At 35.8% G+C, this 461,373-nt stretch carries 362 protein-coding genes, 15 tRNA genes, 2 other RNA genes and 1 pseudogene (2 of these 380 running past the window's edge); 151 read left to right on the top strand and 229 right to left on the bottom strand.

Annotated features, from left to right (window positions below; genetic code table 11):
• The 5 genes from ALGA_RS14165 to ALGA_RS14145 form a co-directional block, all read right to left on the bottom strand.
• Positions 1–105, bottom strand: partial view of an apiosidase-like domain-containing protein gene (locus ALGA_RS14165; protein ID WP_096430082.1) — the 5' portion only. 1,548 nt of this gene lie to the left of the window's left edge; the window shows 105 of its 1,653 coding nt (coding positions 1–105); the start codon lies at positions 103–105; its stop codon lies beyond the left edge, outside the window.
• Between the two features lie 269 nt (positions 106–374).
• Positions 375–1,763: a family 43 glycosylhydrolase gene (locus ALGA_RS14160; protein ID WP_096430080.1), complete on the bottom strand. Its 1,389-nt coding sequence runs from the start codon at positions 1,761–1,763 to the stop codon at positions 375–377.
• A 16-nt stretch (positions 1,764–1,779) separates the two neighbouring features.
• On the bottom strand, positions 1,780–2,817 hold the full coding sequence (locus ALGA_RS14155; protein ID WP_197705566.1) for a glycoside hydrolase family protein: 1,038 nt from the start codon (positions 2,815–2,817) through the stop codon (positions 1,780–1,782).
• A gap of 48 nt (positions 2,818–2,865) precedes the next feature.
• Complete coding sequence (locus ALGA_RS14150; protein WP_096430078.1) at positions 2,866–5,385, bottom strand: glycoside hydrolase family 2 TIM barrel-domain containing protein; 2,520 nt, start codon at positions 5,383–5,385, stop codon at positions 2,866–2,868.
• A 55-nt stretch (positions 5,386–5,440) separates the two neighbouring features.
• A complete protein-coding gene (locus ALGA_RS14145) occupies positions 5,441–7,267 on the bottom strand; it encodes a sulfatase-like hydrolase/transferase (protein ID WP_096430076.1) in 1,827 nt (608 codons plus the stop codon).
• A 686-nt stretch (positions 7,268–7,953) separates the two neighbouring features.
• Here ALGA_RS14145 and ALGA_RS14140 point away from each other — a divergent pair.
• The gene (locus ALGA_RS14140; protein ID WP_096430074.1) at positions 7,954–10,347 is read left to right on the top strand and encodes a hybrid sensor histidine kinase/response regulator; all 2,394 of its coding nucleotides are present in this window, start codon (positions 7,954–7,956) and stop codon (positions 10,345–10,347) included.
• 109 nt (positions 10,348–10,456) lie between these two features.
• Positions 10,457–10,606 (top strand): hypothetical protein, encoded by a 150-nt coding sequence (locus ALGA_RS23000; protein ID WP_153244855.1) that lies wholly within the window; start codon positions 10,457–10,459, stop codon positions 10,604–10,606.
• Positions 10,607–11,261: 655 nt separating this feature from the next.
• Here the strand turns inward: ALGA_RS23000 and glpC are convergent.
• The 6 genes from glpC to ALGA_RS14110 all read right to left on the bottom strand — a co-directional run bounded on the left by glpC (position 11,262) and on the right by ALGA_RS14110 (position 21,350).
• Positions 11,262–12,521, bottom strand: coding sequence for an anaerobic glycerol-3-phosphate dehydrogenase subunit GlpC (gene glpC, locus ALGA_RS14135; protein WP_096430072.1), 1,260 nt, complete (start codon positions 12,519–12,521; stop codon positions 11,262–11,264).
• A gap of 7 nt (positions 12,522–12,528) precedes the next feature.
• Complete coding sequence (gene glpB, locus ALGA_RS14130) at positions 12,529–13,773, bottom strand: glycerol-3-phosphate dehydrogenase subunit GlpB (RefSeq protein ID WP_096430070.1); 1,245 nt, start codon at positions 13,771–13,773, stop codon at positions 12,529–12,531.
• A gap of 12 nt (positions 13,774–13,785) precedes the next feature.
• A complete protein-coding gene (glpA, locus tag ALGA_RS14125; protein ID WP_096430068.1) occupies positions 13,786–15,411 on the bottom strand; it encodes an anaerobic glycerol-3-phosphate dehydrogenase subunit A in 1,626 nt (541 codons plus the stop codon).
• 504 nt (positions 15,412–15,915) lie between these two features.
• Entirely contained in the window at positions 15,916–16,737 is an 822-nt protein-coding gene (locus tag ALGA_RS14120) for a family 16 glycosylhydrolase (RefSeq protein ID WP_096430066.1), read from the bottom strand.
• Positions 16,738–16,882: 145 nt separating this feature from the next.
• A complete protein-coding gene (locus ALGA_RS14115) occupies positions 16,883–18,667 on the bottom strand; it encodes an arylsulfatase (protein WP_096430064.1) in 1,785 nt (594 codons plus the stop codon).
• A gap of 46 nt (positions 18,668–18,713) precedes the next feature.
• Positions 18,714–21,350, bottom strand: a complete 2,637-nt coding sequence (locus ALGA_RS14110) for a WD40/YVTN/BNR-like repeat-containing protein (protein WP_197705565.1) — start codon at positions 21,348–21,350, stop codon at positions 18,714–18,716.
• A 565-nt stretch (positions 21,351–21,915) separates the two neighbouring features.
• Between ALGA_RS14110 and ALGA_RS14105 the strand changes: the two genes are divergently transcribed.
• The 4 genes from ALGA_RS14105 (at position 21,916) to ALGA_RS23200 (ending at position 23,977) form a co-directional block, all read left to right on the top strand.
• Positions 21,916–22,392, top strand: coding sequence for a hypothetical protein (locus ALGA_RS14105; RefSeq protein WP_096430062.1), 477 nt, complete (start codon positions 21,916–21,918; stop codon positions 22,390–22,392).
• 579 nt (positions 22,393–22,971) lie between these two features.
• A complete protein-coding gene (locus ALGA_RS14100; RefSeq protein ID WP_096430060.1) occupies positions 22,972–23,238 on the top strand; it encodes a hypothetical protein in 267 nt (88 codons plus the stop codon).
• Positions 23,239–23,431: 193 nt separating this feature from the next.
• Positions 23,432–23,734 (top strand): transposase, encoded by a 303-nt coding sequence (locus ALGA_RS23205; RefSeq protein ID WP_197705564.1) that lies wholly within the window; start codon positions 23,432–23,434, stop codon positions 23,732–23,734.
• Positions 23,735–23,746: 12 nt separating this feature from the next.
• The gene (locus ALGA_RS23200) at positions 23,747–23,977 is read left to right on the top strand and encodes a hypothetical protein (RefSeq protein WP_197705563.1); all 231 of its coding nucleotides are present in this window, start codon (positions 23,747–23,749) and stop codon (positions 23,975–23,977) included.
• 120 nt (positions 23,978–24,097) lie between these two features.
• On the opposite strand, the gene ALGA_RS23195 is transcribed toward ALGA_RS23200, so the two are convergent.
• The 3 genes from ALGA_RS23195 to ALGA_RS14080 form a co-directional block, all read right to left on the bottom strand.
• A complete protein-coding gene (locus ALGA_RS23195; RefSeq protein WP_197705562.1) occupies positions 24,098–25,375 on the bottom strand; it encodes a flavin reductase in 1,278 nt (425 codons plus the stop codon).
• A gap of 12 nt (positions 25,376–25,387) precedes the next feature.
• A complete protein-coding gene (locus ALGA_RS14085) occupies positions 25,388–26,542 on the bottom strand; it encodes an FMN-binding protein (protein ID WP_096430058.1) in 1,155 nt (384 codons plus the stop codon).
• An 869-nt stretch (positions 26,543–27,411) separates the two neighbouring features.
• Complete coding sequence (locus ALGA_RS14080) at positions 27,412–28,524, bottom strand: NADH:flavin oxidoreductase (RefSeq protein ID WP_096430056.1); 1,113 nt, start codon at positions 28,522–28,524, stop codon at positions 27,412–27,414.
• Between the two features lie 96 nt (positions 28,525–28,620).
• Between ALGA_RS14080 and ALGA_RS14075 the strand changes: the two genes are divergently transcribed.
• Both ALGA_RS14075 and ALGA_RS23615 read left to right on the top strand, forming a co-directional pair.
• Positions 28,621–29,529, top strand: a complete 909-nt coding sequence (locus ALGA_RS14075) for a LysR family transcriptional regulator (RefSeq protein ID WP_096430054.1) — start codon at positions 28,621–28,623, stop codon at positions 29,527–29,529.
• Positions 29,530–29,756: 227 nt separating this feature from the next.
• Positions 29,757–30,025, top strand: a pseudogene (locus ALGA_RS23615) (winged helix-turn-helix transcriptional regulator).
• A 464-nt stretch (positions 30,026–30,489) separates the two neighbouring features.
• Here the strand turns inward: ALGA_RS23615 and ALGA_RS14060 are convergent.
• The 5 genes from ALGA_RS14060 to ALGA_RS14040 form a co-directional block, all read right to left on the bottom strand.
• Positions 30,490–31,344: a type 1 glutamine amidotransferase domain-containing protein gene (locus ALGA_RS14060; protein WP_162845447.1), complete on the bottom strand. Its 855-nt coding sequence runs from the start codon at positions 31,342–31,344 to the stop codon at positions 30,490–30,492.
• Between the two features lie 70 nt (positions 31,345–31,414).
• Positions 31,415–32,359 carry an aldo/keto reductase gene (locus ALGA_RS14055; RefSeq protein WP_096430050.1) on the bottom strand — a complete coding sequence of 315 codons (945 nt, stop codon included), beginning with the start codon at positions 32,357–32,359 and terminating at the stop codon, positions 31,415–31,417.
• Between the two features lie 311 nt (positions 32,360–32,670).
• Positions 32,671–33,717 (bottom strand): L-dopachrome tautomerase-related protein, encoded by a 1,047-nt coding sequence (locus tag ALGA_RS14050; RefSeq protein WP_096430048.1) that lies wholly within the window; start codon positions 33,715–33,717, stop codon positions 32,671–32,673.
• 117 nt (positions 33,718–33,834) lie between these two features.
• Positions 33,835–34,779 carry an aldo/keto reductase gene (locus ALGA_RS14045; protein ID WP_096430046.1) on the bottom strand — a complete coding sequence of 315 codons (945 nt, stop codon included), beginning with the start codon at positions 34,777–34,779 and terminating at the stop codon, positions 33,835–33,837.
• 304 nt (positions 34,780–35,083) lie between these two features.
• The gene (locus tag ALGA_RS14040) at positions 35,084–35,410 is read right to left on the bottom strand and encodes a putative quinol monooxygenase (RefSeq protein WP_096430044.1); all 327 of its coding nucleotides are present in this window, start codon (positions 35,408–35,410) and stop codon (positions 35,084–35,086) included.
• 203 nt (positions 35,411–35,613) lie between these two features.
• On the opposite strand from ALGA_RS14040, the gene ALGA_RS14035 reads away from it, so the two are divergent.
• The 4 genes from ALGA_RS14035 (at position 35,614) to ALGA_RS14020 (ending at position 40,632) form a co-directional block, all read left to right on the top strand.
• Entirely contained in the window at positions 35,614–36,123 is a 510-nt protein-coding gene (locus ALGA_RS14035; RefSeq protein WP_096430041.1) for a LysR family transcriptional regulator, read from the top strand.
• A 178-nt stretch (positions 36,124–36,301) separates the two neighbouring features.
• Positions 36,302–36,439, top strand: coding sequence for a hypothetical protein (locus tag ALGA_RS22995; protein WP_153244854.1), 138 nt, complete (start codon positions 36,302–36,304; stop codon positions 36,437–36,439).
• A complete protein-coding gene (locus tag ALGA_RS14030) occupies positions 36,423–37,112 on the top strand; it encodes a hypothetical protein (protein WP_096430039.1) in 690 nt (229 codons plus the stop codon). Before ALGA_RS22995 ends, ALGA_RS14030 begins: the two co-directional genes overlap by 17 nt.
• Positions 37,113–37,797: 685 nt before the next feature.
• Positions 37,798–40,632, top strand: coding sequence for a PAS domain S-box protein (locus ALGA_RS14020; RefSeq protein ID WP_162845446.1), 2,835 nt, complete (start codon positions 37,798–37,800; stop codon positions 40,630–40,632).
• Between the two features lie 191 nt (positions 40,633–40,823).
• On the opposite strand, the gene ALGA_RS14015 is transcribed toward ALGA_RS14020, so the two are convergent.
• A complete protein-coding gene (locus tag ALGA_RS14015) occupies positions 40,824–41,753 on the bottom strand; it encodes a hypothetical protein (RefSeq protein ID WP_096430033.1) in 930 nt (309 codons plus the stop codon).
• A 391-nt stretch (positions 41,754–42,144) separates the two neighbouring features.
• On the opposite strand from ALGA_RS14015, the gene ALGA_RS14010 reads away from it, so the two are divergent.
• On the top strand, positions 42,145–42,573 hold the full coding sequence (locus ALGA_RS14010; RefSeq protein ID WP_096430031.1) for a VOC family protein: 429 nt from the start codon (positions 42,145–42,147) through the stop codon (positions 42,571–42,573).
• Between the two features lie 567 nt (positions 42,574–43,140).
• Here ALGA_RS14010 and ALGA_RS14005 read toward each other — a convergent pair.
• A complete protein-coding gene (locus tag ALGA_RS14005) occupies positions 43,141–44,604 on the bottom strand; it encodes a hypothetical protein (RefSeq protein ID WP_096430029.1) in 1,464 nt (487 codons plus the stop codon).
• Positions 44,605–45,073: 469 nt separating this feature from the next.
• Between ALGA_RS14005 and ALGA_RS14000 the strand changes: the two genes are divergently transcribed.
• The 4 genes from ALGA_RS14000 to ALGA_RS13985 are packed head-to-tail and all read left to right on the top strand — an operon-like array spanning position 45,074 to position 52,320.
• Positions 45,074–45,928 carry a CheR family methyltransferase gene (locus ALGA_RS14000; RefSeq protein ID WP_096430027.1) on the top strand — a complete coding sequence of 285 codons (855 nt, stop codon included), beginning with the start codon at positions 45,074–45,076 and terminating at the stop codon, positions 45,926–45,928.
• 44 nt (positions 45,929–45,972) lie between these two features.
• Complete coding sequence (locus tag ALGA_RS13995) at positions 45,973–49,044, top strand: response regulator (RefSeq protein ID WP_096430025.1); 3,072 nt, start codon at positions 45,973–45,975, stop codon at positions 49,042–49,044.
• A 4-nt stretch (positions 49,045–49,048) separates the two neighbouring features.
• Positions 49,049–51,442, top strand: coding sequence for a response regulator (locus tag ALGA_RS13990; RefSeq protein WP_145957636.1), 2,394 nt, complete (start codon positions 49,049–49,051; stop codon positions 51,440–51,442).
• Positions 51,442–52,320, top strand: coding sequence for an alpha/beta hydrolase (locus ALGA_RS13985; RefSeq protein ID WP_096430021.1), 879 nt, complete (start codon positions 51,442–51,444; stop codon positions 52,318–52,320). The genes ALGA_RS13990 and ALGA_RS13985 overlap by 1 nt, the downstream gene beginning before the upstream one ends.
• 364 nt (positions 52,321–52,684) lie before the next feature.
• Here the strand turns inward: ALGA_RS13985 and ALGA_RS13975 are convergent, their stop codons facing one another.
• Positions 52,685–54,196, bottom strand: a complete 1,512-nt coding sequence (locus ALGA_RS13975) for a sulfatase family protein (protein ID WP_197705561.1) — start codon at positions 54,194–54,196, stop codon at positions 52,685–52,687.
• A 31-nt stretch (positions 54,197–54,227) separates the two neighbouring features.
• Positions 54,228–56,600 (bottom strand): glycoside hydrolase family 3 N-terminal domain-containing protein, encoded by a 2,373-nt coding sequence (locus ALGA_RS13970; protein ID WP_096430017.1) that lies wholly within the window; start codon positions 56,598–56,600, stop codon positions 54,228–54,230.
• A 177-nt stretch (positions 56,601–56,777) separates the two neighbouring features.
• On the opposite strand from ALGA_RS13970, the gene ALGA_RS13965 reads away from it, so the two are divergent.
• The 15 genes from ALGA_RS13965 to ALGA_RS13895 all read left to right on the top strand — a co-directional run bounded on the left by ALGA_RS13965 (position 56,778) and on the right by ALGA_RS13895 (position 82,565).
• Entirely contained in the window at positions 56,778–58,409 is a 1,632-nt protein-coding gene (locus tag ALGA_RS13965; protein WP_145957635.1) for a hypothetical protein, read from the top strand.
• A gap of 610 nt (positions 58,410–59,019) precedes the next feature.
• Positions 59,020–59,760, top strand: coding sequence for an NUDIX hydrolase (locus ALGA_RS13960; RefSeq protein WP_096430013.1), 741 nt, complete (start codon positions 59,020–59,022; stop codon positions 59,758–59,760).
• 9 nt (positions 59,761–59,769) lie between these two features.
• Positions 59,770–61,374: an MFS transporter gene (locus tag ALGA_RS13955; RefSeq protein ID WP_096430011.1), complete on the top strand. Its 1,605-nt coding sequence runs from the start codon at positions 59,770–59,772 to the stop codon at positions 61,372–61,374.
• Between the two features lie 62 nt (positions 61,375–61,436).
• Positions 61,437–63,869 (top strand): GH36-type glycosyl hydrolase domain-containing protein, encoded by a 2,433-nt coding sequence (locus tag ALGA_RS13950; protein ID WP_096430009.1) that lies wholly within the window; start codon positions 61,437–61,439, stop codon positions 63,867–63,869.
• A 12-nt stretch (positions 63,870–63,881) separates the two neighbouring features.
• The gene (locus ALGA_RS13945) at positions 63,882–65,615 is read left to right on the top strand and encodes a glycoside hydrolase family 9 protein (RefSeq protein ID WP_096430007.1); all 1,734 of its coding nucleotides are present in this window, start codon (positions 63,882–63,884) and stop codon (positions 65,613–65,615) included.
• Positions 65,616–65,976: 361 nt separating this feature from the next.
• On the top strand, positions 65,977–69,042 hold the full coding sequence (locus ALGA_RS13940) for a SusC/RagA family TonB-linked outer membrane protein (protein WP_162845445.1): 3,066 nt from the start codon (positions 65,977–65,979) through the stop codon (positions 69,040–69,042).
• A 17-nt stretch (positions 69,043–69,059) separates the two neighbouring features.
• On the top strand, positions 69,060–70,592 hold the full coding sequence (locus ALGA_RS13935) for a RagB/SusD family nutrient uptake outer membrane protein (protein WP_096430003.1): 1,533 nt from the start codon (positions 69,060–69,062) through the stop codon (positions 70,590–70,592).
• Between the two features lie 91 nt (positions 70,593–70,683).
• Positions 70,684–72,144: a glycoside hydrolase family 30 protein gene (locus tag ALGA_RS13930; protein WP_096430001.1), complete on the top strand. Its 1,461-nt coding sequence runs from the start codon at positions 70,684–70,686 to the stop codon at positions 72,142–72,144.
• Between the two features lie 45 nt (positions 72,145–72,189).
• Complete coding sequence (locus ALGA_RS13925) at positions 72,190–74,367, top strand: beta-glucosidase (protein ID WP_096429999.1); 2,178 nt, start codon at positions 72,190–72,192, stop codon at positions 74,365–74,367.
• A 30-nt stretch (positions 74,368–74,397) separates the two neighbouring features.
• Positions 74,398–76,671 carry a beta-glucosidase BglX gene (gene bglX, locus ALGA_RS13920; protein ID WP_197705560.1) on the top strand — a complete coding sequence of 758 codons (2,274 nt, stop codon included), beginning with the start codon at positions 74,398–74,400 and terminating at the stop codon, positions 76,669–76,671.
• Positions 76,672–77,017: 346 nt separating this feature from the next.
• A complete protein-coding gene (hpf, locus tag ALGA_RS13915) occupies positions 77,018–77,317 on the top strand; it encodes a ribosome hibernation-promoting factor, HPF/YfiA family (RefSeq protein ID WP_096429997.1) in 300 nt (99 codons plus the stop codon).
• A 142-nt stretch (positions 77,318–77,459) separates the two neighbouring features.
• Positions 77,460–78,008, top strand: a complete 549-nt coding sequence (locus ALGA_RS13910) for an RNA polymerase sigma-70 factor (protein WP_096429995.1) — start codon at positions 77,460–77,462, stop codon at positions 78,006–78,008.
• A gap of 143 nt (positions 78,009–78,151) precedes the next feature.
• On the top strand, positions 78,152–79,102 hold the full coding sequence (locus ALGA_RS13905; RefSeq protein ID WP_096429993.1) for a FecR family protein: 951 nt from the start codon (positions 78,152–78,154) through the stop codon (positions 79,100–79,102).
• A gap of 8 nt (positions 79,103–79,110) precedes the next feature.
• Positions 79,111–81,693: a TonB-dependent receptor gene (locus tag ALGA_RS13900; RefSeq protein WP_096429991.1), complete on the top strand. Its 2,583-nt coding sequence runs from the start codon at positions 79,111–79,113 to the stop codon at positions 81,691–81,693.
• 11 nt (positions 81,694–81,704) lie between these two features.
• Positions 81,705–82,565 (top strand): DUF4249 domain-containing protein, encoded by an 861-nt coding sequence (locus ALGA_RS13895; RefSeq protein ID WP_096429989.1) that lies wholly within the window; start codon positions 81,705–81,707, stop codon positions 82,563–82,565.
• Between the two features lie 33 nt (positions 82,566–82,598).
• Here ALGA_RS13895 and ALGA_RS13890 read toward each other — a convergent pair whose 3' ends face one another.
• The gene (locus ALGA_RS13890; RefSeq protein WP_096429987.1) at positions 82,599–83,039 is read right to left on the bottom strand and encodes a (4Fe-4S)-binding protein; all 441 of its coding nucleotides are present in this window, start codon (positions 83,037–83,039) and stop codon (positions 82,599–82,601) included.
• A 255-nt stretch (positions 83,040–83,294) separates the two neighbouring features.
• Between ALGA_RS13890 and ALGA_RS13885 the strand changes: the two genes are divergently transcribed.
• Positions 83,295–83,367: transfer RNA gene (locus tag ALGA_RS13885), tRNA-Trp, on the top strand.
• A gap of 78 nt (positions 83,368–83,445) precedes the next feature.
• Here ALGA_RS13885 and ALGA_RS22990 read toward each other — a convergent pair.
• From ALGA_RS22990 to purB, 3 genes are all read right to left on the bottom strand, one after another.
• The gene (locus tag ALGA_RS22990; protein ID WP_153244853.1) at positions 83,446–83,601 is read right to left on the bottom strand and encodes a hypothetical protein; all 156 of its coding nucleotides are present in this window, start codon (positions 83,599–83,601) and stop codon (positions 83,446–83,448) included.
• 131 nt (positions 83,602–83,732) lie between these two features.
• Positions 83,733–85,556, bottom strand: coding sequence for an ABC transporter ATP-binding protein (locus tag ALGA_RS13880; protein ID WP_096429985.1), 1,824 nt, complete (start codon positions 85,554–85,556; stop codon positions 83,733–83,735).
• A gap of 118 nt (positions 85,557–85,674) precedes the next feature.
• A complete protein-coding gene (gene purB, locus ALGA_RS13875) occupies positions 85,675–87,012 on the bottom strand; it encodes an adenylosuccinate lyase (RefSeq protein ID WP_096429983.1) in 1,338 nt (445 codons plus the stop codon).
• Between the two features lie 181 nt (positions 87,013–87,193).
• On the opposite strand from purB, the gene ALGA_RS13870 reads away from it, so the two are divergent.
• Positions 87,194–87,973 carry an EI24 domain-containing protein gene (locus ALGA_RS13870; protein ID WP_096429981.1) on the top strand — a complete coding sequence of 260 codons (780 nt, stop codon included), beginning with the start codon at positions 87,194–87,196 and terminating at the stop codon, positions 87,971–87,973.
• A gap of 253 nt (positions 87,974–88,226) precedes the next feature.
• Positions 88,227–89,096 (top strand): class I SAM-dependent methyltransferase, encoded by an 870-nt coding sequence (locus ALGA_RS13865; RefSeq protein ID WP_096429979.1) that lies wholly within the window; start codon positions 88,227–88,229, stop codon positions 89,094–89,096.
• 67 nt (positions 89,097–89,163) lie between these two features.
• Here the strand turns inward: ALGA_RS13865 and ALGA_RS13860 are convergent, their stop codons facing one another.
• From ALGA_RS13860 to gldF, 6 genes are all read right to left on the bottom strand, one after another.
• Positions 89,164–90,960: an AMP-dependent synthetase/ligase gene (locus ALGA_RS13860; protein WP_096429977.1), complete on the bottom strand. Its 1,797-nt coding sequence runs from the start codon at positions 90,958–90,960 to the stop codon at positions 89,164–89,166.
• 234 nt (positions 90,961–91,194) lie between these two features.
• On the bottom strand, positions 91,195–91,806 hold the full coding sequence (locus ALGA_RS13855; RefSeq protein ID WP_096429975.1) for a fumarylacetoacetate hydrolase family protein: 612 nt from the start codon (positions 91,804–91,806) through the stop codon (positions 91,195–91,197).
• Positions 91,807–91,817: 11 nt separating this feature from the next.
• The gene (locus tag ALGA_RS13850; RefSeq protein ID WP_096429973.1) at positions 91,818–92,585 is read right to left on the bottom strand and encodes a 3'-5' exonuclease; all 768 of its coding nucleotides are present in this window, start codon (positions 92,583–92,585) and stop codon (positions 91,818–91,820) included.
• Positions 92,586–92,692: 107 nt separating this feature from the next.
• Entirely contained in the window at positions 92,693–93,823 is a 1,131-nt protein-coding gene (dnaN, locus tag ALGA_RS13845; protein WP_096429971.1) for a DNA polymerase III subunit beta, read from the bottom strand.
• Positions 93,824–94,135: 312 nt separating this feature from the next.
• Positions 94,136–95,836 (bottom strand): gliding motility-associated ABC transporter substrate-binding protein GldG, encoded by a 1,701-nt coding sequence (gldG, locus tag ALGA_RS13840; protein WP_096429969.1) that lies wholly within the window; start codon positions 95,834–95,836, stop codon positions 94,136–94,138.
• A 12-nt stretch (positions 95,837–95,848) separates the two neighbouring features.
• A complete protein-coding gene (gldF, locus tag ALGA_RS13835) occupies positions 95,849–96,580 on the bottom strand; it encodes a gliding motility-associated ABC transporter permease subunit GldF (protein WP_096429967.1) in 732 nt (243 codons plus the stop codon).
• 196 nt (positions 96,581–96,776) lie between these two features.
• Between gldF and ALGA_RS13830 the strand changes: the two genes are divergently transcribed.
• Both ALGA_RS13830 and ALGA_RS13825 read left to right on the top strand, forming a co-directional pair.
• On the top strand, positions 96,777–97,886 hold the full coding sequence (locus ALGA_RS13830; RefSeq protein ID WP_096429965.1) for an acyloxyacyl hydrolase: 1,110 nt from the start codon (positions 96,777–96,779) through the stop codon (positions 97,884–97,886).
• Positions 97,876–98,619, top strand: a complete 744-nt coding sequence (locus ALGA_RS13825; protein ID WP_096429963.1) for a GIN domain-containing protein — start codon at positions 97,876–97,878, stop codon at positions 98,617–98,619. The genes ALGA_RS13830 and ALGA_RS13825 overlap by 11 nt, the downstream gene beginning before the upstream one ends.
• Before the next feature lie 7 nt (positions 98,620–98,626).
• On the opposite strand, the gene lpxB is transcribed toward ALGA_RS13825, so the two are convergent.
• From lpxB to surE, 3 genes are all read right to left on the bottom strand, one after another.
• Positions 98,627–99,754, bottom strand: a complete 1,128-nt coding sequence (gene lpxB, locus ALGA_RS13820; RefSeq protein ID WP_096429961.1) for a lipid-A-disaccharide synthase — start codon at positions 99,752–99,754, stop codon at positions 98,627–98,629.
• Positions 99,755–99,840: 86 nt separating this feature from the next.
• Positions 99,841–100,140: a hypothetical protein gene (locus tag ALGA_RS13815; protein ID WP_096429959.1), complete on the bottom strand. Its 300-nt coding sequence runs from the start codon at positions 100,138–100,140 to the stop codon at positions 99,841–99,843.
• Positions 100,124–100,906 carry a 5'/3'-nucleotidase SurE gene (gene surE, locus ALGA_RS13810; RefSeq protein WP_096429957.1) on the bottom strand — a complete coding sequence of 261 codons (783 nt, stop codon included), beginning with the start codon at positions 100,904–100,906 and terminating at the stop codon, positions 100,124–100,126. The genes ALGA_RS13815 and surE overlap by 17 nt, the downstream gene beginning before the upstream one ends.
• A 346-nt stretch (positions 100,907–101,252) precedes the next feature.
• Here surE and pheT point away from each other — a divergent pair, with 346 nt between their 5' ends.
• Positions 101,253–103,703 carry a phenylalanine--tRNA ligase subunit beta gene (gene pheT, locus ALGA_RS13805; protein WP_096429955.1) on the top strand — a complete coding sequence of 817 codons (2,451 nt, stop codon included), beginning with the start codon at positions 101,253–101,255 and terminating at the stop codon, positions 103,701–103,703.
• Between the two features lie 211 nt (positions 103,704–103,914).
• On the top strand, positions 103,915–104,460 hold the full coding sequence (locus ALGA_RS13800; RefSeq protein ID WP_096429952.1) for a DUF4395 domain-containing protein: 546 nt from the start codon (positions 103,915–103,917) through the stop codon (positions 104,458–104,460).
• Positions 104,461–104,544: 84 nt separating this feature from the next.
• On the opposite strand, the gene ALGA_RS13795 is transcribed toward ALGA_RS13800, so the two are convergent.
• Entirely contained in the window at positions 104,545–105,204 is a 660-nt protein-coding gene (locus ALGA_RS13795; protein ID WP_096429950.1) for a hypothetical protein, read from the bottom strand.
• Between the two features lie 787 nt (positions 105,205–105,991).
• Between ALGA_RS13795 and ALGA_RS13790 the strand changes: the two genes are divergently transcribed.
• The 7 genes from ALGA_RS13790 (at position 105,992) to ALGA_RS13760 (ending at position 110,186) form a co-directional block, all read left to right on the top strand.
• Positions 105,992–106,711: a hypothetical protein gene (locus ALGA_RS13790; RefSeq protein WP_096429948.1), complete on the top strand. Its 720-nt coding sequence runs from the start codon at positions 105,992–105,994 to the stop codon at positions 106,709–106,711.
• 119 nt (positions 106,712–106,830) lie between these two features.
• Entirely contained in the window at positions 106,831–107,127 is a 297-nt protein-coding gene (locus ALGA_RS13785) for an ArsR/SmtB family transcription factor (protein WP_096429946.1), read from the top strand.
• Positions 107,128–107,143: 16 nt separating this feature from the next.
• Positions 107,144–107,380, top strand: coding sequence for a thioredoxin family protein (locus tag ALGA_RS13780; protein ID WP_096429944.1), 237 nt, complete (start codon positions 107,144–107,146; stop codon positions 107,378–107,380).
• A gap of 11 nt (positions 107,381–107,391) precedes the next feature.
• The gene (locus ALGA_RS13775; protein WP_096429942.1) at positions 107,392–107,859 is read left to right on the top strand and encodes a nitrophenyl compound nitroreductase subunit ArsF family protein; all 468 of its coding nucleotides are present in this window, start codon (positions 107,392–107,394) and stop codon (positions 107,857–107,859) included.
• A 99-nt stretch (positions 107,860–107,958) separates the two neighbouring features.
• Complete coding sequence (locus ALGA_RS13770) at positions 107,959–108,663, top strand: aromatic aminobenezylarsenical efflux permease ArsG family transporter (protein WP_096429940.1); 705 nt, start codon at positions 107,959–107,961, stop codon at positions 108,661–108,663.
• A 12-nt stretch (positions 108,664–108,675) separates the two neighbouring features.
• Positions 108,676–109,716: a permease gene (locus tag ALGA_RS13765; RefSeq protein ID WP_096429938.1), complete on the top strand. Its 1,041-nt coding sequence runs from the start codon at positions 108,676–108,678 to the stop codon at positions 109,714–109,716.
• A 44-nt stretch (positions 109,717–109,760) separates the two neighbouring features.
• Complete coding sequence (locus tag ALGA_RS13760) at positions 109,761–110,186, top strand: thiol-disulfide oxidoreductase DCC family protein (RefSeq protein ID WP_096429936.1); 426 nt, start codon at positions 109,761–109,763, stop codon at positions 110,184–110,186.
• Positions 110,187–110,255: 69 nt separating this feature from the next.
• On the opposite strand, the gene ALGA_RS13755 is transcribed toward ALGA_RS13760, so the two are convergent.
• Complete coding sequence (locus ALGA_RS13755; protein ID WP_096429934.1) at positions 110,256–111,350, bottom strand: 6-phosphofructokinase; 1,095 nt, start codon at positions 111,348–111,350, stop codon at positions 110,256–110,258.
• Between the two features lie 232 nt (positions 111,351–111,582).
• On the opposite strand from ALGA_RS13755, the gene ALGA_RS13750 reads away from it, so the two are divergent.
• Positions 111,583–112,080, top strand: a complete 498-nt coding sequence (locus tag ALGA_RS13750) for an O-acetyl-ADP-ribose deacetylase (protein ID WP_096429932.1) — start codon at positions 111,583–111,585, stop codon at positions 112,078–112,080.
• Here ALGA_RS13750 and ALGA_RS13745 read toward each other — a convergent pair.
• The 3 genes from ALGA_RS13745 to ALGA_RS13735 form a co-directional block, all read right to left on the bottom strand.
• Positions 112,077–112,505 (bottom strand): rhodanese-like domain-containing protein, encoded by a 429-nt coding sequence (locus ALGA_RS13745; RefSeq protein ID WP_096429930.1) that lies wholly within the window; start codon positions 112,503–112,505, stop codon positions 112,077–112,079. The genes ALGA_RS13750 and ALGA_RS13745 overlap by 4 nt on opposite strands.
• A 98-nt stretch (positions 112,506–112,603) precedes the next feature.
• Positions 112,604–113,071, bottom strand: a complete 468-nt coding sequence (locus ALGA_RS13740; RefSeq protein WP_096429928.1) for an HAD family hydrolase — start codon at positions 113,069–113,071, stop codon at positions 112,604–112,606.
• A 112-nt stretch (positions 113,072–113,183) separates the two neighbouring features.
• Positions 113,184–114,815 (bottom strand): DUF3078 domain-containing protein, encoded by a 1,632-nt coding sequence (locus tag ALGA_RS13735; RefSeq protein WP_096429926.1) that lies wholly within the window; start codon positions 114,813–114,815, stop codon positions 113,184–113,186.
• A 487-nt stretch (positions 114,816–115,302) separates the two neighbouring features.
• Between ALGA_RS13735 and ALGA_RS13725 the strand changes: the two genes are divergently transcribed.
• Together ALGA_RS13725 and ALGA_RS13720 are read left to right on the top strand one after the other, a co-directional pair.
• Positions 115,303–116,682, top strand: a complete 1,380-nt coding sequence (locus ALGA_RS13725) for a tryptophanase (protein WP_096429922.1) — start codon at positions 115,303–115,305, stop codon at positions 116,680–116,682.
• Between the two features lie 223 nt (positions 116,683–116,905).
• Positions 116,906–117,232 (top strand): hypothetical protein, encoded by a 327-nt coding sequence (locus tag ALGA_RS13720; protein ID WP_096429920.1) that lies wholly within the window; start codon positions 116,906–116,908, stop codon positions 117,230–117,232.
• A 117-nt stretch (positions 117,233–117,349) separates the two neighbouring features.
• Here the strand turns inward: ALGA_RS13720 and trhA are convergent, their stop codons facing one another.
• Positions 117,350–118,033: a PAQR family membrane homeostasis protein TrhA gene (trhA, locus tag ALGA_RS13715; RefSeq protein ID WP_162845444.1), complete on the bottom strand. Its 684-nt coding sequence runs from the start codon at positions 118,031–118,033 to the stop codon at positions 117,350–117,352.
• A 269-nt stretch (positions 118,034–118,302) separates the two neighbouring features.
• On the opposite strand from trhA, the gene ALGA_RS13710 reads away from it, so the two are divergent.
• From ALGA_RS13710 to ALGA_RS13695, 4 genes are all read left to right on the top strand, one after another.
• On the top strand, positions 118,303–119,190 hold the full coding sequence (locus ALGA_RS13710; protein WP_096429916.1) for a hypothetical protein: 888 nt from the start codon (positions 118,303–118,305) through the stop codon (positions 119,188–119,190).
• Positions 119,191–119,324: 134 nt separating this feature from the next.
• The gene (locus ALGA_RS13705; RefSeq protein WP_096429914.1) at positions 119,325–120,080 is read left to right on the top strand and encodes a DUF4197 domain-containing protein; all 756 of its coding nucleotides are present in this window, start codon (positions 119,325–119,327) and stop codon (positions 120,078–120,080) included.
• A gap of 354 nt (positions 120,081–120,434) precedes the next feature.
• Positions 120,435–120,626, top strand: a complete 192-nt coding sequence (locus tag ALGA_RS13700) for a cold-shock protein (protein WP_096429912.1) — start codon at positions 120,435–120,437, stop codon at positions 120,624–120,626.
• Between the two features lie 445 nt (positions 120,627–121,071).
• The gene (locus ALGA_RS13695; RefSeq protein WP_096429910.1) at positions 121,072–121,263 is read left to right on the top strand and encodes a cold-shock protein; all 192 of its coding nucleotides are present in this window, start codon (positions 121,072–121,074) and stop codon (positions 121,261–121,263) included.
• A gap of 89 nt (positions 121,264–121,352) precedes the next feature.
• Here the strand turns inward: ALGA_RS13695 and ALGA_RS23385 are convergent, their stop codons facing one another.
• The 4 genes from ALGA_RS23385 to ALGA_RS13680 all read right to left on the bottom strand — a co-directional run bounded on the left by ALGA_RS23385 (position 121,353) and on the right by ALGA_RS13680 (position 124,370).
• Entirely contained in the window at positions 121,353–121,808 is a 456-nt protein-coding gene (locus ALGA_RS23385) for a cold-shock protein (RefSeq protein ID WP_096429908.1), read from the bottom strand.
• 904 nt (positions 121,809–122,712) lie between these two features.
• Complete coding sequence (locus ALGA_RS13685) at positions 122,713–123,018, bottom strand: hypothetical protein (protein ID WP_262496501.1); 306 nt, start codon at positions 123,016–123,018, stop codon at positions 122,713–122,715.
• Between the two features lie 15 nt (positions 123,019–123,033).
• Positions 123,034–123,183, bottom strand: a complete 150-nt coding sequence (locus ALGA_RS22985) for a hypothetical protein (RefSeq protein WP_153244852.1) — start codon at positions 123,181–123,183, stop codon at positions 123,034–123,036.
• Positions 123,184–123,200: 17 nt separating this feature from the next.
• Positions 123,201–124,370 (bottom strand): ATP-grasp domain-containing protein, encoded by a 1,170-nt coding sequence (locus ALGA_RS13680; protein WP_096429904.1) that lies wholly within the window; start codon positions 124,368–124,370, stop codon positions 123,201–123,203.
• A gap of 219 nt (positions 124,371–124,589) precedes the next feature.
• Between ALGA_RS13680 and ALGA_RS13675 the strand changes: the two genes are divergently transcribed.
• From ALGA_RS13675 to ALGA_RS13665, 3 genes are all read left to right on the top strand, one after another.
• The gene (locus ALGA_RS13675; protein WP_096429902.1) at positions 124,590–125,540 is read left to right on the top strand and encodes an NAD(P)-dependent oxidoreductase; all 951 of its coding nucleotides are present in this window, start codon (positions 124,590–124,592) and stop codon (positions 125,538–125,540) included.
• A gap of 62 nt (positions 125,541–125,602) precedes the next feature.
• Positions 125,603–126,370, top strand: a complete 768-nt coding sequence (locus ALGA_RS13670; RefSeq protein ID WP_096429900.1) for a type III pantothenate kinase — start codon at positions 125,603–125,605, stop codon at positions 126,368–126,370.
• A gap of 18 nt (positions 126,371–126,388) precedes the next feature.
• A complete protein-coding gene (locus ALGA_RS13665) occupies positions 126,389–126,847 on the top strand; it encodes a CYTH domain-containing protein (RefSeq protein ID WP_096429898.1) in 459 nt (152 codons plus the stop codon).
• Here the strand turns inward: ALGA_RS13665 and ALGA_RS13660 are convergent.
• Positions 126,818–129,928 (bottom strand): glycoside hydrolase family 3 N-terminal domain-containing protein, encoded by a 3,111-nt coding sequence (locus ALGA_RS13660; protein WP_096429896.1) that lies wholly within the window; start codon positions 129,926–129,928, stop codon positions 126,818–126,820. The two genes, ALGA_RS13665 and ALGA_RS13660, sit on opposite strands and share 30 nt — an antisense overlap.
• A gap of 462 nt (positions 129,929–130,390) precedes the next feature.
• Between ALGA_RS13660 and ALGA_RS13655 the strand changes: the two genes are divergently transcribed.
• Positions 130,391–130,675: a hypothetical protein gene (locus ALGA_RS13655; protein WP_096429894.1), complete on the top strand. Its 285-nt coding sequence runs from the start codon at positions 130,391–130,393 to the stop codon at positions 130,673–130,675.
• A gap of 281 nt (positions 130,676–130,956) precedes the next feature.
• Here the strand turns inward: ALGA_RS13655 and ALGA_RS13650 are convergent, their stop codons facing one another.
• Genes ALGA_RS13650 through ALGA_RS13635 form a run of 4 tightly spaced genes read right to left on the bottom strand, consistent with a single transcriptional unit; the run spans position 130,957 to position 137,666 of the window.
• A complete protein-coding gene (locus ALGA_RS13650; protein ID WP_096429892.1) occupies positions 130,957–132,096 on the bottom strand; it encodes a cysteine desulfurase family protein in 1,140 nt (379 codons plus the stop codon).
• A gap of 15 nt (positions 132,097–132,111) precedes the next feature.
• Entirely contained in the window at positions 132,112–134,058 is a 1,947-nt protein-coding gene (locus ALGA_RS13645; RefSeq protein WP_162845443.1) for an OmpA family protein, read from the bottom strand.
• A 44-nt stretch (positions 134,059–134,102) separates the two neighbouring features.
• Positions 134,103–136,973 carry a PD-(D/E)XK nuclease family protein gene (locus tag ALGA_RS13640; protein ID WP_096429888.1) on the bottom strand — a complete coding sequence of 957 codons (2,871 nt, stop codon included), beginning with the start codon at positions 136,971–136,973 and terminating at the stop codon, positions 134,103–134,105.
• 15 nt (positions 136,974–136,988) lie between these two features.
• Positions 136,989–137,666, bottom strand: a complete 678-nt coding sequence (locus ALGA_RS13635; RefSeq protein WP_096429886.1) for a YiiX/YebB-like N1pC/P60 family cysteine hydrolase — start codon at positions 137,664–137,666, stop codon at positions 136,989–136,991.
• Positions 137,667–137,912: 246 nt separating this feature from the next.
• Between ALGA_RS13635 and ALGA_RS13630 the strand changes: the two genes are divergently transcribed.
• From ALGA_RS13630 to ALGA_RS13620, 3 genes are all read left to right on the top strand, one after another.
• Positions 137,913–140,768: a 2-oxoglutarate dehydrogenase E1 component gene (locus tag ALGA_RS13630; protein WP_096429884.1), complete on the top strand. Its 2,856-nt coding sequence runs from the start codon at positions 137,913–137,915 to the stop codon at positions 140,766–140,768.
• A gap of 84 nt (positions 140,769–140,852) precedes the next feature.
• Entirely contained in the window at positions 140,853–142,097 is a 1,245-nt protein-coding gene (gene odhB, locus ALGA_RS13625) for a 2-oxoglutarate dehydrogenase complex dihydrolipoyllysine-residue succinyltransferase (RefSeq protein WP_173804016.1), read from the top strand.
• Positions 142,098–142,282: 185 nt separating this feature from the next.
• Entirely contained in the window at positions 142,283–143,542 is a 1,260-nt protein-coding gene (locus ALGA_RS13620) for an Nramp family divalent metal transporter (protein ID WP_096429880.1), read from the top strand.
• A gap of 97 nt (positions 143,543–143,639) precedes the next feature.
• Here ALGA_RS13620 and ALGA_RS13615 read toward each other — a convergent pair whose 3' ends face one another.
• From ALGA_RS13615 to hutI, 7 genes are all read right to left on the bottom strand, one after another.
• Positions 143,640–144,584 carry a DUF2971 domain-containing protein gene (locus ALGA_RS13615; RefSeq protein WP_096429878.1) on the bottom strand — a complete coding sequence of 315 codons (945 nt, stop codon included), beginning with the start codon at positions 144,582–144,584 and terminating at the stop codon, positions 143,640–143,642.
• A 4-nt stretch (positions 144,585–144,588) separates the two neighbouring features.
• Positions 144,589–145,605, bottom strand: a complete 1,017-nt coding sequence (locus ALGA_RS13610) for a hypothetical protein (RefSeq protein ID WP_096429876.1) — start codon at positions 145,603–145,605, stop codon at positions 144,589–144,591.
• A gap of 380 nt (positions 145,606–145,985) precedes the next feature.
• Positions 145,986–146,720, bottom strand: coding sequence for a DUF6261 family protein (locus ALGA_RS13605; protein WP_096429874.1), 735 nt, complete (start codon positions 146,718–146,720; stop codon positions 145,986–145,988).
• Between the two features lie 707 nt (positions 146,721–147,427).
• A complete protein-coding gene (locus tag ALGA_RS13595; protein WP_096429870.1) occupies positions 147,428–148,603 on the bottom strand; it encodes a DUF2971 domain-containing protein in 1,176 nt (391 codons plus the stop codon).
• Positions 148,604–148,634: 31 nt separating this feature from the next.
• Complete coding sequence (locus ALGA_RS13590; protein ID WP_096429868.1) at positions 148,635–149,150, bottom strand: hypothetical protein; 516 nt, start codon at positions 149,148–149,150, stop codon at positions 148,635–148,637.
• Positions 149,151–150,144: 994 nt separating this feature from the next.
• Positions 150,145–151,836: a glutamate formimidoyltransferase gene (gene ftcD, locus ALGA_RS13585; protein ID WP_096429866.1), complete on the bottom strand. Its 1,692-nt coding sequence runs from the start codon at positions 151,834–151,836 to the stop codon at positions 150,145–150,147.
• A 500-nt stretch (positions 151,837–152,336) separates the two neighbouring features.
• Positions 152,337–153,590: an imidazolonepropionase gene (gene hutI, locus ALGA_RS13580; RefSeq protein ID WP_096429864.1), complete on the bottom strand. Its 1,254-nt coding sequence runs from the start codon at positions 153,588–153,590 to the stop codon at positions 152,337–152,339.
• 392 nt (positions 153,591–153,982) lie between these two features.
• Between hutI and ALGA_RS13575 the strand changes: the two genes are divergently transcribed.
• Entirely contained in the window at positions 153,983–155,578 is a 1,596-nt protein-coding gene (locus ALGA_RS13575) for a YfcC family protein (protein ID WP_096429862.1), read from the top strand.
• A gap of 71 nt (positions 155,579–155,649) precedes the next feature.
• Here ALGA_RS13575 and ALGA_RS13570 read toward each other — a convergent pair whose 3' ends face one another.
• Complete coding sequence (locus ALGA_RS13570) at positions 155,650–157,050, bottom strand: RagB/SusD family nutrient uptake outer membrane protein (protein WP_096429860.1); 1,401 nt, start codon at positions 157,048–157,050, stop codon at positions 155,650–155,652.
• 19 nt (positions 157,051–157,069) lie between these two features.
• The gene (locus tag ALGA_RS13565) at positions 157,070–160,072 is read right to left on the bottom strand and encodes a SusC/RagA family TonB-linked outer membrane protein (protein WP_096429858.1); all 3,003 of its coding nucleotides are present in this window, start codon (positions 160,070–160,072) and stop codon (positions 157,070–157,072) included.
• A 361-nt stretch (positions 160,073–160,433) separates the two neighbouring features.
• Here ALGA_RS13565 and ALGA_RS23735 point away from each other — a divergent pair, with 361 nt between their 5' ends.
• Positions 160,434–160,886 carry an AbgT family transporter gene (locus ALGA_RS23735; RefSeq protein WP_231705969.1) on the top strand — a complete coding sequence of 151 codons (453 nt, stop codon included), beginning with the start codon at positions 160,434–160,436 and terminating at the stop codon, positions 160,884–160,886.
• A 157-nt stretch (positions 160,887–161,043) separates the two neighbouring features.
• Here the strand turns inward: ALGA_RS23735 and ALGA_RS13555 are convergent, their stop codons facing one another.
• Positions 161,044–161,214, bottom strand: a complete 171-nt coding sequence (locus ALGA_RS13555) for a DUF362 domain-containing protein (protein WP_096429856.1) — start codon at positions 161,212–161,214, stop codon at positions 161,044–161,046.
• Between the two features lie 168 nt (positions 161,215–161,382).
• Between ALGA_RS13555 and zupT the strand changes: the two genes are divergently transcribed.
• On the top strand, positions 161,383–162,201 hold the full coding sequence (gene zupT, locus ALGA_RS13550) for a zinc transporter ZupT (protein WP_096429854.1): 819 nt from the start codon (positions 161,383–161,385) through the stop codon (positions 162,199–162,201).
• Positions 162,202–162,217: 16 nt separating this feature from the next.
• Here zupT and nth read toward each other — a convergent pair whose 3' ends face one another.
• On the bottom strand, positions 162,218–162,880 hold the full coding sequence (gene nth, locus ALGA_RS13545) for an endonuclease III (RefSeq protein ID WP_096429852.1): 663 nt from the start codon (positions 162,878–162,880) through the stop codon (positions 162,218–162,220).
• Between the two features lie 483 nt (positions 162,881–163,363).
• Between nth and ALGA_RS13540 the strand changes: the two genes are divergently transcribed.
• The 8 genes from ALGA_RS13540 to nadD all read left to right on the top strand — a co-directional run bounded on the left by ALGA_RS13540 (position 163,364) and on the right by nadD (position 171,211).
• Positions 163,364–164,221, top strand: a complete 858-nt coding sequence (locus ALGA_RS13540; protein ID WP_096429850.1) for a C1 family peptidase — start codon at positions 163,364–163,366, stop codon at positions 164,219–164,221.
• A 437-nt stretch (positions 164,222–164,658) separates the two neighbouring features.
• Positions 164,659–165,120, top strand: a complete 462-nt coding sequence (locus tag ALGA_RS13535; RefSeq protein ID WP_096429848.1) for a hypothetical protein — start codon at positions 164,659–164,661, stop codon at positions 165,118–165,120.
• Between the two features lie 123 nt (positions 165,121–165,243).
• Entirely contained in the window at positions 165,244–165,414 is a 171-nt protein-coding gene (locus ALGA_RS22980; protein ID WP_153244851.1) for a hypothetical protein, read from the top strand.
• A 288-nt stretch (positions 165,415–165,702) separates the two neighbouring features.
• Positions 165,703–167,565 carry an ABC-F family ATP-binding cassette domain-containing protein gene (locus ALGA_RS13530; protein WP_096433633.1) on the top strand — a complete coding sequence of 621 codons (1,863 nt, stop codon included), beginning with the start codon at positions 165,703–165,705 and terminating at the stop codon, positions 167,563–167,565.
• A gap of 52 nt (positions 167,566–167,617) precedes the next feature.
• Entirely contained in the window at positions 167,618–168,976 is a 1,359-nt protein-coding gene (locus ALGA_RS13525; RefSeq protein ID WP_096429846.1) for an MATE family efflux transporter, read from the top strand.
• A 112-nt stretch (positions 168,977–169,088) separates the two neighbouring features.
• Complete coding sequence (locus tag ALGA_RS13520) at positions 169,089–169,967, top strand: YicC/YloC family endoribonuclease (protein WP_096429844.1); 879 nt, start codon at positions 169,089–169,091, stop codon at positions 169,965–169,967.
• Between the two features lie 82 nt (positions 169,968–170,049).
• Positions 170,050–170,616 carry a guanylate kinase gene (gmk, locus tag ALGA_RS13515; RefSeq protein WP_096429842.1) on the top strand — a complete coding sequence of 189 codons (567 nt, stop codon included), beginning with the start codon at positions 170,050–170,052 and terminating at the stop codon, positions 170,614–170,616.
• 16 nt (positions 170,617–170,632) lie between these two features.
• Complete coding sequence (gene nadD, locus ALGA_RS13510) at positions 170,633–171,211, top strand: nicotinate (nicotinamide) nucleotide adenylyltransferase (protein ID WP_096429840.1); 579 nt, start codon at positions 170,633–170,635, stop codon at positions 171,209–171,211.
• A gap of 285 nt (positions 171,212–171,496) precedes the next feature.
• On the opposite strand, the gene ALGA_RS13505 is transcribed toward nadD, so the two are convergent.
• The 11 genes from ALGA_RS13505 to ALGA_RS13460 form a co-directional block, all read right to left on the bottom strand.
• Positions 171,497–173,560: a M16 family metallopeptidase gene (locus ALGA_RS13505; protein WP_096429838.1), complete on the bottom strand. Its 2,064-nt coding sequence runs from the start codon at positions 173,558–173,560 to the stop codon at positions 171,497–171,499.
• A 66-nt stretch (positions 173,561–173,626) separates the two neighbouring features.
• A complete protein-coding gene (locus ALGA_RS13500; RefSeq protein ID WP_231705967.1) occupies positions 173,627–174,952 on the bottom strand; it encodes a M16 family metallopeptidase in 1,326 nt (441 codons plus the stop codon).
• 328 nt (positions 174,953–175,280) lie between these two features.
• Positions 175,281–175,832 (bottom strand): 2-oxoacid:acceptor oxidoreductase family protein, encoded by a 552-nt coding sequence (locus ALGA_RS13495; protein ID WP_096429834.1) that lies wholly within the window; start codon positions 175,830–175,832, stop codon positions 175,281–175,283.
• 32 nt (positions 175,833–175,864) lie between these two features.
• On the bottom strand, positions 175,865–176,638 hold the full coding sequence (locus ALGA_RS13490) for a thiamine pyrophosphate-dependent enzyme (protein WP_096429832.1): 774 nt from the start codon (positions 176,636–176,638) through the stop codon (positions 175,865–175,867).
• Between the two features lie 3 nt (positions 176,639–176,641).
• Positions 176,642–177,727: a 3-methyl-2-oxobutanoate dehydrogenase subunit VorB gene (locus tag ALGA_RS13485; protein WP_096429830.1), complete on the bottom strand. Its 1,086-nt coding sequence runs from the start codon at positions 177,725–177,727 to the stop codon at positions 176,642–176,644.
• Between the two features lie 48 nt (positions 177,728–177,775).
• Positions 177,776–178,003 carry a 4Fe-4S dicluster domain-containing protein gene (locus tag ALGA_RS13480; protein WP_096433631.1) on the bottom strand — a complete coding sequence of 76 codons (228 nt, stop codon included), beginning with the start codon at positions 178,001–178,003 and terminating at the stop codon, positions 177,776–177,778.
• 378 nt (positions 178,004–178,381) lie between these two features.
• Complete coding sequence (locus ALGA_RS13475; RefSeq protein WP_197705559.1) at positions 178,382–179,698, bottom strand: aminotransferase class I/II-fold pyridoxal phosphate-dependent enzyme; 1,317 nt, start codon at positions 179,696–179,698, stop codon at positions 178,382–178,384.
• 209 nt (positions 179,699–179,907) lie between these two features.
• A complete protein-coding gene (locus ALGA_RS13470; RefSeq protein ID WP_096429826.1) occupies positions 179,908–180,429 on the bottom strand; it encodes a flavodoxin in 522 nt (173 codons plus the stop codon).
• Between the two features lie 62 nt (positions 180,430–180,491).
• Positions 180,492–181,184 carry a hypothetical protein gene (locus tag ALGA_RS13465; RefSeq protein WP_096429824.1) on the bottom strand — a complete coding sequence of 231 codons (693 nt, stop codon included), beginning with the start codon at positions 181,182–181,184 and terminating at the stop codon, positions 180,492–180,494.
• A 54-nt stretch (positions 181,185–181,238) separates the two neighbouring features.
• Complete coding sequence (locus ALGA_RS22975) at positions 181,239–181,388, bottom strand: hypothetical protein (RefSeq protein ID WP_153244850.1); 150 nt, start codon at positions 181,386–181,388, stop codon at positions 181,239–181,241.
• 37 nt (positions 181,389–181,425) lie between these two features.
• Entirely contained in the window at positions 181,426–183,483 is a 2,058-nt protein-coding gene (locus ALGA_RS13460; protein WP_096429822.1) for an acetate--CoA ligase family protein, read from the bottom strand.
• 272 nt (positions 183,484–183,755) lie between these two features.
• Here ALGA_RS13460 and hydE point away from each other — a divergent pair, with 272 nt between their 5' ends.
• Positions 183,756–184,856, top strand: a complete 1,101-nt coding sequence (gene hydE / locus ALGA_RS13455; protein ID WP_096429820.1) for a [FeFe] hydrogenase H-cluster radical SAM maturase HydE — start codon at positions 183,756–183,758, stop codon at positions 184,854–184,856.
• Between the two features lie 211 nt (positions 184,857–185,067).
• On the opposite strand, the gene ALGA_RS13450 is transcribed toward hydE, so the two are convergent.
• The 4 genes from ALGA_RS13450 to ALGA_RS13435 all read right to left on the bottom strand — a co-directional run bounded on the left by ALGA_RS13450 (position 185,068) and on the right by ALGA_RS13435 (position 189,688).
• Positions 185,068–185,331, bottom strand: coding sequence for a hypothetical protein (locus ALGA_RS13450; RefSeq protein WP_096429818.1), 264 nt, complete (start codon positions 185,329–185,331; stop codon positions 185,068–185,070).
• An 86-nt stretch (positions 185,332–185,417) separates the two neighbouring features.
• Complete coding sequence (gene hydG / locus ALGA_RS13445) at positions 185,418–186,851, bottom strand: [FeFe] hydrogenase H-cluster radical SAM maturase HydG (protein ID WP_096429816.1); 1,434 nt, start codon at positions 186,849–186,851, stop codon at positions 185,418–185,420.
• 208 nt (positions 186,852–187,059) lie between these two features.
• The gene (locus ALGA_RS13440; protein WP_145957632.1) at positions 187,060–188,301 is read right to left on the bottom strand and encodes a hypothetical protein; all 1,242 of its coding nucleotides are present in this window, start codon (positions 188,299–188,301) and stop codon (positions 187,060–187,062) included.
• A gap of 19 nt (positions 188,302–188,320) precedes the next feature.
• Positions 188,321–189,688, bottom strand: coding sequence for a DUF4270 family protein (locus ALGA_RS13435; protein WP_096429812.1), 1,368 nt, complete (start codon positions 189,686–189,688; stop codon positions 188,321–188,323).
• Positions 189,689–190,020: 332 nt separating this feature from the next.
• On the opposite strand from ALGA_RS13435, the gene ALGA_RS13430 reads away from it, so the two are divergent.
• The 3 genes from ALGA_RS13430 (at position 190,021) to ALGA_RS13420 (ending at position 192,280) form a co-directional block, all read left to right on the top strand.
• Positions 190,021–191,055, top strand: coding sequence for a Kelch repeat-containing protein (locus tag ALGA_RS13430; RefSeq protein WP_096429810.1), 1,035 nt, complete (start codon positions 190,021–190,023; stop codon positions 191,053–191,055).
• Positions 191,056–191,119: 64 nt separating this feature from the next.
• Entirely contained in the window at positions 191,120–191,470 is a 351-nt protein-coding gene (locus ALGA_RS13425; RefSeq protein ID WP_096429808.1) for a DUF4907 domain-containing protein, read from the top strand.
• A gap of 90 nt (positions 191,471–191,560) precedes the next feature.
• Positions 191,561–192,280: a LytR/AlgR family response regulator transcription factor gene (locus ALGA_RS13420; RefSeq protein ID WP_096429806.1), complete on the top strand. Its 720-nt coding sequence runs from the start codon at positions 191,561–191,563 to the stop codon at positions 192,278–192,280.
• 50 nt (positions 192,281–192,330) lie between these two features.
• Here the strand turns inward: ALGA_RS13420 and ALGA_RS13415 are convergent, their stop codons facing one another.
• The 10 genes from ALGA_RS13415 to ALGA_RS13370 form a co-directional block, all read right to left on the bottom strand.
• Complete coding sequence (locus ALGA_RS13415) at positions 192,331–192,810, bottom strand: NADH-quinone oxidoreductase subunit NuoE family protein (RefSeq protein WP_096429804.1); 480 nt, start codon at positions 192,808–192,810, stop codon at positions 192,331–192,333.
• A gap of 55 nt (positions 192,811–192,865) precedes the next feature.
• Positions 192,866–194,629, bottom strand: coding sequence for an NADH-dependent [FeFe] hydrogenase, group A6 (locus ALGA_RS13410; protein WP_317044224.1), 1,764 nt, complete (start codon positions 194,627–194,629; stop codon positions 192,866–192,868).
• A 22-nt stretch (positions 194,630–194,651) separates the two neighbouring features.
• Positions 194,652–196,445 (bottom strand): NADH-quinone oxidoreductase subunit NuoF, encoded by a 1,794-nt coding sequence (locus ALGA_RS13405; RefSeq protein WP_096429800.1) that lies wholly within the window; start codon positions 196,443–196,445, stop codon positions 194,652–194,654.
• Between the two features lie 19 nt (positions 196,446–196,464).
• Entirely contained in the window at positions 196,465–196,857 is a 393-nt protein-coding gene (locus tag ALGA_RS13400) for a (2Fe-2S) ferredoxin domain-containing protein (protein ID WP_096429798.1), read from the bottom strand.
• 27 nt (positions 196,858–196,884) lie between these two features.
• Positions 196,885–197,424, bottom strand: a complete 540-nt coding sequence (locus ALGA_RS13395; RefSeq protein ID WP_096429796.1) for an ATP-binding protein — start codon at positions 197,422–197,424, stop codon at positions 196,885–196,887.
• Positions 197,421–198,167, bottom strand: coding sequence for a PHP domain-containing protein (locus ALGA_RS13390; RefSeq protein ID WP_096429794.1), 747 nt, complete (start codon positions 198,165–198,167; stop codon positions 197,421–197,423). Before ALGA_RS13390 ends, ALGA_RS13395 begins: the two co-directional genes overlap by 4 nt.
• A gap of 10 nt (positions 198,168–198,177) precedes the next feature.
• Positions 198,178–198,513, bottom strand: a complete 336-nt coding sequence (locus ALGA_RS13385; RefSeq protein WP_096433629.1) for a serine kinase — start codon at positions 198,511–198,513, stop codon at positions 198,178–198,180.
• Between the two features lie 120 nt (positions 198,514–198,633).
• On the bottom strand, positions 198,634–200,001 hold the full coding sequence (locus ALGA_RS13380) for a [Fe-Fe] hydrogenase large subunit C-terminal domain-containing protein (protein WP_096429792.1): 1,368 nt from the start codon (positions 199,999–200,001) through the stop codon (positions 198,634–198,636).
• A gap of 7 nt (positions 200,002–200,008) precedes the next feature.
• The gene (locus ALGA_RS13375) at positions 200,009–200,422 is read right to left on the bottom strand and encodes an ATP-binding protein (protein ID WP_096429790.1); all 414 of its coding nucleotides are present in this window, start codon (positions 200,420–200,422) and stop codon (positions 200,009–200,011) included.
• Positions 200,423–200,427: 5 nt separating this feature from the next.
• On the bottom strand, positions 200,428–200,775 hold the full coding sequence (locus ALGA_RS13370; RefSeq protein ID WP_231705965.1) for a DRTGG domain-containing protein: 348 nt from the start codon (positions 200,773–200,775) through the stop codon (positions 200,428–200,430).
• A 329-nt stretch (positions 200,776–201,104) separates the two neighbouring features.
• Between ALGA_RS13370 and ALGA_RS13365 the strand changes: the two genes are divergently transcribed.
• Positions 201,105–201,920 (top strand): adenine nucleotide alpha hydrolase family protein, encoded by an 816-nt coding sequence (locus ALGA_RS13365; RefSeq protein WP_096429788.1) that lies wholly within the window; start codon positions 201,105–201,107, stop codon positions 201,918–201,920.
• 114 nt (positions 201,921–202,034) lie between these two features.
• Here the strand turns inward: ALGA_RS13365 and ALGA_RS13360 are convergent, their stop codons facing one another.
• The 11 genes from ALGA_RS13360 to ALGA_RS13310 form a co-directional block, all read right to left on the bottom strand.
• On the bottom strand, positions 202,035–204,218 hold the full coding sequence (locus ALGA_RS13360) for a S46 family peptidase (RefSeq protein WP_231705963.1): 2,184 nt from the start codon (positions 204,216–204,218) through the stop codon (positions 202,035–202,037).
• A 30-nt stretch (positions 204,219–204,248) separates the two neighbouring features.
• Positions 204,249–204,827, bottom strand: a complete 579-nt coding sequence (locus tag ALGA_RS13355; protein WP_096429786.1) for a Maf-like protein — start codon at positions 204,825–204,827, stop codon at positions 204,249–204,251.
• 2 nt (positions 204,828–204,829) lie between these two features.
• Entirely contained in the window at positions 204,830–205,789 is a 960-nt protein-coding gene (locus tag ALGA_RS13350) for a UbiA family prenyltransferase (RefSeq protein ID WP_096429784.1), read from the bottom strand.
• Positions 205,790–205,813: 24 nt separating this feature from the next.
• Entirely contained in the window at positions 205,814–206,341 is a 528-nt protein-coding gene (locus ALGA_RS13345; protein WP_096429782.1) for a KdsC family phosphatase, read from the bottom strand.
• A gap of 89 nt (positions 206,342–206,430) precedes the next feature.
• Positions 206,431–207,207, bottom strand: a complete 777-nt coding sequence (locus tag ALGA_RS13340) for a Rossmann-like and DUF2520 domain-containing protein (protein ID WP_173804014.1) — start codon at positions 207,205–207,207, stop codon at positions 206,431–206,433.
• Between the two features lie 10 nt (positions 207,208–207,217).
• Positions 207,218–207,718 carry a hypothetical protein gene (locus ALGA_RS13335; RefSeq protein ID WP_096429778.1) on the bottom strand — a complete coding sequence of 167 codons (501 nt, stop codon included), beginning with the start codon at positions 207,716–207,718 and terminating at the stop codon, positions 207,218–207,220.
• Between the two features lie 408 nt (positions 207,719–208,126).
• Positions 208,127–209,341: an OprO/OprP family phosphate-selective porin gene (locus ALGA_RS13330; RefSeq protein WP_096429776.1), complete on the bottom strand. Its 1,215-nt coding sequence runs from the start codon at positions 209,339–209,341 to the stop codon at positions 208,127–208,129.
• Between the two features lie 152 nt (positions 209,342–209,493).
• Positions 209,494–210,528: a hypothetical protein gene (locus ALGA_RS13325; RefSeq protein ID WP_096429774.1), complete on the bottom strand. Its 1,035-nt coding sequence runs from the start codon at positions 210,526–210,528 to the stop codon at positions 209,494–209,496.
• Between the two features lie 259 nt (positions 210,529–210,787).
• Positions 210,788–212,503 carry an acyl-CoA dehydrogenase family protein gene (locus tag ALGA_RS13320; protein ID WP_096429772.1) on the bottom strand — a complete coding sequence of 572 codons (1,716 nt, stop codon included), beginning with the start codon at positions 212,501–212,503 and terminating at the stop codon, positions 210,788–210,790.
• 65 nt (positions 212,504–212,568) lie between these two features.
• A complete protein-coding gene (locus ALGA_RS13315; protein ID WP_096429770.1) occupies positions 212,569–213,588 on the bottom strand; it encodes an electron transfer flavoprotein subunit alpha/FixB family protein in 1,020 nt (339 codons plus the stop codon).
• A 51-nt stretch (positions 213,589–213,639) separates the two neighbouring features.
• Positions 213,640–214,515 carry an electron transfer flavoprotein subunit beta/FixA family protein gene (locus ALGA_RS13310; protein WP_096429768.1) on the bottom strand — a complete coding sequence of 292 codons (876 nt, stop codon included), beginning with the start codon at positions 214,513–214,515 and terminating at the stop codon, positions 213,640–213,642.
• A gap of 527 nt (positions 214,516–215,042) precedes the next feature.
• On the opposite strand from ALGA_RS13310, the gene ALGA_RS13305 reads away from it, so the two are divergent.
• Complete coding sequence (locus ALGA_RS13305; RefSeq protein WP_096429766.1) at positions 215,043–216,515, top strand: carbon starvation CstA family protein; 1,473 nt, start codon at positions 215,043–215,045, stop codon at positions 216,513–216,515.
• 54 nt (positions 216,516–216,569) lie between these two features.
• Here the strand turns inward: ALGA_RS13305 and ALGA_RS13300 are convergent, their stop codons facing one another.
• From ALGA_RS13300 to tamL, 22 genes are all read right to left on the bottom strand, one after another.
• Positions 216,570–216,893 carry a DUF3467 domain-containing protein gene (locus ALGA_RS13300; protein ID WP_096429764.1) on the bottom strand — a complete coding sequence of 108 codons (324 nt, stop codon included), beginning with the start codon at positions 216,891–216,893 and terminating at the stop codon, positions 216,570–216,572.
• 131 nt (positions 216,894–217,024) lie between these two features.
• Positions 217,025–221,290, bottom strand: coding sequence for a DNA-directed RNA polymerase subunit beta' (rpoC, locus tag ALGA_RS13295; RefSeq protein WP_096429762.1), 4,266 nt, complete (start codon positions 221,288–221,290; stop codon positions 217,025–217,027).
• 83 nt (positions 221,291–221,373) lie between these two features.
• A complete protein-coding gene (gene rpoB, locus ALGA_RS13290) occupies positions 221,374–225,186 on the bottom strand; it encodes a DNA-directed RNA polymerase subunit beta (RefSeq protein WP_096429760.1) in 3,813 nt (1,270 codons plus the stop codon).
• Between the two features lie 106 nt (positions 225,187–225,292).
• Positions 225,293–225,664 (bottom strand): 50S ribosomal protein L7/L12, encoded by a 372-nt coding sequence (gene rplL / locus ALGA_RS13285; RefSeq protein WP_096429754.1) that lies wholly within the window; start codon positions 225,662–225,664, stop codon positions 225,293–225,295.
• A gap of 37 nt (positions 225,665–225,701) precedes the next feature.
• Entirely contained in the window at positions 225,702–226,220 is a 519-nt protein-coding gene (gene rplJ, locus ALGA_RS13280; protein ID WP_096429752.1) for a 50S ribosomal protein L10, read from the bottom strand.
• Between the two features lie 30 nt (positions 226,221–226,250).
• Positions 226,251–226,946 carry a 50S ribosomal protein L1 gene (gene rplA, locus ALGA_RS13275; protein WP_096429751.1) on the bottom strand — a complete coding sequence of 232 codons (696 nt, stop codon included), beginning with the start codon at positions 226,944–226,946 and terminating at the stop codon, positions 226,251–226,253.
• A 20-nt stretch (positions 226,947–226,966) separates the two neighbouring features.
• The gene (rplK, locus tag ALGA_RS13270; protein ID WP_096429750.1) at positions 226,967–227,410 is read right to left on the bottom strand and encodes a 50S ribosomal protein L11; all 444 of its coding nucleotides are present in this window, start codon (positions 227,408–227,410) and stop codon (positions 226,967–226,969) included.
• A gap of 23 nt (positions 227,411–227,433) precedes the next feature.
• Complete coding sequence (gene nusG / locus ALGA_RS13265; protein ID WP_096429749.1) at positions 227,434–227,982, bottom strand: transcription termination/antitermination protein NusG; 549 nt, start codon at positions 227,980–227,982, stop codon at positions 227,434–227,436.
• Positions 227,983–227,996: 14 nt separating this feature from the next.
• On the bottom strand, positions 227,997–228,188 hold the full coding sequence (gene secE / locus ALGA_RS13260) for a preprotein translocase subunit SecE (protein WP_096429748.1): 192 nt from the start codon (positions 228,186–228,188) through the stop codon (positions 227,997–227,999).
• 18 nt (positions 228,189–228,206) lie between these two features.
• Positions 228,207–228,279 (bottom strand) — tRNA-Trp (locus ALGA_RS13255).
• A gap of 51 nt (positions 228,280–228,330) precedes the next feature.
• Entirely contained in the window at positions 228,331–229,518 is a 1,188-nt protein-coding gene (tuf, locus tag ALGA_RS13250; protein ID WP_096429747.1) for an elongation factor Tu, read from the bottom strand.
• A 58-nt stretch (positions 229,519–229,576) separates the two neighbouring features.
• Positions 229,577–229,648 (bottom strand) — tRNA-Thr (locus tag ALGA_RS13245).
• A 15-nt stretch (positions 229,649–229,663) separates the two neighbouring features.
• Positions 229,664–229,736 (bottom strand) — tRNA-Gly (locus tag ALGA_RS13240).
• A 40-nt stretch (positions 229,737–229,776) separates the two neighbouring features.
• Positions 229,777–229,858, bottom strand: a tRNA-Tyr gene (locus ALGA_RS13235).
• Positions 229,859–229,877: 19 nt separating this feature from the next.
• Positions 229,878–229,951, bottom strand: a tRNA-Thr gene (locus tag ALGA_RS13230).
• 105 nt (positions 229,952–230,056) lie between these two features.
• Positions 230,057–230,353 carry a ribosome hibernation-promoting factor, HPF/YfiA family gene (hpf, locus tag ALGA_RS13225; protein ID WP_096429746.1) on the bottom strand — a complete coding sequence of 99 codons (297 nt, stop codon included), beginning with the start codon at positions 230,351–230,353 and terminating at the stop codon, positions 230,057–230,059.
• Positions 230,354–230,371: 18 nt separating this feature from the next.
• A complete protein-coding gene (locus ALGA_RS13220; RefSeq protein ID WP_096429745.1) occupies positions 230,372–231,250 on the bottom strand; it encodes a tyrosine-type recombinase/integrase in 879 nt (292 codons plus the stop codon).
• Positions 231,251–231,320: 70 nt separating this feature from the next.
• Positions 231,321–231,512: a 30S ribosomal protein S21 gene (gene rpsU, locus ALGA_RS13215; RefSeq protein ID WP_096429744.1), complete on the bottom strand. Its 192-nt coding sequence runs from the start codon at positions 231,510–231,512 to the stop codon at positions 231,321–231,323.
• A gap of 182 nt (positions 231,513–231,694) precedes the next feature.
• The gene (locus tag ALGA_RS13210) at positions 231,695–232,798 is read right to left on the bottom strand and encodes a helix-hairpin-helix domain-containing protein (protein ID WP_096429743.1); all 1,104 of its coding nucleotides are present in this window, start codon (positions 232,796–232,798) and stop codon (positions 231,695–231,697) included.
• Between the two features lie 63 nt (positions 232,799–232,861).
• A complete protein-coding gene (locus ALGA_RS13205; RefSeq protein ID WP_096429742.1) occupies positions 232,862–234,229 on the bottom strand; it encodes a sodium-dependent transporter in 1,368 nt (455 codons plus the stop codon).
• 164 nt (positions 234,230–234,393) lie between these two features.
• Positions 234,394–235,470, bottom strand: coding sequence for a class II fructose-bisphosphate aldolase (gene fbaA / locus ALGA_RS13200; RefSeq protein ID WP_096429741.1), 1,077 nt, complete (start codon positions 235,468–235,470; stop codon positions 234,394–234,396).
• 129 nt (positions 235,471–235,599) lie between these two features.
• Positions 235,600–237,993: a translocation and assembly module lipoprotein TamL gene (tamL, locus tag ALGA_RS13195; protein WP_096429740.1), complete on the bottom strand. Its 2,394-nt coding sequence runs from the start codon at positions 237,991–237,993 to the stop codon at positions 235,600–235,602.
• A gap of 109 nt (positions 237,994–238,102) precedes the next feature.
• Here tamL and ALGA_RS13190 point away from each other — a divergent pair, with 109 nt between their 5' ends.
• Positions 238,103–238,873, top strand: coding sequence for a TrmH family RNA methyltransferase (locus ALGA_RS13190; RefSeq protein ID WP_096429739.1), 771 nt, complete (start codon positions 238,103–238,105; stop codon positions 238,871–238,873).
• Here ALGA_RS13190 and ALGA_RS13185 read toward each other — a convergent pair whose 3' ends face one another.
• The 4 genes from ALGA_RS13185 to purL all read right to left on the bottom strand — a co-directional run bounded on the left by ALGA_RS13185 (position 238,874) and on the right by purL (position 244,241).
• Complete coding sequence (locus ALGA_RS13185; protein WP_096429738.1) at positions 238,874–240,442, bottom strand: NAD(P)/FAD-dependent oxidoreductase; 1,569 nt, start codon at positions 240,440–240,442, stop codon at positions 238,874–238,876.
• A 29-nt stretch (positions 240,443–240,471) separates the two neighbouring features.
• Positions 240,472–241,176, bottom strand: coding sequence for a type IX secretion/gliding motility protein PorT/SprT (gene porT, locus ALGA_RS13180; RefSeq protein WP_096429737.1), 705 nt, complete (start codon positions 241,174–241,176; stop codon positions 240,472–240,474).
• Positions 241,177–241,217: 41 nt separating this feature from the next.
• Positions 241,218–241,946 carry a bifunctional demethylmenaquinone methyltransferase/2-methoxy-6-polyprenyl-1,4-benzoquinol methylase UbiE gene (ubiE, locus tag ALGA_RS13175; protein WP_197705558.1) on the bottom strand — a complete coding sequence of 243 codons (729 nt, stop codon included), beginning with the start codon at positions 241,944–241,946 and terminating at the stop codon, positions 241,218–241,220.
• A 153-nt stretch (positions 241,947–242,099) separates the two neighbouring features.
• On the bottom strand, positions 242,100–244,241 hold the full coding sequence (gene purL / locus ALGA_RS13170; RefSeq protein ID WP_162845441.1) for a phosphoribosylformylglycinamidine synthase subunit PurL: 2,142 nt from the start codon (positions 244,239–244,241) through the stop codon (positions 242,100–242,102).
• 143 nt (positions 244,242–244,384) lie between these two features.
• On the opposite strand from purL, the gene ALGA_RS13165 reads away from it, so the two are divergent.
• Positions 244,385–245,143 (top strand): SDR family NAD(P)-dependent oxidoreductase, encoded by a 759-nt coding sequence (locus ALGA_RS13165; protein WP_096429735.1) that lies wholly within the window; start codon positions 244,385–244,387, stop codon positions 245,141–245,143.
• A 14-nt stretch (positions 245,144–245,157) separates the two neighbouring features.
• Here ALGA_RS13165 and ALGA_RS13160 read toward each other — a convergent pair whose 3' ends face one another.
• The 3 genes from ALGA_RS13160 to ALGA_RS13150 all read right to left on the bottom strand — a co-directional run bounded on the left by ALGA_RS13160 (position 245,158) and on the right by ALGA_RS13150 (position 249,619).
• Positions 245,158–245,805, bottom strand: coding sequence for an NAD(P)H-binding protein (locus tag ALGA_RS13160; RefSeq protein WP_096429734.1), 648 nt, complete (start codon positions 245,803–245,805; stop codon positions 245,158–245,160).
• Positions 245,806–245,824: 19 nt separating this feature from the next.
• The gene (locus tag ALGA_RS13155; RefSeq protein WP_145957631.1) at positions 245,825–246,523 is read right to left on the bottom strand and encodes a polysaccharide deacetylase family protein; all 699 of its coding nucleotides are present in this window, start codon (positions 246,521–246,523) and stop codon (positions 245,825–245,827) included.
• Positions 246,524–246,676: 153 nt separating this feature from the next.
• A complete protein-coding gene (locus ALGA_RS13150; protein ID WP_096429732.1) occupies positions 246,677–249,619 on the bottom strand; it encodes a PAS domain S-box protein in 2,943 nt (980 codons plus the stop codon).
• Between the two features lie 304 nt (positions 249,620–249,923).
• Here ALGA_RS13150 and ALGA_RS13145 point away from each other — a divergent pair, with 304 nt between their 5' ends.
• Complete coding sequence (locus tag ALGA_RS13145) at positions 249,924–250,484, top strand: hypothetical protein (RefSeq protein WP_096429731.1); 561 nt, start codon at positions 249,924–249,926, stop codon at positions 250,482–250,484.
• Positions 250,485–250,494: 10 nt separating this feature from the next.
• On the opposite strand, the gene ALGA_RS13140 is transcribed toward ALGA_RS13145, so the two are convergent.
• On the bottom strand, positions 250,495–252,234 hold the full coding sequence (locus ALGA_RS13140) for a BamA/TamA family outer membrane protein (RefSeq protein WP_145957630.1): 1,740 nt from the start codon (positions 252,232–252,234) through the stop codon (positions 250,495–250,497).
• A 517-nt stretch (positions 252,235–252,751) separates the two neighbouring features.
• Between ALGA_RS13140 and gap the strand changes: the two genes are divergently transcribed.
• The 7 genes from gap (at position 252,752) to miaA (ending at position 260,061) form a co-directional block, all read left to right on the top strand.
• Complete coding sequence (gene gap / locus ALGA_RS13135; protein WP_096429729.1) at positions 252,752–253,759, top strand: type I glyceraldehyde-3-phosphate dehydrogenase; 1,008 nt, start codon at positions 252,752–252,754, stop codon at positions 253,757–253,759.
• 190 nt (positions 253,760–253,949) lie between these two features.
• Positions 253,950–256,502, top strand: a complete 2,553-nt coding sequence (locus ALGA_RS13130; RefSeq protein ID WP_096429728.1) for a bifunctional aconitate hydratase 2/2-methylisocitrate dehydratase — start codon at positions 253,950–253,952, stop codon at positions 256,500–256,502.
• A 92-nt stretch (positions 256,503–256,594) separates the two neighbouring features.
• Entirely contained in the window at positions 256,595–256,900 is a 306-nt protein-coding gene (locus ALGA_RS23600; protein ID WP_096429727.1) for a DUF2752 domain-containing protein, read from the top strand.
• Between the two features lie 7 nt (positions 256,901–256,907).
• Positions 256,908–257,246 (top strand): CCC motif membrane protein, encoded by a 339-nt coding sequence (locus ALGA_RS23595; RefSeq protein ID WP_394339896.1) that lies wholly within the window; start codon positions 256,908–256,910, stop codon positions 257,244–257,246.
• A gap of 95 nt (positions 257,247–257,341) precedes the next feature.
• The gene (locus ALGA_RS13115) at positions 257,342–258,439 is read left to right on the top strand and encodes an acyl-CoA reductase (protein ID WP_197705557.1); all 1,098 of its coding nucleotides are present in this window, start codon (positions 257,342–257,344) and stop codon (positions 258,437–258,439) included.
• A gap of 4 nt (positions 258,440–258,443) precedes the next feature.
• Positions 258,444–259,013 carry an IS1096 element passenger TnpR family protein gene (locus tag ALGA_RS13110; RefSeq protein WP_096429725.1) on the top strand — a complete coding sequence of 190 codons (570 nt, stop codon included), beginning with the start codon at positions 258,444–258,446 and terminating at the stop codon, positions 259,011–259,013.
• A gap of 136 nt (positions 259,014–259,149) precedes the next feature.
• A complete protein-coding gene (gene miaA, locus ALGA_RS13105; RefSeq protein ID WP_096429724.1) occupies positions 259,150–260,061 on the top strand; it encodes a tRNA (adenosine(37)-N6)-dimethylallyltransferase MiaA in 912 nt (303 codons plus the stop codon).
• 32 nt (positions 260,062–260,093) lie between these two features.
• On the opposite strand, the gene ALGA_RS13100 is transcribed toward miaA, so the two are convergent.
• From ALGA_RS13100 to ALGA_RS13085, 4 genes are all read right to left on the bottom strand, one after another.
• Positions 260,094–261,104 (bottom strand): glycosyltransferase, encoded by a 1,011-nt coding sequence (locus tag ALGA_RS13100; RefSeq protein WP_096429723.1) that lies wholly within the window; start codon positions 261,102–261,104, stop codon positions 260,094–260,096.
• 2 nt (positions 261,105–261,106) lie between these two features.
• Entirely contained in the window at positions 261,107–261,883 is a 777-nt protein-coding gene (locus tag ALGA_RS13095) for a class I SAM-dependent methyltransferase (protein ID WP_231705961.1), read from the bottom strand.
• Between the two features lie 89 nt (positions 261,884–261,972).
• Entirely contained in the window at positions 261,973–262,920 is a 948-nt protein-coding gene (locus tag ALGA_RS13090; RefSeq protein WP_096429722.1) for a glycosyltransferase family 2 protein, read from the bottom strand.
• Positions 262,921–262,929: 9 nt separating this feature from the next.
• Positions 262,930–263,493 carry a DUF4199 domain-containing protein gene (locus tag ALGA_RS13085; protein ID WP_096429721.1) on the bottom strand — a complete coding sequence of 188 codons (564 nt, stop codon included), beginning with the start codon at positions 263,491–263,493 and terminating at the stop codon, positions 262,930–262,932.
• 251 nt (positions 263,494–263,744) lie between these two features.
• Between ALGA_RS13085 and ffs the strand changes: the two genes are divergently transcribed.
• The 7 genes from ffs (at position 263,745) to ALGA_RS13050 (ending at position 265,928) form a co-directional block, all read left to right on the top strand.
• Positions 263,745–263,841, top strand: an RNA gene (gene ffs, locus ALGA_RS13080) — signal recognition particle sRNA small type.
• A gap of 28 nt (positions 263,842–263,869) precedes the next feature.
• Positions 263,870–263,943: transfer RNA gene (locus tag ALGA_RS13075), tRNA-Thr, on the top strand.
• Between the two features lie 93 nt (positions 263,944–264,036).
• Positions 264,037–264,110 (top strand) — tRNA-Thr (locus tag ALGA_RS13070).
• Positions 264,111–264,150: 40 nt separating this feature from the next.
• Positions 264,151–264,222, top strand: a tRNA-Thr gene (locus tag ALGA_RS13065).
• A 12-nt stretch (positions 264,223–264,234) separates the two neighbouring features.
• Positions 264,235–264,308: transfer RNA gene (locus ALGA_RS13060), tRNA-Thr, on the top strand.
• A 168-nt stretch (positions 264,309–264,476) separates the two neighbouring features.
• On the top strand, positions 264,477–265,133 hold the full coding sequence (gene fsa / locus ALGA_RS13055; RefSeq protein ID WP_096429720.1) for a fructose-6-phosphate aldolase: 657 nt from the start codon (positions 264,477–264,479) through the stop codon (positions 265,131–265,133).
• Positions 265,134–265,316: 183 nt separating this feature from the next.
• Entirely contained in the window at positions 265,317–265,928 is a 612-nt protein-coding gene (locus ALGA_RS13050; protein ID WP_096429719.1) for an L-threonylcarbamoyladenylate synthase, read from the top strand.
• Positions 265,929–266,090: 162 nt separating this feature from the next.
• Here the strand turns inward: ALGA_RS13050 and ALGA_RS22970 are convergent, their stop codons facing one another.
• Positions 266,091–266,252: a hypothetical protein gene (locus ALGA_RS22970; RefSeq protein ID WP_153244849.1), complete on the bottom strand. Its 162-nt coding sequence runs from the start codon at positions 266,250–266,252 to the stop codon at positions 266,091–266,093.
• Positions 266,253–266,403: 151 nt separating this feature from the next.
• Here ALGA_RS22970 and ALGA_RS13045 point away from each other — a divergent pair, with 151 nt between their 5' ends.
• The 7 genes from ALGA_RS13045 (at position 266,404) to ALGA_RS22795 (ending at position 272,651) form a co-directional block, all read left to right on the top strand.
• On the top strand, positions 266,404–267,144 hold the full coding sequence (locus tag ALGA_RS13045) for an acyl-CoA desaturase (RefSeq protein ID WP_096429718.1): 741 nt from the start codon (positions 266,404–266,406) through the stop codon (positions 267,142–267,144).
• A 12-nt stretch (positions 267,145–267,156) separates the two neighbouring features.
• Positions 267,157–268,176, top strand: a complete 1,020-nt coding sequence (locus ALGA_RS13040) for an SAM-dependent methyltransferase (RefSeq protein ID WP_096429717.1) — start codon at positions 267,157–267,159, stop codon at positions 268,174–268,176.
• Positions 268,177–268,201: 25 nt separating this feature from the next.
• A complete protein-coding gene (locus ALGA_RS13035; RefSeq protein ID WP_096429716.1) occupies positions 268,202–268,915 on the top strand; it encodes a hypothetical protein in 714 nt (237 codons plus the stop codon).
• 19 nt (positions 268,916–268,934) lie between these two features.
• Positions 268,935–270,227 (top strand): NAD(P)/FAD-dependent oxidoreductase, encoded by a 1,293-nt coding sequence (locus tag ALGA_RS13030; RefSeq protein WP_096429715.1) that lies wholly within the window; start codon positions 268,935–268,937, stop codon positions 270,225–270,227.
• Positions 270,224–271,081: a DUF1365 domain-containing protein gene (locus ALGA_RS13025; protein ID WP_096429714.1), complete on the top strand. Its 858-nt coding sequence runs from the start codon at positions 270,224–270,226 to the stop codon at positions 271,079–271,081. Before ALGA_RS13030 ends, ALGA_RS13025 begins: the two co-directional genes overlap by 4 nt.
• Entirely contained in the window at positions 271,066–272,304 is a 1,239-nt protein-coding gene (locus ALGA_RS13020; protein WP_096429713.1) for an SAM-dependent methyltransferase, read from the top strand. Before ALGA_RS13025 ends, ALGA_RS13020 begins: the two co-directional genes overlap by 16 nt.
• 176 nt (positions 272,305–272,480) lie before the next feature.
• Entirely contained in the window at positions 272,481–272,651 is a 171-nt protein-coding gene (locus ALGA_RS22795) for a Lacal_2735 family protein (protein WP_145957629.1), read from the top strand.
• Between the two features lie 210 nt (positions 272,652–272,861).
• On the opposite strand, the gene ALGA_RS13015 is transcribed toward ALGA_RS22795, so the two are convergent.
• From ALGA_RS13015 to ALGA_RS12975, 9 genes are all read right to left on the bottom strand, one after another.
• Positions 272,862–273,122, bottom strand: coding sequence for a hypothetical protein (locus tag ALGA_RS13015; RefSeq protein WP_096429712.1), 261 nt, complete (start codon positions 273,120–273,122; stop codon positions 272,862–272,864).
• Positions 273,123–273,348: 226 nt separating this feature from the next.
• The gene (locus ALGA_RS13010; RefSeq protein WP_096429711.1) at positions 273,349–274,797 is read right to left on the bottom strand and encodes a TrkH family potassium uptake protein; all 1,449 of its coding nucleotides are present in this window, start codon (positions 274,795–274,797) and stop codon (positions 273,349–273,351) included.
• A 60-nt stretch (positions 274,798–274,857) separates the two neighbouring features.
• Positions 274,858–276,306, bottom strand: a complete 1,449-nt coding sequence (locus tag ALGA_RS13005) for a TrkH family potassium uptake protein (protein WP_096429710.1) — start codon at positions 276,304–276,306, stop codon at positions 274,858–274,860.
• Between the two features lie 112 nt (positions 276,307–276,418).
• The gene (gene trkA / locus ALGA_RS13000; protein WP_096429709.1) at positions 276,419–277,759 is read right to left on the bottom strand and encodes a Trk system potassium transporter TrkA; all 1,341 of its coding nucleotides are present in this window, start codon (positions 277,757–277,759) and stop codon (positions 276,419–276,421) included.
• Positions 277,760–277,928: 169 nt separating this feature from the next.
• Positions 277,929–280,004 (bottom strand): ComEC/Rec2 family competence protein, encoded by a 2,076-nt coding sequence (locus tag ALGA_RS12995; protein ID WP_096429708.1) that lies wholly within the window; start codon positions 280,002–280,004, stop codon positions 277,929–277,931.
• A 121-nt stretch (positions 280,005–280,125) separates the two neighbouring features.
• Positions 280,126–281,151 carry a DUF6588 family protein gene (locus ALGA_RS12990; RefSeq protein ID WP_145957628.1) on the bottom strand — a complete coding sequence of 342 codons (1,026 nt, stop codon included), beginning with the start codon at positions 281,149–281,151 and terminating at the stop codon, positions 280,126–280,128.
• Positions 281,152–281,324: 173 nt separating this feature from the next.
• Positions 281,325–281,879 carry a peptide deformylase gene (def, locus tag ALGA_RS12985; protein WP_096429706.1) on the bottom strand — a complete coding sequence of 185 codons (555 nt, stop codon included), beginning with the start codon at positions 281,877–281,879 and terminating at the stop codon, positions 281,325–281,327.
• Between the two features lie 36 nt (positions 281,880–281,915).
• Entirely contained in the window at positions 281,916–282,338 is a 423-nt protein-coding gene (gene ruvX / locus ALGA_RS12980; protein WP_096429705.1) for a Holliday junction resolvase RuvX, read from the bottom strand.
• Positions 282,339–282,544: 206 nt separating this feature from the next.
• A complete protein-coding gene (locus ALGA_RS12975; protein ID WP_096429704.1) occupies positions 282,545–283,318 on the bottom strand; it encodes a hypothetical protein in 774 nt (257 codons plus the stop codon).
• Positions 283,319–283,465: 147 nt separating this feature from the next.
• On the opposite strand from ALGA_RS12975, the gene ALGA_RS12970 reads away from it, so the two are divergent.
• On the top strand, positions 283,466–284,746 hold the full coding sequence (locus ALGA_RS12970) for an LVIVD repeat-containing protein (RefSeq protein WP_096429703.1): 1,281 nt from the start codon (positions 283,466–283,468) through the stop codon (positions 284,744–284,746).
• Positions 284,747–284,976: 230 nt separating this feature from the next.
• Here the strand turns inward: ALGA_RS12970 and ALGA_RS12965 are convergent, their stop codons facing one another.
• The 6 genes from ALGA_RS12965 to rho all read right to left on the bottom strand — a co-directional run bounded on the left by ALGA_RS12965 (position 284,977) and on the right by rho (position 297,531).
• A complete protein-coding gene (locus tag ALGA_RS12965) occupies positions 284,977–285,285 on the bottom strand; it encodes a hypothetical protein (protein WP_145957627.1) in 309 nt (102 codons plus the stop codon).
• Positions 285,286–286,186: 901 nt separating this feature from the next.
• A complete protein-coding gene (gene ppdK / locus ALGA_RS12960) occupies positions 286,187–288,907 on the bottom strand; it encodes a pyruvate, phosphate dikinase (RefSeq protein WP_096429701.1) in 2,721 nt (906 codons plus the stop codon).
• Between the two features lie 320 nt (positions 288,908–289,227).
• On the bottom strand, positions 289,228–290,241 hold the full coding sequence (locus ALGA_RS12955; protein WP_096429700.1) for a dihydroorotate dehydrogenase-like protein: 1,014 nt from the start codon (positions 290,239–290,241) through the stop codon (positions 289,228–289,230).
• Between the two features lie 379 nt (positions 290,242–290,620).
• Positions 290,621–294,157: a pyruvate:ferredoxin (flavodoxin) oxidoreductase gene (gene nifJ, locus ALGA_RS12950; protein ID WP_096429699.1), complete on the bottom strand. Its 3,537-nt coding sequence runs from the start codon at positions 294,155–294,157 to the stop codon at positions 290,621–290,623.
• Between the two features lie 56 nt (positions 294,158–294,213).
• Positions 294,214–295,401, bottom strand: a complete 1,188-nt coding sequence (locus ALGA_RS12945) for an ATP-binding protein (RefSeq protein WP_096429698.1) — start codon at positions 295,399–295,401, stop codon at positions 294,214–294,216.
• A 282-nt stretch (positions 295,402–295,683) separates the two neighbouring features.
• A complete protein-coding gene (gene rho, locus ALGA_RS12940; protein WP_096429697.1) occupies positions 295,684–297,531 on the bottom strand; it encodes a transcription termination factor Rho in 1,848 nt (615 codons plus the stop codon).
• Between the two features lie 323 nt (positions 297,532–297,854).
• Between rho and ALGA_RS12935 the strand changes: the two genes are divergently transcribed.
• Together ALGA_RS12935 and rpe are read left to right on the top strand one after the other, a co-directional pair.
• Positions 297,855–298,721 (top strand): sigma-70 family RNA polymerase sigma factor, encoded by an 867-nt coding sequence (locus ALGA_RS12935; RefSeq protein ID WP_096429696.1) that lies wholly within the window; start codon positions 297,855–297,857, stop codon positions 298,719–298,721.
• A gap of 111 nt (positions 298,722–298,832) precedes the next feature.
• A complete protein-coding gene (gene rpe, locus ALGA_RS12930; RefSeq protein ID WP_096429695.1) occupies positions 298,833–299,483 on the top strand; it encodes a ribulose-phosphate 3-epimerase in 651 nt (216 codons plus the stop codon).
• A gap of 40 nt (positions 299,484–299,523) precedes the next feature.
• On the opposite strand, the gene ALGA_RS12925 is transcribed toward rpe, so the two are convergent.
• A complete protein-coding gene (locus ALGA_RS12925; RefSeq protein WP_096429694.1) occupies positions 299,524–300,756 on the bottom strand; it encodes an NAD(P)-dependent oxidoreductase in 1,233 nt (410 codons plus the stop codon).
• A 312-nt stretch (positions 300,757–301,068) separates the two neighbouring features.
• Between ALGA_RS12925 and ssrA the strand changes: the two genes are divergently transcribed.
• Positions 301,069–301,471: a transfer-messenger RNA gene (gene ssrA, locus ALGA_RS12920) on the top strand.
• 305 nt (positions 301,472–301,776) lie between these two features.
• Complete coding sequence (locus ALGA_RS12915) at positions 301,777–302,994, top strand: site-specific integrase (protein WP_096429693.1); 1,218 nt, start codon at positions 301,777–301,779, stop codon at positions 302,992–302,994.
• A 140-nt stretch (positions 302,995–303,134) separates the two neighbouring features.
• On the opposite strand, the gene ALGA_RS12910 is transcribed toward ALGA_RS12915, so the two are convergent.
• The 9 genes from ALGA_RS12910 to ALGA_RS12870 all read right to left on the bottom strand — a co-directional run bounded on the left by ALGA_RS12910 (position 303,135) and on the right by ALGA_RS12870 (position 311,553).
• Entirely contained in the window at positions 303,135–304,091 is a 957-nt protein-coding gene (locus ALGA_RS12910) for a HipA domain-containing protein (RefSeq protein ID WP_197705556.1), read from the bottom strand.
• Between the two features lie 32 nt (positions 304,092–304,123).
• Positions 304,124–304,441 (bottom strand): HipA N-terminal domain-containing protein, encoded by a 318-nt coding sequence (locus tag ALGA_RS12905; RefSeq protein ID WP_096429692.1) that lies wholly within the window; start codon positions 304,439–304,441, stop codon positions 304,124–304,126.
• Between the two features lie 3 nt (positions 304,442–304,444).
• Positions 304,445–304,648 (bottom strand): helix-turn-helix transcriptional regulator, encoded by a 204-nt coding sequence (locus ALGA_RS12900; RefSeq protein ID WP_096429691.1) that lies wholly within the window; start codon positions 304,646–304,648, stop codon positions 304,445–304,447.
• Positions 304,649–305,061: 413 nt separating this feature from the next.
• Complete coding sequence (locus ALGA_RS12895) at positions 305,062–306,414, bottom strand: RNA-binding domain-containing protein (protein WP_096429690.1); 1,353 nt, start codon at positions 306,412–306,414, stop codon at positions 305,062–305,064.
• 166 nt (positions 306,415–306,580) lie between these two features.
• Positions 306,581–306,931 carry a hypothetical protein gene (locus ALGA_RS12890; protein WP_096429689.1) on the bottom strand — a complete coding sequence of 117 codons (351 nt, stop codon included), beginning with the start codon at positions 306,929–306,931 and terminating at the stop codon, positions 306,581–306,583.
• 489 nt (positions 306,932–307,420) lie between these two features.
• The gene (locus tag ALGA_RS12885; RefSeq protein ID WP_096429688.1) at positions 307,421–308,653 is read right to left on the bottom strand and encodes a type II toxin-antitoxin system HipA family toxin; all 1,233 of its coding nucleotides are present in this window, start codon (positions 308,651–308,653) and stop codon (positions 307,421–307,423) included.
• A gap of 3 nt (positions 308,654–308,656) precedes the next feature.
• Complete coding sequence (locus tag ALGA_RS12880; protein ID WP_096429687.1) at positions 308,657–308,935, bottom strand: helix-turn-helix domain-containing protein; 279 nt, start codon at positions 308,933–308,935, stop codon at positions 308,657–308,659.
• A gap of 461 nt (positions 308,936–309,396) precedes the next feature.
• Entirely contained in the window at positions 309,397–310,254 is an 858-nt protein-coding gene (locus tag ALGA_RS12875; RefSeq protein WP_096429686.1) for a PGN_0703 family putative restriction endonuclease, read from the bottom strand.
• A 513-nt stretch (positions 310,255–310,767) separates the two neighbouring features.
• Complete coding sequence (locus ALGA_RS12870) at positions 310,768–311,553, bottom strand: hypothetical protein (RefSeq protein ID WP_096429685.1); 786 nt, start codon at positions 311,551–311,553, stop codon at positions 310,768–310,770.
• Positions 311,554–312,168: 615 nt separating this feature from the next.
• Here ALGA_RS12870 and ALGA_RS12865 point away from each other — a divergent pair.
• A complete protein-coding gene (locus ALGA_RS12865) occupies positions 312,169–313,638 on the top strand; it encodes a GxxExxY protein (RefSeq protein WP_096429684.1) in 1,470 nt (489 codons plus the stop codon).
• A 233-nt stretch (positions 313,639–313,871) separates the two neighbouring features.
• On the opposite strand, the gene ALGA_RS12860 is transcribed toward ALGA_RS12865, so the two are convergent.
• The 3 genes from ALGA_RS12860 to ALGA_RS12850 all read right to left on the bottom strand — a co-directional run bounded on the left by ALGA_RS12860 (position 313,872) and on the right by ALGA_RS12850 (position 315,834).
• On the bottom strand, positions 313,872–314,279 hold the full coding sequence (locus tag ALGA_RS12860; protein ID WP_145957626.1) for a hypothetical protein: 408 nt from the start codon (positions 314,277–314,279) through the stop codon (positions 313,872–313,874).
• A 113-nt stretch (positions 314,280–314,392) separates the two neighbouring features.
• On the bottom strand, positions 314,393–314,905 hold the full coding sequence (locus tag ALGA_RS12855) for a hypothetical protein (RefSeq protein WP_096429682.1): 513 nt from the start codon (positions 314,903–314,905) through the stop codon (positions 314,393–314,395).
• Positions 314,906–314,916: 11 nt separating this feature from the next.
• Complete coding sequence (locus ALGA_RS12850) at positions 314,917–315,834, bottom strand: DUF5655 domain-containing protein (protein ID WP_096429681.1); 918 nt, start codon at positions 315,832–315,834, stop codon at positions 314,917–314,919.
• Between the two features lie 95 nt (positions 315,835–315,929).
• Here ALGA_RS12850 and ALGA_RS12845 point away from each other — a divergent pair, with 95 nt between their 5' ends.
• Complete coding sequence (locus ALGA_RS12845; protein ID WP_096429680.1) at positions 315,930–316,121, top strand: hypothetical protein; 192 nt, start codon at positions 315,930–315,932, stop codon at positions 316,119–316,121.
• Between the two features lie 147 nt (positions 316,122–316,268).
• Here the strand turns inward: ALGA_RS12845 and ALGA_RS12840 are convergent, their stop codons facing one another.
• The 22 genes from ALGA_RS12840 to ALGA_RS23060 form a co-directional block, all read right to left on the bottom strand.
• A complete protein-coding gene (locus tag ALGA_RS12840; RefSeq protein WP_096429679.1) occupies positions 316,269–317,966 on the bottom strand; it encodes an HNH endonuclease in 1,698 nt (565 codons plus the stop codon).
• Entirely contained in the window at positions 317,963–319,159 is a 1,197-nt protein-coding gene (locus ALGA_RS12835) for a hypothetical protein (RefSeq protein ID WP_096429678.1), read from the bottom strand. Before ALGA_RS12835 ends, ALGA_RS12840 begins: the two co-directional genes overlap by 4 nt.
• Positions 319,160–319,171: 12 nt before the next feature.
• Positions 319,172–319,591: a hypothetical protein gene (locus tag ALGA_RS12830; RefSeq protein WP_096429677.1), complete on the bottom strand. Its 420-nt coding sequence runs from the start codon at positions 319,589–319,591 to the stop codon at positions 319,172–319,174.
• Between the two features lie 48 nt (positions 319,592–319,639).
• On the bottom strand, positions 319,640–322,660 hold the full coding sequence (locus tag ALGA_RS12825) for a type I restriction endonuclease subunit R (protein WP_096429676.1): 3,021 nt from the start codon (positions 322,658–322,660) through the stop codon (positions 319,640–319,642).
• A 5-nt stretch (positions 322,661–322,665) separates the two neighbouring features.
• A complete protein-coding gene (locus ALGA_RS12820) occupies positions 322,666–324,699 on the bottom strand; it encodes a DUF262 domain-containing protein (RefSeq protein WP_096429675.1) in 2,034 nt (677 codons plus the stop codon).
• Positions 324,674–326,137: a DUF262 domain-containing protein gene (locus tag ALGA_RS12815; protein WP_096429674.1), complete on the bottom strand. Its 1,464-nt coding sequence runs from the start codon at positions 326,135–326,137 to the stop codon at positions 324,674–324,676. Before ALGA_RS12815 ends, ALGA_RS12820 begins: the two co-directional genes overlap by 26 nt.
• A 27-nt stretch (positions 326,138–326,164) precedes the next feature.
• Complete coding sequence (locus ALGA_RS12810; RefSeq protein WP_096429673.1) at positions 326,165–326,761, bottom strand: hypothetical protein; 597 nt, start codon at positions 326,759–326,761, stop codon at positions 326,165–326,167.
• A gap of 55 nt (positions 326,762–326,816) precedes the next feature.
• Entirely contained in the window at positions 326,817–327,452 is a 636-nt protein-coding gene (locus ALGA_RS12805; RefSeq protein WP_096429672.1) for a hypothetical protein, read from the bottom strand.
• Positions 327,453–327,454: 2 nt separating this feature from the next.
• Positions 327,455–328,741: a restriction endonuclease subunit S gene (locus ALGA_RS12800; RefSeq protein ID WP_096429671.1), complete on the bottom strand. Its 1,287-nt coding sequence runs from the start codon at positions 328,739–328,741 to the stop codon at positions 327,455–327,457.
• Positions 328,741–329,127 (bottom strand): hypothetical protein, encoded by a 387-nt coding sequence (locus ALGA_RS12795; protein ID WP_145957625.1) that lies wholly within the window; start codon positions 329,125–329,127, stop codon positions 328,741–328,743. The genes ALGA_RS12800 and ALGA_RS12795 overlap by 1 nt, the downstream gene beginning before the upstream one ends.
• Positions 329,128–329,159: 32 nt before the next feature.
• Complete coding sequence (locus tag ALGA_RS12790) at positions 329,160–330,893, bottom strand: type I restriction-modification system subunit M (protein ID WP_096429669.1); 1,734 nt, start codon at positions 330,891–330,893, stop codon at positions 329,160–329,162.
• 121 nt (positions 330,894–331,014) lie between these two features.
• Positions 331,015–332,559, bottom strand: coding sequence for an ADP-ribosylglycohydrolase family protein (locus ALGA_RS12785; RefSeq protein ID WP_096429668.1), 1,545 nt, complete (start codon positions 332,557–332,559; stop codon positions 331,015–331,017).
• A 1-nt stretch (position 332,560) separates the two neighbouring features.
• Positions 332,561–333,217 (bottom strand): hypothetical protein, encoded by a 657-nt coding sequence (locus tag ALGA_RS12780; RefSeq protein ID WP_096429667.1) that lies wholly within the window; start codon positions 333,215–333,217, stop codon positions 332,561–332,563.
• Positions 333,218–333,230: 13 nt separating this feature from the next.
• On the bottom strand, positions 333,231–334,829 hold the full coding sequence (locus tag ALGA_RS12775; protein ID WP_096429666.1) for a hypothetical protein: 1,599 nt from the start codon (positions 334,827–334,829) through the stop codon (positions 333,231–333,233).
• An 11-nt stretch (positions 334,830–334,840) separates the two neighbouring features.
• Positions 334,841–336,484: a DarT ssDNA thymidine ADP-ribosyltransferase family protein gene (locus ALGA_RS12770; RefSeq protein WP_096429665.1), complete on the bottom strand. Its 1,644-nt coding sequence runs from the start codon at positions 336,482–336,484 to the stop codon at positions 334,841–334,843.
• 31 nt (positions 336,485–336,515) lie between these two features.
• Positions 336,516–341,693, bottom strand: a complete 5,178-nt coding sequence (locus ALGA_RS12765) for an AAA domain-containing protein (protein ID WP_096429664.1) — start codon at positions 341,691–341,693, stop codon at positions 336,516–336,518.
• Between the two features lie 431 nt (positions 341,694–342,124).
• Positions 342,125–342,247: a hypothetical protein gene (locus ALGA_RS23470; protein ID WP_262496381.1), complete on the bottom strand. Its 123-nt coding sequence runs from the start codon at positions 342,245–342,247 to the stop codon at positions 342,125–342,127.
• A gap of 336 nt (positions 342,248–342,583) precedes the next feature.
• Positions 342,584–343,141 carry a hypothetical protein gene (locus ALGA_RS12760; protein WP_096429663.1) on the bottom strand — a complete coding sequence of 186 codons (558 nt, stop codon included), beginning with the start codon at positions 343,139–343,141 and terminating at the stop codon, positions 342,584–342,586.
• Positions 343,138–344,031 (bottom strand): relaxase/mobilization nuclease domain-containing protein, encoded by an 894-nt coding sequence (locus tag ALGA_RS12755; RefSeq protein ID WP_096429662.1) that lies wholly within the window; start codon positions 344,029–344,031, stop codon positions 343,138–343,140. The genes ALGA_RS12760 and ALGA_RS12755 overlap by 4 nt, the downstream gene beginning before the upstream one ends.
• Before the next feature lies 1 nt (position 344,032).
• Entirely contained in the window at positions 344,033–344,374 is a 342-nt protein-coding gene (locus ALGA_RS12750) for a MobC family plasmid mobilization relaxosome protein (protein WP_173804012.1), read from the bottom strand.
• A gap of 1,930 nt (positions 344,375–346,304) precedes the next feature.
• On the bottom strand, positions 346,305–348,887 hold the full coding sequence (locus ALGA_RS12745) for a glycoside hydrolase family 3 C-terminal domain-containing protein (RefSeq protein WP_096429661.1): 2,583 nt from the start codon (positions 348,885–348,887) through the stop codon (positions 346,305–346,307).
• A 139-nt stretch (positions 348,888–349,026) separates the two neighbouring features.
• Complete coding sequence (locus ALGA_RS23060) at positions 349,027–351,255, bottom strand: glycoside hydrolase family 30 protein (RefSeq protein WP_162845440.1); 2,229 nt, start codon at positions 351,253–351,255, stop codon at positions 349,027–349,029.
• Between the two features lie 308 nt (positions 351,256–351,563).
• Between ALGA_RS23060 and ALGA_RS12735 the strand changes: the two genes are divergently transcribed.
• Positions 351,564–353,168, top strand: coding sequence for a tetratricopeptide repeat protein (locus tag ALGA_RS12735; RefSeq protein WP_096429660.1), 1,605 nt, complete (start codon positions 351,564–351,566; stop codon positions 353,166–353,168).
• Between the two features lie 100 nt (positions 353,169–353,268).
• Here ALGA_RS12735 and ALGA_RS12730 read toward each other — a convergent pair whose 3' ends face one another.
• Together ALGA_RS12730 and ALGA_RS12725 are read right to left on the bottom strand one after the other, a co-directional pair.
• Entirely contained in the window at positions 353,269–354,552 is a 1,284-nt protein-coding gene (locus ALGA_RS12730) for an amidohydrolase (RefSeq protein ID WP_096429659.1), read from the bottom strand.
• A gap of 328 nt (positions 354,553–354,880) precedes the next feature.
• Positions 354,881–355,402: a HipA domain-containing protein gene (locus tag ALGA_RS12725; RefSeq protein WP_096429658.1), complete on the bottom strand. Its 522-nt coding sequence runs from the start codon at positions 355,400–355,402 to the stop codon at positions 354,881–354,883.
• Positions 355,403–355,896: 494 nt separating this feature from the next.
• On the opposite strand from ALGA_RS12725, the gene uxaC reads away from it, so the two are divergent.
• From uxaC to ALGA_RS12675, 10 genes are all read left to right on the top strand, one after another.
• Entirely contained in the window at positions 355,897–357,297 is a 1,401-nt protein-coding gene (gene uxaC / locus ALGA_RS12720) for a glucuronate isomerase (protein ID WP_096433613.1), read from the top strand.
• 23 nt (positions 357,298–357,320) lie between these two features.
• The gene (locus ALGA_RS12715; RefSeq protein WP_096429657.1) at positions 357,321–358,358 is read left to right on the top strand and encodes a sugar kinase; all 1,038 of its coding nucleotides are present in this window, start codon (positions 357,321–357,323) and stop codon (positions 358,356–358,358) included.
• Positions 358,359–358,471: 113 nt separating this feature from the next.
• The gene (locus tag ALGA_RS12710; protein WP_096429656.1) at positions 358,472–359,143 is read left to right on the top strand and encodes a bifunctional 4-hydroxy-2-oxoglutarate aldolase/2-dehydro-3-deoxy-phosphogluconate aldolase; all 672 of its coding nucleotides are present in this window, start codon (positions 358,472–358,474) and stop codon (positions 359,141–359,143) included.
• 6 nt (positions 359,144–359,149) lie between these two features.
• A complete protein-coding gene (locus tag ALGA_RS12705) occupies positions 359,150–359,989 on the top strand; it encodes an SDR family oxidoreductase (protein ID WP_096429655.1) in 840 nt (279 codons plus the stop codon).
• A 128-nt stretch (positions 359,990–360,117) separates the two neighbouring features.
• Complete coding sequence (uxuA, locus tag ALGA_RS12700; protein WP_096429654.1) at positions 360,118–361,302, top strand: mannonate dehydratase; 1,185 nt, start codon at positions 360,118–360,120, stop codon at positions 361,300–361,302.
• Between the two features lie 60 nt (positions 361,303–361,362).
• Positions 361,363–362,358, top strand: a complete 996-nt coding sequence (locus tag ALGA_RS12695) for a TRAP transporter substrate-binding protein (RefSeq protein WP_096429653.1) — start codon at positions 361,363–361,365, stop codon at positions 362,356–362,358.
• A 3-nt stretch (positions 362,359–362,361) separates the two neighbouring features.
• Positions 362,362–362,835, top strand: a complete 474-nt coding sequence (locus ALGA_RS12690) for a TRAP transporter small permease (RefSeq protein WP_096429652.1) — start codon at positions 362,362–362,364, stop codon at positions 362,833–362,835.
• Positions 362,835–364,295, top strand: coding sequence for a TRAP transporter large permease (locus ALGA_RS12685; RefSeq protein WP_096429651.1), 1,461 nt, complete (start codon positions 362,835–362,837; stop codon positions 364,293–364,295). Before ALGA_RS12690 ends, ALGA_RS12685 begins: the two co-directional genes overlap by 1 nt.
• A gap of 133 nt (positions 364,296–364,428) precedes the next feature.
• Positions 364,429–365,481 carry a LacI family DNA-binding transcriptional regulator gene (locus tag ALGA_RS12680; protein WP_096429650.1) on the top strand — a complete coding sequence of 351 codons (1,053 nt, stop codon included), beginning with the start codon at positions 364,429–364,431 and terminating at the stop codon, positions 365,479–365,481.
• Positions 365,482–365,638: 157 nt separating this feature from the next.
• The gene (locus ALGA_RS12675) at positions 365,639–367,099 is read left to right on the top strand and encodes an aminoacyl-histidine dipeptidase (RefSeq protein WP_096429649.1); all 1,461 of its coding nucleotides are present in this window, start codon (positions 365,639–365,641) and stop codon (positions 367,097–367,099) included.
• Positions 367,100–367,254: 155 nt separating this feature from the next.
• On the opposite strand, the gene ALGA_RS12670 is transcribed toward ALGA_RS12675, so the two are convergent.
• The 3 genes from ALGA_RS12670 to ALGA_RS12660 form a co-directional block, all read right to left on the bottom strand.
• Positions 367,255–367,710 carry a DUF2062 domain-containing protein gene (locus ALGA_RS12670; RefSeq protein ID WP_162845439.1) on the bottom strand — a complete coding sequence of 152 codons (456 nt, stop codon included), beginning with the start codon at positions 367,708–367,710 and terminating at the stop codon, positions 367,255–367,257.
• Between the two features lie 285 nt (positions 367,711–367,995).
• The gene (locus ALGA_RS12665) at positions 367,996–369,114 is read right to left on the bottom strand and encodes an alanine racemase (RefSeq protein WP_096429647.1); all 1,119 of its coding nucleotides are present in this window, start codon (positions 369,112–369,114) and stop codon (positions 367,996–367,998) included.
• 152 nt (positions 369,115–369,266) lie between these two features.
• Positions 369,267–370,688 carry a nicotinate phosphoribosyltransferase gene (locus tag ALGA_RS12660; protein ID WP_096429646.1) on the bottom strand — a complete coding sequence of 474 codons (1,422 nt, stop codon included), beginning with the start codon at positions 370,686–370,688 and terminating at the stop codon, positions 369,267–369,269.
• Between the two features lie 175 nt (positions 370,689–370,863).
• On the opposite strand from ALGA_RS12660, the gene ALGA_RS12655 reads away from it, so the two are divergent.
• The 3 genes from ALGA_RS12655 to ALGA_RS12645 all read left to right on the top strand — a co-directional run bounded on the left by ALGA_RS12655 (position 370,864) and on the right by ALGA_RS12645 (position 375,484).
• Positions 370,864–372,312, top strand: a complete 1,449-nt coding sequence (locus ALGA_RS12655) for an MFS transporter (protein ID WP_096429645.1) — start codon at positions 370,864–370,866, stop codon at positions 372,310–372,312.
• A 144-nt stretch (positions 372,313–372,456) separates the two neighbouring features.
• Positions 372,457–374,010, top strand: coding sequence for an MFS transporter (locus ALGA_RS12650; RefSeq protein ID WP_096429644.1), 1,554 nt, complete (start codon positions 372,457–372,459; stop codon positions 374,008–374,010).
• A 109-nt stretch (positions 374,011–374,119) separates the two neighbouring features.
• Positions 374,120–375,484 (top strand): MFS transporter, encoded by a 1,365-nt coding sequence (locus ALGA_RS12645; RefSeq protein WP_096429643.1) that lies wholly within the window; start codon positions 374,120–374,122, stop codon positions 375,482–375,484.
• 368 nt (positions 375,485–375,852) lie between these two features.
• Here the strand turns inward: ALGA_RS12645 and ALGA_RS12640 are convergent, their stop codons facing one another.
• A complete protein-coding gene (locus ALGA_RS12640) occupies positions 375,853–376,833 on the bottom strand; it encodes a DUF4097 family beta strand repeat-containing protein (RefSeq protein ID WP_096429642.1) in 981 nt (326 codons plus the stop codon).
• A 292-nt stretch (positions 376,834–377,125) separates the two neighbouring features.
• Between ALGA_RS12640 and ALGA_RS12635 the strand changes: the two genes are divergently transcribed.
• Positions 377,126–377,797 carry a ferredoxin reductase domain-containing protein gene (locus ALGA_RS12635; protein ID WP_096429641.1) on the top strand — a complete coding sequence of 224 codons (672 nt, stop codon included), beginning with the start codon at positions 377,126–377,128 and terminating at the stop codon, positions 377,795–377,797.
• Positions 377,798–377,857: 60 nt separating this feature from the next.
• Positions 377,858–378,910, top strand: coding sequence for a 23S rRNA (adenine(2503)-C(2))-methyltransferase RlmN (rlmN, locus tag ALGA_RS12630; RefSeq protein ID WP_231705957.1), 1,053 nt, complete (start codon positions 377,858–377,860; stop codon positions 378,908–378,910).
• Positions 378,911–378,957: 47 nt separating this feature from the next.
• Here rlmN and ALGA_RS12625 read toward each other — a convergent pair whose 3' ends face one another.
• The 4 genes from ALGA_RS12625 to ALGA_RS12610 form a co-directional block, all read right to left on the bottom strand.
• Positions 378,958–379,977, bottom strand: a complete 1,020-nt coding sequence (locus tag ALGA_RS12625) for a LacI family DNA-binding transcriptional regulator (RefSeq protein ID WP_096429639.1) — start codon at positions 379,975–379,977, stop codon at positions 378,958–378,960.
• Positions 379,978–380,169: 192 nt separating this feature from the next.
• Positions 380,170–380,883: a pirin family protein gene (locus ALGA_RS12620; RefSeq protein ID WP_096429638.1), complete on the bottom strand. Its 714-nt coding sequence runs from the start codon at positions 380,881–380,883 to the stop codon at positions 380,170–380,172.
• A gap of 553 nt (positions 380,884–381,436) precedes the next feature.
• On the bottom strand, positions 381,437–382,828 hold the full coding sequence (locus ALGA_RS12615) for an aldehyde dehydrogenase family protein (RefSeq protein ID WP_096429637.1): 1,392 nt from the start codon (positions 382,826–382,828) through the stop codon (positions 381,437–381,439).
• 24 nt (positions 382,829–382,852) lie between these two features.
• Positions 382,853–384,493: an acetolactate synthase large subunit gene (locus ALGA_RS12610; RefSeq protein WP_096429636.1), complete on the bottom strand. Its 1,641-nt coding sequence runs from the start codon at positions 384,491–384,493 to the stop codon at positions 382,853–382,855.
• Between the two features lie 286 nt (positions 384,494–384,779).
• Between ALGA_RS12610 and ALGA_RS12605 the strand changes: the two genes are divergently transcribed.
• Both ALGA_RS12605 and ALGA_RS12600 read left to right on the top strand, forming a co-directional pair.
• On the top strand, positions 384,780–385,499 hold the full coding sequence (locus ALGA_RS12605) for an XRE family transcriptional regulator (protein WP_096429635.1): 720 nt from the start codon (positions 384,780–384,782) through the stop codon (positions 385,497–385,499).
• 115 nt (positions 385,500–385,614) lie between these two features.
• Positions 385,615–386,571 (top strand): DMT family transporter, encoded by a 957-nt coding sequence (locus tag ALGA_RS12600; RefSeq protein ID WP_096429634.1) that lies wholly within the window; start codon positions 385,615–385,617, stop codon positions 386,569–386,571.
• A 39-nt stretch (positions 386,572–386,610) separates the two neighbouring features.
• On the opposite strand, the gene ALGA_RS12595 is transcribed toward ALGA_RS12600, so the two are convergent.
• From ALGA_RS12595 to dinB, 4 genes are all read right to left on the bottom strand, one after another.
• A complete protein-coding gene (locus ALGA_RS12595; protein WP_096429633.1) occupies positions 386,611–387,492 on the bottom strand; it encodes a cation diffusion facilitator family transporter in 882 nt (293 codons plus the stop codon).
• A gap of 60 nt (positions 387,493–387,552) precedes the next feature.
• The gene (locus ALGA_RS12590) at positions 387,553–388,494 is read right to left on the bottom strand and encodes a bifunctional metallophosphatase/5'-nucleotidase (protein WP_096429632.1); all 942 of its coding nucleotides are present in this window, start codon (positions 388,492–388,494) and stop codon (positions 387,553–387,555) included.
• Positions 388,484–389,266 (bottom strand): 5'-nucleotidase C-terminal domain-containing protein, encoded by a 783-nt coding sequence (locus tag ALGA_RS12585; RefSeq protein ID WP_096429631.1) that lies wholly within the window; start codon positions 389,264–389,266, stop codon positions 388,484–388,486. The genes ALGA_RS12590 and ALGA_RS12585 overlap by 11 nt, the downstream gene beginning before the upstream one ends.
• A gap of 103 nt (positions 389,267–389,369) precedes the next feature.
• Complete coding sequence (gene dinB / locus ALGA_RS12580) at positions 389,370–390,437, bottom strand: DNA polymerase IV (RefSeq protein ID WP_096429630.1); 1,068 nt, start codon at positions 390,435–390,437, stop codon at positions 389,370–389,372.
• A gap of 167 nt (positions 390,438–390,604) precedes the next feature.
• Between dinB and ALGA_RS12575 the strand changes: the two genes are divergently transcribed.
• From ALGA_RS12575 to ALGA_RS12550, 6 genes are all read left to right on the top strand, one after another.
• The gene (locus tag ALGA_RS12575) at positions 390,605–392,122 is read left to right on the top strand and encodes an MATE family efflux transporter (RefSeq protein ID WP_096429629.1); all 1,518 of its coding nucleotides are present in this window, start codon (positions 390,605–390,607) and stop codon (positions 392,120–392,122) included.
• Entirely contained in the window at positions 392,097–392,768 is a 672-nt protein-coding gene (gene mnmD / locus ALGA_RS12570; RefSeq protein ID WP_096429628.1) for a tRNA (5-methylaminomethyl-2-thiouridine)(34)-methyltransferase MnmD, read from the top strand. The genes ALGA_RS12575 and mnmD overlap by 26 nt, the downstream gene beginning before the upstream one ends.
• A 179-nt stretch (positions 392,769–392,947) precedes the next feature.
• Positions 392,948–393,550 (top strand): FKBP-type peptidyl-prolyl cis-trans isomerase, encoded by a 603-nt coding sequence (locus ALGA_RS12565; RefSeq protein WP_096429627.1) that lies wholly within the window; start codon positions 392,948–392,950, stop codon positions 393,548–393,550.
• A 29-nt stretch (positions 393,551–393,579) separates the two neighbouring features.
• On the top strand, positions 393,580–394,281 hold the full coding sequence (locus tag ALGA_RS12560; protein WP_096429626.1) for an FKBP-type peptidyl-prolyl cis-trans isomerase: 702 nt from the start codon (positions 393,580–393,582) through the stop codon (positions 394,279–394,281).
• A gap of 353 nt (positions 394,282–394,634) precedes the next feature.
• Positions 394,635–395,072, top strand: coding sequence for a peptidylprolyl isomerase (locus ALGA_RS12555; protein WP_096429625.1), 438 nt, complete (start codon positions 394,635–394,637; stop codon positions 395,070–395,072).
• 20 nt (positions 395,073–395,092) lie between these two features.
• Positions 395,093–395,467, top strand: a complete 375-nt coding sequence (locus ALGA_RS12550; protein WP_096429624.1) for a DUF3127 domain-containing protein — start codon at positions 395,093–395,095, stop codon at positions 395,465–395,467.
• 99 nt (positions 395,468–395,566) lie between these two features.
• On the opposite strand, the gene ALGA_RS12545 is transcribed toward ALGA_RS12550, so the two are convergent.
• Positions 395,567–395,989, bottom strand: coding sequence for a hypothetical protein (locus tag ALGA_RS12545; RefSeq protein ID WP_096429623.1), 423 nt, complete (start codon positions 395,987–395,989; stop codon positions 395,567–395,569).
• A 28-nt stretch (positions 395,990–396,017) separates the two neighbouring features.
• Complete coding sequence (locus ALGA_RS12540; RefSeq protein ID WP_096429622.1) at positions 396,018–396,593, bottom strand: RNA polymerase sigma factor; 576 nt, start codon at positions 396,591–396,593, stop codon at positions 396,018–396,020.
• Positions 396,594–396,957: 364 nt separating this feature from the next.
• On the opposite strand from ALGA_RS12540, the gene ALGA_RS12535 reads away from it, so the two are divergent.
• Entirely contained in the window at positions 396,958–397,296 is a 339-nt protein-coding gene (locus ALGA_RS12535) for a DUF6249 domain-containing protein (RefSeq protein ID WP_096429621.1), read from the top strand.
• A gap of 75 nt (positions 397,297–397,371) precedes the next feature.
• On the opposite strand, the gene ALGA_RS12530 is transcribed toward ALGA_RS12535, so the two are convergent.
• Positions 397,372–398,655, bottom strand: a complete 1,284-nt coding sequence (locus ALGA_RS12530; protein WP_096429620.1) for a M64 family metallopeptidase — start codon at positions 398,653–398,655, stop codon at positions 397,372–397,374.
• 114 nt (positions 398,656–398,769) lie between these two features.
• Here ALGA_RS12530 and ALGA_RS12525 point away from each other — a divergent pair, with 114 nt between their 5' ends.
• The 5 genes from ALGA_RS12525 (at position 398,770) to ALGA_RS12505 (ending at position 403,992) form a co-directional block, all read left to right on the top strand.
• Positions 398,770–400,014: a mechanosensitive ion channel family protein gene (locus ALGA_RS12525; RefSeq protein WP_096429619.1), complete on the top strand. Its 1,245-nt coding sequence runs from the start codon at positions 398,770–398,772 to the stop codon at positions 400,012–400,014.
• The gene (locus ALGA_RS23590; RefSeq protein WP_096429618.1) at positions 400,011–400,304 is read left to right on the top strand and encodes a PQ-loop repeat-containing protein; all 294 of its coding nucleotides are present in this window, start codon (positions 400,011–400,013) and stop codon (positions 400,302–400,304) included. The genes ALGA_RS12525 and ALGA_RS23590 overlap by 4 nt, the downstream gene beginning before the upstream one ends.
• Positions 400,305–400,344: 40 nt before the next feature.
• Complete coding sequence (locus tag ALGA_RS12515; protein WP_096429617.1) at positions 400,345–400,899, top strand: chalcone isomerase family protein; 555 nt, start codon at positions 400,345–400,347, stop codon at positions 400,897–400,899.
• Between the two features lie 275 nt (positions 400,900–401,174).
• Positions 401,175–402,260 (top strand): 3-oxoacyl-ACP synthase III family protein, encoded by a 1,086-nt coding sequence (locus ALGA_RS12510; protein WP_096429616.1) that lies wholly within the window; start codon positions 401,175–401,177, stop codon positions 402,258–402,260.
• Between the two features lie 352 nt (positions 402,261–402,612).
• On the top strand, positions 402,613–403,992 hold the full coding sequence (locus tag ALGA_RS12505) for a 4Fe-4S dicluster domain-containing protein (protein ID WP_096429615.1): 1,380 nt from the start codon (positions 402,613–402,615) through the stop codon (positions 403,990–403,992).
• Positions 403,993–404,048: 56 nt separating this feature from the next.
• Here the strand turns inward: ALGA_RS12505 and rlmB are convergent, their stop codons facing one another.
• From rlmB to ALGA_RS12485, 4 genes are all read right to left on the bottom strand, one after another.
• On the bottom strand, positions 404,049–404,789 hold the full coding sequence (rlmB, locus tag ALGA_RS12500; protein WP_096429614.1) for a 23S rRNA (guanosine(2251)-2'-O)-methyltransferase RlmB: 741 nt from the start codon (positions 404,787–404,789) through the stop codon (positions 404,049–404,051).
• A 12-nt stretch (positions 404,790–404,801) separates the two neighbouring features.
• Entirely contained in the window at positions 404,802–406,043 is a 1,242-nt protein-coding gene (locus ALGA_RS12495) for a DUF418 domain-containing protein (protein WP_096429613.1), read from the bottom strand.
• A 57-nt stretch (positions 406,044–406,100) separates the two neighbouring features.
• The gene (locus ALGA_RS12490) at positions 406,101–408,041 is read right to left on the bottom strand and encodes an ABC-F family ATP-binding cassette domain-containing protein (RefSeq protein WP_096429612.1); all 1,941 of its coding nucleotides are present in this window, start codon (positions 408,039–408,041) and stop codon (positions 406,101–406,103) included.
• 85 nt (positions 408,042–408,126) lie between these two features.
• Complete coding sequence (locus ALGA_RS12485) at positions 408,127–408,873, bottom strand: AAA family ATPase (RefSeq protein ID WP_096429611.1); 747 nt, start codon at positions 408,871–408,873, stop codon at positions 408,127–408,129.
• 80 nt (positions 408,874–408,953) lie between these two features.
• Here ALGA_RS12485 and ALGA_RS12480 point away from each other — a divergent pair, with 80 nt between their 5' ends.
• On the top strand, positions 408,954–409,478 hold the full coding sequence (locus tag ALGA_RS12480) for a SpoIIAA family protein (protein ID WP_096429610.1): 525 nt from the start codon (positions 408,954–408,956) through the stop codon (positions 409,476–409,478).
• A 58-nt stretch (positions 409,479–409,536) separates the two neighbouring features.
• Here the strand turns inward: ALGA_RS12480 and ALGA_RS12475 are convergent, their stop codons facing one another.
• Positions 409,537–410,652, bottom strand: a complete 1,116-nt coding sequence (locus tag ALGA_RS12475; protein WP_096429609.1) for a hypothetical protein — start codon at positions 410,650–410,652, stop codon at positions 409,537–409,539.
• A gap of 209 nt (positions 410,653–410,861) precedes the next feature.
• Between ALGA_RS12475 and rlmD the strand changes: the two genes are divergently transcribed.
• Both rlmD and ALGA_RS12465 read left to right on the top strand, forming a co-directional pair.
• Positions 410,862–412,271: a 23S rRNA (uracil(1939)-C(5))-methyltransferase RlmD gene (rlmD, locus tag ALGA_RS12470; protein WP_096429608.1), complete on the top strand. Its 1,410-nt coding sequence runs from the start codon at positions 410,862–410,864 to the stop codon at positions 412,269–412,271.
• Between the two features lie 230 nt (positions 412,272–412,501).
• Entirely contained in the window at positions 412,502–412,906 is a 405-nt protein-coding gene (locus ALGA_RS12465; protein ID WP_096429607.1) for a pyridoxamine 5'-phosphate oxidase family protein, read from the top strand.
• Positions 412,907–413,003: 97 nt separating this feature from the next.
• Here ALGA_RS12465 and ALGA_RS12460 read toward each other — a convergent pair whose 3' ends face one another.
• Positions 413,004–414,440 carry an MATE family efflux transporter gene (locus ALGA_RS12460; protein WP_096429606.1) on the bottom strand — a complete coding sequence of 479 codons (1,437 nt, stop codon included), beginning with the start codon at positions 414,438–414,440 and terminating at the stop codon, positions 413,004–413,006.
• A 513-nt stretch (positions 414,441–414,953) separates the two neighbouring features.
• On the opposite strand from ALGA_RS12460, the gene ALGA_RS12455 reads away from it, so the two are divergent.
• The 3 genes from ALGA_RS12455 to ALGA_RS12445 all read left to right on the top strand — a co-directional run bounded on the left by ALGA_RS12455 (position 414,954) and on the right by ALGA_RS12445 (position 419,292).
• Complete coding sequence (locus tag ALGA_RS12455) at positions 414,954–417,539, top strand: S9 family peptidase (protein ID WP_096429605.1); 2,586 nt, start codon at positions 414,954–414,956, stop codon at positions 417,537–417,539.
• 163 nt (positions 417,540–417,702) lie between these two features.
• On the top strand, positions 417,703–418,473 hold the full coding sequence (yaaA, locus tag ALGA_RS12450; protein ID WP_096429604.1) for a peroxide stress protein YaaA: 771 nt from the start codon (positions 417,703–417,705) through the stop codon (positions 418,471–418,473).
• A 105-nt stretch (positions 418,474–418,578) separates the two neighbouring features.
• Positions 418,579–419,292: a hypothetical protein gene (locus tag ALGA_RS12445; protein ID WP_096429603.1), complete on the top strand. Its 714-nt coding sequence runs from the start codon at positions 418,579–418,581 to the stop codon at positions 419,290–419,292.
• Positions 419,293–419,360: 68 nt separating this feature from the next.
• Here the strand turns inward: ALGA_RS12445 and ALGA_RS12440 are convergent, their stop codons facing one another.
• The 4 genes from ALGA_RS12440 to ALGA_RS12425 all read right to left on the bottom strand — a co-directional run bounded on the left by ALGA_RS12440 (position 419,361) and on the right by ALGA_RS12425 (position 435,283).
• A complete protein-coding gene (locus ALGA_RS12440) occupies positions 419,361–420,356 on the bottom strand; it encodes a PorP/SprF family type IX secretion system membrane protein (RefSeq protein ID WP_096429602.1) in 996 nt (331 codons plus the stop codon).
• A gap of 258 nt (positions 420,357–420,614) precedes the next feature.
• Positions 420,615–432,965 carry a T9SS type B sorting domain-containing protein gene (locus ALGA_RS12435; RefSeq protein WP_096429601.1) on the bottom strand — a complete coding sequence of 4,117 codons (12,351 nt, stop codon included), beginning with the start codon at positions 432,963–432,965 and terminating at the stop codon, positions 420,615–420,617.
• A gap of 337 nt (positions 432,966–433,302) precedes the next feature.
• Positions 433,303–434,688 (bottom strand): aminopeptidase P family protein, encoded by a 1,386-nt coding sequence (locus ALGA_RS12430; protein WP_096429600.1) that lies wholly within the window; start codon positions 434,686–434,688, stop codon positions 433,303–433,305.
• Between the two features lie 142 nt (positions 434,689–434,830).
• Positions 434,831–435,283, bottom strand: coding sequence for an Lrp/AsnC ligand binding domain-containing protein (locus ALGA_RS12425; RefSeq protein ID WP_173804010.1), 453 nt, complete (start codon positions 435,281–435,283; stop codon positions 434,831–434,833).
• Positions 435,284–435,673: 390 nt separating this feature from the next.
• Here ALGA_RS12425 and ALGA_RS12420 point away from each other — a divergent pair, with 390 nt between their 5' ends.
• Both ALGA_RS12420 and ALGA_RS12415 read left to right on the top strand, forming a co-directional pair.
• Positions 435,674–437,146 (top strand): cobyric acid synthase, encoded by a 1,473-nt coding sequence (locus ALGA_RS12420; protein WP_096429598.1) that lies wholly within the window; start codon positions 435,674–435,676, stop codon positions 437,144–437,146.
• Between the two features lie 6 nt (positions 437,147–437,152).
• On the top strand, positions 437,153–437,701 hold the full coding sequence (locus ALGA_RS12415; RefSeq protein WP_096429597.1) for an AAA family ATPase: 549 nt from the start codon (positions 437,153–437,155) through the stop codon (positions 437,699–437,701).
• Here ALGA_RS12415 and ALGA_RS12410 read toward each other — a convergent pair.
• The 9 genes from ALGA_RS12410 to ALGA_RS12370 form a co-directional block, all read right to left on the bottom strand.
• Entirely contained in the window at positions 437,674–438,342 is a 669-nt protein-coding gene (locus ALGA_RS12410) for an adenosylcobinamide amidohydrolase (RefSeq protein WP_096429596.1), read from the bottom strand. The two genes, ALGA_RS12415 and ALGA_RS12410, sit on opposite strands and share 28 nt — an antisense overlap.
• Positions 438,343–438,346: 4 nt before the next feature.
• On the bottom strand, positions 438,347–439,291 hold the full coding sequence (locus tag ALGA_RS12405) for a tRNA dihydrouridine synthase (RefSeq protein WP_096429595.1): 945 nt from the start codon (positions 439,289–439,291) through the stop codon (positions 438,347–438,349).
• Position 439,292: 1 nt separating this feature from the next.
• A complete protein-coding gene (locus ALGA_RS12400; RefSeq protein WP_096429594.1) occupies positions 439,293–439,919 on the bottom strand; it encodes a hypothetical protein in 627 nt (208 codons plus the stop codon).
• An 858-nt stretch (positions 439,920–440,777) separates the two neighbouring features.
• The gene (locus ALGA_RS12395) at positions 440,778–441,302 is read right to left on the bottom strand and encodes a TlpA family protein disulfide reductase (protein ID WP_096429593.1); all 525 of its coding nucleotides are present in this window, start codon (positions 441,300–441,302) and stop codon (positions 440,778–440,780) included.
• A 109-nt stretch (positions 441,303–441,411) separates the two neighbouring features.
• Positions 441,412–444,336 (bottom strand): glycoside hydrolase family 2 protein, encoded by a 2,925-nt coding sequence (locus ALGA_RS12390; RefSeq protein ID WP_096429592.1) that lies wholly within the window; start codon positions 444,334–444,336, stop codon positions 441,412–441,414.
• Positions 444,337–444,536: 200 nt separating this feature from the next.
• On the bottom strand, positions 444,537–445,853 hold the full coding sequence (locus ALGA_RS12385) for a sigma-54-dependent transcriptional regulator (protein WP_096429591.1): 1,317 nt from the start codon (positions 445,851–445,853) through the stop codon (positions 444,537–444,539).
• A 128-nt stretch (positions 445,854–445,981) separates the two neighbouring features.
• A complete protein-coding gene (locus tag ALGA_RS12380) occupies positions 445,982–446,299 on the bottom strand; it encodes a hypothetical protein (protein WP_096429590.1) in 318 nt (105 codons plus the stop codon).
• Positions 446,300–446,644: 345 nt separating this feature from the next.
• Positions 446,645–447,157 carry a hypothetical protein gene (locus ALGA_RS12375; RefSeq protein WP_096429589.1) on the bottom strand — a complete coding sequence of 171 codons (513 nt, stop codon included), beginning with the start codon at positions 447,155–447,157 and terminating at the stop codon, positions 446,645–446,647.
• On the bottom strand, positions 447,150–447,578 hold the full coding sequence (locus ALGA_RS12370; RefSeq protein ID WP_096429588.1) for a DoxX family protein: 429 nt from the start codon (positions 447,576–447,578) through the stop codon (positions 447,150–447,152). The genes ALGA_RS12375 and ALGA_RS12370 overlap by 8 nt, the downstream gene beginning before the upstream one ends.
• Before the next feature lie 197 nt (positions 447,579–447,775).
• Between ALGA_RS12370 and ALGA_RS12365 the strand changes: the two genes are divergently transcribed.
• The gene (locus ALGA_RS12365) at positions 447,776–449,422 is read left to right on the top strand and encodes a M28 family metallopeptidase (protein WP_096429587.1); all 1,647 of its coding nucleotides are present in this window, start codon (positions 447,776–447,778) and stop codon (positions 449,420–449,422) included.
• A gap of 88 nt (positions 449,423–449,510) precedes the next feature.
• Here the strand turns inward: ALGA_RS12365 and ALGA_RS12360 are convergent, their stop codons facing one another.
• The 8 genes from ALGA_RS12360 to ALGA_RS12325 all read right to left on the bottom strand — a co-directional run bounded on the left by ALGA_RS12360 (position 449,511) and on the right by ALGA_RS12325 (position 454,439).
• Entirely contained in the window at positions 449,511–450,716 is a 1,206-nt protein-coding gene (locus ALGA_RS12360) for an L-serine ammonia-lyase (protein ID WP_096429586.1), read from the bottom strand.
• A gap of 118 nt (positions 450,717–450,834) precedes the next feature.
• Positions 450,835–450,909: transfer RNA gene (locus ALGA_RS12355), tRNA-Pro, on the bottom strand.
• 66 nt (positions 450,910–450,975) lie between these two features.
• Positions 450,976–451,050: transfer RNA gene (locus ALGA_RS12350), tRNA-Pro, on the bottom strand.
• Positions 451,051–451,110: 60 nt separating this feature from the next.
• Positions 451,111–451,185 (bottom strand) — tRNA-Pro (locus tag ALGA_RS12345).
• A 67-nt stretch (positions 451,186–451,252) separates the two neighbouring features.
• Positions 451,253–451,327, bottom strand: a tRNA-Pro gene (locus tag ALGA_RS12340).
• Between the two features lie 61 nt (positions 451,328–451,388).
• Positions 451,389–451,475 (bottom strand) — tRNA-Ser (locus ALGA_RS12335).
• Positions 451,476–451,940: 465 nt separating this feature from the next.
• Positions 451,941–452,216 carry an ATP-dependent Clp protease adaptor ClpS gene (locus ALGA_RS12330; RefSeq protein ID WP_197705555.1) on the bottom strand — a complete coding sequence of 92 codons (276 nt, stop codon included), beginning with the start codon at positions 452,214–452,216 and terminating at the stop codon, positions 451,941–451,943.
• Between the two features lie 24 nt (positions 452,217–452,240).
• Positions 452,241–454,439, bottom strand: coding sequence for a PD40 domain-containing protein (locus ALGA_RS12325; protein WP_145957624.1), 2,199 nt, complete (start codon positions 454,437–454,439; stop codon positions 452,241–452,243).
• 357 nt (positions 454,440–454,796) lie between these two features.
• On the opposite strand from ALGA_RS12325, the gene bcp reads away from it, so the two are divergent.
• The 3 genes from bcp (at position 454,797) to ALGA_RS12310 (ending at position 458,588) form a co-directional block, all read left to right on the top strand.
• A complete protein-coding gene (bcp, locus tag ALGA_RS12320; RefSeq protein ID WP_096429583.1) occupies positions 454,797–455,264 on the top strand; it encodes a thioredoxin-dependent thiol peroxidase in 468 nt (155 codons plus the stop codon).
• 23 nt (positions 455,265–455,287) lie between these two features.
• Positions 455,288–456,307 carry a recombinase RecA gene (gene recA / locus ALGA_RS12315; RefSeq protein WP_096429582.1) on the top strand — a complete coding sequence of 340 codons (1,020 nt, stop codon included), beginning with the start codon at positions 455,288–455,290 and terminating at the stop codon, positions 456,305–456,307.
• 184 nt (positions 456,308–456,491) lie between these two features.
• Complete coding sequence (locus ALGA_RS12310; protein ID WP_096429581.1) at positions 456,492–458,588, top strand: S9 family peptidase; 2,097 nt, start codon at positions 456,492–456,494, stop codon at positions 458,586–458,588.
• Positions 458,589–458,659: 71 nt separating this feature from the next.
• Here ALGA_RS12310 and ALGA_RS12305 read toward each other — a convergent pair whose 3' ends face one another.
• A complete protein-coding gene (locus tag ALGA_RS12305; RefSeq protein WP_096429580.1) occupies positions 458,660–459,406 on the bottom strand; it encodes a DUF6261 family protein in 747 nt (248 codons plus the stop codon).
• A gap of 430 nt (positions 459,407–459,836) precedes the next feature.
• Between ALGA_RS12305 and ALGA_RS12300 the strand changes: the two genes are divergently transcribed.
• Entirely contained in the window at positions 459,837–460,760 is a 924-nt protein-coding gene (locus tag ALGA_RS12300) for a DMT family transporter (protein ID WP_096429579.1), read from the top strand.
• A gap of 49 nt (positions 460,761–460,809) precedes the next feature.
• Here the strand turns inward: ALGA_RS12300 and ALGA_RS12295 are convergent, their stop codons facing one another.
• Positions 460,810–461,373 carry the 3' end of an ATP-binding cassette domain-containing protein gene (locus ALGA_RS12295; RefSeq protein WP_096429578.1) on the bottom strand. It continues 2,556 nt past the right edge of the window, so only the last 564 of its 3,120 coding nucleotides appear in the window; its start codon lies off the right edge, out of view; its stop codon occupies positions 460,810–460,812.

Raw genomic sequence — 461,373 nt, 5'->3', positions numbered from 1 at the left:
TTGAATTGTTTTGTTTTCTTTAGGCGATTGCCATGTTTTAATTTGAGCAATACTAATTTGAGCAAACAAACAGAGCAAAATGAAAACACTTAATAGCTTTTTCATGAATATGTAGTTCTAATTTTCAATTATATCATTCTCCCATTCAACTTATGTAGCAATAAGAATCAGTTAAAGTTAAGTTTAATGATCTTGAAATATCTCCATTAATACTATTCAAAAACTGAACAAAACCTCAACACGACTATACATTTTACCTGAAATAAAGACTTTCGGTATAAATGAATTGCTTAAAGGGGGGTATTCTATAACTTAACAAATAAGTCTGCTTTTTCATTCATGAAAAGTTAAGAAAGGCCAACAGTTTTTGAATTCTATTTTATCATGATTTCATCAATTTCCCAAGAGCCTGAATTTGTATCGGCTGCTGGTTGCAAAGCAATTTGCATCAATCGTTCATTTACTTCTTTAAATTGAGACAAATCGATTGAGTAAGTGACAAAATCCGAATCGTTAGAACTAATTGGAATTGTAAGCCATTGCTGCTTATTCCAGCCAATTGGTTCGGTGCCTTTAGTCCAAAATTCATGACCTTGGTTTCGAGTATAAATAGCAAACTTTAATTCCTTCGCATCACTATTGTTCTTTATCTTAAAACTTACTTTAGAACAGATTCGAGTGTCGGTATATAACCAAGGTGCACTTTGAATTACCGCATTCTTTTGCTTGATATTTCCGCTAAGAATACCTTCTTTAAAGACTAGATTTGTGCCATTCACAGCTTTCCATCCCATGGTGCTATTCTTAAATTCAAATGGCCTTCCTGGTGCAGGATACATCCTATCATACTTAGGAATGTAAATGCTTTCGTCTTGATTAAAGAATACTGGTTTTAAACTTGCCCCACGGTAGAATGCACTAATGTCATGATTTTCCTGAAGTACATATTTTTGCCCGTGCCAATCGAAAAAGCTGGTATGTCCACCAGATAAAAAAGCACCTTTAAAATCGTATGGTCCATATAAATTCTTCGACATTGCATAACGACTGCCAAATACCAAATAATACCAATCATTGCGCTTGAACAAAGTTGGTTTATCGTCTGTGCTTACCTCTTCGCCATTCTCATCTTTAACTAAAATTGCTTTAGGCTCTGTCACTAAGGATTTCATATCTTCAGCCAAAGTAGCCATGTAATAAGTATTCACTCCAAAGCAAATCGTATATTCTCCATTTTCAATATAAATCTCAGGATCGTAAGGATGTACTGGAACAATCCCTTTTGGCAACAAAGGCTTTCCGAGTAAATCTTTGTATTCTCCTGTAATTTTATCAGCTACGACAACACCTGTATTGATATTTCGGTTTGAAAAGAACCAATAATACTTCCCATTTCTTTCGCAGATATCACCAGCCCAACAATTGGGATGATCGCCAATATAGGTTTGAGATGGAAGAATATCTCTGTGGTGCTCCCAATTCTTTAAATCGGTAGAGGACCAAACTTCCCAACGATCCATACGAAAAGAACCTTTTCCTTCCCAAGACTCGTCATGACCACAAATAACGAAAACCGTATCGTTTTGAACCCAAGCATGTGGATCGGCCATTCCATGTTCTGGAACGATGACATCTACACTTATTGCATCGGGATTAATAATAGGTGCATTCGTTTCTCCCTTTCTCTTTGTTGAGGTACAACTGCTGATTATCAGCATTAAAAAAGCTGCAAGTATTCTTATATTTTTAATGTGTATGTTCATATAGAGTTTGATTAGCCTATTCTTTTAATTTTGATTGATCGATTTGAAGCACCGCTCCTGAATGACATCCATCTTCTCTAAAAATTGCATTGAATAAATATTCTGGCTGTCCATCCTTCCAAAGAACTTGTACCCTTTCGTACCTGGCTTTTTCTGAAACTGGAAAATAATGTGAACCTTTATGATGACTACGCTGATATTCGCCCCAATGCAAACCATCTTCCGATTCCAGATACAATCCGCTGTACCAATCGAAATGGCCCATATCTCTAATCAGACAATGAAACTTATTTTTGTAGTGAAAAAAGTATGGATCTTCGGTCTGTCCGCCGCGTTCTGGAAAGTCTATTATTGGATTCCCCTCATATTTCACATAAGGTCCTTCTAGTTTTTTTGCCATAGCGACACCCGTTTTTCGTCTATCGTCATTGCGTCTATCCCAAGAACGATAATAAATCCAATATTCTCCATTAGGATGTTTCATAAAAGATGGATTTACGGTACAATATCCATCCCAAGCCATGCTGTCTTTTGAAACTTCAATAATCGGTTTGTCAAATCGTTTCCAAGGACCATTTGGAGAATCGGCTATGGCCATTCCTACCCGTTGCGTATTTGCTGATTTTGCCCTCGTTCTCCAGTCATCTTGCTTTAGCGTATCATTTCCAATGTAAAGCATTACATATTTCCCATCAACTCTCTGGATATTTGGATTATGAATGGTATTTGCATCCCAGTATCCTTTGCGACCTTCTAAAATTATGCCTAGTTTTTTATATGGCCCTTCAGGATGATCAGCAACAGCATGTGCTATTTTACTGTTTGTAAGCCAATGACCACTTTTCGCCCAAGTTGAATAGTAAACATGAACTTTTCCCTTCTCATCATAAATTGGAGCACATCCCCAAACAACGCTATCTTTAGTTTGCAAGATAAATTTGCCTTTATCTGCAAGACTTTTGGTAATCCAGGAATCTTTCGGTTCTTCAACTCTCTGGGCTACACAATAATTGTAAGTCAAGAATATCAAACATATCGTTATTAAATTTTTCATGATAGCTATAAAAATTAATGTTTGTAATTTACATTTCTGAGTTCCAAATTATTTTATTTCAATCTGTATTCGATTGCTTTTTAAACCATCTGCGGAAGCATTAATAACAATACTACCTTTTTGTTTTAATGATTGTATTAAAAGCATACCACGTCCTTGAGATGTAAGCAATTCATTAGACTGATAATCCTGAATACTTTTGTTTGATCCATTGTCTACACCTAGAATTGTGGCATCTCCATCCAAGCTAAAAGTCAACTTCTCATTAGATATCTTCACTTCATTTCCATCTTTATCAACTAGCTGAGCAATTACATGAGCAACATCATAGCCATCTGCCGAAAGTGTTGTTTTATCCGTTGTTAAACGAATACCAACAGGAGCTGAAGCTGATTTTAATTCTGCCTTGATTCTTGCGCCATCAAATCCTGCCTTTGCAGTAAGTGTTCCTGCTTGATAGGGAACAGCCCAACGAAGAATACGATCGGGGCATTCGGACAAGCTTCTGCAACCCAAAGACACTCCATTTAAGAAAAGTTCAACAACAGGAAGATTTGAACAAACTTCCACCAAAACCATTTCACCATCGGAATAGTTCCAATGCATATTCGATTCGCTGTTGCGCCATTGCAGTGATTTATTAGATTTCGGAACTGGTTTTCCACTCAATTCGTCAACTGTGAATTCCGAATCGACTACAGGTAATGTTCCCAATGAGATCTGAGGTTTATTCACCCAAATACTCTTAAAGTAATTCCATCCCTGCTTTTCAAAGCCAGCAAAGTCGAGCATGTCGCCATCCCAACCTTTCTGCGGCCATTTATCTTGTGATTCACCCAAATAGTCGATACCGGTCCACATATACATGCTAAACACCATAGGATTCTCGATAATAGAAAGCCACTCGCTTAACAAACCAGAATTCTCGTTCCCTGTAAACATCATATCCGGGTAGTTCTTCTTGCACCAATCGTACTGAGCAATCTGATAACTAAAACCAACTACATCTAAAGCACCCGCATAACCTGAAGCACAACTGGCCACCGGAATAATCAGATTTGCTGTAACGGCACGAGTTGTATCTACTTCTTTTACCCATTTAGCCAATCGTTGAGCTGTTTCGGCCAATTTATATTTTCGATCTGGCAATGCATTATAACGAGCCTTCATTTCGTCGGCTGTTAAATCTGGTATTTTATTCCAATATCCACCTTTCACTTCTGGATCCCACAAACCACTCACGTGCTTGTATCCTGGGTATGTCCATTCGATTTCATTTCCAATACTCCACTGAAAAACTGAAGGGTGATTTCGATCTCGTAAAATGGTTCTTTTCAAATCACTTTCTCCCCATTTCTGAAAATGTTCGGTATAACCCCGTGTGATGTATTGCACACTTTGTTCATTCAGATTGTGCTGCTTATCCTTAGGATTATCCATCTCGTCGAAGATTTCGTTCTGAACTAAAAATCCCAATTCATCGCATATATCAAGAAATTCCTCAGAGAACGGATTGTGCGAGGTACGGATGGCATTACAACCTGCTTCTTTCAACTTTTCAAGACGACGTTTCCAAACACCCTTTGGTACAGCTGCTCCTACTAAACCACCATCGTGGTGTAGGCAAACCCCTTTCACATAAGTTGATTTTCCATTTAAAAAGAATCCCTGATCCTTATCAAATCGCAGACTACGAATCCCGAATGGTGTGGTGTATTTATCAACTACTTTGTTGTTCACCATTAGCTTTGACACAGCTTTGTACATATTTGGTGTCTCTGTATCCCATAAATTTGGCTGAATTACAGAAATCGCCTGTGAAATTTTGGTTTCTTTACCAGCCGACAACTTCAATTCCTTTATATCAGAAGCGACAACTTTTCCTTCTGCATCGAAAATGTCAGTTGAAAGAGTGAATTTACTATTTCCTTTTCGAGAGTTTACCACTTTGGTTTCCACTTGTACTGTCGCCTCATCCGCAGTAACCTGTGGTGTTGTAACAAAAGTTCCCCATATAGGAATATGCAATTTATCTACAGTTATCAACTTCACATTTCGATAGATACCACTTCCTGTGTACCAACGGCTATCCGCATAACGAGAATGATCCACATGAACAGTTAGAACATTCTCTTCTCCATTTTCTTTTAAAAATGATGTCAAATCAAAGTAAACAGGAGAATAACCGTAAGGATTCTCTCCCAAACGTTCTCCATTTAACCAGAAAGTTGCATTATTATAAACTCCATCGAATAAAATGAAAGTACTTTTCTGATTTTTATCAGAAGGCGTTTTAAAATGCTTTTGATAAACACCAACTCCACCGGCTAAATAACCAGTACAACCTTCCATTTTTTCATCAAATGAAAATTCTACACTCCAGTCGTGTGGTAATCTAACATCACGCCAAGTGTTATCTGTCATTGGAATTTGCTCAGGTATTTTTGTATCCTCAAGCAAAGTAAATTTCCAGTCGAAATTGAAATCGGTTTCTCGTTCTTGCGCTCTCAAATTTTGAGAAGCAAAAAGCAGCAACAAAATGCTTGTTAAAAAAAATGTACTCTTCATTATTTTATTTCTATATATTTTGATTTCCACACCAATCTCGATGAAGTCAGGCTAATTATTTTAAATCTAACTTATGATCGTTTGAGCCCGGTGCAAAATTACTGCGATACACTTCAGTACCATCGGCCTTTTTGCCCCATTTTACTTCTACACGGTTATCGCCAAGTACAATACCTATAAGCTTCTTCTTCATAGCCTTAGCGATTTTTTCGTATTTTTTATCAAAAGCAAGATTGTTCACCTCATGAGGATCCGAAGGCATGTAATACAATGCCGGATCTAAATCCTCATAACTGGCATTGCAAGCCCAATCCATATCCTTACCTCGAACTTTATTTGGACGTGTCTGCATTGAAAACACATACTCTTTGGTGCGAATAAATGCACGAGGCCCTGTTACCGCATGGCTTTCGCCAACCACATAGTCTCTTTTAGTCGCTTTTCCTGAAGCAATCTTTGCCATATCGAAACCATCTAAATAGTTGAACTCTTTATTGGTAAGCTTGGCTCCTCCTGCTGCAAGAATGGTTGGGGCAATATCAACGAATTCAGTGTAATCTCTAACTACTTTTCCTGCTGGGTATGATTTTTTATCAGAAGAAACCACAACAATAGGATTGTGAGCATCTATATCCCAAGGTGTAAATTTGGATACTGAACCGTGATCATTCAACTTCCAACCATGATCTCCATTCACATAGACAATCATCCATTTTTTATTATTTTTTTCGCTGTATTCAATAAAAGCATCAGCAGATTGACCAATTAAATTATCTCCATAAGCACAAAAAGCATAATAATCCTGAATCATTTTTTGTTTTTCCTCATCGGTAAAATGATCAGAATACCCATGCGATACTTGCTTTCTTAGTTGAGCTGGCATTGTTTTCAGTTCTTTTTCATCGAACGCCGGAACTTTGTATTTGTGTTTTTGGAAACGTGCCCGATAATCTGCAGGAGGCAATACTGGTGTGTGTGGAAAATCATAACCGATATAAAAGAATTGCGGTTTTGAAGGATCAATTCCATGTATTTTTTGAGAGCCAACTGTAAACTCTTGCTTTTCATTATTCAAATAATCAATAAAAATTGACGAATAATAACCATCTCTTGTTTTTCCTGCAGGTTGCGAGCTTACTCCTGAAAGAATCATTCCATTATCGATCTGTTTCCCTTTTTTCTTATTGTAATGGCGAAGCATGTCGTATTTTTTCATTATTTTTTCAGTCATGCCTGCATATTCTGGTCTTTGCCTTTCTAACTCTAAGGAGGTGTACTTGAACTCACCTTCAGGAGTCACAAAGAATTCTAAACCTTTAATCGGTTTCTCTAATTTTTTCCCATCGAATTCGCTGAAATTATCTTTTCCCCAACCTGTAAAACCTTCTTTTCTTAAAGTCTTAAAATCAATATTATTTTGGTAAATATCTATAGGTTTAACTTTCCCATTCTCAATGGTCTTAATCCGTACGCCCAACTTACCAATACGCAATGTTTGATATCCCAAACCGGCCATCTGTTCTGGTAATGTTGGTTTACAATGCTCTGCTTTATTATTATAATATTCAAACTCATATACGCCGGAACGAAATGGATATCTTCCCATATGCATTGATGTACGGGAAGGTGCACATCCCTGAGCCTGACAATACGTGTTGATGAATGTGGTTCCCATCTTGGTTAAACGATCTACATTAGGAGATTCCACATAACCGAGCTCACTCATTTCATTTCCCGTAAGCATTTTGTTAAAGGATCTTATCGCATCGTAGCGATGATCATCAGTTAAAATCCAAAGAACGTTTGGTTGCTGAGCAGAAACCACTTTACCTATCATTAGCAAAACAAAAAATGCTAGAATAACTTGCCTATTTATTCTCATTATCGGTCAAAATTTAGTGTCAAGACTTCTCTCTTTTATGAATACTTGTAATTTTAACCAATTTTATTCGTTTCGTAATGTTGAAAATACTCCTGATAAGGGGTGTATATGACACCTCTCTTCTGAACACACCCATTTACTGCATGTACAACACAGAAACAATTCTGATTGTCTAGTTTTTGTATATGTTTTTAGCTTGCTTAAAAAGGGGTAAATATGGAAGACGATATAGAAAACATCACCACAACTTTATTTTAACTTGCCTCTATTCCTTATATTATGTAAGACTTTTATTCCATAAGAATGAGGAGTATTATATATGGCACTGGACTTGAAGAAATAGGCCGGTCTAGCTTTTAGACATGATCTAATTTACGATAAACGATGCGTGTTTTAGAACTGTACTATAAAATAAACAGGCTAAAAATTAAATAATTCACAGGATAATTACAACAGGGTATTTAGTAAGATTAACATCTATTTCGACAATGCCTAATGAACAAAACGTTCCCAATTATCTGCAGCCGAACAACCACATACTAAGTCACAAAAAAAATTGGCCAATTAAAATCAGAAACTACGACTAACTCCTGTTGAACAAGCTTTTTGACAATTATTGTCATTTCTCAATTTTAAATGAATATCTTACAGTATACAAACTCCTTTCTTAACAAGAAACAGATAGTATGGACGATTTTTTCAAATTAATTACACCAGTTACCTATTGGATTTTAATACTAATATGGTCTTACATCCTTTTTTTTTACATTAGGAAAACAAAAACGATCGATCAATCGGATAAATTATTGAAATTACTTCTTATTGTTTTGTCCATAGATGCTTTCCGAACACTTTTTGAAAGCGTTTACTTTGGCGCCTGGTTTACATCCCTTTCCAAACTACTTCCTATTGAGATTTTTAATTATTTATCACAAGCTCACATTGTGTTTATTCCAAAAATATTGAATCTCATAACGGCTATTATTATTTTCACCCTTCTAATTAGAAAATGGTTCACTGCAGAAATAAGTACAAAGCAAAAAAAAGAAGAGTTAATAGCAGAACAATCGAAAGAATTAACTGAAAAGTACAACGAACTGCTTCTTGCAAATGAAAATGCAATACAAAATGACAATTACACCCAAATGCTTTTTAATGAATCTCCTATTGGTTTAGCTCTGACTAAACTTACAGGAGAACTCGTTGTTGTTAATCAAGCTTATGCAAATATCATAGGTTACACTATCGAAGAAACTTTGAAATTAAGCTATTGGGATATTACTCCGAAAAAATATGCAAAACAAGAAGAACTTCAATTGGATTCGCTAAATAAGATTGGAACTTATGGACCCTACGAAAAAGAATACATTCACAAATCAGGAAAATTAATTCCTATTCGATTACAGGGGAAACTAATCAAAAAAGACAATCAGGATTTTATCTGGTCGAGCGTGGAAGATATTACCGATAAGAAAGACGCTGAGATTCTTCTTCAGGAACAAAATGAAGAATACCTGGTTCTGAATGAAGAATATCAATCTCAAAATGAAGAACTACGAGATGTAATAGAAAAAATAGAGAAAAGCGAATCAAGATTTAAAGCTCTTCATGATGCTTCCTTTGGAGGAATTGCCATACACGACAAAGGAATAATTTTAGATTGCAATCAAGGTCTTGCAAAAATATCGGGATATTCTACCGAAGAACTCATTGGAATGAACGGGCTGTTGCTAATCGCAGAGCATCAGCGTGATCTTGTTCTCCAAAAAATCTTAAACGAATACGAAAAGCCATATCAAAGTATTGGAATACGTAAAAATGGTGAAGAATATCCCATTCGATTGGAAGCCCGCCAAATCCCCTATCAAGGAAGAAATGTTCGGGTAGTAGAATTCCGCGACATTACAGATCAAATAAAAAATGAAATAGAACTTAAAAAGGCAAAAGAAAAAGCAGAAGAAAGTGACCAACTAAAAACTGAATTCATTAATAATATGTCACATGAAATTCGAACACCAATGAATGGAATTCTCGGATTTTCAGATTTATTAAATGAGCCAAATATTACAGATTCAAAACGACAATATTACAACGAGATAATTCAGAACAGTGGCAATCAACTGCTTAGAATCATCGATGACATTCTTGAAATTTCAGAACTAGGAACAAAACAGGCTCGGGCTCAAATAGAGGAATTGTGTTTAAATAATTTCTTATCGGAATTATTTACAATATTCGAGACGAAGGCAAAAATGAATAAGACGCCATTATATTTAAAAAATGATCTTTCGGATATTGAAATTACTCTACTCACAGATCCCTATAAATTGAACAGAATTGTTAGTAATATACTGGAAAATGCGTTGAAATTTACAGATAATGGATCTATCGAATTGGGCTGTAAGTTACAAAACAACAATCTACTAATCTATGTAAAAGACACTGGCATTGGAGTACATCCCGAAAAGCAAAAACTTATTTTTGAACGATTTTCGCAAGAAGATAAAGAAATGTCTCAAATTGTTGGAGGCTTAGGATTAGGCTTATCTATCGCCAACGAAAATGCGAAACTTCTTGGTGGCAATATTACTTTAGAATCCGAAAAAGGAAAAGGGGCAACATTTTATTTAAGTATTCCATACCAACCTGTAAAACCCAAAAATGATAAAAATAGGAATACGAATAATCAAAGTTTAAATTTAAATGAAGAAAGGCACCACACCATTTTAGTGGCTGAAGACGAAGAAGTTAACTTTATGTATCTGGAAATTATCCTTTCTGAATTTGACGATAACTTAACAATCATTCACGCAAAAAATGGAGAAGAAGCAATAGATATCTGCAAAATAAATGACCATATTGATTTAATTCTAATGGATATAAAAATGCCTGGAATAAACGGTATCGATGCGACTAAAGAAATTAGACAGTTTCGCCAACACGTACCCATTATTGCACAAACGGCTTACACAGCCATACAAGAGCGCGATGAAGCCACGCATGCAGGTTGCAACGATTTTATTTCAAAACCAATAAAAAAAGAAAAATTACTTGCAATTACGAATCATTATTTAAAGTAATAATATACACTCAAAAAGGGAAATATTTTACATTCGTCCCTTTGTTATCATTTTTTTCTCGAGCCTGAAGGGCTCAAAGATAATAGCCCGGGGTAAATGAGCACAGCGAATGCCACCCTGGGATATTAATGTGGCAGTAAGTACCGGCGCAGGTAAAGAAAACATTTGGAAAGCAATTCGCGTTTGCGTCGGAATAGCAAAAGATGGATCGTCGAAGCTTGATTTTAGGATGGTTTCGAATGTTACCAATTTTCAATAAAAGGAGTGAACCTGATTATTTTTTGCTTGTCCTTTAGCCAGACGGGCTTTTAATTTTTGATTCATTCATAATTTTAACGGGTATTCATGATCTCACTTCGTTCGGTACTAGGATAAAAAGCGAAACAAAAAATCATTGACAACGTCCTCAATCACCCGTTACTAGTTCGATTGCTAAACTACCGAACTTGTGAGATCATGAACTCCTATTTATGAAATTTAAATGTGAATAAAAAGAACTCGCTACGCTTAAACAGCTTTTTGTTCTTAACGCTCTCTTCACTATACGGGTCCCGATCTCCGGACTCAATGTCAAATCTACATCCTCGAAAGATTGCGATTTCACATATTCATGAACTTAAAATTGCAGCTAAAAAACAGCTAAATAAAATCTCAGGCCCAACTTTTACCGGTTATCCAGAATATTGAGAACTCTCCTTTACTTGACAAAAAATAAAAATGCCACAATCAAAGGATTTTAGACATCCAATAATTGTGACATACCACCCTAAAATTTAAAACTTCCACTTATACTTTACTCCCTGTACAATCAAATCTTGTACCCACACAACTATGTAAGTGTGCTATTGATGGGTTGCATATCAGTATGGATGCTGGCTTTATATATCGCAACCTGCTTAATATGAGTAAGCAATTTACTCTTGCCATAGTTTCATTGTAGCTTCTACATCCAATGCCTCGGCAAGGATAGAAATTGGATGTTGAACCTTTTTAGTGGTTGACATCTCAATTTGCCACTTACAGGTTTCACAATCAGTCGCTACAAAATCGACATTTGAGCCATCTATCTGATCGAAAAGTGGTTTCCCAACTCCCTGTGAAGTTTCGTAATTTTCTTTCTTAAATCCGTAAGTTCCCGCAATACCACAGCATCTTGATTCAAGAGACATAAAATCGATTCCCGGTATCATTTTAAGCAATGTGGTTGAATAAATAGACCAACCCAACTTTTCCATGTGGCATGGTGTATGATAAGCAATGCGTTTCTTGTAATTCTCTTTGAAAACCAATTTTAACTTTCCTGAATCGATTAAACGAAACAGGAATCTTGTAGCCAATTCACTTTCATCACGTATTTCCTCATTCTTCACCCCCAACAAATGCGGATACTCATCACGAATGGTGAAGATACATGTTGAAGAGGTCGATATTACCGGCATGTTTTTGTCAACGATAGATTTTTTAAAGGCTTCAACATTGTGTTTTGCCTGTTTCGTAGCCTGTTTAATCAAACCATTAGAAATTAAAGCGACACCACAACACTTTTCCTTTTCCAAAAGATGAACACCATAACCGGCAGCATTCATAATTTTAATCAGGTCTTTACCCAATTGAGGAAAATTATAATTCACATAACACCCATGAAAGTAGCTTACATGTTTCTTGAAATCAGTTTGTTTCTTTTCAGCATATTTGCGGTACCATGTTTCAAATCTCATCCCTGTATATTCCGGAAACATACGGTGATGATCTATTTTCAGCACTGTATCCATTATCCGCCGGACAGGCTTTAAGGCTACAATTGGATTAACAATGGGTGCAAAAGTGCTCGCCATGGTTCCTACAATATCAGTATTGGCCAAAATCATATCTCTGATTTTTGGCTTTTTCTTGCTGTATTTGATACGTGCCAGCTGAATGATATCTCCAATTTTCACTCCGTGCGGACAAGCAATTTCGCAACGTTTACAGTTGAGGCATAATTTCAATGACTCATCGTAAAAATTTTCATCCTTCAATCGTAATCGTTCTCCATCCGGACCTGACTGCTTAGGTCCCGGATAATCTGGATTTACCTCCAGAACAGGACAATAAACAGTACAAATCGTACATTTCACACACTGTTCAAAATTATTCTCGCTTATATTGATTGGTTCAATTTTTTCCTTTTTCATCGTCCCCTTATTTTAAAATTTGCTCAGCTACATGAAGCGAAGTAAGTACACTGATTCCGGCTCCACTTCCTTCCTTAAGGGCATTTGCCCCTCCAAGTACCGAACCTGCTACATATAAATTTTCTATTGGCTGACCGTTTATTAATGCACGGAAATGGCTGTCGGTTTTAACCCCATAATGCATATATGGCTGATCGTTAAAGAATTTCTCATCCAGCCATTTTTCATTATCTGTATCACCATCAATATCCAGCCCCAAAATAGGTTCGTATAACTTCTCGCGAGTTGCAACAATCCCCTTGCTATAAAAGCTTCCACTTGCCAAAACAAAGTGGTCGGCCTCAAGCTTGATATCGCCATGGTTCTTAGTATGAATAGCAACTAGTCTATTATTCTCGAGAGTACCTTCTTCTACATTATCGCCCAGAAAGTAGGTGCCACCCAACTCTTCAAATCTTTTTCGCAAAAATATCTGACTTCGTATACCTGGAACTGATGGAGGTATGGCCGGAAGCAATACCAGAGGTTTATTTATCTTGGATTTTAGATTTGCGACAACGTTTTTATTGAACAAACCAAATACTGCCGGCAGAATTACAACTTCAAACCCCTCACTTAATAAATTTACCTTTTCAGCAAATTCGTTAAGAGCATCTTCTCCCTGATCGAATACCTTCGCAATGTTAGTAGAACGCATTTCACTCGGATTGCGGCGAATTGCTTCAAACTCCTTCATCGCAAAGTTTTTAACTTGCGAATCCACGTCAAATTTCTTAAGTCCATCCTGAACAAACAAGGTGTGAAAATCAAGAAATCCACTAAAATTTAGGATGACTGCTTTCTTCCAAGGAAAGGTGTTTTTTTGTTCAAAACGCGTAAAATCATCTAATGTTAACCATGTTGGTTTCATAATCCCCATTGGGGTTAACACAAAATGATTTTGGTCTGCCTTACCCAAAAACGATAAGCCGGCACGATTTAAAAGCAAAGGTGCTTCAACGGCCAAACGTGCAATATTCTCAACTCCAACACGCTGATATGGATGTGAATCCGGCAATGTTTTGATCGCTTCCAACGGATTTTTCACTTCTTGTCCATTTAGCTTTCCAAGAAAGTCGAACGAACCAGAAAAAAAATGAATTGCACTCTGTCCCGATGAAACTATTGCACATTTTTTCCCTTGCTCCGCCAGTTTAATTCCGCATGTGAGTCCACTCAACCCACCTCCTATAATAATGTTATCGAATTTCATAGTAATCCTCGCTTAATTGTTATCTGGTTCCAAACCATATATGCCTTCGTAAATCCAAGAAGTAAACTGAATCTCATTAATTCCTTCCCCCCAAGTAATTGGCAACATTCCCTTCCATCGTTCCTGAAGAAATCTAGCCAAATCATCTTTTGCCTTACCTGGTTTTTCCGAAGCTTCGCAAAGGAGTCCGGCCGCACGGCAAGCACATAATTCTCCCTGACATGTTCCCATACCAACACGGGTACGGCGTCGCAGGTCCTTCAGATTTTTTACGTGCAATTCATTAATAGCATATTTTACCTCGGCTACTGATACCCCTTCACACTCACAAACCAATGAATCTTCGTAGTCGTCACCAGTGGAAATATTCTTTGCAAGAGTTCCATGACGATCTTTCGCCGATTTTTGTGAGATGTTAGCCCCTGTATATACTTTTTCCGTAGCAATACTTAGCGGATTTTCACTCTTTTCGGCTCCTGGCAAAACCTTATCTGCTGTTTCGCATTGCTTATCAACCGCCAGTTTTTTGCAGATTAAATCAGTAGCTTCTTCAGCCATCAAACGATATGTCATCAGCTTGCCACCCGTAATGGTGATAAAGCCAGAAAGTCCATCACGCTTCTGATGATCCAGAAGTACAATTCCACGGCTAATGTTTCGTCCGGTTGGATCATCGTCTGCAGCAACCAAGGGACGTACACCTGCATAAGCACGCAAAATACGAGTAGTGGCCAATGCCGGAGAAAGCTTTACTCCCTCACGAATAAGCACATCCACATCCTGCCTGGATACAAACATATTATCAATTTGGTCGTACGGAATACGTTCCGATGTGGTTCCAATCAGACAAATTGTATCTCCCGGTACCAGAATATCAGCATTAGCAGGCTTTCGACATCTGTTCAATACCATTTTATTCACACGGTGACCAAAAATAAGCAAAGAACCTTTCGCTGGAAACATATTGATATTGACACCAGCAAGCTTCGCAATGTGGTGGCCCCAAATACCTCCGGCATTCACAATTATTTTGCCGTAATAGTTAACGTTTTGTTTTGTTTCATGATTGAACAACTCCACACCAATAGCCCGGTCCTGCTCTTTCACAATACCTTTTACCTCATGACGTGTTAAGAGAACAGCTCCATGAATTTTGGCGTCCAGGGCATTCGACATCGTAAGGCGAAAAGGATCCACAGATCCATCTGGTACCTTCACAGCACCAATTAAATTTGGATTAACCGAAGGTTCAATATGACGAGCATAAGCAGGATCAATAATTTCATTTTCAATTCCGGCACTGCTACATGCATCTACAAATTGAGATTGAAAAGCGATGTCATCCTCCGGAAGAGTGATGAATAATCCATCATTTTCTTCCACACAATGGTTTGCAATACGTCGCAAAATCCTATTCTCTTTGATACACTCCGATGCAGACTCAGGGTCAGTCACAGCATATCGAGAACCACTATGTAACAAACCATGATTTCGTCCTGTAGCCCCAACGGCAAAATCATGACGCTCTACAAGTAAAACACTTAGTCCCCGCATCGCACAATCTCTAGCGGTACCCGTTCCGGTGATCCCACCTCCGATGATTATCACATCGTACTCATTGGATATATTCTTGTTCATGATAAATTAAATTTTATCGATATCTTTTTATAATCAGCTTACTAGTCCTTTCCATAGAAAGGGTTAAATCACATTCTCCCATCAGAGCTTTTTTTTATTTGAAGTTTCAATACTTCACAGCCCCTCTTCTTTTCTATATTCTTGCTTTGATTTTAGGACAATTATGATTCTGTAACAGCAAATATAAACAAACTACCTAGCAATGCAAAGTACATACCTTTTAAATGTATTTTGTATTGCACGAAAACTACTCTGGGTTTCACAAAGGAGATGACTTAAGCATCAGTAAAAACGCACTACTAGTCAGTTATTAATAATGAAACTAAATAGCAACACTGCTTTGAGTCAGATCAATTTACTTAGGAGTAAACAGAATAACAATTCAAATTCCGGGGGTATTGTACGCGAAAAGACTAAACGATAACCACATGATAATTGTTTAAATTACCTTTAGATAAGGTTTAAAAATAGCCTTTATAACAAGTGGTTGTTTCCTCTTTTGAGTTACTTAATTTGAACAAGCTTGTAAGTATGTATCCAATCAACATACATTGTATTTCTCGAATCGTCATCTAAACTTTCCTTTGTCGGGAATCCATCCCAAGAGTTCGACCACAAATCAAAAATGATATTCAGCTCACGAGTAAATTTTCGTTTGGCTGAAGAAAAACCAACATATTCTCCATCTAAAAACCAATGACAATTGCGGTCATTCTCCCAGTAAAGGCCAAGAGTATGGTATGTTTCGTTAAAATCCTTTCCTCTATTTTTATTTCTTTTCGAAAGTAGTTTCGTGGAGGCATTACTTGGACTACGTAAATTTTCCCCATCGACCGCATGATGTATATTCGATTGCATTACGTAAGGGAAATCAGCAATTCCATGTTTCGTTTTCGGATTTGTTGGATTCGCATTGTTCTCGCAAATATCAATTTCATTTCTGTTCTCAGAATTTCCATTGTTCAGCCAATAGGTATTGTAAGCCGAGATATCAGCAGCTTTCATGCGGCATTCGGTATACATTGGATAGCCAATCTGTACTTTTGACATGATTCGACAAGTTTTCATCCACCTAAGGGAATCAGTATGCTTTTCAGCTCTAATACAAAGCTTTCCATCATCAACAAAAGCTTGACTTTCCATCATGATATTAGGAGGTGGGTAATTCCACAACGAATAGGTCCATTTCGAATCATCAAACTCTTTAAATTCATCGCTTAAGGCATCAACTGCCTCCCATTTATATCCTTTTAAAGCACTTGGTTGGGCAAATACACTAATTGCAATGCCCAAAAGTAGTACAGATAGACAAAATTTCAATTTCATATGATTATAATTTTATTTTTTTTCCATATGGTCCCGAAAGCTTTCGGGATTACCATGCCGGAATAATCATCCCACTGTGTGTCAAAATATCCTTGTCATGTACGTTTCATAGCACAAGATTAATATTGCATTTATTACTTATCACTTAATCGACCCTCTTGATATAGGTATAGTAAACCCCATACTTTTCACCACCTTCAATAAAATCATTCACAAGTAGTGTTTTTCCTTTTTCAAGCCTTACCTTAAATATCACGGCCTCTTCCTTAGCTTCAATTTCTTTTTCAAGCATTTGATTGGCAATACTAATTCTAACTTTTTCGGGTTTAATAACGGTATAATTGTAAAGATTTTTAGGATTTTCCTCTGGTACTCCCCAAATCGGGCCAGGACATTCTTTAGGCCATCTGCAACAAGAAATTTCGTATGTACCCGTACGATCAACTCTCAAGGCATGAGTGTTATTGGTATTCCTCATTCCTTCAGCCACTTGTTCACACTTCCAAATACCTCCATCTTCTCCAATAGCATGTTGAATGGTTAGCGTAATTTCATCCTGCTCATCATTTCCAATAACATTGACTGGTAGTTCTTGATATCCTATTCTTGTCTTCGCTATTTTCACAAAGCGAGCATTATCATTTAGTAAGGTTTTAACAAGTTCTGGATGTTGATGAGCTATATTATTGCTCTGGTATTGATCTTTGTCAATATTGTACAGTTCATTCCCATTTACCAATCTCCATTTGTCATTCATCAGGCAGGTTTGTTTTTCATCCATCGGTGGTCGCCAGTCCTGACGGTTATGCACAAACATTGTTCTCTCTTCCAATTTGTTTTTCTTCTTTAAAAGCAGTGAAGAAAAGTCTACCCCGTCAAGATTCATATCTTCATCCAGATTAAGTTGACACAAACCTGCCAATGTTGGAAGTAAGTCGATGTGCCCGGTAAGATCGTTGATATCCTTTCCTCCTTCAATTTTACCATCAGGCCAACGAATAAAAAATGGCACACGATGTCCACCTTCTGTTTTCGCCCCTTTCATTCCCCGATAACCTTTATTGTATCCTATTTTACCATCACGGCTAATTCCTCCGCTGGAACCATTGTCGGTCATAAAAATCAAAATCGTATTATCCAATAGCCCTTTCTTCTTGAGGTATTTATCCAATTTTCCGATATTTTCATCAATATTCGTGATCATCCCGTAGAAGTTGGCACTAACAATTTCCTCTCCTTCTAAATCTCTATACTGATCGGAGTATTTATCATCAACAAACCACGGACTGTGAGGTGCGTTAGTTGGCAAATAGACAAAAAATGGACTCTCTTTATTGCTCTCAATAAATTTAATGGCTTCCTTAAACCAAACATCAGTACAGTAACCTTCAAATTGTTTCGGCTCATTATTCACATAGTACACATCATCAAAATAGCTGTTGCCCCAATAATCAGATAATTCACCAACACCGCCTGCTTTGTGGTGAATGGCGACATAAAAACCGCAATCGGTAGGCCGAACCGGGTAATTATCACCCAAATGCCATTTACCAAAAATACCCGTTGTATAACCATTTTGTTTAAAAACATCGGCCATTGTTGATGTGTTTTCGGGAAGAGCATCCCGCCCCTTAAATGTTGCCCATGCTCCATTGTTTATCGGATATTTCCCAGTCATTATTGCCCCTCTAGTTGGTGCACAATAGGGACTTACATGAAAATCTGTTAATCGAACCGATTCCTTATAAAATGCATCCAGATTAGGTGTTTTTATCCATGGATTACCATGACATGCCAAATCCCCAATTCCTTGATCATCCGTAAGGATTAAAATCACATTAGGAGTTCTTTGAGCATTTACTTCCGAAAGTAAATTAGCCACCAATAAAATCAGTAGAACAACACGAAACAAGCTTGTTTTCTCAATCATGACATTTCGAATTAAACAATTACTAGCTTGAGCTTTACGAACGCCCCTATTCTTTTATGATCGCTTTAAACCAACCGCTTCCCCAGCCGGCACTCCAAATAATATTCTCATGATATGGATCAGGCTTTGCATCCACCATTTTGTCTGGTTGACCTATGCCTTTGTTGATTTTAGTCCAGCTTTTCCCTGCATCTTTGGATAAATACAAACCTGGATTTTTAAAATCTTTGAATTTTGTGCTCACCTGAGCCGGCACATTCACCAAAATAATATCAGAATTAACCGGAGAAATTTCTGTTTGCCATACGTAAGGCGCTTTGAATATTTTCTCCCATTTTTTGCCATTGTCTTTACTTAGCCAAACACCACCTGAAATGTACTCTCCCGAACGGGTACCACATGAAATATACATGTAGTTGGTATTGCGATCGATGAAAAGATTATTTACTGATTTAACAACTGCAGGCACCTTAACTTTGCTCCAAGTCATTGCTTTATCAGTTGATTTATAAAGACCACCCGGATCATTATCACTCTTTTGATTTACCGAAGCATAAATAATTTCCGGATTTTGAGGATCCATAGTTAATCTGCGAACACTGCATTTGGCAGGAAGTCCTTCGTTACTCAAAGTCCAGGTATATCCTGCATCTGTAGATCGGTAAACACCATAACCACCTTTTGTCAGAATGTTTTCCTTAACGGAACTGCCCACTTCAGATATTGGTTTCCGAATAGAACAGAAATACATATTATCTGGCTTGTTAGGGTCAATTTGTAAAGAATAAGTCATAGCCAAGCCTTCCCAGCTGTTGTTATTACCATCGAAAATGGTAGAGATATTTTCCCAGGTTTTGCCTCCATCCTGAGTTCTGCGCAGTTTCCCTCTGTGCTCCTGACGCCAGCTTAGAATGTAAATGGTGTTCGTATCATTAGGATGCACTGCAACTGTAGAAGTAGAATGAGATGCATGATTTCCACTGTGATCGTGAACTTGACCTTCTATTTGCTTCACTGCCACAGCATCTTTATCAGGATAAGTACCCAAATCGGTGGTTTCCCACAAGCCATGTTCTCCAGAGCATAAAAGATATCGGTCTTCAATACCCGTTTCAAGCAACATAAATCTTCCAGGAAGATCACTGCCTCCTCGTCCTACCCAAGCATTAGATCCCGGAGCCGTTTCATAATCATCAACTTGTTGCCAACTAGCACCCTTATTGTTACTACGCACTGTTTGCTGAGCAATTCCAAGAAACACATCGCCTTTGGCATTAATTGCCATCATGCGATTTCCAGCTGTTTCCGATCCCTCATCCATTTCTCCTTGTATGTGGGCAAATTCAATATTTGCACCAGTAGGATTATTCTTTTCTTGCCAGTACGCTTTATCTTTTTCTGCTATCCAATATTTGCCATCACGGACACAGGCAAACCAGGTTTTTCCGCCATTTTCAGTTTTCCACACCTCACCAGGTCCAAAACCGCGATCGTGTTTCTTATTGTGCGAAAGATAGATTTCATTTTTATCCAAAGGATTCACCACAATTCGATTGTACACCGAAAGGGTTTTGTCGGGATAAGTTGTGTAGGTTTTTTTTGAAACGTTTTTATCTATTCCGAACCAATGAGAAATCGTTCTGTGATAACGATCACGCACCCCTGAATCCGCAATTACCGACAAGTTTATTCCCAAATTGCCTGTTATATTTATCCAGCTTGCACCTCCATCAACACTTTTATAAACACCACCTGTGGCTTCTGTTGTTTTCCCTTTAGCGGTGTAAACCGTTTGCTCTACCAAATAAAGTACAAACTCTTTGGTTTTAGGATTGTAGTAAGAGCATAAATCGCGTGGCAGATTATTAGGCAGGCCTTTACTGCTAGCTTTCCAACTATCACCACCATCACTACTTGTATATACACCATGACTAGTGGCAATGATCATATGATCTGCATTAGCAGGATTAATAATGATTCTTGCTACATCCAATTCGTCGGAAATATGATTGGCAATTTTAGTCCACGATTTTCCTTTATCTGTTGTCTTTAAAATATAGCCATAACTTGCCCTTGAATGAATCAATCCATTCGGATTTTTCTGTGTTTTATGGTTGGCTTTTACATCCCAAAAGTTACCCACACCTATAAACCAAATATTGTCGTTGGTAGGATGAATGGCGATTTTAGTAAATGCATTATAGCTCGAATTCTTTTTAAAAACCGGATTGTTCTTTTCAGTAATTGTGTACACCAACTTCCAGGTTCGACCGCGGTCTTTAGTTTCAAAAATATTCCCATAACGTTCCAAAGCCACCCCGTAATCCGGATTCTGCAAGGAAAACACAATATCAAGAGTGCGTTCCAAATCCTTACCGTCACCATCGCTGTCTTTAATGGTATGCCACGATTTCCCATTATCCCAAGTACCATAAGTAACATGCATATCGGGCCCCATAAACATCACATTCGTATCTGTGGGGTGACACCAAAATTCCTCACAATAGCCCGACATTCCCGGGCCAAAATTTTTCCATTCAACAGACTGATCAGATTGTACTTTTTCGGTTTTTATTCGATTGAAAAAGTTTTTATCCATCTTCTGAGCAAGGCTCTGGCCAGACATACTCAAGCCCAACAGAACGTATATTGCAAACAATCCTATATTTTTCAATTTAAGCATATTACAGTTTTGTGTTTGTATCCTATTTTCATTTCCAGATTAATATCGTTCTAATTTAATTTTCTAAAACAAGACAAGACAGCTTTGCACCTATACAAAAACTAGACAAACAAACACTTCACAAATACCCCCTGAGATTGCAGGCAATATGTACTCATAAGGATTATTCATGGCCAGACACTTCTTATTTATTGATTTTTAATCAGAATCGTTGTGTACGCATATTACAAATTCAACAAACCGCTGTCAGGGCACAAAACCTCTGACAGGGTATACTCATAAAACAAGCTTACCAAAGCAATTCTTATTAATTATAATATTTCCCCATTGCATTTATTACGATCTCTGCAAAAAAAGAATACCTTAGTTGGGTTTTATATAAGAGCTGTACATATTAGTATTTATACAGAGTTTATCTCTTGCAAAAACGAAAGTCTCTTAAAGCATAATTTAAGAGACTAATAAAAACAAAAACAGCCACTTACGGGAAGTCACAGATAAGTGATGTGAGTCGCATAGCGTCTTAGCCACTTGTTCTCATTAATTATTAATAAATATTTAAAAAATGTCAAAAAATAAAACCACAATTGAAGAAGGAATTATTAATACGACCTCCTTTAAAAGGAAATTATGGAATTTGAGGTTTAGATTTATTTTACCCTCAATTATTTTTACAATAATCTATTTGCTATTGATGGGTATGAATGTTTTAGATTGGGAATACGAATGGGTATTATTCTTGATAACACTCATAGTACCGATACTTGGAAATATTATTAGTGATTATAGACCTGATTGCATCTATAAATTTAACATGGAAGATAGGAATGTAAATCTATTCTTGATGAATATCTTTGGTATGAAGAAGAGTATATCAATTTCTCAGGATGAAGTATGTACTGTAGAATACAGTAATAAAGGACTTTGGAGAAAAAATGGTAAAATTTGGATTCATTTTGAAAAACGTGTAGAAGAATATAGCTTAATTGATGATAGACTGGGAAAAGAGCTTAAGGACAAATTAGACTTAGGGAAGAATTAAACTAATGAGAACATTTTGTATAAGTAATGTCAGGGAAAGGGTACGGTCAAGGCACATAGTTGACACTTTTTAGGATTAGATTGATTAGAATAGTTTTTTACAACAACATATTTACTCCTTTATGAATTAAAGTTTATCAAAAAATGAAGAATCTAACACAAATATTTCACATCATAAGTTAGTTGCAATATCCTTTAATTCTAGCGGCCGTGTGGTTCTATATTCCATTTATAGTATCCCTTTCAAATGGAAATGCAGATTGGACTAAACTAAACTATTCTTTAATATTTTTAGGGATAACTGTTAGTTTCGCAACGCTTTAGGATACAAAAAAAACTTCACTTAAGTTCGAAAAACAAATATGGCGAAATCCTACAAAAGGGAAGATAGCCATAATTGTTATTGCGTTCTTAGTTTTTTCATTATTGACATTTGGGATTTTCGGATACTTTCTTGCTTCCAATAAAATTTTTCAGGAAGTCTCTTTTGGAATTATTGTATTGGGAATTGGGTTTATTGGATTCCTAAAGTCTGCCATTGAAGTTTTTGAAAACCATAGAGAAATTAAAAATACGAATAATGGAAAAAAAGAATCTATCTGAGTTGACTAACGAAGAGTTAAAAATTGAAAAAAAGGAATTGAAAAGAAGGAAAATATTGAATGCTACATTAATTGGATTTCTAGCAGGAATCTTTTTTATTGGAATTGTAGCTTCTATTTATAAAAAAAATGCTTTGGGAATAGTTCCAATGCTAATTCCACTTTTTTTAATTTATAGATTGGTGAATAATTCCAAAAAAGAAAAAGAGTTAGAAAAACTTTTGAAAGAACGGAATTTGAATTGAAAAATTGAACAGAAAGTACTACTGCCAATCGAGTAGGCTGCCGCTAGGTTATTAGCCTAGCGGAAAACCTCTCACACCACCGTACGCACCCCTGCTAGCGCGAGCTTGTAGCTCGTGTTCTGCGTAAGCAGTAAAAACAAGCTTCTAATCTGTATTTTTTCGTAAGAATTAGGTATACAAGAAATAATAAGTTTTGAGTCGTAAATATAAATTTCACAACAAAGAAGGATTATACTTTGTAAGCTTTGCCACTGTTTACTGGCTTGATGTTTTTGTGCGCGAACAGTATTTTGCTGCCATTATCAAGAGTTTAGAATATTGTTGTACTCATAAAGGCATGGTAATATATGCTTACTGTATATTACCAAGTCATATTCATTTGATATTTAACGATCAAAACTCTAACCCAGGTAAAATTTTGAAAGAGTTTAAAACTTACTCATCAAAACATATCCAACAATTGATCGAAGAAAACCCACAGGAAAGTAGAAAATAATGGTTGCTTTGGATGATGCAACGTGCAGGCCAAATGAATAGTAATGTAAAACAACGTCAATTGTGGCAGCAAAATAACCAGCCAGTTGAATTGTGGAGCAATAAAGTGATATCAGAAAAACTAAACTATATCCATAATAACCCAGTGGAAGCAGGATTTGCAGAGGAAACTCATCACTGGAAATATAGTAGTGCTAAAAATTATGCTGGAGAGTTGGGGCAGCTACCCGTCGAACTTTTATAAATGCACAAGTAGTAGCTTTGTTCTGTTTTAACAGAGCACGAGCTACAAGCTCGCGCTAGCAGGGGTTGATTCGTGGGAGACTGCTAATGTACTGACATCTGCCAGGTAGAATAAAATCCTCTATTGCCAAATAACATTCTCTGCTTTCCACTTATCTTTCGGCACGTCTTCACCTGTAGGATAGCCTATCGGAATAACGTTTAAGGGGATATACTTCTCTGGCAGGTTGAGCGCCTTTATAACCGCTTTTGTTCGGTCATCGTATGGGTACGAAGCAGTCCATACTGCTCCTAACCCAATACTCTCAGCGGCAAGGAGTATATTCTCTGTGGCTGCTGCACAGTCTTGCACCCAATAGCCTTCATCTTTTAAATTACCAGCCTTCTCCATATCGCCACACACCACAATAGCAGCTTGCACCTGAGACAACATTTTAGCATAAGGTAATTGTTGGCTTAGTGTATCTAGAGTCTCACGCTCGGTAACAACATAAAAAGCCCAAGGCTGCCTATTAACTGCTGTTGGGGCGGCCATACCTGCCCTTAGCAAGGTCTCTATCTGCTCTTTTGAAACCGGCTGGTCGGTAAAGTGGCGCACACTCTTTCGGTTGTGTATCACCTCCAATGTTTCATTCTCATATCTCTGACTATAATTAGGAACAAATGGTTGACCATCTATATCTTTCAAAGCCTCACCGACCTTGGCTATCAAGCGTCCTGTTTCATAATAATTCCCCCCGGCATATATAAGAGGATTCAACAAATTAACATCTACATTACCTTTAGAATCTAAGATTGCCTCATCAGCTTTTACATCTATAACTTTTCCGATAAACTGTCTGTGCGAACCGAGGTCATGAAACTCTGTAAGCTCACACTCTATAACAATAGGAAACTCTTTGATATAAGGAGCGTTTACAAACTCTCCTCTAACAGGCGTGAGCCCAGTCTCCTTAAACTTATCTACATCTTTTCCCGAAAATCGGCCTACGTAATCAACATACTTAGCCAATTCGGATGAAGGAATATTGACGGTAAAAGATTTTGTCTCTGTCACATTGCCATGAGAATAGGTAGCGGGGCGCATAGAGACCGCGATACTCAGCGGGTTAGAGTTGGCTATGCTTACCCATGCAGCCGTCATCATATTCGGCTTACCCTCTTTATCATAGGAGCCTATCACCAAAGCAGGTTTTGGATACAACTCTGTTCTAATCCCCAACGATTTCTTCTTAAATGGAATTGTTGCAGCATGTGATGCTGCTGGAAGAGAATCTGCAAATGGAACTATTGGGCTTGTTGTGGGCTTGTTGGACCCGTCATTTTTGTTGGTCAAAAGAATGGTCAATACCAATACGGCAGAGGCAAGAATAATATTTAAAAATTTACTTTTTTGCATGATTTTATAGTTTTACGAATCAATATTTTTAACTTTTTCATAGGATATAGTATCCAATATACATCCTGTAGGACATACCGAACACCAGGGTTTGGTGAAAAATAGCGACAACGCAACAACTATTAAACCGAAGATAATAAGTCCGATGCCTACTATGCGAAAGGAGAAGAACATGAAAGGTTCTAAATAGGATAATTCGGGAGTAAAACCTAATAACAAAGCGCCCGCAATAAGTGTCAGATATATCTCCTTGGCAGTTATACCCTTAAATCGTGTTGGTAGCTTTCTTTTTTTGAAAGGCGTAAAATGGTTCGTTAGTTCTTGCAATGCTCCCATTGGACAGAGATAGTTACAGTAAAATTTACGCTTACCGAAAAAAGAGAGGGTCAATGCTAAAATAAAGACCACGCTACTTTGCCAATTGGCCCGCCATACAAAGCCATGCTGTAGCCATCCGTGTAGTAACCGAACAGAGAGTGCATTATTGAGGATTAAGCCCATTATAGCCAACACCAATAACAAATAAAGACTGCGGTACTTCGCCGTTCCTTTTTTGTAAGCCATCGCTAGCGATAGCAACATTAGACTCAAAAATAGAACATCCTTAATCGTTGTCCAAAGGTTCGATTCTGTGATAAGAGATGCATCAGACTCCATAACTGAAGAGGCTGTATGCCTAATGCCTGCAATCACAGCCTTGCTCGTAAGGGTAGCTCCAGAGACAATATCAACATGGAGCTGCATAGCATCTTCTAAGTTGACGCCTTGCCACTTGCCTATAAACTTATTGCCATATATGGCTTCTATGTAGTCACCAGTCTCATGGTTCGGCAATAAAATAACTTTGGTAATAGTCAAATTATCATCAACACCTATCAATAAAGGAACGCTACCACCGTAACCAAATTGTTGGGAGTAATCGGATGAGAGTAGTGCTGACCCTATTTTATCGATACTATTGCCATAAACATCAAATGCACCCTGTCTATTTTTAGTATAATACTCTGCCGTGGGGTAAATCTCCTGTATATCGTCTAACACCACAGTGACTTCGGCCTCGTTATTGTGAAATAAAAAATCCCTGCCCCCACTGTAAGCTATGGCTACCAAAATAATTAGTATTAAAGAGTATTGGTATACCGTCGCCCCTATTTGCTGTTTTCCCATTAATGTTATCGTATTTAAGATATATTGCAATAACCGATAAGTGACTCTTATTCATGTGTTCTATTTTTCACCAGTCTTAGACACAAACATATCGTAAGCCCAAAGAGTCCCATTTTGTAAGCAAATAAGGACAAGCAAGATCACAATCATGACCACAGTGTAAGATTTTGACAACACGGATGCAGATAAAATATTTTTTGAGAGACACAGTTCACTCATAATGCCAATACTAATATAATTACCCCTGTAGCCAATCTTAAATTAAGAACATACTAAGACTTAACTTCTTGTTCTCTTTCATCCCTGTATCCTTATTTTTTAATTTTGAATCTAATTCACTCTACTTTATATGTTGAATTCATCAAGCTCGTTTTATGAGTTTCTTTTTGAATTTGATGTAAATTAACGCAAAATATTCTCCCTTCTAAGAGTGAGATTCGATCTTAACAAACCAATAACATTCTCTGTGTTTTTTTAAATTGATATGCTCTAAGAAGACATGAAGTTACTCTGCATTTAGCTTGAAGAATGACCACTCTGATCACTATTCATCCCATCTACATCAATAATATTAGATGATATCTGGATTTTTCCGCTTAATATAGAACGCCATTTCGAAGATAATGGGACATACCAACACCCGAATGACAGAAAACTATGCCAGAGCCAGCTAGAAGCTCATCTCAAACGAGATGAGTACAATTCAAGGAATGTATCAAATGGCATAACCACCATCAACGTTCAAGCAACACACCACTATGGCACCATCAACTTTTCAAGCAACATTTCATTGTATTGAGGCGTTGATGGCTCCCCTCTACTTCACAAACGAAGATTATAAATCAAAATAACGAGAGGTCTCTGGCGGTTTACACTTTAGTTATACTTCTTTTTTCTTTAACGCTGCAACCAACTTCTCCTTCGCGATAACAAGCATTGCACGAAATGCAAAGTGGCTTATAATCAGGATTATCTTTCCACTTATTCACCAAATCAGGTTCGTAAAGCAGTGGTCGCGCAATGGAAAAGTACGCAATACTGGTGTCATTAAGAATACCTTGCATCCTTTTAAAATCGCGATTTCCCCCCATTAATAGTACAGGAATAGTTACAGCTTCGGCAATTTGTTTGGTTGGCTCCAAGAAATAAGATTGTAACTCAGGCTTGTTTATTTTAGTTCGTGCCGGTCCTACACCTTTTCCCGAAGTTTCATTTACTCCACTAATCTCTAACAGGTCTGCTCCTGCTTTTTCAAGTATTTTGGCAACTTCAACAGCATCTGCAAGGGTTAAGCCTTCGCCTTCGTCCATATAATCATCGTGGTTCATTTTTACCATAATGGTAAAATTATCTCCTGCTGCCTTACGAATACTTTGAATGACATCGACAATAATCCGAGACCTATTTTCAATTGTTCCTCCATATTCGTCGGTGCGCCGGTTACAAAATGGAGTTAAGAACTGGCTTAATAAATAGCCATGTGCACCGTGTATCTCAACGGCGTCGTAACCCGATTTCTGCGCTCTTATTGCAGCACTGGTAAACATTTTTGTTAGATGTTGAATGTCTTCTTTGGACATCTCTTTGGGCGTAATTCCCGTTAAACGGTTTTTCACGGCTGAAGGACCAAATAATGTTGCATCCTGAAAGTCCGGATGATAGTTTTGCGAACCTCCATAAGCCAATTGGATAGCAATTGGAGTTCCATTAGAATGGACAGTATCTACTAATTTTCTGTGCTCTTCAATAAAAGAATCGTTGTATATACCCATCATTCCAGGGTTTGGTCTATCGTTTGGATCAACCATTGAATAACCTGTAATAATCATTCCAACACCACCTTTCGAAAGTTCCTCGTAAACCTTGTACAGCTGTGGTGTGATATGCCCGTCTTTGTCAGCCATCTTCATCCACAAAGCCGCACGAATAATTCGATTATTCAATTCTAAATTCCTGATTTTTGTTTTCTCCATTACTAACATATGCACCTTTCTTTAGTATTCGATGCAAAAATACTATAGATAGTTCTATAATAAAAATAAGTTAATTCATACCTTTGCATTATAATTATAATAGATATGGTGAATTTAGAATGGTATCGCACCTTTAAAGCGATTTACGAAAAAGGAACATTAACAGCAGCTGCCCAAGTTTTATTTATTTCTCAGCCTGGTGTAAGCTTGCATTTAAGTTCGTTGGAAAGTTATACAGGAGCAAAGCTTTTCGATAGAGTTTCAAAAAAAATGATTCCTACCGAACGTGGAAAAGTATTGTATAATGGGCTTATTGAACCATTGTTAAAGTTAGAGGAGATAGAGAGGCACTTTCATAAAAGTACTGAGAATGATATTCCTACTATAAGTATTGGAATGTGCTTTGAAACGTTTCAGCACATTCTAGAAAGGCATCTTCATACACTGAATTTTAATGTGATAAGCAGTTTTTCTGATTATCAGAGTTCACTAATGAAGTTAGAGAAAGGAATTGTTGATGTTGTAATTACATCTCAAAAAACGGAAATTAAAGGGATTCAGTATATACCCGTTGGCAAAGAGGCTATTGTTTTAATTGGCAGTAATGATATTGATAAAGATGCCTTTAATAAGACGATTAAAACAAAAAGTAAATCCGACATACTCACATTCATCAAAGAAAAAAAATGGTATGGTGCGTCAAGTGACAATGTGCATTTAAAGCGATTCTGGCAAGCTAATTTTAATTCGTCACCTGATTTTAGAGCCAATTACATTGTCCCCAATTTTAAATCGATAATAAACAGTCTTTGTATTGGAAGCGGATTAGCCATTGTTCCTGATTTTCTTTGCAAAAGGGAATTTGAAGATGGAAAATTGCAATTACTATGGCGTGGGAACTCTCCAATTACTAATCAACTCTATTTTGCTTGCCGGAAGAATTCTATATATGAAAATCAATTGAATGAAATTTTGAAGATATTTAAAAAAGAAATGGACTTAGACCCAAAATAAAGGATATAAACACCAGCACACACATTTTGTATAAGTAATGGCAGGGACAGTGCTAAATTTCAAGTTTTGCAACCCGCTTAAACTTCATCTCAGTTTTACATGTAAGTACCACGCAATCTACAACTATCATACAATTTAACGTTATCCCTCATTAAAAAAAGATAACTCTGAATAATGACACAAATAAGGAAATTATCAAATATTACGAAAAGGAATTTAATTATTCTTTGGCGTTTACGCTGCATTTGATAGGTGATAAGCATAAAAGTCTTATTTTGTTTCACCTTAAAGATGGTGCTCAAAGGTCAGGAGAATTTCAAAAAAGTATTTCGGATATTTCAAAAAGGATGTTTACTTATTCTATCCGAGCACTGGAAAAGATAAGCTTGTTAAGCGAAAAATATATCCAGTGACTCCACCTAAAGTGAGATACGAATTATCAGAAGAAGGCAAATCACTTATCCCCATCATCCTTAAATTAGATGAATGGGAATAGGATTTTGCAAATAACAATCATTTATATGCTCCGCCTGAATTGTAGTTCTCTGTGATGATATGTCCAAAAATCAGCATTAATACTGATGGAAAAACAACTTAAAAAAACTTGTTTACTAATCTCTAATTTTTATTTTATTGATGGAGAATATTAAATCAAAAACGCCATTTTTTTGTTTCGTTTATCCTTGAGTTTGTATAGAATAAATAGCCATCGTAAATACTAAAGGTATCTGCCCACTTAATTTTTTCACCCTCGCAAAGTGTATTGATTTTGCCATTAAGTGTCAGGTATTGAATTTTGTTATTTTCTAAATCTCCAAAATATAAGTTGCCTTTATCATCAAAAATCATCCCATCAGGAGCAGCGGTCTTGGCCACTAACTTTACGTTCGCCTCGATCTGTTCTTTATCCCCATTATTTAATAGATCTGCTGAAACAGATGAACTTCAAGAATATAACCATTATTTTAACTGACGCAAAAATTCAGTCAGAAGATCAGGCAAGTCTGTAGGGTAACGACTGGTGATAAGATTACCATCCACTACCATCGGCTTATCCTCCACAATAGCCCCTGCATTTTTCAAATCAATATGAATACTCCAAGCAGCTGTCAGTTTACGGCCTTCAACAATTTCGGCGTTTATAAGAACCCACGGTCCGTGACAGATTGAGGCAATCGGTTTTTTTGCTTTGTCCATTTCTCTAACAAAAGCTAGGACATTTTTGTCAATACGTAAAGCATCAGGATTCCATGCACCACCTGGAATGACAACCGCATCATAATCGACAGCTTTGACTTCATCTATAAAACGGTCAATTTTTACTTTTCCGGCGTTTTCCATAAATCGCACAGTCTGTATATATTCTGTTCTACTAACAGGGTATTGTATTGCATATTTTTCAGCCCAGGGAGAATACTTTGGAGAAACAATATCCACAATAGCCCCTCTTGCCTTCAAATATTTTAAGAAACCAGTCAGCTCAATTTCTTCCACTCCATCAGTTGTAATAATTGCAATATGCTTCCCCGTTATCTTTTCCTCCTCTTTTATCGGAGCCATAAAAAAAGCCTTCAAAGCAGGGTTTTTATCCAAAAGACGGGCGGTATTGATAGTAGGTGATAAAGGTGTTGTTTTCAAACCATCGGCGACTCCCAATTCAGAAGCAACTGAGGCCGAAGCCAAAGCAGATTCCCCAGTTACTTGTTGCCCCTTAAATTGTTCAACTTCAATAATATCATTCTTATTCGATAGTGACTTTTGAGTTACACATGACTGCAATAAGATAGCAATCAGTAATATAATTTGTACTCTCATAATATTTTTTTTGTTAATGTTATTTATAGTTAATAGGATACTCCCCATTTAAGCTTAATGTAGTCATAGGTCACTCATCCCATAAATTGCTATAGGTGACAGGTCCCTTATTTATATACCAAATCCTTCCATCAATATATCTACGGCCTTTATTTATAGTTTTGATTTTATCCATATCCACATCGGATAAAACAAGTTCTACTGCTGCTAAATTTTGCTTTAACCTTGCCGGATTTACAGATTTAGGAATAGCCGAGATTCCTCTTTTAAGTATCCATGCTAACAATACTTGTGCTGTAGAAACCCCTTTTTCTATCGCGATGGCATTAATTTGTTCATCGTTCAATAGTACAGGTTCATCTTTTGACTTTAAATGTTCTGGTCGATCCGATGAGCCTAAAGGTGCATAGGCTGTTAATAATATGCCATTTGCCTTGCAGAAATCCACCAATGCCAATTGCTGCATATAAGCGTGAATTTCTACTTGATTCATTTCCGGTTTAATTTGTGCAGTTTGCATTAGCTTTTTCAACTTGCCAATACTAAAATTACAGACTCCAATATGTTGAGCTAATCCTTCATCAAAAGCCGCCTCCATACCTTTCCATGTATCATCAATTGGGTATTCTGCAAAATCATCAGTTTTTTCAGGTAAAACTACGTTTGATTTTATGGCTATAGGAAAATGAATTAGGTATAGATCCAAATAATCTAAATGAAGGTCAGACAAACTTCGTTTTAATGCAGGAATTACATTTTCACGTCCATGTGCATTACTCCATAGTTTTGAGGTAATCCATAACTCCTCTCGGATAACAATATTTTCAGCAATAGCTTCCCTTATTGCTTCTCCTACTTCTTTCTCATTTCCGTAAATAGCTGCACAATCAATATGGCGATATCCCAATTCAATAGCCCTTTTCACTGCTCGAAATACATCTCCAGCTTGTGATCTCCAGGTGCCTAAACCGAGAATAGGCATTTGATCTCCGTTGCTATATTTTAAAAATTCCATGCTATAACTTGATTTCCATTATGATACTTTTAATATTCGATATTCTAAATTGCTTAAAAGAAGCCTATCTTTTTCTATAATAAAAAGTTTTTCTTCAGGACGTTTAAAATTTTCCGTATTATAAATCTAATTAGTCATTTATACGCCTCAAAGACTTCTTAATTTAAAACAGCTCATGAAATACAGATAAATTTAAGTGTTAATCCCATCTGTTTGAACGAATCGGATTTAAGTTAAAAATTTAGTTAGGGGCTCCATCAGGATGGTGAGGTTCGTATTATTGGGAAAACAAGCACTAAATTTATATCCCTCTATTCCTCTATTTTTATTTTATTGATGGAGAAAGTTAAATCAGAAACACCATTTTGTGTTTCGTTTATCCTCGAGTTTGTATAGAATAAATAACCTTTGAAAATACTGAAGGTATCTGCCCACTTTATTTTTCCACCCTCGCAAAGTGTATTTATTTTACCATCAGGTGTGAGGTATTGAATTTTGTTATTTTCTAAATCAGCAAAATATAAGTTGCCTTTATCATCAAAAATCATCCCATCAGGCGCAGCGGTCTTAGCCACTAACTTTACGTCCGCTTCGATCTGCTCTTTATCGCCATTGTTTAATAGATCTGCCGAAACAGAATACAGATTATATCCGGTTAAGCTGTGATAATATAAGCGATTCGTTTTGCTATTAAAGGCAATACCATCTGAATGAACGGTATTGTTCCACTTAACACTATTAATCGTTAAATGATCTGTTTCTGCTCGTGTTGAGTAATGGTTATCTAAAACACGCTTGCTTTCCTTTGTTGATAAGTTCAATATCACTAAACCAGGCTCTCCTGAATCAGTCATATAAATACAATTTTTTTTCTCATCTATACGTAAATCATTAATATATGATGTAGGCTTATAGCTTTTAGGAGATAAAACAAGTATATCTTTTAAACGATTGGTGTTTAAATCAAACACAAACAGGCGGGGAGCATCTGTCACCCCTTTAAATAATGGGTTTCGGGTATCTAAAACATATAAGTCATCATTGTGCACGACCACCGATTGAACAGCTACAAAAACAGAATCCGAAATAGATTTTCCAATAGCCCAGTTGTTCCATCTTTCACTTGGATAAGAGCGGGTTGTTCCATCAGCAGCAACTTCTACAACAGAATTTTCTACGTCTTCTCTCCATCTTGGGAAATTTGCAAAAACCCGACCTGTATGGCTTACCGAAACCCCTGTGACCTGTTGGCCTTTATATTGAGCGACCTCAATTACTTCGTTTTTATTAGACGAAGACTTTTGATTTACACAAGATTGCAATAAGATAGCTGCTAATAATATAATTTGTATCCTCATAATAATATCTTTTAAGATTTGGTTCCTTTAGTATAAAGTAAATGAATACCCATAAGGCAAACCTCCACGAATTCTATTGATTTAAGTTGCACAATAGCTTTTAAAATCATTTGACGATTACCATAGATTTGATTTGTTTATGGGGCCATTCTCGACTATCAAAAATGAACCGTCAACATATCTTCTGTCTTTATTTAATCCTTTTATTTCTCCCATTTCATCGTGAGATAGAACAATCTCTACCGATTCATAATTTTGTTTTAAGCGAACGGGATTAACGGATTTTGGGATAGCCACTATTCCTCTGTGGGTTAACCATCCAAGCAATATCTGAGCAGGAGAGATCCCTTTTCTTTGGGCCAGGGAGTTAATCAATTCATCTTGCAAAAGCACTGGTTCGTCTTTCGCTTTCATGCCTGCCGGACGGTCAGATGATCCAAGAGGTGCATAGGCTGTTACCAGGATTCCATTTTTTTCACAAAAATCAACCAGTTCATTTTGTTGCAAATAGGGATGTATCTCTACCTGCATCATCTCAGGTTTGATGCTTGATGACAGCAGTAGTTCTTCCAGTTTGGCCACTTTAAAATTACATCCACCAATATGACGAGTCAATCCCTGATTAACAGCATCCTCCATTCCTTTCCATGTATCGGGGATGGGATATTCATTGATGGCAAAATCTTCTGGTTTCTCTGGTGCAAGGACGGTGGTTTTGAAAGCTACGGGCCAATGTATTTCATACAGGTCCACATAATCCAACTGAAGATCAGCTAATGTTTGCTTTAAAGCAGGGATCACATTATTTCTACCATGCGCATTACTCCATAACTTTGAAGTAATCCATAACTCCTCCCGGACAACAATATTCTCAGCAATAGATTCGCTTATTGCTTTTCCTACTTCTTTCTCATTGCCATAAATAGCAGCACAGTCGATGTGCCTGTACCCAATTTTAATGGCTTCCTTAACTGCAGCGTACACATCTCCAGGTGCTGATTTCCAGGTTCCCAAACCTAAAATTGGCATTTTGTCTCCATTCTTGTATTCTAAATATTTCATATGATTATAATTTGTTTTTTTAGTTGCCATATGGAACTTACCATGCTATGATAATCATCTCCCTGTGTGTAGAAAGCTTTATATATGAACGTTTCATATGATTATAATTTGTTTTTGATTTGCCATATGGAACTTACCATGCTGGAATAATCATCTTCCTGTGGGTAAAAACTTTTACATGTTCGTTTCATATACTCTAATTTGTCTTTTATTTTTTCATCTGTTCCTTCCGATGAATTTAAACATGATTTTATGTGAAACTAAACCCGTTTAAATTCATGTTCGGTTCATAGGGCTGTGTCAATTAAAAAAGCTTATCGTTTTCAATAACAAATATATTCCCGCCAGGCTGGCACATCCCTTCTGTTTCTATGCCCCATTGCTTAAAGTGAGCTGTCTCTTTATGAGTTTCAAATGCCTGTGAATTTTCAAATACCTCATGAAATACGATACAGTCAGGTTCATTCACCGACCATGATGCCTCATAAATCAAATTCCCTTTTTCTGTTTTTTTAACCTTCTCCACTAAAATTTTTGTGATTCTTTCCACATCCTTCTTATATACTGAGACAGCCTTAAAATAGGCCATAACAGTTAAACTTCCCTTTGGGTAATCTTGTAGGTCTTTCATTATTATAATTTTATTTTATACAATTCAAATATTATTTACTAAGCCGCGCATATAATGCGATTGTTCAATTCTAAATTCCTAACTTTTGTTTTCTCCATTACTAACAGATGCACCTTTCTTTAGTATTCGGTACAAAAATACACTGGATGTTTCTATTATAAAAATAAGTTAATTCATGCATTTCCATCACAATTATAATAGATGTGGTAAATTTAGAATGGTATCGCACCTTTAAAGCGATTTACGAAAAAGGAACATTAACTGCAGCGGCCGAAGCTTTATTTATCTCACAACCTAGAGTAAGCCTGCATTTAGGTTCGCTGGAAAGTTATACAGGAGAAAAACTTTTCTATAGAATATCAAAAAAAATGCTTCCTACCGAACGAGGGAAAAGTTTATACAATGCACTTATTGAGCCTTTACTAAAATTAGAAGAGATAGAAAGGTACTTTCAGAAAAGCACTGAGAATGATATTCCTACCATAAGTATAGGCATATGCTTTGAAACGTTTCAGCACATTCTAGAAAGGCATCTTCATACTCTGAACTTTAATGTGATCACTAGTTTTTCTGATTATCAGGATTTGTTAAAGAAATTAGAAAAAGGAATTGTTGATGTTGTGATAACGCCTCATAAAACGGAAATTAAAGGGATTCAGTATGTACCGGTCGTTTCCGCAAGCTTTCAAGAGCAATGGCAGTTACCAAATTAAGACAGTGAGCAATACTAAATAAATGCCCCAGCACCTCCTTCTCTCTCCCCACACCTTATTATCAGAATATTGCAAAAAGTGTTAACTATTTCACATTCGTGAAATTGGCCCTTTTAACAGGTTAAAATCTGACTTATTTTACTTAATTTCAGTTCGTTTTTCGATTGAAATGACTAAAATGGTGATTACAATGGAAGAAAATGGTAACCCATCAGCTGGTCATCAACCGAGCTACTTTGCGGGAAGATTGGAAGAGGAGGCTGATGGGTCCATTAATATTGAAACAAAAATAGTAAATAATGGATTACCAAAGTGATTTTAAGAAGTGGAAAAAACCAACCAATGCACTTTCTTTGGAGGAAGTGAAACTGCCAACCGAACCTGTTGATGAGTTTGCTGCCAAAGCAGAAACATTGGCTGTTGAGGCTACAAAAGACAAGGAAGAGCTTGTGGAATCGGGTTTAGATTACACATTGGTTGAAGATCTGCCCAGTTTGGCTGGGAACTTGCGTTATTACGAGGCTCAATGGATGAGCGAGTATCGTGCCCGACAAGAGGCTCAAAAAGAATGGCTGGAACAATCGCCCGAAGCTTATGACTTACGCGATGAAATGCTGCATCACTTCACTTATGCTTATCGCAAGCATTCTGATATCATCAAAAAAGTAAGACGTATCCGCGAAGGCGGTAGTCATGCCGATATGATTCAGGATTTATTGGAATTAAGTGTATTAGCCGTAAAATATCCACAGCCACTTGTTAAAATAAATTACGATGTGAATCTGAACAGTAAATCCAAAACAAAATCGCACGCAATGGCTGATTTATTGGCTGAAGCAAATGGTTCTACTTCAGAAAGCAGCGAAAGCAAACTTCTTCGTGACAAGGCATTTACTCTTTTATACGACCGAATGCTGGAAATTCGTGAATGCGGACGGTATGTATTCTGGAAAAACGAAGACCGCAAGAAATGCTATTTGTCAAATTAGGCAAGACACCCAATTTTACTAGTCCCCCGCTAACAATTACCCTCCAGCGGGGGTTACTACCCCACAAATGGTAATTTGAGCATCACAAATGCCAACTTGTACCCAAAAAAGAGTAATCTGAAGTGAAAAAATGGCAGTTTGGGGTCGAAAAACAGCAATTTGATGCTCACAAATAGTAACCTGAGGCTGAAAAATGGCAATCTGAAGCAGACAAATGACTATTTGCAACCAAAAAATGATGATTTAAGATAGTATCTCCATTTTTGTGTAAGCGCAATTATTTAATTCAAATGTGTTCAAATCTCTCAGGGAATGCCATATTAAAATCAGTAAGAATAACTCCCCATGCATTGATCAAATCCTAAACACAGAATACAATTTCCATTCACTTTTAAACCCAAACTCCCATCAGCTTGAATGCACTGATGGGGAGTTAAATTATTACTGAATTGCGAGAAGTGAAGCTTGTATCTTGCGTTCACTTTACAAAATATAATTAATAGGTCCGTTATTCAGAATTACTCTAAACACAGCCATACTACCTAGTAATAAGAAGTTTTAGAAACAGACTTGTGCATTCGCATAGTTTATTATGAAAGTGAGAGAATAATTTCGAAACAAATAGGTTATTTTTGAGTAAAAGATATCCTTGTTCTCTCACATACAATGTATGACCAATCCCTTTATGAACCAATCGATAGAAATCCCAAATACCATACTTGCCAAATGGCAAAAATTAATTGATTTACTTAGCACTACATTTAACCTCCCCGCCACACTCATTATGAAATTAGATGGCGAAAGCATAGAGGTATTTGCCAAAAGCGAGATGTCCGAAAATCCATACAAAGTAGGCGATCGTGAAAAATTATACGGGCTTTATTGCAACACAGTAATCGAAACTCACAATAAACTTCTGGTACCTAATGCACTAAAAGACATCAACTGGATGAATAATCCAGATGTAAAACTTGGTATGATTGCCTATTTGGGCTTCCCAATCTATTTACCCAACAACAGTATTTTTGGGACAATTTGTGTTTTGGACAATAATGAGAATTGCTTTCCGAAAGAGATAGAACAGCTTCTTGAACAAATTAAAGAAATTATTGAATTGGACATAGAAGGTTATCTGGCCTTTGAAAGTAAAAGCATAAAACTAGAGACTAAAGTCCTGGAACAAATTCAAATAATAGACCAAGCAAAAACACCTCGCCAAAAACTTAGTAACAAAGTTAAAAAAGAGCACAAAATTCAGGAAAGCATCACTAACAACAATCAACAATTAATTGATAAGCTTGTAGAAGGTGAGAGTAAAGACGCCGATCTTTTTAACAAACTGAATTCAGCAATTGTTATGTTCTCTCCCGTTTTCGGATCCGAGGGAGAATTAATTGATGCCACTTATCTGGATATGAACCCTATGAATGAACAGTTAATAGGGTATAAAAAAGAAGAAGTTATAGGTAAAAGTATTCTGGAGATTTTTCCGGAAACAAGCCCCAAATGGTTTAGAACTTTCGGCCCAATTTTCAAAGGAAAGTCGAATGTGAATTTTGAGATGTTTCATAAGCCCTTAGGGAAACACTTTTCTGTTAATGCATTTCCAATTGACGATGGTTCATTTTGCGTCAACTATTTTGACATATCGAAGCAAGTTATCTTAAAAGAAAATAGCAAAGAGAACCAATTGCTATTGAGTTCAATTTTTAATCGCATCAATGTTGCCATTGTTTTGTTTAAACCCATTTTTAATCAGATCCATGATCTTATTGATCTTGAATATATAGACATGAATCCATTGAATGAACAAATTATGGATTTTAAGCTGGCTGATGTCAAGGGAAAAACAGTGCTGGAGCTTTTCCCCAACACAAACAAAGAATTTTTCGGATATTTTAATACATCAATTCAGCAAAAAAGGATAGTTCCTTTTAATTTTAAGATCGATAGTTCAAAAAAGTTTTATCATTCGAACGCCTTCATGCTTGACGATAACAGGATGGTTTACACTTGCTACGACATCACGGAACAAATTCTCGCAACAAAAAAAATGGAGGAACGCGAAAAGAGACACAAGGCCATTTTTAACAACAGCAGTTCTTCCATCGTTTTAATTGATTCTGATAGCGGAGCAATTTTGGATGGTAATGATGCCCTTGTTCGCTATACCGGATATTCAAAAAAAACGCTTTTGAAAATGAATCTTAAACAGATCAGCACATCCAGCGAGGAAGAAATACAGAAACAGCTTTATTTGGCTAAACAAAATAAAAAACATTTCGATTTTAAACATACACTTGCCTCAGGAGAGATTAGAAATATTGAAGCTTATGTAGGGCAAATTGAAATGAATGGAAAAATGATTTTGCATTGTACGGTGCATGATATTACCGACAAAAAAAATGCACTTCAAGATGTTCTAAAACTTTCAAATGCTGTAGAGCAAAGTCCGGCATCTATTATTATTACCGATACCCATGGAAATATTGAATATACAAACCCCAAAAATTGTGAAATTACGGGCTATTCTGCTGAAAACCTGAAAGGAAAAAACCCAAGAATATTAAAATCAGGAAAACTAGCCGAACACACTTATAAAGATTTATGGAATACCATATTAGCAGGTGGAAAATGGGAAGGTGAATTCTATAATCGCAAAAAAAATGGCAATTATTATTGGGAACATGCAAGTATTTCACCCATTAAAAATGAAGAAGGCACGACTATTAACTTCATGAAAATTGGAAAGGATATCTCCGAACAAAAAAAGATCCAATCGGAACTCAGGAAAGCTAAATTTAGAGCAGAAGAAAACGACCGGTTAAAAACGGCATTTTTAGCTAATTTAAGTCACGAAATTAGAACTCCCCTAAATGGAATCATGGGATTTACCGATTTAATTTTGCATGAAGAAACTCCTGATGATGCTAAAAAGGACTACCAGAATATTGTAAAAGAATCAGGTGAGCAACTGTTGATGATTATAAATGATCTTGTGAATATCTCGCAAATTGAAGCAGGCGAATTAAATATTAAACTAAGCCATTTTTCGGCAACAGATTTACTTGATGAAATACTTCTATTCTATAAACCGGAGGTCTCAAAAAAAGGCTTGGAAATTCAGATTGTAAAAATAAACTGCCAAGTAATAAAATCAGGCATCAATTGCATGTTGTTCAGTGATCGGAAAAGGCTTCGACAAGTTTTTGACAACCTGATTAAAAATGCCATTAAATTTACCCAAAAAGGAACAATAACATTAGGTATAGAATGCAGAGACTATACTGTATTATTTACTATTCAGGATACTGGTATTGGAATCTCTAAGGAAAATCAAAAGCTTATTTTTGATCGTTTTAGACAAGTAGAAGAACACTTCACGAGACATTACGGAGGAAATGGCCTGGGCTTATCCATTTCAAAAGAAATTACAGAATTATTAGGTGGCGAACTTTGGGTAGAATCCGACTTAGGAAAAGGATCTAAATTTAGTTTTACCGTAGCAAACAACTCCTAATTTACGATCACCACATATCCTTTCGGTACTATTATCTTATTCTGCTTTGAAAATACACCAGAAAATACAATTCGAAATCACTTGCATGTAAAACTCCCCAATCAGATTGAATGCACTGACAGGGAGTTTTATCACTGTTTAGTCTTAATCATTATTTTTTTTGCCTCATTTAGACTAAAACCGGTATTCTCTTACTCTTCATCCATTCCCTGCATCATTTCCTGCATTTGTTTCATCATCTCTTTAAACGAACTTCTCTCGAAGCCGACAGCCTCGGCAGGTAAAATAAATTTTTCGGCAGGTGGTGTGGTTTTACTGATTCGGGTAATTGCCTGTATCTCCATGTTAGCTCCGGCCATAACATCGAGTCGAAAGGTGCGCACTTCAATAGGTATTTTCCCAGAAACGAATTCCCATTCATCCTGCTCCTCCTCATCCATCGAAGGAAAAATTTCAGCTAATTTATCGGACATACTTTTTGCTTTTAGGGCCAAACCCATACTATCATCCGAGGCCCAGATTACCATTATCTCCTGCTCGTCTTCAAGCAGATATTCGGTGCATTTTTGCCCGTATTTAACCATTTTCCTGCCAGTTTCTGTAATTTGCTTAGCAGACTGCTGATTTCCCTTTTCAGTTTTCATCGCCATTCTTGCCTGTTCCTGCATTTCAGGCGAAAGCTGAGCCATCATTTTTTGCATTGCTGCTTCAGCATCTTTCTGAATGTCTGTCATGTCGGCTTCTAAAACCACAAATATCTTCTCCTGCGACCATAGAACATAGTACATCAGGCCTTTGTTGTGGTTAAAGATCACAGTAGTTTTCCCTTCCTCCGGTGAGGTACTTTCCACGGTAAAGTTATCGCCGTCGATATAAATTGTTGATGCAATCATCTCAATTTCTCCATATTCTCTCTGAGCAGCATCTTTCAATTTACTTTCAGAAAGCTGAAGAAAAAACCGGGCCTCATCAGCAGCATCTTCAAAGTCCATATCCTCCGAAACTAATTCGTAGTTAATGGGAATTTGATACTCTAGCTGTTCGATAATGTACTGCGCCTGCAAAGAGCTAGAAAGCACAAATACAAAACCCGTCAGCAAAATCATTTTAATCTTGTTCATACAAACCTCCTCTTTTTTAAATTTCACAATTCTTTTCTTAACGGATAATTGAAAAAATTAATTCCTCTGTCATTATCAGTAATCTGGTAAAATTAAATCTTATTAACTGGTAAAACAAAAAAAACAAATCGATCAATCATCTGATTAATAATAGCTAAACACAAAAATGAGATATGGGTTTTATTTGACAACAAGTCTACAATAATTTCAATTCAATATTTTAAATAAACACATCGAAATTCTCTTTCTCTCAGAAAATAGATTGACTCGATATTAACGAGATTCAGAAAAGGACTTGAATGTCTTAAATTAAAGATGTAATTTAAATTAATTATTCGCGGGTCTATTTTCTGCTCAACAAAATAAATTTGAAACACACAAAACAACAATTATGGCTATATCGAACCAAGAGGAAAGTCAGAATAAACCAGTAACATCGGGTGCTCATCACATTGGATTTACTGTATCTAAATTGGTAGAAAGCGCCAAATTTTTCACCCATATATTGGGATGGACAGAAGTAGGTCGAAAGCCCGAATATCCAGCAATATTTGTGAGTGATGGAAAAATAATGATTACCCTTTGGGCAAGTATCGAGGAGCCTACTGCAGCATTCAATAGAAAAAAGAATGTTGGTTTGCACCATTTTGCCTTGCAGGTTGAATCGGAAGAATCTCTGCTTCAGCTTCACAAAAAACTCGAAACAAACGGAATCAAAATTGAATTTGCACCTGAATTACTCAATAACGGCTCTGCAAAACACATGATGTGTTACGAACCAAGTGGCATTCGGATCGAATTTATTTGGTTGGGAAACTAAGTTCTAAAATGGTTTAGTTATCCTGTTTTATACTCCTTAAAGTATACGACTTTGCTAATTTCGAAAAATATCAAGAAATACAAATAAAAAAAACTCCTGACCTGCCAATAAAATTGTGCTCCAACCATCTGCTTTCTCACCCTTACAAAACAGCTACAATCCTCTCCCTATCTATTTTGGTTTCTATTTTTATCGAAATAGAATGAATCGCGATTCGAATACTTTTACAAGTATGTATTTATTGATTTTATGAATTCGTAACTGTAAAATTAGGAAGATTTATCATGACACTCGCAGAAAGAAATTCAGATCAAGAACATTTATTTCGCAAAGAACTACTGAAATCAATTGAATGGTTAAGCCAAGAAGAACTATATGAGTTTTTAACTGATTAAAAAGCAATTCTTATTTTTCTCACAAAGATTGTGTTAAGCAGGTTTTCAGTCATTTATTGATTAAAGAAGGAGCTTAACTTAAGAATTCATATTTTTAATCTGCTTAATATCAAAGGAAAAGAGACTGTTTCAAATTGATACAGTCTCTTTTTGTAGGTTTACAAGTGTTGTTTTACACTTTCTCCACCTTCTTAATTCCTTTTCGGTTAAAAATAATCCGGTACCGACGATAACTGGTTTCATCATCCAATTTAAAGCGAAAAACCATATTTACGAAATACACCTTTTCTCCTAAGATCTTCTCGAATTCATCATCTTTTAAATAGTAAAGAGGAATTTCAGGATCATCCATTTTCTGGATCAGGCGAGACACGTTAAATCGAGTGATATCGACCACGCCAGTAATGTTGTAATCTCCATAAGAATTATTCAGGGCTTTTTTATCGAGCCTAAGCAACTTGCGGTAAAAAATAATTTTCTCTCCCACTCCCCGACTTTCGACATCAACTATTCGAGAGCGATTTCGGTGTTTCATTACACGCAAAGGGACAGTATCCTCTGCAACAAAATCGAAACCCTCCTTGCACCAACCAATTTCCTCATCTCCTTTTACCCGAATAATAGTTTTATGATCGAAGAAGCGCTTGTTGATTTTTCCCACCAAATAAAGTCGGCTAAGATCCTTAATTCGATCTTTAAGCATGTATATAATTACCAAAGCCACAAATAAAGGCATGGTTAAGGTTCCTAGGCTTTTCTGAAAAATAAAGGTCAGCGACGCTCCAAAAATCATTGCCAAACCAGCAGCCATACTGTATAATATCTGCATGGCCAAAACGCCCTCTTTTTTCTTACGAGAGTTTAGTAATAACTGACCTTCAAAATATTTCTTAAATGCACCCTGACGATGCACAAACCAGCGATTTTTATCATGAGGCTTCTCTTCAATCACCAGATAACCTTTGCCTTTTTTGTAAGCAATCTCATCTCTAATTAAATTCAGAATATCGTCTTTACTTTTCTCGAATTCGGAATGATGAATTTTTTGCAATCCCCGATGCAAATAATAAGAATGTTGCTCAAATTGACTACTCATAAACTCGTCGCCAAACAAGTAGTAATCAAACATTTCCTTTCGTATGGTAGAAACATTCACAATTCGGCGCAAATCGCGATAGTGTAATCCAATTTTCCTTACATTTAAAAGGTACTCATTAATAAGATACTGACGATCATCAGCAAACTCGTTTCGTAGAATGTGTTGTATTTCCCTTTGCATCGACGACCGAAGAATGATATGAAACATTCGAATGTGATACTCATAGTTGGCTTCGTTTTTAGGGTTGGGATGATTGGCCACTTTATGAAAAGCTTCCTCTAAATAATGAAATACAGAATGATCACCTAAAGCAATATCCCTCAACAAATAAGGCGGTGTAATTAGACGAATGTTTGAATTAAAATCGTTGTAAAAGTCCTCTTTTGTATAGGTAGAAGAATTAATATCCAAACCACTGGGAATAAAAAGCCAGGTTTTAATGGAAAAATCACTCACCTTTCGATCTTTACGGGGTTCATACCCCAATTTAATCTCAACTGAAAATTTGTCATGAACTTTTACAATTTCATTTATCATACGCGCTTAAATTTTGGTTTTTATGCTTAGGAGTATTATTAATCACAAAGATACTTATTTCCTACTTATCTTTCTTACGATAAAGTCCCAATTTTAAAGGTACAACAATGAAATCGTTTGCAACTAATCCAACTCATTTCACTTTTGTAGTAAGCTCCATAAATCAACCTGCCCTGTTTGCCATAAAAAATAGCCTTCATTTTCAACTGGAAAATAGTAGCGTTTTGGCTCCTAAAATTAAATCCTATTTATATTGCTTATTTACTTAGAAATAACGATTTTTAGTGATGTTTGTGGAGTTTCTACTTTTATATATTACTCCTAAAATAGGAGTGATGATAAAGCTGAGTCAAAACTTTCTGTTCTATTTTACTGCATTTCTGTTATCATTCGAAAAAGGTGATTTATTTTGACATCATCGGGTTAGACTTTTTTGTAGATGTTGAATGTGAATGAAAATTAACCTACGATGCCAAATAATCTCCAAGAGGAAATAGTAAGCAAAGAACTTCATGAAATATTGAGTCTTCTTTTCCTTTCAACGAAGGTTGACCTATGTGGAAGCAAACCTGGTTTCTTGCATCGTAGAATTACAAGAAGAATGTTAGCGACAAATACTAACAACTACTCGGAATATCTGGAATACTTGAAAAAAAATACGAATGAAATTGAAGCTCTGCAAGATATTCTAACAATTAATGTAAGTCACTTTTTCAGAAATTCATTCACCTTTGAGTATCTGTCCAAAATCATTATTCCTAAAATTATCAACAACAAAATAAAGGCAAATAATCCGACACTCCGAATTTGGTCTGCAGGATGCTCTACAGGTGAAGAAGCTTATTCTATTAGCATTCTTATTGATAATTATTTACAGAAAAATAATTTACATATCAACCTAAGTATTTTTGCTACAGATATCCATCAAAAATCATTGGATTTTGCTAAAAAAGGGGAATACCCAGCAGAGTCGTTGAAAGAAACAAAACTTGAAATTATCACTAATTATTTCTCGCAACTTGATGGAAAATATACAATTCTGCCAAAAATTAAGGAGATGGTTCATTTTTCAGCCTTCAACCTTTTAAACAACCAGCAGTATGCTCCGGAGGAAAGTATTTACGGCGATTTCGATTTGATTTTATGCCGAAATGTTTTGATTTATTTCAATAAGGGATATCAGGAAATCATATTTAACAAATTGTATAAATCAATGAATTCGTCAAGCTTTTTAATACTCGGTGAAGCTGAAGAACCAACAGGAATCTATGAAAAAAGATTCCATAAAGAATCAATCTATTTCAAAATATACAACAAATTATAAGCAGCCTCAATATCCAATTTCAACATCGGTAAACAATTTATTTTATGCTAAAACTAAGAAATTTATCCATCGGGCTTCGTCTTTTTTTAGGCTTTCTTTTCCTAACCTTATTCACTGTTAGTATTGGACTAATTGCTCTTTGGAATTCGAATCAACACATAACTACTATTGACGATATTTTTGATCATCCGTACACTGTGAGTAATTCTGTACAGGAAATTGAAACCAATATCATTTCTATTCATCGATCGATGAAAGACATTGTTCTTGCTAAAGATGAAAACGAAATTAATTCCGAAATAAAATCTGTAAATGCACATCAAGAAGAGATAAACAGGCTTTTTACAATAGTTACCAATGAATTTCTTGGCGATTTAAATGATGTAACGGCAGCATGGAATTCATTTAAGGCATGGAAACCTATCCGTGCTGAAGTTATCGCACTGGCAAAAATCGGAGAAAAAGATCAGGCTGCACAAATCACCAAAGGGAAAGGAGCTTTGCACATTCGGGAACTGAACCAGAAAATTAAGAAGATGAAAGACTTTGCAAATCAGAAAGCAGACTCTTTTCGAAACGCAACAGTAGCAAGAGGTCAATTACTATTTCGCATCATCCTATTAATATTGATTGTCAGCACCTTTTTAAGCATTTATATTTCATTCAAAATAACCCAAAGTATAAGGCGCCCTATCAAAAAAATGAATAAGGTTTCGGAAGCCATTCAGCAAGGAAATTTAAACATCCGAAATGAAATTACCGCCAATGATGAACTGAATTCTTTGGCCGAAGGAATTAACAACATGACCGATGCACTTCGTACCCGAGTGAATGTTCAAAATGGTGTTTCGTCTATTAGTAAATCGATAATTGCGTCAATTAAACTTAGAGATTTTGCGGCTAAACTTATCGAATGCATGATGGAGGTAACAAAATCGAATAGTGCTAATTTTTACATTCTTAACGAAGATGAAAAGCGCTATAAAAGTATTGCATCAATAGGAGCAAATAAAAATGCATTACAAGAATTTCCAATGACTAATCCTCCTGGTGAATTTGCTTGGTCAATTCACAAGAAAAAAATGCAAATAATAGATGGGTTGCAAAATCATCCTGGTTTTGAGTTTAGCACCAGTATTGGAGAATACGCCCCTATGGAGATTATTAGCTTCCCCATTATTGAAGCAAACAAAGTATCAGCAATTATTTCCCTTAGTAATCTAGATAAATTCACACCGGAAAGCAGAGATATCCTTGCCTTGTCGAGTCTTAGTATAAACACAGCTTTTGAGAATTTAATTTCGGCCAGAAAAACCAAGACCTTAGCTGATCGTTTAGTCATTATCAATCAAACCCTAGAGGCGCAATCAGAAGAATTAAAAGAGCAGACCAACGAATTACAGGAACAATCACTTGAACTTCAAAATCAGGCAACGGAACTAAATGTGCAAAACTCAAATTTGGAATCAAAATCACTGGAAGTTAAGGAAGCTAATCGTTTGAAAAGCGAATTTCTTTCAAACATGAGTCATGAATTAAGAACTCCTTTGAACTCCATTATGGCGCTTTCCCGAACCTTAATTATGCAAGCAAAAGATAAGCTAAATGAAGAGGAAAATTCATACTTGGAAATTGTAGAAAGAAATGGAAAGAATCTTTTGCAATTAATAAATGACATTTTAGATTTATCGAAAATAGAAGCTGGGAAAATGGATGTATATCCCCTTCAAATTCAACTTAATCCAATTCTGAAACTTCTGAAGGAAAACATCCAGCCTCTTGCTATTCAAAAGGGAATAATACTGGATTTTAATTACTCCGATAATCTACCCTATTTCGACTCTGATGAAGTTCGATTAAGCCAGATACTAACCAATTTAGTAAGCAATGCAATAAAATTCACAGAAAAAGGAAAAGTTGTTATTTCAGCCTTTCATGATAAAGACCAAATCAAAATTGAAGTAAAGGATACCGGCATTGGAATATCAAATAAAAATCTGGAAAGTATTTTTGATGAGTTTAGGCAAATAGATGGCAGTTCTTCGCGCCAATATGAAGGTACTGGTCTTGGATTGGCCATTGTAAGGGAATTAGTGAGAATGCTTGGAGGTGAAATAACGGTTAGAAGTGAAGTTGATAAAGGCTCTTGTTTTACACTCACACTACCTCTTGTTTGGCATTTAGAAAAAGAGGCTTCTCCATTTATTCTCTATTCTGTTCCTGATACAAAAAACAAACTAAATCAGTTAGAAGAAAATTTACAGCTTTCTTCAGACGCTCAAAACTATAATACAAGCACACTAAATAAATCTCGTGAAAACACACGAATATTAATGATTGAAGATAACGATACAGCCATAATTCAAATGAAGCAGGTTCTCAAACAAGAGGGGTATCAGGTAGATGTTGCCAAAGGAGGCCGAGAAGCACTGGAATACATAAAACACACCATTCCCGATGGCATAATTCTTGATTTAATGATGCCTGATGTTGATGGATTTGAAGTATTGGAACAAATTCGAAATAAGGAACATACGGTAAATATCCCAGTTGTTATCTTAACTGCTAAAGATCTCACAAGAGAAGACCTAAATAGACTAAGTGCCAATAATGTACAACAACTAATACAAAAGGGAGACGTTAATATTAGAGCCTTACTTGAGAAAATTAATAAAATGTTTGCTCAAACAGAAGAGAGAATACCTTTCGAACATAGAAACCATACTTGTTCAAAAATAAAACTAGAGAAGGATCGGAAGGCTAAGGTGCTTATCATTGAAGACAATCCGGATAATATGGTTACAATTAAAGCAATATTGGGTGACAAATACGAAATTCATGAAGCAATTGATGGTGAACAGGGACTGGAAATGATTAAATCAGAATGTCCACACTTAATTCTCTTAGACATGGCCTTACCAAAAATAGAAGGACTGGAAGTAGTCCGGAGAATTAAGTCCGATACAAAAACACAACACATTCCTGTTATTGCGTTAACTGCAATGGCAATGATTGAAGACAAAGAAGCAATCCTAAAAGCTGGTTGCGACGAATATGTAACCAAACCTGTTGGGCATTTGGAAATTCTATCTAAAATTGAAAACTTCTTTATTTAAATCTATGAGAAAGATTCTAGCTATTGACGACAATTTCGATAATTTAATAGTTTATCGTGCCATACTTAAAAGATACTACCCCACTTGCACAATTATTACCTGTCAGTCGGGTTCTGAAGGAATCGAAACGGCAATACAAGAACAGCCTGACACTATTCTTTTAGACATTATTATGCCTGGAATGGATGGTTTTGAGATTTGTGCAAAATTAAAAGAGGAAGCAAAAACAAAGCACATTCCTATTATTTTAATTACCGCCATGCGTGGTGATAAAAAGAGCAGGATTAAAGGATTGGAAATAGGAGCCGATGCATTTCTTTCAAAACCAATTGAGGAAGAAGAATTAATTGCTCAATTGAATGTTATGCTTCGTATTAAAGATGCGGAGGATAAATTAAGAGAGGAAAACAAGGAGCTTAGCGCGGACATTAAAAATAAAATGACCGAATTGGAAGAAAGCAAACGTAAAATGGAAACTTTACTCGATAACCTTCCTGGCTTTGTGTATAGTTGTGCCAACGACCGAGATTGGCAAATGAAGTACATAAGTGAAGGTTGCAAAGAAATTACCGGCTATACTTCTCTTGAATTTACCGAGCAAAAGAAAATTAATTTCAATCAAATTATTCTTCCTGAATATCGTGACTTGTTGTGGGACAAATGGCAGGAAACACTGGGCAGAAAAGGTGTACTTGAAGAAGAATACCCAATTCGAAATAAGGATGGTGAAATACATTGGGTTTGGGAGAGTGGCCGTGGTGTATTTGATGGAGATCAGCTGATCTCATTAGAAGGTTTCATAACTGATATTACCAAACAAAAAAACGCCGAAAATTCACGAAAAACAAGTGAAGCGAAATTTAAAAAGATCTTTGAAGAAGCTCCTTTAGGAATTGCTCTGGTAAACTCTTTGGATGGCAAATTCCTTCAGATAAATTCCAAATATTGTAAAATTGCAGGATACCCAAAAGAGCAATTATCCCATTCCGATTGGCAGTCGCTAACACATCCTGATGACATACAGAAACAATTGGATAACATGGCAATGCTTAACTCTGGCGAAATTTCAGATTTCACGGTAGAAAAAAGATTGTTGCAATCCGACGGATCCCATGTATGGATCACTTTAACCGTTGCGAAAGTAGATGTCCAGGCTGAAGGGAAACCATGTCATTTGGCCATGATAGAAGACATTACCCAAAGAAAAAAACTTACAGGAGAATTGATTATAGCCAAGGAGGAGGCTGAAAAAAGTGATCGGATAAAATCGGCTTTTTTAGCAAGTATGTCTCATGAATTGAGAACGCCACTAAATGCGGTAATCGGATTTTCAGAACTCATTAATAAAGATTCAAAAATAGAAAACATTCTCAATTTTACTACAATAATAAACAAGAGTGGTAATAATTTACTAGCTCTTATCGAAGATCTTTTTGATATATCGCTTATAGAAACGGGAGATGTAAGAATTGAAAATGGACCTTTCCTAATTCAGACTATGCTGGATGAAGTGCAATTCATAATTAAGAGTGAACAAGCTATTCTTAAAAAAGAAGAGATCACGGTCAATATAAATACTGATCTTGGTGACATTAATTCCATCTTAATTTCAGATCAAAATCGGATCAAACAAGTTCTACTCAACCTCTTGAAAAATGCATTGAAATTTACACATTCGGGAACAGTTGAATTCGGCTGTAGTGAATTTATTCAGGATCAAATTCCAATGCTAAAATTTCATGTTACCGATTCAGGAATTGGTATTCCTTTGGATAAACAAGAATTAATTTTCGAAGTATTCAGGCAAGTAGATGAATCGCAAACACGAATATATGGAGGAACCGGTTTAGGATTAACAATCTGTAAGCGTTTAATTAATTTATTGGGAGGGGAAATCTGGGTTGAATCGGAAGAAGAAAAAGGTGCTTCCTTTTATTTCACAATTCCGTTAAATAAGGAAGAAGTAATACCGAACCACACTACAGTACTTCAACAAGAACTCGGTTTAAAGGGAAAAACCATATTAATTGCAGAAGATGATGCAACAAGTTATTGGTATTTAGTAGAAATACTCGAAAAAGAAGGTGTTACTTGCATTCAGGCTAAAAATGGTAAGGAGGCTGTAAATTATTGCAAAACTAATAAAGATATCGATCTACTTTTAATGGACATAAACATGCCTGTAATGAATGGATACGAAGCCACAAAACAAATAAAAAACATGACACCAAACCTTCCGATAATTGCACAAACCGCATATGCTATGTCTGGAGACCGGGAAAAAATACTATTAACAGGTTGCGACTTATATCTTTCAAAACCAATTGGGAAACAACAATTATTAGAAGCAATAATTATGTGTCTTGACGAAAAAAACAAATTAACAGCTATTCAATAATGAAAAAACAAATTTTAGTAATTCTATTCATCTCTTTCTCTCTGTTCACTTACGCGCAAGATACGATCAGCCTTCCTTACGAAAACCCAAGCGATGTAAATTGGGTAGGTGGTGAGAAAGACTATTACTCTGAAATATGGACAACACAAGTGGTTACGAATGTTTCCATTCCGACTATGCTAGTTTATAAGCCTTCGGCAGAAAACAATTGTGGTGCTGCGGTGATTATTGCTCCCGGTGGTGCGCTTTATGCTCACAGCATTAATAGCGAAGGAAAAGATGTTGCAAAATGGCTTGCAAAAAAAGGAATTACCGCTTTTGTATTAAAATATCGTTTGGTACCAACAGGAGAAGATGCTGTTGCTGAAATTAGCGAATTATCTAAAACCAATCCTGCAAAAATAAGCGAGGAAGTAGCAAGGGTGATTCCACTTTCTATTACTGATGGATTAACAGCAATATCCTACGTAAGAAATCACGCCAAGGAATTTGATATCAAGCCAGATAAAATTGGTTTTATGGGCTTTTCGGCAGGCGGTGCCGTAACTATGGGAGTCGCTTATAATTATTCAGAGGAAAACAGACCTGATTTTTTAGTCCCAGTTTATCCGTGGACAACAGAAATGCCTGTTCAAACTCCTCAAAAAAATTCACCACCCATGTTTATTGTTTGCGCCTCTGATGATCCTCTGGGTTTAGCTCCTGGTTCTATTGAATTATACAACTCGTATCACAAAATGGGTTTAAACGTTGCATTACACATGTACTCAAAAGGTGGTCATGGTTTTGGAATGCGTAAAAAAGGATTGGCAACTGATAGTTGGATTGAACGTTTTTACGATTGGTCGGTTGTGGAAGGTATAGCTAAAAAAAAATAACTTACATTGAAATTCTGAAAAAGAAAATAAAATTTTAAATCCAAATAATGCATCCATACCATAACACAATTAAACAACGGATTAGCAACAGTGAATTTGTAGGTTATGAATACGTAGAGAAATATAAAAACATTTCACCTTGTTTATTGCTTCATTTCTCAACAGAACCGAAAATCAGACCCATTCGTAAACATAAATTCAAAGAATACGAAAAGATTTTAAAAGAAATTCCTAAAGGAAGATAAGACCAAAAAAGCAAAGGCCGCCCAAATGGGTAGCCTTTGTTGTTTTTTTGTAATTTTAGTTATTAATCGATTGAACCTAAAGGTCTGTTATACTGCTAGGTTATCAAATCACTTAACACCTAGTCTTGATCTATCATCACCTGATTTAAATATTCCTCTATATTTTTTGCGACTTCTGGATTTGCACGGATTACATTACTAGCTTCCTGCGGATCATTTTCCATATCATACAGCATGTAAGGCTTTCCAAAAGGTTTTCCTGAAGGTTTTTCCCTTCCTCCCGAGCCATTGGAGAAAATCATTTTCCATTTCCCTTGTCTCACAGCAAACACACCATTTACAGAGTGATGCACAATAGAAGGCCGTTTAATGTCTTCCTTACCAGATAATACTTTTGCAAAACTATAACTATCCGGCCCCATTTCTGATGAGACATTCGCATTCGTAATTTCGGCAATAGAAGCAAATATATCTGTTAAACAAATCGTTTTGTCTGATGTATTTCCATCCTTAACCACTTCTGGCCACTTTACAACAAAGGGAACCCGATGTCCGCCTTCGTAGATATCCGTTTTCGTTCCCCTCCAAATATAATTTGCTCTATGATTTGATGCATGATACCCCTCAACCATCTGGTCAACAAAACAGTCAGGTTGATCTTCGCCTATTTTATACATATAGGAGCCATTATCGCTGGTGAAAATCACTAGCGTATTCTCCTCAATACCATTCTTTTTTAGCGCCTGGTTTATTTCACCTACTGTCCAATCTACCTGTACCACCATATCGCCATATGCTTCAAGTCCTGATTTTCCAATAAAACGTTTAGCAGGCAAGGCGGGTTTATGCGGACCAGTCAATGCAAAATAAAGCAAAAAAGGTTTTTTAGTTTTTGCCTGTTCATCAATATAGCTTACTGCTTTTTGAGTGAATTCATCCAATACTTCGCGATGCTTAAAATCAGATGCTATTTCACCTTTCCTTAGGTAAGCCGGGAAATTGGATGCCGGGAACATATGATCAGGAATGGCTGTAGCCAAACCATTTTCCAAATAAACATACGGCCCCATATCCAATGATCCGGAAATAATAAATGAATAATCAAAACCCAATTGATTTGGACCGTTCTTTACCGGCAAACTATAATCAACTTCATTGTTTTCCGCCACATAAAGCAATCCATCTGCTTCTTTAGGACAAGACCCGTTCTTCCAGGCAAAATCAGCACCTAAATGCCATTTCCCAATAACTGCAGTATTGTAATCTTTACGTTTAACAACTGAAGCAATGGTAGCTCTCGAAGTATCGATAAGATGATTTGAATACCCCGACAAAACGCCTCTTTTAAGCCTTGTTCGCCAAGCATATCTTCCAGTTAATACTCCATACCTGGTTGGTGTGCAAACTGACGAATTTGTATGGGCATCAGTAAATACCAACCCTTCCTCACACAAAGTGTTTAAGTTGGGAGTTGGTATATTTGATTCTTGATTATAAGCTTGAATATCTCCATAGCCCATATCGTCTGCGAGAATAACAATGATATTCGGATTTTGAGCTTGTATTGTTTGTACTATAAATCCAACCAATACGAAAACACTTGCGATAAAGACTCTTACTATTTTTTTCATTGTAATTATATTACTGTCAAGATAAATATTCTTACTCATTAATTGAGAAAAACACGTTTCGTCCATTTTCCAGAATGCGATTACTTCCTTTTATTTCAATCTCCTTTGATAGCTGTATATCGGTACAAGAACTACCAATTTTGAATTCATATTTACCACCCTCAACAATCCATTGGCTATTTTTGTATTGAGCCAATTGTTCCGGAGAAAACTTAAATGTGATTTGTTTTTCTTCACCTACTTTTAGCTCCACTCGCTGAAATCCTTTTAGTTGAATTGGTTTCATGGTAGAAGTAGCATCTTTTGGAGACACATACAACTGAACGATTTCTGTTCCGTCCATTCCACCTGTATTTTTCACCTTGCAGGAAATATTTATTCTATCATCGGTAATATCAGCATTAGCTTGTGAAACGATATCGCTATACTCATACGTGGTGTACGACAAACCATAACCAAATGGATATTGAGGTAAGTTATTTGCATCGTAAGCATTTTTGTAATTGATCTCTTGTTTCTCACCTGATTTAGGGTAAGTAACACACAGTTTTGCTGATGGATTTACATTACCAACGATGATATCTGCAATAGCGTTACCACCTTCTTCACCGGGAAACCAAGCTTGCAAAATAGCAGCACATTTCCCCTCAAATTTATTTACAAGTTGCTGTCTTCCTCCAAACATCACCAAAATAACAGGCTTTCCTGTAGCAATTAGCTGTTCAACAAATGCTTCCTGCTCTCCTGGTAATCTTATGCCTTTTCGCTCACGACCTTCTCCGCATAAATACAGGTTTTCACCAACAGCAGCAATAATCACATCGCTTTCCGCTGAAATTTTCAGAGCATTTTGTAAATCAGGCTGAGGCAAGCCCTTAATAGCAAGCATTTTTATCTTACCTAATCGGTCATCGCCCAAACCATCTGTTTTTACAACAGCTTCCAAAGGCGTGCTCCAATCACATCCACGCTCATGCTGAATAGTAGCCTTATCACCAATTCTATTCTCCAATCCCGCTTTAAGGCTTATTAATTTAGGATCGTTCGGATCGAAAGGAGTACTCCACCAAAACGAGATCATAGATTGATAAGTATAGTCACCTAATAAATTTTGCACTGTTGCCGCATTAGGGCCTACCAATGCAATTTTCTTCACATTACTTTTCAATGGCAATACTCCATTGTTCTTTAAAAGTACAATTGACTGACAAGCAGATTCATAAGCCATTTTACGGTTTGCCGGAGGATCAAAATCCAACTCCCCATCCTTGCCTATTTCAGGTTTTTCATCCAACAACCCAAGTTTAGCTTTCATGATTAGAGATCGCTTCACAGCAGCATCAATTACATCCATAGAAATCAAACCTTCTTCAATTGCTTCTGGTAAAAAAGGAAAAGCAATTGGTTTGGCCAATTCAATATCCATACCTGCTTTTAATGCTTTCACCGCAGCTTCTTTAGATGATTCTGCTTGCTTGTGACCTTTGTAAACTAAATTAATTGCGCCATAATCGCTAACCACCAAACCATCGAATTTTAGCTGATTTCTAAGTATATCGGTAAGCATTTCTTGACTGATGGCAACCGCAGTGCCTTTGTATTTTCCGTATGAAGGCATAACACTTTTAACTCCACCTACTTTATATAGTGCTTCGTGAGGCATGATGTATTCTTCATACAACTCTTTTGGATTATCGTTTTGCGTTCCGTAACCAGCAAAATGCTTGGTGGTTGCAGCAACTCCAGTTCTAAAGTCATCACCTTGCAAACCTTTTACAAAAGCAAGACCCAAACGGGAAGTGAGGTAAGCATCTTCTCCATAACTTTCTTCAATACGTTCCCAGTGCGCTGTTCGACTCAAATCTAACATTGGTGAAAGAGCGAAAGTAGCACCTGCTGCCCGCATATTGTTTCTTGTGGTAATCGAGTTTTTCTCTATTTGTTCCGGATTCCAGGAACATCCCATTCCGATTTGTTGCGGAAAGGTAGTTGCTCCTTGTGTTGCAAATCCAGTAATGGCTTCTTCATGAAATATAGCAGGAATACCTGTTCTGGTTTCCGTTAGTAAATAATTCTGAACCGAGCGAACAAAATCCCGTAGTTCATTTGAGCTCATGGTTAAGGATGACGAAAACTGACAGAAATGTCCGATCCCATCAGGAATTACTTGTCGGCACTTCTCCAAAGAAATCTTCCCATCTTCCATAATTTCCATTGGCCGGATTCCTTCAATCTGAACTAACTTCTCCGCTAAAGTCATGTTTGACATGACTTTTTCAACTTTGGCATCAAGATCGGGAGTAGAAAAAGGAACTGTCTTGTTTACTTCTTTTTTAGGTCCACAACTTGATAGCAGAAAAGAGAAGATTAAAACTGCCAGATTGAGTTTGTTATTGATTCGCATATTTCTAAATATTCTTTTGAGATTTTAAATTCCTTTAAAGGTCGAACTCTTACCACACAACTCAAAACAATGCCTATTAGCTTAAGCATAGCAAGATTAAATAAATGAAGAAAAACATATAAGCAACTAACAACATTGTGTATATTTAGCCACTCATTGATAACCATTTACCATTTTATGCATATTACACACACACAAAATAAGCACACGCTACTATTGATTGTACTGAGTTTGTTTTGTTTATCAACATTCGCTCAGAAAAGTCAATCTTCCGAAGCTGAAAATTTATTAAATCAGGCCAAGGATTCAAGATATTTGCATCCTAAAAAAGCTTTATCTTATTATGGCAAAAGCCTTGATTTATTCATGAAAGTAAATGATACTGCAAAAATAATTGAGATAAAGCATGAACAACTTAGTATTACTTCGGGATTAGCCAAGTACCAACAAGCCTATGACATTTCCTGGTCCTTACTCCCATTTGTTCAATCTCCAAAGTATGCAAAGCAACATGTGGAATTACTACAAAAAATGATTACGCTTTATATGATTTATGAGCAGTATGATAAGGCAAAAAGCACTCGTAAAAAAGCGTTCACAATTGTAAATGAACAGATTCATGATGAAATACTTAAAACCGATCTGAAAGCAAAGCTTTATTCGTTGGATGCATGGATTCAAACAGAAACGTCAAAAGATTATTTGAAAGCGGAAGAATTGGTTTTAAAGAGTCTTGATCTTTATAAAACAGAAGGAATTGAACGGCATAAGGTTGACTATACAAAATTACAATTGGCCCAGTTGTATATTATCATGTATCGATTCGATGAAGCTTTTTCACTTCTTCAGGAAGTAGATCAGAAATACAAAGACCAAGAAGAAGGTATTCATTGCATTTTATATGAATATTACGGACGATATTATCAAAAAACCAAAAAACCGGATTCTGCTATTTACTATTTTAAAAAGGCTGTATATGCAATAAACAATTTCAGTGCACACATATCGAACCAAGTTGATATTTTGGAGAATATTTCAGACTTGTATGCACTAAAAGGAGACACAAAAAAGGCCTATCAATATATTTTAGAGACAAAGGCTATAAGTGATAATGTATTTAGCAGTATTAGCGCTCAGAACAAAAAACTTTTTGAAATTAAGGATGAATACGAAGCACAATTAAGGCAGAGCCGAGAGGAAATCAAAACCCAAAAACTGGCAATACTGGAACATGAAAAACAATTTTGGCTATTTAAATTAATAGGCGCAATTGTTCTTCTAATTTTATCAGCAAGTGGAATTTGGTATTACTATAGAAGAAGGGCACACCAGTTCCAAATGAAACAGAAATTCTTAAAACAAAAGCAAGCTGAGGTATTGGAAATCAAAAACAAGGAACTTCTCTCATCTGCCCTTCAATTGATTGAAAGAGATACTCAACAGGAGGAAATTAAAAAGAAGCTCGAAAATTTAGATGTGAAAAAAGAAAACATTGTAATTATTAAGCAAATTATAAAATCGTTAAACTCTGACAAGTCCAAAAAGTGGAAAGAATTTGAAACACACTTCACAGCGGTAAATAATGAGTTCTTCTCTACCCTTCTCGGGAAATATCCGAAGTTGACCTCAACCGATTTAAAGATATGTGCATTTATTAAATTGGGATTTTCGAGTAAGGATATGGCACAGATTATGGGTATTGGTGTTGAAGGTATCAATACTACCCGCAGTCGCTTACGCAAGAAGATGACTTTAGAAAGAGATGTTGTATTGGTCGACTTTTTGCAAGGTATTGGGATGCATGAATAGGTAAATTCGTATTAAAACAACAAAGACTACCCATAGGTAGCCTTTTATATTTTAATCACGATACGATTAATAAGTCGAATCGAATAAACAGAACTATTTAACCGAAAAACAGAACACTTCCCCTTCACCTATTTCTATTTTTCCAAGTAGCTTTTCTTTTATTCAGCAATCAAGTTGCAGTATTTCTTAATAATTGCCTTAGTACTTTTCTATATAAACAAACACTAAATTCTAAACCACATTATAATGAAATTGAAAATTTCCAACCGGATTTTCCATTTTTTTTTGCCCATCTACTCTCTCTCAATAACACACCCAACTAAGCATTTGATAAACTTCGCTGTTAACACTAAAAACATCAAATCACCAATATTCATTATTTAAATCAACTCTAAATAAGCCTCTTCCTAAAATTTGCATTTTCATCCTAAAAGGCAGGTAAATCAAGCACCCTTAGTGTACTTTATACAACCTGTACCGCACACGTTTTCGATAAAGGCACAAATCATTTTTTGATTTTTCTAAAAAAGAGTTTACATTAGCGCCATGCTTAGTTAGTGTCGTTTTCACACTACGGCTATAAAATACGATCTCAACCTCATTGAATAAAATGACAAACAGCCCCATTAACAATTACATATCTGTCGATTGCGTGATATTTGGATACAATGGACAAGAACTCCAAGTCCTACTTGTAGATAGAACACTTACTAGTGATATTACTGGAGATTCAGAAATCACAGATATGACCTTAACTGGGAATCACATCTACGAAGATGAAACAATTGAAGAAGCGGCCTATCGTGTTTTATTCGACCTCACAGGATTAAAAAATGTATTTCTAGATCAATTCAAAACATTTGCTCACCCCGATCGATTAAAAAAAGAGAACGACAGAAAATGGCTACTTCATGATGGCAGAGATCCCGACAAAAGAATCGTGTCAATCGGCTATTTTTCACTTATCGCTACTCAAAGTATCACTCTGGAGTGGAAAGGTCGAAATGTAAAATGGGTTCCTGTATCCGAAGTTGGAGAATTGGCCTTCGATCACAATCAGATTCTTAACGAAGCTTTAATCGCCTTGCGAAATAAAATAAAACACGAACCAATTGGTTTCGAATTACTTCCAGAAAGATTTAGCTTGACTCAGATGCAGAACATTTACGAAGTTATAATGGGTACAGAATTGGACAAAAGAAATTTCAGAAAAAAAATTGCTCGCATGAAATACCTAATTCCTACGGATGAAAAACAAACAGGAGTTGCTCACAAACCAGCACGCCTTTATGTATTCAGCAGAGAAGTTTATGAGAAAACAAAAAAGGAATTATTTGATTTTACCGTCTAAAAAATAAAAATGTCAAATTCAACTAAAATATCTCTTAAAGAAAAACTAGGTTACGCTCTTGGTGATGGCGCGGCGAATATAGCATGGAGAGGTGTTGCTACTTTTTTATTCATATTCTACACTGATGTTTTTGGTATAAATCCTGCTGCGGTTGGTTTACTAATGTTAGTTGCACGTTTTTCGGATGGAATTAGTGATGTATTAATGGGAGTTGCCGGAGATAGAACAAATACCAAGTATGGCAAATTTCGACCTTGGATATTATTTACCGCCATTCCTCTTGGTGTAATTCTATCCTTACTTTTCACAGCTCCAAATCTAGGTCCTACGGGCAAAATCATATATGCCTACACCACTTATATCCTATTCACATTAATTTATACGGCCAACAATATTCCTTACGGAGCACTAATGGCTGTTATGACTGGTGATGATAAAGAAAGAACAAGTATCGGATCGTACAGAATGGTAGGTGCTTTTGCAGGTGGAATGCTTGTGCAAGGAGCCTTGCTGTTTTTAGTTGCACATTTCGGAAATATCAATCCAACAATCAGCGTAAACGAGTTATCTACGGATAAATTTCAAGTGACTGTCTCCGCTCCTTCCGATGTGGAAAATGTAAATATTAAAACAAAAGATGGCATTGCGAACTTTATTTGGGAAGATAACCACACAGATTCAGATACTCCTACAACAGGAAAGAGTTTCTCTATGGAAGCCAACAAAACGTATTCATTTATTGTTTCAGGAGAAGAAAATCTAAACAAAGATAAAATTGTTATTATCGATCAGAAAAGCGGTTATAGTTATTCCATTTATGTGATGTCGGCCTTTTTAGTCCTTTTCATGTTTATCACTTTCTGGACTACGAAAGAAAGAGTGCAACCACCCAAAGAACAGGAAAGCGATCTTCGGAGAGATTTAAAAGATTTAATCCGCAACAAACCTTGGGTAGTCCTATTAACAATCGGATTGTTATTCAGCATCTACAATTCAATTAAACAAGGAATCGTTGTAATTTACTTTACTCATTATTTACACAATCAGATTTTGGCTGCTTCTTTTATGGTAGCACTCATGTTTGCTTCTATTGCCGGCGCAATGATTACTGCTCCACTGAGTAAAAAACTAGGAAAAAAGAAATTATTCATCTATGCACTACTATTTTCAGGTGTAGTGAATGCATCCATTATATTTTGTGGTCCAAACGATATCAGTGCAATCTTTATTTTGGGTATAGTCTCCGAATTTGCCGCTGCGATATTCCCAACCTTATTCTTTGCCATGCTTGGAGATGCTGCAGATTATTCTGAATTCAAAAATGGCAGAAGAGCTACAGGGCTAATCTATTCGGCAGGTTCATTTGCCACCAAATTCGGTGGTGGTGTTGCTGGCGCAATAATTGGTTTTGTTTTAGCTGCTTTTCACTACAACGGACAAGATTATTCAGCCATTCAGGGAGCAATTCCAGGTATAACAATGTTGATGAGCTGGGTGCCGGCAATCATTGCCATTTTAGGTGCAATTTTCATGACAATATATCCTTTGAATCAAACTAAGATGAACGAAATAACTCTGGAACTAGCAAACAGAAGAATAAAAGAGAAAAATTAGAACAGATAATTATAACAGGTACTAACAACACCTAAGAGAATAAATAATTTAATATCAGTATTATGAAGTACGGTTTCTTTGATGATGCCAACAAGGAGTATGTTATTACCTCACCAAAAACTCCATTTCCATGGATTAATTACCTTGGGAATAAAGATTTTTTTGGGTTAATATCAAACACAGCGGGAGGATATACTTTTTATAAAGACGCGAAATTTCGAAGATTAACGAGATATCGTTACAATAACGTTCCTGTAGACATGGGCGGACGTTATTACTATATAAAAGACGAGGAGTGCACATGGAACCCAGGCTTTAAGCCAACACAAACAGAACTAGATCAATATGAGTGCCGTCATGGCCTTAGCTATACTCGTTTTTTAAGTAAAAAAAATGGACTTTCTTCAAATTTACTGTGCTTCATCCCACTTGACTACATGGGAGAAGTGCACCTTTTGAAACTTAAAAACGAAACAGATAAAGTGAAAAAAGTAAAACTATTCTCATTTGCAGAATGGTGTTTATGGAATGCTGAAGATGACATGACCAACTTTCAACGCAACCTATCAACAGGCGAAGTTGAAGTAGAAGGATCTGCTCTCTATCACAAAACAGAATACAAGGAACGTAGAAATCATTACGCATTCTTTTCCGTAAATTCTGATATCGATGGTTTTGATACCGATCGCGAGAGCTTTATTGGTATGCACAATGGCTTCGACAAACCTCAGGCAATCGAAAATGGCAAAGCCAGCAACAGCATTGCTCACGGATGGTCACCAGTTGCATCGCATTACATAGAAGTAGAATTGCAGCCAGGCGAAGAGAAAGAATTTGTTTTCATTTTAGGATATGTAGAGAACAAAGACGAAGATAAATGGGAATCTAAAGGAGTCATCAATAAGACGAAAGCCAAAGCCATGATGGCTCAGTTTGATACTACTGAGAAAGTAAATTCTGCTTTCGCAGATTTAGAAACATACTGGTCGAAACTTCTTGACAAATTCAATTTAAAAAGTGAAGAAACCGAGCTAAACAGAATGGTTAGCATCTGGAATCAATACCAATGCATGGTTACCTTTAACATGTCGAGAAGCGCAAGTTTCTTCGAAAGTGGAATTGGTCGAGGCATGGGATTCCGTGATTCAAATCAGGATATTATTGGTTTCGTTCATCAGATACCAGCCGAAGCACGACAACGAATTTTAGATATTGCAGCCACTCAATTCGAAGATGGCGGATGTTATCACCAATACCAACCATTAACAAAAATGGGGAATCATGCCTTAGGTGGTGATTTTAATGATGATCCACTTTGGTTGATCTTATCGGTAACCTGTTACATCAAAGAAACAGGTGATTTCAGTATTCTGGATGAAATGGTTCCTTTCGATAATGATGAGTCGAAGGCACAATCCTTATTCCATCACTTAAAAGTATCGTTCAATCACGTTGTTAACAATTTAGGGCCGCATCAATTGCCTTTAATCGGTCGTGCCGATTGGAATGATTGTTTGAACTTGAACTGCTTCTCAACAAATCCAAACGAATCGTTCCAAACAACAGGGAATAAAAAAGGAAGAACTGCCGAATCGGTGATGATTGCAGGATTATTCGTAGTGTATGGAAAAGAATTCATAAAACTTTGCGATCGAATTGGGAACATCGAAGAAGCTAACAAAGCCACGAAGCACGTTGAGGCAATGACTCAAACAATTAAGGATCATGCCTGGGATGGTGAATGGTTTCTTAGAGCATATGATTACTACGGTAAAAAAGTTGGTTCGGAAGAAAACGAAGAAGCTAAAATTTTCATTGAATCGCAAGGCTGGTGCACCATGGCCGAAATTGGCCGGGAAGAAGGTTTAATGGAAAAGGCTCTTGATAGCGTTAAGGAACGTTTGGATACGTCTTATGGAATTGTCTTAAACGATCCGGCCTTCACCGAATATAAAATTGAATATGGTGAAATCTCCACCTATCCTGCCGGATATAAAGAAAATGGAGGTGTTTTCTGCCACAACAATCCTTGGATAATCATTGGAGAAGCACTTTTAGGTCGAGGTGATCAGGCTTGGGAATATTTCCGTAAAATCTGTCCTGCATATCTCGAAGAAATCAGTGAATTACACAAAGTAGAACCCTACGTATACTGCCAAATGGTAGCCGGAAAAGATGCATTTAAACCAGGCGAAGGAAAAAACAGCTGGCTGACTGGAACTGCATCGTGGAACTTCTACGCCATCTCTCAATACATTTTAGGTATTCAACCAGATTACGATGGCTTACGAATTGATCCTTGTATTCCTAAGGAATGGAAAGAATATACCGTAACCCGTGAATTTAGAAATGCCACTTATGAAATCAATATCCTAAATCCAATGGGTAAAAACAAAGGTGTAAAATCTATGGTGATTGATGGCAAACCAATTGAAGGGAATATTATCCCACTTATCAAATCAGGAACTCAAAAAGTAACAGTTATAATCGGATAACAATACATAGAGATGAAGATCAAGAACTATAAAATTTACGCATACCTGCTTTCTGCTTTGTTTATGGCATTCGCTTGTACCCAAAAATTGGATGAGCCTGTTCCTGCTAACGAACAGCTTATACTTACCAATCAAGTTGGATATGAAAACAGTGCTCCTAAAAAAGCAATGATCCGAACAAGTGCCAATCTGTTTCAAATTAAAAACAGCAAAGGTAAAACCATACTTGAAAAGGCTACTGGTTCGAAACAATATTGTTCAATGTCAGGTGATACGGTTCAAACTATTGACTTTTCAGACTTAACAGATAAGGGCGAATATTATATTGTAGTTAATGACAGCATCATCTCTCATAAAATTATTATAACAGAAAGACCATATAACGAGCTTGCTAAAAGTTCATTGAAGTCTTTCTATCTGAATCGCTCAGGAATGAAAATTGACACTTTGTTTGGAGGAATTTGGGCTCGCCCAGAAGGTCATCCTGATACAATTGTTTATTTTCACTCTTCAGCGGCTGATAAAAATCATCCTGAAAATAGCATTGCATCATCACCAAAAGGTTGGTATGATGCTGGAGATTACAACAAATACATCGTTAACAGTAGTATCTCGACCTACACCTTACTATTTGCTTATAATTCCTTTGCAGATTATTTCAAGGAAGTAAACTTGAACATCCCGGAATCAAATAATGCAATTCCAGATATTCTAGATGAAGCCTTGTATAATTTAAGATGGATGATGACCATGCAGGATTCTTTTGATGGTGGTGTTTACCACAAACTAACCACTAAAAACTTCGAAGGTTTTGTGATGCCACACGAGGCAACAAACAAAAGATATTTGGTGCAAAAGAGCACAGCCGCAACATTAGATTTTGCAGCAACAATGGCTTATGCTTCTCGTCTTTTCAGTGATTTTAATTCAAGCTTACCAGGTTTAGCTGATTCTTGCTTAATTCAATCGGAAAAAGCATGGAAATGGGCTATTAAAAATCCAAACATCTTATACGAACAAGCATCCGATATAAATACAGGAGCTTATGGAGATTCAGACCTTAGCGACGAATGGGATTGGGCATCTGCTGAATTATATCTAACGACTACAAACAAAAAATATCAAAAACGAAGTGACTATGCACACATTACGATAACAACACCAGGCTGGCAAACGGTAAACACTTTAGGTGCAATGTCACTACTAACATCTAATAAAAAAGACGAATACATCGCATTACAAGAACATTTCCTAAGTTATATTGATGACCTAATTTCCGTTGAAAATAATTATCCTTATCGAATTGCCATCAACAAATATGAATGGGGAAGCAACTCTGAATTTGCGAATCAAGGAATGTTGAAATTACTTGCATACAAAATCACGAAGAACTCCAAATACCTGAACTCAGCAAGAGAAAGTTTAGATTATTTGCTTGGCCGAAATGCAACTGCTTATTGCTTTGTGACAGGTTTTGGTTCTTTGAGTCCAATGAATATTCACCATCGACCTTCAGCTGCCGATTCTATTCAAGAACCTGTGCCTGGCTTTTTAGTTGGAGGTCCCAATTTAATTGTCCCTAACGATTGTGGTTCTGATATTATTAGATCCTCATACCCTGCTAAATCCTATGCTGATGAGCAATGTAGTTATTCAACCAATGAAATTGCCATTAACTGGAATGCCCCATTTGTTTATTTAACCTCAGGAATCGACGCTTATGGAAAAAGTACTAAAGAAGAATAAAAAATGTCGGAAAGATTAGTTGGTCCTCTCCTTCCGACAAAAAATTCATTTTACTAATACGCTAATGAATCGGCGCAAATTTATGAAAAAAAAACGGGAATTATTAGAACTCTAATTCACTGATAAACAATAACAAAATAACTATTCACAAAAGACGATACTCTTATTTTCTCTTTGTGAATATCGAAAACGATGTAAATCTGTTTTTCAATAACTACACATAAATTTAAAGTCTAAAAAGCACATATGAAAAAAAACAAAGATTAAAAAAGTTTATACCAAAACCCATTAGGATGTGTTGGTCCTCTCCTTTTGGAAAATAAATTGTAACCATAATACGCTAATGAATCAATTTAATTTTATGAAAAAATCTGAAAATTTTAATGCTCCCACACATAGCCTAAAAACAGGGAAGCAAAACAGCAGTAGATGGCTTTTGAAGTCATCCATGTTACTACTGATGGTATTTTGCAATGTAGCCATCATATTTGGTCAAAATCCAAATGCGGAAATCACAGGTAAAATAACCGATCCCACAGGATTTGGAATACCTGGTGTAAATATCTCTTTAAAAGGAACAACTGTTGGAACAGTTTCCGATATCGATGGAAATTATTCGATTCTTGCCAGTTCCGAAAACGTTATCGTTTATAGTTTTATCGGATACACAACTCAAGAAATTCTAGTTGCTGATCAAACAACAATTAATATTGTTATGCTTGAAGATGCAATAGGCATGGATGAAGTTGTGGTTGTTGGATATGGTGTACAGAAGAAAAGTCTGGTAACAGGTTCTATCTCAAGTATAAAATCTGAAGACATCCAAAATGTTCCTGTATCAAGAGCTGATCAGGCAATTCAAGGAAAAACAGCCGGAGTATCTGTATTGTCTACTTCCGGTTCTCCAGGTGCAGGAACAAAAATTAGAATTCGTGGTGTCAACTCAAATGGTAATTCGAATCCATTGTTTATTGTTGATGGAATGAAAACTGGTGATATTAACAATATCGATCCAGGTGATATTCAATCAATGGAAGTCCTTAAAGATGCTGCTTCTGCCGCTATTTATGGTACTGAAGGTGCTAATGGTGTTATCTTAATCACAACTAAAGGTGGAAAAGCCGGGGAATCAAAAATCTCTTATGATTTTCAATACGGATTCCAATCATCACGAAGCGATCTGGAAGTAATGAACGCTAGCGAATATCAGCAGTGGATGCAAGAATCTGGTGCGGGAACCGTTACTCAAAATGGTACTGATACCGATTGGTTAGATGAAATATTTGAAGTTGCTCCAATGCAAAAACATCATATAAGTTTTTCTGGAGGAAGTGATAAAACAACTTATTCAATCTCTGGATCCTACTATGGTCAAGATGGTATTGTTGGCGGAGACAAAGCAAAATACGAACGTTTTACGGCTCGTGCTAATGTTAAGAGTCAACTTAACGATTGGTTAGAGGTTGGTGATAATTTAAGTTTTTCTCACTCTAAGCAAAAATATATTGGCGAAGATGATGTATATCGTGGTGCTGTTAACTCTGCTCTACTTATGGATCCTTTAACCCCAACCACATATGATGGAACTCCATCAAATGTTCAAAGTTTATTAGATGAAGGACGTACAATCCTTCAAAACGAAGATGGTAAATATTACGGTCTTCCTGAGTATATTACAGGCGAAACAGCTAATCCGTTAGCATTACTTGACACATACAATAATGATATTGTACAGGATAAAATCCTTGGAAATGTTTACGCTACAATTAAACCTATTAAAGGATTAACTTTTACATCTAGAGTTGGTATTGATTTAACTTATCAGATCGATCACTCTTGGGCTCCTACATACTATTTTTCTGCTGAAAGTCAAAATTCTCAAACTTACGTAGATGATAACATCAACAAATGGTACACTTGGTTGTGGGAGAATTTTGCTTCTTACAATACTAAATTTGGAGATCATGACCTTACCCTTTTAGCTGGTTATTCTGCAGAAGAGTATCAAGCTCCTGATTACTCAATGCATTCAGCTCCGCTCATTAAAGAAGGTGACCAATATGCATATCAAGGGTACACTACAAGTGACGAATTTGACAAAACTGGTGGTGGTTATGTAAATCATACAATGACATCTTTCTTTGGTCGATTATCTTACAATTACCTAAACAGATACATGCTGGAAGTTTCACTTAGACGTGATGCAACTGACGTATTTCCTGTAGACAATCAAGCCGCTGTCTTCTCTGCCGTTTCTGCAGGTTGGACTATTTCTGAAGAAGATTTTTTCGATTTTAAAGGTATTGATTATTTGAAACTAAGAGGTAGTTGGGGAGAAAATGGAAGTCGTTCTAACATCCCGGGTAACGAAGGTACAGAATTTTATGTATTTGGACTTCAGTACCCAGGTGCTGATGATGTTTATCAAGCAGGTGCAGAAATTGACAAATTAGTTAATCCTGATCTAAAATGGGAAACAACAGAACAATTAGACCTTGGTTTTGATCTGAGAGCTTTAAATGGAAAAATTTCTTTCTCAATGGATTATTACAACAAAAAGACTAAAGATCTATTGACAACAGGTTCTGGTCCTTTATCAGCAGGAAATGATTTTCCAATACAGAATGTTGGAGATGTAACAAACAAAGGTTTTGACTTTGAATTGGGTTATAACAATAGAGACAACAAATTTAAATACAGTGTTAATTTAAATTTATCAACTCTTGATAATGAAGTAACAAGGCTTGATGTAGATTCTCCAGTAAAAGGTGATAACTTACGTGGATATGATTTAACATGGTTTGAAGAAGGTCTTCCGATTTGGTATTTCAAAGGTTATAAAACAGCTGGTATCGATGATACTACCGGTGAGGTTAATGTTGTTGATGTAAATGAAGATGGCGAAATTACCGATGCTGATCAAACCTATATAGGAGATCCTCATGCAGACTTCTTATACGGTGCAACTTTTAATGCTCAATACAAAGGTTTTGATTTTAACTTGTTCGTGCAAGGTTCTGAAGGAAATGATGTATTTATGGGTTGGTTCCGTTCCGATAGACAATTCTCAAACAAACCGAAATTTATGTTTGAAGATCGTTGGACTCCTACCAACACAAGTGCTAGTCGTCCTGCAGCAAATAATTCAAGCGACTATGTTTACCGTAGCGATTTAATGGTTTCAGATGGTTCATACATAAGAATTAAGCAAATTCAGTTGGGGTATACCTTACCAAAAACATTGGTTCAAAAAGCAGGTATCGATCGCGCTAGAGTATTTGTTTCTTTGGATGACTTTTTCACTTTTACGGATTACGAAGGCTTAGATCCAGAAGCGGGTAGTACTAATAATACGAGACAAGGTGTTGATCGTGGAGTTTATCCAATTGCTGGCAAAGTAATTTTTGGTGTATCTGTTAATTTTTAATTCTAAAATTGTAACAAATGAAATATTCAAAATATTATAAATTCATATTGGGGATAGCAGTGGCTTTTTCTAGTGCTTCGTGTAACGAAGATAGCTTTCTTGATGTTGAACCTAAGGGTAAATTATCAAGTGATACCTATTTAACAACTGAAGCTGAAGTAAAAACTGTTGTTGTAGGAGTCTACAATAACATGCAAGAAAATTATTCAAGTGGTAAATGGGCAAGTGTCTATTTTATCAAAAACCTACCAGCTGATGATTGCTTAGCTGGCTCTACTGAAGGTGATCAGGCTGACTATCAGTACATAGATGACTTTGAGATTCAAACAACTAATGCAAAATTGGAAGGCATCTGGACTAACTTTTACAAAGCAATTAGTTCTGCTAATACAGTTATTAATTTGGTAGAACCAAGTACTGATGGTTATAAGGCGTTAATTGCTGAGGCAAAAGCTTTAAGAGCTTATAATTATCTTGAATTGGTTACCCTTTTTGGAGGAGTTCCATTAATGACTACTAATCCAGCAGATCCTTCAGAATACCATCTTCCAAGATCTGAGGCAGCCGAAGTTTATGCTCAAATAGAGAAAGACTTCTCTGAAGCAATTGTTGATCTTCCATTAAAAAGTGAGTATAGTATTGCTGATAAATATCGTTTTTCAAAAGGAACAGCTCAAGCTTACTATGGAAAAGCTCTTCTTTACCAGAAAAAATATGGGGAAGCAGCAATTCAACTTGCTGCAGTAATTAGCAGTTCTGAGTATGATTTAGAACCAAATTTTGCAGATGTGTGGACACAAGGGACTGAATTTGGGCAAGAGTCCCTTTTCGAAATGTCTTATACTTCACAAGAGTTATACGATTGGGGTAATTTCCCTTGGAGCGGTGGTAATGAAAATAATATCGAAGCTCAGCTTCAAGGTCCTAGAAGTGACATCTTTAACGTTTCAGGTTCTTCTCTAAATATTGTAAACGGATGGGGTTTCAACGCTCCATCAGCTAAAATTGGTCAAGCTTTTATAGATGCCGGAGATACAGAACGTGGTAATGCAACGCTTATGTCAGCTGCTGATTTCATTGCAACTGGCGGTATTATTAATGTAGAAGAAGCTCATGATTACGAAGGATTCTTGCGATTAAAATATGCAACAAAAGCAGTTGAAACTGCTGGTAGTGTTCCTGAATTGAACTACACAATCAACTGGCGTTTAATGCGCTATGCTGATGTATTATTAATGGCAGCTGAAGCTTACCATTTTTCAACCCAAGATGGACTAGCATTAATCGAATTAAATAAAGTTCGAGATCGAGCTAATTTAGCTGACATTCAAGCTTCTGATGATATCTTTCAGGCAATTGTAACTGAAAGACAATTGGAATTGGCATTTGAAGGAAGCAGATATTGGGATTTAGTTCGTTGGAATCTTGCAGTACAAGAATTGGGTAGTTTAGGATACTCAGCAAACAAACATGAGTTGTTTCCTATTCCACAAAATGAGATTATCGCAAATACTACAATTGAGCAAACAGATCAAAACCCTGGATATTAATATAATATTATATCAAATTTGAATCATAAAAAAGGCTACCCTAACTAGGGTAGTCTTTTCGAGATTCATTAATATTTAGAAAAATAAGACTATGAAAAGATTTATCCCACTTATAGCAATTGCCTTTATTGCATGCTCGCAACCAAATAAGAACAAGACAACAAACTCTACTAAAGAGTTTATTGCTGAAGGAAAAACCGCAACTGTAATTACCACGGCCAAGGATACAGATCTTAGATTAAGCCAAACAAATCAAGTTGAGTTTATTAAAACCAAACAAGCTTTGGAAACAGAAAACTCAATTTTTGTAAACCCAAACAACACATTTCAAACACTTATCGGAATAGGTGGGGCTATTACCGATGCATCCGCAAAAGTATTTGCAAAACTTACCAAAGAAAAACAAGAAGAATTCATTACAGCCTATTATGGCAAAGAAGGTATTAACTATACCTTAATCCGCACGTCTATTCACAGCTGTGACTTTAGTAGTGGCAGCTTCACATATATCAAAGAAGGAGATAAAGAATTAAAAACCTTCTCAATTGATCATGACAGACAATACCGCTTACCAATGATAAAGCGGGCAATTAAAAAAGCCGGAGGATCCATGCTGTTTTATGCCAGTCCTTGGAGCCCACCAGCATTCATGAAAGACAATAAAAACATGCTTCAAGGTGGTAAATTGCTTCCTGAATATTACGATGCATGGGCCAGATACTACGCTAAATTCATAAAAGCATACGAGAAGGAAGGCATTCCGGTATGGGGAGTAACAATCCAGAATGAACCCATGGCAATTCAACGCTGGGAATCTTGCATTTACACTGCTGAGGAAGAAAGAGATTTCCTAAAAAACCACTTAGGCCCAATATTAAAACAGGAAGGACTTGGAGATAAAAATATTGTAGTTTGGGATCACAACAGAGACTTAATTACCCATAGAGCCAACACCATTTTTGATGATCCTGATGCTGCTAAATATGCGTGGGGAACTGGTTTTCATTGGTATGAAACCTGGAGAGGTGGCGAGCCAATGTTCGACAACTTACAAAAAATACAAGAGGCCTATCCCGATAAAAAATTACTCTTTACTGAAGGCTGTAATGAAGCTTTTGATCCTGCAAAGTATCAATACTGGCCAAATGCTGAGAGATATGGTCACTCCATGATTAATGATTTTAACAGAGGAACCGTTGGCTGGACAGATTGGAACATCCTTTTGGATGAAACCGGAGGTCCCAACCACGTAGGTAACTTATGCTTCTCTCCCATTCATGCCGATACAAGAACAGACAGTTTAATCTATACTCCATCGTATTACTATCTGGGACATTTCTCAAAATACATTCGCCCGGGAGCTAAACGAGTAAGTACAGTTTCAAGCGTTAGCTTTTTAGAAAGTACATCCTTTATAAATGAAGATGGGAAAATTGCTACTGTCGTTATGAATAGATCTGAACAATCAATAAATTACCAACTTTATGTTGGAGCTAATCAAGCTGTCAGTATTAATATTCCAGCAAGAGCCATTCAAACAATTATTTATTAATCAGCTCAGACAACCATAAAAACTCAAAACCATAACTCTCATTACATGAAGAAATTATTATTTGTGATATTTCTGTTGACACTGGTAAGTACCAATCAACTTTTAGCCCAAAACAATTCGATGGATAATAAAATTGAAGAAATTATAAAGCAGTTAACTCTAAAAGAAAAACTTGATATGTGTCACGCACAATCAAAGTTTAGTTCAAAAGGCGTTGCTCGTTTGGGCATTCCTGAAATTTGGATGTCGGATGGCCCACATGGTGTGCGTGCAGAAATTGCTTGGGATAATTGGGAACATGCCGGTTGGACTAATGATTCTTGTACAGCCTTTCCTGCATTAACCTGTTTGGCGGCAACTTTTAACCCAAAATTGTCCTACAAATACGGCAAAGCAATTGGAGAAGAAGCCCGATATCGCAAGAAAGATATTTTGTTAGGGCCTGGAGTTAACATTTATAGAACTCCCCTTAACGGAAGAAATTTTGAATACATGGGAGAAGATCCTTACTTGGCATCAAAAATGGTTGTTCCGTACATCCATGGAGTGCAAGAAAATGGAGTTGCTGCTTGTGTGAAACATTACGTGCTTAACAATCAGGAACACTGGCGTGATCACATCAATGTTGAATTGAGTGATAGAGCTTTACACGAAATTTACCTACCTGCATTTAAGGCTGCAGTTCAGGAAGGAAAAGTATGGTCAATTATGGGTGCCTACAATCAGGTAAGAGGTCAATATTGCTGTCATAACGATTTCTTGGTGAATAAAATCCTAAAAGGAGATTGGAAATTTGATGGTGTTCTGGTTACCGATTGGGGAGCAACTCACGATACAAAAGAAGCTGCTTTAAATGGATTGGATATCGAAATGGGAACAGGAACTGATGGATTGACCAGCTCATTAAAAAATGCCTACGACAACTATTTTATGGCGAATCCATTGCTTAAAATGATTCAATCGGGCGAAATTGAGGAATCTGTTATTGATGAGAAAGTAGAGCGAATTCTACGTCTGATGTTCAGAACAAATATGGACACTTCCCGTCCTTTAGGAAGCATGAATAGTCAGGAACATTTCGATGTGGCTCGTAAAATCGCGCAGGAAGGTATCGTTTTGCTTAAAAATAAAAATAAATTCTTCCCGATTGATCCTGAAAAAGTACAAACCATAGCAGTAATTGGAGAAAATGCTACTAAAATGATGACTAAAGGTGGCGGATCTTCTGAATTAAAAACTATTCATGAAATTTCTCCATTAGAAGGGATTCAGAAACGATTCAAAAATGCGAAAATTATTCACGCAATGGGATATTCTTCAGGGCCATCAGCCTATGGTAGAGTTATCGATTCAAAATTGAATGCTGATTCTTTAAAAAACGCAGCACTGGAAATAGCCTCAAAAGCAGATATCGTTCTTTTTCTAGGTGGCTTGAATAAAAACCATCACCAAGATTGCGAGGGAGATGACCGTAAACATTTTTCATTGCCATTTGGTCAGGATGATTTGATATCCGAAATAGTGAAAATCAACAAAAATACGGCAGTGATACTGGTAAGCGGAAATGCTGTTGAAATACCATGGGTGGATCAAGTTAAAGGAATTGTGCAAACCTGGTATTTAGGTAGTGAAGCCGGACGTGCCATAGCGGATATTCTTTCGGGAGATGTAAATCCTTCGGGGAAATTACCATTTTCATTTCCTGTGAAATTAGAGGACAATGCGGCTCATTCTTTCGATGAACTCTCCTACCCTGGCGATGGTACCAATCAAGAATATAAAGAAGATATATTAGTGGGTTACCGCTGGCACGATACAAAAAACATCAAGCCATTGTATGCCTTTGGATATGGTTTATCCTATACATCTTTCATGATTTCAAAAGCAGAATCAGATAAAACTTCCTATAAAAAAGATGACATCATAACAGTCTCTTGTGAAATAGAAAACACCGGAAAAGAAAAAGGGGCTGAAGTAATACAAATATATGTAAACGATGTTCAATCATCTGTTTTAAGACCTTTTAAAGAACTAAAAGCATTCAAAAAGGTACTCTTGAATGCTGGTGAAGAAACAACAGTCAGCCTGCAAATACCAGCAAAAGATCTCGCTTTTTTTGATGATTCAATTATGGATTGGAAACTTGAAGAAGGACAATTTAAACTACTGATAGGTGTATCCTCAAAAGAAATAAAAGAAACACTCTTAATTGAAGTGAAATAGATAAAACACAACACATAAATTGATGTAAGAATGATAACAAAAATGAACCTCATAATACTCTCTCTACTCCTGCTTTCGTCATGTAATCAAAAAGAAAATACGACTTCGAAAGAAGATGTCTTTGTTGAAGATCTCCTCTCGAAAATGACTTTGGAGGAAAAAATCGGTCAATTAAATCAGCGTACAAGCAGATGGGAAATGACTGGTCCTGCTCCTAAAAATAATGATTCACAAGACCAGTTGGAGGAAATTAAACAAGGAAAAGTTGGCTCTATGCTAAATGTAACAGGTGCAGATGCAACTCGTGAGGCTCAAAAACTAGCGGTTGAGAACAGCCGTTTAGGCATACCAATGATTTTTGGCTACGATGTTATTCACGGATACAAAACCATGTTCCCAATTCCATTGGGTGATGCCTCATCCTGGGATCCAGAGATCGTGAAATTATCGGCACAAGTAGCCGCCAAAGAAGCTTCGGCTGCCGGATTACAATGGACATTTGCGCCAATGATGGATGTGGGTAGAGATGCCCGATGGGGAAGAGTAATGGAAGGCTGTGGCGAAGATCCTTATTTGGCAAGTGTTTTATCTGTAGCTCGAGTAAAAGGATTCCAAGGTGAAAATTTATCTGAAAACAACACCATTGCCGCTTGTGCCAAACACTTTGCCGGCTATGCTTTTTCAGAATCTGGAAGAGACTATAATACAGTTGACATTGGAACATACACACTACACAATATCGTTTTGCCACCTTTTAAAGCAGTTGCAGAAGCAGGCGTTAGTACATTTATGAACTCATTTAATATCATCAATGGAACTCCCTCTACTGCAAATCCGTATTTACAACGTGAACTATTAAAAGGACAATGGAACTTTGAAGGATTTGTTGTTTCCGACTGGGCTAGTATTGTTGAAATATCCACTCATGGTGCAGCTGAGGATCTAAAAGAAGCAGCTCTACTTGCAATTAAAGCTGGCTCGGATATGGATATGGAATCCAATGCTTATATCAACCATTTAGCTGAACTGGCAGAAGAAGGGAACGTTGATGAGAAATTGATTGATGATGCTGTTCTCCGAATTCTAAAAATCAAATACAAGCTTGGTCTTTTTGAAGATCCTTATAAATATTCAAATAAGGAACGTGAGAAAGAACTGATATATAGTAAGGAAAACAGAGATGCATCCAGAACAGTCGCCAAACGATCAATGGTACTTTTAAAAAATGAGAAGCAATTACTTCCTCTGTCCAAACAAATCAAGTCAATTGCAGTAATTGGACCTTTGGCTGCCGATAAAGATATTCCTTTGGGAAGTTGGAGAGCCAAAGCTGTAAAAAACTCAGCAGTTTCTTTACTGGAAGGTATTCAAGCAACGGTATCTCCAAAAACAATTATTAATTACAGCAAAGGTTGCAACTTAACGCTTGGAGATCGTGGTTTTAGAACGAAACTCAGCTACGAAGAAAATGACAAGTCAGGGTTTTCTGATGCAATAAAAGCTGCGCAGAAATCAGAAGTAGTAATTATGGCAATTGGAGAAGACTGCTGGCAATCTGGCGAGGCAAGAAGTCAAACTGACATTCGCCTTAAAGGTCTACAGTTGGACCTGTTCAATGCAATCAAAAAAGTAAATAAGAACATTATTGTTGTGTTGATGAATGGCAGACCATTAGCAATTCCTGAATTGGCAAAAGATGCTGATGCCATTTTGGAAACCTGGTTTGCAGGATCAGAGGCAGGTAATGCAATAGCCGATGTTCTTTTCGGAGATTACAATCCATCTGGTAAATTAACCATATCGTTCCCACGAAATGTGGGTCAGTGTCCTATATATTACAATCACATGAACACTGGAAGACCTAGTGCCGGAGGTAATGTGTTTTGGTCTCACTATACGGATTCTCCAAACACACCTTTATATCCTTTCGGTTATGGTTTAAGCTACACTGACTTTGAATATGGGGAACTTACATGCAGCAAAACAACTATCACCAAAAATGAATCAATAGAAGTAAATCTTTCTCTCACAAATTCGGGAAAGTACGAAGGAGAAGAAATTATTCAGCTATACATTCAAGATCCGAAAGCCAAATATGCCCGTCCGGTAAAAGAACTAAAACGATTCAAAAAAGTCAATTTACAATCAGGTGAAAGCAAAAATATTTCATTCACATTAAAAGCTAAAGATTTTGGATACTACTCTCCGGAAGGAGAATTCTTAATAGAATCAGGAGAATATTACATTTATGTTGGAGGGAATTCACAGGAAGTCCAACAAATTAGTTTTTCTATTATAGGTTAGTTAGATTAGTTAATTTCAAAAGGCGGAAAACAAAACTGTTTTTCGCCTTTTTTATTAAAAGTTTAACTACACGAGATAAACTAAAACAATAGATTTCTAAAAGTTCAATTTTCAATAAAAATTATACGTCTTATCCTTAAGCCATTGGAAAATAAAAACTGTTAAAGACATTTAAATTCAACCTTCCCATTTCTTTTCCTTAGATTTTTTGCGTATTTTCAATCTAGAAAGATTAATCATTTATGGCTTTGCAAGTCAATAACGCGCGAATAAGAATAACCGGTTTTTATTTATCAGAATATTAACTTATGCAGTAATTTGCATACAAAATATAGGAGGAATTGTGATGAACATGAAGATGCAATCCATAGGGTTTAAGGCAGACAGTAAATTAGAAGCTTTTATTAACCAAAAATTTAAAAAACTGGAAAAACTGGAGAGTACAATTACTGGTTACGATGTAATATTAAATTTAGACAAATCAAGTACAAAAGATAATAAAGTTGTTGAAGTAAAAATTAAAGTTCCTGGAAGTGAGCTTTTTGCAAAAAAGAAAAGTACTTCGTTTGAAGAAGCTGCCGACTTGGTTTCTGAAGCATTGCGAACTCAAATATTAAAATACAAAGAAGTTAAAGCCAACAAATAAAAACAACAACCCTCTGCTAATGCAGAGGGTTTTCTTTTTTCCCTTCCCTAGTCATTCCATCCTTGGATATGCATTAACTAAACAACATTAATCTTTAATTCAAGATTATTTTTCTATTTTTGATTTATAAATCGGAGATATCATGCTTGTACTTTCTAAAACCAAAACGAATATTGATTTTGAAATAACATTCAAAGAGTTTTATTCTCCCCTGTGTAATTTTGCATACTCCTTTATACCTGACCAAGATTTATGTCAAGATCTCGTACAAGATATTTTTCTGAAAATTTGGGACAAATCACCTGATATTACCACTTCCATATCGTCTTATTTATATAGAGCCGTTAAGAACTCCTGCTTAGACCAGATGAAAAAAAGTTACAAACAGTCTATTATTCCAATTGAAGAAATTGAAGATCCCATTGACTCCCCTTACGAATTAAATCGGGAAAAAAATCTGGAGGCACTGAACCAAAAGATTGGAAGAGCAGTTAATTCTCTTCCTCCTAAATGCAAAGAGGTTTTCTTACTTCGTAGAGATTTTCAATTATCATATGATGAAATATCAGATGAATTGGATATTTCGAAAAAGACTATTGAAAGTCACATGAATTCAGCGATTAAGAAATTAAGAACTCAATTAAGTAAATCTGATTTACTGATCTGTTTTTTCTTTCTCGAAAAAAAATAAAAAAAAACCACTTTCCAACTAGGGGTAAAATAATAATCCTCGTCTTACCTGTAGAGTCCAAACAAAACGTTTTATATTTTGTGATAACTCCAAGAACTAAAAATTGCATTTTTTTGTTTCGAACACCAATAATATTATGCACAATGAAGGTAAACACCGAAGTATTAACCGACTATTTAAATGGAAAATGTGACGAAGAAACAAAACAAAAGCTGGAACAATGGCTAAAAAATGAGCCTAATAATCGAAAGTATCTGAACGAACTAAAGGTTTATTGGGAAGCGAAAGAACTCAAGCCTGCGAAAATCAATTTCGATTCGACAGAAGGATTTCAAAGTCTATTGGCGAAAAAATCTAACAAAAAATCACAATACATAAGAAAAACCCTTCGATATGCAGCTTTTATAGCAGCTCTCGTAACAACAAGTTTATTCGGGTATTTTTTTATTACTCCTGGAAATTCAAACAGAATTGTTCTGAATACAGAGCAAACAGAGAAAACCATGATACTTCCCGATGGAACATCCATTCTTCTTGCAATAGGTTCTTCGATTGAATATCCTAATGAATTTGCGGATAATGAAAGACTAGTAAAACTAAAGGGAGAGGCTTTTTTTAATGTGACTAAAAACGAGGAAAAACCTTTTGTTATTTTATCCGGACAAACCCAAACCAAAGTTGTTGGCACCTCTTTCCGAATAATAGAAGAAGCCGACAGAACGATGATAAAGGTTCGAACCGGAATTGTAGAATTTATGCAACTAGGAAATCCAAAGAATAAAATTAGATTACAAAAAGGCGATTTGGCGCTATTTGTAAACAATCAAAAAGCAGTTCTAAAAGGAGATACGGAGTCTGAAAAAATTGATTTTTCGGTAAAACTATTAGAATATCAAAATGAGAAATTAGAAATTATTTGTAAAGATTTAAGTGAGCTTTTCAATACTCCAATTCAGATTCAAAGTGAAAACAAATCTCAACTTTCGCTTACAGCTGTATTTGAGAATCAGAATATCAAAAGCATAATCGAATCTATTTGCTTCACGCTTAATCTCGAGTTTGAACAAAAAGGAAACATCATTCTACTAAAGTAAATTATCAAATGAAGCACATCATTCTTACCCTTAGTTGCATGTTTATGCTGCTTGGGAATACAACTCTATTGTCGCAAAATAGAATAAGCAGCATTATAAAAACAGAAAATAGCTCCTACACGTTTAATGAATTAATGAATCTGATTAAGTCACAATCCGGATACAATTACACGTACCCAACAGATAGTGAATTAAGTCAAAAATTGATTCATCTTGGTAAAAAAGAATATGCACTGGATCTGCTGTTAGACAAAATTTCTCTTCAGTTACAAGTAAAATACAGGATAATTGGAAAACAGATCTCTTTTAAGCTTATTCCAAAAAAAACAGTCACCATAAGTGGATATATTCGTGATAAAAAAACAGGAGAAGACTTAATTGGTGCCTCTTGCTATATTACTGAATTGAAACAAGGCACCGTTGCTAATTCATATGGGTTTTACTCTTTAAGCATTCCATCGGGTTATTATACCGTGAGTTATTCATTTATGGGAACAAAAACCCAAACTAAAGTCGCTGAAATAACTGAAGATCAAAATACAAACATTGAATTAGGACCAGATAACTTACAAATAAAAGAAGTAATTGTAAGAGCCGATGGAGGAAGCCAAAATGTAGAGCGAGCTGAGATGAGTGTAATAAAGCTACCCATTTCTACCATAAAAAGACTTCCTGCCTTAATGGGAGAAATCGATTTAATTAAAACCGTTCAAATGCTACCAGGAGTTAAACCTGCCTCTGAAGGTTCAACAGGTTTTAGCGTGCGTGGTGGAAACCCAGACCAGAATTTATTGCTGTTAGATGAAGCCCCTGTATATAATGCGGCTCACCTTTTAGGTTTCTTTTCAATTTTTAATGGAGATGCTTTGAGCGATCTAAAACTCTATAAAGGTGACATTCCTGCTAGTGTTGGGGGAAGGTTGTCTTCTTTGTTAGATATCCGCATGAAAAATGGAAATACTAAGAAGTTCTCTGGGAATGGTGGTATTGGTACCGTTTCGTCTCGCTTAACGCTAGAAGGTCCTATTGGAAAAAATGAGAAAACCTCCTTTCTTTTATCAGGAAGAAGAAGCTATGCAGACCTGTTCTTAAAACTTTCATCAAATGAAGATGTTAATGACAATACGGTTTATTTCTATGATGTAAATGCAAAAATCAATCACCGCTTTAATGACAAAAACAGACTTTTTATATCAAGCTATACGGGAAAGGATAAGTTTGAAAGCAAGGACAATGGACTGAATTTTGGTAACCAGACAGCAACCATACGATGGAATCACTTATTTTCAAATAAGCTGTTCTTAAATACCACACTACTGTATAGTAAGTACTATTATGAACTCTCAAACAAATTGGGTACAGATGCTTTTAAATGGGAATCGAACCTAGAAGATTATTCAACCAAACTAGATTTCAATTACTTTTTAAATTTGAACAATACGATAAAATTTGGGGGAATCGTAACCTACCATCAATTTGAACCAGGACATGCGTATGGATTGGGAGAGCAATCTCTTTTTACTGATTATAAAGTTAACGAATCTAATGCTTTAGAATCTGGACTATACGCTTCTAACGAGCAAAAGATTGGTGATCGTTTAACGCTTAAATACGGCCTGCGTTTTTCAATGTTCAATAATGTTGGTGAAGGAACCGTATATAATATCGATGATAATTATAATATTGATGGTTCAACAACTTATAAAAAAGGGGATGTTTTTAATACCTATACAAATTTTGAACCTCGACTTGGCTTAAAATATACGCTGAGTCCGGTTTCATCTGTGAAAGCTAGTTATACAAGAACAGCTCAATACATGCAACTCACACAAAATTCAACAGGAGGTATGCCTTTGGATGTTTGGTTTCCATCCTCTCCTAATGTGAAACCACAAAAATCAGATCAGTTTGCTCTAGGCTATTTCCGGAACTTTAGCGATAATATCATTGAAATGTCTTTGGAAGGCTATTATAAAAAATTGCAAAACACTATCGATTTTAAGGATTTTGCTGATTTATTGCTAAATAAGGAGCTGGAAGCTGAATTGAGATTTGGATCTGCTAAAGCTTATGGGTTTGAATTCATGACAAACTTGAATTTTAACCGCCTACAAGGATGGTTTGGTTATACCTGGTCTCGAACAAAAAGAACAATAAAAGGAATCAACAATGGAAACTCGTATCGTTCTCCTTACGATGTTCCTCACGACTTTAAAGCTATCTTAAGCTATCAATTAACGAAACGAACAACCATTTCAGCTAACTTTAAATACTCAACAGGGGCACCAGTAACTTATCCTGTGGGAAGAACGGAATATCAAGGAGCATTTATTAAAGTCTATTCAGAAAGAAACTCTTATAGATTGCCAGATAACCATCGTTTGGATTTAGCTTTAACCGTAAAAGGGAAAAAGAAACCCAATCAAAAATGGGAAGGTGAATGGAATTTTTCTTTATACAATGCTTACGGACGAAAAAATCCATGGTATATAAGTTTTGTACAAGATGAAGATAATCCTAATGTAATGAAAGCCGAGAAAACCTATCTGTTTACCTTTGTTCCTTCAGTAACCTATAACTTTAAATTCTAATTATTAATACAATGAAATACATATTATATATAAGCATTTTAATATCTGTAGCAGCCTGTACTGAAGAAATAGATGTGAAGTTAGATGATGGAGAAACACGCTTGTCTGTTGAAGCGAAAGTTACGTCAGATTTAAAGAAACACTTTGTAAAATTGAAAGAATCGAGCGATGTGTTTTATTCCGAAGAAGCTATTGCAGTCAGCAATGCGACCATAACCGTAAATGATGGCAGCAACATTTATGAATATACCGAAAGGGAACCAGGTTATTACGAAAGTAATGTTGAGTTTGCTGGGCAAGAGGGGAAAACTTATTCCTTGTCGATTGGTAATGTTGATATCGATAAAGATGGGACCATTGAAGACTATTTAGCGAGTTCTACAATGAAGCCGCCTTATGCTGTTGATTCGGTAAAGCTACATTTCGATCCAGATCATGAAACACGTGGTGACGAGGAGGATAAAGGTGAATTTTGGTTGCTATCTCTTTACATGAAAGACAATATTGAGACTGAGGATTATTACGGATTTGCAAGTCAGATTAATGATGTATTGGTTCATGATACGATCACTGAACTCTTGGTTCAAAAAGATACCTATTTTAATGGAGTACTAACCAAAGGAGTAGATGTAGGAGAGTTTAATCAATCGAAACCTGATGAAAGACTTAACAATCTCGATAAAATAACTTTAGAAACCTACGCGATAACAAAGGATTATTATGATTTTGTAAGCCAGTTACAGGAAATGGATGAAGGTCAATCCATGTTTTCAGGCACTCCAGGGAATATCATAACAAATATTTCGAATAACGCAGTTGGCTTTTTCGCAGTATACTCCATAAGCAGAACTACAACTACCGTTAATTTTTAATAACACTTAAAGAGCACCAATGGTGCTCTTTTTTTATTCTTTAAATCCAATGTCTTTGTGGGAACCATCGCAAAATGGTTTGTTTTTAGAGGCACCACACCGACAAAAATAACATGAATTTTCAACAACTTCCCTGCGACCATCAGAACCGATAAGAGTTATTGGGCCTTCCATCATAATGGGACCATCTTTAAAAACTTCTACTTTATGTCCAGTCTCGATCGCTTTTGCTGGGCCCTTCTCACTATCATCTACAGGACCATTCATATAAAAAGACAATGCTCTTGATGGGCATTTTTGCACTTGTCTAATGATCTCTTCAGTGGTAGCTCCTTCCGCTTTAACCCAAGGTTGTGTTCCAGGCTGAAACACATCAGGTAAGCCTTTAAAGCAAACTTCAGAGTGAATACATAAATCTGGTTCGTACACTACTGTAACAACTCCATTTGAGTATTCTTTTTTTATGTTCTTCATAATAGCTAAATTTTCGTATGATAACTTCAACTATTAATGTACCACATTTTAATGAATATTATAAAATAATTTTCACTCAATAAAAAACTCCGACACAACAGCAATCCGCTCATTCTGAAACCCCTGCAAAATCTGACGAAAATTAAATTTCATGAAATAAAATCAAGACAAAAAAAAGGACTTGCACATCAAAAAAAAAATTCTACTTTTGTCGCAGGCTTTTCGGCGGAACAAGTTTGAAAAGACTAATTACAGACGGGTGTAGCTCAGTTGGCAGAGCACTGGTCTCCAAAACCAGGTGTCGGGAGTTCGAGTCTCTCCACCCGTGCAAAAACCTTCCTAAATAAACAGGAAGGTTTTTTTATATAAAAAAAAGCGACCATTTATGATCGCTTTTTTCTTGTTTTTATAAACTATCCTTTAAATAATACTTTTCATTTGCATCCATCTCCACAATTCCATCTCTCAATTTATAATTTGGAATTTCATTTTTAGATTTTTCCGGATGAAATCTTTTCTTCTTTTCTTTCTGTGGATGAATTGATCTAATAGTTTTCGACATGACTTTTAAATTTAAAAAAACTTAGTGTACACTATCATCTATTTACTACGTAATTAATAAAAAAAAAGTGACAAAAAAAAGATAAACCAATTAATTGATTCATCTTTCTTACTATATCATCTAAAAAACACCTACAGTAGCTGCATGTCATACAATTTTTTATAAGCGCCACCTTTTTGAATCAACTCATCGTGCTGTCCTCTTTCAACAATTTCACCTTCGTGGAAAACACAAATTAAATCGGCATTTTTAACTGTAGATAAGCGGTGAGCAATAACAACCGAAGTACGGTTCTGCATCAGCTTATCCAAAGCATCCTGCACCAAACGCTCCGATTCAGTATCCAAAGCCGAAGTTGCTTCATCCAAAATCATAATTGGAGGGTTTTTAAGAACCGCTCTTGCAATACTCAACCTCTGACGCTGACCACCGGAAAGCTTGCCTCCACGGTCTCCAATATTGGTATAATACCCATCTTCTGTTGCGGTAATAAAATCATGAGCATTAGCAATTTTAGCTGCTGCTTCAACATCTTCCAAGCTGGCATTTTCTACACCAAAAGCAATATTGTTGAAAATAGTATCATTAAACAGAATGGACTCCTGATTTACATTACCCATCAAGTTTCTCAAATCAGCCATTTTATAATCTCTAATATCCTCGCCATCAACAAATATTCCACCTTCTTTCACATCATAGAATCTAGGTAATAAATCTACGAAAGTGGTTTTACCTGAACCCGATTGGCCAACCAAGGCAACAGTTTTTCCCTTTGGAATCTCAAGATTTATATTTTTCAGAATTTTTTTCTCTCCATTGTACGAGAAACTTACATTTCTATATTCAATCGCATTTTCAAAACGATTTACTTGTTTTGCATTTGGTTTATCAACGATTGTAGACTCAGCCCCTAAAATCTGATCGATACGCTCCATAGCAGCCAAACCCTTTTGAATACTAAAGAAAGCTTTCGAAAATGCTTTTGCTGGATTTATTATCGAGTAAAATAACACCAAGTAAACCATGAAACTGGCTCCATTAAGATTTCCTTCTCCATTTAAGATTAAACGCCCACCATACCATAATACAATAACAATAACGATGGTTCCTAGCAATTCACTAACAGGATGAGCTAAAACCCTTCTCCGCATCAAACTGTTCATAATACGTCGGTAATCGTTATTTTCTGCGGAAAATTTTTCTGTTACTTTATCCTCAGCCGTAAAGGCTTTTATGATACGAAGCCCAGAAAGGGTTTCTTCAATGGTAGATAAAAGATCGCCCATTTTGTTTTGTCCCAAACGAGATGTTTTTTTCAGACTTTTCCCTATTTGTCCAATGATAAAGCCTGCAATAGGCAAAAGAATAAAACTAAAAAGCGTCAATTGAGGACTCATGATAATCATTGCCGCCAAGGATACAATAATTATAATCGGGTTCTTGATGAACATATCCAATGAATTCATCACCGAGTTCTCAACCTCCTGAACATCACCCGTAGAACGTGCAATAATATCACCTTTCTTTTCTTCTGTAAAAAAAGGAATAGGCAAACTCACGATCTTATCGTAGATCATATTTCGCATATCACGAACTACACCATTTCTTAAACCTACAGTATGATATGATCCAAGATATGTAAACCCTACTTTTAGAAATACGGCAATCACTAGAAAAACACCAACAAATATAAGAGCTGAATCTTCGCCATAATCTAACTTTACTTGAGATGTATAATAGTAAAAATTGCTCTTAATTGAATCTAGTGTAAATTCCCATGGCACAAGTTCTGCTACTGGCTTTGCGATACTAAACAGGATTTCTAAAACCGGTTGCATCATCGCAAAAGAGAATACTCCGAAGATTGCTGCTAACAGGTTATAAACGAAACTCATTATTAAATCTCCTTTATAAGGAGGCAAGAATCGTTTCAAAATCTTAATAAAATCTTTCATCAAGTAATTAATGTGTGATATAAACGCTTACCGATTATCAATAAGCGGTCAAAAAAATTAGGCTGTAAAAGTACAACTCTTACAGCCTATTTACAAAGTATTAACAAGATTTAATATTTTAGATTCCGGTATAATTCAAAGGAGTAATCGCCTTTAATTCAGCCTTTAAACTATCACTTATCTCAAGTGTATCAATAAACTCAGCAATGCTGCTTTTAGTTACTGAAGTGTTTGTACGGGTTAAAGCTTTCAATGCCTCGTATGGGTTTGGATAAGCTTCTCTACGTAAAATTGTCTGAATTGCTTCCGCAACCACAGCCCAGTTAGCTTCTAAATCTGCTTTAAAAGCATCAGGAGAAAGAATCAACTTATCTAAACCTTTTAATACAGATTTAAATGCAATAATTGAGTGAGCAAAAGGAACACCTATATTTCTCAATACAGTTGAATCGGTAAGATCGCGTTGTAAACGAGAGATAGGTAATTTTGCTGATAAGTGCTCAAAAGTTGCGTTTGCTAATCCTAAGTTACCTTCTGAATTTTCGAAATCGATAGGGTTCACCTTATGTGGCATAGCCGACGAACCAACTTCTCCTTCTTTAATTCTTTGCTTGAAGTAATTCATGGAAATATAAGTCCAAAAATCACGGTTCATATCAATTAAGATAGTATTGATGCGTTTGAAATTATCAAAGATCGCAGCCATATTATCGTAGTTTGAAATTTGAGTTGTGTATTCTTCACGCTCCAATTTCAGATACTCATTCACAAATTTGTTTCCGAAAGCTTTCCAATCAATTTTTGGATAAGCTACGTGGTGTGCATTAAAGTTACCAGTAGCGCCTCCAAACTTCGCAGAGCAGGGAACCGATTTCAAAAGATCCAACTGTGTCTTCAAACGATACACATAAACCATTACTTCTTTACCCAAACGAGTAGGTGAAGCTGGTTGTCCGTGAGTACGGGCAAGCAAAGAAATATCTTTCCAGTCGTTTGCTAAGCTTTCAAGTTTATCGATTAATTCGTCTAAAAGCGGATAGTAAACATCATGTACCGCATCTCTTAAAGAGTACGGAGTTGCTGTATTATTGATATCCTGAGAAGTCAATCCAAAATGGATGAATTCTTTATATTTCTGAAGATTTAAAGTATCAAATTTTTCCTTAAGAAAGTACTCAACTGCCTTAACATCGTGATTTGTTACGCTTTCAATTTCTTTAACCTTTTGCGCATCTTCAATTGAGAAATCGATGTACAAACTGCGTAAATCATCAAATAGATTTTTATCGAAATCTTTTAATTGAGGAAGAGGAATTTCGCATAAAGCGATAAAATATTCAACTTCTACTAAAACTCTGTATCGCACCAAAGCATATTCCGAAAAATACTCTCCCAGAACGTCTACCTTATCACGGTAACGTCCATCAATCGGCGAAATTGCTGTCAAACTCTGCATTTCAAAAAAAATTAAATGTAATAATGGTTATTTAGAAACCCAAAGGTAATTAAAAGCGATGAGTCCCGAAAGCTTTCCTAGCATGTATCTAAGCACACAATTAAACATTTACACTTATCCTTCTCATTTTATCTATAAATGTTATTTTTGTTAACCCGCACGTTAACTTAAAACGATATCAATGAAATTCTTTAAAGATTTTAGCTTCGGATTGCGAGTTTATACCGAAGCCATTCAATATATATTTAGAAAACGATTGGCTTGGTTTTTCTTATTCCCAATTCTTCTCAACGTTATTTTATTTTGGGTTGGGTGGGATTATATTGGCGATTTGGCTCAACAATCGCAAACTTACCTGGAAGGATGGTTAGATTTAAAAAATGCTGACTTCTGGGGTTCTGGTTTCTTAAAAGCTACAATTGGCGGATTTATTTGGGTGGTGTTTAAGATCCTGTTTTTCCTTATATTCGCTTACACTGGAGGTTATATCATCATCATTCTTATGTCGCCTGTATTCTCCTATTTATCGGAACGAACTGAAAAAATAAAAACAGGAAATGACTATCCGTTTGAAGTAAAACAGTTTCTAAAAGATATTATGCGTGGCGTTTTTATAGCAGTTCGAAATTTAATTATCGAACTCGTATTAACTGTGCTCATGTTTATTCTAAGCTTTATTCCAATTATTGGTTGGGCTGCAGCATTATTTTTATTTTTCATTTCGGCATATTTCTACGGATTTTCTTTTCTCGATTATGCAATTGAACGAAAGAAAATGAGCATTAAACAAAGTATTCTGTTTATGAGAGAAAACAAAGGAATTGTCATTGCCAATGGTTTTATTTTTTCTCTTTGCCTTATTGTTCCCTTTTGTGGTGTGTCTATTTCCAGTTTCGCAGCCATAATTTCTGTTGTTGCAGGAACTTTAGCGGTAAATGAAATTTGGGATGAAAATAAATAACCACAAAAAAAACCAAGCAATACTTAAACTTAATTACTATCTTTCATATAAGTTCAAATCCTCTAATAGACTATTGGAATAAAAATATTAAAAAAAAGATCCGATTTGAGTTTTATCAGTTTTATTAGGTGTAATGATGATGATAAACTCATTGAAGATTAAATTAGCTTATTTGTCTTTTAATTAAAATAGTATTTAAGGAATTAAAAGACTAAAATTGCAACAAATTCAGTAATATACTATTAACACCACTATGACTATAATTTCTTCACAGGGATTGCTTGATTTATCCCTTCTTGAAAACATTACCAAGAAACCGGAGTTATTTGCTAAAGATGATGGAAATTTCTGGCAAGATCCATACATTTCAGAGCATTTATTAAATGCTCATCTTGATGATGACTCAGACCAAGGGTCTCGAAAATACCAGGACATAATTCAATCCGTCCTTTGGTTATCGGAATACCTAAAACTCCCGGAAGACAGTAAATTACTGGATTTAGGTTGTGGACCTGGTTTATATTGTGAAAATTTCTACGGACAAGGATATGCCGTAACAGGAATTGATTTCTCGCAAAGTTCTATTGATTATGCCAAAGAACAATCTGAAGAATTTAAATATCGTATTAAATACGTCTGCCAAGACTATATGGAAATGGATTACAAAGAGGAATTCGATGTAATTACCCTTATTTATGGCGATTTATGCGTGTTATCTCATGCCGACAGAACTTTACTTCTGCAAAAAGTAAAGAAAGCATTAAAGCCCAGAGGTTATTTAATTTTCGATGTATTTACAAAGCATTATTTCGAAAATGAAGAACCAGAGCAATCGTGGTACATTAGCGAAGAAGATGGATTCTGGAGTGAAGAAGAACACTTGTTGTTGCAATCTCATTTTAAATACAAAAAAGATAAGGTTCGACTGGATAAATACACCCTGATTTTAAAAAATGGGGAAGTTAAAACCCATAACCTTTGGAAACACTATTTTTCATTAGAGCGCACCATTTCTATGATGAAGGAAAGTGGATTTAATGTGAAGGAGTATTGGTCAGATCTGCAAGGAAAACCATTCGAGGAAAACAGTCCTTGGATTGGAATGGTAGCACAAAAAACGTAATAAAATAAAAAAAACTCCGACAGAAAATTAATTCTATCGGAGTTTTCTAAATAAACTGGTGGGTTTATTATTCTTTATACATCTTATCAATAAGGTGTTTGTATTTTTCCTGAATTACTTTTCGTTTTAATTTCAAAGTTGAAGTTATTTCTCCCGCCTCAATCGAAAATTCTTTCGGTAAAAGGGTGAATTTTTTAATCTGCTCGAAACGAGAAAATTCTTTCTGCATTTCCTCAAAACGCTTTTCAAAAAACTCAATAATTTGAGAATTGCCAAGTAACTCTTCAATTGTATCAAATCCAATATTATTCTGCAATGCATATTTTTGCAGAGGCTCCATTGCGGGCACTGCCAAAGCAGTTACGTATTTTCGGCAATCCCCAATCACAGCTATCTGCTCAATAAACTGATCGTTAACCAAGGTTTTTTCCAACTTTTGCGGAGCAATGTATTTCCCCCCCGAAGTTTTCATCAAATCTTTAATCCGATCTGTTATAGTCACGGTACCATTCTCATCAATTTGACCTGCATCACCAGTGCAAAACCAACCATCCTTCATCACCTCGGCAGTCGCTTCAGGCTTCTTGTAATATCCCCGCATAACACCTGGGCCTTTTACTAAAATTTCATCGTTATCACCAACCTTAATGTCAGTTCCAACAATTATACGACCAGTTGTGTTAAAATCAATATACTTATCACCATACAAACAAACTGTTGCCATGGTTTCTGTTAAGCCATACCCCATTTTCACATTTAAACCTGTGGCGTGAAAATATTCAATAATAGTAGAGTCCAAGGGTGCTCCACCACATGGCATAAATTTAATTCTTCCACCAAATATGTCACGAAGTTTGCTCAGAACTAATTTATCGGCAATCTTATACTTTAGTGCTAATACAGAAGGAACCTTCTTCTCAAACCGGAGGTATTCATTATTGTGTTTCTTTCCAATTTTAATCGCCCAATTCATCAAAGATCTCTTCACAGATGAAGCATCTTTACTTTTCGACTGAATGGCCGCATAAATCTTCTCGTAAATTCGAGGAACCGTGCACATTAGAGTCGGTTTTACCTCTTTCATTGCATCCCCAATTTTTTTAGGATCAAGATTGAAATAAATCTCTATTCCGCGGTGAAAACAGTAGAAACACCAAATTCGTTCATAAACATGGCTTAAAGGCAAGAAACTAAGAGAAATATCTTTATCAGATACATTTAACTCCGCATCATGTGAAACCAATACACTTGAAATGTTATTGTGATCAATCATCACTCCTTTTGGCTCACCTGTAGTACCTGAAGTATAAATTAGAGTTGCAAGATCATCTAATTCAGCTCTTGCAAATCGATCTTCGAACTGATGTCCCATCAAAGAATTCTTTCCGTAAATCAAGAATTCATCCCAATGCATAGACCTTTCTAAATCGGATAAAACTATATTTTTATCGAAAGCAACTACCATTTTTACGTGCGGAACCGTCTTAATTAAATCCATTGCACGATTGTACTGCTCTTGTTCTCCAACAAAAACAACTTGTGCTTCAGAATCTTCAATTATATATTTTGCTTCGGTTGTAGAATTAGTAGGATAAATCGGAACGGTTACTCCGCGAATACTCATGATCGCCAAATCGGCCGTAATCCATTCTGGCATATTTTGTGAAAAGATAGCAACCATTTGCTTTTCTTCAACACCCATTTTAATAAGAGCTTTTGATATTTGTCGAATTTCCAAACCAAATTCAGTCCAAGTTACACCAACCCATTCGCCACTTTTGCCATCCTTATAGTGCATCGCAATTCGATCTGAATATTTTTCAATCCGATCTCGAATTAATTTGCCCCAATGTTGATATTCCATAAAAGTTTTTTAGTTGTAGTATTATTGCAAAGATAGTGATGTTTCCCAACTTTTAAAAGGTTTTCGATTTGGAAGTCAATAAGCTAAAGTGTTAATTATCATTAAAATAGGACATTTAGATCAATCAGGCACGAACTAAAGTAGTTACCTCTCAATAGATTATAAAAAATGACCGTAAACATAAGCGTTTCGGTCATTTCATTTATTAAATACAGAAATAGTACAGTATTTACCCTAACGAACGTAAAAATCCATCATTTTTTGCCCTTCCAGCTCCGCAACCAGATGATCACCGATTTTAACTGGTCCTACACCTTCCGGTGTTCCTGTATAAATCAGGTCTCCAATTTTTAGCGTGAAAAATTGTGACAAATAAGAAATTAAATAATCAATTGAAAAAATCATATTAGAGGTATTACCTGTCTGCACTCTACTCCCATTTATATCCAAAAGGAAATTTAAATTACCAACATCTTCAAATTTATCTTTAGAAACAAATTTGCTGATTGGAGCAGCACCATCAAAAGCCTTGGCTTTTTCCCATGGTAAACCTTTCTTTTTACATTCTGCTTGTATATCACGAGCAGTAAAATCAATTCCTAAGCCAATCTCATCATAGTAACGATGAGCAAATTCCACTGGTATATTTTTACCTACTCTGCAAATTTTCACGACCACTTCCACCTCATGGTGTATGTCTTTTGAAAAATCAGGAAAGTAAAAATCATTATTACTTTTTAAAAGTGCCGAATCGGGCATAGAAAATACCACCGGCTCTTCAGGAACCGGATTATTGAGTTCCTTTGCGTGATTCACGTAATTCCTTCCTATTGCTAAAATTTTCATCGAATAATCGTTTACTTATTAAACCCTCTCAACTTAATCTCTGTAAGTACCTTTTTGGTATACAAAGGAAAATCGCTATTCATCACCCATCCATAATAACCGGGTTGATCAGCCAATACTTTTTCTACAGACACACCTTTATTTTTCCCAAAATTAAAAGTTTCAACTCCATTTTCATCCAAAATAATAAAACCTGCAAAATCAACATTATGATTCTGAGTTGAGTATTTCGCCAGATAATCAATATCATTTTCCAAAATATCGTATTTATCCAGCTGTGATTTTAACACTTCATAAGTTGCTTTCGTATCGGCCTCAGCACCATGTGCTCCTTCCAATTCCTTATTGCAATAAAACTTGTAAGCAGCAACCAAGGTGCGTTGTTCCATTTTGTGAAAAATAGTCTGTACATCAACAAACTTCCTTTTTTTCATGTCAAAATCGATATCTGCACGCAAGAATTCCTCGGCCAACAAGGGAAAATCGAATCGGTTAGAATTGTAACCTGCCAAATCACACCCTTCCAGATATTTTGCAATAGTCTTGCCTATTTCCTTAAATGTTGGCTCATCTTTCACGTCCTCGTCTATAATACCATGAATAGCACTCGACTTAGCAGGAATTGGCATTTCAGGATTTACTCGGTAAGTTTTCACCTCCTCATCACCATTCGGATTTACTTTAACAATACAGATTTCTACGATACGATCTTTTGCAACATTAATTCCTGTTGTTTCAAGATCAATAAAGGCGATTGGATTCTTTAAATTCAGATTCATGGTGTTCTTATGAAATGTTAACTTATACTATTGAAATACAAAACCCAACAGGACTATTCGTTCTGTTGGGTTTGTTTTTATTTTTTAATCATGTTTTTATTCTTGGCTTATGCATTAATCATCATTGGCATTAACAACATCAATACATCCTCGTCAGCATTATCATTGTCATAGGGTAAGAAGATACCAGCCCTCGTTGGATCTGATAATTCAATCATAACATTCGAGGAAGAAATATTAGCTAAAATCTCTAAAAGGAAAACCGATTTAAAACCGATTTCCAATTCTTGTCCTTCGTACTGACACTGCAATCTTTCTCTTGCAGATATTGAGAAGTCTATATCCTGAGCAGAAACAATCAATTCATTTGATTTCAATTCAAATTTAATCAGGTTACTTGCTGGATTCGAAAATACAGAAACTCTCTTCAGTGTATTATATAACTCAACTCTATCAATTGTTAATTTATTTGGATTCGTTTTAGGAATAACCGAGTTGTAACTTGGATAATTCCCTTCAACCAAACGACAGATTAACTTGTAATTAGACAAAGTGAAAAATGCATTTTTCTCATCAAACTCTACCAAAACAGGATTTGTTTCTTTTGGAAGAATATTCCTTAATAAAGAAGCTGGCTTTTTGGGTAAGATAAATGATGATTCAACCTCAGATCTTCCGTCTAATCTTTTGTATCGAACTAACTTGTGAGCATCAGAAGCCACAAAAGTTAGATCATTATTTCCCAACTCAATAAAGATTCCGTTCATCACAGGACGAAGTTCATCATCAGCCGTTGCAAACAATGTTTTATTAACCCCAGTTAGCAAAACTTTACTTTCAACAGAGATATTTACCAAATTAGTTTCTTGTTTTACAGGAAGTTTTGGAAAATCTTCGCCATTCTGTCCAACGATACTAAACACTCCATTTTCGGAAGTAATTTTTACTGCCAAAGAAGTTAAGTCAATATCAAATGTTAGTGGTTGCTCTGGAAATTCTTTTAAAGTATCAGTCAAAATTCTTGCTGGGAAAGCAATTACCCCTTCTCCTACCGAAGTCTCCAATGGAATAGTAGTGATTAAGGTAGATTCTAAATCCGAAGCAGTAGCTACCAATTGATCATCTTTTAGCTCAAACAAGAAGTTATCGAGAATAGGTAAGGTATTCTTACTGCTAATAACGCGACTAATTGCCTGTAAATGACTTAACAATTCTGTACTTGACACTACAAATTTCATTTGCATAATATTTTAAAATTAACCAAAAAAATCAAAACTAAACCCCCTTTTCTCACTTATACTTAAGTACAGATGTAGGGCAAATAATAAGTGGTGAATATACAAATTTATTAGGTAAACTTGCCATTATTCATTCAAAAAACGAATCCGTTTCCATTCAATCAAATTACTATTTAATTGAATACATGTAATTTACCATTAAAACACATTCCCATGCCACTTAAAAAATCATAAAAATGCAATTCAATACAGATTAACTTCGTCTTAAATTGTATTTTACAGCTTGCAAAAATAGTATTTCTAAGCAATATTCTATTGACCAGATGTGGCAAATTTTCGTTTTCTTACATAGAAGCGGATAAGCCCAAAAACAAGCAGTAGAATTAGAGGCAGTAACACGTTAACAACTTGCCAAAACAACCTTTCCGATCTTATTTTGGTTTTGTTTAGCATTCTTAATTTCACTTCACGTGATCTCAATTCCATCCATCCACGATCATCGCACAGATAGTCAATACAATTCAAGAGAAAGCTTCTGTTGCCATATGTTTTTTTACTATATCTATCGTATCCCAAAGCTTCAATTTGACGGTTATTACCTACTCCTCTAACCCTGTTCTTAATTATATCACCATCCGATATCACAATCATTTTAGCTGGAACACTTTCCGATTTAAAATTGCTTTTATCAATCCCTTTCCACATCCTGTTTTGAAAAACAGATGGGAATATTCCCTCTAATAAAACGGCTATATTTTTTGATCCTGCGGGGAAATCGGATGCCTCCATCCTCTTATTTACAATATCCAAGCTAATTGGTTTAGGTACTTTTTCAAGTCTAGTGTAATCCGAGCTAGCCAATAAAACCTGTTTTTTAATTTGTTTATTATCTCCCACAAAATCAATTGAATTTGCAAATTCAGCTTTTATCACATTCAATTTCCGTGTAATAGGATGAGAATCGGGAGCTACCAATAATGGTGAATAGTACCAAGGTGCCGGTGTAAATTTAGCAGGCTGTCCAGGCAATGCTGTTTGAACAGGAATCAACTGACTCTGAACATCCATCACCAAATCAGGATTTATTCTCACACCATATTTAAACAACTGATCTTCCATATTCAATGGCTGATAAAAGGCCATGGTGCTCTCCTTTGTCACCAAACTATCCATGGATGCAATCACCTCATCAATCAGCCACACCACACTTCCACCATTCATTACATACTGATCGATATTGTATTTATCCTCCTCAGTAAACTCCTTACGTGGTTGTGCAATGACCAATGCTGAAAATCGAGATTTATTGGAATTCAAATCCTGCGCTTTAATCCTTTTCACCTCATATCTTTGCAATAAGGAAGCTGTAAAATCGGCCACTTCAAACTCGTCCAACTCTCCTTGACCTGTAAGAAATGCAATTTCTTTAGGCGTATTCGTCTGAAGCATTCGAATGGCAGAGGTCAATTCAAATTCCAATTCTTCAATAGAATGATTTAAATTTTGATCGGAAGACAAACCAGCCACACTTTTTAGCAAATGAACGCTTGTTTCTTTTTCCCGATCATGAATAATAATTCCGGGAACAATCAGCTTCTGGTTTAAACTTCCATCTGTAGTTTTTTCCTGTAAATTTATTGGTTTCAATCCTCTACTTACCAGTTGATCAAAAAGCTCTTTCCGCTTTTGCGGATTGGCAATATCATTAGGATCAATTAAAGCATATGATAAAGTAACATTGGAGTAGGAAGAAAACTCGTCAATCATTTCCAAACAAGCCTTTTGCAGTTTCTCAAATCCGATTGGTAAATCTCCTGAAAGGTAAACTTCAAAATACAAATCCTTCTCTAAATCAGATACTAAATTCTTGGTATTATCCGATAAAGAATATCGTTTTTCTGAAGTCAAATCCCAACGAAAAAAATACACTTGTAAAACTTGAATTACAATTACTAAAGCCAATAGTGATATCAGTAATTGAAAAAGGTCTTTTAATTTTCTATTTTGTAACATATTTAAATTCAATTACCATTTTCTACTCTTAAGAACTGTTCGTGTCAACAAAAGAAAAGCCAGTATAATCCCTACAAAATACAGCAAGTCACGAGAATCAACAATCCCTCTTGAAATTGACCGGTAATGATCGTTAATACCCATTGAAACAATGCTACTTTGCATAGCTTGCATACTACTCATATCTCCTAAATAATCGAATCCAATATAAAAAACAAAACAAAACACCAGAGCTAACAAAAAGGCGACAATCTGATTATCGGTTAATGAACTGGCAAACACTCCAATTGAAACATAAACGCCAGCTAATAAAAACAGTCCAATAAAAGATCCCCAAAATGCTCCGGAATCAATACTTCCAACAGGATTTCCTAAATAATAAATTGAGTAGTAATAAACCAAGCAGAACAGTAGAGAAAATACGACAACTGCTAATCCGGCAAAATACTTTGCCAATACAATTCCCATATCCGATATTGGTCGAGTCATTAATAGTTCGATGGTGCCTTGTTTTTTCTCCTCTGCGAAAAAACGCATGCATACTGCAGGAATTAAAAACAAATAAATCCAGGGTGCCATTTCAAAAAGCACATCCAAATTTGCATATCCTGAATCCAAAGGATTCGAATTTCCAGGAAAAACCCAAACAAACAAGCCTGTTGCAATTAAAAAAATGGAAAGAATTAAATATCCGGAAATTGAACTAAAAAAAGTCCGAACTTCCTTACTAAGGAGTGACAACATATACTTATGTTCTGGTTAAAATTCTTATTCTACAAATTTGCAAAATTATTCCAGTTGAAAAAACTCTTTGCCAAATCAATTTACTTACATAAATTTAAACCATAATTTAAAAGTTCAATTGAAAACTACATTTTTTTCGAGCTAGGTTCTAAGTTATCATTTTAACAAAGACCTTTCCCGAAAACAAAACGACACAATGATAAAACAGGTTCTTCTTTTAATATTTTTTCTTGTCTGTACAAATCTATCTGCCCAAGAGAAATCTGAGAAAGATATATTCACCACTACCCTACGATATCATTACGGTGTAGTGATGCCTCATCATAAATCCATTAGCTATTTGATAAATGATCAAATTTCTGCTGTCGAGTTAAACTTTGGCTATATCCCATCCAACGAAAAAAACTGGGCGAAACTATACAAACAACCTGAAATTGGAATAGGATTGTATCATGGAAGTTTGGGCAACGATAAAATATTAGGAAATGTTACTGCCATTTTCCCATATATAAATTTCCCCTTAAAGAGAGGAAACAAATGGGAGTTTAACACACAGTTGGGAATTGGACTTGGTTACACAAAAAAGCACTTCGATCCGGTTGATAATTACCAAAACATTGCACTTGGGACAAAATTCAATGCCTTTTTTAAATTGATGGCAAATGGAGCATACTCTATTAACTCCAAATGGAATATTAATGGCGGAATTGGATTTAATCACTTATCAAATGGATCTTTCAGTTCACCAAATAAAGGATTAAATCTACTTACCAGTAGTGTTGGGCTAACATATTTTTGGAATGGAAATCGGGAAAAAAAGCCAGTTCCGGTATCTGGGATGAAAGATTTAGAGAATGAGATTCTCCTATTATGGAATCATGGAATAAAACAATCTGCCGAAATAGATAACCACAAATACTACGCAACAAGTTTATCGGGAAGCTATTCAATTGGGATTAATGCAAAACGAAGGATAGGATTCGGAATGGATTTATTCTATGATAAATCGGCAAATCGTGGAAAATGGAATTTCACACCCCAAACCAGTTTCAAGGATAGATTCAGTCAGGGCTTATTTATATCCCACGATTTAGTAATCAATAAATTGTCAATTATTGCACAAATTGGGGTTTATACCATATATAAAACAAAACCTGAAAAGCCAATTTATACACGATTGGGATTAAGATATCAATTAAATGAACATTTTTTAGCAAATTTAAGTCTGAAAGCTCATTTGGGTCAAGCCGATTTTATTGAGTGGGGAATTGGATATAGAATCTCAAAAAAGAAACATGGCAAATAAAATATTAATTCTGAGCCTGATACTACTTATTTTTTGTTCGTGCAGTAAATTAAACCTCTTCGAAGAAGAAGGTGATTATACTGAAACACGCTATGAGTTTACTGCAATTACACAAATAAAAAATTTGAACACTTTTACTATTGAAATTGTTCAGGATGATGAAGAATATCTTTTGCTTAAAGGAGGCGAAAATGTATTGAAAGAAGCTACGATCTCTTTTTCTGATCAAGAAATAATTTTGGATCATCAATATCAAAACTGGACCCGGAATTACGACCTTATCACTGCCGAAATTCATTTGAAAGATCTTCAGACAATAACAATTGACTCTCCTGCAGAAATTAGCAGTAACGGCACATTAAACGGAGACAATCTTTACATTGACATTACAGCTGATGCCGAACTAGTAGAGATGAATCTTACTTTAGATTACGCGAGTATGAAATTTCACTCGCACGGCAGCGTGAGCGGCGGTTATGAATTTGCCGGAATTTGCCCTTTGGCCAACTATACGCTCAACGGAATTACAAATATAAAATCGTCCAATTTACAATCCAAAACGATATCCATAGGCCAAAATGGCATAGGAGAAGCACATGTGTGGGCTGAAGAAAAACTAAACGTCACCATTTACAATATTGGAAATATCTACTACAAAGGAAATCCAGAAATTGAGATCACAAAAGTTCAGATAAATAATCAAAGTCCTACAGCGAAGGTATTACCAGAATAAAAATGATTTATTTCTGCAGGTCTTCGTAAATCATTTTAGCAAAGCGAGCAGATGCGCCAGCTCCTCCTAATTTTTCATTTAATAATTGATAATTGTAAAGCATTTGAGTGCGATAGTCTTTATCGAATAGAATCTGATTTAACTCTTCAGTAATCATCTCTTTAGTACAAGTGTGCTGAATTAGCTCCTTTACAATCAATTGATCCATAATCAAATTCACCAATGAAATGTATTTTACTTTCAAGAGACGCTTTCCAATCGTAAATAATAGTTTTCCGCCTCCTGTAAGATAACATACAACCTGAGGAACACGAAGCAATGCAGTCTCCAGAGTAGCTGTTCCTGAAGTAACGATAGCTGCTTGCGCCTGTTGCAACAAATCGTAGGTTTGCCCATAAACGAATTGCACCTTTTGATTTCCTACTACTGATGCATAAAACTCAGCATCTATAGATGGAGCGGCAGCAACAACAAACTGATGATCAGGAAAAGACTCGACACATTCCAACATAACAGGCAAAACCCGCTCAATTTCCTGCTTACGAGATCCGGCAAGCAAGGCTATTATTGGCTTTTCGCTCAATTTGTTTCTAGTAATAAAATCCGGGAAACCTTCTTCTTTATTCGATCTATTCTCGAGAGCATCTAAAAGTGGATTTCCACCAAAACTCACCTCAAAGTTGTGTTTCTGATAAAATTCAGTTTCAAATGGAAAAATAGTAAACATCCTATCCACATAAGCCTTTATCTTTTTCACTCGAGATTCTTTCCAAGCCCAAATTTTAGGAGAAATATAGTAATGAACTCGAATTCCACGTTTTTTAGCGAATTTTGCCATTCGCAAATTAAAGCCGGGATAGTCAACCAAAATCAAAACATCAGCTTGAAATTCCAGTAAATCTTTTTCACAGAGAGCAAAATTGGCTTTTATCTTGTCCAGATTTTTCACCACAGTCAGAAAGCCCATAAAGGCAGTTTCACGATAATGCTTCACTAATTCGCCTCCCTGTGCAAGCATTAAATCACCTCCCCAAAATCGAAAATCAGCTTCAGGATCCTGAATTTTCAATTCTTTCATTAAGTTCGATGCGTGAAGATCTCCCGATGCCTCACCTGTGATGATATAGTATTTCATTTTATAAAAAAATTTGAGAGCTGAGATTAAAGAAATGAGAAATTACATATGACAATCTCGCATCTATAATATTATATCTATGCGCATTACATTCCAAAACGGAAAACCATGATAGCCAGGGAATACAAAATAGTTGCTAGTAATACTCCTTTGGCAGCCTTTAGTAGATCTGTTTTAATAAAAATAAAGAAGAACACAATGTTTCCAAAATACACTCCCAATGCAATTACTTTTGTGTAAATCCGGTGAACCAACATACTGTCAATAAAGGTTTGCAAGCTCATATTAGACTGGAATCTAATTACATAAACCAACAAAATAACTAAAAGAGGAACCAAAAGTCCAATAATCAATCCTAATGTGGTTGAATTAATCTTTGATTTCATAATCCCATTTTTTTAAATCCTCTAATAAATCGTGAGCTGTCATGTCAATTTGAGTAGGAACCACAGATGCAAAGCCATTTTGAATCGCCCATTCATCAGTTTCCTCTGCATTGGGTTCCGCATTCTTAAAATGCCCGGTTAACCAGTAATAATCTCCTCCAAAAGGATCTTGCCTATGATCAAATTCCTCATTCCATCGACCAATAGCTTGGCGACACACACGAATGCCTTTAATCTCATTATTCGGAAAATTCACATTTAAACAAATACCAGCTTGCAATCCATTTTGCACCAAATTGGCAAATATTTTACGTCCATATTTTATCGATTCTGTAAAATCAGCATCAGTAGCAAACGCATTCAAGGAAAATCCAATGGATGGAACTCCATTGATGCAACCTTCAATAGTGGCACCCATTGTTCCGGAGTATAAAACACTTATAGAAGTATTAGCACCATGATTAATCCCAGAAACCAGAAAATCAGGTTTTTGGGGTAAAATTTTATTCAATGCAAGCTTAACACAATCAACTGGCGTCCCTTTGCAACTATAAATATGCAGATTCTCCTCATCCCGAACTTGTTTTATTCGAATAGGAACTTCTACCGTTATGGAATTCGATTTTCCTGAATTGGCTCGGTTGGGTGCAACCACATAAATATCTCCGAAATCTTTAACCATAGCCACTAAAGCCTTTATTCCTTTAGCATTAAGACCATCGTCGTTGGTAACTAGTATAATGGGTTTCTCTTTTGACTCGCTCATATCTCTATTTTGATAATGCTACAAATATATTCGAATTCGGGGCAATAATCAATTTACTAGAACGATAAATATTTTAACCACAAAGGAAACACTAAGAATTTTACAAAGGAACACAAAGGAAGTCTCTTAATATGTTTGTGTTCCCATGCGCATTACACTAAGTATAATGAGTGAAACGGATCGCTTAGGAGTTAATTCATTTTCTTAAAGCCTACGAATTTAAAGCCTCTATCCCGCTTGTTACTTGGAGGTAAAATTTCTACTTTTGTAAGCTTGTAGAATAAAGTGAAGTAAATGCATCACTTTATCCATAAAGTTTAAAACTATCTGATAAAATACACATATAATGAAGGTATCGTACAAATGGCTTAAAGATTACATTGATATTGATCTTACGCCTGCTGAAATGGATGACATTCTAACTCAAATTGGTTTAGAAGTTGGGGGAATCGAGAAAATCCAATCCATTAAGGGTGGCTTGGAAGGTTTGATTATTGGTGAAGTAAAAACTTGTATTCCTCATTCAAATTCTGATCATTTGAGCATAACAGGTGTTGATGTGAATGGCGAAGAATTATTACCAATTGTTTGTGGTGCAGCTAATATAGCCGCAGGACAAAAGGTGGTAGTAGCTACCGTTGGAACCGTTTTGTACGATGGTGACGAAAGCTTTACCATTAAAAAATCGAAGATTAGAGGTGAGGTTTCATTAGGTATGATTTGTGCCGAAGACGAAATTGGTGTTGGTACTGGTCACGAGGGAATTATGGAACTTCCTGCCGAAGCTGTTGCAGGAACACCTGCAGCTAAGTATTTCAATGTAGAAGATGATATTGCCATTGAAATTGACTTGACTCCTAACCGTATTGATGGTGCATCTCACATTGGTGTTGCAAGAGATTTAGCTGCTTATTTAAAGCAACAAAAAGATATAGACTACAAAATGCCTTCGGTTGAAGCATTTAAGGTTGAAAACAACAGTACTCCAATCGAGGTTGTTGTAGAAAATCCAGAGGCTTGTCACCGTTACTCTGGTGTTTGTGTGAGTGGTATCACCATAGCAGAATCGCCGGAATGGTTGCAAAATCGTTTGAAAGCAATTGGCTTAAAACCAATCAACAACGTAGTGGATATCACCAACTTCGTATTGTTTGAAACCGGTCAGCCATTACATTCTTTCGATTACGCTAAAATAGCAGGCAATAAAGTAATTGTTAAAACTCTGGCAGGTGGAACTCAATTCACAACTCTTGACGAAACAAAAAGAGAATTGAACGAAAACGACCTGATGATTTGCAACGCAGAAGAACCAATGTGTATTGCTGGTGTTTTTGGCGGATTAGAATCAGGTGTTAGCGCAACAACGACTTCGGTTTTCCTTGAAAGTGCCTATTTCGATGCAGTATCTGTTCGTAAAACGGCTCGTCGTCATGCTTTAAATACCGATGCATCTTTCCGTTTTGAACGTGGAACAGATCCTAACAATACCATTTATGCCATGAAACGCGCAGCTCTTTTAATTAAAGAGATTGCCGGTGGCAGCATTTCATCTGAAGTAATTGATATTTACCCAAACCCCATTGCCGATTTTAAAGTTGAGGTGAGTGTTGATCGTATTGAAAGATTAATTGGCAAAAAAATCGGTAAGGAAACAATCAAGAAAATTTTAACAGCTCTTGAAATTGGTATTGAAAAAGAAGATGGTGATACTTTGAATCTTTTGGTTCCTCCGTACAGAGTAGATGTTAAGCGTGAAGCTGATATTGTAGAAGAAGTATTGCGTATTTATGGTTTCAACAATGTTGAAGTTCCGGGAAAAGTGAATGCATCATTAAGCTATGCACCAAAACCAGACGAGCACAAGTTGAAAAATACCATAGCAGACCTATTATCCTATGCTGGTTTCAACGAGATCATGAACAATTCGTTAACCAAAGCATCGTACTACGAGAACTTGGAAAGCCTGAAAATGGAGAATACCGTTCGTATTTTCAACCCACTTAGTTCCGATTTAAATGCAATGCGTCAGAGTCTCCTGTTTGGTGGTTTGGAATGTATTGCTTACAATATCAACCGCAGAAATGCGGATTTAAAATTCTACGAGTTTGGTAAATCGTACCAACACTTCGTAAATCCGGAAAACGAAAACCCGGTTGACAACTATTTCGAAAAAGAACATTTGGGCGTTTTCATGTGTGGAAACAAAACAGTTGCAAACTGGAATCTGAAAGAAGAACCTACGAACTTCTTCCACATGAAAGCTTTCGCTGAAAATGTACTGAAACGTTTGGGTTTTAAAATCGATAAATTAAGAATTAATGAAATCGAAAACGACCAATTTACCGAAGGCTTAAGCTATGGCGTTAAGAAAAAGGTATTGGTTGAAGTGGGAATGGTAAGCGGTAAAATTCTAAAAGCAATGGACATTGATGTTCCTGTTTACTATGCCGATTTCGATTGGGAAATGCTGATTAGCGAGGCTACTAAAAACAAAGTTTCTTACACCGTAATTCCTAAATATCCTGCCGTTAAACGCGATTTGGCTTTACTGATTGACAAAGCAACCAGCTTTGCAGAAATTAAAACCATAGCTTTCAACTGCGAAAAAAACTTGCTAACGTCTGTTTCTTTGTTTGATGTTTACGAAGGCGAGAAACTGGGTGCTGATAAAAAATCGTACGCAGTAAGTTTCATTCTTCAGGACACTGAAAAAACATTGGAAGACAAGCAAATTGATAAGATAATGCAAAAACTGATTAAGAGCTACGAAAAACAATTGGGAGCTCAGATTAGATAATCTGATACAAATATTTACAAAGCCGGTTTCCTTTTGGGAGCCGGATTTTTTTATTCCATGAATAGATACTAATTCTGAAACAGTCATTCTTATCCTTTCAAGGATTAGGCTGTCAATCCTACTTTAACATTTCCTTAACTATTTACAATTAGTACCTGCAGGTATTTTGATTACTTTGCAATCCGATTTTTACTATAAAATATATCAGAAGATGTCAAGATTTAGTTTTGGAGAATATGTAGATGGAATTAGCTATAAAGTTTTAAACGAGAGAGAAGTACGCGCCACAGCAGGACTGTTGTTCTTAACAATCTTTGTGACCTTAATCGCAGCGGTATTTTTCAAAAAGTACGCTCCTATCCCTTACGTTTCAGGATTTATTGTGCTCAACTTTGCCATTAGTGTTTTCATCAATCCCAAATACGCTCCGGCCAATGTCCTTGCTCGTCTTATCGTGTTTAAACAAGAGCCGATATACATCGGTGCCGTGCAAAAAAGATTCGCATGGAGTTTAGGCTTAACGCTTTCTGCTATAGTATTTTTGTTATCGATTCCTTTACAAAGCGACCCAACAATTTTTGAATCAGTTTGTATGCTGTGTTTACTCTGCATGCTTTTGATGTTTGTTGAAACTGCATTTGGAATTTGTGTTGGTTGTCAGCTATACTTTTTAGCACTCCGATTAAAACTAATGAAACAACCTGAAGTGAGACCAAACTGTATGGGCAATTCATGCGAAATACAGACTGCAGAATAAATACAAATTAAAACGATAAAAAAAGCCGGCTTCCTTCTAGGGGAAACCGGCTTTTTTTATCGTAAGAAAATCTACTAGCAATTCTTAACTCCTAACAAGTAAACCCAATACTTCGAGACGTTGAGGCTTATCGTAAAGTGCTATTTCTGCCAATATATCAAAATTATCCATCCATTCGCTAAGTTCATGAAGGCCTGCATTTTTCGATACGGTAGCATCCTGAGACTCCCCCTTTTCCTTATCGTAATCGGCACGAAGTGTAAGCAAGTGATCCAGTTCAGTAAGCTGAGAAGTCGCAACTTCGGGGGTGATCTTGATCACTCCCATTTTGGTTTGCACCTCAGGAATAGTTATTATACTCGTATAATATAATTTTACGTTATCGAAAAATTTATTGTAGGCAACAGGAAAACGTCCCTTTAATCCTAACAAAATTTGCATATCAGGATCTCTCTTGCAAAGTATCAGGCTTAAATCTCGATGCCTCTTAAATTTCATTTCTAATTCAGTATAAGCATTGTGATAAGTATTCGATGACAATCTGGTTTCCGACACCTCCATTTTATTTCGCTCCCAAGTTTCTTTGGCACGATTAAACACCTGCCACCCTTCGGCGATAAAAGTTTCATTTACACCGTATTCAATTAAGGCGGCTCTTATTTCAGAATGCGACTCGGCGTTGGTTAGTGCGATACGAACTCGTTCAAAAAACTTAGATTCGGATATTGATGGACTCAACCACATAATTTTCACATTTTAATTAATAATATTATTTACGTTTATTTCTTAAGAGTTATTAAATTACTTATTAAGAATGATAAAATGAAATTTAGCGGAACATAATTTTAATTTAAATGGCAAGACTAACACTTTCAAAGCTTTCGTTATGGTAATAATATACACACAATGATAAGAATTAATTTATTTGTTAGGAAATTAATTAAGATGGTGGGAAGATACCTTAGTAAGCTGTGAAATTGACAAATAATACGGGAAAACAGGCTGATATGACGGGAAAATTGATTGATCGAGTATCAAGATGGGCTAATCAGATAGAAACATGGTCTATTTACCGGGAAGATGCCTCCTGAAACGGGAATATACCCCTGCGAGCTGGAAACGGGTATCCATTATTAGTAATGAAATATTGTGCCCCAATAATTTCATATAGATGTTAAGTAATAGAATCAAATTTAATTTTATAAACAATCGAAATAAACACTTTTTCATTATGGAGCATTATAGAATAAACTGTAACTAAATATGAGGAACAATAATGGTAAATAATAACAGGTTAACTATGCGAAACTCAAGTATAACTAATGTTGAAATTCCTGTCAAATAAAACATTTCGCCCCATAGGGGCTAACAAAATATGATTTCCAGTTCTTTTGTTTCATCTTTGGGGAATTTAAAAAATCCCAAGCTCCAAAGAGCGAAACAAACATGCACTCGGTCTAGCCCTATGGCAATAGGGCAAAAAATAAAAAGTTAAGTCCAAAAGCGCGCAACAAGTATTAAAATATATTCTGTGAAAAAAGCAACCCTCATTCTCTTTCTCCTTCTGCTCCCTACCATTCTTGCATTCTCACAAGAGTGGAAAAGTTTACATACTTACAAAAAAGAAACTGAAAATACTGTTCTACAAGATGGTTGCTGGTTAAAAAAAGATCGTAAAAGAAACACCGAAGTGTGGCAACAAGCCAACATCTACAATTTGGGTATCGACAAAGGGAATGAAAAGTATAAAAGCATTCGCCAAATAAGAGATTTTTATACATTCTTCAACGAAGTTTGTATTGAGAAAGGCCACGATATAAAATGGCTGGGAATTGCTTCGGTAGCCGCTAATCAATTGGCCAAAACGGAGAATGGATTTCTTCGTATATTCATAATTCGAAATAAAGAATTAGTTCTATTTGCCCATAACGGATCAGAAAAAGTATTTTCCTTTGCATTTCCTCAAATACGAGATGTTTATTTTTCCAATGAAATTATTAAAGGAGAAAAGGCATTAAAATGGGATGAAAAATATGGCACCATTGAGCAATGTGAAATTCTCGAACCACTCTACAATCAACTATCTGAAAAAGCCATTTGGAAACTTGATAGGATGGCTAAAGGGAAAGGGATATTTAAATTGGGGGTTCCGAAAAAACTTAGGTTTATTGGAGATATCAGAAATTGCAAAGACCGTTATAAACACGGTAAAAACAAATTGATTCCCTATTTCAAGAACAGTAACAACTAACTCTAAATAAATAATTTCCTAAAATTCACAAATCGATTTCTTTTTATTGCACTAAAATTTTGTGTTTTTAAAATTTCCACACTATCTTCGTTTCGTAGTTTTACGAAATACGAAACAGAATGGAAGTAAAAGAGTTTTATTCCACCAATGAACAACAATTGGCACGATTTGCCAAAGCCCTATCGCATCCTGTACGCATTTACATTTGCGTTATACTCTCAAAACAAACCTGTTGTTACAGTGGTGATTTAGCAGAGGAAGTTCCCATTGCCAGATCTACCCTATCTCAACATTTGAAAGAACTAAAAAATGCAGGCTTAATTCAAGGCGAAATTGCAAGTCCTAAAATTAAGTATTGCCTTAACAAAGAGAATTGGACAATAGCTCAAAACTTATTTAAAGAATTTTTCAAATAAATAACACATACATAAAATGGAAATAAAAGTATTAGGCCCGGGTTGTAAAAAATGCGGCACTTTAGCTGAAGCAACAAAAAAAGCGGTAGAAGAACTGTCAATTGATGCCAACATCACGAAAGTGGATGATATGATCAAAATTCTCTCTTATGGTGTAATGTCAACTCCTGCTCTTGTTATTAACGAAAAAGTGGTGGTAAGTGGAAAAGTTCCATCTGTATCCGAAATCAAAGAATTTATTAAAAACGCATAAGTATTTCTAAAATGAAAAATCTAGTATTATATAGTCTGCTAGCAATCGGTGTTAGCTTTGCATCTTGCCAATCGAAAACAAAAAAAGAAACAGCTAAAGCAGAAACAGAAGTTGCCTGCACTAATGATTGCAGTAAATGTGAAAAATCATCGGAAACTAAATCAGTAGCAAATAGCACAGAAGGTGCTGGAGTATATTATTTTCATGGTGATCGAAAATGTAAAACCTGCAAAGCTGTTGGTGAGAAAGCAAAGGAAGTTGCAGAAAAAATGAATATCCAATTCTTCGATATCAATTTGGATCAGGAAGAAAATAAAGCTGTAGCTAAAGAATTTCAGGCATCAGGTTCTTCTCTTTTTATTAAACACAGTAAGTCGGGTGAAATTGAAGATTTAACCAATTTTGCTTTTCGTAATGCGCTTAATGATACCAAAGCTTACATTGAAAAATTGGAATCTACCTTAAAAGCCGAAATGTAATTTTCGAAACAAACAGGCAGTTCTAAAAATATCATATAGCTTCACAAAGCTGTGTGCTTAAAATTGAATCGGCCAGTAACAAGTAGAAATCGCAATAAAATGGAATATTTAGATCAACTTTTATCCCAAAGCAACTGGCCTGTTCTTTCAGCATTTATTTTGGGAATAATGACAGCAATCAGCCCTTGTCCCTTAGCTACAAACATTACTGCAACTGCATATATTAGTAAGGATCTGGGAAACAGAAAAAAGATTTTTATCAGCGGACTAATTTATACACTCGGCAGAGCAGTTAGCTATACCATTTTGGGTGTTATTTTATATTTTGGGGCCAGTAAATTCGACGTTTCATCCTTTTTCAATACTTATGGCGAACGATTGTTAGGTCCTCTTTTAATTTTGATTGGAATATTTATGCTCGATATAATTTCTATCAATTTCCCCGGAATTGGAAGTTTAACAGATAAAATTAATGGGGAAAAGATCAAAGGAAGTTACTGGGGCGCTCTATTATTAGGAATTGTTTTTGCGCTGGCTTTTTGCCCTTATAGTGGTATTCTGTACTTCGGGATGTTAATTCCTTTAAGTATTTCTCAACCCGATGGTTTGTTTCTTCCAATAGTTTACGCCATAGCAACCGGTCTTCCTGTTATAATAATTGCCTACTTACTTGCATTCACTTTATCGGGTGTAGGTAGTTTTTACAATAAGGTTAAAACCTTCGAATATTGGTTCAGAAAAGTGGCTGCAGTTAGTTTTATTCTTGCTGGCCTTTATTTCACATACATCTTTTTTATTGCTTAAGAGTTATTCCACATGATGATTAAATCTGTACAGTTTACAAATAAAAAGCAAGTCCTTCTGGCTTTGCTTTTACTACCCTTTTGGTATTTATTATATATTAATTTGCAAAATATATCCGATTTTTTAATCGATACTGTTTTTCAGATGCAAAAAGGCACTCACCTTTCTGAAACCTTGCGTTTTTTTATTTTTGAAGTACCTAAAGTTCTACTATTATTAGTGCTAATCATTTTTGGGGTTGGCATTATCCGAAGTTATTTCTCTCCTGAAAAAACCCGAAAAGCTCTGGCTGGGAAATCAACTTTCATGGGAAATATTCTGGCTTCGCTGCTTGGTGTTCTAACTCCCTTCTGTTCCTGTTCTGCCATTCCTTTATTTTTGGGATTTGTGGAGGCAGGTGTACCTTTAGGAGTTACTTTCAGTTTCCTGATTGCAGCACCAATGGTCAACGAAATCGCTCTTATCATGTTGGTTGGATTATTCGGCTGGAAAACTGCAATCATCTATACTTTAACCGGTTTGCTTATTGCAATATTCGCAGGTTACTTAATTGGAATTTTAAAACTGGAAAAATATGTACAAGCCTGGGTTTTTGAGGTAAAAACCGGACAAGCAGGTACAGATGAAACCAAAATGTCCTTTTCTGGTAGAATTAAAGTTGGTTACGATACCGTGAAAGAAATTGTTGGCAAAATATGGTTGTACATTGTTATTGGTGTTGCAATTGGCGCTGCTGCTCATGGTTATGTTCCTGAAGATTTCATGGCTACATTAATGGGGAAATCAGCATGGTACTCTGTCCCTTTATCAATCCTTATCGGGATTCCAATGTATTCAAATGCAGCAGGAATAATTCCAATTGTGAGCGTTTTAATCGAAAAAGGAGCTTCACTGGGAACTTCCCTCGCCTTTATGATGTCGGTAATCGGTTTGTCCTTACCCGAAATTATTATCCTTAAAAAGGTGTTGAAAATGCCTTTGATATTAGCTTTTGTAGGAATAGTGGCGACAGGAATTCTTTGTGTCGGATTTATTTTTAATTTTATCTACTAAAGGGATGAACAATTTGTCTTACAAACTGTTTTACGACTAGTTATATGCAACATATCAAATCAGATCAAAATAATTCAAACCCTATCGTACTTTTCGATGGGGTTTGTAATTTATGCACTACTTCCGTTCAATTTTTACTTACCTATAACAGAAAAGAAAACCTTCATTTTGCATCACTTCAGTCTGATTTTGCAAAAAAACTACTAGCCAGACTTCAGGTGCCGGCTGCAGATTTCAACACCATTATCTTCATTGAGAACGAACAGGTTTACACAAAAAGCACTGCCGCTTTCAAACTAACAAAACACTTAACATATCCATGGAAAGCAATATATTACTTCAGATACATTCCAAATTCAATTACTGATTGGATTTACAATCTTATTTCAAAAAACAGATACAATTGGTTTGGCAAAAAAGAAAAATGTATGATTCCAAGATCGGAGTGGAAGCATCGCTTTTTTGAATAGTTCAAAACTTGTAAAGCATAAAAAAACCGGAATCCATAAGGACTCCGGTCATATATTTTAACAAAAGAATTAGTCTCCAAATGCGATACCAACACCTTTTGCAGTTTTAACCAAGTTAGCTTTTGGATCAACAAGGTTTTGTTTTCCAATAGCTTCCAGAAGAGGAACTCCAACTACCTCAGGATGACGATAAGCCACCATTTGACCGAATTTCCCTTCCAATACCATCTCGAATGCCTTAACACCAAATTGAGTTGCCAAAACACGATCGGAAGCCAAAGGAATACCACCACGTTGTAGATGCCCCAAAACAGTAGTACGAATATCAGCTTCAACACCTGCTTCTTTCAATTCAATTAACAAACGATCAGCAGCACCACTTAATTTCAAGTTAGTATTTCCAACTTCAGTACTTTGTTCAGCCAAAGCAACACCACCTTTAGGCATAGCCCCTTCAGCAACAACGATAATACCAAAACCTTTTCCTTTCAGAAAACGAGTATCTAATTTCTCCTTAATTTTTTTAACATCATAAGGAATCTCTGGAATTAAACAAGATTCTGCTCCACCAGCAATAGCTGCACTTAAAGCAATCCATCCCGCATCACGTCCCATTGCTTCCAAAATGAATATCCGGTTATGAGATGCAGCAGTAGTTTTCAACTTATCAACAGCTTCGGTACAGATCTGCACTGCAGTTTGGTAACCAAAAGTAAAATCTGTTGCTGAAAGATCATTATCAATTGTTTTAGGTACACCAATAATATTCAATCCTTTTTCGTAAAGAGATTGTGAGATTTTCTGAGAACCATCACCACCAATACTAATAACAGCATCAATTCCCAAATATTGTAATTTGCGAATCATTTCGTCTGAACGATCGGCAGACCCCCAAGAACCATCTTTATTTTTTACTGGCCAAGCAAATGGACCACCCTTTGTAGTAGTTCCAATTATCGTACCACCCTGATAGTGAATACCTTTTACAGCAGCATCATCTAATATCTTTATTTCAGTTGGTTCTTTCAATATTCCATCAAAAGACTGAATACTTCCTACTACTTCCCAATCTTTTTCTTGTGCTGCACGTTTCACAATGGCGCGAATTACAGCATTCAACCCAGGGCAATCACCACCGCCGGTTGCAACTAATACTCTTTTCATAATTGTCAATTTAATATATTTCAATCAATTTGCTTGGCTAGCTCGGCTAAAGTAAAAATATTTTTCCAAACTCGAACAAGCAATTTCACAATCAATGAATTGCAATCGATTTCGCAATCATTTTTTATAATGAATTTGAATTATTAATTTTAATCTAATTCTGGGAAACCGAAATTAAGAACAACCTGTTGGTCAATTATGATTTACAGAACAATTATTAAAATCATGTTAAATGAAAATTTCAATTGAAAAATCGGATATAACACAACTGGAAGTTGATGCCATAGTAAATGCAGCAAACGAGAGTCTTTTAGGAGGTGGTGGTGTTGATGGAGCTATTCATAGGGTGGCCGGACCTGAACTATTGCAAGAATGCAGAAAATTAAATGGATGTACTACGGGTGAAGTTAAAATAACCAAAGCCTACCAACTCAAAGCAAAACATGTTATTCATACCCTTGGTCCAATTTGGAAAGGAGGGAATTACAATGAAAAGCAATTACTTCAAAATTGCTACGAAAATTGTATTAGACTAGCTGAAAAGATGAAACTAGAGAGCATTGCATTTCCAAATATTAGCACAGGCATTTATGGTTTCCCCAAAAAGGAAGCTGCTGAAATAGCAATAAGAACGATACAAGAAGAAGTAAAACATCTAAAATCAATTCATAAAATAATCTTTTGCGTTTTCGATGATGAAAACCTTTCTATCTATAAAAAAATGCTTTAAAAAGTTATGCTTTCGTCAACAACTTCAGGGTAAGTCCACCGTTTGTATTTTCCCCAATTTAACATTTGGGTATGGCCTTTTTCCTCTAAAAAAATGATAACATTTTGAGATTTCAATGTTAGATCACAATAAAGAATCAATTTGGTGCCTAATGGTATTTTTGAATACAGATTTTCAATTTCATCATGGGGATAATTCATTGCAGTAGGGACGTGTCCCATTAGAAAATATTCATTCTCCCGGGTATCTACTATCCAAATATCATTTATGGATTGTTGAGTTAAAGCCAGAAGTTCTTCTGGTTTGCTATATTTTTTCAACTCTCCTCCATCAACTGAGATATATCCGGTGTAATCCGGAACATGAATAAAATACCAGTAGATTCCAAAAACTATTGCAACAATAGATACAATTAGTAAAAGCATTTTATTTTTTTTTAATTTTTCAAAAAAATAGTTCTTATTTACTGAAAAGCAAAAAAAATCTCCCGGAAGGAGATTTAAAATATTTTAGAAAGAACCAATTAACGTTTCATGGTAGCTATAAATGTATTTTCATCCATAAAGAATTCTAAAGCATCATTTATAGAAGGAACAATTATATCCACATGATCAATAACATCTTTATGAATACCTTCGCCTTGTAATGTTGCAACAGATACAACCGACTGTACAAACAATCCAATATCAATACGGGCATTACCAATTGAAGCAACTTTTCGACTTCCTAATGAAAGAAGAATATCCTCTTTTTCTCTCGAATTATTTGCTTCATAGTAAGTGATACCACAGAAATCAGCCAATCCACGAGCATTCCCTCTTTGATCAGATGAGATCATAACAACATTCACTCCGAACGATTGTATTCGTTGTATTCTTTCAATAACTCCTGAAACAATCTCTCCCCTTACTGTTAGAGTTCCGTCAGAATCAACAATTAGGGTGTCAATTTCAATGGTGCCAACACCAGGCACTTTGTATTTTAAACTCATAATTTCTACTTTAATTTTATTTTAGAAAAATAGTATTTTTTAGTCAAAGCTAAAAAAGGTTTAAAAACACATTTTATGTTCTTAAAAAAAGTCACAACGGACTTTTTTGCCACTAAAATCGATACCTGACTCCTACCTCCAAATTTTCTTTGAACTGAACTTTTGAACCAGTATCAGCATCAGAAATAAGATGAGTCGAAAATTTTGTAGACATGTATTGATTAATTGGCATTACAAGAATCATTTCCCAATCAATATCAATATTTTTGGGCTTCATTGTGTAATTGGAGTATAAAGTCAGTTTGTTTTCTAAACTTAAATCACCCCAAAATTTTAATTTGTGAGACACATTAACATAGGATCCAATCTCTTTTTTAACCTTTTTATCGATATCTACCCCAAAGGCTGTTTGGTCAATCATAGCGGTGTCTCTAACAATTGTATATTTGGCCGCTATTGGAGACAATAAGACAGATAATTTCTTATTTGGCTTATAATCCATACCGACCGAAGCAATAATGTAAGCCGGAGCAAAAAAATCAGATTTAAGTTTTCTACTTTCATCATTAGAATAATCGTAGCCCTTTACTGCCTGTGTTTTTAAATTGAATAATGCCGAGTAATACCAATTTTTCACAGCTTTTTGACCATATTTTGTAATAAACTCAATACGATCCTCATTCTTCCGAAACCCGTTATCCCCTGATTTTAAAAGTCCATACTTAATCTCTAGTGTATTATCCCAGGTATGATTCCCCTTTGCAAGATTTGCAAAGGCACCTATTGTTGATATGGTAGCAATTGAACTCTCTCCTCCACCAGCCCAGCTATCACTCACGTGTCCCTGATTAAATGAGATGCCTAGAGTAGCACCCAACTTCCATTTTTTAGAATAGCGCTTATACTTTCCTAGTTTTGCTAATTTATAGTGATCGCTGGAAATTTTCTCAACCAATCTCACACTGGTCCCCCTCATTTTTGATTTTTGAACTGATTGCTGGTATACATCATCATCCACAAGAATACGAACAGATCGATTCTTAGTATTCTGAACCCAAATTCCAATGGAATCTCTTTTGTTTTTCTTCAACCAAAATCGTTTAAAATCCTGCTTCCCATTATTAATCCAAAACTTAATGGAATCGTTTTGGTAATTTTTCACACCTATTAAAACAGAATCTCTACTGATTTCACGAATCCATTGATGAACTGGGTCATGTTCAACATAGTCGTATAATTCCTCCAAAGCATGAGTCTTCCATGTTTCGTCCGTTTCATACTCTTCCGGCTTTAATATGCCTGGCTGATAACTCAATATCTTCTCCAACTTAATCTGACGTTTCACTTTCCGGAGTGCCTCTTCGGTCTTTCGTTTTTCAAAATATTCCTTCAGGTAGTATACCATATTACGAATACTGTCATTCTTAACGTATTGCAATAGCATTTGTACTGCATCTTGTAAGGAATCAGTCTGATGTCTCTTTTTTACATTATTCATATCCAATTCGCGAACGATGAATCGAAACCCCACATTATCCAAATGACTTAGAGGATCAGGAATTAATTTAAAAACAGTATCATTGGCATAATACTTAATAGAATCAGCCTTGTTTTGTTTCAGTCGAAAAGCCGACTTCTCTAATTTAATATTTTCAGGATAAATAGAATCTTTCCTAACATCCCGTTGAGAAAATGAGATAAATGGCTGGAGGATAATCAATAGAACACACAAAATCCGAATCATAGGGCAATGATCTTTACTTCTTCAAAATAGTTAAATAGGCTAATGGGAAATCTTATTGAATAAGAAAAATGCCAACTTAAATATGGCCTATGCAAATTTGTTGAAATTATTTCTTTATAAAAAGTATAATGCGAGTCAATTAGGTTAAAAAATGTAAGTTTTTTCAAACTAAAGTAACCTTCTTTCATAAACAAACGTTTGCACAAATATTCTATTCTCCTTTCTATTCAGAAAAACTTTTTCTAAATTTGGCAAAAGGAGAAAATCAGAAACTATGGAAATGAAGTATCAACTTCCCAAACTGACACACAAAGTCTACCTAAACATTAAGAACCGAGACGAGTTCCACCTCTAAACTCATCTGTAGGAATCCTACCCCCAATTTTATCGTAAAAATTTAAAGAAAGCACATAATTGATATTGGATAAATACATCCTGTTGATAATTACACGGCTATATATTACAATACAAAAAAAAACGAAACATTATGAAATTACCATTCGCAGAATCATATAAAATAAAGATGGTTGAAACCATCAAAAAAAGTACTCGTGAAGAAAGAGAACGATGGTTAAAAGAGGCTAACTACAATCTGTTCAACTTAAAAAGTGATCAAGTATTTATTGACTTGCTTACTGATTCAGGTACTGGAGCAATGAGTGACAAACAATGGTCGGCAATGATGTTAGGTGATGAGAGTTATGCTGGTGCACGCTCTTACTACAATATGAAAAAGGCTATAAAAGACATTTTAGGATTTGATCATTTCCTTCCTACTCATCAAGGTCGTGCAGCTGAAAACGTATTGTTCTCGGTACTCGTTAAAGAAGGCAATATTGTTCCTGGAAACTCACATTTCGATACAACAAAAGGACATATTGAATTCAGAAAAGCTAAAGCTGTTGATTGTACAATTGATGAAGCTTTCGACACAGTAATCGATCATCCTTTTAAAGGGAATCTTGACCTTTTTAAACTTGAATCTGTTCTTTCCACATATCCAAAAGAACAGATCCCAATGATTATTGTTACAGTTACTTGTAACTCTTCCGGAGGTCAGCCAGTTTCAATGGCAAATATGAAAGCAGTTAAAAAACTTGCTGTAAAATATGGTATCCCTGTATGCTTTGACTCTGCACGTTTTGCTGAAAATGCTTACTTCATTAAAACACGTGAAGAAGGATATCAGGATAAAACAATTAAAGAAATTGTAAAAGAAATGTATACTTATGCGGATATGGCAACAATGAGTTCTAAAAAAGATGCTATTGTAAACATGGGTGGATTCATCGGAATGAAAGATGAAAACCTTTGGAAGCAGGCATCTACTTACAACATCATGTTCGAAGGTTATATAACCTATGGAGGCATGTCGGGCCGCGATATGAATGCATTGGCTCAAGGTCTTGATGAAGGAACAGAGTTTGAATATCTTGAAACGCGAATTAAGCAAGTAGAATATTTGGGTGGCAGGCTAGAAGAATTTGAAATTCCATTCCAAAAGCCAATTGGAGGTCATGCAATTTTTGTTGATGCCAAGAAAATTTTGAGTCACATACCAAAAGAAGAGTATCAAGCGCAAACTTTAGGTTGTGAATTGTATTTGGAAGCAGGAATTCGCGGAGTAGAGATTGGTGCAATTTTAGCGGATAGAGATCCTGAAACAAGAAAGAATCGTTATCCAGCATTAGAATTATTACGTTTGGCAATTCCTAGAAGAACCTATACCAACAACCATATGGATGTAGTTGCAGTAGCACTTAAGAACGTTTACGATCGCAGACTTAATATAAAACACGGATTTAAAATTATTGACGAAGCTCCAATCATGAGACACTTCACTGTTCAACTACAGAAAATCGACTAATTTAAAATCAAGAAACAGCATATTGTAAAACTCCCTTCGGGGAGTTTTTTTTGGCCTAAATAAAGAATTCTATCCTTAATGATCTTTTATTTTTTCGTGACTTTAAAATTACGTATTTTTAATTAAAAGTTAGAATAATCAGATTATCAGCGATTAAAACAAACACCCACGCAAAGCAAATAAAGAAAAAAAGAAGCAAATACTAATCCTAATCCGCAAACCTATGACTACAATTGATTTAAAGTTAACTCTTCAATTAAAAGAGAATGAATTTTTTAAGGTAGGCGAACACATTTTCACAAAAAATGAAAATATTAAACCTCTTGAAGATCAATTACATTTTTGTGGCTCTTGTGCTATCGAGGTATTTAAGGAGTACGAAAGCTTACTAACTATGGATATTATGGATCGTTGGTCTAAGTTGACTAAAGCTTTAAACCAATCGACCTCTTGTTGTGCCGTTTGGGATGACAGAAAAATCATTCGAGAATTGGTTGACAACAATGAACACTCTGTTTCCTGGTATGTTAAAAACTGCAGAGTTTGCTAGTAACTTAATTAAGATTTTCCTGAGGCTGTCTCATATATAAACCAATTTTTAATGATCCTCTTTAGAGAAATTGGTATATCAAATATTTATGCTCTCCCTATTTTGAGTCAGCCTCTGTTATATAATACAGTAATACACTGCAATAAAGTGAGAAAAACTACCTCCAAAAACGAATAAGTGCCATATAAAATGATTGAATGGTAATTTTCTCCACACATAAAAAACCACACCCAACATATAAAAAATTCCGCCTACAATTATCCACTGTAAACACAAAGCAGGCAGAGATGAACTAAACGCGGAGAAATTAAAAAACAGAATCCAGCCCATAAAGATGTACAACATCAAAGAGATCCAACGATACTTTCCCAACAAAAATATTTTATAAAATATTCCAACAACAACCAATCCCCACAGAATCATTAAATAAAGTCTGCCAACCTCATTATTCAGATAAATTACAAGAAAGGGCGTATAGGTTCCTGCAATCATAAAGAAAATACTGATATGATCGAATTTTCGAAACAATTTACGATTTGGACTTCCAACCATATAGTGGTAAACAGATGATGAAGCATAAAGCAGATTAAATGCGATAACAAATAGCAGGCATGCTATGAATCCCGAAAGGTTTTGCGTTTTATAAGCAATACTCAACAACCACAAACCTGCCGGAATACCGAATACCAAACCGAGTCCATGAGAAATCCAATTCGCCAACTCGTGAATTGCCTCCTTATCGGATAAAAATCTTTCCTTTTCTGCTCCAACCCAACTTACAAGCAACAATATCCATTTCATATTTTCCCATTTAAATTCCATTTTCCAGTGTGCCTGAGAAGGAAAATCAAATTTCAGGAAAAGATTCGATGTAGCAAAATTAATTCTGCCTCAATTTACAATCATTTAAAATAGAATTGAAAGCGCTGTATTGATTGGCGTTTCGGACCGTAAATGCCTTTAGTCCACCAAATTCAAACAGAAAATAAATCCTATAACATAGTCTACCTATTTTCATATTTATATATTAGTAGCTGTAAACATCTTAATAACTACAAACTAATATTACTATGAAGAAAATAATCCTAATTCTGGTTTGCTTTGCTTGGATTCACACTAGCTATGCACAGCAAGAACAAATGTCACCCTTCTTTAAAATTGGAACATCACAATCAAATATCAGTTCACTGGTTTCAAGCATAAAACAAAATCTTGAAACAAATGAATTTAAAATTTTAGGCGAATATCAACCTGCTTCCGATCAAAACCTTTACGTTGTTTGTTTTACCCGAAACGACTTAAATAAGTTGTGCCTAAAGTCTGAAGATAGAGGCGCTCTTGCCAGTGTTCTTAAAATCGGACTGATAAAAAAAGGAGAAAACATTACAGTTAGTATGATTAACCCTGACTATGTGTTTTGCGCCTATTTAAGCAATTACGAAACGGACAAAGCCTTACTTTCAAACATCACTTCTGATGTAAAAAAATCATTATCAGCAATTGGTAATGAATTCACTCCATTTGGCGGGGAAGTTAAAGAAAGCTCACTAAAAAAGTATCACTACAAAATGATGATGCCATACTTTAGTGATCCTGTCGATTTAAATGAATTCGAATCATTCGAAGCAGGACTAGCGATTATCCGTAAAAGTTTAATGGCGAAAAAAGGAAATGCCAATTTAATTTATGAACAAGTATTTGAAGATAAAAACGTAGCCGTATTTGGTGTAGGATTATTAGATTCTGAAGATGGAGAAAAATATTTTCTACCCATAATTGGAGAAGACCATATTGCTGCCATGCCTTATGAAATTATTCTACAAGGTAAAGAAGCAACTATGCTTCATGGCAAATATCGTTTTGCACTATACTGGCCAGAATTAACCATGGGAACATTCATGAAAATAATGAGTACACCCGGCAATGTAGAAGATTTCATGGAAGCACTAACCAAATAATACGATACAGCTATTTCAAATCCTGCAGGAAATCCTGCAGGAAATCCTGCAGGATTTTTTTATTGAATTTCCTCTCATTTTTTGATACCTTGTTGCCTTTAAAAAGCAAACAAACGCATCAATAAATCAATTTTATGAATAGGAAAATCTCAATTATATTAATTAGTATACTATTTGCATCTTGTGCAGAACTGCAGCCATTCATCGATCAATATGCGCTAACACAACCACAACCGTTAACAAATAGCGATGTAAGCCATGGATTAAAAGAAGCTTTAAAAATAGGAAGCCAAAATGCTTCAAATATTTTATCCAAACAAAATGGTTTCTACAAAGATGAATTGGTTAAAATACTTCTTCCCCCAGAAGCACAAACTATTTCCAAAAACATTAAATTAATCCCAGGAGGTAACGAATTAGTAGAAAAAGTAGTTCTTAGACTGAACCGTGCCGCTGAAGATGCAGTTAGCCAAGCTGCGCCTATATTTGTATCAGCCATTACTGAAATGACAATTGCAGATGCTTTCGGCATACTTAAAGGAGAAGACAATGCAGCAACTGTTTATCTTCAAAACAAAACTTACAACAAATTACAGGATCTATTTATGCCAAAAGTAAAGGCTTCTTTAGATAAAAAATTGGTTGCCAATTTATCAACAAATGAATCGTGGCATATTCTAACCCAAAACTACAATACGGTGGCCGGAAGCTTTGCTGGGAAACTAGCGAATTTAGAGACAGTTAACACCCAATTAGATCAATATGTAACAAATAAAGCTCTTAGTGCTTTATTTCTAAAAGTAGCAGAAGAAGAAAAGCTCATTAGAAAAGACCCTTTAAAGAGAGTTAATGATATTTTAAAAAGAGTATTTGGGGAGCTAGATAAATAATAATGCCTTTTTCTCGTATCTAAATACAATTAATTTCACAAATGCCCTTTTTAAAAAATACATTCAAGCCACTCATTACCAGTAATATTACGTCGAAATATAATTCCTTAAAAGATATTTTCGTTAATAATACACTACAAATTAAAACTATTCTGCTTGAAGTTAGGATAGAGTGAAACTTTCATATATCTTTGCAGTGTTTAAAAGTACTAAGGGAGATTTTTCTCCACCAATAATTTCAATATCATTCATTACTATTTGTTTCTTTTAGAAAAAAAATAATAGGTTTGTTACTGTTAATTACTAAATTAGAGTCTTTAAACGTTAATTTATTATTTTTTAAAAAACATTACAATGGAAGGAACAGTAAAATTCTTTAACGAATCTAAAGGTTTTGGATTCATTAAGCCAGACGATTCAAGCGAAGACATCTTTGTACATTCAACAGGTCTTATTGACGAAATTCGTGAAAATGACAAAGTTGAGTACGATTCAGAACGTGGAAAAAAAGGTATGAATGCCGTTAACGTAAGAGTTCTCGACTAATTCGTATTACTTTTATAAAAAATAAAAAACCATCCAACAGGATGGTTTTTTTTTACCCATAAATCAGTAAACTAAAATATAGTGATACCACGTAGTGCTTCTGCCCCAATTATTATGGCCTCCTTATAATAATATTTCGCCATTTTATTTTATTTCTGTATCCAAGTAATCCTCCTAACAGAATATTTAGAATTAGGCTATAATAAAAGCACACCAAATTAAGATCTTACACAACAACTACAAACGAAACATTACAAATTATTTTTGGTTTGAAAAATTGTTTTCTTTATATTTGTTTTGTCATAGAGTCTTATTAAATAATAATTTCAATATCATTCATTACTATTCATTCCATTTGGAATAAAATAATAGAACTGTTACTGACAATTAAAAAAGAATAAAGACTTTATAAACAAACATTTTATTATTAAAAAAAAACATTACAATGGAAGGAACAGTAAAATTCTTTAACGAATCTAAAGGTTTTGGATTCATTAAGCCAGACGATTCAAGTGAAGACATCTTCGTACACTCATCAGGTCTTATTGACGAAATTCGTGAAAACGATAAAGTTGAGTACGATATGGAAAAAGGAAAAAAAGGTATGAATGCAGTAAATGTAAGAGTAATTGACTAGTTCATATTACTTTCATACAAAATAAAAAACCACCCCAAAAGGGTGGTTTTTTATTTCTTAGAATATTGTAATAACTAAAAAACAGCTACTTACTTTTTCACTAAAGTAACATTTACCGCATTCATCCCTTTAGGACCGCGCTCTGTTTCAAAGTTTACTTTATCATTTTCATTTACTGAATCCACGAGACCATTGATGTGCACAAAAATACTTTCCTTGGTTTCTAAATCCTTAATGAATCCATATCCCTTACTAGTGTTGAAAAAAGAAACGATTCCTTCTCTTATCGGCTGCTCAAAGCTTCCATCATCAGTATTTCTTGCACCAAGAACAATATCTTCTTCTTTAATCTCTTTCTTCTTTTTAGTTGGATCAGGTGGAGTATCACTTAAATTTCCAAACTCATCTGTATATGCGAGCATCTCTTCGAAAGATCGACCCGGACTGGATTTACGTTCTACCTTACGTGCTTCTTTTTCTTTTCTTTTTTGGAGTTTTAGTTTCTCTTTCTCTTTTTTGTTGTAAGTTTCTTTTGGTCTTGCCATAGCTATTTTAAGATTCGAATTTTATTATAAACCATTATAAATCGACACATAAGTAATACACTTACATCAAGTCAACTCGTAAAGGTGTTGCAATATACGGAAATATTCTCAACAAACCGCTAATTTTTTATTCTCAGGATATAATAGGCTCCTGAATATGACAAATTTAAGCTATCATTATAATGATTTAAAATACTTCTAGAATTGGCAATATTTTTTCAATTTATATATATAAAATTCATTTTTGCAAATCATCTTACTTAACTCTAACAATAGTAGATCGTTAAATGCACCTACAGTCAAATAGATTACACCTACAAACAATTAGTAAAGACTACGCAAAAAGTATTTAATTAACGTTCAAATACTAAGACCAATCAATATCAAGGGCTGGATTCCTGAAAATTTGGATGATATTTATAATTTCATCAACCATAAAGTTTCCAAAACTATTGATCAGATTGACTTCTGGTATCAACTAGTAATTGTAAACAAGGAAAATAAAAAGGTGATTGGGGATATTGAAATTCATTTTTTGGATGAAGACAAAAAATGAATTGAATTTGCCGGCACACTAGCTAAATCACAGCATGAAAAAGGTTTTGTATGTGAAGCCTTATCTGAAATTATGCAATTTATTTTTACTGATTTAAATAAACACCGCATCATTGCTTCAGGAGATCCTGCAAACCTTAAAATCAATTACCATGCTCGAGCGATTTGGCTTTCGAAAAGAAGCTCATTTTATAAAAAGTATAGTAATTGATGGAGAATGAGGTGATAATATATGCAATTCTTAAGGATGAATGCATAAACAATACGAATCCAGATTAATTTCGCATCTACTTACAAAACCTTTAATTCCTTATGAAACACCAAGTTTTCGTATTTATTTTCACCCATTTCAAAAAAAGCACTTGCCTACCAGGTTGTAATTCTGACGATAATAAAAATCAACGACATTCTGGTTTTGGTAATAAGCGGTAAGCCATAAATCTAAAGCATTATTTTTTGTCACCTCCTGTTCGGCATGAGCTAGAAACTTATAATCAAGACCCTTTCCCTGAAAATATCTCGAGATATATAAAACAGACAATTCCGGTTCTTCTATACTATTTACAGGACAAGATGTATCGTAATCCAATTGATAACAAGCAATCAACTTTAAATCCTTCTTCAATAAAAAGAGTTTATTATTAGCATCTCGAATTATGGCTTCTGTTTTTTATTTTGTTATTTCAGAAGCCAAATATACAGCATCCTCTTTACTTAGGCCTTCTGTATCATAAATATCCAGCCACACTTGAATTTTTAGCATAGCAATTCTTAAGGCATCCTGAAATTGGGCTTCACGAGTTATGTAATCGGTATTCACACCAATAAATGGATCATTTAATGAGTTTCCACATGGATGAATTCACGCAAATCAGAGCCTAAAATCTCTTCAATCTCAGTGAATTTATCTTTTGGTGTTTTGGTAAATAACATTCCAAAAATGGAGTACATTTTAAAATCAATCTTTCTCAATTCCAAAGGATTACAAAAACGACTTAATAATTTTTCGTAATTAAATTGGGTGATCTGACTAGATGGTACTTTTGTGGAATTATCTAGAATGATCAATGAATAAATCTCATCATCCATTGTTTTCAAAATCTGATTCCAGTCAGGCTGGATATTGCTTAAAAAACAATGATATGGATTCAATCCTGTAGCTAAGTAAGTTAAATCTGCCGTAGTACACCAGCCACCAAACCTCATTGGATTCACTTCAATTGGAATCAATTTTCCATTTTCATCTACACGAACCTCGACGTGAACAGGAAAATTTTTCAATTCGGCTCTTTTTCCTAATTCCTCAACAAATTGAGTAAATTGCCGAAGGTAAGTCATAACTAATTCTTTAGAAGTATAATAAACCCGATCACTTACATCCTTATCAGAAGAAAATAGGTGTTTCATTATTCCTAATACAACTGGTTGTCCATTTTCATCAAAATAGGCATCGAAAGCGAACTCTTCACCAGCAATCACTTCCTCAATTAAAAAAGAAGATGCGTTTACCACTTCAATAGGAAACAAAGCCTGAGCATCGGTAAACTCTTCTCGTATTAATTGCTTAACTCTTACCCAATCATGCTCATTCACCACCTTATGAACTCCCAAACTTAAAAAACCTACCGCTGGTTTAATTATAAATGGCATTGGTAAATCAGCCAATTGAATATCATCTAAATCATGTAGCAACACTTCCTTAAAAAAGAAATTTGGATACATTCCTTGAACCAATTTACGAAACTCAACTTTATTTTTAAATACATTAATGTACTCAGGCAACTTGGTAAAACTTAAATGATTAACAATCCAGTTGATGGAATTCTCAGAATTGGTATAAATGCGACTGTTGGTATTGTCGTGAAAATGTTGAATAATTTGCTCTGAACTAATCAATGAAAGCTCTCCATTTTCGGTAACATTACCAGTATCCAGAGCTGGGAAATTATATTTTACAATTGTTTCTTTAAGAAACTTCGAAACGTAAGGCTTATCTAATAAAATCATGAAATAGAAGTGTTAGTTGTGTAGATGTAGGTGTGAAATCCCAACCAAAGCTACAAAATAAGTTTGTGTAAATCCACTTTTGTGAAAGGACAGGCAAACACAAAAAAATCAAAACAATAAAGGCTTAACTAAACCTCCTAAATTCAACGAGTATTAGTTATGGTCAATTTAATTCAAATCCTTACCTTTTAAGCTCTAATATCATTAATCTTCATATCTGTGAAAAACAAAATACTCATCGCCTACTCTATTCCTAAAGAAGGACTTACTGAATTGGAAACTCATTTTGATTTAATTTATCCCGAAAAGGAATTCTTTACAAAAGATGAACTTATTGAGCGAATACCTGAATGTATTGGTTTACTATCCATTTTTAATAGAGATGTATCCGCAGAAATAATAAAAGCCGGAAAGAATCTAAAAATAATTAGTAATTATGGCGTTGGTTTTAACAACATCGATTTGAGTGTGGCTAACGAACAAAAAATTATTGTTTGCAATACACCTGAAGCTGTGTGCGAACCTACTGCTGAATTGTGCATGGGACTTTTACTATCCCTTTCGAGGCAAATATCCGTTTATAATTCTGAATTAAAATCAAATCCAAATTTTGAATGGGGTGTGATGAAAAACTTGGGAAACACACTAAGAGGAAAGACTTTAGGAATTATCGGAATGGGAGAAATTGGCAAATCGGTAGCTGAAAAAGCAATGGCTTTTGGAATGAATATAGCTTATCACAATAGAAAACCTATTACTGATATTAAATGGAGCAAGGCGGTTTATATGAATTTAGAGGAGCTTCTTAAAGAATCAGATGTAGTTTCTCTCCATTGTCCTCTTACCCCCGAAACTGATCATTTATTGGGCGAAAAGGAATTTGTAAAGATGAAAAGCACAGCCTTTTTAATTAATACGGCCCGTGGTGCAGTTGTTCATGAAGAAGCCTTGGCAAAAGCATTAAACAAAGGTGAAATTGCTGGTGCTGGTCTGGATGTATTCGAAAACGAACCTACAATCTATCCTGGATTATTACAACAAAAAAATGCTCTTGTTGTGCCTCATATAGGAACCGCCACATGGGAAACCCGAATTGAAATGGGCAGAGAAGCCAGTCGAAATATGATCGATTATCTGAAAAATGGAAATACAAAAAATCGTGTGAATTAGGCTTTCCTTTAAAAGCTTTTGCCGACCTTTATCAATCGTAAACAATAAAAATAATACAGCATATGCTTCTAGCCATCGACATAGGAAATTCTAATGTGGTTTGCGGTTTATCGAGCAATAATCATTGGGCAGAACAATTTAGAATTCATACTGTTGAAAACAAAACAGCAGATGAGTATGAAGTGATTTACAGAACGTTACTGGCCAGTAGAAATATTGATTTAAAAAAAATTGAACGGGTAGTACTGAGTAGCGTAGTTCCTACATTGATACTTCCCATCCGTGAAATGATTCGAAAACTATTCAATCAGGAACCTCTTATTCTAGGTCCTGAATTGTATCCACGCTTGAATATTGGGATAAGAAATCCGTATGAAATTGGAACGGATCTGGTTTCCAATGCTGTTGCAGCTCATAACAAATATCCTGGCAATTGCATCGTAGTTGATTTTGGAACTGCTCTAACTTTTACTGTCATAAAAGCAGATGGAGATTTATTAGGTGTGACCATTGCTCCCGGGCTAAAAACTGCCATGACATCACTTTCTCAAAAAACAGCACAGTTGCCCAATGTCGATCTGGCAGTACCACCCTCTTGCATTGGTAAAAACACTGTTCATGCAATGCAAGCTGGTATTGTATTAGGCTACAAAGGTTTAATAGAATCACTCTTGACTGGCATGAAAAAGGAAATGGATGGGAAAACCACTGTTATTGCCACTGGAGGATTGGCAACTGTAATGCTTCCTATTCTCGACAGTTTCGATCATCATGAACCATTGCTAACTCTTGATGGACTAAAAATTATTGGAAATATATTTTACAAATAAGTCAATTCTCAATAAAATATGCCAATAGAAATAGAAAGGAAGTACCTGATTAAGGCGGATTTATTAGATCTGCCACTGGGTGGGAAAAAACTTATTCAAGGATACATTTGGAGTGATCCGGATAAAAGTTTACGAATAAGAATTGCTGGCGACAAAGCATTTCTAACCATTAAGACTGGAAATAATCCGTTGAGCAGATCTGAGTTTGAATACGGAATTCCGATGAAAGATGCACAAGATCTTTTAGCTCTTTGCGATTCTAAAATTGAAAAAACACGATATCTGATTCCTCAAAATAATTTATTCTGGGAAGTAGATGTATTTGAAGGTGATAATGATGGTTTAATTGTAGCTGAAATTGAGCTCAATTCTGAACATGAGAAATTTGAGCTACCACATTGGATTGATCATGAGGTTACAAACGAAAGTAAATATTTAAATGTAGAATTAATAAAACATCCCTTTTCGAAATGGTGAAAAAGGCATTGTTATAAATTCAGAATCGGTCTTTTCCTCTTCAATTAAGGACTTGTATATTTGAGACTGAATTTTTGTACGTACATCCATATCAATCAATTTAGTATTTGCTTCATCAGGACAGATTCGATTTGACAGAAAAATATAAAGTAAATCATATTTAGGGTCGACCCAAATCATAGTACCAGTAAAGCCTGTATGACCAAAACTTAAGTCGGAAGCCTCCTCGCATGCTGGCCCCCCTTTTTCGTCCGGATTGTAATAGGGTTTATCAAAACCAATTCCCCTCCTGTTTTCTGAATTTGGATAGGCACGTGACGTAAACCGATTCATCGTCTCGACACTAATATATGTTTCTCCGCCATAAGTCCCTTCCTGCAAGTACATTTGTCCCAATTTTGCTAGATCACCTGCATTCCCAAACACTCCTGCATGCCCCGAAACACCACCAAGCATTGCTGCGGTTGGATCGTGCACATAAGCTTTAATCCATTGCTTTCGGAAAAATTTATCATTCTGTGTTGGCACAATACGATCGACATTGAAACGCTTCAGAGGATTATAGCCCAAACTTGAGGCTCCCAACATATTGTACAAATGTCTTTTCACATAGTTGTCCAAACTTTCACCCGAAATCTCCTTAACCATCTCTCCCATCATTATAAAACCAAGATCGCTGTACTTGTAACCATTTGATTTTCTTAATTCGGATGTTAGTATTTGATTGATAATAGTATCATGATACCCCTTATGAATAAACAACTCATTGGCTACTTGAATTGGATATTCCTCAGAATTTTCATGTGAGAAGATCCCTTCTTTAAACTTGTAGTTTCTATCTAAATACAATTTATCGGCTACCTTAAGACTGTATCGTTTCGAAAAGGTGCGACTAAACAAATCCTTATCAAAACTGGAAGAATCAACAGCTTCCCATTGAAATGGCTTATAACTCAACAATCTTGCTTCATGAGCTAAAATCTTCCTTAAAATCAAAGTATCCTTATTGCTTCCTTTGGCTTTTGAGAAATACTCACCTAATGAATGATCCACATTAATCCACCCTTCATCACTCAATTGCATAAGTGCGGGAAGTGTAGCTACTATTTTTGTGAGTGAAGCCAAGTCGTAAATATCAGGGTTGCGAACTTCAACTTTACCTTCGTAAGTTCGATGCCCATATGATTTATGAAATACCACTTTACCTTTTCTGGCTATTAGAATTTGACAGCCAGGGGTTGCTTTTTTTTTTATTGCATCATGTACTATTGAATCAATAACATTCAACTTAAGGGTATTTAAACCAACTTGTTCAGGTATAGAAAACCCCAAACGGTTGTGTTTAGTTTCAAAACCCGTTCCAACAGGAAAGCGTTCATTAACTGTAACCGGTAATCGTCCTTGTGATGCCAAACCACCAAAAATAATTTGGGCTGAAGCCATTTGAGTTTCAATATTATCCTCATACGAGACTAAAATCCCTTTTAACCGATCAGTCCCTTCGTATAAATCCAAACCATAAGGGTTGGCAAACAGATCAAAAATAACCTTCTGATTTTTTGAAAGCTCAGAAAGAAACTCAATGGTTTGATTCGTAATTCCAAATTTCTTTGCTGCCCGAAGATCACTATCATGCTTACTTACAATCACTAAATTGTACCCACTAAGTTTTTTCAATAATTGAGAATAACTTTCGATCGAAGCATTCTTTTCTATCTGAAAAAAATCTATATCTGTATACCTTCCCATATATTCCTGAAATCTGTTTCGGATGGATACCCCCATTGCAACAGAAGCAATTCTTAGTGTATCTAATCTTTTTAATGGCAATAATCGCTCATCATTTTTCACTAAGGTGATTGCCTTTTCAGTAAGTTCACGTCTTAAAATAAAACCTTGTTGTGTATTTAGTCCGGACCAAAGTTTGTTCCTATCAATTGGCTTATATTCATTTAAATTGAGCCAATACTTTGCTTTTAAAATTTTCAAGCACTTTTCGTTGATCTGATCCCAGGAAAGCTCACCACTCTTAAGTGCCAATTTTATTTCCTTAACCGCTATTGGAACATTTTCAGTAAAAAGAAGTACATCATTCCCGGCTACCAAAGCTTTAGCATCGACTACGCCTTTCTTATAAAATTTACGAATGCCTCGCATGTTTAAAGCATCAGTAAATATTAAACCCTTAAAGCCCATTTCTTCCTTTAGCAAATGCGTAACAATAGGCTTGGATAATGTTGCAACCTTTTGAAGTGAGTCTAGTGCCGGTACATTTAGGTGAGAAACCATTATACCCGCCAAACCATTATTTATAACATAACGGAATGGAAATAATTCAATAGAATCGAGCCTTTCAATAGAATGATCGACCAAAGGAAGTTCGAAATGAGAATCTGTCGCCGTATCGCCATGACCCGGGAAATGCTTGCCAACAGCAATAATTCCTGATTTCTCCATTCCGGAAGCAAAAGCATACGATTTATTAGTCACATTATAGCGATCCTCACCAAAGGAACGACTATTAATTACGGGATTATGCGGATTATTATTCACATCCATTACAGGAGAGAAATTCACATGAACACCAAGTCGCTGGCATTCTATTCCGATCTGTTTTCCCAATTGAAAAATCAAATCATCATCTTGAATTGCTCCAAGCATGATTTGTCGTGGATAACTGATCGTTTGCTTTAATCTGGCTCCCAATCCTATTTCGGCATCCATTCCAATCCAAAGAGGAACTTTTGCCAAACTTTGGTACCAATTGGTCAATTCGGCTTGTTTTCCCGGTTCTCCTTGAAAAAAAATAATCCCTCCAATTTGATATTTATTCACCAAATTGGAAATTTTCTCTGACTCCTTCGTCCCTTTATTTGAGTATGCAGCAACCATAAACAACTGAGCTATTCGTTCATCATCACTTAAAGTCGACAAAATTGAATCTGCCCAGTTATTGGATTCAGACAAGCGGTCAATCAACCTATTTTCTTCAAAAGGAATACTTTGTGCCGAAACAAAAATATTATTTGCAAGTAAAATAAGGATAATAAACAGTCTTTGTGGGGAATATATATGTGTCATGAATATCTTTCTTTTTGAATAATGCGGTGCAGTAAAATTAGAAATACCGTATCAATTAATAGAATGATTTATCATTTAAAATGAAAGATTAATAAATTATTTCGGAGAGAAAAAGTTGTAAACAAAAAAAAGGGGCAATGCCCCTTTTCCTACGTACAACTAAAACCATACTAAAAACTTGAAAAGAACTGAAACTTGTCAAGTTCAATATGAAAATTGAAGATACTTCTACCTTCACTACACAAGTAAAGCTATTATAAGATAAAGAATAAAACAAGTGTCAAGTCTGCCATTTTTTTCAAAATGAACATAACCACACAAGCCCATCTAGCTGATTACCCGCAAATAACAGGTTGTGTTAAATTATCAACAACCTTATTATTTTTGAGAAATCAATATTAATTACAAAATTAAAAAGTGAAATAGACCTATTTAGCATGTTAAATCCCGAATCAACCCATTATGAAAAAAATATTCTTAATTCTACTATCTTTTTCATTTAGCTCATTTATCATAGCTCAACAAATAGAAAAAATAAATCTATTTTTAGATGATTCTGGAGAGATTCCTTTGGAAACGAATTACCAACACAGAGCAACAAGTCAACAATTTCAAAATTGGATTTCGTCACTTCCTGAAAATGTGACTGGCAAGATAGTATACAACAATTCAAATTCCGGAGAATTTCGCTTCAAAGGCTGTGTTCCAATTTTTTTTAAGCGAGAAACCTACCGTTTCCCAGACTGAAATGCACTTTACTCTTTCAATTCACTACACCAGAAACCAATCGACTGTTAAGATTGCAGATATTTACTATCAATCCTTTCCGGAATATGGTAAACAAGGAACTCCATCTATCATTTCTTACCCTAAAGATTGGTACTGAAAAGCAAAATTGCGCAAAAAATCAGGTAATCTACCTTGGCAGAATCGAATGGTTAAAGAAAACACCATTTCCAAGACGAAAGAATTACTGGCTAGTGGAAATGAGTTTTTCAGGTAATTAAAATTCTTACATATAGCTTCCTTTACTTAGCATCTCTACGCAAACTTTTAACCACCTCTATTATTTCATTTGAAGCCAAATCTATTTCTGTTTTTGTTGTAAATCGGCCAACAGAAAAGCGAATTGTTCCCATTGCATATTCTATTGGGACATGCATCGCTTCTAATGTTGCTAAAACACTTATTGAATCGGTGTGACATGCAGCACCTGCAGATGCAGCCACATTTTTCATCCTTTTTAAGATCTCATTTACATGAAGATTTTTAAAAGAAGCACTTAAAGTATTTGGCAAACAAAAATCGGAATTTCCATTAAACTGAACATCCGAAAGTTGAGCCAAATTATTGCGTAAACGCTTAATCAAATTCTTTTCATGCCTCATTCTAATGTCTTCATCCTCCATTGCCAATTCAGCTGCTCTTCCTAAACCCACAATTTCCAACACATTTTCGGTTCCCGCTCTCAAATTTCGTTCATGATCTGCACCATGAATCAATTTCTGCAATTTAATTCCCTCACGAATGTACAGCGCACCAATTCCTTTGGGACCATACAATTTATGACCTGCAATGCTTAGTAAATCGACACCTAATTCCTGCACATTTACTGGCACCTTACCAACTGCCTGAGCACAATCTGAATGAACAACAATATTATTTCCCTTCGCCAATTTCGAAATTTCAGAAATTGGCTGTAAAGTTCCCACCTCGTTATTCGCATACATGATCGATATCAATATAGTATCCTTTCGAATCGCCTTTTTCACATCGGACAATTTCACTCTTCCAGTTTCATCAACCGGCAGATAGGTGACCTCGAAGCCCTCTGTTTCCAAAAATTTACAAACCTCTATTATTGCCGGATGCTCGATAGAAGATGTGATAATATGTTTGCCCTTAGCCTGATTTGCAAACGCATAACCTTTTAATGCATAATTATTTGATTCACTACCTCCACTTGTAAATATCAATTCACCCGCATTACAATTCAGCAATGAAGCAACCTGATTTCTGGCTTTATCGACAGCCTCTTTGCTTTGTCGCCCATAAAAATGAGAACTCGACGGATTGCCAAAAAAACCTTTTAAGTAAGGAAGCATTGCATCAGCAACTTCTGGTGCGATAGGTGTAGTCGCATTGTAATCAAGATATATAGGCTTCATTTCAGTAGTTATTTTTTATTCATTTTCAAGAACCTTAAATTCAGTTCTTCTGTTTAAACTTCTTCCCTCTTCGGTCTTATTATCAGCAATAGGATGCAAAGCTCCATATCCTTTAAAGCTTAACCGGTTTGCATTTATTCCCTTTGAAATTAAAAAATTACAAACTTCCTTTGCCCGATTATTAGAAAGACTCAGGTTGTGTTCTTCACTCCCTGTATCATCGGTATGACCGGCAATTTCAATTTTTAATTTAGGATGAGTAGACAATAGCTCGTATAAACGGGTCAATTCAGTTTCTGATTTTGGCAAGATATCCCAGGAATCCAATTCAAAAAACACATTACGAAGCACTATTTCTTCTCCCTTTTCAATCTTATTCAAATAAATATTTAATTGTTGAGGGTTCGATTTCTCCTGATCATTTAACATCGAAAAATGCGCTGAGTAAAAAAGATAATTTTCAGCCTCAGCAGAAAATAAATATTCTTTTCCCGAAGGCAAACAAACCAAATAGCTACCATCCATCCGATCCGATTTAATCTGAGTAATTGTGTCTTTGCTCATCAAATCGATCAATAAAAGCGACGCAGACACCGGATTTTTAGATTTCGCATCCAATACATTCCCTTTTAACCACGAAGCAGACTTAGGCTGTAAATCTACAGGCATATTAAAACTGAAGATATCTTTCCCTTTGCCTTTTAGGCGATCGGAAGAAAAGTAAGCCTTGTTGCCTTTCGCATTAATGACCAATCCGATTTCATCGTTACATGTATTAATTGGGTATCCCAAATTTTCTGGTTCAATCCATTTCCCATCTTTGTTTTTCTCCGTTTTAAACAGATCATATCCTCCCATTCCGGTCAAACCATCTGAAGAAAATACCAGATACTGATTTCCTGCATGAATAAACGGAGACATTTCATTATTTGTTGAATTTAGGGGGAAATTAGTAGGCTGGGTCCAGCGTTGCTTTCCATCAGCCGTCGTTTCGATTAATCTCGAATGCCAAATGTCCATTTTCCCCTTTCCTGATTTTCTATTGCTCACAAAATACAATTCCCGTCCGTCAGCAGATATGCTTGGCTGAGCTTCCCAATCTTTCGAATTAATTGGTTTGCCGACATTTATTGGTGCAGACCAAACATTCCCTTCCCGAACCGAATAATAAATATCGCATCGTCCATATCCGTTGGAACGATCACAAGCCGTAAAATACATGTATTTACCATCAGCAGTAATCGTTTGAGCCCCTTCATTCATTTCTGTATTTATAACCAGAGATAATGCTTCTGCAGGCCTCCACAAACTATCTTCCCTCTGTGACACATAAAAATCCTCTTGTCTCTTAATTATTACTTCAGTTCCTTCTTTCTTTTCGAGCATCAATCGGGTAAACACCAGCAATTCCTCATCGGCTGTAAGGCTGGGCCAGTATTCATCAAATTCAGAATTCACATTTCCGCCAAGGTTTACAGGCTTGAAATCGACAGGATTTGCTATCGAATGGATGGCAAACTGACAACTTTCTATTCTTTTTTTCGCCAAAGTCTGATTTCTTCCGGAACTGCTTGAAAGTGATAGGAAATCTTTATATTTCGCTAATGCCTTTTGATATTCTCCTATTTCTAAGTAAGTATTCGCCAAATTAAAATGCACATTCGTGAAGAAGCCTGCATCAATTTCTATTGCCTTTTGGTAAGCCTCTATTTCTAATCCCGTTTTCCCCGTTTCGTGCAATACATCAGCCTTAAAAAGCCAAGCTTCAATAAAATCAGGGCTTTGCTCAATTGCTACATCTAAATATTTCAGAGCTTCGGAATTATCCATATGCCGATAAGCCTCTGAAGCCAACTCGTAATTTTTGATGGCTCTCTTTGACTTAATGCTGTATTTTTTTTGTGCATTGGAAGTAGGTCCAAGTAACAAACAAAACAAGATTAAAATAATTGATCGACACATTTTAATACTATTTTTCATTTCAAAAGTCCAAAATGAGCCACGATTTATCGATGACAAATTTCTGAGTACACACAAGTTCGGCAAATATCTTTGTTTTCCACCTGCGAAAAAGGAATATCCTGATTAAAAATCTCTTCCAGCAATTCCTTTAAGCCTTCAACAAATTCGGCTTTAAACATCCTGTAATCATCAACACGAATGGCATTTCCGCGCCCTTCTTTTTGAGCTAATGTACAATCAAACCCATCGCTAAAAAATTCTTTAAGGCTATATATTCCCGGGGAAATTGCTAAATCTGGCTTATAATTTTCATCGTAAAACAAGCAATAAAGCAAAGTTTGAAATGCCGCTTTATTTTTATTCTTGCCTTCTTTTTCGAAAAGAGAAGCGATGTCCTTAAAAATCAGATCTGCCTTACCTGTTTTGTAATCCAGAATACGAATAGCATCACCCAGCTTATCAACCCGATCAATCAATCCACTTATATTAACCACTCGATCGGCTTTCTCCCCTATTGGCAGTTGAATCTTATATTTCCCTTCTAATGAAACAATTTCAAAGGGTGCAAATTTCTGATCCAAAATCAATATCCGATCAATAAATTTCTTTAAGATATCGAATATGAGTAGGTTTCTTCCACCAATCTCCATTGGCTGATCCTTCTTTAGCTTAAAGTAGATCGTTCGAAAAGCATCCTTTAAAACCTGATCCAATAAATTTTTATTTTTTCGCAATCCCTCCAAATCTTCTTTCTGAATTGTTTTGCCACTAAAAGGCTTGTACAACTCTTCCAAAACCGAGTGAAATAAATTACCAAAGGTTGGCGGATCAATCTCCTCAAGAACCACATCAGGCTCTTTTAAACCAGCTAAATATTTAAAGTAAAAGCTTAAACTACAATTCATGTAAGTATTTAATGCTGATGGCGAAAAGCTCTTAAAACTATCCCCACAATACTCATTTAAACGAGTTTGAATTCGTTCATTTTTAGTCACACTAATCGGCTTGGCTTCCTGCAACGAAATATTATAAGATGGACTGTTCTCAACGATCTCGAAATCTGATTCGTATTTTAGCTGATACAAAAAGCGACTCATCTCACCTGTTCGCATTCCATCACTTTGAGTGCTGTACAACAATTTAAGATCTTCAACGCGCTGAATCAATCTATAAAAATAGTAGGCGAAAATCGCATCCTGATGGTCGATTGTTGGCATTCCGAATCCTTTACGCAAATGGTAAGGAACGAATGAATTTGCAGCTCCTGTTTTAGGCAATTTACCTTCGTTCATCGAAAGGATTACGATCTTCTTGAAGTCGAGCAATCGTGTTTCCAAAATCCCCATCACCTGCAAACCAGCCAATGGTTCTCCTTCAAAAGGAATGCTCAGACTTTGAATCATTTTATCCAGAATCTTATAAAAAGTATCCTGTTTAAGATCTATTTTGTGCTGATTTAATAAAGAATTGAGACGCTTTATCGCCAAAAACAAATGGTAAATATATTCCTGTTCAATTTTATCAACCAAAGATTTTTCCTCATCAGCAGTTTCTAATTTCTGATAAATCCCTTGAAGCAATTCAAGCAGATATATTGAAAATTGCTCCACACTACTAACCGGCGAAAAAAGTTTCTCCAATACGGGATCACCTTTAATTAAACGTTGTGGAACTTCAATTCTATTGGTTGTTAAGATATCTTGTGTTATGGTATGTGCCAATTCAGGATTAACTGAATTCAAATATTGGTGATTCAAAAGAGCCAATACCTGTTTGTGATGAAACGATACCTCTCCGCCAGAATTTTTCACGCTTTTTTGCAGATCGATAACCAAACGTAACAAACTGGCAACAGGCGTATTTTTTGCCGGATATCCCATGGTCACATTCACATTTTTTGCAATTTTAGGAATGGAATGCAATACCGGAAGAAGCAACTCCTCATCAGCCAAAACAATTGCCGTTTCCTCTAATGCATACTCCGAATTCGTGCAAAACTCCTCAACCACGGCGTGGGCATACTTCGCCTGTCCCACCTCCGAGGAGAGCGAAACAAATTCAATCTTTGTTTTATTGTTTTTAATATTGTCGAAGCGAATATTCGTTTTGGGTGAAGGAAATCTTTTGATGTTTTCCCGCATAAACAAACCAGCTTCATGAAAAGGATTTTTGAGATATGACTCATCGTAATCCCAATAAAAATCGGCTTTATCTTGTCTTTTCAACTCATCAAACAAATTCTTTTCGCAACGGTTTAATGCATTAAAGCCAATAAAAAGGACTCTGTCTTCTTTGATATTAATCTTCCCCGATTCCAGCTCATCCACCAGTTTACGTGAAGCCATTCCTTCGTATGCCAATCCTTCAGATTGCAATTCATCTCGAAAATCAGAATAAATTGGGTACAAATTCTCCCAAAGCTTCACAAATTCTTTCTGATGCTCCGAATAATTCTCGGGACGGAAAGAACTCCAAAATGACTGAATGGCAACAATCTGCTCTTCGGTTAAGTAATCAAACAGGTTATCAATTTCTTTTTCCTCTGCTAAATTCTGAAACAAATGTTTCGCATTCACCCGGTACTTGTCCAAATCGTCGAAATCTCCCAAAAGCATTTCTCCCCAGTGGTAAAACTCATCGAAACTCTCCGAAACTTCCATTCTCTGAATGTAAATTTTATACAATCGGAAAAGCAAGCCCAAATTATCCTCTGTTTGTAATTGAGAATGCGTTTTAAAAAAATCATTAATGGTGAGAATCTTTGGCGCCCAAACTGGTTGTTCAATCAACTCATTCAAATACTTTGAGAAAAATAAACCTGCACGGCGATTTGGAAACACCAACATGCAATTGGATAAATTGCTGCCATATTTTTCGTACAGCTCGCCGGTTAATTCACGTAGAAAAGAATTCATATATAGAGTATAAACTTAGCGTTCGTTATTAGAATGGTAACTGTAAACCATATTTATATTTGCTGATAAGGACATTCCATTTGGATTCAAACCCGGTTTTCCTTCCGGGATATCCACACCTAACTTTTTATAATACTCAATCCAAAATGGAAGAAAATCTCCTGTTTTAGCATCTTTAAAAGTCATTGGATTTAATTGAAAGACCTGCATCGAATCTTCAGAATTGAAAAACAGTTCGTAAATCAACTCCGAACAATAGTAAGTTGAGTCTCCCATGATGTAAATATCATCGTATGGTTTTCCAATTAGCTTTTTCCCTGACTCAAGTGCTTCATGAATCAATACACCAAATTCGGGTTTTAGTCTTCCCACCTCAACCTTTGGTTTTTGATCAGCAGTTGTGCTTCGCTGTAAAAAAGTATTGAGCTTGGTATAAATGACTCCTTTTGAAATGGCCTCTAAAACCAAGGTATCTCCATTGGAATCAATATCAACAATACCCACATGCGAAAAACTCAAATGTTTCTCTCCTCCGGTTACTGATTCTATGGCATCCGAAATTGAATCAGAATCCAGATCCTGAAAAAGCAGATCCCCTTTTTCTAAAGCGAACGGCTGTTTTTTTTGTACATTATGACAGGCTGTTAGCTGAGTACCAAGTACGAGAACAATCAAAATACGGAGAAAATACATCGGTGAAATATTACATGTTTATCTTGAAAAATCTAAAGTAATTCGAACCTGTATCAAATAAAAGAATAGTGCTGATTATTTTCAGTAATGTTACGCTTAATCCTCTTATCGAAAAACTCTATAAGGGCATTTGAAAAAAAAATGATCTTTTTATCTTTTATTCGTTTTTGATATCACCATAAGCTTTAAAAATTAATACATTTGTTTAAGTAACAACGAATATCAGTAAGAACAACGAACAATTATATGGATAAATTTAGCTTTTTGGGCAATAGCGAAATCGAATATATCGACAAACTTTACCAATCCTATAAGAATGATCCTAAATCGGTTGAAGAAAGTTGGAGACAATTTTTCCAGGGATTTGACTTTGCAACGACCAAATACCCAGGTAAGGAACAAGTGGTTACCGAAAATATACCTGCCACCAATTCGATGAGCAAAGAATTCAATGTTATGAATTTGGTTCAAGCATATCGTCAGCGTGGACATCTTTTCACCAAAACCAATCCGGTTCGAACCCGACGAAAATATTTCCCTACTCTAGACATTGAGAACTTCGATTTATCTGAATCCGATTTGGAAACTGTTTTCCATGCAGGAACAGAAATAGGATTGGGAGCTTCAAAATTAAAAGATATTGTATCGCATTTGCAGGAAACTTATTGCAAATCGATAGGAGCAGAATACGTTTTTGTACGTCATCCTCAAATGATGCGATGGCTGCAAAGCAAAATGGAAGGAACCAAAAATACGCCCAATTTTAACGATGAACAGCGCAAGCACATCTATTATCATTTAAAGCTTGCCGTTGGATTTGAAAACTACATTCACAAAAAATTTGTAGGTCAGAAACGCTTTTCACTTGAAGGAACGGAAACCTTAATTCCCGCTTTGGATGCCATGATTGAACGTGGTGCTGAACTTGGTGTTCAGGAGTTTATTTTTGGAATGGCTCACCGCGGAAGACTAAATGTTTTAGCCAATATTTTAGAGAAACCTTATGCTAATATTTTCAAAGAATTTATGGGTGAAGAGTTCGACGAAGATATTGCTTTAGGTGATGTAAAATATCACCTGGGATATGGAAATACTGTAAAAACAGACAATGGCAGTAAAGTAAAACTTCATTTGGCGCCAAATCCTTCTCATTTGGAAACCGTTGGTGCTGTTGTAGAAGGAATTTCACGCTCGAAAATTGATAACGACTACGCAGGCGATCAGGATAAATTGGTTCCTGTTATCATTCATGGTGATGCAGCGATTGCCGCACAAGGAATTGTTTACGAAACAGTTCAGATGTCGCAACTAACCGGATATAAAACCGGAGGAACCATTCATTTGGTAATCAATAATCAGATTGGTTTTACGACCAATTATCTGGATGCCCGTTCGAGTACTTATTGCACTGATGTTGCAAAGGTGACCCGCTCTCCTGTTTTTCATGTAAATGGCGATGATGTGGAAGCTTTAATTTTCACCATAAAACTTGCCATGGAATACCGTCAGGAATTCAATTCTGATGTTTTCATTGATATTCTTTCGTATCGGAAATTTGGTCATAACGAAGGTGATGAACCTCGTTTTACCCAACCTATTTTGTACAAAAAAATTGCCAAGCATAAAAATCCGAGAGATATTTATGCCGATTTCCTTATGGAAAAAGGAATTTACTCTAAAGAAGAGATAAAAATTAGTAATGATGATTACAACAAGCTTTTAGATAAAGATTTTGAACTATCTAAAACTTTTAAAAAGGTATTCATACAGCCCTTCTTAGAGGATTATTATAAAGATATTCGACATTCAACAAAGGAAGATTTCGAGTCTTCTCCGAAAACAGGAGTTGATAAAAAAACTTTACTTGAGCTTGCCGGAAACATTACTAATTTGCCCAAAGATCTAACTTTCTTCAAGAAAATTGGAAAGTTAATGTCCGATCGCAAGAAGATGATCGAGAATGATAAATTGGATTGGGCAATGGGAGAACTGCTTGCCTATTCCAGCCTGCTGGAAGAAGGAAACAGTGTGCGTGTAAGCGGACAGGATTCGGAAAGAGGAACCTTCTCGCACCGACATGCAGCTTTGATTATTGAGAATTCAGACGAGAAATATTTCCCGCTTAAAAATATCAGCGACAAGCAAGCACCTTTCCATATCTACAATTCATCCTTAAGCGAGTATGGTGTGCTTGGATTTGAATATGGATATGCTTTGGCTCATCCTACCGGACTGACTATTTGGGAAGCCCAGTTTGGTGATTTCCATAATGTTGCTCAGGCAGTTATCGACCAATACATAAGTGCTGCCGAAGACAAGTGGGGCATAAAAAATGGTTTGGTAATGTATTTGCCGCATGGATACGAAGGTCAGGGAGCAGAACATTCAAGTGCAAGAATGGAGCGATTCCTTACTTTATGTGCAAACAACAACATGCAAATTATAAACCCAACGACACCTGCCAACTTGTTTCACATGTTACGAAGACAAGTGAAACGTGATATACGGGTTCCGTTGATTTGCTTCACACCAAAAAGTCTGCTTCGTCATGCAAAATGTGTTTCGAAAATGGATGAATTGGCCAAAGGACAGTTTCAAGAAGTTATTGACGACAATAATATAATTGCAGAAGAAGTTCGCCGCGTTGTTTTCTGTTCCGGAAAAATCTATTACGATTTACTGGCCCGAAAAGAAGAATTATTTGCTCAGGATATCGCCTTGGTTCGAGTGGAACAATTGTATCCCTTTCCTGAGAAACAGATTGATCAAGTTTTGAATCGATATCCAAATGCCCTTCTTCATTTGTGGGTTCAGGAAGAACCTGAAAACATGGGAGCCTGGCAATTTGTCAACTACCAGTTTAAAAACAAGGATGTTAAACTGGTTCCTGTTGCACGCCAATCTAGTGGCAGTCCGGCAACCGGATTGAATAAGATTCATTTGGCAGGACAAAACGAAATTATAAACAAGGTATTTCGAAAATGCAATTGCGATCGAAAACTGAAATATTGCGGATTGCAATGTGTGGAAGGCAGTTCTCATGCAGACATCCTGCTTCAGCACGAATATTTTGCAGAGAAAAAAAGTAAGTTAATCATGTAAACCAAAAGACCCAAATACAAAGTATCAAGACAAGTAGCAGGTTTAGTGACTTTTACCCGATGATAAAACAATAATACAATAAAGATGATCGAAATTAAAATACCTAGTCCCGGAGAATCCATTTCCGAAGTAGAAATAGCCAACTGGTTTGTTGCAGAGGGTGACATTGTTGAAAAGGATCAGGAAATTGCAGAAGTTGAATCGGATAAAGCGACTCTGACTCTTATTGCTGATGAAGGTGGTAAAATTCAGATCATGGCGCAGGAAGGCGATACGGTTGCTGTTGGATCGGTTGCCTGCAAAATTGACACCAGTTTTGCAGGAGAAGCATCTGCTTCCTCTGCTCCTAAAGAAGCCAAAAAAGAAGTTCCTGCTGAAAAGACTGCACCTGTAGTTGCATCCGAATCAAAAACCAAAAATTCGGAAACATACAAGGATGTTAAAATTTCTCCTGTTGCGAAAAAATTGATGGAAGAAAATCACCTTTCGGTTGATGATGTTATTGCAGGCATTCAACGATTGTCGAAAAAAGACATTCAGGCGGTAGTTGACAATTCAGGAAATCAACCGGTAATTCCAACTCAAAACACAAGCATTTCAAGAGAAGTCAAACGCACAAAAATGACTAATCTTCGGAAGAAGTTGGCCGCTCGTTTGGTTTCTGTAAAGAATGAAACTGCCATGCTAACTACTTTTAATGAAGTAGACATGACTGCGGTAATGGCATTGCGAAGCAAGTATCAAAAGAAATTTGTAGAAACTCACGATATTAAGCTGGGCTTTATGTCCTTCTTTACCAAAGCGGCTTCGGAGGCTTTAAAGCTTCACCCGTCGGTAAATTCGATGATGGATGGTGAGGAGATTGTATCTCCTGAATACACCGATATTGCTATCGCGGTGCAAACACCAAAAGGATTGATGGTTCCGGTAATCCGAAACATCGAAACCTTAGGTTTGGCAGATATCGAAAAGGAATTAATGAGATTGGCCAACAAAGCCCGTACGGGTAAAATCAGTTTGGATGAAATGACTGGCGGAACTTTTACCATTACCAATGGTGGTGTGTTTGGCTCTCTATTGAGTACTCCAATTATCAATCCTCCACAATCGGGCATTTTGGGCATGCACAATATTGTTGAGCGACCCATTGCTGTAAACGGCAAGGTAGAAATTCGCCCAATGATGTACATCGCTCTATCCTACGATCATCGTGTGATTGATGGTAAGGATTCAGTTGGTTTCTTAGTTAAGATGAAGGAAATGATTGAAAATCCACAAAAAATGCTGTTCGGAGGAAAAGATCCGGATTCATTATTGCTGGGGATATAATCTCCCGATTTGAATCTTTCATTGCATAACAAAATACAAACCGGAAGTTAATACAGCTTCCGGTTTGCATTTTGAAAAAAAGTGCTCCCCCCATCCTAATTCTATCAGAAATTGAACACGCTTTCTAAAATAGCATTCAGTCTTGGGATAATTGTATCAACTTACTTTTAATAACAGAACAAATAATGTTTAAATCATTAAGGAATATTGACAAGAAAGGTTACAAACCACAACATGGAGCCTTGGATATATTCAAATACATTGGTCCCGGGCTATTGGTGACCGTCGGATTTATCGATCCGGGCAACTGGGCTTCGAACCTTGCTGCAGGAGCAGACTATGGTTATGCATTATTATGGATGGTAAGTCTTTCTACCATCATGTTGATATTTCTGCAACACAATGTAGCGCATTTGGGCATTGCTACAGGACTTTGTCTTTCGGAGGCTACCATGATTTACATTAAACCTGTCTATTCAAAATTGATTCTTTCATCGGCTATGCTGGCTTCTATTTCAACCTCGCTGGCCGAAATACTGGGAGGAGCTATCGGCTTAAATATGCTGTTTGATTTACCCATAAGAGCCGGAGCTTTGCTGGTCACCATATTCGTTATGATTATGCTGTATACCAATGCATACCGAATGATTGAGAAATGGATTATCGCATTTGTATCGGTGATTGGTTTGTCGTTTTTTTATGAACTATCGCTGGTAGATATTGATTGGAACAGTGCCATGACAGGATGGGTAACTCCAAGCTTCCCTCAAGGTTCGATGCTTGTAATTATGAGTGTATTGGGAGCTGTTGTAATGCCTCACAACTTGTTTCTTCATTCGGAAATTATTCAAAGCCGGCAATGGAATCTGAAAGATGAGAAAATCATAAAAAAGCAATTGAAATTTGAGTTTCTGGATACCTTCGTATCAATGATTATAGGCTGGGCAATAAACAGTGCCATGATTTTATTGGCGGCCGCCACCTTCTTTAAAACGAAAACTCCGGTTACGCAACTCGAACAGGCAAATCATTTATTGGCGCCTCTTTTGGGTGAACATGCCGCAGTTGTTTTTGCAGTAGCTCTTTTATTTGCCGGATTGGCCTCCACCATTACTTCAGGAATGGCTGCAGGATCGATATTTGCAGGGATGTTTAAAGAGCCCTATGATATTAAAGACAATCATTCCCGATTGGGCGTTGCCATTTCTTTGCTGGTTGCATTGGCAATTATCTATTTTATATCCAATCCTTTTCAGGGATTGATTATTTCGCAAATGATATTGAGTATTCAATTGCCATTTACAATTTTTGCGCAGGTGTACCTAACCTCTTCGTCGAAAGTAATGGGCAAATACAAAAACTCAACCCTGTCGAAAATTACTCTTTATGCCATGGGAGGAATCATCACAATACTGAATATTGCTCTTTTCGTCAGCTTTCTGTAAATACAATACACTAACAGGGATTAAAACTGCCCTTAGGTTTCTGCCATAAAAAAGACCTGTCAGGTTTTAAAAACCTGACAGGTCTATATACTTAAATTTACCTAAAAGGAACTTCTGATTTTCTAATCTTTACGTAATTCTCATTTTTCTCATCTGATATATCATAACCTACCTTTTCCAAGATACATTCAATTAATTTTTTTGCCAGTTCCTTATCTGCACAAGGTCCAATAATTATCTCTTTTAGTGCTTCTTTTTCAAAGCTATGATCTATATATGGCTTTAGTATACCTTTATTTTCTTGATGTTTAACATCGCCATTTGACGCACATTTTACAATCCTCCACTCATTTTCGTATTCATAAGCAAAATGCTTTATAGAAGTGTATAATATCCCTAATAAAAAATCTGGGTCTTCATATGTAAAGCCATCAACAAAAGATATTTTTTCATATAAATCCTTAATAAACATACTCATATATGATTTAAAACTTTCTTTATCATAACTACACTTCACCCAACTTGCATTTAAATTAGCAATTGTTTCTTTTTTTATACCTATAGCTACTCCTCGACCATTATCGCCATAGGTATTCCACATTGGTAAATTATCATGATTTTCAGATAAAGAAGTTACATACGGCTTACCCGTAATAAGAGATCCAATATATTCAAACTTCTTACTATTCATGTATTTCAAAAGATCTTTTTTATCTGTTGGATCCATTATATTCACATAATCCTTTAACATTCCTTCCAGAATCCCACATGCGAATACATATTCTGTTTCATCATTCAAATACTCTACATGGGTTCCTCTTAATATTAAAGTCCCTTTTTCTTTCACATTATTCAATATGGATTGCAAAGTGCCCATAGTGGTATAGTGATAGAGAATATCAGGTTCCTTTTGAGTTTCAAGTAACAAATTGAATTTACTGGGATCGATACCATTATTAAAAGCATCTGGAAATTGTTCCTTTATGATTTCTTTTTGTTCCGGCGTAATAGCTTTCGATAATATTTTGCGCTTTATTGTCATATTCCTAGTTCAATTTCTCTAATCGGGTTTTCCATTTGGCAATAACGGGAAATGGGTTGTACAAATCAAATGCTCCACCATAATATTGTATTCTCATTCCCTGTGCTATATAATCGTTAGCAAAGTCTTCTTTTCCATATTTTTCTGCAAGAGTTCTCACGTAGTTCAACTGCTCATCTCTCAAATTTTCAAAAAAGAATATTGCGTGTTGAATGACCCTAATTTCCTCATCTTTCCATTTTAATTTCCGATACAGAATTATAAGTCTCTCATAAGGTTCCCTGCCTTCATATTCCTCCACAAGCATTTTCTCGTAAGCTTCAATTGCACTCTTTACATCATTTCGTTTTTCTGCAACATTGGCTTTTTCAATTACAGCCTTAAAAGCCTGTCGTAATTCTCTTAGTTCACTCATTCTGTCAAAAGAAACAGGGTTTCGTTCCGTTAAATACTCCATTGTATGCATCTCTTCGGGCATATCGTAGTAAAAATTAAATTCGGGCAAGGCATTTTTAAACGCTTGTATTTTTGCTCCCAATGACGGGTTTTGAGCAAGCGGTCTATCTATATCCTGTGCGTTCAACTCAGTATTCTCCTTAGCCGAATTATCAGGAATAATTTTGGCTAACCTGGCATCCCATTTAATTGCTTCTCTGCAATCGGGATAGGTCGAAATCATTCTTTCCAGAAATTGTCTTAGGTATACCTTTTGTTTTAATTTGCCATAAAGAATAATAACACGTTCAATATCGTGTCCGTAATTGGCAATTGATAATAAATTTGATTTTTCGCCATACTCAACTGAAGATAAATAAACTTCTATCGCTTCGAAATATTTATTTTCCTTTTCGAAACATGATCCTTTTATTCTTGAATCAGATAAATGCTTAAATTCTGTCTCCCATTCCCGATTCTCCCTTTTCAATTTTTCATTTCTACTTTCTTCCTCATTATATGCATCAAACGCTTCTACAGTATACTTCGAAATTTTATCTCTTTTAAAGAAATTAAATAGTCCCATTTAAATATGTTGTTTCGTAAAACTTTCACCAAGTTATGAAAAATATGTTAGGCTCAGAACTTGCATTAAACACCACCTCCTCCATTTCGACAAATCACTACTTCGGGTTTGAGGGTCTCACTTTTTTTGTGAGGCTCTCAATAATATAAGATAATGAAGACTAGTCATACCCTGACATTTGCGGCTTACTTACAGTCAGAGCATGACAATGCAGAAATAGTTGCGAGATTTTATTGATTTCAGGCTGAAGGCCTGATAGATCATAGAATGGGGCATCGCCCCATGATTCCCCACGTTTGAAAATAACAGCATGAAGGGCTAACACAATAAAAAAAACCACCCCAAGCGGAGCAGTTTTTCATTCAATTCAATCATTTAATTTACTCCTGAGTAGGTATCTCCTCCTCAACTGTTTTAGCTGCACGGGCAACAATCACAGCATTGTATTTTTCAATGATGCTATTGCTATGTTTAACCATATCTGTATAAGTTTCTACTTCGCCAATAGTCGCAAATGCATTCACACGATTGCTTAGCTCATAGTAGGCTTGTATGATTTGCTTACGTAAATCAACTATTTTGATTTCGGGTGATTCGGCATCTTCTTTAGCACGATCCAAATAATCGGTATTAAATTGTGTGTTTGCCGTACCTAATTCAACAACCCAATCGGTAAGAGCTAATTTATTGATCGCATTTACAAATGCGCTTTCTCTCTTCCATTCATCAAGAATTGAATTAACAGTAGCGGTTTCGCCTTGATAATTCTGCTTGGTTATTGCCGTTCCATACTTTTTTAAAGATGCAGTTAACACATCGGCAGATTCCTTGATTTCCGCATCGAAATGGTAGGTATAGGCATTTATTACTGTCTGGATGCCAACAAGAGACTTGTCGCGTCGGTTATCATCTTCAAGAAGAATTTTGGTTATTGAACTTCCCTTGTCGGGTTTATACAAGGCAATCATAGATGCAATTAGAGCTGACAAATTATCTGATTGAGGCTGCAACTTTAAAGCGGTTAGATCGTTTTTACTTAAAATTTCCAGATAATTAATAATGAACTGGATGAATTCGTTGTGACGTAAATTTGTAAGATGAATAGATTCAAACATAAAAAATGATTTAATTTAACAAGTGAGTTATGAAATTAATCATTTTTTTAAGATAAACAAGACATTTTTAAATATCCTTTAAAATACTCACATACTGATGCAAGTACAATAACTGCTTTTCTTAATCACAATTCAAATAATATCACAAACACAAGTAAAACCACTACACACTGTTGTGGAACTGTCATTTTAAACGCAGGAATGCACCACAAGATTGTGAAAGCTTCGCGCTATGGGCAGGGAGGTTCCACAGACATTTTTTTTCTTCCTGCCGTGGGCAGGAAGCTTTCACAAGCTTGTGGAAACCTCCCGACATGAGCAGGAAGGTTTCACCGACATGTGGCATTCTGAAACTCTGAGGATGGTACAAATTGTGCCTTGAGGGGCTCCCTTTTTGTTCCCGAATATTCAGGATCAATACAATATCAGTCATAACCTTAGCATGAACTTGTTGATCCAAGTCTTTTTGAATCCATAGGATTCTAATGTTTATAGATATATATTCTGCAAATGAATACGACTCCTTCGGAGTCGAACTCTTATTAATAGGGTGTTTGTCTATAAACATGCAATCCCAATGGGATTGACACCATCTGATTCTGAGGGTCTCACTCTTTTCGTGAGACTCTCAATAAATAAATAAAATAAATAATCATACCCTGATATTTACAGTTTACTTATAATCAGAGCATGACAAGTCAATATTTTTAAACTAAGTCAATAAGTTGAGGCTTAGCTGTATTATCCACACTGAAAAGATCAGGATATTTATTTTTTCGAGCATGAATTTGATTAGTTTTTACCAAAGAACCATCACTCTTCTGGTACCATCCATTTTGATTTAATTTATCGGCAATTTCTTTAGCGTTCATTGCTCTATCTTCGTGCTGGAGCAATTTAATTATTGCTTCATGCAATGTCAATGGAAGATTATTCAAATCTTCAAAAACAGTAAATACAAATGTCAATTTATCAATCCTCATAAGCCTACCATACCTAAAATCAATTTTATTAAGCTCTTGAGATATTGATATTCCAGTATTGATCTCATTTTCAGCTAAAAATGATAAGAATTTTCGTTTCAATACATCTTTTAATTTTAAAGAAATTCTTAGAGTGTATTTATTTTCAGGTATAACTTCTTCCACATCAAAAAAACGAATTCCCAATTGAATACTATTTATTGCAGAAAAAGAATATGGAAATTTCCTTGACTCACCTCCTTCATTTCTCATAACTTCAGAACTTGGTGATTCCATATTCTCTTTTTCTGCTAAAAAACGCCATTCTTTTTCATGTTGCCACACCTTATGTTTTAAATTTGTCTGCATAAGAACTCCTAATTCAACATTACTTGGCGACATTCTTATTATTTCTAAATTTTCACGATAATTTATAGCAAATGGACCATGATTATTAAACGAGAATTTACCATGGTCATATTGCACTTGAAATCCTTTGTGATTGGTATAGTATGACCACATTAACAAATTAAAAGGGTTTTCAGTTAAACTTACGACTCCTATCTTCTTAAAAAAGACTTCTCGAAAAGTTTCCCTTGTTATCTTTTGTGCCCTTTTAGGGTCATTTTTAATTAAATCTTGAATATTTTCATGAAAGCCTCCATTTCCAAGAAAGTTTATTATTAATTGGTCATCAAACTCTAATAGTTTTTCGTGGCAATCAAAATAATCATTAAGCTGACAAGGATGGGCTGCATAAAAATAACTCTTACATAATGCATCGACTGAAAATTTATTTAATTCATAAAGCTTAAATAAAGATTCAGGGACTGGTCTTTCCTCATCAGGAATCACCTCAAATACAATTGATCCATTTTGTCTACCTGTGCGATAGGTACATTCAAATTTATTCACTTCCATATTTATAGTTTTAAATATCCTCTTAACTCACTCAAACTTTAATTTCCTTAATGATTTCATCTAAAATTTCTTTTGTATCAGATCTATATTTCTCAGTCTCTACAAAATCAGCACCAAATTTTGATTCATAAATAATGTCTCCACCATTAAAAGTATAATTTGATATAGCAACTAACATTTCGTGGTAACTTCTAATTTTCTTATTTAATTTACCACGAGTATAACATTCAGTTAACACATCCAACCGTGATACATATTTTACTATTTTATCTCGCTCTTCCCTTGGTAATAATTCATCTCTTTCCATCCAATATTCTTTCAACGAATTGATTGTCTTATCCTGAGGATTTTGATAAGCTTTCGTTTGATAAGTTGTTCCAGCCATTAGATAATATGAGCCTCCTAAAGATTTAATTACCTCAAATAATTCTTCCAGTTTTGACACTTTTATTTGTAGTTTATTGTTCCTATTATTCCTGTATATTGAATAAAAAGCAGCAATTAAAGCAAATAATGATATTACCAATTCAATAGTTACATTTTCCATTTCTGACTAGTTTAATTTTAGACAAGTAAATTTAATAAAACATCTCTTACAGGAAAGAACATATAATAAATTATAAACAGACATCTATACAACATGGGTTAAGGATTGCAGTGGCCCCCCCCCTGCTGGTGCGCGATTAGCTTCGCTGATCTCCACTTCGTTTCGGTAGTATCGCGTTCCTTTCAGCTAAAAGCAAAAACTACAAAACATGAGAGTAAAAGCTTTCATAGAACTTAGCATTTTAAAGGAGATGACTTAAGACAAAAGAAGAACATACACTTTAAGGCTGTCATTGCGAGGACGAAGAATGAGGACGTGGCAATCTCATGATAAATGAACGGAACATGCAGTATCGCAGATTCTCTTCTATGGAGAGATTGCGTCAGTCGCTGGGGCTCCTTCGCAAAGACAAGGCTATATATAAAAAGTAGCTTTGCCTTGATGGTCTCACTTTTTGTTCCCGATTATTCGGGATCAATGTTTTATTAAATAGTCATACCCTGACATTTACAGCTTGCTTATAGTCAGAGCATGACGGTTCTATATGCAGGAGCAAAAATTTCAGGCTGAAGGCCTGACACATCGGAGCTTGGGGCAACGCCCCAAGGAATTGGCGACATGATGAATATCGGTTGATTAATTGTACAATGCCCGCATCGGTGGGTTAAGGATTATAGTGAAAACCCCGCAGGTTTGCCTGAGGCACGAAGGCTATCCGAGGAGTTGCAACGGAAAGCCTGACCCGAAGGGTAACCCCCCAATAATTAAGAATTGGTAATTAATAATGGGTAATGAAATGCGTAGGGTAATGCAATGGCGTGACCGGGAAAATACATGACACGAAGGAAACCCCACAAATAATTGAGAATTGGTAATTAAGAATGTGTAATGAAATGCGTAGGGTCATGCCATGGCGTGACCGGGAAAGGCAATAAAAAAGACCTGTCAGGTTTTGGAAACCTGACAGGTCTAAATAAAATATCATTGATACGAATTAGATTTTAGCGTTAACCATGGCTACAATCTCGTTTTCGAGAGCAATGGCCTTATCAACAATTGCCTGCCCTTTGGCTAGGATATCGGCAGCCCAGGCTTTGTCCTGCAAATCTTTAGCGTTGATTTTCACATTCATGAAAGCACCCAAAACCCCCGAACGGGCGGCCAATGCGCCAACACCGGCATCGGTTACCGAGTTAGGATTACCAACCTCGGCCATTGCTTTGGCAACATCCATTGAACCCAAACACAGCTCCATGGTTTGAAAAGGAACCATGGTTGCAAATTTGGTGGCCTCTTCCATGGCCTCACCACGAGCAGTTTTCTCAGCATCGGTGCCTTTTGGCAAACGAATTGCATCCATAATTTTATTGAAGGCATTGGTATCCTCATCCACCAAATGAACTAGTTTGGTGTGGTAGGATTTGCCCATTTCGGCCCAATCGGAGAACTCTTCCCAACGATCGTCCCATCCTGCTTTGTGAGCCGATAGGTTGGCAACCATTGATCCCAAAGCGGCACCCATAGCACCCATGTAGGCAGAAATTGATCCTCCACCCGGAGCCATGGATTCGGAAGCTGTTTCGTTCACAAAATCGGTAAGATTCAGGTCAACCAATTTCTTCTGATCTTTATCTTCCAAGATGTATTCTACAATTTTCTTATCGGCTTCGAATGGGTACAACTCATCCAACCCGAGTGATTTAACTGCGATTTTTATGATTTCGCGATCGGCAATACCGGTTGAACGTTCCTGCATGCGAAGGTAATGCTTACCGGCATCCAGCATTGCTTTTAATGGCACAACACCCACCAACTCGGATCCTGTAACGCGAATACCACGAGCCTGAGCTTTGGCGCAAACCTCATCGAATGCTTTGTGAACAGGTGTTACATCGAGATCGGTCATGTTCATAGAAATTTGAGCAACGCCAAATTCTTCGATAAACCATCCAATTGCTTTGGTGGCTTTTAGGGTTCCAGGAATCATTACCGGATTTCCTTTTTCGTCGGTAACAATTTTCCCCGTTGCCGGATTTCCTTCTCGCAAGGTGCGGCCACGCTCACGAACATCGAATGCGATGGCATTGGCACGACGGGTTGAGGTGGTATTTAAGTTGAAGTTGTAGGCAATTAAGAAATTACGTGCTCCAACAGCAGTCACCCCGCTTTTGGCAACGGCAGGTGTAAATTCAGCAGGTCCAAAATCTGGTTTCCACTGCTCTGTTCCTATTCTGTCTTTAACGGCTTCGTACTCGCCGGCACGACAAACCGCCAAATTTTTACGCTCAGGTGTGCGTGCTGCACTTTCGTAGCAATAAACAGGAACACCTGCTTCTTCGCCAATGCGTTTCGCCAATTTGTGTGCATACTCAATGGTCTCTTCCATTGTAATGTTGGCAACCGGCACCAAGGGACAAACATCGGTGGCTCCAAAACGTGGATGTGCACCTGAGTGCTTGCTCATGTCGATTAACTCTGCTGCTTTTTTTACAGCACGAAAGGCTGCTTCGCAAACCTCATCGGGCGTGCCCACCATAGTAACTACGGTACGGTTGGTTGCTTTTCCAGGATCAACGTCGATTAAACGTACGCCTTCTACAGATTCAATTTCATGGGTAATCTGCTTAATGATATTCATGTCGTTCCCTTCAGAAAAATTAGGAACACATTCGATTAATTTTTTCATTGTTGTGTGATTGTTAAATCAAGTAGATAGCTACCTGATCGTATTTTAAGTATTTGTTTGTATTTTATTTAACCACAAAGAGCACAAAGTACTTCACTAAGTGCACTAAGTTTTTATTTGTATTCTATTGAAAAAGAATCAAAACCCCCTACTCCTTCTCTCTTTACCTCATCCCCCAACCCCTTCTCCTATAGGCGAAAGGGAGCTTTTCTCCATTTTTGCATTCAAGCTGGTTTACTGCTCTGTTCCCTCTCCTTCAGGAGAGGGTTAGGGTGAGGTGTTTTACCTCTACTTCCCTTTTATTCTTATCACCTCATCCCCCGGCCCCTTCTCCTAAAGGAGAAGGGGAGTTTTTCTCCATTTTTGCATTTGAGCCAGTTTGCAGCTCAATTCCCTCTCCTTCAGGAGAGGCTTAGGGTGAGGTGTTTATATTTAAATCTGTTATATAGAAATTGAGATTGTTTATTTCATGTCTCGAATCTAATATCTCACGTCTATTCTTACAACACCTTCCCGCGCAAAATCACTACATCAATCAGGTTGCTTCCGTAGGCATATGGCATGTACTCTACCGAAGGAATTTCTTTGGTGATGTAAACATTGGCAATTTTTCCTTTGGCAATGCTTCCCAATTCCTCTTCAACACCCATGGCGTAAGCCGAATTAAGGGTAGTGGCATTAATAGCCTCCTGTGGCAACATTTTATAATTGATACATGCCAGCGACATAATAAATTTCATATTTCCCGATGGCGACGATCCCGGATTAAAATCGGATGCCAAAGCAACCGGTAATCCTGCATCCATCATTTTGCGCACCGGCGAACAAACCATGTTTAAAAAGAAAGCCGCGCCAGGCAATACTGTAGGCATGGTCTCCGATCCTTTCAAAGCTTCAATTTCAGCATCGCCAACAAACTCTAAATGATCAACCGAAAGCGCATTGTACTTCACTCCTACCTGCACTCCCCCTGAATAATCCAGCTCGTTAGCATGAATTTTAGCCCGCATGCCGTATTTCATTCCAGCCAATAAAATCCGATCGGTCTCTTCAACCGTAAAGAATCCCTTGTCGCAAAACACATCAATATAATCGGCCAAATCTTCGGCAGCAACCATGGGTATCATTTCATTAATCACCATGTCTACATATTCTCCTTGTCTGCCGATGTATTCAGCAGGAACGGCATGTGCACCCAAAAAGGTCGATTTAATAGTCAGTGGCGTATTTTTCTTTAAGCGCTTAATTACACGAAGCATTTTCAACTCATCGGCAACGGTTAAACCATAACCGCTTTTAATTTCGACAGCTCCAGTTCCCAAACCAATAATCTCTTGAATTCGCTCCATGGCCGATTCATACAACTCCTCTTCCGTTGCTTCGTGCATGCGTTTTGCCGAATTCAAAATTCCACCGCCACGCTTTGCAATCTCCTCGTACGATAAACCTTTAATTTTATCGGTATATTCTATTTCCCGACTTCCGGCATACACCAAATGAGTATGCGAATCGCAGAAACTCGGAAAAACCATTCTTCCAGTTGCATCATATTCCTCAACAAAATCAAAACCTTCCTTTTCATCAAAGTCAGGCATGTCTTCCATTTTACCAAAATCAGTTATTTTCTCACCTTCAATCAGCAAGTAGGCATCATCAATGCAATTCAAATTTGCCATGTCGGTTCCTGCTACCCATTTTCGGGGCGCTTCATCAACCTGAACCAATGTTTTTATATTACTTATTAACAACTTCATAATATCAATATTTGATGTGAGATAGATTCATTCAAAACTTTTTCTATGATTAGGGCGTTTCCCTCCTTGGGTCGGGTCAGGCTTTTCACTGCTACTCCTCGTTGCTCCCCTCAAAAATCCGACGCAACTTCGGGGTATTCGTTTCTCCCGATAGCTATCGGGACCATAACGCACTGTTTCACGATGGTATTCCTACCTGTTAATCGTCTGTTTTTCACGAGCGAACAAATTGGGAAACCCTAATGCAAATATTAGAGAAAAAAGAGCAAATTGCAAACCTTTTCGATGTGCCTTTTTAAAATAAATTCAAGGCTTCCATTCTCTTCTTATTTTTCTATTTTTACACATTCATTTTTACACCAACTAACAAACTAATTACTAAATCGCATTACATGTTTAAAAAGATACCGCATACTTATGTTATTGTATTTGCAATAGTGGTTCTCTCAGCTATTCTTACCTGGGTAATTCCAGGAGGAGAGTTCGAACGAACCACCGTAAATGTAAATGGTACCGATCGGGAAGTTATCGTACAAGGTACCTATCAACAAATCGAAAGCCAAGGTCAATCCTGGGAGATCTTCTCTTCTTTCTTTAAAGGTTTTGTTGATAAAGCAGATATCATCATGTTTATTCTGGTAATTGGTGGTGCATTCTGGATCATGAATGCAAGTAAGTCAATCGATATTGGCATCTACTCCTTTCTGGAATTCACCAAGAAACTGGAGAAGAATAAGCTGATCCGTAAAATTGGTGTCAACAACATCATACTCACGTTAATAATGCTCATATTTAGCATTTTTGGTGCCACCTTCGGCATGAGTGAGGAAACCATTGCCTTCACCATCATATTTGTTCCCATGGCCATTAAAATGGGATACGATTCAATTGTTGGTGTAGCCATCTGTTTTGTAGCTGCCGGACTTGGTTTCGCAGGAGCACTCCTAAATCCTTTCACCATTGGTATTGCGCAGGGTTTATCAAATCTTCCTCTTTTCTCGGGTATTGAATACCGCTTGTTCTGTTGGGTAGTAATTAATGTGATCGGTTTTGCATTCATCCTACGATATGCAGCCAAGGTTCGTAAGAATCCTACATCATCATTAGTTTACACCGATGATGAATACTGGAGAAAGCATCACGATACCGACATGGAAACCATTGAATATTACACGCCCAAATCAGCATGGCTGACTTACATTGTCTTGTTGGTTTCCATGATTGGCTTTTCCTACTACTATCCTGTTAGTACCCTAAAAATCGGAAACTCCGAAAGCACTTTCATGGTGTTACCTATTATCACTGCTCTTTTTGCCATTTCGGGGATTCTATCTCTGCGTAAATCAGTTCATTTCTACATCCTAAACCTACTCCTGTTCACAATCATCTTCCTAATCGTCGGCGTAATGGGATACGGCTGGTACATCATGGAAATTGCAACCCTTTTCTTTGCCATGGGAATTTTCTCAGGCATTGCCTTCAACAACACAGCCAACGAAATTACCCATCTGTTTTTAGATGGTGCCCGTGATATTCTTTCTGCAGCTATGATTGTTGGATTGGCCGGAGGAATTCTAATTGTTTTGGAAGACGGACATATTATCGATTCAATCCTCTATTCTATTTCTCAATCGATGAATGATTTTGGAAAAATAGCATCCGTAAGCATGATGTATCTAATTCAAAACATCATCAACGTCATCATTCCATCCGGTTCGGCAAAAGCAGCTCTTACCATGCCAATGATGTCGCAGTTCTCCGATTTAATTGGCGTATCACGTCAGGCAACAGTAATGGCATTCCAATTTGGAGATGGTTTCACCAATATGATTACACCAACATCTGGTGTGCTAATTGGCGTACTAGGCGTTGCCAAAATCCCTTACGACAAATGGGTAAAATGGATTGGCGGCTTTATGGCTATCCTTCTTTTATTAGGACTGTTACTACTGATTCCAACAGTTACCATGGAGTTGAATGGGTTTTAAAAAGCTAAAATAAATAAATAAATAAAGGGGCTCTAATGAGCCCCTTTTTCATGATCTTTACAAGTACATTCTTAGTAACCTTCGTTCTGAGTCAATTTATCATTAACATCAATTTCCCTTTTAGGGATAGGCATAACCAAAGATGGATCATCATAGGCTAGCGTTCCTACAGATTCCTTCCAACGCTTAATATCGTGAAGTCTAAATCCTTCAAATGCTAACTCTAATTTTCTTTCATTTCTAATTATGCTCTGAGTAACAGAACCTATCAGAACTAATCCTGCTCTATAACGAATTTTATTAATGTCATCCAATGGAGTTGCTCCTAAAGTAGTTCCTGCCTCAAAGTTACCTTCGGCTCTTGTCAAGTACATTTCTGCTAAACGAATAAATGTCAAATTAGTTTTAAAATCTAACCACTTAGCGCAATAATTACCACCAGTAGAATTTGAGCCAAATCCCAAATAATAAATACTTTTCACATCATTGATTTTAGAATCTTCATCTAAATCGGTTTGAATCTCTCCTCTTAAATCACCTGCTTCATATTTATCAGTTTCTACATTCGTAATTTGGAAATCGGATCTTCCGGTAGCATCTGTACTAGCATAAAAAGTCGCCATCCCGGCATTACTTTCTCCAATATTATCATCATTGTTTTGCTGAAAAGTAAAGACATCCTCAAAACCATTAGTTTCATTATTGTAGGCATCAAAAGGGACTTCCGTCAAATCGAAACCACCTTCAGTAATTACATAATTGGCTTCGATTGCAGCCTCTTCATACATTCCTTTCTGTAAATAAATTCTTGATAAAATTGCTGCTGCAGCAAACCTGTTAGCATAAAAACTATCTTCTCCCAACAAAGTCTTAGCCATACTAAGGTCTGATATGGCTTGATCGTATACTGCATCAACAGTTGCTCTTTCTGGATATTCCACTTTACTGACGTCAAAATTAGAATGCAACATTAATGGTACTCCTGGTTGATTATTTGCTTGTCCGGCAACATAAGGTTTCGCGTAGAACCGAACCATGTCAAAATACATCAATCCTCGTAAGAACATTGCCTGCCCACTTATTTCATCCCGATCACTTTCAGCAAGTACATCTTTATAATCCAAAACAATATTAGTTCTATTTATAGCATCATATGCCAGATTCCATGCATCATTTCCCCAAGAGAAATTATCCACCAAATCCTTATTAATTAAATCGCGAGGTTGAGAAAATGTTCCTCTAAATTCAAACTCCCCATTATCGGCTAACAATTCACTAAAATGGAACATATTTTGACCATATGCATCTCTCACAATTGGATATGTTCCCACAAGAGTAAGTTCAATGTTCTCAGCAGTTGTCAAAACCAGATTCGTATCAATCGATTGTTGTGGATCTAGGTCCAAAATACTATCGCATCCAGTAAAAATCAGGATGGATAAAACGATTAGTAATGATTTTATATATTTCATATGCTTTATATTTTTTGGGTTAGAAGCTTAAATTAACTCCAAACATATACGTTTTCGCCTGTGGAGTAGAATAATAATCAACACCTTGCTGAATATTAGTTGACAGCTGAGTACGATTACTTCCTGGAGCACTTACTTCAGGATCCCAACCTTTAAAATCAGTATATGTCCATAAGTTCTGTCCAGTGAAGTAAATTCTCACTTTGTTAACATTTATTTTTTGAGCCAATTTTTTTGGCAAAGTGTATCCAAGGGTTAAATCCTTCAGGCGAATATAGGAACCATCGGAAATCCATCTGGAAGAAGTTCTTGTTCCATTACTATCTCCAAATCTCGCCTGAGGAATATCAGTAATATCACCTGGTTGTTGCCAACGCTTCAACTGATCACGTGTCTGATTATCTACCCAATCGCCGTTCGCAGACATAAAACGTCCGGCATCATTATAGATATCATTTCCATATACAAACTGGAAGAAAATTCTGGCATCAAAACCTTTATACGAAAAGGTATTATCCAAACCTCCAAAAAAGTCAGGATTAGGATCTCCAACAATTATATCTTCAGCAAGACCATAATCATTTGTAGTTTCATCACTTCCGTCCTCTATAAAGTAAAGCGCATCTCCATTATCAGGATCTACTCCTGCGTATTTTTTTATATAAAATACACCAATTGGTTCCCCGACCATTACCCTGTTCACATTTCGTTGAATAGGATCAATCAATTTGGTCACTTCATTTTTATTAAATGAGATATTAAAGCTGGTACTCCAAGTAAAATCACCAATCAAATTATTTGTATTTAAAGTGATCTCGACCCCTTTATTTTCCAATTCTCCAACATTCTCGGCAATACTGGAATAACCTGATGTATATGGTAATAATCTATCCAATAATAAATCAGTAGTTTTCTTATAATAGTAATCAAATTCCCCATTTATTCGATTATTAAATAATCCAAAATCAATTCCGATATCAGTTTGAGCTGTTTTCTCCCATTGTAGTTTTGCATTTGCCAATTGCGTTGGCTCAATAGCCGAATTACCTGCGTAACGTGTTCCGCTAAATAATCCTCGGGATGGAAAATTTCCTATTTCAGAATTTCCCGTTATACCATATGACCCACGAACTTTTAGGAAACTAACAACGGGACTATCCAATAAAAAATCCTCCTTGGAAATAATCCAACCTAGAGAACCTGCATAAAATCCACCATACCGATTATCTTCTCCAAACTTACTTGAACCATCAACACGATAACTCAATGTTGCCAGATACTTATCCATAAATTTATAATTCAATCTGGAAAAATAGGAGAGATAAGAGAACTCTGTTTTATCACTATAAAAATCATCATTTTCAGCCGCTGATGCGATAGTCTGGAACTCATCAGAAGGGAAACTCTTACCGCCCACTCTACTAACAAATCTCTCCGCTTTTTGAATAGACGTACCTAAAACAACTTCTAAGGAATGATTCTCATTAAAATCTTTGCTGTAGGTAAAATAATTGTCAAATGAATAATTTAGCATATTTACATTTCTTAAATACGATTTACCTGCAGGTTGCCCATCGTCAGTTCTCCTACTCCAATACTGATCTTCCCGTTGAATAAGATTATCAGCACCAAATACAGATTTAAAGGATAACTCAGGTAGAATATCACAGGTTATATATGCATTAACAAACGTTCTGTACACTAATGTTTCATAGTAGTTGTATCTGGAAGCCAATAAACTATTAAAATAGAACGTATCAGCAAAAGGCTCCCCCGAATCATCAAAAGCTGGAAAATAAGGCGCTTGTGCTATCAATTGGGTCGGTGTTGAAAATGCATTATCATCAGAGACACGATCCAGAACACTTCTTACAAAGTTGAATTTTATTCCAAAATCAATTTTATCACTAATCTGGTGATCCAAATTTAATCGAGCACTAATCCGCTTAAAATCATTATCAATTAAAATCCCCTGCTGATCCGAATATGACAATCCTGAATAGAATCGGGTTTTTTCATTTCCTCCTGAGGCACTAATATTATAATTTGATGAAACCGCTGTTCTAAACATCTCATCTTGCCAATCTGTATCTGCAGTTTCCTCTATCGAGGCAAACCCTCCCCAATCAAGAATAGATTCTTCCCCATTCATTCCATCCGACAAAGCCCAACCAGAATTATCCATTCCTTCACCTAGTAACTCTACATATTCCTGAGTATTCAGCATATCAAGCCTATTGGTCTCTTTGGCTATAGAAACAGAGTAGTTAACATTAATTACAGTCTTCTTATTTTTCCCACCTGATTTTGTTGTAATAATTACCACTCCATTCGATGCTCTCGAGCCATATATTGAAGCCGCAGATGCATCTTTAAGTATTTGAATCGAAGCAATATCATCAAAATTCAGATCTGAAATCGGATTGGTTGGTTGGTTTCCTGTTCCTCCTTGATCCTGGGAAGTTACAACCACCCCATCAACCACATACAAAGGTTGGTTACTGGCACTTAATGAAGAGGCTCCTCGAACTCGAATGTTTATTCCCTCTCCAAGTTTTCCCGTGCTCTGTTGAATAAAAACCCCTGAAGTTTTTCCTTGCATAGATGTCTCAAAAGAAGGCGAAGGAACTTTTTGTAATCCTTCTACATCCACTTTAGAAATAGCACCAGTCATTTCCGATTTTATTTGCTTTCCATAACCAACAACTATGATTTCGTCCATTCCAATTATCTCAGATTTCATAGTTACATTAATCACAGATTGGTTACCAACGGTAATTTCTTGAGCTACCATACCCACGAAACTAAACAACAAGACATCCGAAGATTGAGCACTTAAGACATATTTACCGTCAATATCAGTACTCGTTCCAGTTGTGGTTCCTATAATCACAACAGAAACGCCTGGCATCCCCATGCCATCATCAGCACTAATTACAGTACCGGAAATTTGCTTTGTTTGTGCATTAACTATTTGAAAAGTTAACATCAACACACAAACAATAAATGTCAGTTTTTTCATAGAAAAATTTTTTAGTTAATAAACTCATAATGGTTAACAGACATTAATTTAACAAATTTTAACGATTACATGAAATTTATTATTGCGTTAAACATCACATTACCAGAACAGTGAGATGATAAAATATAAAAACTCATAAATAAAAATTAACAATACAAACTATTTACACATTACGGAAATCAACATATACAAGGTTGATTATTTACCATAAATTTATTTGCTCAATTTTAATCTAATTACGATAAAAATTTATATAATTTTTATTTTTAAGCCTTAAAACAAACTTATAATAATACTATGTTCAGAAAGAGGCATTAAATTCCTATTATTTTCTCACTAAAAACATCTAATTATTCAAGTTATGCTTAACATTTCATCAGGTTCGGCAAAAGCAGCTCTCACCATGCCAATAATATTCCAATTCTCCGAATCAATTGGCGTATCGCGTCAGGCTAAGGTAATGGCTTTCCAATTTGGTGATGGTTTCACCAATATGATTACGCCAACATCCGGTGTTCTTATCGGCGTATTGGGTGTTGCCAAAATTCCTTACGACAAATGGGTAAAAATGGATCGGCGGTTTTATGGCTATCCTTCTTTTATTGGGACTTTTATTACTGATTCCAACGGTTACCATGGAGTTGAATGGGTTTTAAAAGCTAAAATAAATAAAGGGGCTCTAGTGAGCCCCTTTTTCATGATCTTTACAAGTACATTCTTAGTAACCTTCGTTCTGAGTCAATTTATCATTAACATCAATTTCCCTTTTAGGGATAGGCATAACCTAAGATGTTATTCTTCTAAAATTTCCTAAATCTACTACAATAAACTCATAACAAAACCTCATTTAAAAGGATTGAGTCCGGTAAAACAGCGAACTCAATCACATAATTTATTTTATAAGCGTCCATCTACCCGGGCTTACTTCACTATAGTAAACACCCCCTTTTACATTGTAAAATACAAGATTATTAATCCGCCTCTGAAATTGCTTCAACAGGGCATACTTCTGCACAGGCACCGCAATCAATACATGTATCTGCATCGATCACATAAATATCCCCCTCCGAAATTGCATCTACGGGACATTCATTAATACAAGAACCACAAGCTGTACAGTCGTCTGAAATAATATAAGCCATAATTTTATTTTAAAATTAAAAATCAACTCAACATGATTTGATTAAATTTACTACTTGCCATTTTTGAAAACAAGATGTAAATATCTTAATATCTTATTTAGATCTATTCCAAATAATTTATTATATTTATCCCTTATTAAATCAATTTAAAAAAAACAAAACCGATATATGGAATTTGATTTTAATACTGTAGCAATCGCATTTGGAATGACCTTATTTGCAGGTCTAGCTACTGGAATAGGAAGTGCAATTGCCTTCTTCGCCAAACGAACAAACACAAAATTTCTGGCACTTTCTTTGGGATTTTCTGCTGGTGTAATGATCTATGTTTCTCTGGTAGAAATATTTCAGAAGGCAAATACTGCTTTAATTAATGTACACGGCACTGTTGCTGGATCATGGTACACCGTTTTATCCTTTTTTGGGGGGATATTATTAATTGCACTAATCGACAAAATGATTCCTTCTTATGAGAATCCTCATGAGGTTAAAAAAATAGAAGATCTTGATGGTAAACCTCCTGTTGACCGAAAGTTAATGAGAATGGGAATGTTTTCGGCTTTAGCCATTGGAATTCATAATTTCCCCGAAGGATTCGCAACATTCGCTGCCGCATTAATCGATCCAACAGTGGCTATTCCAATTGCAGTAGCAATTGCAATACACAATATCCCTGAAGGAATTGCTGTATCGGTACCCATCTATTATGCTACTGGAAGTCGGAAAAAAGCATTTTTATATTCTTTTCTATCTGGTTTAGCAGAACCTGTTGGAGCCTTAATTGGTTTCGCATTAATTTATTCATTCCTAGGAATAAACGAAACTGTTTTTGGCGTTTTATTTGGAGGTGTAGCTGGAATTATGGTTTTCATTTCTTTAGACGAACTATTACCAACAGCTGAAGAATATGGAGAACACCACATTGCAATTTACGGATTAATAGCAGGAATGGCGGTTATGGCAGTTAGCCTGCTCCTATTCTTATAACAACATATTAAAAGCCTCAAATTGAGGCTTTTTTGCTTTTCTTTTCTTCCTTCGCAAAATATTTACAATATTCCTTTATTCCACAAGATTTGCATTTTGGCTTTCTTGCCACACATACATACCTTCCGTGTAAAATTAACCAATGATGTGCTGTAGCAATATATTCCTCAGGAATAAACTTAACCAATTGCTTTTCAGTTTCTAATGGTGTTTTCGAATTAGTTGTCAACCCAATCCTTTCAGACACCCTAAAAACATGAGTATCCACGGCCATTGCAGGTTTATCGTAAACCACCGAGGCAATGACATTTGCCGTTTTCCGACCTACTCCAGGCATTTTTTGCAATTCATTAATATCTTCAGGTACAACCTCTTTAAAATCAGCCACCAACATTTTCGCCATCCCCAACAAATGCTTCGCCTTATTATTTGGGTAAGAACATGAGCGTATCAAATCGAAAATATCGTCTTGTGTTGCATGAGACAATTCAAATGCAGTTGGATATTTCTCGAATAAAAACGGAGTCATCATATTAACTCTTTTATCGGTACACTGAGCAGATAAAATAACCGCAACTAATAATTCATATGGATTGGAATAATGCAATTCTGTTTCGGCAACAGGCATATTTTCTTTAAACCAGGATACTATATTTTCAAATCTTTCTTTCTTTCGCATTGCTAATAAATTCTAATCGATAAGTAGTTAGTCGTTAAAAAATAAAGATGCCAATCTTTACAATAAAGTATTCAAACTTAAAAGGAACTAACATCTACCCTTTCATTACACGAATTTAGTAAAGTCGAAGGATTAATTGGCATTGTGATTACTTAATCACAATGCCAATTAATTAAAAACTTTAGTGTATATGTGTTTTTTAAGGATCAAAGATTTCCACAAAAGTCATTTTAAAAACAAAACAGCAAACAACGCCTTTAGTGACGAAATGACGACATAAATACGCAAACACGAAAATAACGAACACTAACGTGAAAAAAATCACATTTATCTTCCCAAAACCTATTCCATATATAATTATTTTATTGTAAATTCATATTAGATTTAAACTGATACAAGCATCAAAGTATTTGACTAATACTCTTGATATTTTACTGTTTCAAAAACCACAAGCCCTTTACTACAAACTAAAAAAACTTACTTATGAAAAAGAATTTAATTAAATTCACCTTACTCTCTGTATTTGCATTGAGTTTACTTTTTTTAATACCTTCATGTACCAACAACGACGATTCGTTTGCGGATCAAGAGCAAATTCAAGATGAAGATATCATCATAAATTCGGGTTATTTGCCTCTTCCTATTGAGCAGTATAATAAAATACCTAGTGCTAAACAAATCAGCACGACCAAATCATACCCTCTCTCAGTCAACCTCTCTTGCCCACCAATTCTTAGTCAAGGCGGAGAAGGATCTTGCGTTTCTTGGGGTGTTGGTTATGCTGGCAGAAGTATCAGTTGGCAGGCTTTATATGGTGGCACCTACAATTACAGTGTGAACATTTTCAGTCCGGAATACATTTACAATCAAATTAAAGTTACTGACTGTGCAAGTGGTTCATACGTAACTGATGGTTTAAATTTGGTTGTAGATCAAGGAGTATGCGTTTGGAACGACATGCCATACACAGATATTTCTTGCGATATATATCCCGATAACTACCAAGTATTACAAGCGGCAAATTTTAAAGCGGCTACCTATAATACGGTACCTAAAACAATAGACGCATTCAAAGACCAGCTTGCAGCAGGCAAACCAATTATTGTTGGTGGACCTGTTTATCGTGAGTTTTACTATCTTGGTTATAATGAAATACAAACAAAAACCGTTAGAAATTACGGCGGCCATTGTTATTGTGTTGTTGGTTATGACGACAGTAAAAATGCTTTCCAGGTAATGAATTCATGGGGAACAAACTGGGGAACCAATGGATTTGGATGGGTTTCTTACAATATTATGGCCAAAGTTTGGACAGAAGCTTATGTATTAAATGAATTATAAAAAATAAATATTGTTGAGATTGAAACAAAATCAGTTATATCCTGCTATTCTCAAATAGCAGGATTTTTTTTATCCTCAATTATTGAGTTTTACAAATCTTATCTTCTGCGAACTTCAATAAGAAAATTCTAATTCAATATCAGATTAGTAATGTATCAGTACTTATTCGTAATTTATTTAAAATTCATATCGAAATTATTTCAAAAGGAAATCTAAACAGAAAACCTAATTTCAAAAATAAAGTGGGTTTTATCCACACATAACTGGGGAGTCTACAATATAATGATGAATTAATGATTTAGGATTACAAACAAATTCCTTACTCAACATACTGACAAAATACAACTTATGTAATTACTCATTGCTCCGTTTTATTTTTGGCATGAATATTTCACAATAAATCATATTATTATTTTACGAAAAATAAAAAAGACTCCATGAAAAAAAAACTATTAAAACTTTCACTGTTCTCATTAATAACAATGAATTTACTATTTCTCACTACTTCATGTGATTACAATGATAAATCAACAATCGATCAAAACGAAACTCAACAAGAGGATACCAGCAGTGTTATAATCTCAGCCTACATCACCCTTCCAAAGTATGAAAAAAACCCTAGTGCTGAAGACATCAACAATACTAAATCCTACCCTCAATTAGTCAATATCACTTGTCCTCCGGCTCGTAATCAAGGTGGTGAGGGATCTTGCGTTTCCTGGGGCGTTGGTTACGCAGGAAAAAGTATTAGTTGGCATGCTTTATTTGATGGCTCCTTAGATTACAGCATGAATATTTTGAGTCAAGAATACATTTACAATCAAATTAAAGTTATTGACTGTACCAGTGGCTCAAACGGAACTGATGAATTAAATTTTGTTGTAGACCAAGAAGTTTAAGTTTGGAATAACATGCCTTACACCAATAGTTCCTGCAATTTATATCCCACTAAGAATCAAACATCAAAAGTCGCAATTTTAAAGCTGTGAGCTATAATACTGTACCTAAAACCATGGACGTATTTGAAAGACCAACTTACTGCGGGCAAACCAATAGCTGTTTATGGACCTGTTTATCGTCAATTTTGCAATTTTAGTTACAATCAGTACAAACCAAAACAGTTGAAATTTACGGTCACCATTGCTATTGTGTTGTCGGTTCTGAAGACAGGAAAAATGCCTTCCTTGCTATGAATTCCTAGATTACTAATTGGGGGACAAATTGATTTCAGACTCTACTATGGCCAAAGTATCGACAGAAGCATCTGAATCATACAGAGCATAAACCTTGTTATGATTGAAATAAAATTAGTTGCATCCTGCTATTATTAGATAGCAGGATTTTTTTTTGACTAATTATTTACTCTCCTCTAATAATATCTAGAAGCAATTTGAACAAGTTAATTCTAATTCAAGACCAGATTAGTAATGTATCAGTACTTATTCGTAAATTTGAGCTCCAAAAAATTAAGAACAGATTACATGATATCATATTTACAGGTTGAAAACCTCACCAAGAGTTACGGAGATCTTACACTATTTGAAAATATTAGCTTCGGCGTAGGACAAGGGCAAAAAATTGCATTGATTGCAAAAAACGGGACTGGAAAGACTACTCTTTTAAATATTATCTCAGGATTAGATAGTCAGGATAGTGGAGATATCTCATTCCGCAGCGATTTAAAAATGGCCTATTTGGAACAAAACCCTGATTTAAACCACAGCAACACTATTCTTAATGAGGTTTTTAACTCTTCCGACCCAGTCCTTTCTGTGATTAGGGACTACGAACGGATTATCAAGAACGATGATCAGGAATTGATGGCAGACATCCTCGAAAAGATGGATCAATTCAAGGCCTGGGATTATGAAAACAAAGTAAAACAGATTCTATCAAAACTGAAAATCACCAATCTTGATCAAATGATTGGGGAACTTTCGGGCGGACAGAAAAAACGAGTTGGATTAGCAAAAGTATTAATTACTGATGCTGATTTTTTAATTCTCGATGAGCCGACCAACCACTTGGACTTGGAGATGATAGAGTGGCTTGAAGAATACCTAAACAAATCGAAAGGAACCCTTTTAATGGTAACTCACGATAGATATTTTCTGGATCGTGTTTGCAATATAATCATCGAAATGGAATCCAATACCCTATTCACCTACAAGGGCAACTACTCCTACTATCTTGAGAAAAGAGCGGAACGAATCGAAAACCTAAATGCTGAAGTTGGTAAAGCTCAGAAATTAATGAAAACTGAGCAGGAATGGATACGAAGAATGCCACAAGCCAGAGGAACAAAAGCGAAATACAGAGTTGATGCTTTTGAGGATATAAAAAAGAAAGCTGGTTCAGGGCTTAAAGAAGCTACAATGGATTTAGATATTAAATCCGCAAGATTAGGAAATAAAATTTTGGAACTGGGTCACCTCTACAAAAGCTATGGTGATTTAAAAATATTAGAAGATTTCAGCTATAAATTTCAAAAAGGTGAGAAAATTGGAATTGTAGGTAAAAATGGAACGGGAAAATCAACCTTCCTAAATATGATTACCCAAAATATTGAAGCCGATTCAGGATCTATTGAAATTGGAGAAACAGTAGTTTATGGCTACTACAAGCAAGATGGAATAACCATTAATGAGAATGAGAAAATCATAGACGTAATTAAAGAAATAGCAGAATCTATTGATTTAGGGAACGGAAAGGTGATGTCGGCTTCTCAATTTTTAGAATACTTTCTTTTCCCTAGTAAAACTCAGCACAACCAAGTCTCTAAATTAAGTGGTGGCGAGAGGCGTCGACTTTATTTAATGACTGTATTGATAAAAAACCCAAACTTTTTAATTCTCGATGAACCGACCAACGATCTGGACATCATGACTTTAAATGTTTTAGAGGATTATCTATTAAACTTTTCGGGATGTTTAATTATCGTATCTCACGACAGATATTTCATGGATAAGGTTGTTGATCAATTATTTGTATTTGAAGGAAATGGAATCATCCGAAATTTCCCCGGCAGTTACACTATTTATCGTGACTCAGTAGATCTGCAAGAAAAAGCGATTAAAAAAATTGAAAAACAAGCAAGCCCTAAAAAGGAAAAGCCAAAACAGGAACAGTCTAAAAAATTATCTTTTAACGAAAAAAGAGAATTTGAGCAATTGGAAGTAGAGATTGAAACTCTAACAACAGAAAAAGAAGAGATTGAAGTTGCTATGAGTTCAGGTAGTCTTTCCAATGATGTACTGATGGAAAAAGCAAGTCGAATTGAAAAAGTAATTGAATTAATTGACGAGAAAGAATTTCGATGGTTAGAATTAAGCGAACGAGCTTAATTTTCAATATCCATTTTAAATAGCTGAGCTATTTAGCTCTAGAGAGAATTAGATGAAAGATTTCACGCAAGGAAATATCACCAAACTCATACTGAATTTCACTTTACCCATGTTGTTGGGAAATGTGTTTCAGCAGCTCTATAATATCGTAGACAGTATCATTGTGGGAAAGGTATTGGGTAAAGAAGCCCTTGCGTCTGTGGGTGCATCATTTCCTATTATATTCACGCTAATTGCTTTATTGATTGGGATTGGTTCTGGCTTTTCAATTGTAATATCTCAATATTACGGAGCAAAAGACATCAATAGAGTAAAGAGAGCTATTGATACCATGTACATATTTTTATTCACTACTGGTATTTTCATCTCTATGCTCGGAATCTATTTTAGTGAAGAACTATTCATTATTTTACAATTACCTGCAGAATTGATACCTCAGGCAACGGCCTATCTGAATGTATACATGGCCGGAATGGTGATGTTTTTTGGATTTAGTGGAACCAGTTCTGTTCTGCGGGGACTTGGTGATTCGAAAACACCGCTTTATTTTCTGATACTTGCATCTATTTTCAATATCATATTCGATTTACTATTTGTAATGGTATTTAAATGGGGAATTGCAGGAGCTGCCTGGGCAACAGTTATTGCACAAAGTGGTGCATTTATTTCTGCTATAATTTACCTAAACAGAAGCCATAACATTCTTAACTTTTCACTTTTCAAACTAGTGTTTGATAAAGAAATTTTCCTCAAAAGTTTAAAGATTGGTATTCCATCGGGACTTCAGCACACATTTGTTGCGCTTGGAATGATGGCCTTACTCGGAATTGTAAATACATTTGGTACTGATGTTATAGCCGCATATACTGCAGCCGGTAGAATTGACTCTTTGGCTATGTTACCAGCCATGAATTTTTCACAAGCTGTAGCCGCATTTGTTGGTCAGAATTTAGGTGCCAATAAGATTGACCGGGTACGACAAGGATTTAAGGTTACATTTATCATGTCGAATGTATTCTGCCTGTTCATGACTGCAATAATTGTCATATTTGGCAGTCACCTAATGAAACTATTTACAACAGATGCAAACGTAATTGCCATTGGGGAAAAATACTTAATCATTGTAAGTTCCTTTTACCTGTTATTCTCCACAATGTTCACCACTAATGGTGTTTTAAGAGGTGCTGGCGACACACTAATTCCAATGTTTATAACACTCTTTGCACTGTGGATCATTCGTATTCCCGGAGCCTACTTTCTATCTTCAAAAATGGGAGAAACGGGAATTTGGTGGTCAATACCTCTTGGCTGGTCGATGGGATCAATATTATCATACCTTTATTACCGAACTGGCAGATGGAAAATGAAATCCATTATAACAACTGACAATCAGATGCTTACCAGCAAGTAATTAATATAAGCCGACAAACCAAAATATGATTCTCTCAACTGTAAGTATATAAAGGAATTGATTTGTAAATCCACTTCAAACTCTTACCTTTGCTGAAATAAATAGCCCAAATATGTTAATATCGATGACAGGCTTTGGTAAAGCCATTCTTGAATTGAAAAACAAAAATATTTCAATTGAAATCAAATCCCTAAACAGTAAACAACTAGATATCAATACGCGAATGCCAAATCTTTACAAAGAAAAAGACTTGGTAATAAGGAATGAAATCAAAAACAAGCTGGAGAGAGGAAAAGTAGAGCTTTCCATTTTTATTGAAAGTGTTGGTTCTGACAAAGAAACTAAAATCAACAAACCTATTGTTGAGGCCTACTACAGGCAGTTAAACGAACTAGCTCAGGATCTTGGAATTGCCATGGATAAAGAGCCTATTCTTCAAACCATAGTAAAACTTCCAGATGCTCTAAAGGTTGAATATCAAGAGCTCGACGAAGAGGAATGGAATCTGATTTTTGAAGGATTTAAAACTGCACTTGCAGCCATAATGAATTTTCGAGAACAAGAAGGAAGTGCACTCCAGAAAGATATTTTTGCCAGAATTAACAACATTGAAAATCTTTTAGCAGAAGTTCCTCAATACGAAAATGACCGAATTGAAACTGTTCGTACCCGAATTAATGATAATCTAAGAGATTTTGTTGAAAAACAGAATGTAGATAAAAATCGCTTCGAACAAGAAATCATTTACTATCTGGAAAAATTAGATATTACAGAGGAAAAAGTCCGACTTGCGAACCATTGTAAGTATTTCCTAGAAACATCAAATACAGGAAATTCAGAAGGTAAAAAACTGGGTTTTATCGCTCAGGAAATTGGACGTGAAATCAATACTTTAGGTTCGAAGGCCAATCATTCAAACATCCAAAAAATCGTAATTGATATGAAAGATGAATTGGAAAAAATAAAAGAACAGCTTTTAAACGTCTTGTAATTATTACAATAAATCATATTTTAGCGTAGGGTTAGTCACTCTGCGCTTTTTTATAATACTAACCTCAATAACACAATATCAAATGCCGGGGAAATTATTCATATTTTCTGCTCCAAGTGGATCTGGGAAAACGACAATAGTTCAACATCTGTTAAAGCAGGATTTCAAGTTAAAATTCTCCGTTTCTGCGACAAGCAGAACAAAAAGAACCCATGAAATTGATGGTAAAGACTATCATTTTATGTCTGCTGAAGAATTCAAAGCGAAAATTGACAACGATGAATTCCTTGAATGGGAAGAGGTATATGAAGGTTGCTTTTATGGTACGCTTAAAAGTGAAGTTGAAAAGATTAGAGAAGAAGGCGACAATGTAATATTTGATGTTGATGTTGTTGGCGGTACAAATATCAAGAAATTTTATAAAGAGGACGCTTTGGCTATTTTTATTCAGCCTCCATCAATAAAAGAGCTGGAGAACAGATTGCGCAATAGAAATACTGATTCGCAGGAAGTAATTGCCAAACGAGTTGAAAAGTTTAAATTTGAATTAGCTTTCTCAGATCAATTTGATAAAGTAATTGTTAACGATAAGCTGGAAGATGCTTTTGCAGAAGCAGAAGTTACACTAATCAATTTTCTAAACCAATAACACAAGACCCAATCGGATGAGAATAGGACTATTTTTCGGATCGTTTAATCCAATTCATATCGGCCATCTCGCTATTGCGAACTACATGGCAGAATACACCGATTTAGAACAAATTTGGTTTGTAGTTAGTCCACACAATCCTTTCAAGAACAAGAACAGTCTCTTAGCCGATTATCATCGGCTGCAATTGGTAAATCAGGCAATTGACCGCTATCCCCATTTCAAGGCATCTAATGTTGAATTTGGAATGCCCCAACCTTCTTTTACGATTGATACCCTTACCTATTTAAAAGAAAAAAACCCATCTCATCAGTTTTCTCTAATCGTAGGATCGGATAATCTAAAAAGCTTTTCAAAGTGGAAGAATCATGAATTAATTCTACAAAATCATGCTTTATTTGTCTATCCACGACCTAATTTTGAAAGTGAATCGATTACTATGGATGGCAATATTTACATTGTAAATGCTCCTTTAATAGAAATCTCCTCAAGCTTTATCAGAAAAGCCATAAAAGAGAAAAAAGACATTCCCTACTTCATGCCCGAGAAAGCTTACAACTATCTAAAAGAAATGCACTTTTACGAGAAACTATAAAATAAAAAAGGCTGGTCCCCACCAGCCTTTTCTCTAACCCAAAATGATTTCCAATACGAAGTTTTAACCCTAAAACCATATATATTCATAAGGAAATTCCGATTCGATCACTATGCCTAACCACTGCACTCCCGAATCGGAGTGCAAAGATAGATATTAAATTTAAATCACAAAGGGTTTTATAATTAATATTTATCTTTCAAAAAGAATAACGTTTATACTTGAATTTCCATAAGAAAAGGCTACAAATTGCAGCCTTTTCTATATTTAAGTCTTTAATTCATTCTAATTAAAAACAGAATCATCCACACCTTTGTTTACCAATAATTCGGTAATTGTTAGAGGCATTTCCTGTGGTCCCATTTTGGTAACCGTTAAGTAAGGATATTTTATACCTTCCACTTCTTTGTATTCTTTGTAAAGCATTACAATACTTATTCCATTTTGCTGCATTATTGTTTTTAGCTTAAGGCCCGAATCAACTGAAAAGAAGTCATATCTCGACACTCCATCAGCATCTGTAATTTCAAGTTTATAAGCTTTCTCACCCTGAATAACCTCAGCACCAACAATTTCCATTTCATAACCAAGTTCTTGCATATTTAACTCAGGACACATTTGAGCTTGAATTTTATATTTGCTCAACTCAGCCTCATCCGCTTGCTTCTCTTTACCCATGGCAATAACCTTAGCTGAAGTTCCATTATACGAAATTGCTTGCACTACCTGACCATTCATGGTCATTTTAAGGCTATACTTTTCATTATTTTTAAAAGCTGATTCAACATTCACACTCATTGGCCCCATTTTCATTTCACCTTTAATTGCAAGATCTTTTACGGCAGACCATTTCTCACGACCACCAACAGCAGTTACATAACTATCAATTACCGTCTTACAAGTTAAACCTTTAGGTATGGCATTAGGATCTTGTTTTACAAGATCACCTTTATAATCGTACTCTTCTACTGTGTTCGTTGAACTTAGTTTGGCCAAACAACTCATGTATTTTTTATCCCCAACTACCAAATAAACAGCATTATTAGGATCAACATACTTCTTCGCCATTGCCTGAACATCTTCCAATGTTACTTTATCTAGTTTTTCAAGATAAGTTGCATAATAATCTGCAGGCAAGTTGTAACGCTCAATAGCCATGGCAAAATCAGCAATGGTTGAAGGAGCCTCTAACGATCTTGCAAAATCACCAGCCATAGTTGCTTTGGTCATATCCAAGTGATCCTGAGTTAGCTTCTGATTGCGAATAAAATTCATTTCGTAAGCGATTTCAATCAATGCACTATCTGTAACAGTAGCTTTGACTTCCGAACCTGCAAAAAACTGCCCCACTAACTTATCTGACGAAAGTCCTGAATAAGCGCCATAAGTATATGCTTTGTCTTCACGAAGATTTCTATTCAATAATCCCAAAAATCCACGTCCCAACATCGAATTCATAACAGATGCTGGAATTACATCAGGATCACCTTTTTTCAAATCGATCCAGTTAATAATTTGCACTAATGATTGAGGAGCAGCATCCTTATTTGCTAAAACAACTCTCTTTCCTTCTATTTTAGCAGGCATGTCATATTTATGAGTTGGCACTACTCCCTGCTCCCACTCACCAAAGTATTTTTTCACTAATTTCTTAGCTTCTTTAGTTGTGATATCACCTACAATTGCCATTAAAGCAACATTTGGCTTAAAATAAGTCGCATGATATTTCTTACAATCTTCAACAGTTACATTGTTAACCGAAGTTTCTGTCAACACTTCTCCATAAGGATGATTTTCACCATATACTACTTTATTTCTTACATTTCTTGAAGTAGACTTCGGATCTGTCTTATTTGCTTCAAGACCGGATAAGGTTTGTTTTACAATCTTATCAAATTCATCTTGAGGGAAAGTCGGATGTAAAGTTACGTCGGCCATTAATTCAAGAATTTGCTCCTTATATCTTGATAAACCACCAGCTTCTACTCCATCGGATCGTGCTCCCAACTTGGCACCTATAAAATCAATTTCTTCAGAAATTTGATTAGCTGTACGATTCGCTGTACCCCTATCCATTAAATCTCCTACAAATGAAGTATAACCCACTTTTTCTCCCTCTACAATTGGGTCGATTAATAAAGAAAGTGCAAATTCAACTTTAGGAAGCTTATGGTTCTCTACCACTAATACTTTCAATCCATTTTTTAAAGTAAAGCTATCGTAGTCTCCAATCTGAATTTTTGGAGCAGGACCCGCTGCCGGAGCCTTTGTTCGATCCACTTGAGCACTTGCCGATATCACGAAACAAACTGCGATAAACAGTGCGGATAATCTATATATATTTTTCATTATTTTCTTTTTTTTCAATTTTAGAACAGTTGGATTTTTCAACTAAAACCCATATTCATGATATTACTAATTTTGCTTTGGCATGTAATAAAGAACTACTCTATTTTTTGATACAAAATATTTTTGTGCAACATCTCTGATATCCTCTTTTGTTACGGAAAAGTATTTCTCGAGCTCTTCATTCACTCTTCCAGCATCTTTATAATATGTATATGCTGTTGCTAAATTTGAAGCACGCATTTCGATTGTAGCATTAGAACTCACCAATTCATTCTCTATTTTATTTCTCAACTTCTGAAATTCACTATCAGAAATCAATTCTTCACGAACCGTAGCAAACTGTGTGTCCATTTCTTTTTCAAGAACCTTCAAATCAACTCCCATATTAGGAATACCAAATGCCAAAGTTAGGCCTGGATCTTCATTTGGCATTGGGAAAGCCATCATTTGTAATGCCAATTGCTTTTCATCAACCAAAGTTTTATACAAACGAGAACTCTTACCATCTGTCATTAACTTGGACAACATATCAACGGCATAAAAATCGGAAGTACCTACAGCTGGAATGTGATATGCTTGAATTACGGCAGGCAATTGAATATTGTCATAAACAGTATCTCTTACTTCAGCAGTTTTAACAGGCTCAACAATACTTGGACGATAAATCTCTTTTGTTCCTTTAGGAATTTCAGTAAAATAATCGTTCACTAATTTTTTAGCCTCTTCGGATTTAAAATCACCACAAATAGTTAAAACTGCGTTGTTCGGCACATAAAATTCCTTGTAAAAATTTAAGAAATCCTCATCTTTTGCATTTTCAATATGCTTCTCATCACCAATAGTTATCCATCGGTATGGATGCTTCACATATGCTCGTTTCATTGTTTCAGGCAAAATTCTTCCATACGGACGATTGTCATAACTCTGCTTCTTCTCTTGAATCACTACACCTTTTTGCGTCTTAATTCCAATCGCCTCAACTTTAGCGTGCATCATTCTTTCCGACTCTAACCAAAGACCTAAAGCCAATTGATTAGATGGTAGCTTCTCATAATAGTATGTTCTATCAGAAGAAGTATTCGCATTTAACACACCTCCTGCTCTCGAAACATATTTATCGTACTGGTGACGAGGAATATTATCAGTTCCTTCGAACATTAAATGTTCAAAAAAGTGTGCAAACCCAGTCATTTCCGGATTTTCATTTTTTGATCCGACATGATACATAACAGAAACAACAATATTAGGAGTTGTTTGATCTTGCTGAAGTATTACATGCAAGCCATTATCCAAATCATACTCTTCAAATTCTATTTTCCCCGTTTGAGAAAAGCCACTTGTTAGTACAAATATTACTAACAAAGACAGCATTAGTAGTCTTTTACTCATCATTTAATAAAATTATACGTGATACATAAAAATTGATTTTACGTCAAAAAAATCGTTAAACAATATTAAATAATTTTATGCTAACCATCAACTTTATTGGATAAACACAATCCACGAACGATCAATGGATAAAAATGACCGTTCAACACATTCAAATGAATAAAAACAAAAACAAATTTTAATTAGCAAAACACTGATATCAAAACTTATATTACAATAGCTTTCACATTCGCATCTGCTTTCTCATCAATTATTCATCACAAATAAAAGGGGAATCCCGTATGGAATTCCCCTTTTGCTAAACCTTATATTAGGATTGTTGTGCTGTCTCTTACAAAACATGAACTGTCTCAACATTACTACTGCCTTTTTGAATTGCTTCAATATTTAAAGGAATTAGCTTATGATGACGTTCAGGTAACGATTTTTCAAGTCCTTTCTTAACATTCTCTAATAATACGATAGGCTTCACTTTAAGAAAAGCTCCCATAATAATCATATTGAATGTTTGAGGATTTCCCAATTCAGCTGCAAGCGCAGCACCAGGAATTCTATAAATATTAATATCTTTTCTCTCTGGATGATGAACAATACCATTTGGATCATATATCAAAGTTCCACCTGGCTTAACCTCATTTACAAATTTATCCATTGATTGCTGGTTAAGGATAATCGCAGTATCGAAACTTTTCAATACTGGTGAACTAATACGATCGTCACTTAATATAACAGTTACATTAGCTGTACCTCCACGCATTTCAGGTCCATAAGATGGCATCCACGATACTTCCTGATTTTGCATGATAGCAGAGTAGCAAAGAATTTTACCCAATGAAAGGACACCTTGACCACCAAATCCTGCAATTATAATTTCTTCAGTCATTTTTTTACAGATTAATTGATTAAAATGGATTTTTATCTATCCTTTAATGTACCCAATGGGTAGTACGGAAACATATTTTCCTTCATCCATTCGTTTGATTTAACTGGAGACAATTTCCATCCAGAACTACATGTTGCAACAATTTCGATAAATGAAATCCCCTTATGCTCTCTGGTATTTTCAAAACCTTTACGAACCGCTTTTTTCAATTTACGAACCGCTCCAGGAGTTTCAGCAGATTGACGGGTCACAAAACGTGTACCTGGCAACATTGCAAGTATTTCGGTAATCCTCATTGGATATCCAGTCGTAGAACAATCACGTCCGTATGGAGTAGTAGCAGTAACCTGTCCTTCCAAAGTAGTAGGAGCCATTTGACCACCGGTCATACCATAAATTGCATTATTCACGAAAAAGACTACAATATTTTCACCTCTATTACAAGCGTGCATAATTTCGGCACAACCAATAGAAGCTAAATCACCATCTCCCTGATAAGTAAATACGTATTTCTCAGGCATTAATCGAGCAGTTGCTGTTGCAAGTGCAGGAGCACGTCCATGAGCTGCTTGTTGCCAGTCAATATCAAGATAATTGTATGCTAAGACAGAACATCCAACAGGCGAAATACCAATTGTTTTATCCTGAATCCCCATTTCATCAATCACCTCAGCAATTACCTTGTGAATTACTCCATGAGTACATCCAGGACAGTAATGCATTTCATTATCTAAAAGAAGGCTGGTTTTACCATAAACCAGATTCTCTTTGCTAATTATTTTGTTGATATCAGTCGTTGCTGTCATAACTTATTTTCCTAAAATTTTTTGTTCTAATGCTTCAACTACTTCCTCTGGTGTTGGAATAATTCCACCATATCGACCGAAATGCTCAACCGGCACCTTACCATTTACAGCAAGACGAACATCTTCCACCATTTGTCCGGCACTCATCTCTACAGATAAAATACCTTTAACGGAACCTAACATTTCCTGAATAGCTTTAACAGGATAAGGGAAAAGAGTAATAGGACGTAATAAACCTACTTTAATGCCTTTCTCACGGGCTTGCTCTACTGCTTTCTGACAGATACGAGCACTAGAACCATAAGCTACGAAAAGATATTCAGCATCATCACATGCAATTTTTTCGAATCTTACATCATTCTCTTCCATTGCACGATATTTCGCCTGCAACTTGTGATTAAATATTTCTTGTTTTGCAGAATCTAAATCCAAAGAAGTAGAAATATTACGATCGCGATCAGGAGTTTTTCCTGTTGTTGCCCATGTACCCGAAATTTTCTTAATTTCCTCATCTGTCCAACGTGGTTTGAATTCTGACAATTCAACTTTTTCCATCATCTGGCCAATAACACCATCTGATAGAATCATTGCAGGATTCAAATATTTAAAAGCAAGCTCAAATGACAGTTCAACAAAATCGTTCATTTCCTGAACTGAAGCTGGAGCTAATACAATTAATTTATAATCACCATGTCCACCACCTTTTACAGCCTGAAAATAATCGGACTGAGCAGGTTGAATTGTTCCCAATCCTGGTCCTCCTCGTACCACATTCACAATTAATGCAGGCAATTCAGCACCAGCCAAATAAGTGATCCCTTCAACTTTCAAACTAATTCCGGGACTTGATGAAGATGTCATTACTTTTTTTCCACAAGAAGCTCCACCATACACCATATTGATAGCAGCAATTTCACTTTCAGCTTGCAGAACCACCATACCTGTACTTTCCCAGGGCTTGCGGATCATTAGGGTTTCCATAATTTCGGATTGAGGAGTAATTGGATATCCAAAATACCCATCACATCCACAACGAATAGCTGCTTCAGCAATAACCTCATTTCCTTTCATTAAACGAACGTCTCCCATTACAAATATTTTATTAAATTTTCAGATTTAGAATAACGTAGCTTAGTGCTAGCTTGCTTTTACCCTGTAAACAGTAATTACGGTATCAGGACAAACCAATCCGCAACTTGAACAACCGATACATGCATCTGGATTAGCCATGTATGCATAATGATATCCTTTGCCATTTACGTCTCTTGCCAGATCGATAACCCCTGTAGGACAAGCAGCAACACATATGCCACAACCCTTGCATTTTTCGGTATCAACAACAATAGCTCCTTTAAATTTCGCCATAGCGTATATAGAATTAAGAATTATATTTATTTTATCTGATAAAGGTAACAAATCAAAAGCTTTTTTCGGCATTTTGCTTTCGATTCATCACGTTTTCGCAGAATTTACAATCAGTCTAAATAAATTACTCGAATTATAAGTTGCAATTCATTTGTTTTTCTTGCTCCTAGCTTTCGAATTGAAACCTAAGGCAATCAATATTATCCTCTTCACAAATCAAGCATTCAATCATAAATATACAGAAAAAAAAAAGTTTCATGAATATCAATTCATGAAACTTTAATTACGATTATTTGAAATATAGTCTTAAGATTCATGCAAGAAACTATCAATCAAATCAATATCTTTTACGCTACAATCTTTACTGATTATAAGTTGTTATGCCAAAACCTGATGATTCTTATGAAACTCCCTCAATCGAGCTTCCAATGTATCAAATTGATTACGTGAAACCTGAGAAACACAAGCTCTTAATCCTTCCTTTAAGCTACCTGTTTCATTCAGGCAAATTGCAGAAATACCGTAATACAATAACTTTTTATTTAAATCTGGCCCGGTTAAACCAGGATAAGTAACTGTAAAATAAAATCCATCAGCTAAAGGCAGATCAATATCACCCTCATACACCAATTCAAAACCATTTTCTAAAAATAGCTTCTTCATGATTTTCGCTCGTTCTCCATACTCTTTAACCTCTTCAACAAAATTAAATTCGCCTTCATTAGCCGCTTTCAACATCGCACCTAAAGCATATTGAGCAGAATGGGAAGTCCCTGATGATAAGGTGTAAATAATTCTATAAATTAGAGTATAACCAAATTCCTCGGCACCAAAACGCGGTTTTAAGTTTTCGAAGCGCTTGTGAAATAGTTTATCTGAAATACAAAGTAAACCTATTCGTTGACCAGCATAACTAAACGCCTTCGAACTTGAAATCATCAACACATAATTATCGGTATAATTAGCAACACTTGGCTGATAAGGTGCAACACCCGGTTTACTCAGGTCAGTTCGGAAATCCATGGCAAAGTAGGCTAAATCTTCCATAACAATTGTGTTGTATTTATTTGCCAACCCGCCTATTATTCTTAATTCATCCTCATTAAAACAAATCCATGCAGGATTGTTAGGGTTAGAATAAATAATGCCCGCGATATTACCCTTTGCCAAAAACGCTTCCAATTTAGCCTCCAATTTATCACCACGATAATTGAATACATCGAAAGATTCATATTTCTGATTCATCACCTCAAGCTGAGTCTTCTGAACTGGAAATCCTGGATCAATGAATAATATAGTATCTTTTTTTGCATCACAATTTCCGATAGCCATAAATGCAGCATAACCTCCTTGCATCGAACCTACGGTAGGAACAATACCTTCTGGTAAGATGTCTACATTCATAAAGTTCTTTACAAATTTAGACGCCTCCTCTTTTAACGATTTTACTCCTTCCAACATAGGATATGCAGAGGCAACACCATCTTCCAAAGCTTGTTTTTCGGCTTCGATTCCAACTCTTGCCGGTTTTAGACCAGGAACGCCCATTTCCATACGAATATATTTCTCACCACTTTCTTCTTCGATCATGCTAACAACACGAACCACGTCTCGAATAGTAGCATCCTCCATCTTATGAATCTCGCACAAAGCCAGTTTTTGATCTACAATTATAGAATTTATTGGGGTTTTCATCATTTTTAGATTATGTAATTCATTAAAAATTAGGCATTCTCTTAGGTCTCTACAATTTTACTAAAATTCATTACAATTTAAAACTTATCAGCCTTATATAATTGCAATACAAACAAAGTAATCGTTAGCGCAATATCAAATCATCACAAAACAGCAAAAAAAAAGACTGATCGGGAAACCGTCAGCCTTAGTATATAAATTCCCTCTGATTATTCAAATTCAGGGAGAATCAGTTTCAACCAATTATCAACTCTTTCAAGGGTTAAATCATCTTCAAAGTCCTCATCCAAAGGCAAACCAACAAACTGACCATCTCTAAAGGCCCTTGAATCGCCATATTCATATCCTTCATCACTTACCTGTCCGATAATCTCAGCACCAGTTAATTGGATACTGTCAGCCAAATCACCCAATGCATCAACGAAAAAATCTGCGTAAGCAATATGATCACCTAAACCAAAAAGAGCTACTTTTTTCCCTTTTAAATTTAATCCATTTAGTTTTGGCAAGAAAACATCCCAATCATTTCCGGAGTTATCCGAAGACCAATTGTGTTTACCAAGAGTTGAAATCCCCATAATAATATTCGAATATCCAGCTACATCTTTAGCTTCACAATCCTTAAGTTTGTGGATAACTATTCGATCAGCATCTATTTTTTCAGCAATTAGCTCAGCTACTCGTTCAACATTTCCACCTTCAGGGCCATAAAACAATCCAATTTTACTCATAGGATAAAGTGTTAAGTGTTATCAATTTTGTTCGTTTGTTTAACGTTCTTACAAAGTTAAAATTATTTGGAACTTTTCAAACTTGCAATGGCAAGTAACACCCCTAAAACAACACCTAATATTGCAGCAAATAAAACCTGAAAATCAGGAGGCAATAAAAAGGTTATTGTATGCGCAGGAATCCAGAAAAAAGGAATCGTCTTTTTAAAAACAAAATTCCACTGCACGTCCCAATTGAGGTTAATGAAAATTTTCGAAATCTGAATGGGTCTCATAAATCCTAACAATGTCCCACCATTATCAATAATGTGAGTGTCGGTAATTTTATGCAGAGTCATCATAACCGGTGCATAAATTAAATTAAGACATGCACTTATCGAGAAAGCAACTAATAATTTACTTGCAGAAAATGGACCTTTCATAACATCAACAGCACCTTCAATACCAAGGTATGATAAGAATATTGGTGTTCCTGTTGCAAAAATTACAAATGATAACTTAATGGTTAATCCTAAAAAACCCCATACAACAGCTCTGGGTATAAGTCCAAAACTTTTCTGGTAATAGTTTCCTGTTTTTAATCTAAGTCCTATTACCTCTCCTAAAGTTGCCAAAATTGCAAATTTCACGAAACTGGTAATCATTCCATGCGCCTTGTTAAAGTCGATATAGAAATCAAAAATGCTTTGAGAAATGAAAAATGGCAAAAACAAAAGAATGAAGCCAAAGGCAAAAATCACATCCTGTCTTTTCATGTATCGTTTTAGTATAAACTAATAGCATGAGAAGTTCCCATGCTATCGGTATTATTATTTATCTGTTTGTTCTGTATATTTATTCCAGCCATTGAAAAAACCTTCCTTAACCCCTTTCCATTTCACAGCAATTCCTAATAACAGTATTACTACAAAACTGATCATCAACTTCTCATTTAAACTAAGATTTTTCAACTTTCTCATCACAAATTATAAGTATTAATTCCGAATAAATTCAGGATTATTTTTCAATTCGAATACGGGCATCAACAGCAACTACGGCATCTTTATTTCCTAAAAGGGGGTTTAAATCCATTTCGAAAATTTCAGGAGCAACTTTCATTAAAGCAGCCACTCTTGTAATTGCATCGGCAAATTTATCTTCATTAACAGCTTCCTGTCCTCTTACTCCTTTAATGATTCCATACGATTTTAATCCCTGGATCATTTCATGAGCTTCTTGTTTAGCAATTGGCGCCAATGAAGCTTTCACATCTTTTAAAACTTCAATAAAGATACCTCCTAAACCGCACAACACCATATGCCCAAACTTATCTTCGCGTTTCGCACCAATAAATACTTCTGTGCCCTTTAGCATCTGTGCCAACATAACGGCATAAGTATCTTTAATCTGCATCATTCGTCTGAATTCGGAACGAACAGTTTCTTCGTCTTTCACATTCAAAGTTACTCCGCCAACATCCGATTTATGAACTGGTCCAACAACTTTCATCACTAAAGGAAAACCAATTTCTTTTGCCAAAGCTGCAATTTCATCTTCAGTATCGGCAACACCTTCTTTGGCTCTGTCAATTCCGGCAGCATCCATCAAAGCATGCAACTGCTCAGGACTCAAATAACCATTTTCAGCCCCATCAATAATTTTACGAATTGCCTCTTTATCAACTTCAGGCATTTCAATTTTTTCAGCTTGAGGTTTTGATGTATTATAAACCTTAGTCAATGCGTCACCAAATACTACTTCATCAGGGAAATTAATTCTTCCCTTTGCAAGAAAATGCTCAATTTCATCTTTAACATTAACTATCGAAGGTAGAATTGGATAGATAGGTTTTTTACACTGCTTCATTTTCTCGTGCAGAAGATCGTAAACATCGTAAACAGGAAATAATCCAGGACTACCAAAGATTACAGCCATTGCATCAACATTATCAAAATCATTTTCACAAGCATCAATAATATCGCCTAATTGTTGTGCTGTTCCTGTTGCCAGAAAATCGATAGGATTAGCCACCGATGATCCACCATATAATTTCTCAAGTAAAGCATCTGCTTTTGGTCCTTCGATATGAGGAACATCCAATCCATTGTTCGAAAGCGAATCTGTTAACATCACTGCCGGTCCTCCTGCATGTGTTATCACAGCAATATTTTTCCCTTTTAGCTCAGGATGCATAAATATTGAGGCAACCGTAACCAACTCATCTCTTCCCTTACAACGAACAATACCCGCTTTTTTTAATAAAGCATCAACCGCTACATCCGGACTAGCCAAAGCACCGGTATGCGAAGATGCTGCACGACTTCCTGCTTCAGAACTTCCCGATTTTATTGCTACAATCTTACAGCCTTTACGGATTAAGGAAGAAGCATGCTTTAAAAGCATTTCAGGCTTATCGATGTTCTCAATATATAATAACTTAACCTTACTACTTGTTTCAGGATCAAAACTCTCGTCCATATATTTAAGAATCTCTTCAACACCCATTTGAGCGGAGTTTCCAACTGAATATACGCTTGAAAAAGACAAGCCTTTAGGAACTCCAGACTCCATAATGAAAACTGCCGTTGCTCCTGATCCTGAAATAAAGTCACATCCTTTCGGATCCAGACTTGGAATAGGTGTGGTAAAAACACCATTATAATTAGAATTTAATACGCCAACACAGTTTGGTCCAATTAACGAACCACCTACCGAATTAACGATTTCTACAATCTCTTTTTCAAGTTTCTCACCCTCCTCGTTTTCTTCACTAAAACCAGCAGAAAGAATAATAAAAGCGCGGGTGTTTTTTTCTTCTGCAAGAAGTTTAATAGTAGATGCACAAAACTTCGCTGCAATTGCTATAATTGCCAAATCTGTTTGTGGCAATTTTTTAAGATCTTTATATGATGGTACACCTTGAACTTCCTCCATTTTAGGATTGGCAACATAAAGATTACCTTTAAAATTACCATCAATCAGGTTTTTTAGCACCTTTCCTCCTGGCTTTTGCACATCATCGGAACCTCCAATAACTACAATACTTTTAGGATTAAGTAACTGTTCGTTTATCATTTTTTGTTGTTTAGTGTTTTGCTATTTTGCGACAAATATAATAATAATCTATTCTCAAAATAGCGATTTAACCAACAAACTGTAAGTAAAAACAAACGTTAACGTAAAATATCGACATTCCACATTTTTGCTATAAGCATTTTTTTATCAATGCACTACAAAACAAATAAATTAAGAGTTTACCATGCAAATATCCATTTTGAAATATAGAGTATAAAAAGCTAAAATTTTATCTGTAATTTTGCTGTCGAATTAAAAGCAACTAATTCCAGATGACGAAAACTATTGAGCAGATCCTACAACAAGATCAATTCACCAAAGACGATATTGTTCGATTATTACAATCGAAAGATGAAGATGAAAAAGCATTATTTGTGAAATCATCTGAAGTAAAACTAATGCACGTTGGAAAAAATGTACACTTTCGTGGATTGGTTGAATTCTCAAACATCTGCAAAAAAGATTGTCTTTACTGTGGAATTCGTGCCAGCAACAGCGCTGTGAACAGATACGATATTGCTGATGAAGAAATACTGAAAGCGGCAAAATTTGCGCATGAAAACAAGTATGGTTCTTTAGTATTACAATCGGGTGAAAGATCGGACCAAAAATTTATTGATCGTATTGAGAACTTATTAAAAGAGATCAAGAAAATAAGTAATAACGAATTGGGGATTACCATTTCGATAGGAGAACAAACAAAAGAAACCTACCAAAAGTGGTTTGATGCTGGTGCTCACCGATATTTATTGCGCATTGAATCGAGTAACAAAGAGCTCTACAACAAAATTCATCCCAACAATGAAGAACACTCACACGAAACAAGATTAGAATGCCTGAAGAGCCTTCAGGAGATCGGATATCAGACCGGAACAGGAGTGATGATTGGAATTCCTTTTCAGACCTATGATGATTTGGCCAATGATCTGATTTTCATGCAAAATTTTGATATCGACATGGTTGGAATGGGACCGTTTATCGAACACGATCAAACTCCAATGTATCAGTACAAAGATCAATTAATGAGTTTGAAGGATCGATTCCGCCTTACTTTAAAAATGATTGCTGTACTTAGAATCATGATGAAGGACATTAATATCGCCTCTGCCACTGCCCTTCAAGCAATAGACCCATTAGGACGAGAAAAAGCCTTACGAATTGGTGCCAATATTATTATGCCCAATATTACGCCAACCTCCGAAAGAGCAAATTATTTACTCTACCAAAACAAGCCATGCATTGATGAAGGCGCTGATGATTGTACAAACTGTATGGAAGCCAGAATTAATATGGCAGATGGTGTAATTGGCTACGGAGAATGGGGCGATTCGAAGCATTATAAAAACAGACAAATTAAACAGAAGCGACCATAGTCGCTTTTTTTTGCTTGAAAAATGCCAATACAGAATAATTCAACTGTTGATTTTACAGCTTTAATTCCTCAAAAATATTGTAAAAAAATACATTAAGGCCATGCAAGAAAAAGTGTGGTGGGAAAGTGAACCGGGAAAAGGGGCACACTTTTACATTGATCTTAAATAAGCGAAAAAAAAAGTCCGATATTATCGGACTTTTCTGTATTCGTTATGGTTCAAACATCATGTGCTGAATTTCAACCCCTTCGATCATATAGATTTCTTTTTCGAATAAATCCATTTCTTCTTCGGATCCTATCACCTGAATTAATAGTAATCCATGAGGATGACCCTCCCAATGTTCGACATTGAATAGGTCTAAACGAGTTTTGATAGAATCTGCATATCGAACAAGAATTTTCTGCACACAACCATCTTCTTTCTCCTTGTCATGAATTAACACACCAAATATCCAAATTGCTGATGTTTCCATAAAACTAAATTTAGAGTGATCATACGGACTAGTAACAAGTTACAAAAAACATATTATCTCTAAAAATCTAAATTCACTTCACACATCTAATAATAAAGATCACGCTCCCCCTGTTTCACCATCTCCAAGCGTTTAAGCAAATCTTCCGTTTTCTGAAAATCTTTCAATTCATTAATTTTCACATCAATTAAATCATATCCTTTCTTTTTCATCTCTAGTGTGGCGTAATCCTCTAAATACTCAGCTAAAGTTAGAATCGCATTTTGAGAACAAAATCGTTTAATAAAACCAGGAACTGAGAATTCCATGAAATGCTCTCCTGTTCTTCCTTTTCTATAGCAGGCTGTGCAGAACGAAGGCAAATACTTCTTATCAAGAAGCTCATCGATCACTTCACCTAAACTACGGGGATCACCGATTTCAAATTGTTCCTGTTCCAATTTTTGCTGCTTTCCGTTATCTTCGGAATAACCTCCTAATTGAATATTCGTCCCAGCATCAATCTGTGAAACACCAAGTTTAATTACTTCTTCTCTGATCTCCTTTGTTTCTCTGGCAGTAAGAATCATTCCTGTGTAAGGAACTGCGAGTCTAAGAATCGCAACCAGTCTAATAAAATCTTTATCACTAACTTCAAATTCCGGATCAATATTAGAATCTGAGGCGGCTTGAATTCTCGGGAAAGAAATGGTGTGTGGTCCAACATTGTAACATGCCTCAAAATGATTCACGTGTCGAATTAATCCTAAGACTTCATATTTCCAATCATACAAACCAAACAATGCACCTATACCAACATCATCAATCAATGCTTCCTGAGCTCTGTCGAGCCCCGTTAAGCGCCATTCGAAATCTTTTTTCTTACCACTTAAGTGATATTTTGCATATGCTTCACGATGATAAGATTCCTGAAAGATCTGATAGGTTCCAATTGCTGACTCTTTCACCTTTTTGAATCCTTCAATATCCAAAGGTGCAGCATTGATGTTCACTCTTCGGATTTCACCATTACCCGATTTTACACCATAAACAGTCTTTACTGAATCAGCAATAAAATCAGCATCGTACATTGGATGTTCGCCATAAACGAGAATCAGCCTTTTTTGACCACTATCTTCCAATGCCTTAACCTCAGCTTCGATTTGTTCATGATCAAGTGTCGTTCTCTTTTGCTTGGTATTTGAGGCTCTGAAACCACAGTAGGTACAATTATTTACACACTTGTTTCCAATATATAAAGGAGCAAAAATAACAATACGGTCACCATATATCTTTTCCTTAAGCTCTTTTGCCCCAGCTTTAATTTCTTCAATTAATTCTTCATCTTCAACCTTTAACAAAACTGCAGTTTCCTGCAAGCTCAATCGATTTTTATCCAATGATTTTTGAATAATCCTACGAACATTTTCCTTGGTTGGCTGGGCTTCTTCCAAAATCTCCCAAATTTCCGATTCATCGATAAAAGGTTTCATCCTTTCATCTTTAATCCGATACTCCTGAGGTTTGTAAATCATTTTCATTTTTACGCTGTATTGTCGTAAAATATGGATAGTACATACGACCCAATATTTTATGTATTTAGTTAGTTTTCAGGGCAAAATTAAACATTATTATTTTGATTCAATAATAATTTAGAGTTTAAGATCTATTATATTCTTATTCCCATTCCACAAAAAAACCCAAGGCCATAAAAGCCTTGGGTTACATATAGAGTTACACTAAATATTTTTATTGATACTTACGTTTTAAGAACCAAGTTTCAAACAAACTCATCTCAACCGTAACCTTACCGTAATCTTCTCTTATATTATTATTATCCGCTGTTCCCATTTGTCCGAACTCAAAAGAAAGGTTAATTGTCCCTTTGTTTTTCGCCATTGGAATTCCTAGACCAAAACTCACACCTTTAGATTCAATTCGGTCACTCCCAGTCATAATATATCCAGTATCATAAAATGCACCAAATCTGTAGGTGAGTTTCTTCAAAAGTGTTGTGGCATAACCGTCATCAGCTATATAATTCATTCCTACACTAAATCGATCTCTATCAACTAAACCACTTGATTTTTTAAATATCTTAGTATCAGCCCATTTCTCATGCAAATAATCAGCACCAAACCATAATTGCTCATTTTTTGTAAACCCCAGACCAAAACCATAGGTCATTGGCACATCAAAAGAACCTTTATTTAGAGTATTATTATCAATTACAGTTCCCGAGCTAGAATTTGAAATATTCTCTTTCTTCTCCCCGGCAACCTGAACTTTAGGTTGAAATTTTGCTCCAATAGTAACTTCCCAATCCTTAGTAAATGCGTCCTTATATTGTAGTCCAACATTACCATATATCCCTTTTGAGATCAATTTCTCGACAGTACTATTGTAAGTATTACTAAGTGTAATTGTTTCATTCGCCGTATTATTTCCAAATAGGTATATTGCATTTACACCCACGGATAATTTATTCGTTAATGCAACACCATTGCTTAAAATAAATTGATTTAAACCTCCCGAACCAGAAAGTATTCTTTGATAAAAATCAGTACTGCCATTTACCTTTTCGAGTGTTGAAATATTATATCCTACACTAGTATACGGAACCAAAGATACCGCCGTTGCAATCTTTGGAGAAATGCGAAATCCCAAAGAAACATGACTTAAATTACTATCATATAGCACATCCGAATTTCCACTTTGATTCAAATTTGAAATTTTAGAGGATACACCAACATTAAAGATAAACTTTAAACTATCAATAGCAGTTAATGCCGCAGGGTTATCAATAGATAGGTAACTACGGTTTCGAAAAGACAGGCTAGTTCCGCTAAAACCGGAAGCCTGCCCCACACCAACCTGATTCAATTCTCCAAGCCCGTAGCGAGAATATGGAGATGAGGTATTATTTTGAGCAAAACAAACATGTACGCCACTAACTAACACCAATAATATAGACAAATATAAGTTCTTCATACTGACACTAAATAGTTTGTTATTTTTGCACTGCATAAGTTGTTCTTAATTTTATTTTAAAACGTGAATCGGGATCATTATTAATTACCATCCTATTAACAAATCCATTATTAAACTGGCTGGTCAACTTAATTAGAAGTCCTTCATCATCTTCCATCCCATTAGCTAATACATCCCCAACATAACTAGTTAAGTCAAAATACAAGGGAGTATCCTCCGGATTTTCATAATTCACATAGTAAGTAGATGTTACTTGACTACTAGAATTATAAATTGGACTAACCAATCTATTCATTTTATCAGTTTCATAAATCTCAAAATTCAATCCATATAAGGGAAACAATTCTTTTTGATCTGTCCCCTCTAAAGGATACAAAAGTAATTCAGCGCTCAGTAAAGAGACAGCCTCACCTTGCTGACCTAACAATTCCAAATATGGGATTTTCAATTTAGTATATATACCAGTACCACCTTGAATAAAGGATAAATTATTAGTTTGTTCCGAAGGAATATCAATCTCACTCTCAACTAAACCACTTAAACTTGTGCCTAGTTGATTCGAATTTGTTCTATCAGCCTGGTAATTTGTAAAAGACAATGTTTTACTTATTGAAAAATCACGATGTGTTTCAATTGCTCCACCAGAACTATTTCCTACCGTTCTGTAATACAATCGAATGTTCATACTATCCGTCTGAAAGTTTAACACTGAAGCATTATCAGTCTCTCCCGGCACCAAAGCAATCCCTTCAAATCGCTCCTCCCATTTCACAGCATTAGAAAGATATCCGTTATTGTTTAATGCTGAATCAAGAAGTTCTTGACCGAACTCATCATTCAATTTAATTCTGAAATCGTGATATATTCTTGCCCCAAGCTCATCTTTCCGTTTGGGACGCGCTGTAAATGTTTTTGTTCCCAATACTTCCGGATCAATATTTAAACTGTAAGTATTGAAATACGCTAATGTGTCTGAATTTATTTCAATATGGTCTGTTACTCTATGTACATTAATAGTTTGTGTTTGAGTCGTATCTCCCCAAAAAGCACCAGTACTATAGGCAACTAGAATAATAGAGTCAAATTGAGCTTTATCAGTTATATCCAAACTAAAAACAGATCCCAAATCAACTTTTGAATAGGAAGTCGCTTTTATACTTCCTAAATAATCATCTACATAACGTCCTACAGAAACACTTCCCAACGAAGATGTCTGAATTGAATCCGTGATAACTGATGAACTTTGTATGGTAAAAGTATCAACCATATTAATAACAGTAGAACTCTCAATTAGATTTCCACCAAGCTCGTGTATTTCAAAATCCTCCGAATTACACCCTATAATAAGAACCGAAAGAAGAATAATTAAGGAAAATAATCTATTCATATTTTTTATAAATTCTGGTTAAAAAGTCCCTCAAATAAAAACAAAATTAAGGTAGTAATGAACTTTTATAGATGTCCTGTATTGATTTTCCTGACAAATGTAATTAAAATATCGACAAAGTCGATCCCTAAAAATAATAGTTAAATTTTCTAAATTATTATTAGTTTTGTACGACTAAAAACTAATAATATTGTTTTTTGTTTATATTTGTGCCTTAGTATAATTTAGAACGAGGATTTAAGATTAAATAAATCTTATATCGAATTCATATTTTAGAATGGAATTTAAAAAATGCCTATTCAAGATATTAACATTGAAAAAATAAATAACAAATGAGAAAATTACTGTCATTAGGGATTATTGCTACCCTCTTTCTATTTGCAAGTTGTAGTAGTGGAGATGATCTTATTGGAAACTGGGTTAAGAAAACTGATTTCCCTGGTGTGCCTCGCAGCAACGCTGTTACATTTACTATTGGGAACTTTGCATACGTAGGTTGTGGATACGATGGTGAAGACAGATTAAGCAGCTTTAAGAAATTTGATCTTACAACTGAAACATGGACAAACGTAGCTACTCCTGGAGATCTTTTTAAAGTACGTCAGAATGCAGTTGCTTTTTCTGCTAATGGAAAAGGTTATGTAGGAACCGGATTTGATGGTGACTACACTCGTTATGCTGATTTTTGGGAATTTGACCCAGCTACCAATGCATGGACTAATATTGGTGATTTCCCAGGTGGAGTTAGAGAAGGTTCAGTTGCTTTTAGTACTGCAACATATGGTGTTGTTGGTGCCGGTTACGGTGATCTTGATGAAGCAGATAAAAAATATCTAAACGATTATTATAAATTCGATGGTACTAGTTGGACTACATTGGGTACTCATGGCAACAAAGTAAGAGAAGCCAGTTCTTTTGTTATTGGAGATTATGCATACATTTGTACGGGAACACTAAATACCGGTGGTTTACTAAACAAAATTTACAAATTTGACATCGCAGCTAGTACTTGGGTATCTCAGGAAGTAGAGAATCAAATTGAAATTTTAGACGAGGATTACGACAATGAAGATGTTATGAGATCAAACGCAGTAGCTTTTGTAATTAACAACAGAGCATATATTGCGACAGGTGCTTATGGTACCAGCTTAAAAAGAGATGTTTGGGAATACAATCCTGCAAATGACAACTGGGATGAAAAAGAAGAATTAGAGTTTGAAGTAGCTGCAAGACAAAATGCTGTTGCTTTTTCTAACACTGATGGAACAAAAGCATATATTGCTACTGGAAGTTCTGGGACTTACTACCTTGACGACACTTGGGAATTCCAACCAAATGTAGACGAAGACGACATTGATAATTATTAAATATTTATAACTTCAAAAAAGGCTGATTCGTTAAGACTCAGCCTTTTTTATTTAGATAACGTTTATGATTAAAAAGAAATATTTTTATCTGATACTCATTATAATAGGCATCTTTATTATTTCGGTTTATCTATTCCGAAATAATAAATCAACTCCTTCATATAACATGCAAACTTACCAAACAGAAGAAGGATGGGGATATCAAATATTAAAGAATAACAAGCCAGTCATAAATCAATACCGAATTCCGGCGATTCAAGAAAAACATGCCTTCCCTTCTGAAAAATCAGCAAAAATTGTTGGAGAAAGAGTTCTTAAAAAAATACAACTGAAAGAAATTCCATCTATCTCAACCGATGACCTTATGGAGTTAATGGTAATCGATTCTCTGCAACAACCTCTTATTATTGAATAAAGAAGGTAAAACATTAACACTATTTAACGTATACAGTTAAATAATGTTAAGCCCTATTCTTTCCAAACAAAAGCTACTATATTAGTAGCTATGATAATAGATAGTATTATTCTTGACCGTGACTTACTTCATATTGAATCTCTTAAAAAATATGGAGAAAGTATTCCCTACCTAAATATAAAAGCTTGTTTTTCAAATTTAAATCAAGCCAAAGCTTATATCAACAAGAATAAAATAGATCTACTATTTATGGATCTTGAATTTGCTCAACAACAAAAAATTGATTGGAATGAATTCAATATCCAAAAGCCAGAGGTTATTATAAGCATGAGTTGTGCCTCATATCAACATAAAGACCATTGTATTAGTGCGTTTGACTACATTATGAAACCTGTATCATTTGAAAAATTCATTCGAGTTTTAAATAATATTTACATCCAAAAACAGGGAAAAACAGCTCATCCTAAACCTGAAACAAAGAAGAATGATTTTTTCTTTATTAAGAATAATTCACAGATAGAGAAAGTGAAATACAATGAGGTCCTATTTTTTAAAGGTATGAAGGACTATATATGGATTCAGACTATTAACAAGAGGATTATTACTCTGCAAACCATGAAAAACCTAAGTATTTATCTACCCGCCGATAGATTTATAAGAATTCACAAATCATATATTGTATCATTAGAACATATTGATATCATCGACAAAAACAGAGTCGTAATTGGACAGGAAAGAATTCCTATCGGTGATACATTTCGCCCTTCCTTCTTCAAAAACTTAAAAGAGCAAGAACTAATTTGGGATTAACAAAAAAACCTCCGACCCTAGGCCGGAGGTTTCAAATTTAGAATTTGATTCTATTTTTGATATTCTTTAATAATATCAGCTACATCACCTGCAGAAACTCGTCCATAAACACGTTCTCCGATAGTAACAACCGGCGCCAATCCGCAAGCTCCTACGCAGCGCAAGCAGCTAATTGAGAATTTACCATCTTCGGTAGTTTCACCAACAGGCACACTCAGCTGACGTTTGAATTCTTCCAACACCTTCTCAGCACCTCTAACATAACAAGCTGTTCCCATACAAACAGAAATTGGGAATTCACCTTTTGGTACCATTGAGAAAAATGAATAGAATGTTACCACACCATAAACATGAGCAACCGAAACATTCAACTCACGAGCAATGATCTCCTGAACTTCAGCAGGAAGATACCCAAAGGTCTCCTGAGCTTTATGAAGTACATTAATCAACTCACTTCCTACATTATCAAATGATTTGCAAATCTCCACAAGTTTATCCACTTTGGATTTTGCTAATTTAATTTTTGCCATAATATAAACTCCTTATATTAATTGGATTTTTATAATCCTGATGGTTCAAAATAATTTATTCAATCTCAATATCATTACTCTTATCGAAATAATGAGTATGTAATAACTTATGAGATAATTCACCGCATGGCTTACCTAAGAACTCTTCATACAATTTAATAATGTATGGATTCTCGTGAGACTTCCGGATCGCTTTTCCTGCATCTTCACGATAAAGAGCCGCAGCACGTTTCTTCAAAATTGACGAATCGCCATGGTGCAAGGGCTGACCACCGCCACCAATACAACCACCAGGACAAGCCATGATCTCAATTGCATGATATTGCGATTTACCATCACGGATATCTTCCAGAAGCTTACGAGCATTCCCCAAACCATGAGCAATACCAATATTAACATCTAATCCATCAAAATCTACTGTTGCACTTCGAATACCTTCCATACCACGCAAGGCTTCAAAATTTACATTCTCTAATGTTTTTCCAGTATAAACTTCGTAAGCAGTACGGGCAGCAGCTTCGATCACACCACCTGTTGTACCAAAAATCACACCAGCACCTGTTGATTCTCCCATTGGATTATCAAATTCTTCATCAGGCAGAGCTTTGAAATCCATATTAGCTTGCTTAATTAAGTTGGCTAATTCGCGAGTTGAGATTGAATAATTTACATCAGGATCGCCATCAACCTTAAACTCATCGCGCTGACACTCGTACTTCTTTGCCAGACAAGGCATGATAGAAACCACAATCATATCCTCACGTTTGATTCCCATTTCTTTTGCCAAATAATTCTTGGCTATAGGACCAAACATTTGCTGAGGAGAACGAGCTGTTGAAGGAATATCCTTCATTTCAGGAAAGTGATGTTCAAAGAAGTTCACCCAAGCCGGACAGCAAGAAGTTAAAATTGGTAATTTAACATCCTTATCACCATCCAAATGTCTTTTTAAACGATCCAATAATTCTGTTCCCTCTTCCATAATGGTAAGATCGGCAGCAAAATCGGTATCGAATACGCTATTAAATCCTAACTGACGTAGAGCTGAAACCATTTTTCCGGTAACCAAAGTACCTGGTTCTATTCCAAATTCCTCACCCAGAGCAGCACGAACAGCAGGAGCTGTTTGAACAACAACCGTTTTCTTAGGATTAGCAAGATCTCTAATCAACTGATTCGTATGATCTTTCTCAGTTAATGCTCCTGTAGGACAAACTGCAACGCACTGTCCGCAATAGGTGCAAGTTGATTTCTCCAAATCCATTTCGAAAGCTGTTGCAACAACAGACTGAAAACCTCTGTTTATTGCAGAAAGAGCTCCAACAGTTTGTACATCGTTACACATTGTTTCGCATCTACGACACATGATACATTTATCCATATCACGAATAATAGATGGAGAATAATCTACTTTATAGGTTGATTGCTCGCCTTTGTAATGAATTTCCCGAACACCTAATTGCTGTGCTGTAGATTGCAAATCACAGTTACCTGATTTCGCACACACTAAACAATCGAATGGATGATCAGACAATATCAATTCCATTACAGTTTTACGTGCATTTAAAACTCTCATGTTATGAGTATGAATTACCATACCTTCTTCACACTTAGAGTTACAAGATGGTGCCAAATTGCGACGTCCTTCCACCTCGACAACACAAATTCGACATCCGCCGGGCTTGTGTTCAATTCCCATATCGCCAAGATGCATATAACAAAGAGTTGGGATATCAACCCCGATTCCTTTAGCGGCTTCCAAAATAGTAGTTCCCTTAGGTACTTCTACTTGTTTTTTATCAATGATTAATTTGACCATTTTTTCCATATTAAGATCCTCCTTACTGTATGCTTATCGCATTAAACTTACACTTCTCCATACATGCACCACACTTAATACATTTTGATGTATCAATAAGGTGTGCCTCCTTGCGTTCTCCTGAAATACAATCAACAGGACAATTACGCGAGCATAGAGTACAACCAACACACAATTCAGGATCAATTACATACTGCATCAAAGCTTTACACTGCCCCGCTGCACATTTATGATCTTCTACGTGAGAAATATATTCATCGTAGAAATTATCAAGTGTTGAAAGAACCGGGTTGGGAGATGTTTGTCCTAATCCGCAAAGAGAGGTATCTTTAATTACAGTACTCAAATTTCTTAATAAATCAAGATCTTCTTTAGTTCCTTCGCCCAAAGTAATTTTATGAAGAATTTCATGAAGACGCTTGTTACCAATTCGGCAAGGTGTACATTTACCGCAAGATTCTTCAACAGTAAATTCTAAATAAAATTTAGCCATTGAAACCATACAGTCATCCTCATCCATAACAATCATACCGCCGGATCCCATCATAGAACCGACAGCAATCAAATTATCAAAATCGATAGGAGTATCCAAATGCTTTTCTGTAAGACATCCTCCTGATGGACCTCCAGTTTGAACAGCTTTAAATTTCTTACCATCTTTGATACCACCACCAATTTCATAGATCACTTCACGAAGAGTGGTTCCCATTGGAACTTCAATTAAACCAACATTGTTGATTTTCCCAGCCAATGCGAACACTTTTGTCCCTTTCGCTTTTTCGCTTCCAATTTTATTGAACCAATTTGCTCCTTTATTAATGATTACAGGAATATTCGCAAATGTTTCAACATTATTTACGTTAGTTGGCTTTCCGTTATATCCAGATTCAGCAGGGAATGGAGGTTTAACGGTAGGCTCACCACGAAGTCCTTCCATCGAGTGAATTAGAGCAGTTTCTTCACCACAAACAAAAGCTCCGGCTCCGTAACGCATTTCAACATCGAAATTGAATCCCGATCCTAAAATATCATTGCCTAGCAAACCATATTCACGCGCTTGCTTAATAGCTACCTTTAAACGAGTAATTGCCAATGGATACTCAGCACGTATATAAATCAAACCTTTATCGGCTCCCATTGTGTAACCACAAATAGCCATTGCCTCCAAAACAGAATGAGGATCACCTTCCAGAATAGAACGATCCATAAATGCTCCCGGGTCACCCTCATCAGCATTACAAACTACATATTTTTGATCGGCTTCATTTTTAGCAGCAAATTCCCATTTCAAACCAGTTGGGAATCCTCCTCCTCCTCGTCCACGTAATCCAGATTCCTTAATCTCATCGATTACCGTTTGCGGGGTCATTTCTGCCAAACACTTACCTAAAGCGGCATAACCATCTCTGGCAATGTATTCATCAACATTTTCAGGATTAATAAATCCACAATTTCGAAGAGCAATTCGAATTTGCTTTTTATAAAATCCCATATGTTTTGAATCACTAATCACTTCCTTATTCTCAGGATCAACATAAAGCAACCTCATTACTTTACGCCCTTTAATAATGTGTTCCTCAATCAGCTCCTCCGCATCTTCAGGTTTTACTTCCACATAGAAAGTATTGTCCGGAAGAATTTTAACAATAGGCCCTTTTTCACAAAATCCGAAGCAACCAGTCATCACAACCTGCACTTCATCTTCAAGCCCTTTGGCTGCAATTGCATCTTGCAAATTATTTTGGATAGCCTCACTAGCAGAAGCCCGACATCCGGTACCTCCACAAACAAGAATATGCATTTTATACTTTTCCATAATTGTTGTTTCGTTAGGTTTAGTCTAAAGTTTTGTAGTTTACAGGTATTATTCCATCGACCAATTCACCATTTTTAATGTATTTTTCAACAATCTGGTCAGCTTTCTTAATATCTACATCGCCAAAAACGATTGGTTCTTTCCCAGGAACTTTAACCTCAATTGTAGGTTCAGCATAGCAATACCCCATACATCCTGTTTGGGTAACTATGGTCTTTATTCCTCTTTTTGCGGTTTCCTCGATAAGGAATTCCATTACCTCTTTGGCTCCCGAGGCAATTCCACATGTTGCCATAGCAACTTTAATTTGCACAAGACTTTCCGGATCGTTGCTTTTCTCCCTAAGATCCATCTTCGACTGAAGCTCTTCTTTCATTCTCCTCAGATCTGCAAGGGATTTAACTTTTGCCATAATCTCAAATTATTAAAGGTTAAAAAATTATATTATTGTGTTTAGGTTCTCATTTATTAATTCCTTCAAATACTGAATAATATGCGGGTCTGAAACAGAAACATCCTCCAATACTTCTTTCACTTCTTTTGTATCAAAAAGATATTCTCCCTTCACAGTGCAATGCTTATAAGTAAAATCCATATTTGGATTTGCACTCACCAACAACACCATAACCCCTGCAATATCACCAGTCACAGGTCTGTCTATATTTTTATGAGAAAATTGAACGTTAAGTTCTGTTCCAATTCCCTCTTTGGAATGAATTTCCAATTTACCTCCTGCTTGCTCTGCACTTTGCTTTAAGAGCGACAAACCCAGTCCAACTTTACGCGTCGTTCTCGTAGTAAAAAAAGGATCCAATACTTTACTCAGAACTTCTTCCGACATTCCACATCCATCATCTTTAATGAATATCGAATAAATATCTTTCTCCAAATCCTCCCTGATCTCCAATTCAACATTGGAAGCCTCAGCTGTTACTGAATTTTGGATTATATCCATAATATGTAAAGACAGATCTTTCATTCTTTCTCTAATTCTATTTTTCTTCCATCTTCTCCTTTTAAAGCCATTCTAATCTCAGAAAAACTGGCTTCTTTCATTCTTAACCTGCTACACACATTACCTATATTATCAATATAGTGTGCATCGGAACTTTGTATAAAAGGATATGCTTTCAAATATTTATTCTTACTTAAAAATTCATCTTTAGTGGTGTGCATGGAAATTTCCAAAGCGTCCACTTTTAAATCAGGTGGCAAAAAACCCAGCTGACTAATGACACTATTGATCGACTTATTGATATGAGCTGGAATAAACAAACCGTTTAAAGAGTGAACTTTCTCTTCAATTTCATCAATTCCCTGATTCAATGCTGATAGTAACAAATAATCAATTTCTTCAACAATTTCCTCCTCTTCGTTCACCACAACCTGATATCCAAAATATTTGGTATCATTTAGAATCTTAGGCAAATGTCGATCAAGATAAGTTTGAAATTCAGAAAGCAATTTTTCTGTTTCAAAAAAGCACAAACAATGAACTTCTTCTTTGCTTGTAACCTCAGCTCCCATCATCACCATAATCCCTTCTTTCTCTGCCAACTGCTTAATTAAAACAGCATGCAGAGTCGAATTATGATCTGTTATTCCCAATATGTCAACGCCACGTTCCTTAGCAATTCGAACGATATTCACAGGACTCATCTCTAGATCACCACAAGGAGACAAGACGGTATGAGTATGCAAATCAGCTCGGAAAACTTTCATTTTAAATCCTTTACTTTTTCAAAATATCAAATAATTTCCCAGTTAATTCAAAAGCTTCTTCTTCCGAAGATAGAATAGGAATTCCTTCCAGGTTGCTTTGTTCTGCAGCATCCGCTTCCGGTTCATATCCTTTCACCAGGATTATAGCAGCCAATTCCTTTAAAGAAGCAATTGCCATTATATTCTTATGCGTTTGCAAAGTCACCCAAACCTGATTTTCATCTGCGTTTCCCATCACATCACTTAACAAATCAGAGGTATATCCTCCTTCAATTTCGCGATTCAATCCAGTAGATCCACTGCACACTTTTAATCCTAGCTTATCAACTATATCTTGTACTTTCATCTGTTTATAATTTTCATTTAATTGCCAGATGGTCCCGAAAGCTTTCGGGATTACCATTCGCAAATAATTATTCTTGTTTGTGAGTAAATAATGATTGACTCACGGACGTTTCATTTTTATTTAATGATCGTTTATATTTTTCTTTTCAAATCTTTTTATCCCCCAAGTATTTTCTGATATATCAAAAGACTCCTGAGGCGTAATTAAGCCTTCTTTGGTCAACATCTTCTGCAAAAAAACACATTGCGTCATCTTTGCTTTTCCTTGCACCACATCCTCTGCTAAGGCCTGACAACGCGGAGCTCCACACGCACCACAATCGATACCTGGTAAAACTTTCAAGATGCGATTAATCTTCTCCATCTTCTTCATTGCCTCCATCATGTCAGTATCTAAACTCAAAATTGATCGAGGTTCAATACTCTTAATTGAAATATTTTCCAGCAAGTAAGGTCTATACTCTTCTATTTCTTTCTCTTCAAGTATAATGGGCTTATTTCGATGATACCAATCACCTCTTTTTCGCAATCGCTCTATAGCTAAAAACCTATTTTCAGTGGTTAAAACTCCACCAGCACAAGAATGATCGCAAGCACGTAATTCCAAGAAATCGATATCCCTTATTTCCTCATTCTCCAACTTCTCCAATACCTCAATTACATTATGAATTTCATCAATAGCCAAGCATCTACCAGAATATTGCGATGCTTCTCCATTTGTTAATGTCCAACCAATACTTCTTCTGGACATGTGTTTATCTATTTCATATTTAATCCCTACAGTTTTATTTTGCTTGATACTTAATAAGACCTTATTGTAGATGAAATCCATATTGATAACACCATCAATAAAAGAGTTATCTTCTCCGACAGGGCTTTTCACAGCGGCTATTTTTGCAGCACAGGGAGTCACATAAAAAATCCCGATTTCATCATCAAGAAACCCTTCATTTCTAAGTTTTTCACGATAAAACAAGGCTGAAATATCAATAACCGGCTTTAAGTGAATAATGTGCTCGACTAAAGCAGGAAACTTAACCTGAATCAAGCGAACGATTGCAGGACAAAAGCTAGAAATAAACGGACGATCCTGATGATTCTTCTTCATGTAAGTCTTAGTAGCCTCGGTAAGAACATCCACTGTTTCATCAACCTCATATACATGAGTAAAACCTAAGTCAAGAATAACAGAATATATTTGTTTTTCGGATATATCATCAGGAAATTGGCCTAACAGAACGGTAGGCAGTAGGGCAACCCGCTGTTTAAAATGAAAGATTTGAGAAAAGTCATCTTGCTCAACGATTATTGCATTAACCGGGCAGGCATTTAAACATTCACCACAATCGACACAGGCATTTTTATTAATATCAGCAATCCCATTTTTAACACGAATTGCCGAAGTCGGACACACATTCATACAATGTGTGCAACCAATGCAAACCTTCTCAACAACTTTTAGTGCATGATAAAAATGAGCCTTCTCCATTCTCTGCTTATTTCAAATAATTAACAATTTCCAATTGAGTGCCAACATTAACCGTACTGCTAATATTCATTTGATCTGAGTTCTTTTTTATATTGGGCAATCCCATTCCAGCGCCAAACCCCATTTCCCGAACTTTTGGCGTAGCAGTAGAAAAACCTTTTTCCATTGCCTTATCAATATCAGGTATACCGGGACCTTTATCTTCAATTCGAACCACTATCTTATCCGGAAATATTTCAACAATCATATTACCCTCAAAAGCGTGTGCGACCACATTCACCTCAGCCTCATACAACGAAACTACCGTCCGTTTAATAATCTTGGCATCGACATTCAACTGCTTCAATATTTTTTTAACTTCACTAGAGGCTGTTCCCGCTTTTGAAAAATTACCCCCTTCAATAAAAAATGTAAACTCCATTCTCTTTAATATACTGGTTCTAAACCCATTTCACACAAAACCGAACACGTTTTAAACATTGAATAACTACATTCAATTAATGTAATATTATTCTCGCAGGCCAAGTCTTTCATTTCTTGCGAAACCTTCTTATCCCGTACAAATAAGATGTAAGAAATATCGGACATTTCTGATGTTCTTATCGTCTGTAAATTATTCATCCCCGTGATCAACAGCATATTATCTGTATCCAAGGTCAATACATCACTCATGAGATCCGATGCAAAACCAAAATGTATATCTTGATTTAAATCATCTTTTCCACAAATAACCTGTGCATTAAGTTTATCAACAACATCCGCCACTTTCACCATATCGCAGTATCATATTATGTTTGCTTACTAATTGTTTATGATGGGACTAAGATAAGGATTCGAGCAGGATTAATGAATGATATCTAACGGAATAGGCACAAAATAATAAAATACATATTTAATCTAAATAACTCCAAATAAACAAAATAGATCAAGTCATTTTTCAATATTAGCTCATCCATATTATCATAAATCAACAACTTTTTTATGTCAATATGATTGAAGGAGATATTGATGTTCGAAGAAGGAATCAAACAATTATTTTTTGATTATATTCGCATACATACAGGCAAGAAAAAAGCCTAAATACCTATTTTTTTCTTTATTCAATGAGTTTTAAGAAGCAACATATACTCGTTTTAATTCAAGATATACAGAGTACAAGTATCGCTATCAAGCATGCTTTTACTCTGGCAAAACTTTTCAAATCGGGAGTCGCCATCGCATGTTATCCTTCTAAAAAGAACAAAGCCAACACTTCTGTAAATCAATATCTTGCTGAAAATATTAATCTACAGTCAATTCCCTACAAAATAATAGAACTAAAAAATAGCAAACGGGAACCAAATCTCAGCATACAAGAATTGGATGCAATTTTTATTGTAACACAATTCCCAAAAGGATCACTAAATCATTTTCTAAAACGAAATGCCATTTTCAAATGGATACTGGAAGCAAAAATCCCTTCTATACTTGTAACAGAACAAACGAATCCTGATTGTGAATACAAAAACATAATTGTCCCAATAGATAACAAGAGAGAGAGTAAAGAGAAAATGATTTGGGCTAGTTATTTTGGTCGATTCAACAATGCGATTATTCACCTAATTGCTCCCAATGAAAAATCTGAAGGATATCTTCGTACCATAAAAGCCACATTACTCTTCACTAAAAAAATGTTTGAACAGTTTACGTTCGAATACAAAATTGTTAAAACAGAATGTCAAAGCAAAAACATCAACAGGGAAGCAATTAAATTTTCGAAAAATTATAATTCCGATTTAATTGTACTCATGTCGAATCGTAATCCTGGCTGGATCACCTCCTATTCTGGCCCCACTCAACTAAAAAGCATTCTTAGAAAAGAGCAAAACCCAATTTTATTTATCAATCCATTAAAAGACTACTACCTGCCTTGCAACTAAACGTATAACGGCAAAAGCAAACTCTTTTCTCCTTAGAATCTCATCCACAAAAAAAGGAATTACCATTGCAGGTAATTCCTTTCTTATCTATTAAAATATCTGTTACAGCAAAAATTACTGAACTATATTCATCTCATCCAATAAATATCCAGCACCTGCAAATTTATCAACAATGAACAGCACGTAGCGGATATCCAGAGATACGTTACGGCAAATTTCAGGATCGTACATTAAATCGGACATTACACCTTCCCAGGCCCGGTCAAAATTTAATCCGATCAACTCTCCATTGGCGTTTAAAACCGGGCTGCCAGAGTTCCCTCCTGTAGTATGATTTGTTGCTGCAAAACAAACCGGCATTTCACCTTGAGTATTTGCATAGCTTCCAAACTCTTTTGCATGATAAAGATCTCTCAATTTCTGAGGAACATCATAATCGAAAATTTCCGGATTGTCTTTTTCAATGATTCCTTCTAATGTTGTATAATAATCATATGTAACAGCATTTCGAGCTTTGTAACCAGCTACCTTCCCGTAATGAACTCTGAAAGTTGAGTTGGCATCCGGATAAAATATTTTCTCTTTTTGCATTTCCATTAAACCGGCCATATAAGTACGTTGCAACTTGGTGGTTTTTGTCAACACCTTAGTATAAACCGGCGAAATTTCCGATTCATAAAAGAAAAAGATACTATTCGCTAAAACGAAGATAGGATCCTTAGCCAAACGTTTACCCCTTGACAATTTATAGTCACTCAATAATTCATTTAGCTTAGCTTGATCTGTAAATACCGATTTAGACATTGCTTTCTCTGCGTAAGCCTCAAAATCGCCCTTGTACTTATCCCTAATATCCACAATCTCTTTAGGCAAATACTTGTCTTCCAAATTCTCACTGTACATCTTCAATAAAGCAGCCAAAAGCTTCCTATCTGTAGATACATTATAGTTCTTGAAAAACTTATCTCCCGACTTCTGCAAATCAACAACAAGATCAGCAAGTTGATCCTTATCCTTTTTAGTTAGTCTAGCTATTTTTTTAAATTTATGGGCAAAAGAAACAACCTCAGCACCTCTCATACCAGCTTCAATTGCATAATCCCGGGCCAAACTCACTGGAGTTAACTCTTTGTAAAGAACTCCCATTTCGCTTACAATACCGGCATATTTTGTTTCCAAATCATCACTGCTATTGGCCCAAACCTCAAATTTCTTTTCCAATTCTTTCTTCTTGGAAATTGCATTCAATCGATCCAAACCTTTGATTTCACCTTGCCATCTTTTCCATGAATTGGAAACACCAGCATATTTAGCTGAATACTGAATTCGAACCAATGGAGAAGCATCCATATCCGCTCTCATCAAATCTAATTTCTTAGTTCTGATTTTGATTTTATGAGGATTATCAACTTTGGTCATTAAATCCAAAGCATCAGATGTTAAATATTCAGTAGTCGTTCCCGGATATCCAAAGACCATCGTAAAATCACCTTCATTTGCACCTTTAAGAGAAATTTTAAAAGACTGTTTTGGTATCATTGGAACATTCTCTTTCGAATAGGATGCAGGCTTATTGTCTTTATCTGCATAAATCCGAAACATCGAGAAATCTCCTGTATGACGAGGCCACATCCAATTGTCGGTATCACCACCAAATTTCCCAATTGCTGATGGCGGAGCACCTACCAAACGAACATCCTTATAAATTTCATATACAGAAAGAAAATACTGATTTCCATTAAAGAAAGCTTTAACACTTGCCCGATAATCTGAATCCTTTTCGCTTGCCTTCTGAATCTTCTTGATGTGCTTTTGAATCATCTTCTGACGATCATCCTCTTTGGTTTCATCAGTAATACTATCTAAAACCTGGGAAGTAACATCTTCCATACGAATTAAAAATGAAGCTGTAATTCCCTCATTAACCAATTCTTCATCGCGGCTCATGGCCCAAAATCCATCCTTCAAATAATCATGTTCTAAAGTAGAATGATCTTGAATGGCTCCGTAACCACAATGATAATTTGTTACCATCAAACCTTCATCTGAAATCAGCTCGCCGGTGCAAAAGTGATGAAAAGGACTTCCTTCACGTCCCAAACCAACTACAGCATCTTTCAAACATGCCTCATTGAGACTATAAATATCAGCAGCCGAAAGTTTAAATCCAGCCTTTTGCATGTCTTCAATATTGTATTTTTCCAAAAGCATGGGAATCCACATTCCCTCATCAGCTTTTGCCTGAGCTCCTATCAGCAGAATAAATGCGATAAGAAGCAGACTTATTTTTTTTATCATCCTAAAAATTTATATGTTAGTATCTGTTGTTTAAAATTTTGATAATTCCTGATACATGCGTTGAATAGGTAGACCCACTACGTTAAAATAAGATCCTTCAATGCCATCGATACCTATAAATCCAATCCATTCCTGAATTCCGTATGCTCCCGCTTTATCGAAAGGTTTGTAATTATCTATGTAATAATCGATTTCTTCATCCGACAAGGCTTTAAAATGGACATTGGTAGTTGTTGAAAAGCTAACTTTCTTCTCTTTACTCATTAGGCAAACTCCACTTATTACCTGATGTGATCTGTTTGACAATGCATTCAACATTTTAACTGCATCCTCTCTGTCTTTTGGTTTTCCCAGAATCCAATCATCAACACAAACAATTGTGTCTGCTGTAATCACTAACTCATTGGATTTAATATCCTCCTCGAATGCTTTTGCTTTTAATTCGGATAAATAAACTGGGATTTGCTCAGTATCTAATCCTCCAGGATAGACTTCCTCAACTTCCTTTGTTCTAATTTCAAAAATCAAGCCCAATTCCTTCAACATTTGATGTCTTCGAGGCGATTGAGAGGCTAATATTAATTGATAATCCTTAAGATTATTCAGCATGTTTAAAAATTTGTGCGATTGATAATATAATTGACCACAAAGGCGTATGAGATACCTGCCAGAATGGCGAATCGTATCAGAAAAATTCCAGTCTTAAATTTGTTTCCTTCCGAAAACTTATAAACTCGATAAGCCAATAGAAACAATGGAAAGATGATTAAAACACCAAAATACCAAGGTGTAATTTGATCCAATGGAGCATTTAAAAATTGATACCAAACTCCAAAAACAGATACGGATAAAAATAGAATAAGCAGTATAATAGCGACTTTAGACCACTGCAAACCAATTACAATTGGCAGGCTTCTGCGGTTAATTTCACGATCTCCTTTAATAGAAAGTAAATCTCTGATGAATTGTGCAATTAGAACACCCACAAAGGAGAAAAAAGAAAAGGCCCCTACCCAATACAATAGGTAATTAAAATTGGTTTTTGAGGCAATTAATATTTCCGAGTAAGTTATAGTAAGCGGTGGAATTTCGTAAATAACAACCAAAAAAGGAATAGCGGCAACAATAAAAGCGATTAAAAAGCTACCCAATAAAAAGTAATATTTGTAGGACGTTGAATAAAACCAAAGCAAGCCTCCACCCATAAAAAAGATGAACACAAATTGCCAGTGACCAATTTTATAAGACACATACCCTCCAAGTAAAACAGATATTGCAGCAATTATTTGCTGCAGAAACAAGGCTATTCTTCGCGTAACCTTTCTACCCACAATAACATCCTTTTTATTGATTCGATCTGGTTTCGTGTCAAAATAATCATTAATGACATAACCTGCAGCAGCCATACAAACGGTAGCTAAAACCAATATTGCAAAATCCAAATCGGACAATTGAAGTTTGATTTTATTTATCCCCAATATGGGCTGAATGATGAAGTATCGCATCACATACTGTGTTAATGCAATGATAATCAGATTGGGTAATCGGATCAATTTCAGATAACTATTCATTGGACTCAACTGATTAAGTTTATTTTATATACTTTGAATATTCGTATCGGCCTCGAGCCATTTGCTATGTGCTCTAAGAACTTGTTCAATTACATCGCGAACGCAACCGTAACCACCCTCTTTATCCGAAATATAGTTGGATATAGCCTTTATTTGTTCAACTGCATTGCACGGACAGGTTGGTATCCCTATCCTTTTCATCACCTCATAATCAGGCAAATCATCGCCCATATACATGATATGGTCAGGATTTAAATCATATTTTGAAATGAAATCTTCAAAATCTTTACTCTTATTCTTCGATCCCATATAAATATCGGTAACACCAAGACCTCGGTAACGCTTTTCTACTGCATCAGAAACGCCCCCAGTTATTATTGCGATAGGATAGCCCTTTTTAACAGCATACTGAATGGCATAACCATCTTTTGTATTTGCTGTCCGCAACATTTCTCCCGATGAATCAATAACGATACACTCATTGGAAAGAACTCCATCCACATCGAAAATGAATGCGGTAACTTTCATTAAATCCTCTTTAAAAAACGCCATATAATTTAGAATTGAGAAACAAGATATGAGATGTGAGAAAACATTATATTCTACTTCTCATTTTCTTCTTCGAAATACAACAAATTTACTTATTTACTTTTGTGCATCTTATAAATGCTTTCGCTCACAAAACTATACAATTTTTTAAAATCAGGCGTGTTTTCTAGTGCCTTCTCGTGAGAACTCATTATTTCCTCATCGAAACGAACGGCAGGACCTGTTTGAGCCGATAAAGGATTTAATTGCAGAGCTTTTTGTGCTGTCTCCAGAATTAAAGGTTTTAACAATTCAAAATCAACATCTTTCTCCTCAAGCAATTTTTGCCCAATGCAATACATATGATTGGTAAAATTACAGGTGAAAACTGCAGCCAAATGCAATTGCTTTCGCTGATCCGAAGAAATTAAATGAACACTTTTTGATATTCGTTTTGCCAATGCAATCAGATTTTCTTGAAATTCCATATTATTCGACTCTATACAAATTGGAATATCCGAGAAATCGACCTTACGTTCCTTCGAGAAAGTTTGCAAAGGATAAAAAACGCCATAAATTTTCGTGTAATTTTCAAAAATATCTACAGGAATACTACCCGCAGTATGAACCACCTTGCCTATCGGAACAGGCAAACCATCAAGAATTGGCTGCAAAGCCTTATCGCTTAAAGCAAAAACATACAAATCAGCATTCTTTTCTATTTCCTTTACGGATATAGTATACTTACAATTCAATTTCTCAGCCAATGCTTTCGCAGATTCAACAGTTCTGCTGTAAACCTGCAAAATCTCAATTCCATTTTCATGAAGAGCAAGAGATAGCTGAGTCGCTAAATTACCGGCACCAATCATTACTACTTTTTGAATCATTTTCCTGATTTTATACTATTCCTAATTCTTCCGGTGATGCAGCAATATTTTTCAAAGGTACTTTTCCCTTGTCAATCATCCCAAAAAGTTTTTCGCAAGCTTTCACTAAATCCTCATACATATCTTCGGCAACCAAAACCAACCTCTCATCTATGAAATCCAAATGTTCTGTATCTTCCGGTTGATTTTTTCGGGAGCAAAGTAGTAATGATTTGCTGGGAACAAAGGAGTGAGTTAACTGATTTCTCAACCTATCGTACAGCCAAAAATCTTTATTTACGATACGATAATTGTTCCCCATTAAGATATTTAAGGATTTTGAAAATCGTTTTGATGATTGTGCACGTGCTTTTAATGGTTTATTATCCAAGAAGCAACCTAAAGCCTCAATGGCTTGTCCCATCATGATAAATGAGAAGAAATAGAATCCTTCCTTTTGTAAACGACCTATTTCCTCAACGAAGATCTTTCTTATAAACTGTTTCTCCTGTTCAGCTTTTTCTTTGTCCATACTACAAATATATACAGATAATATCGATTACCATTTCACAATCCTATCGGAAATGATTTGCTTGTACAAAGAAGACGAATCATCAAGTCATTATAAGTATCGCAAGCCACTTTCGTGATCTGAAAAATAGAGAAACCTTCCCCTCTATCAGAAAAATCATTTGCACAAACCACAAAACGATCACCTCTGACGGTTGTGATCGTATTCACAAAGCATAAAGCGATCAGCACTGACGCTTGTGATCGTTTTGATAAAACACAATACCAACAAGGCTTCACCTCTATCAGAGAAATACTCTTAGGCACATAGAAAAATCGAACAAATGAATGGTAAATCCTTTCAACAGAATCAAAAAATGCTGTCCATTACAGACAGCATCCTTATTTTCTTTTTATTCTGATGTCTTTCTTAAAAAGAAAATTGCAAACGAGTTTGAATCATGTTAAAATTCTCCTCCCCATTTAATGCATTTTCATCCAAGTCGACATTTGTAAAGTTCAATTTCATCAACACATTGTGATTTACATACCAGGTGCATCCTAAAGAAATATCCTTTTGCTCCCCTCCCATTATATACGAATCCTCATCATTTAAATTGGTCTTATTAAAACGTGCAAGTAGTTCAATGGAACCGGGACTTGGCTTAGCCAAACGTGCCGATTTCATTTTGTACTTGTAATTACCACCTTTTATGAGCCAAGCCAATTGCGCATAGTAACCATTTGCCTTATACTCCTCTGTAAAATTATAATTTTCCCATGACCCCGGCATATCAACATTCACTTTTGTTTTAATATACTCAGCTTGCAAAACAACAGGCCCTTCGGATGTTAATAATTCAATTCCATACTTAAATTGATCTTTAGCATTCTCAATTTCTGCCTCAATAAAAGATCGTCTTTCGATATGGGTTGCCGCTCTCGATTTATACCTTACTGTTTTAGGATATTCACGATCCATAAATTTATCCTCATCAGTACTGCGATAACTACCCGAAACGCCGATATGGAAAATAGTTCCATCCTCATTTATAGGAGCAAATACGAATCTGGAAGTCAAACCAAAACCTTCATCCCCTTCCGACCAATTATTTGCATCACTTCCAAACAAACCCAGAGCCCAATAATAATTCTTTCCCCACCTGTCATAGGAAACGCCTAAATTACGACCTGGCCTGAATGCTTCCACAGTACTGGAAAAATTCATAAACTTAATTGTTTTAGAACTCTCTGTTTGTTCGATCCCGAAAGGCTCTAAAAAATGCCCCGCCCTAAAGAAGCTATTTTTGTTAATATTGTATTGCAGAAATACATCTTTAAGAGAAACTACACCACCATCAAAACCTATATTGATTTTTGCATCCCAGTTTTTCCAAACTGTTGCTTTCATTAAAAATCGAATGTCTCTAATTTCACTGCCACTTCCCAAATCAGTTTTATCATCAAAATAACCTGCAGCATCCATATAAACTCGACCACCAATTCCAAATTTAAACTGACCATCATCGGTGGCCATTTGTATTGATCCTTTTTCGACTCTTACTTTTAATTCATTAGAATCTTGTGAAAACAAACTTGCCGTAACAAGTAAGAAACAGAAAGTTAAGAGGCTGTGTTTTTTCATTTCAGAGCTTGCTTAAAGATAACTTATCATTTATTTTAAAATACAAACTTAATAAATATGTTAGATTAAAATAAATAACATTTCAGAATAATTAAAACAAAAAAAGACCACCCAAGGGCAGTCTTTTATTTACGGTCAATTAATTATTTTCTTTAGAATTTAAACTCAAGATTTACATATACCATTGAGTTGTCTTCCGAGGAAGAATCCTTTTTCATAAACCCCTGATAGTTTAAAGCCATTTTAACACCTTTTACCGGTGCATACTGAACACCTGTTGTAATAGCGCTGCCGTTACTGGAAAGATTCCATTTTTCGGTTTCTCCTGCCAAAGTATTAGAAGTTAGGTAATCATATCTTCCAAACACTTCCCATTTGTTATCTATTGTATAAGTTGAATAAAATGACATCCCCTCTAAATCGTGATTGTCTGAAGCACTTGAGTATTTAGCACCATTGATTAATTGGTTGTATTCTGCAGCCAATTTGAATTTATCAGAAAATTCATATCCAACAAAAGTTGCTAAGGCTGTTACAGTTACATCTTTTTCTGTTCCTCCTGCAACAGCAACTTTAGCTGAATTAACATCACCATATACTTTTGCAATCAAACCCTTATTCTCATAGATCAAACTAGCTCCCACTCTTTGTTTTCCATCATCGTCCTGCACTTTTTTGTAGCCTTCACCATTAATGATAAAAGCATTTGCAGAGAAAGCATCACTTAGTTTAAAGTTAGCCTTAATTCCTAAATCAGCGCTGGCTCCAAAACCATATTCATCGTTAAATGACTTCATGATGTAACGATATCCCCAGAACTTTTCCTGCTCGGAGAACTGAACCGTACCAATCATACCTAAAGAAACTTTTACTGCAGAAGAAGCTTGCCACTCCAATTGAGCTTTCTTAAGGAAGGCAGTATAATCGCTTCCTCCATCATTTTTACCAACATCAAGGGTGATGCTTGCTTTCCATCCTTTTGCAATATTGTAATCATACCCAAAATAAGCTCTTTTAATTTCGAAGCTACTCTCTTGTTCTGTTCCTTCAGACATATCGTAATGATAGTTAAAGAATACTTTCCCATTCGCTTCTCCTGAAGGTGTGAAATCCGCTTTATCCTGTGCTACAGCAGTAAAACTTAAAAGTAATGCTGTTGCACCAATTAATAAATTTTTCCCTCTCATTTGGTTTGTTTTAGTAGTATGTAATTTTTTTGCAACTAAGTCGACATATTTTCTTAATAACTGACGACAAAACTAATTCCTTTCCTAGAAGTCACACTCTTAAATGTTTTAAATAAACGTTAATTCGACTTAACGATAAATTAACATGACTCTGATATTGTTGCAAATACGGGTCATTCGTTCACTTCAGAAAGTCAAACACAAAAAAAACGGAAGCTCCCACTTAAGGAACTTCCGCTATCTATAATTTGTTTAGGTTTTATTTTTGAAAAATACCTAAGTCTTTCAAGTCTGAATTTTGAACGTAATCCAGGTGACCAGAACAAACTGATTTACCCATTTTCACATAAACTTCACATGACTCTTTGTATTTATCGTTACGGGTTGTATCCAATAAAGTAAGATATCCCAGGATAATATAACCAGCCATTTCAACCAATCGACGAGCATGGAAATCTAAGAAATCATTATGATCTGCAGTTGCATTAATCTCAGTAACCTTTGCAACAGCTTTTTCATATTGCTCGGTCATGCCTTTAAGCATAGTTCTGATGTACTCCAATTGTGGACTTAATTCAGAAGCTTGGTAAGCTTTAATCTGAGCTAAATACTGACCTGTGGTTACTCCACGAACAGCAGCAACAACTTGTAATTGAGATGTTCCTTCGTAAATATTCGTAATACGTGCATCACGCACCAAACGCTCAATTGGGTAATCTTTCATATAACCCGAACCCGCGTGAATTTGCAATGAATCGTAAGCAATTTGATTGCAATACTCAGAAGCAAATAATTTCAGCATTGGAGTCAATACATCAGCAATTTTTTGGTACTTCTTCATCTCATTTCTTTCATCCTTATCCAAAGAACGATCCTGAGAAATATGATAGTAACACTTGTAAACATCCACCATACGACATGTTTCATACAACATAGAACGAGAAGCATTTAACTTCGCCTCCATATTGGTCAACATTTCATAAACAGCAGGGAATTTAATAATTGCCTTTCCAAACTGACGACGTTCCTTAGCATATGCTAAACCTTCACGATATGCAGCTTCAGCAATACCTATCGACTGAGCACCAACACCCAAACGTGCGCCATTCATTAATGACATTACATATTTGATCAAGCCCATCTTACGATCTCCAACCAATTCGGCTGGAGCATGAGTGAATACCAATTCACAAGTCGGAGAACCAATAATACCCATTTTGTGCTCGATACGACGAACCTTAACAGCCAGGTGTTTTTTGTCATAAATAAACATCGACAAACCACGACCATCATTGGTTCCAGCTTCAGAACGAGCTAACACCAAGGCAACCTCACCATCACCATTGGTAATGAAGCGCTTTACGCCATCTAAATACCATTGATCTTCCTTTGCATTATAGGTCGCTTTTAACTGAACAGCCTGAAGATCTGATCCAGCATCTGGCTCAGTTAAATCCATAGCAGCAGTTGCTCCTTTAGCAAAACGTGGTAAATAATTCATTTTCTGCTCTTTTGAAGCAAATTCATGAATTGTTTCAGCACAATCCTGTAATCCCCAAATGTTAGCAAAACCTGCATCAGCACGAGATACTAATTCAGCAGCCATTACGTAAGGTACAAGTGGAAAATTCAAGCCATCATACTCACGAGGCAAACTCATTCCAATCAATCCAGCTTTTGTTAAAGCCTCATGATTCTCTTGAGTTCCTCTTGCATAAATTACACGATCATTTTCAACTCGAGGTCCTTCCTTATCAACACTTTCAGCATTTGGGTCAATAATATCTCCACAAATCTCACCTACAATTTCCAAGGTGCGATCGTAAGAATCCATTGCATCCTCAAAATCAAGAGGTGCATAATCATATGTTTCTTTATCCTCGAAGTTGCGCTCTTTAAGTGCAACAATTTTTTTCATCAACGGATGATCCAAGTGGAACTTCAAATCATCATTATCATTATAGAAATTAGCCATTTCTTTGGATGTTTTTTGTTAAAAATTAAAGCGATTAGCGAACACGATTACCTTATATAGGTTTCTTACTTCGTGTTTTCTTTGTATTGCTTAATCATTTTTGGAATCACATCAGCAATATCACCTGTAATAATATAGTCGGCAAAATTGTTTATTGGTGCATTCTTATCGGTATTAATTGCAATAACCATTGATGATTCCTCCATACCTGCAGTATGCTGAATCTGCCCAGAAATACCGCAAGCAATATATAGTTTAGGACGAACAGTAACCCCTGTTTGTCCAACTTGGCGCTCATGAGATGCATAACCAGCATCAACAGCAGCACGAGAAGCACCTACCTCGGCACCTATAATATCTGCTAATTCATACAATTTATCGAAGTTCGCTTTAGAACCTACACCGTAACCACCTGCGATAATAATACCCGCATTTTTGATGTTTACTTTTGAAGCTTCCATGTGACGCTCAATAACTTTCACAACAAAATCCTCAGCATTTACATACTTTTCAACATCAAGTTGTTTCACCTTTCCTTTGTAAGCATCCGAACGAATCTCTTTCTTCATGACTCCCTCACGAACAGTAGCCATCTGCGGACGACAGTCAGGATTGACAATTGTAGCTACAATATTTCCTCCAAATGCAGGACGAATCTGATACAATAAGTCCTTATATACTTTATTATTCTTCTTGTCTTCATGATCTCCAATAATCAAACTGGTACAATCGGCTGTTAAACCTGAATGAAGAGCAGAAGATACACGAGGACCTAAATCACGACCGATGCTGGTAGCACCCATCAATGCGATTTGTGGTTTTTCTTCCCCAAATAATTTCACAATTATTGATGTGTGAGGCATTGTAGTGTATGGATACAAGCGTTTGTCACTCGCAATCCATATAGTATCTACACCATAAGGCATTATTTGCTTCTCTACACCTTTAAGATCAGCTCCAATTACAATAGCTTCAAGCTCACATTTTAAATCGTCAGCCAGTTTTCTACCCTTGGTTAAAAGTTCAAGGCTTACATCTGCAACCTGTCCCTCTTCTATTTCACAATATACAAATATGTTGTTCACGGTTTCATTTTTTTAAATTCTACATTGAGATGACTGGAAAAATCCAATCGATTAACCAATGGTATGGTTAGCGATTAATTCTTTCATTAACTCGCCCATATCAGCATCAGTAGGCTCAAGAACTCTAGCCTCTTTAGCTTGAAAAACCACATTTTCAATAGCCTTTACCTTTGTAGGTGATCCTGTTAAACCAAGTTCCTCTGCTTTGGTTTCGATATCGTTTACACTCCATTCCCCAATATTTAAATAGGGGCGATTGTTATGCAACAAGATGTAATCTTCATCAGCATTCTGCATTTCAGAAACGGCTCTGGCATGCTTATATTTCATTACATATTTTGCATTACGAGGACGACAATCCGGTGCAGATGAATTTACAGTTACTACCATTGGCAAACTACCTTCTACAGTCTCAACTCCACGCTCTAAACGACGTTTTATCACAATCTTCCCTTTTTCAACAGAAACCACTTCCTCTGCATATGTAATTTGAGGAAATCCTAGTTTTTCAGCAACCTGTGGTCCTACCTGAGCGGTATCTCCATCAATTGCCTGACGACCTGCAATTATAATATCAATTTTACCCATTTTTTTAAGGGCACAAGAAAGAGCATAAGAAGTTGCCAATGTATCCGAACCGGCAAAAGCACGATCCGATAAGAGTATTCCATTATCAGCACCTCGGTAAAGACCTTCACGAATAATTTCGGCAGCTCTTCCAGGTCCCATTGTTAAAAGGGTAACTTCTGTTCCAGGGTAATTATCTTTCAAACGCAACGCTTGCTCAAGTGCATTCAAATCTTCAGGATTGAAGATCGCTGGTAAAACAGCTCTATTCACGGTTCCATCAGCTTTCATAGCATCCTTCCCAACATTTCTAGTATCAGGAACCTGCTTAGCAAGAACAACAATTTTTAATCCTTTCATTATAATATATGTTTTATCATCTGTAATTAACTCAGATCTATCGCAAAACTCATTTTCAAACTACATTACTATAATTATCGAAGCAGATAAATCTTCAAATCACTTATTAATATTTACTTATTCAGGTTTGCTCTATAAATGATTGAATTCTTCAAAATCAGAGTGTAGCAAATATAAAGATTAGAGTACTTAAAACAAATCTAGATTGCGAGTTACACAACAGTTTAGTTCTGGATAAAAAAACTACCTGATGACAACAGATACAAACATCATTAAACTCTGATATAATGTCACTTAACTAACCAACAACAATCTTTTATTTAGTTTACTTTTACGTCTTCCTCAAACTATTTATAAATTTCATTTACAAATAGAATCAAAACCCTCCTGATTTAAATTTCTTTTCGGTCAATCATCCGTTCAAACACAGGAAAAAAACATTCTTAGTTGATGCCTCTTTCATCTCAAAAAAATAAATTCAATTAAAATTTTAATTTTGTTTAAATAAACAAGATTGAATAAAAGACATGATCACTTTTTTAGGCGCAATATTTGCATTAATTCTAGGATATATTTTCTATGGAAAATTTATAGAACGATTTTTTGGTGCTGATGACACCATTGAAACACCAGCCGTTAGATTGGAAGATGGTGTTGATTTTATAACAATGCCAACTTGGAAAATGTTCACCATTCAATTTCTTAACATTGCAGGCCTAGGACCTATTTTTGGAGCAATTTTAGGTGCCATGTATGGTCCCATTGCATATATTTGGATTGTTTTTGGTTGCATATTTATGGGAGCAAGCCATGATTATTTTTCAGGAATGCTTTCCATTCGAAACGAGGGAGCAAGCCTTCCTGAAATTGTTGGTAAGTATTTAGGCCCGGGTATACAGAATTTCATAAGAGTATTCACAATTCTATTACTTTTATTTGTTGGAGTAGCATTTGTTACCGGTCCAGCCGGATTACTCACAGATTTAACCGGAGGTGGATTAAACTGGTGGCTTTATGGCATATTCTCCTACTATTTACTCGCAACTCTACTTCCAATTAATAAAATTATTGGTAAAATTTATCCGTTTTTTGGTATCTCACTATTACTTATGGCAGTAAGTATAGCAGGCGTATTGATTTATAAAGGAATGAATGGCAGTATCGTATTGAATGAGATATCAATTGAAGAATTGAAAAACCTACATGTGAATCCCACACAAAATATACTTTTTCCAATGATGTTTATCGTAATTTCCTGCGGTGCCATTTCTGGATTTCATTCTACTCAATCACCAATGATGGCTCGTTGTATGAAAAAAGAAAGTTTTGGCAGACCCGTTTTTTATGGAGCAATGATTGCAGAAGGAATAGTTGCAATCATTTGGGCCACCGCTGCCATGAACTTTTTTGGCAATGCTCATGAGTTGAATTCAACCATCGCTTCTGGTCACAATCCTGCCTGGATCGTTAATGAAATATGCAATACATGGCTAGGGAAAATTGGAGCTGTATTTGCAATTATTGGAGTAATTGCTTGTCCCATCACAACAGGTGACACCGCTTTTCGCAGTGCCCGGCTTACAATTGCTGATATATTTAACTACAAGCAAAAATCAATAAAAAGTAGATTATTAATATCCATACCTTTGTTTGCTGTTGGATTCATTCTATCCCAACTTGAATTTTCTACAATTTGGAAATACCTTGGTTTATCCAATCAAATTCTTTCTATGGTGATGTTATGGACTGCCGCTATGTATTTAGCAAAAGAAGGTAAGAATCATTTATACCTGAGCATCCCAGCTCTATTTATGACTGCAATCTGCTTTACTTATTTATTAGTTGCGCCCAACAAAAATGGTGGTCTGGCAATAAACGCCCAATTGGGGATTCTATTGGGAATACTTGTCGCAATCTCAATATTTATTTGGTTTCTAATAAGTATCAAAAAAAAGTCAATACAAAAAACAACAAGCAATTTGACTACTTACCGTGAATAATAACAAAACCGGAAAACAGTAACTATTTTCCGGTTCATATTTATTTGCTTACTATTATGCTTGCCCAGTAGGACCAAAACTCATTGGCATTACAGTCCCTTGTGGTCCTTGGTTATCTTCCACTTTGATCGGCCCATGAAGAGACTCAAATTTTCGAATGTTATCTTGTAAAGCCATCATCAATCTCTTTGCATGCTCTGGAGTAAGAATGATTCGCGATTTAACATCAGCTTTTGGAATTCCCGGCATGATTCTCACAAAATCCACTACAAATTCTGAACTCGAATGAGTTATTACGGCAAGGTTTGAGTAAGTTCCCTGAGCAACATCTTCCTTCAATTGAATATCTATTTGGTTAGATTTTTTTTTATCGTTCATGATTGTATTTTATAATTAGATAATTTGTCCTCCTGCTAAATTATGAAAATATTCTCTATTACGACTAAATAGAAAAATAAAAAAGGGTGTTTTCAAAATGAAAACACCCTTTATATAACTTAGAGTAACTCTTAATATTCTTTTGACTTAGAATCTAACAGTTTTTCGTATTCAGCTTTTGCGCCAACAACTACATCCCTGTACTCGCGTAAACCAGTACCTGCAGGAATAAGATGACCACAAATTACATTCTCTTTCAAACCTTCAAGATTATCAACTTTACCGCTAATTGCAGCTTCATTAAGAACCTTAGTTGTTTCCTGGAAGGAAGCAGCTGAGATAAAACTCTTAGTTTGAAGAGCAGCACGTGTAATACCTTGAAGAATCTGAGTCGATGTAGCAGGAATTGCTTCACGAGCTTCAACTAGTTTCAAGTCTCTTCTTCTCAATACCGAGTTAGCATCTCTCAGTATTCTTGAAGAAACAACCATTCCAGGTTTCAATTCTTCAGAATCGCCACCATCAACAACAACTTTCTTTCCGAAAATTTCATCATTTTCAGCCATGATAGCCATTTTATCGATAACCTGTTTTTCCAAGAATTTAGTATCTCCCTGATCATCAACAATTACCTTACGCATCATTTGACGAACGATAATTTCAAAATGTTTGTCATTAATTTTCACACCCTGCATACGATATACATCCTGAACTTCATTCACGATATATTCCTGTACTTTAGTTGGTCCTTTAATGGCAAGAATATCAGCAGGAGTAGTCGCACCATCAGATAATGGAGTTCCAGCTCTTACATAATCGTTCTCCTGAACAAGAATTTGTCTTGAAAGTGGTACTAAGTACTTTCTAACATCATCTCCTTTCGTTGTCACGATAACCTCACGATTACCACGCTTAATTTTACCAAAAGTAATCTCTCCATCAACCTCTGAAACTACAGCAGGATTAGAAGGATTACGAGCCTCAAACAACTCAGTAACACGTGGCAAACCACCGGTGATATCACCTGTTTTACCAACAGCCCTAGGGATTTTCACTAATGACTGACCCGCTTTAACCATTTCACCCTCGGATACAGAAACGTGAGCTCCTACTGGTAGATTGTAAGCTTTTAAAATTTCCCCTTTGGAATTTAAAATCCTAACACCCGCATTTTTTGTTTTATCCTTAGATTCAGTTACCACTTTTTCAGCAAAACCTGTTGCTTCATCTGATTCTTGAGAGAAAGTAATACCTTCAATCAAATGATCAAATGAAACTTTTCCTGAAAATTCGGTAATGATCATTGCATTATAAGGATCCCATTCACAAACCAGATCGTCAATCTTAACATCCTGACCATCCTTAATATACAGTTTAGATCCGTATGGTATTGAATGTGTTGTTAATGTAATATTGGTGTTTTTATCAACAATACGTAATTCAGCCAATCGACCTATAACAACGTCATACTTTTTATTATCATCCGTTTTGTGCTCTACGACACGTAACTCTTCATATTCAGCATAACCATTGTATTTAGATACGACTGAATTTTCTGCAGAAACGTTACCTGCTGTACCCCCAACGTGGAAAGTACGAAGAGTAAGCTGTGTACCTGGCTCTCCAATAGATTGAGCTGCAATTACACCAACAGCTTCACCTTTTTGAACAGCTATACCAGTAGCTAAATTACGTCCATAACATTTCGCACAAGCACCTCGTTTAGACTCACATGTTAACACTGAACGAATCTCAACTTTTTCAATTGGAGAATTTTCAATTAAGAGAGAGATCTCTTCAGTAATTTCCTCACCTGCCTCAATAATTAATTCACCAGAAATAGGATGGAAAATATCATGTACTGTAGTTCTACCAAGTATTCTCTCAGTTAATGAAGCTACAATCTCTTCCTGATTCTTAATTGCAGCGGTAGTAAGTCCACGTAAAGTACCACAATCTTGTTCGTTAATAATAACATCTTGTGCTACATCAACCAAACGACGAGTTAAGTATCCCGCATCAGCCGTTTTTAGAGCCGTATCCGCCAAACCTTTACGAGCACCGTGAGTTGAAATAAAGTACTCAAGTACCGATAAACCTTCTTTAAAGTTAGAAAGAATTGGATTTTCAATAATTTGAGCACCTTTAGCACCAGATTTTTGTGGCTTAGCCATCAATCCCCTCATACCACCAAGCTGACGAATCTGTTCTCTAGATCCACGAGCTCCAGAATCAAGCATCATATAAACAGAGTTAAATCCCTGATTATCCTCAGCCAATTGGGTCATCAAAGTTTGAGTAAGATTCGCATTAATATGTGTCCAAATATCAATAATCTGATTGTAACGCTCATTATTAGTAATGAAACCCATGTTGTAGTTACTCAACACTTCTTCAACCTGAGCATAACCGTCAGCTACTAAAGCTTCTTTTTCTGCAGGAACCTGAACATCAGACAGGTTAAACGAAAGTCCACCTTCAAATGCTTTACGATAACCTAAATCTTTAATATCATCAAGGAAATTAGCACAAGCATTAACCCCACACTTTTTATAGATAAATCCAATAATATCTCTTAATGCTTTCTTAGTAATCAATTGATTAATAAAACCAGCACCATGAGGAGTTGCTTCGTTAAGAATGATTCTACCAACTGTAGTTTCTACGGTTGTATCAACCAATTCACCCTCTGCATTTAAATCTTTTACTTTTACTTTTATCGCACTGTGAAGATCAACCGCCTTCTCATTAAAAGCAATCATCGCCTCTTCCGAAGAGTAAAAATTCAATCCTTCACCTTTTCCACCTTTTCTTGCCTTGGTAATGTAATATAAACCAAGAACCATATCCTGAGAAGGAACAGTTACCGGTGCACCATTAGCAGGGTTCAAAATATTGTGTGAACACAACATTAGCATTTGGGCTTCCAAGATAGCTTCATTACCTAAAGGCAAGTGAACCGCCATCTGGTCACCATCAAAATCCGCATTAAAACCAGTACAAGCCAGTGGATGCAAACGAATTGCTTTTCCCTCTATCAATTTTGGTTGGAATGACTGAATACCCAAACGGTGAAGTGTTGGAGCACGGTTAAGAAGAACTGGATGTCCTTTTAGTACATTCTCAAGAATGTCCCAAACAACAGGATCTTTTCGATCAACAATCTTCTTCGCCGATTTTACAGTTTTAACGATACCTCGTTCGATCAATTTTCGAATAACGAATGGCTTATAAAGCTCAGCTGCCATATCTTTAGGCAAACCACACTCGTGCATTTTCAAATCTGGTCCAACAACAATTACCGAACGTGCAGAATAATCGACACGCTTACCCAATAAGTTTTGACGGAAACGTCCTTGCTTACCTTTCAACGAATCTGAAAGAGATTTAAGTGGACGATTATTTTCAGTCTTAACTGCATTAGATTTACGTGAATTATCAAATAATGAATCAACAGCTTCCTGAAGCATACGTTTCTCATTTCTAAGAATAACTTCTGGCGCTTTTATTTCAATAAGTCTTTTTAAACGATTGTTACGGATAATAACTCTTCTGTACAAATCATTCAAATCGGAAGTTGCAAAACGACCCCCATCCAATGGTACTAAAGGACGTAATTCCGGTGGAATTACAGGCACAACCTTAACAATCATCCACTCAGGACGATTGACTCCTTTTGAGCCACGGAAAGATTCAGTTACCTGAAGTCTTTTTAAAGCTTCGTTTTTACGTTGCTGAGAAGTCTCGGTATTTGCTTTATGACGCAAATCATACGAAAGAGCATCAAGATCTATACGAGCTAATAAGCTAAATAAAGCATTTGCCCCCATTTGAGCAATAAACTTATTTGGATCATCATCATCAAGATGCACCTGATCTGCAGGAAGCTCATCAAGAATATCAAGATACTCCTCTTCTGTAAGGAAGTCGAGGTATTTAATACCGTCAGCAGCTTTAATTCCAGCATTAATTACTACATATCTTTCATAGTAAATAATTGCATCAAGCTTTTTAGTAGGTAAACCTAACAGGTAACCTATCTTATTTGGTAACGATTTAAAATACCAGATGTGGGCAACAGGTACAACTAATTGAATGTGTCCCATTCGCTCACGTCTTACCTTTTTCTCGGTTACCTCAACACCACATCGATCACAAACAATCCCTCTATATCGGATACGTTTGTATTTACCACAATGGCACTCATAATCTTTTACAGGACCGAAAATTCTTTCACAGAATAATCCGTCACGTTCTGGCTTATAAGTACGATAGTTGATAGTTTCAGGCTTTAAAACTTCACCACTGGATCTTTCTAAGATCTCTTCCGGTGAAGCGAGACTGATAGAGATTTTTGTAAAACTACTCTTTACTTTGTTATCTCTTCTGAATGCCATATGTTGAAAATTAGGAAATTAACAATTTTGTTTCAAGCAAGGCGAATGCGGGGAAAATCCCAACATTCGCTTTATAAAAAGGCTTATACTAATTTAACGCTCAACCCTAAACCTCTTAGTTCATGTAATAATACATTAAGAGATTCTGGTATTCCAGGACTAGGCATTGGATCACCCTTAACAATAGCTTCGTAGGCTTTCGCTCTACCCACTACATCATCCGATTTAACGGTTAGGATTTCCTGTAAGATATGAGCTGCACCAAAGGCCTCAAGTGCCCAAACCTCCATCTCTCCAAAACGCTGACCACCAAACTGTGCTTTACCTCCTAGAGGTTGCTGAGTAATCAATGAATAGGGTCCAATAGAACGTGCGTGCATTTTATCATCAACCATGTGACCCAGTTTCAGCATGTAAATAATACCTACTGTTGCTGGCTGATCAAATCTAAGTCCAGTTCCACCATCATGTAAATAAGCTTTACCAAAGGCTGGTACTCCAGCTCTATCTGTATATTCAGTGATCTCATCAAGAGATGCACCGTCAAAGATAGGTGTCGCAAATTTCAATCCAAGTTCTTTTCCTGCCCAACCTAGTACAGTTTCAAATACCTGTCCAAGGTTCATACGTGATGGCACACCAAGTGGATTCAAACAAATATCTACTGTAGTTCCGTCTTCAAGGAATGGCATATCTTCTTCACGTACTACACGTGATACAATACCTTTATTACCATGTCGACCTGCCATTTTATCACCAATTTGAAGCTTACGCTTCTTAGCCACATAAACTTTGGCCATTTGAATAATACCTGCTGGCATTTCATCTCCAATGGTAACATTATATTTCTTACGCTTGTTAGCACCTTCAAGTTCTTTGTACTTGAGGATGTAATTGTGCAGTAATTTATTAATTGTCTCGTTCTTATCTTTATCGGTAGTCCACTTATTAGGATTAATCTCCAAAAAGTTTATTTCCGCTAAAAGTTTTTGAGTAAATTTAACTCCCTTGGTAATAACATCTACACTTAAGTAATCCTTAACACCTTGAGAAGTTTTTCCATTTACAAGAACGAATAATTTATCAATCACTATATTCCTTAATTCAAATCTCTGATGCTCGAGCTCTTCGTCCAATTTGAGGATTAATGGCTTGTCAGATTGCTTCGACTTACGATCGCGCATTGAACGAGAGAATAACTTCTTGTTGATAATAACACCACGCAATGAAGGAGAAGCTTTCAATGAAGCATCTTTTACATCACCCGCTTTATCACCAAAAATAGCACGAAGTAATTTTTCTTCCGGAGAAGGATCAGATTCACCTTTAGGGGTAATCTTACCAATTAGGATATCACCAGGTTCAACAATAGCACCAATACGAATCAATCCATTCTCATCCAGATTTCTTGTTGCCTCTTCACTAACGTTAGGAATATCAGATGTTAATTCCTCCATACCACGTTTTGTATCGCGCACTTCCAGTGAGTACTCATCAACGTGAACCGAAGTAAAGACATCATCCTTAACAATACGCTCCGAAATAACAATTGCATCCTCATAATTGTAACCTTTCCAAGGCATAAATGCAACCTTAAGGTTACGACCAAGAGCAAGTTCTCCTAATTGAGTAGCATATCCATCTGTAAGAATTTGACCTTTAGTAACTCTTTCACCTTTTGAAACAATCGGTTTAAGGTCCATCGTAGTCCCTTGGTTAGTTTTGCCGTATTTAGGTAGTAAATAAGTTTTACTATTCCCCTCGAAACTAATAAATACCTCATGCTCAGAACGCTCATAATCAATCACGATCTTTGTTGCATCAACAAATTCGATTACACCTTCACCTTCGGCACAAATCTGAGTTCTTGAATCTCTTACAAGATTAGACTCCAAACCTGTTCCAACAATCGGTGATTCAGGACTAATAACTGGTACTGCCTGACGCATCATATTCGAACCCATCAAAGCACGGTTAGCATCATCATGTTCAAGGAAAGGAATCAACGAAGCTGCAATAGATGCAATTTGATTAGGAGCTACGTCCATCAAATTCAACTTCTCCACTTCCGTAAAAGGGAAATCACCATCCATACGAGATTTTGCTTTTGTATTTACAAAAGATCCATCTTCGTTAACAGGTGCATTTGCTTGTGCAATAATTAACCCTTCCTCCTCTTCAGCAGACAAATACTTAACTCCTTCGTTAGATAAATCAACTATACCATTAGTAACTCTACGATATGGAGTTTCGATAAATCCAAGGTTATTAATCTTTGCGTAAACACAAAGAGAAGATATCAAACCAATATTTGGTCCCTCTGGAGTTTCGATAGGACATAATCGTCCATAATGTGTATAGTGAACATCTCGAACCTCAAAACCTGCTCTTTCACGAGACAGACCACCAGGCCCAAGTGCTGACATTCTTCTTTTGTGTGTTATCTCAGCAAGAGGATTCGTTTGATCCATAAATTGAGATAGTGCATTAGTTCCAAAGAAGGAATTAATAACAGAAGAAAGTGTTTTTGAATTAATCAAGTCAATTGGAGTAAAAACCTCATTGTCTCGAACATTCATTCTTTCACGAATAGTACGAGCCATACGAGCTAAACCAACACCAAATTGAGTGTGTAGTTGTTCTCCAACGGTACGAACACGACGATTACTAAGGTGATCAATATCATCAACATCAGTACGTGCATTCAATAATTTTATAAGATACTTGATAATTTCAATAATATCTTCTTTTGTCAATACCTTAGTATCGTTAGCTGTATTTAAGCCTAACTTCTTGTTAATACGATATCGACCAACATCACCTAAATCGTAACGTTTATCCGAGAAAAATAATTTATCGATTACGTCTCGAGCTGTAGCCTCATCTGGTGGCTCAGAATTTCTTAACTGACGATAAATGTGAAGAACTGCCTCTTTTTCAGAGTTACAAGGATCTTTCTGCAAAGTATTATAAATAATTGCATAATCAGCTTGATTTTGCTCTTCTTTATGCAATAATATAGTTTTTGCCCCTGACTCAAGAATTTCTTCTATATGTTCTGGTTCAAGTATTGTCTCACGATCAATAATAACCTCATTACGTTCAATAGATACTACCTCTCCTGTATCTTCATCCACAAAGTCTTCAACCCAAGACTTAAGAACACGAGCAGCAAGCTTGCGACCTACAACTTTTTTGAGTCCGGTTTTTGAAACCTTAATCTCATCAGCCAGATCGAAAATCTCTAAAATATCCTTATCACTTTCGTAACCAATTGCACGTAGCAATGTAGTAACTGGAAGTTTTTTCTTACGATCAATGTACGCAAACATAACATTGTTGATGTCTGTTGCGAACTCAATCCAAGAACCTTTAAATGGAATAATTCTGGCGGAATATAATTTGGTTCCATTAGCGTGTACACTTTGTCCAAAGAACACGCCTGGTGAACGGTGAAGCTGAGAAACAATAACACGTTCTGCTCCGTTTACTACGAAAGTACCTTTTTCAGTCATGTAAGGAACTGTTCCAAGATATACATCCTGAATAACAGTATCAAAATCCTCATGTTCCGGATCAGTACAGTAAAGTTTTAGCTTTGCTTTTAGTGGAACACTATAAGTTAAGCCTCGTTCGATACATTCTTCAATAGCGTAGCGGGGTGGATCAACAAAATAGTCGAGAAACTCCAACACGAAATTATTTCTAGTATCAGTAATTGGAAAATTCTCACTAAATACTTTAAATAATCCTTCGTTCGTTCTTTTCTCCGGGGTAGTTTCCAGCTGAAAAAAGTCTTGAAAAGATTTCAATTGTACTTCCAAAAAATCAGGATATAGAAACTGATTTTTATTTGAAGTAAAACTAATTCTTTGACTAATTGTATTTGAAGACATTTACTTAAAATTAATTGAACCTAAACGATAATAAACAACAAAAAGGCTTAGAGTCCCGGTTAGGAACTCTAAACCAAAATAACCCTATATATAGGTTTTAGCGCTTCTATTTAAGTTCAACTTCAGCTCCAGCTTCTTCTAATTGTGCTTTAAGTGCTTCAGCTTCTTCCTTAGAAACTTTTTCTTTTAATGGAGCTGGTGCAGCATCAACTACAGCCTTAGCTTCCTTCAATCCAAGACCAGTTAATTCCTTAACCAATTTCACAACAGCTAGTTTAGAACCACCTGCAGCTACAAGAATCACATCGAATTCAGTTTGCTCTGCAGCCGCCTCAGCACCTGCTGCTGCAGGACCAGCTACAACAGCCGCAGCTGCTGGCTCAATACCATACTCGTCTTTCAAAATAGTAGCTAACTCACTTACTTCCTTAACAGTCAAATTAACTAATTCTTCTGCAAACTTTTTTAAATCTGCCATTTTCCGTCAGTTTTTAAAATTTAATTTACTAAATATATTACTCTTTTTCTGAAAGTGTCTTTACAACACCAGCTATGATATTCTTTCCTGATTCCAAGGAAGAAATAACATTCTTGATTGGAGATTGAAGCGCAGCAACAATATCACCAATAAGTTCTTCTTTAGATTTGATTGAACAAAGAGCATCTAGCTCATTGTCTCCAATATAAAGCGATTGTTCAACAAAAGCCGCTTTCAGGATAGGTTTATCATGTCCCTTACGGAACTCTTTGATAAGCTTTGCAGGGGAATTTCCAGTTTCCGATAGCATAAGAGAAGTAGATCCCTTAAGTGCTACATTTAAACCTTCAAAATCACCCTCTGCTTTTTCCAAAGCAATTCGAAGAAGTGTATTCTTCACAACAATCAATTTTACGTCTTTTTCAAAACACACTCTACGAAGAGTAGATGTTTTGTCTGCACTCATGTCTGAGATGTCAGTAAGATATAAATGATTTGAAGCGTTGATTTCCTCCGTCAAGCTATCAATAATCTGAATTTTTTGTTCCCTTTTCATGATTACTAAGGTCTTGATTAATAATTAAAATTAGTCAAGTAATGACTTGACATCCACTTGGATACCAGCGCTCATTGTACTTGACAGGTACACACTCTTAACATAGGTTCCTTTTGCTGAAGAAGGTTTCAATTTATTGATAATACCAAAAAATTCTTTAGCATTATCCTGAATTTTTTCTACATCGAAAGATACTTTTCCAATTGAAGAGTGAATGATACCATATTTATCGACCTTAAAATCAATCTTTCCAGCTTTCACTTCGGCTACAGCCTTAGCAATATCCATTGTAACAGTACCCGATTTAGGATTTGGCATTAAACCACGTGGTCCTAAAACTCGTCCTAATGCTCCAACTTTTGCCATAACGGTAGGCATGGTGATGATAACATCAACGTCAGTCCATCCTCCTTTGATCTTGGCAACATACTCGTCAAGGCCAACAAAGTCAGCACCTGCAGCTTTAGCTTCTTCTTCCTTATCAGGAGTACAAAGAACTAAAACACGAACATCTTTACCAGTACCATGAGGAAGAGTAACAACTCCACGTACCATTTGGTTAGCTTTTCTTGGGTCAACTCCTAAGCGAACATCCATATCAAATGAAGCGTCAAATTTGGTGAAAGTAATCTCCTTAACCAATTTTGCTGCCTCGTCGATAGAATATAGCTTACCAGTCTCCACTTTCGCTGAAGCTAACTTACTATTTTTTGTTAGTTTACCCATTTTACTTGCAGTATTTATTGTTATTGATTAAGAGGACTATCACCACTAATAGTGACACCCATACTTCTCGCTGTTCCAGCCACCATACTCATGGCGCTTTCAATTTTAAAAGCATTCAAATCTTTCATCTTTCCTTCTGCGATCAAGCGAACTTGATCCCAAGAAATAGAACCAACCTTAACACGATTTGGTTCAGCAGATCCTGATTTTAATTTAGCAGCTTCTAGAATTTGAACAGCAACGGGAGGAGTTTTTGTAATAAATTCGAAAGAACTATCAGAATAAACTGTGATCACGACAGGAATTATTTTCCCAGCTTGATCTTGTGTTCTTGCGTTGAATTGTTTACAAAAATCCATAATATTAACCCCTTTAGCACCTAACGCCGGTCCTACTGGGGGTGAAGGATTTGCAGCACCACCTTTGATCTGCAATTTTATTAATCCTGCAACTTCTTTAGCCATAGCTTTCTTTTCTAAGGATTTAATTATTCTTTTTCTACTTGCATGAAACTTAACTCAAGAGGTGTCTTTCTTCCGAAGATTTTAACCATAACTTTTAGTTTCTTCTTCTCAGGATTAACCTCTTCAATCACGCCGGTAAAACCATTAAACGGTCCATCCGTTACCTTAATCATTTCTCCAACAAAATAAGGAATATTAATTTCCTCATCTTTATTAGATAATTCATCGACCTTTCCAAGAATACGATTCACTTCTGACATTCGCATTGGTGTTGGAGCGCCGCCTTTAGTATCCCCCAGGAAGCCAATCACATTCGTGATACCACGAAGGATGTGAGGAATTTCACCAACGAGCGCTACTTCAATAAGAATATAGCCAGGTAAGAAAATTCTTTCCTTGCTAATCTTCTTACCGTTACGTACTTGAAATACTCTTTCGGTAGGAATTAGAACCTGTGATACATACTCCTGCAGACCTAGATTAGAAATTTCACTATCAATATATTCTTTGACTTTCTTCTCTTTTCCTCCGACAGTCCTAAGAACATACCATTTTCTATCAATTTCAACCATGTTTCTTTCAGGAATTAGTAAAACATACTGTATATAACATCCATCAAATTTCTGAACCCAAAGTCCATAGCGAAAATCGCTGTTGCAATAATAGCGGAAGCAACCATTACAACGATCGCACTACTCTGAAGTTCAGACCATGATGGCCAAGATACTTTCTGAACTAGTTCTTTATAAACTTCTTCAAAATAAATTTTTAGTTTCATAAGGCTTGTTTGTCTTTGCACGGGTGGAGAGACTCGAACTCCCGACACCTGGTTTTGGAGACCAGTGCTCTACCAGCTGAGCTACACCCGTCTATATTAAGATTGATCCGGACAAAACCAGATCAATCCCTATATATTTTAATTACTCAACAATTTCAGTAATCTGACCAGCACCTACTGTTCTACCACCTTCACGCATAGCAAAACGTAAACCTATAGAACAAGCAACTGGAGTGATTAACTCAACGTTAATTGTTACGTTATCACCTGGCATTACCATTTCTACTCCTTCTGGAAGAGTGATCTCACCAGTTACATCAAGTGTTCTGATATAGAATTGAGGACGATATCTGTTGTGAAAAGGAGTATGACGACCGCCTTCTTCTTTCTTCAACACATAAATCTCAGCTTTAATCTTTGTATGAGGAGTGATTGTTTTAGGGTGACAGATAACCATACCACGCTTAATAGCTGATTTATCAATACCTCTTAATAACATTCCAACATTATCACCGGCACGACCTTCGTCTAAAATCTTACGAAACATCTCAACACCAGTACAAACTGTTTTCATTCCTTCAGCACCCAAACCAATAATTTGAAGCTCTTCACCTGTTTTAACGATACCTGTTTCGATACGTCCTGTTGCAACTGTACCACGACCTGTGATAGAGAATACATCTTCAACTGGCATCAAGAAAGGCTTATCTACATCACGTGGAGGAAGTGGAATCCAAGAATCAACAGCAGCCATAAGCTCAAGAATTTTATCTTCCCACTCTGGCTCACCATTCAATCCACCTAGAGCAGATCCAGCGATGATAGGAGTATTATCTCCATCAAAATCGTAAAAATCTAAAAGCTCACGAACTTCCATCTCTACTAACTCAAGCATCTCTTCATCGTCAACCATGTCAACTTTGTTCAAGAAAACAACCATTTTAGGTACGTTTACCTGACGAGCCAACAAGATGTGCTCACGAGTTTGAGGCATAGGACCATCAGTTGCAGCACAAACCAAAATAGCACCATCCATCTGAGCAGCACCAGTTACCATGTTCTTTACGTAATCCGCGTGACCAGGACAGTCAACGTGAGCGTAATGACGATTCTCAGTTGAATATTCAACGTGAGCAGTATTAATAGTAATACCTCTTTCTTTTTCTTCAGGTGCATTATCGATAGAATCAAAAGATTTTATCTCGCAAAAACCTTTTTTTGCTAACACAGTTGTGATCGCAGCAGTTAAGGTAGTTTTACCGTGATCTACGTGACCGATAGTACCAATATTTACGTGTGGTTTTGACCTATCAAAATGTTCTTTAGCCATAACTCAAAAAGTTAATTAAAATTAGACAACAATTTAAAAACAATACAATATATTTCTGAGCCATTGATGAGAATTGAACTCATGACCTCTTCCTTACCAAGGAAGCGCTCTACCCCTGAGCTACAACGGCAATTACAAAAATGTGAGCGGGAAACGAGACTCAAACTCGCGACCCTCAGCTTGGAAGGCTGATGCTCTATCAACTGAGCTATTCCCGCAAAAAAAAGAAACACAAAGACTTCTTCTCTTTTATAATTGTGGGGAGAGCAGGATTCGAACCTGCGAAGACGAAGTCAACGGAGTTACAGTCCGTCCCAGTTGGCCACTTTGGTATCTCCCCAAAAAAAAATAAATTACCGAGCCGATAGAGGGATTCGAACCCACGACCTGCTGATTACAAATCAGCTGCTCTGACCAACTGAGCTATATCGGCAACTTACAAACTATCTATTTAACAGGGCATACTTTTCCCTAAAAATGGTTTGCAAATGTAAAGATATTTTAAATTTATCACAAGCTAATCGTAAGTTTTTTACGATTATTTTGCGCGAAGTTTTTCTTTGTGTTTTACAAGCTGACGACGAAGAGCTTCAATTACCATATCAGTAGACTCTTCAAAGCTTTGACTTTGTTTTTTTGCAAACAAATCAGCACCTTTTAAATCTAAAATAATTTCCACCATTTTATTTTCCATTATAGCAGATTTCTCCAAACGAAGAAAAACCTCCACTCCAACAACATCATCATCAAGTTTCAATAACTTATCCAATTTACTCTGAATAAAAGTTTCAAGCTTAACATCTGCAACAAAACCGATTGATTGAATATTTATCATACAATTTACCTCCACATTTTATGCTCTTGGATGAGCTTGTTTATATACTTTATTTAAACGCTCGAATGTAGTATGAGTATAAATTTGCGTCGCAGAAAGATTGGAATGACCCAACAATTCTTTAACCGCATTCAATTCGGCCCCGTTATTCAACAAATGTGTTGCGAACGTATGTCGCAATACATGTGGACTTCGCTTGGCAAGTGTTGTAATCTTGGACAAATGCTTTGTCACTATTCGATACAACAACTTTTCGTATACAGGCACCCCCTTTTTAGTTACAAAAAGAAAACCACTCCTCTCATCAAAAGTTCCATTTTTAACTTCAAGATACTCATCAAGAAGTTTTTCTAGACTTTTGCTTACCGGAATGATTCTTTCCTTATTTCGTTTACCTAAAACCTTCACCAAAGAAGTTTGCCGATCAAAACTAGTCATTCTAAGATTCATCAATTCTGACAAACGCATGCCAGTTTGATAAAACATTTCCACAACCAATCTATCTCTAACCCCTTCAAATCCTTCTCCAAAATCAACTTCTCGCAACAACTGCATTGCATGCTCAGCGACAAAACCTGGAAGTTTCTTTCCTTGCCTTGGCCCAACAACCCGATCCATAGGATTGGTTTCGATAACAGATTCTCGCAACAAGAATTTAAAAAAGGATTTCAAAGTAGACAATTTCCGATTTACTGTTCGTGAAGAGTTACCTTCATTCATTAAAAAAACGATCCACTTCCGCACATTCTTAAAATTCACATCTATGATCTCCTCAACTTCAATTTTCGACATAAAATCAAAAAATTGAGTTAAATCACAATCGTAAGATAGAATTGTGTGTACCGAATATCGTTTTTCAAACTGTAAATAAGACAGAAAAGATTCCTTATAACTCATACATCCAGGATATTTATCCCACAGGATAATCCAAGATACGAAAAATTAAGATATCAAGGAATTAAAAAAATTAATCTTCGTTCTCTTGCATATTCTGAACGTAGATAGCATGTAACTTTTCAACTCTTTTCTTTACAGATGGCTTAGTATAATCCTTTCTTGATCTAAGTTCTTTGATTACTCCAGTCTTTTCGAATTTTCTTTTGAATTTTTTTAAGGCTCTTTCAATATTTTCGCCTTCTTTCATAGGAATAATAATCATAATTTTCTTCTTTTAATATTAATTTTTCATTACTGAGCCGCAAATTTATCAATTCATTCACTATAATTCAAATATATTTGAAGAAAAGTATACAATTTTACTTCAAACAAGGAAATTACGGTCATGAATGAGAGCACAAAGATAAGAAATTACCAATGCTTTCTTAGCTTCTAGCCAACTTTCTATTTTAAATCCAAATAAGGAACTAATTTAATAAATATCGAATCAGGAACAATTTTGTGACCACGTAACTGATCAACGGAGCTAAATTGGCCATTTCGATCTCGAAATCTTACGATATCATCTCCCATTCGAAAACTGATGTATGGATGTTTTCTCAATTTTGCAGCGTTATACGAATTCAATTTAATCCTTCGAACAGGAATAGAATCGAGAACAAGCATTGGTGAAATACTAATGAATTTTTCTTTTGAAATACCATAAACCTCCAATATTTGATCTTTTGAAACAAAGCCACCCAACAAATCTCGATACTTAACAATTCGAGCAGAAAATACAGACCCAATTCCCGGCAATTGCTTCAGCTGTGTGGTATCAGAAGTGTTTAGCGGAACAAATAGTTGTTCTTTCGATAAACCTTGCTTAAACCTCTTCATTATCTTTACGTAGGGTATGAGTTGTGTTATTTTAATCGAATCAAATCCATAAATTTTATACAAATCGCTCGCCCTTTTAAATTGCCCCCCAGACGCAAGATATTTTATTATGCGATTACTTATTTCGTCTTCCACCCCCAGACTATCCCATTCCTTAAAGGAAATAATATTTGGATCGAAAGAGAATAGCTTATACTCTCTCTTTACAATCCTTTTCCTCTTTTTCTCAGGCGTTTCAGCAATAGGAATCATAATATAATTGCTTAATCGATCAAAATCGGTTTGATTGACCCCGTAAATTTGCAGGATATCCTTTTTCTTTTTAAATCGTCCCCCTTTATTTCTGAATTTAATCAGATTATTAGCTTGATAAGAAGTAAAGCCAATGCGAAGCAATTCATTTTCATCAACTTTATTTGGATCGAAAAAATCTAATTCACCAAGCTGAATTTTAGCCTTCTTAATTTCTGCTCTATTTTCAATTGAAGAAATAAGACTATCTATTTGCTTTTGTTTTTCCTGATTAATTATGCCCTCTGATGTTTCTTTTCGTTGGTAGATAATAGGCAATAGGTATAACATCAGTAACAAAGAGACCAATACCAATAAGCCTTTCTTCTCAGAAGCAGTATAAGAAAAATATTCTCTAAAAAAGTGTTTAAGATTCATCCTTATTGAAAAGTGAGATTACGCAACTAATTCAAACTTAACAATATTACGAAATTATGACAACTATACAAAATTAAATACTCCCAGTCCGTGAAGAAATACAATTGCAATGGCCGTTGGAGCAACAACCTTTACCAGAAACATAAAAATAGTAACCAGCCACCCAACAACCTTTGATCCCTTTAATAACTCCTCCTCTATTTTCTTTCGACCAAGATACCATCCAACAAACAAGGAAATAAACAAGCCGCCAAGAGGAAGCAATAGGTTTGCTGAAATCCAGTCAAGCAAATCAAAAAAGTTTAATCCAAATATTGTATACTCTTTTAACATCCCCATCGACAAGGAACAAAACACACCAATTACTGAGATCATTATGGTGGCCAAAATAGTTGCAAAATTTCTTTTTAGATTAAGCTCCTCCCGAAAATATGCCACCACAACTTCCAGTATGGATATTGATGAAGTTAGAGCCGCAACGGTCAACAATACAAAGAAGAGTATTGAAAAGAAAAAGCCACCCGGCATTTGTTGAAAAACATTGGGTAATGTAATGAACACAAGACCGGGACCGCTACTGGGCTCAATCCCAAAGGCAAAGACTGCAGGGAAAATGGCTATTCCCGCCAACATAGCAATTGCAGTATCTGCAATAGTGACCTGCACGGCAGTTTTAGTCAAATTATTCGTATCATCAATATAAGATCCATAGGTTACCAATGTTCCCATACCCAGGCTTAGGGAAAAAAAAGCATGTCCCAAAGCACTCAAGATTCCATCCGGTGTCAGTTTCGAAAAATCAGGGTAGAAAAGAAACTTTAGTCCTTCCGATGCGCCATCCAGAGTGACTGATCTTACACAAAGCACTATGATTATCACTACAAGTAAAGGCATTAAAAACTTTGCATATTTTTCAATTCCATCTTTTACTCCAATAATGACAATTGCCATAGTCATCACCATAAATAAGAGCTGATATAATATTGGAGAAATCGGACTCTCAATAAAATTAAAAAACATAGACTCCATCTCATCCGGACTCTTGGCTGCAAAACTGTCCGTTACTGCTTTAATAATGTAATCGATACTCCAACCCGCAACAACACCATAAAAGGCTAAAATCATAAATGCGGCTGAAACACCTAACACTCCAACAAATTTCCATGGTGATCCTGGAGCCAAATATTTAAATGCTCCAAAAACATTCTTTCTTGATTTACGTCCAATATAGAATTCAGAAAGCATTATGGGCAACCCTATAAGTGCTATGAATCCTAAATACACAAATAAAAATGCGGCACCACCATACACGCCAGTGATATAGGGAAACTTCCAGATATTCCCCAAACCAACAGCAGAACCTGCCGCTGCCGCAATTACACCAAATTTACTTGAAAACACATCGCGAGAGGGTAGCTTATTTTTATCCATTTGTTACTATATAATTGCCCGTAGACTAATTCGAGGAATCCTAAATTTCCTAAATTTGCTAAATTTAAGTCCAAATTCAAAAATACGGTTGATTTTTAGAATCATTGCAAACAAAAAAACCCGGAAAAAATCCGGGTTTACAATTATCTTGAGAGAACGAAAACTTAGTTACGTCCTACGCCATTTAAATCTTGGAAAGCTTTAACCAAACGATTTTTCATAGAAACCTCACTTGCACGTAACCATACACGAGGATCGTAAAATTTCTTATTTGGCTTATCATCTCCTTCAGGATTACCAATTTGACCTTGTAGGTAGTCATGGTTCTTAGCTTCGAAAGCACGGATACCATCCCAACATGCCCACTGAGTATCAGTATCGATATTCATTTTAATAACTCCATAAGAGATTGCTTCGCGAATTTCTTCAACACTTGAACCTGATCCACCATGAAAAACAAAATCAACTGTATTTTTTGCTACGCCATATTTCTCAGAAATAAACGATTGAGAATTCAATAGAATTTTTGGAGTCAAAACTACATTCCCTGGCTTATAAACACCATGAACATTACCAAATGAAGCGGCAATAGTAAAACTAGAAGAAACTTTCAATAAAGTTTCGTAAGCTAAAGCTACATCTTCAGGTTGTGTATATAGTAATGAGTTATCCATATCTGAATTATCAACACCATCTTCTTCTCCACCTGTGCAACCTAATTCAATTTCGAGAGTCATGCCCATTTTAGCCATACGCTCTAGATACTTAGCACAAGTTCCAATATTCTCCTCTAAAGGCTCTTCAGATAAATCCAACATGTGCGAGCTAAACAACGGTTTTCCTGTTTGTGCGAAAAATTCTTCTCCTGCATCCAATAAACCATCGATCCAAGGAAGTAATTTTTTAGCTGCATGATCAGTGTGCAAAATAACTGGAATGCCATAATGTTCTGCTACAGCATGAATGTATTTAGCACCAGCAACACCACCAATAATAGCGGCACCTTGTCCTTCAGCAGTAATTCCTTTTCCAGCAAAAAATGAAGCACCACCATTTGAAAACTGAATAATGATTGGTGAATTAACTTCATGTGCAGCCTCAAGAGCAGCATTAATTGAGTTAGTCCCAGTAACATTTACAGCAGGAATAGCAAATCCTTCTTCTTTAGCAATTTGAAATAATTTTTGCACGTCTTTTCCAGTTACAACACCTGGTTTAACTACATCTAATACTCTTTTCATAATAATATGTTTTTATCGGATAGTTCTAAATTAAAATCGCTTGTAAAGTCAATTTGCCTACGAAGTTAAAAAGAAATTATATATTTTGCACTGTTTTAGATATAAGAAAATCACGCAAACGAATGCGATTTAAAAAGGATATCCAATTCCAATATTAAAGGTTAATTGACTCAATTTAAATGGACGGTGAGTAATGATCCATCTTTGCCCGGATTCCAAAGAAGGGTCATGTAACTTCAAGCCTAAATCAATACGGAAAAGAATAAAATTCAAATCTATACGAGTTCCATAACCTGTTCCCAAGGCAATTTCTTTATAAAACCTATTAAATTTAAAATCGGCTCCATCACGATCATCTTTCTTAGAAATCGCCCAAATATTACCAGCATCTAAAAATAAGGCACCTTCCAAAACCCAAAATAACTTAAAACGATATTCCAAATTGGCTTCGAATTTTAAATCGGCCGAATTGTTTGGATAAATTGCCGGATCATCTGAGAAATAAGATCCTGGCCCCAATGAGCGCACTTGCCATGCTCTTATACCATTTGCTCCACCTGAAAAATAACTCTTTTCAAATGGTAATACCTCTAAGTTTCCATAAGGCAAACCAGCCCCCATAAAAACCCGGTAAACCATTGTATTGGCCTTATTAATATGGTGGCTAAACCGATATTCAATATCACCTTTTAAGTATTGAGCAAAACGAATTCCAAGGAAGTCATAGTATGTACCTTCAACCTCACCATCATCATTAAAATCAGTTTTTTTATTTCGACCAATTAACTTATTTAATCCATTAAAACTATTTCCTGCAGTCTCAAAATTAAATCTGAGGTAATTATAATCACCAGGTCTGTTAATATTCTGATCATTATATGTCAATGAATATCGACTGGTAGCAACTACGTGATCAGTAAATGAATTTTTTATGTATAAATTATTTATTGATGACAGAAAATCGGCACTTAGGTTTTTAACATCAACAAAATTCAGCTCCACCAAATTAAGTGTGTGACTTATGTATTTGGAAGACTTCCAAACGTAACCAAAACTAGCATCAGCAATTGTTCGGGTATAATCAGGTCGTTCTTGAAAATTATACGACAAAGAAAACACTGTTTTAGGATTGTAGGATTTTATAAATTTCTCCGCACTAAATAGAGGTAACAGAAATTTAGGAATACTTACTTTTGATTCAATACCATATTCACTCGAGCTAAAATCGGTTTGTTCATTCGATTTTAAAGTTTCTTTTGCTGTTGAAAACTGCAGATCAAAAATTTCAGCTCCTCCAAATAAATTCTTATGCTGATAATTCAAATTTCCCGCAAAACCAATATTCCCTGAGGAATTAGTTCCTTCAAATTCCACGGAATAAGACTGCCGGTCAAGAGGCGTTAATTGAATGATACAATTTAAGCGACCAAGTTCCTCGTTATTAGAATCCAAATCCTCTTCAAATTTCACATTAACGAACTTGAATTGACTCAAAGATTGTAGACGGCTATATGTTTGTTCTACTGATTTTAAACTATAGAGTTGATCTTTACGAATCAAGATTGAAGACAATATTACACTAGGCTTAATTTTGATCTTTTCCTTGTAAATAAAATTAACTCCTTCGTGCTGAATGGTATCCAAATCCCTCAAATACTCCTGATCATCTATCATCAATGATTTGGGATCGTATCCGGTAAATATGGATACTTTGTTGATTCGGCACTTTTTTATTGAATTACTATCAATAGGCGTTTTAATACCCACAAAAACATCCATTTGATTGTCCTTCTTAGTGCTATCCATAATGAAATGAATATACTCTCTGGAAAAATTAAAGTAACCTTGATTCTTAAGTAATTTTGAAATTCGGATCCTCTCTTTATTCAAAACGTCTGAATCTACTTTATCACCTAATTGGATATCTGAATTACTTCCATCAGAAACAATATATTGACGAATCTGAGTTGAGTCAGACATCTCTCCCTTCTCTTGAAAAGGAGAAAGAAAGTTATAAGGCAACTCATTTATTCCCCGGTAAACATTTCTATAACGATAAGGTTCTTTAGATTTTATGAAATAATAAACTTTGGCTTTCTTTCTTTTCAGACTTACAGAATCTCGAACCTCAGCGTTAAAATAACCTTTTTTCTGCAGGTAAATTTCCAATTGCCTTAAGGAACGCTTGGTTTGAAAATCCTCATAAATAATTGGTTCTTCTCCGATTCGTCTTAACCATTTATTGAATCCTTTTTCTTTGTCCTTGCCAGATAAATTATACAATCCCAAGTGAAATTTCCATATCCCTAGAATCTTTAAATTTGGAGTTTGCTTTACATTGCGTTTCAATTCACCTGTCGCAATGGATTTGTCATCCGAATGGACAACAACCTTATTTAATAGATATTTACCTTCACCAACATATTTTGTAGTAGAACAAGCTCCTAAACCAAAAAGCAAGCTTGCTAAAAAAAATAAAATAGGGAAATTATAACTACTTTTGTATTTCTCGTAAGATTTCAAGTATAATATAAGTATTATTCAGTTTAAAACACGACAAAGATACTTAACTTCAATGATATATTCTTGGCTTTAGAGGCCTTTAAAATTATAAAATCTCAAAATAATTATCGTGCTATCAAAAAACCAAATTAAACTGATAACCAGCCTTCAACAAAAAAAATACAGGGATCAGCATCAACTTTTCGTAGCAGAAGGAAACAAATTAGTATCAGATCTTATAAAAGCGAAAGCCGAAGTTGAATTTCTTATTTATACCAAAGAATGGAAAGAATGTAATTCAATCGCCAGAAAAACAAAAATCAACAATAGAATTGAAACTGATGAGAATCAAATAAAAAAAATCAGTTCATTAAAAACCCCGGCAACGGTTATAGGAGTCTTCAAAATCGAATCTAAAACTGAAGACGAAAACAACATTCAAAATTCTCTATCGCTTGTTCTTGATGACGTTCGGGATCCAGGTAATTTAGGCACTATTATCCGAATTGCTGACTGGTTCGGAATTAAACACATATTTTGTTCTCGCAACACCGTTGATCTTTACAACTCGAAAGTGATTCAGGCCACAATGGGTGCAATATCAAGCGTAAATGTTATTTATACAGATATTGAAGAATTAATTCTAAAATACAAAACTCCCTCTTTCCCCATTTACGGGACCTTTCTTGAAGGGGAAATCATCTACAAATGTCAGCTTCAAAAAAAAGGATTTATTATTATGGGAAATGAAGGAAAAGGAGTTTCTCAAAACATACAAAAGCTAGTAACAAACAAGCTATACATTCCGAATTTCCCAAATGGCGAAGCTGTATCTGAATCTCTAAATGTATCAGTTGCGACCTCAATTATTTGTTCGGAATTTAGACGAGAAGAATTTTAATTATTCCTCAAGAGCCATATAACGTTTAAATGCATCTGCACATTGCTCTCCATCCATAGCTGCAGAAACGATTCCTCCAGCATAACCAGCACCTTCGCCACAGGGAAATAATCCTTTAATTCGAATGTGCTGAAAACTTTCTCTTTCTCTCGGAATTCGAACTGGCGATGAAGTTCTTGACTCTACGCCCAAAATAACGGCTTCGTTAGTAAGAAAACCATTCGATTTACGTCCAAAAGCTTTAAAAGCTTCCTGCAAACGGAATTTGATATGATCGGGCAACCACTCATGCATCGGAGACGACACAATTCCTAGATGATAGGAGGTTTTTGGCAAAGAAGTGCTCTTACGTCCGTTTACAAAGTCGTTCATTCTCTGTGCAGGAGCAGTTAAATTTTCGCCTCCTTCAATAAAAGCTCTTTCTTCCAATTCTTCCTGAAAATGCAAACCTGCCAAAGAACCATACTGCTGATACGATTTTAAATCCTGAGATCTGATCTCTACCGCCATACCTGCATTTGCAAAAGCTGTATTTCTATTTGAAGAAGACATTCCATTAACAACCTGTTGCCTGTCACCTGTAGCTGCCGGAACTATTACGCCTCCCGGACACATACAAAAAGAGTAAACACCTCTTTCTTCAACTTGTTGAACAAAGCTATAACTTGCTGCGGGCAAATACTCACCTCTGCCATTGGGATTGTGATATTGAATCTGATCAATTAGCTCCTGTGAATGCTCAATTCGAACTCCCATTGCAAATGACTTGGCCTCTAATTCTATTCCCTGTTCATCCAACTTTCGATATACATCACGAGCCGAGTGCCCTGTGGCTAAAATTACTCCTTCTCCGACTATTTTCTTACCATCTTCAGTAACAACGCCACAAATTTTATCACCTTCCAAGATATACTCAATCACTTTAGTCAAGAAATGTACCTGACCTCCAGCTTTTAAAATGTTCTCACGTATACGAACGATTACTTTTGGTAAAACATCGGTGCCAATATGTGGATGTGCATCAAATAAGATATCATCCTGTGCGCCATGAAAATGCAACACTTTTAGTATTTTTTTAAGATCTCCCCTTTTCTTGGAACGAGTGTATAATTTTCCATCGGAGAACGTTCCTGCACCACCTTCTCCAAAACTATAGTTTGAGTCTGGATCCACATTCCTGGTTCGATGCAATTCTCCTAAATCTTTTTTTCTATCCTCCACACTTTTACCTCTTTCAAGAATAATAGGCTGATATCCCAACTCTATTAAGTGAAGAGCAGCAAACAAACCAGCTGGTCCTGCTCCAACAACAATCACTTTCTTTTTGCCTTCTACATTAGAATACTCGAATTGAGAATCTTCAGATTGAGGCAATTCTTCATCGCAAGCAACTTGAAATCTAAGATTAATTAAAATATTCCTACGTCGGGCGTCTACCGATTTTCGCAAAATTTTAATTCCGTTAATCTGTGCAGATGTAACGCCTATTTTTTTAGCTAAAATAGGTTTGTAATATTTTTCGTCCGAAGCATCCCTTGGACTGAGTACTATATCTAGTTCAGAAATCATTCTATGAAAGTATTGTGAGATGTTAATCCCTATTCGAAATGGAAAGAAAGAGTAATTATTTTAGAATTCACCTTTCTAACAGCATCGGTATAAGCTTCGTAACCCGGATTATCAATATCATATTCGTGATTAATGATATCCTTTACTCCAATAGCAAATTTTAATTCTGTTGCCAATTTGAAATAAGGCAAATAAAAATCGATTCCAGCACCTAGTTCCAAATAGAGATCTGTTGTTTGCAACCGCACTAACATATCGTTTTCCGGATCTAAAGCATCCTGTGATTGCACATCAAGTTTAAAGCTTGCACCACCAATTAAATATGGCCGATAATTATTCAGTCGTCTGGCCCTGTACTTTAGTAACAAAGGAAGATTTACCAAAACAGATTCTACATTAACCTCTTCAACATCAAGGTTAGAATAACTAATAGTTCGTTGTCCAAACTCCAATCCAGGAAGGAATCTCAGCGACCAATTTTCATGCAAACGTAAATCAGATACAATTCCAACAGTAAATCCTGGAGAAAAAGCAACCTGTTCTGCTCGAGCATCGCCAATACCAGAATTATATATTGCAAAATCCATGCTATTTACTCCGAGAGTAAAACCAAAATGCAACCATTTCTGATCCACTTTTTGGTAATTTAAAAGGCTCTCAGCTTTATATCCCCTCTGTGAAAAACAGGAAGAAAAACTGAAGACTAATAATAGTATGAATAGTATTCTTTTCAAATTTTGGAATTCTTTTAAATATAAACCTACAAACTACGGTTTTATTGTATTGGTTTGGTTCCAATGTAAATGGATGCAATTCCAAAACTCAATTTTATCTGTTCTGTATCCTCAAAACCACAAGACTTATATATTTCGAGAAAATTTTCGCCATCAGGAAAAGCACCTACTGATTCTGGCAAATAGGTGTATGCAGAGCTGTCCTTAGAAACCATTTTACCCCACAAAGGAAGGATATTGAAAAAGTAAAAATTATAAAATTGTTTAACCGGAAACTTTTTAGGTTTAGAAAATTCAAGAATAACCACCTTTCCTCCCGGGCGAACAACACGATTCATTTCCTGTAAGCCCTTTTCCAAATTCTGAAAATTGCGAACACCAAAAGCCACAGTTATTGCATCGAATGAATTATCATCAAACTGAATATCTTCTGAATCTCCTTCGAATAGTTCAATTTTATCTTGAAGTTTCTTTTTAGCAATCTTTTCCCTGCCTACCGCAAGCATTTCCGTTGAAATATCAATACCTGTAACCTTATCGGGATTTAGCTTTAAACAAGCCAAGGCAAAATCACCTGTACCCGTTGCGATATCCAAAAGTTGCTTTGGCTGAAGAGACTGCAACAACTTAACCGCTTTCTTTCTCCAAAGTTTATCAATTCCCATGGATAAAAAATGATTCAGAAAATCATATTTTCTGGCAATATTATTAAACATCAGGGCAACCTGATCTTTTTTGCTTTTATCTAAATCTTTATAGGGATTTACCACGAATAAAAAATCTAATGATTAAAATGTATGGTTCGCAAACCAATTTAATTGTGAAGGCACAAATATAGTGAATGAAAAACAAAGAACCATTACATGATTCTTTGTTAAAAAGTTAAATGCAAATATTGTTATAAAAATTTACTTGATTGCTCTTTATTGATATTCTTTTTTATACTCCTCAACAGAACCATATGAAATATCATCAATTCTCAGTTCTCCTTTGGTAACATGACCTAAAGCAGAAAACGGCACTCCACTTTCCATCATCACATCCACAAAATCATCTTCTTTTTCCATGGAAACAGAAACAACTATTCTTCCTTGAGATTCCCCAAACAAGAATGCATCCGCACGAATTTCCGCAGGAGAAGTAACATCAAAACCTAATCCTAATGGCATCGATGATTCTATTAAATTAAAGAAAAGACCGCCTGCTTCAACTGAGTGAGCAGAACATACTAATTTCTTCTCTATCAATTTCGTAACAAGGTTATTTATTGCTTTTTCTTCATCAAGATTAAAATAAGGTACTCCAACATTACACTTCTTATGAATTGAGCATAAATATTCAGAACCCGAAATATCATTCCGCGATTTCCCAATTAAAAAAATCATATCACCCTTATTCCTATAAATATAGGACATGTGATTTGTCTTTGGTTCAATGACTCCAAGCATTCCAATTATTGGTGTTGGATTTATTGCTTCTCGTTTCCCAAGAACAGAACTCTCATTGTAGAAACTCACATTGCCCCCTACAACCGGGGTATCAAAAAACTCGCTTGCATTTGAAATTCCCTTTACTGTTTCAACAAATTGAGAAAAAACACTTTCTTCCAAAGGACTTCCAAAATTCAAACAATCGTTTAGAGCCAACGGTTTTCCGCCGGAACAAACAATTCGACGAACAGCTCTTGCAATATTAATTTGTGCTCCAAGATTCGGATTATTAAATGAATAAACTGAATTCCCTGAAACAGTAAAACAAAGAGTTTTACCATTTGAATTCACCGTTACTATTTGAGCATCGGATGGCGATTTATTTGTTTTCTCCTCAAAATTAAGTTGTAAAAACTCCTTGATTATCAAATTAGGAATATTCACCATTTTATTAATAACCTTCCAATAATTACCTGGTTCAGGAATATTCTCCAAAAAATCGATCGCCACTTCTTTTTCGATTAGATGATGCTTTCTATTTGACTGAGGTGCACCATATCCCATAACCAAATCGTGTGCATTTAATTCTGCAACAACTATTTCAGCTTCGGTAAATCGAATTGTTTTAGCCTCAACAATCGCCCCGATTTTATTGCAAGGGATATTAGCTTTCGCAAACACATCAAAAACTAATTCTTGTTTTTCTTTATCAACAACCAGCACAATTCGTTCTTGAGTTCTTGACAAAAGTACCTGCTCAATACTTAAGCCAGACTGATTAAGAGGAATTTGATTTAAATCAATATCTACGCCTGTTTTTGCATGAACACTTATTGAAGCCACAGCATTAACAATACCTGCCATATCTAAATTCTCAATTCGAACAACAGCATTTTCATCATTCAATTTCAGAATGCTATCAATTAATGAACTTCCTATACCTGGATTTCCCTTTGGAATAGTGAAACTTTCAGCCTGACCATAAACTCCTTCAGCACTAGTAGAATTTCCTGCAATTAGAACCAATTGTCCTGGAATCATTTTTCTATTAAGCAATATTTTATCCTTTGGAACAACTCCGGCAACCATCACATTAACAATAGGATTGGTGTCATAGCAGGAATTAAAGCAAACCTCTCCACCCATGTTTTCCAAATAGAGTACCGAGGAATAATCGCGTACACCTTTCACCACCTCATCCATCAACCATTTGGTTCGATCTAAAGAAGCTTCCCCAAAGCGCAAAGAACTTAAAACAAGTAAAGGTTTTGCTCCAAGAGATACGACATCACGACATACATCACCCACGCATGTTGCAGCCCCTTGATATGGATCAATTCCACTTGGATGATTGTGCGTGCCCATTTTAAAAACACAATATTCACCGTTTCCAATATCAACAACACCGGCATTTGACTGACGAGCACCAGAGATTATATTCTCTCCCTTATTTGGCAATGAATTAATCCAATTAAAAGAACTTTTATAGGACACATTTTCGGACCACATTACAGAATAAATCTGTAATTCCAATAAATTCGGTGACCGCCCAATATTTTTAGAAATCCTTTCAAATCCCTCTTGGTTAATTCCCAAATCTTCTGCTAATTGTAAAGAAACTTCCTGATTTATCATGATGCCAGCATTTAGGTGATAATATTTTAAATTTAAAAAAAATAAGATAGTAACACGAATAATCAGAGTAGTTTTTAACTTTACTCTTTCTTTAAAAATCATAAGATATTCTGAAGTGAAATCTGAATAAACTTTCAAAAAAGATGAATAAAATTGCATTTATAACAGGGGCAACTGCAGGCATTGGTGAAGCTTGTGCTAAAAAATTAGCTGAAATAGGATTTGATTTAATTATTTCGGGGCGACGAAAAGAAAAGCTGGAAATCTTACAGCAAGAATTAATTGCGAACTATCAGGTGAAGGTTTTCTCAATTGAATTGGATGTAAGAAATCAAAAAGAAGTTGAATCAAAAATAAAGTCGTTACCTGAAAAATGGAACAAAATTGATTTACTACTAAACAATGCCGGTTTAGCTGTAGGTGTTTCGTCTTTTCAGGAAGGAATAATAGACGATTGGGAAAGAATGATTGATACCAATTTGAAAGGTCTTTTATACGTAACACGAGCAATTACTCCTTTAATGATAGAGAGAAAGAAGGGCCAAATTATTAACATTACTTCGGTAGCCGGAAAAGAAGTTTACCCAGGTGGAAATGTATATTGTGCAACGAAACATGCGGTTGACGCTATCACCAAAGGAATGAGAATTGATTTACTACCTCACAATATTAAAGTTTGTTCTCTTGCTCCGGGAATGGTTGATACCGAATTTTCATTGGTGCGATTCAAAGGAGATTCCGAAAAAGCAGAGCAGGTATATAACGGATTCACACCACTTAATGCTGAAGATATTGCCGAAACAGTCGAATTTATTGCCACCAGACCATCACATGTAAACATCAATGATATTTTGATAATGGCTACTGATCAAGCTTCTGCAAGAGACGTTAACAAGCAATAAGTACAGAAAAAATATCAGGCTTTGGATATTTCTTCAGATTCAATAACCCATCTGCCTGGTAAATTACTTTTTGATTTTCGGTGAATCGTCTCAGCTAATTGATCTCCGGTTACGGCAACAATTCGTTTCAATTTACCGATAAAAAGAAAATACAGATTTCGGCTGATCCAGGCAGCAAATGCTTCGAAAAGCCGAAATTCTTTTCGATCACCATAAATCACCGATGGCCGATAAATTACCACTGATTCAAAATTCAAACAATTAATAAAACATTCGAGCTCACCCTTCACTCTCTGATAAAAGAAAATAGATTGAGGGCTTGCCCATATTGCGCTTATTAAATGAAATTCTTTTATACAATGTTTCTCGCACAGCTTCGCAAAATTGGTAATGTACTCAAAGTCCACTTTTCGAAAATTACTCTTAGTTTGAGCTTTTCGAATTGTTGTTCCCAAACAACAGAATGCAATATCGCAACAATCCGGAAGATTTTCGGATGAAAGAACTTCAAAATCGACAATAACCTGAATCAATTTTTCATCTGTAATATCTATTTTATTTCTGACCAATGCATATACTTCCCTGTAATCTTTATCCTTCAATAAAATTTCAATTAATTTTCTCCCGGTAAAACCAGATCCTCCAATTACAAGCACTTTCATAAAATGATATTTTTAACCATTACAATTTCCACAATCCATGCTGTTTTAAATCCCATATCGGAATTTTAATTTCAGCAGTCCCACAAACGTAATCCCCTAAGGAATTATCAGAAAAGGAAAAAATAAAACAATCATCCTGATAGGAAAAAAATTGAAAATCCGCAGCAATAAAAGGAAGCTCATTGAAACAATGATCGGGATTCTCGAAATATTTAATGAGCAATTTATTTAATGATTGCAATTCCTTTTTACGTTTTAAATGCAATAAATCGTCTAGTTTTAATTGTTCTGCCCTTTGAGTGCTATAATTAAAGCACTTAAAAAAAGTTTGACCATGCTCCCCACCCTGATAGGAATAAACTGTAAACCGTGCACTTACATAATCTCGAGCAAAAACATCCAGAGTATAATCAATTTTCAGCTCTCTGTTGCAGACTCTACTTTCTGACTTTACTTCATGATTCTCATCCAAATCCATTTCATACAACAATGAATTTAAAAACAGTTCAACATTTGAATTTATAGAATCACAAACATTTCGAGAATCACGACTATTGTTTTTTAATTCAGGAAATTTCACAGTTAGAAGTCCATTTTCTATTCTCTTTGATATCTCCTTTTCGTGCACAATAATACTGAGATCATTCCTGCAGGAATACATCACTAAGACACACCAAAGTATCAAAATTCCCAAAAATGAGTTCCTCTTTCTTCTCAAATCCCTTGAGTTAATTTATTAAATTTAAGGTACATCTTTTATAGCAGAAACAAAAACCCGCTGCAAGTTCATAATCATACTTATCATGAACAAATATCATTCAAAAAAAACCGTCTACAAAGACAGTTTTCTATATAATTTCATTTTAAAGAACTAGATCAATGCTTTTATTTTTTCCAGCAAAAGATCCTTTTTTATTGGCTTTGAAATGTAATCATCACAACCTTCTTCTTTGGCTTTATTTTCATCCCCATCCATAGCATAAGCAGTTTGTGCAATTATTGGTATATTAGGATTAAAGCTTTTAATTTTTTTTGTGGCAATTAATCCATCCATTATTGGCATTCGTATATCCATTAACACCAAACGAATATTAGAGTTGTTCTTACACATTTCAACCGCCTCTTCGCCATTCTCGGCTCTCATAACCTCATAACTATTTCGTTTTAATATGGCTTCTATTAGTTTGAAATTTGAAATTTCATCTTCAGCAACTAATATTAATGGTGAATTTGAAGTTTGCATACCATTTGTATTATTTAATTCTTTTTTACTATCGGTTTTAGAAATCACACAATTTAATCGTAGAGTAAAAGTTGATCCTACATTAGGCTCCGATTCAACTTCAATAGTTCCACCTAGCATATCCATTATTTTTTTTGAAATAGCCAGTCCAAGCCCGGTTCCTCCAAAAGTTCTTGTGATGGAATCATCAGCCTGTCTGAATTTATCGAAAATGACATCTTTTTTCTCCTTTTCTATCCCAACTCCACTATCTTTAATATACAAGGACAATTCCTCCCCATCAACCTTATATCCAAATTCGACAACCCCTTCGTTTGTAAACTTTAAAGCATTCTTTATTAAATTGGTAACTACTTGTAGCAACCTTTGATAATCGGATTTCACGAGAATACGCGAATAGTTCTCGTCAGTTTTAAACTGTAATCCCAAACGCTCTTTATTCTCCTGAACTTGTTTTTCCTTAGACATTTTTTTAACATCCTCAATAAAATTGAACATGAAAAATTCTTCCTCCCCAATCTGAAAACTTTGACTTTCGATGGAAGTGAAGCTCAAAATATCTTCAATAATACCTAATAATTGATTTCCACTCTTATTAATTAGACCAACAAACTCAAGAATTTCTGTTATCGATAATGAATCATCACATAAGTTAGAAAATCCGATCACGGCATTTAATGGAGTTCTTAATTCGTGAGACATATTCGCTAGAAAAGTTGATTTTAACCGATCCGATTCTTCAGCTCTATTTTTTGATTCCAGTAATTTTTTCTCAACATTCTTAGCCTCCGTAATATCTTCTTTTACTGATACGATATGTGTTATTTTCCCATATTCATTTTTTATAGGCGAAAAGTTTGCCCTTTCCCAATACAATTCTTTATTCTTCTTCACATTAAGAAATTCGCCAGCCCACTCTTCTCCAGCCAAAACTGCCTCCCACATTTCCTTATACGTTTGATCAGGAGTAATACCCGACTTAAGGATTCTGGGATTTTTCCCTATTACCTCTTTCAAACTATAACCACTAATATGGCAAAACTTTGGATTTACATATTCTATGTCTCCATTCAGGTCAGTAATAACAATAGATGCCGGACTTTGTTCCATCGAACGATGTAACATTCTCAATTCATTATCCTTCTTTTTTTTCACCGTACCAGCAGCCAATTGAATTGAAAGAACTTCAAGCAATTTAATGCTCTCTAAATTCATTTCAGAACCATCAATAAAGGTAGATACCCCAAAAACACCTAATACTTTATCTTCAGAAATAAGAGGAATTCCCAGCCAATTTTTTGGAATTTGCTCCAAAGAAAGTTTGTTCTTAAGCATTGTCTCTGAAATCTGACTACCTGTCAAATAAAGCATCTTCTTCCCTCTAATTACCGCGCTACTTAAGGATTCCGAATAATTAATAGCTTTAAAATCTTCATCTTTCTCTGTAAAAGAACGCAAGGATCGACCATTAGGAGCAATCAATTCCAGAAAAAGTTTTCCTGCACCAATAACTTGCTCCAATTCTTCTCCAATTTTACCGATCATCTCAACAGTATTCATCGAAGAATTCAGGATTTCAGAGATACGATGCATTATTTGTTGGCTTTTTTGATTCCAAACCTGTTGGGTCAGATTCCTGTATATGCCATAAACAGCAAGCTGACTATTATCCAAAACAATAGGTTTTCCAAGAACCTGAACATGAATTTGCCTCCCTGATTTAGTCTGACGTATCGTCGTCATGTCAATCATTTTTCCATCAGAAGCAAATTTTGTTGCTTTTTTCCCCTCCTCTTTAAATCTTTCAGGAACTATTAGGTCATTTATTTCTTTTGATTTTATTTCCTCCAGCGAATATTCGAACAAACGAAGAAATTCCTGATTTGCCTGAATTACTTTATCTTCATTATCTAAAATAACTATTGCCTCTGGCGAGTGATCAAATAAATTCTGAAAGAAAGTTTTTTGAATTCGAAGTTCATTTGCGATCTCCTGATTCTTTCTAATCTCATTTTTTAAGTCATAACTCATTTCGAGTTGCGATGTGATTCCTTTCAAAAAACGAATTGATTTGTATATATTATCTTCTATTTCCGTTCTGGATAATATTTTCAGCAACTTAGATTCTTCAATTTCGTCCTTCGTTAACTGAAGTTCTTTTTCAATTTTAAGGGCCAACGAATCTGTATTTTCAATAAACTGTCCATAAACAAAATAGCCAAAAACAACCCCTTTGATTTTCACTGGTACAAATACTCCCCTAGCATGACTCCCATAGACAAGCTCAATACATTCATCTTCTCTTTCGGGTTTCATTCGGAAAATATCAGCAAAGAAACTATTACTATTCTTAGCTAATTCACTCTCTAAAAGCGTCATTGCTTTGCAGTCAGAACTATGAACATATCTATCCTTAAAATCCAGAAACAAACAAGGGCATCCACTTAAGGACGAAAATTCATCTAGAAGAGAATTAAAGTTATTTGGGATAGGGATATCCTGAAAGTGAGACAAAACACTATCGGTCAATGCGATTTCGGAACAAGAAAGAGAGTTAATATTCTTCAACATAGGGAGAATTACATTAGTAAAATGGCCACAACGATAGTATATATACTCAACTTATAGGCTTTGAGTTATAAAAAAACGCCACTTTCTTTTTAATCTTAACAGCACCACATCTATTATTGTAAACTGCAATATTTCAATAGTTTAAACAAAAAACACCAATTGCCTCGATCACGAAAATTCATCACGCAACAAAAAAAACTGTCATTCTATTCGAAAACAACATGTTGCCACAGCTACTGTTTAACCTGATAAAATTGGTGTATCTCTATTTTTTTAATACATTTGAAATACATAATTTCCTTTCATGAAAAAGCTAATTGGCTTCAATATAAAACGGAATAAAAAGCTGCTTGTTTCGGATATCATAAAATTCTATGAAGTCCGAGGGTATACGCTTATAGATGCAAATGTGCAAGGCATGACTTTTTGCAGAGGAAGTATTATGGGCAATCTTCTTTCTCTTAATCCAATTAAATGGAAAACTTTTGTTGAAATCGAAATTGTAAAAAAGGAAAGATTGGATTACAATGTTTATGCTAATTACCAGTTTAGCTCCTTCTTATTTTTCATATCCCAAGAGGAAAATAATTTTTTTAACGAAGAAATCAATGCCTTTTCAAAGGCAATAGAACAATTTGAAGTTAATGTTGAACAACTAGAAAACCTTGCGATTGAAACCTCAAAATCAAATTTTAAATACATATTAAAATCATTCCCTATTGGAATCGTAATTGCTCTTATAATTATTTTTTTAACAAATCTTTTATTGGAGGGACAATTGCCAATTGTAATAGCCTCTTGTATTACCGGAATTTCAATCCTGATTACTTATTACTTTTTGGTTAAAACAAACAGCAAAGCATAGCGCGTATCGATTAGAAACGACTAACAAATCCGAAATGAATTTTAGCTTGCTGAAAATCAAGATTCGTATTTTGTTGCTTGCCTATAGCATAATTTAATGTGAAAATCCCCGATTTTGTTGCAAAATTTAAACCAAAGCCTATTCCCCAAGGATAATCTTCAGTTTTATCCGTCAGGTAATTATTGCTGTAATAAGCTCCATCCCAAAACAAATAAAAGCTTGAATTCTGTTGAGGTATAAATCTCAATTCCGTAGTGATAACAGAATATTTTGAAGCTCTAAATGAGTCTTCATTAAATCCTCTGAGAGAATTCAATCCTCCCAGTTTAAAAAGATCATTTTGAAATAAATTCTTAGAATCTTTTATTCCTCCCCTATTTCTTAATCGGAAACTAACTTTATCTCTAATGGGAATATTGTATTCAAGCATCCATTGTGCATCTAATAGGTTGCCGGATAAATTTATATCATTGTATAATTCATCAGGAATATTGGCATTCTTTTTTGTTTTGTGAGTTCCTGCAGCAACAGAAAAGTTAAGATCCCAGCCTCTTTTAGGATTGAAAAAATAATCCAAATTTTCAAAATGGTAAGCAAATCCATACAAATATGATTTTACATCGGCATAATCTGGGAGAACCGAAGCACTTGCCAAATGATTGGTTGTAAGCAGTGCTGACGAATTTATTTTAAAAAATAATTTACTGAAATTTTTACCTGATTGAGAAAATCTTATTCCCATATCAATTGCAGTGCTTAAATAAGCTGAATCTTTTTTCTGAATATTAAAACCAAAATCGATACCCAAACTTGAAGAAAACAAATAGGGATAAACCATTCCCAAAGACAAATTCTGACTGCTCTCTTCGTATTTCTGCCAATTGAAACGAATACTCTCTCCTGCTGAAAAGGTATTTTCCAAAGCCAACTTTACCTCTCCCGTTAATTCAAGCTTTTTATTGTCCTTGTTGGTCTGAAATCCAATTATTCCATCAAACTGATTAGCCGTTTCCTTTTCCAGATATGCATAAACTCTTGCTTTCCCACGACTAAATTCAATCTCAGAAGCTTTAATTTCTTTCGCAAAAGCCAAGTTCTGAATCTTGTCAGATATCGATTCGATGCTACTTTCCTGATATTTCCCATTTGGATGAATCCCCAAATATCTTTGCAAAAACTTAGGCTTTATGTTCGAAGTACCTTTTAAAACAATACTATCCCACCGAATAAGATTGTTTGGTTTAATCTCCCATTCACCTCTTACCTTATTTTCAGAAATACTTATTTCTGATATTTCCAATTGTGCAAAAGGATATCCATTATCACCTAAGGAATTCAAAACTTTAGTTTGCAGATTTTCCAAATCAGAAAAATTAGTAAATTTTCTTTTTTTTAATGATCGTAAACCAAAGGCAGGTAGATCCAAATTATTAATTCCTGTAAATTTAATTTCGGTCCATTCATATCCCTCACCTCGATGAATTTCGGCAATAATAGTATCGCAAGCAAATGAAATTGAATCAACACTGGCCTCCAAATACCCATTTTGTTTCAATTTCGAAATTTTATTTTTAAGTCGAACAAAAGCCAATTCCTTTGTTGCAAACTTCTCTTTCCCGCTTGACACAATCTCATACAACTCAACATTTTCAATACGTTCAACTATTTTCAGAAGAAAAAACCGCTCTTGACAAAAGCCAAAAGTGAGTAAACTCAACATGATCAATAAAGTCAGTAATAGTTTTTTCATTAATTAAATTTGATATCTTCCAAACAAAAATAAGACAGACAAGGTATAAAAGACAGTATAAATTTAACAAAACACAAATATTTACTATTTGTAGATTTACAACATTTTTTTATATCTTTTGCAAAATTTAAAAATCAAACATATCTGACCTTTAATTTTAGGACCTATGAAAAAAACACTTTACGCATTGGCAATAATGTTCCTTCTTGGAATAATCTCAACATCGTGCGCAGTTGATAAAAGATGTCCTGCTTATACAAAAACAAATACAAGCTGTACAAGCAAAACGGTTTAAATCAATTAAAAAATCTCAAGTATCGAGATTTTTTTTTTGCACTACACTTTTAAATTGCAATCGTTTTAATACCACCCAAACAATTCATCTGCCTACAATTACCCCTTATTTAACCCGAAAATAAATAATTTATTTATTTTAGTTTTTCTACATAAAACATTTTTAAAATACATACTTTTGCCGTTGAGAAACAAAGGGTTTATAAATTAAAATTTATACACAATGTCAAAGATTAAAATTGGTATCAACGGATTTGGACGTATTGGACGTTTCGTATTCCGTCAGGCTGTAGCGCAAGGTAACATCGAAGTAGTTGCAATTAACGACCTTATTGATGTAGATTACATGGCTTACATGTTGAAATATGATTCTACTCATGGAAAATTCAACGGTACTGTTGAAGTTAAAAATGGTATGTTAGTAGTTAATGGAAATACTGTACGTGTTTCTGCTGAGAGAAGTCCTGCTAACATTAACTGGGGTGCCGTAGGTGCTGACTATGTAGTTGAGTCAACGGGTCTTTTCCTAACAAAAGAGTCAGCTCAAGGTCATATCGACGCTGGTGCTAAGAAAGTTGTGATGTCTGCTCCTTCTAAGGATGATACTCCAATGTTCGTAATGGGTGTGAATAACAAATCATACACTAACGATATGGCTTTCGTGTCTAATGCTTCTTGTACAACTAACTGTTTAGCTCCTGTAGCTAAGGTGTTGAATGACAAGTTTGGTATTGTTGAAGGTTTAATGACAACTGTACACGCAACTACTGCAACTCAAAAAACTGTTGACGGTCCTTCTGCTAAGGATTGGAGAGGTGGACGTGGAGCTGGTCAAAACATTATTCCTTCTTCTACTGGTGCTGCTAAAGCTGTAGGTAAAGTAATTCCTGAATTGAATGGAAAATTAACTGGTATGTCATTCCGTGTTCCTACACCAGATGTATCTGTAGTTGATTTAACTGTTCGTTTGGAAAAAGGAACTACTTACGAAGCTATTTGTGCTGCAATGAAGGAAGCTTCAGAAGGCGAATTAGCTGGTGTTCTTGGTTATACTGAAGATATGGTTGTATCTAACGACTTCGTTGGTGATACTAGAACTTCTATCTTCGATGCCAAAGCAGGTATCCAATTGTCTCCAAATTTCGTGAAAGTTGTTTCATGGTATGACAATGAAATGGGATATTCTACTAAAGTATGTGAATTGATTCAATACATGGATTCTGTAAAGTAATCCTTATTTAGATATAAAATTTAAAGCTCTCCATTTGGGGGGCTTTTTTTATGCGATAACATGATCTAAAACACATTTTTTTCTGAACCGTGTAATCAGAAAAACCATATGTTTGCCTTGTCAATAGAGAATTTATTCTCTATTTTTTTTATCGCTTTCACACTTACACAACAAGACCTAAAAAAAAAAGATGTTAGAACAATATCTAAAACACGAAGCATCCCGTGCTACTAAAGGTATCCCGGCTTTGCCATTAAATGCAGAACAAACTGCAGAACTTTGCGGATTATTGCAAAATCCCATTCAAGGAAAAGAGGATTTCTTATTGCATTTATTCAAAGAAAGAATCGCTCCCGGCGTTGATGATTCAACAAAAGTTAAAGCAGAATTTCTAGGCCAAATTTTAACAGGCGAATTGAGTTCTCCAATCATCACAAAATCTGAAGCAATTCAAATTTTGGGAACTATGATGGGTGGTTACAATGTAACCGTTTTGGTTGAAGCATTAAAAGATGAAGTTATAGCTGCCGAGGCTGCCGAAGCCCTTAAAGGTATTGTTCTTGTTTATGATTCTTTCCAGATAATAGCAGATCTGGCAAAAGACAATATTGCTGCTAAAAGTGTAATTGAATCTTGGGCAAACGCTGACTGGTTTACTAAGCGAGCTGAATTGCCGGAAGAAATCAAATTGAAAGTTTATAAGGTGGAAGGTGAGATCAATACTGATGACTTCTCTCCTGCTTCTCAGGCATTTACACGTCCTGATATTCCATTGCATGCTTTAGCTATGGGCGCCGGTCGTTTCGAAGATGGCATCGAAACTATCGCTGGCTGGAGAAAAGAAGGTCACAAAGTTGCCTTTGTTGGTGATGTTGTTGGTACCGGATCCTCTCGTAAATCAGCTGCCAACTCATTACTATGGCACATTGGTGAAGATATTCCTGCAGTTCCCAACAAGCGAACTGCTGGCGTAGTTATTGGTGGTGCTATTGCTCCAATTTTCTACAATACTACTCAAGATTCTGGCGGACTGCCTATTATTACTGATGTTTCAGCTCTTAACACAGGCGACGAAATCATCATCAACAACAAAAAAGGTGAAATTACCCGCAATGGTAAAGTCGTATGTACTTATTCATTAGCACCTGATACTTTAACAGATGAGTACCGTGCCGGTGGCCGTATTCCTTTGATCATTGGAAAAGCATTAACTGAGAAATCACGTGCTTTATTAGGAATGCCTGCTACAGCTATTTTTGCTGTTGCAAATAACCCACAGCCAAAGCCTAACCAAGGATATACATTGGCTCAGAAGATGGTTGGTAAAGCTTGTGGTGTTGAAGGCGTATTGCCCGGAACATCATGTGCTCCTAAAATGACAACTGTTGGATCTCAAGATACTACTGGTCCTATGACTCGTGATGAGATTAAAGAATTGGCATGTTTAAAGTTCGAAGCACCAATGTTCATGCAATCTTTCTGTCATACTGCGGCTTATCCTAAAGCAACAGACGTGGCAATGCATAAAAGTATGCCTAAGTTCATATCTGAGCGTAAAGGTGTGCCTTTGAAGCAAGGCGATGGTGTAATTCACTCCTGGTTGAACCGTTTATTGGTTCCTGATACTGTGGGTACAGGTGGTGACTCACATACCCGTTTTCCATTGGGTATTTCTTTCCCTGCTGGTTCCGGATTGGTTGCTTTTGCTGGTGCTCTAGGTTTCATGCCGTTGGATATGCCGGAATCTGTATTAATTAAATTTAAAGGTAAGCTTAGAACAGGTATCACTTTGCGTGATGCTGTGAACGCTATTCCATATTTTGCGATTCAAAACGGACAATTAACTGTTCCTAAGAAAAACAAAATCAATATATTCAGCGGTAAAATCATCGAGATGGAAGGTCTTGATGACATTACTGTTGAACAAGCTTTTGAATTAACTGATGCAACTGCTGAGCGTTCTGCTGCCGCAGGTTGTATTAAGTTGTCAGAAGAAAGTGTTATCGAGTACGTAAAGTCTAACGTTGCCTTGATGGAATCTATGATCAAGATGGGTTACGATGATGCTAAAACAATTCAGAATCGTATTGATGCTTGTAACGAATGGTTGGCTAAACCAGTGTTGCTTTCAAGAGATGAGAATGCTGAATATGCCGCAACTATCGAAATTGATCTTTCAGAGATTCACGAACCGATTCTTTGTTGTCCTAACGATCCGGATGATGTAAAATTACTTTCTGATGTTCAGAATACTGAGATTCAGGATGTATTTATCGGATCATGTATGACGAATATTGGTCACTTCCGTGCTTGTGAAAAAATTTGGAATGGTTTAACTCCATCCGATAAAGTAAGAACTTATATTGCACCTCCAACTCGTATGGATCAGGCCGTATTGAAAGAAGAAGCGACTTTTGCTACTTTCTCTCAATTAGGTGTTCGTATCGAAACTCCTGGATGTTCACTATGTATGGGGAACCAACTACGTGTTCCGGATAAGGTAAACGTTTACTCCACTTCAACTCGTAACTTCAACAACCGTATGGGTACAGGAGCTCAAGTTTACTTGGGATCTGCTGAGCTTGGTGCTGTTGTTTCAGTCCTGGGGAAATTACCTACTCCTGCGGTGTATATAGAGATCTACAAAGAGAAGATCCAAGCTCACGAAAAGACAATATACAAATATATGCAGTTCGACGAAATGGATATGGAGGATGCTTTGTATCAGCGTAGAGATTTGTAATTTATAAAATCAAATAGTAGAAGCCGATGTTTTCACATCGGCTTTTTTTTTACGCCATTGTTTTTATAAATTGGTAAAAGATATTAAATCGTATGTGGCAGAATCTAATAAACTGGCTCGAAAACCATTTAGCAACTTGTTCTTTTCAAGAACATTTTGGAATCGCATGTCCCGGATGTGGACTGCAAAGCTCTTTGCTTGCACTTCTCAAAGGTGACCTCTTGGCATCAATACTCTTATATCCTGCCCTGCTTCCAATGATAAGCTTGTTTAGTCTATTACTTCTACATCTAAAATTCCATTTTTCTTGGGCAACAATCGTTCTTAAATATCTTTTCTCTCTATCAGCACTTTTAATACTTAGCTCGTACATTTATAAAATTAGTTCACTATTATAAAATCAGGATGGAAAATTCAGACCAAACTTCCGATAATAAACGACAAGTACTCCCAAACTCATCAACCATTTTGGTGCTTGGCATTCTCTCAATTTTTCTATTCTGCTTTGCTGGAATTATTAGTTTAATATTGGCGATCATTGCTTTAATTCTATCAAAGCAAGCCATTAAATTATATGAAGAAACACCCAATTTGTATACCTCAAGCTCTTTAAATAATGTCAACACGGGTAAAACCTGTGCATTTATCGGACTTTTACTTGCAGTTATATCATTTTTACTATTTGTAATTATTTTGATCCTGGGAACAGGATTAGCATTAAGTTTTTTATCCAATGTTGGATAAAAATTGAAATAGTTAAGATATTTGATAACAATTTTTATCTTTGCGGAATAGTAAGTAAATCAAATTCTCCAGATATAACTTTAGAGTAAAGTTAAATGGGGATTTTTTTGAATTATACCATGAACAAAAGTGAAAGAATACAGGCATTCGTTGAGTTAGGTAATTTTCTATCTCAGTTTTCATCAGAAGATGCAAAACGCAATGATCACAGACTAAATTCAGCCTATTACGATGACTTTGAAGCTTTGCTTGACAGAGTATCAAATGAGAACTTGTGGTTCACCCCACTTCATGTTCATGCATCCATAAATGGTATTTGTACTTTTTTAGAAGAGCAAAAGCTGAATGATTGGTTAAATAAATACTCTATTCCCGATCAAAATACGCAATTAAAAGTTGCGATAATTATGGCTGGAAATATTCCAATGGTTGGTTTTCACGATATGCTGTCGGTATTAATATCCGGTCATTCATTTATTGGAAAATTATCTTCGAAAGATAATCAGCTTCTCAATTTTGTTTCAAAATTACTGATCGAAATCAATTCTGAATTTAAAGAATTAATCTCATTTCAATCAGAAAGATTGAGCGGTGAAAACAAATTCGATGCAATTATTGCTACCGGAAGTAATAATTCGGCCAGATATTTTGAAGCGTATTTCAAAAAATATAATCATATCATTCGCAGGAATAGAAATTCTGTTGCGGTATTATCTGGTAACGAAACCAATGAAGAACTCGAAGCACTTGGAAGAGATGTATTTTTATATTTTGGATTAGGATGCCGAAATGTTTCAAAATTATATATCCCTAAAGGTTATAATCTAGTGCATCTTCTCGATTGCTGGAAAAACTATTCTTTTGTGAATAATCACAATAAATACGCAAACAATTACGATTACCAGCGTTCTATGTTCTTGATGAATAGAATAGAACATCTGGATACCGGCTTTGTTCTTCTAAATGAAAACACACAAATCACTTCTCCAATTGGAGTTGTAAACTATGAATATTATTCCGAAATTAATCAACTTGAAAACAATTTAAACAAGAATTCCGAACTAATTCAATGCATTGTTGGTAATGAAATACAAAATTCAATTCCATTTGGGAAGGCCCAGGAACCTGAACTTTGGGATTATGCCGATAACGTAGATACAATGGAGTTTCTAACACAACTAAAATCAAAGTAAAACCATGATATATACATTTAAAATAACCTCACCAGAGGTAAAGGATTTTGTTCTTGAAATAGAAATTGATCACGAGCAAACTTATTTAGAGTTCCACGACACTATTCAAAAGGCAATTGGATATGATAATACGCAAATGGCCTCTTTTTATCAAGTTGGAGCAGGTGGAGAAAGAGGATTGGAAATTGCTCTTTTCGAAATGAATACCGAAGATGATGACAACATGAATGTTGTGCCAATGGACGTTGCAATGATGCGTGAATTTGTTTCCTCGAGAAGACCCGAATTAATTTACGTTTTTGATTTCTTTTCTGATCGTTTTTTCAATGTTCAGTTAATAAAAGAAGGAAAATCCAAGGCCAAAACAAAATACCCTAAACAAACTCTATGTGAAGGCAATGCACCTGAACAAATCAAAATGGATGCAGAAGATTTTGAGGGTCTTGATTTAGGTGAATTTGAAACACAATCTAAAAAAACGAAGACAGCTGACGATTATTTGGCCGATTTCGATGACGAATTTAAAGAAGGTCCTGAATTTGAAAGTTTGGATGACTACGATGACATTCTTTAGCAGTTAGCAGTTAGCAGTTAGCAGTTAGCAGTTAGCAGTTAGCAGTTAGCAGTTAGCAGTTAGCAGTTAGCAGTTAGCACAAAATTAAAATTTGCATTTAACAAATTCGTAATTCTTAATTCATAATTGACTATTGATGTCGAAAACCCTGATTGTTCTATTAGGTCCTACAGGTGTTGGTAAAACCGATTTAAGCATTAAAATCGCACAACATTTTAATACCGTAATCTCATCATCCGATAGCCGTCAGGTTTATCGGGAAATGAGTATTGGAACGGCTGTGCCTGAAAAGGAGCAATTAGAGGCGGTAAAACATCATTTCATTCATACCCACTCAATTCACGACTATTTTAGTTCATATGAATGCGAACAGCAAACATTAGAATTACTCTCCAATCTTTACAAAGAAAAAGATGAAGTATTGTTGGTTGGTGGCAGCATGATGTATATCGATGCTATTTGCAATGGAATTGATGAGATACCGACTATCGATCCCGAATTGCGCAATGAAGTTGTTGAGCGAACAAAAAATGAAGGAGTTGAATCATTGCGCATGCAGTTAAAACAACTCGATCCGGTTTTTTACAATCAAGTTGATTTAAAAAACACAAAAAGAGTGATTCATGCGGTTGAGGTTTGTTTGATGACAGGAAAACCATATTCCGAATTGAGAACAAACACCCGAAAAAAGAGAGATTTCAACATCATTAAAGTCGGATTAAACAGAGATAGAGCTGAATTGTATTCCCGAATCAACTCACGCGTTGATTTAATGATGAAAGATGGTTTGCTGAAGGAAGCGCAGGCCTTATTTGAATACCGCCATTACAACTCGTTAAACACGGTTGGATACAAAGAATTATTTGAACATTTCGAGGGAAATACATCTCTGGATGAAGCCGTAGAATTGATCAAACGCAATTCCCGAAGATACGCCAAACGTCAACTATCCTGGTTCAACAGAGACAAAGAGATCGAATGGTTTCATCCCGATCAGGAAGATGAAGTAATTCAATACATTGAGAATAAAATCAAAAAAGAGGCTTAAAAGCCTCTTTTTTTTGTGATATCTTTTTTTCTCTATTCGTAAAATCCTTTTCCAAAAACACCAAATTCATCTTTACCCAGCACTTTGTGTTTCCAGATGGCATCGATAAATCCAATTCCATAGGCAAACAGCTGCACATAGCTCGCGAGCAAGGCTAAAAAACCAAGCTTTACCGATTTGCTTTTGCTAATGGCATCGGCCAAAACAAGTGCAGCATACAGCAAAACAGGAAAGGCAAAAATTTGATGGACTGTGATCCCCAAAAGTAAGGCTCCAATTGTTCCCAAGGCAAATAAAGATGGAAATAGAAAGAAGATCTTGAAGGTTTCCGGATAGTGTTTGGAGATGATGTATCGGGTTTTCCCGAAACCGAAAACCTGCTTGTAGAATTTTTTAAAGGAGACTCTCCGCTTGTGAAAAACATATGCTTCCTGCACCAAACGAGTCTCGAAACCACGTTTAATTACCTCAATGGCAAACACCATATCTTCGCCCGGATGCATTCTGGTTACCGGAAATCCGCCTGTATCTTTATAAACTGCTTTCGAAAAGCCCAGATTAAAACTGCGAGGATGGAATTTATGCACTTGCTTCTTCCCTCCCCGAATTCCTCCGGTTGTAAAAAAAGAAGTCATGGCATAAGAAACTGCTTTTTGAAAATCCGAGAAATCGTCCATAGCACCATCGGGGCCACCGTAACAATCCACAAAATTCTCACTTAGCTCCTTATTAATGGTCTGCATGTATTGAGGTGGAAGAATACAATCGGAATCGAAAAACAGGTAATAATTCCCTTTTGCTCTGGCCAATCCGTAGTTACGACCAATGCTGGGACCTTCGTTTTGTTTGAAGAAATAGGATATATTTATTCGATCGCGGTACGTATCACAAAGCTCTTCACTTTTTATCGATGAACCATCTTCTACAACAACCAATTCAAAATCTTTAAAAGTCTGCTCAGACAAGCTATCAAGCAATTCTTTCATCTCATCCGGACGATTGTACACCGGAATAATAACGGATAGCTTAATTTCTTCTTGCATTCTTAGTTTTTTTGATTGAAATAAAAGATTTCATTCATTGGTAAGCGATATTTTTCTGCTAAATCAGAAGAGATTTCTTTTGCATATTGAGATTGGGAAACAGAAAATCCCACTTTTGACAATTTATCCGCATAATCTAATCCATACAAACGGACATGATCTTTTTGACGGTACAGTCTCTCTCTTTCCTTCGGATCAGTAACATTTGGATCTTCCATTGTGAGCGGATTTTCTGTATCCATTGGAACCTGCAAAATGGCAAATCCTTTTGGTTTTAGCACCCGGTAAATCTCACTCATTGCCTTTTGATCATCTGTAACATGTTCCAGTACATGATTACAAATTACCACATCATAGGATGCTTCGGCAAAAGGAATTTCCTGAACATCGAAATGCACATCGGCAATTGGAGATTCCAAATCGGCCGTGGTATAATCCAGATTAGAGAGCTTCCTGAATCGCTTGTAAAAACACTGTTCAGGAGCAATGTGCAAAACTTTAAGTTCCTTCGTGAAGAACTCTGTCTTTTCATTTAAATACATCCACATCAACCTATGACGTTCCAAGGAAAGACATTTCGGACACAAAGCATTATCGCGCCCCGAAACTTTTGTGTATCCATAAGGAAGAAATTTACTGAAGTGTCCGCCACAAACAGGACATTCAACTTTATCTCCAATTAGAAATACCGCAACTACACGATTTATTATCAGGCTCAACCGAATCAGAATCGGACGAGGAAATATTTGTAATAAAATTCTAATAATTCTCTTTATCATTTGCCCAGTAAACAATTAGCAGTGAACAGTTAGCAGTAATTAGTTTTTACTTCTTCACTCAATTACCCTTTCACACATTCACTGGTTATTTAAATTTCTTTTTCGATCTGATAGGTATTTCGTTCAGAAGAACTTCGACTAACCAATTCGGCTATAAATCCGGCAAGAAATAGTTGAGTACCAATAATCATTGTTGTTAATGCGATAAAAAAGTACGGACTATTGGTTACGCGAGGGGCTATTTCTCCCAAACTCATGCTATGAAGTTTCAGAGCGCCAATCCACGCAGAAGCAAAAAAGCCAACTAAAAACATAAGTGTACCCAGTAATCCAAAAAAGTGCATCGGCTTTTTACCAAATTTACTAATAAAGCTAAGGGACAATAAATCGAGAAAACCATTAATAAATCGGCTTAAGCCAAATTTTGTCACCCCATATTTTCGTTCCTGATGTTGAACGACTTTTTCGGTGATTTTAACAAAACCAGCTTCTTTAGCCAAAATTGGAATGTATCTGTGCATTTCGCCATACACCTCAACACTTTTAACCACTTTGTTTTTATAAGCTTTTAATCCACAATTAAAATCGTGCAATTTAATGCCCGACATCGCTCTTGCTGTTCTATTGAAGAATTTACTTGGAATTGTTTTGGAAATTGGATCGTAACGCTTTTGTTTCCATCCTGAAACCAAATCGAAATCCTCTTCTTTTATCATACGATACAATTCAGGAATCTCATCCGGAGAATCCTGAAGATCGGCATCCATTGTAATAACCACATCGCCCTTAACAATTTCAAACCCGCTGAAAAGCGCAGCTGATTTCCCGTAATTTCTTCGAAATTTAATTCCTTTAACGGCCGAGAACTTTGTTCGTAAATCCTCTATCACAGCCCAGGAGGTATCATTACTCCCATCATCTACTAATACAACCTCATAACTAAAACTATTTGCTTGCATCACCCGATCAATCCAGGCTAGTAATTCGGGAAGCGATTCTTCCTCATTGTACAAAGGAACTACAACAGAAATATCCATATTTAAATTTTACTGATTATTCGATTCGTTAAATTTATCAACAGAGTTCTTATTCAGCAAATTTCTGCTCTGACGAAAGAAAAAAGCCAAAATAAAAGAAAATAATAAACCCGATAATGCTTTGCTGAACCATTGTCCAAAAGCAAACAGCCCCGGAGTCATTTCTTTATAAATCCCCATTAACAAATCAATATCCTTTTGCTGATAACCCATTTCATGCAATCCTTTCTCTAAAAAGACAATTGCTTCTGCTATAATAGATGAATCAAAATATCTCGTTAAAATATAAATAAAGATTGAATAAAATAGGGATGCAAATCCAATTATAAGAACGCCAGTCGTAAATGCTTTTCCATAGCTAATTACACCATCCAATTCATCGTCGCGATATTTTTTAACCCCGAAAAAAATACCTGTTACTATTAGAAATAGGTTTATAGAACGAAGATTGGGATCAAAATTAACTGATAGGCCTTTTGCATATACAACCAAAGCTGCGCAAATTAGAACTCCCCCTACCAGTGCCCCAAATAAGAAAGTATGTCTAAGTAATGAATTTTTAAAAATCTGCATGCAAATGTATTTTGTTTTTCCGAGCACAAAGATATCCGTTTTTACAAGAAACCCCTACTCTCAAAAGCATAATTCTGATTTCAATTCCTCATTATTATTGTCAAAAACAGATGAACGCAAAAAAAATAATATTTTTTTTAAAAAATTATTTAGCTGAGAATAAAACCATTGACTACTCAAGCAAGAAAAATCAGATAAGAAGTTTCACTATTTATTTGCAAGAATTGAAGATTTTTCTACTTTTGTCGTCGGGTAAGCACTATGCGACTCGCTCCTACTGAATCCCCCCAGGGTCGGAAGGCAGCAAGGGTAGGTGGTCGAAGCAGTGCGACGTAGCTGTTTACCCACTTTTTATACTTCTAATTTGTATAAAAATGCCGATGTAGCTCAGTTGGTCAGAGCAGCTGATTTGTAATCAGCAGGTCGCGGGTTCGAATCCCTCCATCGGCTCAACAAAAAACAATAAAGAAAGCTTTCGGGCTTTCTTTCGTTCTTTACAAGACTATTTGAAGGATCGTTTTACCTTCTAAAAAGTAACAAAACGCCGATGTAGCTCAGTTGGTCAGAGCAGCTGATTTGTAATCAGCAGGTCGCGGGTTCGAATCCCTCCATCGGCTCTACTAAAGGAGACCAACTCCTTTTTTTTATTTTATTACTGCCGTTGTAGCTCAGGGGTAGAGCGCTTCCTTGGTAAGGAAGAGGTCATGAGTTCAATTCTCATCAATGGCTCAGAGTATTTTTGCCGATGTAGCTCAGTTGGTCAGAGCAGCTGATTTGTAATCAGCAGGTCGCGGGTTCGAATCCCTCCATCGGCTCTTTTTTTATCCCCCCACCAACTTCATATTTTTCGAATCTCTTTGATGCGGAAATAGTTTCGCGTCTCTATGTTTTAATTAATGAGTTCAAAACATATGCTATTCTTTGTATGTAAAAGAAATTAGTGTATTTTCGTTTTGAACAAATAACAAACTAAAAATCGTAAAATGAAGTTTTTTATCGACACAGCAAATCTTGATCAGATTAAAGAAGCCCAGGATTTAGGAATCCTTGACGGCGTTACCACAAATCCATCCCTTATGGCTAAGGAGGGGATTAAAGGAGAAGGAAACATCAAAAAGCACTATGTTGATATTTGCGAAATTGTAGATGGCGATGTAAGTGCTGAGGTTATTGCAACCGATTTTGAAGGAATGATTTCTGAAGGCATGGAATTAGCCGCTCTTCATCCACAAATTGTTGTTAAGGTTCCATGTACTAAAGATGGTATTAAAGCAATAAAATATCTTAGTTTACAAGATATCAGAACAAATTGCACGTTAATTTTCTCGGTTGGTCAAGCATTATTGGCGGCTAAAGCAGGTGCAACATACGTATCTCCTTTTGTTGGTCGTTTAGATGATATTTGTGCTGATGGAATTGACTTAATTCGTCAAATTGTAGACATGAACAGTTATTATGGTTTCGAAACTCAGGTTCTAGCTGCATCTGTTCGTCATACCATGCATATGGTACAATGTATCGAAGCTGGTGCCGACGTCACCACAAGCCCTCTTAGCGCCATTACAGGCCTATTAAATCACCCTTTAACAGATAAAGGATTAGCACAATTCCTTGCTGATTACAACAAATTAAATGGTTGATCATTCGATGATAAAAATTTAGGAGTACGCAAGTACTCCTTTTTTTGCTCTCATCTCAATTTAATCCCCTAATGTTCACCCATTCACATTATTTGCAAGACAAGAAAAAAATAAGCTTCAGTAGATAACCTATATCAAAGAATATTTTACCTTTACTCCCTTAATAACCCAAAACCACTACAAATGCTTTTGAAACTGTACCCTGACAACCCCAACCATCGGGAATTTAGGCAGATAGTAGACATTTTGAAGAATGGCGGCATTATCATATACCCAACCGATACCGTTTATGCGATAGGCTGTGATATTAACAATACCAAAGCCGTACAGAGAATTGCAAAATTAAAAGGAACCACTGCCGATAAAGGAAATTTCTCTCTAATTTGCAACAACCTAAGCACTTTATCCGAATATGCTAAAGTAGATAACACGACCTTTAAAATGATGAAGAAAAACCTACCCGGAGCCTTCACATTTATTCTACAAGCCAGTAGTAATGTTCCCAAATTATTTAAAAGCAAAAAGAAAACTGTTGGAATTCGTGTTCCTAATCACTTTATCCCATTACGTATAGTTGAAGAATTGGGCAATCCGATACTAACAACCTCTATTCATGATCCGGATGAAGTTGTTGAATACACCACTGATCCTGAATTAATTAACGAGAAATACAACAAACAAGTTGATCTTATTATTGATGGGGGTTACGGCAATAATACAGCTTCAACAATTGTAGATTGCTCCACTGATTCATTTGAAATCATCCGACCAGGAATTGGTGAATTAATTTTATAAAACACAATACGCTAAAATATATAATGCCATCAATACACAATATTGGTGGCATTTTTTATTTTCTACCATGCAATCTTATCCAACTATTCTTGCTGACTTTAACAAATCAACCTGCAAAGCCACTTAACCTTCAACCTCATCTACAGTAATTAAGACTTACTACTAGTCTGTTCCAACTCCAACCAACTCAGGACTTGCATCATTGAAATGATGCCTTGCGACCACATTTCGTTTATTGAACTTCTTCTCAAACTTCGCTAAAATCTTAGCTGAATCCTTCTTGTATTTTAGTATTCCTTTTCTATAAGTTAACTGAATTCTCATATTTTTTTCATGAACTTTATTTACAAATAATGATAAAGAGCAAAAATATTTAGCATCAAGTGCGAACCATTTAAGCCTATTAATTGTTTAGAGTATATAGAAAAAGAGTAAACAATTTCAATTTTGATATTTTAACTTTTTTAATTTACTCATGCTAATTATCATATTTATAATCGCTCATTGGTACGCTAGTTTGTTCTTTCAGACTGTTTTCCTGCATCGTTATGCAGCTCATTCCATGTTTGAAATGAACAGATTCTGGGAACGGACTTTCTTCGTTGGAGCATGGATTTCTCAAGGCACTTCTTATCTAAATCCGTTTGCCTATGCTTATATGCACCGAATGCATCACATGCACACGGACCAAATACAAGATCCGCATTCCCCTCATCATTCGTCCAACATTGTCAAATTTATGCTGAACACCTATCGCTACTATTCATTGGTGAAGAATAGAGAGATAACGCTTCAAGATGGTATAGATGTGAACATACCAAGATGGATCGCTTTTGAGAAAATTTCAGAATCTTGGATTTCAAGACTTTTATGGGCTGGTGTCTACATCGTAATCTACTTGCTTTTTGCACCAAATATATATTGGCTCGCTTTGCTGCCAATCCATTTTTTCATGAGTCCTATACATGGAGCCATCATCAACTGGTTCTCTCATAAAATTGGGTATCGAAATTACAAACAGGATAACGATTCAACAAATCTATTCCCTATCGAAATTCTCTTGGGAGGAGAAGCCCTGCACAATAACCATCATGCAAAACCCTGGAGAGCTAATTTTGCCAGTAAATGGTATGAATTCGACCCCTCCTTTTTGGCTATGAAGCTATTGCATTCATTTAAAATCATAAAATTAAACCCGAATTCATTAAACAAATAAAACACAATTGCTATGTGGTATATAACTATTGTTGAAAAGGGCTTAATTCCCGATTCACTCATCAGAATAAAAATAAGAGGATTGTTAAAGCAACGACTGCAAAACGAGAGAAAACAATTCAATATCAACAAATTAGTTGATGAATTAAAAGAGAGTCCGATCGCGATCAATACCAATGCAGCCAACGAGCAACATTATGAATTGCCTGCAGGCTTTTTCGAGAAAGTTCTGGGACGATATTTAAAATATTCCTGTGGATTTTGGGACGAGAGCACAAACGATTTGGATGAAGCTGAGAAAACAATGCTTGAAAAGACAATTGAACGAGCTGAAATTCAAGATGGGCATGACATTCTCGAATTGGGATGTGGCTGGGGATCCCTTAGCTTGTATATGGCGCAAAAATTTTCCAATTCGAGCATTACAGCGGTTTCCAATTCTCATTCTCAACGAGAATACATACAGGCCAAAGCACTCGACATTGGAATTACCAACTTACACATCATTACTGCTGACATGAATAATTTCAACATAAATGAAAAATTTGACAGAGTTATTTCGGTGGAAATGTTTGAGCACATGAGAAATTACCAAGAACTTCTGCATCGAATTAATGGATTTTTAAAGCTAACCGGTAAACTTTTTGTTCACGTCTTCTCGCACAAAGAATTGACATACAAATTTGAAATTCAGGATTCGAGCGATTGGATGTCAAAATATTTTTTCACGGGAGGAATCATGCCCGGAGAAGATCTCTTTTCGCACTTTCAAGAGCATTTAACCATTGAAAAAAGATGGCATATGAACGGAACTCATTATCAGAAAACAGCAGAAGCATGGTTGCAAAAAATGGATGAACAAAAAACTGAAATCATGCCAATATTCGAAGAGACTTACGGTACCAATCAGTCAACCCGCTGGGGGGTTTATTGGAGGATCTTTTTTATGGCTTGCGCCGAATTATGGGGATATCGTCGAGGTGAAGAATGGAGCATAAGCCATTATCTGTTCAGCAAAAGAAATCCCAATTAACATCAATCAATTAAATTCTAAGAAGATGAAAAAGCTCTTATTCATTATTGTACTCCTCTCCTTTTACGGTTTTCGTTCGGGAACCGAAAATCGAGTTTACGAAGGCATTGCTATGGATAAAAATTCCTTGGAATTTATCTACAAAGAGGTGCATCAGGAGATATTCATAAAAGGCAAACATTTAGAGACACGGACCTCTTTTGTTGGAGAAAACGGATCTGAATTTGCTTATAGAGAACTTGATTTTAGGAATTCATTTCAAAAACCAAATTACCTGTTGATGGATGAACGAAGCGGATTACTCGAAGAGGTTATTCACGTGGGAGCCAATCAATTCGAAATTCGCTATCGCAAAAACTCCAATTCAAAGCTGAAAGAAAAAAGTCTTTATGTACCCGAACCAGCCGTTGTTGATGGAGGTTTCAATTACTACATCAAAAGCAACTGGAATAAAATTATTGCAGAAGAAAAATTAGTTTTTAACTTTCTCTCAGTTGCCTTTCAGGACTATTTCACCTTCAGAATATATAAAGTAGATGAACAAACCAGCGATCCGAACATCGTGTTGCTTCGAATGGAATGCCAATCACTATTGCTACGCGTGCTCATGAATCCCATTTACGTTCATTACGATTTAAAAACTAAACGAATTAGTAAATACGAAGGCATTTCGAACATTCGAGATCATGAAGGACACAGCTATAAAGCTTTACTAAACTATCCGGAACTAGGCCCTTAAAACTTAAAAGATCGACTTTATGGACTTCAAAAAACAACGACTTGCAATTGTAGGAACTGGAATTGCCGGAATGGGTGCTGCACATTTACTTCAGCACAGCTACGAGATTGAACTGTTCGAAAAAAACAATTACGTTGGAGGACACACTAATACAGTTTATGTCGAAGAGGATGGCCAACAAATTCCTATTGACACAGGCTTTATGGTTTTCAACAAACAAACCTATCCAAACTTGTTGAATCTGTTCAATCAACTTAAAGTGCCCATTAAACGAACCAGCATGAGCTTTAGTGTGCAACACAAAAGCAGTCAATTGGAATATTGCGGTTCGGGTTTTTCCGGCCTTTTCGCGCAACGCAAAAATATCTTTAATGCACGATTCATTAAAATGTTATTGGAGATAAATCGATTCAACAAAGAGAGTTTACAGGATCTTTTGAATGGCAATCTCGAAAACTTGACTGTACAAGAATACATTCAGCAAAAGAAGCTGGGAAAAGAATTTACCGACAAATACCTTGTTCCGATGAGTTCGGCAATTTGGTCTACACCACCTGATGTGAGTTTAAAATTTCCGGTCAAAAGCCTTGTGCATTTCTTTCGCAACCATGGTATGCTGGGTGTGGATTCCCACTTTCCATGGTATACTGTGGACGGGGGAAGTGAAAGCTACAAACAATTGCTTATTGCACCCTTTCGGGATAAAATACGTTTAAATTCGGCCATAAAAGAAATTCTATCTGTAGGAGAACAGGTGAAAATTACAACTAGCGCAGGCAAAGAGCATTGGTTCGACAAGGTAATTGTTGCTGCTCATGCAGATGAAGCTCTTTCTTTGCTTTCCAATCCGAGTAAACTGCAAAAGAAACTTTTATCGCAATTCTGCTATCAGCAAAACAAAGCGGTTTTACATTCTGATTGTTCGGTAATGCCACACAACAAAAAAGTGTGGTCGAGCTGGAATTATCTAATGGATGATCGTTCGGGAAGCATAAAAACCAGCACGGTTTACAACATGAATTCCCTGCAGAATGTATCCAAGAAACAAAACTATTTTGTGTCCATTAACCCAATTGAATTGGAGCTTAAAAAGATTCACAAAAGCATTCAATACGATCATCCAATTTTTACGGTAGAAGCAATGAAAGCACAAGAGCGCTTACCTGAATTGAATCGAGAGGGTCCGATCTATTTCTGCGGAAGTTATTTCAGATATGGATTTCATGAAGACGCCTATAGTTCGGCTGTAGAACTAGCCAATACAATCTTAAAAACAGAACAGAAAAAAAAGATAAAGCAAAAAGCAGGATGACAACAAAAGAAGAACATATCATCAATTCAAGCCTATACGAATGCGAGGTATTTCATTCCCGAACAGAAAAGATTCATCGATCATTTCGATACAAAAGCTTCCTGTTCAGTATCGACCTGGATGAACTACCGGTTATTTCCAAAACACTGTGGTTTGTAAGTCACAACCGATTTAATTACTTCAATTTTCGCGATAGAGATCATTTGCAGCTGACAACATCAGGAGAACTCAAAGGTGTTCGTTTTCAGGTAGAACAATTTTTGCAGGAACAAGGCATTCATCAGCCTCCTGCCAAAATAATCCTGCTAACCAATTTATGCACCTTAGGGTATCAATTTAATCCGGTTTCCTTTTACTATTGTTTTGATGAAGAAAATAAACCTTTGGGAAGTATTGCTGAAGTGAACAATACCTACGGGGAAATGAAATTGTTCTATCTGGGTAAAGACAACTATTGCAACGGAAAGTTTAGTGATCGAAAGAAAAAACACTTTTACGTATCCCCCTTTATCCAACACGATGTCGATTTTGATTTTGAACTCAGTATCCCTGGAAAGGTATTTTTCAACAAAATCGATGACTACAAAGATGGCAAACGAATTTTCACAGCTTCGCTTCGAGGCAAACAGTTAGTACTTAACAATCGAAATGTAATCCGTTTTATGCTTCGTTTTCCTGTCATCACCTTGCAGGTTATCTTCCTGATTCACTATCAGGCCTTGAAACTCTACCTTAAAGGGATTCCCTATTTCAGAAAAAATGAACATTTGGATTTACAACAAGATCGATTAAAAAAATACGAAGAAAAGAACAAGCTCACGGATAAAAATCTCTCAACATGGAAAACACGCTGACAATACAACAAAACGCCGGATTTCAGGAAAAAATATTTCTAAATTTCCTTCAAAAAATGGACAGAGAATCAATTGAAGTGTGCCTTCCAAATCAAAGTATATACCGCTTTGGTTCGGAGAATTCAAAAATCAAAGCCGACATTAGAATTCTTTCACCCGAATTTTACAAGCAGCTTTTCTTTTATGGAGATATAGGATTTGGAGAAGCTTACGAGAAAGGCTTGTGGGAAACATCCGACATCACAAAATTGATTTCCTGGATTCTTGCGAACATCGATAATGCGCCAAGTTTATCAGGAAGTAAAATTAAAACAGCAGCCTTTAATCTTTTTAAATGGCTGAATAAAATGGCGCACAATTTTCGGAAGAACACACTTGCCGGATCGGAAAAAAACATTGCTGCTCACTACGATTTAAGCAATGATTTTTACTCGCTATGGTTGGATAAAAGCATGACTTACTCGGCGGCTTTTTTCATAAATGAAGAAACATCGCTGTACGAAGCTCAGCAAATGAAATACCAAAAACTGGCAGAGAAAATGAGACTTACCAGTGGTGATCGTGTACTTGAAATAGGATGTGGCTGGGGAGGAATGGCCATTTTTATGGCAAAGAACTTCTCTGTTCATGTAACAGCCATTACCATTTCTAAAGAGCAATATGTGTATGCTAAACAGCGGGTTGAAAATGCGGGATTGGAAGATCGGGTCAGCATCCTATTTAAAGATTACAGACTAGTGAATGGCAAGTTTGATAAAATTGTTTCGATAGAAATGCTGGAAGCGGTTGGACACAAATTCTACAAACCATTCTTCTCAAAAGTAAATAACCTACTCGCAACAAACGGTTTGTTAGCCATACAAGTAATTACCTGTCCCGATTCACGCTTTAAAGAGATGAAAACAGGGGTTGACTGGATTCAAAAACACATCTTCCCTGGTTCTTTATTACCATCGGTGTCTGCCTTGCACAATGCAATGAATCAAAGTTCAGATTTAACACCTATCCACTTGGAAGACATGGGTAAACATTACGCGAAAACCTTGCGAATGTGGCGTGACACCTTCAATCAAAAAGAAAAAGAAGTCAACGCACTTGGCTTTAACAACTTATTTATCAGAAGATGGAATTACTATCTTTCTTATTGCGAAGCAGCCTTTGACATGCGGAATATCAATGTAATGCAGTTGCTGTATTCACGACCAAATAATCTAAATTATTAAAATGGGAAACTACTAAATTAGGAGATATCAAACAGATACGAGAAAGGAGTTGGCAAAGCAAAAGATATTGCTGAAATGGGCGCATTTCTTTGATCAGATAAAGCCTCTTGGATAAGTGGACAAATTATTCATGTTAATGGGGGTATGTCAAGTACTAAACTATAAAATAAAAACTCATGTTTGGATTATTCAAAAAGAAAACAAAAGCAGAAATTCTGCACAAAAAATACGAATCATTACTGAAAGAATGCCATGATTTGTCGAAGGTAAATCGTTCGGAAAGCGATCTTAAATATGTGCAAGCACAAGCAGTATTGCAAGAAATTGAGTCACTTCAAAATAAATAATTTATCTGAAAAAATACAAACCTGAATGATCATTAGTTATACTGCGACAATAATAAAGTATCAACATTTGTAGATAGCACCTCCGATTCATTTAAATTTATTCGATCTGAAATTGGTGAGTACTATAAGAACAAACCAAACTTAAAAGAAATGCCATCAACTGAATATTGATGGCATTGTTTTTAGCGTTTATTTGAAAACTACAATCTCTTATGATCTGAGCAAACTAACACGAAGAGCAACATGACCATCAGGTTTATTACCTATCAATTCGGGTCTAAATCCCGATTCCTCAAGCTCTGATTTTACCAAACCTATTAACTCCGGGCTTGCATTGTTAAAATGATGGGTTGCAACAATACTCCCTTTATTAAATTTACTCTCAAATTCCTCAATAATTTTCCGTGTATCTTGCTTGTATTTTGCCATCGCTTTCTCAATCAGATGATTGTACTCTGTAATATTTTTCATGAATTTTAATTATAATGTTATTCAAAACGAACAAGCCGCAATATTAATTAAAATTAAACAAAACAATTGCAAATAACATGTTAAAACTAATAAATTCTTACGTGAACTAATCATTTTTAACCACGAGCATTACTTTCACCTACTTAGCTAAAATATCTAAAAGCCAACATAATTATTGAAGATTATAGAATTCCGAAACAGCAAATAGTCCAAACTGCCCAGATGCTTAATGCTTCCAAAATGCAGGTGAGAATAATACTAACACTGTAAACAGTTCTAAGCGCCCAAGTAACATTAGGAATGATAAGAACCATTTTGCCAAAGCTGGTAAATGAAAGAAATTATCCATTGGGCCTATTTCTCCAAATCCAGGTCCAATGTTACCGAGTGTTGTTGCGACTGCACTAAATGCAGAATAAATATCGGGGGTCCAAAGAGACATCAGAACTGAGGACATCATGAAAATAATGATATAAAAAACAAAAAATGCCAATATATTGGTGACTGTTTTTTGATCAACAACATGTCCGTTGTAACGAATTGGAATTACTGCATTTGGATGTACCAAACGTTTAAGTTCGTAGAAACTATTTTTGAATAGCAACAATATCCGAACAACTTTTACTCCTCCTCCGGTTGATCCAGCAGAACCTCCAACAAAAAACAGAACAAACACCAACATACCTAAAAATGGTGTCCAAAGAAGATAATCCGCAGTTGCGTAGCCTGTTGTAGTAATAATTGAGACAACAGTAAACAAGCCATCTCGAAAAGCTCGTTCAAGGCCAAAATCTTCTCCAACAACCAAAACAACAGTAATAATACCAGTAAATAACAAAACGACCAAGGTGTAAAAACGAAATTCTTCATCCTTAAATACTTTTGAAGCTTTTCCTGTCACCATTGCATAAGCAAGGGTAAAGTTGGTTCCGGCCACAAACATGAAAAAGATGATTACATACTGTAAATAAGGTGATGTAAAGAATCCTGCACTTGCTTGCTTAGTCGAATATCCTCCGGTAGCCATGGTTGTTAACGAATGATTAATTGCATCAAAAAAATTCATACCTCCCACAAAAAGCAAAATCGTTTCAGCGAAAGTAAACAGAATGTATAATCCCCATAAATTACGAGCAGTTTCTTTAATTCTTGGAGCTAATTTATCGGGTGCAAAACCTGGAACCTCTGCTAGAAAAAGCTCTCGTCCTCCTATGCCTAAAGTTGGAAGAATAGCAAGAAACATAACTATGATCCCCATTCCTCCCATCCATTGAGTAATTGATCTCCAAAAAAGAATTCCATGTGGCAATTCTTCAATATTATTAAGTATCGAAGAACCTGTGGTTGTGAAACCAGACATCGTTTCAAAAAAAGCATCTGTAACCGAGGGAATAGCTCCGCTGAAAAGATATGGAAGACAACCGAATATTGAAAAAATAATCCAAACAAGACTTACAATGATATAGCCTTCCCGCTTTCCTAAATCTTTTCCTACACCTCTTGAAAGCATGTAACAAACTCCACCAACAGAAAAAGTAATTAGCATGGACTTCACAAAAGCCATAGAATCTGATTCCTGATAAAATAGAGAAACCAGCAGTGATAGAAATAAAAAGAAACTTTCTCCAACTAGGAGTTTACCAAGAATATTGAGAATTATTTTGTGCTTTATCACTTTTGTAAGCTTAAGATTTAAACCAAAGATAAAATTCTAAGGTTTTAAAAAAAATAAAGTTTATTGATTCTTCCAAAAAGACGGAACAAAAATAATTAAAAAGGTGAATAACTCTAATCTACCCAATATCATTAGAAATGAAAGAATCCACTTTCCAACCTCAGGAACAGATGCGAAATTATTCATTGGACCTACAACTCCCAATCCAGGACCTATTCCTCCCATTGTTGTTGCAACAGCACCCATCGCCGAAATTAAATCCAACCCAATTAATGTCATAGCAAAACAACCAATAAAAAAAACCATAAAATACAAAATCACAAAAGCCAGTATTTTAGATATAACATCTTGTCCCACCATCTCTTTATTGTAGCGAACAGGCAATACGGCCGAAGGATGGATCATTCGCTTGAATTCGAGTATACTATTTTTGAAAAGTAGTAAATGACGTAAAATTTTAACTCCTCCCGATGTAGAACCAACACAAGCTCCAGTAAACATCAATCCAAAAATTAAGAACACTAAATATGGATGCCATAGCGAATAATCGGCACTCACAAAACCCGTACTCGTAATTATCGAAGTAACTTGAAACAAGGCGTCACGAAAAGATTTTTCAAAAGTCCCATGATCCAGATAAACCAAAGTCAAAGTAATAATACTTGTAACCAATACGATTAAACCCGTGTATACTTTAAATTCCTGATTCTGCCATATCTTTCTAAACCGTCCCTTTATCGCGAAATAGTGAAGTGTAAAATTGACTCCAGCAAAAAACATAAAGACAATCAAGACATATTGTGTGTAGGGTGAGTAATTAACAATACTCGTATTTTTCGTAGAAAACCCTCCCGAAGCTAAAGTTCCAAATGAATGACAAATGGCATCGAACCAATCCATTTCTCCAAAAACCAAAAAGATCGTTTCAATTGCAACCAAGAGCATATAAATCCCCCATAAACGTTGCGCTGTTTCTTTAATACGTGGGTGTAATTTACCCATCGTAATCCCTGCTGCTTCGGCATTAAACATAGCCATTCCTCCAATTCCAAAAACAGGTAAAATGGCAACAGTTAAAACCAAGATCCCCATTCCACCCAATAAATGAGTTAATGATCTCCAGAATAAAATACCGTGGGGTAAGGCCTCAATATCATTCACAATTGAAGCTCCTGTAGTGGTAAAACCCGAAATGGATTCGAAAAAAGCATCTGTGAAATTTGGAATGTATCCTCCCAATAGAAAGGGTAATGCTCCAAAAATAGAAAAAACAACCCAGACCAAACTTACGACTAGGAACGCCTCTCTTTTGCCAATATCCCTACTGCAATTTTGCGTAAAAAGATATATTATTCCTCCAAAAAAAAGAGAAATTCCTGCAGACTGTACAAAACATATAAAATCACCTTCGCCATAAAGTAAGGCTACTACGGAACTAATAATCAGAAAGAAACTTTCCACGATCATTAGAACCGACATCACATAAAAAACAAATTTCCAGTTGAACATTTCGAACCAGCTTATTTTACGATTTCCAAAAAAGAGAAAAACATTATTAAAATTCGTTCTGTAAAAAGGGTAAGAAAGAAACCGAATTCAATAAATTCGGCTCTGAGGACTATTATTTGAAGAATTTCTCAACTTTTTTAATTGCAGATGGAAGAGTAAACACAACAACCTTATCGTTAGCCTGAATTTGAGTATCACCTGCTGCAATAAAACCTTTATTTTCTCTTATAATTCCACCGATATTAGCATCCTCCGGGAAATTCATATCCATTAGCATGCCCTTGGTAATTTTAGAATCGGGTTTAGCCACCAATTCAATAACCTCAGCCTCCGAAACAGTCAGCCATCTACTATGCTGAACATCAGCATCCCTAGTGAAGCGATAAATATAACTGGCAGCCAGCAATTTTTTATTAATCATGGTACCAACACCAATATTATCAGCTAAATCGATATAATCGATATTTTCTACCTCAGCAATGGTTCTCTTCACGCCCATTTTTTTGGCCAGTAAACAAGCTAGAATATTCGTTTCCGAATTTCCTGTAACAGCCACAAAAGCATCCATTTTGTGAATTCCTTCTTCTTTAAGTAATTCTTTATCCCTACCGTCACCATTAATAACCAATGTGTCTTGGAGCAGATCAGCAAGTTTTAAACTCTTATCCTTATCAAGTTCAATCAATTTCAGATTCAGTTTATGCCCCAGTTCCAGTGCTGTTTTCTGACCAATTCGGCTTCCTCCAAGAATCATTGCATTTTTGATCTCGTATTTCTCTTTTCCGGCAAGGCGCATTACCCTTTCCATTGCATCGGGCTTGCTTACAATAAAAACTAAATCACCGCGGGAAAATCGATTGTGACCTCTTGGAATGATTGTCATATCACCACGTTTTATGGCAACGGCTCTAAAATCCAAATCCCCAGTCATTTCATCTATTTCAGCCATGGTTTTATCCATCAAAATTGACTTACTGCTAATTTTTATTCCGTACAAGAGAAGTTTCCCCCCAGAGAATTCATACAACTGGCGAGTCCCGGATCGGGATAAGTAACTAATAACCTCTTTCGATGCCAATCTTTCCGGATAAATCAGCTCATCAATTCCCAAACTTTTAAGATATTCTTTATTCTCAGGAATCAAATATTCTTGATTGTCAATACGAGCAATTGTTCTGATCGCACCCAACTTTTTAGCAAGAATGCATGACGTTATATTTGTCTCCTCTGATTGAGTTACAGCAATAAAAAGATCTGCCTTTTTAACACGAGCTTCTTTAAGATCCTTAAGAGAAGAACTTGACCCTACAATGGTTAATAAATCCAAATGGGAATCAATCTCCTTTAATTTATCTTCATCATTATCCAATAAGATAATATCATGATCCTCATTACTTAGCATTTTTGCTAAGTGTATTCCTACTGCCCCTGCGCCAGCAATTACAATCTTCATAACTTTGTTCCGTTAAATAAATGGAATTTGAAGCGGCAAATTAACACATAAACAATCAAAATCTAAAGCTATTCGTTAAAAATTATTAATTGGCCAAGCTCTCTAAATTACCAAAAGTGTTTATAAAATCAAAGAGGGAATCTAAAAGCTTTTCTTTCGATGATGAAACTTAATTTACGGTTGACAAAGTATAAATACAAACCCCATCCTCTTGTACATCAAAAAGATTCGATTCATACTCATTTCCCATTAAAAGATATTTCTTTCGATCTCTCTGATAGATCGAAGCATCAATAATCATTTTACTATTTGGAAATTCTTTTGCTATCATTTTTATGGATTTCAAACCATACGAACGAAATATAATATAGTCGGGTTGGATAATTCTCAACATTTCCGATAAAGTAGAATTACTCTTTCCTATTATCGCTATAACCTCTCCCCCTATCGCCTTAACATCAATAGCTTTTAGTGTATCACAGCTTATTTCATTTATATTTTCGTTTAGAACGAATGGTTGAATTATTCGATCACTATTTTTCGGTAAGATTTTATCATCAACTAAAAACAATCCTTTTTCACCTTCTACAAAGCCTACAATACTATGCCCTCGAGTATGAAAAACCAGCATTTCTTTTTTAGGAATCTGAAAAGCCTGAATTGTGTTTGGTAATTGAAAGCAAATTAAAATTACGATCATTGCCAAAAGAGCCTTTTTACGGGTAAAAGAAATAAGTGAAATCAATGAAAGAAGAAGAAAATAAGTAAAAATTAATTGATATTGACTCAGCGATAATTCCCTTAGAACAGAACCAGGCAGCCCTTGAATTTTCACAATCAAATAATTCATTCCTTCAACGAGATTCCGCAACAACCAACCTAAACCTTGAGAAAGAATATTTATTGGAGACAAAATCAGCAATAGTGCCGACAGATAAATCAGTATTCCGGCCATGATAATAACGACATATCCGGAAAGCAAAAAGTAAGATGGGAACTGATGAAAATAATAAACAGCCAATGGAAATGTTCCTATTTGTGCAGATAAGGAAACTGTTGTAAGCTGCCATAACTTTTTCAGGATTGGATTACCAATATAAATAAGTTTATCGAACTGAGGTTGAAAGAAGACAATGCTTACCACCGCCAAATAAGAGAACTGAAAACCTATAGTAAACAGCAAAAAGGGATCAATTAACAGAAGAAAAAATGCCGAGATGGCCAAGGAATTATAAATACTTCCATTTCTTTTGAGCATTTCCCCTACGACAATGAAACTAAACATTGTTGCCGATCTCATTACCGATGGAGACATTCCAGTTAAAAGAGCATAGGTCCAGAGCGTTAGTAAAAGAAGAATACCTCGTGAATGGCGTCCATACTTAAAACGAGCTAAAAAGCGAAGCAAATAATTCATGATCATATAGATAATGCCAACGTGCAAGCCAGAAACAGCCAAAACGTGCATTGCGCCAGCATCTGCCCAAGCTCTTTTAATTTCCGGATCCATTCCTGCTTTGTACCCCAGAGTTAAAGCTGCCAAAATATCAAAACTCTCATTCTGGATTCCATTTTTTCGATAGATCACTAATAAACGATCTCTCCACTTCGAAGCCAATGCTCTAATTGAAAAATCAGCCCCCTTTCCTATTTGCTTCCATGATAAAGAGTCGGTGTAGGCAGAATACAAAATGTGTTGAGTTTTCAGATAAGATGCGTAATCAAATTCATGTGGATTACCTGCGTTTTTCACTCTTTGCAATTCAGTCTTCAGCACAAGTAAATCGCCAATTCGGAGCTCCTTGGCTTTCCTATTCTTTTGAAGATAAACGATTGCCTTACCAGATACTTTTTGCCATTTATCTAAAGCTTTTACATTTTGAACATCTAACACAAGTGCAAAACTATTCCCCTTCTCAATAGGTGTATCCAACACTTTACCCTTTAAAATAATTTTAGATTTAGAAATGGGAAGATACATTTGGGACTGAATATCGTTGTACCTGATAGTTCCAAATCCAAAACACATGGCAAATACAAAAACACCAAATAACGTACGAAGAGAATAGGACTTACGCAGTTTTGCGATTAAGGTAAAAAGAAGAACTCCGAAAACGCCAAACAGAACCAGAAGCCAACTCAAAATTTGAGGAATACGAACAATATCTGACAAAGTAACTCCTATTACCAATGGAAGTAGGAGTCGAAGAAAAGGATTTTGACGAAGCAGCTCTCTAAAACTCATTAATAATTCAATTTATGGTAAACTGAATTTAACACTAATTCTTTTAAAAAGCAAAAGCCCCTGTTCTAGGAACAAGGGCTTATCTATCTAATGCACAGAATGCTGTCATGCATTCAAAAAATTATCTAAAACTAAATGCGATTCCCGCAGTTATTGTATTGTACTCCTGAATTGTATAATCGGCAAATATTTTGAAAAACGCCATATTTAAACGAGTACCTATGGTAGCCCTTACACCACTTGCCTTAAAATCAACCGATACAGGATCAACCAAGGTTTCTGAAGCAACAGTTGTACCTGAATTAACATCAGTATATTCCAATTCGTATGTTCCCTTAATGTCTACATCCATTTTTGCTGTATTGTAACCAACAGCACCATAGAATTCAATCAGTTTTAAATTAACCGAAGCAATTGCCTGAATTGTATAGGCATTCGTTGTAAATTCCATCAACTGACCGCTTCCGTCAAAACCTGAATCCCCTTGAATATCATACTCTGAGGTCAATTTTGTATAAGCGATTAATGCAGAAACATCAACCGGAGTTTTATCAATTTTCAATATTTTCGTTAAGCTTTTCTGAATTCCAATACCAAACATTCCAACTTCTAAATCAGATGATCCGACTTTAGGAAGGTATCTCAATTTCAAATCAGCATCAATTACAGGAATTCCAACGCCTACTTGCAATGTTGCTGTTGGAACTGCATTCATAGGCAAATCACTGCCAATACCATCCGGAATACTGAAATTTGCAAGATTATATGTTCCTCCGCCCGCATCTATGCTTGCTTGTAAGGTCGCGTTATTATTACCGCCCATTAAAGTTTGAATATCACTGGATCCATTTGCTAAAGTAATGTTGGAATAATCACTTTCCACAAACTTAAACATCTCATCTTTCCCTGGAACTTTAGCTAGATTGGCAACAAAAGTAATGTCAAAACCTAACTTCTTATGTGTTCGAGCAGTTGAATACCAACCGTTATTTAATCCGTACATAAAGCCTTTTGCAACAGGTCTCACGTAATTTTCAGTCAATTTAGATGCATCTTCTGTTCCTGCCAATAGGAATTGCTCGATATCCTGCGATTTGCCTAAAAATGGAACAAGAAAAATAAGTAGTAGTAATAATTTTTTCATCATAAGAACTTTAAGTTAGTTTATCAGTCAACACGTGCTAGTACGAAGGTTTTATAAATTTGTTTACTAAATTATAAACATTCAGTAACGCAACTCCGCCTTTCAGGATTTCCCCATACATATATACAAACCGATTTCCAATAAAAAAACCCTACCGAAAGGGTAAGGTTATGAAATTATTTTGCGAGAGTAAATCGATATTTGGCTTTAAAAAGCCCTTTCGAGATACCTGTTAACTTTCCTTTTAGCAATCTCTTTTTTAGAGGGGCACAATGATCGGTAAACAAGATTCCGTCTAAGTGATCGTATTCATGTTGAATAACCCGGGCTGCAAAACCTGAATACTCTTCCTGATGAAACTCCCAATTCTCGTCGTAATACTCTATTTTAATGCTTTCCGAACGAGTAACATCCTCGTTTATACCAGGAATACTCAAACATCCTTCAGACATGGCCCATTCATCACCAGTGCGTTCTGTAATTTTCGCATTAATAAACATTTTCTTGAAGTCTTCCAATTCCGGTTCATCTTCGGCAAAAGAAGAGCAGTCGAGCACAAACATTCTTATTGATCGCCCTACTTGCGGAGCAGCTAATCCAACTCCATCGGCAAAATACATGGTTTGCCACATGTCATCCATAAATTTCTGCAATTCAGGATAATCCTTATCAATCTCTTTAGCGACCTTCCTTAAAACCGGATGACCGTAAATGGTAATGGGTAAAATCATTATTTATCTCTCTAATTATCTAAATCCAAACAAATCCTAAAATAGATTTCTTTTGGTTTCCATATACGATTGTAATATAATAGTAGCACTCACTTTATCGATCATTGCTTTATCTCTTCTTGCTTTCTTACCCAATCCACCATCGATCATGGTTTGAAAAGCAATTTTCGAAGTAAACCTTTCATCTACCATTTCGATTGGCATATCGGAAAACTTTTTTTTCAATTTCCCTAAAAAAGGCTTTAGATATTTTACCGATTCACTATCCTCATTATTCATTTGCTTTGGATACCCAACAACAATGCATTCAACCTTTTCCGTTTCAAAATATTTTTCCAAATAGGTTAAAACATCTTTTGCCGCAACAGTATCTAAACCATTGGCAATTATTTGTAATGGGTCGGTGACAGCAAGTCCTACTCGCTTTCTTCCGTAATCGATCGCTATAATTCGTGCCAAATTTCTTATTTAAACTAATTTTGAATTGCAAAGATATAAGAAACTGATTAAATTTTATCAATTTCTACAAAAATGAGGACAAGAGAAGCTTATATAGAGAAAGATTTTACCCTAAACAGAACCAAATAAAAAAATCAGGACTAATCCTGATTTTTTTCTGAGAGTAAGAATAATCTCCGAAACAATTAAAAAACAGACTGCTTTTATTAGAAAATCAGCCCCAGATGAATTGACAGACGATTAATTTCATGTCTTAAATATTCCGTATCATCGGTATATGTGTTGTGCCATTTTTGCTCCATCTTTTGAAATCGGTAGCCAATATTTAAAGTAAAATTAGTATTCGCACTATTTCCAAATACAAAACCTACTCCAGGATTAATTAACCAACCCCCTTTTGAATCAATATCATTAGCCCCATTTAAATAATAGTTTTGATCATCCTTATCTTCAAGTGCGAATGAGTATCCTGACTGACAAAACAAAAAGGATTTAATTCCTTTCATTGTAGTATAATATTTAATCTCTCCGAACAAAGGCATTTGTGCCACATCATAAGCCTCATAGCCGCCGCCAATACCAAACGACACTCCATTCTCAAACAAATAACTTCCCGATAGCAACATACTAAAAGGCGCATTGTTTTTATTATCCTTATTCCCAATTAGCGCCCCCATGCGAACTTCATAAAACATTCCCTCATTCTTTATGGGAAGAGTATCCTTAGCTATTTTCGGCAGTCTTTTAGCCTCAAAGCGTATGTCTGCAATATCTTCCATATCGAACTGCCAAAAATTCTTATCCTTAGTTTCAATCTCAACAAATTTCCCGGGAACTTGTCTTACAATTTTCCCTTTAAGAACGTTCCCATTTTTTAGAGTAACAACATCAACTTTTTTTTGGGCCAATGCGCAAGTAACAGTGAACATCATCAGAGCTAATATGGCAATTGATTTAATTAATACTGTAAAAGTCTTCATAATTATGGATTTGATTTTTTCTTATTGATGACTCAACAATGGAATGGTTGCGTTGAATAAAAATTAAAATATTTATACGCAACCCTCTTTATTTAAATGCATCATGAAATAAAACAAGCTATAAAACCATGCTTTAAAATCAGACTTATGAAAACAATTAAAAATCTGGCATTTCTATCCATCCTTATTTCTTTATGCGCAGGAACTTGGTCGTGCGAAGATGAAATAAGACATGAATACACCATAAATGAACCAGTATATCTGTCCACTGAGGAATTTAAAAATGCTGTAAAGACCGAAAGTGCCAAAGAAATGTTGGTTCCCGGAAAAATATATTTCTACAATGATCTCATTTTAATAAATGAAAAATTCGAAGGAATCCATGTTATCGATAATTCGGATCCAACAAAACCAATCAACTCAAAATTCATCTCCATTCCCGGAAACATCGACATGGCGGTAAAAGATGATATTCTTTATGCTGATTCTTACACCGATTTAATTGCAATAAACATCAGCGATATCAATACCATTGCAATAGAAAAACGATTCGCTGATATTTTCCCATTTTCTCTACCTCCAACCGATAATAATTACCCATACGGACAAATTGATCCTGAAAAAGGTGTGGTCGTTGGCTGGGAAGTTAAACGAATCAGTGAGAAATACGAGGAACCTAAATATTATCCATACTATTATGATGTAATGTTTGATTCAGCTAACTCAACGGGTGTTAAAGCCTCCGCTGGAGGAACAGGAAAAGCTGGTTCCATGGCCAAATTCATGATAAATACCAACACTCTATACACACTCGATTCTAACTCATCACTTAAATTGTTTGATATATCCAATCCTGATCAGATATCAAAAAACGGTCAATTAAATGTTGGTTGGGGAATGGAAACCTTATTTGTTTATGAATCGAACCTGTTTATAGGAGCTCGAGATGGAATGTATATTTTCGATATCACGAATCCATTTGCACCGCAATTAGTTTCTCAATATTCTCATTTTATGAGTTGCGACCCAGTAGTGGTGCACAATAATTTGGCATACATTACTCTTCGTGCAGGAAATTTTTGCGGACAAAACACCAGTCAGCTGGATGTTGTCGATTTAAGTGACATCACCACTCCCACATTACTAAAATCGTACAGTATGGATAATCCTTATGGCTTGGGTATTGATGATGAATTGCTTTTTGTTTGCGATGGAACTGCTGGCTTAAAGATTTACGATGCCTCGGATCCTTTAAATCTCGGTTCCAATTTATTGAAGGTTTACTCGGATATGACTCCATATGATGTGATTCCTTTGGCCAATGTACTGGTTGTTATCGGAACGGAAGGTTTGTTTCAATACGATTACTCGGATATTAATAATATTCAATTGCTTAGTTATATTACCATTGCTCCAAGAGTAGATTAAACCATTAACTTTAATAAACAACAAAGCTTGCTTCATTTGAGGCAAGCTTTTCTTTTGATTACTAAAACCGAGCATTTTGCTTACTGATTTACACCAAACTAATATCAAAACTCATCTTATAAAATAATGCTTTTAGATTCGGAACCAAGTCATACCCTGACATGGCCGGCTTGTTTATAGTCAGAGCATGACCAGCTTAAGATTTTAAGCAGGCGATATTTAATTGATGATTATTTATTGCCACCCAAAAGGCCAATTACCTCTTTAAGAGTTGTGTTTTCAGTGGTAAGCTTCTCGAGTTGAGGATTGATTGGATTTTCAATATTGAGCTGCCCGGCTAGTATTTTAAAAAAATTCACCTGAAGTATTTCACTAATCTCAGCCAGACGATCGGTATAAATGCTTGGCTTTTTTAAGGCATTATAGGTGGCATTTACACTTAAATCAAGCTTTTTAGCCATTGCAGATATGCTCACTTCCTGCTTTTTCATTTCTGATAATATCAGCTCGTTGATGGGGGTCATTTTATTCGTAGTCATATCTAAATGTAGCGATACAATTTACATTTTGCAATAATTATTAATCTTAAACAGTAATTTATTCCTGCATTAAGGGAACATATTTCAATCATATGGTGATAACACACAGTTTATTGGTTGGAATATACACTAATACAGTAGTGATATATAGTTATTTGGTGGAAACATACACTAATATAGTGGTAACATACCGTTATTTGGTAGGAAAATATAGTGATATGGTAGTAATACATACCTAGGTGGTGTTATTGTGCCAAGTTAACATCAAAACTCATCTTACAAAATAGTTCTTTTAGATTTGGAATCAAGTCATACCCTGACATGGGTGGCTTGAATTTTAAGCAGGCTTTTGATATTAAATTGAATTACCCGTAAAGAGTGTTTGGTTTGTTTGCCATGCGGGGAATTGGGTTAGGGATTGAAGAGGAAACCCCACAGCGATGCTAAAGTTGGTGAATAGGTGAAATTGGAATTTAGAAACAAAATACCGGATGATTAACCAAAGACAGGAACTGGAGCGAGGAGTTGGAACGAAAAGCCCGCCCTGAAAGGGAACCCCCTGCTTATAAAACACGGAAGGCGGCCCCGAGGGACAGCCTTTCTATGTATTGAGAAGTTAATTCTCTTAGTTTTGCTTCAAGTTAGCTTGAGCTGCAGCTAAACGTGCAATAGGCACACGGAAAGGAGAACAAGAAACCCAGAAAATCAATATTCCATACCCACTGAGTTACAGAACTCATCTGGAGTACCTAATTTATTTGGAATCGAGTCATACCCTGACATGGACGGCTTGCTTATAGTCAGAGCCTGACTGTCTTAAATTTAGAGTAACCTGAATACCACAAAACACGAAAGGCTGCCCCGAGGGACAGCCTTTCTATGTATTGAGAATATAATTCTCTTAGTTTTGCTTCAAGTTAGCTTGAGCAGCAGCTAAACGTGCAATAGGCACACGGAAAGGAGAACAAGAAACGTAATCCATACCCACTGAGTTACAGAACTCAACTGAAGATGGCTCACCACCGTGCTCACCACAGATACCTAATTTGATATCAGGACGAGTAGATTTTCCTTTTTCACAACCCATACGTACCAATTGACCGATACCTTCTTGATCTAATACTTGGAAAGGATCGTGCTTAAGGATACCTTTTTCAATATAGATTGGTAAGAATTTACCAGCATCGTCACGAGAATAACCGAATCCCATTTGAGTCAAGTCATTTGTTCCGAAAGAGAAGAATTCAGCATACTCAGCAATTTTATCAGCTGTAAGAGCAGCACGAGGAATCTCAATCATAGTACCCACCATGAAATCAACTTTGATACCTTTCTCAGCGAAAACAGCAGCAGCAGTTTCTCTGATGATTGCATCCTGCAATTGGAATTCTTTCAAAGTTCCGATTAAAGGAACCATGATCTCTGGCTTAGGATCTTTTCCTTTTGCTTTCAAATCACAAGCAGCTTCGATAATAGCACGAGCTTGCATTTCAGTGATTTCAGGGTAAGTGTTTCCTAAACGACAACCTCTATGACCCAACATTGGGTTGAATTCGTGAAGTGCATCAACTTTAGCTTTAACGATAGATACATCGATACCTAATTTTTCAGCCATCTCGATTTGAGAAGCTTCATCGTTAGGAGTAAACTCGTGCAATGGTGGATCCAGTAAACGAATAGTTACACCAAAACCGTCCATAGCTTCCAAAATTCCAGAGAAATCTTCGCGTTGAACAGGAAGTAATTTAGCCAAAGCAGCTTTACGACCTTCTACATTTTCAGCAAGAATCATCTCACGCATTTTCCAGATCTTATCGCCTTCGAAGAACATATGCTCTGTACGACATAGACCAATACCTTTAGCGCCGAATTCACGAGCAGCTTTAGCATCACCAGGAGTATCTGCGTTTGTACGAACGTACATACGAGTGTTGTTCTCTGCAAGATCCATCAATTTACCAAAATCACCATCTAATGTAGGAGTGATTGTAGCAACTTTACCTTCGTAAACTTTACCAGTAGTACCGTTTAAAGAGATGAAATCACCTTCTTTGAAATCAACACCGTTGATAGTCATTGATTTTCCTGTTACCAAAACACCAGCAGCAGAAGAAATACAACATTTACCCATACCACGAGCAACTACAGCAGCGTGAGAAGTCATACCACCACGCTCGGTAAGAATACCTTCAGCAGCGTACATACCTTTCAAATCTTCTGGAGAAGTTTCGCGACGTACTAAAATTACTTTTTTGCCTGCAGCAGCCCACTCTTCAGCAGCATCAGCAGAAAATACGATTTGACCAGTTGCAGCACCTGGAGAAGCTGGAAGACCTTTTGAAAGTTCTGTAGCAGCATCAATTGCAGATTGCTCAAATACTGGGTGAAGTAATTCATCCAATTTGTTAGGCTCTTGACGTAAAATTGCTGTTTTCTCATCAATCATACCTTGAGCTAACATATCTACAGCCATTTTTACCATAGCTGCACCAGTACGCTTACCAGAACGAGTCTGTAACATCCAAAGTTTACCATCTTGAATGGTGAACTCCATGTCTTGCATATCTGAATAATGATCTTCTAATTTTTGTTGAATTGTATCCAATTCATTATATAATTTAGGCATCGCTTCTTCCAGAGAAAGGAATTCAGCTTTACGAACGTCTTCAGAAGTACCGTTACGCTCAGCCCAACGAAGTGAACCAACTTTAGTAATCTCAAGAGGAGTACGAACACCAGACACAACATCTTCACCCTGTGCATTGATCAAATACTCACCGTTGAATTGGTCTTCACCAGTAGCAGCATCACGAGAGAAACAAACTCCTGTAGCAGAAGTATCACCCATGTTACCATAAACCATAGCTTGTACGTTTACAGCAGTACCCCACTCACCTGGAATATTTTCCATACGACGGTAAAGGATTGCACGATCAGTATTCCAAGAATCGAATACAGCACATACAGAACCCCAAAGCTGATCCCAAGGATTTGTTGGAAAATCAACACCAGCGTGCTCACGAATAACTGCTTTATAACCTTCAACAAGAACTTTAAGATCTGCAACAGTTAATTCAGTATCAACTTTATAACCTTTAGATGCTTTCAATTCATCCAAAACAACCTCGAATGGATTGTGATGACCTTCTTCAGCCTCAACACCCATTACTACGTCACCGTACATGTGGATGAAACGACGATATGAATCGTAAGCAAATTTTTCGTTTCCTGATTTTTCAGCAATAATTTTTACTGTCTCATCATTCATACCTAAGTTTAGAACAGTGTCCATCATACCTGGCATAGAGGCACGAGCACCTGAACGAACTGATACCAACAATGGAGATGAACCATCTTTAGCATCAAATTTAGCGTTCATTGCAACTTCTGTATCTTTCACAGCAGCTTCAACTTGTTCTTTAATCATTGCTACAACAACATCTTTACCAAGCTTGTTGTAATCAGTACAAACGTCAGTAGTGATAGTGAAACCTGCAGGTACTGGAACACCAATTAGATTCATTTCAGCAAGGTTAGCACCCTTACCTCCAAGCAAATTCTTCATGTCTGCTTTACCTTCGGCCTTACCATCACCAAAAGTATAAACGTACTTCATACTCATAATTATCGCTTTTTAGTTTTAATGTAATCTCCTGCTTTACAACTAAAGCATTCAATAACAATTATATATTAACTTAAATTTTTCAGATTATTGAATTCTCAAGGCGCATATTTTATGTTCGCAGTTGAAAATTACACACAAAAGTAGTGTTCTTTTTTCAAAAAAGGAAACAAGAACTGACAATATAAGTGTCTTTTTTAAAATGATTTAGACTTGTGTCTTTCAAACGTTTGCAGAGCATTTCGCGACACTTTTACAGAGGGATATTCAATCAAAATAGCCGATCTTGTGACCGGCTATTTCATCAAATTCTCAAACATTTATCTCATTGGATACTTATTAATTATTTCTTCGGGATGAAGAATAAAGTCTAAATATTGTGCTCTGTAATAAATATCGGACGCTTTTAATTCACTATCAGATAATTTACCTCTGAATTCATCAATACTTTTGTACCCCTTTTTATCCATCCATTGTTCCAGTTCGGCAAGTACTTGTGCTATATGCGTAGGTTTGTTTTTATATAACGTACTCACCATTTGAACGATATTTGCACCACTTAAAAGCATTTGCAGTACATCTTCAGAAGTGTAAATTCCATTTGTACCGCATAACCCGCCTTCAATTTTCTTATAAAATAAGCCAACGTAACGTAATCCCAATTTAAAATCACCCTGATGACTCAAATTAAAATTGGTGACATGACTTTCTGTATTAGTATCAATTTCTGGTTGAAATAAACGATTAAACAAAACAAATGCAGAAGCACCTGCCTGATCTAAACGATTCACAAAATTCAATGTATTCGTATAATATGGACTTAGTTTAATGCAAAAAGGAATTGTCAGTCTTTCTTTAAGAGTTTCAACAATTTTCACTTTTTCATCTTCCAATTGCGCCGCTGTTTTATCAACATTACCAGGCATTTGGTAAAAATTCAACTCCAAAGCATCAACTCCAGCTTCTTCCAATTGCTTGGCATAATCGAACCAGGTTACATCATAAACACAATTCAAACTGGCGATAACAGGAATACTAACACTTTTTTTAACTTCGGATAATCTCATAATATGAGCCTTAGCACCCGCATGCTCAATCGCAGGAAAAATGGAAGTCATTTCTGCATTTCGATCCGTGTACTCATCAAGTTCATCGGCTAACTGCGCCCGTTCCATCTGAATTTGCTCTTCGAATAGTGATTTGTAAACAATTGCTGCTGCGCCAGCACGTTCTAATTCCTGAGCACCTTCGACGGTGGCTGAAAGTGTACAAGCTCCTACAACTATGGGATTTTTAAGTTTTAATCCCATGAATTCCACATTTAGATTTGCCATATTTTTTTGATTTTAAATTTCTCTTCTGATTAAATTTAATAAATGGACTTGATATATTCAACCAAAAACCAATATTTAATAATCTGAAAATCAACATTAAAACAAAAAAGCCCGCAAATAAAGGACTTACAGGTCTTATTTTATAAGAAAAAATTTGGCAGAATGAAAAGATCCACCCACTTTTTATTCTGCCATTTCGATTCGGAGTTATGTGTTAATCTGAATCGGACTTTTAAAATCCTGCTTCTTAGCTCAAATCATTGTAATGGAGTTACAACTGCCATACAATTCTATTTGTTGTGTTAGCGACAATCAAGCATAAAAAAAGGGGTTCCAAATTGGAACCCCTTTGTATAATAATATAAAAGACTATCTTTTACTATACAGTATAATCTAAAGCAGCTTGACGCTGGTAAGTCTTATATCTCCACTTCGCGTTCTCTTCAGCAGCTACGAATAATTCTTTAGCTTCCTCTGGGAATGATTTTTGCAATGAAGTATAACGAACCTCACCCATTAAGAAACCTTGGAAATTTTCCCAAACAGGTACTTTTGAATCAAGAACAAATGGATTTTTACCTTCATTTTCCAATGCTGGATTGTTACGATACAAGTGCCAGTATCCAGCTTCAACAGCTTTTTTCTCTTCTGACTGTGATTTACCCATAGATGCTTTCAATCCGTGAGAAATACATGGAGAATAAGCGATAATCAACGAAGGTCCTGGATAAGCCTCAGCTTCTTTAACAGCTTTCAAGTATTGAGCTTGATTTGCTCCCATTGCAACCTGAGCTACATAAACATATCCGTAAGACATGGCAATCATACCAAGGTCTTTCTTTCTGATACGCTTACCAGAAGCAGCAAATTTAGCTACAGCACCAATTGGAGTTGCTTTAGAAGCTTGTCCACCAGTGTTCGAGTAAATCTCAGTATCCATTACCAAAACATTTACATCTTCACCTGAAGCTAATACGTGATCTAATCCACCGAATCCGATATCATAAGCCCAACCGTCTCCACCAAAAATCCACTGAGATTTCTTGATTAAGTACTTTTTAAGGTCTAGAATCTCTTTAGCTACAGCATGAGTTTCGTTAGCAAGAACTTCTTCAACTTTAGCAGAAGCAACAACAGAAGCTTCGCCATTATTTTTGTTCTCTACCCATTCTGCAAAAGCAGCTTTAGTATCAGCATTTACAGCTTCCATTGCAGCTTTCATACGAAGCTCAATACGGTTACGCATTTTACGTACACCTTCGTTCATACCAAAACCAAACTCAGCATTGTCTTCGAATAAAGAGTTAGCCCAAGCTGGACCTTTACCACTCTGATTATTTTTACAATATGGAGTTGATGGAGCAGAACCACCGTAAATAGAAGAACAACCTGTAGCATTAGCTACCATCATTCTCTCACCAAACAATTGTGTAATTAACTTGATATATGGAGTTTCACCACAACCAGCACAAGCTCCAGAGAACTCGAATAAAGGCTGAGCGAACTGTGAATTCTTCACATTATTTTTAGGTAACAAATCTTTGTAACCTACTTTTTCATCCATATAATGCCATTTCTCTTTCTCAGCCTCCTGAGTACCAAGATGTTTAAGCTCAAGAGCTTTAGCTTTAGGAGCTGGACAAACATCAACACAGTTACCACAACCAGTACAATCTTCAACAGAAACCTGAATTCTAAAACTCAAGCCTTTAAGATCTTTACCTGTTGCAGGCTTAACTACAGTTCCAGCAGGAGCAGCAGCAACTTCCTCTTCAGTTAATAAGAATGGACGAATAGCAGCGTGAGGACAAACGTAAGCACACTGGTTACACTGAATACAAGTTTCTTCTTGCCATTCAGGAACACTAATAGCAACACCACGTTTCTCGAACTTAGTAGTTCCAGCTGGGAAAGTTCCATCTTCACGACCTGTGAATGCAGAAACAGGAAGATCATCTCCTTTTTGAGCATTTATTGGATCACACATTTCAGCGATAAACTTAGGACGATCAGTTGCTTTTGCAGCTTCTTTTTCTTCAGCTAAGTTTTTCCAATCAGCAGAAACTTTAACTTCAACTACATTATTTCCACCAGCATCAACAGCTGAGAAGTTCATGTTTACAACTTTCTCTCCTTTATTACCATACGATTTAACAATCGCTTTTTTCATTTCTTCAGCTGCTTTTTCGAATGGAATAACACCTGTAATTTTAAAGAAAGCAGATTGCATAATTGCATTGGTACGGCTACCAAGACCTAGTTCTTCACCCAATTTTGTACCGTTGATAATGTAGAATTTAATCTCATTCTCAGCCAAGTACTTTTTCATATGATTTGGAAGATTCTTAACAGTTTCTTCAGCATCATAAATTGAGTTCAATAGGAAAGAACCTCCTTTTTTCAATCCTCTTAATACGTCATATAAATAAACGTAAGCAGGAACGTGACATGCAACAAAGTCAGGAGTGGTTACTAAATATGTAGAACGGATTGGTTCATCACCAAAACGAAGGTGAGAAGCAGTAAATCCACCTGATTTTTTAGAATCGTAAGCGAAGTATGCTTGACAAAATTTATCGGTTGAACCACCAATAATTTTGATTGAGTTTTTGTTAGCACCTACAGTACCATCAGAACCTAAACCATAGAATTTTGCTTCGTAAAGTGACTCAGAGTTCATTTTAATCTCTGGCAACATAGGAAGAGATGTAAAAGTAACATCATCAATAATACCTAGAGTGAACTGATTTTTAGGCTCATTCATTGCTAAGTTTTTGTAAACCGCAACAATTTGAGATGGAGTTACATCTTTAGAACCTAAACCGTAACGACCTCCAACAATAATAGGAGCATTTTTTTCACCGTAGAAAATATCTCTTACGTCAAGATACAATGGATCTCCATTTGCACCTGGTTCTTTTGTACGATCAAGAACACAAATACGTTTTACCGTTTTTGGAACAACACTTAAAAAATGTTTTGCAGAGAATGGACGATACAAGTGAACAGAAACAAGTCCTACTTTTTCGCCATTTGCTATTTTATAATCAATAGTTTCCTTAATGGTTTCGTTTACAGAACCCATTGAAATAATGATATTTTCAGCATCTTCAGAACCATAATACATGAAAGGTTTGTATTCACGACCAGTAATTTTGGTCATCTCTTTCATGTAATCAGCAACGATATCTGGAACCGCATTGTAAAATGGGTTTGCAGCTTCGCGAGATTGGAAGTAAATGTCTGGGTTTTGAGCAGTACCTCTAGTTACTGGACTTTCTGGATTTAAAGCACGATCACGGAATGCCTGAAGAGCTTCTTGATCAACTAGACCTCTTAGGTCTTCCATGTCAACAGCTTCAATTTTCTGAATTTCGTGAGAAGTACGGAAACCATCAAAGAAGTTCATAAAAGGAACTCTTGATTTGATCGCTGTTAAGTGAGATACAGCAGAAAGATCCATAACTTCTTGAACTGAATCTGAAGCTAACATAGCAAATCCAGTCTGACGAGTTGAATAAACATCAGAGTGATCACCAAAGATATTTAATGCTTGAGCAGCAAGAGCACGAGCAGTTACATGAAAAACACAAGGTAATAATTCACCTGCAATTTTATACATGTTAGGAATCATCAATAATAATCCTTGAGATGCTGTGTAAGTTGTACCTAAAGTACCAGCTTGCAATGCACCGTGAAGCGCACCAGCAGCACCAGCTTCTGATTGCAATTCAACCAACTGTACAGTTTCGCCAAATAGATTTTTACGCCCTTGTGCAGCCCACTCGTCAACATTTTCAGCCATAGGTGAAGATGGTGTGATAGGGTAGATGCACGACACTTCGCTAAACATATACGCAATATGTGCAGCAGCAGCATTACCGTCACAGGTAATGAATTTTTTCTCTTTTGCCATTTTACTCCTCCGATTAAATTATATTATTTGGTATTTTATTTTGCTTAACTAATTCTCTAATATAAAAAGCCGAACAACCAAAGAGGTATTTTATTTCCCTCTCCACGTTCTATCATGTCGGCAGCTATAAAAAAGTCTTCCGTTCTAAATTTAGATTCAGACGTATTTTCACTGCCGGTAATTTCAAAATTATACTTATCATTCACCAAGAAATGCCCTCTGTCGGTACTCGAAATATTTCTATCAGGCCCCACCTGATTGTAAAAAAATGTTTCTCGAAGGTTAGCTTCATTTACATTCTCCGGTGCAATAGCGTATAATAAATTTGTATTGTGCAAATAAACCTTATTTGGTTTCTTCGATGCATCTTTAAACCTCTCCGAAGAATTCAACAAACGAATTAATCGGGCATTTTTCAAATAACGCATGTAATTCATTATTGTAGCTCTTGATGTTTCAACATCATTTGCCAACTTACTTACATTTGGATGAAACGGTACGTTACATGAAATAATGTATAGCAATTTCTTCAATTTACAAAGATATTTCAATTCAATCTGGTTCAAATAAGTTATATCGAACTCTAACATCAAATTAATGATTTTCAAAAGATTATCGTTAAAACTTCTCTCTTCCTGGTAACAAGGATAATATCCAAATCTCATATAATCACTAAAATAAGCCAATGGGCGAACTTTCCCTAAAATTTCTTCTACAATATCTTCATGGTTCTCTAATAAATCTTCAAGAGTGTAGCGACGAAATTGATTTCCTGATTCGTAATTTAAAAACTCTCTAAACGACAAACCGTTTAAATAATATACGTTAACAATCCCTTTTAATTCCTCGTTTGTTTTTACACGAAGAATAGACGAACCTGTAAATATAATTTGTAAATCAGGATACTGCTCATAACAGATTCGCAAGCCTTTTGCCCATTCCGGGTACTTGTGAATTTGATCCAACAATAATATTTTACCACCTGTTTTATAAAACTCATCAATAAATGGAACTAATCCTTTCTCAGTAAAGAATAGATTGTTCAAATTAATGTATAAGCAATTTTTATCGTTTGCATGGTGCTCACGAATATAATCCAATAAAAAAGTTGTCTTTCCAACTCCTCTAGATCCTTTAATAGCTATTAGACGCTGCGACCAATCAATTTCATCAGCCAACTCACGTCTAATTGTGCCTTTCTTATGCTTCAACAAGCTATTATGAGTCTGTACTAAAGTGTTCATTTTCTGTAAAGTTTACTTCGCAAATCTATAGAATAAAAGCGGTATTTTGCTATCTAGACATTACAAAAAGCTTTTCTTTTTGCAATTTATACTTATTTAAAATAAGGAACTACAAAAACATAAACCACTAGCTATAAGAAAAATAGTCTTAACGTGCAATCAATACACCAATCCTACTCCACAATTGATTTTCATATAAATAAGCATTTTCAGTTTAAGGCAAAAGAAAGGGTAGTGACCACAATCACTACCCTTTTATATCTTTTATAAACAAAAAGTAATTTACTTATCGTTCATTGAGATTAAGAATTCTTCGTTCGATTTTGTTTTTCTCAAACGATCTTGCAAAAATTGCATTGCCTCAATCGAGTTCATATCTGTTAGATAATTTCGAAGAATCCAGATACGATTCAATTGATTTGGATCAAGAAGCAGATCATCACGACGAGTACTTGATGCCGTAATATCAACTGCTGGGAAGATGCGCTTGTTAGATAACTTACGATCTAATTGAAGCTCCATATTACCAGTACCTTTAAATTCTTCAAAGATAACATCATCCATTTTAGAACCCGTATCAGTCAATGCTGTCGCTAAAATAGTAAGCGATCCACCATTCTCGATATTTCTTGCTGCACCAAAGAAACGTTTTGGTTTGTGCAATGCATTTGCATCCACACCTCCAGAAAGAACTTTACCTGACGCAGGAGAAACAGTATTGTAGGCACGAGCTAATCGAGTTATTGAATCCAATAGAATTACAACATCATGACCACACTCTACCATACGTTTAGCTTTCTCCAAAACGATATTAGCAACACGTACATGGCGCTCAGCCGGCTCATCAAAAGTAGATGAAATAACCTCTGCATTTACGCTACGAGCCATATCTGTAACCTCTTCAGGACGCTCATCAATCAATAAAATGATCATGTAAGCTTCAGGATTGTTTGAAGCAATAGCATTGGCAATTTCTTTCAAAAGAACAGTTTTACCTGTTTTTGGCTGCGCAACAATAAGTCCTCGTTGTCCTTTCCCAATAGGAGCAAACATATCAACAAGACGTGTTGACATAGTGTTCATTCCTTTTCCAGTCAAGTTAAATTTCTCATTAGGAAATAAAGGAGTCAAATGATCAAAAGGCACACGATCCCGAATTACCTCAGGTAATCTGCCGTTAATTTTCGAGACCTTAATTAATGGAAAATATTTCTCACCTTCTTTTGGAGGACGAATCGTTCCATTAACCGTATCACCAGTTTTCAAACCAAACAATTTGATTTGCGACTGTGATACATATATATCATCAGGAGAATTTAAATAATTATAATCCGAAGAACGAAGGAATCCATAACCATCAGGCATGATTTCCAAAACACCTGAATTGTTAATTATTCCATCAAATTCAAATAATTTCTCTTTCTCACGTTTTTCAAAACGTTTTCTAGTTGGGCTTTCCTGTCCTTCAGGTTTTTCTGATTTCTCAGATCTTTCTGATTTTTCAATTTTAGTTGAAACTTCTTGCCCTTCAGACTTAACCTCCAACTCAGCTTTAGCCTCACCTTCAACCTTCGCCTGTCCTTCAGTCTTCTCCTGACGTTCTGATCTTGGCGATCTTGGTGGTCTTGGTGGTCTTGGTGGTCTTGGTGGTCTAACAGGTCTTTCGCCTGTCTGTGCAGTTTCATCTGTCACAGAATCAGAAACTGAAGCCACAACATCTGATTGCTCCTCTTTCTTCTCTTCTATTGAAGAACCTTCCACTTTTTCTACAACCTGCCTTTTATCTCTTCTAGGTTTTCTAGGAGCTTCCTTTTGTGTTGTATTTTCTTCTTGAGGAGCCACAGCATCTAAAGCATCTTTAGCTGGTTGCTCTGACTTTCTTCTTTTTGGCAAAATCGACCTGGATCGACTTTCCTCAGTCTTATTATCTCCTTCAGAACTCTTAGTTCTTTTTAGCGGAGTCTTTTTTTCTGGTGTTTTCCTTTCAGAAGCTACAATTGCCTGTTGATCAAGGATTCTGTAAATTAAATCCTGTTTCTTAAAAGACTCAATTTTTTTAACGTTGAGTTCTTTAGCGATTTCTCGTAATTCAGGCACAAGTTTCTTGTTTAATTCAAGAATATCGTACATAAATGATATATTAATATTTTTTGGGTGATTTTTTGTTTAGATAGAAATTGTATTTGGAAAAATAGGAAACCTGATCTTTCGACCTCTAAATGAGAAGAATTAATCTGAATTCAATTGCAATATTACGGAATTAGTTATAATTCACAAAAAAATAAATGGTTTTATTACTAAAATCCAAAATTTTAAATTGCAAAATAAGTTTATCAAAACTTAAAATAGCTCTTCTGAAAGCCCCACAAATTTCTTTTTATAAATGATTTTGCTATATTTAATATATAAACGAGAAGTGTTCCCTCGGATATAAATACCATTTAAAATCCACTATGAGACAACTAAAGATCACTAAACAGGTAACCAACAGAGAAACTCCGTCACTTGACAAGTATCTACATGAAATTGGGAAAGTCGATCTTATTTCTGCGGAAGAGGAGGTTCAACTAGCCAGGGAAATAAAGAAAGGCAATAAAAAAGCTCTGGATCGACTAATAAAATGCAATCTGCGTTTTGTTGTTTCCGTATCCAAACAATATCAAAATCAAGGACTTAGTCTCCCCGATTTGATTAATGAAGGAAACTTAGGACTAATTAAAGCAGCTCAACGATTTGATGAAACCAGAGGTTTCAAGTTCATATCTTACGCTGTTTGGTGGATTAGGCAATCTATTTTACAAGCTTTGGCCGAACAAGCTAGAATTGTGCGACTGCCATTAAACAAAATTGGTTCAATTAATAAAATCAACAAAACATTCGCTCAATTAGAGCAAGAGTATCAGCGGGAACCTTCCCCTGAAGAAATTGCTGTTATATTAGAAATGAGTCCTAAAGACGTAAAAGAAGCACTTAAAGCTTCTGGCAGGCACATCTCAATGGATGCTCCAATAAATCCTGATGAAGAAAATACTCTTTACGACATACTACTTAGTAGTGATGAAATTAGTCCGGATCAAAAGCTAATTCGGGATTCTCTTCGTAAAGAAATTGACAGATCCTTATCGACTCTTTCGAAACGCGAAGCTTCTATTATTAGATTGTATTTTGGTTTAAATGGGAAACCACCCTACTCTCTTGAAGAAATTGGGAAAGAATTTGGTCTAACACGAGAACGAGTTCGCCAGATTAAAGAGAAGGCAATCAAACGAATGAAAACAACGTTCCGAAGTAAAATACTTAAAACTTATTTAGGAGAATAATAAACATTTTAGGGTGAAAAGGAAAGGATAAGAATTAATGGTGAATTTTCATTTACCTACTCTTGTCCTTTTTTAATTATATTTGCGCCATATTTAAACGTAAACAACCAAATGCAAACATTAATTTCCCCTTCGCTATTAGCGGCTGATTTCACAAATTTAAAGACCGATATCGAAATGGTGAACAACAGTCAAGCCGATTGGTTTCACCTTGACATTATGGATGGGGTATTTGTACCTAACATATCATACGGATTGCCTATTGTAGAGCAGATAAAAAAAATTGCTGAAAAGCCATTAGATGTTCATCTGATGATTATTGATCCAGACCGATATGTTGAAGCTTTTAAAAAGGCAGGAGCTGATATTTTAACGGTTCATTACGAAGCGTGCACTCATCTGCACCGTACAATTCAAAACATTCACAGCCATGGCATGAAAGCCGGTGTATCGCTAAACCCTCATACTCCGGTTTCAGTTTTAGAAGAAATTATTACGGATATTGATTTAGTTCTGTTAATGAGTGTAAATCCCGGTTTTGGCGGTCAAAGTTTTATCGAGAACACCTATGCTAAAGTTGAAAAACTAGTTCAACTAATTAAAGAAAAAAATGCTTCTGTTACTATTGAAATTGATGGAGGTGTGAATCTGGAAACAGGAAAGAAATTAGTCGAAGCTGGAGCCAATGCTTTAGTTGCCGGAAGCTTTGTATTTAGGTCAGATGACCCAAACCAAACCATATCCGATCTGAAAAATCTATAAAATTTAGAAGACCAAATGCACACACATTTGGTCTTTTTTTTTATACTTTCACAGCTTCTTTTCCTTCCAGGTAATCCTGAAGATATGCAAATTGAGGTGTCAACCAGCCCTCTTTCACAATTGTTGCCCGCTCAATTATTCCATCTGGGTCATCAGCTAAAAGCGCTTCATACACATTCTGATACAAAGCCTCTCCAAAATCAATTGAAGAATCACGAGGCAATTCACCAGGCAAATTATCGACAGCCATAACTGTGACATTTCTCTTATCTACAAAAGGAATAGCCTCCTCTTCACTAAATCGATCGTAACCATAAAATGAGGATGCAATTGTTGAAGCGCGAAGGGTTGATACAATGGGGCCATTTAAATCACAACTAACATCTGCTATTACAGAGATGTTAAAATCCTCATCTTTGTAATCTTCTGCACATATAAACTTAGGCGACTTTGGATCCCAGTAATGACATGCAATAAATAAATCAGTTACTTTAGTAAAAGGCTTAAATGTTGATTGATACATTTCAGGGTTATCGTAAAAATCCTGAAGATTAAATTCAATTCCATCTTTCCGTTCCACATAGTTTTCTGGATCAATTCGACAAACGACTGGCTCTTTGAAATTTTCTTTTAAAAATTGTTCCGGCGTAACCTCTTTTAAATTTAAAATTCGAAGTGTCTGCATGGCTCCCATTGCAACTCGTCCACCTCCGGTAATTAATATTTTTATGGGTTTTAAACTAATTTTTTTAAGATGTAAATACATCTCTTCCATATCCTTACAAGAACTAGCTGGTGGTAAATCGAAGAAGTCGGTACGCAAACCTCTAGCTACGAGCGCCTTGTATGCGCCTACCACACCAGCCCAATGACCAAAAGCCACCAAACGTTTATTACAATTATCTTTCAAATACTCATAATCAATCAAGGTTATATTTCTTTTGATTATTTGAAGCAACAACTCTCTATTATAGATTTGCTTTTTTGCAACATGTGAAAAAAACAAATAGGTTTTATTGGGAATTAAAGTCGGAATGGCAACCTCTTTCACTCCAATCAGGATATCACAATCCCGTAAGTCTTCCGTTAAAAAAAATCCTTGTTCTCGATATTCCACATCGGAAAAACAACGAATATCACTCGGCTGAATGAATATACTAACATTAGGGTATTTATTAAGAATTTGCAGGCCTGTTACCGGCGGAATTGCGACTCTTCTATCAGGTGGATTTTTAGTTTCCCGAAGTACTCCGATTCTAATTCTTTTGTTCATACGATTCCTTTATTAACGCAAGTGTGTGATTTAATGCAATTAATGACTATTAAGATAATAATAAAAAGTACGAATCTCTGTATTCATGCTCAATTAATTATTTAATTACAATAGGAAATCAATCTCTCAGCTTAGCAATCACCAAACCGATTCGATCACAAGCAATATCTAAACAAACCCCATTACACTATTTATTCATTACTGATCCTTAAGCTTCTATCAACACGAACTAAAATATAATGCATATTCCGAAAGCTTTCCATGAAAAAATCACGTGAACTGTGGGAATTTTACTAATTTTGTATCAATTCTGGGGCTGACGTGGATTTTGACAGCATGTAGAATTAGTATGTAAGCATGTCGAGCGTTGTTATTCCAGCTCGTAAATATCGGATATCAAACTTTTCAATTGGCGAAAATAACTACGCTCTTGCTGCTTAATCGAATCAAGTAGATTAATGCTTCATCACCACTCTAGGAGTGGAGACGAGACATCCAACTCATGGTTTCCACCTTGTTCCGGTGAGTAATTGGATGCTATCAATTCAGGGTTAGTCTGCTTCATGCTTTGGGAAGTGGGCGAAATTAAGAAGATAAGATAAAGTCTCGGGTGTGCTTTCCCTAACTTTGTACGAAAATTAATAAATCACTACACATGTAGAAAGCTTATTGATCGCGTGTTTGGACCAGGGTTCGATTCCCTGCAGCTCCACTTATTATGATTCATTTAAGAGCAAAAGACTGTAAATCAAGCGATTTACAGTTTTTTTTATTTTATTTAACGCCATCTAACCCCATATAAAACCATTACTTGGGTGAACCCTCAGGTGACCTAAACCTATTTAACACAGAGGTCACCAGAATCTCCATAACTAACTGACCTGAAAATTATTAAATAATTTTAATAATTTTTTAAGCTTGACAATTAATTGTTTTTTTTGTAATTTGAGTTAACAAAACGGCTCATCTTAAATTTAGCTCAATACGATGCAATAAAACAAATAAACATAATTATTGGTCATGAATTCATTCTCAATTTTAAATATCAGTTTCCTATTGAGGAAAAACAAAGAAAACAAAATCGGCGAATACCCAATATACATGCGTGCTGCAATAGGAGATGAACGCATTGAGGTTTCAACTGGCAGATCCATTTCGCAGGGTGACTGGGACAGTAAAACAGGTAGGGCAAATGCAAAAAAGATAGGCGGCACCCACCTCAATTATTTCCTAGATACGCTTCGCAATAATCTTTATGATCACCATACTGAGATGATAAAAAATGGAGATTTCGTTACTGCAAAAAAATTAAAAGAAAGATTTTTAGGCATAGAAGAAGACCAAAGAAGTCTCCTCGAAGTTTTCGAATACCACAACCAACAAATGAAAGAATTAGTAGGACTTAGCTATGCTCCCGCTACGGTAAAACGATATGATACAACAATTGATCACGTTCAAAGATTCTTAAATCATCAATACAAACGAAAAGATATTCCTTTACGTCAAATAAAATATTCCTTTATCACAGACCTTGAACACTATTTCAAGACAGTACGCAAATGCAATCACAATAGCACGTTAAAGTATATTAAGAATGTACGAAAAGTGATCAACCTTGCGATCAAAAATGAATGGTTAGACAGAGATCCCTTTGCTAAATACCAAGCAAAACTAGTTGAAGTAAAACGAGAATATATCAACAAAGAAGAATTGCAAAGATTAGAGGCCCTCAAACTTTCTGTTATGCGCCTCAACATGGTTCGTGACATGTTCATTTTCGCTTGCTACTCTGGGCTTGCCTATGTTGACATTTCAAATCTGACAAAAGACAATATTCGAATTGGCATAGATGGATACAAATGGATTATTACGGAACGCAATAAGACCAAGACTCCATCCAACATTCCTTTACTTCCAAAAGCTGCTGAGCTTGTTATAAAATATGAAGATTTTCCCGGGAAGAAAACTGACGATCACATTTTCCCAAATTTTAGCAATCAAAAATTAAATGCCTACTTAAAAGAACTTGCAGACTTAGCATCTATCGATAAAAACATAACCTTTCACATTGCACGCCATACTTTCGCAACAACAGTTACTTTAGCCAATGGAGTTCCAATTGAATCAATTAGTTCTATGCTTGGTCATAAAAGCATTCGTACAACACAGATTTATTCTAAAGTTGTTAATGAAAAAGTCAGCAAAGACATGATCAAACTAAAAAAGAAACTCAAGTAGACCGTTTATACTCTTCCATCATTAAATTCAAGACTAATAATGTATGATACTTTTAGCAATTTTAGCTGTATTTGTAAAAACTATTTAATGTTATGGGTATATTTTTGCTGCTATTAACAAAGGAGAGAACGCCATATTTTCTATTCAATTTTCATATCCAATCTCTTAGCCCGCTCTTTAATTAATACGATATAGGCTTTTTTCATTTCTGAAGGAAGAAAACTAACATCAATCATTTCAACCCAAGAAGGCATCGTTTTCTCAAATTTTGCAAAAATATTATTTTGTGTTTTCTCGGGCATTTCAAACAGATCAAAGGCAAAGATGAAATCTTTACGCTTAATCTTCTTCTTTTTTGCATTGAGTGTTAATGCTAAATCCTCATCATCGTCACTCATTACGAGTACTGTTGAAAGCATATCATATGCCGGAGTTAACACATAGCCTAATACCGGATTATTTATCAAGGAGAAATTCTTCAAATGCATATCGGCATTACCCGTCAGAAAAGAAAACAAGACCTGCTCAAAGAAATTAATGAGATCCAAACCCGGATTGCTTGAATATTTCTGTATCGCTTTCCCTATTTGCTCATAAGATCCACGGTATTTGAATTCCGTTAGTCTCTCGGTTAATTGGCACATATCTTCCATGTGGATCTTCTTCCCCTCTACCCGATCTATTCTCTTGGTGATATAAGCAAGCTTACCATTATTTAAACGAATTAATGAATGTGGCACAGTAGCAATCTTCGAAAGCGTTGCCAAATTCATGGTAAGATCTTCCAATTCAGGCAAACTCGGAAATTGCTTTGTTGGTGGTTTTAAAATATAGCCTCCCCATAGGCCCACAATGGTAAAACGTCTTTCTTTTTCATCTTCTGGATTCTTTGCAATTTCCAAAGAAAGTTTGGGCTGAACCCCTGTTACTGCAATTTGACTTTTAATGACCTGATCAGCCAATTCTAACATTTGATCTTCGGAGTAGTCCAGTTCGGGCACCTCTTTGGAATTAAATATTTTCTTACAGCATGCTGGATGAAAATCGATTTGTCCTTTTTTCAAAGGCTTGTAACAGTATAGACAAGTTTCTATCATAGCAAATGATTTGTACAATTTGGGAAATGAGATTAAACTTCAGCGATGATACTAACGGCTCCAATGCAATCTTTGCAACAAGCCATTAATAAACCCATACGATCCGTTTCACGGATTTTCCAGTTTTTCTCTGCGATATCGAGTAACCATCCTTCGGGAATAAGACCATCGAAAAAAGGAAACATTGTGGCACTCTTGTAGGCCTCAACGCTGAGTGGTAATGTTAGACTAATGGCCTCTATGTTTGCAGTCTGAAGAAAGGATTCTTCATAAGCAAAAACAAAACCTTCTTCACTTTCGAATAGAGTTCCTGCCCAATGATCGTGCATGTAAACTTTTGCTTTTCGCATGGCTTAGATATTTTTATTTAAAGACACTGGGCCCAACTCCTGACCAAATAAGTTTAGCACCTGATTGACTTTATCCATTCTCAAAGTGAGTTTACCCTGTTCCAGATCACGTATAAATCGAATACCAACTCCGGCTTTATCGGCTAAATCCTGTTGAGTTAGATTCAGTAATTTTCTTTTTTCTTTTGTAAATAGGGATAGTGACATCTGCGCAATTTTTATACAAGTATACCTTATCGGGTATAAATATACGATATTTTGCGTAATTATACCTCATCGGGTATAAAACATTGATTTGGAGTATAGATTATACCTTTTCGGGTATAGTTTGAATTTAAAAGATCTGAATTTATTTTAAACGCTGTCTAGGCTGAAAAAAGACACTCACAGGTTATTTTTACGGGATTAAAAATCCCCAACTCCTTACCTGAAAATTACAAATCTGCGGAAGCACAGTCATTAGAGTCTCTTAATCGTAACATACTGGAATTGAAATGATATACCATAGCTTTCAGATCTTCTTTAATCAGCAACTCTTCAGGAACTCAGTCCTGTTTTCCTTCGGTAAATTTCATTGTTTTTATATTTGTGGATCTTCTATTGGACCACCTCAATATGATTTATACTTTTTTGATTTTCCAATATCCTCTATTACCTCCAACCCTCACAATAGCTCCCTTATCTCTTAATGCTTCAATGTGAGTTTGTACCGCAGAAACGTTAATATCTAGTATTTCAGCAAGTCTTCTTCTTGAAAGTTTAGGATCATTCTTAATGTGATCAAGAACTTCTTGTTGCCTAGGAGTTAAAGTTATTGGACCACCTATTGGACCACCTATTGGACCACTATCCTTAACCTGTTCATCTGCAGGTTGTGCAGTAATTTGATTCAAATCAACAACAGCATTAGCAGGAAAAATCATTCTCAAAAAATTATCAGAGAATTTGAAACATTCTTTTCCATAAGATTCTAATATCCTAGGAACTCCCGATCCAAGTTGTTCTACCAAATCAATATCTTTGTAGATTCTCATGATCTCTTTATTACGAGGCACTGAAAAACCTTCAAAAAACTCATCCTGGCTTAGCCCTTCAGGAAGTCCTCCCGTTGAAGTAATTTCAATTCTATCGGAGAAGATTTCGAACTTAGGAGGAACTTCCCTTGTAAAATCGTTGTGAACAAAAGCATTTACGATCGCCTCACGAAGCGCTACATCATTCCAAAGTCTTTTTTCCTGTCTTTCTTTGGCTGTTATTTTGGTAATCGTTTTGTTCTCTAATTCAATTTTGTCTATAACTTGTTTTGTCGCTTTTATCAAAGAACAAAACCCATATTCATTACTCTCAATAAGATCTGCACGTCCTTCGCCTTTATATTTTGCAACTTTAATGGAAGTGTTGTTGTTATCAGCCATAAGGTAGGCCACGTAATTCAAAGCACCTTTCTCAGTTAAAAGTTCCAAATTGGTAGTGAATTGATTATTCAATTTTTTACCTGATGCTTCGTAATAAATCTGTAATTGTTCAAACTTTAGGTTTTGCTGGTTTGACTTAATTTTCCCGAGAGAATTCCGGGTACGCTTCGCGAACAATTCATCAATCATTTTTTGAGGGATGGGTTCAGCTGACGATCCAACCCTGATAAAACATCCTTTTTCCGACATTCCGTTTTTTCGAACGTAGTAAGGTTTTTCAGAACCACTGGCAATAATAATCTTTACAATATCTTTTCCATCCCTGTTTTCGCATACAACGTCAAATAAGCCCATACAAGATGGAACAATATTATTTTTTAACCGATCTTTAATAATCAGTTGTACATGATCAGCATCCTCCAAACCAACAATAACACCATACTTGTCGATACCAATAAAAATATTACCACCTTCTTTGTAATTCAAAAAAGCGACAACTTCTTTTTCCAATTCAGGAGTTAATTGTTTTTTGTATTCTATGCGATTGGATTCTGTCATGTTTATTTCATTTATTCACCAACTTGGGAAAACACCCTTAGGTGAAAATAGTATTTTTCAATAGCTCACCATACTAACAAGTGGATATTCACTCACTTATCCATCTGCATATTCACTTAGCTAAGTCCGGAATGTCCAGTTTATCAATTAAAAAACTGGACAAATCTTAAAACTCTTCTTTTTCAATTTTACCATTCGCAACATCAATAACCACTGATTGAATGGAATAATCCAAGTACTCTTCAAACATTTTCCAGTTCCTATTTTTAGGCCACAGCTCATCATCTTGGCACCAATCAAAAAGTATTTCCTCTAAAATTGGTTCAAAATTATCTTTTAAATATTGCAAAGATTCTTCCGTATAATTCATCTCTGGAATCAAATAAACATTGGCATTATCGTGCTTTCCTAAAGCATCTAGCGATATTGGATCTTCTGGAAAAATACTGTTTACCCAATTTAATAAGGCTTGCTTAGGTCTTACGATTAAGGCATTTCTGTTTACTGTTTCGAACATCTGGTTTTGTTTTTATTCAATCATTTTATTAACCTTTGCCAGTCGAACTTCTTATCATCTCAATTTGGACAAAAGAGAATCTTGTGTTTTTGTGAGCTTATTTATTTGAATTGTTGATAATCTTCCCTTTTTCGAATGTCTCAATCACAGCCAATAATTAGATTCGTTTGTGGGGATGGAATCGTATTTAGTTACTGCTCTTTTAAAATTCACCCTGTTATTAATAACCATCTCCATATACTTTCAGCACAAACAAATTTATCATTTTTAATAGAATCCTTTACAATTGGAAATCAAACTTTTCTCAATTTTTATATTTCCCCTTGGGTAAGAATCAGGATTAAAAATACAGCAAACTTTACCCACAAATTACAAAAAAGTTGAAGAGCTAATATTGAAAAATAGCGAAAATGGGCAAAAGGATTTTGGAATCCCTAGCAACCTTTTTCCCGAAACCCGAGGAGAGAACGACATATTTCCTGTATGTATTCAAATTTTATTTAACTTATTAAAAGTCTTTTCAATTTCTGAAACTACATTTTTGGAAACCCCACAAGTTTGCGCAATCAGCCTCCAATTGGTAAGGGCCTCTCTGACCTGTTCCAAAATTAAATCAGGTCTTTTGATTCCAAAATGATCTGCCAATTTCAGTAAGTGTTTTTCTCCTGGATTCTTACTCTCTCCTGCCACCATGGTGCTGTGTATGCCATAAGCTGAAGTGGAGAATGTGAGATCATAAGCAGGTGCCATTTTCCAGTTTCCTTTGCCATCCATTAAAAAGGAGAAGTTTTTACTGTGATCATCCCGGTTGTGGGCAAACACATTAAACGCAGCAAGACGAAAGACTTTTTCATAGGCATTTACATGCTTTTCCAGTCGAAATGCACAATCCATCAGATGGCCGTAATCCATTGTACTCATTCGGAAATTATCGTGCATTAAACCACTTGCTGTATGTGCATGAAGTCTGCCCTTTACTGTTCTATCGAAACGCCTGGTGCCAAAGTAGGTTTGACCTGATTTGCCATGAAACAATTGACAATCACTCATTTCTATTCCTGCTTTCAGAGCCATCTGATAGTAAACATATTCGATTTTGGCAATTTCCGCATTGTCCTGGGATGATGGAAATTTAATCAACCACTCCTCAAAGCCATCCTGCATTTGATCATATCCATGAACCAGTTCATTGCTTTGTTTATTGAAGCCTACCAAAATCTTTGGTCTCGCTCCTCCTGAAGATCCACCCAAAGTAAAAAGTTCATCTATCATTTCAGTGCTTTCGCCTTTGAGAACATGTCGCATTTCCTCGGCAATGGCATCCAATTCCAATTGCTTGTCAAAATCAGGCCTGTCTTCCAATTGAGGCGCATAACAAAGAGCTCCCATTCCTGAACTTCCAACATAAGCCAATCGATCCATTGGACTTACTCCATAAATATCAATTCCCTTGGAACTTAAACTTCGATCTAAGAGTAATCTGCCCCAGCCATCGGGTAATGAATCGTTAAAAACGCCGTAAAGCCCATCAAATGGTTCTTTTTCAGAATTGTTTATCTCTCCCGTAAATGGAAGTTTTAGAGGTGAAATATTTAATCCTGTTTTTAGAAACTCCTGATGATATCGAAAATAAATCTGTCTGTTATTCAAGACCAACTCTCCTACCTCATAAGTTTTCCCTTCCAACTGAAGAGAGACCAATGTATTTTTTGTCTCTTCCATTATTTAAGCTTTTGAAGTAAATAAATTCTCAAGATTTGATTGATCTTCCCTAGGCTGAAATACATTTTCAAAATCTTTCAGACGATTCAGCAAGTGAGTCAGTTTAAGAAGTGATTCCAGTGAGATTTTTCCAGTATTTTCAAAACGCTTCAGGCTACCCAATGATACTCCAGATCGTTCAGCCATCTCTGTTTGAGATAACTTTAATTGTTTGCGCAAAGCCTTGTGACGTACCGCCAATGCTTTACTCACTTCGGCTGGTGTTGTTGAGAGTGAATACATATAGCTAATATTTTAACTAAAAATACATATTTAATCGCTAAATAGCTAATATATTAACCAATTACAATATGTAAATCGATTCACTATATAAGCTAAATAGATAAAAAGGATGAGATTTATCCCGATGCTCGGAACCAGAAAAGCAGGAATGGAACTACCCAAGAAGAGAACGGCCTATTTCCTTTTTCACAAAAAAAAAAGGATTACAAATCTGCGGGAGCTGGTACATGATTTTGAACAAATTGTGGCGTTCCCGAGAATCGGGACAGGCTGTACCTCCCCACATTAACAAGTTGTATTTGAAACCACCGGCAGGGCGAAAAGCCACTGACGGGGTGAATTGGAATCCAATGTTTCCTCTGAATACTATGCCCTATTTGATATTGTAAGGGGATTGAAAATCCTAACTCTTTGCCCACAGATTACAAATCTGCGGAAGATGGGGGGGGATTTCCGAATTATTAATCCGTAGCCTTTACGAAATACTTCTCTCCAAATTCAATCATCTGATTCTTTAAAGCTTCGCCTTTAAGGTTGGTTGATATGTAATTGTAAATATCCTCCCAATACGTGTTGTAAAGGTTTGCTTGGTATGCCTCTTTAAGTATGTTCGTTTTGGCTTTACTAGCTTGTTGATTTATTTTTTTGTTTTCTTTTGGATAAAGAAATACCACATACTTATCGTCTCCCACATGAATAAGGTTGCGGATGATTTGGTAATGGCTGAAGAAAGTATCCTTATTGGTATACTCATTAGCAATTACTTGCATATTATGCTTGTAAACAGCCTCATATTTACTGATATGATCTTGGTCATTTTTGGCCTTACCAAACTGCCCTTCTGTATATTTTATCTCGAAGTAAAATTCTTTGCCCGACTCCGTTTTAAAGTAAAAATCAAAATTAGTAGGTCGATACTTACCAATAGAATCTATTGGTGAATCTTTCTCAAAAACAGCTGTTTTCTTCTCTATTTTCTCATTTTTAAAACCTAGAAACTCGCTTAGTAAATGCAATTGATTTTCTACTATTAATGGATAGAAAAAGTTGATACACATAGCTTGCGATGAATTGAGATGATGGAAGTAAATATGTTTCTTTATTTTACTCAATTCACTATTATAAAACTGATCCCGATACTTTTCAAGAATATTGAATTTATAATCTTCTCGATAATTAGAAAAAGCATAACCAAGTTCTTTATTTATAGATTTGGGACGCCATATCCCATTTTTCATACTTGGATATTTATCCGCTTTGTAGGTAGTTAAGTGTTTTTTTACTTTTTCGTGAAAATTCACAATCTCTTTCTTGCTCATAACAGTTAATAGATTAAATTCATATCCATGATTCTCTTCCCTAATTATTCAATATACATAATTGAAAAGCTATCGATTTCAAGGAATGATTTCATTCCGAGGTATTTTTGAATCTGCTTTAATTCTTTAACATACATCTGATAGGTGTCACTTTTAAATGATTCCAAACTAGGGTATGTTTTGCCTAAGTCTGTTAAAACGACCAATGGATTTTAATTCAGATTGGCAATTTATTTGGTGCGAAACTCATAAGTATTTCGGTTGTAATATTTCTTCCGACACCACTTATTTCACCTATTTGTTGTTTCTCCTTTACAAATTACACTACTTCCATAAAAGCATCTCCTTCATTTTTATCTATACATTTCGCAACTTTTTTTACTATTTATCTAAAGGAATCTAGATTTTATAGTGTTTTATATGTTGCTCTATGAATACAGCCAGAGTGCCACAATTTGAGTTTGTATTCTTTATGACCAACGAGTTGACCAAAAAGCTCGTGAACACTATTTGCTATTTCAATTCATTAGTCTTGATATCAAAATAGAAATTGGCTGCCGTTTTTTTCCAGTATTTGTATAACTCGTTTTTTAAAATGGAATTGGATTTAATTTCATCAAGAGGCAAAATGTAGCAATTCTGCGGAGCCGATGGCTCACCCCCAATACCAAGAGTAATAAAAACAGGAATATTTTTCTTTTTTTGAAAAACCATATAATTTTCCAGTTGCTTTTTACTTGCAAAAGTCACTTCATCATTCTTAAATTCTTTTCGCCATTTGCATTCAATAGAGAAACATTTTTTTTCCTTTTTGGTCTCAATCATTAAATCTGGTTGTGTTGTTGTTTCGGCATACACTCCTTTAATGTATTTATCGCCTGCCCATTCCTTAATGGTATAATATTTTTTAGGAAACTTTTGTGCAATGAATTTTTCAAAGTCATCTCCCTTCTTTTTTGCTTGGTTGATGATTTCTGTTTCGGCTTTGGATGGATTTGCAGCTAATTCAGCTTCAATGTCTTTTATGATTTCCCCCAGATCAAGTTCGCACTCCTTTGCTTTCCTGCTCAGAATACGTTTCTCATTCTGAGTGAGAACACCATCAGCTTTGGCTAATTCAATCAAATTATTTAATTCCTCCAATGATTTCCCAGAATTCACATCTATTGTATTCTCCACTGTTGAATGGGGACTCATGTTCATTGCCAATACAGGATCTGCAGCAATATTTGATTTGTAAATGAAAAATCCTGACAGAACCAGAAGTCCCCCAAATACCATTAAAAAAATGCCAATCATTTGTTTTGTTTTAGATATCACAGTATGTATTTTTTGAATTCAAAAGCACTTCATTCTGCTTACAAAACAAAGAATTCCTGATAAATTAAGACTGAATAAAACTACAAATAAATTTAACAAGAAACTCTTTATAATTGCTTTTTTTACAAGATAAGCTACAAGATATCGGATCGCTTAAAAGTTCTTTTCTCTGGAACAATAGGGTGTAAAACGGATTGGAAATTATGAATCCTCTACTCGCAGATTAGCAATCTACGGGAGATGAAAACTATACCTTATCGGGTATATAATTATATTCAAGAGGTTGATTTATACCTTTCCAGGTATAGTTTGAATTTAATAGATCTGAATTTATTTTAAACGCTGTTAGAACTGAAAAAAGACGTTGACAGGTTATTTTGAAGGGATTAAAAATCCTGAACTCCAGCTCCCGCAAATTACAAATCTGTGGGAGCTGGAGTAAACTTATAATAATATATACACAGCCTCAAATAATAGTAGAAAGGAATTCACAATACATTTCTGCTGGCAAATATTCATCATTATCTGTCAATCCTTAATTGATAGTTAAATAGGATTTACTACCTTTCAAACTACCATTAAAAAACTCATACCATGCCAAACACACTCCAAAACCAACTTAAACAAGCAATTCAAAACACCATCAAGAATCCGAACTCGCAAGAACTACAAAATTTTATTTTAGATTTAAGCAGCTCTAATCAAAAAAAAGAAATTGCAAAGGAGATTTACCCAATCGCGGTAAACTTACCTGACATAAGCATTTCTTTATATACTAAAGCTATACTTGCAGATCTTATTGGAAAATCAGAGAACTCCTCCCAGTTCCTGCTTAAATATATTATTGGAGAATTTGAAACCAGAGATATTGGAAATGCATTTCAACTATGGGAAGGACTCATTGTTCCTTCTTTTACAAAGAAAACCTCCGATAAATGCCTAAACGATCTTACAAACCACTTCAAAAAACACCTGCCTTTAACTGAACCAAATTACCAAACATGTTTGGGTATTAAACAATTTCAGAAGGATAGTTTAAAAGCATTAATGCATTTCAAACAAGCTACAGTATGCAATCCTCAGCATTGGTTCGGCTACTACTATATGTCCTTAATTTATGTGTTTGAATTAAAGAACTATCATGCCGCAATTAAAATGCTGCAAAAATGCTTTAAAATAGAATCTTTCAATAACCAAATTGGATGTGCTAAAGTCAGTTCCCTCTTAGGTATTTGCTATGGAGAAATTGGTGAGGTTAATAAGGCTATAGAACTCTTTAATCTTAGCATTAAAGCATACGCAGAAGACGGCATAGTTTACCTGCAAAAAGGTTTTTATCAGCTAAAAGTGAAAAAATATTCAGAAGCTATTAAATCATTCGATAAATGCATACAAATTGGACCTGATAGCGACTCTCCCTACCTGAACAAAATCAATGCATTAAAAAAACTCAAAAGATATAACGGTGCTATCGAGGTTGTTACGTTGCTTGAAGATGCCAAAGGCATGACTACCAAGCATTTAAAGAGGATAAAATTACAATTAATTCAACTAAAGCAAAACATTAAAACCATTCTGCCAGATGAAGATTATTCATTAGAATTTCAACTTGATGTTAACACGCTTCATCCTAAAAAAACAAACAAGAAAAATGGCCAGAATGGGATAATTTACCAAGAAAGTGTATTGGAAAATCTTCTATGCATAAAACTACAGAAAGAAGGCATTCTATTCGACCAAGAGTATGAAATTTTCGAAAATGATGAATACTACGGAAAACAACTTGCCATGTCTAAAGTTGGTATTTTGGATCTATTACTCAAAGAAAAGAATACAAATGACCTAGTTGTATTAGAATTAAAAAAAGACAGTGGTTACAATACTAACGTTGTTGAACAAACATTAGGCTATATGAGCTGGATTAAGCAAAATTTAGCCGTTCCGAAACAAAAAGTAAAAGGCCTCATCTGCCTTTATAAAGCTACACCTCAATTATTACAAGAAGCATCCAAGCATGATATTGAAGTGCAGGAATATGAGTTCCATTTTCACAAAGCAAACTAAATGAGATAATTATGAATTTAACTAATTTCATTTGCCACGTTCCCGAATTTCGGGAATAGCTGTTCCTCCCCGCAATGACAATTTACAATTGAAACCACCGTCAGGGCGAATAGCCACTGACGGGGTGAATTAGAATCCGATGTTTCCTATGAATACTGTGCCCTATTTGGTGTTAAATGGGGATTAAAAATCCTAAACTCTTTGCCTTCAGATTACAGATCTGCGGGAGCGAATTACTTTTCTTCTTGCTTCACCATTTCATCCATTTCACAGAAACGATCATGCCAAAAGAAATCCATTTTGCGAATGTATCTGTTTCTGACTTTAACCAGCTTAAGCAGCCATAAAACCAGAATCGAAAAAATAAAAATAAGCCCCAGTATAGTGTTTATTAAAATTAGGATATCGGCAGAATGGGCTGTTTTACCAGCCTCTCTAAAGTTTTTGGCTACTACCTCTCCTAAATTGATAAAGAGGGAACTAACTAGAAGAAAACCAGATGCAATACAGAGCAATGTAAAAACCACCCGAAGGGGGAACAAGATTATTGGCATCCGAAATACCGATGGACTATTTGTATAGGCAGCATCATACTGATCTTTGGATTCTTTCATCCAAATTAGGCAATCGTTTAGGGTCATGTGATTAGGTATTTAGCTTGGGATATTTTAGTGATATTCGAACTCGAAGTGAGAGCACCAAGGGGATTGAAAATCCCCAACTCCTTGCCCTCAGATTTTAAATTCGGGAATTTTTAATTATTGGGATATTGCTCTAAGGTGAGCCTTTTGTTATTAGCGTGGATGATTTCTTGATCTATATTTAGAGCCAAAGTTTTATAGGTTTTGTTATGAATCCAATATTTTATCTTGAGATTGAGTTTCTTTAAATCTGCTAGGCTTCCAGAGAACAGAAACCAAGAAAATAAAAATGCAATTAGAAGAGCTTCGTTAACGTTTAATATCTCCTCCAATGTTTTGTATTTGAACACAAGACAAACTATCGAAACTAACATGCACCATAAAATGACCACCACTATTCTGAAAAAGAAATAATATATTTTTGATCTGAATGCGGCCCGACGTTTTGATTTATTATTTTTTAAGATCGTTTTATCTATCGCCTTTATTTCTTCCTCGATATCAATCTGTTTATTACCTGATTCATAGCCTATCACGAACTTTACGATAAGCCAAATTAGAACGAAGGCAAAACCAATTATTGCAAGAATATCCAATAAGGAAAACTCTTTTTTACTATTATTCATTTATAAATATCTTACTTCCGGTTTTTGTTGTAGGATTGTTTTACGAGGGACATAATGTACTCGAGGTTATCATCGTTGTAGATTTGGAGTTCGTAGTCGCCGTTGCCCCAGTGGCCAATTTTACTAACATCGCGTGTTAACTGTTTGGGGTCGTCGAGTTCGTCGTGGGATAGGTTGATCCACATTTTAAGACTTTTTTTCTGAATGTTGATGTCGGCAATGTTAGAGCCGTTTGCGAAAGCGATGTACTTTTTCTTCGGTTTTAACTCAATATCTTCGAGGTTTAGTATGGACGCTTTGAATTTTTCGTAAAGCTCTATAATCTCTTCGGAAGATGTATTGCCAAGCTGTTCCTGTTCGGTATATACTTTGATTTCTTTATTTACGGTGGTGACGGTATCATCCTTTCGGGAAATGGTTTTTACACTTTCCTGCGCGCCTCCTGTTTTGATCTGATTGTAACTTACTGTATTGTTGTTGTAACGCTTGACTTCCCATAGTTCAATAGGTAAATCTTTGAAGTTGATTGCTTCGCGCTGATAAGTTGTGAATGATGGTGAGATAAAGATCACTTTGGATTGCGACCAATCTACATCGTTTCGTTTTAGTGTGTTTTTGCAGTTTTCGTTGTATTCCAGAATAAAATCGGCTTTGTTGTTTAGCATTAATGATAGATAAGCGTAGCCTTGATCTATTACACTAAAATTACGTTCCCGCTTGTATTCGATGATTACAAATGCGTTTGCATCTTTATCGAATGCCAATGTATCAATTCTGAAATTGTTCAATGCAAATTCAGATTTCACAAAATCAATTTTCAGTATTTTATCGAGGTTGTTTTCGGTTAGGGATTGTATTTCTTTTTCGAGCTTAAAAGGATTTTCCTTAATAGGTGCTAAGCTGTCTTTTTCAATTTTAAAGTGGGGCATGATTTAACTTAAATTTAGGTTTTGAACAAGTTTAAGTAAAATTGAATACGAATATAGCATATTTTGATAATTTTGACATTAAAATTGAAAATATTATGAAATATTTATTGTGTAAAACGTCGATTGCTGATAAAACCGGTTCGCATGTTATACCTGCATGGATGATTGCTATTGCGTTTGATACAGAAGGTAGAAATAGAGATCACGAAGCCATATATAACCTAAATGCGTATGATAGTAAATTACCTTATTGTGGAGGGTTTCCTCTGATCAAAGTTCTGGATTGAAAACCAGAAACTCTTTGGTCACAGATTACAAATCTGGGGGAGCTGGGGGCTCACGATAGTCTTTAAAAAATGGAGATATACCTCTTGTCATTACTTACAATTTAGTTAAATTCAATACATTAATAATGCAAATACTGTGATGTATTCCTATCTATTAGCCCCACCACCATTCCAAACAATCTTACCTCCTGTGTGTTTGTGCAAAACATGAACGTCATGTGAAACCAATTCCAATATTCCATATTCCTCATTATGATGCCAGATAAAACCAAAGACACTACTACCTTTTCCCTCTATATCAGCAATTTGCTTAGAAAGCATTTCCTTCTCACTAAGAATATCACCTTTAAAAATATTTACTTTTCCTTCTTTAACCATCCTAGAGTTGTGCTTTTTAAGCATTTTAATAATTTCATCGGGGTTTGATTTAAACTGTTTTTTTAACACTTCTTTTGCAAAGGTAAACTGCTCGCCATCAACAGCTTGAATTAAAACATCCTCAAGTCTTATTTTTGCAATTGAAAAAGCACTAAAATCAGGGAATACGGCCTTAAACTTAAAATTTCCAATAGGAATGATTCTCTCTTTGAACTCTACATCATATTTGAGAATTTTACCTACTTTCTTTTTACCAATGTTACCTGGTATACCTATAAATATTTCCTTTGCTCCAGATTCTATTTGTCTTGTCACGTCTATTATATTCCTCTTGTTGACACGAATAGATGGGGAAAGTTCCATTAACTTATAATAACCTTTTATTAAATCTGGATTGGCATTAAACCATTTAATAATTTTATCATTCTTAACATTGTTTGTAAAATCTCGTAATAATTCGTCAGCATGTTCTCCTTTAAAAACCATTTGGAATTCTTTTAAGGCATCAGGATTTAATCCAAAATCAGATAATTGTTTACTAACAACATTATCCATTGAGTTAATCATATTCTTTAATGTTTTCTTGACAAAACGTCCCTCTTTATTGGTATATTCAACAACGTGCTGGTAAACCTCTTTTGATGATTTATTATAGAAAGGCGTAATCTTAAAGTTTACCTTTCCTTTATTTTTGATAATAACAGCCCATTCTTCAGTTATGATCTTCCATTCTTTCTTGATTACATCAGGAGACATTTTAAGTTGGCTAATCTGTTCCCATGGACCATTGGGAATTGAAGCAATACCTTTTGCTTTATCAATTATTAAAGCTGGCTTAGGTTGAAAAACAGAGCCGTGAATTGAAGATACCCTTGCTAATTTATCAGTTCGGTAGAACCAAGAATCCACCTTATAAAGATGATTTGATATGAGCTTCCCATTTAATAAATCATTCCAAATGTATTTTTCAGGAGTTAAAAGATTATCACTAAACTTTAATCCTGATTTTGCAATTACCTTATCAGGGAATAGCTTTGCAAGCTCTCGTTTAGAATTATCGAAAACAGATAAAACACCACCTTCAGAAACTTCAAAAAGAAATTTATCAGATGGTAATGAATTTAAATAGTTAAGATACTTGGCATTAGAAGACACCGAAGATAGAGCTATCTTTTTCCATATTTTAATTAAACCTGGATTAGCGTTAAACAAATCAACCAGAGATTTATTCTCTGCAATATCGCGAGTCAATTTCTTTGAGAGTTTACCATCCAAAGATTTAATGCTGATCAATATCAAATCTGACATATTTGAATTACCTACAATTTTCTCAGCAGATTCAGATGTAACTAATTCAGCAAGCTCTTTCGATTCTTTTCCTAATATCTTCTTTAATAAAGTTGTTTTAGTACAAGCTGATAAAATCAACAGCATAACAACAGCACTAGTTACTTGTGTAATTTTCATTCTTCTGATGAACTAATGATTTTCTCAATTTGATTTTGATATTCTTCTGTTTTCAATTCATATTCATGATTAACCATCACAATATCAATCATGGTATTGTAATAAACATCCGTACTTTGATCAAATTTATCAAAGAAATTAAAATCTTGTTCCTGATGAATTTTTTCGATCTGACTATTTATGGAATCCCTAATCTTTTGTTCATTCTTAATACCAAAATAAATAAAACCTCCAATCGAAATTACCCACAATGGCCCAGACACCCATAAAGGGTGTATTTTCAAACCTAAAAATCCAAGAAGAAAGATTATCCCAACAACTATATACCCAGTTATAAAATCTAGAATCGTCTCAGACAAAGACATGAATGAATAATTATCACTTTTTTCAATTATTGCATCAATCACCTTATTTTCCATCTGGAAACCACTCACATTAAGCAATTTATTCTTAATTGTGTTCTTGTGTTTTGTGCCAATTACACGAGATATATTTAATTTACGCTGATCATTTATTTGATTATTATAAATCGTAATATTATTCTGAAGTTTGGTGTAATAGTTGATCGGATTAAAATACTCTTTTGTTCTTTCGCCCCATTTTGCACGTCTCTCTTTCTGATCTAAAAAACATAAATCTTTTAATTCACCTAACCATGAAAATATCGAAAACTCTTCATCTACAAGAATATCCACCTGATGCTTAAAATATTCTAAAGATGTTGCTTTTAATTCACTTACAAATTCAAGGTGTTTACGATGTTCCACATTTCTAAACATTTCAATACGTAACAAAGCTTCTTCCCTTGGAATTTTGTCAATCTTAGAAAATTCAGTTAACCATTGATGGTCTGGGATTATTTTATTTGTATTTCTATACTTTTCATATTTTTCAAATATTTCATTCCCATCATCCAAATATCCTTGAAAAAGGACAAAAATTTTATCACTAGCCTGTTCGTTTAGTTTTACCTTGTCTTCATTAATTGAATACAAAAGACTAACATTGCATCCTAATGCTTTTGATATGGTTTGAAGTTCAATATCTTCTTTGATAAGGTACCGGACGATTGTGGATGAGACGTCCTTACTTTTCGAATCTTCGATTATCTTATTAATAAGCTCATTATTCTCTTTATTACTACTGCAAGCTATAAAGCCGAGAGCCAAAAGAACTGCCAAAATATATTTCATAAATTATTTTTTCTATAATTCTTCCCAAATTGGATTAATGGTAAATTCATAATTGTCTTCGGTCTCAGGTTGAGATTTCCAAAATAGAATCCAATAATACCATGGATCGTCTTTTGATTCCAAATCATCAAACACTTCACCTCCTTCAATAATTACTTTATTTAAAAGAGTAATCAATTCATTTCTTGCCATTTGAGTAGCCCTTGTCTCTCGAGATTGAAATCTCTTTAATGTTGAAGGCGAACATTTTAAAATCAGAGAAAGTTGCATATAATCTACCTTATTGGCAATTAACAAATCTGTCACAACCTCTTTATCGGTCATGTTCTCAATCTTTTCATCAACCAAATCTTCTAACTTCGAATCTTTATCTGAACAGGAGATCAGTATAGTAACCATGAAAAAAGATAAAATAATTCTTAATCTATGCATGTAATTTTTTCTTATTTAATGTTTTAAATTATTTGATTTACTACCCCTTTAAGGATTAATATTTAATTTACTGAACACTTTTTCGAGCATGTAATTGCGAACGAGACCTCCAAATTCTTTATCATCCATCATTTTTGAGAAGATGTCCTGGTTTTGTTCCATGCGTTCGATAAGCTTGTCCATAAAGACCTCTTCGAAGCCATATTTGAAATTTTCTTTTGTATTGTTTCGGGCCTGTTCTGATAGTTTTTGATCAGCTATCAGTTCGGCTTCAATCTGATCGAAAAATAATTTGTCTGCTTCGGCGAACTCAGTGCTGAAGCGTTTGTTCAAGAGATCAATAATTTCGGACAGGGCTGCATCTTCATCTTTGTTTCCAAGTCGAATACCTGCCTCGCTTTTGCCATCCAAACCATATTCCCCTTGACTTTCCATTACAATATCCTGGTCGGCTATTTTTTGCAAGCGGTAATATTCAAGAGCGACTTCATCGCCCAGTTTGAAGCGATCCGCTTGATTTATTCTTGGTAATTTCTTTAATAGAAATTTAGCATAGGTAAAAAGCTTCTCTAAATCGACATCGGAAAAAGGCATGATTTGAGTTAAGAACGAATACAGCCGTGTGAAGGATTGTAATGCATGCTTTAAATTTTCCTGTGTGATTTCGGTGCCTAAAACATCCTCTTTTGAATTCTCTTCGGGCAATTGTTTGAATCGTTCCACTGCAGGGTCGACGTAAGCATTTAGTTTGCCCTGTTCTTTAACTGAAAGAACTTTTGCTGATTTGAAAAAGACGTTGCAAAAGTTATCAATTTCGGTTTGCCAAATGATCTGTGCTTTCTCAATCTCTCCCTTTAAATCGTATAGGTGATTGGGATCAGTAGTTTCCTTCACATTTGTGAGCTCGAAATAGGGTTGAAAGGATTCAAGGATGGTTTCTGTTTCGTTTGCAAAATCCAATATAAAGGTATCTTCTTTCCCTTCACACATGCGATTTAAACGGGACAAAGTTTGCACACACTTTACACCCGATAAGATCTTATCGACATACATGGTGTGCAATAGGGGCTGATCGAATCCTGTTTGATACTTGTCGGCCACCAAAAGTAACTGGTATTCGTTTGAGCTAAATTTTTTCGGCAACTCTTTTTCCTTGAAGCCATTTAGCCCTACTTCTGTTACACCTTCGGGATAGTTGTCGTAAATTACTTTCCCTGAGAAAGCAACCAGCGTTTTAATGTCGTTGTATCCCTTGTCTTTAATGTATTTGTCAAATTCTTCCTTGTATCGAACCGCATGCAATCGAGATCCCGTAACGAGCATTGCTTTCGCCTTGCCGCCAATCTTTTTTGATACGATCTGACGGAAGTGTTCGACCATCACTTCAGTTTTTTGTGCCAAATTGTGAGGATGCAAGGATAGGAATCGTCCAATCGCTCTTGCGGCCTGTTTCTTATTTACATTTGGGTCGTCTTCGATCTCTTTGGAGAGCTTGAAGTAAGTCTTGTAAGTTGTGTAATTCTTAAGCACATCCAAAATAAACCCCTCTTCGATGGCTTGTTTCATACTGTACAGATGAAAAGGTTGTGGCAAACCTTCAGCATTTGGTGTCCCAAACACTTCAACGGTTTTGGCTTTTGGAGTGGCTGTAAATGCAAAGAAGCTCAGGTTGTTTTGTTTGCCTCTGGCTTCCATCGATTTTCTGATTTCATCCTCGGCATCCTGATCCAAACCTGAATACAATTCTTCTTTTGCAGCTTCTTCAAGTGATTTGGCTGACAGCACTTCCTTCAATTTCTTGCTTGCTTCACCTCCCTGTGATGAGTGCGCCTCGTCGATAATGACCGCATATTTACGAGAAGGCAATTCCCCGATTTTATCCAGTATGAATGGAAATTTTTGGAGTGTGGTAATGATGATATTCGAACCTGCTTCGATGGCATCGGCCAGTTGTTGGGAATCTTTATCGATTTTTTGCACAACCCCATCTTTGTGATCGAACTGATAGATTGTTTTTTGCAATTGATCGTCGAGCACTCTACGATCGGTAATAACAATCACAGAATCGAAAACCCTCCCGTTGCTTGAATTGTGTAAGCTCGATAAACGGTAGGACAGCCAGGCAATGGAGTTGGATTTTCCAGAACCAGCTGAATGCTGAATCAGGTAGTTGGTACCGGCTCCCTTTACTCTTGCATCGTGGGTGAGTTTACGAACCACTTCCATTTGATGAAAGCGGGGGAATATCATGGTCTCTTTCTTCTTTTTTATGCCATTCAGCTCGAATTCCTCCACGTTAAGGTGCAGGAACTTGGCAATGATATCCATGAAACTATCCTTGGCAAATACATATTCCCAAAGATATGCGGTACGATATCCCTCTTTGTTTGGAGGATTACCAGCACCATTTCGATATCCTAAATTGAATGGAAGATATCTTGTCTTTTTGCCTGACAAGCGGGTTGTCATAAAACACTCATCAGTATCAACGGCAAAATGAACCAAGGATCTTTTTTTGAACTGAAAGATTGGCTCTTTGGATTCTCGGTCGTAAGCATACTGCTTTTTCGCATTGTTTACGTTTTGCCCTGAGAATTGATTTTTGAGCTCTATAGTGGCTATTGGCAATCCATTCAAGGATAATACCATATCTAAAGAGTTATTGCCCTGACGTTCGTAATACAATTGTCTGGTGACCGATAGGTGATTCTTTCGGTAGAGAATTTCGGATTCTGGATTTAAAGTACTCTCCGGGCGGAAAAATGCCATTTTAAATTTCACCCCATAATCGATAAAGCCATTACGAAGCACATCGAGAGTCCCACGCAAATCAAGCTCTTTAATTAGGCGTTGAATCACCTTTTTCTCTACATCTGATTTATGTATGTTGTTAATCTTCTCCCACTCTTTGGGTTGAGATGCTTTTAAAAACTCAATGACGTAAACAGGGAACATGCCTAAATCGACATCAAAATCGGTGGAGTGCCCTTTGGTATATCCTCCGTTTTCCAGTAAAGAAGCTTCTATCGCTGCTTCGAATGTTAATTCGGTATGAATTCCTGTTGCCATTGTTACTAGTTTAAGTTATTGTTTGATGATCTTGTTTCCAATAAATACTTATTGAATAAATCTTTCATTTTTTCTCTATGAGCCTGACATTTCTCCCAACTCCAAATTCTATGTTCAAAAATTAATGCTGATTTTAAAGAATCAATTCTCTTACTCTTAGATTTAGCTTCGAATTCACTTTTTTTGACTGTGAAAATTTTATTTGAATATTCTGAATTAATGTTCTTCGCCAATAATACCAGGTTTCCAAAATCATTTATTTTCCTATTCTTATTTTCTACAGAATCTTTTTCATTCCAAACTAGATTGTCATCGTAGTCCTTAGGATTTTGAGGTGAAATGTGTTCTACTGAATTTTTAGCAGTCATTCGATATTCATTCCATTGATCTTGTTGATCCAAAAATCCTTCAAACAATAAAAAATTAGTTCTATAATACCAAAGAATAAAATCCAGTTTGTAAAACCAGTAACTCCAATAGCCCGTACCTTTATGCTTATCCAAGACATTAATATCATACTCTATATTATTCAAGTCTTTTCCTATTAGCTCCCAACTTCTTTCACGAAGATCACCTTGAATATTAGAGCAAAACATCGCGTTATCAAGCTTTCTCAAATAATTATAATTCGCCTTTGTTCCATTATTTTGGGTTAAATGGTAAAGAAAAGGAGTTAACCAATAGTGAGTTACAATTTGTTGAGAATGATACAACATGCTTTGCAAGAGAGCGAAGCCTTCGTTTGTATCTAATTCTCTTCTCTGAAGAGCATCCTTATTTAGATATAGGCGCTTAATGGAATGACGTTCGGTATCCTCGTTTTGCACCCACTTAATAACCTGCTTGTCGAATTGAACTCTCGCAAGCCAAAGTAAATCCAAAAACTCCTTTACTAATTCCGCTCGCGGTATTCCACTCGATTTAATAAATTGAAAAAAGCTTTCGTGGAATATTTGAAGCATTTTCTTCTCCTTAATTTCAATGTTATTGACTTTAAATCCTTCTTTCTGTTTTTTAAAAAGAAATACTCTCAAACAATGAAGTAGAAACATGGGAAAAGAAATTATACTTCTTATCTGTCCTGAATCATATCCATAATCTTCTTCGTTTTCATCGGGCTCTTCCCACTTGTTCTCTGTAAGAATTTTCAACAAGCTGGAACGATCTGCATCATTCCGATTCTTCGAAGATAACTTTGTTCTAATTATACTTTTAATATCAGTTGGTAAGCCAACTTCTCTTTCTTCCTCGTCTGAAGAAAAGGTTAGCTCCTTCCAACTTAACCCAGCTACTTCCTTGATGTTCTTTTCAATATACTCATCCATAAGGGAGCATGCTTCCCATAGTTTTGCATACACAAAATAATCTTCATCGAATTTAATTTCATTCAGTAGTTCGCCTTTCAATATTTCATGATGTTGCAATTGAACTCCACGATTATTCATTACCTCAAAAAGACGATTCTCATCTGTAGAGGGCGGAATTGTGGTTGCTATAAGTTGCACTTTTTTAAAGATGAATTCAGAAAGTTTCTCTTTTTCCTCTTCAGAAATATTATTCTCTTCGAAAAAGCGTGTAATTGTTTTTAATGCTTCGGTTACTGGTTGTAGTTCCTGCTCTGCATCTTTATCTGAAAATACTTGTTGACTTGGGTTTTGGAAATATTCATTGGCAAAATCCCTAATGGAGAAAGTAATTCGCCCTCTCTTTTCTTTATTCTCTATAAAATAGAGAAAATCACTTAGTGCATTTTTTAACACATAACCAATCAGCCATAAGGTTGTAAAACGCTGCTGTCCATCAATTAAATCGTAATTATCAGTATTTTTCGAGAGCATGATACCACCTAAGTAGTATGACTTCTCATTTATAGCATTGTGCAAATCCCACAATAAAGTATTGATTTGCACCTCGTTCCAAACATACAAACGTTGATAAATTGGGATGTTAAAAAATGAGTTCCTCTCCGTATAAGATTGAAGCGTTACTAATTCCGATTTTATATCCAACGGTTTATTTTCTATTTGTGATAAAATCATTTATCCATTTTAATTTGTTCGACAAATCTTTATCCTGATCATCTGGCTTGTAATAAGCGAGTAGCTGATTTTTGTATTGCGCCTGTACCCCATACTCACTCTTAAAATTTAACTCTCTATATTTCCAGTGGTCAGTCACGTTCTTTAAGAATGTAAATACCTCTTGTGGTAAATAAGCTCTATCGATTACATCCAATAAATTTTCAGACATATCGTCTCTCAACATTTTGATTGGGGTTTGAGCAACTATACTTTTCTGATGTATCCGATAAGAACCTAATAAGTAATCTAACCATAGAGCAAAATCATTAATCTGTTGTGATCCGAATTTATCGTAGTACATCACCAAACAAAGCTTGAATAACTCTTTGAGGTATACTGAATGCCTGTAATACACTTCTCGGTAAAAACAAAGAGCTTCATTCAGTTCCTTATCATGCAAATGTTCTTGCTCGAATATGTATTTATAGACAGCTGCATATTTCTGTGTGAACAGAAAAAAAGCAAGTCCTTTTTCTATGGGCTGACGAATTGAAAAAGGATAATTTTCAGCGCTGGTTTGAATGGAAATAGGCGAAGTATGTACTGCCATACCACTCTCTACCGAATAGCTCAATGAATTCGCTAGGCTATTAATTCGATTGGGGAAAAGCTGAACAGAGCCATTTGCAGAATGCGTTTGTTTCTGAAACTCATTTAGAATAAAATCCTGATTCTCATAGAACAAATTTTTCCCTCTCCATTTACGAGCACGCCAAACAAATTTTGTGAAAAGTAAATTCAGAAATTGATTTTGATTGTCCTTATCCCATTGTTTAGCAAATACTTTTTGCTTGTCCTCATCTGATTTTAATTCACGCAGATGGTAAGATTTCAGATAATCAACTGGACTTAATTTTACCCCACGGTTATTTTGAGTCTCAAAGAATGTAAAAGCATCATCTTCGGAAGTGCTAATAATGATGGTAAAAACTAAATGATCTAATAGGTTTTTATAGTCCTCTGTTTTTAAGAAGCTCTTATCACTCTGAACAAAAGCATAATTGGACAGAATATTCTTTTTCGATAAAGGAGAATCAAAATTTAGCTTTAAATTTCCATTGGCTTGACTCAAGACACTCTCATCAGCATTTAGTGCATGATCAAGAAGTAAGAGTGTGGTTATTCTTTGTTGTCCATCTATTATCTGTAAACGCTTGTCCTCTTTCTGATGCAAGAGAAGGGCTCCCATATAGTAATTTGAGTTAGCGCCTCTTTTTACCATTTGATCATCGTAATAAAAATCCTTTATATCCCCTAGTAGTTCATCAACCTTCTCCTGACTCCAAACATAAGGACGTTGGTATTCTGGAATTTCCATCGTATTCTCGCTACATAACGAAAGAATTGACTTGAACGAGGCTGTACCAACTGAAATGGTATCTTGATCTTCACACATTGTTTTCGTGTTTATTTCTTCTTCCAACTATTCTATTAAACCAGCTCTTTTATTAAGATCCTGAATGATATCTCGACGACCGATGATGGTATTGTATTTTTCCATGACCTCTTCCATCACCTCATAATTATCGCGATTAATTAGCAAAACATTGGGATTATCCTCTGCTGTAGCAAAAGCACCATTGTAGTGCAAACCTTTTTTACAGGTCTCGTACTGAGGGAAAAAAGCTTCTGTTAAAGATTCAGTGATACTCATTAAATCTCCATAATATATTTCTTGCTCATCAGCATCTTGATTTGCCAGGAATGGCTCAACTGCTTCTTCGATATAGCATTCGTACAATTCGAAAGAACCCTTAATAATTGCTACACGAAACAAAAAGTTCTCGGGGTGCTTTAATAATGCCAATTGGGGGCGTTTCCGAATGATCACCTCCATCATTTTTGCCAACGAACCAGCTTTAAAGCTTGTGTAATTCTGAAATAAAAGCATCGACAATTCCTTACTAGCTTCTTCATCAGGGAGTAGTTCGGTCAGGATATCAATATTATCCTCTACCCCATCCAAGTCCGCATTGTAAATACACTCGTTAATTTCGTTTAGAATTTGTTCTGCACTCATTGTTTTATATTTTTTAGATTAAAAAGTTGCAGTTTGGATAAAACCAACAACTATTTCATTTCATATTCTCCAGTTTTAAAAAGTAATAAGTCCCAGACGTCGTCCATTTAAATTCATAACTCCCTTGTAGCTTGATATCAACTTCAAATCCACCAATTGGAGTCATTAGATGAATGCCATCAGTAATCGATTTGGTATCTGAAATATCGTAATCCCAAAATTTACCTTTTCGTACTTTAGGAAATGGGATACGTTCAAAATCGGTCATTACCAATTGTATGCCCTGTATGTAACTTTCATTCTTTGCATATGATTCCAGTAACTCCAAATCGACATATACATCCTTAAAAAAGATATCAGTAGCACCCCGTTTACCTCCACTCGAAGCTAACTCTTTATAACATTTCATTTCGATGGGCAGATAAGCTTTCTGTGTTCCCTTTGTAATCTGCATTACAATATCACACTCGCGCATTCTGCCATTAATTGGAATCCCTGTTTCCAACTCTATCTCAAGGGTTTCATCCTGATGATAAATAATGAGATCAATAGAATTTTTCAAAATGTACGCAAACTGCAATTGCATGGATGCTTCCTTGTTGATGGTGATTAATTCACCTCCAACTTTGGCTGAGAAGCTATCCCAACAGGTATCTATTAAGGTTCTAAGCCTACCAACTAATGCTTCCATATCTAATTAATTATTTCATCTCTCACATCGACCTTACCCGTTACCACTTCTGAGATTAATGTAGTTTTGTATTCTTTCATAAGGGTAATTTCTTTGTTGATTTTCTTACCCAATGTAACTATTCGGTTTTCTTCTCTTCGGATGAAATCGACAATTTCAACTTGCTCATCTAGTGTTGGAATGACTGCATCAAATCTTAAGATATCTACTAATTTTAAGCTCGCCTGATTTGCAGTTCCATGAGCATGTAAGTCAAGATACCTACGATAATTATCATTTTGAATTAGAAAAAAAAGATAATCTCCTGTTATTTTTGAAAAATCTGATATTTCAAGCCTCACTGTATTTTGATTTAAAAAAGCTCCATTTAGTTCTAAAGGAACTCGCCCTATTTGTCCTACTGCCGAATTTATAACATCTGGGGTGCTTCCCACAGTACTTATTAATATGTCTCCTTCAAATAGTTTAACAGACTTAAATTTATGAGCATTAGATTCGTCCAAATAATGTGTAACATTCTCTCGAACTGACTTATTCTTAATATCACTTGCCTTAATTATAGGAATGCCTTCATCTTTAAACATCTCAGCCTTAAAGGCAAAACCTTTAGTTGTATTTAAAATATACTTCAACTTTTTCACCTCCCAATGTGCTGGAGTTTCTCCAATCCATTCGATACCAGAATTCTGCATAGGCACACTTGGATCTATTCCTTTGGTAACTGCCTGATTGATGACAGCGGTGCGCTCCTCTTTTAATAATTCAATTAAACTCAACTTTTTACTGATGAGCTCATCTATTTGTGTGCATTTGTGGTCGAGGTAGTTAGCGATTTGGGATTGTTCTTCCAGTATTGGTACAGGTATTGATAAATTAACAATCTCATTTACCGATAAACCTGGTTGAGCAGCCGATTGTGAATACTGATTAAGATTCATTACTTCTAATAATTTCCCAAACCATACCCAATGATTTTTTTCAAATAAATAAACTACAACAGCGTGTTCTGAAGCCCAAAATTTATCGGATACAAATTTAATGTTACCACATAATGCACCTTGACGTCCAATTAAAACGGAATCACCATCATTTGTATATTTGTGGTAATAACCACGTAAACCATTGCCACCATATACAGGATATTTTCCGTTGTCATTAATTTGTTCAGATGTTATATTACTTCCACTCTTCAAGTTTGCAACAAACTTCATCTTCATAACCTTCCAATGCTCAGGAATCTCTCCAATCCACTTAATACCTGAATCCTTGTAATTCTCGTATTTCTTCATTATGCTCTCCTAAGATATTGTTTCACCTTACTGAAAATTGTTTTATCCGAACTTAATATTTCAACATCCACTTCTTTCTCTTTTAATGTATTATTTAATACTTCTTCAAATTTCAAGGAAATGCCTTCAAGATCATTGGTGTTATGATTGCAAATGTATTTTGAACTCATTCGGGCCTGCCCTGAATATATATCGATCCCAGTTGAGCCATACGTTGGACACGAGTATATAATAACATCACATTGTTGAATGTAAATATCCTGATCTGGAGTTCCTATAGTATAACCGACTGTTAGAAAATAAGTTTCTAAATTTGAATTTGTGTAATCTGAATTAATTGCATCACGGCAAATAAATACCTTCTCTTTTGAAAGGTATTTTATCATTATAGTTTTTTGATTTCTAGATTTGCTCATGTCTAATTCATTACTTCTTTAATTAGCACTTTTGATTCCAATGCCAATATATCTGCACGAATTTCGTCCAAGCTTCTCAGCTTTTGGTATTGGTAGAAGTATTTGGTGAAGTTGATCTCGTATCCCACTTTGGTTTTGCTTTCATCTATCCAAGCGTCGGGTACATGTGGCAGTACTTCACGCTGCATGTATTTATTGATGTCTTCTTTTAAAGGAATGTTTTCACTGTCGCGCAATTTGGCATCAGCTTTAGGTTCTCCATTTTTATTGCATACGGTTTTGCCATTCTCAACTAGTGGCCTTTCCACAACAACCTTAGAGTATCCAAAATCGGTATTGTCGAATATTTTGCAGTAGTCATTTTCGGTAAAGTCACCATATATTTTGGTGATATCTACAATGTGTTGTTCGCTAAGCTCGTTGCGTTTGTTTCCCAATGATTTGCTCATTTTCTTAAAGAAACTCTCCGCATTAATCAACTGCACCTTGCCTTTTCGCTCATTTGCTTTTTTGTTGTTCAGCAACCAAATGTAAGTACTGATACCCGTGTTATAGAACAATTGGTTGGGAAGTGCTATAATGGATTCCAACAAATCATTTTCGATGATCCATTGACGAATGGAACTCTCGTTCTTCTTTGATGAAGGTGAACCCGAAAAAAGGGGAGAGCCATTAAACACAATCGCCAAACGAGATCCTTCTGGTTTCATCTTGGATATCAAGCTCATTAAAAACAGGAATGAGCCATCGCTTTTTGATGGCAAGCCTGCTCCAAATCTGCCGCCATGCCCAAGGGATTCATGCTCTGATACCACTTCGGAGGCTACTTTTTCCCATTTTACACCAAAGGGCGGGTTTGTAATCAGGTAATCGAATTTATGGTTGATGAACTGATCGGCTTTTTGTTTTGCTCCATCGATATTTTTCAGGCTATTGCCTTTAGCAATATTGGATGGGTTTTGCCCCTTAATCAGCATATCCGATTTACAGATGGCATAAGATTCAGGGTTTAATTCCTGCCCAAACACCTCTAAGCGGGCATCAGGATTTAATTCGTTCAGATATTCTTCGGCAACTGAAAGCATTCCTCCAGTACCTGCACAACAGTCAAAAATTGTTTTTACAATTCCTTTTTGTGTTAGAATTTCACGATCGTTCATGAAAAGCAGGTTCACCATCAAACGAATAACCTCACGAGGAGTAAAGTGCTCCCCTGCGGTTTCGTTAGATATCTCGGCAAATTTCCGAATGAGTTCCTCAAACATGTAACCCATCTCTAAACTTGAAATCCTTTCAGGATGCAAATCAATCTCCTGGAATCGTTTTAAGACCATAAACAACAAATTGGCATCTTCCAACTTGGTGATTTGGTTATCGAAGTCAAATTGCTCAATAATCTCACGAGCATCTTCGGAAAAGCCATTGATATAATTTCGCAGGTTGGAAGCTATGTTGTTTGGGTCGGCAATTAGTTTATCGAAATCGAATAAGCTGCTGTTGTGAAAATTGTATCCCGCCACCTTGTTTAAAATTGGGTCGAGATTCTGTATATTCATGGTCTTTACCTGTTCACTCTTTTTTAGAACATCAGCTTTCGATTTCTCCAACACACAATCCAATCTCCTTAGTATAGTAAAGGGTAAAATCACCTTTCCGTAATCACTCTGCTTGTAATCTCCTCTTAAAAGGTCGGCAATAGACCATATAAAATTTGCTGATTCTTTAACGTTCGTCATCTTATCTGTCTGATTCTTTGTTTTCTATGATTCTCTTCAATCAATTCACGATTTCCTTGAATTGAAAGGACTAATTTAGAAGTAATATTTTGGCATTTTACTGTTAAGGAACTGATTTAACTCACTTCTTTACATCAAATGCTTTCTGCAAAATATCTTTAATTATTCCCAATACTCTTTCGTCTGGTACATCTCCTAAGTAATGATAAACTTTGGTTTTTAAATCAGTATCCAAATTCAATTCTGAAAGTTCTCTAATTTCGGAAATAAGGTCTCTATCATTTGGTTCAACCTTTGTTTCTGGCACCTCCCCATTTAAAAGGGCATGAAAAATGCACGTCTGGCCTAAATCAAAAGTAACAGAGAGAATTAGGTTGAACTTTCCTTTTGTTAGCGGTTTTTGGAAATCAACATTAGTAATTTCTCCTAAGCCCAGAGATGTAAAATGGACTCTATTTCCTTTTTTATATTTGGAGGATTCTATTTTATCGATGGACTCGCTACTTATTAAGAGATTAACTTCGACCTCTTTCGTTGATGTTCCACAATGAATTTGGTACAAATCATCTGCTATTCGCTCCAAGTAATTGGCATCTTGCACCTTTCTCCATTCCTCTGGAATAATTGAAGATCCGTATATCGCACCAAGTAAACCTCCAGTAAAAGCAGCAACACTATCCGTATCCGATCCAATTGTATTTACGGCTTCTAATATTCCATCTGTCGGTTTAGAAAAGAAACGCAGGGATAAATACAAACCACCCAAAACAGTTGAAGTTCCCGAACCTTTTGTCTGGGGAGCTAAACAACCCAACTTTTTCAAAACATCTAGTGGAACATCGTCATTTTCCAACCCTTTGTAGAGAATTCTTAAATAAACAAGTGTCTCTTTAAGCACCTCTTGATAAACAGTTTTAAATTCCTTATCCTGATTTTCATTCCATTTATTGAGCCAGGATTTAAACTCATCCTGTTCCATGAAATCAAGTATGAAATTCTTTTCAAACTCCTTTCCTAATCCAACTATGAATTCCTTTGGGCTAAACGCTGTCTTATCTACACCTAAAAATTGGTCGATTAAATACGCGTACAAGAGTGCCCCAAGAATAGCTCTTGGATGTCCGTGCGATATAATACTATTTGCAAAAACCTCTTTCTTAATTTTATCCCAGTTCGAATGGTTGGCCAAAACGATCGGCAGAATTCTCATTGCTGCACCATTGGCACCACATTCCCGATAGTCAACAAGTTGTTCTTTAATTTTAAAAGAGAAGAAATTGTTGTTCCAATCAGCGGATTTACGTTGAATCTTTCTAGCCGCATTCTTGATTGTTCTTCCTGCACCTCTTGCATAGAGTAACCATTGAGGAAATTCAATTTTTGCGAACTGATTCTGATCTACATTACCCTGTTTTGTAATACTTCTAGCTACTGCCAGCAATAGTTGTGTGTCGTCAGAATAATCACCTGCATTTACTTTATCAATGTATCCATGGAAACGACCACCAACAGGTTTGTTCCATTGATAATATTTATCTATCCGATTTGTATTGAACCTTGTCTCCAGATCTTGTGGAGTTCTCACGAATTCAGTCATCCAACCCAGTGCATCACCAATTGCACTAAGAAGTATACTTGCTTCGTATCTGTCTTTTAAATCAAGCATGTTAATGTCTTTCTATTTCACCAATTTTTGGGATGATTTGAATTAAAAATCGTTTATTTTTGCCTTCATCACTATTCATAAATCTCCCAGTACCAAACCATCCGCTACCAGCTAATTGAATCTCTACGATATCTTCATCGAAAGTAATACCATTCTTTTTCCAGAAGTAGAATAAGGATTTTGCACGGTTATAACTTAATGCATAGGTTTCATCGATATTTCCCAAATCATGATTCCTTTTATCTGAATATGGTAAATATCTGGCAGCCATTCCTTCAATGATCAGTAAATATTTAACATCATCTTCTATTTTAACACTTTGAAGTACCGATTTTAAGTGACGTCCTGCTTGCAATAAATTTGCTCTAAGTTCAGGATCATTAGGTATCTCAGGATTTCCTGAACTAAATTTGATTGGGACAATCAATTCATGTCTCTTATTTTCTTTGTCGTATCTAAAATATTCTCCTTCCAGATTATGAAGTGCTTTTTTGAGTTCTTCAATTTTTTTGTACTCTTCTAATTGAATTTGTAATTGCTGATGCTGGTAGCGCATGTATGAGAATACCAACACGAATAAAACCAACATTACAAAAAACAGGCTTGTCATCATGTCTGAATAACTCACCCAAAAAGAGTCTTCTTTTTTCTTTGCCATTGTCTCTTCTTAATTATTGTAATACTGTAACACTCAATCTCTCAAGAGACTTTCTTATTTCAACTAAATTTGTGTTTACTTCAGCTAAACCGGCTTCGCCTCCCAACATTGTCGATATTCTTCTCAATTCCTCTCTGACATCATCATGATAATCAACATTCTCTTTTGAGGAAGACTTCATTAACTGAAAAATTTGCTCAACATATCTAAAATCTTTAAAAAATTGTTTGTTTTCCTGAAGAATGATAGACAAATTTTCTTGCTCCAGTGAAACGTACTGCTTTATTCCTTGTGTTTCAGCTTCTAGAAAGGTTTTAAGTCTCGAATAGACATCCACAATATCCTTGTTCAATATATCAACTGACTCACGCCAATATTTGTTGTAATTTCCAAATTCATCCATGGAGTGCTTTGAAAACTCTTCAATCTTTTTAGCAAAAGCCCCATCAATCATCTCAAGACTATTTGTAAATACATCTCTTCTCACCTCAACTTCAGAAAAGTGAGATTCAAGGAATTTTTTAAATTGATTGTAAAATTCTGAAGATTCATTGATATGAGAAGATACAAGGTTCAAATTGTGATTAAACTCTTCAAATTCCCCAATTGTTTTGTTGTAATTGTCTAATAAACCAACAGATGATGCAACAACGGTATTTAAACTTTCCTGATACCCTCTAAAACTATCAAAGTCATTACTCGCAGAATTAACTTTCTCGAATGTGCTCACAATAGCATTCGATAACTGTACTAATCCAACCTCTTGAACCGCATCTAAAAACTGTTTTTGTTTGCCTAAATTATCATTTATTAAACCCAGGTTATCGCGATAGCCGTCTAAATTCGCGCTGAACTTTATATTAAAAACATCTAAACTTGATTTTAATGTATTTAAACTATCCGCCATGTCCCTTGATAACAACGGGAGCAATTCACGTTGAAGAAATTCAAAATAACTGGTTCGACCATCTTCATTTTTAATTGTGGCTTTTCTGTATAGAATTATATTATTAACTAATGTCAAAACAAGTCCCAAAGCACTTGTTCCCATAGCAACTCCCACATTAGATAGTAATTGTTTGATTCCTTCGGTACTTACCATCAGCATCGTATCAGTGCCATTTAAGGCTTGCACCTCTTCAAACCCAATTCCCAAAACTCCAATTATGATCCCTGTAAAAGTACCTGCCAGTCCCAAATAAAGAGGAACATTTAAGATTGTCTGAATTCCTGAGTCTGCTTTTTCTATCTCATTTTCTGCAACTTCTTTTAGAATTCTAAAATCAGCCGCATTCCCTTTATTTTTTAACAAATAAAGATTTGTTGAGTTTAAAATTTTTTGAAATCCGATTGAACACTTTGTCGCTCCGGCATAAGAAATTAAATCGATTTTAACTGTATTAGCAGAAAACTCACTTCCATCCTTTACAATTTTTTCTATATCAATATCAGCTGTATTTTCTAATGAAACTAGTCTATTAACAATTTTCAAATTGGACACACTAGGAAAAAGATATTTTAAACTATGACTCCTTTTAATGACTTCATACAATGCGTAAAGTTGTAATAATATTATTGCAATTAATATTACCACTTCAAGGTTGTTTCCCATTTTCTTCTTATTTATAAATTCTTAATGTATTTTAAAGGAACGTGACGTTTTACCATTACTTCTGCCTGATAATATGGTTTTTGTGATTCTTCTATTTCATAAAGCTTCCTCTTCTTCAATAAATTAAAACGGATATTATTCTCTAGAAATTTAAGATTATCTCCAACTTGATGTCCTGTTTTAGTTGCATTCATGTCTGAATATTTGGTCTCTCTTAAAGTTGCAACTTCAAGATCTACATTTAGCCATTCTTCTTTAATGATTCTTCCATCCTGATGAGCTATAAACAGCATTGGATTTTCCTTATGAAAAGAAAATCGCACATAATCTTCAAGTCCATATTTTCTATCTAATTTTCGGGAAAGTGATCCACCTCCCGGGTTGGGGATATTAATTTTTAATTCTTCACAAGCCTTCCATGAATAAAGTCCTCCATGTGCTTTAATCATTGGTATATTTCTACTGTCGGTGAAATGATAAAGTTGATAAAATCCTTTTTGTTTTAAGGATTGAAGTATTTCCTCTTTCTCTGATTTGTATTTTTTAGCTTCCTCTATAAGTTGTTGTTCTTTTCGTCTTTGCTCTGCCGCATACAGTTCTTTCTGTTCCTGAATAAGCTGAAGTCTTCTCTCTTCTTGTCTTTTAATCAATTCTTTTCGAAGGGCTTCTTGTCTTCTTTTTTCCTCTTCCTCTTTAACTTTTCGTTGTTGTTCTTCTTTATTAACTCTGCACGTCTTTATCCTATCCTTAATAACATTTGGCACTGAGCAATATTTTTTTGCAGATTGAAAACATTCAATAGCATCGTCCCACTCTTCACGAGCCAGATGATCATCTCCCATATTAAAATGCATGGTGAATTTTCTTTGCTTCTTTTCCCAATAACTTTTCTCACCATTAATTTTTTGAAACAACAAATCACAATCCCCCTCTCGAGAAGTTATTAATGTTCTAGCTTCACTAATTTTGTAAAGAGCACTTTTATAATCTTTATTGGAAGCAAATTCTCTTGCTTTGGACAATAAGCCATCAACCTTTTCATTCAATATTTTCTCTTGCCTTAATCTCTCCTCTTCCTTTTGTTCTTCAATCCTTCTGTCTTCTGTTGCAAGCATTCCTGAGGATAAAAAGATTTTGAGTCTTACTGCAGAATGCTTTTTTTCTTCATCATAAGCTATTTCCTGAATTCTTCGAAATTCACGATTGTTATTAAGAAAATCTAAAGTATTTGCCTCAGGAAGTTTTATTCTATCAATCCCTTTATGAAACTCATCTGCAATAAGAATGCAGGGAGAACCATTAAGTTCCTCTATATTAATTTGTTTCCTATTATTATATAAGGTTGACTGCTTATTAAGTTGAAACTGCGTAACCGTGCTAAGAATTCGAAATAACTGATTTGTATTAAATTTCAGAATTCGATTAAGAGCTTTCAGTGTTGGTTGATTTATTTCACCTTCATTATTAAAATCGATTTCATTAATAACATCTGACACTCCCAAAACATCATTTTCAGAAGTGCTTTTCCCTCTATTTAGTCCAATATCAGGATTCTTTATTATTGCCTTTTCTTCTCTCACTTCAGAATCAATTTTTGATTCTTTCTTTGAAAAAAAAGGTTTTATCCGATTAATTAAATGTTTAAAAAAATTCATTACGAGTTATTTTCATGCAACAGATTATCTATCATTCTTTATTTATTGCATCACCTGGAACTATATAGTATCCAGTTGCTGGAATATTTTTTCGATAGTATTCCAAATCGGTAAAATCAACCAAACTACTCGTTCGAATTTCTTTTAAAAAACTAGTGCTTTTTAATCTTAATACTTGCACTCCATTTGAGCTGGTGTTTTTAACCGAATTTATATCGGCAGTATTAAATAGAAGAATTTTATCATTGGATGCAATTGCAATTAAATCAATATCTGCATTAATATGATCTATATAAAGTAACTTACTTGAATCGCTGAATGCATTCTTTAAACGTTTCCTATTTGTTTGTGTTTTATAACCAGACATAGAAACTTTAGCCATTTTTCCATTCTCAAACGCAAGCAATAAATATCCAACATATTCCTCTGTAGCTGTAACGAAAATTGGATCTTCCCCTTCTTCAAATTCCACCTTTGAAAGTATTTGCTCATTGCTAATGATCCTTTCATTTTGAAGCTTGTAAACATTAGATTTTGATGTAAATATTAAAACATCACAAACTGTGTTAAGCTTGAAGTGTTCACTAAATTTAATTGTTTCAAGCTTATAATCTGGTTTTACAGAAAATCCATTCTGGCAATTAAAAAGATCTGGTGTTTCCCTTGAATCTAAATTTGGTTTATTGATTCCCCAATTATCCATATTAATTTCAGAATCGACATCAACCTCGTTCTTTCTATTTGAAAATTCGTTTTTTATATCTTCACATTCTATATCTACTACATCTTTATCTTTTGGTTCAAGCAACTTCCATAATGGTCGCAATGACTCTTCTTTAGAAAGATAATACTCACTCCCCCTAACCCTAAAGAATTGCCAATTACATCTCTCCAATACATTCTGACGCATCATATCATTTTGATACTGTTCAGGACCATGCCACTTATCTCCATCACATTCTATAGCAAGTTTAGTTCCATCCCGCCTTAAGGCAACCAAATCTATTCTAAATCTTCCTCCAGCTACTTTATATTGTGGTATAACTTGAAATCCTTTACGAACTATATCATTATAAACATCCACCTCAAACCAACTATCAAATGGAGGAGGTTGGGTTCCTGGCTTTCTTTGAATTGGTAAGCTTAAGATTGGTTGTGTTACTTTATAGTTTTTAAAATAGAAAAGTAATTTATAGCGTAAATCATTCGTATTGGATAAATCCTCTAATTGAACTGAGTGAAATAAAAAGACTTGTTCTATAGCCCTACTCATAGCAACATTAAAACGTCTTTTATCTTGTGGCTTAACTAGTGCTGATCGATTATGTTTTTGCGCTGTCACTAAACTCAAAATAATAACATCTCTCTCATCCCCCTGGAAAGAAGCAGAATTACCACAAATTATTTTTCTTTGATAAAACTCCGTCTCACCAATTGCCTGTAAAAGATGATTCTCAATGATTTGTGCTTGCTGTGTACCTTGCAAAGTAATTATTCCTATCGTTTTATTGATGTATTTTGGATCAACGACCAAATCACTAATTAACTCTACGATTTTAATTGCTTCGGGAACATTTACAATTCTCGCGCCCTTATTTTCAACATATCCATTTTCACAGAATTTGGCAACTAATGGTGTTAGGCGATCTTCAGAATACTGTTTGAGAGGATATAATGAATTCCCTTCCGGAGCGTAAAAATGTTTATTACTAAACTCAATAATTTCGGGCATACATCTAAAATGCTCCCGGAGAACAATCATGTTTCCATTACAGAAAAGCTTTGCCTGATCAAAAAAGCTAAATTCAATTCCTAAATATTCACCAAACTGAAAGTCACTTAAATGTTTTTTAATTAATGGAACTACAATATTTGAATCTACCCCAACATATTCTGGTGAAGTTTGTTTATCATCTCCAACAATAATTATTTTTTTTGCTAGATACAGTAAAAATGTAGCATCAGCTCCCAGTTGACTTGCCTCATCAACAATTACATAGTCAAACATATCCTTCTGAGGACGTATGGTTTCAGCAACTTTATAAAGTGGCATTATCCAACAAGGAATGGAATCTTTGCAGTTTTCCATTTCCCTTTGTGCTATTTTTTTAAATTTTGTAGATTTTTTACCCCGTCCGTCTCCTGTAATTTGTTTAACAGCCATAACCCAAGCTTCAAGATGCTGCCTAAGTTTTCCATTCGATTTTAATCTGCATATTAAATGATACCAAGCCAAGGTTGAAGAAAGTTGAGCTATTAGTTCCTTCTCTTTATCATTACAATCAGATAACAATTGAATTAATTGTCTTTCATAATCACCATCAAGCAATTTTTCCACTTCCTTTTTAGCATTTTTATGCAAAAGTGCTTCAGTAAAACTTTCTAATTCTATTTCTGATAATTCTCCTTTTAAAAATTGCTCAATAAGCAGAGGAATCTCTTCTCGGAGCAATTCCCCTTGAGCTAAATAATCCTGATAATTATTGTAATCATTCAGTTCTTCCTTATACCGAAACAAATTATCTTCATAACTAACAACATTCAACTCCTTGATACCTTCAAACATCTCAAGGATAAGAGGGTGTATTTCATCCTTACCAACTACTTCTTTACATTCTGCAAAAGTTTTTTCGAAACGATTCTTATTGTGAACCAAGAAATTATAATCTATTGCTTTACCTAGCTCTTTCAAAGCAATCAAATCAAATGGTTTTATTTTAGCATCAATTAATAAGATTGTTTTTTTTCTTACAAGTTCTGAAGCATCAAACAACTTCATAAAATTCAACACTCCTTTATTCAGCTCATCAAAAAATAACATCTGACGAGAGTAAGAATTTGACAACTTTTCAGAAATACCCCATAAATCAACTAGTTCAGCAATTACTTGCTGAATATTAAGATCAACAATAACACTTTCTAATTCCTCCTTCGTGTCGCATGCACTCCCATTACACCTGACAGCTTCTATAAAATATAACCTCTCTTTAATATCTACTGGTAATAATGGTTTTTTAAACTTAAACCATGAACCCGAAAGAGATTTCCCACTATTGATAAAATTTAATAGTATCTGCGCATCATTGCGCAACTGTTTTGAACTAAATGAACAATTGTATGCTATCTCGATATCTCTATCAATATTCTTTAAATCGAATGCATTTAATTGTTCAACCAATTTTACAGAATCAATTAATTTTTGTCTCCAATCCTTACCCTTTCCATGACTAAGATCTAAAATTAATTCCTCCTTAAAATCAAGTTTTATTTCATTTCCCTGCTCATAAAAATCCGATAAACTTTCTAACTCAGAATTGAGTCTTTCGTATTCCAAAATATTATAAATAGGATAATTTTCATTGAAACTAAATCGCTCAGATAAAATTTGTAAATCACTCTTATACTGAGTAAGTCTGTTAGGCTCAGGAAAAATTTCTAGCTTAGGAAATTGATAATTAAATACAGATACCTCAACATCTTTATATTTGCTAGTCAACTCAACAAAAGTCTTCAACTCTGCGTTAATATCATTATTTTCAACTTCAATGAAATTATCTTGATACCAATCAAATTTATTAGATTCATTATGTATTTTTTCCGCAATTTGAGTAAGAGTTCCTTGATAATTGGAATTTATATCAATTGAACGAGTATTCTTTTCTTTTACTTTTAAAAACTCCGATGTTATTGAACTGATTTTCTCCCGAATATCATTCAGTTCGCTTTTTAATCTTTTAATATCGCCTTCATAATCCCCTATTACGGCGGATGCCATCTCTTCATTTATTGCATTTACACTTTCTTGCAACTCCATGTGAGATGAAGAATCGCTACTCAATAAATTAACTGTTAAAGATCTAAACTGTTCAGGTAGTTTATCCTTTAAAACTTCAAGAGCTCTTTTTGTATAGGCTGTAATTAAGACTTTCTTCCCATTGGCAAGTAAATGACATATTAAGTTTGCTATCGTATGTGACTTACCTGTTCCAGGAGGTCCTTGAACTAAAACTTTGCTTCCTGCTCTTGCCTTTTCAATGATTTTAAATTGTTCCTCATTGGACTCTTTGGGAAAGTAAATTGTATCACTTTGATCAAAAGAAGTCTGAATTGCCTCCTGTCCCGATTCATCAACTTCAAGTACTTCCTCTTCAACTCCAATAAAATCATTTATTAATGGAATATCTGCATCATCATCCCCTTCTTCCAAATTCTTAAGAATTTCTTCATAAAAAGAAGTGAAACTTCTTGTATTTCTCTTACGAAATAATAAAGCTGGCGCAAATTGAACAACAGGCCTATCTGTTAATAATTTTGTTTTTTCTTTATTGCTATTAAAACTACCGGAAACATGGAAACGATCCGCAAATTGAGACAAAGCACTATTTATTGATTCATCATTCAGAATATATGTTACTTCGCTCTTTTCTAAATATTCACTTGCAATTTTTTCAGCACTAACAACACTGTCTACATCAAAACTATCTGATTGATCTATCAAGAAATCAGTTTCAAATTGAAACGATGATCCAATATTAGGAGCTACTTGGATACTTGAATCGCTTCCATCATGATTGAATGCAATATCAACTTTTTGGGTTAATACATGACGAAATAATTTAGATCGATTAAAATCACCTTTTACCCCAAGTAAACCAACACCAAGAACTAATTCATATTCCTCTCCAAATTGTTGAACTTTATTATAAATCTTGAAAAATTGCTTATAAACCTTTTCTAACGATTTGTATTCTGTATACTCTTCATCGTAAATGGACATTTTTGTTCTGAATGCAAGAAAATCTTCAATCCATTGTTCATTTCGATACTTCTCACACAATTTATAAAGTCCCGGAAAATCTGTAAGTATTTTTACTACTCCCTCTTCAGTTATTTCATCTTCCAATTCTGGTCCAGTTGCTTCATTCAACCAGGAATCTGGAGTAAGCCATACTTTTAAGTCTTGCGGCAGTTCTTCAAAAATGGGCTCGTTTGGCTCTTTTGGCTTCCCTATTTTTAGCCAGCATTCTTCGTCCTGTTCAAAATCACCATTTATTATATTTTGAAAATATTTAGAAACAGGAATATCATTTAACCAAACTTTTTCAGGATATTGATTTACTTGTAAATCAATATCTCTGACTGGCTTAGTACGAATCTTAGAAAATTCGAGTAAATAATTGAAAATTTGTAAATACTTAGTCTTTTTCATACCAGCCTATTCAATAAATTAACGTAATCCTATTGATGACCTTCTCTACTTATAATCCCTAGAGAAAAGGTTGAAGGTGAGATGATCCAATTAATCTACATTTTCTATATAAATATATGAGAACATCTCACATTGTTTACTGTGAGGTTTTTTAGTAAAACATTATGATGACCATCATAATATTATGGTATGCAATGTAGTAAAAATGAAGATCAACTATGAGTGTCAACCCTGCCAAGTTTAGTTACTAAACTAAATAATTGAATTTAAACCAACTCATCACACGAACCAAAATATTGTAAATCTGAACATTAAAGGGTATTTAAAATAAAATCTACCCGTAACCAAACACTAGTAGATTAAATATTGATTAGGAAAGGGGGAATCGTTTCATCCTTATTTTCACTAACAACAAAATAAAAATTCAAAACTTAGGCACCTTTAGGTAAAGGTATTTCTGCCGCAGCACATATCAAAATAAAGATTTCCATTTCTTTCTTATCAATATTACCATCAAATTTTAAATATCTCAAAAATGGATGAACAATTTCCATGGACGTCATTTAATCTACATCTTTAATATCTATTGTATCTGATTGAAAGATCAGATTATAAAAATCGCATCATTTGTTATTTAAAAGTTATCCTTCCTTTTCAATATCCTATAGAACATCAAATAAACCAGGCTTAACTTTTAAGAATGAAAGTGAATAACTAACCTGCTTCGCACTAGTTGCATCATATACTCTCTTAATCACACCATACTGGAATTGAAATAAAACACATTAATTATGCCTGTCTTTTTCCAATAACCTCTCAAACACAACATCCTGTAATCGTAATAGTACAATAGCTTCTTCTTTTTTAGGCATTCGACAATAAATTTATCCCTACTTTTTTAATGAATCCTTTTCTCCTGCCTCAACCTTCTCCTTTATCTTTTCAATTACCAGTTCATTCTTGTTCACATGAAAAACTGTATCTAAGTAAGAAAGCCCATTAGAATTAATCCCTCCTTGAGCCTGAATAAATTTAAATTTCAAATCATTTTCCCTCAACTGACGATTATTTACACATAGTCCAAAACCCACCAGAAACAAAACTGCAGCAACCGATTGCCAAACCACCAGCTTACGAAATATCAACCTGCGCTTTTTATACTGTCCGGTCATTTCGGTAATTCTTTGTTCCATATCCTTCGTGTCTTGAATCAATTGGTTTAGCTGTTTTCTTGTAGACTGCTCCGAAACGGAGATATTCTCACGAACAGATTTATGAATTGACTGATAAATAAATTCCAGTAGCTGTCTGGATATCACTTTTTGAGGCTCTTTTTCGTTTGGCTTTTCTTGTTGCAGCTTTTTATTGATAGCCGCCATTGTTTCTTTAATTTCCTCGAACATTGCTGGTACAAAATCATCCTTTTTCATATCCTTTCTAATTTTCATGACCGTCTTAGACCTTTATTCTTAGATTTTTTTCGCGGTATTTGTTTCCGTTTGGAATGCAATTCATCCTTATAATTTTGCTTTTGAGATTGCACAAGCAATTCCCGAAGGAATCCTGTAGATAGACTATCTCCTTTTCGAGCTGAAAATATTTGCTCCTGTACATTTTGTTTTAATCGAGCATCAATCTTCGAAAAACTGAACTGCCGGTCTATTTTCGAACCATTAAAACTCAAACCATTTTTTATAAATCGAACCCCTTGAACCTCCGTCGTTGTTCCTTTTGTTTTAAAATCGATGCTGATGCCCTGCTCTTTCAAATTCATAGCTAATTCAGCCCAATCGCCGCTTTCAGGGATGTATTTTTTCAAAGCATTGTAGATTTCATATTTGGTCTTATCGGGTTCGTGAAGTCGCTCCACTTTAACCTGCTCCTTCCCTTTGGCAAAATAGAAACCATACTTTCGTGTAATCTCCTTACAGATTTTTTCACTTCTGTGTCTGTCATTCCGATCCGATATGGTTTTCCCATGATAATCCACCCTGTTGATGATCATGTGCAGGTGTGGATGTTCCTTATCAAAATGACGGGCAACCAAAAACTGTGTTTCACAGATATTCATTTTCCCCAAGTATTCTTTGGCTACCTCTGCCATCAATTCATTCGATAAAAGTTCCTTGTCTTTTGCCGAGAACGAAAGAGAGATATGATACACCGATTTACCAAGTCTTGGATTCAATTCTGCTTGTCCAACAAAACTTTGAATAATCGTCTCCTTATTTTTGGTCCGCAAACCATCACTGGCCAACAATTCCGTCCCCTTTTTGCGGTCGAAAATATAATTCACAACACCCCTAAAATCCTGCCCTTTCACAATCTTTGCTATCATTTCACAAGCGATCTATCAACTGATCAATTTGATCAGCCAGGTGAATGTATTCCTTACGTACATTTGTGTATCCTTGTGCATTTGCTTTTCTGGCAATCTGATTCAAATTATTGGCCATGCCACACAATTTCCGGATATAAATTTGAACTTCGGGAGTGATTCTCTCCCTTACCGAACTAACGGCAATACACTGTCTCATGTACTCACTGATGGTCAGGTTTGCTTTTTGGGCTTTTGATTTTAGGACGTAGTACTCTTCGGTAGCCATTTTAACATCTACTTTATACCGTTTTTTCTGAGCAGTACTTTTTCTGGGACGTCCTCCTTTATTGAAATTTGCCATTGAATTAAGCTTTAAATTTGAGACCAACGGGATGTAATTAAGGTTTTGGTCGCACCAAAACATAAACTTGCTTACTACATCTTCAAAGTGATAACTTAACTTGTAAATCAACCATTTTATTTTCATCTTTTTTTCATACAAGGAGGCCTTCATACTTGCGTAAGCATCCCTTTTAAATTTCAGGTCATGAATGGCCAAAAGGAAACGGAATAAATGGCCTGTGCGCCGGCTGTGAAAATCATTTCAATGTGTTTTAAGCAGGCTTGGCAATGGGCTTTGTATTTTGCAGAATGCAATCAATACAAAGCTCTTTGCTGCCTGGCCTGTGCGTAAGGAAAAAAAACGCTTTGAAATGATTGAGTGCGTTTATGCCGAACGCTTTTGTCAATCCATGGCCGATTCCAACTTTGCTAACGCATGTAGTAAGGTCTGTATCTTACAATTCGATTCGGTTTTACACCATTTTTCAAATTGGTTAAAAAGAGATTCAGAAATTCAAATTACTTCTGGTTTCACACATATATTAATTTCCTAATTTTCTTCCACTTTATCAATACTCAAATTGACGCATTTAGCATCAATTAGCATCAAAATCAAGATGTTTTTGATTTTGGGCCGCGCGTCAGGTGAATTCCTATTAAATTTTTGAAAATTATTAGCCACAATTCTTATTCAAATTTCCTGTTTCTAATTTTCAATGATCGCTTGGCTAAAAACAAGTGAAGAACTGTAACGAAGTGAAAGGATACTCTTGTTGTGGGGTGTTAAGAGCTTCTTTAAAAAAGGGATGAGATCAAGTTTCGGATACTAAGACAAATGCAGGAGATATCACTAATAAAATTAAACCAAAGAGGCTCGTACACAGGGGTAAACTTCAAAAACAAATTTTCAATGTGCATATGTGGTCAAAAGCCAAAATTAGAATTGTGACAGGCAGCCAAAACTTTTATCAAAAAATGTGAACGTTCTTTTCCAAGAAAAAATTAAAAACTCCAAATAATTTTATGTTTACTTAACACAGGTCGTTTAAAATTTTGCAAATCTCTTTTTATATTTCTTCTTAAAAATGTTTATATAAGTTTGTAATGTTTATTTAAAAGTGTATCACATGCTGTATCACTAGCGGTATCAGTAGCAATATCACATCTGATACTGCTACCAATACTGCCAAAGAGCAAATTTTGAATTATTTGGGGGGAGATATTTATTTTTTATGTTTACATACGACTCTGTTTTTAATGACGATCTCTCTCGAATATAGATTTTCTTCACATCATTTTCATAGAGAATCCCCCCTTAGGAAGTCTAATTTATAAAAATCAAATCTATTTTAAGAATATACATTCCAGATTTCCCATCCACACAATAAGCAAAAACTAGTCTTAATAATCTCATTATCAATACGTCAAATCTCGCCTAAAACAAGACGTTAGGCTCCACAACTCTCGTCCCGAACCGATCTACAATCACTTCCAAAACTCGAGTTTTCCAAAAGGTGACCTTCACTTTTCACTCCCATCCAACATGCTGATTATCAGTTGATTTAGTGAAAATAAAAAACTCCCTGCAGCTCCACCCAACACAAAAAGCACCTTTAAGTCACTGACTTAAAGGTGCTTTTTACATCAACCTCCTTCCATTTACAATCAAAAGTAGATATCTAATAGATACCAAAAAGCGTAAGCAATCATTAAAAACATCAAGTAAATAGAAATACTTATATGCGTATTCTAAATTATGAGATTGAGACTTTATAGGGTAAAATCAAAAATGGCAGCACAACACCAAGTTTGCACCGCCACTTTTATAAATTCATCCTTCATTTTCTTATTCAAAATAAGAATACAATTTTTGAATAAGAAGACGCTATTTTCTTAAAATTATAGGGCACTCTAAAATAAACAGGAATAAACTCATTCTTTTACCTTTATTAATCGTTCTTTGATTTTTTAATAATTTCAGAAATCACAAAAGGTACTTTACCATCAGGAGGAATTATTTTTATTGATTGATGTTTAACTACTCCATGCATGGTTTTAATCTTTAATCGTACTGGTTTTCCATATTCTGGTGGAATTGGAATTCTGATAGGAAGTTTCAATTGCTTATTCATGATGGTGTAGGAACCAATCATAGCACCAGCCATCGACGTTTCTATGATTGCTTCTTTGGTAGCTGACTCAAAGGTTAATTCTGCTTCCCACGCATTTACATAAAATCCTGGATCTACAAATGTTATTTCGTACTCAACCCATTCATTACCGTCGTCTTTATCTTTTACTGATGAGCTCATCGCCGATTTATCTGAGTACAAACAATCCCAGCTTTGGGTTCTGTTTTCGTCGTTAGCATTAAAGTAACCGCTTTTTTGTCCTACTTTTATTGCTGGAACATCTCCGCCTTCCACCTTTACCGTTTTCACTTCGGCAATACTTTCACTTGAGTTACCCACCATTATTTCGAAGGCACCAGCTTCCACTACAAATCTATTCTGAATGGTATCGTAGTGTGCAAAAGCTTCGTAAGGAAGTTTAAATTCAGCTGATTTTGTTTGTCCGGCAGCTACACTAATACGTTTGAAACCTTTTAGAGCTTTCATTGGTACTTTTTGCGTTGATTTAACATCGCGGATATACACTTGAACAACCTCATCTCCGTCCATGCTACCTGCATTCGTTATATTTGCAGAAACCACAACATCTCCCAGAGCATTTACTTTTTTACTGCTAAGCTTTACATTGTCAATCTTGAAATTGGTGTAACTCAAACCATAACCGAAAGGATACAGAGGCTTGCCTTTAAAATACATATAAGTACGTCCGGTTTGGATGTTGTAATCGTTGAAATCGGGCAAGTCGCTATCCGACTTAAACCATGTTGAGTTCAGTTTACCACTGGGGTTCACATCACCAAACAAAACATTGGCCAATGCCGTTCCTTGTTCCTGACCATTTGGCCACATACAAACAATACCAGGAATGTTTTCCTGTTCCCATGTTACGGCTGTGGGTCCACTAGGTACAAGCACTAATATGATATTTTTGTTTACGGCCTGAACAGCTTTTATCAGCTTGTGCTGGTTGCCAGGGAGTTTTAATGAGTTACGGTCAACATTTTCGGTTGAAGTTGTTTCTTCGTTTCCAACCACCAATATTACCTGCTCCGATTTTTTAGCCAATTCTACCGCTTCAGCAATTTTTTTGTCGTCATCAACATCAGTAAGCACATCACAACCTTCGGCGTAGCTCACTTTTGCAGAAGTCGCTTTCTTTAATCCATCAAGCGGACTAATTTGACTTTTTGGAAAACCTGAATAAATCCCCATCCAGCATCTATTGGCAAAAGGTCCAATAACAGCAAGGCTCTTCGTATTCTTTTTTAGGGGAAGAACATTATCGTTCTTCAACAGTACAATGGCTTGTTCGGCAGCTTTAAGCGCCAGTTTTTTGTGCGCATCGCATTCCATTACACTTGCAGGAATTTTTGAGTAAGGATTGAGTGTTGGATCATCAAAATCGCCAGTCATAAAGCGCAAACGAAGTAATCTGCGCACCGATACATCCAAGTCCGCTTCAGAAATTAAGCCTTGTTCTATAGCTGGTTTTAGGGCAATTACCATTGGTGCTTGTCGCTTGTCGTTTCTAAAACACTCTTGATCAACCCCAGCTTTTATAGCCATTGCAGCGGCCTCGGGCTGACTTTTTGCATACTTCATGTTTTTTTCAATTCCCTGAACAGCAGCCCAATCGGCAATTACATAACCTTCAAATCCCCATTCCTTGCGCAACACACCATTTACAGCCCAATTGTGAGCCGAACAGGGTACGCCGTTTAAGCCGTTTAATGCGGTCATAATCCCTGTAGCTTCCTCATCTACAATACAGGTTTTATAGGCTGGAAAATAGTATTCATACAAGTCTTTTTTATTGATATTAGAATGGATATACTCTCTTCCTTTATCCACATTATTAGCTACATAATGCTTTACGGTAGTTACTGTTTTGGTGTATTTGGGGTCATTGCCCTGCATACCCCGAATGTACATACGTGCCATTTCCGACATTAGAAAAGGGTCTTCGCTGTAACATTCTCCATTACGTCCCCAACGAGGATCGCGCGCCATATTTACGGTAGGAGAAAACATCATCACTTCTTTTGACCCCATATTCTTTAGTGCCCGTGCTTCATTTGATACAGCAGTAGCTACATCATACATTAAGTCAGGATTCCAAGTACTTCCCATGGCAATATTTTGAGGAAACTGGGTACAGTTCCAACCAATAATTCCGTGAAGTGCCTCACCATACCATTCAAAAGATGGAATACCCAATCGCTTCACTTCAGGGATTCTTGATCCACAATAGTTGATTTTCTCTTCTAGTGTCAATTTCGACAACAAATCATCAACACGTTCGTCGAGCTTCGCATTGGGATCTTTCCAGGTTTGAGCATTAATGCCCGAAATACTGATCAATACGACAAACAAACTTTGTATGATTCTTTTCTGTATCATAATTTTAATTTATAAGGTGACATTTTTTTTTGTTGTAATTCTGGACTTCCACGCAAGTCTAGAATGAAGCATACCAACACTTTAATGTAAAGATTCAATTGTGTAAATAATTGAAAAGCTCTTTTTCATTGCTATTTAATCACTTAAGGATAACTGCAGCTATCGCCTGAGCAGGAACATTTACTTTTATCGACTTTTCGCCAATTACAAGCTCAAACACATCGTCTGTTTTAGCTGTATTCTGCACCAAAATCTTAATTGTTCCATCAGGTGATTTTAGGGTAATAATCGGATGAGCATTGCTTCGGTTTACAGATGCGATACGCACATCTCCCGGCTGAATAAACTTACTGATGATGAACATGGCATTGTAATCGGGATTGTATTGTACCGTTCCATTTTTGAGGTCTATGTTGATCAATGAGTTTTGTGGCCAATCCCAACCGCTTTTGGTGGTTTCGTTCAAAATCATGTTCCAGTAGGTAAAGTTGGTGCTTCCGCTGTTGATGTAACTGGCTACTTCTTTCAATCTGTTTCCTGCTTCCTCTGCGGCGTTTTTTCCATTATAACAATCACCTTCTGTATGTATGATTTTCATATTGGGAACTAAAGTTCGTGCATCGTTAATAATTTTTGTTTCGGTGTATTGAATGCCGATACCATCTATCCCATTCCTATTTTTGCATTGAACAAAATCCATCAAATCCATTTGGTCAGAAGCTCTAAACGTTCCTGCATAAATTTTTGTTTTGATTTTGTTTTTCTTGAAAGCTCGAGACATATATTTGTTGGCAAAAGCGACCATTTCTTTGGCTGGAAAAACACAACTTGGATATTTCGTATCGGCATCGTTTTCATTCTGAATACAAATGCGGTCAATCTTCACACCTGCTTTTGCATAAGCCTGCACATATTTCACCAAATATTGGGCATAAGCTTTTTGAACTTTAGGATCACTTTTCATGCGGTTGCCTTCTTTTTGCAAACCTACCATTTTACCACTTTCTTTCATCCAAGCTGGAGGGCTCCATGGTGATGCAAACAGTGTTAAATATGGATTAACAGCCAAAGCACTTTTGATGTAAGGCAATAGATAGTTTTCATCACGATCTATCGAGAAATGCTCCATGTCAAAATCGTTGGGTGTCATGGAATAACTGTATGCATCAATTCCGAAGTCACTTGCTCCGATAGCTGTACGGCAAAACGTGAAACCTGCTTTGTCTTTCGAAAATAGGTTATTCATGACAACCTCTTGCTCTTTTTTGGGAAGAGAAAGTAGTGCCTCGCCGCCAATTTCGTTAAATGCACCACCGATACCTTCTATAGTTTGGAAAGTAACATTCGGCTGAATGTAAATGCGATTTCTCCATCCAACTTTTTTGCCTTTGGTATCATCTTCTACTTCGAATAAAGGGCTAGCTTCTCCCTTATTTAGTTTTACTGCATATACTTTTACCGAAGGCCTGATGCCAGCTTCAATAGCTATATTTTGTTTCGCATAAGGGATGCCCTTACCAAGAAATGATTTGAACTTTTCAGGACTGCCATTTTCATCGCCTGTCAAAAGCCAATACAACATGCCCACATCCGATATATCCGCTTTTCCCATTTCATGTGCTTTTAAGCGGGTATATAACCACTGAATGCTTTTGTCCTGATGAACCTGCATCCAATGCCAGGGAGAGAAGTCATGACCAGAACACCACAATACATCACGTAGATTGCATGCATTCTGATCCTTAATTTTATAATATTGAATGCGATGACCGCAAAGTGTCTGAATATCGTTCCATGTGTGATGCCAGGTCCTTCGTTTTTCATTCTCGTTAAAGCCACTGTGCGAAATCAATTTTACATGACTTAAAGCCTCAAGACCATTCATTTTTACAACCTCTTCTACTACCTGATATACAAATTCGGACAAACCTGCATGTATAAAATACAAAGGATCTTCAGCTGTCGATTTAAGCATTTCTTGAGCTAAATGAGTTTTAGCCTGTTCCAATTGTGTGGTAACATCAAAAAACTTAGATGCATCAAACTGCCAACGCATAATCGCACCATCACAACTAATTTTATTTTGGTTTTCACTATCTGGACCAGCAGGAGCATCAATAAAATTATTGTAGGAAAAATGCACCAGCTTATCCTGCATTTCCAACTTAGCTAAAGTAGCTAAGATCGCAGCATTTGCCCCCCAATCATCTGGGTCACCCATTGGCCATTTGTAGGCATAATCAGGCGCACTGTTTCCATCAGAACTAATTGCAATCCGATGATTATTGTATCCCCAGGCCTGAGCAAATCCTTTTAGCAAAGGACAAAGAATAAAGAAGGAGATTAATAATACGTTTTTTGATTTCATATGTTTATAATTGTATGTTTTTGCCATATAGCCTGTCCCGTATTTATCGGGAGAACTTACCATGCTGAGATAATCATCTCCCTGTGTGTCAAAATCGCTTTAGCATGGACGTTTCATAAGATCGATATCTTTTACAATTGTTTTCCTTTACAAAAATTGAAAAATTTTAGTGGGAAAACTGTTTTTACAACTTAGTTAAAACTTAGCAAGGCCTATTTTTATGCTTTCAAAAACTTAATGTGTTGCTTTATTTTTTAATTTTGCTCTAAGAAGGATTAAGCTAACTGTTGTGTTGTAATGTTCAGAATATGAGAACCAAAGAATTATTGTTGCTTTTGTTTTTATTGTTTTTTTATGCCGAAAGTGTTTTTTCAGATACTATATCTGATGAAATTAATTCCAATTGGAAACTTTACTTGCAAGATTTAAAATATTTAGATTCTGATCTTGATTCTGCATACCAATTATCCTCAAAACATCTGGTTCAATCTGTTAATTTAAAAGACACATCTGCTCAAGTGTTGTGCTTAATAAGCATGGCTGATATTCAAAAAAATATTGGCAATTATAGTAAAGCCTATGACCATATCTGGGAGGCACAATTACTTGCAGAAAGCTCTCGGGATACGATTCATTTGGCTGAATGCCATTATATGCTAGGCATGTTATATGGAATATTTAACAAAGAAGAAGAAGCTGTGGAGCACATGAAGCAGGCCTTAATCCTCCGTAAAAAACTTCAGAAGCGATCCATCCTAAAAGAGAGGGAATTAATCAGTAATTACTTCAGCATTGCTGTGCGCTACAGCAGATCAAAAAATTTCAAACAAGCAAACACTTATTTGGATACCTGTCTGGTAATGGTGAAAAAATATGATATTGCCCCCTATTATATCCTTGCTGAGAGAGCATATATTGCTATCAATGAAAATGAGTTGGTAAAGGCTGAAAATATACTGAGGAAGATCACACCCTATTTTGAAGACAAGCAAATTCGCTTTGAGGTTATGATCTATTCGTTCTGGGGCCAACTTAAAGTAAAACAAAGTTTATGGAATGATGCCATATTTTATTACAAAAAGTGTTTAGCGGTGATGCAGGAAAGTAATATGCATACGGACATTAAATCAGAGGTTTTGCATGAACTGTCCAAAGTATATGCTCAAAAAAATATGCAAGGAAAAGCTTACTCCTACCTTTCTGAAGCCAAAAAGATTGACGATAATTTATTTAATGCACGAAACAATGGCGAATTATTAGAGGTGAAAAATAGTTACAGGGAGGTAATGCGACAAAAAAACGATGAAATTACTCACCAACAAGATTTACTAAAAGAAAGACAACAACAAAACTTTAGGTTAAAGGTGTTTTTGGGTTTGATTTTATTTGCATTAGCAATAAGCGTATTGTTGGTTAAAAACTGGTATCAGCGTAAGGGCTTGATAGAAAACCAATACAGAGCAGAACTCAAGATTAAACTTGAAAAGGAAAAACATGAAGAGGTAATGGAGGTGAAAAACAAGGAGATAACTTCATATACCTTGCAGTTGATCGATAAAGAAAGGGTTGTAGATAATCTTTTATGCGAATTAGAAAAACACTTGGATGAAGCTTCTTATAGGGGTATAAGAAATACCACCAAGGACTTTAATAAAAACCTATGGAATGAATTTAATGAACGCTTTACCAAAGTAAATTCGGGGTTTTATAAAAAACTTAAGAATAGCTACCCTTCACTTTCCCCTACCGACTTAAAACATTGTGCTTTAATTAAGCTTAATTTTAACGGTAAAGAAATGGCCCAATTACTTAACATCTCACTTCCTAGTGTACACATAGCGAGGCATCGTATCCGCAAAAAATTTAAGCTTAATCGACAAGATAATCTGGCAAAATTTATAGGAGAAATCTAAATTAAAACCTAAATCTTGTAATAAACAGTCCTTTTTTTTTATAAAAACCAAGAAGTATTGCAAGCATCATTAGCGGAACCGCATTTCGATAATGCAAAATTTAATTCAAAAGGCTCTTTATTAGATTAAGAAAAAGTTCTACCGTTGGTAGCATAGCCCTTTCGTCGATATCAAATTCGGGTGTATGGTGTTGTAAATCCTTCTCTTTTAAGGAAGCACCTATGCCTATAAAACAGGCTTTTCCGCCACTGTTCTGAACAGCGTTCATCATTGAAGTAAAATCCTCACTCCCCCTGTTCACCTCATCAGACAATACAATATCGGTGAATAAACCGATCTTTTCTGCCTCGCGCTTTATCCTCTCTGCAAAATCTTTATCACCATGAGCACCGGTAGCTTCGCCCATCTTTTGTATTTTGAAGCTACAATTTTGCTGATGAGCTGCCTCCTGAATAATTTCCTCTGCTTTTTTCAAAAGCTGACTTTCTCTTTCGAGATTGTTCGCCCTAAATTCCATCTCCAAGCTAGCCTGATCAGCAATAATATTGCGAGCTGTTCCACCTATAATCCTCCCTACATTTACACGAGCCAAACCTTCACCTTCAAGATTGATATCGTGTAAGCCAACAATACAATTAGCAGCAGCCAAAACAGCATTATTTCCTTTTTCAGGGCAGATGCCTGCATGAGCAGATTTCCCAATAAAAGTCACATCCAGTTTATCGGTTGCGGCAGTTCCATTCTGCGAACAAACTATTTTACCTAAAGGCATATTGCTCCATAAATGAGCCGCGAATAGATAATCAATATCTTTCAAAAAACCAGATTTCACGATTGCAGCAGCACCACGCACTCCTTCCTCTGCAGGCTGAAACAATAGAATCACCTTACCCTTTATTAGATCTGAATACCTTGCAATATAATGAGCCACCCCCAGGCCTATTGCCGAATGTGCATCGTGTCCACAAGCATGCATAATGCAAGAATTCACAGACGCAAATCCCTCATTCCTTGGGAAATGTTCCTCATCCTCAGTTTCCCTTATTGGTAAAGCATCCATATCGACACGTATCGCCACACAGGGTCCTTCTCCACAATCCATAATTCCGGCTACAGCGGTACAATTATTTGCAAAGGGCTTCATTTTTTCAGAACCATAAATGCGTTCTGCTCTATCAAAGGCTTTTCGGTTCTCCTGCTCCGAAGGCAAGCCCATCAAACCGGAATCATTCATGACTTCCTTTCCTCTTTTCACTTCAAATCCTAAAGTCGATAACTCATCGGCTATAAAAGCTACTGTTGCGTATTCCAACCAACCAGTTTCGGGATGAGTATGAAAATGTCTTCGGTAGGCTACTATCTTTTTTTCAATAAATTGATTCATAATTCTAACGTAATTCTTATCCTATTCGAAAGCTATTCTCTCACAAAGTAAATGAATATGCCTGAATTATTCGGGAAATAACTGATAACCTAATCTGAAAAAGAAAAGATGTGCCCTAGAGTCACACCTTTATCTAAGCTTGTTTGTACAGCTACTTGTTTACAAAAAGAGCACTATCATGAAAAATAAGCGGAATGCACATCCCTATAAAAATCGGGAGGATTTTGGCCCACTTAGCAAACTTTTTGCTCAGGCCAGAGGAGAATAAGTTCATATTTCTGGTTTCACTAAAAAACTCTAGAACTTCTTATTCTAAATGTTCTGGAGCCTAGTTTATATTTTTAGATAAGCGATTGGCACGATCTCGAATCAACGCGATATAGGCTTCTTTCATTTCTGAAGGAAGAAAACTAACATCAATCATTTCTAACCAAGAAGGCATGGTCTTTTCAAATTTTGCAAAAATATTATTTTGTGATTTCTCGAGCATTTCAAACAGATCAAAGGCAGAGATGAAATCTTTACGCTTTATCTTCGTCTTTTTTGCATTGAGTGTTAATGCTAAATCCTCCTTATCGTCATTCATTACGAGTGCTGTTGAAAGCATATCGTATGCCGGAGTTAACACATAACCTAATACCGGATGATTAATCAAGGAGAAATTTTTCAAATGCATATCGGCATTACCCATCAGAAAAGAAAACAAGACCTGCTCAAAGAAATTAATGAGATCCAAACCCGAATTGCTTGAATATTTATGTATCGTTTTTCCAATTTGCTCATAAGACCCACGGTATTTGAATTCCGTCAGTCTCTCGGTTAAACAATATTTTGCGTAATTATACCTCATCGGGTATAAAACATTGAATTGGAGTGTGGATTATACCTTTTCGGGTATAATTTGAATTTAAAAGATCTGAATTTATTGTAAACGCTGTCAGGGCTAAAAAAAATAGAAGCCATGAAATGACAATGCAATAACAGCCTACCTCTGCACAGCAATTACCAGTCTAAATTATTTAGATTTAATACAAACAATCATTAGTCATAATTGAACAAACAGATCTTTAAATTTCACCCATTCATTTCAAAATCATCCATCACGTAAATCTTTTCAAGCTTTCCATCCATCTGAAATTCTTAACAAAACAGGACTATCGAAACTAATTGGTACTGCGGATTTTATAAATAAATTTGCAATAAATAGAAAACCTTACTAACTTCGTGCACGAACACGAAAGCAACATTTATTTAAATAATGACCTAAAATTATCAATACAGCAATCGATTTAAATGTTTTTTTTTAAAACCTTCCGTGTACGGAAACGAAACAATAAATTACCAATGAAGAAATTTCTAGACAAGGATTTTATTCTTGAGACTGATACAGCTAAAAAACTGTATCATGAATACGTAGCTGATCTTCCAATTATAGATTACCACTGCCATATTTCTCCACAGGAAATCGCAGAGGATAAGTCGTTCGATAATTTGAGTCAGATTTGGTTGCATGGCGATCACTATAAATGGAGAGCTTTGCGAACAAATGGTATTGATGAAGAAAGGATTACCGGCAATTCTTCTGATTGGGAAAAATTTCAAGTTTGGGCCGAAACTGTACCTTATACACTTCGAAATCCATTATATCATTGGACACATCTAGAGCTAAAAAAACCTTTTGGCATAGACAAAATCTTAAGCCCGAAAACATCCAAAGAAATCTGGGAAGATTGCAATAAGAAACTGAACACTCCTGAATTTTCGTGTAAAAATTTGATTCGCAAAGCCAATGTTGAAGTCATTGGAACGACCGATGATCCTGCTGATTCATTAGAATGGCACAAAATAATTCAGGATTCTGGGTTTGAAACTAAGGTGGTTCCATCGTGGCGTCCAGATAAAGCTATGTCCGTTGATAATGCTTCAGAATATAATCAGTATATCGAAAAATTAGCTACTTCAGCTAAAATGGAAATCAATACACTGGATGATTTATTAAGTGCATTAACTAAACGTCATGATTTCTTTGCAGAAATGGGTTGCAAGGCTTCCGATCATGGCCTGGAGCAATTTTTTGCAACTGATTACACCTATGAAGAAGCATCAGAAATCTTTATAAAAATCCGTAAAGGAGAAGAGTTGAACGAAAAAGAAGTTTTGAAATTCAAATCAGCAATGTTGTATGAATTTGCTGTTCTTGATCATTCAAAAGGATGGGTTCAACAATTCCATATTGGAGCGATTCGCAACAATAATACTGGCATGTTTAACAAGCTGGGAGCTGATACAGGATTTGATTCAATCGCAGACAAATTGGTGGCTGAAGACATGTCGAAGTTCCTAAATCGTTTGGCTTCAGAAGAAAAATTGACAAAAACAACACTATATAACTTAAACCCAGCACACAACGAAGTCTACGCCACTATGATTGGCAACTTTCAGGATGGAAAAACGGCTGGTAAAATTCAGTGGGGATCGGGATGGTGGTTTTTGGATCAGAAAGATGGCATGGAAAAACAATTAAATACACTTTCAAATCTTGGTTTATTAAGCCGATTTGTTGGTATGCTAACCGATTCCAGATCATTTTTGAGCTATAGCCGTCACGAATATTTCCGCAGAATTCTATGCAACCTTATTGGTAATGATGTAGAAAAAGGACTAATCCCTTACGATGAAGATCTTTTGAAAGAAATCGTACAGGGAATCTGCTATTACAATGCTAAAAAATATTTCAATTTTTAAACAATTTTAAACAATAAAATCAGATGAATAAAGTAGTTACCTTCGGTGAGATCATGCTAAGACTTTCAACTCCTGGCTATTCAAGATTTTCTCAAACAGATAATTTTAATGCAACCTACGGTGGTGGTGAAGCAAATGTTGCTGTATCACTTGCTAACTATGGTTTAAATGTTGATTTCGTAACTCGTTTACCAAAAAATGACATTGGGCGTGCCTGCATGATGGACCTAAGAAAATATGGTGTTGGCGTAGATCAAATTGTTTGGGGTGGCGATCGTTTAGGTATATATTTCCTGGAAACAGGAGCCGTTAGTCGTGGTAGTAAAGTGGTTTACGACAGAGCAAATTCTGCTGCTGCCGAAATCGAAATTGGAATGATCGACTGGGATAAAGTCTTTGATGGTGCCAACTGGTTTCATTGGACAGGTATTACTCCTGCAATCTCTCAAGGCGCTGCCGATGTTTGTTTAGAGGCTATTAAAGAAGCTAACAAAAGAGGCATTACTGTTTCTACAGATTTGAATTATAGAAAGAATCTATGGAATTATGGGAAAACTGCTGAAGAAGTAATGCCTGAATTAGTTGCTGGTTGTGATGTGATTTTGGGTAACGAAGAAGATGCTGAAAAAGTTTTAGGAGTTAGCCCAGAAGGTGTTGACGTTACTGGTGGTCATGTTGAAGCCGATGCTTATTTGTCTGTTTCACAACAAATCATGAAACAATTCCCAAGATGTAAAAAGGTTATTACCACTTTGCGTGGATCCATCAGTGCCAATCACAACTCATGGACTGGTGTTTTATACGATGGAAAAGAATTATTCAAAGCTAACAACACCTATCAAATTACTCACATTGTTGATCGTGTTGGAGGTGGTGATTCATTTATGGGTGGATTAATTTACGGATTAATTACATGGGCAAATGATGATCAAAAAGCATTAAATTTTGCAGTTGCTGCTTCTTGTTTGAAACACACTATTTTTGGTGACTACAATCAAGTTAGTGTTGAAGAAGTTGTGAAATTAATGGACGGTGATGCATCCGGACGAGTTGCAAGATAACACGGAATTATAAATGATGAATTAATAATTATGAATTAGAGAATTTGCATACTCTTGTTATTAATGCAAGACAACTAATAATTCATAATTTATATCTCATAATTAGAATAGAAATGGCTAGATTTTCAAGAATAGAAGTTGCGTTAAAAATGAAAGAAACAGGAATGGTACCTGTGTTTTTTCATTCAGATATAGAAGTTTGCAAAAAAGTAGTAAAAGCCTGTTACAAAGGTGGAGCTCGTATTTTTGAGTTTGTAAACCGTGGCGATTTTGCTCACGAAGTTTTCGGAGAACTTAATAAATGGTCAGCCAAAGAATGTCCTGAAATGATATTGGGCGTTGGTTCTGTTATTGATGCAGGAACAACATCTATATACATTCAATTAGGAGCAAACTTTGTGGTTTCGCCAATTTTAAATGCAGAAATGGCTAAAGTGTGTAATCGCAGAAAAATTGCCTGGTCACCAGGTTGTGGTTCATTAACTGAAATCTCTTACGCCGAAGAATTGGGAGCGGAAGTAGTTAAAATCTTTCCTGGAGAACAAGTTGGTGGTCCAGAATTCGTGAAAGCGGTTAAAGGTCCATTCCCTTGGTCATCAATCATGCCGACTGGTGGAGTAAAACCAGAGAAAGAGAATTTGACTAAATGGTTTAATGCTGGTGTTCATTGCGTAGGAATGGGATCGCAGTTAATGATTAAAAATACTGACGGATCATTCAATTACGAAGCTATTGAAGCTAAAACCTCAGAGGCAATGGCCATCATCAAAGAAATTAGAAAATAAAAAAATATGGATACCAACCTTAAAGGTAAAGTAGCTGTTATTACCGGAGCAGCAGGAGTAATTTGCTCAGCAATGGCAAAATCGTTGGCCGCAATGGGCGTAAAGACAGCCTTGGTAGACATTAATGCTGAAGCCGTTGAAAAATTAGCTCAGGAAATTGAGAAAGAATTTAATGTTTCTTCTATTGGAGTTGCGGCAAGCGTACTCGATAAGGAATCATTACAGAAAGCGAAAAAGATAATTAATAATATGCTGGGGAGTGTAGATTATCTAATCAATGGAGCCGGAGGAAATTCTCCTCTGGCTACATCTGGTGTTGATCAAATGGTAGATTCTGATCTCGAAGACCTTGATGAAACTTTCTTTGGAATGAAAATGGAAGGTTTTGATAAAGTTTTTGATTTGAACTTTAAAGGAACAATTCTTCCAACTATGGTATTTGCCATGGATATGATCGATAAGAAATCAGGATCGATTGTGAATGTTTCTTCGATGAACTCCTTTCGTCCATTAACCAGAATTGCAGCTTATTCTGCGGCGAAAGCTGCGGTTAATAACTTCACTCAATGGTTGGCGGTACATTTTTCAAAAATGGGCGTTCGTGTTAACGCAATTGCTCCAGGATTTTTATTGACCAATCAGAATCGCTTTTTATTAACTGATGAAGAAACAGGGGAACCAACAGCCAGAGGTGTGAAAATTATCAACAATACACCAATGGAACGTTACGGAACTCCTGACGAATTGCAGGGTACTCTACTCTATTTACTATCGGACTGGTCGGCTTTTGTTACAGGCGTTGTTATTCCTGTTGATGGCGGATTTAGTGCATATAGCGGCGTATAATACCAAATCAAAGTAGGCTTTTTAGTTACAATTATATATTAATTCAGGCTAGCGTGTTTATGTGGCAAAACGAAACAAGAATTCAATCACCTCTTGTCCGTTTTGCCCATTTACTAAAAACGAACAAGATGTCATTAGAACAAACATGGAGATGGTACGGTCCAAACGATCCAATCTCCCTTCAGGAAATAAGACAAACCGGAGCAACAGGTATCGTTTCGGCTCTTCATCACATCCCAAACGGAGAAATTTGGACAATTGAAGAAATTAAGAAGAGAATTGCCGAAATTGAAGCAGCTGGACTTACTTGGTCGGTTGTGGAGAGTGTTCCTGTTCATGAGGATATTAAAACACAAACAGGTAACTGCAAACTTTTTGTAGAGAACTACAAGGAGTGCATTAAGAATCTTGGTGCCTGTGGAATCGAAACCATTTGCTACAATTTCATGCCGGTTTTAGATTGGTCGAGAACCGATTTAGCCTTCGAATCAGGAGATGGTTCCAATGCTCTTAAATTTGAAATTGAAATATTCGCAGCTTTTGATGTTTTCATTTTAAAGAGAGAAAATTCAAGACAAGATTATACTGAAGATATTTTGAAAAAAGCGGAAGCGAAATTCAATTTAATGTCGGCAGAAGAAATTGAAAAAATAACTCGTACAGTTATAGCTGGACTTCCTGGCGCTGAAGAATCATATACATTAGAAAGTTTCCAGAAAGTATTGGATACTTATAAAGATATCGACGCAAGTAAATTAAAGAAACACTTGCACAATTTCTTATTAGAAATTATTCCGGTAGCTGAACAAGCAGGTGTTCGTTTGGCCATTCACCCTGATGATCCACCACGCGCATTACTTGGCTTGCCAAGAGTTGTTAGTACAATTGAAGATGCTATTGAACTAACCAAAGTTATTGATTCTGTATCTAATGGAATCACTCTTTGTACAGGTTCATTTGGTGCTGGTCATTTTAACGATTTACCAGAAATGACAAAAATATTGGCTCCTAGAATCAATTTTGTTCATCTTCGAAATGTAAGCAGAGATGCAGAAGGTAACTTTTTTGAGAGCTACTTGTTCGATGGTGACATTGATATTCCTGCTGTAATGAAGGCTTTACTAATAGAAGAAAAAGAACGTAAGGAAGCTGGACGAAAAGACTGGCAAATCCCAATGCGTCCCGATCATGGTAATAAAATGTTAGACGATCTTCCTAAGAAAACCAACCCAGGATATTCTTTATATGGCAGAATGAAAGGTTTAGCAGAATTAAGAGGATTAGAACAAGGATTAATGGCAGGTCTTAAATAAAAACAATATTTGTTTTTTGACTTTTGAAATTAGTACAAATTTTTTGCACACATAAAAAGCATGAAAAAAACACAATCGTTTTCAAAGCTATTTTTAATCCTTATTTCTTGCTTCTTCATTATAAGTTGCCAAAAAGTAAATACTCACAAAACTATAAAATTAGCACATGGTTTAGATCCTACACACCCTGTTCATAAAGCCATGGTATTTATGGGAAAGGAGTTAGAGCGAATTTCTGAAGGCCAAATGAAGCTTGAAATTTATCCTAGCGGGCAACTAGGATCAGAACAACAATGTGTAGAATTATTACAACTTGGAAGTCTGGCAATAACAAAAGTTTCTGCAGCTATAATGGAAGGCTTTACAAATAATTACCAAGTACTTGGATTGCCTTATGTCTTGCGTTCAAAAGAACATTCTTTTAAAGTTTTAGATGGTCCTATCGGAGAGGAACTATTGGCCTCTACCAAAAAATTCAATTTGAAAGGTTTGTGTTTTTACGATGCTGGTGCACGAAGCTTTTACACTCTTGATAGAAGTATTGAAAAGCCTGAGGATTTGGAAGGGTTGAAAATACGTGTTATGAAGAGTCAGACTGCAATGAGCATGGTAAAAGCTCTGGGAGGCTCACCAACACCAATTTCCTGGGGCGAATTATATACCGCTTTACAAAGTGGTGTTGTAGACGGAGCTGAAAATAATCCTCCTAGTTTCTATACCTCGCATCATTATGAAGTGTGCAAATACTACTCTTTGAATGAACACACAAGAGTTCCTGATGTACTAATTATCAGCACTGTTGTATGGAATAAACTAAGCGATCAACAAAAAAAATGGTTACAACTTGCGGCTAAGAATTCTGTTGTAGAACAACGTAAATTGTGGGCCTCGGCCGAAGAAGAGTCTCTAAAAAAGCTAAAAGAAAATGGTGTTATAATTAATTATCCTGCCAAAGAACAATTTGCCGAACGCGTACAAGATTTACTTAACGCCTATCAGGAACAGCCTAAATTATATCAGTTAATTCAAAGAATTCAAGCTACAAAAGACGAATAATATATGACATTCAAGAATCAATTAGATAAATTACTCGAAAGAATACTTATTAGCCTGATGTGCATACTTGTACTCGACGTGCTGTGGCAAGTATTGAGTCGTTATATATTGGCTTCACCGAGCTCCTTCACCGACGAATTAGCAGGATTTTTATTAATATGGGTTGGCTTATTGGGAGCCGCTTATGTGGCAGGTCAAAAGCAACATTTGGCAATCGATTTGCTCTTGCAAAAGTCATCCGCTAAAAATAAAAAACACCTTCTCCGGTTTATAAATATTTGCATTGGTCTATTCGCACTAAGCGTTATGGTCATTGGCGGTAGTTGGCTGGCAATCACCCGCTTTCAATTTAATGTAAACTCGGCAGCATTGGAAATTCCACTTGGGTACATTTATCTTGTTTTACCCCTTAGCGGACTAATCACACTTTACTATTCAATTTTATTTATTATTGACCCATCAGAAGAATTAAACTAATGGAATATATTGGAATTATTGTACTAATCGTATCGTTTCTATTCTTACTGATAGCCGGAGTACCTATTGCTTTCAGCATTGGTATATCTGGAATACTAACCATGCTTGTAAGTATTGACTCTTTACCTGCATTTGCGACCTTTGCACAAAGAATGGCAACAGGATTGGATAGTTTTGCCCTTTTGGCAATCCCATTTTTCATACTCGCTGGAAACATTATGAATAGCGGAGGAATTGCAATTCGTTTAATTAATCTGGCGCGTGTTTTGGTTGGCAGATTACCCGCAAGTTTAGCCTTTGTTAATGTCTTTGCCAATATGCTGTTTGGAGCTATTTCTGGCTCGGCAGCAGCCTCAGCATCAGCCATTGGAGCCATTATGGGACCACAAATGAAAAAAGAAGGATATGACGAAAGCTTTAGTGCCTCAGTCAATATCGCATCAGCAACAACCGGTTTGTCTATTCCTCCAAGCAATATTCTAATTGTATACTCATTAGCAAGTGGCGGAGCATCCATTACGGCACTCTTTTTGGCAGGTTATATTCCAGGTCTCCTTACGGGATTTTCGATCATGATAACAGCAATGTGTATCTCAATATATCGAAAACAAGGAGCCGGTTTAATGCTAAAAACTCTTGCTAAGGTTTTTGTTGGAATTGCAATTTTACTATCTGCGATCTATGGTTTAAATGTAATAAAGGAAAGTTCTCAAGCAGGATTTAATGGAGCTAGCAGTACTCTCGGAGTGTTTTCAATTGCTTTTATTACCTATCGTTTACGCAATAAAGGTGCTGGGATGAAAAGGGGATTAAAAATATTATGGCAAGCCATTCCTAGTCTGTTTTTACTGATCATCGTAATTGGTGGAATTATAGCTGGATTTTTCACAGCCACTGAAGCTTCTGCTGTTGCCGTTCTTTACGCTCTTATCTTAAGCTTAATCTACAAAGAAATTACAGTTAAGGATATTCCAAAAATTGTACTTGGATCAGTTAAAACCACTGCAATTGTATTAATTCTTGTTGCAACCTGCATTGGTTTATCATGGATTATGGCCTACGAAAACATTCCTCAGAATGTAAGCTCTGCTTTATTAGGCCTTAGCGATAATCCAATTGTTATTTTATTAATGATTAATCTGATTCTTTTATTTGTTGGCGTTTTTATGGATATGACTCCCGCCGTACTCATCTTTACCCCAATTTTTTTACCTATTGTTGTAGACTTAGGAATTGATCCTGTACATTTTGGAATCATCATGGTACTAAATCTTAGCGTTGGCCTTTGTACGCCGCCAGTTGGTTCTGTTTTATTTATAGGATGTAGTGTAGCCAACATTAAGATACAGCAAGTAATAAAACCATTGCTCCCAATGTTTATAGCTATGATCGTGTGTTTGTTATTGGTTACTTACATTTCGGATTTAAGCATGTGGCTACCAAATACATTTGGATTTTAATTAAAAAATTAATAATGCGGGAAAATTCAATTGATAAACACAGAACACTTACTTTTGTCACTTATTTATAATTGTTAGCTTTTTAGTAAAAAAATCTATTCTGTCATCTAAGTTGTAAGAAATAAGGTATAAAATGGCGAAAATTCGTATTAAAGATATTGCAGAACAAGCTGGTGTTTCGGTGGGAACTGTAGATCGGGTTCTTCACAATCGTGGAGAAGTTGCCGAAGAAACCAAAAATAAGATTTTGGAAATCGCAAAAGTCAACAACTACCAGCCTAACCTAATAGCCAGGGCTCTTACTTCTAAAAAACGATGTGTTTTTGCCTCCCTGTTACCAACTCCTACCGAAGAAGATATTTTTTGGAAAAGACCTTTGGTAGGAATCAGTGAAGCCGCTGCAGAACTGGAACAATTTCATCTAAAAGTTGAAAATTTCTTTTTCGAACATTACAACGAACAAGATTTCATCAAACAAACAGAAGCTATTTTAGAGCTAAATCCCTCAGGTGTTGTATTTTCTCCCATCTTGTCGAAAGAGAGTAGTGAATTTTGCCAAAAACTTGACCAAAGAGGAATTCCATATGTCTTCATCGAATCAAAATTAGATAAAAGTAATTATCTGGCTTATGTTGGCAGTGATGGTTTTCATGGCGGAAGAGTCGCAGCCAATTTAGTCGATTTTGGAGTTCCTGAAAATGGAGATATTTTAATTATTAATCTGGCAAAAAATTTAGAAAACGTTCTTCATTTAAATCAAAGAACACAAGGGTTCCTAAGCTACTTTATGGATAAGGGGAAAAATCAAGGACTAAAAATAAGTATCGAAATCCCCAAATCAGATCCTGAAATAATTCAGGAAAAATTAGATTCTGTTCTCAAGAAAAACAAGAACATAAAAGCTATTTTCATAACCGGATCCAAAGTCTACAAAATAGCAAAATATCTGATAAGCAATGAACTAAGTAACATTATCCTTGTTGGATTCGATCCAATCGAACAAAACATTAAATACCTTAATCAGGGAACCATCAATTTCTTAATTGGACAACACCCTTACCAACAGGGATTTAAAGCGGTTCGGAAATTATTCGAATATGTTCTTTTAAATAATGAGCTTACAAAAGATGAATTTCTCCCTGTCGATATAATTAATCAAGAGAGCATTAAACTATATGAAGCTTAACCAATTAGTCTAGCATTTCCTCTTAAAACGATCCGTATTCTTAAAAATCCTTAATTCACAATCACTTTTTCTGATTCTCTTTTCGGCTTTACTAAAAAATACTACCTTTAGTGCTCTTGAATAATAATACACTAAAATTTAACGGAGGAATATACTAATGAGCAAAGAAATTTTAAGCCTCGAACCTAAGGCTATTTGGGAAAACTTTTATTCATTAACACAAATACCACGCCCATCGAAGCACGAAGATGCAATTCAGGATTTCATGATGAAATTCGGACAAGATTTGGGATTGGAAACGATTAAAGATGCTATTGGAAATATCATCATAAAAAAACCAGCCACTCCAGGTTTCGAAAATCGAAAAGGAGTAGTATTGCAAGGTCACCTGGATATGGTACCTCAAAAAAATGCCGATACTGATCACGATTTCACAAAAGATCCTATTGAGACTTTAATTGATGGAGATTGGGTAACTGCAAAAGGAACCACTCTTGGAGCCGATAACGGAATGGGAGTTGCTGCTGCAATGGCTGTTCTTCAGGCAACTGATATCAAGCATGGTCCTGTTGAGGCTTTATTTACCGCTGACGAAGAAACTGGTATGACTGGTGCTTTCGGTCTTAAAAATGATGTTTTAGATGGTGATATCCTTCTAAACATGGATTCGGAAGATGAAGGCGAATTATATGTTGGTTGTGCCGGTGGTATCGATGCCAATGTTACTTTCAAATACAAAGAAGATAAGCTTGAAAAAGGATATGTTGGCTACAAGCTATACATGAAAGGCTTAAAAGGCGGTCACTCAGGAATGGAGATCATTTTAGGTCGTGGAAACTCAAACAAATTGTTATTCCGCTTTTTAAAAGTGGCAACTAAAAAATACAAATTAAGAATGTCTTCTGTCGACGGTGGATCATTGCGTAATGCGATTCCTCGTGAGTCGTTTGCAATTGTTGCTGTTCCAGAAAGATATACCGAAAAATTCCTTGCCGGAGTTGCTGAATACGAAGCTATTTACAAAGCAGAATTATCTGCAGTAGAGCCTAACTTAACACTTATTGCTGAGCCAACCGATACTCCAAAGAATGTATTCAAAAACAAAGGCCAGAAAAACTTAATCAACGCTATTTACGCTTGTCCAAACGGTGTTATTCGCATGAGCGATGCTATGCCTGGATTGGTTGAAACATCAAGTAATCTTGCACGTGTGGTAAGTGAAGACGGTGTTGTTACCATTCAAGCTTTATTGCGTTCATCAGTAAATACTGCAAAAGACGATTTGGGACAAGCATTTGTTTCGACTTTTGTATTGGCTGGTGGTAAAGTAAAATTACAAGGTGAATATCCAGGATGGAAACCAAATATGGATTCTCCAATCTTGAAAACCATGCAGGAAGTGTACAACAACAAGTACGGCAAGATTCCTGAAACCAAAGCTATTCACGCTGGTTTAGAGTGTGGTTTATTAGGAGCTGTTTACCCTCATTGGGATATGATTTCTTTCGGACCAACTATCCGTTTCCCTCACTCTCCAGATGAGAAAGTAAAAATTGATACTGTTGTTAGATTCTGGGATTTCTTAGTTGAAACCTTGAAAAACATTCCAATAAAATAATACAATCAAATACTGATATGTAAGGAACGTACGATTGTACGTTCCTTTTTTTATGGGGTTCCCTTACAGGTCGGGCTTTTGTTTCAACTCCTCGTTCGTACCTCCCTGCGGGGTTTCCACTCCAATCCCTAACCCAATTGTTGCGATGTAAGAAATTACAACTTCCGATATCTTCCTAAAATCAGAGAAATCACCAAATAGAAAATTACACCAATCATTATTGCAAACACCAACGAACCCAAGGCAAATTGCAAATAATTTTCACCCAAAGTACTTAGGTTCATCAAATCCGGCACTTCCTTCTGGAATTCACCATGCAAAACAAGTGCACCTGTCTGATAACCTGCAATTATAATTAGAGGAATTAAAGGAGGGATACTACTAATATTAACAGTAATCAAAGCAAGCACTTTGTTTAATTTCAAAAGCAAAGCCAAGGATATTGCAAGTACTGTTTGAAAGCCCCAAGCCGGAGAAAAGGCAATAAATATTCCCAATGCCAAAGATGCTGCAATTACTCCATTAGAATTGTCAGCACAAGTAATCTCGGCTACAATGGATTTTTTTATTTTGTCTAACTTGAATCGTTGCAACACCTTCTGATAATTCATCATCTTCATCTTTCATCAGCAAACAAATCGTACTGATCACTGTTTACTAACTGAATACTGTTCTCTGTTTACTGATCATTGATAACTATTCACTGAATGAAGTTCCCAGCCTACTGAAACGAACTCCAAGTGCACTGAATACAGCTCCAAGCCTACTGAAACGAACTTCAAGTTAACTGATCACTGTTCTCTGTTTACTGATCATTGATAACTATTCACTGAATGAAGTTCCATGTCCACTGAAACGAACTCCAAGTGCACTGAATTAAGTTCTCTGCTAACTGATCACTGTTTACTGTTCATTGTTTCAATCCATTCCCCTTCTGTGGTCATCAATCTCCCCATTAAATTAGCAGTCATGCACGAATGCACCGGCAAGATTCCGATTAGATCTCCAACTACAAACTCATCGAATAATTCAACGCTGCAGCGAATAATTCCATGCTCTTGTGACAGGCTTGCTAAATATCCTCCACCTAAAATCCCACTCCATCCATTTTCAGTAATGCGAACAATACTACCATATAGTTTAGTTCCTTCATCATCTGCTTCTAAATACTCTTTAGAAAAATGAACGCCACCACCATGAATCACCAATTCGTTGCGATCAATATTCCTTGCAATAATCGGGCATGCCATAGCTACTGCTATTTGATCCTCATCACATGAACCTAATACATATTGCATAATATCATAAAAAACAAAATTGCCCGGACGAATTTCATCAATCCCATAAAATTCTTCGCTAATACTGCAAGCTGGTGTATCACCAAGTGACACTTCAATTTCAGGAATCTCTTTACGAAAAATATCTTTTAACTCATTTAAAGCCAGCAATGTCTTACTATGATTTTTATGTATTTCCGCCTGATCTTTTGCTTGATAATTATGCCCGGTATGAGCCAGAAATCCTTTGCAATTTAACTTGTCGGATTCCTTCATCAAATCCACTAACAAACGAATAGAACCAGTTGCTTCTGCAGGAATACCTGAACGCTTATTGCCTGTATCTACTTTAAGAAATATACCTACAGCATGCTCTAGTTCTGATTGCAAGAACAGAATAGCTTCTCGAGACTCAACAACTAAATTCAGTTGAGTTTTAGACGCTAACACATTAATCAGACCAATTTCGCGTACATTTATAGGAATGGCAACTGTTATATCTTTCCATCCATTATTCGCAAAATATTCCGCCATTTTCATAGATGAAACAGCAATCGCATCTACTCCTCTTTCCTTAAACCATTCACCAATCTGAGCCGATTGATGCGTTTTAAAATGAGGTCGTAAACGAGTATTTGAACGCTGAGCCTTAGCCAGCATCGTTTCAATATTAGTTATACATTTAGCTTTATCAAGCAAAAGTGTTGGACGAATTATTTGGGAATCTAAATTTTTCATCGAAATTGAATTGGATTTTATGATTCAATCAGCAAACTGTATTATATCATTTTGAATAATTAATGAGCCATGGCGAGCGAACAAAGTGGGATCATGAACAACCGCACAATTATTCATGAATAAATATTGCCCACTAATTAATACAACCAGGATTATCCTCCTATTTTTGATCGAATATCCATTAAAATATGATCTCTCACACCCAAGATGTTTTCAGAGAATCCAACCTTGTATATGTGCGGACTAATAAATCGTTTGTGTCCATCAGGCAACTGTGCAAAGCGTTTCCTTACATAGGCATTTATTTCAACCGGAGATTGGCTTTCAATTAATATCTCTCCATTTTCCATCACCTTACTCATTAATTCTTCACACTTATAATCCGTTACGTAAGTGTGCTTATGGCTATGAAAAGGATGAAACAGACGATTGGTTGATTCTTCATTCTCTAAAAGAATCCCATCTCTAAAAAACATTCCGTCCTCATCGAAATAACGCATTACCTTTTTCTTTCCAGGCATGGTTATTTTTTCAATGTTCTCGGATATTTTCAATCTTGGAATCCCCTTAATCTGAACTAATTTATAAACACCATCAAGAGCTCCGGCATCTTTCCCCGTAACCAATTCCGTACCAATCCCATAACCATCAATCTGTGCTCCCTGATCGTTCAAACTTTTAATTACGTACTCATTCAACTGATTTGATGCAATAATTTTCACATAATCCAAACCAGCATCATCAAGCATTTTTCTTGCCTTTCTACTTAAATAGGCTAAATCACCACTATCCAAACGGATACCAATCATTTTATGTCCTTCGGCTTCCAATTCCTTTGCAACAATTATTGCATTAGGCATACCCGATTTAAGTGTGTTGTAGGTATCAACCAGCAATACCGTTGAATCGGGATTAATAGCAGCATAACTACGAAATGCCTCCAACTCATAATCAAAACTCTGAACCCAGGAATGAGCCTGCGTTCCTGTAACCGGAATATCGTAATTAAATGCACTGTAAACATTCGAGGTTGTATTTGCCCCTCCTATAACAGCAGCACGACTCGCATGTATTCCGCCCAAGCCCTGAGCTCTGCGTAATCCAAAATCAGTAAAGTCCTTATCACCTATCACATCTCTTATTCGGCAAGCTTTGGTAGCAATTAGCGATTGAAAATTCAAATAATTTAAAAGTAAGGTCTCAATTAATTGAGCTTCAATGATATTTCCTTCAACCCTTACCAAAGGTTCGTTTGGAAATACAATTTCCCCTTCTTTCATACTAAAAACAGTAGCCGAAAATTTAAACTCCTTTAGATACTCCAGAAATTCATCTTTCAATCCTGTTTTCCTCAAAAAATCAATATTCTCTTTACTGTAATTAAAAGTTTTTAATATTTCAAGCAGGTCTTGTAATCCTGCAAAAACGAGGTAACCACCATCATACGGATTGGTTCTGTAATAGTAATCAAAGACGGTTTTTTCATCTTTTTTACCACTTAAAAAATATCCCTGAGCCATGGTTAGCTCATAATAATCAGTATATAAACCTGAATTTTCTGTTAATGTGTTCATTCGATTAAATTAAATAAAATCTTGTTAAAGATAGGGATTATCTGCTATTATGCCCAGAAATATGGAATCGATATCATTAGATAAAACATGATATATGCTTTTTGTTTATAATGGGAATAATCCTACTTTAGCAAGCCTTAAACAATACCTTAACATTAACAGATAAATAAAAGATATGACTGAAGCAATAAGACAAAGCCTTCGAGACTCGAAAGCAGCAAGATGGGGAGCATTAGGAATAATTTCTATCACCATGTTTGCTGGTTATTATTTAACAGATGTAATGTCTCCTTTAAAACCGATGCTCGAATCTGAGTTTGGATGGTCAAGTACAACCTATGGAATTTTCACAAGCGCCTACGGGTGGTTTAATGTATTCCTACTAATGCTTATTTTTGGAGGAATTATCCTCGATAGAATGGGTGCTCGTTTCACAGGCTTAATGTCTTCAGGTATAATGGTTGTGGGAGCTGCAATTAAGTTTTGGGCAATTTCAAACCCGACTTTAATTACCGACACAACCTTTGGTATTCATACTCAAGTATTTTACGCATCTATAGGATTCGCAATTTTTGCTATTGGAGTTGAGATTGCTGGAATCACGGTTTCTAAAATTATCGTTAAGTGGTTTAAGGGCTACGAGATGGCATTTGCAATGGGTATGCAAATGGCTGTTGCTCGATTAGGAACGATGCTAGCTTTGGCTGCTCCTGTGCCGTTGGCAATGTATTTTTCAAGCGTTCATACAGTTGTTGAAAATGGACAATTAATTGAAAAAATGTCACCAAGTATTTCTGCACCTATTGCTTTTGCATTGGTGCTATTGGTTATTGGTTTCATTGCATTCTTCATCTATATGTCTATGGATAAAAAATTAGAATTGTCGGAAACTGATCCTAATGCAGAAGCTGTGAAGCCAATGTCGATGAATGAATTATGGTCAAGTATATTCTCAGATTTACGACAAATAATAGGAAATAAAGGCTTTTGGTTAATCGCTATTTTATGTGTTTTATTTTACTCATCGGTTTTCCCATTTATAAAATATGCAGCAGACTTAATGGTTAATAAATATGGCTTATCTCAAAGTACTGCAGGTATGATACCAAGTTTATTGCCTTTAGGAACATTATTCTTAACGCCTATTTTCGGTGGTATTTACGACAAAAAAGGAAAAGGAGCAACTATCATGATCATTGGTGCTGTATTAATTTTATTAGTACATACCATATTCTCTTTACCAATCTTGAACTACTGGTATGTAGCTGTTGTTTTAACTATTGTATTAGGAATTGCATTATCTCTTGTGCCATCAGCAATGTGGCCTTCAGTACCAAAGATTATTCCTGAAAATCAATTGGGAACAGCTTTTTCTTTAATTTTCTGGATTCAGAATTGGGGATTAATGGGAGTACCTTTATTAATAGGATATGTATTGGATAAATCAAATCCTGAAGTTGTTATTGCAAAGGCAGCAGGAACAGAAATACCTCTTTACGATTACACGAACCCAATGATGATTTTTGCAGGCTTAGGAGCTTTAGCAATTTTTGTTGGTTTCTTATTGAAACGTGAAGATAGAATTAAAGGATACGGACTTCAATTACCAAATATTCAGAAGTAATCTTACTAAATACATTCAAAAAAAGCCACCTTCGGGTGGCTTTTTTGCATTCCAGTTGTCAGGGATATCCTATTTGTTTTTTTATGCATTTATCTTAATTTAGTAAGCTCTAACACCTGAGTTTAATTTAAAAACACTACGAAAATGACAGAAACATTAAAAAGAACGTTGCGCGATTCATCGGCAATGCGTTGGGCAATGTTAATTCTCCTTTCCGGACTAACTTTTAGTACCTACTGGTTTCAGGATTTCTTCTCTGGCTTAAAAGGCCTTATGGGATCGGAAATGGGATTTTCCAGTGAAGAATTTGGTCGAATTCTTGCATTAACCACTATTGCCAACATGTTTGGTATGATCATCATTGGTGGTATCATGCTCGACAAATGGGGCATTCGTGTTGCTGGTATTGTATTTGGTGGAATTGCCGTTTTAGGTGGTGCCATTTCAGCACTAGCTGCTTCCGGTTTTTTTGGATCCGATCACGGCAGCATGCTAAACATGATTATTGTAGGTCGTATACTTTTTGGTTCTGGTCTTGAAGTTGTATGTGTTGTTGCTACAAGAACCATTGTAAAATGGTTTAAAGGATACGATCTGGCACTTGCCATGGCTATCAATATGGGATTTGGTCGATTAGGTAGTGCTATGGGTACTGCACTTTCGTTAGATATTGGAGGAGGACATGTTTCTCCTGCTGTTACTTTCGCAGCAACTCTTATTGGCTTAGCTCTTATCATGTTTCTAATTTATACCGTATTTGATATCAAGTTGGACAAACAAGAAAAAGCAATTAGTGATAAAAGTGGTGAAGTTTGTGATCCTGAAGAAGATTTTAAATTCTCAGATTTAATTACCTTAATCAAGAACAAATCATTTTTATACATTGCTCTTCTTTGTGTAACTTTTTATGCTGCTATTTTCCCATTTATGCAATATGCACCAGATTTGTTAATTAATAAATTTGGATTTACTCAAAACCTTCCTCAGGCAGGAGAAGTTATTTTATGGGGAAGCAAAGCAATTGGAGCCTCAAGTATTTATCTTATTTTCTTCTTATTTGCAATTCTTTTTGCTGTTGTACCTAATAACTTTGAAAATAAAAAAACCAGATTCTTGTTTAAATCCGGAGCATTAATCGCTTTCTGTTTCTATCTGTTTGTGATGAAAGATATTTTAGCGATTTGGTTAGATAATGGTGCTAAAACAGCAAGTTTAATTCCTCTCGGAACAATTATATTCACTCCTATTTTCGGTAATTATGTCGATAAAAAAGGAAAAGCAGCATCCTTAATGATTCTTGGATCATTACTTCTTATTTTTGCTCATATCTCTTTATCGATATTAGATAATGTATATATAGCTTATTTTGGATTATTAAGCCTGGGAGTTGCATTCTCTTTAGTACCTGCCGCCATGTGGCCTTCAGTTGCTAAAATTGTTGCAGAAAACAGATTAGGGACAGCATACGCTACAATGTTTACGCTGCAAAATTGGGGATTATTCTTATTCTTTTGGGGAATTGGAGCCTTACTGGATTTTGTTAATCAAGGCATCCCTGAAGGACAACCAAAAGACTACACAATTCCAATTTTGGTATTGGTCGGCTGTGGGTTTATTTCAATTTTCTTATCATTCTTACTGAAAAAGGCTGATCGAAAACAAAATTATGGATTGGAGTTGCCATCAAATAGTAATTAATTTTATAAAATCTCATATGTATTCAAAGCTGTCCTGCGGGACGGCTTTTTTTATGTGTTCTCGGAAAGCTTTCGTATTTTCGGAACCTGATTAAACAAACACTAAACAAATGAACACAAATACAGTAAAAAAATCGCTGAAAGATTCGGTGATAACTCGTTGGGCAATGTTGCTGCTGGTTGGCTTTGTTCTTGCGGCCAACTACTACTTTTACGATGCTCTTTCACCACTAAAATCAACTCTAACTAAAGAATTCGGATTCAGCAACACCGATTTTGGCTTGTTTCTCTCTGTTTACTCGATACCGAATGTGTTCTTATTAATGGCTGTTTTCGGAGGAATAATTCTGGATAAACTCGGTATTCGACGTACAGGATTCATGTTTGTAGCCTTTATGGCTTTTGGAGCACTGGTTACAGCTTATGGTGCCAGTGATATGTATAGCAATAATGGCGTTGGATATGCATTTATGTCTTCCATTTTTCCTGGATATTCTCCTGAACTTAAAATGATGCTTCTGGGAAGATTCCTATTTGGTTTGGGTGCTGAAACTAGTATTGTCGTAATCAGTAAAATCATTGTAAAATGGTTCAAAGGAAAAGAATTAGCCCTAGCTTTTGGAGTAAAATTAGGCCTTGCAAGAATAGGATCAGCATTAGCCTTTTATTTATCTCCTATTCTAATAAAATCAGAAACTGGATGGACGACCGCAATTTGGTTTGCAGCATTCTTTGTAACATCATCATTGTTAGTGTTCATTATTTACATGATGTTCGACTTAAAACTTGATAAGCAGGTAAAACCGGACAATTCCGTTTCGGAAAGTAATGAATTTCATATTTCGGATATCACTGATTTACTCAAAAATCGTTCATTCATTTACGTAACACTTTTGTGTTTAACTTTTTATTCTGCCGTATTTCCTTTTTTCTCATTTTCCGCAGATTTCTTCCTCAATAAATTTAATTTAACACTAGAACAAAGTGGTAAAATCTCATTATTAATGCCTCTAGGGACAGTAATATTCACACCACTATTTGGGTTCTTGGTAGATAAATATGGTAAAGCTGCTACTTTGATGATATATGGTTCTTTAATTTTAACAATGGTTCATCTAGCATTTGCCTTTACAACATTATCTCCATACGTATTAATGGTTGTTCTAGGTATTGCCTTTTCATTAGTTCCAGCATCCATGTGGCCATCTGTTGCTAAAATGGTCGATGAAAAAAGAATAGGAACAGCTTACGGATTTATGTTTTCAGTTCAGAACCTTGGATTATGGGCATTTCCTCTTTTAACAGGAGTCATTCTAGATTATACTAATGTAGAAGGCGTAAAACCAATAGACTACACGTACTCAATGGTAATGTTTGCTAGTTTAGGAATTTTAGGATTTATTTTCGCTCTTTTGCTTAAAAGGGAAGATAAACTATCAGGATATGGATTGAATTTACCCTCCAATAGTAAATAAAATATTCTATTAACAAAAGAGCTGTCCTACGGGACGGCTCTTTTCATATAGGTCTACGACCACTATCTGCTTACTACTTCAACAAGAAAAAAAAATACAGGCAAAAAGAATGAGAGCCTACAACGTAGACTCTCAATTCAAGAAAACCAATTAATTATGCTATTAAAACCAAAATCCCGGGACACCACTCCCAATATTTGGGAAATCATTTAACAAATAATTTCGAATGTATAAATACAATCCTCAGACCAAAATACATATACAGCTCACCTACTGCTCATTAACTCCAAGCGTGAAAAAGTAACACAATGAAAAGTGTACGTAAACATCACACTTGATGTACGTTTTCGAACAACACCAACTTCCACTTATTTAAATGTTTGATTCCCTGAGCTCGTTTTGCCGTGTACCCATATTTCTCCGCTCTTGAGGTACAGATTATCATCTCCTTTACGGTTACCCGCTCTAAGCGATCCCGATGATGCTGAAAGATCAAAACTCAACTGCTCAAAATCATTTAACAACATCATACTTATATCACCTGAAGTAGCTTTAAAATAAGAATCGCCCAACAAAACCAATCCTTGTCCCCGCAAATTACCAGAACTACTTGTTAGATTTAAAATTATTTTTGAATTTAGAATCCCAACATTACCCGATGATGAAATACTTTTAATTTGACCTTCAACAGTATCAAATTCCTGATTACCTGAAGATGTTCGCGAAGAAATGGCTCCAATTACATTCTCCAATTCCAAATCGCCTGAGGTAGCAATACAATTAACGTTCCCAGTCACTTTATTATACTCTTGATTCCCTGAACTGGATTTAGCTGTTAAATCTCCTTCCATTTCATACAGAGTAATTTCACCAGAACTGGTTAGAACATCAAGATCGGAACGTAGCATTTTCACATTCACATCGCCTGAAGAAGCACTGATTTTAGTATAATCTGAAGAAATATTCTCACAATAAACATCACCAGAAGAATTCTCCACATCAAGCTCCATTTGTGATGGAACTAAAAATTTCAACGATCCATCAATATTCCCCCAAGTAGTTCTTGGTGATTCTATCCAAACTCTCAAGGTACTTCCTTCCAATCGGTGGTTGATTTTATAAGAGTTTTCTTTTGTAGATAGACCTTTTATAATCCCCTCAAATTTTACATCCTCACGATTTTCACCTTTTAATGTAACATCACAAAATTTCCCTTCAACAACAATTTTTTTCACCCCATCATAGCTTTCCTTTTCATCAGCGAAGACTGTTTGAGAAAAGCTATTAAGAGAAAAGAGAAACAAGACCAGAAGTAAAAGGTTCCTTTTAATTAAATTTTGAGTTTTCATTTTATTAGAGTTTTTGAAATTGAATTAGTAAATTAATAATCCAGAAAAGATACCTATTCTCTCTTTCATATAAGATGAGACGCTTTACTTGTGATAGAGGTTACAAAAAGATTAGAAATTTGATCTTTTACAATTTAGAATCTTTATAAATAATTTATTACCTTTGCACTCATTCAAATGAAATAACACCGATTCGATTTGAAATAATCCCTATCTGCGAGAGCTTGATAATGATTGTCAAATTTCTATCGGCATTCTACCGACTTATTTTGATTTTAAAATGGTATAATATATGGAATCACAAACAGAACAAAAAAACAAACTCTCAACTACAATAGTATTAGAAAACAAAGCAATAGCTCCTGGAGTTTTTGTTTTAAAATATAAAAAGGTAAAAAGTTTTACGGCTGGACAATACATTGGGTTAACTACTGACTTAGGCGTTACACCTCGATTGTACACAATAGCCAGCGGTGAAAATGACACCGAAGTTCAGGTATTATATAATTTAAAGGATGATGGCTGGTTAACCCCCAGACTTAGTGAAATTAAGCCAGGCTCAGAATTATATGTAACCAATCCTGACGGAGATTTTATTGATGATGAATCGCCGGCATGGTGGATTGCTTCAGGAACTGGAATTGCACCCTACTCAGCGATGATTCGCTCAGGTTTGCACAAAAACAAAACACTTATTCATGGAGGCAGATACAATCATTCATTCTATTTTGAAAATGAATTTATTCCAATATTAAAAGATAATTACATTCGTTGTTGCTCACAAGATAAGGGCGAGGGTTTGTATCATGGAAGATTAACACGATATTTGCAAGATGTAGAAAACCTTCCAACGGATTGCCGGTATTTTATTTGTGGCAGTCCTGAAATGGTGGTTGAAGTTCGCGACCTTTTAATCAAACGTGGAGTTAAGTACGATAAGATTGTTGCTGAAATCTACTTTTAATGCAATTAATTTACATGAAATTAGAACAGATACTCTGCTTGCATGTAATTACAAAAACGAATGATGGTTAAAGATACCCTATTAGGAAAAACACTTGAGGAGCTAATTCAAATAACAGCTGATTTAAAACTCCCAAAATTTGCGGCCAAACAAATTGCCGATTGGTTGTATAAGAAAGACATTACAAGTATTGAAGAGATGTCGAATCTCTCGGCTAAGGCAAGAGCTGCTTTAGCAGAAAAATATGATATGGGCATTATTCTATCAACCAAAGTAGAATCGTCGGTTGATGGCACAAAGAAGTACCTCTATCCAACAAATCTTGCTCATCAATTTATTGAAACAGCATACATTCCAGATAAGAAACGAAGTACACTTTGTGTTTCCTCTCAGGTTGGTTGTAAAATGGGTTGTTTATTTTGCATGACTGGCAAACAAGGTTTTCAAGGACAACTTTCAAGTGGTGAAATCATCAATCAAATTAGAAGTCTGCCCGAAAGAGAAAATCTTACCAATATAGTTTACATGGGAATGGGGGAACCTTTGGATAATGTTCCTGAGCTCATGAAATCATTGGAGATTCTTACATCGGATTATGGGATGGCCATGAGTCCAAGAAGAATCACGGTTTCTACAATTGGAATTATACCAGGAATGATTGAATTCCTGAACCATAGCGAATGTCATTTGGCCGTAAGTCTGCACACTCCTTTCGAAGATGAAAGAAAAAGATTAATGCCTGTTCAAAATGTATACCCTATAAAAGATGTACTTCAGATTATTCGTGATTTTGATTTTGGGCTTCAGCGCAGAATTTCTTTCGAATACATCATGTTTAAGGGAATTAACGATACTCCTGCACACGTAAAAGAACTCTGCAGAATATTAGATGGAATTAAATGCAGAATCAATTTGATTCGTTTCCACCCAATTCCCGATACTCCTTTAGAAGGTTCTGATGAAGCTACCATGGAGGATTTTAAAGAACAACTCGTTAAAAAAGGAATAACAACTACAGTAAGAAGATCGAGAGGGCTTGATATTTTTGCAGCTTGTGGATTGCTTTCTACGAAAGAACTGGTAAAAAGACAAGAAGAAGAAAAAGATTTCTAAAAAAAAATCCTGCTTAATTAAGCAGGATTTTTTTTATCTGTATTTTCTTATTTATCACTCGATGTTCTAACAATCAAATCGGCATGAACCACAACTTCTTTTATGTCTTTTGCTTCCGGTGTTTTCTCCATTTGCTCAAACAATAATGTAGCAGCTTCACGACCCACCGCTATTGGATTTTGATCCATAGTAGAAACTGAAGGTTCCATATAACGTGATCTCCGACTATTTGAAAATCCAACTACAGCTAGATCATTAGGAACGTTAAGACCTAATTCTTTTGCAGCTGCAATGGCTCCAATCGCCATATCGTCATTTATTGCGAAAATCGCATCCGGACGATTGGATCTACCCAATAAATCCAACGCCAGATTTTTCGCATCTTCATACGTAAAATCACATCGGGAAATTAAGGTTTCATCAAGAGGGATATTATTGTCTTTCAAGGCTTTTTTATAACCTCTTAATCTATTTGTTCCGAACAACATGAACTCAGGCCCTGTCATGAAAGCAACTCTTTTAGCTCCTCCATTAATCAAATGAGTTACTGCGGTATGAGCAGCAGCTGCATCATCAGCAACAACTTTAGAAACCTCGATTTCTTTAGATGTTCTATCGAAAAGCACCATTGGCACTCCTCGATCCTGAATTTTAAGAATATGATCGAATGTAGTTGTTGCACGAGTAAGTGATAGAATAATTCCATCCATTCTCATGTTCAGGAATCCATTTACATTTTTCTCTTCCTTTTCGATTTTCTCGTTTGAAGAACTAACAAACACCTGATAATTGTGCTCATCAGCAACCTGCTCGATTCCTTTTACCACAGTAGCAAAAAAAGAACTAACAATTTGCGGAACAACAACACCAATCGTATTTGATTTTTGTGTTTTTAAAGCAACAGCCAATGGATTTGGTTGGTACTTTAATTCCTTTGCCAATTTCTGAACTGCTTCTCTGGTTGTTAAGCTAATTTCGGGATTGTTCTTAAGAGCACGTGAGACAGTGGAAACTGAGATACTTAGTTTCTCAGCTATGTCTTTAATGGTAACAGGTCGGTTTGCCATATTGATAATTTTAGAATCTTACATTCGGTTGTCTGAAATGGTAATAAAAATAACGACTTATATCACTTTTCCCGACAAGAAACAAAGATAATATAATTTAGACAGGTTCCATCTTGTGAAATGTACTTTTTCGTGGTGCATTACACCCATTTTTAAGATCCCTGACTAGCTTAAGCCATTCTTGACCTTTAATTAATGCATTGGCACTTCAAAAATCAAAAATTCAGAATCAACAATACCTTTAATCTCCAATGACTGAACATCATTCACCCCTATGCCATCTCGCGATCGAAGAATTTCGCCATCAACTGTTAGTTCTCCGTTAAGAATAAAAAGATACACTCCGTTGGCGTTACCGTTTATTTGATATTCCAGTGTATTTCCACTGGTTATTTTTGCTCGGTACACATACGAATTTTGATTAATTTTCAAGCTATTATGTTGTGATGATTTGGGAGCAACAAGTAATTGCAATTCCCCATCCTTATTTAAATCTGGAAATGTTTTTTGATCGTAACTCGGCTCCAGTCCTTCTTTTTCAGGAATGATCCAAACTTGAAGAAAATGAACATCTTCGGTTTCAGATGCATTGTATTCTGAATGCATGATCCCTTTTCCTGCGGTCATTACCTGAATATCATTCACATTAATTAATTCGGAATGTCCGGCACTATCCTTATGCTTCAACGCTCCTTTTAAAGGTATTGAGATGATCTCCATATTTTGGTGCGCATGAGTTCCAAAGCCCATTCCTGCTTTAACAACATCATCATTAATTACTCTTAACGCTCCAAATTGGATTCGCTCCGGACAGTAGTAATCTGCAAAACTGAAACTATGCTTGCTATTCAACCAATCCAATTGACTGCTTCCTCTTGTTCCTGCCTCGTGAAATACCTTTTTCATCTGTTTCTAATTTTTATTCATTTGTCAGATGGAACTTACCATTCATAAATAATCATCTCTGTTTGTACGTTACTAATTATTTACTCATGGACGTTTCATATCTACCTCCTATTATAAATCTTTACTACAAAGTTAACACAGAGGCTGTTGTTAATAAATGGACAAAATTGCGTTTGGTTTGCACTATTTAAAGTGAATTCGGTCTAAGGAAACACAATCCAACAAATCGAAAATTTGAGAGTTATGCAATTGCCCGAACAAGTCGTTAGCCTTTAGCTAAAAGCCTTTTCTCCGAAAAACATTAAAAACCCAAGCATTTAGTACCAAATATTAATGGCTTATTAAATCAAATGCTATAAATCAATGAATTTTATATAGGACTCACCTTATTCACTAATCACCTAAGCGAAAGCGTACTATTTGCATGCGTGAAGGATTGAAGTGGATACCCCACAGCGAAGAATGAGCGAGGAGTAGTAACGGAAAGCCTGACCCAAAGGGGCACGCCCAAGACATAAAAAAAGGCGAAAAATGAATTCCGCCTTGACTATTATTACAATACTTTCGATTTAATCACCATGAGTTTTTCGCGAGTCATTTCGTGCATGGAATACGGAATTCCTCCAGTGCCAATTCCGGAAGCATCACGTCCGCCAAAAGGCATCCAATCGACCCGAAAAGCGGTATGATCATTTACCATTACGGCCGATGCATTCAATTGATTGACAGCATCGAGAGCCACATCTAAATTAGAGGTGAAAATGGCAGACTGAAAGGCCAAAGGCAATGAATTTGCGCGATTAATAGCATCCTGCAATTTGGAATAAGAATAGACACAAACAACAGGGCCAAACACCTCGTGCTGAGAAACTTTCGATTTAGAATTAGGATTTAGCAGAACCGTTGGCTGATAACAGGTTTCGGAAATTCTATTGCCTCCACACATTATTTTCGCGCCTTCGGCAACAGCTTCGTTTACCCATTGCTCTACCCGATCGACCTCGTAAGGCTGAATTAAAGGTCCAACTTCTGTTTTAGGATCCATAGGATCTCCAACAATCAAAGCATTGGCTTTTAGGACCAATTTGGAAGTGAATTCTTCGATAATATTTTCGTGAACATATACCCGCTGAACGGATACGCAGACCTGACCGGCATGATAGAAAGCACCTTTTGCCAATGCAGGCACGGTTTGCGACAGATCGGCGTCGGCCTCGACAATTACAGGTGCCGAACCGCCATGTTCCAGCGCACATCGGGTTCCTGGTGACAACTTAGACCGCATACTCCATCCCACCTTGGCCGATCCAATAAATGAAAGGTAGTTTATCCGCGAATCTTTCACCATGTTTTCTGCATTTTGGCGATTACAAAGAACTACCTCAGCCCAATCCTCAGGCATACCGGCTTCTTTCATAATTTTCACCAACTCGATTGCCGATAGCGGCGTTGATGATGCCGGCTTTATGATAACGGGTGTTCCGACAGCAAAAGCTGGAATTATTTGATGCACAGCCAAATTTAACGGATGATTAAAAGCGCTTACGCTAAGAACTACACCTATTGGCTCGCGCAGGGTAAATGCCCAACGATTTATAGAAGCCGCTGTTGTTCCCATGGGAATCTGCTCTCCTTTTAACTGACCAATGTGCTCAATGGCCAATTGCACGCCGTTAATTGCACGAAGCACTTCCACTTTACTATCCTGATAAGGTTTTCCGCCTTCGGAAGCTGCGATTTTCGTGAGTTCTTCGACCCGCGTTTGCATTATGGCTTTTGTTTTTTCCAATATGGCAATACGCTCGTGTGCTTGCAACCAACGAGAACGATCATGAAACAATGCATATGCTTTAGCGAGTTTTTCTTCGACCTGATGCTCATCGAGCAAAGGAATTTCCTGAATTAAACTGCCATCGAATGGGGAATTTATTTTTATTGTGTTCATTGTATAAGCTTATTAATTTTAATATTACAAAATACAGGTTTTCGCATAAAGTTCTTCATTTAAAACCTTATGATTTTCACTATAATCTACCGGAACATCGATTAGATGCACTCCTTTTGAATGAATGCATTGTTGCAGAACTTCAATTAAATTTGCAGAACAAGTTACCCGATGCCCTTTCGCACCATAACTCTCGGCATATTTTACAAAATCGGGATTGCCATAATCCAAGCCAAACTCGTCGAAGTTTAGAGCAGCCTGTTTCCACTTAATCATTCCGTAGGCACTATCATTGAGAATAACAATTACCAAATCGAGCTGTAAACGAACCGCAGTCTCCAACTCCTGAGAATTCATCATGAAGCCGCCATCGCCGCAAATGCTAACCACTTTTCTTTTCGGATAAACAATTTTAGCTCCTATGGCCGATGGAAATCCTGCTCCCATTGTAGCAAGAGCATTATCCAACAAAAGAGTGTTTGACTGATAGGCAGGAAAATTCCGCGCAAACCAGATTTTATAAATGCCATTATCCAATGTTACTATTCCATCATCGGGAAGAGCTTTTCGAACTTCGGCGACCAGGTATTGTGGATTAATTGGAAATTTAGGGTTATCTGCACCACTGGAAATGTGAATATCAACCTCTTTTTTGATTCGTGAAAAGTAATCGAAAGCCCAATTTTCCTGAATTTTAACCTGTCGGGATATTTCCTTTATGGAATAAGCGATATCTCCTACAACATTCAACTGAGGGAAATAAACATCATCTACCTGAGCGCTAAAAAAATTCACATGAATTACTTTTTTACCGCCTGCCTCCATAAAAAATGGTGGCTTTTCGATTACATCATGTCCTACATTCACAATTAAATCGGACCGTTCCAAAGCACAATGCAGATAATCATGATCAGAAAGGGCAGCCGTTCCCAAATACTGAGGATGACGTTCATCGATCACACCTTTTCCCATTTGAGTATTAAAAAAGTAGATTCCTGTTTTATCGATAAAATCCAACAAGGCCCTGGATGTTCGTTTTCGATTTGCACCTGCTCCAATTAACAAAAGAGGTCGTTTGGCATTTTGAATCATTTCAACAGCTTTCCTTACTGATTTTTCATCGGAGTTTGGTCTCCTAATGTGATTTGGCTCAAACAAAACTTCAGTAACATCCTCTGCTGCTACGTCTTCGGGCAACTCCAAATGTACAGCTCCCGGCCTCTCTTCACCAGCCAATCGAAAAGCCTCTCTAACTGCGGACGGAATGTTATTCCCATTTACAATCTGTCGGGTCATTTTGGTAATTGGCCTCATCATATCCACAACATCCAAAATCTGAAAACGACCTTGTTTGCTTTTTTTAATTGGTTTTTGCCCTGTTAGCATAACCATTGGCATGGCTCCAAGCTGTGCATAAGCTGCTGCGGTAACTAAATTGGTAGCTCCGGGGCCGAGTGTTGACAAACAAACTCCAGGTTTGCCTGTTAACCGACCATATGTTGCAGCCATAAAGCCTGCCGCTTGCTCGTGTCTGGTAAGTATTAATTTTATACTTGAATTCCTTAATGAATCCAGAAAATCCAGATTCTCTTCACCTGGAATTCCAAATACATATTCCACTCCTTCATTTTCCAGTGCTTTTACAAATAAATCTGATGCTTTCATATTTTATATTATCACGTGAAGAGTAGTTGGTACTAAACCAATATGCTGTATTAATAACTTTCCACTCTATTTATTCCTTCACTTATTATGTTCAATTATTTTTCCTGTTTCTAAAAATTTTTGAGCATTCTTAATCCATTTAATTTACTCTAATAAAATTACTTAGAGTAAAAACCAATGTAAATGGACAGAATAATATTTGAATTGTACTTTTCTATTCTCTAAAAGAAGATAACAAACATGTACATTTGCAACTCGAAAAATTTCATCAGAACAAAGCCTCATCATGCAAAACTTAAATAAAAACCTTAAACATTTACGCCTACGCAAAAGATTATCTCAAAGCAGATTATCACACAGAATAGGAGTCGGAGCCTCATCGATCAGTGCATACGAGAAAAAACGAAGTATGCCTAAGATAACCACATTGATGAAATACTCAAAATTTTTTAAGCGTAATTTAGATGAATTGGTGAATGAGGACATCAGCAAATCGGATCAGGAAAACAAGCAAGACACCAAAGGAGATCAACTAAGAGTATTACCCATTTTAGTTGATCCACAAAATGAGGAAATGATCAGTTTAGTTCCTGTTAAAGCTGCTGCCGGATATCTTAATGGTTATTCTGATGCCGAATTTATTGGTGAACTTCCAAATTTCAGAATGCCATTTGCCGAACTATCAGAAAACAAAACCTACCGAGCTTTTCAAATTGAGGGCGACAGCATGTTACCCGTTCCTGCCGGCTCATACATTATATGCGAGTATGTGCAAGATTGGGAATTGATAAAAGACAATAGTTGCTGTATTGTATTGACTTCTGATGATGGCATAGTATATAAAAGGGTAAAAAAAGACCTTACAAACAATCAATTGCTGCTAAACTCTGACAATCCGGAATATTTATCTTTTGAGGTAAGCCTGAATCAAGTTTTAGAAGTATGGAGATCTTTAGGCTTTGTGAGTTTTAATTTGCCTGCTGCTCCGGAACCCAATAAAAAGTAAAACAAGAAAATAATCATCAAATATAATTACTGATAACGAATTGATTACTCCTTTTTTTTCTACTTTTGACTGCGCTTAATCATTCTAAATAAATTAATCTAATTCGAGCTGTAAAATGGGGCTTACCGATATTTCAAGCAATTACAAAGGTGTTTTATATGCCATGGTCACCGCCCTTTTATGGGGGTTTCTCCCGATATTCCTGAAGGTGTCCTTAAATGATTTGGATCCTATTTCGATAGTATGGTTTCGTTTTACTTTTGCCTTTTCGATTCTGTTTATTTACTATTTTCTAACGGATAAAAAGCAGCTGAAAATTATTAAACGGCCACCCCTTTTTTTGGTGATTGCCGCACTTGCATTGGGCGTAAATTACCTGGGGTTTATGCAGGGAATTAACTATACCAGTCCGAGTAATGCACAAATTACAATGCAAACCGCTCCTATTTTATTAGCCTTGGTTGGTATTTTCGTTTTTAAAGAGAAAGTAAACAGCAAGCAATTACTTGGATTTGGAATTGCAGGATTGGGCTTATTCCTCTTTTACAGAAATCAGTTGCAAGTCTTTATACAAGACACAGAAGCATTTAACACAGGATTTTTCTGGATAGAATTAGGAGCCGTAATGTGGGTTTTATATGCTTCTTTACAGAAAAAATTAGTGCTAAAATACCCTCCGCAACTGTTGAATATGGTTCTTTACGGAATACCGGCAATTCTATACGCTCCCTTTGTTGATTTTGCAGCTTTTTCAAATCTTGATTTTTCCTCGTGGATGATCGTGATTTTTCTGGGTATGAACACTCTTATAGCCTACGGTTGTCTGGCCTTGGCGTTTAAATATACCGAAGCCTACAAAGTGAGTTTAATTGTAACGGTGAATCCAATTATCACTCTACTAACTATGGCTATACTAGCCTCGATCAATGTACAATGGATAAAAACAGATAGTTTGAGCATCTACTCTATGCTTGGTGCTGTACTTGTAATTGGAGGTGCAATTACCGCAGTTTTCTTCTCAAGAAAGAACAAAAAAGTACTTCAGAAAAGTCCAATATCTGTTAAAAAATAAGACACTAACAATAAAGATCACTACAATAAGATTTAAATATCAATCTACATCTGGCTCGATGTGGATTGTAGAAACGTAAGCATATTTTTCGAGAATAGCTTCTTCCAATATTGTCGCAATATCGTGAGCCTCTTTTAAAGGCATATCTTCCGGAAGAACAATATGAAAAGTTAGTTCGGTATGATCTCCATAAACATGGAGGTGAAAATGGTGAGGTTCCAATTCATGAGGATGAACTTCTTCAATGGTCAACTTTAATTCTTCAATAATGGTTTCAGAAGGACTCTCTCCCAACAAAGAATGAATGGAATCGTTAATAATTTCATAAGCTGCATGACCAATCAACAAAGCGACAATCATTCCCAAAGCACCATCGACCCACCAAAAATAAGGGCCTACAAATATTCCGACCAAAATAACCAAAGAAGAAATAGCATCGCTGCGGTGATGCCAGGCATCAGCCTTTAACACTTTTGAATTTGTTTTTTTTGCTCCAAAATAGGCAAACTGAGCCAACAATTCCTTTAGTACTACTGAAATAATCATAACAACAACAGCAATGCTTCCAAATTCCGATGACTCCCTACTTTGCAGTGTGTGATAGGATTCTATGATAAAATCGAAAGCCACTAATAAGAGCAGGATTCCAATAATAAATGCACTAATTAAATCGGCACGTCCGTGACCAAATGGATGATCCTCATCGGCTGGTTTCTTCGAAATTTTGGCGCCAACAATTACAATAACAGAACTTAAACTGTCGGACAGAGTATGCCAGGCATCAGCAATAATAGCGATAGAACCTGTAGCCAAACCGGCCCAGTATTTTAATCCGAAAAGTAATATATTCCCTACTATTGAAAGCCAACCTTCTACAGAGGCCCAATTCGATTTATCTAATTTAAATTTGGAGTTTTTCAATTTGAAATAATCTTTAAATGCAATCTATAAACAATAGATTGACAACTATTATTGTATCAATTAAGCTAATTTTTCATCAACCGAAAGTAGTTTTGAAGAAGCTAACTTAGTCTTATTTTTCTTATCAATGTAAAAATCGATTCTTCCCAAAGCAATACCTGCCCATCCAACTTGATTGACAAGAACCTCTTCTCCATCCATATTCAGAACCCGTTCCGGAGTTTCCATTAAGGTGTGAGTGTGTCCCCCGATAATTAGATCAACTCCCCTGCTTCTTTTCGCTAAATCAAGATCGCAATCCCCATCAGATAAACTTTTGTTTCCTAAATGTGAAAGACAAACAACCAAATCGCAATTATTTTGGACTTTTAGAATGTCCACCATTTTTTCAGCAACATCAACCGGATCGACATAAGAAATAGCACCTCTGTTTTTAGGCTCAACAAATCCATCCAGATCTACGCCTACACCAAAAACACCAATTCTCAAATCTCCTTTATCGAATATTTTATACGCAGGTATCTTTCCTTCCAATTCTGTCTCTGAAAAATCATAATTAGCATTCAACAGTGGGAAGTTAAGGTGTTTCAATTGACTTGCAATCCCCTCAATACCATTATCAAATTCATGATTCCCGAGTGTTCCAGCATCGTAACCAATCTTCGACATCAATTTAAATTCAGCTTCCCCCTTAAAGAAATTGAAGTAAGGAGTGCCTTGAAACACATCGCCTGCATCAAACAGTAAAACCAATTCTTCTTCCTTTCTGATTTTTTGAACCAAGGCATGGATTCTCGCAAAACCTCCCAAGCCTCCAAATTGAGGATCAGCCTTTGGAAAAGGTTCAATACGGCTGTGTAAATCGTTGGTGTGAAGCACTGTGATTTTCTGCAATGCACTCTTCTTGTCCGAATTGGCCGAAACTGCTTTGGGAATAATTCCTGTTCCCAAAAACAAACCTGCCACACTAATATTTTTCAAAAAGTCTCTTCTATTCCACATGGTAAATCCTCCCGTCTAGTTCTGCTGAAATATGTTTCCCTTTTTTATAATCACGACTAATGTATTTGATCATTTCTGATCTTAATTTTAGATGCAAATGTCTGAACGTTTCCCTTGTTGCAAATGCAGAAAATTCGCCACCACCATTCACCAAATAATCAATCGACAAAATGTGATATACCTTTTCTAAATCAACTGGTGCTCCATTAACAAGAATATCAACAGCCTTTTCATCCTTAATACCCATTTTTACGCCACTAATTCCTTCTCCGCCAAATTCGGCAACTTGATTTAAAAGGATATTTAAATCATGCCCTTTCATTCCAACAATTACCAGTTTGTTTTTAAAAGGCAGCATCTCGAACATTCTTCCCTTTGTAATTTCACCTTTTGGCATTGCGGTCCGAATTCCTCCCTGATTCATTATTACGATATCCACAGAGTGAGATAATTTATTCTCCAGACAAAACTCCTTGCCAATTGAAAGCATCGCATCAGCTATATAATTGGACAATTTACTCTCAGGCTTTCCTGTAAGCATAGCTTCATCACTAACAGACAGAAGCTCATTCATTTCACCATCCAACTGTGATTTATAGCTTTCAATTACATTTGTAAAAACAGTATCCTTCTTCGAAGAAGAATCCATATGCGAATCAATCTTATAATTAGATTGACGAGTCGAATTGCTATTCTTTTGAGTTACCGAGCAAGCCGATAAGGCGAACAATAAAAGCAATAACTTCAAGGACTTATGTAGATGTGATTTCATAGGATGTCTAATACAACAGAAAAATTGATTCTTCCCCTTTTTTGGAAGGGAAGACAAAATTATAAAAAACCCTTGACTTATAAATTATTTTAAGCTGAATAATTTAGAAATCAATTGTTAACTGCTGAGGTTCAGAGAAATCAATCTTATTAGAGACCGTTAATCCCAGCAATCGAATACTTTCTTTTAGTTCAACCTGATTGAGTAATTCATTGGCAATATTCAGAATTTGATCGAGCTGATTCAATTCCTGCAAAATGGTTTTACTTCTGGTCACTTGCTCGAAACTGCTATATTTCACTTTCAGACTTAAAGTTCTGCCTCTAAAACCATTCTTCTTTAACCGACGCAATAAATCTTCAGCAGTAGGAATCATATCTTTCCTGATCGATTCCCGATCTGATAAATCCGTATAAAACGTATGCTCTGTACTCACTGATTTCCGAACCCGATTGGGATTAACGGGACGATTGTCAATTCCTCTTGAAATTTGATAGTAGTAAACTCCTGCCTTCCCAAATACACGAGTCAATTCAACGAGACTTCTCTCCTTCAAATCTTTCCCTCTAAATATCCCCAACTGATGCATTTTATCAGCAGTAACCCTTCCAACTCCAAAAAATTTATCAATTGCTAAATGCTCTATAAATTCCGTTACATCTTTCGGGGGAATAACAAATAAACCATCTGGTTTTTGATAATCGGAAGCAATTTTAGCTAAAAATTTATTTACTGATATTCCGGCAGAAGCAGTTAATCCTGTTACTTCTTTAATCCGATCTTTAATTTCCCTGGCAATAAGACTCGCAGAAGATATATTCCTCTTGTTATGAGTAACATCCAAAAAAGCTTCATCAATGGAAAGAGGTTCAACTAAATCGGTAAATTCATAAAAAACACTCATAATCTGATTGGAAATCTCCTTATAGCGATCATGCCGTCCTTTAACAAAAATTAAATTTGGACACCTCCTTTTCGCAATGGACGAAGGCATGGCAGAACGCACTCCGAATTTTCGGGCCTCGTAGCTGGCTGCAGCCACCACACCTCTATCTTCGGAACCTCCAACCGCAACAGGTTTGCCCTGAAGTTCAGGATTATCTTTCTGCTCTACCGAAGCAAAAAAAGCATCCATGTCAACGTGAATTATTTTACGATTTTCCTCCCCCATTTCCAAAGCAATTATCTCGAAACAATTTGTAAAATAATCGTTTCAAATTTTGTAATTTTACCCGCCCTTAAATAAAAAAATATTTTAGTATCGTCAAACCAAGCACGCTGCAAAAATAGGGAATAAATACAATCAAATCTGTTCTTTCAGAGATCAAAACTAGAAAAGTGAACCAAATTAAAGATCTTACAAGCGGGAATATTTTCTCGCAAATTATAAAACTGGCTATTCCAATTATTGCCACCTCATTTGTACAAATGGCGTACAATATGACTGATATGGCGTGGTTGGGACAGGTAGGAAGCGAAACCGTTAGTGCTGTTGGTATAGCTCTTTATCTGGTTTGGTTTGGTGCATCACTCCTATTTATTACCAAAATTGGTGCTGAAGTAGGAATTTCGCAGTCAATTGGAAGTAAAAATCTGGAACGCGCCCAATCATTTGCAAAAAATGCTTTTAGTTTGTCATTCATTATTTCAATTGCATTTGCTCTGTGCGTCTGGATATTTGCGGAACCCATTATCGATCTTTTTAAAATCAATAGTGACTTTGTAAACGGAACGGCCTTCAGATACCTTCGGATAATTGCCATCGGAATGCCATTTACCTTTTCCAACATCACCATGTCTGGGATTTACAATGGGGTTGGCAATACAAAAACTTCCTTTTGGATTAATGCTTTTGGTTTGGTTATAAACATGATACTGGATCCTATCCTTATTTTTGGTTGGGGAAGTATTCCAGCCATGGGCGCAGAAGGTGCAGGAATTGCTACCGTAATTTCTCAGCTAGCTGTATTTCTTGTTTTTCTATACTACTTGTATATCAAAGAGAATCCTTTACAGCTCAAAAATTATATAGGGAAAATTCAAAAGGAATTCTTTATTCCCATCCTAAAGGTCGGTGGTCCTGTTGCAGTACAATCGGCTTGGTTTGCCTTTATCGCTATGATTTTAGCAAGGGTGATAAATGATATTGCTGATGGTGATTCGATTCCTTTTTCAGTTCAATCCATTGGATCGCAAATAGAAGCCCTTTCGTGGATGACCGCCTCGGGCTTCTCAACAGCATTGGGCACATTCACAGGTCAGAACTTTGGAGCAAATAAATGGGGCCGAATTCAGAAAGGTTTCTTCATCACCTTAGGGATAGCCGGTTTTATTGGATTGATAAGTTCCTTACTCTTCCTTTTTGTAGGCGAACCTATTTTCGGTTTGTTTATAAATAACAGTGAAAACAATGTGGTGAAAATGGGCATGGTCTACCTATTCATTCTTGGTATTTCACAGATATTTATGTGTGTTGAAATAACAGCAACAGGAGCCTTTAACGGAATCGGGAGAGCAAATCCGCCAGCAATAGTTGGAATTATAGGGAACATTTTACGAATTCCAATTGCCTATTTGCTTAGCTACACTCTAGTTGATTACTTACCACTATTTCAGAACTGGATCTCTCCGGAGTCCGTTTCGGCAACAGGTGTTTGGTGGGGATTAACAATTACCAGCATACTGAAAGGAAGTATTTTATTTCTCTGGTTTGTAGCCTTACTTTACAAGCACCCCGAAAACAATACACCTCTTCCTTTACAGAGATTCTGGATTAGAATAATCCCAAACAGATTACGTCAAACCTCTATAATTATTAATCCACTAGATAATGAAGAATTTAAAACGAGAGCTTAAAATAACAGAAGATGGTTCTCATACTCTCTTTGTTCCTGAATTGAATGAGCACTACCATTCCACGCACGGTGCCATTCAAGAGGCAATGCATGTGTATTTGAATGCAGGATTTGATTTTTGCCCTCTGGATCCAATTCATATTTTAGAAATTGGTTTTGGAACAGGACTGAACTGCTTTTTGACCTTAATAGAGGCACAGAAACAGAAAAGAACGGTTATTTATCATTCCATTGAATTGTATCCCATAAAGGAAGAACACATTCAAAGTTTGAATTACACTGATCAAATTGAAGGATCCGACAAGGATGTTTTTTTCAAATTACACAAAGCAGAATGGAATCAGGAAGTTAAGATCACTACAAATTTCACACTAAACAAATTACAGGGCGATCTTAGGGATTTAAACTTCCCCGATAAGTATGATTTGGTGTACTTTGATGCATTCGCTCCCGATATTCAACCTGAATTATGGACTCAAGATATTTTTGAAAAGTTATACAAATATCTTAATCCAGGTGCAATCCTAACAACCTACTCAACAAAAGGAATTGTAAAACAAGCATTAAGAGGCGCAGGTTTTGAAGTTAAACGTCTGCCTGGACCTCCTGGGAAAAGACAAATGTTACGAGCTAAAAAAATTGGGTAATTCAAAAAAAAACAAACTGAAAATACTCTTGCATTCGCATCAGTAGTAAATGCAAAAAAAAGTTAATTACATGTTGATTTTCGATATTTCGAGAGAAAAGTTTTAACTTAGACGATTCTTATGATTTTACTAATCATAAATCAAACAAGATTATAATAATTTAAATATACAATACCCGAATGAAGTACACAGAAGAACAAGATAAGGTAAGCTATTGCATCGGATTAAGCATTGCAAGTAATTTAATCACCTCTGGCGTTAAAACAATCAGCGTTGAACCATTTATGGAAGCATTAGATGCTGCTTTCAATGGCAAAACACCTGAATTATCTCCAGAAGATGCTAATAAAATTCTTCAAGAGTTTTTTGGAAAACTACAAGAAGAACAAGCTGGGAAAGCGGTTTTAGCAGGAACAAAATTTTTAGAAGAAAACTCTAAAAAAGAAGGTGTTATTAGTCTTGAAAGCGGTTTACAATACGAAATTGTAACTGAAGGAAACGGCGACACTCCAAAAGGAACTGACAAAGTTAAATGTCATTACCATGGAACTTTAATTGATGGTACTGTTTTCGATAGTTCTGTTAAAAGAGGTGAACCTGCTGTATTTCCAGTAAATGGAGTAATCAAAGGATGGGTGGAAGCTCTACAATTAATGCCTGTAGGATCAAAATGGAAATTATGTGTTCCTTCGGACTTAGCATATGGTGCACAAGGTGCTGGAAACCTTATTGGCCCACACACAACTTTAATTTTCGAAGTTGAGTTACTTGAAATCGTATAATTATATTAATAACCCTAATAATTCAAAAAATGAAACTAAAAGTTTTAACTCTTGCATTTGGTCTTGGACTAATAACATTGGCTTCTTGTAATCAGGAAAGAAATAAAAATGTAGTACTTACCAATGAACTTGACTCTGTTAGTTATAGTTTAGGAGCTAGTTTTGGTACTAATCTAGAACGTAACGGACTTACTGATCTTAACGAAGAAGTTCTATTGGCTGCATTATATGCTTCACTTGATAAAGATTCATTGGTAATTGATCCTCAAGCAGGAAACGGTATTATCAACAACTATATCAAAGGTCTTCAAGAAAAAATTGGTGCAGAAAACCTGACTAAAGGTCAAAAATTCTTAGACGAAAACAAATCAAAAGAAGGTATCGTTGTGACTGCTAGCGGTTTACAATACCGCATCATCAATGAAGGAGAAGGTGCTAAACCTCTTGCTACAGATAAAGTTTCTGTTCACTACAAAGGAACAACTATTGACGGTACAGAATTTGATTCTTCTTATAAAAGAAACGAACCAGCTACATTTGAAGCTAACCGTGTGATTAAAGGATGGACTGAAGCATTACTATTAATGCCTGTAGGTTCTAAATGGGAATTATTTATTCCTTCTAACCTTGCTTACGGTCCACGTGCAATGGGAGCTGAAATCAAAGCAAACGAGACTTTAATTTTCGAAGTTGAATTATTAGATATCGTAAAAGAAGAAACAAAGAACTAATTGATTAGATCTTTTAATTAGGACAACTTGTTAAAAACAATTACCCCTTTTGGAATTTTCCAGAAGGGGTTCTTTTTTCTTTCTTGACTAAGAATATTTTTTTTAGATTTGCATTCTTTTGCAACTGCAATTGCATTGTTGTAAATTTAAAATCTTGTTTTCAGAAGAATGGACAATTTGCGTTTAGATGCTCTCACAACGAGTATTTTAACTAAACACATTCTTCTATATGTAAAAAAAACAGGCTTTTACAAAAAGAAACAATTACTGCTCCATGTTCTTTTGAAAAAGCATTCATGAGCCAATTTTTTCGTTTTGAGATTTAAAATTGAAATAATTAAAAACAAATAAAAATGATGTACGCAGAGATTCATACCGAAAAAGGAGTTATGAAAGTGGAATTCTTCGAGAAGGATGCTCCTAAGACTGTTGAAAATTTTGTCAACCTATCAGAATCAGGATTTTATAATGGACTTACTTTTCACAGAGTAATTCCAAATTTTGTAATTCAAGGTGGTTGCCCAGATGGCACCGGTGCCGGTGGACCTGGTTATTCAATCAATTGCGAATTGAATGGTGAAAATCAATATCACGACAGAGGTGTTTTGTCGATGGCTCATGCTGGACGAAATACTGGCGGATCACAATTTTTCGTTTGCCACAGTCGCGAAAATACATCACACTTGGATCGTCAGCACACCTGTTTTGGTAAAGTAGTTGAAGGTTTGGAAGTTATTGATGCAATTTGTGCCGGCGACAGTATTGATAAAATTGTGATCGTTAAAGAATAATACAAAATATACAGAACATTATGAATTTTGAATTGAATGGTAAAATGATCGTGAAAGAGGAAACTCAAGCAATTAGCGATCGTTTCAAAAAAAGAGAATTTGTTATTGAAGTTGAAAATGAAAGAAATTCTGATTGGAATGATTTCATCAAATTTCAGCTAACACAGGATCGTTGCGATTTATTAGAAACAGTTTCTTTGAACGAAGAAATTAAAGTTTCTTTTAATGTTCGTGGACGTAAGTGGGAAAAAGATGGGAAAGTAAACTACTTTTCGAATCTTGAAGCATGGAGAATTGAAAAAGTTCAAACTGCTGGTTCTCCAGTTCCTGAAATGCCTGAATTTAGAGCAGAGGATGTTCCTCCTGCACCAGAAGAGGATGATCTTCCATTTTAGAACATACAAAAACCGCACTGAAAAGTGCGGTTTTTTTAAAATTTAAAAAGTCAAATATTACTAAGTTGTCGATAAAATACCGACTGTGTTTGCTTATATCTAGTGATGCAATATTTTATTAACAATTCTATCGAAAAGAGCTAATCCTCCCAAAGAAACGGCAATAATATAGACCATTACAGGAAGCTTAATCAAACTCTCAAATACTTTAATTAAAACCTGATTAATTGGCTGTAGTAATACCGCATCAAGCTGGTGTAAAAATGGATTCTCAGCAGTACTAACTAAGGTTCTCACATCGGTTCCTAAAAGAATGAGCACCACCAGAATAATAAGTCCGCTAATCCAAATCCATTGATTCCTTGAAATTGGTTTCTTCATTTCAATAGGTTTTGCAAGCCAATCCTGCATCACCCCATCCATAACCTTATTGGTAAACTGAGCAGAAGGATTCTCCAACTCAACATCCTTCATCAGTTCTTTGATAAAATCATCTTTATAGATATCTTCTTTTTTACTCATTTCAGTCAATTTTATATTCTTTCGAAATCTATAATATCGTTTTTAATTCATCATGCAAAGCCAGCTCCAATTGAGCGTAAAGCTTTTTTCTTGCACGATGTAATTTCACCTTAACATTGGAAGCACTTAAACCAGTTATCGAGCAAACCTCATCTACCGAATTTTCTTCCAAATAAAACAGAGTAATAAGGCTCCTTTCATCACCAGACAACCTTTTCAACGCTTCGGAAAGGTACTTTTTCCTTTCCATACTTCTTACTTCCTGTAAGGCCGACTGTGTTGATTTCACATTTACTGATGTTGTAAAATCATCATCAATAGAACTTACATCTAATTTTTTTTTCCTCAATCTTGATATCGCAGTATTATAAATGATTCGATAAATCCAAGTTGAAAATTTTGCTTCTCCTTTATAGCTATCCAAGGCCTGGTATGCTTTCAGAAATGCATCTTGCGCAATTTCTTCCGCATCTTCACGATTTCCCATTAATTGCAAGGCTACATTAAATGTCATCTTCTTGTATTTATCTACAAGGAAAGCATATGCCCCGGGATCTCCTTCTTTAATCTTGGCTATGTAATAACTATCCTTTTGAAACTTCATATACAGATTGTGCTTTCAATTTTAAAAACAAAAGTCATCAACTAAAAAGACATCGTTTCATTTCATAATGTTGCGTTAATTCACTTCTTTTTTTTCTTTTAATTGAATCATCTACAACTTAGACGCATAGGATCTACAATCGGTTACACCTTACTCCCTAATTTCAATATCTTTTTTTTGTAATTCATTAATGACAAGTTAAGACAATGATTTATAATGAAATAATTGTAAGCGTTAAAAAAATATTAAAATATTTGTAACCTGTTTGAAAGAGGTAGCGTCATAAAGTTGAATGCAAAAATCAAGCTTTGGTTTTCGCTCACAATCAATAAAATAATAATAGTTTAATCTTAAAACTGTAATCATGGATATCACTGGAGTAGTAGCAATCATTTCGGTATTTGGACTTGTTCCTTTGATTGTATTTTTAGTACATCGTCACAAAGAAAGACAAGCATTAATTGAAAGAGGATTGGATATGAGCCATTTAGTTGGAGATAAAAAGTGTAGTACACTTCAAAGTTTAAAGTATGGTATTCTCCTTATTGGGTTAGCAATAGGAATCCTTATCGGGAATATTTTAGATGCTTACACAGGTTTAAATGAAGAAGTTTCTTACTTCTCAATGATCTTCTTATTTGGTGGACTTGCATTATTGATATTCTATACACTTGCAAAAAAACATAAAGAAGAAGTGAAGTAAGTAAACCTGACTATCTACAAAAAATGCGCTCCCAATGGAAGCGCATTTTTTTTATAACGTAAATCTCAAAATATTTTACTCTCCAATATGGAATAAGATTACCTCTTCTACAGCCTTTTCACAAACCGGACAGAAATGTTTCATTCTATTCGATTTCATTTTACAATCCTGCATCGGCGAGTAAATTCCCTTCGCCATGTAACCCCCACCTTCAAATACACCTAAACGATCAATAAACTCATTCGTTCTTGGTGTAGGAATCGGAGTTGCTTCATCCAGCATATTTTTCCATTTCAACTCAAAATCAACAAGAGTGGTAATATTAGGCTCCCAAGGTTCAACTTCAAGATTATAAAAATCTTCATATGCTACTTCCGATGAATAATACTCATCTCCCAAGCCAGCAAATCCGTGACCAAACTCATGACTCGACACCTCGTATGATAAAGCATTATCAGCAGAACAGCTCGAGTAATAATTGTAGAATCCTCCGCCGCCATACTTATCGGTATTAACCAACACAAATATCTGATCATAAGGAACATTTGCCGAAATATCATGTATCGATTTAATATCAAAAGTTGTTAGGTAACGATCAACATCGAAAGTATAAAAAGTAGTATTTACAGCAGTGTTTTTATAGATGTTTTCACCCGGAATATCAGTTCCAGAATCTTCGGAAACCGATTCCAAAGCATATATATTAAAACGATCAGCATATTTGTCGAAGGGTGGCACATCCAGTAAATAACCAGCAACACGCTTCACATCTGCTCTGAACTTCTCCATTTCATCAGCCATATATCCCTCAGCTATAAATGCAATATCAACACTTTTTGCAGGATCACCCTCTCCCATTATCTTTGTAAAAGGAATACTCTTAGGATTTTCTTTACCAATGAAATAGTTTGCCGGGTCAATTGAATATTCCCAGATTTCCTCCATTGCTCCATCCCACTTTCTGGATTCAAGAACAAATCGTGCTGCTTTTTTTGGATAAGGCATTACGTTTACCTGATAAAATGCTCTTTTCAATTCTTTTGCTTCATCAGTTGATTGCCATTCCTGGAACAGAGAATTAAATCCCTTCGAATAAAGTAACTTCCCCGATTCAAGATCAAAAAGTTTAAACTTGAAAGTTCCATAGCCTAATTGATCAATCAAATTAGTTCGGCTCCCTCCCCAATTAGGTTCTTCTTTTAATTCCTTGAGGAAAATAGTTTGGGAATCAGAATCACCTCCCATCAGATAATCAATCCGTAAGCTTGTGTTTTCAAAATACTTGTCAAAATCACTTTGTCCATAGCAAGTTGAGGAGATTACGATGAGAATAAGTACGAGTAAAGATTTTGTAGTCATGTTAGTGGTTTTTGTATTTAGAATGTAAATTTACAAATTATATTGAATACACTTTTCTTTTCCTGCTAGGAATAGATATCTTAGATTTTTAATTAAAAATAAACTTATTACCACATGAAAGAACTCTTGGGCATTCAATTAAAAAATTGGTTGATCAGCGGAGGAATCACCGAATATTGGGCAATAATATTGCAGTCGATTATAGCAATCTTTATTGTTATTATAATTGCATGGATATGTGATATCATTGCCAAAAAAGTTTTGGTCTCCATCGTCACCAAATTAGTTCGAAAAACTAAAACCAGTTGGGATGATATTCTTTTAGAACGAAAAGTATTCAGTAAAATAGCTCATTTCGCACCTGCTGTAATCATTTATTCTAGCGCCGGAATGATTGATCATGAAGGTTTAAACAACTTTATTCAAAATAGTGCATACGTGTATATGGTGATATTGGCAATTATGCTGATTGACACATTCGTTAATGCGGGAAGTGATATTTACAATACCATGTCCATAAGCAAAACAAGACCAATTAAAGGTTTCTTGCAGCTTGTGAAAATCTTTTTCTATTCCATGGGGCTCATCTCCATAACCGCTCTTATATTTGATAAAAATCCTTTTAATATAGTTGCAGGAATGGGAGCCTTTGCAGCTGTTATTCTTTTAATTTTTAAAGATACAATACTCGGATTTGTTGCATCCATTCAATTATCAGCCAATAAAATGGTGAATATTGGCGATTGGATTTCGATGCCATCAAAAGGTGCAGATGGAATTGTGATAGATATCAGTTTAAACACCGTTAAAGTTCAAAACTGGGACAAAACGATTAGCACAATTCCCACTTATGCCTTGGTTTCTGAATCGTTCACCAATTGGAAAGGCATGGAGGACTCTGGTGGACGAAGAATAAAACGCCATTTGAACATAGATGTAAAATCAATTCATTTTTTAAGTGACGAAGAAATCGAGCAATTTGAAAAAATTCGATTACTAAAGGATTATATGATCGAAAAAAAGAAAGAAATTCAAACAAACAATCCCGAAGGCGAAATTCCAGTAAATCAAAGAAGACTAACCAATATAGGTACTTTTCGAAAATATGTTGAAGCATATCTTCAGGATCACCCAAAGATTCATAATGAAATGACCTTTCTTGTTCGTCAATTACAAGTATCTGAAAAAGGATTGCCATTAGAAATATATGTCTTCGCAAACGATCAGGAATGGGCAAATTACGAAGCTATTCAATCTGATATCTTCGATCATATTTTATCAATTGTTCCGGAATTTAACTTAAGGGTATTTCAGAATCCAACAGGAGATGATTTTCGAAAACTAGCAAACGAAGTATGAAAACTGCATTAAGCAAACTGAATTTTTTCGAATGGTTAGGTTGGTTCGGGAATATAATTTTAAGTATCGGAGTAATACCTCAGGTAGTTCAAACCTATAAAACACATGATGTTGCAAGTTTTAATTGGCCTTTTTTACTCATGTGGGCTTTTGGAGTCTTCTTTACTTTTATTTATATTGTCAATGGAGATTTAAAATCGAACAAACGTCAATACCCGCTGTGGCTTAATTATTTAGTAAATATATTTGCTACCTTTTACCTTTGTTACGCAAAACTAATATTCAGTTAACTCTCTAAAATTGTATTTTGTCTAAATTGAACTAGCAAAAATGAAAAATCTACTTACTATTTTACTTTTACTATCAAGCTTTTACAGTTTCTCACAAACAAGAGTTGGAGGAGTTGAACTACCTGACCAAATGATTGTAAAGGAACATCAACTGCAATTAAAAGGTGCAGGAGCTCGTGTTAAACTTTGGATGAACATGTATGCTATGGGCTTATATCTTACCCAGGATATGACTGATGCTGAGAAAATTATTTCAACAGATGAAAGTATGGGAATCCGCTTGGAAATTACATCCGGATTAATTACATCTGAAAAAATGGAACAAGCTACAAGAGAGGGCTTTAAAAATGCCACTAATGGTGAAATGGAAAACATAAAACAAGAAATTAATGATTTCATCTCTGTTTTCCTAGGTGGTATTGAAAAAGAGGATGTCTTTGAATTTATCTATTCCCCTTCTGATGGCACTTTGGTATATAAAAACGGGAAACTGAAACATTCCATTCGAGGATTGCAATTCAAACAAGCATTATTTGGCATCTGGCTTTGCAATAAACCAGCTGATAAAAACCTAAAAGAGAAACTATTACAATAGCCAACCTAACTAAAATTTCTTGTTTTTAATTGCACATAACAAGCTTTTGACTATTGCAGACTTATCCAAACAGCTTGTTATAGGTTCGAAATTTAGTAGAAAAAACATCATTTTTAAAATAAATATTTACCTTAGCACACGCAACTTAAAGTAAGTTGATCTTACGACTTATTAATAAAATCAGATCTTTCGAACATAAAGAAATTGTCTCTTAAGAACCTTTTTTGTGCCTAAAAGTAGTGGTACATGTATTATTTGAAACGAAAACAATAACAATGAGTACCAAAAGATTTTCGAAGATTGTTGGGTCAGGTAGTTATATCCCAACCGTTCAAGTTAAAAATGAGCATTTTTTGAATCATGAATTTTTCGAACCAAATGGCCAGAAAATTGAAACATCTTCCGAGGTAATAATAGAAAAATTTAAAGACATTACCGGAATTACGGAGAGAAAATATGCCTCTGATGATCAGGTAAACTCTGATCTTGCATATTTAGCAGCAAAGGATGCTTTAGAATCATCTAAAATAGATAAAGAAAGTTTAGACTATATAATAGTTGCTCACAATTTTGGGGATGTTAAACCAAACTCTACGCTAACAAATCAATTGCCTAGTTTAGCTGCAAAAGTTAAAAATCTTCTTCAAATTGAGAATCCTAAAACGATAGCTTACGATGTTTTATTCGGATGTCCGGGTTGGATTCAATGTATGATTCAAGCGAATTACTATATCAAATCGGGCGATGCTCAACGAGTATTGGTAATTGGATCAGAAACCTTATCAAGAGTTTGTGATCCGCACGACAGAGACAGTATGATTTATTCTGATGGTGCAGGTGCTGCAATATTGGAAGCATGTGAAGCAGAAGAAGCATCGGGGATTTTATCTCATGCTATGAGAACTGACACCATTAGTGAAGCTTTCTTTTTGCGTGCAGACATTTCAGACAATCCTGATTTCGCGGGAAACAGCAATAGTCTTTTTATTAAAATGTATGGTCGTAAAATCTACGAATATGCCATTTCCAATGTTCCTGGTGTAGTAAAGGAATGTATTGACAAAGCTGGATTGGATATTAAGGACATCAAAAAAATCCTTATTCATCAGGCCAACGAAAAAATGGATGAGGCCATTGCCAAAAGACTATTCCGTTTGTATCAGGAAAAAACTGTTCCTAAAAACATCATGCCAATGATCATTAAAGAAATGGGGAATAATTCAGTAGGTACTGTACCAATTCTTTACGATCAAATTTCAAAAGGCAAATTAGAAGATCATAAACTTAATGAAGGTGATTATATTGTTTTTGCTTCGGTTGGTGCCGGCATGAGCATTAACGCTTTCCTATATAAGGTTTAATTCATTGTATTTAATCCTCTAAAATGATAAATACTTCTTTTTTTAATCATTTTTAAAAAGATTTTAAAAATGGCTTGTATTCGAGAATTAAATTTAGCAAATTAGCAGAGCTGAATCTGAAATATGCAAGGGAATTAGGAGATAGAGGAGAAAGACGATATTCAGAAGTCAGAATCAAACTGCATTCTAACCCTAATATTACTATAGATAATTACCCGATCAAATTCGTTTGATTCGGGTAATTCTTTTTTAAGGAAAACCATCCTGCCGGAGAAATAATCCAAATTAGATGTGAAGGAAAACAAGCTGAAAAAATACCACTACCTTTCAGTCTCTAAAAACATTTAATCTGATGCATTCAATATACACTTTAGCAATTCTTATTTGTCTGGTAATTGCCATTATATTCTTCTTGAGTCTGCTTTATACAAGTATCACCTTTTGGAGGGAGAATGAAAAAAGAGCCACTTTCCGAGCTCTTTTAATTACGCTGGTTTTACCGGTTCCCTATCTCCTCTGCTGGTATTATTCATGGGAAATAGCAGCTTTAGTTCTAAGTATTGATCTTCTTCTTACCCTGTTCGCATTTGCAATTCCTTTTACAACGACTAAGAATATTTGCGGTGATTTTCCAAAAACCCAAATTGACGAACGAGACATCATGTTCTCAAGAAATGAGTTAAAAGTTGATACGGAAAGATATAAGGAATACTACCAGAATCATCCCGATAAGGAAGAGTTAGACAGTAAATTTCGAAAAGAAGCAGGATTACTCAATAAAGAATCAATCTTTTACAACAGCATGGCTTATGCAGCTTCGAATGCAAGTTTTTTTGCCGTAGATCAATTCAAGAATGCGATTGATGGTCCTGTAAATCCGGTTAAAGAGAAAATAAGTCAAGAAAAAATGCTAATTTTCCTTGAAAACTGGGGAAAGAAATTGGGAGCGCTAAACGTTGGCTTCACTAAATTATCAGATTACCATTACTACTCACATAAAGGCAGAGGAGATCGATATGGAGAAGAAATAACAAATCATCATGCCTACGCAATTGCCTTTACAGTTGAGATGACACAAGAAATGGTTGCTGCCGCACCCCAGGCATCCATTGTTATGGAATCGGGACAACAATATTTAGAAGCTGGACGAATTGCGGTACAAATGGGGCAATTCCTGCGCAATTTAGGCTACTCGGCAAAAGCTCATATCGATGGTAATTATGAAGTTTTGTGTCCTCTTGTTGCAAGAGATGCAGGTTTGGGAGAAATTGGTCGTATGGGTTTGCTGATGACACCCAAAGAAGGACCACAAGTTCGTTTAGGGGTTGTGACTACTGATTTTGAATTACCATACATGAAATGGAAGAAAAACAACAGTCTACTCGATTTCTGTAATCGATGTATGAAATGTGCTGAAGTTTGTCCAAGTCAATCAATTTCTTTTGATTCGCCCAAATTAGTAAATGGCACAAAACGCTGGCAAATAAATTCCGAAAGTTGCTTTACTTATTGGAGCAAGGCTGGTACCGATTGCGGCCGTTGCATGGCAACTTGTCCATATTCTCATCCGAATAATTTACTTCACAATTCTATTCGATGGGGAATAAAACACTCGCCACTTTTCAGAAGGATTGCAGTTCCTTTAGATGATTTCTTTTATGGCAGAAAGCCCAAATCGGCAAATATGCCAAGTTGGATTCCACAAAAAAATAAAACAAATTTGAATTCATAATTAAAAAAAAACGCAGAAATTAAATTTCTGCGTTCATATCTATATTTTATAGAAGTCTAGTTCCTTTGTCTCACCGCCTCGTATATCATTAAGGAGGCCGCAACAGATACATTCAACGATTGAATTGAACCTACAATTGGAATTTTCACCTGCTCATCAGCCAAGCGTAACAAAGCATCTTCAATACCTACATCTTCCGATCCCATTACAATTGCTGTCGCCAATGTAAAATCACCTTCAGTATAAACTTTTTCAGCCTTTTCACTTGCTGCTACAATTCGAATTCCTTCTTTCTTCAAATATCGGACAAGAGTCTTCAAATTCTGAACTCGGCAAACGGGTACGTTATACAAAGCTCCGGCAGATGTTTTAATAGAATCAGGCGTGATTTTCGCTGAATTCTTAAAAGGAATTACAATGGCATGCACACCAGCGCATTCAGCAGAACGAGCAATAGCACCAAAGTTACGCACATCAGTAATTTCATCTAAAAGAAGTAGCAGAGGTGTTTTACCTTGAGCTAATAACTCAGGTACAATTTCTTCTATTTCCTGATAAGGAATTGGAACAATTAAAGCTACAACTCCCTGATTATTATGCTGATCCAAAGTATTCAGTTTTTCCACTGGAACAAACTGAAATTCAATACCCTTTTCGCGGATCAAATCGAATAATTCTTGAAACAAAGGACCTGCTAATCCTGTTTTGATCAATACTTTTTCAATTTCCTTTTCACTTTTTATTGCTTCCATTGTTGCTCTGATTCCGAACAACATCTCTTGTCTTTGTTTAGCCATCGATTAATTTGCTTATTGGTATTTTACATTCATTGACAATTGTGGTTTTTCCTTATAAGTAAGATATCGCCACAACCATTCAAATGGTCCCATTTTATAATATTTCAGCCAAATAGTGGAAGAAATCAATTGAAAAGTCCAGATTAACAAAACCCAAATCAATAACTCTGTTCTTGAGTAACGTGCAAACATTCCAAAACCATAACTATAAAAAATAATGGAACAAATTATGGATTGACAAAGGTAGTTCGTAAAAGCCATTCGACCAACTGCTTCAAAACCTTTTGTCAAAAATTGCATGATTTTCAATTGATAAATCAAAATGATCAAGCCAATATAACCCAATGAGGAAAATAAACTACCAAAATAATTGAACTGATAGCCATATTTAAAAAAATGGATTACCTCCCATTTTGTCTCCACAATGCGATGAAATCCTTCGTTAGAAAATAAAGTTCCAATGCCAATACCTAAAATAGCCATAGAAAAATAAAACAGCTTCGATTTTTTTGCTGTTAATACTCCATTGGTAAGTAATACCATTCCTAATAGCATTACTCCGGTTGTTCTCCATAAAGACAGCATGAAAAATGAACCTATTTGATAATTCATATTTAGTTGAGCCCGTTTCACGAAAATATCAAACCAACTTCCTACTTGATACAAATCTATTTCTGCTGTTAATAATTTCGGACCAGGACTAAAATCGGCCATTACTTCTTTAGCCATTTCAGGTGGCATACTTTCAAAAGAACTACCTACTATATAAAAAAGGCCCATTGGAATTAGGAATAGTACCGCGCACATAACAATTTTCCAACTATCCTTCATCTTTCGTAGCAAAACAGCGATCAATCCCACAATGGCATAAGCAACCAGAATATCTCCAAACCATATAAAATAAGCATGCAGCATCCCAAACAAAAGTAACCACATCATGCGTCTAATATGAAATCTAGAACCATCAAGGCCCCTTTCATTAAGCCTGTTTATAAACAAAAGGATGCCTGCACCAAATAAAATGGAGAATATGGTCATGAATTTTAGTTCCACAAAAACATTCACAAAATAATATGAGAAATAATCGGAAGAAGATAACTCTCCCATTACTGATGGGTTAGTAAAAGAAGCATTGGGAAGCGCAAATAACTGAATATTTATCAACAGAATTCCCAATAGAGCAAATCCCCGAAGAATATCCAGAGATCGTATTCTTTCATTGAAAAATGTTGGCGTAGCAGAAAGCGAGGTCATTGTTTTTGTTCTAAGATAGTAATTATCCTAAAATCAACATTTCATTAATAAAATTTACTATTCTCCCTTCTCAGCGATAAGAAGCTCTAATTCTTCATTTAAATTCTCCCAATCGGACATTTCTTTTTCAAGATCTTTTTTGGCTTTCTCATATTTTGCAAACAGAGACTGATCTTGAATGTTCTCAGAATTTGCAAGCATATCTTCCATCTCGGCTATCTTCTCTTCAAACCGGGCAATATTTTCTTCAGAATTTGAGATTGCTCTTTCCATTTTGGAAATCTTTTTACTCATCTCTTTCCGCTCCAAATAATTCAATTTATTATCTGATGATGCAACTTCAACCTGAACCGAAGCAACAGTATTCTTCACTTCCAATTCCTTTAAAGAATCCATTTTCTTGGCTTGCAGAAAATCATAAATCCCCCCCAAATGCTCCTTTATCTTCTTATTAGTAAACTCATATACCTTTGAAGACAAACCATTCAGAAATTCACGATCGTGAGAAACTACGATAACCGTGCCATCAAACTGATTCAATGCTTCTTTCAAAACATCTTTCGATTTCATATCCAGATGGTTGGTAGGCTCATCGAGAACCAAAAGATTTACCGGTTCCAAAAGCAGACGAATCATGGCCAAACGAGAACGTTCTCCTCCGGATAAAACCTTTACTTTTTTATCAATATCCTCCCCTCGAAACATAAAAGCACCTAAAATACTACGAATTTTAGTCCTTACATCTCCAACTGCAACATCATCAATAGTTTCAAATACAGTTTTGTTCTCATTCAGCATTTGAGCTTGATTTTGAGCAAAATAACCAATCTTAACATTGTGTCCGAGCTTACAAGTACCAGTGTATTCGATTTCGTCCATCAGAACTTTTACCAGAGTCGACTTCCCTTCTCCATTCTTACCAACAAAAGCTAATTTCTCTCCTCTTTCAATAACGAATTCAAGCTCATTTAAAACTAAATGATCACCATATGCCTTGCTTAAATTTTTCACCTCACAAACCAAATCTCCCGATCGAGGTGCTGGTGGAAATTTCAAACTCAATTGAGAAGTGTCCTCTTCATCAATCTCAATACGGTCAATTTTTTCCAGTTGCTTAACACGAGACTGAACCTGAACCGATTTTGAAGCCTTATAGCGAAAACGTTCAATAAAATCTTCAGTATCTTTTATTTGTTTTTGCTGATTCAGATAGGTTTTGAGTTGCTGTTCGCGACGTTCAGCATGTAGAACAACATACTGAGAATAAGGAACTTTATAATCATATATTTTACCAACAGAAATTTCAACCGTTCTATTAGTGATATTATCCAAAAATGCCCTGTCATGAGATACCAATACCACTGCTCCCGGATAAGTTTTCAAAAAATCCTCCAACCACTGAATTGATTCAATATCCAAATGGTTTGTTGGCTCATCGAGAAGAAAAACATGTGGACGGCGCAACAAAATTTTCGCCAATTCTATTCGCATTCTCCATCCCCCGCTAAATTCATTGGTCTGTCGGGCAAAGTCACTTCTTAAAAATCCCAATCCAAGTAAAGTACGCTCCGATTCGGCCTCAATATTTTCGCCACCCATCATATGGTAGCGATCATTTCTATCAGTAAGTCGCTCTATTAGCTTCATGTACTCTTCCGATTCATAATCGGTTCGCTCAGCAATCTCCAAATTAATTTCAGCAATTTCCTTTTCTAAGCCCAATACCTCTTCAAAAGCTGATAAAGCCTCCTCCATTACAGTATTGCCGTCAATATGATTGACCTGTTGCGGTAAATATCCTATTTTAATCTCATTTGGCAATGAAACAATTCCTGCTGTAGGAGCTTGAAAACCGGCAAATATTTTCAGCAAAGTTGATTTTCCTGCACCATTCTTCCCAACCAATCCAATTCGGTCACGAGTATTTACAATAAAACTAACTTGCTTAAATAGGGTAAAGCCACCAAACTCAACCGTAAGATTGTTAATAGAGATCATACTAATTCAGATTTTTCTGTTAAAGCGACAAAGATAACAACAGTTATCAGTTATCGGTAATCATTAACCAGTAAATAAAAGCATCCTAATTATCACAAATCCCTGTGAGCTTATCTGCCTGTAAAATTTGAGCTTTCTTTAGTAATTCTGATTGTATAATATTTCCTTTCACCTCCTGCAAAACTATCGTTTCAGCCTCGGCAAAAGAAATATCATAAATTCGGCTTACTTTCTGATATTCCTTCGGATATTTTGAAATCAATTGATCATACAGCTGATCTAAATAGTTTTGTGATGGATTGTAAAATTCCAACTTCAACTCAAAACGTCTAATTAATGCCTCATCAATCAAACCAATTTGATTTGTAGCAGCAATAAAAATGGAGTTTCGAGGTAAAGAATCAATCAGTTGAATCATACTATTAACCACCCGTTTCATCTCACTGCTATCTGTATTATCGTAGTTTCTTTCCTTTCCCAAAGAATCAAACTCATCAAAAAACAAAACAGCTTCCTGAGTTTCAACCATTTTAAATGCAGCAGCAATATTTCTTGATGTTTCTCCTAATTTAGAAGAAACAATATTGCCAAGGTTAATCGTTTTCAACTTCTTGCCTAACTTATTTGCAATTGCTTTGGCAGTCATGGTTTTTCCACAACCTGATTTCCCAAAAAGCAAGAGCTTATTTACCACCGGAAGTCCAAATTTAGTTAGGATTTCAAAATGTTCATACTCCCTTAAAAACTGCTGTATCTGAATTGATAATTTTTCATCAAAAACAATATCCTGAAAATCAACCCGTCCCACATTGGGTACAAATAAATGATTCATGCTTATAAGTATATGTATTGGTTGTTGCGTTTAAATATTTTGCAAACCTAACGTTTTATCCCATAACTGTATAAAATCATTTGGCTATTATTGAAAAAGAATTATATTTGCACACCCCAAAAAAAACGACCTATGAAATTACATATCAATTAATTAACAAAATAAATAGTAATGTGAAGAATTCTTATTACATGTATGTGAAGGAACATAAGCTTCTGGTTGAATGCTTTTGTGGAGAGATAGAGTTTAAAGATGTAGTTGAATTAAAAAAAGAAATTGAAGATAATTTAAAAGAAGTAGTAAAATTTAATATTTTAGTAGACATTCAAGAAGATATCAGCACGCTATCGATAGAAAAATTGGACAAATTTATTCAATTCTATCAAAATTTAGAATTCAGTTCTAAAATTGGAAGGATGGCTGTTGTCACAAGCACTCCAACTCAAGTTGTAAGAACAATGTTATTCATTGATGCACTAAAAGAGAATAATACACCTATAAAGGTGTTTAGTTCAGTTAAATCGGCTCTGGATTGGCTTAATACAGGCATCGATCTTAATAGGGTAAAATCAATACTTGAAAATTTTAAAACACCTGTGTGTTAGACTAATAAAAGGGAGTTCCATTGGAACTCCCTTTCTATTTTAAATGCTATTTTACCCTCTACTTTTTTGAGTAATCTCTATAAATAGCTTTTTCAAACTCAATCCAATGCGCATCCGTCATTCTATCAGGTGTAAACAAGCAAATCCCTTTTGCTCCATTAACCATCGATTCGCGTATTGCTTCACCCAATTCTTTAGGCAAAAGACCGTGATTTTCAGGATCGGCTTCTTTCGATTTACTGTCAGGTTTAGGACAAATAAACAAACCACTGTAAACAGGTTTTTCTCCATTTAAACTTTCCGTTGATTCCTTACACATCTTTCCAACCCACTCAGTTCCTTCCAGATAAAAATCATTATAATTCATTGGGAAAAAAGCATCTAAATTCCATTTATCCCATTCTTGGCGAACCATTTTAACTGCGTGAGAATGTGGCCCGGGAAATACGGCTGCGGTAATTTCTTTTCCTTGAGCATGTACATCCTCAGCCAAACGGTTTACTATTTTAGTAATTAAATCCTGACGAAACTGTTTCCACTCCTGAATCTCGCGCGCATCGGCCTGATTGGTAATTTCAATACCCATTTTAGCTTTAAAATCAGCCTTACACTTCTCGCAATAACAATAGTCAAACTCAGGATATTCCTTATCCATAACCAAATCGTACTTCTTCCAAAGACCTTTAGCCAATATTACATCCGGGAAGCGTATGTAATCCAAATGAATTCCATCAACTTCTGGTAAAGCGGCTATTTCACTGTATAGCTCAGACAAATATTGATAGACCTCTTTTCTATTCGGACATAAAAATGTGTAATGATCTACATAAGCCGGTTTGTCGAAGGCTGATTCACCATTCCCATTAACGGCATACAATTCTGCTGGAATATTTTCATCCCGTCCTTGAACCAGGGTAGGTATCCACGTATGGAATTCCAAACCTGCATCTTTTGCAATTTTACCTACTCGCTGATAAACTGCTGGATCATGGCCACCATTGTACATTAAACCGTCAATTCCTTTCTCTTTTAAATCCGTGAAATTTTCTTTTAATTCGTTATCAGTAGCCTCTCCAGGCCCCCCCATCCATGCAAAACATGGGACTTTTGTTGTTTGTTTTGTTCCACACGAAACCAATACAAAGATTGCAAAAACAGCAAGTAACTTGTTCATAGTACTTTTATAAAAATTGAAATGGGGCTTTGGAATACGTCGTAAATATATAAAATTAAGTGCCAAAAGCGATTAACTTTTAATTGTTTCCCTTTAATTCAGGGGATTTTGAATAAAAATATAAATGTCCATTGACTTTTTAACCATTCCACTTCCCGGCCTTTCTACTTTTATCTATCTTTGTGCCCATATTTAAAACAATTGTAACCGTGGGAAGAAATAGAAAGCAAAAACCACTTCTGGAAAAAGTAGTAATAGAGAAGTTAGCTGCCGAGGGCAAAGCGATTGGTAGAGTTGATGACAAAATCGTATTTGTTACCGGTGTAATACCAGGCGATATTGTTGATGTTCAAGTCAACAAAAAGCGCAAAAGTTTTATGGAAGGCTATCCTGTTGCTTTTCACAAACATTCTCCGATGAAAATTGATGCATTTTGTGAGCATTTTGGGGTTTGTGGTGGCTGTAAATGGCAGAATTTACCCTACGAAGAACAAATAAAATTTAAACAACAAGAAGTCATTGACAATTTAGAACGAATTGGCAAAGTAGAACTAAATGGAATCAATGAAATAATTGCTTCAGAAAAAACTAAATTCTATCGCAATAAGCTGGAATTTACCTTTTCTAACAAGCGGTACCTTACCAGCGAGGAAATTGCTATTGGCGATGATATAAAAAGAACTCCTGCACTTGGCTTTCACGTTCCAAAATTATTCGATAAAATTGTTGATATTAATAAATGTCACTTACAACCGGAACCATCGAATGCAGTTCGTTTAGCCATTAAAGAATATGCTTTTGCTAATGATTTATCCTTTTTTGATATCAGAAATCATGAAGGTTTTCTAAGAACATTAATAATCAGAACCTCAACAACCGACGATGTCATGATTATTGTTGTTTTCTATCATGAAGATGTTGAGAAGAGAGAAGGATTGCTAAAGCATCTTGCTGATAAATTTCCGGAAGTCACTTCATTAATGTACATCATTAATGAAAAAGCCAACGATTCAATTACCGATCAGGAAGCTATCTTGTATAAAGGTGTCGATCATATTTTTGAGCAAATGGAAAATTTACGCTTTAAAATTGGCCCAAAATCGTTCTATCAAACCAATTCTGATCAAGCTTACAACCTGTATTGCAAAACACGTGAGTTTGCCGAATTAACAGGCGACGAAGTAGTTTACGATCTATATACCGGAACCGGAACCATTGCTAATTTTGTAGCCAAGCAGGCTAAAAAAGTAATTGGAATTGAATACGTGCCCGAAGCCATTGCCGATGCGAAGGTTAATTCTGAAATTAACGGAATTACCAATACTGAATTTTTCGCTGGTGACATGAAAAATGTTCTTACCAAAGAATTTATTGAGCTTCATGGCCAACCAGACACCATTATCGTTGATCCACCGCGGGCAGGAATGCACACCGATGTAGTTGAAACAATTCTACACGCTGCACCAAAACGCATTGTCTACGTGAGCTGTAATTCAGCAACTCAGGCACGCGATCTGGCTCTAATGGACGAAGCCTACAAAGTAACCAAAGTACAAGCTGTTGATATGTTTCCGCACACACATCATGTGGAGAATATAGTGCAGTTGGAAAGACGATAATCTACTTCTCTAAATATTAATAAAAAACCTCTTAATTAAAATTAAGAGGTTTTTTATTATAATTCATTTCCAAAATAAGATTCAGTATTGTAATCCTATCTATTTAAAATGAACAATAAAAGATGCACAATTACCCAACAGGCTTCATTAAAATTGAGACTGAAATTTTAGAGAAATATTGATCTGTTAAATTCAAATACTTACATTCGCAATCAACCATATTCCAAAAAATGCGAAGAAAAGAAAGAGAAATTACGGACAGACAACTTCTTGATGAAATTCTGATTAAATCGAATACCTGCAGACTTGCAATTAACGATGGCGAGTATCCGTATATATTTGCCCTTAATTATGGATATTCAGACAACTACCTTTACATTCATTGTGCTAAAGAGGGCAAAAAAATTGATCTGCTTCGCAAAAACAACAAAGTAAGCTTTCAAATAGAGTATGGCAACGAAATTATTCCACACGAAGAGTCTTGCAAATGGACTACAAAATACCGCTCAATTGTTGGACAAGGAGAAATTGAAATCCTAAGTGATTTTGCAGAGATAACAGCTGGACTTGATATACTTATGCAACAAGCTGGAAAGAAAATGAATACAATGCAAAAGCTGTGGGGCATATTCTAATTCTTAAGTTGAACATTACGCACATTAGTGGCAAACAAGCTGGTAATTGGTAAAAAAAACGACTTGGATCAAATCTGGCAGACTCAAATGTTCTATCCTATACTTTCATCAACTTCCACCTCCCTTGTTTAAACCATAAAAAGGCAATTAATGTCAGACTCATCTCTGAAATAATAATTGAATAATATACGCCCTTTTGATCCCACCCCAATTGAATGGCCAGGAAATAAGCAAGTGGAATTTCAATAATCCAGAAACTAATCAGATTAAAATATGTCGGCGTTCGGGTATCACCAGCTCCGTTTATTGCATTCAGCAGTACCATTCCTAAACCATAAAAAACAAATCCCAAACTGATTATTTGCAGAGCTTGAATTCCATTAGAAACGATGGATTGATCCGGAGTAAATAATTCGATAAAAAAGCGTGGAAAAAGATAAAATACAACTCCCACTAAGCCTAAAAATACCATATTGATTTTTCCCGCTGCCCAAACAGATTTTTCAGCCCTTTCCGGCTGATTTGCGCCAAGATTCTGACCAACCAATGTTGCAGCAGCATTACTCAATCCCCAAGAGGGCAAGAGAATAAATATCAGTATCCGAATTGCAATGGTGTAACCTGCAATGGCTGCACTCCCAAACTCGGCAATTATCCTCATCAATCCAATCCAACTCGAAGTCGCAATAATATTTTGCCCTATTCCTCCAACCGATAAACTTACCAATTGTTTAATCGTTGCCCATCGTAAACATATGTGTTCCCACTTTAAATGGATCTTTCCCTTTCCTTTACCAAGCATAACAAACTGGTAAACAACCGCCATTCCTCGCCCCAAGCTTGTAGCTATGGCAGCTCCTTCTACTCCATATGCAGGAATTGATCCCCATCCAAAAATTAATAATGGATCCAAAACAAGATTCAGGCAATTCGCTACAATTAACACCCTCATTGATAAAGCGGCATCACCGGCCGAACGGAATATTGCATTATTTATAAAAAGAATCATAATAATGACATTGCTCCCAAGAATAATGGTCGCATATCCCGACATTTCGTTTACAATAGTTGAGTTAGCACCCATTAAGGTCAACAAATCCTTTGAATAAAAAATCCCCACAAATGCAATAAACACAGAAACAAACAGCCCTGTTACAATGGCCTGAAATGAAACTTTTGATGCTTCTTCCGGCTTATTCTCTCCAATACGTCTGGCAACTAAAGCTGTTGTTGCCATCGACAATCCAAATCCTATTGCATACACAATGGTAATAATAGATTCGGTAATTCCGACCGTAGCAACTGCATCATCACCCAATTTTGAAACGAAAAATATATCGGCTACGGCAAATACCGACTCAAAAATCATTTCTAATACCATGGGAATGGCAAGCATAAATAGTGCTTTGCCAATTTTCCCGCTGGTATACACTTTTTCACTTCCCGAGAGTGCTTCCATAAAATCGCTCCAAAGTCTCCCAATCTTGTTTACTTGTTCTGTTACTACTTCACCTAATTTTATATTATGGCGCATTCTGTTTTCGTTTTTGCTGTTCAATAAATCAGTTTACTCCTTTTCTTATTCTAAAACAATTAATTTTATTGCCAACGGGTACATTTACCACGGCTTGACGCAAAATTACATTGATGCACTCATCGTTTATTCTCCAACATTTTAGGTGTATGAAATATCCGGAAGCTTACCCTCCTTTAGGTCAGTTTAAATAAATCACATGGAAATAGCGGATCAGCCTAAGGATTCTTAGATTTAACAAGTATAAAGTGATAATGTAACAATCATATTCATAACAACCTCCGCTTTTTGAGTAAAACAAAGATATGTCATTTTCACTAATCCATTGTAAACATGATCTTTAATTTTTCATAATTGCATAATTTCAGATCAAAAAAACAAATTATTTGTACTTATCGTGCCAAGCATCTCAGAAATCGAAAAACAAAGAGTTTCCTAACAAATGTTCTTTTTTATAAGGCTAAAATTCCATAGTATTGAAGTTGAAAATGACCACTCCTTAAACACATAAACATGAAAAAATATTTTGTATCGATAGTACTTGTCATACTAAGCACAACATTGTACTGCTCCGCACAAAAAGAGAACAACAAAAGCCTAAGCATTAAGAACTGGCTGCAAGTAAATACTGAAAGCATACAACTGCCAGCTTTCCATTCCACCCAAAATATGGATGGCGACACCTACGAATTACAAAACTTGTTACAGGAAAATTACCTTGATAAAGACAAACAGCAACCCGCAGAAAAGAATATTTTAAAGTGGAATGGTGAAAACTTGCAATGGACTAAAGTATCAGCTAACGCAAAAGATTTTTTAAACACAAAGTCTGATAAAAATAGTATTTCCTATTGTATCACTTATTTCTCAACAGATGAATGGATGAAAGCAAAATTGATAGTTGAAGCGAACCCAATGCTTGAAGTATATATCAATGGAGAAAAGAAGATTTCACATTACGAAGAGACAACCGATGATGCAAAGGAACTTTCGGAAGAACTAAAACTGGAACCAGGAAAACACTGCATTCTTGTAAAAGTTTTAAATACTAAAAAAAACAATGACTTTAAACTTAGCATTGAACCAAAAGAAGATTGGAATAAAAATGACATCACCTTCTCCTTATCGCCAGAGCAAAATCTTACCATTCATAAAGTTTTGGATGGTGAAAAGGTACAAAACATCGAATTATCTTCTGATGGTAAATTAGCCATACTTAGCTATATCAGAACCCTTCCTCCATCGGATGACAGTGAAAACTGGAAGGAGATACAGGAAATTGCAACAGGTAAAGTCCTTTACACATTCAGGGGCAGTCAATTATCGGATATTCAGTGGTTGCCTGCCGGAAATCGTATTTCTTACACAAAAAAATACAACGACAACACTTCCATTTTCATTTTTGATTTTGAAAACGGAAGTGAAATTGAATTGAGCAATAATATTGCTGATTTTTCCAGCTATAATTGGACTCCAGATGGAAAACAAATCATCTATTCAGTAATGAAAGACCATTCGGAAGATTGGAAAATCAGAAAAATTCAAGGGATGGAAGATCGTTTGCCATGGTTTCGAACCCGAAGTTTCTTATACAAATTGGATATAAGCAGTGGTATAAAACAACGCTTAACATTTGGAACTACAACTACTGGTTTACAAGATATCAGTCCCGATAGCAAGCACATCTTATTTTCTCAATCACGTCCTGATTACAAGGAATATCCTTACGACAAACAAAACCTTTACCAGATGAATCTTAAAACCTTCCAAACAGATACCATTTGGAAGGATAAACTATTTGGTGGTTCTGCTCAATATTCTCCCGACGGCTCTCAACTTTTAATTCAGGCAGGCCCTTCCTGTTTTGGTAAACTCGGCGAAAGCATTGGCAAGCAGCCATTGGCCAACAATTACGACGGACAACTATACATTTTCGATCTGAAAAGCAACAAAGCAGAGCCAATTACAATTGATTTTGACCCATCGGTTAGTCAGGCAGTTTGGAACAAAAGTGACAAGAATATCTATCTAAAAGCGAATGATCAGGATTACATTCGCTTGTATTCTTACGAAACAATCAGCAAGGAATTCAGTACTCTAGAAATAGATTCGGATGTAGTTGGTAATTTTACACTTTCTGCCAACGGACAAAGCATGGCTTACACAGCTTGTAGCATATCATCACCTTATAAAGCTTTTAATTACGATTTAGAAAGCAATACCAGTAGCCTCATCTGTAATCCGCAAAAGGAAAATATTGAACATGTGAAATTTGGAAAGACCGAAGATTGGAACTTCACCAAAGAGGATGGCAAGACAATTATTGGACGAGTTTACTACCCTCCAAATTTCGATTCCAATAAAAAATATCCGGTAATCGTAAATTATTATGCCGGCACATCGCCTGTTGAAAGGAGCTATGGAGGCCGATATCCTTTGAATCTTTATGCTGCAATGGGATATGTTGTTTATCTGCTTCAGCCAAGCGGAGCGATTGGTTTTGGTCAGGAATTTTCAGCAGAGCATCAAAACAACTGGGGAATTACCACGGCCGATGAAATAATTGAAGGAACTAAAAAATTCCTAAAAGCACATTCTTTTGCCGATGCCAATCGTGTAGGTTGTATTGGTGCCTCTTATGGTGGATTTATGACTATGCTATTGCAAACCAGAACTGATATTTTTGCTGCAGCCATCTCGCATGCCGGCATTAGTGATATCACCAGTTACTGGGGCGAAGGTTATTGGGGATATTCATACAGCGTGAATGCTTCCGGCAAATCATTCCCCTGGAACAACCGCAAGTTGTATATCGATCAAAGTCCCTTATTTAATGCTGATAAAATTGTAACACCCTTACTATTGATCCACGGAAGTGTTGACACAAATGTGCCACTTGGCGAAAGCATTCAAATGTATCAGGCATTAAAATTACTCGGAAAAGACGTAGACTTTGTTCAGGTAAAGAATCAGGATCATCACATTAAGAATTACACGCAACGAATACTTTGGAACAATACCATATTTGCTTATTTCGCAAAACACTTAAAAACCCAGTCACAATGGTGGGATGATTTGTATCCGGATAAGAATTTATAACAGGTTAAAATTGTAGTACTAAAGGATGTTCTTATTGAGAACATCCTTTTTTTTTCGTCATCGATTCATCGATTAAAACTATGTCATTATCAATAATGATAAAGGCTATTGATGCTTCAGGCAATTATAAGTAATTTTATATTCAATCATAAAACAATATTCTATGCTAATTGTTATATCACCTGCAAAAACACTGGATTTTGAAAGTCAGGCAAACTCAAACATACATTCTGATGCTTCCTTTTTAAAAGAATCCAAACTTTTAATAAAAGAGCTCCAAAAACTTAAAGCTGATGACATCGCAGAGCTGATGGGAATAAGTCCAAAACTTGCACAGCTTAATTTTGAACGATTCCATCAGTGGAACACTCCATTTACCCAAGAAAATTCAAAACAAGCTTTATTAGCCTTCAAAGGCGATGTTTATACGGGTATTGATGTCTCCACATTTTCTCAGGAAAATTTTATTCAAGCACAATCCAATCTTAGAATTCTTTCGGGTTTGTATGGTGTTCTTAAACCAATGGATTTAATTCAAGCTTACCGACTTGAAATGGGCAAAAAAATAACGACAGCAAGAGGTGAGAATCTATACCAATTCTGGGGAGATACAATTACGAAATCAATTAATCAAAGTTTAAAAGAAAACGATCACAAACATTTAATCAATTTAGCCTCCAACGAATATTTTAAATCGATTAATAAAAAGAAAATAAAAGCTGAAATCATCACTCCTGCTTTTAAGGATTTAAAAAATGGAGAATACAAAATGATTAGCTTCTTCGCTAAGAAAGCAAGGGGATTAATGACTCGCTTCATTATTCAAAATAAAATTACAGATCCAGAAGAGTTAAAAGCTTTTGATTTGGATGGATACATGTACAATCCAGCACTTTCTAAAGAAAAAGAACCTGTTTTCACGAGAGATCATTAAAGAAATTTTACCTTATATAAAAGAGTTTTAAGTCTTGTTTTTACACTCAATTTTTACTATGTTTAAATAAGACAATCACAATAAAAACCTGAAAATCCCTCTCCTATGACTGATAAAAACATTGTAGTTAAATTCGGAAGCTTACTTAAAGAAGAAACACTTGAAGTTATTGATAGTAAAATATTACCTGGCACAATTGTTTTAGAGGCAACGAATCCTTTTCCTGGTTACTATGAATATTACGAAGGAATTCAAAAAGATGTAAAACCTCATTACATTTATTTGGTAACAAATAAAAAATGTGATTTGGAAGAGTTTACCAGAGCTACTCAAAAAATCATGTCGTATTTTGAAGTGGATTTTCATGCTGCAGTGGGTACCATGACTATTTACAATGATGTTTATCACGTGATTAGAATTAGAAGGCTAACCAAGTACGATCAGATAAAAGATTTACAGTCATGCTATTTAGAAGAAGGCATTAGCTTAAAATCGAACGCGTCGATACCTCACAACTCCAAAGCGATGATACAGCTTGATAAATTCTTTGCTCTGGAAGAACTTGGAGAAGGATATTTCTGCGATCATATTGAGCCAAACCATGGATATTTCACGATTCCACAGAAACTAAGCTGGAAGCAATTTGAGCACTTAGAACGACAAGTGAAATACAATATGGAGATGTTTCATTTCGATGCCTCTCTGGGCTTTATTTATGACAATTTTAAAGCTGTGGACATGATTCGAATTTATGCGGAAAATCTTGACCTTGAATTACTGAAAAAGATTAAAGCTAAATTTGTTGAAAGAATAAAATAATTAAATTTTTAATCAAATAGAAAATGGCTGTCGATAACGACAGCCATTTTTCTTTGTGTATGTTTCCATTAAAATACAGGTGAACGAACAGCTTTAATCTTTCTTTTTCTTTTACTTGTATCAAATGCCAATGGAAAAGAGAACGAAACCTCATGCGCCCCAGTATTGGTATGTATCAATTTTGTGATTGCGTAATCGTAACTATAAGCTACTTTAAATCTTTCGGTAACAAATCCTACCATGGCAATAAATGAATCGTAATTCAGCTCAAAATTCTGATTGAACCACAATCCAAAAACCATTGAACTTTTACTGGCATACAAACCGTAATTCATCTGAGAAAAATCTCCTTGCTTCTGAAATAACAGTGCTGGGGCTAAAATCCATTTATCCACATAACTACGACTTCTTCCACCTAATACAAATTCAGCTCCTGCGTGAAAAGTATATTTCGTTTCCAACTTGTCTTCTAGTTCATCATCAAAACTGAGATCTGGCTTTGACAAATGGTGAGCAGCAAGACCAAAGTAAAAATCTTTGTAGTAAGCGATTGCTCCCAAAGAAAAATCCCAACCATCTCTTTTTCTATTTGCAGGATCCGCGTTATTATTATGAGGAAATGTATTTCCATAAATTGGTGAAACCTGATCTGGAAACACTAAATTTGTCCAATCCACTTTTTTCTGCATATAAGCAGCTTGCAAGGCTGGCCTTATTATTAAATCATCGTTAATTTTCAGATAAAAAGAATACATGCCGGCAAAAGAAGTTGTTTTGAGTGCTCCGTCGCCCTGATCATCCTGAATCACTGTAATACCAATTCCTCCATTTATAGATTCGTAGAAGTTGTCAAATGAGACACTATATGTCACATATGGCAAATCGAGATTTGGCCATTGATTCCTATAATTTAAACTTACATTGGAATAATTGGTAGAACCGGCAAGAGCTGGATTCAGATAGAGTTTATTAGCATAAAATTGAGAAAAACGAATATCCTGAGCTTTGCCAGTATAAACAGTTCCTGCAATCAATATACAAAAAGCAAATAGTGCCTTTTTCATAAATATTATAGTTAAAGTTCTCTTTATGAGAATTTTTAATTAATGGTTAATTTAAACTATACGTACCAAAATTTATTTTGTTAACAAAAATCAACATTTTTTTCTTTACTTCATTATAAAATCAAATAAAAAAAACAAAACATATAAATGAAAGTATTGGATTTAATTAGTGCGTTTTGATTTCCCATTTTCACAGAAACTCAAAACGCACATAAATTAAATTTATTTGACTAACAAAATAAAGTTTTTTTTAAAAATTTACCTTACCAACATAAAGGTGCCTTTATTTGTCAATTCTCCATTTATAAACACAATCCATACATATGCACCTGTCGGACAAAGCTTACCTTTGTATTGTCCATTCCATCCGCCATTATATCCTTGTTCTTTTGTTTTGAACAACAGCTCTCCCCAACGATCGTAAACATACATTTCAAAGTCTTCAATAATAGAGAATCTTTCATCCGCATTTGCACCCATTCCGAGATTACCATCACCCAGATAGAACATATCATTTATTCCATCGTCAGATAAAGGCAGAAATGCATTTGCCGATTCAATCCCTACTGGTTTTACTTCAACATAGGCAGAATCTATTGCGACACAACCTAGATTGTCTTCCACTTTTAGTTTGTAGGTTCCTGTCTCTGAGACTTCAAATCTCCGACCAATACTACCATCCTGCCACTCAAATAAATAAGCTTCATATTCCGAAGGAAGATTTAGAGCAAATGTCACAGTTTGTCCTTCAAATACCAATGTATCTTTTAATCCCAAGTTTGGTATTGGATTAATCACGAACAATTGCTCATCACCACAACCATACTCATTAGAAACTTCCAATAAGTATTTCCCTGGAGTTCCAATCGTTCTAATTGGTGATGTATCCTTATCATTCCAAACAGGATTTTGCATGCCAGTAATATCAACCTCATATTGAACGCCTTCACAACCAAATTTATCCTCATCTAATGTTGGATCAGCAAGGATAGTAACAGTTACCTCACCTGAAGCATCACAACCGTACAAATCGGTTACACTAATGGCATAAGTATGAGTTCCCTCAGGCGCATCAATAATCTTAGGACTTCTTACATCAGAATGATCCAAATGATCAGGATTTGTCCAGTTGATCACATCCTGGTCACCAACAATATCGGTTTGTAACACTAACTGGTTACATTGACCTACTGTTGTGTCGTTTATTGTTGTCACAATAGGAAGAGGAGCAACCGAAAGGTTTAACAAATCAATACCTTCACATCCATGCTCATCCTTAACCATTGCTAACAACACCTGAGATTTACCAGGAGTAAATATCGGATTCATTGAATTAGGATTGTCCAAATTATCTGGCAATACACGATTGTTATCCTGAATTTTAAACCATTGAATATTACCCTCATCCGTTTTAGCTGTTAAAGGTGTAGGATTACAACTTCCAACACTAGTATCGTCAGTTATATCAACTACAGGTAAAACATCAACATCTAAATTAGTTATTGGTGTTACATTCGAACATCCATTTTCATCAGTATAAGAATAATGAACAGCATAAGTTCCAGCTCCACGATCGGAAGGATTAAATACTGTTTGCGAAATACCATTCACCCAGTAAATTCCACCTTCAGGGAAACCGCCAGTTATTTCAAACTCTTTTTCACAAACTCCTTTCGAACCTAAATTTGTTAAATTCACAACTGGAAGTCCATTTAAAACAACAGCCGAATCGATTTTCGACGTACAACCTGTCACCAAATCCATAATTGTAACAGTAAGACTACCTGGGGATATTTCTTCCCATGTAACTCTTGTTTTTATTCCTTCTTCAGGACCTGCGAATATACCACCATCAACATTCCAACTGTAAACATCAGCATTCACCTGATTAAGCACATACGTCACACGATCCTCTTTAGCACAAAGTAGCATTCGACCATAAATCGCGGTATTTGGAAGATCATGAACAACTAACTCAGTAGGTTTCGTTGATCGGTAATCAGTACAATCATCAGACATAATACAAGTGTAGTATCCACTATGGGCAACTTGAGATGATACAATAGATAATGAGGATGTATTTGCTCCGCTAATAACTCCCGGAACATCAACGATATCCACGCCATCAAATTCCCACTGGTAATTTACATTATTCCCAACTACATCAGCTGTAAACAATACATCTTCGCCAGCACAAACTTCCCTATCAACCATATCGGATAAGACTTGCAATTGAGCTGTTACATTTAATGTCGCAACCGGACTGAACTCTTCTCCACAAGTAGAATAAACTCTACAATCATAATCTCCATCATCCGAAAGCTGAATATTTGTTACGCTTAAAGTTTGAGTTGTTCTTCCTGGAAGATCAACACCATCTTTTCTCCACTGATATTTTAATTTTTCTCCAGTATATTCAACCGAAAATTCAACTAATGATTCATTTTCACAAACATCTACTCCTGTAGTCGCAGAAACAAACACTGGCAATTGTGTAACTTCCAAATTTGCATTTGTAGTAACATCACCACACATACTTGTTACCTGAACTTCATAATTGCCTTCGTGACTTAAAGCAAGCGCATCGTAATGAAGTGTTTTCTGATCAAAAATATTCACGCCACCCATTGTCCATTCAAACTTCATTGTTGATGTTCCATCAATGTCCGGAGTCCAATCTAAAGAGACCCCTTCACAAAGAGTGATATCACTTAAAGAGGCGTTTAAAACTGTTTGAGAATAAACTCTTACTGTTGTTGTCTCAACCAGTCCGCCACTAACACCTTCTCCAATTATTGTACATTTATAAACTCCTGCATCATTCAAATCAACTGCAGCAATAAATAAATTCAGATTGGTTTCACCTGGTATGTCAACATCATCCTTAGACCATTGCTTAGATGTAATTTGACCACTTGCAGATATTGATAAACTTAAAGGATCACCAACACACTTCTCTTCTAAAGCATTTAAACCGGAATTAATAGTAACAGGTTCCTTTACAATCAATTTACCTGACGCCAATCGTTGACCACAAGCACCAACTATTTTACAAGTATAATAACCTGCATCTGTCATGGCAATGTCAGTAAGGGTTATACTCGGTCCTGTTTCCCCAAGCTTAACTTTAGAGCCAACTAATGGTTCATGTGTCCATTCAAAAACTAAATCAACACCACTTACCTCAACTTTCATTGTATAACTTTCACCTACATATTTCACAACATTTTTAAGTGTTGCATGAAGAACAGTATTTGGTTTAACAGTTAGTGTTGTTGATTGAGAATATTCACCACAACCTGTTGTGCTAGTAATGTTACAAACAACATCATAAGTTATGGATGTATTTAAATCGAAAGGTAAGACAACAGAAGCATCAAGGACTAATTCCGAAGAATTAACCAATTGATCGACTCCGTCAAAAATCCACTGATAATTCAGGCTTGTTCCTGTTGCATTTGCTCTAAACACCACATCGTTTCCTGCACAAACAGTTTGTGATTCGATTGGGGCAAGTGTTAAAATTGGATTTATGATTTGGTTACCTAGTGATGCATCCGAACCACAGATATTACTAACTGTCACTAAATAATTGCCAGCCTCTGATATTTCAGCTGCTTCTAAATCCAATGAATTTACTGTAGTCGTAACTTGAGTAATATTGTCATTAAGTGTCCAAACAGGATCTTCATGATCTCCGGTTACTACAATTGGCCCCAGTACAAGAGGATCGCCCTCACAAACTTCTGCAATAGCGTCAATGCCGGCAGTAATTACCGGAGCTTCCAAAACAGTTACATCAATTGTATAAGTAATATCATCACCACAATTACCAGAAACGGTACAAACATATTCACCGGCATCACCTGCAACTACTGCAGATTTTAAATAAGTCGAATTTGCTGTAAACCCAACACCATCTTTAGTCCATACATATGATGTAACATCACCTGTAACTTTAGTCTCTAATTTTAATTCTGCACCTAAACAGATTGTTTTTGCTGCATCCCAAGTATTAGTCGCTGCAATGCTTTCAAAAACACTTACATAACCAAAAACGGTCTCAGTAGAACATCCATCTGATACTTCCACTTTATATTGACCTGTTTGATTTTTATCGGTAGCAAGCAAAGTTAAACCTGAAGTTGTTACAACAGGACTGCCATCTTTATACCACTGATATGTTTCAGCAGGTAATAAAGCATCTTTTGAAGCCACATTAACTGTTAACACTTCTGTTTGTCCAATACAAACCTGATCAGTATTAGACCATGCATCAAGACTTAAAGCAGAATAGTGCAACACATCAAAATCATCTGTTTTATCTGGACAAACACCACCATTACCAGCAGTTACCTGATAATTCCCATTATCACCAGATCCAATACTTACGGTTGATGTTGTAGAAACTTCCGCAGTACCATTCATCCAAGAGAATGTAATTGGCTCTGTTCCCGAAAGATTAACCAAACTGATTTGTTTCTCAATTCCGAAACACAAATTTTCATCAGCAATAGGATCGAAACCAACAGGTTCAACAACATTTAATGAAGCAATACCAGATGTTTCATCAGCACTCACACCATCACTAACAATGCATCGGAAAGTCCAATCGTTCATTGCGAGAGTCGTTGTTGCTATACCAAGTTTTGATCCGTTAGCATCTGTAGTAACAATAATTTCAGGAACTATAGTTACAGTAGTATAAACAACACCATCTGTACTGTACTTCCAATCGTAGGTTAAATCTGTAGTTGATCCTATAATTTCAAAATCGACAGCTCCACCCAAACAGGCTTCCATATTATCTGGTTGCCCAGATATTTTTGCAACAGAAGTTATTGTTAATGTTGCTGCTGCTGACTCAATAGTATTACACAAATTAGTAACCTCGCAACGATATTGTTTTCCATTATAAGTAAGCTGATCTGCACCAGTAATAGTAAGAGTTGCACTAGTGGTTCCTGTATAGTTTCCAATATCGGACAAATCATCCCAAGTAGCCCCGTTCAACACCTGCCATTGGTAGGTGTAATCTGGTTCACCTGCAACTTTTACAGTAAATATTGCATTACCACCATCAGGAATTGTTACATCTAGTGGTTGATCAACTATCGAAACTACTTCGTAAACGATTAGAGTTGCAATTTCGGATGTTGCATCATTACAAGCATCTCCAGAAACAACACAGTAATAGCTTTGTCCGTGAACTGGCACTGTAACAATTAATTTAGCTGCATCACCAACTAAAACATCATCCTTATCAAACCATTCATAGTTAACAGTTCCTTCAGCTGTTCCAGTTACTTCAAATTCGATATTAGTTTCACTAGCACATACATCTTGATTTGTTGGATTTGTTACTGTTGCATCTTCTTGTACATCTATTGTATAACTAATAGTAACATCACCACATCCAAGATCGTTATAAACATCACATTTATATGTTTTCTCATTAGCTAATGAAACATTGCCCAAATCGTAGCTCGAACTTGTCGACAATACAATTCCCGGACTTGTACTTTCATACCACTTATACTGGATATTGCTGCCAGCACTTGTCGCAACAGAAAGAACAAGGGATTCTCCTTCACATTTTGATATGCTATTATTTACTGCTGTAGTTACGTTGATAGCTTCATAAACTTCCAACTGAGCCTCATATGTATCATCATAAGATCCGCCAACACCAAGAACACATTTGAAATGCCAATTATTCATTGTTGCTGTATTTGGAATCAATAATGTCGAGATTTGTCCAATAGTTGAGACTGTCATACTTAAAGCACCATCTGCATCTACGTAACCAGAACCATCATTATATCTCCAAACAAAAGATGTAACAGCAGCGGTTCCCTCAACAGAGAAACTAGCTGGATCGGTTTCACATACTTTTTGATCGATTGGCTGATCTTTTATTTTGATAATATTATTTAGAGTCAAAGTTGCACCTAAACTTACAGCAACTCCAGAACAAGATGAGCTCATTATAATACATCTGTATATGTTTCCATCAAATCCATTTACCATTAAGGCTCCGGTAATTTTCAATTTTAAAGATGCAGTTCCTGAATATTCACCACCATCAGATAAATCAGTAAATCCAGAACCAGAATCCTCTTGCCATTGGTAAGAATAAGTAGGTTCTCCTGATGCTGTCACCTTGAAACTTGCATTACCACCATCTGCTACAGTAACACTAACCGGATTGGTTGTGCTAACTTCTGATAAAACAGTTAGACTTGCACTATTCGATTTCGCAGTTGAGCAATAATCACCTGATACAACAGCATAATAACTCTGCCCGTTAACCGGACTTGTTACTGTTAGAACATTACCTGTTGCTCCAACAACAAGAATGTCATCTTTATCATACCATTCGTAGTTTACAATTCCTTCAGCTGTTCCTGTTACCGTAAAAGTAGGATCAACATCATTCGCACACATGGTAACATCAGCAGGATTTGTAACAGTAGGCAATTCCTTAACATCTACAACAAAACTTCTTATTTGATCGGTACAATGTTCATTATTATAAACTTCGCATTTATAAGTTCCTTCCTTAGCTGATGAAATAGTACCTAAGTTATAAGAAGCACTTGTCGATAATATTGTTGACTCGGCTCCTACTTTATACCATTTGTATTTGATTGCATCACCTGTAGCACTAACCGACATGGTAAATGCCTGCCCAACGCAAGGTGTATAAGTTTGATCAACTGTTGTAACAGTGATATCTTTTAAAACAGTTACAACAACCTCATTTGATTCCTGATCAGCACTAACTCCATCACTTACTACACATTGAAACTTCCAATTATTGATATCCAGATCATTTGCAGGAACTGTGATTGTTGATATTTTCCCAACTAAAGAAACAGTCATGCCATCTTTACCAATAGCAGTTTCGTATGCACCTGCTCCTTTTTTGTAGTACCAAGTGTAAGTTAATCCTGTTGAAGCACCTTCAACGCTTAAAGTAGCATTATCAGTAAAACAAACCGTTGTACTTACAGCTTGTACTGCAATTTTTGTTACCGCTGTAACTGTTAGTGTCGCAGGATTACTTGTTGCTGATGAAGCACATACTGCACCAGAACTAATAACCTCACATTGGTATTGGTTTCCATCAAAAGTAGCCTTATCAGCACCTGTTATTTGCAATGTAGGCAGATTTACTCCTGAATATTGCCCTCCATTTGAAAGAAGATTCCATCCTGAACCTGAATTCTCATACCACTTGTAGGTATAAGCTGGTTCACCCGAAGCTTTAACACTAAAACTAACATTTGCTCCATCCGAAATTGTTCGATTTAAAGGATCTGTAGTAACAGTTACATTTTTAAGAATGGTTAAGCTTGCTTTGTTTGATGTTGCATCGTCACACGAACTTCCTGAAACAACACAATAATAACTCTGTCCGTTAACAGGACTTGTTACTGTTAATGAATTACTAGTTCCACCAGCAATAGCATTATCATCTTTATCGTACCATTGGTAAGTTACCGGAGCTTCTCCAGTTCCAACAACTGCAAATACAGGATTTGCATCTGTTTCACACATCACTACATTTTCAGGATTTGTTACCATAGCATGTTCCTGAACCTGAACATCAACAGTAATCGTCTGATCTCCGCAACCTAAATCATTACTCAAATCACATTTATATTCTCCAGCCTTCGCCAAAGTAATATTTCCTAAATCTAAATTAGATTTATCAGATATGGTAGTCTTAGTAAGGTCTGCTGATTTATACCAATTGTATTTGATATCGTCACCAGTAGCAGTAACAAATAAATTAGTAGCCTCATTTTCGCAAACCACAGTCGGGTTAGGTGATTGAGCAGTTACTACAATTGTATTTCTTACATCAAGATTAATTGTTACTTGAGCATCACCACAATAATCTGATTCAACTTTGGCAATATAAGCCCCATCATCAGATGGACTTGTGGCAGGATTAAGAACAAAATCAGTTGGATCGGCATTACCATCAGTAATAACAGAACCATCTTTCCACCAAACAATCCCGTTATGTTCTCCTGATTCTACAACATCCAAACTAATTGGTCCAGAACACTCGATTATACTATTATCAAGAGAACTTAATGTTGGTTTAGCGTGCACGTCTACTTTAAAAGTCTTCGAAAGATCTTCACACAAGCCATCAACACTAGCTTTATAAGTATAAGTTAATGGTGAACTATGTGAATTCAATAGAATAGAAGGTCCATTTCCTAAAACAGTACCTCCTCCATCTGTCCATTTTATTGTGTAGTCAGTAGGATTACCAATAACATCTACGTCGAGTCGTACTTCTTCCCCAACACAAACAGGAATTGTTTCGGTAATATCATCAACAAGTGAAATATGAGCATTCACCTTTAATTCTCTCCGAATAACTGCATCCCCACACCCCAAAGTAACAGTACAATAATAAATACCCGCATCTGCAAGACTTACATTTGGAATACTAAAAGTTTCAGTAGTATTTACAATAGTTCCATTAATCCGATCATTAAATCTCCATTCAATTTTTTCCGGACTTCCTAAATAAGTTATTGTTGTTGAAAAAGGTTCGCCTACACAAACAGTCGTTGTCTCCGATTCAACAGAAGTAACCGCTTCTTTCGTCAATTCTCCTGATGCTGTTTTACTATTACTATTGCTAACAGTACATTGATCGGTAACCACAACTGCATAAGTACCTAAATTATCATCTTGTATATTTGACACTTCTAATTTATCAGAATCGTCACCTATAGGATTTCCGAGATTGTCTGTCCATGCATAATGCAATTCTGATGCGGCAGGAATATCCAAAACAGTTGCTTCAAATGTGATTGTTTCACCAATACATGCTCCCACATCAGCAACAGTTAAAGTGCCAAAATCTTCATACAAATTTAAAGTCCTAAGATAAGAAATAGAGGTACCACAACTACCACTAACCGAAAACTCCCAATTACCTTCATTTGCAGCATCAACCGTAAAAGTGTATGGATTTGTAATCGTATTGGTTGCACCATTACCATCAGTTACCTGATAGATATAAACTGCTCCATTATCAACCACATCAAAAGTTGCAGTTACATCAGTGGCAGTACAAAACGGTCCAGTTTTATCTATAGTAAAACCATTTACCTTAATTTCAGGAGTTACAATTAAATTGGCCGTTGAAAATGCAGTATTACATATATTTGTAACATCAACGCGATAATTTCCGGCATCGACAGCAGGACTTACATTCGATAAGTTCTGTGATGATAAATTATTTAATAAATCAACACCATCTTTACCCCAACGATAGTTATAAAAATCACCAGGATATTTCATAACTACACTAAAAGAATGATTATCTCCTTCACAAACCGTTGCATCTACCAAAGGTTGATCAAACTCAACCAGCGGATAAATATCTAAATCGAACACCGCCATTCCCAAGCTATTTGCACACGTATATGTTTTTTCAGCAACAGTATAAACACTAGTCACCTTAACTTTAAAAGTAACATCTCTATCTAGAATTGAAGCAGGATAATTCAAAACACTTCCTGTTTCTGTTAATGTTTCCGATCCTCTTTTCCAATCGTAGGTTAAAACACCATCCCCTGTTGCAAGAGCTGTTAAAATAATATCTTGCCCCACACACAGATTATCATTTGCAGTAAGACTTGTTAAGACAGGAGTTGACAATACTTTAATTACAACCTCGTCAGAACTAACACCACAGCCATTCTCCACTTCACAACGAACTGTATATGTTCCAGTCGGAAGATTAAATGTATATGGATTCGCTACAGAAACCGGATAAGGGTCTGTACCTACATACCACTTTACTGTTCCAGCATCACCGGTAACTAAAGCGTTCAAAATCGTACTGGATCCTGAACAGAAACTAGTTATAGTCTTTGGATCAATAATCACAGTTGCTACTTTATCAACAGACACGTTAAAATCAACACTAACAATATTATCAGATGCACAATCCTGATAGGCTAGTTTAAAACTAATTACACATCTGTAATCTCCTTCATTTTCTTCTTGAGGATTAACAAAAACCAATGCAGGCTTCTTAGTACCTGTAAAAGTAAGCTCATCGTCTGTCAATTCATCATAAATTGGATCTCCGTCTACATTTAACTCTCCGACTCTCTTTTTATACCATGAATAATCGTACCAGCTGGTATCTTCGTCATTCGAAACATCTAACGAATCTTTCACCCCTTCACAAAAATTAACATCGCCGTCACTTCCATAACTAAAATTGGGAACAACTTTGGCATAAAAAACAGCTGTATCCTGAACTGCTTGAGCGAATGTTATACTATCTAGTGCAAAAATTGCATCTTTAGAAGAGAGATTGTTATTAATAATTTTAATCGTTGCTTTCCTGCTGTCTCCAGCTCTCCAAAGTCCAAGATCAAATTGCCACTTTGAAATATCATTAATTGTGAAATTTTCTATAATTGTTTCGTCATTGATGGTCACCTTTAATGACTGATTAAAAAAGTCAGCATCATCTTTTATTGCCAAACGACCATGAAGCTTAAACATATAATTTAAATTCTCCTCAACAGGAAACTCATCAACCTGATAAATTACATCTCCTTGATCTTTTGAATATGCCAGCAACATTCGATTAACATATGTTTTATCCGTATCCTCGATCGCAGCAAACAATTCTAATGCTGTATTTTCATCTTTAGTTCGTGTAGAAATAGCATATGTACCTTGATCAGTAAGATTCCCGTCTGTGAACTCATAATCACTATTAAACCCTTCGGGCATATCACTCTCCTCAAAATCACCATTATACAGTATATTTAAAGATTCATCCATATAATAACCAATCACGTTATAACTGGTATCTCTATCAGGTATCCGCACATTCAAAGGACCATTTGGAAAATTTGGTTCACCTGTAAAATCCGCCCCATACCATTCATAAAAATCGGGCAAAGGATCACCAACGATAGACACAATTATGTTTTCATCATCATAACTTTCACATAAAACTCCTAGTTCGGTATCCATATGGATATTCAAATCGGGAATAATTTTTGATATCGCCTTCGTAAAACCTGAATAGTATCCTGCAGCACCTACGTAGCCATCACGAATCACCCATGCAACATTAATTGCTTTATTAGAATAAAATCGATAATCACCTTTTAGATTAGTGACCGTGTAACTAACCCATTTTGTATTCCCAGGAACTGAAACAGCATCCGCTGAGGATAATTCGTAAGAGGTTGTTACCCCTAGACTAGTTTGATCATATTTGATATTTGCATCTTTCTGAGCTAGAATCGTTACAATACCTTGCTCTACAACTTCCAGCGCTAAATAATCTGCTTTTGGAATTGTAACCTCTTTAACACCAAGCGAGGTCAAAGGAGGTATGAAATTCATTCCCACTGTTGGACCATGCACCCTCGTATCGCCCGATAAAGTTTGGTATACATATACATTCTTATCCTTGGTATCTATAAATAAATTATCAACTCCAGCCCCATCAAAAAATTGATCCAATGCCAAAAAATCACCTGCATTAAGAAGAGCTCCTGAATTCACTTGATTTCCGTTCACCCAAACTTCAGTATTATCCTCTGTTGCCACAACAATAGGACGTTCTGTTGTAACATCTCCTTTTCCTTTCATGACGATATATTGATCACGAATTTGATCAACAGGTACAATTTGATCAAATCCCATATCTTGTCCATCATCAGGCCCTGAAGTCCAGGAACCGGTGTTAACTACGATAGGATTAGTGGATGTTATACTTGTACCATTCATGCTATTCCAACCGTCCTTACCTAAATCCTTAAAAGACGGTAATCCAGCACCCAAAACTGTTGCATTATGATCGATTCCTATTATGTAACTTTGTCCTTTCGTTAAATTTACGACAATGGGAACACCATTATGTGGTTTCAAATACAAACCATTTACGTCATCATACTCTGACAAATAGGGTGTTTTTATTTCAGAGAAAGTCACTTCTGTATCCTCTGTCGCCATAACAGATATAAAATGGCTCCTTCGCTCTGCACTCTTATAAGCATCAGTATAAACATGACCAGAGCGAAATTCTGTTCCGTATGCGTATGTTCCTTTTGCAGTTAATGATCCTCCTTGAACAGCAGACCTGTGCCGAATATTAACAAAAAATGGAGCATCAGTCGAAATAAAACGGAGTCCTTGATCATCCAATGGCTTATTTAACTCTAGAGCGCCCACAACAGTCAATGGGAAATCATAATCTTTAGGATACGATGTTACACGACCACTACTATTCCCTTTTGGAGTCTTAAAAACGTACTCATACGGTTCTCCACGTTTTATTTTTATTGGCTCTGAGCCATTTAGCAAATCGTCATAGCCTTTATAAATTTGTACATTTACATAATCAGACGAATTTGTAGACAATACAGCCGTATGAGTGCCTATATCCTGATTATTTGAAGATCCATTGTAAAATGGAGGTACATAATGCTCATAGTCATACTGTGCCATCCCTCTGAATGGCAGAATAAACAATAAACCAATAAAAACTAACTTAAATACTCGCATTAGTTGGGTAGAAATCTCACCATTCCTCATATCGTTAAAATTCAAAGTTTAAGAACGAAATTAATTTGCAACAAAAGATGCCTCATATTGAAAACAACATAAAACAAGCCCTTCACTACAATTCACATAACTATCCAATTAGATAGTTTAAAAAGACTTAAATAGAATAACTCGTTAAATCAATTTATCATTTCCTCATGGTGTCAATAAAGTTCCACAAAGTATCTTCTTAAACTGATAAAAGAGGTTTTTTGTTACATATTTACTATGAAAAAACGAATTTAAGTAAAATTAAACGAATTAACGATAATAAAAAAGGCAGCATCCACCATGAACACTACCTTTAAAATATGATTACTGTGAGTATTTAACTCATTATTTTCTCAACCTCCTCAACACTAACCGGAATCCTATTTCCAATTAATCGATTTCCTTCTTTCGTTACCAAAACATCGTCTTCCAAACGGATACCTCCAAAAGTACGATACTCGTTTACTTTATCGTAATTAATATAGTCCATATGCAATCCTTCTTCCTTCCATTTATCCATTAATGCAGGAATGAAATAAATACCTGGCTCATTCGTAATAACAAAACCCGGTTTTAATTCTTTTCCAAGACGTAAATTAGCAGTTCCAAACTGATCACTTCGCTTAATTTCATCATTATAGCCAACAAAATCCTCACCAAAATCTTCCATATCGTGAACATCTAATCCCATCATATGGCCCAATCCGTGAGGCATAAATAAGGCGTGAGCACCAGCCTTTACTGCCTCGTCAACATTACCTTTCATTAAGCCAACTTCTTTTAAGCCTGTAGCTATGACCTTACAAACCTCCAAGTGGATACTTCTATAGCTAACTCCAGGACGAATCAAATCATTTCCTTTGTTGATTCCAGCCAATACTATTTCATAAATTTCTTTTTGTTTTGCCGAAAACTTTCCACCAACGGGTAATGTTCTTGTATTATCAGATGCATAATGAGAGTCTGTTTCTGCGCCACTATCTACGAGCAACAAATCTCCTGTTTTAAGCAGGTTGCCATGCTCATGATTGTGCAGAGTCTCACCACGCTTTGAAACAATAGCTGGAAATGAGAGCAGTCCTCCCGCTCTTAACGCTATGGCTTCGCATTCTCCAGCAATTTCTCTTTCATAAACTCCATCTTTGGCCATTTTCATTGCTGTTGTATGAATTTCATATCCAATAGCGGCAGCCCGTTCCAATTCCTTAACTTCGTACTCGTCTTTAATTTCACGAAGAGAAACAACAGCTTTTATAAATTCTGTCGAAGCCATCTCTTTAATCTGACTCAAAGGAGTTCCTAATAATTCATGAATCAATATTTTATTTTCGGCACGATAAACGGGTAAAAAATGTATTTTTCGGCCTGCTTTAATAGCATCGGCTAAAAACGATTTTAAATCGTTAAAAGGAGCTGTGTTTTCTACACCAAAGGGTGCGGCCTGATCCACAACACTTGGCTGAGGTCCCATCCAAATGATATCATCAATATCAACATCGTCACCAAAGATATAATCTGTATTATTATCGATATCAAAAACACCAGTAAAACCCGGCTGATCGATACCAAAAAAGTACAAGAACGTACTATCTTGACGATAATGGTAAACATTACCTGCGTAATTCATTGGAGCCTCAGGATTACCTAATACAAGTGCAATTCCGTCATCCATTATTTCACGTAACTGGTTACGTCTTTTAGTATATACTTCTTTTGGAAACATATTATTTAGTATTTTAAGTGTATTGTAAAATGAGTTTGAAAGGTACAAAAAAGAGAGCGGTTTGGTAAACTATAACGACTATTTGTGGATACAAAAAAAAGGCCTCCAAATTTGGAAGCCTCTCTATTCAGTAAAAATGATATTATAGTTTAATTTCCCGATCAACGGTTTGCTCCAAAGAAATAAATGTTTCTGTTTTAGATATTCCTGGAATATTTTGTAAATTAATTAAAATATCCATTAAATGCTGATTATCTCTACAAAGCATTTTCACTATAAATGTAAAACTCCCCGTAGTAAAATGGCATTCAACAATTTCAGTTATAGCTTCAATTTTATCCACAACAATTTTGTACTGTTGCGCATGGTCAAGAGAAATACCAACAAAGGCACAAACTTCATATCCCAAGGCTCTTGGCTTAACAATAAATCTTGATCCATCAATAATACCTGCATCTTCAAGTTTTTTAACTCTTTGATGAATTGCTGCACCTGAAATTCCGCACTCTCTTGCTATTTCCAAAAATGGAATTCTTGCATTTTTAATCAAGTAAGATAGAATCTTCTGATCTACTCCATCAATTTGAACTTTCATTAGTTTTATGGTTTAGATTTAAATAGTTAATAGATACTTACACGATATCTCAAAATTTCCGGATGAAATATTAAAAATCTCATGCGAGTCACATTCTATAGTGATTAATTAATTCAATCTTTTAACTGAACCGCATGTTACAATTCATTACAATATTAGCAAATATATTGACAATTTATAAGCAAATGAAATCTAAAACTACAAATCCCCTAAATTTAGAACCAATACATTCAAGTAATTTATTCCCATACTATTAACATTAAATTTCAATTTGATACTGCTTTATAACAAAAGCAACTCAATAAAAAAAGACTAATTTTAAAAGCTAATTGCAATTAGATTTTTTAAATATCAACTATCATTATTAGTTGTACTGATAATAAACACCTTATGATTAAATTAAGACCATTAATGTTTGTCGGGACAGGATCGGATGTTGGAAAAAGCATTATCAACACAGGATTCTGCCGGATTCTTAAACAAGATGGCTATCATCCAGCCCCATTCAAGGCGCAAAACATGTCCCTTAATTCTTTCGCAACACCTGAAGGATTCGAAATTGGCCGGGCACAGGCAGTTCAAGCTGAAGCCTGCGGATTAGCCTGTCATACCGACATGAATCCCGTACTGCTAAAACCAACAAACGACAAAAGCTGCCAAGTTATTTTAAATGGCAAGCCTATTGGCACACAAACAGCGATTGACTATTTTATGGGAAACAATAAAGTCGCGCTTTTCGATGAAGCTAAATCTGCATTTCATCGTTTAAATAAACGATACAATCCTGTTGTATTGGAAGGAGCAGGCAGCATATCCGAACTAAATTTAAAGACAAGAGATATCACCAACATGCGAATGGCTATTGAGGCCAATGCTGTTACCTATTTGATTGCCGACATTGATAAAGGTGGCGTTTTTGCAAGTGTTTATGGCAGTATTCTATTGCTTGACGAAGACGAACGCAAACAAATCAAAGGGATAATTATCAATAAGTTCAGAGGTGATCTAAAACTATTCGAAGACGGAAAAAAAATCATTGAAGATCTTACCGGTAAACCTGTTATCGGAATTCTACCTTATTTTAAGGATATTCATATCGAAGAGGAAGATTCGGTCAGCCTCGAAAAAAAATCAAAAATATCTAGTAAGGGAAAAATAAATTGTGCGGTCGTTGTTTTACCAAGAATGGCAAATTTCACAGATTTCAGCGTTCTTGAACACGATCCAAGAGTACATCTTTTTTATACAAACAATTCCCTGGAAATTGAAAACGCAGATATTGTGATTATCCCAGGAAGTAAAAATACCATTTCTGATCTTCAGGAACTAAAACAAAACGGTGTTGCTTTATCAATTGTAAAAGCGCACAAAAATGGAAAAAAAGTAATTGGTATTTGTGGTGGGTATCAAATGATGGGTGAAAAAATCAGCGATCCCCTTCAAATTGAAGGAAATATACCAAGCATTGCCGGTCTGGGAATTCTGCCTGTAGAAACAACTATTACCAATAAAAAACTGACAGAACAATGCTCTTTTAATTTTAAAGATTCAAACAATAAATGCTCTGGATATGAGATTCATATGGGTCAAACGACAGCTACTCAAACGGACATTCCATTATGCATTTTATCAAATGGAAAGACAGATGGTCATCTTTTAAATCAAAATTGCTGGGGAAGTTATATTCATGGTATTCTTGACAATCAAATTGTAATTCAGGATCTACTATCCGGATTCAATATAGAGCAGGAAGGTGATTTTAATTATCAGGAATTTAAAGAAAAACAATACAATAAACTAGCTGGTTTAATCAGAGAAAACATAGATATGAATATGTTTTACTCTCATTTAAAAGAAGACTAATTAAACATGAATAATTGCAATAATCGTTACATAATTACTGGCGGTCCAGGATCAGGGAAATCGACTCTTCTGGATAAATTATCAGCACTCGGACATCAGTGTTTTGAAGAAATTTCCCGCGTTATTATTCAAGAACAACATCAAATCGGCGGTGATAAAGTTCCATGGCAAAACCTATCCGAGTTTGCAGAAATTTGCTTCGAACGGATGAGTATACAGCTTTACGAATGCAAACCTGAGCGAAAATGTTTCTTTGATCGTGGCTTACCTGATATTATAGCCTATGTGAGACGAGGAGGCTTGCCGGTTCCTCCAAAATACTTCCAACAATCTAATCAGTACAACAAAACAGTATTTTTAGCTCCGCCCTGGAAAGAGATTTTCATTAATGACGCAGAAAGACCTGAATCATTTGAAGATGCAGTGGAAATATCAATTTTCTTAAGAAACACTTATGAAGAATTAGGCTTTACGGTTATTGAACTACCTAAATTTTCAGTAGCTGATCGAGTTCAATTTATAGATAATTATTTATCTACAGACAAAGATTCATGAATTGCCTGATAAGTTGCTTTTGCAAGCATTTCTCCAAACAAAACATGTTTACCACAATATTGAACCAAAGGGCCAGCTCCACAGGCTATTGCTGTAGAATCTGTTCCTGTTCCTGTAGCTACTAATCCACTAACCGGACTATGTACTTTTAAATCCTGTAAACAAGCGGCTTTTGCTTCAGCAACCATCATAACACACTCAACCAGACTAGCATCAGACAATTGAGCATTTGTAAGAACAAGTATATTAATCGTCCCAACTTTTTGACAGTCTTCATTCATGAATTGATAATCTGCCTCATCTCCTGCCCTGCGGGCATTTGAAACCCCTGATGTAACCAAAACATCAATCCAAACACCTTGTTTTTCGATTCGAACGTTCCGGAATGATTTCATTAATGCAGCCGTCATCATTCCCACACAATGCCCCTTCCAATTCATGGAATCCACTATTCCCTGAAGAGTAATTTCCGGTGATTCAAAATCAGTTCTTTCGCCATTAAAATTGGCATCGACCTTAGTATTCAAAAAATGTTTGGCATTCTGACAACCACCATTTAAGATTGCTGAACTCATCATCCGAACAGATTTCTCGAATTCAACATGCAGGAATTGATCGGTTAATTCAACTGAAAATTTCATGATCTTACTCCTTTACATTTTGCAGAAAAGCAAAAGAAACGGCCTCGTGATATTTTTTTAACCCACCCGATTTCTTGATTCCTTTGTAAACCTTTCTTTCATTCTCAAATTGACTCGAAAAATATTCCCAGAATGGTTTCACCTTTTGCAATATCTGTGTATCACCACTTAAAAATGAAGAGTATGTTGAAAAAATCTCATCATGCATCTTACGCAATGCCAATTTTCGCTCATTCGCAGATGGAACATCAATGCCTTTTATTTTTGCAGGTAACCAATAATCTTTCAAAATACCTCGTCCGATCATTACATGTTTTAAATCTGGAAACCGAGACATCAAACTGTGATAATCTTCCAATGTCTCAATGTCTCCATTAAAAGCAATTGTCTTATCAAAACTTTTCTGAATCTGCTCAAAACAATCCCAGTCGGCACTTCCCTTATACATTTGTTTACCAATACGAGGATGAATAATAATTTCATCAACATTGAAATCCTTAATGGCATCTAAAACGGGGAATATCTCTGATTTATCTTCCAAACCAAGACGCATTTTAATCGACAAATCAATTTTCCCTGAATAACCGGTCTCCAAAATCTCTTTAATCCTTTCGGGATACGGAAGTAGCCCAGAGCCTTTATTTTTTCTTGTAACCATCGGAAAAGGACAACCCAAATTCCAATTCATTTTTTTATAACCTAATTCTGAAAAGTAGGTTTCAAAAAATTGAAATTCTTCAATTGATCCTGCCAAAAACTGTGGCACCAATCTATTATTCCTTTCCAAAAATGGTTCAACCTCTCTTTTATGCGAAGTTCTTACTTCTCCGGAATTCGGAAGTACAAGAAAAGGGGTATAGAATTCATCTACGCCCCCAATACATTTTTCGTATGCTTGTCGAAACACCCAGTCAGTATATCCCTGAAGAGGTGCTAGTGAAATTTTCATATTATCTTCCAAAACTTAAAACTCCTAATAATTGTTTACGCTGACGGTAATAATTAATTCCGTCCTCGGTACCTATACTCTTTACAAATTCGTCAATCATTGTATCATAGATCGTTCCAAACTTAAATCTTTCCGGAGGATAAAGTTCCGGATTGTGCATATCCTCTAATCTTGAAAGATACATCCGGCCAACCATCTCACTACTAAGATCATCACGATACATTCCTTGAACCATCCCTTTTTCAATATTGATCTTAATCTTATCAAAAATGAACTCCATTCTCTCATCCATGTGTTTCCTGTACACATCTGGAAAATAATTCTCCAATTCCATAGTAACTGATGGAGTTAAATCTTCGAAACGATCATTCATTTCCTGACTTACAATGAATAAAATATCAATGGCATTTTGACCTTCGAAATTATATTGAATAAAAATAGATTCGAACGATTTACGTTCATATTCAAGAATTTTCTCAACCAACTCCTCCACCGAATTAACATATTTTGAAACATCAGATGGTGACACGCCAAAATCTTTCACTTTTTCAAAAGAAAAACCACTCAAGCCATTTTTGAACAAATAAGCCCTTACCTTCTCAATAATTTGAACAAAATCCTTATCCATAAACTCTTACAGCTAAAAAAATAAATACACTAACCAGAATCTTTTTGATACTCTCAAGATAGGCATAAAATTAGGTATTTTTAAATTGAGAAGATAAAACAAAACAATATTTTGGCGATTTAAATATCTTTAAGATAATTTACTTTTAATTCCTCCCATTCTGAATTGGTTCACAACATGAAAAATGAAGAATTTTGAATGCCTACTGAAAAAAACCAATAACTATTCATGAATAATCGTCTGTTCACTTATCAAAATGATTGATTCATAAAAAACAAACTGTTTATATAGCAAATCATAACATCATACATTACATTTGCAAACGAAGGAAGTCTATTAAGCACTTAGGTGATTGATTGTACTAATTCATAAGTAAATTTAAGTAGTAGTTTAGGGCGGCTAGTCACCGCCCTTTTTTATTTCCTGTATTGACAATTTGCTTTCGTTCGTGCATTGTAATTAGTTTAAATTAATTTACAAAACAGAAGACTTTGCCAGAGCAAACAAATACTACAGCTCAACATCAGATTTCATTGCAAGAATTCTAAATAAACTCCAACTAATGGTGTTTTTTTCTTACAATAAATTGAAGGCATTGGTGACGTTATTGCAAAAAACAAAATGCATACCCCAATAAATATGTAATTACAAAACATCTCGATGGAGGTGACGATCTAAAGCCAATACTCGGAAGAGTTGAGGACTAATGAAGTGATAGTAAAACTGGAATCAAACTAAAAACCGAATATTTTCAGTTTTTTAAAACACCAAGGGGAATTATATTGCTCAACATCCTAAGGGTTAATTGGTATAAAAAATGCGATTATCTATCACAATCCTATTTTCTTTTTAAGAGATCTACTTTTTCAGCTCTTCTTCAATCGCCTTTTTCATACCCTCAAATTCTTCATGATTAAACAATCGGGTGAGATAAACAATTTCACCTTCTCTATTAATAATAACATTACGTGTAACTCCACTTTCTTTATGTGCATATTTGGTGAATATCTCTGCTCCATCATCCAATGCAACGGGATAAGTTATCCCTGTAGATGAAATTAACTTCTCGGCCTTATCTAATGGTTCATCCAAAGCTAACGCATACAAAGCAAAATCATTATCTTTGTGCACCTGCCAAATTTCCTTCTCAATAAATGGCATTTCTTTTCGACAAACACCACACCAACTAGCTGTAAATTGCAACATCACAACTTTTCCTTTTAGTTCCGACAACTTTATTTTACTACCATCTGTCAGATTCATTTCAAAATCAGGAGCCACATCTCCTACCTTCACAATATACCCTCTAGAATCTGGTGCTTGTGCCATTGCTGAAAAAACTAATCCCATAAGTAAACCAATTGTTATAATTATCCTATTCATTCCTATTTCTTAAATTTAGAAACCATTTAGATTGCCAAACCTAAACAATTAAAGATAAATTTCAAAAACAAAAATTCCTTAGATGGACATCTGGCAATTAAAAAATATTTTATAGTTCAATGTTCCATTGAGTCAATTCAAATGCATTCAGCCAAATTCCTTTATTCGTTTTGGCATCAACAAACACAATTTTAACCGGATTTACACCATCAGAAACAAACACGGTTTCAGCAGTTGCAACAGTTGCAAATTGCATTTCTTTTCCATTCGTAGTTGATACTTTAGACACTTCCTTACCATTTACTAAAATAGCTATTTCTTTTGCATAAGGCAATGATGGGATTTTTAATTCCTTCAGCTTATTCACGTTAGTATCCATTTCATCAGTGTTAGTATTTGGAGCATGATGCCATGAAGTCAGTTTATAGGTGCCTTTTGGTAAATTGGCAAACTCCAGACAAACTCCTTTCTTATCAATACCCAAAACACCCTCACCATAAGCAAAACCATATTTCCCAATCACATTCATTTCGCCCAACCAACGCAGCACGCCATTTTCTGAGTTTGCTTTAATACTGGCTTTTATTCCACCTAAAATATCGAGTTTTGTTTCAGATGCATAATTATCTTCTCCACTCCACTCATTCCACCCAAACTGAACCAATTGATCAGAAGCACCTAAATCCACTCTTATTTTTTCAAAATCGTAGATTGGTTTCGCATTGGCCAACACCATATCGTTTTCCTTAGCTGCAGAAGTAAATGTTACAGTTACGGATTTTAGCCCTTTACTTTTAGCTGTTAATCGAATTACACCTGGTGTAGTTCCGGCCTGTATAAGAACAGGAGCTTCTCCTGTTTCAATAAACATTGGATTGGCATTAATACCAGCCTTATCTCCATATATTTTTGCAGGCCCCGAAATGGAAAAAGTAACCTCTCCAACCGAATCACGAACCAAGGTTCCATTTCCATCTACCACTTGCGCATAAGCCACCAAAATATCCGAACCATCAGCGTCAAACTTTCGCCCTAGCGTATCCAATACAATTTTTAGAGCCTTCGCGTTTTCCGGTGTTCTAATAATTTTTGAAATATATTCTGTCCCATCTTTATAACCAACTGCTTTTAACTCTCCTGCTTCAAACCTACTGATCTTAAACAAATAAGGAGGATGATCCAAACCAATGTACGAAGAGTCGGCAAGTGGTTTTTGCTTCATGAACGATTTTCCATTTACAAATAACTCCACCTCATCGGCATTACTATACAAATTCAGCTCTTTAATTTTAGAACTCCAATCTTCTTCAATATGCAAATAAGGTTCGCCTCTCATTTCGGATGGATACCAAAGAATTCCCTTTTTAGGCTGACGAAAAATCGTCATTGCACCGCTTCTGGTTCTATCTGTCATACTTTTATACTTTGCATGAGTAGGATGAAAAGTGTAATACGCATGAGCTGTCCAAGATATGATACCCGTTCTTTTGGGATCTCTCTTGTTTATCGCAACTTCCTTAGGCCCAGAATGTCCTTCCATAGCCAGAATAGTTTCTGATCTATCCCATATAAACGGACCATACAACATATTGGCATAGATATCGGTTAAGCCAGATGCCTGCCATCCCGACCATCGTGCACTTTGAGATGCAGTTAAACGAACAGGATCCTCTTGTTTTATGGCTAAATGAATTTGTGGCACATACCCCCTATGATTAATTCCAGCTCCCCAAATAACAACTGATGGATGGTTACGATGATTACGCACCATGATTCTAGCCGCTTTTTCCAGGTTATCGAACCACCTCTTGTCTTTCGAAATGGTAATCCAGGTAGGTGCTTCTTCGTAAACCAAAATACCCAATTCATCACAAGCATCAAACAAGGCATTATCTTGCGGATAATGAGCAGTACGAACCACATTAAAACCCAACTGCTTAAACTGAAGCATGTCTTTGTAATGAAGCGAGTTAGGCAAAGCATCACCAATATAAGCGTAATGCTGATGACGATTATACCCAATTAAATCAATAGGTTTACCATTAAGCATGAAGCCCAATTCGTTGTCTAACCTAAAACTTCGAATTCCTAATTTATTTTCAAGACAGTCTACGCTTTTCCCATCCACTAAAACCTCTGTGTTTACACGATACAAATATGGATTTTCAGTATCCCAAAGCTGAAGATTATCTTCAATCGCACCAATTTGATTAAACTCAAACTCATTTTCGGCTTTAATTTCTTGTTCTGATTTCAACTTAAGAACAACAATACCCTTGTGATCGATAATACGATTAACAACCTGACAGATTATTGATTTTTTATTTTCGTTACGAACCACAGCTTTCACATTGATTACCGCATTCATATTTACAGGATCAACGGTTGGAGTGGTTATGGTAATTCCTGCCCTTATAGATTCCCAATTAAAAGTAATATGAACAGGATCTGTCTCAACAAGATAAACATCACGATACAAACCACTAAACTTCACATAGTCAAATGGTCCCGGATCGGGTGGAATAAGCTCATCTTTACGGTTATCAACCAGTAAAGTCACCTGATTTCCTTTCCCTTTCTCTACAAAATCGGTAATATCAAAATGAAAGGGTGAATATCCTGTTACAGCAAATTGCCCTACATGTTTTCCATTTACCCAAAGATCAGTTACCTGATGAGCCCCCTCAAACTCAAGAAATACTTTTTTATTGGCATTATTTGTTACTTCAATAGTCTTCCGATACCATCCAACATTTCTTTGAAAACTTGGCTGATCTTTACCATCTGTGCATAAGTCTAAAGTAAGAGATGTTGGTTGTAATGTATGAGGAACACTAATTGTTTCCCACTTAGCATCATCAAAACTCTTTTTATAAAACGCTCCTTCCGGATTACCTAAATGAAATTTCCAACCCGTATTTACACATTGCTTAGTACGGCTAGAATTTGGATAACCATAGGCTAAATTTTCCGCTTGCACTTGTATAAAAACCAAACTGAATACAAATATTAAATGTAGACTTTTTCTGATCATTTTAATGAAGTTATATTTTGAATATTGGAATCTGATAAGGTCCAAAGTTATTACTAACAAACAATATTTACGATCAGATACTTGTTCTAATACAGGGGGGATTTCAAAAAACCACAATAACTCAATGCAAAAATGGCCGTTACAATAAATGCATCGGCCAAACAATAATAATCAATATTCACATTAATTATTAATCTACTTTAAATATTATAAATCTTGATTTTTCGATAAAGAGTTTTTCTATCAATATTTAACAAGCGTGCAGCTTTACTTTTATTATTATCCGCAATATTTAGCATTCTTTTAATCCTCTCGCCTTCGCCTTCTGATTCGAACAAAGGATTTAAATATTCCTGAGTGTTTTCATAAAAAGAAGTTGGTAATTCATTTAAGGTAATCACCTCAGATTTTGCAAGAAGAGTTGCGCGCTGAATGGCGTTCTTCATTTCTCTTAAATTACCTGGCCAAGTATAATTCTTAAGAACATATTCTGCACTTTTATCAAAAGCAAGTACCGATTTCCCAAGACTGTTATTAGCCATATTGAGAAAAAATTTCGCAAAATGCATAATATCTGTACGTCTTTCTCTTAAAGGAGGAACACTAATCTGGAATTCATTTAACCGGTGATATAAATCCTCCCGAAAAGTGCCAATTTGCTGCGACTCATTTAAATTATCATTTGTTGCGACAATAATTCTAACATCAACCGATACCTCTCGATTACTGCCAACAGGCTTCACTTTTCGTTCTTGTAAGGCTCGCAATAATTGAACCTGCGTTGAGTGATTTAGATTTCCAACTTCATCCAAAAACAGCACACCTCCATTCGCAGCCTCAAAATGTCCAATTTTATCAGTAATAGCTCCTGTAAATGCTCCTTTTTCATGTCCAAAGAATTCGCTTAAAGCCAAAGTTTTTGAAATAGATCCGCAATCGACAGCCACAAATGGTTTTTGAGACCGATCACTTTTTTCATGAATCATTTTCGCTATAATTTCCTTTCCAGTACCACTCTCACCCACAATTAAAACTGACATCAGAGTAGGAGCAATTAAATCAATATACTTTAATAATTGTTGTGATAATTTCCCTTTGCCTTGATAGTAATCATGAATCCCTGAAGATACTTTCATCTTTGTTTTCACGACAGACTTTTTATGTGAAAGAGCCTTGTTGACAATATCTAAAACCTCATCAGGTCCAAATGGCTTTGGAATAAAATCATAAGCTCCTAACTTAATCGATTTTATAGCAGATGGAACATCTGCATAGCTAGTCATGATAACCACCTCAGTATTTGGAGTAATTTGCTTCACATGGCTTATAATTTCCATACCGCATACCTCAGGCATTCTCAAATCAGTAAGTACAACATCATAAAATTTCAACTGAATCATTTTTTTCGCTTCAACCGATGAAAAACTCGTAGCGACCCTAAAATCTTTTTTTTCAAAAAAATTTTTCAACATCAAACAAAGTGTTGCATCATCATCCACAATAAGAATACTATTCATATTACTGACCAATTTTATTGTATGAAATTTAACATCCAACAGAATAACCTCTATCGATATTGTATTTCAATACCGATAGAGGTTTAAGCATTATAAGTTCGGGTAAATTGCTTAAATAGCTTTATTATTTAAACCGCTAAATCTTCTTGCTTTACGAATTCCCCTTTTACATTATAATAAACAGCAATATCTCCCTCAGAACTTGACAAGATAATCTTGTACGATCCTTCATTTCCGATAAATGATTTAAGCAATGCATAATCAGAATATGATTCTGCAAGCGCAGTTCGAACTGCTTTTGGAAGTTCTTCGGCTTTTAATTCTTCGTATTTCACGTCTTCCTGTACAAGGCTTGTCTCTGAAATTATATTTACAGCCGAAACTGAAGTTGGAATACTCATACTACACATTAATGCTACTGCTGACACTATCAAAACTCTTTTCATAACAACTCTATTTTAATTTAAAACATTTATTGTACAATTATATGATCTCTTATGAAATTTCTATGCCAGAAATAATGCGCGTCTCCATAAAGCGCCACAAGGCACTATACAACTGACAACTACAGCCTACAAATGGAAGTATCAGCTATTAAACAGACTGGCCTCAAATTGGGGACTACACAATTATGTGGGGATAAATTCCACTTTTTATTTACTGTAAAATAATTTAACAGTACGTAAATATTTATTTCTTTGGATAGAAGTGAGGGAGAAAATAAAAGTGGAAGGAAAGAATATTACGATAGCGGTTGTAAAAAACCAAACAAAAGAAAACTACTTAACCGATTAATTATTTCTTTTAAGTATCGGATTTAGAAAATACTCTTTTGCCTGCTGTTTTATCAATTTCAAATACAGAACGACTGCCTTCGACAGCAACTTATCATTAACAAGAAATTTTTTCAGAAGGTAAGCTGATCCTGCATATGGTAAAGCCGAAATAAAAACATCCTTAAACCTCACCTTGCCTTTTAAATTTAAGGCTATATAAATCAATTTAGCTGAGAAGTTTACAAATAAAAATACAATTGGAGGTGTAAGTACCTTATAATCGACAACACCATGAAAAATTGCATAAACAATAATACCTGGAAAAAGGACAGCATCAATTACACCTGCAACAAAACTCCATGCTGCCAAAACAGAACTAACATACAACACTCCTGATAAATTATTATTCACTATAATTTTTACCAGATATTCCTTTTCCGTACTTGTATAATCATCCTGACCATCTACGAACCTACAAAAATTACTTCGTGCACAAGCACATTTTTCCTGATACGAAAGCTTATTCATTAATTCCTTTTTGACAATAACTTTTATACATTCCAGGCAAATTGGCCCTATACATTAAAATACAACTAAAGAGTAATGCAGTTACCGCCATCACAAACAACTCGCCACCATCAGAGTTCCCGTCGTATTCAACAACTACACCTAAGGAAGTAAACAAATGTAAACCAACAGCTCCAAGCATCAATCCTGAAGTAATGACAGCTGCTATTTTCCATAAATTCGGTAAAAAAAACAATATACCAGCTACTAGCTCAATTGCTCCAATCCCAAAACGCCCCCATGGCTCCATGCCAATTACTGTGAAAATATGAACAGCTTCTGGATGTCCTGTAAATTTAAAGTGCAAAGTTTGAATCAATATAATAGCGGTTACTATCCTAAGTAACATCTCAACAGTTCGATATTTTCGTTTCGGCTTCATAATTATTTCTCTTTTTCTTAAAACTACAAAAATTGCAAGAAGTATTCTTAGTTTATTTTTAAAATGAAAGATACGATGATTACCGATTTAAAATTGTGATCTTGATTACATTAAGAACACTTAAGCAATATCCATTAAAAGAGAACAAAGCATAATCATTTAATTTTTGTTTTCTACCTTTAAGAAAAACAAACAAAATGAAAATAAGAACACTCCTCACACTAGCTATCGTTGCACTTATATCGGCCTGCACCTCTTCCGAAGATGGTCTTAAAAAAGCAGAATCTATCATCTCCACCGAGAGAATGATGAATTACATCAAAGAATTAGGATCGGATGAATTCCAGGGAAGAAAACCATTCTCCGAAGGCGAAATAAAAACAATTAACTACATTGCCAACCAGTACAAGGAAATTGGACTCGATCCCATTAATGGAGACTCTTATTTCCAAGAAGTTCCTTTGGTGGAGATCGCACTTACAGCTCCTGAGTTTCTCATTCTCAACTCACCCTCAAAATTTAAAAAACTAACATATGGGATTGATTTTGTCTCCTTCTCGAGACGTATCCAAGATGAAATTACATTAACGGAATCTGAATTGGTATTTGCAGGCTATGGAATTGTTGCTCCGGAGTACAACTGGAACGACTATAAGGATTTGGATGTTAAAGGAAAAACAGTGATCGTTTTAGTAAATGATCCAGGCTTTGGCTCTACTGACAATAGTTTTTTCAAAGGCAAAGAAATGACTTATTATGGTCGTTGGACCTATAAATACGAGGAAGCTGCACGCCAAGGGGCTGAAGGCATAATGATCATTCACCAAGATAAACCTGCAGGATACCCGTGGTCAGTTGTATTGAACTCAGCATCGGTTCCAAAATTATATCAACGAGATAAGAATAATTATCAGTCAAAATGTTTGGTGGAAGGATGGCTGACCTTTGATGCCGCGAAACAAGTATTTGATGATGCGGACAAAAATATAGATACTGAAATTCAACGAGCAAAACAAAAAGGATTTTCAGCTTATGATCTAAAAACGAAAGTAAGTGTTTCCTTTAAAAATTCGGCTCATTTTGATAATACACACAATGTACTGGGAGTACTACCAGGCACTGATCTGGCTGATGAATATCTTTTCTATTCTGCACATTGGGACCATCTAGGAATAGGGCCAAAAATGAATGGAGATTCAATTTACAACGGTGCTGTTGACAACGGAACATCTCTTGCATGGATGCTGGAAATTGCCCGCGCCTTTAAAGCTATGCCTCAGAAGCCTCGAAGATCAATTGTTTTTTTAGCTCCTTCAGCCGAAGAATCGGGACTAAATGGCTCAGGATTTTATGTTGATAATCCTATTTTTCCCCTAAACAAAACTGTTGCAAATATTAATAATGATCTGATGTTGCCATATGGGCGTATGAAGGATGTAATGATTACCGGATATGGACAATCAGACCTGGAAGATCTTGTAAGAATTACAGCTGAAAAACAAGATAGATATATCCTTCCTGATCCTAATCCTCAATCAGGAATGTACTACCGATCGGATCATTTCAGTTTTGCTCGTGTTGGTGTACCTGCATTATTTGCCCGGGGAAATAACGATCACCGAGAAAAAGGCATCGACTATATGTCTGCAAAAGAAAAAGACTGGTTAGCAAACTATTACCACAAACCTTTTGATGAATATGAAGATTGGTGGAATTTAGATGGTATTGCAGAAGATGCCAGATTACTTTTCCGAGTGGGCTGGGAAGTGGCGAATCAAGATGATTTCCCCAAATGGAAAGACGGTTCGGAATTTAAAGCAAGAAGAGAAAATAATCTAAAATAAAATTAGATCCTGATAAAAGATAAAATGAGGTTGATTCACACCAGAATCAACCTCTTATTTTTTCTCTCAAATCTAAACCAAAATTATTTTATCGATATGTAAAGCCCTTCAATGAAGCTAAACCGCCCAATGATGTTTCTTTGTATGAGTATGATAAATCAAGACCTGTTTTCATCATCGTCTCAGTAACCTCATCAAAACTAATTCTGTGTCGCCCATCTGAAAGCAAGGCATAAGTATTGTGATTTAAAGCTCGAGCGGCCGCAAAAACATTGCGTTCAATACATGGTATTTGCACCAAACCAAGTACAGGATCACATGTCAGTCCAAGATGATGTTCCAAGCCCATTTCAGCAGAATACTCCACCTGATATACAGTACCTCCATGCAACTGAGTCGCTGCACCAGATGCCATTGCACAAGCTGTACCAATCTCTCCCTGGCATCCAACTTCGGCTCCGGAAATTGAAGCATTTGTCTTGACTAAATTTCCAATTAACCCTGCAGTTGCCAAGGCTTTTAAAACATCTTTTTTCCCAAACTTGTAGAATTTCTTATGATATAAAAGAACAGCTGGCAAAACGCCGCAGGCACCACATGTTGGAGCAGTAACAATTACACCTCCGCTGGAATTTTCTTCAGAAACAGCCAATGCGAATGAATACAACATGGATCGTTTCCTCATCGGGCCACTTAACGTTTTCGCTTTCATCTGGTATGAATGCGACTTTCGTAACAGTTCTAATCCTCCGGGAAGTGCACCCTCTTTATTCATTCCTCTTTTTATGGCACTTTTCATTACAGACCAAACTTCATCTAAATAGATCCAAATATCCTTCCCCTCCATCAATTCGACATACTCCCAAAGTTGCTTTTTATTGATTTTGCACCACTCTAATATTTCATCCATGGTGCTTAAGTCATAAATTTTCAGAGAAGCTAATTCAGTATTATCATCTATTATTGCTCCACCACCTACACTGTAAGCAGTCCATTCTTCAATCAATTCATTTGAAGCAGAAAAAGCTTTAAAACGTAATGCATTAGGGTGTTTTTTCAGAAACTCCTCAGGTTTCCAAATTAAATTTAAATTTTTCTCCTCAAAAACTTTTTCAATTACAACACCAGTAAGATGTCCTTTACCAGTAGCAGCTAAACTCCCAAACAGAGTTACCTCATATTTTTCGGCATTAGGGTGGCGCAGCAAAAACAGCTCAGCAGCTTTTCTTGGCCCCATTGTATGGCTACTCGAGGGTCCATACCCAATGCGATAAATTTCTTTTATTGATTCCATTATGGTGTTTAATTGTTGTGTAAGTTGTGGGCAAATGTAAGAAAGTAGATACATATTCAAATGTGATTTGAAAATATATTGCACAAAAAAAGAGAAATCATTTGATTTCTCTTTCTTGTCGGGGTGGCAGGATTCGAACCTGCGACCTCCTCGTCCCAAACGAGGCGCGATAACCGGGCTACGCTACACCCCGAAATATTAATTCCGGTGCTGTACTTGATACTAAAAGAGAAAAATTGGGATCTCCTCCATTTTTTTGTCGGGGTGGCAGGATTCGAACCTGCGACCTCCTCGTCCCAAACGAGGCGCGATAACCGGGCTACGCTACACCCCGAAAAATTAATTCCGATACTTTCAAAATGAAGTTGTAAAAACTCCAGCAATATTCTCGATGTCGGGGTGGCAGGATTCGAACCTGCGACCTCCTCGTCCCAAACGAGGCGCGATAACCGGGCTACGCTACACCCCGAGAATTTAGTTTCAATATTTGCGCTAAAAAAAGAGAAGTACTTAAACTTCTCCTAACATTTCCGGTGTCGGGGTGGCAGGATTCGAACCTGCGACCTCCTCGTCCCAAACGAGGCGCGATAACCGGGCTACGCTACACCCCGGAAATGAAAGTGAAAAGTTTGACCCTTTCACTTTGCAACTTTTCAATTAAGAAAAGTAAAGCGGAGAGAGGGGGATTCGAACCCCCGGTACAGTTTCCCGTACGTCAGTTTAGCAAACTGGTGGATTAAGCCACTCTCCCACCTCTCCGTTATTGCGGTAGCAAAAGTATGTAAAAATTTCAGATGTGCAAAACATTTCATCCTCATAAAATAAAGATTTTACTCATGAAATATATAGTGAATTATAAATCAATGACATTCCTATTATTTTTATTTCAATTTAAGACAAAATAAAACCGAAAAGCATCTAATCACTCCCCGGTTCCTAATGAAATCACAATGTTTTTTCTGTTTTTTTTCCCTTTATCGGATAGATCTGCAGAAAGATTATTACAAATTTTTCTGCAGGCAATTTTACTTTATGAGGTATTTACTTACTTTAAGATGAGTCAAGTTATTATTAATGATAAAAGTTTAGATGTTAATTTGTCATCCCGCCGACCGTAAGTAAAAAGAATACCCAGGAAATCAAGAATTTTCGATAAAAGCAGAACGACACCAAAACGATGAGAAACATAGTAATTAATGCAGTTATTTACTGATTAATCTGATTCTATACAATATTTACTTTTAACCCTTTATCGGCCAAACGATCACGCATAGGTTTGATGGTACTCATCTCCCCATTTTTAACATCACATTTCCCTTTATAATGAGTAATATAAGCACATTGCTCTGCCTGACCGGGATCATGTCTACACACATCAACCAACGCATCCACAACGAAATCAAAAGTGTGAAAATCATCATTAATGAGCATTAATGTATTTCGATTTAAAAGATCGCTAATCACCTCGCTTTCTTCCTTATGTGTATCTATATCATTCATCTCAAGCATAAAATATATCCTATATTATTGTCTTAATATTTCGAGAGCTTCTTGAATAGTAATTTTATCATTCCCTGAGTATGCTACAGTAAAGGCATCGCCTAATCCGGCTTCCCGAAGTTCCATTTTTAATTTACTCACTCTGCTGTAAGAATCAAAATTACCAACAGTACAAATCGTATATCCTCGGTAATCTTTAGAATAATTGATACCGTATTTAGCAAACCTCTCTAATTTCACTTTCACATCCAAAGGAATCTCACCTGAATAAGCACCTACCTGCACTTTAAAACGAACCTCATCATCAGAAAGAGTTTGAACAGGCTTACTACTAACAACCTGTGTTGTTTGCGGTTCAGGCTTATAATCATGATCGGTTACTTTAATTGCAGTACCCAGACTCGTTTTAACACCATCCTTATAAGCAACCACAAAAGTATTAGGAAACAGTTGTCGAACTTCTGGAATTTCAGCTTTAGCAGAAGCAAATGTGGAATATTTCCCTACCATATACTTATACAATTTCCCATTACCAACAATTTCTTCTTTTACATCTCCTAAACCAGCAAAAAAGCTAGACTCAGCTCTATTAGAGAACACGCCAACTTGCAGATGATAAACATATCCTTCCTGACCAGAAGTACTTTTAGCTTCTGACTTTGAACCTGCAGAAGGTATTGTTTCAGAACTCATTACGAGTTGTCCAGTCTTTGAAGGCGCATGCACTTCAGTGGTAACTACTCCTAGAATGTTTTTATTCAGATAATCTGATTCTTGAGACTGAGCCTTTACTAATTTATTTTCAGCCTGCTTGCTTAATTCAAATGATTTCTGTTCCAGTTTGGATATTCTATTCGCTAAAGTATTCTGATAGATTCCCTCCAAACCACTCAATTGTCTTCTTAGTTCATCTGTAAATCCGACTAAACTATCGGAATTAAATTGATCATTTTTTGCTTCAATAAAAATCTCTCTTGCCTCACTCGATTTAAATTCATTCAAATAATGATAAGTCAGCTCATTCGTAACAGGAAAATTAAAGTATGGAAAATCTTTGTTACTGTATTTCATTGAATAAGAAGGTTCTTCAGCATCTTTTTGAAATACATTTCCATCTACAACATCACTTTCAATATTTAGTTTTGCAATATTAACAAGCAAATCAGGATTCATTACCACTTTTTGTTCTGGATAAACTGCTAATTTTATTTTATAAATGGTTACTTCATCATTTCCATTATCTCTGCTTGACGCGAAACTGGCAAACTCACCATTTAAATCAGTAGCAAAAAACAAATCATTAGATATCGAATTAATTGGAAATCCCATGTTTTGAGGTTCTGTCCAAGTATCTGTAATCTCATTATATACAGATTTGAAGATATCGAATCCACCCATACTTGTATGCCCTTGAGAACAAAAGTAAAGAGTTCTGTCATCGCTGGACATAAATGGATAAACCTCATCATAAGGCGAATTTAGAGAGGTTAATGCCTCCCATTCTCCCCAGCCACCATTTCTTAATCGTTTTGCACGATATAAATCCCGACCAGTCTTTTTATTTTTCCCATAACTTGAAAAATAAATGTACTCCCCTTTGCTTGAAAGACAAGCTACATCCTTATCCCCTTCACCATCAGATCTTGACTGAAGCGACTTATCTTTCTTTGACAAACGATCTCCAAATCCTTCAATATCATAATATCTAAAAAATTCATTTGTATTTACTACTTTTTTATTTCGAACATCAATAACGTAATACGAATTAACAAGAGGCAATCCATTCTGACACATCTCGATCAACCGATCAATCCCAATCGATTTTTGTTTATAATATTCTTTGAATTTCTGATAATATCGCATCGCAGAATTAAACTCGTAGTTCATATGGAAAGCTCGTCCCAAGTAATACGGTACCGATGCATTTACATTTTTTGTTGATGCAATCTTCAGATGCTGAACAGCTTCATTTACATTTTGATTTACTTCAACCTGACAAACACCTAGGTAATAATTATATTCAGGATCTTGTGGGTACACATTTATTAACTCCTGATACAAAGGCAATGCATTCCTAAAGTTTTCACCATCAAAAAATGTAAATGCCTCTTGCTCTATCTGTTGTTCTGTTTTCCCGCCACTAAAACCTTGAGCAAATGAAAACTGAAAAAAGAAAAAAGAAAGAAAAAATAAACCGTAACGTAATCTCATTTTATTATTCATAGAATCAATTTCTTGAAAATGGAAATTGGGAAAACATAAAATATCTCCCTCCAATTTAACCGACAAAAAAAATAAACTCCCTGCATTTATATCCTTAAAAACTTCTTGTACTCTGCAGGATCTAACAAAAAGTTAAGATAGTAATTATTTCATAACAAAGATAATATATAATGTGTAAGTACGAAATTCAAAATAGGGATTAAGATTAACAAAATATTGAAATAGTAAGTTGAAAAAGAAATTTCCCCCTCATGTTTTAGAGACTTTTTTTTTTAACTTCAATGTTGATAATTTTAATGCTAAAAATTCGTACCCCTATTCATATAAAAGTATATTTGTAATTTAAATTTTGAATCGATGACACATTTAAAAGAAGGAGATAACGCACCAGAGTTCACTGGTTTAAATCAAGATGAAAAGGAAATAAAACTTTCAGACTTCAAAGGAAAAAAAATAATTCTATATTTCTATCCGAAAGACAATACGCCTGGATGTACTGCTGAATCGTGCAACCTAAACGAAAACTACGATGATTTGGCAAAAAAAGGATTCGAAGTGATTGGCGTAAGTCCTGATAAAATATCATCGCACCAAAAATTTATTGCAAAGTATAATTTAGCCTTTAATTTAATTGCTGATACCGAAAAAGAAATTTTAAACGCATATGGAGCTTGGGGTGAGAAAAAATTATACGGAAAAACCTATATGGGAGTTCTGAGAACTACTTTCGTAATTTCGGAAGACGGAATTATCGAAAAAATATTTCATAAAGTAAAAACAAAAGATCACACCAATCAGATTTTATCTGAAATGGACTTACAGTAGAAATAAATAATTGAGAATATATTATGAGCGCAAAGGAAGTTGTAGAAATCAACAAAGAAAAGCTAAAAGCACTCCAGTTAACCATGGAGAAAATTGATAAAACATATGGTAAAGGTGCTATCATGAAAATGGGAGACAATGCCATTGAAGATATCGCAACCATTTCAACAGGATCTTTATCCTTAGATATGGCTTTGGGTGTGGGTGGACTGCCAAGAGGAAGAGTCATCGAAATTTACGGACCTGAATCATCAGGTAAAACAACTCTGGCTATTCATGCAATTGCTGAAGCGCAAAAAGCTGGTGGTATTGCTGCAATGATCGATGCAGAACATGCATTTGACCGCTCATATGCCGAAAGATTAGGTGTTGATACAGAAAATCTTTTAATCTCTCAACCTGACAATGGTGAGCAAGCCTTAGAGATTGTTGACCAACTGGTTCGCTCATCTGCAATTGATATCATCGTAATTGACTCGGTTGCAGCCTTAACTCCAAAAGCTGAGATTGAAGGCGAAATGGGAGATTCGAAAATGGGATTACAAGCTCGTTTGATGTCTCAGGCTTTGCGTAAATTAACTGCAAGCATTAGCAAAACAAACACAACTTGTATTTTCATTAACCAATTGCGTGAAAAAATTGGTGTAATGTTCGGAAACCCTGAAACTACAACAGGCGGTAATGCTCTTAAATTTTACGCTTCGGTTCGTTTGGATATCCGTCGAATTGGACAAATTAAAGATGGTGATGAAATTAATGGTAATCATACCCGTGTTAAGGTTGTGAAAAATAAGGTTGCACCTCCATTCCGTAAAGCTGAATTTGACATTATTTATGGCGAAGGAATTTCAAAAACAGGAGAAATCATTGACTTAGGTGTTACTTACAACATCATTAAAAAAAGTGGATCATGGTTTTCTTATGGTGAAACAAAATTAGGACAAGGTCGCGAAGGTGTTAGAAAACTTCTTATTGACAATGTTGAATTGGCTGAAGAATTAGAAGCTAAAATTATTAACGCAATCAATAATCCTGTTGCCTAATATTTTCTTAAAAATATATTTAGAAAGACTCTCAATTTTATTGAGGGTCTTTTTTTTTTATCACTTCACATCCAAACACACAATATAGAGCAGCTGCACAATACACAAATCTATTATTAATTGTTCTTCGTATTTCTTACATTTACGATGCTAAAATATAATAACACAACAAACCTATACAATCATGACAAACAAACAACTTTTGTTAGGCTTAGCTCTTGTTACAGGATTATCATCCTGCCAACAAAAAGCTGAGGAATCAAAAGAGGATTCATCCTACAAAACACCGGAAACAAAACTAGAGTCAGATGTTATGACTCCTGAGGTTTTATGGTGCTTCGGCCGCCTTGGCGGAGAAAATGTGTCTCCTGACGGAAAAACAATCTTATATGGAGTAAGCTATTTCAATAAAGAAGAAAACAGTTCCTATCGGGATTTATATACCCTTTCCGCAGAGGGTGGCGAGCCGGTTCAATTAACAAACACCACAAAAAAGGAATTCAATGAAATCTGGAGACCTGACGGCAAGAAAATCGCATACATAAGCTCTGTTAGCGGAAGCACACAAATGTGGGAAATGAATCCTGACGGAAGCATTCCGATTCAAATTTCGGAAATTGAAGGAGGCATAGATGCATTCAAATACTCGCCAGACATGAGTAAGATTTTCTACCTAAAAGAAGTTCAAGAGGAAAAGGCAGTAAAAGATCTGTATCCTGATCTTCCGAAAGCAAATGCTCGTGTGATAAATGACTTGAACTACCGCCATTGGGACAATTGGGTAGATACTTACACTCATATTTTTATTGCTGATTACAGCGCCAAAATCACCGCAGGGAAAGACATTATGGCTGGTGAAAAATGGTCGGCTCCGGTAAAACCTTTCGGTGGAACGGAACAAATTGCATGGTCGCCCGATTCGAAAACCTTAGCTTACGTATCGCGCAAATTAGAGGGTGTGGAATATGCAAAATCGACTAATTCGGACATCTACTTTTTTGATATCGCTACCGGCGAAACCAAAAACATGACCCAAGGCATGATGGGCTACGACATGAATCCTGTTTTCTCTCCTGATGGCACAAAAATGGCTTGGGAAAGTATGGAACGAGATGGTTACGAAGCTGATAAAAACCGTTTATTCGTAATGGATTTGGCAACTGGCGAAAAAACATTCTACACGAAAGATTTCGACCAAAATGCACAATCGTTAACCTGGACTGCTGACAGTAAAGGCATTTATTTTATATCTGGATGGCATGCCGTTCAGGAAATCTACAAGCTGAATTTAGCCGATGGTAAAATCAATCAGGTAACAAAAGGTATTCACGATTACCATACGGTACACATTGCCGGCGATGCTCTTATCGCAACCAAAGTATCAATGTCGAAACCTGCTGAAATTTACACGGTAAATCCGGCAACGGGAGAAGAAAAAGAGATTTCTTTCGTGAACAAGAACATTCTTGATCAACTGGAAATGGGTAAAGTAGAAGAACGATGGGTTACGACTACCGACAACAAGCAAATGTTGGTTTGGGTGATCTACCCTCCTCATTTCGATGCTAGTAAAAAATACCCAGCTTTGCTTTATTGCCAAGGCGGTCCGCAAGGAACAGTTTCACAGTTTTGGAGCTACCGTTGGAATTTCCAGATGATGGCAGCCAATGATTATATTGTTGTTGCACCCAACCGAAGAGGTTTACCTGGTTTTGGACAGGAATGGAACGAACAAATTTCAGGCGATTATGGCGGACAAAACATGAAGGATTACCTGAGTGCGATTGATGCCCTTAAACAAGAACCATTTATTGACGAAAACCGTTTGGGTTGTGTTGGTGCCTCTTATGGTGGATTCTCTGCTTACTGGCTGGCCGGACATCACGAAAAACGCTTCAAAGCATTTATTGCTCACGATGGCATGTTCAATTTAGAAGCCCAGTATTTAGAAACCGAGGAAATGTGGTTTGCAAACTGGGATTTAGGCGGTCCTTTCTGGGAAAAAGACAACAAAATAGCTCAGCGTTCTTACGCGAATTCTCCACATAAATTTGTACAAAACTGGGATACTCCAATTTTAATTATCCATGGAGGAAAAGATTACCGCATTGTTGAATCGCAGGGAATGCAGGCTTTTAATGCAGCACGCCTGCGCGGAATTCCTGCTCAATTTCTTCATTTACCTGAAGAAAACCATTGGGTTCTGGGCGTTCAAAACGGAATTTTATGGCAGCGCACTTTCGCCAACTGGCTTGACAAATATGTGAAAGAAGCAAAATAGAATTTGAAGAAAATTACAATACAGAATCCCCATCAGACTTTCGTTTGATGGGGATTTTTTTATTCAAAAAGTTAAACCGTATCACCGCTTTCATCCTTTCCCTTTTGCCCCCATTTTCCTCTTCTTCGTCGCACTGAAGCATTAACAAGAAGCAACTCTTTCTGTGTAAATTTAAAAAGAGACCTGTACTTATCAGGCTCCATTTGATGCAAAATATTGAGCATGGGAATTATCATGCTATTTATTGTTTTCATCATCGTTTTGGCATGACTCGTTGCTTCTACATCCTGCTTGCGTTTTACCCTCTCGTAAATACTTTTCACTTGAATCTCCTTCAGTTCATTACAAGCAGCCCTCAACTCACTCATGCATTTTCGAACCCCCAATAATGGCTCAATGATGGTTTTAAACTTCTCCTCCTCCAAATTCATCAACAAAGAGTTTACCACAACATTCTTAGTCAAATAACCCTTTCTATTCAAATCGCTGCCATGTTTTTCAATCAACCTCCAAACTATAGCCGCTTTTCTGCTGTCCTCTTTGTTGGGGAAGTGCATATTGGCTTTTACAAACATCTTTAAAGCAATAATCCCTTGGTTTACTCTTTCGTCAGCCTGTTTTAAATTAGAAGTATACTCCCGTTTTCGTATTTTATAAACAACCTTTTGCAGCAATTCATTTTCTTGCTCTAACTCGAGTACATTGTTCTTTAGTAAGGACGAATCGTACTTACAATTGGCTCGATAAAACCCCGTAAATATTGTTGCAAAAGTAAAAACATCCTTCGCTGTTGCGTGATATAACATTTGTGACTCCATAACGAATCTTTTTTTTTAATAGACCCAGTTGATGAATGTCTTTATTCCATTTTGTATTGATTAAAGGCCCGCATCTGCATGAGTAAATTCAATAATTAATAAGTTACAACTATTTCCCCAATAGGTAAATTATATTATTACATCGATATTTATATTCTCTATTGGGTAATATACATTAGCTAAACGCATAGATCACATACTTAATAAGAAACTCATAAAATCGTTACAGAAATTCATATTTCTTTGTGGAGAATTTAATAAATCATATCATACCCATATCTTTCTCGAACAATAAGTATGAAAACTTAAAAAACATCAAGCAATTGGGTGTAAAGTCAATCGAAAACGCAACAACAATCAAGGGAAATAGATTAGAAAGACGCATCACCTGAATTAAAATACCTAAGTTTGCTTCAAATTAGTGATCCCTATGAAGAAGTTTCTGTTCTCGACAACCGTATTGGCCATTTTTGCATGCTTGCTTTGGGCAACTCCATTTACAGCAATTAAAATTGGTTTAAAATATACAACTCCGCTTCAATTTGCAGGAATTCGATTTCTCCTTTCGGGATTAATTATTCTTCCCTTCATTAAAGATTTGAAGTACAAAGTTCTTGAATCGAAAAAAAGATGGCGCTTTATTCTTTGGGTCGCCTTGCTGCAAACCACTTTCCTTTACGGACTGTTATATACCGGAATCAGTTTTATTCCAGGTGCTTTGGCAGCCATGTTAATTGGTGCGCAACCTTTGTTTGCTGCAGTAATGGCACATCTAATGCTGAAGAATGATAAAATGACATGGCAAAAAATCATGGCTATTTTAATCGGTATAAGCGGTGTGTGTATTATTAGTTTGGGCAGAGCCGATTTTGTTCTTACAACAACAATACCACTTGGCGTAGGAATTTTAATTCTGAATAATATTGTGGGAAGTACCGGAAATGTAATCGTATCTCGCGATGCAAAAGACATGCCCCCACGTGTATTGGCTTCATTCTCGATGATCATTGGAGGGATCGTATTACTGCTAATTTCTATTCCCATTGAAAATCCATCGTGGAGTACGATTTACCCTAGTGAATATTACCTTTCCCTAACTTGGCTGGCTATAGTTTCAGCATTTGCCATCACCATTTGGTTTGGTTTGCTGCAACGCCCAGGGGTGAAAGTTTCCAATTTAAACACATGGAAATTTATTATCCCAATATTTGGCGCCTCGTTAAGCTGGTTGGTTCTTCCCGATGAAAAGCCTGATCTAATTTCAATTCTTGGAATGATTGTAATTGCTTTTAGCCTGCTTCTGGTTAATTATTTGAATCGAAGGGATGCAAAAAAACACATTGTAAAAACGTAGCATTCTACCTTCCTACATTATAGAACAATCCTGATTCAACTGACCTCTTTTACTCTTTCTTTTTCTCTTTGCGCACCAATTTAATGCTTTCGATATAGTTCATTACTTTTCTTAAAACATCAGACCATAAGGTTAAAAATAAGAAACAGGTGCCCAACCACACAACTGCAAGATTAAACCAAAATGTATCGATATAAAAATTGCCAATTCGTTTTACAGGGGAGTAAAAATGAGAGCGACCGAACTTCGAATCCGGATACATTAAAATTGGATCCTTCTTCTGAATCAATTGATGATCGACTTCTATCATCTTATTAATCTCCGTTTTATTCAAAACCAAATCAGCCAAACCCGTATTGTAATATTTCTGCTTAAACTCATAAACACCATCTCGACCCAAAGAATCGACCAAGCGTGAATACTCAAAGTCCTTTTTATAACCAGACTCACTTGCCAGCCCCAAATAATAAAGCTTTACTTTATCCAAAAAATTTCTGGTTTGCTCAGCAACATTTAAATTAAAATCAAGAACATTTAATTCCTTTAACTCAGGAAAAATTTCGATACCCACTTCACTTCCCAACTGAGAAATTTCATTTCGAAGCATCACAAA

Source organism: Labilibaculum antarcticum (assembly GCF_002356295.1).
In the GTDB taxonomy this organism is placed as follows: domain Bacteria; phylum Bacteroidota; class Bacteroidia; order Bacteroidales; family Marinifilaceae; genus Labilibaculum; species Labilibaculum antarcticum.
This window is presented reverse-complemented; position numbering and strand designations above follow the sequence as displayed.

Coding starts and splice junctions, on each gene's coding strand:
- ALGA_RS14160 (WP_096430080.1), bottom strand. CDS start 1,763: ATGAACATACACATTAAAAATATAAGAATACTTGCAGCTTTTTTAATG.
- ALGA_RS14155 (WP_197705566.1), bottom strand. CDS start 2,817: ATGAAAAATTTAATAACGATATGTTTGATATTCTTGACTTACAATTAT.
- ALGA_RS14150 (WP_096430078.1), bottom strand. CDS start 5,385: ATGAAGAGTACATTTTTTTTAACAAGCATTTTGTTGCTGCTTTTTGCT.
- ALGA_RS14145 (WP_096430076.1), bottom strand. CDS start 7,267: ATGAGAATAAATAGGCAAGTTATTCTAGCATTTTTTGTTTTGCTAATG.
- ALGA_RS14140 (WP_096430074.1), top strand. CDS start 7,954: ATGGACGATTTTTTCAAATTAATTACACCAGTTACCTATTGGATTTTA.
- ALGA_RS23000 (WP_153244855.1), top strand. CDS start 10,457: ATGCCACCCTGGGATATTAATGTGGCAGTAAGTACCGGCGCAGGTAAA.
- glpC (WP_096430072.1), bottom strand. CDS start 12,521: ATGAAAAAGGAAAAAATTGAACCAATCAATATAAGCGAGAATAATTTT.
- glpB (WP_096430070.1), bottom strand. CDS start 13,773: ATGAAATTCGATAACATTATTATAGGAGGTGGGTTGAGTGGACTCACA.
- glpA (WP_096430068.1), bottom strand. CDS start 15,411: ATGAACAAGAATATATCCAATGAGTACGATGTGATAATCATCGGAGGT.
- ALGA_RS14120 (WP_096430066.1), bottom strand. CDS start 16,737: ATGAAATTGAAATTTTGTCTATCTGTACTACTTTTGGGCATTGCAATT.
- ALGA_RS14115 (WP_096430064.1), bottom strand. CDS start 18,667: ATGATTGAGAAAACAAGCTTGTTTCGTGTTGTTCTACTGATTTTATTG.
- ALGA_RS14110 (WP_197705565.1), bottom strand. CDS start 21,350: ATGCTTAAATTGAAAAATATAGGATTGTTTGCAATATACGTTCTGTTG.
- ALGA_RS14105 (WP_096430062.1), top strand. CDS start 21,916: ATGTCAAAAAATAAAACCACAATTGAAGAAGGAATTATTAATACGACC.
- ALGA_RS14100 (WP_096430060.1), top strand. CDS start 22,972: ATGGAAAAAAAGAATCTATCTGAGTTGACTAACGAAGAGTTAAAAATT.
- ALGA_RS23200 (WP_197705563.1), top strand. CDS start 23,747: ATGATGCAACGTGCAGGCCAAATGAATAGTAATGTAAAACAACGTCAA.
- ALGA_RS23195 (WP_197705562.1), bottom strand. CDS start 25,375: ATGCAAAAAAGTAAATTTTTAAATATTATTCTTGCCTCTGCCGTATTG.
- ALGA_RS14085 (WP_096430058.1), bottom strand. CDS start 26,542: ATGGGAAAACAGCAAATAGGGGCGACGGTATACCAATACTCTTTAATA.
- ALGA_RS14080 (WP_096430056.1), bottom strand. CDS start 28,524: ATGTTAGTAATGGAGAAAACAAAAATCAGGAATTTAGAATTGAATAAT.
- ALGA_RS14075 (WP_096430054.1), top strand. CDS start 28,621: ATGGTGAATTTAGAATGGTATCGCACCTTTAAAGCGATTTACGAAAAA.
- ALGA_RS14060 (WP_162845447.1), bottom strand. CDS start 31,344: ATGAGAGTACAAATTATATTACTGATTGCTATCTTATTGCAGTCATGT.
- ALGA_RS14055 (WP_096430050.1), bottom strand. CDS start 32,359: ATGGAATTTTTAAAATATAGCAACGGAGATCAAATGCCTATTCTCGGT.
- ALGA_RS14050 (WP_096430048.1), bottom strand. CDS start 33,717: ATGAGGATACAAATTATATTATTAGCAGCTATCTTATTGCAATCTTGT.
- ALGA_RS14045 (WP_096430046.1), bottom strand. CDS start 34,779: ATGAAATATTTAGAATACAAGAATGGAGACAAAATGCCAATTTTAGGT.
- ALGA_RS14040 (WP_096430044.1), bottom strand. CDS start 35,410: ATGAAAGACCTACAAGATTACCCAAAGGGAAGTTTAACTGTTATGGCC.
- ALGA_RS22995 (WP_153244854.1), top strand. CDS start 36,302: ATGGTGATTACAATGGAAGAAAATGGTAACCCATCAGCTGGTCATCAA.
- ALGA_RS14030 (WP_096430039.1), top strand. CDS start 36,423: ATGGATTACCAAAGTGATTTTAAGAAGTGGAAAAAACCAACCAATGCA.
- ALGA_RS14020 (WP_162845446.1), top strand. CDS start 37,798: ATGAACCAATCGATAGAAATCCCAAATACCATACTTGCCAAATGGCAA.
- ALGA_RS14015 (WP_096430033.1), bottom strand. CDS start 41,753: ATGAACAAGATTAAAATGATTTTGCTGACGGGTTTTGTATTTGTGCTT.
- ALGA_RS14010 (WP_096430031.1), top strand. CDS start 42,145: ATGGCTATATCGAACCAAGAGGAAAGTCAGAATAAACCAGTAACATCG.
- ALGA_RS14005 (WP_096430029.1), bottom strand. CDS start 44,604: ATGATAAATGAAATTGTAAAAGTTCATGACAAATTTTCAGTTGAGATT.
- ALGA_RS14000 (WP_096430027.1), top strand. CDS start 45,074: ATGCCAAATAATCTCCAAGAGGAAATAGTAAGCAAAGAACTTCATGAA.
- ALGA_RS13995 (WP_096430025.1), top strand. CDS start 45,973: ATGCTAAAACTAAGAAATTTATCCATCGGGCTTCGTCTTTTTTTAGGC.
- ALGA_RS13990 (WP_145957636.1), top strand. CDS start 49,049: ATGAGAAAGATTCTAGCTATTGACGACAATTTCGATAATTTAATAGTT.
- ALGA_RS13985 (WP_096430021.1), top strand. CDS start 51,442: ATGAAAAAACAAATTTTAGTAATTCTATTCATCTCTTTCTCTCTGTTC.
- ALGA_RS13975 (WP_197705561.1), bottom strand. CDS start 54,196: ATGAAAAAAATAGTAAGAGTCTTTATCGCAAGTGTTTTCGTATTGGTT.
- ALGA_RS13970 (WP_096430017.1), bottom strand. CDS start 56,600: ATGCGAATCAATAACAAACTCAATCTGGCAGTTTTAATCTTCTCTTTT.
- ALGA_RS13965 (WP_145957635.1), top strand. CDS start 56,778: ATGCATATTACACACACACAAAATAAGCACACGCTACTATTGATTGTA.
- ALGA_RS13960 (WP_096430013.1), top strand. CDS start 59,020: ATGACAAACAGCCCCATTAACAATTACATATCTGTCGATTGCGTGATA.
- ALGA_RS13955 (WP_096430011.1), top strand. CDS start 59,770: ATGTCAAATTCAACTAAAATATCTCTTAAAGAAAAACTAGGTTACGCT.
- ALGA_RS13950 (WP_096430009.1), top strand. CDS start 61,437: ATGAAGTACGGTTTCTTTGATGATGCCAACAAGGAGTATGTTATTACC.
- ALGA_RS13945 (WP_096430007.1), top strand. CDS start 63,882: ATGAAGATCAAGAACTATAAAATTTACGCATACCTGCTTTCTGCTTTG.
- ALGA_RS13940 (WP_162845445.1), top strand. CDS start 65,977: ATGAAAAAATCTGAAAATTTTAATGCTCCCACACATAGCCTAAAAACA.
- ALGA_RS13935 (WP_096430003.1), top strand. CDS start 69,060: ATGAAATATTCAAAATATTATAAATTCATATTGGGGATAGCAGTGGCT.
- ALGA_RS13930 (WP_096430001.1), top strand. CDS start 70,684: ATGAAAAGATTTATCCCACTTATAGCAATTGCCTTTATTGCATGCTCG.
- ALGA_RS13925 (WP_096429999.1), top strand. CDS start 72,190: ATGAAGAAATTATTATTTGTGATATTTCTGTTGACACTGGTAAGTACC.
- bglX (WP_197705560.1), top strand. CDS start 74,398: ATGATAACAAAAATGAACCTCATAATACTCTCTCTACTCCTGCTTTCG.
- hpf (WP_096429997.1), top strand. CDS start 77,018: ATGAACATGAAGATGCAATCCATAGGGTTTAAGGCAGACAGTAAATTA.
- ALGA_RS13910 (WP_096429995.1), top strand. CDS start 77,460: ATGCTTGTACTTTCTAAAACCAAAACGAATATTGATTTTGAAATAACA.
- ALGA_RS13905 (WP_096429993.1), top strand. CDS start 78,152: ATGAAGGTAAACACCGAAGTATTAACCGACTATTTAAATGGAAAATGT.
- ALGA_RS13900 (WP_096429991.1), top strand. CDS start 79,111: ATGAAGCACATCATTCTTACCCTTAGTTGCATGTTTATGCTGCTTGGG.
- ALGA_RS13895 (WP_096429989.1), top strand. CDS start 81,705: ATGAAATACATATTATATATAAGCATTTTAATATCTGTAGCAGCCTGT.
- ALGA_RS13890 (WP_096429987.1), bottom strand. CDS start 83,039: ATGAAGAACATAAAAAAAGAATACTCAAATGGAGTTGTTACAGTAGTG.
- ALGA_RS22990 (WP_153244853.1), bottom strand. CDS start 83,601: ATGTCGAAAACTATTAGATCAATTCATCCACAGAAAGAAAAGAAGAAA.
- ALGA_RS13880 (WP_096429985.1), bottom strand. CDS start 85,556: ATGAAAGATTTTATTAAGATTTTGAAACGATTCTTGCCTCCTTATAAA.
- purB (WP_096429983.1), bottom strand. CDS start 87,012: ATGCAGAGTTTGACAGCAATTTCGCCGATTGATGGACGTTACCGTGAT.
- ALGA_RS13870 (WP_096429981.1), top strand. CDS start 87,194: ATGAAATTCTTTAAAGATTTTAGCTTCGGATTGCGAGTTTATACCGAA.
- ALGA_RS13865 (WP_096429979.1), top strand. CDS start 88,227: ATGACTATAATTTCTTCACAGGGATTGCTTGATTTATCCCTTCTTGAA.
- ALGA_RS13860 (WP_096429977.1), bottom strand. CDS start 90,960: ATGGAATATCAACATTGGGGCAAATTAATTCGAGATCGGATTGAAAAA.
- ALGA_RS13855 (WP_096429975.1), bottom strand. CDS start 91,806: ATGAAAATTTTAGCAATAGGAAGGAATTACGTGAATCACGCAAAGGAA.
- ALGA_RS13850 (WP_096429973.1), bottom strand. CDS start 92,585: ATGAATCTGAATTTAAAGAATCCAATCGCCTTTATTGATCTTGAAACA.
- dnaN (WP_096429971.1), bottom strand. CDS start 93,823: ATGAAATTTGTAGTGTCAAGTACAGAATTGTTAAGTCATTTACAGGCA.
- gldG (WP_096429969.1), bottom strand. CDS start 95,836: ATGTTACAAAATAGAAAATTAAAAGACCTTTTTCAATTACTGATATCA.
- gldF (WP_096429967.1), bottom strand. CDS start 96,580: ATGTTGTCACTCCTTAGTAAGGAAGTTCGGACTTTTTTTAGTTCAATT.
- ALGA_RS13830 (WP_096429965.1), top strand. CDS start 96,777: ATGATAAAACAGGTTCTTCTTTTAATATTTTTTCTTGTCTGTACAAAT.
- ALGA_RS13825 (WP_096429963.1), top strand. CDS start 97,876: ATGGCAAATAAAATATTAATTCTGAGCCTGATACTACTTATTTTTTGT.
- lpxB (WP_096429961.1), bottom strand. CDS start 99,754: ATGAAATACTATATCATCACAGGTGAGGCATCGGGAGATCTTCACGCA.
- ALGA_RS13815 (WP_096429959.1), bottom strand. CDS start 100,140: ATGAAATCAAAGATTAATTCAACCACATTAGGATTGATTATTGGACTT.
- surE (WP_096429957.1), bottom strand. CDS start 100,906: ATGAGCGAGTCAAAAGAGAAACCCATTATACTAGTTACCAACGACGAT.
- pheT (WP_096429955.1), top strand. CDS start 101,253: ATGAAGGTATCGTACAAATGGCTTAAAGATTACATTGATATTGATCTT.
- ALGA_RS13800 (WP_096429952.1), top strand. CDS start 103,915: ATGTCAAGATTTAGTTTTGGAGAATATGTAGATGGAATTAGCTATAAA.
- ALGA_RS13795 (WP_096429950.1), bottom strand. CDS start 105,204: ATGTGGTTGAGTCCATCAATATCCGAATCTAAGTTTTTTGAACGAGTT.
- ALGA_RS13785 (WP_096429946.1), top strand. CDS start 106,831: ATGGAAGTAAAAGAGTTTTATTCCACCAATGAACAACAATTGGCACGA.
- ALGA_RS13780 (WP_096429944.1), top strand. CDS start 107,144: ATGGAAATAAAAGTATTAGGCCCGGGTTGTAAAAAATGCGGCACTTTA.
- ALGA_RS13775 (WP_096429942.1), top strand. CDS start 107,392: ATGAAAAATCTAGTATTATATAGTCTGCTAGCAATCGGTGTTAGCTTT.
- ALGA_RS13770 (WP_096429940.1), top strand. CDS start 107,959: ATGGAATATTTAGATCAACTTTTATCCCAAAGCAACTGGCCTGTTCTT.
- ALGA_RS13765 (WP_096429938.1), top strand. CDS start 108,676: ATGATGATTAAATCTGTACAGTTTACAAATAAAAAGCAAGTCCTTCTG.
- ALGA_RS13760 (WP_096429936.1), top strand. CDS start 109,761: ATGCAACATATCAAATCAGATCAAAATAATTCAAACCCTATCGTACTT.
- ALGA_RS13755 (WP_096429934.1), bottom strand. CDS start 111,350: ATGAAAAGAGTATTAGTTGCAACCGGCGGTGGTGATTGCCCTGGGTTG.
- ALGA_RS13750 (WP_096429932.1), top strand. CDS start 111,583: ATGAAAATTTCAATTGAAAAATCGGATATAACACAACTGGAAGTTGAT.
- ALGA_RS13745 (WP_096429930.1), bottom strand. CDS start 112,505: ATGCTTTTACTAATTGTATCTATTGTTGCAATAGTTTTTGGAATCTAC.
- ALGA_RS13740 (WP_096429928.1), bottom strand. CDS start 113,071: ATGAGTTTAAAATACAAAGTGCCTGGTGTTGGCACCATTGAAATTGAC.
- ALGA_RS13735 (WP_096429926.1), bottom strand. CDS start 114,815: ATGATTCGGATTTTGTGTGTTCTATTGATTATCCTCCAGCCATTTATC.
- ALGA_RS13725 (WP_096429922.1), top strand. CDS start 115,303: ATGAAATTACCATTCGCAGAATCATATAAAATAAAGATGGTTGAAACC.
- ALGA_RS13720 (WP_096429920.1), top strand. CDS start 116,906: ATGACTACAATTGATTTAAAGTTAACTCTTCAATTAAAAGAGAATGAA.
- trhA (WP_162845444.1), bottom strand. CDS start 118,033: ATGAAATGGATATTGTTGCTTGTAAGTTGGGTTGGAGCAGAAAAGGAA.
- ALGA_RS13710 (WP_096429916.1), top strand. CDS start 118,303: ATGAAGAAAATAATCCTAATTCTGGTTTGCTTTGCTTGGATTCACACT.
- ALGA_RS13705 (WP_096429914.1), top strand. CDS start 119,325: ATGAATAGGAAAATCTCAATTATATTAATTAGTATACTATTTGCATCT.
- ALGA_RS13700 (WP_096429912.1), top strand. CDS start 120,435: ATGGAAGGAACAGTAAAATTCTTTAACGAATCTAAAGGTTTTGGATTC.
- ALGA_RS13695 (WP_096429910.1), top strand. CDS start 121,072: ATGGAAGGAACAGTAAAATTCTTTAACGAATCTAAAGGTTTTGGATTC.
- ALGA_RS23385 (WP_096429908.1), bottom strand. CDS start 121,808: ATGGCAAGACCAAAAGAAACTTACAACAAAAAAGAGAAAGAGAAACTA.
- ALGA_RS13680 (WP_096429904.1), bottom strand. CDS start 124,370: ATGATTTTATTAGATAAGCCTTACGTTTCGAAGTTTCTTAAAGAAACA.
- ALGA_RS13670 (WP_096429900.1), top strand. CDS start 125,603: ATGCTTCTAGCCATCGACATAGGAAATTCTAATGTGGTTTGCGGTTTA.
- ALGA_RS13665 (WP_096429898.1), top strand. CDS start 126,389: ATGCCAATAGAAATAGAAAGGAAGTACCTGATTAAGGCGGATTTATTA.
- ALGA_RS13660 (WP_096429896.1), bottom strand. CDS start 129,928: ATGACACATATATATTCCCCACAAAGACTGTTTATTATCCTTATTTTA.
- ALGA_RS13655 (WP_096429894.1), top strand. CDS start 130,391: ATGAAAAAAATATTCTTAATTCTACTATCTTTTTCATTTAGCTCATTT.
- ALGA_RS13650 (WP_096429892.1), bottom strand. CDS start 132,096: ATGAAGCCTATATATCTTGATTACAATGCGACTACACCTATCGCACCA.
- ALGA_RS13645 (WP_162845443.1), bottom strand. CDS start 134,058: ATGTGTCGATCAATTATTTTAATCTTGTTTTGTTTGTTACTTGGACCT.
- ALGA_RS13640 (WP_096429888.1), bottom strand. CDS start 136,973: ATGAATTCTTTTCTACGTGAATTAACCGGCGAGCTGTACGAAAAATAT.
- ALGA_RS13635 (WP_096429886.1), bottom strand. CDS start 137,666: ATGTATTTTCTCCGTATTTTGATTGTTCTCGTACTTGGTACTCAGCTA.
- ALGA_RS13630 (WP_096429884.1), top strand. CDS start 137,913: ATGGATAAATTTAGCTTTTTGGGCAATAGCGAAATCGAATATATCGAC.
- odhB (WP_173804016.1), top strand. CDS start 140,853: ATGATCGAAATTAAAATACCTAGTCCCGGAGAATCCATTTCCGAAGTA.
- ALGA_RS13620 (WP_096429880.1), top strand. CDS start 142,283: ATGTTTAAATCATTAAGGAATATTGACAAGAAAGGTTACAAACCACAA.
- ALGA_RS13615 (WP_096429878.1), bottom strand. CDS start 144,584: ATGACAATAAAGCGCAAAATATTATCGAAAGCTATTACGCCGGAACAA.
- ALGA_RS13610 (WP_096429876.1), bottom strand. CDS start 145,605: ATGGGACTATTTAATTTCTTTAAAAGAGATAAAATTTCGAAGTATACT.
- ALGA_RS13605 (WP_096429874.1), bottom strand. CDS start 146,720: ATGTTTGAATCTATTCATCTTACAAATTTACGTCACAACGAATTCATC.
- ALGA_RS13595 (WP_096429870.1), bottom strand. CDS start 148,603: ATGGAAGTGAATAAATTTGAATGTACCTATCGCACAGGTAGACAAAAT.
- ALGA_RS13590 (WP_096429868.1), bottom strand. CDS start 149,150: ATGGAAAATGTAACTATTGAATTGGTAATATCATTATTTGCTTTAATT.
- ftcD (WP_096429866.1), bottom strand. CDS start 151,836: ATGAAAAAATTAATCGAATGTGTTCCTAATTTTTCTGAAGGGAACGAC.
- hutI (WP_096429864.1), bottom strand. CDS start 153,590: ATGAAGTTGTTAATAAGTAATATAAAAACATTGGTTCAGGTTGATGAA.
- ALGA_RS13575 (WP_096429862.1), top strand. CDS start 153,983: ATGTTTAAAAAGATACCGCATACTTATGTTATTGTATTTGCAATAGTG.
- ALGA_RS13570 (WP_096429860.1), bottom strand. CDS start 157,050: ATGAAATATATAAAATCATTACTAATCGTTTTATCCATCCTGATTTTT.
- ALGA_RS13565 (WP_096429858.1), bottom strand. CDS start 160,072: ATGAAAAAACTGACATTTATTGTTTGTGTGTTGATGTTAACTTTTCAA.
- ALGA_RS23735 (WP_231705969.1), top strand. CDS start 160,434: ATGCTTAACATTTCATCAGGTTCGGCAAAAGCAGCTCTCACCATGCCA.
- ALGA_RS13555 (WP_096429856.1), bottom strand. CDS start 161,214: ATGGCTTATATTATTTCAGACGACTGTACAGCTTGTGGTTCTTGTATT.
- zupT (WP_096429854.1), top strand. CDS start 161,383: ATGGAATTTGATTTTAATACTGTAGCAATCGCATTTGGAATGACCTTA.
- nth (WP_096429852.1), bottom strand. CDS start 162,880: ATGCGAAAGAAAGAAAGATTTGAAAATATAGTATCCTGGTTTAAAGAA.
- ALGA_RS13540 (WP_096429850.1), top strand. CDS start 163,364: ATGAAAAAGAATTTAATTAAATTCACCTTACTCTCTGTATTTGCATTG.
- ALGA_RS13535 (WP_096429848.1), top strand. CDS start 164,659: ATGAAAAAAAAACTATTAAAACTTTCACTGTTCTCATTAATAACAATG.
- ALGA_RS13530 (WP_096433633.1), top strand. CDS start 165,703: ATGATATCATATTTACAGGTTGAAAACCTCACCAAGAGTTACGGAGAT.
- ALGA_RS13525 (WP_096429846.1), top strand. CDS start 167,618: ATGAAAGATTTCACGCAAGGAAATATCACCAAACTCATACTGAATTTC.
- ALGA_RS13520 (WP_096429844.1), top strand. CDS start 169,089: ATGTTAATATCGATGACAGGCTTTGGTAAAGCCATTCTTGAATTGAAA.
- gmk (WP_096429842.1), top strand. CDS start 170,050: ATGCCGGGGAAATTATTCATATTTTCTGCTCCAAGTGGATCTGGGAAA.
- nadD (WP_096429840.1), top strand. CDS start 170,633: ATGAGAATAGGACTATTTTTCGGATCGTTTAATCCAATTCATATCGGC.
- ALGA_RS13505 (WP_096429838.1), bottom strand. CDS start 173,560: ATGAAAAATATATATAGATTATCCGCACTGTTTATCGCAGTTTGTTTC.
- ALGA_RS13500 (WP_231705967.1), bottom strand. CDS start 174,952: ATGATGAGTAAAAGACTACTAATGCTGTCTTTGTTAGTAATATTTGTA.
- ALGA_RS13495 (WP_096429834.1), bottom strand. CDS start 175,832: ATGACTGAAGAAATTATAATTGCAGGATTTGGTGGTCAAGGTGTCCTT.
- ALGA_RS13490 (WP_096429832.1), bottom strand. CDS start 176,638: ATGACAGCAACGACTGATATCAACAAAATAATTAGCAAAGAGAATCTG.
- ALGA_RS13485 (WP_096429830.1), bottom strand. CDS start 177,727: ATGGGAGACGTTCGTTTAATGAAAGGAAATGAGGTTATTGCTGAAGCA.
- ALGA_RS13480 (WP_096433631.1), bottom strand. CDS start 178,003: ATGGCGAAATTTAAAGGAGCTATTGTTGTTGATACCGAAAAATGCAAG.
- ALGA_RS13475 (WP_197705559.1), bottom strand. CDS start 179,698: ATGAAAACCCCAATAAATTCTATAATTGTAGATCAAAAACTGGCTTTG.
- ALGA_RS13470 (WP_096429826.1), bottom strand. CDS start 180,429: ATGAGTAAAATTGGATTGTTTTATGGCCCTGAAGGTGGAAATGTTGAA.
- ALGA_RS13465 (WP_096429824.1), bottom strand. CDS start 181,184: ATGAAAAGACAGGATGTGATTTTTGCCTTTGGCTTCATTCTTTTGTTT.
- ALGA_RS22975 (WP_153244850.1), bottom strand. CDS start 181,388: ATGAGAAAGTTGAAAAATCTTAGTTTAAATGAGAAGTTGATGATCAGT.
- ALGA_RS13460 (WP_096429822.1), bottom strand. CDS start 183,483: ATGATAAACGAACAGTTACTTAATCCTAAAAGTATTGTAGTTATTGGA.
- hydE (WP_096429820.1), top strand. CDS start 183,756: ATGACGAAAACTATTGAGCAGATCCTACAACAAGATCAATTCACCAAA.
- ALGA_RS13450 (WP_096429818.1), bottom strand. CDS start 185,331: ATGGAAACATCAGCAATTTGGATATTTGGTGTGTTAATTCATGACAAG.
- hydG (WP_096429816.1), bottom strand. CDS start 186,851: ATGAAAATGATTTACAAACCTCAGGAGTATCGGATTAAAGATGAAAGG.
- ALGA_RS13440 (WP_145957632.1), bottom strand. CDS start 188,301: ATGAAGAACTTATATTTGTCTATATTATTGGTGTTAGTTAGTGGCGTA.
- ALGA_RS13435 (WP_096429812.1), bottom strand. CDS start 189,688: ATGAATAGATTATTTTCCTTAATTATTCTTCTTTCGGTTCTTATTATA.
- ALGA_RS13430 (WP_096429810.1), top strand. CDS start 190,021: ATGAGAAAATTACTGTCATTAGGGATTATTGCTACCCTCTTTCTATTT.
- ALGA_RS13425 (WP_096429808.1), top strand. CDS start 191,120: ATGATTAAAAAGAAATATTTTTATCTGATACTCATTATAATAGGCATC.
- ALGA_RS13420 (WP_096429806.1), top strand. CDS start 191,561: ATGATAATAGATAGTATTATTCTTGACCGTGACTTACTTCATATTGAA.
- ALGA_RS13415 (WP_096429804.1), bottom strand. CDS start 192,810: ATGGCAAAAATTAAATTAGCAAAATCCAAAGTGGATAAACTTGTGGAG.
- ALGA_RS13410 (WP_317044224.1), bottom strand. CDS start 194,629: ATGGTCAAATTAATCATTGATAAAAAACAAGTAGAAGTACCTAAGGGA.
- ALGA_RS13405 (WP_096429800.1), bottom strand. CDS start 196,445: ATGGAAAAGTATAAAATGCATATTCTTGTTTGTGGAGGTACCGGATGT.
- ALGA_RS13400 (WP_096429798.1), bottom strand. CDS start 196,857: ATGGCAAAAGTTAAATCCCTTGCAGATCTGAGGAGAATGAAAGAAGAG.
- ALGA_RS13395 (WP_096429796.1), bottom strand. CDS start 197,424: ATGAAAGATCTGTCTTTACATATTATGGATATAATCCAAAATTCAGTA.
- ALGA_RS13390 (WP_096429794.1), bottom strand. CDS start 198,167: ATGAAAGTTTTCCGAGCTGATTTGCATACTCATACCGTCTTGTCTCCT.
- ALGA_RS13385 (WP_096433629.1), bottom strand. CDS start 198,513: ATGAAAGTACAAGATATAGTTGATAAGCTAGGATTAAAAGTGTGCAGT.
- ALGA_RS13380 (WP_096429792.1), bottom strand. CDS start 200,001: ATGGAGAAGGCTCATTTTTATCATGCACTAAAAGTTGTTGAGAAGGTT.
- ALGA_RS13375 (WP_096429790.1), bottom strand. CDS start 200,422: ATGGAGTTTACATTTTTTATTGAAGGGGGTAATTTTTCAAAAGCGGGA.
- ALGA_RS13370 (WP_231705965.1), bottom strand. CDS start 200,775: ATGGTGAAAGTGGCGGATGTTGTTGATAAACTTAATGCACAGGTTATT.
- ALGA_RS13365 (WP_096429788.1), top strand. CDS start 201,105: ATGAGTTTTAAGAAGCAACATATACTCGTTTTAATTCAAGATATACAG.
- ALGA_RS13360 (WP_231705963.1), bottom strand. CDS start 204,218: ATGATAAAAAAAATAAGTCTGCTTCTTATCGCATTTATTCTGCTGATA.
- ALGA_RS13355 (WP_096429786.1), bottom strand. CDS start 204,827: ATGCTGAATAATCTTAAGGATTATCAATTAATATTAGCCTCTCAATCG.
- ALGA_RS13350 (WP_096429784.1), bottom strand. CDS start 205,789: ATGAATAGTTATCTGAAATTGATCCGATTACCCAATCTGATTATCATT.
- ALGA_RS13345 (WP_096429782.1), bottom strand. CDS start 206,341: ATGGCGTTTTTTAAAGAGGATTTAATGAAAGTTACCGCATTCATTTTC.
- ALGA_RS13340 (WP_173804014.1), bottom strand. CDS start 207,207: ATGATTCAAAAAGTAGTAATGATTGGTGCCGGTAATTTAGCGACTCAG.
- ALGA_RS13335 (WP_096429778.1), bottom strand. CDS start 207,718: ATGGACAAAGAAAAAGCTGAACAGGAGAAACAGTTTATAAGAAAGATC.
- ALGA_RS13330 (WP_096429776.1), bottom strand. CDS start 209,341: ATGAAAAAACACAGCCTCTTAACTTTCTGTTTCTTACTTGTTACGGCA.
- ALGA_RS13325 (WP_096429774.1), bottom strand. CDS start 210,528: ATGAGAGGGAAAAATTTATTAATTGGTGCAACAGCATTACTTTTAAGT.
- ALGA_RS13320 (WP_096429772.1), bottom strand. CDS start 212,503: ATGGCTAATTTCTATAATGATAATGATGATTTGAAGTTCCACTTGGAT.
- ALGA_RS13310 (WP_096429768.1), bottom strand. CDS start 214,515: ATGAAAGGATTAAAAATTGTTGTTCTTGCTAAGCAGGTTCCTGATACT.
- ALGA_RS13305 (WP_096429766.1), top strand. CDS start 215,043: ATGATCACTTTTTTAGGCGCAATATTTGCATTAATTCTAGGATATATT.
- ALGA_RS13300 (WP_096429764.1), bottom strand. CDS start 216,893: ATGAACGATAAAAAAAAATCTAACCAAATAGATATTCAATTGAAGGAA.
- rpoC (WP_096429762.1), bottom strand. CDS start 221,290: ATGGCATTCAGAAGAGATAACAAAGTAAAGAGTAGTTTTACAAAAATC.
- rpoB (WP_096429760.1), bottom strand. CDS start 225,186: ATGTCTTCAAATACAATTAGTCAAAGAATTAGTTTTACTTCAAATAAA.
- rplL (WP_096429754.1), bottom strand. CDS start 225,664: ATGGCAGATTTAAAAAAGTTTGCAGAAGAATTAGTTAATTTGACTGTT.
- rplJ (WP_096429752.1), bottom strand. CDS start 226,220: ATGAAAAGGGAACAAAAAATTCAGATTATTGATAGCTTGACGGAGGAA.
- rplA (WP_096429751.1), bottom strand. CDS start 226,946: ATGGGTAAACTAACAAAAAATAGTAAGTTAGCTTCAGCGAAAGTGGAG.
- rplK (WP_096429750.1), bottom strand. CDS start 227,410: ATGGCTAAAGAAGTTGCAGGATTAATAAAATTGCAGATCAAAGGTGGT.
- nusG (WP_096429749.1), bottom strand. CDS start 227,982: ATGGTTGAAATTGATAGAAAATGGTATGTTCTTAGGACTGTCGGAGGA.
- secE (WP_096429748.1), bottom strand. CDS start 228,188: ATGAAACTAAAAATTTATTTTGAAGAAGTTTATAAAGAACTAGTTCAG.
- tuf (WP_096429747.1), bottom strand. CDS start 229,518: ATGGCTAAAGAACATTTTGATAGGTCAAAACCACACGTAAATATTGGT.
- hpf (WP_096429746.1), bottom strand. CDS start 230,353: ATGATAAATATTCAATCAATCGGTTTTGTTGCAGATGTTAAGCTTGAA.
- ALGA_RS13220 (WP_096429745.1), bottom strand. CDS start 231,250: ATGAGTTATAAGGAATCTTTTCTGTCTTATTTACAGTTTGAAAAACGA.
- rpsU (WP_096429744.1), bottom strand. CDS start 231,512: ATGATTATTATTCCTATGAAAGAAGGCGAAAATATTGAAAGAGCCTTA.
- ALGA_RS13210 (WP_096429743.1), bottom strand. CDS start 232,798: ATGAATCTTAAACACTTTTTTAGAGAATATTTTTCTTATACTGCTTCT.
- ALGA_RS13205 (WP_096429742.1), bottom strand. CDS start 234,229: ATGGATAAAAATAAGCTACCCTCTCGCGATGTGTTTTCAAGTAAATTT.
- fbaA (WP_096429741.1), bottom strand. CDS start 235,470: ATGAAAAGAGTATTAGATGTAGTTAAACCAGGTGTTGTAACTGGAAAA.
- ALGA_RS13185 (WP_096429738.1), bottom strand. CDS start 240,442: ATGATTTCTGAACTAGATATAGTACTCAGTCCAAGGGATGCTTCGGAC.
- purL (WP_162845441.1), bottom strand. CDS start 244,241: ATGATAAATCAGGAAGTTTCTTTACAATTAGCAGAAGATTTGGGAATT.
- ALGA_RS13165 (WP_096429735.1), top strand. CDS start 244,385: ATGAATAAAATTGCATTTATAACAGGGGCAACTGCAGGCATTGGTGAA.
- ALGA_RS13160 (WP_096429734.1), bottom strand. CDS start 245,805: ATGAAAGTGCTTGTAATTGGAGGATCTGGTTTTACCGGGAGAAAATTA.
- ALGA_RS13150 (WP_096429732.1), bottom strand. CDS start 249,619: ATGTTGAAGAATATTAACTCTCTTTCTTGTTCCGAAATCGCATTGACC.
- ALGA_RS13145 (WP_096429731.1), top strand. CDS start 249,924: ATGAAAAAGCTAATTGGCTTCAATATAAAACGGAATAAAAAGCTGCTT.
- ALGA_RS13140 (WP_145957630.1), bottom strand. CDS start 252,234: ATGAAAAAACTATTACTGACTTTATTGATCATGTTGAGTTTACTCACT.
- gap (WP_096429729.1), top strand. CDS start 252,752: ATGTCAAAGATTAAAATTGGTATCAACGGATTTGGACGTATTGGACGT.
- ALGA_RS13130 (WP_096429728.1), top strand. CDS start 253,950: ATGTTAGAACAATATCTAAAACACGAAGCATCCCGTGCTACTAAAGGT.
- ALGA_RS23600 (WP_096429727.1), top strand. CDS start 256,595: ATGTGGCAGAATCTAATAAACTGGCTCGAAAACCATTTAGCAACTTGT.
- ALGA_RS23595 (WP_394339896.1), top strand. CDS start 256,908: ATGGAAAATTCAGACCAAACTTCCGATAATAAACGACAAGTACTCCCA.
- ALGA_RS13115 (WP_197705557.1), top strand. CDS start 257,342: ATGGGGATTTTTTTGAATTATACCATGAACAAAAGTGAAAGAATACAG.
- ALGA_RS13110 (WP_096429725.1), top strand. CDS start 258,444: ATGATATATACATTTAAAATAACCTCACCAGAGGTAAAGGATTTTGTT.
- miaA (WP_096429724.1), top strand. CDS start 259,150: ATGTCGAAAACCCTGATTGTTCTATTAGGTCCTACAGGTGTTGGTAAA.
- ALGA_RS13100 (WP_096429723.1), bottom strand. CDS start 261,104: ATGCAAGAAGAAATTAAGCTATCCGTTATTATTCCGGTGTACAATCGT.
- ALGA_RS13095 (WP_231705961.1), bottom strand. CDS start 261,883: ATGATAAAGAGAATTATTAGAATTTTATTACAAATATTTCCTCGTCCG.
- ALGA_RS13090 (WP_096429722.1), bottom strand. CDS start 262,920: ATGGATATTTCTGTTGTAGTTCCTTTGTACAATGAGGAAGAATCGCTT.
- ALGA_RS13085 (WP_096429721.1), bottom strand. CDS start 263,493: ATGCAGATTTTTAAAAATTCATTACTTAGACATACTTTCTTATTTGGG.
- fsa (WP_096429720.1), top strand. CDS start 264,477: ATGAAGTTTTTTATCGACACAGCAAATCTTGATCAGATTAAAGAAGCC.
- ALGA_RS13050 (WP_096429719.1), top strand. CDS start 265,317: ATGCTTTTGAAACTGTACCCTGACAACCCCAACCATCGGGAATTTAGG.
- ALGA_RS22970 (WP_153244849.1), bottom strand. CDS start 266,252: ATGAGAATTCAGTTAACTTATAGAAAAGGAATACTAAAATACAAGAAG.
- ALGA_RS13045 (WP_096429718.1), top strand. CDS start 266,404: ATGCTAATTATCATATTTATAATCGCTCATTGGTACGCTAGTTTGTTC.
- ALGA_RS13040 (WP_096429717.1), top strand. CDS start 267,157: ATGTGGTATATAACTATTGTTGAAAAGGGCTTAATTCCCGATTCACTC.
- ALGA_RS13035 (WP_096429716.1), top strand. CDS start 268,202: ATGAAAAAGCTCTTATTCATTATTGTACTCCTCTCCTTTTACGGTTTT.
- ALGA_RS13030 (WP_096429715.1), top strand. CDS start 268,935: ATGGACTTCAAAAAACAACGACTTGCAATTGTAGGAACTGGAATTGCC.
- ALGA_RS13025 (WP_096429714.1), top strand. CDS start 270,224: ATGACAACAAAAGAAGAACATATCATCAATTCAAGCCTATACGAATGC.
- ALGA_RS13020 (WP_096429713.1), top strand. CDS start 271,066: ATGGAAAACACGCTGACAATACAACAAAACGCCGGATTTCAGGAAAAA.
- ALGA_RS22795 (WP_145957629.1), top strand. CDS start 272,481: ATGTTTGGATTATTCAAAAAGAAAACAAAAGCAGAAATTCTGCACAAA.
- ALGA_RS13015 (WP_096429712.1), bottom strand. CDS start 273,122: ATGAAAAATATTACAGAGTACAATCATCTGATTGAGAAAGCGATGGCA.
- ALGA_RS13005 (WP_096429710.1), bottom strand. CDS start 276,306: ATGTTCAACTGGAAATTTGTTTTTTATGTGATGTCGGTTCTAATGATC.
- trkA (WP_096429709.1), bottom strand. CDS start 277,759: ATGAAGATTGTAATTGCTGGCGCAGGGGCAGTAGGAATACACTTAGCA.
- ALGA_RS12995 (WP_096429708.1), bottom strand. CDS start 280,004: ATGAGTTTTAGAGAGCTGCTTCGTCAAAATCCTTTTCTTCGACTCCTA.
- ALGA_RS12990 (WP_145957628.1), bottom strand. CDS start 281,151: ATGATGAAAAAATTATTACTACTACTTATTTTTCTTGTTCCATTTTTA.
- def (WP_096429706.1), bottom strand. CDS start 281,879: ATGATTTTACCCATTACCATTTACGGTCATCCGGTTTTAAGGAAGGTC.
- ALGA_RS12975 (WP_096429704.1), bottom strand. CDS start 283,318: ATGAAGACTTTTACAGTATTAATTAAATCAATTGCCATATTAGCTCTG.
- ALGA_RS12970 (WP_096429703.1), top strand. CDS start 283,466: ATGAAAACAATTAAAAATCTGGCATTTCTATCCATCCTTATTTCTTTA.
- ALGA_RS12965 (WP_145957627.1), bottom strand. CDS start 285,285: ATGACTACGAATAAAATGACCCCCATCAACGAGCTGATATTATCAGAA.
- ppdK (WP_096429701.1), bottom strand. CDS start 288,907: ATGAGTATGAAGTACGTTTATACTTTTGGTGATGGTAAGGCCGAAGGT.
- ALGA_RS12955 (WP_096429700.1), bottom strand. CDS start 290,241: ATGGCAAATCTAAATGTGGAATTCATGGGATTAAAACTTAAAAATCCC.
- nifJ (WP_096429699.1), bottom strand. CDS start 294,157: ATGGCAAAAGAGAAAAAATTCATTACCTGTGACGGTAATGCTGCTGCT.
- ALGA_RS12945 (WP_096429698.1), bottom strand. CDS start 295,401: ATGAACACTTTAGTACAGACTCATAATAGCTTGTTGAAGCATAAGAAA.
- rho (WP_096429697.1), bottom strand. CDS start 297,531: ATGTACGATATTCTTGAATTAAACAAGAAACTTGTGCCTGAATTACGA.
- ALGA_RS12935 (WP_096429696.1), top strand. CDS start 297,855: ATGAGACAACTAAAGATCACTAAACAGGTAACCAACAGAGAAACTCCG.
- rpe (WP_096429695.1), top strand. CDS start 298,833: ATGCAAACATTAATTTCCCCTTCGCTATTAGCGGCTGATTTCACAAAT.
- ALGA_RS12925 (WP_096429694.1), bottom strand. CDS start 300,756: ATGAACAAAAGAATTAGAATCGGAGTACTTCGGGAAACTAAAAATCCA.
- ALGA_RS12915 (WP_096429693.1), top strand. CDS start 301,777: ATGAATTCATTCTCAATTTTAAATATCAGTTTCCTATTGAGGAAAAAC.
- ALGA_RS12910 (WP_197705556.1), bottom strand. CDS start 304,091: ATGATAGAAACTTGTCTATACTGTTACAAGCCTTTGAAAAAAGGACAA.
- ALGA_RS12905 (WP_096429692.1), bottom strand. CDS start 304,441: ATGCGAAAAGCAAAAGTTTACATGCACGATCATTGGGCAGGAACTCTA.
- ALGA_RS12900 (WP_096429691.1), bottom strand. CDS start 304,648: ATGTCACTATCCCTATTTACAAAAGAAAAAAGAAAATTACTGAATCTA.
- ALGA_RS12895 (WP_096429690.1), bottom strand. CDS start 306,414: ATGACAGAATCCAATCGCATAGAATACAAAAAACAATTAACTCCTGAA.
- ALGA_RS12890 (WP_096429689.1), bottom strand. CDS start 306,931: ATGTTCGAAACAGTAAACAGAAATGCCTTAATCGTAAGACCTAAGCAA.
- ALGA_RS12885 (WP_096429688.1), bottom strand. CDS start 308,653: ATGGAAGAGACAAAAAATACATTGGTCTCTCTTCAGTTGGAAGGGAAA.
- ALGA_RS12880 (WP_096429687.1), bottom strand. CDS start 308,935: ATGTATTCACTCTCAACAACACCAGCCGAAGTGAGTAAAGCATTGGCG.
- ALGA_RS12875 (WP_096429686.1), bottom strand. CDS start 310,254: ATGAGCAAGAAAGAGATTGTGAATTTTCACGAAAAAGTAAAAAAACAC.
- ALGA_RS12870 (WP_096429685.1), bottom strand. CDS start 311,553: ATGATTGGCATTTTTTTAATGGTATTTGGGGGACTTCTGGTTCTGTCA.
- ALGA_RS12865 (WP_096429684.1), top strand. CDS start 312,169: ATGCCAAACACACTCCAAAACCAACTTAAACAAGCAATTCAAAACACC.
- ALGA_RS12860 (WP_145957626.1), bottom strand. CDS start 314,279: ATGACCCTAAACGATTGCCTAATTTGGATGAAAGAATCCAAAGATCAG.
- ALGA_RS12855 (WP_096429682.1), bottom strand. CDS start 314,905: ATGAATAATAGTAAAAAAGAGTTTTCCTTATTGGATATTCTTGCAATA.
- ALGA_RS12850 (WP_096429681.1), bottom strand. CDS start 315,834: ATGCCCCACTTTAAAATTGAAAAAGACAGCTTAGCACCTATTAAGGAA.
- ALGA_RS12845 (WP_096429680.1), top strand. CDS start 315,930: ATGAAATATTTATTGTGTAAAACGTCGATTGCTGATAAAACCGGTTCG.
- ALGA_RS12840 (WP_096429679.1), bottom strand. CDS start 317,966: ATGAAAATTACACAAGTAACTAGTGCTGTTGTTATGCTGTTGATTTTA.
- ALGA_RS12835 (WP_096429678.1), bottom strand. CDS start 319,159: ATGAAATATATTTTGGCAGTTCTTTTGGCTCTCGGCTTTATAGCTTGC.
- ALGA_RS12830 (WP_096429677.1), bottom strand. CDS start 319,591: ATGCATAGATTAAGAATTATTTTATCTTTTTTCATGGTTACTATACTG.
- ALGA_RS12825 (WP_096429676.1), bottom strand. CDS start 322,660: ATGGCAACAGGAATTCATACCGAATTAACATTCGAAGCAGCGATAGAA.
- ALGA_RS12820 (WP_096429675.1), bottom strand. CDS start 324,699: ATGATTTTATCACAAATAGAAAATAAACCGTTGGATATAAAATCGGAA.
- ALGA_RS12815 (WP_096429674.1), bottom strand. CDS start 326,137: ATGTGTGAAGATCAAGATACCATTTCAGTTGGTACAGCCTCGTTCAAG.
- ALGA_RS12810 (WP_096429673.1), bottom strand. CDS start 326,761: ATGAGTGCAGAACAAATTCTAAACGAAATTAACGAGTGTATTTACAAT.
- ALGA_RS12805 (WP_096429672.1), bottom strand. CDS start 327,452: ATGGAAGCATTAGTTGGTAGGCTTAGAACCTTAATAGATACCTGTTGG.
- ALGA_RS12800 (WP_096429671.1), bottom strand. CDS start 328,741: ATGAAGAAATACGAGAATTACAAGGATTCAGGTATTAAGTGGATTGGA.
- ALGA_RS12795 (WP_145957625.1), bottom strand. CDS start 329,127: ATGATAAAATACCTTTCAAAAGAGAAGGTATTTATTTGCCGTGATGCA.
- ALGA_RS12790 (WP_096429669.1), bottom strand. CDS start 330,893: ATGACGAACGTTAAAGAATCAGCAAATTTTATATGGTCTATTGCCGAC.
- ALGA_RS12785 (WP_096429668.1), bottom strand. CDS start 332,559: ATGCTTGATTTAAAAGACAGATACGAAGCAAGTATACTTCTTAGTGCA.
- ALGA_RS12780 (WP_096429667.1), bottom strand. CDS start 333,217: ATGGCAAAGAAAAAAGAAGACTCTTTTTGGGTGAGTTATTCAGACATG.
- ALGA_RS12775 (WP_096429666.1), bottom strand. CDS start 334,829: ATGGGAAACAACCTTGAAGTGGTAATATTAATTGCAATAATATTATTA.
- ALGA_RS12770 (WP_096429665.1), bottom strand. CDS start 336,484: ATGAATTTTTTTAAACATTTAATTAATCGGATAAAACCTTTTTTTTCA.
- ALGA_RS12765 (WP_096429664.1), bottom strand. CDS start 341,693: ATGAAAAAGACTAAGTATTTACAAATTTTCAATTATTTACTCGAATTT.
- ALGA_RS23470 (WP_262496381.1), bottom strand. CDS start 342,247: ATGGAAATTGTTCATCCATTTTTGAGATATTTAAAATTTGATGGTAAT.
- ALGA_RS12760 (WP_096429663.1), bottom strand. CDS start 343,141: ATGAAAATTAGAAAGGATATGAAAAAGGATGATTTTGTACCAGCAATG.
- ALGA_RS12755 (WP_096429662.1), bottom strand. CDS start 344,031: ATGATAGCAAAGATTGTGAAAGGGCAGGATTTTAGGGGTGTTGTGAAT.
- ALGA_RS12750 (WP_173804012.1), bottom strand. CDS start 344,374: ATGGCAAATTTCAATAAAGGAGGACGTCCCAGAAAAAGTACTGCTCAG.
- ALGA_RS12745 (WP_096429661.1), bottom strand. CDS start 348,887: ATGATACAGAAAAGAATCATACAAAGTTTGTTTGTCGTATTGATCAGT.
- ALGA_RS23060 (WP_162845440.1), bottom strand. CDS start 351,255: ATGAAATCAAAAAACGTATTATTAATCTCCTTCTTTATTCTTTGTCCT.
- ALGA_RS12735 (WP_096429660.1), top strand. CDS start 351,564: ATGAGAACCAAAGAATTATTGTTGCTTTTGTTTTTATTGTTTTTTTAT.
- ALGA_RS12730 (WP_096429659.1), bottom strand. CDS start 354,552: ATGAATCAATTTATTGAAAAAAAGATAGTAGCCTACCGAAGACATTTT.
- ALGA_RS12725 (WP_096429658.1), bottom strand. CDS start 355,402: ATGAGGTATAATTACGCAAAATATTGTTTAACCGAGAGACTGACGGAA.
- uxaC (WP_096433613.1), top strand. CDS start 355,897: ATGAAGAAATTTCTAGACAAGGATTTTATTCTTGAGACTGATACAGCT.
- ALGA_RS12715 (WP_096429657.1), top strand. CDS start 357,321: ATGAATAAAGTAGTTACCTTCGGTGAGATCATGCTAAGACTTTCAACT.
- ALGA_RS12710 (WP_096429656.1), top strand. CDS start 358,472: ATGGCTAGATTTTCAAGAATAGAAGTTGCGTTAAAAATGAAAGAAACA.
- ALGA_RS12705 (WP_096429655.1), top strand. CDS start 359,150: ATGGATACCAACCTTAAAGGTAAAGTAGCTGTTATTACCGGAGCAGCA.
- uxuA (WP_096429654.1), top strand. CDS start 360,118: ATGTCATTAGAACAAACATGGAGATGGTACGGTCCAAACGATCCAATC.
- ALGA_RS12695 (WP_096429653.1), top strand. CDS start 361,363: ATGAAAAAAACACAATCGTTTTCAAAGCTATTTTTAATCCTTATTTCT.
- ALGA_RS12690 (WP_096429652.1), top strand. CDS start 362,362: ATGACATTCAAGAATCAATTAGATAAATTACTCGAAAGAATACTTATT.
- ALGA_RS12685 (WP_096429651.1), top strand. CDS start 362,835: ATGGAATATATTGGAATTATTGTACTAATCGTATCGTTTCTATTCTTA.
- ALGA_RS12680 (WP_096429650.1), top strand. CDS start 364,429: ATGGCGAAAATTCGTATTAAAGATATTGCAGAACAAGCTGGTGTTTCG.
- ALGA_RS12675 (WP_096429649.1), top strand. CDS start 365,639: ATGAGCAAAGAAATTTTAAGCCTCGAACCTAAGGCTATTTGGGAAAAC.
- ALGA_RS12670 (WP_162845439.1), bottom strand. CDS start 367,710: ATGAATTATCAGAAGGTGTTGCAACGATTCAAGTTAGACAAAATAAAA.
- ALGA_RS12665 (WP_096429647.1), bottom strand. CDS start 369,114: ATGAAAAATTTAGATTCCCAAATAATTCGTCCAACACTTTTGCTTGAT.
- ALGA_RS12660 (WP_096429646.1), bottom strand. CDS start 370,688: ATGAACACATTAACAGAAAATTCAGGTTTATATACTGATTATTATGAG.
- ALGA_RS12655 (WP_096429645.1), top strand. CDS start 370,864: ATGACTGAAGCAATAAGACAAAGCCTTCGAGACTCGAAAGCAGCAAGA.
- ALGA_RS12650 (WP_096429644.1), top strand. CDS start 372,457: ATGACAGAAACATTAAAAAGAACGTTGCGCGATTCATCGGCAATGCGT.
- ALGA_RS12645 (WP_096429643.1), top strand. CDS start 374,120: ATGAACACAAATACAGTAAAAAAATCGCTGAAAGATTCGGTGATAACT.
- ALGA_RS12640 (WP_096429642.1), bottom strand. CDS start 376,833: ATGAAAACTCAAAATTTAATTAAAAGGAACCTTTTACTTCTGGTCTTG.
- ALGA_RS12635 (WP_096429641.1), top strand. CDS start 377,126: ATGGAATCACAAACAGAACAAAAAAACAAACTCTCAACTACAATAGTA.
- rlmN (WP_231705957.1), top strand. CDS start 377,858: ATGATGGTTAAAGATACCCTATTAGGAAAAACACTTGAGGAGCTAATT.
- ALGA_RS12625 (WP_096429639.1), bottom strand. CDS start 379,977: ATGGCAAACCGACCTGTTACCATTAAAGACATAGCTGAGAAACTAAGT.
- ALGA_RS12620 (WP_096429638.1), bottom strand. CDS start 380,883: ATGAAAAAGGTATTTCACGAGGCAGGAACAAGAGGAAGCAGTCAATTG.
- ALGA_RS12615 (WP_096429637.1), bottom strand. CDS start 382,828: ATGAACACAATAAAAATAAATTCCCCATTCGATGGCAGTTTAATTCAG.
- ALGA_RS12610 (WP_096429636.1), bottom strand. CDS start 384,493: ATGAAAGCATCAGATTTATTTGTAAAAGCACTGGAAAATGAAGGAGTG.
- ALGA_RS12605 (WP_096429635.1), top strand. CDS start 384,780: ATGCAAAACTTAAATAAAAACCTTAAACATTTACGCCTACGCAAAAGA.
- ALGA_RS12600 (WP_096429634.1), top strand. CDS start 385,615: ATGGGGCTTACCGATATTTCAAGCAATTACAAAGGTGTTTTATATGCC.
- ALGA_RS12590 (WP_096429632.1), bottom strand. CDS start 388,494: ATGTGGAATAGAAGAGACTTTTTGAAAAATATTAGTGTGGCAGGTTTG.
- ALGA_RS12585 (WP_096429631.1), bottom strand. CDS start 389,266: ATGAAATCACATCTACATAAGTCCTTGAAGTTATTGCTTTTATTGTTC.
- dinB (WP_096429630.1), bottom strand. CDS start 390,437: ATGGGGGAGGAAAATCGTAAAATAATTCACGTTGACATGGATGCTTTT.
- mnmD (WP_096429628.1), top strand. CDS start 392,097: ATGAAGAATTTAAAACGAGAGCTTAAAATAACAGAAGATGGTTCTCAT.
- ALGA_RS12565 (WP_096429627.1), top strand. CDS start 392,948: ATGAAGTACACAGAAGAACAAGATAAGGTAAGCTATTGCATCGGATTA.
- ALGA_RS12560 (WP_096429626.1), top strand. CDS start 393,580: ATGAAACTAAAAGTTTTAACTCTTGCATTTGGTCTTGGACTAATAACA.
- ALGA_RS12555 (WP_096429625.1), top strand. CDS start 394,635: ATGATGTACGCAGAGATTCATACCGAAAAAGGAGTTATGAAAGTGGAA.
- ALGA_RS12550 (WP_096429624.1), top strand. CDS start 395,093: ATGAATTTTGAATTGAATGGTAAAATGATCGTGAAAGAGGAAACTCAA.
- ALGA_RS12545 (WP_096429623.1), bottom strand. CDS start 395,989: ATGAGTAAAAAAGAAGATATCTATAAAGATGATTTTATCAAAGAACTG.
- ALGA_RS12540 (WP_096429622.1), bottom strand. CDS start 396,593: ATGAAGTTTCAAAAGGATAGTTATTACATAGCCAAGATTAAAGAAGGA.
- ALGA_RS12535 (WP_096429621.1), top strand. CDS start 396,958: ATGGATATCACTGGAGTAGTAGCAATCATTTCGGTATTTGGACTTGTT.
- ALGA_RS12530 (WP_096429620.1), bottom strand. CDS start 398,655: ATGACTACAAAATCTTTACTCGTACTTATTCTCATCGTAATCTCCTCA.
- ALGA_RS12525 (WP_096429619.1), top strand. CDS start 398,770: ATGAAAGAACTCTTGGGCATTCAATTAAAAAATTGGTTGATCAGCGGA.
- ALGA_RS23590 (WP_096429618.1), top strand. CDS start 400,011: ATGAAAACTGCATTAAGCAAACTGAATTTTTTCGAATGGTTAGGTTGG.
- ALGA_RS12515 (WP_096429617.1), top strand. CDS start 400,345: ATGAAAAATCTACTTACTATTTTACTTTTACTATCAAGCTTTTACAGT.
- ALGA_RS12510 (WP_096429616.1), top strand. CDS start 401,175: ATGAGTACCAAAAGATTTTCGAAGATTGTTGGGTCAGGTAGTTATATC.
- ALGA_RS12505 (WP_096429615.1), top strand. CDS start 402,613: ATGCATTCAATATACACTTTAGCAATTCTTATTTGTCTGGTAATTGCC.
- rlmB (WP_096429614.1), bottom strand. CDS start 404,789: ATGGCTAAACAAAGACAAGAGATGTTGTTCGGAATCAGAGCAACAATG.
- ALGA_RS12495 (WP_096429613.1), bottom strand. CDS start 406,043: ATGACCTCGCTTTCTGCTACGCCAACATTTTTCAATGAAAGAATACGA.
- ALGA_RS12490 (WP_096429612.1), bottom strand. CDS start 408,041: ATGATCTCTATTAACAATCTTACGGTTGAGTTTGGTGGCTTTACCCTA.
- ALGA_RS12485 (WP_096429611.1), bottom strand. CDS start 408,873: ATGAATCATTTATTTGTACCCAATGTGGGACGGGTTGATTTTCAGGAT.
- ALGA_RS12475 (WP_096429609.1), bottom strand. CDS start 410,652: ATGAACAAGTTACTTGCTGTTTTTGCAATCTTTGTATTGGTTTCGTGT.
- ALGA_RS12465 (WP_096429607.1), top strand. CDS start 412,502: ATGCGAAGAAAAGAAAGAGAAATTACGGACAGACAACTTCTTGATGAA.
- ALGA_RS12460 (WP_096429606.1), bottom strand. CDS start 414,440: ATGCGCCATAATATAAAATTAGGTGAAGTAGTAACAGAACAAGTAAAC.
- ALGA_RS12455 (WP_096429605.1), top strand. CDS start 414,954: ATGAAAAAATATTTTGTATCGATAGTACTTGTCATACTAAGCACAACA.
- yaaA (WP_096429604.1), top strand. CDS start 417,703: ATGCTAATTGTTATATCACCTGCAAAAACACTGGATTTTGAAAGTCAG.
- ALGA_RS12445 (WP_096429603.1), top strand. CDS start 418,579: ATGACTGATAAAAACATTGTAGTTAAATTCGGAAGCTTACTTAAAGAA.
- ALGA_RS12440 (WP_096429602.1), bottom strand. CDS start 420,356: ATGAAAAAGGCACTATTTGCTTTTTGTATATTGATTGCAGGAACTGTT.
- ALGA_RS12435 (WP_096429601.1), bottom strand. CDS start 432,965: ATGAGGAATGGTGAGATTTCTACCCAACTAATGCGAGTATTTAAGTTA.
- ALGA_RS12430 (WP_096429600.1), bottom strand. CDS start 434,688: ATGTTTCCAAAAGAAGTATATACTAAAAGACGTAACCAGTTACGTGAA.
- ALGA_RS12425 (WP_173804010.1), bottom strand. CDS start 435,283: ATGAAAGTTCAAATTGATGGAGTAGATCAGAAGATTCTATCTTACTTG.
- ALGA_RS12420 (WP_096429598.1), top strand. CDS start 435,674: ATGATTAAATTAAGACCATTAATGTTTGTCGGGACAGGATCGGATGTT.
- ALGA_RS12415 (WP_096429597.1), top strand. CDS start 437,153: ATGAATAATTGCAATAATCGTTACATAATTACTGGCGGTCCAGGATCA.
- ALGA_RS12410 (WP_096429596.1), bottom strand. CDS start 438,342: ATGAAATTTTCAGTTGAATTAACCGATCAATTCCTGCATGTTGAATTC.
- ALGA_RS12405 (WP_096429595.1), bottom strand. CDS start 439,291: ATGAAAATTTCACTAGCACCTCTTCAGGGATATACTGACTGGGTGTTT.
- ALGA_RS12400 (WP_096429594.1), bottom strand. CDS start 439,919: ATGGATAAGGATTTTGTTCAAATTATTGAGAAGGTAAGGGCTTATTTG.
- ALGA_RS12395 (WP_096429593.1), bottom strand. CDS start 441,302: ATGAATAGGATAATTATAACAATTGGTTTACTTATGGGATTAGTTTTT.
- ALGA_RS12390 (WP_096429592.1), bottom strand. CDS start 444,336: ATGATCAGAAAAAGTCTACATTTAATATTTGTATTCAGTTTGGTTTTT.
- ALGA_RS12385 (WP_096429591.1), bottom strand. CDS start 445,853: ATGAATAGTATTCTTATTGTGGATGATGATGCAACACTTTGTTTGATG.
- ALGA_RS12380 (WP_096429590.1), bottom strand. CDS start 446,299: ATGAAAAGAGTTTTGATAGTGTCAGCAGTAGCATTAATGTGTAGTATG.
- ALGA_RS12375 (WP_096429589.1), bottom strand. CDS start 447,157: ATGAATAAGCTTTCGTATCAGGAAAAATGTGCTTGTGCACGAAGTAAT.
- ALGA_RS12370 (WP_096429588.1), bottom strand. CDS start 447,578: ATGAAGCCGAAACGAAAATATCGAACTGTTGAGATGTTACTTAGGATA.
- ALGA_RS12365 (WP_096429587.1), top strand. CDS start 447,776: ATGAAAATAAGAACACTCCTCACACTAGCTATCGTTGCACTTATATCG.
- ALGA_RS12360 (WP_096429586.1), bottom strand. CDS start 450,716: ATGGAATCAATAAAAGAAATTTATCGCATTGGGTATGGACCCTCGAGT.
- ALGA_RS12330 (WP_197705555.1), bottom strand. CDS start 452,216: ATGAATGATATAGATACACATAAGGAAGAAAGCGAGGTGATTAGCGAT.
- ALGA_RS12325 (WP_145957624.1), bottom strand. CDS start 454,439: ATGAATAATAAAATGAGATTACGTTACGGTTTATTTTTTCTTTCTTTT.
- bcp (WP_096429583.1), top strand. CDS start 454,797: ATGACACATTTAAAAGAAGGAGATAACGCACCAGAGTTCACTGGTTTA.
- recA (WP_096429582.1), top strand. CDS start 455,288: ATGAGCGCAAAGGAAGTTGTAGAAATCAACAAAGAAAAGCTAAAAGCA.
- ALGA_RS12310 (WP_096429581.1), top strand. CDS start 456,492: ATGACAAACAAACAACTTTTGTTAGGCTTAGCTCTTGTTACAGGATTA.
- ALGA_RS12305 (WP_096429580.1), bottom strand. CDS start 459,406: ATGGAGTCACAAATGTTATATCACGCAACAGCGAAGGATGTTTTTACT.
- ALGA_RS12300 (WP_096429579.1), top strand. CDS start 459,837: ATGAAGAAGTTTCTGTTCTCGACAACCGTATTGGCCATTTTTGCATGC.